Source organism: Legionella sp. PC1000 (genome assembly GCF_014109805.1).
GTDB lineage: Bacteria > Pseudomonadota > Gammaproteobacteria > Legionellales > Legionellaceae > Legionella > Legionella resiliens.
The window spans coordinates 3,495,001-3,956,373 of record NZ_CP059400.1; the positions used below are offsets into that span (position 1 = coordinate 3,495,001).

Genomic DNA, 461,373 nt, shown 5'->3' on the forward strand with positions numbered 1-461,373 from the left:
GAAAGCACTGTTAAATGATCATGTTTCGGTTTGATCTCTTGTCCGCTTTGGTATGGGTTAAAATAAATGGAACAATTTAATTCTTTCGCTCTTGCCTCCAATACCGCCTGATCCCCTAATATCACAATGGGGAAATCATACTTTGCGAGAGCCAAACACAAATCAGGACCAATTCCTGCTGGCTCTCCGCTACTAATGAGGAGTGGCTTCACGCCAGTTCCTTGTCAACAATATTAACATAAGCATCCGAACGTATATGTTGCTGCCAATTTTGTACTGCTTCAGCAAACTTCCGTTGTTGTAAAAACTGTCGCACTTGCTGCTTTTTAAAAGCTTCTGAATCATCTTCTTTCTTACGGCCAAGCACTTGAATAAGATGCCAGCCAAATTGTGATTTTACAGGAGGACTAATTTCATTTACAGCCAGCTTATCCATAGCTTTCTCGAACTCAGGAACTAATATTCCTGGCGACACCCAACCCAAATCACCACCTTTAACCGCGCTGGCTGAATCCAAGGAGTATTGTTTTGCCATGAGTGCAAAATCCTTCCCTGCTTTTAGCTGCTGGTAAATATTATTCACTTGTTTCTTTGAGTCTTCTGGAAGCATGCTTGGATCAGGCTTTAACAGAATATGGCGAACATGTGTTTTAGTAATGACATGATGTTGATTGTCTCCGCCAATGGATACCAGTTTAATTAACTGAAATCCATTACCTGCACGTAGGGGGCCAGCTACTTGTCCCGCTTTCATATTCACTACTTCCTTTGCAAATAATTCAGGTAACTCTGCTAAATGACGGTCACCTAAATCCCCCCCTTCCAATGCAAATTCACCACTGGAATTTTCTATAGCCAAACGGCTAAAGTCCTCACCTTTTTTTATCTTTTTCAACAAAGATTCGGCGGTGCTTCTAGCTTTTTTTACTTCTTCAGGTGTAGGTTCCTCGTTTAATGGAATAACTATATTTTGAAGATGATAGGTGAGCGCAGAACGATTGACAATTGTTCCTTCTGTTTTAAGGTATTGCTCAACTTGTTCATTCGTAACCGCAGCCTCTCTTCCTACTGCTTTTTGCTGTAAGTTAGAAAGAAGTATCTCTTTACGAATATTTTCTCTATATTCTTCCCAAGTCATTCCTTGTCTAATAATTTCTTCACGTAATTGGGTCAGAGTAGCATGGTTTGCTACTGCTATTTTTTCAATCGCCTGATTTAATTCGGTATCATCTACAGTAAGGCCATGTTGTTTTGCCATTTGCAATTGCACATTCACATCAATTAAGTGCTGAAGTACTTGCTTACGTAATACTGAATCCGCTGGAACTTGCATTTTTTGTGCAATAATTTGTTTTTTTGTTAACTCAACTTGTTTATTGAGTTCACTTGAAGTGATTACTCCATTATTAACGACAGCAACCACCTTATCCAATAATTGTTTTGCTTCTGAGACCCCAATGGCAGCAAACAATATGCATACAAGGGTTATTTTTTTATACATGCCTTAATCCTTATTACTTTTTTCGAGCAATTTAGGTTATTTTTATCCAAAACACAAGCGACTTCGCTTCACTTTATACCATTATTTGGTTTAACGACGAAATGGATCATCATATCCCGGAATATAAGTATTCAATACACTACCAGGATCACTATTTGCTACTGATCCTAAGCCTTTTAATAAAATTTGCAAATAGATATTGTTATTATATTGAGGCAAGAATTCAGCATTTAAACTCTTAAACGTTCTTCCTCCTAAAATTCGTGCTGCCCAACAACAACTATCATATTGTATCCCTAATAAAGACATCATGCTGTAATCTTTACTTATGTTATGGCTGTATGCACCAATAGTGCTCCATCGATCACTTATTGGCCAAGAAACAGAAATTAATCCTTGGTGCAACGAGTTATCTACTCCTGCATCATTCCTAACTTTTGTCACATCTCCATTAACTAAGTAACTGTAACCCAAATTAATAATTGCATTTTGTTTCGGTTGATAATGTAAATTCAATCCGCCATTGTTTGTCGCAGAGGTGGCAGGATCCCATACATAATCACCCAAAATTTTCAAGGCGGGGTTGAAATGATAAACTGCCCGCGACGCTATAGGTGAAACACCATAAAACGGGGACAATTGTCCAATTTCCAACGGATTTGCAATACAAGAACCAGTTAGGCTACGACACAGCTGTACGTTTCTATTCGTAAAATATTTGATTTGGCCAATAGAAAAGCTCGCACGCTCAGCACCCGTTTCTTCTGACAACCAACGGGAAGTCAATGCATAAGTTAATTGATTGGCATCACCGATTCGGTCAAACCCTGAAAAACGATTGGTTCTAAAAAGTTGATCAAAATTAAAAATCATATTAGCCGTATCATAGATAGGCAGCTGACTTTGATCATAATAAGGAACATACAAATAAAATAAGCTGGGCTCTAAGGTTTGCGTATACGAGCTCCCCTTCCAATTAAAATTACGATCAAAAAATAAACCACCATGAGCACCGAAACGTGGAATAAAACGATTATATTCAGTGTGTTTATCATGCCAATCGTTCCGAACCTGATAATAATTTTCTACAAACTCTACTGATGGAGTAATAAATCCCCAATTAGTTCGTTGGGGTGAAGAAAGTACCGGATTAAAATGAAATCGGGGACCTTGTGGCATTTCTACTCCTGGAATCAGCCCCGGGGTCATTCCTATTATTGGATCCTGCAACGTTGATGTTGGCCAAAAAAACTGATCATACTGCCCGGTTATATTTAAATTAACCTCTCCGGGCAATTCATAATAATAGCCGTGAGCATATAGTTGCGGCAACCGTTCATATTGATCAGCAATAGGTGTCTCATTAATTGGGTGTAAGGTTTGAAAACTTTGGGCCATACCTTTAAAAGTCCAATGCTCTGTTGAATAGGTTAAATCAGCTTGACGCAATAATTGCCTTTGAGTAATCAGAGCTAAATTAGAACTAAAATCCTGAAAATAGTAATCATCAGAAACTTGTTGAACATTCACATTTAAGCGTAAATTGGGAGTAAATTGTGTCGTATCAAGAAAACCGAAAAGCCACCGATTTGTTGATTTATCGTTAAAAGAAGGAAATTGCTCAGCATGGCTGTTCAAAAAATTTCGGTAAGCAGCGTCATCCGGCAAAAAGTTCCCAACAATTATTCCAGCACTGTTCGTAGTTAAATACCGGAACTCACCACCTAACATAACATTCCGCTTAGTATAAAGATGCGGGGTTAAAGTCAGATCATAATTAGGTGCAATATTCCAATAATAAGGGAGTCCTAAATCAAAACCACCTACATTGGAATATCCTGCCAAAGGCATTAAAAAGCCTGATTTACGTTCTTTAGTTGTAGGAAAACTTAAATAGGGCACATAAAGAACAGGATGTTCACGAATGCGTAATGTAACATTTCTGGCAACGCCCATCTTTTTCTTATTATCAATAACAATTGATTTAGCCTCAAGATCCCAGGCTTTATCTTGCGGGGCGCATGTAGTGTAAGTCGCCTGACGCAATAGGTAATCCGAATTAGGAAAGCGCTGCATTAAACCAGCCCTTCCCCATGCAGGCAATATGGCAGTACGTTTATTGGTATTAAAACGATAGATGACATCTTCAGTTTGACCCGATTTATCCTGAGGGTTTATCGTAGCCTTACGAGCAATCAATAATTTATCAGGTTCCAGATAACGTACATCACCCAGGAACTCGATTTTTGTAATTTGCTTGCTTTGGGGATCTCGATATACATATGCAGTTTGTGCATTGACTATTCTCTGGTTTTGCTGGATTTCCACATGTCCTTTCAAAGTGGACGGTTTATCTTGATAAAAGGAAACTCGATCCGCCATAATCCTTATTTCATCAGGTGAAGCCAGAGGTGTAACCGTAAGGGGTTGATAGGAGCCAAGGCAAATAGGAGAACTTTGATCTGCTTGCCACCCCAAACATTGGGCAAACTTTGCTCTTACTGCATCAGTTAAATCAACATCACGTGCTATAACACACGCTTGAACTGGTTCATCAATCAAAGAGGCGGAGTAGGCCAACGCATGATAAATTACCATGAGCAAAATAAATAAGGTCGTAAATATGCTCATCAAGAACCATTTGAATGAAATCTTGTTCACGGATAATAAAATGCCTTATTATGCACAAAAATATGTAACTAATCACTTTTGATCGCCATACTCGCATGAGATTATTGCGGTAAAAGTTCATCCGCAACTCGCTTCTTTATTCTCTCAATAAATGAGCGAAGTGATCTTAGTTATAAGTTACAACCAGAAATAATGATGGGGAAGTATACCATGCATGCAAGAGAAAACGCACTGAAAGAATGGTTAATTGATACTCTAAAACTGGACGATTTTCAGTTAGCTCCTTTGGCTGGAGATGCCAGTTTTAGAAAATATTTCCGTCTTCAATACAACGGACTCACTCGCGTGATTATGGATGCACCTCCTGGAAAAGAAGATCTCAGCCCTTTTATACATATTGCGCAAACTCTGGAGAACGCGGAGGTTCATACTCCCAAAATTCTTGCGATGGATTTAGAAAATGGATTCTTATTATTAAGTGATTTGGGGGATCAACTTCTTTTGAATGCGCTTCATCCTGAAACAGTGGATGATCATTATCATGATGCCATAAAAACTCTATTTAAAATTCAAACGTGCCCAATTAGTGATCCGTTCCTTGCCCCCTTTGATAAATCCCATATGCTTAAAGAAATGAATTTATGTCCTGAATGGTTTTTTAATGAGTATCTTGCCTTGGAACTCAATCAGGATGAACGCAATTTAGTCCAACAAACTATGGAATGGATTGCCGCAGAGGTAGCCCAGCAACCATTAACCTTTATTCACCGTGATTATCACTCTCGCAATCTGATGCTTGTACGAAACCAATCAGAATCAACTTTGGGGGTTATTGACTTTCAAGACGCAATGCGTGGTCCCCTCACTTATGATTTGGTTTCTTTGCTTAAAGATTGTTATATTTCCTGGCCACGAAGTAAGGTTTTAGAATGGGTTGAATTTTTCTACACACAAAGTTCTTTGACTAAAAATTATTCTTTGTCTGAATTTATTCGTGCATTTGATCTTTGTGGCTTACAAAGGCACTTAAAGGTTTTAGGAATCTTTTGTCGTTTGCATTTACGAGATAACAAACCCGGATACCTTAAAGATTTACCTTTAACCCTAAAATATGTACTTGAATGTACAGAAATTTATGATGAATTACGCCCATTTTTCCAATTTCTGCAAATGAGAGTTTATCTACCATGAAAACTGCTATGATATTAGCCGCCGGACGCGGTGATCGCTTAAAACCGCTTACTGAAGTCACACCAAAAGCTTTGTGCATGGTTAAAGAAAAGCCTTTGATAGAGCATCATGTAATGAATTTGGCAAAAACAGGTTTTGAACGAGTCGTGATCAATCATGCTTACCTTGGAGGAAAAATTCGTCAACATTTAGGAAATGGAACACGTTGGGGAATTGAAATTTGTTACTCACCCGAGCCTCCTGGAGGACTAGAGACAGGTGGTGGTATCGTAAACGCACTTCCACTACTAGGGACTAAACCTTTTATTACCATCAATGCAGATATCTATACAGATTTTGATTTTTCGCAAATACCCCTGGAATATATTAATTCGATCCATGTGATTTTGGTAAATAAAAATCCTGCGCTTAATCATCATGGCGACTTCGGGTTAATTAATCAAACTCAATTAAGCAACACGAATCCAGAATATACTCTTGCAGGAATCTGTTGCTACCATCCTCAGATATTTGCACCATGTATGCAAGGGCGCTATTCCGTCGCGCCTTTAATTCGACAATATGCAGCACAAAATAAAGTAACTGCCAGTGTTTATGATGGCCTCTGGTTTGATATAGGAACTCTAGAAAGACTCCACGCAGTGAATAAGATTTAAATTTAGCAGTGAATACGGTGCAGCCAAAGCCTTTAATGCTCAAGGCCAATTTTTTTGCTCTCGCTGCACCAGCCGGTCGTGCAAAAGTGCTGATTAAGAAGCCGGCCCAACATTTTGAGCTTGTTCGGGTTCTGGCATTTCTTTTTCCAGTTTAGCTTCCTCGTTAATTAGCGTATCTACAGCTTTCTGAGCAGCAGCTTTCTTGGTTTCTTCCAATCGATGTTCGCCTGGGTATTCACGTTGTCGAGATACGAGTTCGGATTCAACGCCGCTCCGCTTCAAATATTCCTTAAATTCTTTTGCGGAATCTGCCATTATCGCCTCTACTTCGTCTCCAGTCAGTTGTCTTTCTACGCCCTTCTCGTTCTTAAAGAAAAAACCATCTCTAGTGATTACTTGATGATTATTAGCTAACCATGCGTTAAACAAGCGGTCTAAAGAATCAACTGTTTCCTCTTCCAATGGAGGAGCCCCTTTCTCTGTTGAACCATATCCACGAACAAAATGACCCTCTTTGCTGATCCCATAATCGAATCGGATACTTGGAAAATTCTTTTCAGATATCGTAGCACCGGCTTTTTCTGCAATTTTAGTCTGCATTTGATCGAAAGAAGATTTAGGCGGTATGCCAGACCAAACTTGTGATTCTTGCGAAAATTTATATTCCACAAATTGAGTAAATTCTTCTACTGCTTTCAGTACTTGTTGCGCAAGTGCTTTTGACTCTGGACTTTTATTCAAGAGGGTTGAGTTTTCAACTATTTGATGAACTTGTTGCCTTAAATATCGTGCCAACTCCGGTGACCTCTCCGCAGATTGCATTGCTTTTAAAAGATCATCTCGAGGTGGCAACGCTTTCTTCTTATATTTTTCGGGGGATGCTACTTGAGGTTCATCGTATACTACAGGTGCAGGTGCAGACATAAATTAATCTCTCTCACGAATTCGGCTTAATGTATTGACTTTATTATAGCAAACTGGCGTTGCATACGGAAAAACAGCTTTTTAGCTCACCCGTTAAAAATGTGTAAAATACAAGAAAAAACGAACAATTTGTATTTTTTGGCTATCGCCCTGAAGACACTGCTAACTTTCAGGGCTAAAAAACGGCGTCACCATGGGAATGCTTCTAGGAAGAAGCATCTCCAGGCATAAATGGTGATTTAATCTCATCAATCACTGACTGAAACGATTGCTTTTTCATTGACTCAAAGGTGAACTCATCAACTAAAATAGCATCCCAACGTGCGGCTTCGGTTGCAAGTAAGGCATCCATTTCCTTTTGAGTTAATTCCTTTTTTTCAACCTTTTCTTTTAATTTTTCCCTTAATTTACCAAATTTAACCCGTCTTAAATCACCGGTCTTTTTAACAAGATCATCTGTTTGAATGATTTGCTGTAACGCATGCTCCACTCTATCTATTGGTTGTTTGGGGTCACCACTTAGGTAAACGATGTCCTTCAACCGATCACGATATTGATTATTCGTGGTCATCAAACGTGCTAATTTTTGCTCGAGTTTATCGGCGGGATAGCGCATAGTCTGCCCCAAAGGAAATGCCAATATACGAGCGAGTCCCCCCAAAAATCGGGAGGGGAAATTATAACACAATGCGATCATCGCTCTTTGTGCGTGATAGAAACAATAGGACACTGCCCAGCGAGCATGTACGAGATCATCAGGATTTTCATTATTCAATTGCACATTGCGCAAAACCGCCATTGCCATGTAAAGATAAGACATCCCATCAGCAAGACGCGCTGATAAGCGTTCTTTGCGTTTTAAATCTCCTCCCAGCACAATCAAAGATAAATCTGCAAGCCATGCATAAGCGTGGCTCAGACGTGCTAGTCGTTTATATTCACCTTTCATTTTTTGCTTGGGTGCACAAATAAATATCCCCCCAGTCCATCCGGAACAAATTGCTTTGGCAAAATTTTGCATAAAATAATGGATATGTTTCCAGATAACCTCTCTAAATGCTGTTTTATCCTGATTGGAAATAGCATAAAACTCATCGCGTATGTAGGGGTGACATGCCATAGATCCTTGCCCAAAAATTAACAAGTTTCGTGACATTATATTTGCCCCTTCCACAGTGATGGAAATAGGAACACCGTTATAAAAATTAGTTAAATAATTCCGCGGCCCCACTACAACAGCCCGGCCAGCATGCACATCCATAGATGAATTAACCACTAATCGTGCCAGTTCGGTGTTAAAGTATTTAGCAATTGCAGAAGCTACTGAAGGTTTTTTATGCTCATTTACAGCAGCAACCGTCAATAATCGATTTGAATTAATCAAATAATTTAATCCCGCGATCTCTGCAAGTTTTTCTTCAATTCCTTCAAATTGCCCAATTTCTACATTAAATTGACAGCGCGCACGTGCAAAAGCACCGGTTGCGAGATAGCAAGAAGAGGAAGAACCAGCACCCAGTGCAGGTAAAGAAATCGAACGCCCAATGGACAAGCATTCAACCAACATTTGCCATCCACTACCTATTCGTTTCTGACCGCCAATCACTGTTGTTATAGGCACAAAAATATCTTTCCCACGAATAGTTCCATTCATAAATGGTTGATCAGAGGGTAAATGGCGGTTGCCTATCTCCAGATTTTTGGTATCACGTGGAATCAGCACACAAGTAATCCCTTCTTCTCCTTCACCCTGCAACAAGTCATCGGGATCTTTCACATTGACTGCAAGACCAATTAACGTTGCTACTGGTGCTAACGTAATCCAACGTTTGTCTAAAGTAATGTTTAATCCGAGTACCATTTTACCATCAACTTTCCTCTTCATGACGACCGCAGTTGATTGAATGGAGGTTGCATCACTGCCTGCACCAGGTTCAGTTAAGGCAAAGCAGGGGATATCAATACCTTTTGCAAGGCGGGGTAAGTAATGATTTTTTTGTTCCTCTGTACCATAATAATTAATTAATTCGCCGGGACCCAATGAATTAGGTACCATAACAGTTACTGCAGCAACACCTGAACGACTGGATATTTTCATTACCACATCAGAGTGCGCACGCGCAGAAAATCCCTTACCGCCATATTCTTTTGGGATCACCAAACCAAAAAAACCGTTATCCTTCATATACTTCCAAACATGCTCGGGCAAATCACGTGTTTGGCTAATTTCCCACTCATCAATCATGCTGCATAAGGTGTGCGTTTCATTATTAAGAAATAATTGTTCTTCTCCAGTAAGCTCCGTATTGACGTTCGCTAATCTATCCCAATCTGGTTTTCCCGTAAAAATATCTTGTTCTAACCAGGTATCGCCGGCGTTAAGCGCTTCTTCCTCAGTTTTTGATAACTTAGGAATCGATTTTCCGGCTTTCTTATAAAGGTAATCCGCAATCACTGCTCGTAGGGGTTCAAGGTACACGACAAGTAAGGCCATAATAATCACAAGCCAAAGTAAGAAGCCAATAACCCAAGGCAAACCAATAGCAAATGTGGCTACAATTAAATAAAAGACACTACCCAGTTCCCAAACTAACGGGTTCATTGCTCTATAAAGAACAATTAGGGTAAATATCAAGTATGCTAAAAAGAACAGAATGGCCATAATATCAATACCTTCCTTGCTTTGTATAATAAAGCTGTAGTATATACTCTTTATTTTGCGAGTAGCAATTGAGCACGAACCAACGCTTAGTCTGGAATTTCGAATTTGCCCCAAAAGCAAGCTTACCCTTGGCTCATTTTGTGGATAAAAAAGACGAACAATTAAAATGGGAAATTCGTTATTTTTGGCCGGATGATGAAGCAATTATTTTAAACACTATTGATAATGCATTACTCGAGTTAGCTAATTATAAACAGAAAATTCGAGAAGATTATTATTATTTACTGCCTGGACAAAACTACAACATCAAGAAACGCCGAGATCAGTTACTTTATAAGCCATTACTTAAACAAATAAATCATGCTGTTGGTTATGGCCGTAAAATAACTCTTGAACGAACTCAAGACCAAGTTCTCCCCCCAGAGCTACAGAAAATGATCCAGCAAGTTGAAGATGAAGGCATCGAAATTTTTGTTAAAAAGGAAGCACTTATCTATAAATTTCCAACAGAACCAAAAGTGAAAATCGAGCTTGCCCGCCTTGAAGTACTTCAAAAAATTTATTTTAGCGTATGTATTGAAGGAAAATCACTCCAGCTCGTAGAGACGATTTCCAAGCACTTGCTGGATGAACCTGTTTCCTGCGAATATGTAGCTTTCCTGAAAAATTTAATGCAATTATGATAAATACCCTGTTCGCGATTATTCTAAGCTTTGGAAAAATTGGTCTTATTTCCCTAGGGGGAGGTAATTCCATGTTAAAACTATTGGAATATGAAGCTGTTGAGTATCGACAGTGGATTGGACAGGAAGAGTTCATTGCCATGGTTGGTTCAACTTTTATTTTTCCAGGATTAACCGGAGTCAAATTATCTGCCCTTATAGGATATAAAGCTGCTGGAATCACCGGTTTGATTCTTGCTGTGCTTAGCCTTAATTTACCAGGGTTATTAATGGCCTTAGCAGGCTATCATTGGCTGACCAGTCATAATGGACCCGGAATGCGGAAAATAATGGTTGGAGTTCAATATGGTGCATTGGCATTACTGGCTGCAGCCAGTTACTCAGTTGCTCAAGGTGTCGTTGGTATGTATTTTTCTATTCCAATTGCACTGTGTTGTTTTGTATTTTTTCTCGCTTTAACCTTTTGGAATTTATCACCCTTTTATGGTTTTATAGGTTTTATAGCAGTGTGTTTTTTTCTGGTTCGTTAAGGTCTAAAATAGTAACATGGCCTATTAAATCCAGGGGCTTTCCATTTCGCCAGCTTGAGTCAAAATGGCTTGATTTTCGAACACCGAGCGACGCAGCATACAGGGAGTATTAAGCAAGGAGAACAGAAAATCAAGCCATTTTGGCCAAGATAGTAAGAATGTAAGACCCTAATATTATAAAAAATAAACGGAGTTGCTCCCTTGGAAACAGTGTTGGATAATCCAGAATATTATATCAATCGAGAATTTTCTATTATTGCATTTAATCAGAGAGTTCTTATGTTGGCTAATGATGAGCGTGTGCCTTTACTGGAGAGAATGCGTTTTCTTAGCATCTGCAGCAGTAACCTTGATGAGTTTTTTGAAATACGCGTTGCCGGACTTAAAGAAAAAATTGCCCTCTCCTCAGGAAAATTAACGATTGATGGTTTACGTCCTGATGAAGCATTTAGTCAGATTAGCCAAAAAACACATAAACTCATAGATCAGCTTTACTCCATATTTAATAAACAGCTTCTCCCGGCATTGAGTAAGGAAAATATTCACTTTCTTGATACCGAAAAATGGACTGACGACATTCACTTGTGGGCAAAACATTATTTTAAACATGAGATTCAACCCGTAATTAGCCCAATCGCTCTTGATTTGGCGCATCCCTTACCGCAACTGATTAATAAAAGTTTAAACTTTATTATTTCTTTAAGTGGTAAAGATGCTTTTGATCGTAATATTAATTATGCGGTAGTACATGCTCCAAGATCGATTCCCAGGGTTATTCATTTGCCTTCAGAATTATGCGGCGATGCCCATTATTTTGTTCATCTCTCCTCCATTATTATTACCCATGTGAATAGTTTATTCCCAGGGATGGAGATTAGCGGCTGCTATTCTTTTCGTCTTACTCGAAATAGTGATCTGTTTTTGCGAGAAGAAGAAATTGATGATTTGGCCAAAGCCGTACAACGCGAGATTTTTTCCCGTCATTATGGCCATGTGGTTCGACTTGAAATTGAAAAAAACTGCCCAGAAAAAATTGTGGATTTCCTATTGCAAAAATACCATTTACGTCATGAAGATACTTATTATTGTGATGGACCAGTTAACATCCAACGTCATTTAACTGCGATTAACAGCATTGAGAGACCGGATTTGAATTACCCACCTGTTACAGCACAATATCCCAGCTTTCCAAAGTCAGAACGTAATTTATTTAATGTCATTGACGAACAAGACATTCTGCTGCATCACCCGTACCAAAGCTTTGAAGTGGTTATTGATTTTGTACGGCAGGCAGCGAGCGATCCTAATGTTCTGGCGATCAGTCAAACTTTATATCGTACACGCTCCCAATCAGTAATGGTTGATGCTTTGGTGGATGCGGCGCATTCAGGCAAAGAAGTTACTGCCGTTATTGAACTACGGGCTCGTTTTGATGAAGAATCCAATCTGAAATTGGCAAATCGTTTACATGCCGCAGGAATTCTTGTGCTTTATGGTGTTGTAGGGTATAAAACTCATGCCAAAATGACCCTGGTTGTCAGACGTGCTCATGGGAAACTCAAGCGTTATGTCCATTTAAGTACGGGAAACTACCATGAATACACCGCAAAACGTTACACTGATTTAGGGTTATTAACGTGTGAGCCTACAATTACTTCCGATATCCAAATCATTTTTCAACAGTTAACTGGCCTTGGCAAAGTAGTTAAACTCAAAGCGCTAAGCCACTCACCTTTTACGTTACAAAAAACACTGCTGCAATACATCGAACAATGCACTGCAGCCGCATTAAAAAAAGGAGACACGGAAATTCTCCTTAAAGTAAATGGGTTAGCGGATAAAACCATAATTCAAGCTTTATATAAGGCATCACAAGCAGGAGTTAAAATAAATTTACTTGTGCGTGGGGTATGTTGCCTTAAACCTGGAATTCCTGGTATTTCAGAAAACATACGCGTGCTTTCCTATATCGGGCGATTCCTAGAACATCATCGGGTATTTTACTTTCGCACTCACGAAGAAGAATATTATTTTTGTTCTAGTGCTGATCTCATGGAAAGAAATTTATACCATCGTATTGAAATTATGTTTCCAATTCTTGATGAAAACTGCAAAAAACGAATCAAACAAGAAATCATTAAAAACTACCTCAAAGACAACAGTAACACGTGGGAAATGCAAAGTGATGGCAGTTATAAGCCTGTAACCCAAGGAAATAATTGTGCCCAGGAAAAACTTATTAACCTCTACCAGGATGAGGGACAAGTGATTTAATCTGTGCACAATGACCTGTTGCCTCACCCAACATGAAGGCCGGACTGGGTTCCGCGCGTAAAGCGCGGAATCCAGGGCATTTTATTTCCTTCGCCCAGAGCTACATTCTTAACGAAAACACGTTAACTGGGCCTTTTTCCCTAATTGTAAATGCGCCTCGGTGCCAAAAGGAATGGGAAAATTAATCGGACCATGTCCTATTCCTGCAATTCTTAATACTGGAATAGGACAGCTTTCAGCAAAACGTTGTAAGACTGGCTCAACCAAAGAAGAACCATTCGGTTCATCGCCCTCAAGAAAATCTCCCAGTATGATTGCAGCAGCATGGGAAAAAAGGCTTGCTTGTTTTAAATGTTCCAGCATACGATCAACACGGTATCCTCGCTCGCCAATTTCTTCAAGCAAAATAATTTTGTCTCGGCCATCGATTTGCCAAGATGTTCCTACTCCTGACTGAATTATTGCTAAGTTGCCGCCAGTCACATGGGATTTAATAAAACCATCTTCTTGTGCATGCCTGTTCATTGGGATTAATCCGGTAAATTGAATCGGCGCCTCCCCAAATAAAATAGATTTCACTGCTGCAATCGTCTCTTTAGAAAATTTATCAGGCGCAGCAGCACCATGAATTGTTGGCCAACCCCAATGCTGTTGTAAATAAAGATGAAGGCAGGTTACATCACTTATTCCAATAAATATTTTGACCGCATCTGGAGGATGAATTTCTGCCAATCTGGGGATTAAGCGCGTGGAGCCGTAGCCACCACGGACACAAATTACTGCTTTTGTTTTAGGATTCTGTAAGGCATTTTTAAGATGGGTAAAACGCATTTCATCCGTATTCGCACATAATAAATCGGGAGCAAAAATATCCTTCTGAACAATACAGTTTAATTCCCAAGACTCTAATAACTCTTTTAATCCAAGCAATTGGCTATCCGAACTGCGAGACGCAGGTGCAATGATTTCCACAGAATCTCCAATACTTAAGATAGGTAATTTGTTCATTCGTGATCTCTTCATAATTTTTGCCATTTTGGATAAAAGCTATTTTACGGTAATTTTTTTAGGAAAAAGAAAGTAAATACAGTGTTAATAGTATATTTAAATTAATAGTGTTTTACTTAATTTTCCTGGTTGTTCACAAACTAAGCGTGGCACTAAGTATCCTGGTAAAAGATGTTGTAGGTGCTGATAAATGTTTTGTACTGCAGCGAAAGGCAAATCAAAATGAGCTGCTCCCTTTACTTTATCTAATCGATGTAAATAATAAGGCAGAACGCCGTATGCAAATAAGGCCTGGCTTAAATCAGCTAGAATATGAGCATCATCATTTATTCCTGCTAATAAAACAGTTTGATTTAACAAATGGCATCCTATTTGTCGTAAATCATTAAGTGTTTGTCGCACCGAATCGTCAAGCTCTTGTGCATGATTGCAATGCAGTACAATAACTTTGTTGAATCGAGTTGTTTTTAATAATGAAAGCAAACCCTGCTCAATCCGTTCAGGAAAAACCACAGGAATTCGTGTATGAATACGCAATGTATGCAAATGAGGAATATCTTCCAATTGTTGGATTAGCTCAGAGAGCACCAAGTCGGATGCCAATAAAGGATCGCCGCCACTTAAAATCACCTCAGTAATACTGGTATCTTGTGCAAGATAATCACAAATTGCTTTAAAGCCATTGCGACCAGGATTATTCTCTTGATAAGGAAAATGTCTGCGGAAACAATACCTACAGTTCACGGCACACACACCAGTCAAGGTTAATAAAACACGGCCGTAATATTTATGAATTAGTCCTCGGATTGGATTAGTACTGCGCTCATCCAAGGGGTCTACACCGAATCCCTCTCTCATGTGTAATTCGGATTCAGAAGCTAAAACTTGAAGCAATAAAGGGTCACGAGGATTTCGTTTTTGCATGCGCTTAGCAAATCCCAGAGGAATACGACTGGGAAATTGCTTTTCGGCATATAAATTTCCCATAGAGGAGGGCAGCTCCAGAAAAGTTAATAATTCAGTTACTGAAGCAAAACCTTGTGCCAAATTTTTTTGCCAACTTAAAGAGGTATCTCGCATTAATTACACAGACTTGATAAACTGTGCGAACTTTAACTAAAACGAAGCAAAATCTCAACTGTGGAGCACTAATGGCAATTTATAGCACCAATGAATTAAAGAATGGCTTGAAAGTAATGGTTGATGACGCCCCATGTACTATTCTCGATTGTGAATTCGTAAAACCCGGAAAAGGCCAAGCTTTTACCCGCATTAAAATCCGTAACTTGAAAACAGGCCGAGTTGTAGAGCGCACGTTCAAATCGAATGAAACCTTACCTTCTGCTGATGTTGCCGATATGGAAATGCAATACCTTTATAACGATGGCGAGCTGTGGCATTTTATGGTTCCTGATAATTTCGAACAATATGCTTTAGGCAAAGAAGTACTCGCTGATGCAGCACAATGGTTAAAAGAACAAGATATTTGTATCGTAACTCTTTGGAATAATGAACCAATACAAGTTACACCCCCTAATTTCGTGGTTTTAGAAATTACGGAAACCGATCCTGGCTTGAAAGGCGATACTTCTGGCGGCGGTGGAAAACCAGCCATTTTAGAAACCGGAGCTGTAGTACGCGTTCCCTTATTCGTCCAAACTGGCGAGTTAATTAAAGTGGATACCCGTAAAGGCGAGTACGTTTCTCGTGCGAAAGAATAACGCCAAATACATTCGCCCCCTAATAGGGACTTAGCCCTTACCCTATACAGTTTATTGGATCCTCGCAGCCTAGCCACGAGGATCGCTCAATGAACCTGATGAACCCAGGCTCTTCAATTAATAAACCTGATAAGTATTATACATACCCCAATAACCCACATTACCTAAATCATTATAGCCATAATAATAAGCATCGCTATCATTATAATAATCTATGTCCCAATAGGGGCTGGTCTGATACCCAACACTATAGGTGTAAGCAGGAGTAGTATAGGCTGGAGTATAATAGGTCTTAGCATAGCCTGGAGTGTAATAGGTTTTAACAGCGGGGTAGGTCTTAGTATAGATTTTAGCAGCGGGAGTAGTGTAGTAAGTTTTCGTATAGGTTTTAGTAGCAGGCGCGTAGTAAGTCTTAGTAGTATAAACTGGAGTAGTATAAGTTGGAGTGTAATAAACCCGATCCCTGCCACATCCTGTTACTAACAACATGGTGCCTAACACCGTCACTGCAAATATTAATTTGTTCATGATATCTTCCTATTCATTGATACGTAATAGACTGAATCTTAAAAATTAGTAATAATGCCAGTGATGCCAAGAAGCATAATTTGCTGTTTTGGGTAAATTATTAATAGACGAGGCATCTGTCCTAGGAGCTGGACTCTCAAGCGCTGAAGGGAATGCTGCAAAAATGGGCAAGGCAGTTAAGAAAAAAGGGATACTTAAGACTACGGAAATAATTAGTTTTTTCATAATAGCCTCCTGGCTCTTATTACGAATCTAATCAGCGTAGATTAAGTATACAATATGTTCATATTTTAATCAAAATGATTACTTTTTTATTTATTTTGCTTAATAAAATACAGGCAACGACTTCCCGTCTCCTGAGCCTGTTTCATTATTCACTGTGGAGGTTTATGCAGAGCTTAAGGCTTCCCATCAACTTCATAGGCTTGCACACCACTCTCCAACACAACCTCCCAACCTGTAATTATTAAATGGTTCAGTCAGGAAGAGTCATTACCTATATATCTAAATAATAGACCATGGAGACCATGGAGTGTATGTTTTTTGCACAAACTTTACTTATTCCTTATTTCTAAATAGATGATTTGCAGAAGCTTGCACCGTTGGCATAATCGTCATTTCTTCGATATCCATATGCTGTGGACGAGTAATACAATATACAATGGCATCTGCTATATCCTCAGCCAATAAGGGTTGAAAATCCTGATAAAACTCTTTTGCTTTTTGTTTATCATTCCATCGTACTTCACTAAACTCAGTTTCTACTGCCCCTGGAGCGATTTCAGTAACACGAACCGGCCTTCCCAGCATATCCAGTCTCATTGATTTTGAAATAGCATGTACTGCGTGTTTCGTTGCACAATAAACATTACCGTTCGGATAGCATTCATGTCCCGCAACAGAACTGATATTCACTACATGACCGCGTCCGCGCTCTAGCATCCCGGGAATCAAAGTACGACTTACATAAAGCAAGCCCTTAATATTGGTATCAATCATGACATCCCAATGTGCTTCAATTCCCTGTTGCAAAGGCAAACTATCCAATGCCAAACCGGCATTATTAATTAAGACATCGATAGAACGCCATTGACTGGGTAAAGAGCCCAGTTGTTTCTTAACTTGGTCCTGATCACATACGTCTAAAGGCAAAACGTAATGCTCCTCTCCGTATTGTTGACCCAACTCTTTTGCCAAAGCCTCGAGCCGTTCGACACGGCGAGCACTGAGTATCAATCGAGCTCCATGCTTGGCACACAAGCGAGCACAAGCCTGACCAATTCCGCTGGAAGCCCCTGTAATTAAAATAATTGTATTGGTTAAATCGCTCATCTTTTAGTCCCTCTCACCTACGTTACGCGACTTGTTCGCGGAATACATGATCGATCTGGTTTAATAATCAGACATTGCAGCTTTATTCTCCATGGCCTTGATCCCGCGAACAAGTCGCAGGACTTAGACTATGGATGAATTGTCAACATACCCTACTTAAATTTAGAAAAAATACAATGAATTATTAAAAATATTATCTTCAAATGATGTACAAAGCACTTCTGCACGTCAGTAGTGGAGGTAAAGTGTAGGATAAGTTTTGTGATATCGTTAGTTTTGTTGTAACAACTGCAACACTTCATCATCTGTCGTTTGTGAAAAATCATTGTACCACAATCCTACAGCATAAAAGCTTACTGGGCGCATTGGGCAAATGAGCTCGTCAACTAATGGAGCGATTTCGTCACAGGTCGAGCGTGCAGCAACTGGAATTGCGACAATAAGTTTTGCTGGTTTTTTTTGTTTCAATGCTGCAATTGCCGCACGCATGGTATAGCCAGTTGCAATACCATCATCCACAAGAATTATGGTTTTCCCCGATAATTCCGGAGAGGGTTTCGTGCCCCGATAAACCCGTTCGCGTCGCAATAATTCTTCCTGTTCGGATTTTTGAATTTTATCAATCGCTTCTGGGGGTATATGTAATAAGTTGACTATTTCTTCATTTAAAACGGTTATCCCTCCAGAAGCAATAGCACCCATAGCCAATTCTTCATGTCCAGGGACACCTAGCTTACGAACAATAAAAATATCAAGCGGGAGCGATAGCTTGGTCGCAATTTCATAGCCTACGGGGACACCTCCTCGAGGTAATGCCAACACAATTACATCGGTGCGCTTCGCATAATTCTTTAGCGAATCAGTTAGAACACGGCCAGCTTGATACCGATCATCATAGTTCATACCATACTCCTCCAAACCGATCCTTCAAATTGAAGTCTAGCCCATCCTTCGTAATGTAACAAAGTATCTATTTTTATCGTTATTGCATTACCATAATCGTGCTTTTCCTCACCCTAGATATCTGTTTAAGTGTATTTATCTCACTATGCTATAGTTAAACAATCAGCTGTTCTCATGGAGAAAATAGCTATGAATGTGACTGAAAAGATTATCAAAACACATCTTCTTGAGGGAAAAATGGAACCAGGGAAAGAGATTGCCTTAAAAATAGACCAAACTCTTTGCCAAGATGCGACAGGTACCCTGGTCATGCTAGAATTGGAAGCAATAGGTCTGGAACAAACTCAAGCTGAAATTTCCGTTCAGTATGTAGACCACAACCTAATCCAAGAAGACAATAAAAATCCTGATGATCATCTCTTTCTTGCAAGTGCAGCAAGACGTTTTGGTTTTTATTTTAGCCGCCCTGGAAATGGGATCAGTCATGCGGTACATATGCAAAATTTTGGAAAACCGGGTAAAACATTAACCGGGTCAGACAGTCATACCTGTGCTGCGGGCTCCTTAGGAATGATTGCTATTGGTTCCGGGGGATTGGAAGTCGCAATGGCTATAGCAGGTTATCCATTATATATAAAAATGCCCAAAGTTATGGGCATTCATCTAACCGGATCGTTGCCCCAATGGGTGAGTGCAAAAGATGTTATTCTGGAAATGTTACGTCGTTACGATGTAAAAGGCGGTGTGGGTTACATTTTTGAATATTACGGAGAGGGTTTAAAACATCTAAGTGCTATGGATCGCCACGTGATTGCCAATATGGGCGCTGAGTTAGGAGCAACTACTACAGTATTTCCTTCGGATGAAATAACAAAAGAATTCTTGCAAAGTCAAGGTCGCGAAAGAGACTGGATTGAATTAAAAGCAGACAAAAAAGCAGCGTATGATGAACATGTGGAAATCAATTTATCCAAACTGATACCACTGATTGCGAAACCTACGAGCCCAGGAAATGTGGTTCCAGTTTCCGAGATAGCAGGCCAAGATGTTTATCAAACCTATATCGGCTCCTCAGCTAACCCTGGTTATCGGGATTTTGCGATTGCAGCCGAAATAGTAAAAGGGCGAACCGTTCACCCCAATGTCTCATTTGATATTAATCCAAGCTCCCGAACTATTTTAGAAGAATTAGTACGAGATGGTTATTTAGGAAGTCTGATTCACGCAGGTGCTCGCATTCATCAGGCAGGATGCAATGGATGTATTGGGATGGGGCAGGCTCCTGCAACAGAAAAAAACAGTTTACGTACGGTACCAAGAAATTTCCCCGGGCGCTCGGGCACTGATGAAGACAAGGTTTTTCTCTGTAGTCCAGAAACTGCAGCCGCATCTGCATTGACCGGATTAATTACTGATCCTACAACTTTAGATATGCCTTATCCTAAAATAAAAATACCCAAAAAAAGGATATTAAATCAGGCATGCTTTGAAGGACCCCTTCCATTATCCGAAGCAAAAAAAATAAAATTAGTGAAAGGGCCCAATATCGTAACCTTGCCTGAATTTGAACCATTGCCTCATTCATTGAAAATACCCGTATTACTTAAAGTAGAGGATAATATTTCAACGGATGAAATTTCCCCCGCTGGGGCAAAAGTTTTGCCTTATCGGAGTAATATTCCTAAAATTAGTGAATTTACTTTTACTCATATCGATGCAGACTATGCTGCGCGTGCGGAAAAAAATAAAAAAGGTCATGTGATTATAGGCGGAGAAAATTATGGACAAGGTTCTAGCCGAGAACATGCCGCTTTAGCTCCCCGCTATCTGGGTTTACGAATAGTCATTGCCAAAAGTTTTGCCCGCATTCATTGGCAAAATCTAATCAATTTTGGCATTTTGCCTTTAGTTTTTAAAAATCCTAAAGATTACGATGCAATTGAATTAGATGATGTCGTTGAAATCAAGAAATTGCCTGACATTCTGGAGAAAGAGACATTCAGAATAAAAATCAATGATAAAGATGTGGAAGTTCAACAAACCTTATCAAAACGTCAAATCGAATTGCTTCGTGAGGGTGGATTAATTAATTGGGTGAAAAAAGATCTAAAAAAGAAGAATAAAGATAAATAACCCCCCAACCAATGTAGCTTGGTTGCTTCCAACTGAAGCATCTAGACATCGCTGAAAAACCAACCCAGATCTACCCCGACGTCCCGCCCCACGACTTGTCCGCGGGAGCCAGAAGATCTGCACTAAAACACTGGACCCCGCGGACAAGCCCTGAACCATCGTCAGTTTTTTAAATTTATCATGTACCACTTAAGTTTCTCTACGTACCGCTTAAATTTCTCAACGTACTGCTTTCCTACGTACCGCGCTTTATGCCTGAGAGATGGTCACTTTTTGTGACCATCTCTCAGGGACAAGCCGCGGGGAGTAGGCAGAGATGTGATCGAGAGACAGTTGCTCTGGCTACGAAATCATTGCAGTAATCATGAATCAAAGTTTAGTTTTGGTCCTAAAGGCACGATTTGTGTTGGGTTTATTGTCTTGTGACTAAAATAATAATGTTGTTTGATATGCATAAAATTTACGGTCTCACGTACCCCAGGATGTTGATACAACCGCTCTAAGTAAGGTTGGAGTGCCTCATAATCACTTATTCGCTGTTGGTTTGTTTTGAAATGACTGTAATATACGACATCAAAGCGAATTAACGTCGTAAACAAGCGCCAGTCGGCTTCAGTTAACTGATCCCCGAATAAATATTTTTGGTTACCTAAGCGCACATCCAGTTCATCAAGTAAAAGAAATAATTGGGCATACGCCTCTTCGTAAGCTTGCTGAGTCGTCGCGAAACCACAGCGATAAACTCCGTTATTAATGGCATTATAAATTCGCTCATTCAACGCATCAATTTCTGAGCGCAGTGGTTCTGGGTAAAAATCTTGGTTATCTCCGGTTAAATGATTAAATGCCTGATTAAACTGCCGAATAATTTCTGCTGACTCATTACTAACAATCGTCTTTTCTTTTTTGTCCCACAAAACAGGGACAGTGACCCTACCATTGTATTTATTGTCTGCTTTAATATAAAGCTCATATAAATAATTCAATCCATACAAAGAATCTCCAGTAGCTCCCATTCCTTTTTTAAACTCCCAACCATGTTCAAGCATATGAGGATGCACAATAGAAACATCTATATAATCATCTAATTTCTTGAGTTTTCTGAAGATCAAAGTACGATGTGCCCATGGACAAGCAAGGGATACATACAAATGGTAACGGCCCTTTTCAGCAGGAAAACGCGTGTTGGGCTCATTACGAATCGCTGAGTGAAATTGAGTAGGTTCTCGTTTGAATGCTCCTCCTGTTTTAGAAGTATCATACCAAACATCATACCATTGACCGTCAACTAATTGCCCCATAATTTATCCTTAGTTATATTTCGATGAACTGCTTTTTTCACAAGCAATAGATTATGCTATATATTTAAAACGACTTCAGAAAAGAATAGCACATGAATAATCGAAATAATCCTTATTTATCAGGAAACTATGCTCCAGTTCACGATGAATTAGATGTGAGTCAATTGGAAATACTAGGAGAAATCCCTAAAGATTTACGGGGAGTTTATATGCGTAATGGCCCAAATCCAGAGTTCGCACCTATTTCCTATACATATCCATACGATGGAGACGGCATGATTCATGCAGTTTATATAGCAGAGGGTAGCGCAGCATACCGGAACCGATTTGTTGAAACCAAAGGGTTACTTAAAGAACGAAAAGCAGGAAAAGCACTCTATGGTGGTGTTATGCACCCTGCCCCAATGGATCCAAGATGGGCAGGCCCTGAAGATGAGCCTGTTGCTATAAAGAATGGCGCATTTATTCATATTATTCGTCACCACGATATTTATCTGGCGCTTAGTGAATCAGCACCAGCATATTGCATGACAGCACAGTTAGCTACCCTTGGTGAATGGAAACCTTATCAAGATCAGCATGCCATAGAAGTTTGTGCCCATACTCGCTTCGATCCTCTTAATGGCGAGTTGTGGTTTGTAAATTACGCTTTAATCCCCCCCTATTTGACGTTTTACCGATTGGATAAACATGGAGAAAACATCCAAAAATGGGATATTGAAAAACCCCATTGTTCTATGATTCATGATTTTATTTTAACAAAAAATTACGTTCTTATTTTTGACTGTCCTGTGCTCTTTGATATACAACAGATGATGTCTGGGGGAGCTGTTTTGAGTTGGCGACCAGAACTCGGTGTACGCATTGGTGTTATGCCACGAGCAGGCGGACAAATAAAATGGTTTCATACCGAACCATTTTTTGTATTTCATTTTGCTAATGCTTATGAACAAAACCATGAAATTATTATTGACTACGTTAGGCATGAAAAAATAGTTCTTTTAACACAGGAAGAAAAGCGCCCATCCGTTCCTCCTAGATTAAATCGAACTGTTCTTAATCTGAAAACAGAAACGATGAAACATAGCGTACTGGATGAGCGACTCGTAGAATTCCCTCGTATTAGGGAAGATCAAAACAGCCTATCCCATCAATTTATTTATACACCAACGAAGACAAATACTCTTAAATCCCAGCAAGCCTTTAATGCGCTAATAAAATATGATGTAACAAATCAACGCTCATGGGTTTATGATTTTGGCCCCCATGCAGAAATAGGAGAAGCAGTTTTTGCACCAGCCTCATCACATAAATCAGAAGACGATGGCTATTTACTGTTATTTGTATACGATAAACGTTCAAACCAAAGTGAACTCGTTATATTAGATGCTCAAGATTTCCAGAATGATCCCATTGCCCGCATTAAGATGCCTCGTCGAATTCCCCATGGTTTACATGGTTCGTGGATGCCTGGAGTTTGGTAATTTTGGGGTACGGCAATGCCCTTTAATATAAGCTGCTTTTGATTTATTTTAATTTTTTAGATCCATGCTATGATGCATTACTTAAGCCATTTTTTAATCGATTAATGAATAGAAAAATAATTTGTATTGGTGGTATAACCGTTGATCGAAAGTTAACATCGATTCATAAATTGCAATTGGGAACCTCAAATCCCGTTTCCTCCATGTCTACGTTTGGTGGTGTTGCGCATAATGTAGCGAATAATCTTGCCCTGCTAACTGATAATGTTCATCTTTACAGCGTGGTGGGCAAGGATAATTATGGACTACAGGCAATAGCCCATTTAAAAAGCATGGATATCCAAATCCAAAATATTCTTACACTTCCTAACAAACCTACTGCTCATTATGATGTTATTCTGGATAATGAAGGTGAATTATTTCTTGCTTTAGCAGACATGGAAATTTTTGATCATGTTCCTTTCGAGCAATTCACTCGATCTTGGAGTGAATGGGGTAATAAAGAAATTGTTTTTCTGGATACTAATTTACCTCAAGAAATAATCGAATATGCGATTCAAATAGCACGTATTCAAAACATTAAGCTATGCATAGATCCTGTTTCTGTAATCAAAGCAAAAAAACTTCCTGCTTGTTTGGAACATGTTTTTTTACTGAAACCCGATCGTTTTGAGACAGAAGCGTTGACTCATACTCATATTCATTCCGTATCCGATTGCATCAAAGCAGGTCAATTGTTATTGGACAAAGGAGTTAAAAATTGCATTATCAGTTTGGGTAAATCCGGCTATGTGATTGTTAATGAAACCACTCAAAAGCATTTCCCTGCATTTCCTATCGAGACAATTGTTGATGTTAGCGGTGCAGGGGATGCTTTTATTGCTGGAATTCTCTATGAATTAAAACATGAAAGACCAATCATTGATGCATGTCAAACCGGAGCTGCAATGGCCGCTTTAACCGTGCAATCGTGTCATACGGTAAATAAACAGATAGATCATGAAGCACTAAAAAATATTCAGCCAAAATATAAAATAAGAGAAACAGATTATGAAGCAATTTTTTGATTACTCCCCGGATGTAAAATCAGCTCTTGAAAATAAAAAACCTGTGTTGGCATTGGAATCCACGATTATTTCCCATGGCATGCCTTATCCTGATAATTATGAAACAGCACAAGCAGTAGAACACATTGTTCGTGAATACGGTGTCACGCCGGCTACCATTGCCGTGATTGATGGGAAAATAAAGATTGGTTTAACAGAAAATGAATTACACCAATTTGCATGCAATAAAGAAGTTTTAAAAGCAAGCCGACGCGATTTGCCTTTCGTAGTAGCCAACAGGTATTCTGCTGGAACCACGGTAGCAGCAACCTTATTTTGTGCTGCTAAAGCAGGAATTCAATTATTCGCTACGGGTGGAATTGGCGGTGTCCATCGAGGTGATGCTCAGGATATTTCTGCTGATTTAATTGAAATCTCAAAAACGCCGATTGCGGTTATTTGTGCTGGTGCAAAAGCCATCCTTGACCTCCCCCGTACCTTAGAATTTTTAGAAACGATGAGCGTACCTGTTATTGGTTATCGCACACAGGTATTGCCTGCATTTTATACTGAAGCGACTCAGTATTCGTTATCAACCTGGGCAGAGGATATATCCACCCTTGCTAAAATAGTAACAGCTCACTGGGATATAGGCATGTCTTCAGGAATCTTAATTACCAATCCAATTCCTGCAGAATTTAATATTCCGTTTGAAGTGATTGAACCCGTCATTATGAATGCCATACAAAAAGCGGAGCAAAATAATATTTCAGGAAAAGCACTAACGCCTTTTCTCCTGGCCGAAGTAGCTCAGCTGACCCAAGGCAAAAGTTTGCTTGCCAATATCGCTTTAATTAAAAATAATGCGCGCCTGGGTGCTGAACTCGCAAGGGCCGCCCTAGATTTCTGATTGAGCAAGTAGTTTAGAAGATACTATTATGTAGCCTGGGTGAAACGAAGTGCAACCCGGGTTTCACTCCTTCAGACTTACAACCATGCTCCTTTTTTTGCAATAGAACCTTCAGCCATTCACGGGGGAGTAATACCTTATTAAGGAGATAGCAACTTAGTCCAATATTCTTCGGGAATAATAGATAAAAAAATGTTCCGATCGATTAACCTGATAGAGAATTCAGTGGGATAAGAAAATGATGTAACCAGGTGGCGGGTAACAATGTTCACTCTAAAGCCCCGGTTACACTATCAGGGCTTCAGTATGATGTACTAATGGATTATTTAGCTGATGGAAGCCTGTTTGTGCTCCTTTGATTCCATTTCTGTGTCTTGCGAATGAGTATTCTTTTCCTGCCACCAATGTGTCAGCCGGTGCCAACCATGTAGTGCTGCCCGATATAAATCAGGAAGGATAGATACAATAGCATCAAGATAATCTGTAACCCCACCTTTATTGAAACCATAAATACAACGATTAAACTCAGCGCCCTTTTTGCTTAGAGCAATCGTATCGTCTTTTTTAGAAAAAAATCGACTTGGCTCGAAACCGGGTTGAAATCTTTTTTCGTATTCGTGTAATTCTTGAGTAAATACATCTTCGATATCATCTGCAATCAAGTGTTTTACTTGCGTTTCTGTAAGAACGGGATAAAGTACTGCCATCATCTCACGTATTGAGTTGTTCTTTGTTAAATTCTCAATAGTGTCGCTACGTTTATCAGGGCCTAAACCAAGACTCCAATTACATGCGCCCACTAAAAGCGTCAATGCTTCATGATACTCAGCATATGCAGTAGCGCGTTTATTTATAAAATACGCTGCGGCTGCCCAGCCTATCCAACCTATATAACCGATTACTGGAAGAAAAGACAAAGCGGTTGCTGTGACCCCAAAAACCACACTTCCTGTAATTTTCTGATCAATACTTTTTAGCTGCATCGATTTTTCTTTTACGAGTGCGACGCATTTATTCAAAAACTCGATTTGATGAGAATTGGTAGTTAGAAAATTCTGTTCCACTTTGATGGCAAGTATATTGTCATCAGCCGCCCGAGCATCTTTACCGATTGCAAAATACCTTTGTGATTCCACTTGCAGTGTATTTAACTCATTGTTGATACCCAATTGAGGAATAGGTGTATAAGATGGTTGTTTTTTTATCCCCAAAGTCCCTAATACAGTCTCTAATACAGATGCCATTTTGGTCTACTCATAAAAAAAATGAAAAAGCATTCTAAATTTTATTTTGAATAATAACAACAAAGAAATGGGCACAATGATGCTTAGTTGAATAGCTTATTATTATCCCTTATGAGGTAATGAATACTCTTTTTTAAAAACATAAAGAATAGAAGTCGCTGGCATTGGTTAACGTGTGCAGGGGCATTTGTATTTAGTTTTTTTTCGCAATTAACGCTTTAATATCAATTGCTATCTCACGGATTGTTTTTTCTTTACCGATATCATTACGAATGTCGAGATCAAATTCATCCTCCAAGTCGAAGAAAAAATTGACTAAATCCAGAGAGCTAGGAACAACTTGGTCAATTGATTGATCCAAATCAATCGCTTCAGGGGCAATTTCCTGTGTCCTTGCAATTAAATGTATCACACGATGTTCTACTGTTTGCTCCATAAAAAATCCCTCTTTTCGATTCAAACAAGATAATTAGTTCCTCTTTTAATTGAGTATACAATCAGCGCTCATGCAACTCCATTAATATTTATCTACTGAATCAATTTGGACGGATACCAAGAATCTTTATGCCATTTAGAAGCCAAATCGTTTAAAGCATTGGGCTCCTAAAGATTGAATTGAGCTGCATGGGAATATTGTTGTCGTAGCATCTGCATCATTTGCTATTTGAATAACAAATGACCGGCCATTTGCGCATGAGATATTCCAATATGCCGCATCATTACGATCCACTCCTTGATAAAACGATTCAATGGGAATGCAGGCTTCACCCGCTCTATTAATAATACCGCTTAGTATTTGCGTTTTTTGCTCTGAGGTTCTGCTCAATAAAATATCATTGGCAATATTCGCATAATTGCAGGAAGTACATATCAACAGGAAAAGCATCATCATAGACTTACTCATAATGCATCCTTAAAGTTACATTGCCATAGCAAGATTTTGGTCTATATGATGTTATTGTAGAATATGGAATGGATTTCTCCATTTCAATTCACAAAATTAAAGAACCATTAAGAATCTGCGAGGCATGCCGCCGGACAGTAGTGTACCTACGCAGGGATGACAGTCTTTTAGAGAGTCGCTCAAACATCAAGCGCACAGTTCGAGGAAAAAATTTTAAGGCCTAGCGTTCATCACAGACAGTATAATATCCATGGCGGAAGGGATTGCTGCGCGATCTAAACTTATAATCCCGGCAGCGTTGTCCATGATCATCGGTATAACGTCTGTCTAAACGGAACGAAAAATCACCAAAATTCATATCTTGTTGCCACTCACGTTCCTGACGGGCTCTATCTTCTTGATCCATTTCTTTCAAAAACTTACTGAGTTTACTGGCATGCCCTACCGAGAAGAGAGAAGTAATGAGCAGAAATAAGATTATTTTTTTCATAATTAGACACCAAAAAAAGCAAAAAGAGCTTTATTAAACCATATTTTTCCTGAGTAGACAAAAAATTAACGGAAAAAAGCAAAAAAAGTGTATACTCTGATTATTAAGGTCATTGAATAATCAGGGAATTCTAATGCGAGGACAGCCATTTAAAATAACCATGCCGTTTGTTTTACTCAGCGTGATACTTTATCTTTTGTTGCTTCCCTTTATTCAGTACCCCTGGACTACGTTACTCAAACCTATTCCCATTGCATTGCTGATACTCTTTGTCTTTCAAGTCAATCCAGACAAGCATATAAAACGCCTGTTACTCCTTGCCTTAGGATTTTCACTAATTGGTGATATCTTTTTGACTCTTCCTATAAAAGCGGCATTGCAAATAGGGATCTTGGCGTTTATGGCCACCCATTGCAGCTATATCAGTTTATTTTTAAAGAACCTACAATTGCAAAGTAAGAATGTGCTTGCCTTTTTACCCATCCTGTTATTTGTACTCATAAGTTTTTACTTTTTATCCACCTACCTGGGAGAAATGAAAATACCGGTAGCCATTTATTTATGCCTGCTGACCTTAATGGTATTTTGTTCCTTTCAAGTCAAACAGCAATCACTATTGCTGCGAACCGGAGCCTGTCTTTTTTTGCTCTCTGACTTTATTTTGTCATTAGACTTATTTATTTTATCGCACAATAAACCCGTAGCTGTTTTAATTATGTTGCTTTATTACATTGCCCAGGTTCTATTAGTTATAGGAATCACTCGAACAAAAGAAAAGGTCTTTCTCGAGTTACAAGGCATATTTCGCGGTTTAAGGCTGGCCTAGTTTTGTACTTTTTATTTACTACTACGTAACAAGAGTAAATAATTTCAAGTGATGCAATAAATAGGAAGTTAAGAGAACGATTGTGGCATGAACCACCACACCAAGTTGTTTTTTTCTTAAAATAAGGGAAGCAATATACCGTCCCAATTCAGTAGCGAAAAACAAAATCAAATAGGTAGCGCATATTGCGAACAACGCCCAATAGAAACACTCTGCATTAAAGTAAAAAGGAACAAACTCTGTAGTAACCCCTGCACCTTTTTTGTAACATAAACTAAAAAAATAATGCCTATCATAGATAATTAAAAAAATTATCGCGTACAATCGAAGAAAATTTATATTACATATCATGAACTAATTCTCCGATTTTTTTCCTCCATTTTTCTTCTAAAGTCGTCAAAGAAGGTCTTGATTAAATCTGCATAAAGCCTGAACAAATGCAAATGATATCCAGGCTACTTTATACTCTATGATTTATCCCATTTTTTTATAAGAATCATGTCCAATAAAACGGGCCCCTGGTCCTTCATGAGTCACGTCGCTTGCCTGCTTATTGAGTATGGAAATGGTATCAATCGCTTGTTGATTTTTATCAAAATTCCCACTAATGCTCAATACGGACTCACACATTGGATACACTACGCTAAAAGATAATGCATTACCTACTATATAGCCAGTAATTGGTCTTTTTTGATTTATTGCTTGTGGACACGTTTTTGAGGCAACAGCCGTAGTGAAATAGCCTTCAATTTTATTATCGGACAAGATATTGAGTTCTAAAACTGATCCTCTTTCATTTTTATAAGTAACTGTTTTTTGCTCAGCAAAAACAGATTGAGCCAATAAAGAGGAAGCTGCAATTGCGACAAAAAAGAACGATTTAAAATTCATTAGATACTCCTTTTTTTTCTAAAACACTGAGTGGGTTGATACCGGATTGTTGTTTAACATCTTACTTTGCTAAGGTCAAATAGTATCTTTGAAATTTTATAGGCGAAGGGTTTTTCTCATTAAGCCTTCAGCATTGAATAGACCTCTTGCATAAGAGGACCATTAACTCTTTTGACACACAGTGTTCTTGAGCTTAATATACATAACTTAATTGCTTCAATTACATATCTGCTGTTATTCCACAGTTAAATAATAAAGCTCAGGATGGGTTTGAAATGCATAAGTTGGTAATCATTTGGTTGACTATTTTACTGCTCGCTGCCTGCGAAAAAGAAAATAGGTCTTTTAGTGGATATGTTGATACCGATCTTATCTATTTGTCTTCGGATTTTGGTGGGCGTCTGACTGATTTAGCCGTATTAAAGGGGCAGTTAGTCAACAGCAATCAATTTTTATTTAAACTCGAACAGACCAGCGAACTTTATAATGTACAAATGAGTAAACTAAGCAAACAAAATCTGCTTGCTCAGCGCCAACAAATTTTGACCCAACTCAACTACAATGAAATCAATTATCGTCGCATCCAGGGAATGCGAAAACAAAATGCAGCGAGCCAAAATGATCTGGATGCAGCTCAGAGAGATTTAAAGATTTCCAAAGACCAACTTACTGATATCGATGTTAAAATCCAGAACAATCAGATTGAAACAAACGACAAAAAATGGCAGGTAACGCGCAAAGAAAACTTCGCGCCAGAACGAGGAATTATATTTGATACTTATCATAAAAAAGGTGAGTTTGTCCAAGCAGGCGCCCCCGTTCTTTCCTTAATTACCCCCAATAATATTAAAGCTGTATTTTTTGTCCCCGAAAAAGAACTCACTCAATTGCGCCTTAATGAACACGTTAAGATCAAGACCGATAAAAATGAGAATTTTGCTACGGGACATATTTTCTATATTTCAAATATTGCTGAATTTACTCCCCCTATCATTTATTCCCGTGAGGAACGTCAACGTCTTGTATTCCGCGTCGAAGCAAAAATTGATTCTCCTGATTTAGAAAAAATTCATCTTGGACTACCTGTCACTTTGGAATTAGCTGATGAGTGATTTTGCAATTGATGTTAAAAAGCTAACAAAAAAATTTGATGAAAAAGTCGCAGTCGATCATATTAACCTACAAGTTGAGAGAGGCTCCATATTTGGCTTTCTTGGTTCAAACGGGAGCGGTAAGACCACCACCATTCGAATGATTTGTGGCCTTTTAACTCCCACAGATGGAGAAGGGATTTGCCTTGGATATGACATTCAAACTCAAAGTGATGAGATAAAAAAACATATAGGCTATATGCCCCAGAAATTTAGTTTTTATACGGGATTAACTGTTAATGAAAATCTCCGCTTTACTGCTGATATTTTTCAGGTAAAAAATCCGGCTCAAGCAATCGAAGACATCATAAAAGATCTTGGATTAGAGGATTATCGAAAGGTACAAGCTGGCAATTTATCCGGGGGATGGAAACAACGCCTGGCCTTGGCATGTAGCTTACTTCACAAGCCGCAACTATTATTCTTAGATGAACCAACTGCAGGTGTTGACCCCAAAGCACGTAAAGAATTTTGGGATTATTTACATAAAATTTCCTCTCGTGATGGCACAACAATTTTAGTAACAACTCATTATATGGATGAAGCGGAAAAATGCACTGATTTAGCCTATATTAATCTAGGAAAACTATTGTACACAGGCAGCACAAAAGATTTGATTCCCCACTCAAAAGTCAAAGCGTATATATTGGAAGTCGATAGAAAAGAGCAAACTTCATTAATGGAAAAAATACATGATGCACATCCAAAGTTACTGGCTTCAATTGTAAATAATGAATTGCGAATTTCATCACGTGATGATCAATTACTAAAGCAAGTGATTCAAGAAAACAGGGACCGTTCAAGTAAAGAGGTCCCTCCTTCTTTTGAAGAGGTTTTTATCGGATTAATGCGATGAATTATAAAAATCTATTACAGGGAATATCTCTAACGCGTCTTGGCGGTTTAATCCGTAAAGAATTTATCCTTGTCAGTCGTGATCGAGGCACCATCGCGATGCTCGTTATCTTACCAATAATGTTACTTATCCTTTTTGGTTTTGCAATTGAATTCGATCCGAAACATTTGCCCACCACTGTTATTAGTTATGATAATTCGCCATTGACTCGAAGCTACGTCAGTTCACTTGAAGCTTCAGGGTATTTTAAAGTCATTCATGAAGGATTTGACGAACAAAAGAAAAATGAAGATTTTGCAAATGGAAAAATCAGCTTCGCTTTTACCATACCTCCAAATTTTACACGTAAATATATTCGTAATGAGAACCCCCAATTCCTGGTTGAAATCGATGGTTCTGATCCAGGAAGCAGTGCAAGTGCACTCAGCAATGCTCTGCCCATACTGAATCAAACTCTGGATAGGTTTACTAAACAAGGTTTAGGTTTCTCACCTTCCACTCATTCAGAGAGAACTGTCGATCTTACCATCCATCGGCTTTATAATGAATCGAATATAAGCTCTTATAATATTGTTCCTGGTTTAATTGGAGTATTGCTTACTCTAACTTTGGTGATGCTGACTTCGACTGCAATCACTTCCGAAAAAGAAACCGGCACAATGGAAATGCTGTTAAGTACCCCCTTAAAACCCTTAGAAATCATTCTTGGTAAAGTAATACCCTATATTGTTTTAGGTTATTTGCAACTTACAAGTATTTTACTTTTTGGAAAGCTTCTGATACATATTCCTACCGAAGGAAGTATTTTGTTACTTTATATAGCCGTTGCACCATTTCTTATTGCTAATTTAATGGTAGGGATGATTTTTTCTACACTCGCACGTTTGCCTATGCAAGCAATGCAACTTAGCGTCTTTTTTCAACTGCCTTCAATGTTTTTATCAGGTTATATTTTTTCTTTCTATGGTATGCCTACGTGGGCACAATTCTTGGGATATTGTCTGCCAATGACCTATTTTACCCGGATTACACGTGGAATATTATTGAAGGGGAATACATTTAGCCAAATTGTCCCTAATATTTTACCTATTTTATTGATTGCCTTTATTTTGATTATTTTGACGGGAAAAATATTTAGAACAAAGCTCGATTAGAACTACTGAATTCGCTAGATTGAGCCAAAAATGATGTGATTTTAGAGCACTGAAACGCAACATTCATTGAACTATGTGAGTATCGGAGCACATAAAATCGCATCATTTGGCCAAGATAGCAGAATTCAACAAAAATGGCCCAATTATGAAACTAAAAATTATCTTGCTCAATCTCTTTGCCCTACTGCTCGGAGGATGTTGCAAAAACTGTATTATTCATGAAAAAGTAAATTACCCTAAAAGTTCGCGTAGTGGAGTTAAATACAGCGAAAATAAGGCCGATTTAAGTCGCGTCGCGTGGTGGAAAAAATTAAAAGATCCAGAACTTAACGAGCTTATTTCTCAGGCTTTAGCCTGTAATGACTCGATTCGAAGCTCCTATGCAACCATTGAGCAAGCACAAGCACAACTTAAAGCAGCTCAATATGCCTGGATCCCAACTCTTGATGCAACAGCTAACGGCTTTACAGGTGGAACCTGGAACACTCATATTACCCCAAGAGGCCAATTGGCAAATAATCCTGTCTTTTCTAACCTCTCCAACTTGAGATTTAGAGGATACTATGCAGGATTTGTTCCAGGATATACATTTAACATCTTAAACAATATTAATAATATTAAAGCAGCCAAAGCATCTTTGGCTATGGAACAGGCTCAGGCTCAGTCAATAAAATTAGGAATTATTAGCCAAATGAGTGGCGCCTACTTTATGCTCTTAAGTCAACGAGAACAATTGGCAGTAGAAAAAGCCCTTAGCAACGACTTGCGGAAACTACGCCGGCTCGAACATATTCGATTCCACAAAGGTGCCAATGATATCGAAATAATAACCAATGTAGATCAACAGATTGCTCAAGAAGAAGCAAAGATTCCCCAAATTGAACGTGTTGTTGCGCAAAGTGAAAATACCATTCACCTCTTATTGAATCAAAATCCTGGGCCTATTGCCACTCATCGAACCTTACTTTCAATAAACTTAAATCATCTAATTCCTCGATCATTGCCTTCATCGGTTTTAAAAAATCGTCCAGACATCATGATCGCCTTAAATAACCTGAAAATAGCACAGGCACAGATCGGAGTAGCTTATTCAGCTTTTTTTCCTACAATTGACTTGACTGGTTTGGTTGGAGGAGCTTCTGTTGATTTAACTAATCTTTTAAAATTAAGTACTAATATTTGGATTGCTCGAGCCGCTGCTTCGACAAAAATTTTCAATGCCAGCTCCTATCAAAATATCAAATCCGCTAGGGCTGGATTCAAAGCAATCTACTACGATTATCTGGAAACACTTCATTCTACATTCGCAGATGTAGATGATTCTCTTACAAATGAGCAGAAAAACAACTTATCGTATTTGCAAACTCAAAAAGCATATTTGGCAGCCCAAAAAGCATATGATATTGCATTAGCTCAATATAAAGCTGGAGCAAAAGATTATCGCAATGTAATCAATGCCAAAATAAATCGTGATCGAAGTAAGTTGAGTTTAATCCAAGAAAAAGCCCAATTACTTGATAGTATTGTGCAAGTGTATAATGCTGTTGCCGGTGGATATGATGCTGCCTAGCTTTTTAAATGCCTGGTAGAAGGTCTAAACAGTATCATAATAGGTAATTTTCAGAGGTATGGTTGAATTGGTGGAAAGTCAGATTTGAGCTCAGGTTGAACGAAAAGGTATATTGAAAAAGTGCAAATATACTCGGTATGTGAACATTTATCAGCATACTTTTTCGTTCAAGATAAGCCAAAATATGGCTTTACGCTTTTTCGTCAAGCGCCTGTTCTACAACTTTGACCAACCTTCCTGCTTCAGGGGAAGTAGTTGAATAGAAATAGTTAATAAGCTCACCTTTACGATTGATTAGGTACTTATGAAAATTCCATTTTGGCGCCGTGCCAAATCCTAATTCCTTTCTAGCCCAAAGATAAAAGGGATGGGCATTTTTTCCTGAAACCACTTCTTTAGCAGCCATGGGAAAAGTAACACCGTAATTAACTTGGCAAAAAGTTGCAATTTCTTGTTCCGTACCTGGCTCCTGACTGCCGAAATCATTTGAAGGGACTCCAAGTATGACTAAACCGCGATCTTTATATTTTTCATAAAGTTTTTCTAAACGAGAATATTGTGGAGTAAAACCACATTTTGAAGCCGTATTGACTACCATTAAAACTTTTCCTTGAAAGGAAGACAGCGGTAAGGGTTCATGTCCACGTAATGTATGAAATGAATAATCATATGCATTGTCATGATGCTGGGTTTCTGCTGCTGATAAATTAGAAGTCATCACAAACCATCCTAGTATTATTAATGAGAGAAAATGCATGGGTATCATCCCTAATCTTATTGAAACACAGAACTGAAATCAGTTTTGGGATTGAGATTAATAATATACTATTAACCTTGTAAAGCAAGAATGAAAAAATCATCACCTCGGGTTTTCATTAGATTAGCTCAAAAGATTCAGTAATAATGAAACTCAAGTGCAATTAAAAAGGCGAAACAATAAATGAATTGTGTAATTCAACTTGAAACCAAGTTGAATCATCTTTTTTAGGATTTACTTATCCAACTGATGTCTGATTTTTTCTTGCACTTCACGCATGTGTTCTTCATCTTTATAATGAGTTCGCGGCCAAAAAAATCCTTTAAGCCCGTCTTGTTTATTCCTGGGAACAATATGAATATGCAGATGAGGAATGCTTTGGCTAATTGTATTATTCATTGCAATAAAACTCCCTGAGGCTTCCATTGCTTTTTCAACAGCCTTCCCTATCTTTTGCGTGAGTAAAAAAAGAGGCGAAACCATTGCATCAGGCACATCATAAAGTGTTTTCATATGCATTTTAGGCGCTAACAAGGTATGGCCTGGAAAAAGAGGACGAGAATCCAAAAAAGAAATGAAATGCTCGTCTTCAAAAACAATAAACGCTTTTTCTTTTTTTGCAGCAATTAAATCGATAATACATTCAATTGTCATTTTATATCCCTATTTATTCATTTTCAGATTTAAACGGTGAGTATACTTTCTGTTGTACTGTATGTTTGTCCTTTATGTTCCAACAAGCTCTCTTTTTCACCTCGGTTTCCTATCTTGAGCAAGCGGCTAAAAAAACCATCCGGACTATGTGCAGAAGAAGTAAGCAGCTTCGGAGGCTCTTCCGTTATTTCCTTGATTTTTTCCGCACTAATGCGATTGTGCCACCGGTAGGCTAATCCTGGAATTGCAATAATCACACCCCCGGTATAACCTGCTGCTACACCATAAATTCCTAACTGGGTTTTAAGCCCCAGAAGTGCTGATCCTGTTATTCCCAAAGACAACGCTGAAACCGAAATAATAGTCGAACCTTTGAGATCCTTCAAAACTCGCAGTTGTTGTAATAGATTATAACGTGCTGAATCAAGAATAACTCCAGTTGACATCATGGGAGCCAAATATTTAAGAATTTCTTTTACCTGGTTTGGTGCTTTTCCAATAATCAACACCCCTGGCATAACCGCAAAAAATAAAGGAACTGGGGCAGTATAAATCAGTGTAGTTAATAATCCATACTTCCCCATCCGACTTGCATTTTCATATTTTTTAGCTCCAATCAAGCGATTAAGTTCTTGGGAATTACTTTGACCAAATCCGGCTAACATTAAGAAATTAAAGAATATGTATTGATTTAAATAAGTGATTGCGGCTTGATCCCTTGTGCCAAGCATGCCCGATAAGATGCTTACTGAAAGTGACATTGCCATTTCGCTTGCTACTGAAAATGTAATGGAACTGCCTATTTGCACAAGTTCGATAAATTGCTTGAACTGACCGGAAAATCTCTTAAAAATATTGAAGAATTCGTACTGACTAAAATCTTTATGTTTTGCTAAGTAAAACGCATAGGATAGAGAGGTTAGATAAGCTTCAATTACATAACCAATAGCGACTCCCGTCCCTCCTAACTTAGGTACTCCCAAACCACCAAATCCCAGCCACGCACCAATCCCTGTTCCTATTGCAAGACTTGCCAATCCGAGAAACATTGCCGGTTTAGCACGGCCAAAGCTAAACATCATTTGCTCTGTAGATATTCGTGTCATCACTGCTGCTACGGCAGGCGAATAAACACGTAAAAAATTCTGGGTAATTTCCGCGACATGTTCGCCTTGGCCAAAGAGGGTGGTTAATAAAGGCTTGGAAAAGATCAATCCCAGCATGACAGGTGGGGTAACTATTGCAGACAATAAAAGGCCATTGCGATTTATCCCAGCAATGTATTCACGTTTCCCTTGTAAGACTATTTCATTTGTTTCACCGTCTTTTTCATCCTCAGTTAATTCACCGATTTTATTGCTTGCAATGACACTCATTGAAAACAATGGGGCCATTCCAATGATTAAAAGTGTATTTATCATTGTAGAAATTAATGTTGCTGAAGCAACCTCATCTTCATTTTCACTGAGTGTATTAAGCAATACAACCATTAAAAAAATCTCGAAACTAAAAGTAAACGAAAGCGCCATGGGAAGGGACAGTGAACTTAACTCTTTAAAAACCCTCCAAAACCCGAAATAATCGTCGCCTTCCTCTTCTTCATTATCTACAAAAGGAATTTCCTCATCCTCTGCAACAAGCTCGTTTTGTTTTTCGCGAGAAGCTGGAATATTAATTATTGCCTCATCATGTAGATCTTGAGGGATGGAGTTGATACTTACCCCCTCTTTGTTTTTGGATTCAAATTGATTATTTTTTTGTTGCATTTATACTTTCCCTAAAAAAACTGCCTCTTCAAAACATGGGATTCTTACGAATAACCAATATGGCAAATAATTTGCTTTGATGACAAAATTGGTAGCATTCACTTGGCGGGCGGGAATTATATATCAACATTAAAAATTTTCATCTGAATTTTTTATTTATTTTAAAGAATAGGGAAATGCATAATTGCAGATAAATAAATACTAAAATATTATTTGTTTTTCTAATCTGGATGATTTCAATACCCTATTTTATTACAATTTTTAAATGCGATGAGGTAAAAAATAATGAAAAAATATTCTCTACTTTTGTTCTTAATGTGTTCTCTGTTTCACTACAATGCTTTTGCGAATAAACTCACCTTGGAAAGTTCGGCTTTTAAAATGAATTCCTTGATTCCGGACGAATTTACGTGTACCGGAATAGATCAATCCCCCCCATTAGCCTGGCGTAATATCCCGACTAATACTCAGTCACTTGCACTAATTGTCGATGATCCGGATTCTCCTGATGGTGTTTGGACGCATTGGATTGTGTTTAATATACCCCCAAAAGTTACGGAGCTAGAGGCAGGCAGCCCAGTACCTCCAGGAGCTGCAAATGCAAAAAACAGTTGGGGCGGTCAAGGATATCGAGGCCCTTGCCCCCCTGTTGGAATTGCTCATAGTTATCATTTTAAACTCTATGCCCTGGATACCGTATTAACTCTTGGGGATGGTACGACTCGAGATATTCTTTTGAATGCAATGACTGGCCATGTTATCGGTGAAGCGGAGCTGGTGGGAATTTATCAAAAATTTAACAGCAATGCTCCTGCCCAATGATATGAAATCTCTCTTCTTTGCTCACTTGCGCCGTGCTTTATGTACGGCCTCCAGTCGAGCTGGCATGAAAATCCGGAACTGGATTCTACATATAAAGCCTGGAGATCCTAACAAAATCGAAACAGGAAAATAGGTATTCTACGATACACAGCGGTACCTACAGGACAAAACAGTACTTCGTTTATATTCTAATGGAACTATTTGAATCTCGCCTCAAGGCGTCGTGATAGAACTATTCCACAAGCAGGATGGATTCAAGTAACAAATGAAGTTTTCCGTAAATTGTGTGAGTGCCTCTCTCTGGCATAAACCGCGGAAATGTAGGCTTTGTGATTGAACTAGATTCTTGATACAAAAATACAAAAAGATCTCGAACCCGGCTATTTATTTTGACAAATGGAAAACCAGAATGAATAATTAATTATCAACGATAAAAACCATCCACTTTTAACAGGAAATGACATGCAAGCTGAACTTTTTTATTCGATAGAGAGCGCCCATCCTGTTCCCCTTTATCTAATCTCACCAAAAAAATGGGAAAAGCAACGTTCTATGTTAACTATGATTGAACGTAATTATTTCATTCAAGCTCAATTCAGTGGAAAAATTGGCGAGTATTGCCTGCTTTATAATGCGGATGGTTTATTAGAGAAAGCTTATGTAGGCACTGGAGATGAAAATCAGGCATTAGCAATGGCTCATGCCGCTTTATTATTACCAGCAAACAGTTACCAGCTTCAAGAGAACTGTTCTCAGGAAGATGCCTTATTTTGGGCATTAGCACAATACCGTTTTGAAAAATACAAAAAAGATCGTGTGCCTCCCCGGATCTTGGTAATCGAGCAACACATGTTCACTGATTTAATTCATTTGGCCCAAGCTCACTTTTTAGTACGTGATCTCATCAATCAACCAGCCAGTGATATGGGTCCTAAAGAAATGGCAGATATAGTGGAACAATTAGCTGAAGAGCATCATGCACAATTCGAGCAATGGATTGGTGATGAATTGTTGGATGCTAATTTTCCTGCCATTCATACAGTCGGTCGTGCTGCCAAATCAGAACCACGTCTGCTCTCCTTAATCTGGGGTGATGGAACAAATCCTCGTGTTACCCTGGTAGGAAAAGGGGTTTGTTTTGATACTGGAGGCCTGAATCTTAAATCACCTTATGGCATGCGAATAATGAAAAAGGACATGGGTGGCGCAGCACATGTGATAGGTCTTGCTCATTGGATTATGAAGCGGAACTTACCCGTTCGTTTACATTTACTTATTCCTGCAGTAGAAAATGCGATTGGTCCTAATGCCTTTAAACCAGGCGATATTTTAATTATGCGTAATGGTTTTACCGTAGAAATCGATAATACTGATGCAGAAGGACGTTTGATTTTGGCTGATACTTTAGTCAAAGCATGTGAAGAGGAGCCTGACCTACTGATTGATTTTGCCACCTTATCCTCTGCGGCACGCGTTTCCGTAGGGACAGAAATGTCGGCATTTTTTGCAAATGAGGAATCTTTAGCAGCAGGGATAATCGACGCCTCTTATAACACCGTGGATCCAGTTTGGCGTTTACCGTTATTTGCACCTTATGAAAAGTTTCTGCAATCAACGATTGCTGATATGATTAATTGCAGTGACTATCCTTATGGCGGAGCGATTATTGCGGCATTATTTCTCCAGCGATACATTAGCAAGACAACTCCTTGGGCACATTTTGACATTATGGCATGGAGTGAACAAAGTAAACCCGGAAAACCTGAAGGCGGTGAAGCCATGGGTTTACGTGCTGTCATAGGCTATTTATTACGTGTTTATGGTTAGGTGTCAGAATCTTCCTCTTCAAGCTATAACTCAGCTAATTTGAACTCTGCTAATGGATAGTAATTTTGCCTACCTTTTTCAGATCTACTTTCTATGAGATGGATCTTATTAACCATAATTGGCGGAATAGCCGGTCCCTTTATCGTTTCCAATAGTTCATAGGGTACCCTGTGTCGAATTAATCGTCCCAGGGTCAAGTGTCCTCTAAAAGGACGCGTTTCAACAGGAATATCTAAAGTAATTGACGTGTTACCAATTACTTGGGACAACATCGCTAAATCGGCTTGGGATTGAACGGTTAATGAAAGAATTTTAGGATGACGCAAGCTTGGAAACCATTCCAAATGGCCAAATTGCAGTTGAAATGGCAATATATTTTTTATGGCGGCCTGTACATTTTCACTCAAAAGAATTAACTGTTCTTGCGGTAAATTCCCTAAAAATTGCACAGTAATATGCATTTTTTCTACATGCACCCAGCGAATGTAATCTGACAATAGGGTATTTTGTAGCGTTTTTAAACTTCTGGATAGACGCACCTGGGTTGCCTTGGGAAAGATAATTGCGAAAAAAACGCGTAGTGTATGCATCACTTCCTCATAAAATTAGGATATAAGGACTCTAATCCATGAAACATTCTTAAGTCCCTTTATCAAAAGAACTCGGATTATATACTATAATAGTATCAAAATTGTCCAAATAAAATTGGATATGACAACCTCCAGAGAGGACAACACAAGGAAGTGGAGGATTAAGATGATCCTTAAGAGCCTACAGGAAAAAATTGAATTCTTGGAAGAATGTATTTTTCATATTGATCATATCTTCAAACATGTGATGCATAGCAAGAACTCATCAAACATCACCCTGCATAAAAAAAGCAAAATTGATAACCAGGGAGAAAATATTTTAGCTTATGTAAAGCTTCCAAGTTCAATAGTAATCACGGGAAGTTTGTCGGATCAAAATTTTGATGCAGGTAAATTAATAGTACTTACTTCGCTATACAATCATATTGCAATGCAAATTAATAATAAAAGTAATATTGATCTAGGAGTAGAGTTTAATAGAGTAAAACAGAAACTGTATTTCACATTATTAAAAAATGGTCTTCCGAGTGCTGATATTTTAATGAAAAAGCACAGGAATCATTTATTAAGAAAAGGCATTCTGGGATATATTTTAAGTTTTATTTGGACATCACCCTCATCAGAGTTTCTTAATAGATATGAGTTTTTCACCAAGGCATCTGATTCGGAGGATAATTTCAATTTTTGCTATGAACTGGCAGAAAATTGTCAATTTGATGTCAATCTCATTTTCAAAATTGAACCTATTGGCAAAGGATTAGGATATATTATTAAAGCAAAATCAACAGAAGAAGCTTCTATCATTATGAATGCGATACGAAAACAGTTAAGCGAAAAAAAACTTGAGGATTCCATTCGTTATATTGATACCTTAAATAGGTCCACTCAAGATGAGAGCTCATTAACAATTGAAATATGGGGTCAAGCTGTAGATATGCTCAATAATCTGAAAGATGAAACGGTACGAAAATTTTGATTGTTGATACATAATCAATTAAATAAATTGGTTCCAGCACCTTAACAGATGTGGTTATAGATAAACGTTAACCAAGATGTTAGGATTGGGATTTTGCTTGAAAGTGAATGAAATACCGCCCTGATATTGATGGACTCAGAGCCATAGCAATTATATTGATTTTAATTTATCACGGGGGATTTTCCTTTTTTCCCTCAGGATTTATCGGAGTTGATATATTTTTTGTTATTTCTGGTTTTCTCATTACTTGTACCATCCACGAATCGCTCAAAGAGGATTCCTTTTCTTTTTTGAATTTTTATAATCGAAGATTATGGCGCTTGCAGCCTGTTTTTGTTTGCTTGCTCTTTTTAACAACGGCCTTAACTTTGTTGTTTTTTTTACCCGATGATTTAATTCAATACAGCAGAAGTGCGCGCAAAACTTCCTTATTTTTATCCAACTTGTTTTTTGATAAAACAACAACAGGCTATTTTTCACAAGATACCCATCAAATCCCTTTACTCCATACCTGGTCTCTTTCAATAGAATGGCAGTGCTATTTACTTTTACCCTGTCTTATCTATTGCCTGTATCGGTTCTCGCCCAACAAATATTTAATTCCATTTTTGGCTGGATTGACCTGTATCGCTTTTCTAGGGTCGCTCTACAATGCAAAAAACCTGCCCTCACACACTTATTACTTATTTTCGAGTAGGATTTTTGAGTTTTTAATTGGCTCCTGCATTGCATTCATTCCCATGACTTTCTTTTCAGCCAATAAATACTTCTTAAATCTTATTGGTGGTTTGGCATTAATCAGCTTGCTATGCCTCGCCAGTTTCAATCCAGTAATAACAGGTTATCCGAACCACTATGCATTTATTGTTTGTATGGCAACAGGATTTCTCATTGCCATAGGGGCCTGTTCTCCCAAAAATATCTGGAGCCAATTATTTTCCAGTAAACCGTTGGTGTTCATAGGACTATTGTCTTATTCACTTTACATTTGGCATTGGGTTATTTTCTCGGTTTTAAGATATCAAAGTATTGGAGAAACTCCCTTTGTTTTATTTGCTGCCTTTGGGCTTACTTTTGTTTTAGCCTATCTGTCTTGGCGCTTCATTGAAAAACCATCAAAACGCTGGAAAAAAATACACTTCCGTTATACCTTTGTATTTCTATTATTAGCGCCAATCCTCGCTTTTCATCTTAGCGACTATGTTATCAAAAAAAATCAGGGGTTTCCTCAGCGCTTTAATAAGGAACTATTAACTGTTTATCAACAATTAGAGCAATATAAAAACCCACAAAGAGCTTTGTGTGTTACCGATTCTCGGGATGAAATCAATATGCAATGCATTGTCGGCTCAAAAAAACCGGACAGTAGACATGCCTTAATGATCGGTGATTCATTTGCCAATCATTACTGGGGTTTTGTAGATGTGTTAGGACAAGCAGGGCATGTCTCTATTTTATCGCAAACAGTATCTTCCTGCCTTACCTTGCCTGACATGTATCTTTATGACTGGTGGCACTTTAAAAAACAAGTCTACTCACTCTGTCATGAACTTACCCGAAAATATTATCAAATGATTCAAAATAATCATTATGATTATGTAATTATTGGTCAAGTATGGGCTAATTATTTATCAGCGAACATCATAAATAACTTGAATGATCCACGTTCGTTACTTTTAACTCAAGAACGATTGGAAAAAGCTTTAGATAAAGCGCTTTCAATCATTATTAACTCAGGAGCAAAACCTGTATTAATTCAGTCAACCGCTTTAATGCAAAATAATTTTCATGATTGTTTTTTTAAACATATAAAATTAAGAAAATCTTATAATTCCCATGAATGCGAGTTTACCTATTATGAAGATCAATGGTTTAATAAATTATTTAGTAAAATGAAAAGCAAATACCCTCAATTGATTATAATTGATCCTAAAAAAGTACAATGCGAACAAAATACTTGTAAAGCAGACATCAACGGAATTCCAATATACCGTGATGTAGGCCATATTACTGACTATGCGTCGTATCAATTGGGGATGCTTTATCTACAAAAATTTCCAAACCCTTTGGGATAACCTTTACTTCATGATTCAAAGAAAATTCTTTATTGACGGGTGATGTTACTCGTCATATAAAAGATTTTCCTCTATCCTTTATAAACAAATTAAATTTACATGAGAGGAATATTACATTTTTGCTCTCATCAAGTACGAAAAACCTGCCTGGAAACAGGTTACAACTACGAGTTATTTATGAAAACAACAATTACACATTCTTCTGATATCCTTTTAGAGCTCGTACGCCATAAGGAATTAAAAGGTGAATTAACGTTTCAACATATTTTACAAGTTCTGGGTGAGCGGGCATTTGGAATTGTATTGTTGTTTTTTGCTTTACCTAGTGCCTTACCTTTTTCTACGGTCCCAGGTGTTTCTATTGTGTTTAGTCTGCCTATAGCACTTTTTGCATGCCAAATGATATTTGCCAGAAAAACATTGTGGTTACCAAAAATTATTGCGAAACGCACGATTCATCAAAAGACTATTTCTAAGGTAATTCATACTACAGTACCTTATTTGACTAAAATTGAATATTTTTTGAAACCACGCTGGATATTTATGACCTATCGTTTGATGGAAATAATCACTGGCATCATTATTTTTTGTTTAGCCATTTTTCTGATGTTGCCTATCCCATTAAGTAATTTTATTTTTGCATTCCTGCTTATTATTTTTAGCCTGGGATTAATAGAAAAAGACGGGGTACTTCTTGTGGTAGGATATATTGGTACTATTGTTTATATTAGTTTTATGTATGTATTTATTGAAGGAATAATTAAATATTTGTTTCATTAAAATATCCTCTATTGTTAATTTGACTGTTATGTGGAAATTTAACTAAGGATGGGATATGGTTTTAAAGCGCGCCCTTATCATTACACTCTTGTGGTTTTATGATTGGGGGCGATCTTAGGAAAAGGAATTTATGCACTTATTGGAGAAGTAGCTCAGCGAGCTGAAAAGCTTACCCCTTTCATTAACCAATACGATTATACTTTGCGTTTTTCTCACAATTCATGCCACGCTCATTAAGATTAAATTTTCGGAAGTCCTAAAATGGGAGCTGTTTTTTTCCTATTTTTTCACTTATATCCACTGTTGTATTTTTGGATAGGAATCGTTTCTTTAATTAATTATCTCTAACTCTATATCATCCATTTCATAAGCATGCTAATAATTGAGTACATTCCAAGTAATGCGATCGCTGTTCCTGCCAGCAACATAATGAGTCGCGGCTGAAGATGGCGAACAAGGTAGGCAGCAAAAGGGGAAGCAATAGCCCCACCGGCAATCAGTCCGAGAATAATTAACCAATTGGTAATCCCAATGGTAAAAAAGAAGGTCGCAGAAACACTGATGGTGATTAAAAACTCAGTCAAATTCACTGTACCTATGGTGTAAGAAGGCGAAGTTCCCTGTACAAGTAATGTGGAATTAACAATGGATCCCCAACCGCCCCCACCTGTTGCGTCAAAAAACCCACCAAAAAAACCAAGAGGTATTAATCCACGTGCATGATTAGAAGGCAGTGCACGCCTGGTTTTTAGGCGCTTGACCATAAAATTTTTTATGAGCTCCATGATTTTTCCACCTTGGAATGCTCGGTATAAAATATAGCAACCCGTGGCGATCAAATAAACTGCAATAAAAGGCCTCGCTATTTTTTCTGATGCTTTGGTCAGGAGATACGCCCCAAGTATACTTCCCAAAATACCTGGGATAGCTAATCGTCTAAATAATGCATAATCAACATTTTTAAACATCGCATGTGATAAACCGGAGACGCCAGTGGTGACAATCTCAGCAGTATGTACTGCAGCACTGGCCACCGCAGGAGGAATACCATAGGTGACTAAAACACCTGTAACAATTACCCCATAAGCCATACCTAAGGCACCATCAATTATTTGTGCCACAAAGCCTACCAGCGCGAAAATTAAAAACTGCTCCATAAATATCCTTTTTTAACAACTAACTTATAGACGGTTAAATCAAGTTACTACAAATTTAATTTCTGGTTTTATTTCTTCGATAATTTGCTTGCAATCATTGAGCCGCTAAGTATCAAGACAATCATTGAAAGCGTCACTACTACAGGGATTTCTATGAGATCATGCACCATCATTTTTATCCCAATAAAACCTAAAATTAAAGCTAATCCATAGTTAAGATAATAAAATTTGTTTTGGATGTTTGCCAAAATGAAATACATAGCTCGCAATCCCAGTATTGCAAAAGCATTCGATGAACACGCAATAAATGGATCTTTAGTGATCCCAAATATAGCAGGAATACTGTCAATAGCAAAAATTAGATCACTTGTTTCAATAAAAATAAGTACAACAAATAGAGGAGTTATAAAATACGATTTATTCTTCTTTACAATAAAACTCTTATCTTTTGGAATTGTTTTTGTTATTGGAAAAAATTTTCTTAATGCCCTAAGAATAAAATTATTCACAATGGATTGTTCATTTTGCTGCATTGTGAAGAATTTAAATGCAGAATAAATGAGTAATAAACCAAACAGATAAAAAATCCAATCAAATTTATTGATGAGCCAAATCCCAAATACAATGAGTATTATCCTCATAGAGATCGCACCCAATACCCCAAATAAAAGCAGACGGCGCTGATACTTCATGGGTATAGAAAAATATTTAAATATCATGACAAAGACAAAGACATTATCCATCGATAATGATTCTTCAACCAAATAAGCGGTAAAGAATTCAAGTGCTTTTTGGTTTGCAATATGGACTGAATAGCTTTGCGATAGATATACCCACAAAAATGCATTAAAAAGCAAGGCCAGGATGATCCATACACTGACCCATACAAGAGATGATTTCAATGAAATCTCCTCTTCCTTACTTCTGGTCAAAAGAATAATATCGATAGCTAATACGACCACTATTAAAAGAATAAAAAACAACCATAACCACCATGTGCCTATAGACTGCATTTATCTTCCCGAAAATTAATAAACTCTCTCCTAAAAATAGGAGAACTTTTCTTAATAAACCTCTTTTCTAAGAGATAAAGATGACTAACTCATTTTTATACTAGTCTAGTGCATCATTTAATTTCGGTTCATTTTATACTTATGAAAAAACTTATAATGAACTTAGCCAGGCATAAATTTTTGCACTAAATAATCTCGGTGCAAGCGGTTCGCAATGACCGCCAGTACCCTCTTCATCATTAAAAAGAATGTATTGTTTTTTGCATTGTAACTGATCATACAGTTTTTTTGCCTGACCCAGTGTGATGTATTCTAAGGTATTATCACAAATCAGCATAGGACACTGAATCTTTTCGACTAAGCCATTCAACGTGTAAGCACGGGTTCTATGGAGCATTTCTTCTATCGTTTTAGCACCAAATCGCCACTTTCGGCTTTCTAACATAAATTGTAAGTTTTCATCTGTATTCATGAGATGTGTTAGAGCTTTCTCGAAGGGAACCTCTTTTAAATCAGGGAACTTGGTCATAAATGAATTAAATTTGGCCTCTAGATTACCACTCGCATCAAATATACCTGGATCCACAATGCAACCTGCAATTCTTTTTTCCTTGGTTACGGCGCGAGCGGCAAGATAACCCCCAAAGCTTCGCCCGATTAAGAAAATTTTATTAGTATCGATTTCTGGACGGTCAATGATAAAATCAACCACTTTTTCGATTACCCGCTCCCAATCAGGAATAAAAGGTATTTTATTTAAACGCAGCATACTGCCTTGGCCAGGGCCTTCAAAATTTAAGCAATGAAAGCCACGTTTTAAGGCCTCGGCTGCAGTACTAAAATACAATTCTTCCTTAGTGCTATCTCCCCCGCCAGTGTCAATGAGAATGGGTTTGGGATGATTTGAAACAGAATGATGCAGATAAAGATAACCAGGCAAGGTCGTATTCTCAAAAGGAATTTCTAACTTTTCCACCGGAGTTTCAAAAAATTCAAGAGCTTGATGAAAAGCACGTATACTGTATTGCAATGCTTGTTCAATCCTCGGATCCGTTGGTTTATCTTCTAGAAAAAAGAAGGCTGTTCGGTAATAAGTACAGGCTCGCAAAAAAGCCAATTTTGCATCGATGTGAAGCCCTTGACTACGACAGGATTCGGCTATCCTGTAATTGCTGTCAGCGAAGGCGGCCCAACGAGTATACCAACTATCCTTATCACCAGGTTCTATTTGGTTTGCAATAGCAAGACATTCGCCAATTTCAGCACCTTGATAGGTAGTACATCCTAAACTTCTTATTAACTGAGCATTAAAAAGTGCAGGTTTTATAATGTCTTGCATGTAAAATTTCCTTATTTCTTATTTTATCTAATTATCCACTTGCAACTTAAGGGTAAATTTACAAGTGTTTATCATAGTTATTCATTGGCAAGCTATCCTAGGAACTTTCTTCAAAATCTCTAACTGTTAAGCCATATATTCTCCCCCATCAGGATGTAGAATTTGTCCAGTCATCAATGCACTGTCTTTATTGGCAAGAAAAATGTAGCAAGGTGATTTTTTAATATATAGCAAAGAAAACAATAATTTGGGTATCTATTTCTGCTATTTCAACTATAAATTTAATTTTTTAAATTTTATCAAAAGCATAAGGAATTAATTTATTTCTTAAAATCAGGGAAATTCTTAGGCAGAAAATGAGTCAATCTCCCAAAAGATCAAGATAGTAAAGAGTGTATTTAGTTAAGAAATATAAATAATCTGCAGTTCCTTTTTTCATTTATGGGGGCATGATGGAGATGAGGAATGAGCTTCATCAGCTGCCATAACATACATAATCCAAGATTCACCTCTCCCAATTTTATCGTAGAGCGTTCTAGCCACCTGATTATCGGGTTTGGTAATCCAATATACTTTACTCCATTGGCGTAACCTGCTGATTTGTTTTAACTCCTCCATAAGCATCTTTGCTACCCCAGCTTTCCGATGTTCCGGCTTCACGAATAAATCATGTAAATAGCATTCTGGCTCGATATTCCAGGTACTTAAATGGAGGATAAAAGTTAGAAAGCCAATAGCCCCATTTTGAGAGTCACAAGCAATAAGGCAGCCTATATTTTTATTATCAGAAAGTAATGCATTCAACGTATTTTTCACTACTTTCGCAGGCAGAGATGTTTGATAAAACTCCATGTATTCCTGCCACATTATTAACCAGTTTTCTTTATCAACGGCTTGTAGCCATCTAACCTTATAGTTCTTCATTAAATTTCCACCAACATTATGAGCTGTTACCAAAAATTCCCTACCAATAAATAGAACAAATAAGAAGTGGTTCGTACATGAGGTTACGTATTTGATGCTTTTTAAATGATGCAAAATAAAAAATATCTTGTGCATTCAGCAAATAAAAAGTTTCTTCATAAATCAAAATACCACTTCCATTTAATACAATCCAAATCTCCTGTTCTTGATGATCATCCATAGGAGTTTCACTCTGAGGTAACACCTGAAAATAAGTTATTTGAACGGGTGGGTGTACTTGCTTTTGTGCAAAATCAACAGGGTTTACTACAACTCCTGAAGCAATGGGTTCTGGATTAGAAAAAACTAATCTTGGATTTGCACAAACAACAGACTCAGGCAATTGAGGCATATTGTTGCTCCTCAGAGAATAATTCTCGCTCCCAATCCAAGACAGTGCTCTCCTGATCCAGATCATAAATTGACGATTGGGTCACGCTATTAATTATTTTTGCACTCCGCCATGCCATGACATTTAAATTTGGCTCTGCGATTCCATAAGAATTACGTGCTGCATTTTGGACATAAATTCGATGTTGTTTTGGCCCATCCCATACAATGGAAAAATCCTGATTGACACAAAATACTCCGTTATTTAAAGGTATTTTTTCAGATAGCGGGGAAAGATAAGATGGGAACTCCCATTGGTACCCTGTACACAAAATAACAATATCAGCTGAGATTACTCTTTTGCTCATCGTACCAAGCTCAGTCAGTATTAACTGATATCTCCCTAAACCGTTATTCATATTTGTTAATTCATAACATGGAAAAAACTTAAAAAACTTATTCTTATTTTCCAAAAACTCAAGGCTGTAAAGTTTTTGATAAATCGCTCGCAATAAATGGGAAGAAATACCATCGCTCGCCAAGAGCTGCTCTTGCAATAAAAAGGCTTTTTCTTTCTCAGGTACATGGAAAAAGAATTCAGTATACTTAGGGGTGAAAAATTCACTTACAAATGGAGAGGTATCCATCGGTAATAGCTGAGATCTCTTTGAAATCCAATTTAACTCCAAAGGCAAGTGCTCACTCGATAAAATATGCCGCACAATTTCAGCTCCGCTTTGACCTCCACCAATAAGAGCAACTCTTTTACCCTGCCAATTTATCGGATTGAGTAAAAAATTCTTATTATGTAACACATTTCTACCCAAATACGGTTTAGCACAAGCAGGAACTTTTACAGTTAAACCATTACCCAAAATAAGATGTTTTCCTTTGATTTTTCTCTGCGATGTTTGCATGACAAAATGTGATTTATCAAAAGAAATTTCCTCAACTTTTTCATCAAACAATAAATTAGGTAACGAACGGCTCACCCAATTTAAATAATGGCTAAATTCTGTACGTAACACATGCTTAAATTGTGCATTAATAAAACGATACAGGCGTTTGTGTTTTGCAAGATAGGCAATAAAGGAATAAGAATTAGTAGGGTCAACAAGCGTAACCAAATCATTTAAATAACTGACCTGAATTTCAGCATTGGGAAATAACATTCCTGGATGCCAAATCACTTCCTTATTTTGTTCGAAAAATATGCTTGAAATCTCTTTGACAGACGATAAAAGAGCAGCAATACTCAAATTAAATGGTCCGACACCCACCCCAAGTATATCGGAAACTCCTTCATGATTCGTTTTGTTCATAACTCATTTCCTCTTCGTGCCTCTCAAATTCCGTTGTAATTCGTTTTAGGGTTAATTGTATTTTTTTCTGTAAGAACTTCGTGGGTTTAACAAAAAAATCCGCTTGCGTGGGTAACTGTTCATAACCGAGAGCATTCCAGATTATTTCGCCAAGCTTTGGCATGTAAGGATAAATGACCAAAGTAAATCCTTTTAACCACCAGAAATAATCCTCCGAGGAGCGACTTAAGCTTTTCCCCAGAACGAGCCAATCATTTAGAGATTGAACCCCAATATGAGGCGAAAAGTGATCGGGTTGCAACGCATCTTCTTGAATTGCAAATAAATCGCATAATTGATGTTGTAGCTGTTGATTGCAAGGCTGGCTCACCTTTTCAGGTATGTTTTGTATCCCTTGGATAATATAGTGTTCAAACCAATCTATAGTTTTGTTGTAATAATGGATAAAAACGTCAATGATAAAATTCCCTGTTTGACTGCGCACATCGATTGAAGCAAGATAAAGCCGAACAATATCACTGCATAGCCCTTTTTGATTGATAACCTCATCTACTCCGATCATATGCTGTCGACTTGTTGAAAATTTACTCCCATCAAGGTAATAAAAATAATTAACCAGATAATAATCAAATGACTTGTATTGAGGACATCCAGAACTAATTCCCAATGCACTGCTTAAAAAAGGTAATGAATTATCGATCCCAAAACTGGAGATGGTCACCACATCAGAATCTGCAGCAAATGCATTTTTGTTGATGCCCATGAGTTTCCCTGCGATTTCCCCAAACATTAGAAAATAGGCAAAGACAAAACCATAACTAAATAAAGTTCTTGAATGATCAGGATCAGTATTATCTGTTAAACCCCAATTACAATGTGTCGTAAGCCTGAACCGATTATTTTGTAAAACCCGATAGCTTTGAAACAATGTCTTTATTTTTTGATGAATTCCCTGCGAATTCAGTTCAATGTCGTCAGGGAGCTGTAAGAAAATATTTTCCACCGTTTTTTGATCTGAATAGCATTTACGAATCATTTCTTCTGGACGAAAATGTGCACCACAATTTTCACAAAAATAACTTACAGTTCTCTCATAACACACAGGACAGTTTCCTTGCAGCCAATATCCAGTCAGATAACGCTTATTTTTATCATCCCATGGTATGTTCTCTTTTAATAAGACTGTAACCTTATTATTCAATAATTGTTGAAAGATCTGCTCATGCCATTCTTGATAGGATATGCTCCATTGCCCATCAAGTGGATTAATGAATTGATCGTATTTAATATTCATTAACGTTAATTCATGCGCAATTAATGCATGATAATGATGACCTATTTCTCTAGGACTTGAATGCTCTTCTTCTGCCTTCCCTGCCGTATATGATTCATAACTGTCTGTACCGGAAATTATCCAAACCGAGTGACCACAAAGTTTTAGATATCGGGCGAGTATATCCACACTTAAAAACGGACCACCAATATGGCCTAAATGCAATCGACCATTTGGAGTAGGTACCGAAGGAACGAGTAAGTAATTTTTTTTATTTTCGGTCATCGCTTATTCCCTAGCTTTTTTATCCTTTAAACTATCCACCATAATTTTAATCGAGCTATTCCACCCTTTTTGTGAGATCTGCATCACTTTTTCTTTATTTCTCGTCAATACCGCAGTAACTAACTCCTCATTTTCTTGTCTCAACTCTGTTAATACTTTTTCATCATTATGATGGCGACCCAAACATAAAAAACGATAACGTGATGAATGGTCATACAACATGTCTTGAATTTTAAGTAACCACGGAGATTGGCACGCCTTAATCAGTGTGAAGGTAAATTCTTTTTGAAACGCATTCCATTCAATGAGATCCAGCAGTTTATTGGGTTGTGGAGTAAGATATTTTGCATAACGATGCCAGCATGCAATAATGTCCGCTTCCCAATGTTCATCTCCATGTTGCATGGATAATTCCAGAGCACGTGTTTCAATCTGTATTCTGACTGCGTAGAGATCATATAACTCTTCTAAAGACAAAGACGGTACTGAAAAACCACACAAATCTTCAAGGTTCACTAAACCATGGCTTACCAGCCGAGATAAAGCTTCACGCAAAGGGCTGTATCCCACCTCATAGCGTTCTTTTAACTGCTCCATTTGTAATTTTTGTCCAGGATCAAAATAGCCGCTTACAAGATCGAGGCGTAATTTCTCTAATACAGTACTTGCTTTTGATTGTTTTATTTTAATTTTGGACATATTCCGTGCATTTCACTTCAATCATGCAGACAGTATCAATTATTTTCGAAAATTTGTAAATAATCGAAAATAAAATATGTAAACGAAATTGATTCATGCTGATATATACCTCGTGAATTCAAGCCCTACTATTTATGTCAACTCCTTTAACTTATGCGTTTTTTAAAGACTCTCTTTCGGTTAATGTACACTTAGTAAATGCTTTTTCAGCAAACCAACGAGCGTACTCATTAATATCTGGTGTCAAGAATGCCTTAAAGTCCCATCCCAATTCATTGTGATTAAAAGGTCCTAATTCAATATTCTTTGCTTCGGCAAGTCCTCTTATCATCCATTCGACAATTGCTGAATTTCCTCGGCCTACAGGTTGTAATCGTGCAAGGCTGTATGCGAGTTTTCCTGCATTGACTAAAAAATCATTTATATCCTGAGCAGGTTCCCAATTAAAACATGCTTGAAAATAAGGGTCGATTAACTCAAATTGCACCTGAAAATAACTGGACTTATCACGATAATCTTCAGCAAAAGGGGTAAAACGATGATCAATCACAATGGAGGTTCTACTGTCGTCCTTACCATAATCGTTAAAAGTAATCGTAAGGACCACATCATCTTCAATAAATGGAGACTCCGAAGCTGCGTTTTTTTTATGCGCCAATTCGCGTTCATCATCAGTCATTTTAATCGTAATTGTGTATTTTGTTCCTTCGCTTGATTTATCCGGGTATCCTTTTACCTCAACGTTCTCCCTGTTTTGATGAATTAAATCGGATAGATGCGCATAGATCATATTTTTTTGGGTTGGTAAATCTTTAGATAAATTAAAATCATCTGTAGATACAAAACCTGCTTTATTAATTAATCCGAATTGATGTCTCAGCGGCCCATGTTTCAGTGCTTTGGCTACTTCACGCCGTTTATCAGCCAACCAAGCATAAGTACAACCTACTTGAGAACGCAACATATCTGGAGGACAATGAATGTCCTTATGAACTTCTGGCGGTACTTTTGGAAAAGAGGACGCTCGTTCACCCAGCTCATGAATCACTTTCTTGCTGAATTCAAGCCATGCATCCTGTTTTTTTGCATCAAAATCTTTTAGCCGATCTTTAGAGGAAGCGGTACTCGTATCTGTAGTATTTGAAAATAAAGTATTGCGATGCACTCCTAAGGGTTGCTCCATTTTTTTATCGGTCATAATAAACTCAGCATGTTTAATTTATTTTAATTATAGATGCAAAAAATACACTTACCCTTAAGGAGATTAACTGACTCATTTGAAAATTTGACATCGCCCTTCTATATTTATTTTTTACCTTTAGTTTCTGAGAATTTGATTTAAGACCCGCATTTAAAAGTTCATTGTTTTTTTAAGGCGCAATACATAAAAATAAAAAATGGAGCTTGCTTATGGATACAACTGAACACACGGAACTGGGTGATGCATTGCGATTTCAAGACTGGAATGTCTTAAAAGACAATCCATACATTGATATTGAAAAAGGCAGCTTGCATTTGCATTTACAAGGAATTAATGAGATTGGTCTTCCTGAACCCATGGGATTAAAAGTATCCTCGGGTATGATTATCGCCATGTCGGGTGATTATTTTGGCGGCAAAGAAGTTTCATTAAATTTGCCAAGCATTTGTGAATTTAAAGAAAATCCAAAGGCTTTTGATAGCACAGAGGCATGCAAAACTTTAGGAAAATATTTAATTAAGTCGCCAGTTACCGAAGACGAGGAGCAAAAATTAATTAGCTCTTATCACCGATTAGCGAATAACAAAGTCAAACAAAGTGATATTGACACGATTTATACAATTAACAATGCCAATTACATTCCGTTTTCAAGCACATTAAATTTCTACGTACAACAACTTATGTTTGCGCTTAGAGTAAAAAACTACAGTGACATTTTAAATAGAAATATAGCGCATTTTACTCCATGGTCAGTTCGTGTTTATACTATTGGCCATCATATAGCATTGAACTATGCGCGTATTTATTATGAGTTAAAACAATTTCTGGCTCATGCAGATTATCAATCAGAAAACAGCGATTTCAATGCATTACTCCAGATACTCAGACAAACTCCTAATGGCCTGGATCGTGAAACACTAGAGGATTTAGCCCATCGTTATCAGGCTTTGTCTTTGGGAATGGAGTTTTTTTGTTTTCACTATTATACCGATCATTTTGCTGCTGGCCATGTTTCATTTATGGGTGATTTACGAGCCTTACTTCCACAGCGCTTTGGTGTTTGGGGCAGCATTTTAGTTAATAACTTGCATGATGAACTTAACAGGATAGCCGTCTACACCAAACGCGTTTATGACCCAACACCCGATAAAAGCGAGCCTCCAATTGCAACAAGTGGTGATGGTGATTTTGATATTGCAAATAATTATTTTAACAAACAAGCATGTCTTGCAGGAATGACTTCCTCATTACACGATTTACATCAAGTATTTAATGGAAGCAAATTGCCTGAACAGTCACAATATGGCGGCCTGGAACAAATGCCTGATATTGACTATCAATACCGCCAACCGCAGCCCTTGCTCTTATTAGGTAAAGACAAGAAAATTTATTATCGTACTGATCTCAATCAGATTGACACCTTGTCGCCATCCCAGTTACAAGCAACATATGATGATCCATTACACCATGGATATACTGAATTAAGTAATAAATTCGAAGCATTTTCCTTGGTTTTCAAACTCCGAGCTCTGCCCTTTATTTATACCAGTCAGCTCAAAACACTTACTGCCGAACAACTTAAATTCCTGGAAACAGAAGAATTTGAACTTAATCCAGAAAGAAGACCTATACCCCAGCCACCTATAGTTCTTGGGCAAAAACCAGTTGCTGTACCGGTTTGGCAACAACCTGCGACGAATCACACCGTGATGCAGGCCTTGGCAAAGAATGGCTTCCTGTCTACTTCCGGGAAAAACCGTTCATTGGAAGAGAACGTTTTACAGATAGAGGATACATTGAGTACACATGCACTCTAAAGAAAGCATAAAGCGAACAAGTTGGGTCGTTCGGCCTGAGGTATCGTCATCAGTTTTTCATTTAAAGTTAAAGTTTCTCTACGTACCGCGCTTTATGCGCGTACGTAGGCGAAAAAATTATTGGAGGCTCTTATAAAAAAGTGACGAGCCCTCAGGCCGAACGACCCAACTTGCTTGCTTCCTTTTCATCGCATTAAATCGAATTTTCCAGAGTAGAAGTTTTTCCTAAATCAAGGAGGTGTCCTGTAGATGCCGATTTAAAAAGAGAGTATCGTTGGCGCGGTGACGGTTCATTATCATCTCTAGATATATGAAGTGGCTGAGTGACTTTTATGCTGTCTGGCACAACGTGCTCCTCTTGTTTCGAGCTCTCAACAATTGGTTTGGTCTGTTGTTGTTCTTTTAGCTTTTCTAACTCTGCTTTTAAAAGTTCAACTTCGAGTTCCGCAGTCTGTGCTTGCCGCAGGAGCGCACTATTCTCTACTTTCAATCCAGAGTTTTCTTGTTCAAGCGTCCTAATTTTCAATTGGTCTGCATCGTGTTGTTCCAGTAAGTCTATCTTAAAATTAATGCTTGTAATTAATTCCTCCAGTTCCTCTGTTTCTTTTTTCACCACGTCTGGTTTACATAATTTATCCATTTTCTTTTTATCTAATCCTCTCCAACGGCTGATCAGATTTTCAATCCCTGGACGTTCGACAAACCAGTAAACACTGAGTGCTGCCAAGCCAACGGCAACCCCTGCCACAACAATCGGCCATGCCGTTGCCGTCATAGTAGTAACAAACAAAGCCGCAATGGCCAAGGCTACTGTTTGGCCGGCAAAAAAACCACCACTAAAAAATAAAATTCCCGCAACCCCTGCTGTGATGTATTTAGCCGCTTGTAAATAAGGATTATTCGCAGCTGACATCAGATCCTGTCGAATTTGTTCTAAGTCTTTATATCTTTGCAGTAATACTGCTGCAAGCTGACGATCCTCTTCAAACTCTTCCTTCGTTTTCTGGGCAGTTTTGGCAAGACGCATGCGAATGGCTTCTATCTGTTTCACTTCATCAAGTAAAACATCCAGTAATTTTTTTGTATCTGTGGATTTAATACCCAAATTTTTGGAAATTTCTACCAAATCAAAACTATAAAATACAATCATGGAAAGAACTGAAAATAATGTTCCTGCCACAAATAAAGCAATGGTTGGGATTGAAGAAAAAGCACCCAACATTGCAGTAATACCATCAAACCCTTCGCAACCAAAATAAACAGTTCCCGCAAGAGCTAATAGTGCATATTTAGCTTTTGCAGATATGCCTCCTTTTTGAGCTTCCTCTTCTGTGTGTCCAGGATTTAATGATTTATGTATATCTTTTAATAAAGAAGTCCGCAATGAGGTAATTAGAAAAAATGCCTGGTGATTGCTTGCAGTTTTTGAGGTGGATTCCAACCATGCTAACAGAGTTTTTTTATCAATTGTTGCTTGCTTTGTGATTGTCTGAACAAAGCTTGGATCTATTGCACCTAATTGTGCAATTAAATCTTTGGTTGTTACACTCAGATCAATCGTCATCTCACCGCCCCCTAAATTACTGGACTTATTTGCTGTTAAGCAAAAATAAGGGAATATTTCATATGATACTGATTATTTATTAAACAAACCTTAAATTAAAGAGATGAATTGTAAATAAATGCCCTATTTTGTTAAATAAAAGTAAAATTGCTCCTGTTTTGGAGCGCATTGATTGCAAAGTCATGATGAATTTCTTGTCTCATTGATTTGGAAACGTATTTCAAATCGACTCTAATGATAGTTCCTTGCCTTAATTTGCACATTAGAAGGAATCCATGCCATTTCTTCCGATATACCTACTTTTTTCTATTGGAGTTGCTGCATTCAAACTATTGGGCTAGAGTGGAACTTGTATTGGAATTCCTTAAAAGTAACTAAATTTAGTTACTCTTTTGAAAGCTAGGCGAGCAATTGACATTATAAAAATTAGGGAGTTGACTATGGTGGTATTATATTCTTATCCAGAACTTTTTGGGCTTCCAGATAATAACCCCTTTGGCTTGAAAGTGGACACTTTTCTTAGACTAACCCAAATAGATTACCAGCATGAACATATTATAAATACCCAGCATGCACCACGAGGACAGTTGCCTTACCTGAATGATGAGGGACAAATCCTTACTGATAGTAACACTATTATCCAATATCTTTCGCAAAAATATGTTGATTTGGACCATGGCTTAACTACAGAACAAAAGAATATCCATTTTTTAACTACACGAATGTTAGATAATCATATGTATTGGGTTATGTCCTATTCGCGTTGGCAAGATGAGCAGTTCTGGCCTTTATTCAAAGCTGAATTTTTAAAACAATTTTCCGAGTTATCTGAAGCCACTCTTGAGCAAGTCAGAAAATATAATATTGAAAAATATCATTACCAAGGGATTGGTAGATACCCCACCGAAGATATATATCAATCAGGCATTGATGATTTACAAGCAATTCTTTTCATTTTAGGAAATAAAGATTATCTATTTGGAGATAAAGTGCATGCACTAGATGCCTGTTGTTATGGGTTTTTAGCCAATATTCTCTATTTTGAGATTGAAACGCCACTGAAGAATTTTATAGTGCAAACCCCTTTACGAGATTATACCAATCGCATCAGAAGGTTATTGGGGTATTGATAATCTAATAAATAATCCACTTAATTTTTATTCCAAATCGCGTCAAGGGCTTTGAGTTCAATTTCGGTTAAAAGTTCATACTTATTAACCGCATGAGAAGTATGATTTGGATAATGTTCAAGGCATTTTTTTATCAGTTTTAATAAATCTTTCTCATTTATCGGTTTGGTAATAAAATCAATGGCTCCAGCTTTTATCGCTCGCACAGCCATGGGTATATCCCCATAGGCCGTAATAATAATCACTTTGAGTAAGCTATTTTGACCTTTTAATTTTTCGAGTAGTTCAAGACCATCTATATCTGGCATACGGACATCGGTAATCAAACATCCTATATGTGAAGGATTATATTGCTCCAGAAAATCGGTTGCATTCGCGTAGGTTTTCACTTCAAAACTCATCGAGTCAAAAAGCCATTTCAAAGCACGCAATACGTTCTCATCATCGTCAACAATATAAATTGTCTTATTCATTGTGAGACTCCAAAAATTGATTAGGTAATCTAAAAGAACTTACAGTGCCCTCACCAGAGGTATTTCTTTCTATTTTGATGTTTCCGCCATGTGCCTCAATAATTTTTTTACAAATATTTAACCCAAGACCCAAGCCGTATTCTTTGGTGCTGTAACATGAAATAAATAGGTTATCGAGTACATTTTGCGACACCCCAGGCCCATTATCAACAATAGTAACCAATACATCCGTGTCATAGTTTTTTATCTTGATAAGCAAGCTAGGATTCACAGTTTTTGCATCGAACATCGCTTCAAAGGCATTATTAATAAGATTTAAAAAAACTTGTCGCATTTGATTTCGATCCAAATAAACTTCAGTTAAATCCTCATCAAACTCATATTGAACTGTTCCAGAAAAATTGGAATAAAATTTAGACAGGATGACTGACTGCTTTGCCAACGAAGTTAAATTAACACGCTCAAAATGTAATTCTCCATGAGTTACAAAACGCTTCATTCGCTTAATAATGGTACTTATCAATTCAACTTGTTCTAATGCTTTCTGGAGCACGCTTATAAATTCATTTGTTCCTTTATCCTCTTGCTGTAAACGCAAAATACTGCCTAGTAAGTAAGAATTCAATGCCAATAATGGCTGAGAAATTTCATGAGATAATGAAGATGCGGCTTCTCCTGAAAAATAACACCTCGATATACGTTCGAGCGTCGTTTGTTGTAATTTAATCAATTCCTGATTATGTTTTTGTTCCGTAATAAAATGCCAGGTACCAATCATTTTAATTGGATTATTCTCTTCATCACGGATGTAACGCCCCCGAGCTGATACCCATTCATAATGACCTTTGTTAGATAGAACACGAAAATCGGAATAATGATCCTCAAAATGAGTTAAAGAATTGACTAATGTATTGGCAATTTCCTCTCGATCATCTGGATGAAGTCGTATTATAAAATGATCTATATGTCCTACTTCACTGGTTTCATCTAAAACAGACAAAGATTCTGAGTAACCAAAATCAATGATTTCGTTTGTACCCAGATCCCACTGCCAAACATTTAATTTGCCAACATCTAACAATTCCATTAAGTAATCATGAGAGATTTCATAGGAGAGGTTATTCGAAAAAAGATCTTCGGAGCATTTCTTTTTTAAATCCAATGATATCTTGGAGTTTATCATCATGTCCTCTATTCGCTACAGTTGCTGTTAAACAAAAACTGTTTCTTTCACTTTTGAGAATCATACCACAGTATCTTATTCTTGCTAACTATATTCAATTATAAGATAACGCAATGATTTTTATATAATTTTTATTTTAAGGTCTATAACCACAACTAAAGGATACACGGTGAAAGTGCCCTAGGGGTATTGTCTTTTTTTTGATGAGAACCTTAAGTATTGAACCCTTATTCAAGAAATACTTTACTTACTACCTCCCTGCCAATCCCGCAAACAAGTCGAGGGGGAGGGGTAGAAATAAAAGATAATGAAAGTGACACTACTTGAGGTCAAGTGACCTGAAAGATCGTCAGTTTTTCATTTAAATTTCTCTACGTACTGCTTAAATTTCTCTACTTAACGCTTAAATTTCTCTGCTTAAATTTCTCTACGTACCGCGCTTTATGCGCGGTATCCAGAACAATATTTTAAGATGCCGCTGAGCATTTCTAGAGCAAGATCCCCTGGATACCGCGCATAAAGCGCGGTAGGTAGGCGAAGAAATAAGTACGGTATGTAGGCGAAAAAAATTAAGCGCGGTACGTAGACGAAAAAATTAGTGGAGGTTTCTCATCAAAAAACTGACGTTACCTCAGGTCAAGTGACCCAAACTTTGCAAGTCCTCCAAGTCCAGCTTAATCAGCAAGTAGGTAAGGCTTGTAAATGGGCTCCCATACATTGTTAGCAAGCTCTTCCTCAAATCCTGATTCATTAACCCCAGCAAGACCTTCCGAGATCGCCTGTTTTCCTACGGCTTTTGCAACAGCAAAACTAATTGAGCGAAGGTGTGCAAGTGGTGGCAGAAGGTTCGCTGATTTATTTTCCCGAGCAGGAGAGCATGCTGCAAGAGCAAGTGCAGCAGCCTTAATCATTCCATCAGAAACTCTTTTTGCTTTAGAAGAGATAATACCTAAAGCTAAGCCTGGAAAAATATATGAATTATTTGTCTGATCAATATAATACTCTTTTCCATTGAATTTTACGGGATCAAAAGGACTTCCTGTTCCGATTAAAGCCCGACCTTCCGTCCAATTGAGAAGATCTTTAGGTATTGCTTCACTATGAGAAGTTGGATTGGAAAGTGGAAAAATAACCGGACGATCCGTGTATTTCGCCATAGTGCGTACTACCTCTTCGGTAAATGCCCCTTGTTGTGTTGAAACACCAATCAGTGCTGTAGGTTTGACATTACGAACCACATCAAGTAATCCGATTTCCTCAGAATTGGTAACCTGCCAACCTGCCACCTCCGAACGTTTACGGGCAAAGGCTGCCTGAGCAGCAGTCAATCCCTTACCACCTTCTACAAGAAGTCCATACCTGTCTACAGCATAGATACGATCGCCTGCTTCCTGATCGCTTAATCCGGCGTCTCTAAGCGCACCACGCATCAATTGGGCAATTCCATAACCCGTGCCACCGAAACCTAGGAAAACAATTTTCTGGTCCTTTAGCGGAATTCCAGTCACATTAATGGCAGAAAGCAGAGTCCCTGTTGCCATAGCAGCAGTTCCCTGGATGTCATCATTAAAAGTGCACAGCTTATCCCTATAGCGCTCCAACAACCGCGCCGCATTAACACCTGCAAAATCTTCCCATTGGAGAAGAACGTTTGGCCAACGGCGTTTAACCGCAGATACAAACGTATCGACAAATTCGTCATACTCTGCACCACGAATACGATTGTGTCGCCAACCAATATAAAGAGGATCGGCTAATCGCTCTTCATTGTCGGTTCCCACGTCCAGAAGAATAGGCAAACAATATTGTGGTGGAATACCCGCCAAAGCAGTATAAAGTGCCATTTTACCTATTGGGATTCCCATTCCACCGGCTCCTTGATCACCGAGACCAAGAATGCGCTCGCCATCACTCACGACGATACACTTAATTAAGTCATAACGTGGATGAGAAAAGATTTGATCAATCAAATTCTTGTTGGGATAACTAAGAAACAGCCCCCGAGGCTTGCGGAATACTTCACTGAATTTTTGACATCCCTCCCCAACCACAGGAGTATAAACAATGGGCAACATTTCCTCGATGTTATTAATGATCAACGAGTAAAAAAGGGTTTCATTATTATCTTGGAGATCGCGTAAGAAACTGTACTTTTCTAAAGTGGTCGGCAATTCGGTCAAGCCATCGTGGCGGCGTTTTTGCTGCTCTTGCAAAGTACTCACCTGGGGCGGTAACAAGCCATGGAGGGAGAAAGAGTCCCTTTCACTATCGGTAAACGCAGTGCCCTTGTTCAATCTGGAATTATTCAGCAGATTATAACCTGTCAATCGTGTTTTGATGCTGCCATCTTTGAGATATTGAGTATCATGATCTGATTTTTTCATTTTCAAGGTCCTTTTTAATGAATATCTATTTTAAAGCCTGAATGGAGACATCTCCGTAAACGTTTATTCTGGCAAAGGAATGAATTCATGTTCATCGCCAGGTATTTTTCCAAACTTTCCTTCTTTCCAATCCAATTTGGCCTGTTCAATTCTTTCTTGCGAACTGGCTACAAAATTCCACCAAAGATACCGACGTTGTTCAAGAGCCGGTCCCCCCAAAATAATCATATGTACATCTGAGAGCGCCGTTACTTTGATTTCCGCTCCTGCTTTAAGAATAAGCATTGTTGTGGCATCATATTGGGTAGCCCCAAATGTTATCTTACCATTCAAAATATGAATTGCCCGTTCTTCTACTGTTGATGGAATGATCCACTTGGCATGAGCCTTCAATTTACATTCAACAAAAAGCGCCTCATTTTGAGTGATGACCGATGATTTTAATCCCATCCATTCTCCCGCAATGATTCGCAAACTTATATTTTTATCTTCATTGTGCATAGGAATGGCACTTTTATCATAATGGGTGAATGAAGGGTTCGTTTCCTCTTTGTTAAGGGGCAATGCCAACCAGCATTGGATACCAAAAAAAGGGTGGGGGTAGAAACGATCCTGGTGCGGCGTACGTTCGGAATGAGCAATCCCTCTGCCAGCAGTCATCATGTTCACATCACCAGGGACAATGATTTGATGACTGCCGAGCGTATCACGATGTTCCAGCTTTCCAGAAAATAAATAGGTCAGGGTTGATAAACCGATATGGGGGTGCGGGAGTATATCAATGCCTTTGCCCATAAGCAGTTCACTAGGCCCCGCTTGGTCCCAGAAAACAAATGGACCTACAGTTCTTTGTTCCCTCGATGGTAAAATGCGATCTACTCGAAACCCGCCAAGATCAACTGATCGAGGAATAAGTGCCATGCTCACTTGCTCGGGACATCCTTGAGTCTCACATAGGGGGTCCTTTGCATTAAAATAGCTCATTTTGGGATTCTCCCTGAATCACTCTAGAACACAATATTGCGCTGGCGTATTTGAAATAAGCATAGCTCAAATTAGGAATTAAGGAGAGTACCGGATAGATATGAGCAACCAGGGTACACAGCACGCAGTTCTCCTTATAGATGGCGTGAAACAGTATATAAAGCCATTTTAATTTTTCTTACATCTTTGCTTAAATTTTGCTGCAAATTTATCGAGCATATTTTGCTTTAACTAAGTTTTGCCTGCAGTAACATAAGTAGTGATTAATTGATTAAAACATGGCTGCAGTGAACCTTGATCGGGCAGTTCTTGGGTCTCTTCAATGGTTCCTAAATCCACATAATTTAATTTCAATTGCGCATGGGAGTTCACCTGATAATATGCTTTAGCAACGCAGCAAACGGCACATGCTGCTAAATCATCATAAGCTTTAACTTTGGGGTCTAACTTCTTGGATAGTGCCAGAAGATCATAGGCGGGGTAAGATTCTGGAAGGCTCTATGGGTTTGTTATGAAACATTAAATCCATAGGAACAGCCCCATTAATTTTTGCTGCAAATAAATAGAAAAACACAAAAACATGAATCTTCCCGTTTGCATTTTAAAATCATTCCTCAATAACTCAGCCACTCCAGCATGCCATCAAATCAATCATATTGCGAATTATGAAATTTTATTCAACGGAATAAACCATCCCAGTTTGAGCTCCTTCGACACTTTTACTATAAGCCAAAGCAACTCGATTAACTGGAACCGGTTCAAAACCACGAAAAAAGGGTGCATACCGATTCATTGCTTCGGATATTACTGTAGGACTTACTGCATTGATACGAAGATGATGAGGTAATTCAATCGCTGCGCTTCTTACAAAAGAATCGATTGCCCCATTTACCATAGCTGCAGATGTTCCCATAAGGATTGGATCATGGCTTAAAATACCGCTTGTTAAAGTAAATGAACCGCCTTTATTGATGTATTTGTGGCCAATTAATACGAGCCTGACTTGCCCCATCAATTTACTATTCAGACCAATAGCATATTGTTCTTCAGTAAAACCCATTAACGTTTCAAAGTATACTTCACCCGTTACAGCAACGACTGCATCGAACGAACCTATTGATTTGTAAAGCAATTCAATGGAACGTGCATCTCTAATGTCAACTTGAAAATCACCACTAGTATGTCCGACTGTAACCACTGTATGACGTTGTTTGAGCTCTTTACATACCGCGTCACCTATTAATCCGGTTCCACCTACTACAATAATTTTCATTTGTCTTTCCTTTTTAGAGACCAGTCATCAACCCATCATTCTTATTGCCATTGGTTTTTCTCTTTTTACTCTAAACCATATATTTGTTCCAAGATGTCATCGATACCTTTTTGGGCAGCAGAAATTGCTGCAGCAGTTTTACAATTCATTTGATTCGCGTCATTCAATAATCTGTAAGAACGATGTAGATTGGTTCTGGCATTAAACCAGTATTCTTTTAAGATAAATTTTCCACTATGTTCTACTAATTTTGCAGATTCTTGTATTATGGATGAGCAAGGATTTGTTTGATTAACATTTAATTCCTCAATTTTTTGCGACAGTTCATAGCATTGATTCGCAAGATAGGCTTTCTCTTCATCAGGCATACTGTAGGCCGCAAGCGAAAATAAGAAAAAGGAAGCACAGATAAGAAGTTTTTTAAGCATTTAATCATCCCTAATGAATTTGAGTCCAAAATGTTCACATGAAAATTTTACATGGGATTTCTAACTTTTCAATCCTCATTAAGTAATTTCATTTCATTTACAAATCGACTCATAAAGTTATTTGATGTACAATTAAAATCCATAATGTCTTATAAGATAAACTTCATGTATTCCCATATATACCTATCAACAGTACAAGCAACGGATAAGGAAGATTTACGCAGAAGAATAAATGAAGCACATATTGACCCTAAAATGAGCGATCATCCGTTACTTACGCCGGCGGCTGAATTAGCATTAAAAGGACAATTTAAGCAAGTAGAATGGTTACGGGAGCTAGGTGCAAGCGTTGATTCCATTGCCTATGCTTATGCAATAGCCGGAAAACACGATAAAGTCGATGACTACCGCAGACTGTATAAAGCAAACATTGACATCATTGCTCAAGGCTATGCTGTAGCTGGAAACACCCTGATGGTGGGAGAGTATCAGGCGAAATATAAAGCAAGCGTCCATGCAATCGCCCAAGGATATGCTTTTGCAAAAAATGATGACCAGGTTGAACACTATAGAAAAAAATTTAAAGCCAGTGTTCATGCAATTGCTGAAGGCTACGCTTGTGCGGGTAATCATGAGCAAGTGCTTTATTACTGGGAACACCATAAAGCAAACATTAATGCCATTGCTAGAGGTTATGCTTTAACGGGACAACATACACAAGTCAAAAACTATCAGACCCCGGCAAATGTTCGTTCGATTGCCCAAGGCTACGCAATAACAGGGTATCACTATCAAGTTGAACAATATCGTAAGAAACATAAAGAATGCATCGATGCAATTGCCCAGGGCTATGCAATCACTGGGGATCACGCGAAAGTTGAAGAATATCGAACGCGATATAAAGCAAGCGTTCATGCGATTGCCGAAGGTTATGCTCTAGCAGGAAATCATATAAAAGTTGAAGAATATCGGATCAATCATGGTGCAAAACCGCTAATGATTGCCAAAGGCTATGCTCTCGCTGGAAATCATGCAAAAGTTCAAGAATATCGGACAACACATCATGTAAGCCTGTTTTCAATTGCTAAGTATTATGCTTTAGCAGGAAATTACGACCAAGTTCATTACTATCAAAATCTCGCCGATACAAGCCGTGATCAAAACTTCAGTAAAGCAATGATTACTGCAATTGTTCAAGGTTATGCTTTGGCTGAAAATTACGATAAAGTTGAAGAGTATCGGAAAGACTATAAGGTAAATGTTGATGTGATTGCCCAAAGCTATGCTATGGTTGGCAATTATGAAAAAGTTGATGAATATCAAACCAGGCATGGAGCCCGAGCTAATCCGATAGCACAAGGCTATGCTTCAGCGGAAAATCATGACAAAGTTGAAGAATACCGTACGAAATTCAACGCAGATGTTAATGCGATTGTTGAGAGTTACGCTTTAGCTGGCAATCATGCAAAAGTTGAAGAGTATCGAACCAAGCATGGAGCTAGTCTAAAGGCAATTATTACAGGTTATAATCTAGCTGGCAACAAGGAAAAGATTAGAGAATATGACATCAATAAGCTTTTATCAGGCTATCTGGAAGATAGAGAAAAAGTAGTTGATTCTTCAGGAAAAATTAAGGAATATTTCCATGATTTTTTCTTTTGTGTCCAGAAAAGCCTGACGCAAAAACGCAATGCTGTTAAGGAGATCCAGCGTGCATTGCAGGGCGAGAAAGTTGTTTTCTCCGAGGAGCATATTGCCACTTTGAGAGATGGTAATTTAGGCAAAGAATTAAGGGCCTTCGTTAAAACCGGTAAAGCAAATGAACTCGTCGGTAAGGAAGTGCATACAGTTAGAGAGTTTGTGGATGCTCTGCAGAATAATTTTTCTTCTCAGTTAAAAACCTAATTACTCAAAGACTAGATTCGATAGATACAACTCATTGCAATCTCACCTATTTTTTGGGTATCTGCTAGTCCTCATTAACTAAGATACAAAAATGGATTTTTTCATCGAAACACATTATTTTAACTTTTGCTTTTCTTGATGAAATAACAATATAAATGACAAGGACTATTATGAATCGATTTCCCAATAAATTATTCCCCTGTATCTTAGTTATAGCAGCGAGTACTTCTGCTTTTCCTTCAGTGGCGCCGATTGAAATCAATCTTGAGCCCAATAAACCCATGGTTTTAACAAATACAAATAAGCAAGCAATCTCCATGTTATGTGAAGTACATTTGGTCTCAAGCGCAAAAAACTCGATTTCTATTCAGGTTCTAAGTGGAAAAGGCAAATTCAATGGCACTACCTTTAAACAAGGTGACTATTTAGTCTGGACTCTAACCAACATGCAACAAATTCCAGTATTGGCAGATCCTGGCACTAAAGCTCAGGTTACCGATTTAGGGACTCATGCAGTAAGAGCACTGTGTAATTAGATAGATATTGTAAATGGATCCCTGCCTACGCAGGGATGACAGCTTTTGAGTACCGTAACGCAGACAAGCCAGTCCAAGATTCCCTTGTTCCGGCTCTCTTTTTTTAAAACATCGTATTTAGCTGAAATTGTGATAAAAACTAAATTTTCAAAAAGTTATAGAATACCGGCACGATATTAGCTATGCTCAATGTCAAGACAGTGCTATTTACAATCAAAGGAGTGACATATTATGAATCGGTCTTTTTTAAAGGGAATCAGTATTTTTGCTCTTACAATACTGTTTTCCCTATCAGCTAATGCAGATTCTGCAGGGGGAGACCTTCAAACGCGTTGTACGGATGCCTGGATGAAAAAAGCAGATGAAGCAAAAGACAAAGTAGATTTTAAGAATTTTGGTGAAAAATATTGTGCTTGCGCGGTAAAACAGCCATTAGATAATGAAGTGGCCTTTCAAAAAGCAGTTAAGCTATGTATGTCAAGAACTTTGCTGCATGATACGATGGATTCCATCGAAGATGATGTCGGCTTGAGCAAAGCAAAAGATAGTGATATTACTGATTATTGTAAGGACAGATGGGAACTTATTCTCCCCAAACCATCTGACGAAGATAAAAAATTCATTACTGCCTATTGCGAATGCGCTAAACCTAAATTAGTCGAACTACTCAAAAAATCAAATGATATGACCGATAAACAGTATTATGACGCAATTGATGGTGTTGCGGATGTGTGTGCTGATAGTGTCGTCGCATCCAAGCCTTCCTCAACAAATTAAATAAAATTAGCCCCTCTCCACTCATGAGAGGGGATATTCCCAATCCCAATCGAAAGTACTCAACGATGCATTTACACAATCACGTGGGATCTGATACATGAACCGAAACATTCTCCAAGAATAAATAAGGCTTTCTTAGTGAATTAACCAATTTTCTACCCCAGCACATTTGGCAGGGAATAAACCTTTTGATGCAGGCAATTTTTTCTTTGGTGATGTGAATCATACAGATTCGAAACGCAATATGATATTCCAAACCTGCACCAATTTTCATTGCAATAGCATCACAATTGGGTTCGATAATCTGAGTTGCTAATGCGTCCGTTGCAAGTAGTGATGCCTCAGGTGTTAAATGACTATAAAGTTGGCTAAATTCCCTATCATAAAAAACCATCTCTTTTTCCAAACAATAAGCATATCTCTCTCGAGTAAGCGTGAATTGACATTTGCCACTGTATCTAAGATAAGCAACAGTTGCATATACCTGCCCCGAAATTAAAAAAAGACATAAAAAAACAATACGGTATGTTTTTTCCACACTACACTCCCTGTTTCAATAGTTCGGCTACATACATATTTCGAGTTAATGAAAGCGTACCTAATCCACTATAAATGTTAATGCAACATTAATTCAACTAATCGATGTGATATGATAAATACTCGCTAAAAAGAGATAGTCTGCGCATGAAATACACTAAATATGGTTACAGGATAAAACAACTCGCTGAAGAGGATGGATATTCCTGGTTATTTTTGCCTGGTGGTCCAGGACTGGGAGCGGAGTACCTCACTGATTTGTGTAACAAATTGCATTTGCCAGGGTCGATTTTTCTTTTAGATTTCCCCCAAGATGGTTCCAATACCCAAGGCGAACTGAACTTCAAATATTGGCAAAACGGTTTAATTGATTTGTTAAAATCCTTTCCCAAGCCGGTATTGGTCACCCATAGTTTTGCAGGAATGTTCGCGTTAAATTTTCCCGAACTAAAAGACCAGATATCAGGACTGGTGTTAATGAATACCACGACCAAAAACAGTTTTTTTGAACATGTAAGCGCCATGCAACAGCAACATCATTTACCTGATTTGGTTCCTGCAGCCACTCAATATCATTTAGCCCCATCAGATGAAGCATACAAAGAATTCTGGGATACTTATAAATATTATTGTTTTACTGCGGATGAATTGAAAGAAGGGGAAAAAATCATCCCTCTTTTTGCTTTTAATAATACAGCTTATTATCATGCCATTGAACATTTTTATCCGGATTATTCCTGCAAATGGTTTCCCGAATCCATACCCACAATGACCATTGCCAGCGAAAATGACTTTATTTGTCCCCCAAAAATCTTCCTGGAAAATAAAGGATTCCAAGGGAAAAACAATATCAATAAGATAATAGCTCAAGCAGGCCATGTGCCTTGGTTAATGGCTCTTAATCAAGTTCAGCATTGCTTTAATGATTTTATAATGATGCTGAATTCTGCAACAATGAATGAGTAAGAGGCGCTATTTTTTTATTTTTATTGAGGGAACACAAATGTATCCGATTACAACCCTTACCGGCTCATTATTAGCACTAGGCTATATTTATCTTTCACTTCAGGTTATTAAACTGCGACGCAAATATAAAGTTGTCTTGGGTTGTAACGAATTTACTGAGTTGGAAATGGCAATAAGAGCACACGGCAATTTCAACGAATATGCTCCCCTTATTTTAATATTACTTCTTTGTGCTGAAGCAAACCAGGCAAACTGGATAGTTCTGTTAATCTTGGTTTTTTTCTTTATTGTAGGGCGAATTATCCATGCATATGCGTTCCTTAAAGAAAAGCACCATCTTAAATATCGTATGCAGGGAATGACTATAACCTTTATCGTGATTATCTGCCTTTCCTTTTTAAACTTGAGCCTTCTCTTTCTCAAATAAGAAGGGTTACATATGTGTCTCCCTTCTTTGCTGTAACGAAACAAAACAGGTTTATTGTGATTGGCGATATCTATAATGAAATGTCATGCATCAATTTATGATTTCTACAACGTGTTATTGCGTATGAAACTCTTAATCACCGCATCAAGTTCCGACACTAATTGTTGTTTTCGCTGCGGGGTACAAAAACTTGCTTGTATACTATTTCGTGCCAATTGAATTAACTCCTGGGGGGTTAATTGGAACGTATCTGCTACAGCCCGATAATTTTCTTCTATGTAGCCGGAGAAATACGCAGGATCATCCGAATTAATCGTAACAGCCAACCCCATATTTAGCATTTTTTGAATAGGATGTTCGTTCATGGTCTTAAAAACACACAGTTTAATATTCGATAAGGGGCACACTGTAAGCGGTATTTGTTGTTTTTGTAAGCGCGCTACAAGTTCCATATCTTCTAAACAGCGCACACCATGGTCAACGCGAGATACCTTTAAGAGATCCAAAGCTTCAGTGATATAAGCAGCCGGTCCTTCTTCGCCTGCATGAGCAACGGTTAATAAACCATGAGCTCTTGCCTTAGCAAATACCGAAACAAAATCTCGGGGAGGATGATCACGCTCAGCAGAATCCAATCCCACAGCAATAAATTTATCTTGATACTTCAAGGCACTTTCTAAAGTACGCAAAGCATCTTCTTCAGGCAAATCTCTCAAAAAACATAAAATCATCTCGGAGCTTATATTGAATTGTTTTTTTGCCTGTTCCAGGGCCTTATGAATCCCCTGTATCACCACCCCAATATCAATTCCTCGAGCAGTATGCGTTTGCGGATCAAAAAAAATTTCTGTGTGACGTACATTTTGTGGGTTTATTTTTTGAATGTAAGCCCAGGTTAAATCATAAAAATCTTCTTCAGTTTGCAAAACATTAGTTCCTGCATAATAAAGATTTAAAAAAGATTGCAGATCAGTAAATTGATAAGCTGCATAAAGTTCATCAGGATTTGCGTAGGGTAATGGAATTTTATTTCGTTCTGCTAACAAGAACATTAAATCCGGTTCAAGCGTACCTTCTATATGAATATGAAGTTCAACCTTAGGCAAAGCCATAATTAATTCATTCATTTTATTTTTCCTGTTTTACCTGGCTCACAATCGGATCCAAATTAAGACCCATAATGATTTATTATAGATCGAGCTATAATCTCTAATTTTAGAAACTCATTCACACTCTCTTATTTGATATTTAAAATCGGATCAATTATTTTCTTCAAAATAAGGAATCTTATCTGGGTTAATGGATGACCAATCATCTTATAAATAAAAACGTTGATATTTATAAGTATCCAAGTGAATTCGAACACAATTTAGGCTCGATCACCCTCGGTGATTTACATGGTAACCCAATTAAACTCATCCACTTCCTCTTGCGTCATCAAATCATTCAATTTAAAGATGAAGTGAATGATGTTGAGAAAGCTTATCAACAATTTGTGACACTTTATGAACAGTATGGTGAGATTCTTCAAGAGTATCTGGAAAACCGTACACTTTTGCAATTTACACAAATAAAAATCGAAAATGCAAAAGAACGAATTGCAAATCTTGATAAACAATTAATTGAAACAAAAGAAACGCAACAATACCAAACTTTGTCCCAATTGCGGCAGCAAACACTGGAAAAATTACATGCCGCTGAAGATGAACAAAAAAAATTAAATCAAAAATTAAGCGAACCTAAAAATAAGCTGGCTGACTGTGTTGCCCAATTTAATCACTTCATGGCTCAATTGAGAGTCTCTGATAAGCAAACAATCGTTCGTCTTCTTGGTGATGAAGTTGCTGATCGTGGAAATTGTGATTATTTCACCTTAAGAATTCTTAATTTGCTTCATCGAAATCATTGCCCATTAACCATTCTTGTTTCGAACCATGGAAGTGAATTTATTTACGCATACGAGCAAATGATAGCAGGACATCCATTTGTCCCTCAGGGTTATATCGGTGATTTTCAAACTCCTTCGTTTTGGGGGCTTAAGCTTTTGCTTGATCAAGAAATTGTCCCTCATTCAGATTTAATCCATTTAGTTAATGAAAGCTATAAACCTACCTTAAAGATACTGGATTACACCATAAGCGAAAAGGGAATTACCTTATTTAGTCATGCTCCCATCCGTTTTGACGCCCTACAATTGATGGCTAAAAGTCTTGGAGTGAACTACGACGATTCTACGAGTGAAGCCTTAGCAACAACGATTGATCAAATGAATCACCAATTTCAATCCCACATTGAGAGCAATACCATTCATTCCCTCTTTCATACTGATGCGATTCTTGACAGAACGAACATGTCAGAACAGGAAAGAGCTGCATGGCCTTTAATTTATCTTTTCTGGAATCGCTGGAATGAAGCAAAGGAAACGGAAACCGCGAGACCTGCAACACACAATGGATACACGATTAATTATGTCCATGGACATGATGGATTTCAGAGCACTTTGGCCCATATTTATAATCTGGACACACTTTGCGGCAAGGATCCACGAAAGACTGAAGAGCAAAAAATCGATCAGACGTTTCGTTATATCATTGAGAATCGCGATAAAATTGGAGCTAAAACACCATCAGAATTTTATCTTCGTAATGTTTTAAGATATAAAGTGCTTAATTCAGATGAATACAGCTTAGAACTCAAAGAGCGAAAGAAACAAGAACCGCTTAAAATTTCCCCAAATAATGAGCTCGATGGCAGTATAAAAAAATTAGCTCTTCTCGGAAAACCCATTGTACCTCTTTCAAAGCCACTCATTGATTTGCAAACAGTCAAACCGAGTCCAAGAGAAATGAGCATCGCGTCAGAGGAACAAGAAGACAAAATAATGTTTTTTTCTTCTATGAATCTAATCAACTAAAAACAAGGGTTATTGTTCGCGGAATCCGGGAATTTCTCACCTGGACCCCGCGAGATACTTCTTAACTGATGGCAATGACAATAAATAGAAGCTCTTATTATCGTTGATGTTGGAAAAATAATTTCTTATCACCATAATTCGAAGCTAATAAAGGACTTTCCAGCATTAATGTTCCTATATGGTACTCTGCACCTTGATATTCTCCATATATTTCATAGAGGGGGCCCATAGGCACTTGTAAAAAGGAAACTCTAAAATCCTCACGCGAATCCTCAGCAATGAGATCTTTGACTAATTCAGTTGGTCTGAAGTAGATTCGCTCAGGAAATATTGGAATGCCTTTGTATTTACCTTCATTCGTCCAAGCAGCTAAATGCCACAGGGGAAGATTATTCGCGGGATCCCGAGTGAATTCGAATATTTTCTCAATCGCGGTTAATGTCCAACTGGTGGGATGGGGTATTTTATTTGAAAAATCTTTCGCAAAATAATTCCAATTCTCATTTTGCCCCTCAAGTAAATTCATTATATGCAGGTTTAAAGAGGGATGTTTGGAGACTAAAATTTTGATGGCCATACCCGGAATATAAGTGTCGTCAGTAGGAGGAGTCGCTAAAGAAAGACGTGCTACACCAACTCCACCGGACTGGTAAATACCAGTAAAAGGATGGCCCGCAACAGGGATTAAAGCAATTTTTGCTACTGAACCATTGGCATGAATAATTTTTACTCGACCTTCAGGTATTTCATCACTGGAATGATCGAATGTAGGTTTTAAATTAAACAATCCTTTTATTTTTTCAAGGACCTCGTTATAACTATTGCCAGTCAGTGGAGGTAAAGGATCTTCTGCATTGCTTAAGGTAATTTCATTCCATAATAAAATTTGCTTTTCGGCAGCAGATAAATTCTCATAATCGCAGGGTAACTGAGCATATATACCAAAACTCATGAAAAAATAGATAAGTCCATTAATAATCAAAGTCAAACAACGGCGCATCACAACCTCCTTGTTCTTAAAGTTTATTTTTGTGACAGAGTATACGAAATAGGAAAGCTTTTCTAATGTTTTTTTGAATACAGGCCTGTGGCTTGTGCTGCGAAGTGGAACCGAAGTGAATACAGGGTTTCCTATACCCGATTCTACTTCGCTGCTGCGGGTTACTTCATAAAATGATCATAAATAGCACGACTAGCAAGAGCTATGGCGCGACTGCGTGGATAATCACTGGCTGATTGTGATTTAACATATACTGCAATCGCAATATGCCCTTTATTATTAGGCAAGGTAATAATCCCCACATCGCTAACAAAACGATATAATTTTTTAGAGCCTGAATACCTTAAATAGTCTCGTTCATAGATTGACCATGTTCCAGTTTTATGAGCCACTTTCACATTGGCAGGCAATAATCCTTTTATTCTGCTGCGCCCCGTGCGGCATTGCTCCATAATCTTCATAAGAAGATCGGTACTGGATTCCGAGAGTGCTTGTTTTTTATATAATTTCACGAGCAGTTTTGCCATATCATCCGGTGTTGTTGTATCACGTAGGTCTTTTTGAAAGCGCTGCCAAGCCTGCTGTTTTTCTTTAAGGGGGACGCGATTAGATATTTTTTGCCAGGAATACACTGGTTGACGCTTTTTTAAAAAGGAACGATCCACATGATTTGTATCTATAAACATTTCCATAATGGAACGATTAATGGAAATATTTTTGAATCCTAATGCATTCATCCGTTTTGCTACATATCGAGGTCCATTTGCCGCCTGCAATAATGCATCACTTGCACTATTATCGCTATTTTTGAGTGTATGCATCAGTATTTGTTTCAAGGAAATATTTAGTTTTTTCTTTTCGAATAAATAATGCAAAGCACCGGAACCAGGAACTGAATTACGGGAATCCATTTTAATCACGCGATTCAATGAGTCTTTTTTCTCATCGACTCGATGTAAAAAAGCCATCGCAATGGGTAGTTTGATGGTACTTGCCATGAAAAAACGTTGGTTACTGTTATGGGCGATTACCTTATTTTTCTCTATATAAATGGCAGTAACCCCCATCACGGTGTTCGATTTTTTCTCAATATCTTTTATTTTTTTAATCAACGCGGTATCACTCTGACCCGTAAAACCATTCATTGAAAATACAATACTAAAAAGCCAACACAGCAAAGAACTTTTTTTCCTTAAAATATGAGACTGCGCTAGTAATTTTATTTTCATAAGGTATTTGATCCCTTTCTCATTATTTTTATTCAATTTTTTAGCGCTAATAATCGACAATATATCCTGTTTTAAATGGGGTCGAAAAAATATACACCAAAAATGTCCCTATCAGCATGTAACAGTCCGTAGTGTATGAAGGTTTGTGATGAGATAAGGGATTCAATCTTCATTATTACACTTTTTGACAGATTTTCACTGTCCATGCAATACAAAACATTAAGCAAATTTTTATTCTATTTTTATATAAATTACAATCGATTGTATATTACAAGACGACCTGATTATTATTTGCCCTGAAGATCAGCGGTTTTTTCATGGATAAAATGATATAAGTTTTAACCCTGCGACAAAAGATATCCAAGATAAAATATGCTTAAAAATCTAGTGCTCCTACCTCAAGAAGATGAAGAACATTTGGATTAGGGTTAAACCTAGATGACTTTGATTTTTTATTCTTTTTTCTGGTAACTGTCTTTAAAAAGCTGACTTAATCCCTCACGGTAGGAAGGATAGAGCAGGTTTATCTTGAGTTCTGCTTTAATTTTTGCATTAGAAACACGACGGTTGCTGGTATAAAACTGCTTTTCCCTGGAAGACATGGTTGCTATGTCGCAGGATATAAGTGGCAGGGGAGGATGTCCGAGTAATGATGCAGCATACGCATCAACAATGTGGGCTGGTGTAGGTTCATCATCAGCAACATTATAGACTGAATACGGTTGGGGGTTTTTTATCGATGCACAAATGACGGAGGCAATATCCGCAACATGAATTCTGGAGAAGTACTGGCCCTCCTTATAAATACTGGCTTTTTTTCCAGCAATAATGCGTTCGATTGCATTTCTATGCGGTCCATAAATTCCTGCCAATCGGAAAATATAAAGCGGAATTTCGTGTTGTCTGGCAAACGACATCCATTTATTTTCGGTGCTTAATCTTGATTTACCCTGCATTCCTGCTGCTCTAGAATTAGACTCTTCAGTTACCCAAGCACCTTGATGATCCCCATAAACACTGGTAGAAGACAAGTACCCCAGCCATTGGATATGCGTTCTGTTTTGACTGATTAAATCACTAAAACATGAAAGCACAGGGTCTCCTGCTTTTTCTGCGGGGGGAATACATACTAAAATATGCGTTGCTTTACTTAGATGAGCTGTTATTTCATTCTCACAAAAATCAATAAGTTTATAATGTTTTTGAGCACTATTTATAATCTTATTCTTATCGCGAGTTGTGCCAATCACCTTAAAATTTAATTTAAGCAATTCTCTGGCTAAAAATTCGGCGGTATAACCGAAACCAAAGATAAAAAAACAAGGGGATGCAGAATAATTTTCCATAGTAAACAAACCTATACATTTTTTTCAAAATAAGAGTCCCGCGTAGCCTGGCATGCAGCACCTGAATCTTCACACATCGCTGAATCAATCCAGCCCTATGCTTACATCTCGTCCCCACGACTTGTTCGCGGGGTTGTCCACGGGATCCAGAAGATCTGCTAAGACACTGGACCCCGCGGACAAGCCGCGGGGCGTAGGCAGAAATGCGCTCAGGATACAGGTGCAGCGTAACGGAACCCGGGAACATAAATAAACTCCAATCTTTCGCTACGCACCTAGGCTACATTTTAATTTGTTTGATAAATCCAGAATCGTTGCTAGCGTGGAATATTCTTACTCCCCCGCACTAATTTCATGACCCGATTAAGAAAATCTGGTCCCGGATCCTCTTTATCCGTTTGATAATTCGGATCCCGCTCAAGCCAAAGGGGGGTATTTTTAAAATTCAAATACTCATTATGGCCAATGACATATTCTATTTCCGGATATTTCTTTTTAAGATAACACACTAAAAATGCATTTGCCTTCGTCTGTGCTTCCGTTAAATCATCCTTGCCGTCTATCCCCCCTACATTTTCAATACCAATCGCATAATGATTCAATCCTATAACATGTCTTGCCATCCAGTTTTCGGGCATGAGTTGATAAATCGCTCCATCGCGATCCACTAAATAATGGCTTGATACATTCAAGTTACCCGGCAATTCTTTAATTCTTGGTGAATTTTGCGGAAATGTAGGCGGATTAAAGACACGAAAGGTTGCCTTAAGAGTAGGAATACATGTCCAATGCAAGACAATCATTTTCGGTTCAATTTCAATTGACTTAGACTCAATTCCATAATGAGATAATTGGTACTGTCGCGTTAAAGTAATGCGTTTTTCATCAAATTGAATCGGTGCCTGATGAATTTCTTGCGCATCATAGCAAGAAAATGCATGCACCAGAGAACTTATAAATAATGAGCAATATAGGAGAATTTTCATATTATTTTTTGAGCACCATAAAATAGGCTTCCACATAATCGGGTAAGCGACGAGTTGCTTGTGAGAAAGCTTCTCTCCCTGCATAACTACCCGCAAGAAAATCTACTTGATACAAATTACTTTTGAATGCGCCACCAGTATCAGCAAAAATACCGATTCGTGTCACCATTTTTCCCTTCTGACCCGGATACTGTACCATCAAAAGTTTTCCTAAACCAAACTGTTCGAGATCGGCGGCAAAAGTGACTTCGGTATTCACCGTAATTTTATGATCCGCATCTTTTCCATAACCTTTGATACCCGTTACGGATTTAAAGTACCAGTAACGCTCTTGTAGATAAGGATTTTTGGCTTTGTCATAGGCAATATTGTTGCAGCGATGCACATTAAAGATTTGTGTCTGATGATTCGGGAAATCCGCAATAATGGTCCCTTGCATTAATGCTGCCTCCAAGTCATCTCGATTAAGATAGGCGAGCGGAGGAACATTTTTATTTGCCAATGCACCTTTTAATATGGCTTGCTTCCCATATTGGAAACGTGTCAGTCCGGGTTTTGCATCTGCCTCTTCGAGTGTCAGTTGCTCTTCATCTCGAGGAAGCCCATAAAGAGCCAAAGGATAGGCAACGCTGCGTTTCGTTGATGCTTTAGCTCGATGCACATAATACTTGGTCATTAAAATTTTATCTGAAGGTAAATGAACAATGAGTGATTTTTTCACCCTTAGAGGTTTGGCTTGTTCCAGATCGGGATACCAGCGAACAAAATCAAAGTGCTTTTTAATAAAAGCAGGATCGTTTAATTCATTTTGGTGACGGCAAATAAAGATTAAAGTTTCTTTGACTCGTGAAAGAGGTATCGCAAAAACTTTGCCTTCGTGAATGACCCGAGGATCATAGGAATTGCCTTTATTTAAATAAGCCAAAGTTTCTTTGGCTGTCGCACATAATGCAGGTCCATTGATTTCGTAGCGCGCTGCAGAAGAAGGCTCTGCAGGTACGAAATGTGGGGCAGCAAACGCTTGAATAGTCACTAATGCGCTGTAAAAGAAAATTTTTATCTTCATTGTTTACGACAAACATGGGTTAAAACAAAATGATACCATATGCATGCCGTTAACTCTAAAATCTGTATGAAGCGTTTCAAAAAAACGTAGCCTGAAAAACCAATTCAGCTTCTATTTCTACATCCCACAACTTGTCCGCGGGGCGCAGGCAGAGATGTGCTCAAAAGACTGTAGGAAGCAACCAGACTTAAAGTCCTTTACTTTAATCTATGAAGATTGAAATCATTTGTCATCCTACACTATGCCGCTTCCGCGCCATCAAACTCTGGGTCATCTGATTCTGCTGTTAAACGATTGAAATGCCAGGAGCTATAAAGAGCCCCAAGTCCACAAACCATTAGACCTAATGGCAAGGCGTTGAGTGTTTGCATGAGCAGGTACGCACTTAAGATGGTTAATACAGAGGAACCAAACATGCGTACAGTATGAATTATGGCCAGTGCAAGGCCGGTGTTTTCTTTATAATCTGCAAGCATAATCGACATAGTAGCTGGGGCAGTTAAACTAATCCCCAAGTTACAAATTAACGCCAAAGATAGAGCATACAAATTGAATTTATAAAGGGCTGCGCACAATAACATCGCAAAACCACCGAAAATAATAAACCAACTACCAAGATAAATGGTTGCAGCCATGCTGAAATATTTACGCAGCCAGATACCTAAATAATTTCCAACGATAATATTTAATCCGTTGATAATAAAAATAATACCATACACCAAGGGAGAAAAGCCGAATTGATCAATAATGATATAGGATGAATTAATCACCGAGAGCATTACTGCCGCAAAACTAAACATCATAATAAACGAACCACTCCATAAAGAAGGTGAAGGGATGATCTCTTGATATGCTTTGATTATTTTTTTTACGATAAAAGGTTCTTTGGGTTGACTCCAAAATGGTGATTCGAATAATCCTTTACGAGACTGAAGCAAGAGCACAATACCGATCACGGCCATTAACAGAAAGTTAGCTTGCCAACCATAATAGGTAAAGATGAGCGAACCAAGCACCGGAGCAAGGATGGGAGATATTGAAACAATCATAGAAACATAGGATAAAACCCTAGCTCGCTCTACAGTATCTTCAAAATCGCGCGAAATTGAAAAAGCAACCAAATTAGCGCAGCATAACGCAAATCCCTGTAAGGCCCTGCCTAAAATGAGTACCCAAATATTAGGAGCAAGAGCACATAGTATACTGGCAAGAACAGCAATCACTAAACTACCAGGCAATAAACGACGTCTGCCAAAATGATCAATTAACGGCCCCCAAACTAATTGGGTCACGCCAAAAACAACCAAATAAATACTTAAGGTTAATTGGCTCAGGCTATGCGTGGTACTAAAAAAATTGGTGATATAAGGCAACGAAGGTTGATAGAGATCAAAGGTAAGTAAAGAAAAAGCTGATAATAATCCAATAAGTAAAATAGAAGTTCTAGATTGAGACATAATATTCGTTTTATAAAAAATAGCGAAACATTATAGTCAAATCTCTTTATTTTTGCTCTAGATCCAAGAAAAAAATTGTAATGCCGGGCTAAAGAATTGAGTTAGCCCTGGGTGCAGCGCGGCGTACCCCGGGATTGAGCAATTCACCCCAGATACCCGGGTTACGCTGCGCTGCACCGAGGCCCTCCAATTAACCTTTGCGAATTAAATAGTTACTCCCTGCATGAATTACTTTTTTCATGCGATTATCCTCATCTGGATTAGGCTGACATGCTTTAAAGGCATCTTTTACTGAGGCAACACTAATAGGTAAAACAGGACGGCTGTCGGTTTCTAAATAACCCTCTTTATTCTTAAAAATAGTAAAATGATCCGTAGCAAACTCCTGGCATTCAGTTAACGTTTCATCCTGACAAATCGAAAATTTAATGGATCGTTCTACATGATATGATTCCCCTACTTCATCAGCGAAAACGATATCACCGTATACTACGCTATGGCGAGTTCCACAAAAATAATAGCCAAATTTATATTGGCCGTTTTCAATAACATCGGTACGAATATAGCGTCCATCGCCTTGAGTCAGGCCATTGAGTGTCACAATATGACGCACTTCTTCTTTGGGGGCACTTTCCGCAATTGCCAAACCATTTAGAGCCAATCCCATGATAAATAAAGTAATTCTTTTCATTTTTTATTCCTTATCTAAAAAAACATCCTCAAGGAACGTGTCTTTAAGGATCAATAACCTACTCTAACGTCAATTCGGAGGGAAAATTTTTACCAAACTGACATCGGCCCCATTATCCTAAGAAAAGACCCATTTGAACAGATAAAAAAATATTACTTTTTGCTCAAAAAATGCCTAATAAATGTGAAATATATCCCTTATAAAGACAAACTTGCTGGACAAGACACGTGTCAGTGATGATAATCATGGCTTTTTTCATTTAACATTGCACATGACAACACCACTCATTGAGATTAGGAATGTTTACAAATCATATGGCAATACTCCCATTTTGGATGATGTGTCCTTAAGCGTTAATCATGGAGAATTTTTAACGTTACTCGGTCCTTCAGGTTGCGGAAAAACCACATTGCTACGACTTATCTCGGGTTTTGAATACCCCACAGAAGGCGAAATCTACATCAATGGCCTATGTGTTAACCAATTGCCCCCACAAAAAAGGGACGTGCATACAGTGTTTCAAAGTTACGCACTTTTCCCCCATTTATCCGTTCATGAGAATGTTGCTTTTGCTCTACGGTGTAAAAAAGTTCCCGATCAAGAAATTAAAGAACGTGTTTTTGATGTATTAAAACTGGTGCAGCTGGAAGGGTTTTCAGAGAGGAATGTAAAGCAATTGAGCGGAGGACAACAACAGCGAGTGGCCATTGCACGGGCAATTATCAATAGACCGCAGGTGCTGTTATTAGATGAACCATTAAGTTCTCTCGACTACAGACTTAGAAAAGCCATGCAATCCGAATTAAAGCAATTGCAGAAAACCCTGAATATGACCTTTATCTTTGTAACCCATGATCAGGAAGAAGCATTATCCATGTCGGATCGTATAGTGGTCTTTAATCACGGACACATTGAACAAATAGGAACCCCTAAATGTATTTATGAAACCCCTAAAAATCTTTATGTCGCAATGTTTATTGGTGAGGCCAATATATTTGATGCACACGTTCATGCGCTGCATGATCACGATCTGACGACCTTTATCGAGGAAACTCCTTTACTTTGTAAAAATAGCGGTAATTATCAGATTGGCGATCGGTTGCATTTGATTGTACGTCCCGAAGATATCAGAGTCTGGAGTTTATCTGAAGTTGAGAATCCAGAAGGAATGTTGCCAGGTCGGATTGTAGATATTATTTATAAAGGCTCTACTGTTGATCTCAAAGTTGCCCTTTCTTCAGGAAAAATAATTAACGCTTCAGAGTTTTTTGATGAGGATGATGATAAATTGGAATATACTCTTTCAGAGGAAGTGTGGGTGCAGTGGTTACCAGGGTGGGAGGTTTTACTACCTCATGAAGGCTAAATCTTTTGCACTTTACGTACTGTATTTTTGGTTAACTGTTTTTGGCCTTATCCCTTTATTCATGATGCTTGTCGCCAGCTTTCTTTCTAAGGACAGCATGCATCTTGTTGCACTTCCTTTTACCCTCGAGAATTATACAACTCTTTTTACTCCAGTTTTTGCTAAAATTTATGTTCGTTCTTTATTTATTGCCTCTATTGCGACACTGTTGTGCTTGTTCATTGCATATCCATTTAGCTATTTGATGATTAAATCAAAACATCAATCCATCTTGTTGTTGTTGATTATTATCCCCTTTTGGACAAGTTCTTTAATAAGAACTTACTCTTTAATTGCCATCCTAAAGTATAAGGGCGTTTTAAACGCACTGTTACTCAAATTACATTTAATTAATGAACCGCTTTCATTGCTTTATACCAATTTTGCCGTGATTATTGGCTTGGTTTACAATCTATTTCCTTTTATGGTGCTGCCTATTTTCACCAATATGGAACGTTTTGATTTCCGATTATTTGAAGCAGCTAAAGATCTGGGGGCAAACAAGTGGTCTGTCTTTACTCGAGTGTTTTTACCTAACACAGCGCCAGGCATTCTATCAGGCTGTTTATTAGTTCTATTACCAGCAATGACTTTATTCTACATTCCTAATGTTTTAGGAGGAGCTCGTTCTATTTTACTGGGTAATTTAATTCAAAATCAGTTTCTTGTCTTAAGTGATTGGCCTCAAGGCTCTGCTACCAGCGTGGTACTCACCACCCTGCTTCTCTTATTATTTCTTATTTTTCGCCGTCAGAAGAATAGGAGTGTTCTATGAACTCCTTAATAAAACGTCTTTTTCTTTTTTTTATTTATGCCTCGCTTTATATTCCAATCGCAGTATTGGTTTTATATTCATTTAACGATGCAAAATTTTCACTCCAATGGCATGGCTTTTCTTTAAAATGGTATCATGAATTATTTCACGATCGCGGCTTGTGGACTGCCTTTTTTAACTCCATTGTTTTAGGTCTTATCTCTGCATTGATAGCTACCACTATAGGTTTGTTAGCCTCCATCCATTTATTTTTATTTCGCTCGAAACATCGCCAAATCTTATATGCCATCTTGTTATCACTTATTATTATTCCTGATTTGGTTCTTGGCGTTGCCTTATTAATTTTCTTTAATATCACCAAAGTACCCATGGGGTTTTTAAGCTTACTAATTGCCCACGTTACTTTTTGTATTCCTTTTGTCATTGTCACGATTAATGTGCGGATTAATACTTTAAATCCCAATATTTATTTTGGCGCATTAGATCTGGGGGCTAGCCGTTATATTGCATTAACACGAATTTTGCTGCCTTTATTGTGGCCCGCAGTATTAAGTGTTTTTCTTTTAAGTTTTACCTTATCTTTTGATGACGTCATCATCAGTTATTTTGTAGCAGGACCTGATTTTTCCATTCTGCCTTTGACAATTTATTCATTAGTACGTGCTGGTGTTACTCCCGAGCTTAACGCTTTATGTTCTATTACATTTGTTTTATCCATGATTTTGGTGATCATTTCTCATCGTCTCTCAGGAAAGCACGTATGAATTATTTTTTATTTGTGTTGGTCTTTTTTGCTTCTAAAGTATTTTCTGCTCCTGTTGTTAATGTATATGTTTGGGGAGGAGAACTCCCCAAACAGTTGATTCAACAATTTGAACACGACTCTGGAATTAAAGTTAATTTTTCTACCTATGACAGTAATGAGACTATGTATGCCAAATTAAAGGCAAGCCAGCTCACTGTATATGATGTGATTCTTCCCTCCGCTTATTTTGTTGAACGTATGAAACGGCAAGGTATGTTGGAACGGCTTGATCACCAGCAACTGCCCAATATGAATAATCTGGATAAACGTTTTGTGAATAATGATTATGATCGGAATAACCTCTACAGCGTGCCAATAATATGGGGGGCAACAGGTATCTTTTTTAATCATGGCATAGTGAGCAACTCACCCAAAACCTGGAAGGAACTGTGGGCTCCCCAATGGCATAATCAACTGATGCTTTTGGATGACGCGCGTGAAATTTTTGCAATTGCCTTGATGAGCCTTGGGTTTGATCCTAATGATACAAATCCAGTGCATATTAAAAAAGCTTATGAACATTTATTGCAACTTGTACCCAATATTAAATTGTTTGCCAGCGACAGCATTCAGGCAATTATGATCGATGAAGATGCAGTAATCGGTTCTGCATGGAATGGTGATGCATTTAAAGCCCATGAAGAAAATAAAGCAATTGAGTTTGTCTATCCTGAAGATGGTTTTGTCATCTGGGTTGATTGTTTGGCCATTCCTAAAAATCCGCCTCATCTGAAAGAGGCCTTGCAATTTATTAATTTCATTCTTAAAGCAGAATCCAGTGCGGAAATCGCTTTAAGAGAAGGACATGGAATTACCAATGCAAAAGGAAAGGCTTTATTGCCCACCTCCATTAAAGATAATCCAATGATTTATCCATCCCCAGCAATCATGGCAAAAGGTCAATTCCAGCATGATGTTGGCGAAGAAACCCTCATGCTCTATAACCAATACTGGGAACACTTAAAACTGGCTTTTTAGTAAAAACCGCCTTTATTTTTAATTGCTGATTTAACTTCCCCAGTAAGATAGGACATGGATTTATGAAATAAATCCATCTATATTTTTTAATGAAGGCATTTGAATTTAAACCGCTCTTGTTCTATATAGTAAAGAAATAAACCATATTGACTAGAGATTGTTATGTCATTTAATTTTTCTTCATTTCAATTTGATAAAAATTCATCAACTGAAGCAAAAGTGAAAATTACCCTTGAACTGATTAACTCTTTGATTCCCAGCAGTTCGACACGAGAATCGTTAAATACTGACGGTTATCCTGAAAGTGGCCCCATCGAACAGACTATACGCGCTTATCAGAACATGAATTTAAGTCTTTATGAACAGGGTTTAAAAGCGATGGAAACTGGCTGCGGTAATTGCCAGGAAATGGCTTATGCCAGCGGGTTATTATTAAGAGCAGGGGGATTTACAGGAACACTTCAAGTCGCCGAATTTGGTATAAATCATGCTTTTTTAATTGTAGATGATTATATCCTTGACCCCTGGTCTAAGAGCTTTTTCCCTTTCTCGACATGGAAAGATAACTTAAAAGCTTATGGCGGCTCCGTCAAAGAAGGAGTTATGCGGGGACGAGTACTCTCTGCAACTCATTACGAGCTAGAGGATGAAGTGCCTGAGGTTTCTAAAACCTTACCCACAGAACTGGATCAATGCTTACCGTCAATAGAAAACAGAACTAAGTTGACGCTTTTGATTGGAGCGTGTTTGAGTAAAACGCAGAATTCAAAATCAGATCCGGATCCACAGCAGTCAGTCACATATAGCACGTAATCTTGCTGATGTGTCATGATTTCTACTGGCTCCGACAACTCATTAAGCAAAAATTAGCGTTCACCCCTAAATTTGCCTTTGGGAGTTAAACGCTTTCATGGTAGAATAATATTTGTACATTGGGGGTGCCAATTATGGCTGAGAGGATAAACCCAACCCTTTGAACCTGATCTCATTCGTCTGAGCGGAGGAAAATGTGTCTATTGTTTTGTTTTCAGGTATTGTTGCTTTTATTACTTCGTTTATTGGTTTGTTACCACAAATTATCAAATCCTTAAAAACCAAGTCAACTCAAGATCTCTCTATGATCATGTTGATTAATTACCTCATTTGTTCTGTAGCATGGATTATTTATGGAAGCAGTACGGATTCCTTTTTTGTGATCAGTGCAAATGTAGTGGGTTTGCTTGTCAGTCTGCTCCTTATTCTCTTAAAAAGACATTATGATGCACGATGTAATTAATTTAACAGGATATCACTCTATTTTATGCCTTAATGGAGATTTACCTGAGTCCTCTTTTTTTAATAGGATGAATTTACCCATCATTGCCGCTGATGGGGCCGCAAACGGTTTATTGGATCTTGGAATCCGTCCTCAATTAATTGCTGGAGATTTGGATTCTGTCCGACCACTGATTCTGGAAAACCATCCTTTTCTTCATTCACCGGATCAAAATCAAAGTGATTTCCAAAAAACAATGGGTTATCTAAAGGATAATAATTTACTCCCCGCTATAATTGTTGGCATAAATGGTGGGTGCTTGGATCATGTACTGAACAACATGAATATCTTTATGGAAACAAATTGTCTTTTATATGCTCCACCCATAAGAGGTTTTGTTCTGCATGAACACTCCAGGATGAATTGTGTGTTACCTCCTCAGACAAAAATTTCATTGATGGGGATACCGAAAGCCACTCTATCCTCAAAAGGGTTACAATGGGAACTCAACAACACTCATCTTTCCTTTCCAGGAAAAACATCCTGTTTTAATCGAACCCAATTGCCAGAAATCGTTTTGGAAGCTCATCATGGCTCCGTTTTGGTTTTGATTTACGAACAAATGATTGAGGATGCGGGATTAGCTGCCCAATAAACTCCATGCTGAGAAACAAAGAACTCTTCCAATCTCATTCAAAATGACTGCTCATTTTTCTATTAATTTACGACAATAGAACACTGGTCCCCTGCAATCACTAAAGTCACTGTGCTGTCTTTGGTTAGCACTTTAGAACCACACAAAACATCGGGGCCGAATGCCGAATTTTTTCTATATCCAAATAGATATTCCCTATTTACTGGTCCTTTACCTGAATGAATTTTGCCCCGAGACCCGGATCTTTTACCCTCCACAGTAAAACCTAAGGCAGCCGCTGTTTTCTCATTGGTTTTTACATGAACTTTTATCGTATCATTGGCAAAAGCCTGAATTGAAAAAGAAAATAGGACCAGGCCGCTCAAATTTTTTAGAGATTTTTTTATCATAATAAAACACTCCTTGTTCTATGTACTTTTAATATAATCCATTTAATGAATTAGGGAAAATCACCAGGGATAAAATGTGAATTATTTAATCTATGGGATTATTTTTAATATATTCGGTTCTTTTCGGAGCCATGTATGTTTCAATTTTTCTCAAGCTCTTAAGACAGGATTGAACACTGCTCATGGTGTCACCTTGTCTGAATTCTTCAAGTCTTCTTATTCACCGAAATAAAATTATTGCTTACCAAGAAAAATTGTGGCTTCTGGATGCCCCTAAGAAAACTCCGTAGGTCACGCCCAATCAATAATAAAAAAATCACATGTTTTTATCTTCCAATGACTAAAAATCAGATGCCGGGTGGGCTTTCTTGAATTCTCATTGATATACACTATGATAAAAATATAGTCACAATGACTTATTTGCAATGCAATTATATGCATTCATTGAGGAGGCACCCATGAGAGTTAAAAGACTTTTGACGCAGGGATTTTCCCATAAGGTGTACCATGATATACAGCAACATCAAACTAAACTTACTTTCAGATTGGATACGACTTATCTTAAATATAAAGCCCAAGAAAGAACTGCAAAGATACAGCTGCTTCGAGATAGTATACCAACTGGCTCTAGCCTCATATATCGGGGCACAGAGGGTACGGATGAGGTTCTCGGTACGATGAAATCAAATCGCCTTGGCAGAAAATCTGAAGAAAGCAGGAAGGCGCCTTCGCATGACATTGTAGGGTATATTCGAGATAACGACAGTAGGTATTTTCTCTCGTATACACCCTGCAGAGAAACCGTAAAACCTTATACTGTGGGTTTATCATTAATTCCCAAAAAAGGCTATATTTTTGTTACTGGACTTCCAATGGTATATACGACCCCCCAAAAGCTTCTTCTTTTAAATGAAAAGATGTTTAAGCGCTACGATAAAAGAATGATCGATGCGATGCCCCAGGACGATGTCCGCGGATATCAAAGTATTGTAACGATGACTCAAAATAATAATGAAATTACCGGGATTATCGGTGCTTCAGCAAAAGACGATTGGCGATCTGAAGTTAACAAGCGCATGCATAGTGTGATTGAAGTTTGTGGTCCTGGACGTATTGTATCATCTGTTATGAGCTCTAATGAGCCTGCCCATGTGAGACATTGGCAAAATCCAGATTTTTCTCCTGAACTTGTGGCACTGGATATTGTTTTCTTTGATACTCCTGAGGAGTATGAAGAAATGAATGAAAAAGCAAGAGATATGGGACTTATAGGGAAAGACGAACGATTACCTACTTTTTCCGATGCTCAAAAACTCGTAGGACAATTAAAAGACTGGGGAGATACTTATGGTACCAGTGATACCATGAAATTCACTGCATTTCCCAAAAAGATTAAGCCAGGAGATAAGGCAACTCTTGTGGAGTTTTTGGATGAGCAAATTAAATCAAATCCATCCGTAAAACTATTAGAAGAACTGGGATCTTCTCCTACGTTATGATTATTTGAGGCAATCAGTGTATAGGCTTACACGTAATGGATTGATATAAACCTATTGGGTTTAACACTTAAAGCCTTTAAATTGATACTTTGGGCAAAATAGATTAAGGATTTGAATTATGTTAGCCAGGTTAAGATTTTTCGCAAGAAAAATGCCCTCAAGTGAAGCATATTCATCAGTTCATGATGTTTACGCATCTCATAAACCCCATTTCATTAGAGGCAGTCTTACAGGTGAGCGTTGGCGTTATCAAAGAATGGGACAAACTTTGGAAATGATTACTAATGTTCAAAAATATAAAGAATTACAACGACAATCAATAGCTAATTTAAATCTTTGGACAAAAACAAAATCTGAGGTTCCATCCTCAGTCGAAGTCGTCTATAAAGATTGGGGTGTTGCAACTTTTGAAGCAACTAAAAAGCATGGAGTAATATATTCCGTATTGAATATGGCGAATTCAGTCTATCCCGGAGGTGCTGCATTGGAGGGTGGAAGTGCCCAAGAGGAAAATATGTGGCTTCGCAGTACCTGTGCCCTTTCATTGATAGATAAATTGGTTAAGTTAGACAAAGAATATACTAATATGTTTGTTTATACTAAAGAAGGAACCGAATTGGTAGAAGCCAGAAAGAAAATGACGGCAAAGGAGTGTGATATTTTAAAAGAACGCTGCCCCATAACGTTTCCTCCTGAAGTCTTTAAAACATTCCATAGCGACGTACCAAGAATATGTTTTAGAGGTCCGGAAATATTGTTGCCAGCAACAGTAGATGACTATCCCTCAAGCGGACATGTTGCAAGCCCTGAGATGAGTTATGAGTTTCTTTCTCCGTTAAGTATTTTTCCTTTTCATGAATTAAGATCATCTGCTCCTGAGCATTTTGCTGAAGCAAAACCAAAGGACCCTAGTGTATTTAAAGAATATAAAGAGGATTTACGCCGACGAATTGCAGCGCAATTGGATACATTAATTCTTATTGGACAACCTTATGTAATCCTAGGTGCGTGGGGTTGTGGCGAATTTAAAAATGAACCTGAATTAGTGGCAGAGATTTATGCCGAAGAAATTGAAAAAAGAGCTCTTTTTTTTCAACATATTATGTTTCCCATAATCAATACCAAATCAGATTCCAATAATTTCGGAATATTTGACCGAATGCTTACTGGATTGAAGCTTGGCGACCCCCAATCCCCCAGAAGCACACCTGTATCTTAAAAACTCAGTATTCTTTTTAGCTCATATATTAGTGAAATAGCTCACTACGCCGAAAAGAATGAACCCGAGTCACATCGCTTTGTAGCACTCGGGGTTCTTCTATATTGATCCTAGTGTGTTGTGTTGCTTTTCTTATCGCCAAACAACCAATCCATACTTACCTCCAGCTCATTGGCAATTTTTTGCATGGAATTGGAATCCAAAGCAACACCATATAGCAGCGCTTCAATTTTAAATTTAGGTAATTGGAATAATTTAGAGCACACTTGCACGCGTTCTGTCATTAAGGCAGGAACACCAAGCTCATCGAGCTCCTGATTCAAACGTTCAGTTAGTTTTTTGTTTGACATGGTAATCTCCTCTTGACTTTTTATCAGTGTAAAACAAATAAGCTTAAGGATTGATTAACAAAATAAACTTTGAAAGAAAAAAATTAAACCCTTTTCCCGTAAGTGGAAAAGTGAGGGAAATCTATAGGGGCTTATCCGCAGGACGTAGTGAGCAAGGAAAGAATTTCCAGTTGAAGAATTCCCCCTGGAATTAAATAAAAATATTAAGTACTTTATATTAATAAAAATACTGCATAGGAAATTTAACCATGGGAAAAATAAATTTAGAAGCGTACCTCAAAAAAATAAAAATTAGTGTTCCTTCTTTAACTGATGCTGCACGTGAAGATAAAATTGATTGTTTAAGAAGAATCTATTCCGCTCATGTCCAGGTTTTTCCATATTCAAATTTTGAATTACGCAAAATTTCCAAACAGCATCTCATCCAAAGAAATTCATTGTCTTTTTTTAGCTATAAAGAGTTGCTTTCTGCAGAAGATGGAGGATATTGTTTTCAAACGGCTGGTTTGTTATTCGATGTATTATCACAGCTGGGATACACCGTTTCATTTTGTGCCGCGCGAGTTCTTCTAGGAGCGATTCCTAATGACCCTGAAATACTTCAGCTTCCACCTACTCATCTTATATTAACAGTTGAAATTGATGATCAAAAGTTTCTTCTAGACCCCGGGTTAGGATCTTCCGCTCCACGCTTCCCAATACTCATTACGGGAAAAAATGAGTCGATTGCTCAAAACGAAGATGAATTTAAATTTTACCCTATTGATAATATCCATGTTCTCGAGAAAAAAACAAGAAAAGGATGGTTTCGCTTAATGCAGACCGATTTGAGCCTAATAACCGAGGAACAAGCAGCTATGAATTTACTCAAATTGGAACGGCATCCAGAAAAACTTGCGATACGTGATGCCAAAACCGTTATTGGGATAATTACAGAGCATGGTCGAAAATCATTGGTTTGGGATGCGCAATCGAAACAGTTAAAGTATTCAGCAAATGAAGGGACGGAATACACAGAAAAAGCTTTGCCCCACTTTGAAGAGGGTCGCCAAGTACTGGTTGACGAATTTGGCATTGATATTTCTGCTAAAACATTAAAAGCTTACTGTACAGAAACTTTACCTCTGCCTATAAAGCCCTGGACGATTCAATTTCCTCTCGATCAATTTGAATTGAATGAAATGGAAAAAAATTTAAGGCCTTCCCTGTAACCTCTTTGAGGTGAACAACTCATTTTGACAGGAAAAAAAGATCACCTCTTTATTAGACTTCTTCGGAAATTCGCTATAGAGAGAAGTGCGAGGAGACGCGGAGCATAGAATCGGAGTGTACACATCAGTACCTGAGGATTCGAGCCCCGCGTCGACGAAGCCCGCCTCTGCAGTAGAGTTTCCGAAGAAGTCTATTGAATCCTTGGGTTATCACTCGGGTACGCGGATATGCCCTGGGGAAAGCCGGTAGTAATTCCCGGAATACTTATTTTATTGTAATCCCAGTTTTTAGCAGCAAGTTCACCAGCCATCCAAAATCCTACTGTATTGGACAACATTTGCGTTGGTTCTGCTAATGAAAATTTTAAGCGTATTAAAAAATCCTCGATCTTCGGTTGTTTTGAATAAGCATAATCACCCGGGATCGAAGGGCGGTCAGGTAAGAAGATACTGGGAATATGAGTAAAAACTTTATTGGCGATTAGTGTGCGATTGTGCCTTGATGCCCATATATTATTGTAATAGTCATAATCAGTACGAGGCATTTGGTGTTCGCCTAATGAAGATTTAACCGCTGCATAAGGAGCTATATAAATTCTATCAGATGGCAAAGTGTAATTGGAAAGTGCCTCAACAAAAGGAACCAACCAATTACTGTCTTTAGTCAGACCCGCAGAAACATTTGATCCAGCAACAAAGCGAATGATTACTTTTGCACTGGACCAATCCGTATTTAACGGAGCTATTTTACGATGAAGCTCATCCATGCTTTGTAAGGCGGTTAACATAAATGTGCCAACCATCACATTATTATAAGGAATTGGGTAGATGTTATTCCCGTCAAGAAAATTATTTTGTAACGAGTTCATATCAAATGTTTGTTTCCCACGAAGAACCTCACTCATATAATTACCGGCCATGGAACACGCATAATCGATCATATTATGAATTAAAGTTAAATGCGGTTTCCAAGCAGGCGCATTAACGTGTTCCAACCAGTTATTTTCTGTTTGCGCATTTATTTTTTTTACCGCTTTAACATCTTTGAGTAGAATTTCCATTTGCGACTTCCAATTGCTCTCGCCATTTTCCTTTATTTTTGCAAGATACATCAGCGCAGGACCAATATGGGATACTGCGGTCATTTCCGTGAAGCCCGAGTTCGGGGCCGTACGCATCAATTGCTCCAGCTCTAACTGACCATCACTGTTATAAATATACAATGTTGAATTGATAAACAGGATCAATGAACCATGATCTTGTTGCGCTAAGTTACGGTTTTTTTTCAGTTCCGACTGGAATAAAGTTTGAGAAATATTAATTTTTCCCTTAGGGTACTGTGCCTCTCCATTTCCAGTAAAATCATAATATAAACTCCAGAAAGCTTGATGTGTCACATAACCAGTATTTGCTGTGTTGCCCCCTTCATTCTGGTTAGTCAAAACCGTGGGATTTTTATAATGCAAATCAGTGCGGGCATAAGCTATTTCATTAAAACCAATGACAAATAATAGGGTATAGAACATTCTTATGTATGGTAATTTCATAGCAAAAATCCTTCTATTATTCACAGCCAATATAGCTTCCCAGCTAAGATTAAAACTATATCCTTGCTGATCAATAGAAACCTACTGAGATATCATGTCCCTTTAGGAAGATTGTTTCAAGTACAACTGCACCTTACCCTTGCTTGTTTTAAAGTTTAAGAAATCTCTTACACGAATATAAGATAAAAAGGCGATGATAATTTAGAACATTTTGTTATGCTTTACATAACGAGGAATGACAATGGATGTCTTAAAAGGAAATTTACAGCATCATGGAAGACGCTATGCCACAAGGATGTGGTTACCCTCCTCGTATTAGTCTGCTTATAAGTCTGATGATGCGCCCATTAATCAGACTTAGTTCCTACTCCATTTCCAATTATTTTACACATGCAATCGCATAACTAAAAACCCGTTTATTATCTTAAGCCTAACTAGAAAAATTGCTCTTCATTTATCGTGAAATCGCTTTTTTGGGCACTTTCTATTTCAGTAAATACTGTTGTTTACTCATAATGACTTACTTTAGAGCGCTCAATTAGCGCGTGTTGATAATTAATGATTTTTTACCTCTTCTGCGCCATAACCATTCTCTTATTTGACTTATTTTTAACTTGTTTATGTTTTTTTTCCATAAAAACAACATTTAAATATCACCGAGATCAAATTGAAATCTCAAAGTATAAATTATACCTTGACTAGAGGATATTTATGATACATCTTACCCTCATGTTACCCTGTCGGACCAAAATATGATCATAAGTGACCTGTTTAACTGGTTTCAAGGAGATGAAGAATCTTTGCATCTCGCCAATGAACACCTATCGCAAAGCCTTCTTAAATCAGAACAATCTCAAGCACAAAAAACAAACCGCATACTTTTAAGTGAGATTCGTGTTGCCAAATTTAACGGCCTTGAATCAAGCGATGCCCTAAGTAAGTTAGAAAAACACATCTTATTCATGGATTATCTTGAATTTTGTAACCAACAATTCACTGAAGATCCAACAAACTCTTTATTTTTAATCACATTAAAATATCTGCTCCTCAAGGCTCAAAAAGAAGAGCTCCACCTCAATGCTAAATTGCATGAATTATTTGTCACTTTATTGCAGGAAGACAGAGAAAATACTCTTTCTTTTTATCAAAAAAACAAACCAATATTTAAAAATCATCCTGAAATTCAAAAACGGGTTGAACTCGGGTTACGTGAACAAAAACGTGATGAAGCAGTGAAGCGAGTTGAAGGCCATTTGGATCATTTAAGCAAACAGTTATCCAATCAGAAAAATCCCCTGGGAATCATTGGATTATGTAGAGAGTGGGTTAGTGATATAGAACAGTTTGCTGCATTAATACTCTGGTTATTGCAGCGTCATGTCAGTACAAAACAAATTCTCCAAACCTACTTACTTCATGATTTTCTTAAATATCATTTATTTACCTTACACTCAGAAGACAGCGAAGTTTTTCATTTATATGCTCTGCTGAGTCGCTTCCCGGAGGCCAAAACACTTGTGGAAGCGGCCCAGCAAACAGGCAGTGATGAACGAGGATTTCAGCACTATGCACTTAATGGAATTCTAAGCGAAAAAGAACTTCAGAGCATCCCACCGAAACCGCACGCTTTAAAGTTTTCATTATCCACCGCGAATTTTTGGGCCTTACATGAGCTTTTTGGTCTAACTTTTCTAACTGCAGCGGTAATCGCTTCAGAAGGGCATAAAAATTTAAAATGGCGCGAAGCATTAAGGCAAACATTGAATTCGCCAGAAATGGTAACCAAAGAAATTTCTGGGCTCATTAATACGATTGCTCATGAATCCCCCCCTCAAACCCTGGAGAACTTAGCTGCTTTAATCGATGATCATACCGCGCAGCTACTACTATCCAGGAATGAAGGTTCGGTATTTTACCTCTTACCTTATAAACCGAAGCTTTTTGAATTCATCAATGAAAAAAATATTACCGAATTTATCCGGCACATCACCTTGAGGCATACTTCTGAGCCAGAAATTATTTCTCAATTAATGGCATTATTCTCGATGCTCCCAAAGAAAAGAAATCCGATGGCACAGCTCGTGTTCCACGCAATAATCGATAATCTTGCACAGCATCCACTTCTGTTAGATGATGAAAAGTTATTGCGTCAGTTAAGAAAATACCCTGATTGCAAGCTGATACTTTCCCAACAAAGTGAAAAAATAAAAAAACACGTTTATGATTGCATTATTGAACAAGCAGCCAAATCACCATTCAGCTGCGACAATTATCATATTATCGAGGATATTTGGGTTGATGCGACTCGAAAACTTACTGTCTTTGATCTCATTTCACCGCAAGCTAAATTCAATCTCAATCATAAATATGCTCTTCAGGCAAAAATTGCTGAAATTGCTTTCTTTTATCAGAGGGAACTTTTTGATTTGGATGCCTTCATCGAATCCTTATCCCTACCCCCCGTAATTGCAAAAAATGGAGTAAGCGAGTACGAACGGATTCTAATTGAAATTCTTGCTGTCATCGATAATGAATCGATTAGGATGCAAATTATCAAAAAACTGGAAAATCATCCAGTACACCGGCGTGATTGGGTAGAAAAAGAATATGAAGGCAAAACAATTTTCCTTAAGGCGGCAAAGCATGGCAATCTAGGATTACTCTCTCTTTTACACGATCAAATTGCGCCAGAAACGTTTAATGAAGCAATAATCACAGCGGCAAAAGCCAATCAATGGGAATGTGTCGATCGGCTTTGCCAAATTGATAAAGTGCAATTGAACGAAGAAGAAATAGGAACGCTTATTCTTCAAGCAGCGGGGCAAGGTCAGATAAAAATAATAAAATACCTTTTAGATACTTACGATTATGAACCATCCACTGCCGAAGTGATTCAAATTCTTAATCAGGCGATTAAAAATAACCAGTTAAATATCGTTGAATATTTCTATAATTTTTCCAGAAATATGCCAAATCAATCCGTGATCCATAAACTATTTAATTCAGCTGTCGAATTGGGGTTTTGGGATATTGCTCTATTTATTGCGGATTCAGAAAAACATCCTCCCTCGCGGTCCACTATTGAAAAGGCATTTACGCATGCAGCAAACACAATGCAGCTGGAGGCAATGCAAGGGTTTTGTACTTTATCAACAAATGCTCCGCAACCCAAGGTAATCCACCGAGCTTTAATAAAAGCCTGTCAATTAGGTCATTTACCAACAGTTCAATGTCTTTACGATATACCTGAAAAGTTACCTCGAGCAATTCTTGAGAAAGCAGCGGAACAGGCAATCGTGAATGGGCATAAAGAAATTATTAGCTATCTCTATAACTCATCCTTTGATTCACCCAATCAATCTTTGGCAAATCAAGGGTTTATAACTGCTGTAAAAACAGGAAAGGGGACCCTCATAGAGTTTTTTTACTCCATGGCCAAGAACAAACTCACTCAACATACTCTCAATGAAGCAATGTATTGGGCGGTCAAACACGCGCAAGATGACCTATTCATTACCCTCCGCCATTTGGAGCTGAACTCACCAAGCAAATTGGTTATAAGGCAAGCTTTCCTTCTTGCTGTTAAATGCGGAAAATTGGGTATCGTAGACTATTTGTGTCTGAATGAAATGGAATCACTCAACCAAAGTGCTGTAGAAGAAGGGCTAATCTTAGCAGTGAAACTTAAAAATCCTCAAATGGCTCGATATGTATGTGAGCTTCCAACAAACTCACCCCAAAAAAAATCCTTAAGGATTGCTGTTAGCAAAGCGGTTTCCAGTGGTCAAAATGAACTTGCTGATTATTTAAGTGAACAATTACACCGTAAAAAAAGTCCTCAGCAAACAGTAGACTCCGAAATGGACAACAGTTCAGGAACGAATCATGAGCCTGAACTGGATAATATCTCGGAACTAGATACCCTCTCAGAAACTGGCTTAGAAATTGATGACATCCCAATAATAGACACCAGCCTAACAATGGATAGTGGCACAGAAGGAGATCAGGAGTCTGATGTAAATCATCACCCTAAAGTTGGAATATCATTAAAGAAGCACGGACTTTTTAAAGATAGAATAAAACAAAGCATACCTTCTCTATCTACTGAGTTTAGTTGGAATATTTGATTTACATTAATAAGTAGGGATTTTTTAATGATCCTTTGAAAGAAGGATCCCGTATTTGCGGGTAATAGGTAGACATGGAAATCCATGTCTTGATTTTTTCACTGCATTATTTGCTACAAGTCCATAGAAAACATCATATCATCATCCTGAATAGGCTCTTTTTCTATATTTTCCTTTATCCCAGGTCGTATTTCTGGAGATGTTATTAAAGAATTCGCGCTTTTATCTAATATTGCGACATTGTTTGCCAAAATTTTTGTATGCCTTTTTAATTCTGTGAGCTCTGTTCTTATTTGTTCTTTTTGCTGAATTTCTATTTCTTTCGAACCTAAACGTTCCTGTAGCCCATTATTTTCCGATGTTAGACCTTCGATATCAGCTCTTACGCTAAGATATTTGTCATGGTCATCACATATTTGTTGTGCTTCATCGATTGATGCTTGGGGCACAAACAATAAGAAAAAACTTTTCAAATATCCAGGGTTCTTATCTGTTATAAAAAGGGCCCAGGCTCCTGGTTCCTCTGGAATTTCGGAACCTAATTCAGCTTGCTTTTGAATCATTTGAACAGAAATTTCTTCCATTCTTCTTTCTATTCCCGTCTTTTGAGCCTTTACTTGCTCGAGGTCTTTTACTGCCTCTTCCATTCTGTCTATATTTCCAGAAACCTTGGGGAGTGAATGCTTAAATTTTTCGATTATATATATTAAATCCTCGTCGGTAAGAAATTCTAAAATAGATTTATTCTCTAATTTGGCCTTATTGTTAGCGCTAGTTAATATTTTAAAAGGTACATATAAGTCACTAATAGTTTTAATTTTTTCCTCGTCTAATCTTAGAATATTCTGTATAGCATCTTCAATGGGTTGTCTTTTTACTTTTTTATCTCTAGCAATGTTATAAATAGTATCACCCATTGTAATCTCAATTAATATTGTCAACTAGTTTAATTTTAGCACATGCTAGGCATTTATTTATCATCATACTGATTAGTGTAAATAGAAATCTCTTAAGGTAACCAATACGCTCCTATGTTAGAGGATGTGAACAATGAAGTATTAGAACTCTGTTTTTAATGCTTTTTGTGGTTATGGGAAATCAATCTAGAAGTATGCTTTATTTTTTTCATCAGGAGGCATTACAATTCCAAACTAGATTTACAATTTATCCATCTCAAAAGGTAACAATTTATTATTTGATTACAGATAGATAAGCCGCCTAACTATTCCGTCAGAAATCAATTGGATTTTTAAACTCTCTAATAGAGTGTACTAAAATACAAAGAAGGGCTCTATGCTCAGCATGATGGGACATGCACAAAGAGAAGGAATTTAGGGACACGTTGAACTGGGAGATATTTATGCAAAAATATTGTATTCAAGCAGCCATGTTTCAGTTACCCATCCCCTTTTTTAATCGATTTGCCCATGATTTTTGGATTTTAAGAGAGATCGAAAGTAATAGCGTAATCGCGCAATTACATGGCCTTGCTACGTCAAGAAAAAGCGGAAATATAGTACCCATTGGCTACAATAAAGATCATAGTTTAAAAGCCTACTGTATTGCCTATGATACTGAATTTGCCGATCGATATGGTTTGCAACAAGGTACTTTTGCATTACCTATTCATGTCCACCGTACCGTGTATTTAAAAGAAGATTGTGTCCAACATTGGCTACAAGGTATAAACGCGATAAAAACAATTAATGATTTGGATCTTAATTATCCCCCTTACGGATTTACAATTCCTTTATCAGCTACCATCAACAGTAACTCCATTTATCATACTTTTGCGCAAGTAATGGAGATCCCCTTACACACCTTTGATGGTTTTTTTCATATAGGAATAGAAGGTTCTCTCTACGACCAAATTAAACATCATTTATAAGTTAACTTTTATTAGATTAAAGAGTGATATATTCCATACTTCACCAGATTCTGTTTTTTATAAAACAAGTCTTTACCCCTCTTGATATTTTCTGTAGTCTTTTCATTTTTTAAATTTAATGAATAAGGATCTTTCATGCCAAAATTCTCTACGTTCAGCATTTACGAAAAAGAAATGCGTGCCTTCATAAATAAAGTTGCCGAAACAACCTCCTTAGAACATGATAAACTGACAGAATGGTTTTATAGTGAGGGGGTGATGCAATTTCGCGGGGGGCAAGCTGCGGATTATTACCCTTACGTCAATGAGAATCTTAAAAAATTTGGTCATAGGCCATTAATATCCAAACAACATTCCATGGGACAAACACTAACTGGCTTTATGACACTAAAAAATGCCTTCATCAACCAGTTTGCAAAAGATCAACTCGAACTCAAAAATCAATTAGAACCGTTATTTACCCTTAGCTTTTATAATGCCATAGAGAATCACTTACCCTACATTATTATTCAAAGTGAAATATCTTCCGAATTGAGCGCCTATCAAGATAAAACCGGAGGTCCTCTTGAACCCGTAGAAGCACTTAAGCTCTCAATTAAAATGTTTGAAGAGAAACGCGTAAATAATCCTCAGTTGGAAGAGGATTTTAAAAATCAACTCATGCTAATGAATGAGTTTTTAGATTATTTAAGTAAGCAGGCAGCATCCTCTGGACAGCAGTTCTTTAAACCAGGTGACAATAACACGGTACACACACCTTCAGAACAACATACTCTAAAATAGTTAATCAGTATTTTTAAATCGGCTTATTTCTGTTCTTGCTCCCGGATTATAGTAATCAGGCTACGTAAGCGAAAATAAGCCAAAACCAGGGCGCAAACTAAAAAGCGGGTCCTTTAAGAATCCGGGTTTCACTACACATCCAGCATATAGTCTCTTCCTGCAGATAAAACCTCATTGAAACGATTACTTCATTAATGTTGCAACTACCCCGCCTAATTCAAAAATACCTTTAGCAAACATTCCAACAGCGTATCCTGCACTCGCTGAATTACTGGTCATGGTTAATACACCAGGGAGAGGAGATTTTGCGCTAAACGATAATCCATCTGCTACACCATATAAAAAACCCAATGAATCACAAACACGGTCGAACGTCGAACTTTTATTGTCTGATTTTTGATCTACTTTATCTGGATTGTGGCCTACAGTACTCTCGTATAAAGAAGTATATTCAGAAGCAGCTTTCATCACCTCCCTTCCAACCGCAGTAGAAGCTAACTCCTTTTTATGTTTAAGAAGATCAGAAGCAAATCGATCTCTAGGGTAGTGATCAGGCCAGGAAGTAATTTCTTTTTCGGGTAATTTAAATGGCATTGGGATTTTGCTGCGTATTAGCGTATTTAACAAAATCATAAAGTAAATATCTGCAATTTTTTTATTAGATTCTTCATCAAGTTGGATCTGATTACGAATCGATTGGGGATCATCCCCTTCAGAGAGCAAGTGCATGGTTTCCCTTTCCTCAGGCGTCCAATGCTCTGCTTCTAGCATTTCATGCGTTACCTGCTCATAATTTTCTTTAAATTCAGATACAGCGCGTATATCATCCAGATTTTTTTTCAGATGCTGAGAATTACTAGCCATAATTAGTCGCCCTCCTTATATGATTGTCGTACGATATAATTATAGTAAATTATTTGTACAATTAAGGTGAGTAAGTCTACTTATAGTTTAACAATGATATTTACTTGAGAGTCTTCAAGGAAAACTTATAGAAAAGAATTATGGTTTCATGCTCCTGGTCGCATGGATTTATAAATATAGCCGATAAAGTCCGCGCGTGCTTATACGATAGCGGTATACAGGAGTGTTTTTGTTTTAGTGAATGCAATGCATATTACTGCATCTGTTTTTATTAACGATGATGAAGAAGGTTTGCATCAAGATTATAAAAAATGGTTGGAACAAATTGCGCCACATAAACCCATCTCACATTATCAACATAATAATACTGGAGAAGATAATGCCGATGCTCATATCAAAAAACAAATAATGGGAAGAGATGTTGTAGTAGCCATTACTGAAGGAACACTTGATTTTTGGCCTTTGGGAACAAGTTTTTTACGATGAATTTGATGGTTGCCGCGATAAAAGAGCCTTAGTAAAAATAATTGGAGAATAGTTAATATCGTTTTAAAACGGTAACCCATCATTCTTTGGTATGTTCCATAGTTCACATCTCTTTGAGAAATAAACCAAAATCATGGAGGTGGTATGATTTCTTTCGATAAAACATATTGATCCTATTTCAAATGAAATTGTCCTATATTTTGATATGAATCAACTCTATGAATGCATTGATTTATTTATTGAATAACACAATTGCCTATTTTTTTCTTTTGTGTATTATCCTGGGTTATTGTGCATTTATTTTAATAAACTGGGGGTTTTATGGGGCATCTTGTTAATAATGTGTTACGTACAAAAAATATGGTGGACTTGTTGCATGCTATGGGGATTAATTTAAATAACACCAAGGTTTCCTGTAAGGATGAGCGCGTTATTTTTACCCCAGCAACCACAAAAGACGGTGAAACTCTAGCAACAAATTTGCAATCGATCTTACAAAAAGATGCGATAAAACCTTCTGTGAGACGCAAAACCGTTGCTGAGTTAATGGCTGATGAAATTGCTCAAGCGACCTGCTCCAATAATGCAATGGCTGAAACACACAAAAAATCCTGCCTGGCTGTACTGAATGTATTACAAACGACTGGGCTTGAATACACGCTGGATGAAGAACAGGAATATTTGAATATTCAACTTCCATCTGCTGCTTATGCCCCCTTATTTAATTCTTTGAATTATAAGTTCCTGAGCATCGAAGGTGAGAAAATCAAATTCAACATCAAGGAATTTCTAAAAGCTCATAAACAAGAACTTATAGTAATTGATGGAAACTCACCTTTACTTTTCGCCCACTCGGATTCCTTTGAAAAGAAAAAGGTTTTTTATGCAGAGAAAAGAATTAGCGAGGATACATTGGAAGTCACTCCTTACTTTTTCGTTCCGGATGCGCTTACACCGCCTGCCTATCATTTTGTTTTAGATACGAGTAGCAGCATGGATGGTGAGCGTTTAACTAAGCTGAAAAAAAGTGTAATTGACTTTGCTGAGGCCTTATTTGAATTTCAACCCGATGCGATCATTAATATCGCTGAATTCAACAGTATTACTCAAAAAGTGGGAATGGGTAGTTATCGGAAATCAGATTTTGCTCAGCTATCCCTAAATATTAATAAATTAAGTGCTGCTGGAGCAACCCGACTTTTAGGGACCGTCTCCGATAAGTTAACTGCACTTGCTCAATCTACACACCATAATAATATTTTATTATTTACTGACGGTGAAAATACAATAGGGGATATTGATAATGAAACCGCTACATTGAAAAGGACAGTTACCTCCATAACAGAAGGCTCTTCTTTAATTCCTGCTCGCAATAAATTTTTCATCCTGAGTTATGGCATAACTCAACCTGATATTTTGCATCAAGTAGCAGAAACATTTGGCTCTCTCGTTCTCAACACTGATACGGTTGATTTTACCGAAGCATTATCTAAAAAGGGCAAGCTGCAGGAATGGGCGGCCGCTCGCGAGTTATTTACCTGTCGACTAGAAGTTACGAATGGCTCCGACCTGGATGCCAAATCAGAGGAATACGTTCGTTCTTATGATATGTCGGGACAATTTGTTGCGCTAAAACCAAACCAGCATAAGGATAATGAAACCCTGCATTTAACGATTACCGATAGTAGTGGTAATACCCTGCTTGACGATAAAAAATCTTTTGCTAAAAAACCAATGGAGGCTTCCCTGTTAGTTGGCAGTGCCAAAGCAGCAAGCCATCATGGCGTATTTGCATTGCAGGGAACCAACCCCAAAGTAGACAGCCAAACATTAGTGCCCACTCCTACTTTCGTATAGTTCCAATGTCCAGCTCTATTCCGAGGTCCCGCCCCCACAACTTTGTTCGCGGGGGTTATCCAGGATCCGGAAGATCTTCGCTAAAACATTGGATCTCGCGTGCCCCGGGGCACTCTTTAACCACCACTGTAAACTAGAGTACCGTAATCTGGTTGCAAGAACAGGCTACGGTACTGCGAAAATTGGCTCCATTGAATATCATGACTAAGCTTAGATTCTATAGGGTAAATGGATTCCTGCCTGCGCAGGGATGACAGCTCTTTTACGAATTTAAAATAGTGTCTTGAAACATGATATGGAATACTAGAATCTTAATGCTGTATTAAAGGATATACAATTGGGCTCTAAGAATTTAAACAATAATGATTTTTTTGGAAATACGATTATTTATCGCACACACGATTCTTGGGGCGATATTTTCGTAGTGGATAAGGGAAGCATCAGAGCGTTAAACTTCGATCCAGTCTACGATCAAACTGGCATTTATATTCAATATCCTCATATCCCTGTACATGAATATACTCGTGTCATGATGTTAGTTCTTGCATTGATTAAACCAAGCCATATTACTTTATTAGGTTTAGGTGGGGGAAGTTTAATTCACTGCCTACACTTTCTTTTACCTGAGTGTCATCTTTTTTGTATTGAATTACGTGAAAAAGTGTATGACACAGCAATGGATTTTTTTCAATTACCGCAAGCCCAAAATATCGAAATAAAGATTGCAGATGCACAGGTTGCACTCAAATTTCAAAAAAGTAACAGCACTCAAATCGTGTTTGCTGACATGTATCTTGATTACGGAATGGACTTATTTCAAATCCAGCAACAATTTATCGAGCAAACTCATCGTATTTTAGATGATCTGGGTTGGCTGGTTATCAATCTTCATGAACTTCCTGAACTGGATTCCTTTTTTATTCAATGCATGCACGATTATTTTGCTGACCTGTTTATTTGTCCAACGGTGAGCAACAATTATATTTTATTTGCCAGTAAATCTTCTGTTAAAGACTTGCATTCAGACAACTATCAAATGCCCCTTGCTGAATTAGAAAATAAGCTCAACATCAAGTTACTCCGTTTATTTAAAAAAATAAGACGCTATAAGAGCGAGATAAATGAAGAGTTAGTGCGATCTTAAAAATAAAAAACGCATTGATATGACTAGGTCCTGTTGCTCATTTGCTCGATTAAATCATTGTAACTGTTCGGGGAATGTAGTCCGGTTGCAAGCAACCAGACTACAATTAGGTGATATCGGATTGAGCTCTTACGCAGATATATTTAAACCAAGTAAGCGATTACATCGTTAGGAATGCTGTCGACAAAACCTCTTCTTGCTCCTTCTGATTTTTTTCTATCTTTGGTAAATCACGCAGCTGGACAAAATTAGGTTCAACAATCAATATTGCATAATCACCAGTTGCTTGCACACGCTGCATTGTCCGATGAACACCTGTTATTTTATGCTTTAATAAATGATCAAGGATAACCCTTGCTTTATCCTCATCCTTTACAGTTAATAAAATTTGAGCTGGACGTGCTTTTTCACCATCTCGTCTAGGATAATATTTCCAGTGAGATAAACTGTCTTCAAAAAGAGAGCTTGTACATTTCTCCAACGCATCTTCATAGTCTTTTTTAGTGTTTTGGTTAATAAAACTGAATTCATTCTTAGCTAATTTCGGCAATGATTTATCATCTAAAGAGAGCGGTTTAAAATCACGTATTCCTTTTAGTTTTTCTAATATTTCGTTACTTAGAATACGAGCTACTTCTTCAATCTTAAGTACTTTTTCCTGCAAAGCATTATCATTTGGCTGAAAAAGGATAACCCCAGGATACTGTGTAGTCACATGATCGATTTCGTGCGCCGCAAAAAATGCTTGGTTTATTTCTAGCATTTTATTTGCCGGTGCAATCCACCCTATACTGGGATCAAAACAGATTACACTATTAGGTAATCTCTTGAATTTATCTATGCGTCCACCCGGATTAATACTAACATCTCCAATCAAAAGACATGCATGATTGTAAGATTCACCTGTAAATATATTCTTCTTTTTACTATCCAATGCAATGAAGGTAATCGGCAAATCAATATTTTCCGTCTTAAACTGTTTTAATAATTCAAATAAAGCGTACGTTGAAAGCTCGCCACAGGAACCCATTTTACAATAAGCAATCGCAAGCTGTTTCAGCATATGGGTTGACGCAGCTCCATTTGGAAAATCTTTTATTTTTTTTGCTAATACCTCCGAGGTATCTCTCACTAAATTAAGATTCGTTATGGATTGCAGGAGTAAATCCAAAGATTCTCCAAATTTAACTCTATATTGTTCGAGTTCATCTTCATAAACAAAAGGCAATTCAGATAAAGGGATAATACTGTTACGAGTCACCATATTTTTTTGAATATCGGCTAAAATTTTCTGAGCTATTTTGATTGCTTTTTCTAGAGACATTCCTTTTGCTTAGTGAAAAATAGATAGGGAAATATATCAATAGATGCTCTTATTGTCCATTATAAAAACAAATTTTATTTTGGCTGATTCAGTAAAGGAACAAATTTATAATTGGAGGTATCGTGCTTATAGAGTTTTTTATATGGAATATAAAAATTTCTATTTTACTAGAACTGAATCCAACATCATGTGATTACTTCAAGAGTAAAACTGCTTTACAATAATAGAATACTAATTTAAAGAGTGTTCATTTCACTCTAATCATAGAATAGGTATTATGAAAAAAATATTCTTCTCATCCATTTTACTCATTACTTTATGTTTTTTAACAGGGTGCTGGGCAGTACAAAAGGGACAAAAATCTGGAGTCATTGTCAAAGTTGCCAAAGAAGGTAACCTTTGGGGAACCTATGAAGGTGAAATGATCCTGGGCGGTTTAGAAAACGCCAGTGGGGCCAGCGGTCGCGCCTTTTATTTTACTCTGGGTCAGTTCAAATCAGAATTGGTAAAGCAAGCTGATTTTGCCATGCAAAATAATAAACATGTAATTATTAGTTATCATTGTGATGCCTATACCCTTCCTTGGAGTGGTGAAACGAAATGTTTTGTCACTAAAATTGATATTTTGCCAGATAAATAAATTGGTTAACTTTGGACGATCTAAGAAAAGATACTGAATCACTTTAAGAGATTTCTTACAAAAACTTAGGCAAGTATGGTGATGACCTTTTACAAAAATTTGTTATGCTTAACAAGAACGAGGAATGACAATGGATGTCTTAAAAGGAATATATCGCATCACGGAAGATGCAAAACCACATGGATGTGGTAGCTCCTCCTCGTATACCCCACAGCTATTTTCCACTAGTGTCCAGGCTAAGAAATTCAACTAAAAAACTATCGATGATAATTTTATGCAGAATATCTCTATGTCTCGCATTATTACTGATAAGAGAGCATCGAGACAAGAACGAAGAATATTTGTGAATTTTAGTTATACTAATGAGATAGGGATTATTTTGGAATAAGTGAGGAAACTATGCCCAAAGGTTCTGAACTCTTAGTTGCAGCCCTGGAAAATGAAGGTGTCCAACATATTTTTGGTATTCCTGGCGAGGAAAATCTTGATGTTGTAGAAGCGCTTCGTAACTCGTCCATCAAACTGGTACTCACCCGACACGAACAGGCGGCTGCGTTTATGGCAGCAACCTATGGGCGATTAACCGGTAAGCCCGGAGTGTGTATCACCACACTAGGCCCTGGAGCTCTGAATCTTACTACTGGAGCAGCTTATGCGCTTCTTGGCCATATGCCCATGATTATGATTACTGGGCAGAAAGGCGTTTTATCCTCACGTCAAGCACGATTTCAGATGGTGAATACTGTGGCAACCATGCAACCATTAACTAAAATGTCGCGCCAAATTGTCTCCCCGTCAATGATCCCCACCATCGTACGGGAAGCATTCCAGCTCGCCCAAGAAGAAACCCCAGGACCTGTGCATTTGGAACTTCCTGAAGACATTGCCGCGGAGAAAAGCAAAAAGGTAGAACTCATTCCACCGCACCCTCTTGAATACCCCATAGCGAGTGAAGCGTCGTTAAATCGCGCAGCGGAAATGATTAAAAAAGCAAAACGTCCTCTCGTCATGCTTGGTGCCGCGGCTTCACGTCCAAGAGCAACCAATGCACTGTCTCAATTTATTACGCGAACAAAAATTCCCTATTTTACCACCCAGATGGGTAAAGGGACTGTTTCTGGAGCAACCGAACTTTATATGGGCACTGCGGCTCTTTCTGAGCGAGATTATGTACATGAGGCGATAGAACAGGCTGATCTGATTATTACCATTGGTCATAGTACAATAGAAAAACCACCATTTATCATGGGACCTCATCTCAAAGTCATTCATGTCAGTTACAAATCCGCCACCGTAGAACAAATTTATTTCCCTCAGGCAGAGGTTATTGGCGATATGGGTCCCTCATTAAAATTGCTTGCAGATAAGCTTGAAGGCAAGCTTCCTCATGCGGATGCGCTTCTTCATTTACGGGAAGGGATTTTGAGTAAAATTGCGGCAAGGGCTACTGAAGATCGCTTCACCCCTCAACGTTTAGTCTATGATATTCGGCAAGTGATGCCACGTGATGGGATTCTCGCATTGGATAATGGGATGTATAAAATTTGGTTTGCTCGCAATTATCGTACTCAAGTGGCAAATACCATTCTTCTTGATAATGCACTTGCTACTATGGGAGCAGGCCTTCCCTCAGCAATTATGGCTTCACTCTTGTATCCTGATCGTCGCGTGATGGCTATATGTGGTGATGGGGGTTTTATGATGAATAGTCAAGAATTAGAAACTGCAGTCCGACTTAAATTAAACCTGGTTGTCCTGGTAATTGAAGATCATGCATTTGGCATGATCCGTTGGAAACAAGCAGTAGATCACTTCCCCGATTATGGCATGACCTTTACAAATCCTGATTTCATAAAATACGCTGAATCTTATGGGGCGCGAGGCACCCGGGTGGAGTCCATTGAAAGTTTTCAATCCATTCTGGAAAACGCATTCAAGGAGGGAGGAGTCCATCTTGTTGTTTTCCCCATTGATTATTCAGAAAATAAACGTGTTCTTGTGGATGAATTACAAGAGCGGATGCCACCAAAGAAAAAGGGAAAATAATGACAACATCACTTCGCGTGGTTCGTGCATTTGATCGAACATTAATCAAAGAAATTCCAACTGATGATGCACAAGCTCTTGCAGAAAAACTTAACAAAGCCGCATCAACTCTGAGAAATCGTAATGGTTGGCTCAAACCATATGAGCGTATGGCCATCCTGAAGCGTGCTGCCGAACTTTTGGAATCCGAGCAAGAGCGTTTTACGAAGCTGATTGCCCAAGAAGGAGGAAAACCCTTTACGGATGCAGCAGTTGAGGTAACGCGTGCGATAGATGGATTAAACGATGCCGCTGAGGAATTACGCCACTTTGCCGGTAAGGAAATTCCAATGGGACTCACCCCGGCCAGCGCGCATCGCTGGGCATTCACGATTAAAGAGCCCATTGGGGTGGTAGCTGCCATTTCGGCATTTAACCATCCACTTAATCTGATTGTGCATCAAGTAGCCCCCGCAATTGCGGTGGGCTGTCCGATGATTATTAAACCGGCTTCGGCAACCCCATTATGTTGCTTGGAACTCATCGAATTATTACGCAAAGCAGGACTTGCGGAAACATGGTGTCAAACCTTCATTACCGAAGATAATGACTTGGCGGAACGACTCGCAACCGATGAACGCGTCGCTTTCTTAAGCTTTATCGGTTCAGCTAAAGTAGGATGGTACTTAAGGAGTAAACTCGCCCCAGGAACTCGTTGTGCCTTAGAGCATGGAGGTGCTGCCCCCGTGATTGTTGATCGCAGCGCGGATTTAGCAAAAACCACCCAAGCCCTTGCCAAAGGAGGTTACTATCATGCAGGACAAGTATGCGTTTCAGTACAACGGATTTTTGTTCATAAAGATATTATTGCCTCATTCATGGACGAATTTGTAAACCGGGTCAAAGTGCTGCACGTTGGGGATCCACTTTTAAAGGAAACTGAAGTGGGACCACTTATTCTTCCACGTGAAACCGAACGCGTCATGTCCTGGATCGATGAAGCAGTAGCAAAGGGAGCAAAATTATTTGGTGGGGGTCGACTTTCTGAAACAACTTTAATCCCCTCGGTATTGCTCAATCCAGCTGCTGATGCCAAAGTATCGCAATTGGAAATTTTTGGTCCGGTCACCTGCGTTTATGAATATGAACAAATTGACCAGGCAATCCACATCGCAAATTCATTACCTTTTGCCTTTCAAGCCAGTGTATTTTCTGAGGATTTAGAGCCTGCATTAAGTGCAGCGGAAGGTCTTGAAGCTTCCGCAGTATTCATTAACGATCACACGGCCTTCCGCGCCGATTGGATGCCCTTTGCTGGATTAAAGCAATCAGGCTATGGTATTGGGGGAATACCTTGGACTATGAACGAGATGTCCAAAGAAAAAATGATTGTTTTGAAGAAGAACTGATGAATCATTAAGAAGTAAATACATTTACCCCTGTATGGAATCCTGGTTGCTTGCAATGAATCTTCTATATACCATGAAAAACAGTCCAGATCGATTCCGACGTCCCGTCCCCATGACTTGTTCGTGGGGTTGTCCGCGGGATCCAGGAGATCTGTGCTAAAACACTGGACCCTGCGGACTAGCCGCAGGGAGTAGGTATTTAGACGGTTGCTTGCAACCAGGAATTTTTTATTGCAAGCAATCAGATTAATCTATTAATGAGAGGCAAGAAATGAATGCCTCGTCATCCCACTAAAACGTTAGAGAAGAAACCCGCTTTTCTTCATCTATCTCTAACTTTGGCTTTTGCTCCCCCTTGCTTTTTTGGCCTTTAATCTCTAAAAGAGCCTCTGCAAGTCGTTTGACAACTGCATGCTGGGGATAAAGGCTTGTACAGAACTTGATTTTTTCGAGCCAGGGGGAGCTTTCAATTAAATCTTGGCTTTCCTTGAGGAACGATTTAAGAATTCCGTGCAATCGACTGTTATTTGGGTTGCTAAAAAAGGAGAGCATATATCCACCATTATGTTCACCTTCTATAGTTCTTTGAAGCTCGTTGATCTTTTGTTTACAGTACATTAATTTTTCTAAAGGCTGTATAAAAGAACTCGCTGCCCCTTTAAGTTTTCTGACTACTTGAACTTGTTCGGCCCGTCTGCCAGTACTTTGAGCATAAGTGTCTACCTCCTCCAATAATTTTTTTAAAATTGCATCAAAATCATTAGCGTCAATCCGAACCACAGGCAAGGTATCCCGCTCCACTTGATCAAGAAAAATTTTTGCCGCAGTGTTTACTACTTGCCGCCATTCGATATTCACCTTCCGTAACGATTTCCAATCCTGAAGAGGAAGGAACATAATGAGCTCACACTTTAACTCAGTAGGCAATATCTGGATAAAGGGAGCAATCTTTTTTAGAACTTCTATAAAACGAGAATCTTCAAAACTCTTATCTTGCGCAAGTGCTCGACTTAAAAAAGGATCTTGAGCAATTACAGCAACCACCATATCTTGTAAGCTTTTAGGGGATTGGTTCTCGGATCCATCCGTGGCGGATGAATCGATTTCTCCTGATACATCGTTTAAATTTTCATTATTTTCTGTATTTGTAGCGTTAATAGGCATCTATATGAACACCAAGATAAAAATAAATCCATTGTACGATATGAATTATAAAAAAACAAAGCAGCCCAGTTGCGTGTAAGGTCTCTTGATCAATCTAACTTTTTAGAAAAGGAACTCCTAAATGAGTCGCATTGATTTTAAGTGAAGCGAGTAAGACCACGAACATCATCGTAAACACGGTAATTAGGGCCATCGACGCAGAAATATCGAAATGAGTTGAAGCACCTAAAGGGTCAACTAATTGTGATAAAGCTTGTATAGCGTAAATAGCAACTGCTTCTCTCCAAAAGTTTTTAGAAGAAAAAACAGGATGCTTGCTCCTGGCCATAACATCATGCTTGGCAATGTAAACTGCAAAAATCTGATAGATGATATAAACCACAAAAAACCAACCAAAATAATTTTGCAACGGAACACCAAAATACGGTCCCCCATCCCTCCATACCCATAATGAATAAACTGTAGAGGAAAGAGGATCCATACATACATCCCACATCACCATAATAAATGCAGCGATTAAAGGCACAAGGAATATCTGCTTCCCAGCCAGTGGCTCAGCGTATTGTCCTAAAAGTATATGGGCCAGGATCCACGAAGCGTAGCCCGTTCCAAAATAAGCAAGCATAATAATAAGAGGCACTTGGAAGAACCTTGGCCCAGCTAATTTATCATAATAATAATGCCCAAAAGGAAATCCCGTCTGAATGCTTAGCGCTTCAAAAAAATGACTGACTAGCCACGTTATAATAAAAAATAAAATGAGATTCTTTAGTCCGTATCGCTCTTTACCATGCAGGCATGCTGAAATAAAAATAGTAAAGACGAGAATAATGGGTAAAAACACCACTGCAAGCGGACCATGCCAGGCAGCAGAAAAAAGAGTGGTCAGAAAATAAATAGTAATCACTGTCCATCGGATGATACTACCTCTATTGCTGGTTGCTACATTTTCGGTCATTTAACGTGTCCTTACTCGTATATCTATTTGAACAACTTACATTATAAGTTACATGATTTAAACTTCATTTAGAAGATTCGATTTGATGGAAATAATGATGCAATCTAGGGTATTTTTTTAATGATACTATTGGATACAAATGATTTATGATAAGTATTTTCACTACAATAATGAAGGATTTTATTTAAAGGGAGCGCAGGATGCAAGAACAACCCAATCTTCTAAGCCCTTTTAGAAGATTGTTATTTTTATTTTTTATAAGCTATGCAAAGTGGTCAGCTGCTATTACAGCTTCATCGCTCAATCAACCCCCTGCCATAGGGAATTTTGCTCTAGCCACGTCACAACAGCCAGGTCCCTTTTTTTCTTTTGGCCAAAATATTATTGATAAGAATCAATTTATTGTTTCGTTCAATCCCAATTACTTATATAGCCAAACCCAAAGCATTTTGGACGGAACCCCTTCCATACTTTATGGAATCACAGACTCAGCTTCGCTATTGCTCACCCTGCCTTATGCGTTTAGTTATAAAAATGGCAATCAAACTCTATCTGGCATCGGCGATCTTGCCCTTGATTTAGAATATGCATTTTATAATTACGAAAATTCAAGATATTCAGATCAAGCAACTCTTATTTTCTCTCCTTCTTTTCCAGTCAGTAATTTAGACGAAATTTCTAAAAAACTTAATCCGAGCAGCCGCGTATCAGGATTTTCTAGGAAAAGTGCCCCATCCAGTTTCGATGCGATGACTTATTTTGTTGGAGCCACTTACTCGCGTATGCTCGTTGATTGGTATGGTTTTATTGCCCCAGGAGCCTTAGTCGCCAGCAAAAAAGATTCAATTCAGCAAGGAGCACAATATTATTACAATTTGGGAATAGGACGTAACATCAAAAGCGCAGAAAAAAAATACATATTTTTTGGAGTGCTTGAATTAAATGGCCAATATACTGCTAAGACTAAACTTGACTCGCATACCGATCCTAACACAGGAGGAAATATTATTTATGCAACCCCCTCCCTCTCATTTTCTACACCCAAAATAATGATTCAGGTTGGTATTTCATTGCCTGTCGCCCAATATTGGTATGGCAATCAAAGTAATATCTCTTATTATACAAGCGGTATTATCACTTGGACTATTCACTAGAAGTCTTTTTTGCCTACTTGCCGTGCTTTATGCACGGCATCCAGTCGATCTCACCTGAAGACCGGAGCTGGATTCCGGGCATAAAGCGCGGAATGTAAGCTTTTGGATTTCGTGTTTATCCTGCCTATTTCACGAACACGCGTTAATAAAACTTTAATTCTTTTTGTTTATACTAAAATATTATTAAAGAAATAGGGCCGGGCGGATGCTATGCCAAGACACATGCTATTTTCAGATGAAATGGATTTCATCGTTACACAATACCTCGGGGAAAAACCAGAATGGGAAAAGCGAGAAGTAAATGTCCTCATTCCGAATCTGGACGACCCGGACGGAATGAATGTTACTTATTTTTATAACGAAGAAAAAAATTCTGTTGTCATTCCCAGTCCATTAGCAGTAAAAGATGGCGAAGGTCTTGGTGCTGAACCTTCTTATCAAGCAACTATAGCCGCTATTTCAGAGCAATTAGGTACTGACCGTTTTAATATTTGCAGCTCTTTATTGGGAAAAGGTTCTGGAGAACGGCATTACGTCGCACTTTATCATCCAAAAAATGAAAACGGTGAAATGAGTATTTTTGACTCAAAAATAAGTGAACCGGAACGATTTTTTAATTCTTCTGATGCACCGTCTCTTTTAGAAATGGCATGGGGTTACTTGACGGCTCCATTCAAGGCATTTGGGTTATGGGCGTTTAACATTGGCAAACAAATCAATGCTACTTTTTTAGATCAGCAGGTAACAATATACCGGTTAGAAACACAGCCTATATTGGATGCTGTGAGCTGTGGCTATCATTCTACGGGTGCATTATTAGTAATGATAGATCACATTGATAAAGGTGAATGCAGTACTGAGCAAATTTCCTCAGCCATAATAGGTACTAGTCATCATGATCGCTCAGCAGAAACGCTACTGAGCAGCGGAGATGAAATATCCTCTATTTCACCTGCTTTAACAAAAGTTTCCATCCCAGACCGAGGCTTGAAACGCGACTTACAACCAAAACAAGAAGATTTGAATCAACGCCACACTACCCCTTCACCAAGAGCAGTGAGCACTCTTGAATCAATTAATCACAGCTCACTGACTAAAGGGAACATGGAATTAAAGTAAATCTTGTCTCTTTGTATACATCACGATAAACTGGAAACGCCCCATCATCACGGCTTATTAGAAATTAATTATTCTCAAATAAACTGAGCGATAATGAGAAAGATTTTCCCTTTTAGGATTGCCGCTTCAACCTATAGCTGTGAATCAAGAATAAGATTTAATAAGTATGTTACAGGATGTTAAATATGATAAAAATCAAATGGTTTTTCTTAAATTTATTATTGTGCTCTGGCTTTTCTTTTGCAGGTGAAATGGGCCTTTCCTCTCGGTCTGAGGTACACACTTCATCGATGTTTTTTATTGGACCAAGTCGATTTAGTTGAAAATTTTGTTTATTTTATTTACAAAACATGCATCTTGTTTATCCTAACCGTTCAATTTTACTTAACTGAACCATTAGATTATTTCTGGAACATTGGTTGCGCATATCATTGATGTCCGTTAATTTTGCTACCTTTCTCTGAGCAGTGTAAGAGGGAATTATTTGGTCAATGTGTATGAATAAACGAATTAAATTAAAAATTTATAATGAATTACTCTCAAAGATTACTCATTTACATTTTATACAAAAACAATTTATTTGCGCCGCTTTGTTGTTATTGGTTGTCCCATGGTCTTGGGCAACACATTCTTATGACACCATAATCATTGGAGCTGGCGTGTCTGGATTAACTGCTGCAAAACAATTACATCAAGCACACCAGGATGTACTTATTATTGAAGCAAAGGATCGCCTCGGTGGCCGAGTCCATACAGACTATAATTGGGGGTTTGCCATTGATTTGGGAGCTACCTGGATTCATGGGATTGAACACAACCCGCTCCTCCCTTTACTAAACCAACATGCCATCGTGCCCAATAGTTATAATAACTCCAAATCAACCGACATGCTAAAAGACTTTGCTTTATATAATAGTGAAGGCAAGCCTGTATCGGAAAGCTCTTTAAAGTTATTTTCCAGTTTGGCTCATGAGTTCATCCATTACAGTAAAACACAAAATATCATGCTCTCCTTTGAGCAAAATTTTACTGCTTTTGCACAGAAAAAAAAGTTGGATACAGACCAACGCGCCTTACTGCATTATGCATTAGAAAATATTTACACTTATGAATTTGCTGATAATTTGACGCAATTATCACGTAATGTTTATTCTGCATACGAAGGCTCAATTTCCTCTGGTAAAAATGCACTTATTCCTGAAGGTTATTTTCAGCTTTTTCAAAAATTTTCACGGCATATCCCTATCCATTTGAATGAAATTGTCCAACAAATTGATTACACCTCCGAGGATGTTCGCGTCATCACTCAAAAAGAGACCTATCATGCCAAACACGTGATTATTACTGTTCCTTTAGGAGTACTAAAATCCAACAAAATTATATTTCGCCCTTCCTTGCCTAAAAACAAAAGTAACGCAATTGCTCAATTAAAAATGGGTAATTATGAAAAATTATACTTGTTGTTTGATAAAGTTTTTTGGAATAAAGACAAAGAATGGATTGGCATGTTACCTAAAAATAAGGAAGAGGCATTTAATATCTTTAATTATTACAAATATACAAAAAAACCCGTACTCATTGTATTTACTGGCGGCAAGCTTGCACGAGAGATGGAAAAAAGAGGCCATTTAAACGAATGGGCAATGCAACGCTTAAGAATGATTTATGGAGCAAATATTCCTGAGCCAATCAAAGTAAAACAATCCCACTGGGTTAGTGATCCATTTACTCTTGGAAGTTATTCCTATTTACCAATCAATGTAGATAAAAATGTTATTGCATTATTAGCTAAACCTGTAGCTGGCAAGCTCTATTTTGCAGGGGAAGCAACTTCTATAACTGATCCAAGTACCGTACATGGTGCTTATTTATCCGGACTTCGTGCGGCTCATGAAATACTAACCAAGGAGCACAAGAAATCCTTTAAATATTGAGTAAATGCTCTAAGCATTTGTACCCAAATAGGTCAGTAGGTCCAGCCGCTCCAAATAATACAACACCTGGGACTCGCAGTACCAGCAACGGAATTCCTGAATAGATTGCGTCAGTGCAAACGTTTTTGATGGTTAATCTTAACCCACTATTTATAAAATTAATCAACATTAATTTTTATTTCATAACTTCTTGTTTTTATTGATTATAAAACTGATAAGAAGACATAAATAACAACAAAAAGAATATCCAAAAATCAAAAAAATATAGTTTTTTACAAAAAGTACTTTTTTATTATAATGTGGGCAATTTTTTGTTTTAGAGGTTTTCCATGGCTAAAAATGCACTGTTTAATTTTCTTTTCAAAAACGAGAGTACTGTACAACTGCCTCAAGGATGTAAATTGGTATTAGACACCAACAAAGAAAGCCACTACTACTTCCGTATTGAATGCCCCAAACAAACAAAAGTTCTCTTAAAAGATAAAGAACATCGGTATGAGCTGGATAAACACCACATTAGTGTTTATCAAAATGAATATCGGGATAATCCAAAATTAAGCCAATATCATTACACTGCTGATTTTAAAAACCAATTAGGAGAACACTTTCGACTGCATGTTTACTTCAATGCTTTTGATCATTTGCTCTCAAACATAACCTTTGAGAAAGAAACAAACAATGGTTATGAATTGGTGGACAGCAAGGGTTTGAGGAGCCAATTCATCCTCTTGGCACTCAAGCATACAAAGCCTTTGATTAATAAACTGCGACAACAACACAATGAGACCATTAGCGGCTTGGAAGCTCGTTATAATGAGTGTGAGGAGCATCTTGCAAAACATTTTGATTCCCAAAAGGAGAATGCAGTTGAAGCGTTACAGATAACTGAAAAAGCATGTGCCATATTAAGAGAGCTCATTCCTCTTAGTCGATCGCCCAATTACCCGAAATTTCTTCGCTTTCACGATATAGCGGCTCGCGCCCTTCGAGAACGACAATCACTTCAAGTCTCACCTACAGCCACTCCTCAACTAAAAGCTTTGCATAATAAATCAACTGATACCCATGAAGACACTCCTTCAAATCCCGAAGTTGCTTCGCAGGATTCAGCCTCCTCAAAAGAAGAGGTTCCCGCAGTGGATGTCACTTTCTCAATGGTAGAAGAAGCTCCCACAGCAAGTGTTGCTATCCCAACGACGAAAACGAATTCATCAAAAAAATCGAAGACTACTTACGAATTGGAACATGAACTGGAGAAATTAAATTCCCAATTTGAAAACCTTAATAAGACAGCCAAAGAAGTACAAGCTAAAAAAATAGAGAAGTTACTGGCTAAAACATATGAAATCAGTTTGGTCTATGAACATCAAATCAAGTTAGCGGAACTACAGCAGTTACAAAAGATACGTCGAGGATTGAATACGCTTGGCGCCAATTTGTTGCCCGTTTTATTATTCAATAAACAATTTGAATTGGCTGCCTTATTAACTTCTTTTCATCATCTGTTACATGCTGAAAAATACATCAGCGTAGCCTTGCAAACTCGGAACCCTAATTTGTTGAATTTTATTTTGGAAAATGGTGACGTCGATGTAAATCATCAACCGGTCACCGTGCACAAAATACCTTATCCATCTACAGTAGACGCCTGTTTTTACGAGGATAGCCATTCAAATTCTATGACTGAATGTCTCTCTGTCCTAATTAAGCATGGAGGATCACTTTTTGCTCCAGACAATAAGAATAAAGGTTTACCGATTGCTTATTCAATACTCTCCGGCAATTCCCATCCACTGTTTAAAGCATTACTCATGAATCGCGAAAAAACCATCGATTCCCCTGATTTTTTTAAAAATTTGATTGTTCTATTGCGCGCTTATTTGGAACGAGAAGACCTCAGTACATCAGAACGAAGTGCTATAGAATTAGAATTAAATAGTTTTGAGACCCAACTGGAGGTTTTGCAAAATCCCCCATTTAGGGATTCAAGCTCACGCTATGTAAAGAAACGCGCCAATTATCTAGAAGAAAAATATTTCGGTTCTCAAATACTCCAATTGAAGAGAGATCCCATGATCCTAGCCGCATACCAAGAAGTACAAAAAGCGTCTTCTCAACTCGCCTCTAAACTCACCAAAGCACAACTGCGACAAGAAAATATTGTTGCAAATAATGATCTCGAAAATCTGGATAAACTTTTAGACGGAATCGATATCACCAATCTGGATTTTGATTTCATAAAAACTGAAGTGCTTAAAAGTTTAAACGATGACTTACAATTAATTGAGAAAAAATCTCAACTCATTGATGTGCAGAAAGAGATAACTCGCCACCCGATTTATAGTAGAAGAGGAAGTAGAAAATATCGAGAAAAACTCCAAGAACAAGATACGCTCCTGCAAGATATAAGGAAATTGGAGAACCAAGACATTGAATCTCTGGAGCATTCTCTGAAAGATCTTGAAAATATTACTAAAACCCTTGGGTCTCTACAAGGGATGAGTACCTTATTAACTCAATTTTCCAGTTTATTTTCCTCCTTAGTCAATGACTCACCAACTCTATCTACAGAAGGCAAGGTTGAAAATATAGGCTCCCGTTTGGAAGAAGAAGAAGAGGAAGAAGAAGAGGAAGAAGAAGTGCTTGACAGCAAAAAAACCATATTAGGGTAAGTCAATCACCATTAGTTACGATTCAAGTAATGCAGTCAGAATTGTAAACTAAGCGAAGGCGCAAAGCCGTAGCCCAGGAGGGAAATTATTGAAACCCTGGGCTATCTTCGCTTAACTCAGAGATACTTTTCTATTTAAGGTAATGCAAAATGCCAATTCATCGCTCTGGACAGGCCTTCGAGCATGATTTCACCACGGATACTGTTACCTTTCGCATTTACTCTGGGGCTTAATACCACAATTCCTGCTTTACCAGGAATAACAGCGATGGTATAACCAGACACACCGCTTTTAGCGGGCATGCCCGTTTTAACCATATGGGTTCCCGTTTCATCATAAAGTCCACAGGTTGCCATAATTGCTAAAGTAATTTTACAGGTATCGGTGGAAATGAGTTGTTCGCCGCTGTCGGGATGGCGGCCTGCATTAGCTAATAGCGTAGGCAGGAACAGCATTTGTTCTAACTTGGCTTCATAGGAACAAAGCGCAAAATATAAATCCAAGGTTTCATGAACATCCGCTCCAAGATTATTTCTACTTTTTAATAAATAAGCCAGAGCTCGGTTGCGGTTACCCGTGCGTTTTTCAGAAGCAAAAACCAAGGGGTTAATGCTAAGGCGTTGATTAAATAATTTTTGTGTCCAATGTTCTAACCATCCAAATTGTTGTTCCCCTTTGCCTGGAATGTGCGAACATAAGGTAATCGCTCCAGCATTCAGCATGGGATTTGAAGGTTTAGGTCCAAATTGCTCTAAGCGGGTAATGGAAGCAAAATCATCTCCAGAAGGTTCTACCTTAACCCAGTCAAACAATTGCTCTTCACCAAACTCTTCAAGAAGGCCAATTAAAGGAATCATTTTAGCTGTACTTTGTAATGTGACTGGATTCAAAGGGCAGTTGCTATAAGAAAGGGGGGGCCCACCTAATGCTTGGACCGCAATCGCTGTCAACTCCGAATTCACATTAGCAAGTTCTGGAATATAATCCGCAGTTTTACCCTCTTGATTCAACTCTGCGGCACGAACCAAATCTTCTAGCATATGAATTGTAAGCAACGGTGACATAGGATCCTTAGACTGAAAAAAGCAGCCATTATGATAAATTTAGCACATTAAAACAAATAAATTTACAGAGAACATTAATTAAAAACTTAACGAAGAAGCAGAAGCATTTAAGGAAATTTGTCCGCCCAGCGGTAACACACAGCTTATTTCCCCGTGGCTATAGGAAAAAGATTTAATGCATGGCACTTTAAAACGAGTCGACCATTCAGTAATCACCTCATCAATTGTCCCTTCTTCAGGATCTTTTGAAATGCATTGTTCAAATGTTCCGAAAACAATTCCTGAAACTTGAGCAAATACAGAAGCTAATTCTAAATGAGACAACATTCTATCTACATTAAAAGGTTCCGTTCCTACATCCTCTAATAACAATATTTTTCCCCTGAAATCAGGCTGATATGGTGTTCCTATTAATGAAGTAATCAGTGATAGATTCCCACCAACAAGACTTCCTTGGATGATACCTGGATTAACACATTCACCTGCAACAATACGATAAGGTTCATTCATCAGACAGGCCAAAAGTGTTTCTTTGATTAAAGGAGTAAGTGCGGTGGTTAATGTAAATCCAGTATAGGAAATCAATCCCGTTTTTTTTAGAATCCCCAACTGCAACGCGGTGGTATCGCTAAAACCAACCAGTATCTTAGGGTTTTGCGCAATTATCTCATAATCAAGTAAGGGCAAAAGCCGTTGAGATCCTTGACCGCCTCGACTACAAATAATTGCTTTAATGTCAGGATCTGCAAAAAAGCTCATCATGTCTTGAGCACGATCGACGTCGCTACCTGCTAAGAATCGCTCCTCGTCCTGATAATGGGCTCCAAACCTTAATTTAAAGCCCATCTCATGCAGATAATGAACGCTTAAATCAATGGATTTTAATCTTAAGGGACTGGAAGGTGAAACGATACCTAAAGTATCGCCTTTCTGTAACGGCATGGGTCTTATGTTCATGAATCTCAAGTTTTATTACTCCTTGAATACCCTTAATTTTATTCCATATTATTTATGCTGAAAATTAAGTGATGCTGGTGAATTGATTTCCATTTACCCTACGTGCCCCAGCTTGTCCGAGGCATCCAGGAAGAGCTTCATTAAGAACAAATTTTTTCGTGGAAAAATCATCTAGAGAGCTCATTTTTTAAATGCGGGTTTTAATTTGACCATCCACTGGATGCCTCGGACAAGCCCACGTGGGTAGTGAGGACCAATTGTTCAACACACCTTATAATTTTGTTAACTGAATAATATTAGTATAATAACCCCAATTATATAATGAACGGCTATCAATGGGATTATGCAACATAGAAATGTCCTTAATCTAGTGCAGCATTACAGTTGGATTGCCTCTTGAAAAGAGTATAGGCTATTTTTGTAATTATTTTGTACAATAGATTATTTTTAAAAATATAACCTTGATAATGCTCAATACTTAAGGCAAAAATAATGGAATTTCATCCCACTTATACGCGTGTGATATATGGATAATAATCATATAGTTGTACTCAACTCAGGCTCTTCAAGTATTAAATTCGCTGTATATGAATTGAGTGCCTCCTTGCCCAAACAGTTGCATGGTATTGTTGAAAACATTCGGGAATCACCTGTTCTGAAACTGTATGACGAAAATAATGTCTTAGTGAGAGAAAATCATTTCGAAAAAGATCGCGGGTACAGCTACTTTTATGAATTATTATTGTCAGCTTTAAAAAACAATCAATTTGGTTTTCAAATCAGTGCCGTAGGACATCGGGTAGTGCATGGTGGTCTTGAGTTTAATTCCCCTGTCTTTATTTCTACAGACATCATGGAAAAATTAAAAAAACTCATTCCTTTTGCTCCGCTGCATCAGCCATACAATCTTGAAGCGATTGAGAATATCAGTAAACTCCATCCTGAATTACAACAAATCGCCTGTTTTGATACTGCATTTCATACCACTCATCCAAAGACAGCAGATCTATTTGGCCTTCCAAGAAAATTTTTTGAAGCAGGGGTTAAGCGATATGGTTTTCATGGGCTTTCTTATGAATTTATTATGCATCAGCTGAAAAACATTAATCCGCAAAAACACTCAGGTCGCATTGTCATTGCGCATCTGGGAAATGGTGCCAGCATGTGTGCGATCAAGAACGGAAAATCAATAGACAGTACTATGGGTTTCACCGCATTGGATGGACTGGTGATGGGCACACGTTGTGGCACTATCGATCCCGGGGTCATCCTTTATCTTTTACAATCTGAAAAAATGAGCCCAGATGAAATTCAAAATTTACTTTATAAAGAATCGGGCTTGTTAGGTGTTTCCGGCATTACTTTTAATATGCAAGAGTTGCTTGAAGACAAAAGCCCGTATGCAAAAGAAGCAATTGAGCTGTTCGTCTATCGGATACGCAGAGAGCTCGGAGCACTTACTGCGGCACTTGGTGGGCTGGATGTATTGGTTTTCACTGGCGGTATTGGGGAAAATGCCTGGCAAATTCGTCATGCTGTCTGCCAAGACAGTGAATGGATCGGAATCGAAATCGATACGACTTTAAACAAGACAAAACAATTAATGATTAGTAGTCCCAAAAGTTTTGTCGATCTCTATACAATCCCTACCGACGAAGAATGGGTTATTGCCAATCATTGTTTCCATCTTATTAAGAATAAGGAATTATGACATGGACAACACATTACTTTCAGGAAAAAAAGCGTTGGTAGTTGGAATTGCCAATGAAAGTTCCATCGCCTTTGGTTGTGCCCATGCGTTAAAAATGGCTGGTGCTGATCTGGCAGTCACCTATTTAAATGAGAAAGCCAAGCCATTTGTGGATAAAGTCGCCAACATGCTGCAACCTTCCATTTATCGCCCGTGTGATGTGACCCAAGAGCATGATTTGGATGATTTATTTTTGGAAATTGGCAAAAAATGGGGGAAAATTGATATCGTGGTTCATTCGATTGCATTTGCACCCAAAGAAGATTTACAAAATCCTGTGCATGAATGCTCTAAAGAAGGGTTCCTCATGGCGATGGATATTTCCTGTCATTCGTTTATCCGTATGGCGAATCTGGCTAAACCGCTGATGAACAATGGCGGCTCCTTGTTTGCCATGTCATTCTATGGTGCAGAAAAAGTGGTCGATAATTATCATCTCATGGGGCCAGTTAAGGCTGCATTGGAGGCTTCTGTGCGTTACATGGCAGTAGAGCTGGGGCCACAACAAATTCGCGTCATCGCCCTTTCTCCCGGTCCGCTAAAAACCCGTGCAGCCTCAGGTCTGGAGAAGTTTGATGATTTACTTCAACTTGCAAAAGAAAAATCCCCCTTAAGGTCATTGGTTGATATCGATGATGTAGGTGCAATGGTGGTTTTTCTTGCCAGCCAATATGCTAAAAACATTACTGGAGATGTCATTTATATTGATAGTGGATATCATATTATTGATTAGGGTTTGTTGACCCAAGGTATCGTCAATTTTTTGATTAGAAACCTTGATGTATTGGATCATTAAATTAAACCTTCAATTCCATATTCAGACTTAACTTCCCAAATCCCACAATGATGCATTAAAATATAGTGAAACCACTGGTGCCACATCGCACTCCATGTCTCATGTAAATAATGGAAAACTATAATGAATATCGATCAAAAAATCACGTGTCCTATTTGTAGGAAACAAAATACCTGGTGCCCCGAGAACCAGTTCAAACCTTTTTGCTCTCAGCGATGTAAACTCATTGACTTAGGCGAGTGGGCTAGCGATTCTCGGAAAATTCCTGGAAATCCGCTTGATCCAGACCTCAAGGTTGCTGTTCATAATGGCCAAGATGAATGACTCTTCTTTCTTCTCATTCAGCGGAGATCAAAATCATATTATTTTATAGGAGCAAATCACCCAGGTAATCGCCAGTTCTCTATATTACGAGGAGACATCCATTCTATATGCGTAGGATAAAAACAGTCTACTTAATCAGCCTGATCTTTAGAGTCATCAGCGTCTTTTTGAGGATAAATTCTTACCTTAATAATTTTTGAGGGACTAACTTTTTCAATTTTGGCATGAAATTCTGGAAATTCAATGTGCTCTCCTTCCTTAGGTAAGTAGCCCAAGCGATGAATAAATAATCCATTTAAAATATCAATCTCATCGTCTATATCGATATCCTGGTTCAATGCTTGTTCTAAAGAATAGATGGAGCAATTACCTGAAGCAGATATACTCCCATCATCATTTAATACCCAATCCACTTTAGTACGATGAAATTCATCTTTAATTCGACCAATCATTACCTGCAGTAAATTATCGAGCGTAACAAATCCCAAAATACTCCCGTTACCGCGGTAAACGAGTGCAAAATGAGACATCCCTTCACGGAATTTATGTAACAAATCCAAAGCAGGTACGCGACGTGACACTTTGAGAACCGGTCGGAGAAGTGATTGCAATTCTTTGATCTCGCCGTGTTGATAAAAGATGGGAAGGAGATCTTTAACATGAATAATACCTATAACATCTTTTTTATCTGGATCATAAACTGGATAACGACTGTAACGATGCTTCATAATGATCTCGATGATTTCCTGGATAGGTTTGCTTATATTGAGCATGACCATTTCTTCGTTAGATCGCATCACTTCAGTTACTTTAAGTTCCGCTAAATCCAGAGTATGCTCAATGATTTCAACCTCCTCTTCCGTAAGCTCACCATGAAGATGGCTTGTGCCTAAAAGCAGTTTTATTTCATCTGTAGAATAAAAATACTCACTCTGATGCACTTCATCTAATTTAAAAATTCTTAAAAGAAAATTTGAGCAAGTATTGAGTAGCCATATTGCAGGATACATAAGCCAATAAAAACCATATAGAGGTAGGGCAGTCCACACAGACACTCTTTCTGACTGACGAACTGCAAGGGATTTAGGCATTAACTCCCCAACGACAATATGGAGAAAAGAAATAAATGAAAAAGCGACAAAAAAAGCAATGACCGTGATTAATTGGGGTGAGCTCACACCAATAAAAATCAAAAATGGCCTCAACAGATCAGCAAAAGCGGGTTCTCCTATCCAACCCAATCCAAGTGAGGCAATCGTGATACCGAGCTGGCATGCAGATAAATACGCATCAAGATGTTTGTGGACATGGACTAAAATTCTTCCGCGTAAACCATACATATCCTTGATTGCTGCAACACGAGTGGCTCGCAGTTTTACCATTCCAAATTCGGCTGCCACGAAAAATGCATTAAGTAAAACCAATAAAAACGCTAATAGAACCTGTAAAAAATTGATCACCAGGAATTTCCTTATCTCGAAACTCAAAAGTTAGTGAGATTTATTTTTTTCAAGAGTCTCTCTCCAAGCTTGCTCTTCAGACATAGTTTCAAAAATCTCTTTATCTGTTTTTTCTATGTCATGTTCTTCTATTTTTTCTCATGCTTAGAGCCTGCCAAATTACTGGGTTTCTTTTGATTTTTAATATTATTCACACGCTCCACTGCGTGGGGTTGAGGATTTTGATAGATTTTCATATAAGTCCTTTTTTACCAATAGCCGTAAGTATAAGTATAGTTCCTTCAGGTAAATTGGCTTATTTTTCCCGGAAATAACATACATTTGCCTATAAGTTTTTATGTTTTTTACTGCTGTAGATAGAACCTGGAGAACGAGTGGCGCAGACTGGTGCGAGCCTGTTCTATTGCTTATTGATTATATAGAGCGGCAGCATCAATTAATTCGTTCTTGGGGAGCGGCCGTTGTATGATGCGACCCGAGCGCCCCACTCCAACAGATTTTTATTACAATCATCTTTATCCAAAATCACCTCAATAAAACATAAAGCATCTGTTTTTTTGGCTTCTTTAATTGCATCGAGAAGTGCTTGATGCGTTGGAGCTCTAAAAGCTCGAGCGTTCGCTTGTTCTCCATTAAAAACATCGACTAAATCCGCATAACGCCAATTATTAATCACATTATATGGACCGTCATGAATTTGCACCTCGATCGTATACGAAGCATTATTCATTAAAAAAATGATGGGCTTGAATCCATAACGAACGAGTGTAGAAAGCTCCTGGGCACTCATTTGAAAAGAACCATCGCCAATCAAAGCAATAACCCGCTTTTTATTGTGAAGCGCTGCTTGCATACCCAGAAGTGCTCCTACAGACCACCCAATCGATCCATATTGCATTTGAATTTCAAAGGGGCAATTTTCAGGCAAGTTAAGCCGCATACCATTGAACCATGAGTCTCCAGTTTCTGCCAAAACCCCATAATCACTGCTCAAAAGCTTTTGAATTTGTCCAAATAGAAAGCGGGTGGTCAGTGGTGAATTCAGATCATCAGGTTCGTTATATAAAGGTGCAGAACCTGCGATTCGTTGATACGCTTTGACTGAAGCATCATTAAATTTTAATTTGTCCTTTAATCCTCGCAAGAACTCATTCATATACACTTCAGTATATACTTTGCCAGCGATAGAGACACTCCCATCAGCAATAACAATAAGTTTCTTAGGCTGGATATTACACACATGCCCAACAGTCGTATAATCGTTAAAATTAGGCCCGATAAAGAAATACAGGTCGCTCGATTCTACAATTTCCCCACATCCCGGGGAACTGACGGGCCCCCAATAAATACCCATGTAATTAGGATGTTGTTCTGAAACAAATCCCTTTGCATCAGGCATTGCTGCTAAGGCATAGCCGCAGGATTGGCTTAAGGTTTCGATCATAGCGGTTGCTTCGCAAGGGCGAGATTTACTGCCTGCAATCAGTACTGGCTTAACAGCAGTATTGAGCTTCTCTGCTGCATCTTCAATCGCTGCAGTAAGAGAGGAGGTATCGCTCAAACGTTTGACATTAAGCGCCCGCTGTGTGGGTGGAGAAACAGTCAGCCCCGCAATATTGCAGGCAATTTCAATATAGACAGGTTTTTTCTTTTCCAAGGCAATTGCTATAGCGGTATCAATTTGCATGGGCGCATCACTTGGCCTATGAATAAACACACTATGCGCCGTAATTTTCGCAAATATCTCGCGAACATAGCTGTAATTTTCCGTTGCCAGCGTATGATGTAAAATTTCTGCATCCTGTACGGAGTTTGTATTAGGACCGCCTGAAATGACGATTACAGGCAAATTCTCAGCATAAGCTCCTGCAACTGCATTGACCGCACTTAAGCCGCCAACACTAAAGGTGACAACCAAGGCAGAGACGCCTTTTATTCGCGCATAACCATCTGCTGCATAACCCGCATTGAGCTCATTACAGCAATTGATCATTTTCAGGGACGTATTTTTTAATAATTCATCCAATAAACCCAGATTATAATCCCCAGGAATTGCGAAGTAATCATTCATTCCTAATTCTTGGAGACGCTGTGCGAGATAAGTACCTACAGTAGCCATAAGGAATCCTTTCTTTGAAATACTGAACAGAGCATTTAAATTTATTATGGCAGTGGGTGATTCTTTCTTCAAGGAATTCTTTGCCCTTTTATTGAGCACAGCAGTGAGGTGGAAATTTATGAGACAGTTACTTTTTTAAATGCTCAACAAAATAGTCCCAAATTCTACGCCAAACATAAGCATTCATAAAATACAGAGAATGGTTCTCATTCGGAACTAACAGCATATCGAAATTTTTATCTGCCTTAATTAACGCATCAACCAATTGCAACATATTGGATGGATGGACGTTATCATCTAAATCGCCATGAATCAGAAATAGCTTTCCCTTAAGTTGAGCAGCCAAGGGATAGTTCGATTGCAGGGCATAATCTACATCGTTTGGTAAACCATGATACCGTTCACCCCAAAATGCCAAATAGCTTCGTAGATCTTGTAACCCAGAAACACAGACTCCTACCTGGTAAAACTCAGAATAATCCAACAAAGCGCGAGTTGCAGCATACCCGCCTGCTGATTGTCCGATAATCCCGACTCGCTTTATATCCATATAAGGATACTGCTTTGCCAGGCTTTTAATCACCGCAACATGATCTTCTAATCCCCCAGCGGTTTCTAAATGTTGGTAAGAATATTCATGAAATTTTTTAGAGCGCAAAGGGGTACCGCGCCCGTCCATGTTAACGACGATGAAACCTAATTCAGCCAAACTTTGCGGCCACCAGCACCCGTAGAAATATTCAGGAGGATCATAACAATAGGTTTTAGGCACACGTGTTAATTGTGGACCTGGATAGATGTCATCAATAATTGGGTATTTTTTCTTTGGGTCAAAATGGGTAGGAAAATACATGACCCCATAAATGTCTGTTTCCCCGTCTGCACCTTTGAGGCAAAAAGAGTTCGGTTGTTTGTATCCCAAGGCATGGAGCAGAGAAAAATCAGCTTTTTCCAATAGAGCAATTTCGTACCCATTCTTATCATATATTTTGGTGACTGGAATAGAGTCCATGGAAGAACAATAATCAATAAAATAGTCGCAAGAGGGTGAGAAAACAATGGAATGATCTGCAATTTCCGGGGTCAATAATTGCATCTCTTTCCCATCCAAGCGCGCTCGATATAAATAACGAAAATAGGGATCAACACCCGGTTCTTTGCCATTCCCTAAAAAATATACCCAGCGGTTTTTGGTATCAACATGAACGACTTTGCGAACCATCCATTCACCTTGGGTAACTGGATTTTTCACTTGCCCAGTTGATAAATCATATAAATAAAGGTGCGCCCAACCGTTATGCTCCGATAACCAAATAAATTCATATGTCTCTGCAAGTATTTGCGTGTAATTCTGCCACAAAATTAATTGACTGGGCTCAACATATCCTGAGGATTTTTCAGTGAGAATGATTCGATACTGTTCTGTTGTAACATCCAACTCACACAAAGAAAGTTGATGATTGCCCCGTTCTTCTTTTAAAAAAAAGATTTTTTTACTGTCCTCACTCCACCAAACATAGCCGGCTTCAATGGGGGATCCGACTAATGCAGGCAACAATGGGGGCATATCGATTTTACTCAGTTTCTGTTCAGTGACATCAATCAAACATAATTTGATTTCTGGGATCGCCTCGTCTCCTACAAAAGGAATATGCGCATCATAAACTTTAGGACGAAATGAACCGTCCTCCGGAACATGTTGCAGCAGTGCTAATTTTTTCACCAGCTGCTGATTGCATTGAAAAGTAATAATTTTTTGTGAATCGGGAGACCAGATAGCCATAGGCGGTAATGGGGTCTGCATCCGATGCAGCGTTAATGAGGTTAGATTCGTATCAGGAGAAACAGCATATGCATTCGTTGCGGTGCCGTCAGTTGTAAGTTGATACTCTTTATTTTCAGCAAATGAAAATAGAAATAAGTTATGCTCCTTACTATATATATCCCAATATTGATCTGGTGAACGAATTCTTGGCGCAATGGAAATGGGTAAAAGCCCCCAAAGCTCCATAATCGTGGGACATCGGGACATTGCAGCAGGTTTTTTTCTCTCTGGCACAAGCGAGAGCACCTGCGTCGTCCGATCATATTGAAAAATAAATTGCTCAATATGGAGTTGCAAAATATGTTCGTCAACAAAGCCAATTGTATTGATTGGCAAGGCAAAAGCCGTGATTTCCCGATTTAATTTTTCTGCAACGTTGCGCGCCAGCAATGAATGATCAAAAGCAGGTTCCTTCTTCTTGTTGTGCAGATTAAAAATAAGATATTCATAGCCTTGAATCGTATCATGTCGATAGCAAATCCGCTGTTCATCGGGTGACCACGCAATTGAAGGTTGAACGTTTTTTAGTAAAGCAACCACATTTTGCGGAAGAAATTTTTTTGCCTTCTCATAACGCTTTTCTCTCTCTTTCTCCATAAGCATCCCTATTACTTGTGACTTTGTTGCATTTTGGTGAGCATGTCATTTAAATCACTGTATACCCAAGCTTCCACAATTTGCTGATTATGATCCAAGCGGAAAATAGTAATGCCACTATAAAATACAGAGATATCTGTTGCAGGAATTCCTGAAAATTCATTACGATGGGTTCCATGTCCATGCCAGCGTGTCACCACTTTATCACCACTGACCATCAGATCATCAATAGAGTGTATTAGATCCGGGAAAGCGCGATACCATTGCAATAAGGCTTCTTTAAAATCCTGTAAATTGGCTGCTTGATCATAGCTAAAATGAATTGCAGTCTTTGCTGAAAAAAGCTCATCCGCCAATGCAGCATTTTGTTGATTCCACATCTCATCAAATACTCTTCTCACCGTCTTTTCTATTGCTGTAGTCATCTTCATTCGCTCCTTGATTCCTAGGACTTCACATGTCACGCTGCGGGATTCTGCGGAGTATTCGCTAATTGCTCGGCTTTATTTTTATATGCTTTAACTTCTTCAACTTGCTCAAACAACCGTTCATGTTTTTTTACTACAGTTGAATACAATCTGGAATTAAGTAACGCCGCAATATCAAAATCGGTAAGTCGCTCTCTTGATTTTTTATTTTCCAATGCAGCAATGAGTTTTTCTGCAGCCTTTATTTTATCTTCAACACTAAATCCAAATTTTAAGGTAATGAGATTCGTTTTATATTGCGCTGACTTTTCATTGACATGCATCCATTTTGGCAGGTTCCATTCCGCTCGACGTGTTTGACAATATTTTTTCAGATCGTCAATAAAATCATTGATTGCGTGATCATTATCGGATGAAGGAGCCTCTTTCTGAGCAGCCTTTTTATCAGTTATTTCTTTTCTTGGAGGAGGATTATTGAAAAGCTCTAAAAACTCTTGCAAATTATTTTCTTCTGCAAATTGACGTGCGGATTTTGATTCGTGTATATCTTCTATTTCGGGATCATCTCCATACTCCAATAGTAGCCTGGCAACCCCCAGCTGATTACTCTTGACTGCCAAAAGCAGAAGGCTGAAGTCTTCTTCAAATCCTTTAGGGTCCACACCATGATCAAATAGCGCCTTTAAACTTTCAATAAAACCTTTTTCTATCGCCGCTGCCATGGCCTTATTTTTTCCACTAGGGCGTTGAGAGGCCTTCCCTCCGTATTCAAGAATTAATTTTACAATGTTGTAATCGTTTAAGCTTATGGCATCTTCCATGGCACTGTCAATTATAGCGCCCACCCCCTTAGGACCTACAGGACGAGAATTAGGGTCTGCACCATTTTTTAAAAGCATTTCAATAATATGCAGGTCTTTCATTGCTATTGCTGCGCGCAGGGGGGTGTTAACACGATCATAAGGCATATTCAGATCAACGTTGTTCTTTATTAGTTCTTCTATTGCCTGTACTTTTCGATTCAAAATAGCCAAAATTAGAGGGGTCACCTTATCCGCTCTCGGCTTATTAATATCTGCTCCATGAGCAACCAGAGGAGTAATCACTTCAAAATCGTTGCCTGCAGCTGCAGCAGTCAGCCAAGTTCCCCCTTGAGAATCAGCCCAATTGGCTTTCTTTGCCATATCTTTCTGTGAGCGACTCTTTACTTCCTGCGCCCAATTGATTAGTTCTTGATTTAACTGTTCATTCTCAGACAATACAGAGACGTGGGTGTAAATCGCCGCAATGTCATTGGCAGAACAGCCCTTTATCACCGCTCGAGCAAGTTCATCATTTTCTGTGAACTTCTGAGCTGGAATCTTGTTCGCATCGATAAAGGTCCATTTATCACTTCTAGGATCAAAAGACACTGCAACAGCATGTTGTATTCCATAACCTGCTAAAGTCAAGCATATAGGCGTAGTTGGCTTTGGAATCATGGCATTAATTTTTTCTCTCAGAAGCCCAAAATAATCACTTGCCATATCTTCATATCGATAAGCACCGGATAAGGTGATTGGTACAGAAATTATTTCTCCTTGGTTTTCAATCTTTCGAGGGGTAATTAATTTAACAAAGCTATCTTGCTCGAGTGATTCTGTATCATTAAATAAATGAGGATAGAGATGGCGTTGTTGCGTCAATTCGATTCCATCCAAAAAAGCATGCGTATCAACAAGGAGATTGTTCGCCTGCAATTCATCTTCCAGTATCTTCTTGAGCAAGTTTTCTGTAGTTTCTTTTCCCTGCTGTGCGTTAAATTGAATTGTCGCAGCCTTTTTAAAATCATCAAGAGGAATATCTAATAAACGGTTAACTCTTTGCTCAAAAACATCGAATTCATCTGCAAAAATAGCTTGCATTGCCATATATGCATAGCCGTTACATATACCTCCCTCACTAGAGGTGTAACCTAATGCTTTCATTAAATCAATCAGTTGGCCATGCTTGCTAAGTAGTGGTGGTGCTTCCTCTTTTTCTTGCATAATAAAACTAAACAAAATAGAGAATAGTTAAAGTATAGCTTTTTTTTAAATTTTTATGATGCCACACCAGTCTTACGTAACATGTCGATAGCTGTTTATGCTGAACAGCTAAAAAAGGGGATTACTGTTCTCCGAATTCATTGCATCGATCCTCAATTAAATGTCGATATAATTTACGTTTGTTGATGTAGTTGAACACCACCAAAGGTTCCTCCTGCACTCCCGATGTAATTTAATGCTTTCATCAAATGAATCAGTAGCCATGTTGCTGGATGTTGTCTCAACATTTTTCTTTCATTGTTCAAAAACCGGAACGTAAAGATTATTTTGTGTATTTATGGGTCACAACTGGATCGGCTTAATGCAGTTGCAGCAAGGACCCCTACTGCAGCGATGCTGAGCGCCACAGCAGGTTTAAAAAAACTAAATTGATTTGTTTTTTTTCTTTCATCTGTTTTAAATTCCTGAAGCATAGTAGGTCCCTGTGGAGGGCTTGCATTCACAATCATTCCTGGACGTGCTTTAATTTTTACTTCGGAAAATGGTATGTTCCCCTTTTCTGCCCTCATGGTGTAATCACCGGGAGGGACGTTGATAAAAGCAACGCCGCCATCCAAAGAAGTCGCTTTTAATGTTTTGATAAAAGGATTGGTTTTGTGAATAATTGGAAAAATATCAAAATAAAAAGTTTTTGCCTCTACTTTAGGAAACAATGATACCGTAACACCCTCAACACCTTGGGGAATATCATCCATAGTGGTATTAGGCGGCGTTACCGTTGCCGCAATCTGACACGCTTGAGGATCTTCAGTTTCGCCCATTGCAAAAGAAAGAAATTTATATGCCATATTGGAAGGGACCTGAAATGAAATATTTTTTAGAAAATTCTCATTATTTATTCCTTCGGGGGGAACAATTAGGGTCGCTGTTTGTATCGTCTTATACCCAGTCCAAAAAGATCCGGGTTTTTCAAAAACCAAAGTAATAGGCGTTCCAACAGGCCACTCAATTGGTCCAAATTTCCCGGAGGAGTCCGTCTTAAATTTTAATTCCTTATTTTCCAGTACCGTAACCGTTGCATCCGCAATGGGCTGACCAGATATAAACGAACGAGCAAACCCATATATCAATGCTGTTGCCATAATAAGTTCCTTTTAAAAAATCATAAGGCAAAGAGCGCCCGATGAGGTTTCCGCGAATAATTTTCAACCCTTTAGACTCTAAATGGGTTCTGGCGAAAATAAAAATATTCAATTACATCAAATTGCTAGAAAAGTGATTACAGGGTTAATTTTTCCTTATAAAAATAACGCAAGATGATATAGATTAAAAGTGCAAAACCTTTGTACTATTAATTACTGGGTGTCAAGCTGCTTCTCATCACCATTGCACTGAGGTATAGTAATTTTAAACCATGTTCCTTCTTGAAAACATTGAGGAGACCTATCCTGCTCGCATGTATTGCTTATCGCTGGATCACCGCCCAACTTCCAACTCTTTGCTGCCTTACGGGCATGGGCCTATTTTTATTATCAATAACGTGTCATGCAGAAAGCACACATACTCCTTCCTTTGACTATATTGTGGATACAGATATTGGAGGAGACATTGATGATGTTTTTGCATTATTGCTTGCAATTAATAGCGAGCATAAGCCACTCGCTGTGACAGCAAATCATATTGAAGTTGAGGAAAAATCCCGTATTGCCAAACTGATTATGACGGAACAAGGCTATCCTTATATCCCTGTCTATGCAGGCATAGGAGTAAAAAGATCCGATCCTAAGACTCTATTCTTACAACAAAATCCTTTATGGCCGCCCTTTTATGGCTATCCTAATCCTGAAAAAGGGGAAAAAAGTTGGCATATAAAACAAGCCGTCGCTTATAAAGACTTCTATGGGGAAATTTTTAATAAACAGTTTATAGAGCAAGAGACTGCTCCAGCCTTTATTGCAAGAACTGCAAGGCATTATTCGGCCGAACATAAGCTTATTATCGTTGCATTAGGACCTTTACATAATATTCATGCAGCTCTTTTGCTCGATAACACGATTAAAGATAAGATCAAAATCTATGCAATGGGGGGAAATTATCCTAAAGGCTACAATTGGCTAATATCCCCTGAAATCACAGCAGCAGTCCTAAAAAATGTTGAAACAATTTATGTTGCAAGCGAACTTATAGAAAAGCACCATCTGTATATAACCCCAAAAGAATTCGATGATATTGAAATAAGCCTGCATTCACGACTGGGGAAGACCATTATAGAAGACTGGAAAAATTGGCATCAAATAGCTGCAAATCATAAAAAAAATACTTATTTGGCCGATCCAGTTACGTTGTATCTTGCACTGCATCCTGAAGAAATTACCCTATTAACCCCACAAAAAATTACATTTCCTTGCTTGGATGAAAAAGGAGTTTTAAAACAAGAATTTCAAGGCTTATGGTATTCCATGCCAGGTCTTGACGAGAAGCTTATTCAAATCTTGGACAAACCAATGAGCCCCATTCAAGCTGTATCCGAAATTGCAGCTCCGGACACTATAAAACAAGCAATTATGACCGCTATTTTAAGTTCAGACCGGAATTGAGTGCACGCGCATTTGATCTATTCCACACCTCCTTACTCATTGATGATGGAACAGAGTATCACAAGATAGAATTAAAAAGAGTTAAGAAATTGACCATTGACAAAGATATGGAAAAAGTTGAATCTGAGTTATAAATTTGCCGATTTACCGTCTTTGTATCTTAAAAACTTACTTGGAACTAAGTCACTATGGTCACTTTTAAAAAAATAATCTTCTTCTTTTTATATTTCCTCTTAAGTATCACTTCCTATAGCCAACCACTGAAAAATGACCTGGAAATGCTGGTTAATTATAATTATCTGGGGGCATTTTCTAAAGAGGTAGCGCAGAAGACATTAAAAAAAATGCCACCGCTTGATGTGCTCGAAGCAAATTATGATGTGGATCTTTATAAAATCAGCTATAAAACCCCAGCCCCTGATGGCCAGATGACTATTGCTTCTGGACTGGTAGCTGTACCTCATGGAACAAATAAGATAGGAATTGTCAGTTATCAGCATGGTACTCGCTTCAAGCATGAGGATGCTCCCTCCAGGATAAAAGAGGGCGATTATGTATATCCCGCTTTGTTTGCCAATCATGGCGGTTATCTGACGGTAATGCCCGATTACCTTGGATTGGGGGATAATGAATTACCTCTGCATCCTTATGTACAATATGAAACACTGGCCAGCAGCAGCGTGAATATGCTTTTGGCTGCCAAAGAGCTTGCCGCAATAATAAAAATCGAACTCAATGACCAACTATATATTGGCGGTTACTCTGAAGGAGGATTCTCCTCCTTGGTGATGTTTGAGCTCCTTGCCCAAAAGTATCCACACATACCGGTTACTGCAGTTGCTTTAGGCTCTGCGCCATATGACTGGGATGAAACGATGAAATTTATTATGCTGGATCCGGGACCACGGGCTACTGCGTATTTGGCGTATTTTTTCTATTCACTGCAAACCTATAAAAATTATTGGCCTAATTTGAATCAAATCTTTATCAGTCCTTACAATACCCTCATTCCAGAGTTATTTGATGGGTTCCATTCCACCAAAGAAATACTTGAGGGGCTGCCTCAAAATCCGGCATTAATTTTTCAACCGGAATTTTTTAATGCCATCTTAAATCATACAGACAGCAACTCAGAGAAATTGAAGCACTATTTCAATCATTATGATTTTTCCCCCACAGCACCATTATTGCTTGTTGGCACAAAAGGGGATAGAGATGTTCCTTACCATGGGGCAGAAATTGCTTATGAGCAATTTACAAAATACAGTAGTGCGGTCTTTATTCAATCAGTCAGCGACACACTGGATCATCGGGATGCGGGGCCGTATGTCTTTTATAAAATGCTGCAATTTTTTAAACGTAAAACGTACCTGCTGAATAAGAAACATCTGTTAGGGCCCCGGAATCAATGGGGCAATCTGAACCCTTAGCAATCCTCAAAAATTTTTACTCTACATACCGCGCTTTAGGCGCGGTACGTAGAGAGAATTTTTAATTAAACTGAACAATATTTCAGCTCAATCTCCCCAAGCATCTGTTAATTTCTTCCTGCCATGACGCCCCCATCGACATTGATGATCTCTCCAGTAATCCAGCTTGCTTTATCTGACAAAAGAAATTCAATAGCGTTCGTGACATCTGTTGTTTTACCTACCCTGCCAATGGGATGAAACTCATTAAAACCCTGTAGTGATGCTTCAATTTTATCTTCGGGTATAAATGACTTATAGATGGGGGTTACTACTACTGCAGGCGCTACGGCATTCACTCTTATGTTGTATTCTGCAAGCTCCATGGCTAAATGCTGAGTTAATGAATGAAGTCCAGCTTTTTGCATGGAATAAGCCGAAGAAGGAGTGGCTTTCACCGCTTGATTTGCCCACATGGATCCAATATTAACTATTGAACCCCCTCCATTTTGTTTCATCTTTGCTGCAACAGCCTGAGTAATAAAAAAGAAAGCTTTGTTGAGATTAACTTGCCGATCATAATCTCCTTCAGTATGGTCTAAAAAGCTTATGGGTTTAAAATAGCCAGCAGCATTAACCAGATATTTTATTTTGCGTACTTCATTCTTTATTTTCATAATACATTGTGACACATAGTCTTTATCATAAAGATCACCCACTAAATACTCTATTTTGCCTCCTCCATTTTGCATTATTTCGTCGACTGCATATTTCAGTTTTTGTTCATCCCTTCCTGTAATTAAGAGATCGAAGCCACCTGATGCAAGTTTTTTTGCTGTTTCCAGTCCCATTCCACTGGATCCACCTACAATAATCGCTAAATTTTGATTGAACATGTTCCCCACCTTTTTAGTTTATAACAATTTGTTCCGTGGAGTATGTGCATTATATAATTCTAAAAAAAGTAAGTACTTAATGGTACACTAGGTACTTATTGGTACACATTATTGAATTATTTGAAGAAAAAATTGAAGCAAAAAATACCCCTAAAAACAGCAACAATGGTTGAAACAATTTACGGGTGTAAGTGGTCTCTTACCATTTATGCTCTTTTGCGAGAAGGAATTAACCGCCCCGGAGAAATGGTGCGCAGCATAGACGGCCTCACCACAAAAGTTTTGAACCAATGCCTCAGAAAAAATATTGAATTCGGTATTCTTGACAGGAAAACGTTTCATGAAATTCCGCCCCGTGTTGAGTATTTTGTTACCCCATTTGGAGAAAAATTTTTAAAAATTCTTGATGAAATCGAAGAATTGAATCGTTCTATTGACCCAGACCCCAGTCATTAAATTTATTCTAACTTACAGGAGACTGGGCCATTATCCAGTTGCAATTGATTACCACCAAAATCTGCCATATATTGGCCCTCATATGTTCGATTTTGTTTGTTTAATTGCGCAGAAATAAAAATTCGCGGGCGATCTTTTTCATCTTGGTCCATAGCGACCAGCAGTAAATTTCCTGTGCGCATACTAAATCGGGTCACAGTTGCTGGATAATCAAAATCAACTGCAGGTAAATCACCGATTTTATTGGGGACTGCAAAAGAAATAGTACCTTCTAACCCTTTCATGTGACACACAACTGATTTTTGCACAGCAGATGCTGCTGCAGATCCAATTAGAATCAATGATAACGATAACATGAGACGTTGCATAGGAATCAACTCCTATAATATTTTGAAAGCGCTACCTTTTTGAAAATAAATAATAACTGAATCAATACGAATTCACCAGATCCTTTCATGAGGTTCTTTTTAGGCAAAAATTTCGGTGAGTAATTGGGGGGGAATACGCGTATTTTTTGCCAATCGTATCAAAAATACGATTGGTGAGTTTTTATTATATAAATTAGGAATTACTTGAAAAACCCATCTTCATTTTTTCCAAAACTATTTCATTTTCTTTGGTCCACTGTTTCTGTTTAAATAAGGTTATTCCTGTTATAAAAATAGAAATACGTTCTGAATTCTTTTGCTCCGGTGATGGTGCCACTTCTTCTTCAAGTTTAAATTCTTGTTTAATTGCTTCGACTAAGCTTGCAAGATATTTTTTATCAGAGTTATCTTTATTATCAATTCCTTTATTATAAAAAGCTAAACGCCCCTTAAAAAACGATTGAATATCACTGAAATCACAACCAAATAGCAAAGGGCTTTTTGTTTCAAATAGTTTACGCATCATTTCAATTTCATAGATATACGCATTGGTCTCTGTATTAGCAATTTTTGCTGCAACATTAAAAGCATGTCCTCCCTCATGAATAATCGCACCGATCACATCAATTGTTTTTTGTTCAAAAAAAGTTGTCTTTAAAGCAATGGTTTGATTCATGACCCAATTTTTATGGAGGTGTCCTAACAGTTTGTAAGTACTTTGGTTGACAAAAATCGCGGGATTACCCTGGACCCCCAAGAAATCATGCGGTGGTTTTAAAACATCAATTTGAATTTGCGGCATCGAAGCAGTTTTACCGTTATTGAGCCCGCTCCAACCCATTTCACGACATTCTTCTATAAGTAACCTGATGTGATAACTTGATATCATGATATTCTCCTTGCTTACATATTAATAGAACACAGCAAATAGTGACCAAAATGACTAATAGTTACAAAATGATTATTGCGAATTGATATTCGCCAGTCAATACATTTCATGATCATTTAGTTTATATTTGATGTATGTTGTTAAAAACCATCGAAGAAGTATCGAAAAGTACGCACGACTTAAAAATTTTGACACGTTGATTATTGAAAGTACTCGGGTGACATTTGAAGAGTGCTTACGCCTGTTTTGGCCTGATTACAGCTCTATGAGGAGGTAGGACAAAAAAATGCCCCTCCCATAAAAAAGTTTTCTATGATTATCATGTGCTGATCAAGCACCACATCAACTCTTACCCATCCCTTTTTGTTGTATTTTTTCCAGAGCCGCTGCATCAGGCAACACTTCATAAAGAGAAAAATAATCTCGAGTAATAGGATCGCGTCGTAATTCAGGGCGTTGGGGGTGTCGTTCTTGTATGGCGAGAATTTCAGTTAAATCATAAAGCTCATTCCCGACCCCTGCTTCCAAACGTGAATTAGGTAATCGCACTGGAATTCTGGGCACGCTAAAACCAATAGGAGAGCGCATAGAGTTACCAAATATTGCTGTGTTGAGTGTTTGGAGCAAACCAGCATCAGCATGAGGCGTACAACAGTGAACAATATGGTCCTGCATTGTGTCATTAAATCGATTCCAGCGTAACTTTATTTCCTCAGGAATTACATTCCATATTTTTTGGTCCACTTTTGCGGAACCGGAAGTTAATCCAAGGACTTGGGCAAATTTTGCGATATTTACATTAGAAATTTTTATGCAGGGAATCGTTGCTTTCTTACCGTCAATTTCAGCTTTTATCACTGCGTCCTTCAGTTCAAACGCCCCTTTTTCAGCTGCCTTATGAAAAAAAGCTAAAAATAACTCAACCCTTTCTTTTCTATGTGCAATAGGAGGATTTTGAGTGCTTTCACGAATAACAATCTCCGATCCTAACCGCATCACTCGATAATGCTGGGCGCAATTTATCATCTCTAATATTTTATTAGTTACCCATTCAACAAGCTTCGCACCTTTTCGCTCTTTTTCTTCACGTTCACTTCTCATTTGCATGATTAATTCTCACAAGGATCTATTGGGAATTGAATTATAACAACAAGATTATTATTTGGACATCAATCGGATTATTAGAGGGTATCAGTTTAATGGATAAAGATTAAGTTATTCCGTTTAAAGAACATGGCCCCCATCAACTGCAATGATTTTTCCTGTGATCCAATTGGCTTTTTCTGAGGCAAGGAATAAAACCATATGTGCAATGTCATCAGGTGTTCCTGGTCTTTGCAAGGGAATATTGTTCACATAATATTGCCACAATTCCGGATTACTGGAAGCCGTGTCTTCATTCATTCCTGCCTCAATAACACCGGGCGCAATCGTATTCACGCGAATGCCGTACTGTGCTAAATCCAAGGCCGCATGCTTTGACCATTTATTTAGTGCCGCCTTCGAAGCGCCATAACCAATTCCCTTGGCCATTGTCATGATGCCACTGATTGAAGAAATATTTAAAATACACCCCTTATTTTCCCTTTCCATCATATTCTTGGCACATAATTGGGTTAAATAAAGTGGGGAAACGGCATTAACCTGAAAGACATGCTGCATTTTTTCTGGAGGCAATTCAAATATCGTTTCCCGGCAAAGCATTCCTGCATTATTAACTAACGTGTCCACGCAGCCTAAATATTCTATCGCTTGCTCAGCAAAAGTTGCCACATGTTCCATTTTGGAGAAATCTGCATAAAATGCTTTTGCGTTCCTCCCCATTGCTTTAATCGCTTGAACCGTTTCCTCCGCGCCTTTTGCGTCACTGCGGTAGCTAATAACAACATCTGCGCCTTGCTCAGCAAAAGATATGGCTATTCTTTGACCAATACTGCGGTTAGCGCCCGTAACAATGACCTTTTTCTCTTTAAAATCCATGTCAATCCTTAAAAATATTTAGTTAAAATCTTTTTTTATCATTCGTGTAGTTGAGAGCAGTGAAGCAAACCACAGCACCTTGTTCCAATTTTTTTATCATCACCATAAAATAAACACAATAATTGAAAAACTCAATTTTCTTTGCGCCAATCCTATTCATCGTACTGGAACAAATAAAGAAAATTTTTTACTGCGCTGATGATTAATTTCTTTTAATAATAAAACGTTATCGAAAAAATTTAACATCTTGACACCGAACCTGCCCCCCTGTAGAAATTAAACCATCAATAAAGGACTAAATAAGGAGAAGGTTTTATGGAAGGAAAACTGGAGCTCTACCAGCAAGAAATTAAAACTGCAACTCAGCCAATTTTTGCCCGCCTGGAGCACTATCGTAAGGCCATGTTTGACATAAGAAAATTATTGATGAACTATTTTTTTAATCCAGGGCGAACACAAAGTCTCACTGAAGTTGCCCAAGGGGAACAACTCGTTTTTAGCTTTAACATGGTTCAGGAGGCCATGGAAAAATGTTTGGTCGATGAGCATCAATTAGTAGAAACTGCTCAAGCAATGCTCGAGTCAGAAAAAAATCCAAGTCTTGTAGCAGCTTTCGATAGGAATGTTTTCCAAAGCGGCTTACCGCTGGAATTTCGCGAACAAGAAGGCTTGTATCTCTTTAAACCAGAGAAACCCTACACACCTATGGCGCAAGTTTTTATGCGTCAATTTGCTTATGCACTGGGTGCTTATCGTGTGTGTCTGGGCATTTGTGAGACCTATTTTGCTCTCTACAATCACGCAGGAACATCCACCAAGCAGCTGCAGAATTATATTGACTCAGCGAATGATTTAAAACAACACATTACGGAAGAATCCGATTTAATTGCTTTACATAAACAGGCAAAAACAATAGAAAATGAAATCATAGCCTTGCTGCGAACTGAGAAAGTACATGAAGGTTTATCTCAATTTAAGCGTGATATTGACGCGCTCAAAATAAAATTAATTGCCGTACTGGAAGCCGGAGCAGTTCATTTACAAAGCTGTTATACAGAATTTCCTAACGATGCCATATTATGGATGCTGCATGATCGAAGCTGGCACGCATTAGTCAAAACTCTTTCGGGCTTACTCTACACGCACTATAACTATTCTACTCTATATAGTACATTGGAAATTAATAAAGAAGTTATTGGAGCAATAAAAAAAGAAATAGAACATTTTGATACCGTCGTATGTGCAAAAGAACCCTTGCTTAAAATTGAATTATTAAGAAAAGCAGCAAAACTGATTAGTGAAGCAAAAATTGATGTACTCGCAAAGCTTGCCGAGAATGAAATCGAATTGATTGAAGCACCTAAAATGGGTATGTTCCCCCCCCCCCCAACCCATAGTATTTATGGACTTATACTCGCCTATCAACAAAGACAATTGGCGCTTGTGAATACATTTGGAGCTGATGTTGATGAGGATGAAAAAGAAGAGTTTAAACAAAGCACTCATGATCTGTAAAAATGACTATCTATCACAAATCATAATTGTTATGCTAATTTAAGGGGAAAATGCCATAACTTTATGGTAAACAACAATTTTTTTAAGGAACAATATGTTAAGGAAAACAAAATTACTCGGTATTGTGTCTTTATTGTTAGCCAATCCTTGTTTTTCAGGGTTTTACGTTGGTGTAGGAGTTGGACCTGAAGGCGCTCATTTTATGCAACGATCTCATGTAACGAGGCTAGGAGCGATTTCCAATACAGCAGGCGAAGGAGCTTTCAATGTTTATGATACAGAGCATTTCTCCGGGACAGGAGAGTTCGGAACTTTATTTGGTGGTTACAGTTTAAGATATAGAAATTTTTATCTGGGAGCAGAAGCCAACGCCAATATAAGCTCAGTTAAATATACCCTGGTTAACGACGAACTCATACACAGCAATTTTCTCAAAACTACTTTTTCAATCCCAAATAGCGAAGGTATCGGCATATTGCCTGGATACTTTTTCTCAGACTCTTTTTGGGCCTATGGACGAGTGGGTTATGCAAATGGGCAGGTAAAAATTAGGGAATCCGATCCAACGGTTAGGAGTTCTACATCAAACCGCAACGGTATTCGCTATGGTGCTGGAGTTCGTTATAATCTGTTGGATCCGCACTGGACCTTGATGATGGATTACAGCCAAATCAATTACACCAAGATAAAAAGTCATGTGTTTGAGCCTAATGGCGGAGTAACCAAGATTGCCCACATTTATCCCAATACTGCACAAGTCGCTTTTGGATTAATCTTTAATTTTGATACTCCTAAACAAGCCTTTGTTAAATAACGTAAGGAGACTCATAATGAGTCTCCTTATCCCCTATTTCTGGATGGGAAACAAACGGTTTATTTTTCTGTAACTAGAAAACAATTGAATAAGCGAAAGCCAGAGCAATCGTATATCCCAATATCAACAGAACTTTCTGGGCTGCCTTAATGGATACGCCAAAGAAAACTAAAATCAAATGGATCAAAAATAATGCGTAAAGAACGTATTCATTAATTCTTTCCGCTGCAGAAAAAGAGTAATTCCTAAGGAACCCATCAGGAAAGGCATTCAAACGCATAACAATTGTTGCCATAAGAATAATTAAAAAAAATAAATATAACACAATGAGATAAGTGATAAAAAAAATGGGGATCTTAAATTCTGCAACCTCCTCTTCTTTATCTAAATTTTTAATAAAAATCAAAGCAATTAAAGAAACAATAATCCCGATAAAATTAAAGCGAACAAATGGGGAAGTGAGTAAAGGAAAAAAATTCACCTGGGTTAACAAGGACCATTTATACTCAGCGATTAATACGATGAATACAAGTGGAAAAAAGAATGCTGCCTTCAATAAGATAGGAGATTGGTTGTTTGTCTTACATGAATGAAATAAGGAATCTGTATATTTAATATTGAGAAAAACAGTCCATACAAATGAGGTAACAAAAGTCAAAAAAAATGCAGTAACAAGAAATAATAGTGTAATAGGACTCAGTAAAATGGATATAAGATTTTCGTGCATTATATTTCTAGAAAAATTATTGGATATTCATAATTATAGAATGCAAATCAAACTCCTTTGTTAATTAATAAATATTTAAACCTGTTTTAACTCCATCCGGAGGAGTCCATTCAAATCGATCAAAATACAATCATCTATAATATAAAAACATCTTGCTGGTTTTATTTTGATCATGAAAGAGAAAATTGGGAACATTGCTAACCGCCTCGATGCATTAGGCATTAAGCAGCTAAAGCCATTACCTCAAGAAGATGCTCATGCCTTAATGCAGTGGGCAGCCTGCATTGATCATTTAAATCATGCAGCATATGAAGCAATTGAAGCGCAATACTCACAATTTAACCCTAATGCATCGAAAGATGAGCAAATTATTTTTTATAAAAGAATTTTGGCAATAAAAAATATTTTGCGAGAATTGCAAGTAGTTCATAACGATTTAACCAAGAGTTTACAAGAAAATTCAGCACTTTATATTCCTGATGAAGCAACTATCTCCTTAAACGCAAAATATATTCTTCCTGAATTAAAAGCAAAGGAACCTAAAGAAATTGTGCGGGCCAACTTTTATCAACTGCTAGAAAATATAAGTAAAAATAATTCACTTAGCAAAGAGGAGTTTAATTACATTACCTCGCTCCTAATGCAAATTGCCTCCAGACCCCAAGGGATGCAATTGATTGTAAAACTAAATTATCTGCTCACAACCAAAAACGCCCAGTTAATCTTAAAACCCAGCAATAATTTTGAATGTTCCTTGATACAGGAAGGCCGTGCAGCAACGAGTCCAAATTATACCCGCAAATCAATAACGCCAGAGGAAGATTTTAAAACCCTTTTTAAAAGAGAGGTGCTTCGTGGGGCTGGCGCTAAAAGGATTCCTATTGGTGTGGATTATCGCTTTAACGATAAAATATCTTCTGTGGATTTAGATGCCTATGCCTCTGCTGGACATGGATTAACTGATGGCGGTCCTGCATTTATTTTATTAGCGCATGAACTCATTCATGGTTTGCATAATCTTACCGGTAAAGCACTATATAATTTCAGTCCTTTTTTCCAAGGGCCAAAATATGAAGATGATCCAATGATGCAACTCTTATATCCGAAAAATTCCGGATTTAGTCTTGGTCCATCAGCTGAAGAATATTGGACCATAGAAGGTGGCAGTCTATGCGAAAATAGCATCCGCCATGAACATGGTTTTTTTAAGAGGACAGGGCATGTCAGTGCTGAACCAGGGGGACGTGCTCTTATCGATCTCTATTACATTGGATTAGCTCGAAGTTATGAGCAGTCGGATTTGCTAACATTCGTAAATCATTTCGAGAACACACAAACAAAGCCAGATGCCACAGAAGACGATAAAGTAGTAGAGAGGCTTTTGCTACTTGAAAAATATAATTATTTTAGCTATTCCTTAACTGATCTCGTTGAATTATGCGAATACCTTTCCCCTATCCAACTAAAAAGAATAGGGCAACTTATCCAAAAATTGAGCGCCCCAGAAAATCCAGAACAGACTCTACAGGAGTTTTTAATGACGTCCCCTCCTAAAAGTGCGCAGTTATTGATGGCTATTTCAAAGAGTAAAGAAATAAATTATGACGAAGAAATAGATTCAGATACACTTGAAAAGGCATTACCTAACATTCAAAAGCTTAATGAACTATTCAAAAGCTCCGGATTCCCGGATGAACTCGTCAGCGCATTTAGTGATTTTGCAGAAAATATGGAAACAAAATCCTCTAAATCCAATAGCTTTTCCGCCTAACAATTAAAAGAAGAACTCTTTTCTTGTTATTTTGATTGCCCCTGCGACCCCAAAAGTTTCAAAATCCCAGAAGGGGACTTTGGTTTTTTTCTATTAATTATTCATCTCGGTTAAAAAGTAAAGAATTGGGAGAGATCAATATATTCGTTTCAGGAAGCTATAATAAGAATAATAAGTCAATATGTTTTAAATTGGACGTCACGATGAAAGTCTTCAATAACATGAAAATGTATACTTCTTATTTAGGAGGCCTCTACCCGCATATTTTTGGGAATACTCCCATCTCTACCTGGGGTTATTTCTATTATGATTTGAACGGGCGTTGTCTGCAATTGATGTCTGATAAGTGGCTGCTCGATGTTTTCTTTAAAAATGATTTATTTGCCACTCAAATTATCGCTAATATTACTACAACTCCGGAAAGTTTATATGCTTCAGATGTTATTAATGATGAGCTACTCCCTTATTCAATCAAAGAAATTTTAATTGACCATAAATATGCTTATTTTTTCGATATCGTCCATAAAAATGAGAATTACACAGAAATCTATACATTTGCATCGATTACCGATTCGCATCGATCTAATAATTTTACTCTTAACAACGTAGATATTTTAAAAGTCATCAGCCAAGACCTAGCCACTCGATGCAGACGATTATTAACCAAAGAAAATATTCTAATATTGCCTAATGACTTAATCATTGAGATGAATTCGCTTGCAGAATCCCATTGTTCAAGGAATTCTTTAAATTTGAAGGAATTTATTTTGGCACAAAAAGAAACAAAATTGAATGAAATGGTAAATGATACAGTTTTTGATTTTAATACGTTACCTTTTAACTTTATGTCATCAAAACAACTAACCTTGAAAGAAAAAGAGATTATTTATCTTTACTATCATGGTTTTAAGGTACAGCGTATTGCTGATATTTTGGAAATATCAAAACGCACCGTTGATAAGCATTTCGAAAATATCAAGAAAAAACTTGTGTGTGAAAGTACAGGCCAGATCATTCCTACTTTATTACGATCTAATATTTCTATAAATCAATTTATTCAAAAATCTTAAGTTATCCGACATGAGCTAATGCTCCGAGTGTTTTATTTTTACCACCACGCCTCTTGCTTGACATCTCTGTTAAAAAAATTAAAGTATTAGCGCATTTTAGGGATTTTAGCAAAAATTTAAAATCTAAGTTCGTTAATTTAACAGGGATTTATATGTTTTTAAGAGATACAAAGTATGAAAAAAAACCTTCTTCTAATTCACCAGTACAGCCAATAGCACCAAAAATTTCTTTACCCAAGCCTTATATTGATGCCAAAACTAACTTATTAAAAATATTAGCGCAACTTAAAAGACTCGATAATAAAGGAGAGTTCGGTTCGATATTCCTCTCTTTAGAGCAAATAAGTCACGATCCTGAGGATAAGAGAGATTTTGAAGAATACAGTAAGAAAATTCAGACTAGAGCGTATCAACGTTTTATGGAGGCAATAAAAAATTTTATTTGCACTGCTTTTTTAGGACAAAGCGAACTAACAAATGATCAGTCCAAAGCAATTCAACTCAATATTGATGAAATATTAAGTCTATGTAGTCCTTCGCAGAAAAAAATATTTGCTCATGTGGCAAGTAGTTTAATAGTGCTTCTTTATAATAAAAAACAAATTTTGACACATGAAGAAGTGAGCGATTTAGAAAAGCAAGATGCGTCAAAGAAATTTTCTGATTTTAACCCTTTTATAAGTCCTGATCTAAAAAAAAGAATCAGTCAAGAAGCTTATCTGAAATTAGCTAAAAAATTTATGTCTCTTTGTGCATTAAGTGAAAATAAATCAAATCCTGCCCTAAAAGATACTGTATTTGATCTACGCGAAAGAGGATTATCTTCATATTGCAGAGTTTTTAAAGAAATTCTTGTTACTCTATTTAATGAATATAAAATAACAGAACACAGTGATTTTTTGAAAAAGGTAACTGATCCTTTCGAAGAAGGACTTTCTGAACATATACTAACCCATGGAGCAGAGGTCTTAAAAAAAATTAAAGCATCTATGGAAACAAATGCAGGGGCTAATACTTTAAAAAACTTAAAAAACTCTTTAGGTCGCCGTAATAAAAGTAAAAATGATCTTACTGTTGTTGAAACACCTCAACTATATCTTGAAGAAGCATCACAAGCTTTGGTAAGTCCTGATTTATTTGCCCTTAATGCTTCTATTAGAGAGTCAATCGCATTGCTCCTGAAGGGAGCTTCTACGGTCTTGCCTAAAATAGAACAAAAGCCATATGAAGAGCAACTTGTAGCAAATTTTTTAACGAATGAAGCGGTTCTTACCTTGTTTGGTAATGAAGATAATTTAAAGCAGGTTTTCCTTCGGTGGTTCATTAAAGTTTTTTTTAGAGCTGAAAATTCTAATATCAGAAAAGAATTATTCATAAAATTAGAAGCGGATGTTCAATTACCTTCGAATGTAATATTAAAATTTTTTCAATTGACGTACGATTTTCCAGATATCATAAAATCTCAACCAACTTATGCAAAATCAAACCAAAATTCTTTTAGAAAAAATAAAACCAAAGAAAGTCAAAATGATAAATATTCGATGTATGCTGCTTATTGTTTAAAAAGTAGAGACCTTGATCCTCTTATTATAAGTTTTTATAAAAAAGCTAAGGAGCAAGTGGATTTATTTAAGGAGAAAGAAGATCAGGGTCCTGAAGAGGTCAGTAATGAGACGGTTGTACTGAGGAAATCTAAAGAACACCATCCTTCCGTTACTACAATTTTTAATGATGATAAAGAAGTAAAAGAAAAAGTTAAGTTACAAAGAGAGGATTCAAAAAGTAAACTAAAATTAGCAAAACTACTTTCATCGGTAATTGGTGGCAACAAAATGGCTTTTTTTAATACCTCTTCTATAACAGAAAGTTCTTTAACTGATTCTCTGGAAGAAGATGATAGAAATGAAGATGGAAATAATTTACCACCTACTACTGTCCCTAGATCACCTCTATCATCGGAACAAGAAAAAAGACAAGGAAACAAATTACCTCTAAGAAGACCTCCTAATAAAGAGCTACCTCCCATTCCAAAAGATAACCACAAAAAGGAGGAACCAACCTCTGCTCCAACCCTCCAAATGTAGGTTAATAGCAAATAGGACATTAGAGCGCAATTTTAAAATAGGGCACAACAACTAATGGGCATTGCCTTCTCTTCCGCTGGCTGAGCAAAATAATGATTTAGTGTTTTCTTGTTCAGCCTTTCATAATACGTAAACTCTTCATTACTTAGCAATTGATTCAACCATGATGCCTTCATATTCAGAGACGAACCATAGAATTTACCAAGATCTGCTTCAGTAAGTGAAAAAATCCTACCTATCCAAGGGTCAAGAAGAAAATCTTTTGTAATCACTACGGTATGCTCAATATCTTCGATATCATAAATAAAAGCAGGGATGTTTTGTAGTTTTAGCAAAGTGGCCAAATAAAATGCTTGGTGTTCACAGTTTCCCGCTCTATGCGTTGAAATTATATATTTTAGTGGTGCTCTCGCATCGAAAAAATCAATCTTTTTGTCCTCACGATACTTTGAAATTTTAAGTAAAAAAGATCTCACTTCGCCTACTTCCTTCACTGCGATTAAGCTATTTTCATTATATTTAGCCATCCGCTCTTTGCCTATTTTTGCTGTTAGAGGATTGATAACTAATGCAGAAGTGCTGGCAATGCACACGCCCATAGTGTGTTCTAGTGCGTCACATAAAGTTTCACGATATTGATTTGAGGTATTCGTTTCGATTTTCTTGTTTTTGAAAAATTTAACCCGCATCGCCAATCTCCATTTGGACTCAATACCCTAGTTATTGATAAAGAATTTTAAACATAGCTTCCAGTGCCAAAGCCAAAATCCTTATACTCAAGAAAAGAAACTAAAATCAATTGCTTTTCCTGTAGCTTACAATGAGTTAATATTAGGCACTATGACTATCATAACGATTTTTAAGCTTCATTTTTAAATTCCAAAACTGGCATATTACCGCGGCTGGAAAAGAAACAAAGCGGTGAAACAGCAGAAATGGATATCCCCGAAAATAGATCTGTGATTTTTGGGTATTTTCTGGCGAACTATACAAGAGAGGGACGATGAGCATTTTTAAGGATATGACACACCGTTATTGTCAAAAAATACTGGATGCCTACCAATTGCAGGCGGATGAAAAAACGTATAAAGGTAAGGAAGCTGAGTTATTAATTCAAAGAAATGAATTTGCAAGATGTTTAATTAAGAAAATTAAAGAAATAGACATTGATGGGGATAATTACACAGCTTATTTTGAAAGAATTTTAAAGGAAATTGAATCGATATCAAAGGAAGTTGTAACTGCCGTCAAAGAATATAATAAAGAACATAGCACCACATTCACAACCGATCTTTATGAAACATTCTTCACATCCAGCCTGAACAATTTTATTAATGCATTAAATGATCTAGCCCAAAACAGTCCTTCTCTAATTACTAATATTAAAGATGTATCATTATTTAAAAATAATAGAACTGTTCCCTGGGTCAATCAATTTTCATTTGTCTTATATGAATACATTCTTGAAAAGGAATTTGACATTGCTACCAATAAAGTTGAGCGAGATATTTTTGACATAAAAAAACGATTGATCCTGAAGTATGTGGAAAATGCAGGGAATCTTTATTCACGCTTTGAAGACGAGGGGGATACTGAATACCAGGAACTGATGAAGCTATTATTAACCAGTATGAGCTCCGATGAAAAGAGCATCCAACGACGTAAATCTGATGAGAATAACACAGGTTATATGTCTTATTTATCCCAAACATTTTATAAAGCCTCTGAAAAAATAATCGGAAAAAATCAATTGGGGCAAAAAATCGAATTTTTGGCGAAAGAATTTAATGAGCGAGCAGTGGGAAGCAAGGGATTAATGATATAGGTAATCCCTTGTTACCACATTAAGACAATATATTACTAATTTTTAATTTACCCGGCTCCTATTTCAAATAAGTTTGAAACGAAGAACAATTATCAAAATTGATAATCAACGCTTAAATATTATCAACTATGGGAGCCAAACTTACATCGTATTCTTCTGATTTATTATTTTCTTTAGCACCATTTAAATCGTCTTTAAAACTTTTAATTTTTTCAACGTCCTTGGTTATTAGGTTTTTATCAAAAATCGAAGCTACTTTTAAAAAAAACTCAGATAGCTTTTGTAAAAATCTAGGCAATTTGTGGTCGAGATTAGAAGCAGATTGTAAATCCACCATTTTATCATGCGGTGCGTCTTTATTCTCAATTTTATTAATTAGCAACGTACAAAATTTCTCTAATTTTTCTTTACGCATCGTTTTATGGGATGGATCCATTCTATGGACTTCCTTATCGAGTAATGATACTAAATGATAAATATCTTTCTTATATAAAATAACATTGCTCAGACTATGGACTTTTGCTTTTCCTTCTTCCTTAAGTCTGTGATTAACAACCTCTAATAATCTACTTCGAACCCCATAGGTAAAAGGGCCTCCTTTAGGTAGTCCAGTAATCTCACTTAATACACTAATTAAGTCCTTTACTTGAAAATGAAAGCGAGTATTCTTTTCGACTAATTCCTTTATATCGCTTGGAACTTTTACTCCCCCAACTACCAAACAACACCCAAGCTCCAGGCTTTCATATATTATTTCTCGATCAGTATGGCTGTAACTTTTTATATCAGCTAAAAGTCCTTTTATCTTATCCCATTGTCCTTCTTGTGCGTACAGGGGGATGAGTTGGCGCTGGACTTCAATGTTATCTTGGATACCTAAATTTTCCAAAGCACTGATTTTTCGTGCACGACAATGTATATGATGAATTCTATTAAATTCCGTTTTAATCTCTGGTGTCACTAAGGGAATAATAGAGATTTTTGAGGGAACCATGAGTGCTTTTTCTCTAGGTAATTCCTCAATGGCATCTTGTATTCCTTTTGCAGCTTGATACCAGGTTATTCCATTTTCATGTTTAAACGCCTGGTCTAATAGTTTATTAATTTTTTCATAGCCAGGTGAATCCTCAATGATATTCCTCACATACAAACAATATGCTTCTGGGGAGCAATAGGTAGTACGTTGTAAATCGTCAATATCCCGTGCTTTTACGCGAAACATAATATTCGCATACGGGTCTTGACCAACAACTGCGGTTCCCACAAGTCCTATATTCTTTTTCCATACCTCAAATGGAATTGAGGCTGATTGTTCTTTTCCCCAAGTCATAATACGAATATTTACTTTATCATTTTGTTCATCAAACTCGATATTTCTAATAATAAAAAAATGACCATCCATAAAACGTTGCACGAGATTTTGATTTTTAGGTTCCCCATCCTCTGGATCAAGAATATATGCAGCAAGGCTTCCTGTGCCGGCAAAACCCACCATATAACCATCTTGAATGAGTAATTGTAATTGCTTTATTGCCTCCCTATTATGAATGGGGATATTTCGCACATGGTTGTACCCAGCTTGTTGCATCCAGCCATTGATTTCATGATGCGTAGTAACACCAAAAAGTTTTTTGGCCAGATCTGCTCCTTCTTCACTGTAGTGAACAATAGAATTTTCTGATGAACGTATTCCATTTAAAATAATGTGATCTGCATCGTGAATCGTAGTTCCGTCCGAACTTTTTTTATTTGCAACCCCTTCCGTGACTTCGACCCGTAATACGCCTTCCTTCCCGGCAAACTCTTTAAGATCACAAACCCCTTTTGCAGCGAGTTCAGTTACTATCTGTACGTATTTTAATGGATTGAATAAGGCGATATTATGCACAAAAGCATTGACGCCACACACTTGCTCATCACGCTGATTGATATAACGAGGATCCAACACCCGAATCATCATTTGTAAAACGAGAAGATCACGATCAAAATTTTTAAATTTAAGCGGATCGCCATTATTTAGAAAGTTATTATACAGATAAGACTCATAATCACATTTTACTAATTTCAATAAGGGGAATTCTTCAACTATCGCGTTAATAGCTTCTTGTTCGCCTGTTAAATAAGCAAAAGCCTCCAGCTGCTTGGCCACTGTATATATCTTTGGATTACTTTTATCGTACCAATCACTTTTGTTTTCTCTAAGATGCTCTTGGAATTTTTGCAATAAAATTTTAGCTAAATTTTTCACATGGGCTTTTGCCAGGGGAGCATCATCCTCATGCTCACAAATACGAGTAATCTGATCTATAACTTGCAAATAACCCTCATATGAAGTGACTTTTTGGTTATTTATGTAGGCATCAAATGTTATTTGTCCATTATCGTGATACGTTAAAAGTTCTAATAATGATAAACCCATGACCACAAAGCTCCCATAACAAGTGAGTAAAAAACATTATTTCACATAGAAAAAGTGATTAGAGCTCTTTCGCAAAGTCTCTCGTTTCCATTGAATAATACAGATCCTACTCTTCACTTATATGTAAATTATAGTTTAAAGATTAAACGTATTGACGCTCTTGTGGTGTGTGGGTGGTTTTTTGGGCTACTGGATACCGCGAACACGTCGCGGTATGAGGGCAGGAGAAGCTTACCCACTATTTGTACAACACTTGCTCTATTTTTATTTAATATGCTGCTGTAGGAAATCATAGGCCTTTTTAGCATACTGAAACGGGGAAGCTTTAGCTGGATCCTGTTCTGCTTCAACAATCATCCAACCTGAATATTGATGTTTTTGCAGCATTTGCATAATGGGAGCAAATTCAATGGCACCATCTCCAGGAACCGTAAATACACCAGTGCGTACGGCGTCCATAAAGTTCATATGTTCACTCTTAACTTTGTTGAGGATTTCGGCACGAACATCCTTTAGATGAACATAGCCAATACGATCATTGTATTTATTGATTAAAGCAAGTGAATCAATATCTGCACATGCAGCATGGCCGGTATCAAGTAATAACGAAATCAATTGAGGACTCGTATTTTCCATTAAATAATCGATTTCCTGTTCATAAAAAACGCCTGTTCCTGCATGATAGTGATAAACAAGCTGCATATCAAAATCATAAGCAATCCGGCCAATAGTATGTAATCCTTGAATCAGTTTTTCCCACTGCTCTTCATTAAACTCCGGTTTATGAGGACTTAAAATAGGCCAATCTGTTCCTTGGATAGAGTGCCCGCATTCACACACATTAATAAAGGATGCACCCATAGCGCGCATAAAGCTCAAATGCTCCATAAATCGGGATAAAGTATGTCCATGCTGTTCTGGCTCAGTAAAAAAAGTACTGAACCAGGCACTTGATAAGTGTAATCCACGGTCACTTAAAGCCTTTTTTAAAACAGAAACTTCACGAGGATACTTATTACCCAGTTCTGTACCTATGTAACCCGCCTCTGACATTTCCCTAATGCATTGTTCAAAACTAATCTCTTTCCCTAATTCGGGATCGTCATCATTGCACCAGTTAATTGGTGCAATTCCCAGTTTAATGTGCATACCTATTCCTTAACCTTAATATTCTCTAACCTGTTTCAATTGCTTTTGCATCATGTGATGCGCTTTAGTTACTTCTTCAGAGTTAGATACCTCTGCCACCCCTACACGCCACCAAGTTTGATAGCCATTACTCATGGTTTTAGGCAATATGGGTAAGACAATTACTGAAGAACATGGATCACTTCGCGCAGTATCCATAGCAACGACCAGCTGCTCATAAGAATCCGCAAAAAAAGTTTTAGCACCTAGCCCTTCAGCATATTTGCAAAAATCGATTGCCAAATAATCTCCAGAAAGCCTTTTGGTTTTTTCTTCTCGATAGCGGAACTCATTGCCAAAACCTTGACTGCCCTGGCTTTCTTGTAAATTTCTAATGCATTGAAAACCATGATTATTAAAAAGAACGATGGTTATTTTCTTGTGTTCCTGGATGCTGGTAAGCAACTCTGAATGCATCATCACAAAGCTGCCATCTCCAACCAAAACATACACTTCGCCGGGAGTATTTTCTTTAGCTAACCTTACCCCTAAACCTGCAGCAACTTCATAGCCCATGCAAGAGTAAGCATATTCCAGATGATAATCTTTAGGCTTTTTGGATTTCCACAGCCGATGCAAATCTCCAGGTAAGCTTCCTGCTGCGCAGATAATAACATCATCTTCTGTCACCATTTCATTTAACAAACTGATGACTCTGGTTTGTGATAAACCATCTGTTACAGTATGCGTTGCGGTACCAATTCGTTTTACTTCTTTCTGCCATTCATTTTGATAGTACTGCACGCATTGTTGATATTCTTTAGATGTTTGATAAGCCCCTAATTTTTTCCCTAATTGTTCTAAGCCTGTTTTTGCATCCCCCTTCAACATCAAACCATTCATTTTGATTGCATCGAAACGGGAGACATTAAGATGAATGATTTGGCATGCTTCATTTCTAAAACCCCATTTAGACGCAGTAGTGAAATCTTGTAGACGCGAGCCAATCACTAAAACCACGTCCGCTTGTGCCGCCAGAATATTAGCTGCTTCAGAACCAGTGACACCTATTCCACCTACATTCATACAGTGGCTGTCTGGCAAAGCACTTTTTCCAGCCTGAGTTTCGGCAACTGGGATTTTATGGTGTTCTGCAAATTGAGATAAAACTTCTGTTGCAAATGAATAATGAACACCACCTCCAGAAATAATAAATGGTTTTTTTGCTTTAAAAATAAGTTGCACTGCTTCATCCAGAGCGCGCTCACTAACAGGCTCTCGATCTATATACCAAAAACGTTTTTCAAAAAAAGAATGCTCATAATCATACGCTTCGGATTGCACATCCTGTGGTAAACATAAGGTGACCGTACCTGTTTCAACAGGATCCGTAAGCACTCTCATTGCATTGATGCATGCTGTCATCAATTGTTCAGGCCGAGCAATTCGGTCCCAATATTTACTCACCGGCTTGAAACAGTCATTCACAGACAAGGTATAATCATGTGATACCTCAAGTTGTTGCAATACGGGATCGGGTTGTCTGCAACTGAAAATATCTCCCGGCAGCAACAAGAGGGGAATTCTGTTTGTGGTTGCTGTAGCTGCTGCGGTAATCATATTGGTAGCACCTGGACCTATAGAGGAAGTACAGGCAAAAATGCTTAATCTGTTTTTTTGTTTTGCATAAGCTGTTGCTGCGTGTGCCATCCCTTGTTCGTTATGTCCCTGATAATAAGTCAAGCCGTAATTGTCATACTCAAGCGCTTCACCTAAACCCGTCACATTCCCATGCCCAAAAATTCCAAATACTCCCGCAATAAACTGATGGGCGTTACCATCCAGCACTACGTATTGATTTGCCAAAAACCGCAATAAAGCCTGAGCCATTGTCAATCTAATTTTCATGAAAATTATTCCTTGAAATTATTATTTTTCCAGACTTGACTGCCGTCCTGCTTCCTACCTCCCGCGACTTGTTCGCGGGATCCAGTGTTACTGGACAAACTAGACTCCGCGGATAACCCCGTGACCAAGTCATGGGGGCAGTGCGTAGGCTGGTTGCAACGGCGGTCGAGGCCTGTTTTCCATACCCTGTTATTTGCCTTATGCGTTCTTGTCCATTCATGCTCTTTGATAAAAGTCGGTGTCGTATAAGGGTTCTCTTTTAAATGACGAATAAACCAAAGTGTATAAAGGGCATATCCTGGAGCAGCACAATGAGCATGGGTCTGGCCATTAGCAATTCGATACGTATCATAATTTTCAATACGTAAAACTTCTTTCCCATTCTCACCAAACGCATAGCCTTGTGGTTCTGTAAAACGGTAATGATAGATTTCAGGTTGCTCATGATAATGGGAAGGATAACTTGACCATCGTCCTTGAAAAGTAATAATTTCTCCAACGACCAAATTAGACTCGGGTCTGTTGCGCTTATCAAATACAGTCCTCACGATGCGATAGGAGCTATCGTCTAAAATGTCCTTCCCTCGATTATCTAACTCCAAAAGATTGGATTGATTAAATAATAAAGGAGCAAATGAAGCATAATTCTCTGTCTCAATCAACAAAATTTCACAATCAGTCAAAGCATCCACAGAAGCTCTTGATCCTGCAGGGCAATGCAAGACGATAGGCTCCTGAGAAAAATAATCGTATCGTGCTGCGTGTTGGCTTTGATGTGCATAATGAAATACTACTTTCCCCGTCATTAATAAGGCAGCAAATTCATAACCCTCATTAAATAAGTAGCTTTGCCCTGCATCTAATTTAATCGAACTAAAACTCATACCATCGGATAAGGAATCCAGAGTGACAATGGTATTTAATCCTTGCTTGAAACCCTGGGAATTTTTAATAAGCATCTGAGAATTATGCTGATTATGCTTTTGATGTAATTGCATCAAACGCGCACTGTTCCAAATTTGTGGTTCTTCATCAAAATGTTGAATAAAATAGTCCAGCTCTTCTTTATAGGGGATTGCTGGGGCACAACCATGGCGAGTGACTACCAAAGCTCCGCTGGCATTTGCATAGGTAGTAGCGGCCTCCCAGGATTTTCCTCGCAAAAGAGCGGATAAGAGGCCAGCCATAAATCCATCGCCAGCCCCAAGCACATTAAGTATTTCCACAGGAAACGGCTTAGATTGTAAATGCTGGCTGTTGTTGGCAAAATGAACCGCACAACCTTTCTCGCCACGCTTTATAACCACGGGTGCCTGAGTCAATTCCCTTATTTTCTCTAATGCATCATAGACTTCCTCACATCCGCCTGCGATACAAATTTCCTCCTCAGTCCCTACGATTAAATCACAATGAGGTAAAATACGTTGATAGATTTTACTTACTTTCTGGCTATGGCGATATCGCGTTTCGCCATCTCCTAATGCTGTTAATCTCCAAAGAACGGGACGATAATCCAGGTCAAGAACTATTGCTGTTTCAGCTTTTCTTGCAAGATGGACAACCTCTTCAGTAGTTTGTAACATTGCATCTGTAGATAATCCTGTACCCGTTATTAGAATTGCTTTCGCCTGTTGCAATACGTTCTGGCTTATTTGCTGTGACTTAATTTGCATGTCCGCACAATCAGTACGATAAAACATCAAAGGAAATTCATGAGGAGGCTTAATACCCAGCAACACAAGTCCTGTTAAATGATTTTCAGTGGTCTGCAACAAATCGGTATTAACTCCTTCGGCGTGTAATTCATTTTTTAAAAAACACCCCATTTCATCGTGCCCCACACAAGAAAACATCATGCATTCCAGGCCAAGACGGGCAGCGCCCACCGCAATGTTCCCTGCACAGCCCCCTAGATATTTTTTAAAGCTCTGAGCGTCGCTAAGCGATACACCAATTTGTTCCGCATACAGATCAACTGCTACCCGGCCCATGCAAATCAAATCCACGGTTCGATTTGCATCAAAGTAAAATGATGGATAAGTCATGTCATCCTCAGCTCAAAAAAACAGGTAATTTAGTAACTAAAGAGTGTTTCGCAGCTTGAGCTATACGCAAAGCTTGCAACCCATCTCTTCCAGAAACAGGGCTAGGTTTATTATGCAGCCATGCATCATAAAATGAATTTAACTCCGCTCTAAAAGCCTGATGATAACGTTCAAGGAAAAAATATTCTGGATTGGCTTGTTCTGTGCAGGTATTCGCATAATGAAGCACTGAATGTTTCAGTTGATTATTGGCCAACAACATTCCTTCTTTTCCGAACACTTCAATCCGTTGATCATATCCATAAACTGCCTGGCGGCTGTTATCAATCACGCCCATAGCGCCATTAGCAAAACGCATTTGTATGATTGCAGTATCCACATCATCCAATGCTTCAAAATCAGGATTAATTAGTACTGCACCCGTTGCATACACTTCAATGACTTCCGATTGGGTTAAAAAACGAGCCATATCAAAATCATGAATGGTCATGTCCATAAACAGGCCACCTGAGGTGGCACAATATTCCTTGCTAGGACAGACAGGGTCACGAGACGTAATCTTAACAAGATGAACTGCACCAATTTCACCTGCCTGAACCTGTTGTTGCAGTTGGGCAAAACTGGGATCAAAACGTCGATTAAAACCGAGCTGCAATAAGGTATTGTTTGTCTGTACTGTGTGTAACGCATCCAAAATTTCTTTTTCATTCAAACCTATTGGTTTCTCACAAAATATCGCTTTACCTTCTTCGCTCGCAGCTTTAATCTGCTCCACATGTAAATTCGAAGGTGAAGCAATCAGGATTGCATCCAGATGTTGATGAAACAGTACGTCTTCAAAATAAGTGTATTGACCTGTAATCGCCAATTTATCTGCCCATTCCTTATCCAGGTTAGGATCTGCAATGGCGAGTAATTCATATTGTGGTAAATAATATTTGATATTCTCTGCATGCAACTTACCGATTCGTCCTGCACCAATGATACCTATGCGACATTTTCTTTGTTGATTTGCATCATCCATTTTTAATCTCTCACTAATTCAAATTCGTTTGTTTTTATTTCTGATAATGGTTTGCCAATGTCTCTGATTCTTTTACCTGACATCAAGTTTTTCTCTATTTTTTCCAAAGAAGTACCGGTCGTCTCCGGTATAAAATGATATATAAAGAAAAAAGCCAGCAAACATAATGCACCAAATAAAGCAAAAGTAAGTCCTTCTCCTAAATTTTGATAAATCGCTAAAAAAGATATAGACACCACAAAATTAGCACCCCATTGGGCCACTGTGGCAATGCTCATCGCCAGACCACGTACCGATGTAGGATAAATTTCAGAGATCAAAACCCAAAATAAAGAGCCTACACTAATGCAATAACCCATAACGTATGTTGATAAGGAACCCAATATCCATAATTTTTGACCAGGTAATTCCGTATTAAATAACAAGCTCACTGCAAAAAGGCTCAGTGCAGCGATCATTGCACCGCTTAATAATAAGAACCGCCGGCCTAATTTATCGATATAAAATAAAGTAAGTAATGTAAATAAAAAATTAACCGCCCCCATACAAAAGGTAGCCAAAATGGCATTCGAAACTGGATAAAAACCTGCCGATTCAAAAATAACTGGTCCGTAATACATCACTGCATTAATTCCAGAGAACTGCTGAAATATTCCCAAAACAATACCAACCAAGAGAACAAAAACAATTGGGGAGCTGAACAATAAATTATGATTCGGTTGAGTTTGTTGTATATTGCTCTGAATCTCTTCGACTTCTTTTTGAATATCATAACCTGACGGACGAATACGTTTTAAAATGTGTAAGGTTTTATCCATTCCATATTTCTTCATGAGCCAACGCGGTGAATGGGGAACAAAATGCATCCCTGTAAATAAAACCAGGGCAGGGATACTCCCCATCGCAAATAAGAGTCGCCAGCTGTTTACCGAGTAGTCATGAAAAAAATAACCGATTAAATACGCTATTGCCTGACCAAAAGTAATTGTTAATCCATTAATCAACACTAAAGTTCCTCTTCGGTTGGGAGGAGCAATTTCCGCAATAAATAATGGAGCAATATAAGAAGCAATTCCGATGCAAATACCGATGATAAACCGACCAATTAATAACAGAATGAAGTCATGTGTGATTGCACATAGCGCAGTCCCTAAAATAAACCCCATAGCGACTGTTTTGAGTAGAAAACGCCGACTTAGTTTATCGGCAAAGAAACCACTTAAAGGGATACCAAGAACACAACCAAGTATACTAATACTCACTACCTGAGACCATTGCCATTCCGAAAGCAACAATTGGGCCATCACCTGATCTTTAACATCGGCGATCACGCTGGAATCAAAACCAAATAAAAAGCCGCCAAATCCAGCAATCAGGGCGACAAAAAAAACAAATGAATTGACTCCTGCATTCATAGTATCACCTTCCCTAGCTCATACTTAATGGTTGGTGATGTTATCATTCTCCATGTTGAATAAACAGATGGGAATCTCGAGAATAAACAATTTTCCAGCGAGGTATATTTAATTACAATTATCCCGACTTCCCGCGGCTTGTCCCTGAACGATCGTCAGTTTTTTTAAATTTATCATGTAGCACTTAAGTTTCTCTACGTACTGCTTTCCTACGTACCGCGCTTTATGCGCGGTATCCAGAACGATATTTTAAGATGCCGCTGAGCATTTCTAGAGCAAGATCCCCTGGATACCGCGCATAAAGCGCGGTACGTAGACGAAGAAATTAAGCGCGGTAGGTAGGCGAAAAATTTAGTGGAGGTTTCTCAAAACTGACGATACCGCAGGTATACAGACCCTGAACGATCGTCAGTTTTTTAAATTTATCATGTACCACTTAAGTTTCTCTACGTACTGCTTTAAATTTCTCTACGTACCGCGCTTTATGCCTGAGAGATGGTCACTTTTTGTGACCATCTCTCAGGGCTTGTCCGCGGGATCCAGAAGATCTGCGCTAAAACACTGGACCCCGCGGACAAGCCTCGGGGAGTAGGGAAGATGTGATCAAGAGACAGCTGCAAGCAGCTGTGCTACGTTTGCTCCCATTAATCAAGTAGCAACTGCTTTTTTATTTCTCTATAGATATTCCTTGATGAAATACCATCCGCCATGAACCATTCTTTCTTCGCCAAATTGAAATACGTCGTGCACGTTTACTTTCGGAAAAGTGGTTTTGTTGCATCTCGCTCAGGTAGGTTAATAAAACCACATCTTCTGTCAAGAATTTTGCCTCAAACTCCATGCCTTTTGCTTCAGAATAATCCTCTAATGACAACCATCGGGCTGCTTCATTTTTATCATGGATTTGGCCGTTACTCCCATATTCAATAAATTCATCATCGATTAAATTGATTAAAATATCGACCGAATCACTCTTGGCAAGCAACTGTTTTTCATGATTAATAATTTGGCTTACAATTAACTCCATGAATTATTTCCTCTCGAGTCAATTTACATAGTTAGTTAGGAATCGTATACGCTATTTACACAAATTTTTATCAAAAAATATGATAATATGTAAAAATGAGTGATGCAAAATAAGAAATCATCTCCACTATGAAATGTATTTTCTAGGATTTTATACTTTTCTTAAACACTTTATAAAAACTATATTTTAAAAAAGCCTTTTTTCCTTTACCAAGGTTAAGTTATGAAAAAAAAGCGGATTATTATCGGCATTACTGGAGCTTCTGGAATTATTTATGGGATCCGTCTGTTGGAGTTATTAAGCAATACAGAGTATGAAACTCATTTGATAGTATCCAAAGCCGCCCAACAAACTCGCGCCTATGAATCCGAACTTTCTGCAACAGACCTTCATCATCTTGCAGATAAGCATTATCCAATTCATGATATCGCCGCATGCATTTCGAGTGGTTCTTATATTACTTCGGGCATGATCATTGCGCCGTGTTCCATGCGAACTTTAGCAGACATTGCTTGTGGAACAACCTCTAATTTATTAACCCGCGCAGCAGATGTTATTTTAAAAGAACGCAGACGCTTGGTATTAATGGTTCGTGAAACTCCTCTACATCTTGGCCATATTGAAAATATGAAACGGGCGACAGAAATAGGTGCTATTATTGCTCCTCCGGTACCTGCGTTTTATAATAATCCTCAAACAATCGATGATCTTGTTACTCATAGCGTTGGACGCGTTCTTGATTTATTTGATATAGAACTCAATTGCATTAACCGTTGGGATGAAAAAGAAAAAAAGGGTTCTGAATAGGGAGATTAATGTAAGATAATTTAATTATCTTTCGTTGCAGGAAAATTGGCTTGATTTTTGGGTTCGTATTATGCAGAAAAAAACTGAGAATGTTATGATCGGGAGGGTTAAATTATCTCCTATTCAAAGTTCTGGGGATTGCGGCTATCATGTCGTGATCATTGGACTCCTTTATTTAGCCCTAAAAGCCACTGAAGATGCGAAAATAGCATCTACGATTAATTCAAGCAATGCAATAAGCAAACTATTATCGACTCACCCTAATTCGTTCAAATGTCTTGAAAGACCATTTAAAACCAACCAAGAATGCCTGTTGAATTATTTAGATGCCATGGCCGTCCCAGGTTTTGAACAACTCTCTTTTTCTGAAATTTTATCTCATGTTACATTACAATTAAAACAAATAAATTCCGGCTCAGATTGGCTGCAAGAGCGTATTAAAAATGAAATAAAAAGCGGTTTATGGTTAGAAACCAATCGAGCATGGGAAAAATTATCTTCATTCAAAAATATAATGAAAAAAATTCAAATGAAAGCAGATAAGCTTTATGAAAAAGCAACTGCAATCAAGAGTGATATTTCTAATAACGAACAACTTCTTGAAATTATATTCCAAGCACAAATTGAAGCGTGTGATGCCTTAACCGAGGACGAGTTAACCGCCTCATCTAAGGAAGTAATTTCTCATTTTTATACAAAAGATGCACCGAAAGCTTGGCTGGATGATGAGTTTCTCAAATGTTTAGTCACTCATTTATTAGGCTCATCAGATATTATGTTTGATAAAAATGCCATCCAAATAACTGGGAAAGGCCCCAGCAATAATCATTGGTACCTAGAACTTCCTAATGATAAATGGACGCAAAAATTTATTTCAATCTATAAAACAGGTTATCATTCGGGGCTTACTCTGATATTACCAGGAACCCAAGTTGAAGTTGTTTTATCGAGTTATAGTTCTCTATTTCCACCTGTATCGACGATCGATAAAAAACGTCAGTCTGAAGATCCCACAACGACTCTATGTAATAACTAAAATACATTTAGGTTGGTAGGCTTTTATTTTTATTCATTTCAAAATCATCCAGTACTTCGGATTTATCATGAGTTGCGGGTTTTTCTTTACTTGACTGGAAGGATAAACTCGAACTAATCAATGATGATGTAGATATTTTATCTTTCCTTGATTCAATCTCTTTTTCAACTTTTTTGATTTTTTCATTCAGCGCGACAATAGATTTTTGCGTCATACATAAATTGGTATAGTCCGAAAGATTGTCTTCACTAGCTGCTACAATAGGCATTAAAACCTCATCTATCGTTGCTTGAAGGGGCGGTTCTTTCTCAAAACAACTTAAGCCTGAAAGTCCAATCAATACCTCTTCCGGAAAAGAGGAATCAAGATATTTCGCATAAAGACCAGAAGCGATTTCTTTAAATTTCATGATCAATTGTTGTTGGGCTTTAAGTAAGTCTTCATGCTCTTGTATCAGAGGAGAAAGATCATCTAAGTTGCTATCTTTTACTCGATACACTTCAATTTCTTTAAGATCCTTACTCGGCCCTGAATTTACGGTTTTTAATAAAGAGTCCGATATCTCACCATTAGGAACATCGACATACCAGTGTATTTGTGAAGGACCATCACTGGTAATTTGAATTCTTTTAGGATCAAAAAACAAATTATCGGACCCGGGGAACAGTTGTTTCGAAAAATATTTTAAAAATTCAGCGTCAAGCCAGGCTTTCTCAGAACCAGGACCATAATATTTTTCAATGACTGCCTTGGACATACTTTTTAATGTTTCTTCCTTTAATTCTTTAAAAATCTCCACTGTAGCTTGGAATCGCAACGCTCCTGCCTCATCTGCGGTGACATCCTTGCCATTGGAAAGCATCAGCATTTTATCTAAAATTTTTTCATTTAAACGTTTAAATGGTGGCAGATCCATCCATTTTTGGTTATCAAATACCCACGCGCCTTCATGTATTGTTTTATTAAAATAATCCAATCCCCAATCCGAAGTGACAAGCGAGCGACGTATCCCATTACTGAACTCATTCAATACCTCTCTAAAAGAAATCCTATCCCATCCGGAAGCATTAAGCCCTATGAATATGTTCTCAATAGTTTCCATATTATTAGAACCCGTCATTCTACTGAGCAGTGGCATATGGGAGAAAATGGTCGTTAACACTTTACTATTATTAATTGTTGCGGCGAGTGCTTTATCTGTTTTAGCTTGCATTCCAAGATACAACAAACATACACATACTGCATAATAACCACAATCTCCTGCATCATATGGGGGTTCAAGTTTAGAACGTTTGCTCACAGGGAGTTCTTTTGTAACATTTGCTTTGCTTCTCATACAACAACCACGAGATGGATTACAATTATTCAAATTATAGTATAGTTGATCTTTTTGTCATTTTTTATCACAGGCCGTCTTATGGTCTTTCTTTATGGCTTATTTAATGCATGTCATTACCTTACCTTCCTTGTTGTCGCAGTTGCCTTGGATACTCTCCATGCCAACAGGAACGATTGAATTATCGGCTACAAGGACACGTCCAGTGTCGTCAATTCCTCCTTGATTGAAAGGAACCATACGGCAATGGCTCTGAAAATGCATATTTGATATCTCTCATTGAGTTCTGTTCCCTGGTATTCTTGTGATAGAGTAGATCAACAATCAGAAACATAAATTAAGACAACGTTACAGCCAGCCAATTTTCAGTGATTTCTTAACAAGGAATGAAAAATGATGACGCGCCAATTATTTAGAAAAATTCTCACTATTTTTTATCTCTGGGCAGCTGTAATATCACTTGCTTCGTGCACAAAAGCTGCCAACTCTGACCCACAAATTGGGGAAGAATATGGTACAAACGAGCCGGGCTGGCGTTAAACGCGCATTGAACTGGAAGGGAAATTCGCATCTTATGAGAACTTTCTTGTTATTGTTTACTTTCTTATATTGCATCGCTACTCAAGCACAACCCCTGCTTGCATTTGAGCGTGATGGTTCCATTTGGACTGCCAAAATGGATGGAAGCGATGCTCAAAAAATTACCGAGGGTTCCATTCCCGAAATTTCGCCTGACGGAAAATACATTGCCTATAATGTAGTAAATAAATCAGGAAGCCGCTATCTGGCTATAATTGAACTTAAATCGGGTAAGGTACAACAATTAAAGAATATACCCTCTGCAAACAGCTTTAATCCAGTATGGTCTCCAGATGGTAACAAGCTGCTCTTTAATACCTTTATCAATCATAATTGGCATCTGGCATTAATCCACGCTGATGGCAGCGGTTATTACCTCATAAAGAATACCCAGAATGAATATAGCCCGACATGGGCGAAGGATGGAGCATCTTTTTTTAGCCAGGACCTGGATGCAATTTACTGGATGGATTTTAAAGGGAACCTAATAAAGAAATGGATTATCCATGAAATTATCCCGCAGGGCAGCATGAGCAGTGCTTCTCGCCTCCACATCTCTCCTGATGGAAAAACACTAATTATGGATGTGGATATGAAAGAAGCGATTCTGAAAAATTGGAATGAACCACCGCCCGCACTCTGGACCCTCAATCTGGAATCAGGAGAAACTACCCGAATTACGCCCAAAGGGATTCCCGCATGGAGTCCTTTTTGGATCAACTCAGAAGAGTTTATTTTCTTAACACAAAGAATAAACGAGAAAACTCCTGGGTTATATCGCGGTTCGCTAAAAAGTCCATCTAAGGTGCGCTTACTAAAGAATGTTCAAACACCAAGCGTTTCGAGATAAGAATCCATTACCATGTTTTTTCCTAGAGCTGTTTCAGTATCACCGTATTTTTAGGCCTGATACGCTACATAATTCATGGATTTTTGCTCATTTTTTAGAATATACGTACACCTGCAACTCCCCAATCCATACTCATTTTTTAACGTCTTCGTTACCAAAAAACTGACATATTTTGTACTGAATTAAAAATTTTCGAACAAAATGCGTATATAATTATAATAATATGATTAAGTTTATGAAGAGATGTATACGCTCTCCAAGCAGAATATCAAACCGATGAAGAACTCTTCGAGAATTCAGGGCTTACCCATTTTCAATGCCTCAACAACATAAGTTCATTCCCTAATATAGATTATGTTGGAAAACTCCAAGAAGGGTTGGAAATAGAAGTGCATCCAGTTAGTGCGAGGTGACACGTATGCTTACTCGGATAGAAGTGGTAATGGATAGTGGTGGGACTATTGCTGAAGCCGGGTCTCAGAAAGAACATTTTACCAATGGCTTTGGAGGATGTACTGCATTTCATGCCAAAACTGACTCGGGATTATACGGACTTTATCATCTAAGCGGAACTTCAGACCGAAAACCACAGATGGTGGAAAATGCTACAGATACCAATGAGCCCTTTAGAGATTGGATTCAGACTTTAGCTTTAGCATTAAAAGAGCATCACTCAGGACAAATCCTCCATTTTGAGATTGGCACCCCTTGGCTTTTTGGTAACAACACCAAAATTAAGGAGAGCCATCCTCAATTGGGGATGGAGCGCTATTTAAAGGGGCTCTGTGCCAAATATGGAATTGAACATTACGATATTACCTTAATTAATATGATTGGAGTTGAGAGCATCGTTGTTTCAGAAAAAGGGATGACGTGCTATGGCTCTAATGAACAAAAAACGAACGTTTGCCCAGCAAAATATCAAACTGATGCGGAGATATTTGAACATTTGGGTTGGACAAATGAACAATGCCTTCGATATGTTACTGCAGACAACAATGTAGATTTCGATGGAAAGCTGCGAGAAAAATATCAAACTCGATGCAATGCAGAACAGATGGCTAAAATGAAAAAAGAAATGGAACTCCAACGAAAAGAGATAGAAAACCAGAAAATGGAGAAAGTACAAGAAATAAAAGGATCTCTATTAAGTGAGATAAAAGTCCTAGTCAATAAATACCAACTTCAACTTGAAAAAGAACCCAAAGAAGATATCAACGCATTTAATCAATGCGTCTTCTTAGAAGAGTTATACCAAGCGGTGGAATCCAATGACTTGAGCTTATTACACGATATGAACGATCTCCCCTATTTTAAACAAGTGACAGAAGGTAACTCCCTGCTTTCTTTCTTTTCAGAAAAAACCGAAATTGGTAACCTTTTTGATAAAGCAGAGGAACAGTTACTTCAAGTTCAGGCATTGTCCTCCGAAGAAGCCACTGACTATGGTTCAAGAACAGGCCCCAATGGAACAAGTTAATAAGTTAAGTACTAACGCATCGCTGACTCTCGAACTACAGCAAGCCCAATATGGAGCAAAAAGCAATTGGAGCTTATGGATGAACTGCGTCGTACTGTGCCAAAAATTGAAAGCTCAGATTTACCCATATATACAATGTAACAACCAATAGAGCTCTAATAAAATACATAAGCCTATTTTTCAAGGCTTATGTCCTTTTCACTCTTTATTTCCTAATAAATTGAATGGTTTTTCTGAAGAAAAATTTTAAATTGGAATACCCTATCCCCAGCATATTCCCAAAAAAAATATTTACCCCTAGAATAAAGAAATAAGCGGCTATTAAAAAAAGTGCATTATGGATGCTACAAAGAGGAAAAGCATTTTTGCTGGTTTATATGGAAATACTTTAGAGTGGTTCGATTTTCTTCTATATGCCAACTTTACCCCCTTATTTGCTCAATTATTCTTTCCCTCAGACGAGTATTTTGTTTCTCTTCTCCTTACCTTTGGGGTTTTTTCGGTGGGCTTTTTTATGCGTCCGTTAGGAGGGGTATTATTGGGACATTATGCAGATCAAATTGGCAGAAGAAAAACCCTGATTCTCTCAATATCTATTATGACATTTTCCACTGCATGTATTGCTTTAATTCCCGATTTTAATTCTATAGGAATTGTTTCTCCTTTATTATTTATTTTTTTTAGATTAATTCAAGGAGTTGCAGTAGGAGGAGAACTTCCTGGTTCAACCACTTTTCTTATTGAACATATGGCCGATCATCGGCGTGGTTTTGCGGGAAGCTTAGTATTAAGCACTGCTTTTCTAGGCATTTTTTTAGGTTCATTTACTGCCTCTTTACTTAGTGTTTTATTGACTGAAGACACGCTTCGCGCCTGGGGATGGCGTCTGGCTTATTTAATCGGTGCTTTACTGGGATTAATAGGCATTTATTTACGCCTTACGAGTGTTGAGCCCGCAACCTTTTTGAAAGCCAAACATACCACAGAACTTCCTGCAAAAATTGTGTTTTTCGGTTATTCGCGCAAATTAGTGTTAGCCATTATTTTTACGAGCATATTAGCAATGAGCAATTACCTACTCATCGCTTACATAACGAGTTTTCTAGTGAAATCAGAAGGATTTTTATTAAGAGATGCTTTAGTAGCTAACTTTATTGCGCTACTGGTTTTAACAATTTTAATTCCTTTGATGGGGTTATTATCGGATTACTTCGGTAGGAAGCCGATTTTTTTGTTGGGTGCACTGGGTATTTTCATTTGTATTTATCCCATATTCATTCTTTTTTCGAGTGGAATTTGGTGGCAAATACTCTTAGGAGAAATAGTCTTGGCTATCATACTTGCACCGTTGAATGCAGCGGTGCCTACTATGCTTGCAGAGATGTTTCCCACAGCGATTCGTGCTAGTGGCGTATCCATTGGATATAATATTGGGCAGGCAGTTTTTGGTGGGACAATGCCCTTAGTTTCCTTAACCTTGGTTGAGTTAACTGGAAATAAATATGCTCCTGCGTTCTATATTCTATTTTGGGTAATTATCGCAATTATTGCCGCTCGCTCTACGCGAGAGACTTATCTGGATAAGTTAGATTAAAATGCCGGCAAGTAGTCTTGCCCACCTATTTATGCTAGCTTTATAGAATGCCTACATAATTACTGACATGCGATGAACAATTGGATTATAAAAACTACCTTACTCAGCCTATTCCTTGTTTATTCAGCTCTGGGTTTTTCTGAAATCCATAGGGACAGTGTTTCTAAAGAAGAAGTAAATGGTACCTTCATTATGAAATTTCCTGCACCCCATAACGATCTTTCCAATACTTTGACAGTTCGTGCTCTTGGCGGCGGCAAAATTAATATTTCTTTTAATTTAATCTACCCATACGAGGTAAACGGTGAACTTCAAGCCAATACAGGGGAATTATCCGGTATCGCTCACATTAAAGGAGACACGGCGGTTTACTCCTCTTCTGAATATGGGCAATGTACCATTACCCTAACCTTCATCAAACCCGGAATGTTGTCTGTCAAGCAAGAAGGGTCTGATGCTGATTGTGGTTTCGGTCATAATGTTTATGCCGATGGAACTTATTATAAAAAACAAAAATAGAAGACTTTCTTGTATCCGAAGCGGTTTACCCATCAAAGAGGATATTGATATATCATCATTTATTTTTTTAACTGACCACTTGTTCATTTTTTTACAAATAAAAATTGTGCAATTTTAAATCACCCTCAAATATCTTCTATAATAAAAAGAAAGACATTGAAGCATCCTTCGCTCAGAGCTTCACGCTATCGAATAATGGAAAGGACATAAATGATTTCTATATCCGGATATGCATTACGCGAAAAAATGCGTCGCAACCATAATATTGATACATATTATGCCCTACGATTAAAAGATAGGCGTAGAGTCCTGCTGAAGACTCCCAATAAATTTCATTCGAACTCTGAAAATTTAGCCATTTTACAACATGAATTTCATTTACTGAATATGATTGAAACGCCTACGATCATTAAAGCTTATGATTTCCTGCAAAATACCTATGCGCCTGTTTTAATTCTAGAGGATGTAAAAGGACAGTTGCTCACTTCCTATCTTTTAATACATCAATTGGATATGGGCGATTTTTTTAACTTAGCATTGCAACTCGTTGATATTGTGGGAGAATTGCATCAACGCCAAATTATTCATAAAGAAATTAATCCATCCAATATTGTTATCGACCCTGAAAACATGGTGCTTAAGTTAGTTGATTTAAGCGCTTCAACAAAGCTTACTGAAGAAACGTTTGATTATCTCAAGCTCAGCGAATTTGAAGAAGGTCTAGCTTATATCTCACCTGAGCAGACAGGAAGAATAAACCGGCCTATTGACTATCGTACTGATTTTTATTCACTAGGTATTACCTTCTATGAAATGCTGGCAAATCAATTACCATTTCAAGCAGTTGATGCACTTGAACTAGTACATTGTCATATTGCGAAAAAACCACCCACAGTATTACACGTTAGGCCAGATACACCCAAAATGCTTGCGGCGATTATCGATAAGTTATTAGGAAAAATGCCGGAAGAACGTTATTCAAGCATTATCGGATTGAAGTCCGATCTCCAGGAATGCTTTAGTCAATGGCGATTGAATGGCTCGATTAATGAATTTTCACTGGGTACACATGATATTCGCGATCACTTAATCATTTCTCACAATTTATATGGTCGAGAAAAGCAAGTTAACCAGCTAATCAAAGTATTTAACCGGGTTAGTCAAGGTACTAAAGAAATGATCTTTGTTGCGGGTTATTCTGGAATTGGCAAAACGTCTTTAGTTAAAGAGGTGCATAAACCCATCATTCAACATAAAGGCTATTATATCCAAGGTAAATTTGACCAGTTACAGCGAAGTATTCCCTATAGTGCCATTGTTACTGCCTTTAAAAATCTAGTCAAACAAGTCCTTTCCGAAAGTGAAGAGCGGTTAGAAAAAATAAGAAAACTACTCATTTACTCATTGGGTAATGTGGGACAGGTTGTTATCGATGTAATTCCAGATGTAGAGTTAATTATAGGCAAGCAAGCTCCCGTACGTTCCTTGAATCCTACTGAAGCCCAAATTCGCTTTAACCTGGCATTTCAAAATTTCGTACGCGTATTTGCCCAACCTGAGCATCCACTGGTTCTGTTTTTGGATGATTTACAATGGGCAGATAATTCTTCACTTAATTTCATTGAAAACTTATTACAAGACCGGGAAACAAATTATTTACTCATTATTGGGGCTTATCGAAATAATGAAATTAATGAGAATCACCCATTGCAATTAAGCATAAACAATTTAAATAAAAATAAAGTGAATCTAAGTACCCTCACTCTAAAACCCTTGCGATTAAATAATATACAAGAACTTTTACACGATACATTGTCCGGCTCACAAAGAAAAATCCAAGGACTTGCCCAATGTATTTATGATAAAACACAGGGTAACCCATTTTTTATTAACGCATTTCTTAGAAATATTTATGAGCAAAAGATACTTAATTTTTCTTATAAACGTGGTGCATGGGAGTGGGATTTAGCCAAAATTCAACAACAAAGTGCTACAGATAATGTAATTGATTTGTTAACTAGCAAAATTCATTTACTTCCCAATGCTACCCAGGAAATTTTAAAACTCGGCTCATGCTTTGGTCATCAATTTGATTTTAATACCTTAAAAGTTATCAGTAATGAATCAACGAGTCAAATTGCAGAACAACTGTGTCAGGCAATTAAAGCAAATCTTATTTATCCACTGGAAGAAAGTTATAAAACATTAGGTCTAATGGGACTTAATGAACATGTTGCCACCCTCGATACAAACCCGCTTCGTTATAATTTTTCTCATGATCGCATTCAGCAAGCAGCTTATGAACTTATTAATGTACAAGACAGACCAAATATTCATTTAAAAATTGGTCGTTTATTATTAAAAAACAAACCCTTAGTAGAAAATGATGAACGATTATTTGATGTACTCGAGCACTTTAATCAAAGTATTGCTTTAATTCGTGACTCCAAAGAAAAACTAAAACTAGCTCAATATAATTTATGGGCTGGTCAAAAAGCAAAGCTCGCATCTGCTTATTATGCGGCGAATGAATTTTTATCAGCGGGGATTGAATTATTAAAGCCTAGTAATTGGGAAAAAAGATATAATTTAACATTCCAGCTTCACAAAGAATTAGCTATTTGTAGGTATTTAATTGGTGATTTTAAAGCTGCAGATAAATTTTTTTCTGAACTATTAAAGCATGCAGAAAATGCACTCGATAAAATTGAAATTTATCGTTTAAAAATTGAGATGTTATCCGCCTTGGGTAAACATACTGAAGCTTTAGAAATGGGATTGAATACATTGCGAAATTTTGGCATTAAACTGCCTAAAAAACCTAATTTAATGCATGTTTTAATTGCTATTTATAAAGTAAAACTCCAACTAAGAAATACTAAAGTAGAATCTCTAAACTTACCTTTAATGAACGATGCAAAACAAATAGCACTTGTGGATTTAATTACTCAATTATTCAATAGTGCATTTATCACAAATCAACAACTGTTTGTGATTCTCACCTGCAAAAATATTAGTTTAAGTTTAAAGTATGGCTATACAGAAAGTACTTCAATGTGCATTCCGGTTTATGCATTTATAATAATGCACTCATTAAATCTTTATGATGAAGCCCTTTCATTTGTAACACTCTATAACAACCTAAAACAAAAATACGGAGCATCGAATTTCGAAGGAAAAAACCAATTTGTCTTAGGCTCTTTTATCGAACCTTATCAAAGGTCGATACATCAATGTAATAACACCATTACTAAAGCATTTAGACTGTGTTGTGAGGTCGGAGATTTAGTATACAGTAATTACAGTAACTTACTTTTGGTTCTTCATTCGCTTTCCTCAGGAAAAAAACTTGATGAGGCTAAAAAGAACGTACAGTCTGCACTGTCTTTTATGTCACGCGTTAAAATTTCTGATTTTATTGAAGTAGCAAAGTTTTGGGACTATTTATGCCAATGTCTGGAAAAGCCAGGATTCACAAAGATTAAACAAATATCCTTATTTGAAGAAAACATTATTAAAGGGAAAAATAAAACCGAATTAAGCTTCTTCTATAGCTCTTTGACCTTATTGCATTTCCTGCTAGGAAATTTTTCCGAAGCAATCAAGGCAGGAAAGAATCATGAACTTCACTCTGAATACGATAAAGGTTTAATAAGTCATTTAGATGGTAAATTTTTCTATGCTTTATCCCTATTTTGTCATTTGCCTTTTTTATCAAAATCTACGTACCGGCTTGCTTTAAAAAAATTAAAACAACTGAATCTTTTTATTAAAAAATATACCAATTGGTGTCCTGAAAACTTTAAATCCTATTCCATGCTTCTTGATGCTGAATCCTCACGTTTAGACAGGCAGCATGAGAAAGCTCTTGCACTCTATGAACAAACGATAGAAACAGCATTGGCAGGAGGGCTCATTTTAATAGCTGCCATTGCAAATGAACGAGCTGCATATTATTGCCTTAATCTTAACTTAAACCAAATTGCAAAAATTTATTTGCATAATGCACATTGTTATTTTAAAGATTGGGGAGCAAATACCAAAGTGAAGCTATTGGAGCCAATGAATCACGCAGCAACACCAGACCTTTCCATTTCGCCGCATATGCTCCCGACAACTCAAGCAAAAGCAAATAATCAAACGATTGATATGTTGACCATTTTAAAATTTACTCAACTTATCTCCAGTGAAATTCGTTTAGATAAATTATTGCAGAATCTTTTAGTTATTGTATTAGAACATGCCGGAGCACAACGAAGTATTATTTTAACTAGAAATAGTGAACAATGGGTTATCGAAGCTGAAGGTGATTTAGAACAACAAAGTATTTATCTTATTGGCTCGGAAGATACAGAGAGAGATATTAAATATCCGATTTCTATTTTAAATTATGTTCAGCGAACTCAAAAACCTATCATTTTAAATAATGCCATTCAGTCAGAGTTAACTTTTCAAGACGAATATGTTCAAGGAAAAAATCCACGCTCACTTTTAATGATGCCTCTGTTTTACAAAGGAAATTTGTGCCGAATGCTGTATTTAGAGAATCACAGTACAAGTCATACATTTACAGCAAGCCATTTAGACAGCCTTCAATTACTTGCCTCCCAAGCAATGATTTCGCTTGAAAATGCCAAACTCTATTATCAGGCAACTCACGATCCTTTAACCGGATTAGCCAATCGAAATATGTTGTATGAATTTTTTCAACACATGACCAAACAAAAAACACTTTTTAATGAGAAAGTCGCACTATTATTCCTGGATATCGATTATTTTAAAGTAATAAACGATACTTTGGGGCATGATAATGGGGATAAGCTCTTGATTCATATTGCCAAAACAATTAATTCATGTTTGCGTGAATGTGATTTTGCCGCGCGCCTGGGTGGAGATGAATTTACAATTATATTGTCCAATATTAATTCTAAAAATCAAATCACAATGATAGTAAAAAAATTATTAAGTGAAATTTCGAGACCAGTTCCAATTGATGAGCATTTAATTCAAATTTCATCCAGTATGGGAATCAGTATTTTCCCTGAGGATGGCCAAGATATTGGAACGCTTCTTAAGTTAGCCGATACCGCTCTTTATCAAGCAAAAGAAAAGGGAAGGAATCAATTTCATTATTATTCTACGGAGTTGTATGAAGAATATCAGCAAACTCATGGTTTGGGTAAAGAGCTACAACATGCTTATGATAAACAAGAGTTCTTCTTGATGTATCAACCGTTTTACACCACGGATGGACGGATCATCGGGCTTGAATCCTTATTGCGTTGGAATCACCCTGAGAAAGGAATTATAGAAGCATCAAAATTCATTCGTAGTTTAGAAAAAAGCTCATTAATGATTCCTGTAAGCGAGTGGATTATTAAAAGTGCCTGTCATCAAGCAAAAATATGGCAAGATCAAAAAATACTTCCAGGCCCCATTGCAATCAATATATCAACAATACAATTTATTCGACATTCACTGAGCAAAATCGTCGCCGACGCTTTGGCTGAAAATCGGCTGAATGGATCATGTATTGAGTTGGAAATTACCGAATCCATTTTCATTGAGTACAATGATGCACTGTATAATGAAATTGACGCACTAAAAAGAATGGGTATTCATTTGGTAATTGATGATTTTGGAACGGGTTATTCGAGTTTGTCTTATTTAAAAAACTTGCCTATTAAGAAAATAAAAATAGACAAAGCCTTTATTAATAATTGCCATAAGGATTATTTAGATCAAACGATCATTAAAGCAATTGCCACAATTGCTCATAAATTAAATATTAATGTTGTGGCCGAAGGCGTTGAAAATAAATTGCAGCTTCAGTTCTTACACAAACAGGGTATTGATTGCATCCAAGGATATTACTATTCTCATCCATTAACTGTTGAAGCATGTGAAACCCTTTTAAAAAACATGCAATTGAAAAAAAATAAGTAGAATTTTTGCGAAATGCCAAAAATATCTTTTTCAAATTGAATTCCTTTTATTCTAATGATAAATTCTTTCTCTTATTCATTAGAGATAAAATACAATGACAAGGACGCTTTTTACTCTATCACTCATCCTATTTTGGTCTATTGCTTCCGCCCAAGATAAAGTGATCCAGCATTTTTTTAAAGATGTGGACCCATCGGAAATTTCTTCTACGATAAAAAATAGCATACAGGCAAGTCATTTTCGCCTTGTTGAGATCGACCTGGGTCAACTTTATGCGGAGTTAGAGAATGCTCCTCATCGAGATATATTAAAATCAGGGGAAGCACTGCAAATTGAGCTTCCTCTGCCAGATAAAACGACGAACCTGTATCAGGTAGAGGAAAATAGTACGCTGCATCCGGAACTCAGCGCAAAATTCCCCCAAATTAAAACCTATGATGCTTATGGAGTTACCGAACCCGGCGAACTGGTCAAACTGGATCTCACCCCCCAAGGGTTTCATGCAATGATTTTCAGACCAGGACAAGACCCCGTTTTTATTGATCCTTTAAGAAAAGGGGATACCCAATATTATATTGTTTATAATAAAAAAGATTTCATTACTTCAAAACGCTTAAAATGTGGAGTACACAGTCAAAGTCCATTTGCAACCTCGCCTGTTAGTTCAAAGCATTTTGCTAATTTTAATCCGTGCCAACTCAAAAAATACCGTTTGGCTATGGCAGCAACAGCTCAATACACACAATACTTTGGCGGAACAGTAGTCGCGGCATTGGGCGCCCAAGCAACCACAATAAACAGGGTAAACGGCGTTTATGAAATCGATATGGCCATAACCATGCAAATTATTGCCAATAACTATCTCATTATCTATACCGATCCTAATAATCAACCGTATACACATGGCGATCCCGAAAGCATGATTGATGAGAATCAAGAGAATGTTAACCAGGTTATTGGTCCGCTTAATTATGATATTGGCCATGTTGTTGATTCCGCTGGAAGCGGTCTTGCAGCATTAGCCAGCGTTTGTAATAATGGAATTAAAGCCAGTGGGGTTACTGGTCAAACAAATCCTATAGGAGATCCTTTCGATATTGACTATGTTGCTCACGAAATAGGTCATCAATTTGGAGCAAATCACGTACAAAACAACAACTGCAACAGAAATGGGCCAACAGCTGTAGAACCTGGAAGCGGTAGTACGATTATGGGTTATGCAGGGATTTGTGCGCCAAATGTTCAAAGTCATTCAAATGCTTATTTTAATGGCATTAGCTTACAGGAAATGGGAAATTTTGTCTCCAGCCCTTCGCATATCTGTCCTGTAACTACCCCGATTTCCAGTGCTCCTGTAATTAATTTCGTCAATGGTGGATTTATTCCGGCGCAAACTCCTTTTGCCTTGATTGCATCAGCAACGAAAACTGGAGGTGGCATATTAACTTATAGCTGGGAACAGATGAACAATGAAGTCTCTCGCCAACCTCCAGTGAGTTCAGCAACTGGCGGTCCAAATTTTAGAAGTTTTTCGCCTCAAACTGTAGGTACACGCTTCTTCCCTAATCTCAATGCACTGAGTAATGGAGGCCCTTTTACCTGGGAAGTGTTACCTTCAGTTTCCCGTATTATGAAATTCAGAGTTTCCGTACGGAGAAATACTCCTGGAGGCTCTTGTAATGCATACACCGATACTACAGTAACCACTACAAGTAGTGCTGGCCCTTTTATAGTGACATCCCCAACGAGTCCAGGCACCATTTGGACAGGCCTATCACCACAAGCAGTCACCTGGGATGTAGCTAATACTAATTTGCATCCCATTAATGCCTTTTATGTAAGCATCTTTTTGTCTCTTGATGGAGGAAAAACATTTCCCTATCCTCTCTCAATAAATACGCCAAATAATGGATACGGGCAAATTTGTGTCCCTAATCTGAACACCAATACAGCGCGGATTATGGTGCAGGCAAATAATGGATCCTTTTTTAATATTTCGAAAAATAATTTCTCAATCATTGCTGTCCCGCCTAGAGCGCCTGTATTGACCACAGCCGAGCGCAATCCAATGAATACCGAGGAGGCATATGTCTTCTATGCGGGTTGTGCCCCCCTATCCGGTGAAGTCTATACAGTAAATGGCTTACCTGGGGCAACTGTAACATTGGATGGCAAAAACCAACGTTTCCTCATAAAAAACATCCAAACACCTAAAAGAGTATCTCAGGTCACAATTACAGCAACTGATACAAATAAGGTCAGTATAACTTCAAACCCAATTACTATCCCCAGTATTTTATAGACAAGGTTGAATATGAATAAACATTACATCTCAATAATTATCGCGTGGATGCTGTCATACAATGCTTATACTGGCATTTACTCAGGTATTAATTTAGGTATTAATGCAGTCACTATAGATAAAGACCTACGCTATCCTCTTGAGGAAACGATACCCACATCTTCCAGTTTTAACAATGCATATACTAATTTTCACGGACAATTGCTCGCAGGATATGAATATCTCTTTAGCGCAAAATTTTCTACTGCTATAGAAGGGGACGCGGATTTATTCACTGGCAAGTCGCACTATAAAATCAATGAATGGTTTTTAAATGAAGATGTTGATGCACAAGAGAAGTTAGAATATGGATTCGCTCTTTTTTTACTGCCCGCGTATCAATACAACGAGGCGGTTCGTTTCTTTGCCGGGCCAGGGATTTCATGGAGCCGTTTTGCAGTTAAAATGGACAATACCGCAGGTAATGTGGGAGTCAGCGCGAATTTCAAGCAATGGCTAACCGGCGGCGGATTAAAGGCAGGAGCAATTACCAAACTAAACAATAGCCTGGATCTGCTTTTAACTTATCAATTCACTCAATACAACAGCATTGAACGCACTCAAATTGAACCCCTATCCGGGGATACTTTACGAGGACATTATAAACCGAATGTAAATACTGTCTTAATTGGCCTTCGAATCAATATGCCAGAGCAAATAGCCAATATGAACTATTTTGTCCCTAAATAAAAGAACATAGGGTTGGGAGAGCATCGACATTTAGTTCCCTATGAGAACAAATTTCGAGAACTATACGATGAATTCGAGATGATATATCACTTTTTCCTACCTAAAAACCTTCTTTATGTATTTGTCTCTCATATTTTGCCCTGAAATCAAAAACCAAACATTAGAAGACATTGAGAAAAGGCTTCATAATGGAGCTAAATTAAGAAACTTAGGGGCACATTAGGCTTCTAGGGAACCTACTACAGAGGAAAATTGCTTTGTTACTCAAATCCTCACGTACTGCGTGTACACTCCGGTTCTGTGCTCTTTCTTGCACCTCTCTCTTTAGCGAATTTCTGAAGAAATCTATTCAATCGTCCTTGTACAAGCACTTGCACTTTCGCAAAACATTCAATATAGTGAAATATCAAGTTGGTATGTAGTTCCACATTTAGACTATGGATTTAGCTTTATAAGGAATTTTACATGACAAGACTAGAAGAATTACTTTATTCTTTGACTGCTGTTGTAGTTCGCTATCACGACAGTCAACCCAAAGTGAGAAAATTGGTCGTTGCAACTGATGAAAATCTTCTTAGAGAAAAATCACTCTCTTGCGCTAAAGAAATAATTCAGAATCAAAACATCCATTTTAAAATACGCTTGAATGATCTCATTAAACAATGCTCAGACAGCGGCCGAAGACCGTTCTTATATTATATTTTGCATGAAATAACTTCCCTAAAAGAACTACTCGACCAAAAAACTTCTTTTGAACCCTCAAAATTAGAAGAGAACAAGAATCAAATTTCTCAATTATTAATCGATCTTAAGTTTCTTTTAGATACCCCAAAACACAAAACTTACAGAATAACCTACAGTAAACCCGAAGATACCAAAAAGACTACCCTTGATTTATCAGGCTTAAAAAGTGATAGTTATCTTGGCGGGGAGCTTTGTAATTCCGGGGAAATTTTAAATGATGAAGTTTTAAGGCGATTTAATATATGCACCTACACTTCCAATGAACGAATTAAAGATATTGCCGAACAAATTTGCACGGAACATCAACATGCCCTTTTAGTACCTGAACTAATAGAACAAAATGAAGTTCAAAAAAAGATAAATTCAGAACAAGAGCAGGAACTGAGTTCATTAACAAACCAACAAGAAGAAAATCAAAAAAAATTGCAAACTACTTCTACAAAACACTATGCGGCTCTTTATGTGTTTTACATTCTCTTTAAAAGACTGCAAGCGAAAGAACAACAGCAAAAAACAGTAATTGAGCAACAACACGAGAAAATTAGCGAACTGCAACAAAAAATCAGTGAGTTAACCCATGCAGCGGATTCAAAACCAACGAGTTATAGGTTTTATCCCTCTTACTGATGGGTCTTTATATGCACAATGCAATTAGTGTAACCACCAGGAGCTTCACAGGTATATGGCACCCTGTTAGATGCTGCACACCCATATTAAAGACTCACACTAATTACGCCCAGTTTCTGGAAGTGAATCCTTAGTCTTCTTAGCCTTTAACTGAATCAATAGATAACCACCAACGACTGCAATAATTAATAAGCTAATGGAGAGGAGCGGTCGGGTAGCAAACCAGGCAATTGCAGTGACAATGAGCCACACACACAAACCTAAGAGGAGCGCTATAAATCCAGTGCCAAATCCTACAATAGTTCCTAAAAAAGGTATGACATCAGCTAAAATAACCAATGGTTTCAGGATTAAAGAAAATCCACCTATCAACAGGAGTAAAGAAAATACACGCAAACCCCATGCAAGGAGAGTATTTTCTGATTGAGCCTGAGCAATCATTTCATCGGATGAATGTTGCCCCGTTGATAAAAGCATAATACTTTGTCCTGCAGGGGCAAAATAAGGCTGAAAAGTCTCTCCTGTTTGCTGCGCAATAATACTCACTGTTTGTGGTTCAATCACCGATAGAGTAATGCGCAGGTCTCCCAGCTGGGGATTTTGATAATCTTGTCCCAAGTATAATTCATTATTCCTCAGAGTGACTGGCTTATTCAATTTGTTCTTTAGAGTTTCTTTATTAACCTTAGTTAAACTTACTGGTTTACTGACATCAATTTGTTTAATTAAAGCTTCGGGCAGCAAAAAATCACCTACGGTTACGGTTTTTGCATAGTTCGTTTGTGACTGAATAGGCATGGTTGGATTTTGATGTCCTGTGGGATTTTTAAAATTAGAGCTGTCGATTGAACTTTCCGACCAGACTTTATCATAGGTATAGGTTGTTACATGTTTTTCTGATCCGCCCAGTTGCGATTCAGTTCTCGTTTCAGTTTTTTGTTTCCATTGATACATTTCAACCTTGCGATGGAGATTGATGGCATTTATTGATACGCCTAACAGGGCGTCGACTAAAGTATCTCTGGTAGTCGCCAAGCCGCTTAAATAAACCACTTTAAGATTATTTTGTTTATTTATAGGGGTATTAGGTACTGAAATGAGAACGCTTTTGGTTTGCTCCAGAGATTGCGCCATATGCAAACTGTGTCCTTCATTCCAAAACACAAGAACAATAGCACCAATAATCAAGGCAATTCCAATAAAAATGCCAAGAAAAGCATCTTTTAATCGAGAAAACCATGAGGTTGTTGTTATTTCTTCCTCTGCCATGATTATAGCACTCCTCGATTACTTATTATTTATAAATAATAGTACTGATGAATAAAATTGACAGGAATGAATTATCTTTTCGATATCAGAAAAAATTAATTATCCACCAGGATTGATCGTCGGCTTTATTGTAATTGCTGTAATTTTTATAGTGAAAGGCTAACTTCTTGAGTCCGCTTACAACGGGCACATAAGCCCTTAATTTCCACTGTACAATTTATAATTGAAAATTGAATTGAATTCGCAAATTCTGTTAGGGCAGAGAAATCCACAACGCATTCTAATTCTTTGACAAAACCACATTGGCTGCAAATGAGGAATTGGGCCTGCCCTATATGATGTCCATGCAAACACGCAACATAGGATTTCAGACTATCAATACAATGAATAAATCCTTCTTGATGCCAAAACTGAATGGCTCGATAAACCGTGGGCGGCTTGGGGTTTTCAGTTTGTTCGGATAGTTTTTGCAGGATTTCATAAGCCCCAAGAGGCTTTCTCTCTTCCACTAAAATTTTGAGGACACGCTCTCTCGGTTCTGTAAATCGATAACCATGCTTTATGCAATGCTTATAGGCCTTGTCCAACAAATTATATTTCATCAATCATTTTTAGGTTTAATAGATCAAATACTATTGTATCACAGTCATTATTTTACCGAAAAATAATTAAACAAATACCTCTAAATATTTAACAGAAATCCTATTGGCATAAAAATTATTAAATGTGACTTGTTCTTTGGCAATAGAATGTTACAATGTAACACTTTCAAAGGGTTGGTTTGCAAATAATTAATAATCATTGTCCTATAGGATTTAAGGACAGGAAAATCTTCTTTGCTTACTGGATCTTATCTAATTTTAAGGTTTAAAAGTTACTGTGACTATCAATGACTTATCTGAAATTCATATTGATGTACAACTGATTAAGTCAGGAGAGTTCGCTTTTATTGTCCTTTAAATGGAGGAAACCAATGTATTTTTATAATTATAGATTCCGCCTTCCAGATGACATCCAGCTGCACAATCCTGAGCAAACTGCAACACGAATTGAACAGATGTTGAATCATTCCCAATGCCCGGGCTTAGTACGTATAGCATTCGATTTGACCAGCCCTCATAAAAGCATCAGTTTGCTATGTGAATCCAAAAATGCTCAAGCCATAGAATCAGCAATGACCCACGTTTTGTGGAAAGAAGGAATTACGTTGTGCGATGAAATGGAGGAAGAAGCACTGTGGTTTGAAGAGCAAATGGCGCCTAACGATCAGGTAACTAAAACGAAGCCGGAGCTTACTGGCAGCGTTAAAAAGAGAAGAAAAAAAACGCATCATAAGCCTTCTCACGACCATTCTCACGACCATTCTCACGACCATTCTCACGACCATTCTCACGGACACTCTCACGGACACTCTCACGGACACTCTCACGACCATTCTCACGGACACTCTCACGGACATTCTCATGGGCATGAAAATCATTGGGTCAAAGCTGCATTAGGTTTGATTTGGGGAATAGGCATGCTCGTTCTTGCTGTGGGAAGTTTTAATATTCCTCTTCTTGCCTATTATGCCTTAACCGGACTGACTACTTTGATGACCCTGTATTTGGGTTACACTGTTTATCAATCATCATGGTATGCATTGCTTGAAAAAAAATGGGATACGACAACTTTATATACGATAAGTACTTTAACCATCGTTGCCGTATCTATTGCTAGTATATTTATTCCCGGACTGCCCATGATGTTTGAGGCAGCACCTTTGGTTTTAGGTTTTTGGCATTTAGGCGAAGGCATTGAACATACCTTAATCGGTAAAATCACTAAAAAATTAGATGTTCGTGATTGTGTGGATCCATTAGTTCAATTAAAAGCTTCGAATACAGAGATTTCAGTTAAGCACATCATTCCAAACGATATAATTCTCATTAAACAAGGACGAGTTATTCCTGTTGATGGGGTATTAACCACAGAAGCGTTACTTTATACCACACGAATCGATGGTTCACCTGAGCTCAAGAAGTTTAAACCGGGAGATGAAGTCAAAGCCGGCATGCGTTTAGCCGATCATATTCCTTCATTGGAAATGCGGGTTACAAAAACCTATCAAAACTCGTACCTTTCATTATTGGCAGAAAATATTAATAAAGCGAATGATGAGAAAGCTCCTGTAGAACTCTTTGCAGATAAGGTATTGAAATATTTTATTCCTAGTTTGCTTGGAATAGCGCTGCTCTCAGGCATTATTATAGGATCAGTGTTTAATCCCGCGCTTGCAATTCAATGTGTTATATCGGTTCTTGTGAGTGCATGTCCATGTGCTTTAAGCTTGATTACACCCCTAGCGGTTAAAATCGGTATGCAAAAGGCGTCTGAAAATGGAATTATTTTTAAGAACGGTAAAGCATTACAATCAGCAGCTGATATTGATACCGTTGTTTTTGATTTAAATGGCACGCTGACTCAAGGAAACGTTCAAGTAGTGAAGTTTAAGATTGATGATGAAAAGCTCTGGAGTCGTGTCGCGTTATTAGAAAGTAAATCTGAGCATCCAATAGGAGAAATTATTAAGAATCATATAGAATCTCGAGGCTTCATTGCAGATGATCAATTATACATAACTGTTGATAAAGAGAACCCCCATCATTCAGGCATTAAAGCTGAAATCAAGGGTAAAGGTGAGATAAAGGGTGAAACATTCATAATCGGCAATAAAGACATGCTTGCTGCGAATCATATCACAGATTTTGGAAACTATAATAACCCTGAAGACGGTTCTATCTATATTGTTCGTGAAAGGAAAGTAGTAGGACAAATCGCCTTAATGGATCCATTACGTGAAGATGCCATTGCTACAGTAAACGAATTAAAGCGTCTGGGTAAAACGGTACATATTTGTACCGGTGCAGATAAAGCCACCGCAGAAAAATATGCAAAATTATTGCGTATCCCTAAAAAGAATATTTTTGCGAATACTGTAGGTGTTGTCACGAGAACTGGCGAGATATCTAAAGAAAGTTATATTGAACAGTTAAAGCATGATGGCTATAAAGTGGCTATGGTAGGTGACGCGCTCAATGATCTCACAGCCATTAAGCACTCCAATCTCGGTATTGCTGTTCAATCGAAAATTGGTGATGACATTACACAGCAATATGCAGGCATAGTGGTTCAGCAAGGAAGATTATTTTCTATTGCAACTGCATTTGATGTCGCAGCAAAAACGAAGCAAAACATTGTCCAAAATTTATGCGTGAGTTTAACCTATAATTCAACAATCACTTTAGTGGCAGCAGGATTGTTTGTTGCTTTAGGTTTTGCCCTTAACCCTGCACTTGGAGTAGCATTGATGGTGCTTGAATCGGCGATTGTTTTAATGAATCTATATCGTTTTAAACAACAAGAAATTGTAACTACTACATCAAATAACAATACAGAGATGGATGTTGTTTCTGAAGATTCAACCTCTGATTTATTGAATAGTTTAGGTTATCGTCCCCAACCTAAATCAAGTCTGGACAGCACAGAAGCAGAACCTTTCACAACGGGCTTTCAAACGAACCCTTTATTTATATCCTCCAAGCCTAAAGCGACGAAACAAACTTTCCCCACTCAAAATCTCCCTGCATACGATGAATTCGATAAAACGTGTCAAATCTTTTGATTAAATTTCTTGCGAACTGAATCGACTAAAATAAATATTTAGAAAATTAAAGCTAGCCAAAGAATTTACAGAGAAAGTATTCAACCTCATATAAGAGGTCCTGCGATTAAGGAGTGCCTGGCGTATTCTCGATGGTATGAAGCAACAAAGACTCATTTTCAATCTTAGGTTCACCTGGTGTTATATTGGCTTGCCAAAAATAGACTCTACTGTCTATGCGCTCTGAGCTGAGATGAGTTAAAGGACAATGACTCTCAGTAAACTCTTCCCAAGTCAAATAACATGGATCCACCAGTTGATAATCAGCTAAATGAGTTCCAGGGAGCAATTTATTTTTAAAACGATCCCCATATAAAAGACACTCATATATTGAAATGAATTTTTGATACTCATTAAAAGAAAAACGTTCGTAAAATTTACCCCTATAACTATAAAGAATGAATAACAACTCACGAACTCCCGTTGTTGCATCAAGATCCAGAGTGATTGACTCCATACTATTTTTTTTATTAATTATAAGTTTCATTAGTGACCATTAATTAAAAATGAGCCATAACTTATTAATATATTTAAAATAGCGAGAAATCAATATGGTTCTTCACTTTAACCGTCGCATCGACTAAAAACTCATAATTAGTACTGGAACCTGATTTCACTGCCATGCTTTATTATTGTTCCATATCTGTTTCACCACAACCACTTCATATGGATATGGCGTTTCCTCTCTTCTTAGAAACTCCAGCGCAACATTTTCGGTAAGAAAGAATAAGATCATAAAAAATTCTACATTGTGATCAGTTGATAATATTTTTATCTCATTTTCAGTTAATTCCTTGTTGTCTAACGATTTCTTTCTGGAAGTTATAAATTTTTTGATATGATTAACTGACCTTCGATCGCATTTTGCATTCTTTGCAAGTGAGAATTTTGATTATGATCATCTATTGTCAGGATGTTCATACACTAGGACACTCATAGTTATTAAGATGAAGAGAGCGCATATTATTAAAAATCATCAGAATAACGATACAGTACGTTTAAGAGACATAATATATCACTATTTAATAAACTGGATATTAACATGAAAAAACTGTTTTACAGTCTGTTGGTTGTTTTGGTGAGTTTTGGATTATTGTACTTGTTTCAACCATTCCTGGGATTTAATATTTCAATTTCTGAAGTATTAGGCGGATCTTTTCCATTTTTAAAACCTCAACCTCCTAAAAGTATTGATCTAAAGAATGATTTTATACTTAAACCTTATGTTCAACATTTGGATAGCCCCCGATTTATGTACGTTACTGAGTCTGGAGATTTGCTTGTAACTGAACCTCCAAAAGGAAACGTACTCCTCATACCTTATAAAAAACCAAACCAGAAACGAGTACTGCTTTCGGGGTTGAACAATCCTCACAGTATGGATGTTTACAAGAACTACTTATATGTCGCAGAAGAAAATGCTATTGGACGAGTCGAATATGATGCAAAAGAGGGGCGCACCATTGGTCGTTATGAACGAATAATTAAAAATATTCCGGATGATGGCGGCCATTGGACCAGAACCATTAAGTTTGGTCCTGATGGATATGGCTATGTATCTATTGGTTCTTCTTGCAATGTCTGTATTGAAAAAAATCCCTTAAGGGCCTCTATCTCTCGGTTTAAGCCAGGAGAGGATCATGTGACAGTTTATGCAACAGGGCTACGAAACGCCGTTGGATTTGATTGGTCACCCACAGATGGAGGACTTTATGCAACCGAAAATAGTCGTGATTATTTGGGCGACAATTTTCCCCCCGATGAACTAAATCTAATTCAGGAAAATCAATTTTATGGATGGCCTTATGCAAACGGTGATCGCGTGCCAGATCCAAAATTTGGTAATGGGCAAGAACAAATGATTAATCGATCACAAATTCCTGTTTTAAAATTTGCTGCCCATCAGGCTCCCTTAGGCATCACTTTTATAAAAAATCCCCAATCCCCATTGTATAATAAGGCAGTGGTTGCCTTTCATGGCTCCTGGAATAGCTCTATTAAGGTCGGTTATAAAGTAGTTAGTTTAACTTTTGAAAATGGAGTTATAACTCAAAATGATTTTATTACTGGATTTCTCAAAAACGGTAAAGTAATTGGCAGACCAGTACATGTCGTCGAAGGTAAAGAGGGTGAATTGTATCTATCCGATGACTTTAATGGGGTAATTTATGTGATCGAACATAAATAGGGTCTGTTAGCAATTCTACTATATTGGCCAAAATGATGCATGCCAACTGTTTTTGTGTTAAATTGACCCTAATTTTATATTTATTGAGTAGTTAATATGTTTTTTATTCGTTTAGACGCATTATTGATCGCATGTTTTTTAATGTTATTTCAACAATCAGCACACAGCCACGGACTTATAGAAAAACCAATGTCTCGTGAGTATTTCTGTGGCAAAGTGACTCAGCCCCATCATATTGAACCTGGCAACAAACTTCCTTATGAAGAATGCCGCCCCATTTTAACAAAGGAAGATGGCAGCTATAATCATGATGTCTACCAGTTTATGAGCGTATTAAGCCATACCAGGGGTTATTATCAAAATGACAATCTACCAAAACACGTTTGCGGCTTTGGAAGCGAAACATTTAAAGGAAAAGCTTCTCCCTGGGATGCTGCCATTAATTGGCCAACCAACAAAATAACCTCAAACATGCAAGAATTTGTCTGGGATGTTTCTTATGGCCCCCACTTTAGTGACACGGAACATTTTCGGTATTGGATTACCAAAGCGGATTATCAATTTAATAGAAATCTACCCCTGAAATGGAGTGATTTTGAGGCAGAACCCTTTTGTGAACTCGCATGGGATGATAAAAATCCGCCTCAAGATAAGAATACCATTTGGGCTGATAAGAAGAGCAATAAATTTCATATGACCTGTACGGTACCTGCACGTGCTGGCCGCCATGTCATCTATGCGGAATGGGGAAGAGATCACAGCACCAATGAACGATTCCACTCATGTATTGATGTTGCCTATTAACTACCATCACTAAATTATAAAAAGGCTGTTGGAGAGGCACTAAAAAATAGGGCGTGTGACCATCCATTCCCAGGCTTTGCGCGATACATAGATGCTTCATTATTGTTGTAGTGAGCAGTTTATGTATGTATTCAGAACTATTTTAGTTATTATCTATCTGATTTTGCAGAATTATTTTTGTCTTTATATTACAAAAGATCAAACCATTAGTCTCACAACCTTATTTGGTTTGATTTCAGTTTATTTATTTATTTATTTATTGGACTCACTTTTGCTTATTTTTTTACTCTTGGAATTGTTAAGTCCAGGTTCGTTTTCTGGTTTAATCACCAAACATGAATCACAAGCAATCTATTTTTCATTTATTACCTTAACAACCGTAGGTTATGGTGAGATTGTACCTCTGAAACCAATTGCTCAAACGATTACCTGGATTGAATCTTTAATAGGACAATTTTATTTAGCCGTTATTATTGGACAAATGGTCGGACGTTTTGTCGCAAGAAAGGAATCCAAGATGTAGCCATCCGAGGTAATGAAACAGGCTCGATTGATTTTTAATACCTAATTAAGAATCAATCGGTTTCAAACTGCAGCCACTGCATTCTTAGTATGAGTTGCTGGGCTATCATGGCATTATTTTCATTCACTCCTGTTATCCTAATCTTTTCCATACATGCCAGCATAAGTTCAGAAAAACTAATTTCTTTGTTATCTGCAATGAAATTTTGTCAATTCCATTGTCTTTAAGGGCCACAGCAAAATGAGTGCTGTCAAAAAGCATATGCGACACCTGAGGATCTAAAATTGCAGAAGAAGAGAGAAACTTTTCTATAAGTACCTCCAAAGTAGGTGGGGTACTATCCAATTTCAAATACTCGAGTAAGGTTTTCAAACCACGATTGACCTCAGAACGAAGTTATATGAAACAGAACTCTGTTTCATCATTTATCCATTATGGGGTTTTATTAAAAAATAAGTTGCCATCTCACCAACTCCTTTGACCAATATAGTTCCTCTCTTTTCAAATTCAAATCGATCTTTCAGGATTTGGTATGTTGCTTCACTTACATGGATTCGACCTGACTCGCCATGAGATTCCATACGGCTTGCTAAGTTGATGGTTTTCCCCCATAGATCATAAGAAAATTTTTTCTTTCCGATGATACCACCTACTACAGCTCCAGTATGAATCCCTATGCGTACTTGGATGGGAAAATGAAGGATTTCATTCATGCTATTTATCTTTTCAAGCACACTGCATGCAAAATTAGCAACGACTTCCGCATGAAATTGATTGTTTATTGGAGCACCTGCCACCGCCATATAGCAATCGCCTATTGTTTTAATTTTTTCAAGACCGAATTGATCAGTAAGTTCATCCATGGTTGAAAATATAGTATTCAACATTCCGATCAATTTACCCGGACTCAGTTTATCTGCCAAATGAGAAAAATTAACAATATCAATAAATATGGCGGTTACAGAGGGAAATCGCTCAACGATTGTTTGCTCACCTAGTTTTAAACGTTCTGCAATAGCACTCGGCACAATACTGAGCAATAAATCATCTGATCTTTTCTTGGCTTCTTGTATTTGGATAAGATAAAGTTTTTCTTTATCCCTTAGTATCTTTTTTTCTATAGAAGCTTCGATTCGCGCTTTAAAAATAACCGGATTAAATGGCTTAAGAAGATAATCATCCGCTCCCAGCTCAAGACATCGTACTACGGCATCAATTTCTTTGAGAGGAGAAATAACAATTACAGGAAGATAATAATAACGGCTGTCTCCCATTATTCTTTTTAAAACATCAAAGCCACTTACTCCTGATGTGATAATTGATAAAAGTATTAAATCAAAATCACCAACACTTAGTTCATCAAGTACTTTGGAAGCATCACTACAAGGTGTTGCCTTAAACCCATAATGCTTTAGGCGACGTATTAATAAATCTCTTGCCATTTCATTATCTTCAACAACAAGAATAGAACCTTTGGGAGGTATAGGCTTATAGGTAATTTTATTGTCAAGTGGAGGAATAGAGATAATCACATCATGAATTATAATGTTCGATTTTTTAAATTGTGCTAATAGATCGGTGCCCTTCCATTGTATTTGGGCTAATTTATCTATTTCATTTATGTAAATAATGAACAATTTCGCGGCTAGCAGAATTTTTCCAATATCATGAATAAACTCTTGTTGTTCGTCTGTGAGCTCTTCATCCAAAAGCAGTTCACAATAACCAATAACTGAATTAAGTGGCGTAAGCAAATTAAATTGCAATTCGCTGCTGAATGATTTCAAATTAAACGCTTTTGATTTTCCAGCAGTAGTGCTAAAGCTTAACACCTCATCTACACGACTTTGTAAGAGTTTCCCTGATTGTAAAATCTTCTTAAGATCATCTTCATACGTTTCAAGGTGATGGAATGCAAGTTCATCAAGTAAGATTTCGGCATAGCCAACAATAACATCAAGAGGCGTGGAAAATTCACTACGTAAACTAGCAAATAAAGCCTCTCTTTCACGCATCAAGGTTGAATTATGCTCCTGCTTTGCCTTTTTATCGAAATCCATTAATGATTGTCCTCATTGAGTTTAAATATACTATGGCTCAACCGGTTTTCACTAATCGCTCAATCTTTTCAAGAAGACGAGGAAGATCAATGGGTTTCACTTCATAATCATCACAGCCTGCTGCTACCGCTTTTTCCCTATCCCCCACCATGGCATGCGCTGTTAGAGCAATAATTGGGATCGAGTTGGTTTTTTGATCGGATTTAAGTTGCCGTGTCGCATCATATCCATCCAAAACAGGGAGGCTTAAATCCATTAAAATGAGATCGGGATTTTCAGCTTTTGCCATGCTCACTCCTTTTTCCCCATCAACTGCACTCATGATCTCATATCCTTTACGTTGCAAACGTCTTGATAGCATATCGAGGTTTAATTCATTATCTTCTACAATTAAAATCTTTACCATGACAAAATCTCCTAACGATTTTTAAGCATTTGTTCAATCTGATCCGTTATCGTTCCAATAAGTTGTTCGCGACTATAGGAATTTTTTTGTAAAACAACTTTGCTCGAATTGATTAGAAAGTCCCGTTCTTCCCGGGTTAATTCTTTTGCTGTTATGATAACCACAGGAATTTGAGCCCATTTCTCATGTTTTTGTAATTCTTTAATCACAGCAAAACCATCCATTTCTGGCATCATTAAATCGAGGAGAATAATTGAAGGAGTGTGGTGCGCTAAAACAGCTAAAGCATCACGGCCATTTTTAGCTTCCAGCACGTTCCAACCAGACTTTTTAATCGATCGTCGAATAATATTTCGCGCATCCTCTTCATCATCCACAATTAATACCGATTTGATAGCGTCCTGAGGCAATACGTGTTCAATTTTCTCCATAAGTGTCCTAGGCTCAATCGGCTTATTGAGATAGTCCACGGCACCTAAAGCAAAACCCAAGTCCTTCTCTAGCAACATCGAAACCAAAATCACGGGAATATTAGCAAGATTGGAATCAGACTTTAACGCCGATAAAGTGGCCCAGCCATCCATCATAGGCATAATCACATCAAGAGTAATCAAGTCAGGTTGATATTTTCTTGCCAAAGAAAGGCCTTCTTCTCCATGGAATGCATGCAATACTCGTATTCCTGCCTTATCTAAAGTTTTTTGCATTATCTCATGTATTTTAGGATCATCATCTACTACTAGAACCGTTTTGGCTGCTATTTTTTCTTGAGTTTTCGATTCCGGTAATTTTACCGGAGATATTTTCTCAACACCAACTGTGCTGATTAGTGGCAACATAATAGTAAAAGTAGAGCCTTTACCATATTCACTATCGATACTCACATCGCCTCCCATGATTTTAGAGAAGCTTTTGGTCAGATACAAACCTAATCCGGTACCACCAAATCGACGCGTTGTCGAGGACTCAGCTTGAGAGAATGCCTTGAACAAGGTACCTAATTGTTCTCGGGTCAGACCGATCCCGGTATCACTGACAGCAAATTGTATGAATGATTTACCATTACTCGTTATCGGTTTCACCGATAACGTAATTGTACCCTCTTTAGTAAATTTAGCCGCATTGCTTATTAAATTTAATAGACATTGCCTGACTTTCACGAGATCTGTATGCATGACATCTACATTAGGATCAATCTCACATTTAAATGTATTCCTATTTTTATTCATCAAGGGAGTGATTATGCCTTCCAGCTCCTTAATCATATCGGGAACTTTGACATCCTCCAGGAAGATATCCATCTTACCCGCTTCGATTTTCGATAAATCCAGTATATCGTTGATGAGGAATAACAAATGTTTGGCGGAAGATTCTATTTTTTTGAGGTCCTCTATATACATCTCATGACCCTCATCTTCCATCTCTTCATGCAATAATTCGCAATAACCGATAATGGCGTTAAGTGGTGTGCGTAATTCATGGCTGGTATTAGCAATAAATTCAGATTTCGCTTTATTGGCCACTTCTGAGTCTTTTTTGGCTTCATTTAATTGCACCACCAACTGTTCCAGATTCTGATTTACATTTTTCAGCTCTTTAGTTCTTGACTCCACTAATTCGTGCAAATGATCTTGAGTATATTGCAGGCTTTCAGCCATACTATTGAAGGCTCCAACGACTCGGTTAAGATCATCATAGGGTGTCATACTTAAACGTTGCTCTAATCCGACTTTGTCTTTGGTGATCTTATGCATTGCAGCGCTTAAACTTCCCAATGACCTGGAAATGGCGTGATACAAAAAGTATCCTACGATACTGATGAATAGAAGTATGCCCAGAGGCAAGACAATCATAATATTACGATTGGTTGCAATCAGTTTATGGAAAGTCCGTAGTGATTGATCCTTTAAGTTCTTGGTTATTTCATCCAAGTTTTGGAACTGTTTTGAGAGCGAAGCTAAATTTTCTTTTACCTCCATATGATTTTGTTGTAATTGCAATTGGAGATCATTGAGCTCTTTTCGCAGAGCAAGGATACTTCCTGAACCTTTGGTTAATTGATCAACAACCAAATTAAATTGATTGCCCAAGTTCAATGCGGCTTGCTGTAGTTGTGGATTATACTGTAATAAATTACTTAATTGTTGCAATTTACTGCGCGTTAAAGGAATGAGCTGTAAGAGTTGATTATCTTTTAAATTATTTAACTCATCCGAATTTTCTTCATCGGCAATTTCTTCGATTAATGCCATGAGCTGTGACAGCTCTGTATTAATTTTTTGGTCAATGCGATGGGCATCAGCAGCATTACTTAAAATCAGATTCTCCAATGCTCCTTTAAGCAAGTCGCTTTGTGACAGTTTTCCCTCCTGGAAATAAGCACGAAGTTGACGTATGTTCTTTTTATATTGATAGGTTAAAATACCACTGATATTCTCTGACTGATTGTGAATATTTTTAATTTGCTGATCAATAATTTTTTTTTGATTCGCCAACTCATTTTTCGCTTTCAAAAGCGATTGGGTCAATGTCAATAACCGATCATCAATTTTTAAAAATTCCTGATAGATCACTTTAAGATTATGCATTGCCTGCAAGACAGAGGAAACTTTATTGGTAACAGAAGCTAAATTTTCCTCACCCTCAATAAAAATTGCCTCTATCGGTAAACGAGGCTCCAGTTTAGATAAATCATTTTCTTCATGTACTGTTAAAATACTTTGTTGTCGTGCCAAAAATTGAGCTCGTGCATTACTCATTTTAAATCGCGCGCTTTCAATTGAACTAACTGTTAATAGAAGGTTTTGATTCTGAAGCAGTCTATGATTAAGATAGAGTGCAGCAAAGCTAAGAATCATCGTAAAAATAACGGTAAGAATATAAAATAACAGAAACACATTGACCAATGATAATCTTAGTTTTCTGTTCATTAGTAATCCTTCCACTTATTCTTTAACTAACGAATGCAATTCAGTCCATTCAAAAGAGATAAATCTTCCATTTCTTAATATAGTAGGCCAAACCGTATGCAATGCCTGATGATTGTTTTTATCATAACTGATGGGAATACCGATGCCTATATCCACATCACGCATATTTTGCATCACATCAATAAGCCCTTCCCGTGTCAATTGATTCGCGTCCGCAGCTCGTTGTAATCCCAGGACAAACAACTTTGTCGCAAGATAGCCCTCTAATGAGATATAGCCTGGGCGGGCGTCATTTGCATATTTTTTTAGACTTTCTCGATACTCTTTGACAGCAGGAAGATCCGAATCATAACTAGGAACAACCTGCGTCACTATCACGCGGTTATCTCCCAATACCCCAAGCTCCTTGATTAAGGTTTCACTTCCCACAAAAGAAACATTAAGAAACAAGGTATTTGGCAGATCGTCAACTGCCAACTGAATAAATCGGGCAGCTGGCAGATAAGGGGCTACTATAATAACCGCCCTTGGCATTTTTTTTGCGTCCAGTATCTCGGATAGCCCCTCTTCCACATTTAATGTATTTCTGGTGAATCGGCCATGCGTTAATTTTTCTGAATCTTTATACCCTTCTTCTTTTAATGCTTTTATAGCGCCAAAATAACCGGAATCCCCAAACGAATCATTTTGCGTAAAAAATGCAATTTCATCGGGTTTAATTCCTGCCTTCAATAAACCTTTTACCATAGCCGCGGTTTCTTCCGCATAGCCTGCACGAAAATTAAAAACGTACCGATCGGGTGGCCTTTTACGCAGCACTTCTGTTCCAGCATAACTCCCATAGAGCAGTGTTTTCAATTCTTCCGCAATAGGTACCGAAACCACCGCAGTTGGTGATCCCACATTGCCGATGACAGCCAGGACCTGATCCTGCATAATTAATTTACGCATGTTTGGTGCAGCGAGCGAAGGTTCATATGAATCATTATAGACAATCAATGTCAATTTTTGACCGTTGATGCCACCAGCAGCATTTATTCTGGAAAAATACGTTTTTATTCCAAGGGTCATGCCTTGCCCTAGAGTTTGCGCTGGTCCCTCTAAAGCAGTGCTGCTTCCTATTCTAATAGGTGATTGATTAGCCGTGGGCTGGGCAAATGATAGTTGAGCAAAAATAAGAAGTATAAAAATAATACTCCTCCTGAATGAAAATGAAATCCATTCCTTTATCATTTATTTACCCAAAAAAATTTATTAAAAAAATTATAGTTGATTAAACGAACGTAAGCACCTCGAATAAACATATATTCGCGAAATAAATTTATTCTATCCATAGATCCCATATATATATACCATTCATTAATGTTCCATACTCATAGTGGATTACCACATTAACAATGTTGTTGAAACATTGAGATGCAGCAACCCAAAGCAAAAGGAATAACAAATTACTCCGGATAATAATTAAGCATTAACAGAGTCACTGCAGCACCTTTAGCGCTTCTGTTGTAAGTCGCAAAATCATAAAACTCAACTGCTCTCAGCGCAAATCTAGAGTTAATTTGATAAGATAATGAGCCGCCAAGAAAAGGATCCACGTCAACAGAGTTTGTGTTCTGAGAAAAAAATTCACGCGGAGCAACAGTAGTCGCTGTCAGGTATGTCGAGATAACTGAGGCGCCACCAACCAAACTGGCTCTTAATCTATTTTTAGGATTAAGGGTATAGCCTATGATAGCTACCAATGACTTACTTGATCTGGAAATTTTTAATCCATCTTTTGTTTTTGAATGAGTAAAAATTTGATTGTAATCCAATTCATAAGTGAAGGGTAACTTGCCACCAAAGCCTGATCCAAACCCCCAACGCATCCCGTTCCCATTGTTAGGAAAAGCATCCTGAGGTGTAAAATTAATTTTTGGTTGTTCAGGGGGGGATAATGACAATTGATTGTCATTGAAAAAAGTATGTACAAATACATACCCGCCTGTTAAGTAAAAAGAACCATGGCAGCTCCAATCTGCTTTATTACAGTTTTTTTCAGTTCCTGCTGCACAAGTTAAGTTGCTTAGAATCATCGAAAAGATTATTGCTACTAGATGTTTAACCACATGCTTGTCCTTAAAAATTAATCCATCCTATTTTATATAAAGCTCAAACTATTGGAATACTTAATTCTGCCTTTTATGTAACGAACAAAAATACATCATACCAATAAATTACGTAATTTATGACCCTAGCACTTATATAAATAAAATGAGTCAAAACAATTTATTTTCCAATTAATTCCGTATATTTCTGAATTGTATTGGCTGTGATTTCTCTAAATCGTTCCGCTGTTAGGTCATCCGCAAGATGACTGGAGTTCGTGCTGTGAATTAAAAATTTTTCATAGGCATTTTCACCGAGGAGCGTAAATAAATTATTTAATTCTGGAATAGTAAAATTTAATAGAACCAAATTTTCTTCCGGCATAAGCGGCAGAATACTTTGCTTCGTCTGCGTCTCATAAGCATAAGCAATCTCAATTAAAGTTCCTTCTTGATATTGTTTACTAATTAACTCAACGCCAATAGGCATATGTGTATCGTGACTATAGCCTACATTAATACTGAGCGCAGGTAATCCAGAGTTAGATGAGATTGGGGCTCGCCAAGTATTCACCTTCATCGCATCATACGTCGCTGATCCATTCGAAGTAATCGGCATGAGTAAAGCATCCAGCTGATTTTTATTCATAACCTGCTCCACATATGTCTTATTTTTTTTAAAATTTTCTAAAGCTTTTTTGTAAGGTACGCTGAATTTGCTTGCAGTGTTTTTCATAAAATGCAGGCAATCTTTAATCGAACCAAAATTTCTTGTACGGTTCGATTCACAAATATCACGAAAACTCTTTCTCGTCGATGGAAATGAGGCGAGATATTGATTCACGTCCTGGATTTCCCCAGCTTGATTGAATTGTCGATCATTATTGAAATCCGGAAGTGTGATATCGATGAGCGTCGCTCCCATTTTTTGCATATCATTTGTGGCCTTTTTTATTATTTCTTCAATGTGTGGAGACATCTTATTAAATGGATTAATACCATTTACATTATGTACAATGCCAATTTTCTTGTTCTTTAAGCCATTGCTTTTCAAAAAAGTAGAATAAGTTTTTACTCGGGGAATATTGAGTGTTTTATGATCCTGAAGATCAGGCTGGGCAATCACATCAAGTAAAATAGCCAAGTCTTGCGTAGTACGCGCAATCGGCCCTGCTGCTCCATCAAGATTGCCCATTGGAAAAATCCCGTTCTGACTGATTAAGCCAGTACTTGGGCGCAGTCCGACTAAGCCATTAAATGCAGAAGGTATTCTAACCGATCCACTATTATCGGTACCGATACCAAGCAAAGCAAAATGTGCACTGACTGCAGCGGCTGGTCCACCACTAGATCCCCCAGGATTTTGGTTGGGATCATAAGCATTACCAATTCTGCCGCTACGACTGCTGATGCCAAACATTCCCCAGGCAAACTCATCCATTCCCCCCTTTCCCAAAATAATGGCGCCAGCATCGCGTAATTTTTTCACTAAAAAAGCATCGTGTATCGGTTGACTCCCCAATAAAGCAAAAGACCCTGAAGTAGTGGTCGTATCAAAAGAATCAATATTATCTTTCAAAATAACAGGGATACAATGGAGCGGCCCTAATGTCTGACCTGTTTTTTTATAATAATCATCTAACTGCCGTGCGTACATTAACACCGAAGGATTAAGTTCGCTAAAAGCATTAATGGGTGCCTTGCTCTTTACGCTTAAGTTGTATTTTTTAATACGTTCCAAATATGCATTGGTTAGCTGTAAACATGATATTTGATGTTGTGCAAGCGCATTATGAAGCGAATGAATGGTCGCAACCTCTAAATGAAGAGGAAACACTTTCGATGGGCTTGCAATGGAGATCTGACAACTTAATAAAGTTGTAAAAAATAATGTAATCAAACGACTTGGCATAATGATATGACTCAAATAGAGCGGCAGTTTTATTACACCATATTTTATCTATACTTACATCACCACACAGGCTTGATATACCCGTTATTTACTCCGTGTTGCGAAGACAGTGGCACAAAGTACCATTTAAAATAGATTAGTTTGATAGCCAGATGGAAACCAATAATATTCGTTTTGCTAATCCTCGCACGACTAAGAGCTCTACTTTTGAAATGGAATTACGTGATTTTACAGAGTCATTTGCTTACGTTGATAAAGGAACATCTCTGCGAAATGCCGATTTTATTCCCGAACAGAATGAAACACCCACGCTCACTTAATCAATGAGATGGATTCAAATCATACTTTGAGTTTTAGCAAAAAAAATAAACAAACTGCCCTTTTTTAATAATTCCTTAATGTATCCAAGCTATCATAAGCAAAAAATTAGCTCCAATATGAATTACAATGAGGAAAATCCTGTGTTTAGTAAGCCGTTAAATACAACAACAGATAAAGTAAATGAAAAAATTGCTGGTATTACTCGTGCCACAGAAGTACAAGACATCCGATCTCTGCCAAATTTTGATGAAATTTTGAGTAAAAACCCGCACCGTGAAAAAGTTCAAGGTTATTATGTTGAGATTCCATTATCTCAGTATAAAACATTTGTTCCTAATGGTCCTAAATTTCCCGATCGCTATGGCAATAATTATACAGGCGGTCAATTCGATGCACCATTATTCACATTAAAAGAATGGCGTGACAACTGGACACAAGGTCACCCTGGTAGTGATAAGCCCGATTTATTAGTCAATGCGAACTGGTTTAATGTGTGGACAACGGGTGTACCCAATGTGGGAGAAAAAATCAACCCTAGAACACAACCACGTACCTTTCTTGCCGGATTATCGGTAAGTAATGGGGAGCTGGTGTCCACATATAAAGTGCTTGATCAGAATAATGTTGGGTTAGATACCATTGTTTTTGATACTACACATAAAAAAGCAGCAATCATCTCACATAGTGATATTGATGACACGTTACAAACAAATCCCAATTTTTATGATGATAAAAATGCCGTCTCCGGATTTATTATTCTAAGGGATGAAACGAGATTAAAGACACCCGATTTAAATAATAACCATGGAAATCGATTGCCACGTACTGGGGTTGGCTACAAAAATAATGGCGATAATATTGTTGTCATGGTCATTCATAATCCTGATCGTAACTGCGGTGTTACTGCAGAAGAGTTTGCAGATTTATTTGCAGCACTCGGTTGTACTGATGCCATCAACTTAGATAATAGTGGCTCTGTAGAGCTTTATTACCACGGATTAGGTGAGCTTGGTAAAAAAACTGTCACTGTGCAAACAAAAACCTGCGATTTTGGGGCGCCAACTGAACGACCCAAGCCTAATTGTTTGGGCTTTAAAAATGTAAGCAGACATACATTATTTGCCAAGGACGACTCCGATATCCCTACAAGAAAGCAACCAAGTTCTGATGTGGAAAAACCATCAGCCAAAACTGATGATGAGATAACGTATACTTATCATATTAAACGCTAACTTAAGGTCTACGAAAACTATCATAGGCAATGTGCATTTTCTCATCCATAGAAATTGTCTCAGATGAAGATACATCCGAGGCAATTTTTACTGCCAACTCAATAGGAAATTGAGTCTGACTAAAAAAACTCGTACGATCTCGATATGCTTGAGCAAGCATATGAGATACATATTGTATTTTAAAGCGTTCGGCGAAATAGGGACATAGTACTGCGATATGAAACTTTGAACCAGTGTCATGTATGCGTCTATCATTGATATAGAGTGTGCAATCGTCGACATTAGAAGCAACAAGCCTAGCTTTATCTAAATTAAGTAGATAAATAAAGTTATCTTTAGATTTAATCGTCGGAAAAGTAACGGCTAATTGCTGATTTTTTGACAAAAAAGCCGGAAGACAAACACTGTTTCCATGAATGATTATTGAATCGGTTTCTTTATTTAAACCGGATCGATGCAAAAATATATCGCACATTTCCTTATCAGGAAACTCAATTGCCAATAATTTATTTTTGTCTCTAACGCGCTCGGATAATTTGATTACTGGACCAATTACTTGCTGAGTAAAATGATTCAATCGTTGGTACAGCACCTGATCACCATAGCAATAACGCTCAATAATTCGGGTAAACCAAGTAGTACCCTGATTATTTTCAGTCAGTGCTGCACGAAATTGTTCATAGAGGTCATTAAGTAATTTTTGTTGGGCTGCTGTCTCCTGTTCTGATGTCAGGGAACCTGGTGATGATATTTGGGCACTAGCAATTTGACGAACAATATTGAGAAGAGAGCGAATTCGCGAATAATTTGCCGATTTTCGCGATAAACCATGTAACAAAGCGAAAAGATCGTTTTCGCAGGTAGTTATCCAATTTTTAGAATAAAGTTTTATATCATGCATTAGATTTCTTATTACTTTAATAGGGTTGGATCACTCTATCAAAATCAACTTGATTATGTCTAATATTTTCCATTGTGTGACTTTATTTGTCATATTTATTAGAAAACACCGTTTAGCAATTCCCGCGAACTAGTCCTGAGGGGCCTCACAAGATTCAACCAGGTAGAATTCATTGGTTACTTGAATCCATCCAGTCTAAGGAATGGACACCTATCTCGAAGTCAAAAGGGCTGTCATCCCTGTAGATGTAGAGTAGGTGTTTTCCTGCTTCGATTTTGTGAGGAATTCTCAGGAACAAATCGCGGGACGTAGAGGTAGAACATAAAGTCCTTCGTTATTAAGTTAAGAAAAGAACATTCAAGCGGGCTGAACGCAGATACTACCCAAACCATAAAATTAAACACCCATCTCCGAGCAAGACTTATTTAACACATGATCCTCCTTTATTATATTGGCTATAAAGGATACAACCACCTCCGATCAAAATGATTCCTCCGGCAAATAAAGAAAATTTGGCTAAAGGACTCCAGCCCTTTGCAGATGAGGGCTTACCTCTCTTCGCACAGGGGAGATCTTCAATATCCTCATCACTTTCTAGGAAGTCGATCGCTTTACTCAGCAATTTGTTGAATTCGCTTTTTTGGAGTTCATCATGACACTCATCTAATGAAATACCAAAAATACTCTCCGGTTTTTCCTTTCTCAACCGTGTTACTATGTTTAAGCTTAATTCATATTCATCCTCTGCAGAATGAGTGGGTAACCCCGTCTCCTCTTCATTTAATTCTAATCCAAAGTGCTTTTCTTTATTAGAAATACAAATTCCTGTTGGACTTGGCGCCTGGGAAACTTGAGGAGCTCGCGGAATTGTTTCAAAAAAATCACAGGAATTTTCTTCACTCAATACAAACGATACGGTATTTTCAAAAAAATTAGTCCCGCCTTGGGAAACGGTGGAAGATAACATCACACCGCATTGAGGATGAAGCAGGCTAGAAAAGTCAGTTGCATAAGATGCACTAAAGCAACTTCCAAAGATTATGCTGTTGATCACAACTTCCCTTTTTATGAGGCAATTATGGATTTCCTCAACATGTTGTGTTTTCAGAGCAGATAACATGCCATTCCATTTATGCTTAGGCCATCCATGCCCTCCTCCAATATAGAGTACGTGTAACTGTTGGTCTTGGCTTAATTCTCTTTCCAAATTTTCTTTAACATACTGACTCTCTTTACGTCCACATGAATCCTCATCTACTTTATTCGAATAAATAATCAGTGAAGTATTTTGCTCTTTGGCCTTTTTATTTAAGTACCTACGAATGTTTTTGATTTTTTGGTTTTCCAGGTCACTTTTTGGGGTATCAAGATTTGCTCTAAGTAGATCACCTATTTCATGAAGAGGATTGGGATGTGAGAAACACTTGGATTTCAGTTTTGGCCACAATTGATAATTGAGCGTATCTACTGTTTGGTGATTTAAATGGTTTTTTAGCTCAGCTAATTTTACCCCACAAAGATAGCCTTCTCGCGCTTCATCCTCGGTAATTTTTGAAATTTCTTTTTCAAAACGACTTCCATCGGTTTTTTTTGCAACAAGATACCATTTGTTTCCATCCTGTTCATCACACACGAGTCGTATTTCATTTTTTACAGCAGGAACATCCTCAACGACACATTTCTCAAAACCAGGCCTCACCGCAAACTTTGCAATAGAAGTACTTGTTTCATTACGTTCATAATATATCTTTGCAAGTTCAAGAAATTGTTTCACTCCTGCATGTGCTTTTGCAATCGCTGAATCAAAATCCATCCCTTTCGTAATTCCTGCCAACATCAAAATACTTAAAATATCCTTATCTTCTAAACTCGCCGTATTTAACAAAAATAAATTACTCATACCACTATTGCCCCTCTATACTTCTTTTTTCTATTAAAAAAACACAGGTTAACAAAAAAACATTAAGGGTTTATTAAACACAATAAGAATTATAATTAAGCACAAATGGGTGTGTAGTTTGGAGTACCGCGGGAAATTGCTGGAGTAAGCCAATGCCTTCTAATGGAGCAAAATGTCACGTGTAACCACCCTGGGGGGTTAAGCCGTTTGTCCAGGAAGATAGTCTTCAATAGTCTGCCCTATTGTTAATTTGGATAATGCAGGGAAGAAAACTTAATCCGAACTAAGTTTTTCAAAATAAAACCATTGATTGCTAAGCGGATTGCTAAAAACTTACCTGCCCGGCAATAATCTAAAATAATGAGTATAATTAATAAATATTCACTGCAACAAGGATGTTTTTTATGTATGAAGATCTGACTGTTCCTTATCAAGCGCCCAAAGATGTAGCTTCGTTACAGCTGGGAGGCATTCTTGCTGAGGATAAGGTGTTAGAAAATGCCCCCGTTAATCTCGTACTCAAATCATTTAACCGCCATGGCTTGATTGCTGGAGCAACCGGTAGTGGGAAAACAAAAACCATACAAGTGCTTTCTGAGCAATTGTCCTTAGCTGGAGTTCCTTGCCTGGTGATGGATATTAAAGGTGATGTCTCTGGTTTGGCAATGCCAGGAGAAGTCAATCCAGGTATTGAGAAACGGTGTAAATCCTTGCACTTATCCTTTACTCCCCGCGCTTTCCCTGTAGAGTTGTATACCCTAAGCAGCGTTCCAGGAGTTCCTTTACGTGCAAAGATTTCTGATTTTGGTGCCTTACTCTTTTCAAGGATGTTAGGGATTAACGAAACTCAGGCGGGTGTTGTCACGATTCTTTTTGAATATGCTAAAGACACCGCGATGCCGCTCATTGATCTGCAGGATTTTAAAGCTTTATTGCAATACGTACAAAGTAAAGAAGGTAATGCAGAAATAGAGTCACAATATGGCAGCGTTGCTGCAGCTTCTATTGGTTCCATTATGCGCAAAATTGTTGAATTGGAATCACAAGGTGGTGAAGATTTTTTTGGTGAGCCCGCATTTAAAATTGAGGATTTATTACAATATAACGGAAACGGCCAGGGAATTATCTCCGTTATTCGTTTAATGGACATGCAGGATCGACCCCAGTTGTTTTCAACATTTATGTTAAAGTTGCTTACCGATATTTACCGTCAACTACCTGAGTTAGGCGATCCCGATAAGCCAAAATTAGTTTTATTTATTGACGAAGCACATTTGATCTTCAAAAATGCCAGTAAAGCCTTATTAAGTACATTAGATACCATTGTTAAATTAATTCGCTCAAAAGGCGTAGGCTTAATTTTTTGCACGCAAACACCTAACGATATTCCCGAGGCTGTTTTAGGGCAACTCGGATTGAAAATTCAGCATGCCCTGCGTGCGTTTACAGCAAAAGATCGGCAAGCAATGAAATTAGTTGCGCAAAACTTCCCTCCATCAACCCATTATGATACAGAGAATATGTTAACTTCTTTAGGCATTGGTGAGGCTCTTTTGAGCGCTCTTGACGCAGAAGGAGAACCCACTCCGTTAATTCACTGTTTGATGCGGCCGCCAGAGTCAAGAATGGGGGTATTAACTGAGGTTGAAGTCCAGCAGTTGCTTAACAAATCTCTTTTGTTTCAACGCTATTCTCGCCGGGAAAACTCTCCCTCTGCTGCCGAAATGCTTGCAGCAAAAAAACAAAGCACAACAATGGAGATGCCCCAGCCTTCACAAGAAAAAACCACACCATCAGAACCTTCTATATTCGTAACAATGAGTAAAAATACTCTAGTGAGACAAGTCATTCGGGATTTTTTTCGGTGGATACTAAAAAATTTGACCAAGCGTGGACGCTAACATAAGGTCGAATTCCTCCGCCCCATTTATTAAATAAGAAATTAACAGCAGGATGAATCAAGGCCCAGCCTGCTACTGGATTTTTATTGCATGTTCCCTTACTCTGAATCAAAACACAAAATAATTTCAGGGAAAAGCATGAAATCGATAATCATATTTGGTGCAAGTGGGATGATTGGGCAAGGAGTATTACGCGAGAGTTTGCTAGATAGCCAAATCGAGAAAGTCATCATCGTTGTGCGAAATCCTTTAGGTCAATCTCATCCTAAACTGCATGAGATCGTACAAAAAGACTTGTTCGACTATAAGAATATCGAGGACCAGTTGGTTCATATCGATGCATGTTATTTCTGCCTAGGCACACCTTCGGCTGGAAAAACAGAAGCAGAGTACGCGCGGATCACCAAAGAGTTAACCTTAATAGCCGCACAGACCTTATTGAGATTGAATCCTCAACTTACTTTTATCTACGTTTCTGGTGAAGGAGCAGATAGCAGTGAAACGAGTCCAATGATGTGGGCGCGTGTCCGGGGCCAAACTGAAAATGAATTACTCAAGATGCCCTTTAAGCAGGTTTTCATCTTTCGTCCGGGAATAATTCAACCCCTGGATGGAATTCAGAGCAGAACTCGTTTATATCGCTTAGGGTATAGTATGCTAAAACCTCTATTACCCATTTTGCGCTATTTTTTACCTGGATTTATCTCTTCAACCCAATTGTTAGGACAGGCGATGTTAAAAATCACCCGCAATGGCTATAACAAATCTATTTTAAAAACTAAAGACTTTTACCTTCTGAGTTTATCCGAATAGAAAAATAAGCAATCGCAGTACGTAGAGAAACTTAAGTGGTACATGATAAATTTAAAAAACTGACGATCGTTCAGGGTCTGTATACCTGCGGTATCGTCAGTTTTGAGAAACCTCCACTAAATTTTTCGCCTACCTACCACGCTTAATTTCTTCGTCTACGTACCGCGCTTTATGCGCGGTATCCAGGGATCTTTCTATAGAAATGCTCAGCGGCATCTTAAAATATCGTTCTGGATACCGCGCATAAAGCGCGGTACGTAGGAAAGCAGTACGTAGAGAAACTTAAGTGGTACATGATAAATTTAAAAAACTGACGATCGTTCAGGGTCTGTTTACCTGAGGTATCGTCAGTTTTGAGAAACCTCCACTAAATTTTTCGCCTACCTACCGCGCTTAATTTCTTCGTCTACGTACCGCGCTTTATGCGCGGTATCCAGGGATCTTGCTATAGAAATGCTCAGCGGCATCTTAAAATATCGTTCTGGATACCGCGCATAAAGCACGGTACGTAGGAGTAAAGCTGGACTGGTTTTTCCGATGTGTAGAAGATTCCATTGCGACTAATTAATCTCCTAATTTTATTTCCTCCTTTACGCGTCGCTTTTTACCCAATCTGTTCTTAAAAATTTTCCTTAACTTAAATTTGCAAAAAATGTATCATCAATGAAAATTTAAACAGAGCTTTTTAAGAGAATACGATGTCACTAGCAGAAATATATGCAGAAGAATCCAAAGATTTCGAACAAAGAGTGAAAAAAATATCGAAAACCGCAAAAGAAATTCTGTCAAAATATCCCCATGATTTTGATGAGGGACTCGTGATCTTTGCAGTTCGGTCTATACTAAGAGCTAATAAGATAGATGCCTATGACGAAATTCCAGAAGCCAGGTTGTCAGAAATACTTAATGCGAAAACACTCTTTAATGCAATTCTTGCTGACTATTTTTCAGCGCTTGATGAGCAGCTCTTTCGACAGTCAAATTGGCTTCAGAAAAATGATGTACCTACAGAAAAGGATTACATTAATTTACGTAGCCAATTTTTAAGTGATTTGTATGCTGTTCGGGAAAAAAAATTTGAGGGGCATTCTATTGAGGAAGCAATTCGATTTAAGTTAAAACAAGTCCAAGAATTAAGTGATGTAATAGTAAAAACCGATATAGAAAGCCTTAAAGATCATCAAACACTAAAGACCATGGAAGTTATTTCCAGCTTATTAAAATTATTTTGTATGGCCATTTTTTCTCCGCTTTATTTCGATCCCATAATTGCAAACAAATGCAGTATGGGAAATGCATTCGGTACCATTTGGTCAGGAAAATCATTAAACACGATTCACATGGAGCATTTGAAAGCCAAATCTGAACAACTGGAACAAGCATGCAACATAGTAAGTAAGGCTTTAGCAATTTCGCCCGATAATCTTAGTGAAGATACCGTCTCAATAATGCGTAACTAACAGGATTTTACTCAATTCCTGTCTGTTATTTATCAAAATCATGATAACAACATTCTTGAATAACTCCAGGATGGAGCACATTGATGCCGTCAAGTGAATGTTCTAACGTTAAAGCAAGAAGATGGAACATACCCAATCTTCTTGCTTATTTCTTACTTCGGACTCAATACAGAAAAATAAGAACTATTCGCTATATGATGTTCCGTAGCCTTTTCTAGATGATGCTCACTTGCATACTGAGCAATTTTCATCATTGCTTCATTTTGTATGGCGGCCATTTTTCGATGCGTCGTTTTTTCGAAAGATTGGATCTGTTTGGGTTCTAGCTTAGGAAAAAAAAGTCCTTGCCGCTGTCCTGATGCTAAGATTTTTGCAGCTTTTCTGATTGCTACAAAATCCTTAGCACCTTCATCAATCATCTTGGGCAATGAAGGCGAGCAGGGGGTTCCCCCTAAATCCTCTGCTAAAGCTATAGAATTGATCGGATCGCTGATGATGCTATCAAAATTTAATTGATCCAATTGCTTACTATTCGCCAAACATCGTGCAGCACTAGTCAGCGTTTTAACATATTTCAACTTGGGTATTACCTTATGAAAATTAGATATATCCAAGAGATTTGTTGACTTCATTATTTCGCATAATTGAAGCAAAGAATCATCAGTTAATTCAGCTTTACACACTGCAGCAACAACTGCATCAGTAGGCAGTTTAATTCTGCCGTTAGCCGCTCCAAGTTTATTATTTGAATGATGTATTAGCGAGTTTTCTTGTAAGTACTCAATAACTTTTGCTACCTTGTCAGCACTTTGAGGATATTGATCTAATCCGTCATAGGCTGCATCAACAGTGCAGTTGAGATGGCTCAATTGAATCATGGCCTGTGCTAACCCAATAGCATGTTCAGGATGAGAACAAATAACATCTGGTGTTTGATTATTGAAAAGCTTTGCCTTTTTAAGCAGCACCACTGCTTCAGCAACTCGATCAGGATATTGAGTGGCAAAAGCCAGATTTAACGCATCCTCTTCCAAACTTTCTTGATTTAAGATAGCCACAGCATTGACTAATGCCATGCCCTCATTGGATCGGACAAATAGTGTTTCTAGAATCAGAGGCAGTAACTCAGGTTTGATGGTCATTTCTTTTAGCTTATCCGTAGCACACTTTATAGCGAATCTATCTCTATCAACACTTAAAATATAGTGCAAATAAGGCTGCAGCTCCCAACCTGCATATTTAAAATTGCTGATAATTTCTTCGGCAAAAGCACACTTATCGAGTATGCCATCAACAGCAAACAACCGATTTAAGCTATCTTGCGTATCAGGAAGACGATCTAACAATTTATAAAAATGATGGGGATTTTTTAATTGGATAATGTTAAGAACATTATCATTATTGAATAATTCCGGGTTAATCCTATATAACGTTTCCAATGCCTGTTTCATACTAAAAAGCTGTTTCGCTTTGCTTAATAGCGGCACCACATCATCTGTATTCATGCCGTGACGATTAAGTAGGCTGAGTGTTTCAAAAAAAATCAAATCATCCCCTGCGGATGCAAACTTCTCAAAATATTGGAACATCTCTACTAATCGCTCTGGTTTTGCCATCATTCCTGCTGCATGCAGTACGATTGTCATGTCAGAAGAGGAAAGTTTTTTGCCAATAGAGGCCAATAATGGTGCGATTGCTTTGGCGTGTGTATGATTTTTCTCCAAAAACGCAACATGTTCAGCGGTAAGTTGTTTCTGATTGTTTAAACTGTCTAATGCTTCATAACCCCCGAAATAACCAACAAGCTTTCTAAAGATAATACTGCTCAATGAGTCGCCATCCCTATCCTTCTTATCAAGCAAAATATTGGCTAATTCTAAAAGTAACGATGGGGATAAGGTATCGATACTCTCAAGTTTTTGGGTACAAAATTCACGCAGCACTTTAATATGCGACTCATCCATCAACACCCTAAAATATCCTTTTTTTCGATCATAACGACTCATTTGCTTCTTTACAGTTTCTGCCTTCATCGACTAATCCTTTTGTTGTTACTCCTGTTTTACCCCTCGACATCATACTGCAGCAATAAATAAATAAACAGGCAAAATGCCTATTCTTATCAAAGATCAACAACAAAGCTTAAAGGCCACAAAAAATAAAAATGACTAATAGAAAAATTGTCTCTAGTGTACGCAACTGTCCCTTATATTGATGCAACGATAGCTTATTTAATAATCATAAAAATAATTTAATAATCACTTAATTATAATATTGTACAATTATGTAGTGCTCAAATTTTTTAAGCCTACACCATGAATAGCAAGGAACAAAAACACGAAGTGATTTCAACCGATGAAAAAAAATTAAGTGATTTTCAATCAATAGCACCAAAATCGGAAGGCAAGAGATGGGGGTTTGTTGGAAAATACAGCAATGGGGATGAAAGCACGTATGTAGTTAAACGTGAACTCGGCGGTTATGAGACTGTACTCACAAAAGCTGAAAATGACATGATCGTATTAGAATGTCTGAGCGCTACTTTAATAAAATTGATTTTAGGTGATACTTTTGCAGCAGAAACATTTCCCATAAAACTTGATTGTGAGTCCTTTCCTCGCCATATAAAATCAGGTGAAGGGGGTGCATTAGTTACTGAAACACTTCCTATTGATCCTTTATCGAACTACGGATTAGCATCGAAAATACTGAGTGCTACTGGTTATCAACGATCTAAAAAAGTAATTTCCAATGAAGAGGAATTGGTAGCATTATCCTTAGTAGTTCGCATACTTGGTGTCACCGATGTGAAACAAGAGCATTTAATACCTCATTATAGGGAAGAAGGTCATTGCTTAAAGAAACATACGGCCATTATTGATTGTGCTGCAGATCTAAATGGACATACCTTATCTTTAGATGCTCTCTTGGCTGGTAATAAAAAAATTCATCCTATTATACCCAAAGATTATGGCATCGTTTTAAAAATACTTAATCATATAATAGAGATTGAGTCTGATTTGATTCACGCTGTAGATAATTATAAACACATTCAAGTATCTGAATTGTGTGAAAATTCCATCTTAAAAACTAAGTTACACCAGACTGTTTCTCATATAAAGGAGTGCATACCGCAATTAGAAATGATAATTCAATCTGCCATCCCAAATGGAGATTTAAAATTAGACCACTATGCTTACAAGGAGTTAGCTCGATTATTGGAAAAATTTCCTGAAAAATATCGACTTCAAATTTTAATTAGCAATTTAGATGTTTTTAAGAAAGAAGATGAAGAGGAGCAAGAAGACATTTTAAAGCTTCTTCCAGAAGAAGATCGTAAAATTTTTAGAGAATGTATAAAAGGTGAAAATCAACCGACACCATCAATTACCACAAGTCATTATTCTTTTTTCAGCAATGACAAAAATGATAAAACATCGCCTTCCTTCAGTCCATCGGCGAGTATCTGATATTCAAACTAAAATAATGACTCATTAAAATAATGAGTCATTATTTTAGTTTAGAATTTTATGCCAAGCTGATTACCAAGACCCCAATGAAAATTAAAAGCCCACCAATAATGACGGAAAAATTCACATGCGCTTGATTAAACAAAAACCAAGTAAAAATAATGGTAAATAAGGGATAAGTTAATTCGACAATCCCTGCAATCGTAGCATTTTTAAGAGTAATGGATGCAGCAATGAAATAACTGGCGATGAGTACAATTGCAATCTCGGCTATTGTTAATAAAAGCAAGCCAGAGTCTGTGCTTAATACCTCAACGTCTTTTTTCATCGTAGTAAAAAAAGAAATGCCGGTAAACAATATAGCCCCAATGGTCATTTCTAATGCCAATAAGGTAATAGGGGAAATGCTGCTTAATATTTTTTCAGCTAAAGCGTAATTAAATCCCCATAAGATGGCAGCAAAAATAGCAAAGGTGAACCACATGATTTACTCCCTAAAGACAAACTTTCTTTGATTTTTTTTATTTTGAACCAGAGCCAGCCTTACTAAGATCGAAGCTAGATCTCAAAATAATCTGGGTATTATAACATCAAATAGATAAAAAATCAATCACTTATCGAAAAATACATATGGAGAGGGGTCTTATGCCCTGTCCTAATAAATCAGAAATAAGTAAAATATTAATAACACTACAGAGGTAAATTGCAGGGAAATTATAATGAGTCATGCCTTAAAAATTAGATTTGCAACAGCATCGGATACACCTTTAATTTTAGAGTTTATTAAAGAGTTAGCTGAATATGAGCGATTACTGCATGAGGTAGTCGCTACTGAAGAGCAATTGTTGAAAACTCTGTTTGGTTCTAAGGCTTATGCTGAAGTCATTATTGGTTATCTTGAGAAAAAACCAGTGAGTTTTGCTTTATTCTTTCATAATTACTCAACATTCTTAGCAAAACCAGGTCTTTATTTGGAAGATTTATATGTTAAGCCCGAAGCACGCGGTCAGGGCATAGGACAAATTATGCTGGCTTACCTGGCTAAGTTAGCTAAGGAGAGAGGTTGTGGACGTTTTGAATGGTGGGTATTGGATTGGAATGAAACTGCGATTAAGTTTTATGAAAAGCTTGGTGCCAAACCTATGGACGAATGGACAGTACATCGAGTTAGTGGTCAAGCATTAGATGAGTTAGCCGCCAGCTATACGTAATTGGCGCCGATGCAATGCTAACTTGAATATTTTATTCTATTCAAGTAAATTGCCTTAACTCATTGGCTAAGGGCTTAGCAAGAAATATGCATCAAATTATTCAGACACTTTTTTTTATTGGATTTTTTGTTATAGCATTCATTATAGCATTACCTTGTAAGCGTCTCTTTAATATAAGTGACGCGAAAGATCATCGATATCAGCATTTAGATGGCGTAAGAGGGTTGGCTGCATTGGGTGTTGTAGCATGTCATGTGAATCATCATCTACTTGCTTATTTTGGTATCGCTGGCATACCCCTAATTGGAAATCGCATAGGGTTTATTAGTGTGCAGTTATTTTTTGCTTTAACTGCCTACTTATTTACTAAAAAAGCATTGGAAAATAAACTCGACCCCGCTTCTTTTTATATGGCAAGGGTAAGACGAATAGCCCCTCTTTATCTTTTTGTTGCCTCAATAACCATTCTTGTATGTTTTTACCTGTCCGTAAAAACATCGAATGACTTCTCTCTGCATTTTAAAGGAATTATCGATATATTTTCATATGGCTTTTTAGGTGAGGGGGTACTCCATTTTGGTAGTATCAATGCGTTGGCCTTTATTGGTATTGCATGGACTTTAAGTTATGAATGGAAATTTTATTTAGTCCTCCCCCCTTTATATTTTCTATATCGTCAGTCCACATTCATGGCGATTACAATCGTTTTATCTGTTCTTCTATTGGCTTTTCGTGATTTATACACTTTAGGCAATGCGTCATGGCCGTTTTTTATCATTGGTAGTTTTGGCGCATGGTTAATGTGTCATTATCCAAGCTTACGGAATTCAAAGATAAAACCCTTTTTAGGGACTATTATACCATTGTTAGCGCTTCTCTTATCTCTCATAACACCCGGCCAATTCGATTTCAAACACTTTTTTCTAACAGGATTTTTATTTCTCAGCATTCTCATCGCAGAACCTAAAATATTAACTTACAAGCCTTTACTCTTTCTTGGCCGGATAAGCTACAGTATTTATCTTCTTCAATACCTTGTAATATTCCCCGTTCAGCTATTCGCCTCAATGCATCCTATGGCACTACTCGCGCATCCAATACAAAAATTTATAGTATGCTTTAGCATGGGCATCGCCTTAATTCCGGCAGCTACTTTTACTTATAAATTTATTGAACTGCCGGGGATGGAGGGGACTTTTTGGAGCCAATTTGCTTTTATAAAAAATTTATTGCGGAGAAGAGACAGGTTGCTCACTGAATAATTCAACCCTAAAGGCTTATGAATAATTGAACGAACATGCTATGAGCAGCAATAACATTGCCTGGCTGCTTACAACCAGGATTGCAACTTAATCTTTTCAATGCAACTAAAATAAAGAACTCAGCAGTACCTTACTGGATACCGCGCATAAAGCGCGGTACGTAGAAGGGTTTAAATGAAAACTGACACCCATCAGGCAAGCTCTCCCAAATAAACACGTTTTAAACCTCTTAAAATTTTTGCTAAGATGATTTCATCTTTTTTTAATGTATCCAAATACTCTTAATGCCTAAGCAATCAATTAAAAAACCCTCATTTTTTGGAATGAATTTTGAAGATGTATTTACTGAAGAAAATATATTTACACAGGATTTAAAGAAAAGTGCATTAACAACAAATCCCACCCCAATTCCTGAAATTGATTTAGTATACGTGCTCGCCGCCAGAACAACTGTTTTAAGCCAGATTGCTGATGTGGAATTAATTCAACAAGGTAAAAGAAAAGAAGAGGAGTTTGATCGTGTAGATGACATTCATCGCATGAAACTTGGTATTGAGATTGCAACGCAAGTATGTGCGCTGCGTGCCGGTAAAATGCCTGAAGAATTAAGCGAAAATGATTACGTCATTCCTATTTTTTATAATGGGAGAAAAATCCATAATGAAGACTTAAAAAGAGCCTTAAGAGATCACAAGCTTCAGAAAAAATTAGGTCGCGAACCACTTCCTTATTATCCGGCGGGATTATTCACAATCGCCCCCCTTTATAATCCCAGGAAAAATAACATAGGTCAAAATACTGTGGCACAAGCGCAATCGTTTCGCCATTACCTCGAACATCACGCTCATAAACACATCGCGGTTGTTTCCAGTGCCTTCCATTTACCCCGCGTCGCCAGAACTTTGGGCCTGGACTCTCCGCAAATGGATGATTCTTTTATGGATCAGGAAGCAGAATTAAGCTCGACTCATTCTCTGAGCGATATACAGTTGTACTTGTATGGTGTACACAAAAATGAAGCGCGAAACGGCATCAAGCTGGATCTTATCGGAGAAAATGATGCCATGCAGAATTATTCTTCTGGCAATAATCCATCGATTTCCAGGGATCTCAGCAGGAATGTATTTTTTACGAATGAGGAGATTCTTGCATATAAAAGTTTGGCTAAAGCCAGATTCTGGAGCAAACATACACAGGGGGGCACTCATCAAATCACTGCAACTGAAGAAAAGACTGAACCCTGTAAGACAAGCTTATAGTTAGTTTCCCCAAGTAACATTCAATTCAGGTAAATCAATTAAATCAAATCGTACATAAACTAAAGTATCTGTCACTGCTCCTGTAACGGGCTTTACACGATTTGATTTCATAATCGATTCAAGTTGATATCCTAAACGCTCTGGAATCTTCTTACTCCGTTCATTATCTATATCACAAGTAATTGTTATTCGTTTTACTTTTAATGCGTGAAAAGCATATTGGGTAATGGCATTTATTGCTTCGGTCATTAATCCCTGCCCCGCATATTTTTTGCGGATCCAATATCCGGTTTCTACACAAGGAACGTCCCAATTTATATCATGAAAACCCGTTGCGCCAATGAAGTCATTGGTTTTTTTATCTAAAATTAATAACATGAGTTCAGGATCTTCCTTTTTTATAAATACCCAATTTGCAGCTTCCCGTCTTACAATTTCTTCAGAGTCGTCTCGTGATGGTTTTTCATTTGCCCAAGGCATAAACATATTTAATAAATCGAAACTCTCTAAAACTGCAGTATTTAACATGATGCCATCACCTCGTTTGGGTGGCCTCAATAAAAGTCTTGGCGTCTCGATTGGTATTGGTAAATCAATTAATGAAGGATTGATTTTTTTCATATCAGAACTCACTCTTAGGAAATTATTTGGCTTTTCTTTTTTAACACAATATTTAAACGACAAAATATATCAACACAAAAAACATGATTTTATTAACCAACAAATTAATAAATATAATTCGTTTGATTGAAAGGCCTTGTTTATTACACGTTCTTTATTTATTAAAGATTGGATACCAAACAACAGCAAGTAATGCTTATAACATAGGGCATAAAGGCGTATGGTTTGAATCTAAAAATAAAAATTACTTCTTTTCACTCACGGGTTAAGTATGGGAAAACATTCCTTTACCCACTTACGGGAATAAAAATAGTAATCCTTATCAAAAACCCGTTCTGCTAACTACGGATAAAGTTACATCCCTGCGGATAGATCCCTCCATTTTTATTGACCATGCACCAGCGGATCATTCTATATTGGGAAAACACTTAAAAACTTTTAGCGGCTAGTCAGAAATTAAAACGATTCATGTAAATACAAGATGTTGAGATTTTTTATGCCATCGAGCATGAAGAAAGTAAATAAAAGACGCAACTGTTATTTTTAGACATGCCCCAAATAAGAAAGGTCAAACTCCAATTAACCAAGCTTCTTTAGGATTGAAATAAAAACTTAAAAATAAAAACCCACAAAATAAAATTGAGGATTCATTAAAAGAAAAACGACTCCATATCTGTAAGTAATTTTGAGGTTTTGTGAAAGGCAGTAATCGGGGCAATAAAAATGAAGAAATAAGAAATCCAAAATAGTAGCCTGCATAAGGCGCTAAATACCATTTATTATTCGACGCTCCTTCAGCCAAAATCGGCAAACCAAAAGAAGCCAAAATTAAATAGATAAGAATTACTCCCGCAGCCCTTTTCTCTAAAAAGATAACGAGTATTGAAATGCTTAAACTTTGTAATGACATCTCGATAGAGGTTGCAGGAATCGGGAGTTTCTTTAAGGCCATTAATATGACAAATAACAATCCCATTAGGATTAAAAATAAATTAGACCCTTTGTGAGAGGACTTTTTCATTCACCGTTACCTTTTTCAATGCTAAATGTAATCGATTTTAGACTAAGGGAGTTAACATAGAAAGATTAATGAGTAAGATGATTATCGTACCACCATCCGACCTTCCTACGTACCGCGACGGGTTCGCGGTATCCATAGAGGATGTAATGGAAGAAAAGATTCTAAACGCGGCAGAAGATCGTTCTGGATACCGCGCATGAAGCGCGGTACGTAGGCAGTGGAGTCAGAAAGGCTGAGGTTTTTTATAATAAATCCCCAGTTTTTTTGCCATCCACCCATTATCGGGAAAAGTTGTTCCCGGTACTTCCCAAACTCCTGTTGCAAAAGCGCCTGCGCCCCATAAAATTGAAAATACATGAGCATCAACAGCTGCTTTTAATTGGTCGGAATTATTATGAGCCCAATTAAAGTTGTTTAAAGTCAAACACTGAATCGCATTTTTACCAGCGCACAAACTATACCCTTTGGATAAATGGGCAATATCGACATTAATCCAGGAAGCAATATTGCTTAAATCCGCTTGCAAGTTTTGGTCACCAAAAAAATACACCGGAGCAGAACCCTCTTCATGAGCTTCTAAAACAGGCTCATTCTGGGTAGGTATATGGGCTGCAGGGATTTGCCATAACATGGCAGGTATATAATTTTTGCCTGCTTGTTGTCCTAATCCTTCACTAATTTGTTTGGTCATTGTTAAAAAATTCTGCCAGGCAACATCATTGTAAAACGTTGCCTGATTCATGAGTAAACTGGGAAATTTACTGCTGTAATCATCAGCGCCATAGCGATCAAAATAAATAAAATCAGGTTTGTATTTATTGGTAAATAATTCAAAACTCTTTAAGTCGGCCAGAACCTTATCAACATAGGGCTGTACAGCAGTTGGGCCCTGATGGATCCACCATCCCCCCTCTGGCACTGCAGAAATATTTTCATGAACGCCAAGTGCGACATGCGGTCCAAAGTATTTGGCCATCCAGTTTTGAGCGTGTAACCAACCATTAAAATTATCTGAGAAATCAGGGAAGTTACTATTTGGGGTTGCCGCGGAACAAAGGGGCATCACATAATCATTAATACACGTGGAAAAAGCTTGGCCCGCAGTATAATTATCCGTTTTCGACTTTAACCATACCAACAAATCAGTTGGAGTACCACGAGCTATTACCTGTTTATTATCCCAGCCATAAGTGCAATTGGGTGTGTTCAAGGCATTGTAGTCCATTTTTTTAGTCATGATGCAATAAGCATTCGAAATCGCTTGACCAACGGGTATGTTTAAAGACTGTACTGTTTCTACACGATTTGTATTCCCGAGGTAGCCAAGCATATCTGGGTTTAATAATATGGTTCCATAGGTTCCTGTATTGCTATATGCATTATCTTCCAACGTTTTAGACAAGAACATGAGATTAAAGAAATGTTTTGTGAGATCGTCTAAATGAGTCACGCTGTCTGTATTCCAGCCTCCGCTGAGTTGCCAGCCGTATTCAACTAAAACAGGATTAACAGGATGGCCGGTATTCGTTTTTATATTTTTGGCCATGTTCATCATATTCCAAATTTTATAAGGGGTTTCTATTTTTCCAGGATCCCCGTCACCTCCTGCACCATTATAGGTAAATACTGAATCAATTCGAATATTAGTCGGTTCTTGCGGCGCTCCATTCGTTATGGTTCCCATGGCTAAGTAATTTGGCCAACCCGAAACCGTAGCCTTATTTTGGGTCTGGCCATAAGAAGGACTTGAGGTGATGAAAAGAAGCAAAAAATTAAGAACCATTTTTTTCATTGAATATTTCCCCAATACTTATTCATTAGAGAAAACAGCAGTGACAAAATATAATTTGTTGATGATTTCACTGAATGAATTAATAATTAAAAAGATTCAAATTATACTATAATTAATCATTTTGATCCAAAAATGATTCTTTTTAAATGCTTACTGTCCCTACACTGGAGATTATCCCGCTCTTTTGCAGTATGTTCTGGCATCCTGATTGCTTGCAACTGAATCTTCTACACATCGCTGAAAAACCAGTCCAGCGCTACTCCCGACGTCTTGGGGGTTACAGGATCCAGAAGATTTGCACTAAAACACTGGACCCCGCGGACAAGCCCTGAACGATCATCAGTTTTTTAAATTTATCATGTACCACTTAAGTTTCTCTACGTACCGCTTAAATTTCTCCACGTACTGCTTTCCTACGTAGCGCGCTTTATGCGCGGTATCCAGAACGATATTTTAAGATGCCGCGGAGCATTTCTAGAGCAAGATCCCCTGGATACCGCGCATAAAGCGCGGTACGTAGACGAAGAAATTAAGCGCGGGGCGTAGGGAGAGATAGGATCAATTAAAATTACAAGGTTCTTTCAGAGGTCTTGTTTTCATTAATTGTCTTTTTGAGGATTTCTTTTTTATCTGGCCATTGCTGAATTAATGACTTATTCAACTGGGAACAATGTTCAGCAAACCAAGGCCCTACTTGTACCAAGATCAAAGGTATTTTAGGTTTGATACAGGTTTCAAATTCTTTCCGCGCCTCTTTTTTACACAGATCCTTGTTGTCGAGACAGCTTTTTATAATATCATCAGTTAATTGCTGCCAATTTTCTGGTGGGGCCACTCCCAGAAAGGATTCTGTCATCATTTTTGACAGGATATTTTGACTGATCGATGCGAATTTTTTGGGATCAATTTTTTCTTCGCAAAACTCATGCCGTAAGAGCTCATTGATTTGTTTCCCAATCTGTTCAACTTCATTCATATTAAAACATGGGGTTAAGTTAGTACCCGATTGCGGTGCAGCATTTGCAGTGAGTAAATTGCTGCTGAAACCAAGAACTAAACCAATTAATATCCTTATCATGTCTTCATCCTTAATCGTTTCCTTAAATAAATATAGAAGAAAAATCAGGAACATTCTATTTCGGGTAGCTCCTGATGGCACGCAATCAGGGTACGTTTCTGATGAGGTATTCATCTCCATACATCAGATTTTAGATATTAAATGTTGGATATTTATGCATTTTTAAAAATTATATTGGTTTCATAAGCATGGATATCAAGATTAAAGCCAATTACTTCAACACTCTAAATTACAATTCAGAAGAAGCTTTCATCTCCTGAGATTCAAGATATTTCATCAGTGAGGTATAGCGTGGTAAAACATAACTTAAAGAATGCATTTTAGAAGATTGAAAGAAAGAGTGATGATGCACATCTCCTTTATTTAAAATTAATTCTACCTCTTTATCTAATTTCATTTCCGTTTCATGCCAACCGGATGCATCATGCACTAACATGGGTAAGGCGGTAGCCTTAGAAGATAACGCCTGATTTAATTGACGGCTGTATACTCTTAACTGGAATCTTAAAGGGTCAGCTAAACATGTTTCAGCGCTATAACCTAAGGTATATAACTTATTTGTTTCTTTGGGCGTTACGCCTGGAGTAGCAATTTCTTTAAAATCATTAAAAGAAAAAACCTGAGGTACTTTTTTTAAATAATTATAAACTACTGTCCCTTCATTGCTCTCAATAACTCTATGTTTACCGGATGAGGGAACTTCAGAAAAACCCATTTCCTCCAAAGCCGTCAGAATTTTTTGATCAAGCTCTCCCTTACCCGGTTTTTTTATTAAATCAATGGTAAATTCGCCATCCATAAGAGCAACTTCACCCTTAATGAATGACAAATCAGTATCTGAATCAACATGAGTTAAACTGACATTGCCTTTTTTATCAGCAATAATTATTGCCACACATCCTTCTAACCCGACGGTAGCTGGGAATCCTTTTTGAGCCGCCATTTTTCTCACTGTTTCATTTTGCCCCGCAATCCACATCACTCTAGGCTCACGTTCAGTCATTTTATTTTCATACATTTTTATCTTCTCATAAAATTATTTAGATATGCTTAAGCATACTCAACCTAGCCTTTTATTTATTCATTATAGATAAAAATAAATCTCATATAAACCTGAATTCAATTCCCTAGTTCGCTTATTCTGGTCTGCTACCAATTTGAGGCGACCCGTTCGAAAGAAAAGGAAACAGACTTACCATAATATGTACACAGTGGCATAAAAAATCAATACGTTGGCGCGGTACATGATGGCTCAGAAAACAATCATATCCAGCATTTCGCATGGGTTCCAGCTAACTGGTAAACTCATCTGCGGAAGGAGGGTTAGATGACCACAACATTTTTATTTTAAAATTACCATGCCCAGGATCAGACGATATCGCTAAACTGCCATCTTCCAAGGTCTTAAGGCTGAACGTAATTTTGAGTTCCTTGGGTTTCTTCTTTGTCGGTATTTTATCGACTGAATCAACAAAGGTACGAATGACTTCGGGTAAGACGGATAAAGAGTCTTTGAAATTACCGCTCCCTTCTCCAGTGCTTCCTTCTTCTACTTCAATGAGAATAGAAGTATTGCTTCCAGCAAATGATTTATATTTAGGCATTGTCGTCGTCATCCTCAGTAGTTCCGGCTTCAAGATCCGGCAATTCCATGTCACTTTGCAACCATACAAGTGTGGTTGGAACCTTAAACATCCAGGCCTCAGGGTCATCTGGTGCGATGACTATATCCTCATTGATATCACCAATCATACTTTCATTTTGTAATTCAGCAACGTACTCTTTATAGAGTTTAAATTCTGCATCTGTATTATCTTCTACACCCGGGGCAACAATCGTTCCGGAGGGGTCAGGCGGATCAAATTGCGGCATATCACCTCCAGGCCACATTTTACCGGTCAGTTGGTAAAAGAGGACTGCTTTGGTTGCCTCAATACGAACAGGGACAAGCACTCGGGCAGCACCAGCACGTAAAAAATCTGCAAACAAGGGGTCGTTATCTTTAATTGGATAAATATCAAGCCAATATTTTTTCCTCCCCCAGTAATAGGGATAAAACTCATAGCTCATGTTCTTCCAATCAAAGGATTGTTCCAAAAATTGAATTTCCGGAGTCATTTCCAAAGCATTATCTACATGAATTTCCGGATAATTATTTGGGACATTAGCATTGGTATTGTGAGTTATTCCGGGTACGGCATTGTATTTAAAACCGGTCCACAGGGTAATACATCCTTTTTTTAGTTCTTCTCTTTCAATTGTACGATTAAGAAGTGGATTGTTTCCTCCAATTTCAACACCCTCTTGCACCTGTGCTGCTGCAAGGCGTTCTTCATATTCAAGTCTTTTTTTGTTGTAGGCAGCAATAATCGTTTGATATGTTTTAAGCCGCCATTCATCTTCATATTCCTGGGTTAATTTGCAAACAATCGCAATACTTATCATCAAAGAACCAATTCCATGCCCCCGCACACCAACAGGAAACATGCCGCTGATCGCGGGTATGCTTACCCCATTTGAAGTGGACTCCTTCTCATCACGACTGAGCACATGTACCGAGCGGTGGATTGAAAAGCGATAAACGTCTCCTGCTCCTCCAAAGGTATAATACCAAGAGCTGCTGCCGTAAACGTATCCGGGAGGAATTTCCAATTCATTGTCTGTGAACACCCATTGTTCTTCTGACTTTAATTCACGTCCTATGACCCGAGAAGCAATTATTTCTTTTCTCGGCGGGGGGGCTATCCCATCCGCACCATAGCTTTGAGCTAAAGCAAGGTAGTTGGTACGGGTAATATGGTGAGGACCTAACGGTTCATTTGTAACTGGGTCGGCTGGTGGCAAGGGTTCTTCAGGCAGTATTTCATTATCAAGCGTATGGTGGCGTGAAAAAATATAAAATGCAGCAGGCTCAGGTATCATAAATTCATAATATAAACGTTTTCCATAGTTCACTACTTTGGCCCGGTAATATTTATCAACCCAGCGATAAATACCACTTTTATTTTCGCCGTCCGTATTCTCAAACTGATGATAATTTTTTTCTTCAAATTCATCTAAAGTTCGGATGACGCGTTCCTCCCGAACACGTTCAACCAAGCTCTCTAAGGAGTGTTCCACCACTTCCTTGGCGTAATTGATTGCATTAAGATCAGATTCGGTTTTAGAGTTGCTTGTAGAAAATTGTGTTGAGACACCGATTTGCACGGGTCCAAACCCAGCCGAAATTTCGGCACCTATCTGAAACCGTGTTTCAGATTGAATGGTTTTTTGAGTTTCCTGCTGCATCTCAAATCGCTCGGTCGTTTGTAGATCCCGTTTACTCTCTTCCGTGCGTTCAAACTCACTGGTAATCGTTTCTTCTGTTTGTCGTAAACGCCGATGATGACGGCCACGGCTTTCGGTCGCCATAACATTCTCGATATGAGCAACTTCTCCTGCAGCATAGCGAACGAGCGTTTGCTTCACTACTTTTAAATCGGCAATGCCAATGGGTTTAATCTTTGATTTGGTCATTTGATGCATCCTTTCTTCGTACTATTACAGGGACACCCCTAACCAAGGTAACTCGTTTTGTATACTCTAATTTAAAAACTTCACTCTCCAGTTCCGCTTCTTGTCTTTCTAATAAAGAACTGAGTTGGGTTGCGTCATGCGTATCCAAAGAGATACCCAAATGTTCCAAAGTCTTTGCCGCATCGCTGCCAATTTCTTTAGCCGTTAGGATCCAGGGTGCTTTTCGAGTGCTGGTTGAGCCCCCAGAATCTGGAATAGGTTTGGTTTTTTCTGATTCTTCTTTTTCGGTAACTTCAGCCAGTTTGGCATGAAATACTTTGACGATTTGTGCGCGCGTAGCTTGCAATTGTGCGATTGTCTTTCTTGTCTCAGCAATTTTAGTGCTGATGCTCGCAGGGATTGAACTACTGCCTGTATGCTGCTCCGATTCTTCGGTATCTTCCGTTTTTACTGCCCGCACCAATTGATTGGGCACGGCAAAAGACCACTTATTAAAACCATCGATTAAATCCTTAAATTCATCTCCAGCCACCAGCCGTTCTAAAAAATGCCAGAATCTAAGCCAGAATTCGAGTACAGGACGATCTTGAGCGCGTCTCGTGATTAAGGCAATATTACTGTAATAACTATGCCATAATTGTTCTTTGAGCTGCTTAAATTCCTTACCCCCTACAAAATGTTCCAAGGAATTAAAACTCGAATTAATTTGTTTTAATAAAGGAGTAAAAAAGGATTTAAATTGGGCTTCGTTTTCAGAGATTTTTAAAAGACGCTGAATTTCTGCCTGTCGCGCTAAAAAAGGTTGCCAATTGGGCGAACGCAGAAAATAAGTGGATGAATCCATAAAATCATTGGAAACACGACGCCGTGCGTCGTCCAAAGAAACATCATTTGTGGCGAGCCCTGTTATGCGATTCACCCATTGATGACTTTCAAAATTAATGGTCCGCCCTGGGGTTGATTCCTCAACTTCAGGATTTCTTATTACAGCAAATTTGAATAAAATTTCTGTTTTCATCATTTTGATTTATGTCTCATCCTGAGACTTTATAGTCCATAATAAAACAGTATAGTTCTTGAACAGAATTTTTCAAACAACAGGATAAGGATATGAGTGTTTACGAAAATTTCTCTGCCGAAATAAGTAACCATAAAATCAAATTGATTTTTACCTATATTTTAAGCGGGAAAAAACTGGTTATCGAACTCAGTGATTTACGTGGCACACAGGCTAAAGGACGAATGCCTGCTCATTATCAATATTTGGAACCCACATCTGAGCGACCTTATGCTATTTTTAAACTCATAGCGGGACCTGGAGTAAGTATTACGCTCAACGGATATCCACCCGAGCCTTATGCACCCAGTTCATTTTACCCTTTGGTTGAGATCATTAGAGTACAAGATCCCGAACTCGTACCCATCATTGGCACTGATTTTAATACCCATAACCTGCTTGGTGAATTCCAGGTAAATCCACCTGAACCTCCGCAAGGCAAAGATGTTGGGGATCTTAGAAAATGGTATCTGTATTCAATTCCCCCCAGTAATTTTTTTATGCTTTCACCGCTTAATAATGGAATTATTATTCGCCACCTACAATCGAAGCAGGATTTGATTGTTACCGTACCTCGTCATAGCGGTGATATAGAATTTTTAGATTTATTAAACCAGGTTGATCAAATACATTCAGATGCACAATTTGCGTTCCAGATTAATGCAGAAGGAAGCATAGATGCCCGGCGCGGAAATAAATTCAGTAATCTTCCATTGCTTGAAATAGTGAAGACACCCGCGGTTAAGGTCGAATTGGTACGAGAACCCATTTATTATACTCCTGGCAACGTATTACTCGGTGGCAAAAAAACCTCAAGTGCAGTGAATTTTTTTGAAATTTATGAAACAGAAAAAATAGCGAATGTACCCATGCAAGGGCTGAAATTTAATGAGATCAAATCCTATTGGCAACGTCTTAATCCAAAATCAATTCCAATTATTCAACCCATAGTGCTTAGTCCTGAACTAACGGCCATCGATTTAGCCGTTCGTTTTGTACCCGCTATAGGCGATGTAGTTGATATTGCTGAATTTACTAAAGGTTTGTACAGCGGTCGTGATTTATATGGCCGAAAATTATCGAGTACAGAAATTGCAATACTGGGTATCGGAGCGTTGCTTCCATTTGCGGCAAGCGGGGCTGCCCGCAGTGTGTCGATATTAAGACGTTCTTTTGGCCGTAGGGCAGAAAAAACGGCGCGATTACTTGAAAAAATAAAAAAAGGGGGAATCAATGCGGAAGATGCAAAACTGATTCGCGAAACTGAAAAGAGAATTAAAAAAGGACTAGCAGCTACAGTACAACAAGTAGAGGAACTGAGTAGAATCTATAAAAAAATTAAAAGCGAACCACCTACTGTTGATGATCTGCTTAATGTGGACGGTACGGGATTTATGCATGCTGAGTTACAAGAGGCTTATCGCGCCTACACAAAAGGTAAATCAAACCCAGAAAGCCCCCGCAAATGGGCCCTGGGTAAAACGCGCAATCCTGAAGCAATCAAATTACTTAAAGGTTTTTTAGGCAGCGACTATATAAGGCGCGCCAAATATAAACTAAGACAAACACAGCATCTTATTAATAATTTTGAGGTTCCACGGCCAATGGACCTGTCTGATGACGAAGCCATGCAATTGTTAGCGAAGTTCTTTAAGCAACCCCAAAAACTTACAGAACGACTTGAAGATTTTTTTCCAACTACCTTTGCTGGCATTAACCCTAAAGATGTATTAAAAACTTATCGAATTCGCACAGCCACTGTCACTCAGGGAAGTTTCAATGTTCTTAAAGGCAATTTAGCTGAAATACTTTCAAAGGAAATCAAACTCAAACATCTGGATGAAATTCGCAAAACCGTACCCGATGCCAAGCTGATTAGCGGTCTTAAAATTCAATTAATGGAAAATGGGAAACTCAATCCAGAAAAATTATTTGCTGATGATGTCATCGCTGTCATGGAAAAGGGTAATTTAAAAATTCTCAAATTGTATGAGGTAAAATCAGGTTATCGAGGGGGGCACGAAGCAACCGAACAGATTTTTGATTGGATAGAAGGACGTCTGCCTCACGCCGAAGGCAGTAGGCTGCTTCTGCCCAATGGCCAACATTTTACCTACGATCCGGGCAGCATGGGTAAAGGTCGGGTCATTGGACTAAACAACGCCCCTCGTTGCATTATAACCGCTAAAGGAGCTTCGCATTTAGGGGTTGATTCCAGCATGCAAGTGGCTGCGAGAACGGAGCGTATCGAACTTGAAATAACCTCAGCACAAATGGAAGAAAAGTTAAAAAAGCAATTTTTCACTGAATATCTTGAAGAAGTTGCGCGCAAGAAACAGTTAGCTGATTTTAGTGAGGAATTTATGGATGAATTAGCGAGTAGAAAGATAAGAACCGAGTTCAGTAAAGAATATCAGGACCAATTGGCACGTAAAAAATCAACTGAAATCTTGGTAGATATTATTCCGACACCGCAAGTGGAATACCTTGAAGAGGTGACCTCGTCCCAACTTGATTATCTTGTTGCAGAAATTTTCAGCAAGGTCACAATAAAATAAAGCAGGACACACTTTGGTTCCCAAACCTGCAAATTCCGTATCCAGCTGAATTAACGAGATATAATGTCGGTATCATCCGATTTTATTCCGCGAGTAGAATCACCCTCGTGACGAAGACCGCAGAAATCCTTGGCCTGTTCCTTTAAACAGTGTGCTTGACTAAGCTTTTTTTGCAAAAACCGACTGGTATTGATGGCTTCTTTCGAATTGTCATGTAACCAATAAGCCATAGTCATTAGAAAAATGAGCGTCAACCCCGTCTCTTCAATGGCGCGGTGGTAATAAGTTGCTGAGCGTTTGGCTGCCTCCCGCCACCATTGTACGGTCCTGCTCACTCGCAAAAGCGCAGGAAATTGCACATGAAGATGCCCCATCTCAAGTTGTGACCAAAGCATTTGTCGCACCACATTGCGATTGCTTTGCAGCACGTGAAACCAAGACATTAAGAGTTTATGCAACCGCTCTGGGGTGTTGAGTTCCATCATTTCTGTCTGCTCTGCCATGGTTAGCATTGCTTTGTCCGCCCTATCGAAAAAAGCATCTACTAATTCATTTTTTTCACGGAAACAATAACGAATATCCTCTAGATTAACGTTAAGCCGCTTGGCAATCTCAAATAACCTCACATTCTCCCATGAGGTTTGTTCAGCAAGAGAGAGCGCAGCATTCACAATTTCATCCACAGTCAGTTGTACTTTTTTCATGGTTAAAATCCTTTCCTCAAACTCTATACTCAGTGGAGGTATTTGCTTTTTATTAGGTTATGACTAAGATGGGGGGTTGGGGGCATCATGAATTTGTAATCCCTCAAATAAGTCGAGCACTGGTGGAGCATCCCTAACTGCCCATCTCATGCTTTGAGCATGAGTAGCTACCTCGCGAGATAGAACGTTTGCAATGATAACACCAGGTACACCAGTAAACATGGGATCTATCCCTTCTTGAGCACATTTAGCTTCGTAATCCTCAATCGCTAATCTCAGGATTACGACTTGGTCGGCAACTTGCTCTTCAATGTCTTCTGGACGTGCTTGTTGGAGGTCTGTTCCGCTTTTTTCTTTTCTTCTTAATTGGTTCACAACATTTGCCATAAATTCTATATCTAATTTATGGGGTCTCTCTTCACGACCCTCTGGAACGTTTTCCCCGTAACCTAACGTAATTTCAGTAGCTTCTTCGTGACGATCTTTAAGATAACGAGTAAGCAGGCCTCCAACTTGGTTCGATGTTTGTTCTATCCAGTCTTTTGAAATATTCATAAAGCATCCACGCAAAATCATTTTTCCTGCATTATTGGGGCCAATTATATGTTCAGGTTGGATTCGACTAGGCATAACTGCATCCCTATAGTTATGTATTTAGTAAAAGTATAGGGATGATTTAAAAGAAATCAAACTGCTCTCTTTTGTTTCTTTTTAAGTTTTTCAAATAAAATCAGGGTTATGCGCTAAGGGATCAAAAAGTAAATTAGAGGGCATATTTCCCATTGACTGTTTGGTAAGAACATTTCAATAAAGAAATACGCCATAAGGTTCCTAGACTTATGAAAAAGACTTATGGGGATCAATAACAAATTTTTTCGGCGCCCCATGGTCAAATTCAACATAAGCACGAGGTGCTTCATCTAAAGTAATCACTGAAACATTGACAGCCTTTGCTATTGGAAGCCGGTCGTTTAAAATAGCCATCATTAAACCATAATTATATTTCATTACCGGCGTCTGGCCTGTAGCAAATGACAGTGATTTTGCCCAACCCGTCCCAAGGTGCAAATTCAAAATACCTTTTTTTGCAGCTTTATCGACAGCTCCTGGATCTGCTGTGACATATAAACCAGGAATCCCAATGGCGCCAGCCGCCCGGGTTACGTCCATCAATTGATTGAGCACCACAGCAGGTTCCTCAATCGTTTTTCCATCCGCATCATGACCTCTCGCTTCAAACCCAACGCAATCAATAGCGGAGTCGACTTCAGGTACTCCTAAAATTTGCTGGATTTGTTCGCGCATAGATACGTCCAGGGAGGGATTAACCGTTTGACAGCCAAAGCTTGTGGCATGAGCTAACCGCTCTTCATTAACATCACAAATAATCACAACAGCTGCGCCAAGGAAAAATGCAGAAGCAGCTGCAGCAAGACCAACAGGACCCGCACCGGATATAAATACAGTTGATCCTGATTTAACACCCGCTTTGATACAACCATGATAACCTGTTGGTAAGATATCAGAAAGACACGTTAAATCACGAATTTTTGCTAAAGCCTGATCTTTATCAGGAAATTTTAATAAATTAAAATCTGCATACGGAATCATGACATATTCTGCTTGACCACCAATCCAGCCTCCCAGGTCGACATAGCCATAAGCACCTCCAGCACGCGAATCATTTACATTGAGACATACATCCGTGAATTGTTCCTTGCAATTTTTACAACGTCCACAGGCAACATTAAAGGGAACGGAACAAAGATCACCTACCTTTATAAACTCGACATCAGATCCTGCTTCAATCACTTCACCTGTAATCTCATGACCTAAAATCATTCCTACTGGCGCTGTCGTTCTTCCTCTCACCATGTGTTGATCACTACCACAAATATTAGTAGATATCACTTTGAGTAGTACTGCATGATTAATTTTTTTCCCTTTAGGATTAACAAATTTTGGGAAATCGATTGCATCCACCTTAACCGTTCCTTTACCGGTATAAATAACACCTCGATTTGTTTGCATTCCATGCTCCTTAAAAATTAGGTAGAAACTTTTTTCTGACAAGAATCGAATCAAACACCTTCGGCTACTCATTTAATTTTAGCTCTTCTTGTCTTATTTTCCTGGCTAAACTTAGATGTACCTTGTAAATGAATCCCTGCCTACGCAGCCATGACGTCTTTTTTTAGCCCTGTAGGCTGTAGAATACGTATTTTTTCTGTTTGTGAAGATCGCTCACCCTTTATGCACAGTATCCAGCCTGGCCTTCATGCTGGATGCAATGCATATGGCGAGTAGGGTAAATAACATGATATAAAATCAAAATACCTGCATATCGAAATATCAAAAAGCCTACGTTCCGCGCTTTATGCGCGGAATCCAGCTCCAGTCTTCAATACACAATCGACTGGATGCCGTGCTTAAAGCACGTCAAGTAGATAAAAAAGATAATTATTGCACTCAGTGTACTAAGATATATATATACCCTCCACTGCAGGTACGTTATGGAAAACTATCTGATAAAAACCCAACATCTTGGGATACGCTTAATTAAAAAAGGTGATGACAAACATTTAAAACTTATAGAAAGAGATCCAGAGGTTAAAGAGTTTTTTCCTGAAGGTCTTTTAAGCGATAAAGACATCAAGGATTACATTAATGAATGCCTGGTTTCGTATAAAGAGAAACATTTACCCTGTTTTGTTATTTTTAAGTTATCTAATGATGAATTTGTAGGAGAATCCTATTTCAACGAGCTCGAAACTGGAGAAATAAAAGTAGGGTATCTCTTACATCAAAAATTTTGGCATAAAGGGTATGCTACAGAAATATTAAAAGCGCTTCTGCGCTGGGCAAGAGAGAACATAGAAACAGATTATATTATCGCCTATGCTGATAGGGAGAATACCGCTTCATTTCGGGTTATGCAAAAATGCGGCATGAAGTATTATAAAAAAGGGCATTATAAGGATATGGCGTGTTATTTTTACCGAATTCGTAATCAATAATCTAAACTTTGTCATTGCACACAGAAAAAAGTGATCACATTCCTCATTACTTTTTCACAAAGGTTAAGTTGTTCTATCGTTATAAATTCGTTAGGATTATGTGCTTGTTTAATATCACCAGGGCCACAAATCACTGTAGGGATATGCGCATTTTGGATTACTCCTGCTTCCGTTCCATAGGAAACTTTTAATCGTTCCTTTATTCCAGTCACTGCGCGAACTATCTTCGTGATGGATGAGTCCTCTAAGGCACGAAATCCAGGTGCATCAGAGGTTTCATCAAAATAAATCATTGCTTCGGAATAGGTTTTTCTCATCTCAGGCAGTAGCTCATTATTAATATAATTTTCAATTTGACTGCAAAAATTTACAATGGGAAATTGATTGATATAACGTACTTCAAGAATAAACTCACATACTCCAGGAATTACATTCGTTGCATTGCCACCACTGACAATATTGACAGTTATCGTACTGAATGGACAATCAAAATCATTATCAAATGGCCCATTTTCTTTTACATAATGAGCAATAGAATTAATATAAGAAATTAAACGACTCCCATACTCGATTGCATTACATCCTTCAAAAGCAAGAGAAGAATGAACTGCTTTTCCCTGTATCTGACAATGATAAAGTTTTCTGGATTTTCCACCTATTATTGGTCGCATGTTGGTAGGCTCACCAACAATACACCCCTCGGGTCGAATTTCATTTTTTTTTAAAAAATCAATTACATAAGGTATGCCAACACAACCTATTTCCTCATCGCACGTAAATGAAAAGTGAATCGGCTTCAATAGGTTTAACTTTTTAAACTCAGGAGCAAGAGCAAGAATAACTGCAAGAAATCCCTTCATATCACATGCGCCGCGACCATAAATTTTATTATCACATTCTTTGGCTACAAAAGGATCTGTATTCCATATTTGCCCCGCTACAGGAACCACATCAGTATGACCTGACAGAAGAATACCTCCTTCTGTTTGACCATTACGTGCAGGAATTGTTGCAAATAAATTAACTCTTGATTCTGTCGGTCCAGGTATAATTTGAGAATGAATATGATGTAATTTAAACCAGTCATCTATTGTTTCAATAAGTTCCAAATTCGCAGTGTTGGAAATCGAATTGAAGCTGATGAGATGAGCTAACCATTGTAAAATATCCATTGCAGTCCTTGCATGACCAATTAGTAATCACTTTGGACTACAAATTATATAGTGTCAAGACGCCTGGGCTCGCAATGATTCAAGTTTACTTAACACAGGCTCGATATATTTCGAAATAAGAGTGGATTAGAAGCGGGACATTAGCGTTAATCTAGAGCGAATTTATACGGGTAATATCTCAATAAATCCCAGCAGTATCTTTTATTTAGATTATAATTAACCCAAAGGATTTATTTCTCAAGGAGATTTTATGAGAAATCTTCGCTTCAAAAAATCTTCTGTTGGAACAATTGGCGTTGAATTAGAACTTCAACTTATTGACCCCAAATCTTTTTCATTAATTTCCAAAGCCAAAGATTTGATTCGAAATATTAAAACCAGCCCGAACCAACTAAGAATAAAACCTGAGATAACCCAAAGTATGATTGAAATTAATACTTCCATTCATCAGTCACCCCAAACAATGATACAGGAATTATTTGAATTAAAATCCTATTTGTTAGAAGAAGCTTCGAACCTTGGAATTGTAATTTGTGGTGGTGGAAGCCATCCTTTCCAAAGCTGGGCCATGCAGAAAATATTCCCTACGTTAAGATATAAAAATATTTCAAGAAGGTATCGTTTTTTATCCCAAATGGCTACCGAATTTGGTCAACACATCCATATAGGCTGCGGAAACTCAGAGAATTCACTTTATCTTACGCACGCACTTTCGCGATATGTTCCTCAATTAATTGCACTGTCAGCTTCCTCGCCTTTTTATCAAAGTGTGAATACCAGCTTTTGCTCGTCCCGCTCTATAATGTTTAATGCATTTCCACTAAGCGGTGTTATACCTTATTTAATCAATTGGAAAGAATTCTCAGAATATTTTTATAAAATGCGGCATTTGGGTATTGTCACCTCCATGAAAGATTTTTATTGGGACATTAGACCCAAACCCGAATATGGCACGGTTGAAATTAGGGTTTTTGATGCCCCCTTAACCATGAAAAAAGCTATTTTAATTACCGCTTATATTCAGTCTCTGGCCATTTACTTATTGGAGGAGCGGCCTACACAAGTAGGAAATGACTTATATTATCTCTACAACCAAAACCGATTTGAAGCATCCCGCTATGGGTTCGATGGTACTTTTATTAATCCATATACGATGAAGCGAGGTTTAATTATTGACGATATATTTGAAACGGTTGAGAAAATAAAAAAATATACGCGTCAATTAGGGAATACAGACTATGTGGCTCAGTTATTGGATGACGTAACAAATAATATTAATGATTCCTTTATATTATTACAAATATTGAAAAAAGTAGGTTCCTTACCTAAAGTTGTTGAAGAGCAATGCAGAATATGGTGCGAAGAAAGGAAATAACAAGAATATCATTACTGAGGATATATCAATGGATAACATGGTTATTGAATCGGATGAGAGCGAGTTAAATCTTAATAAACAGCTGACTCGTAGCATAGGTGACTTTCTGAACCCGCTGGAGCTGGAACTCCTGGTTAAATACGCTAAAACTTCTTCATTCACGGAAGGTGAAACCATTGTGCATCAAGGAGAAAGAGCAGACAGTGTCTATCTTATTCTTGAAGGTACAGTCCTTGTAACTGCACGAGTAATGAGCGAGAGTGTCACTAATATGGAAACGCTTCAGCCAGGTATTTTTTTTACAGCAAGCAGCTTTATTGAGGATGAACCTTGCTCTACCTCATTTATCGCATCCAGTACAGTTCTCTGCTTAGTCATACCTAGAAGTTACTTTGAATTACTTTCTGCTGATTTTCCGGAAACACGATATAAGCTGTTACAGGTTATTGCACAACAGATTTGTAACCGTTTAAAAACCGTACACGATATCATTACTTCTTTTATTTCTGATTCGGATATGACGAGCTTGTCATTTTTTGAAAGAATGATTTACTCATTAAATCAACCCAAGAAAATTATTTTTGAAGCAAGTACTATCGATAAGAGCGAGATAGAAAATCTACTTTTATATAAATCATTTACGCAAGATGAAATTGATACCCTACTCAAACAGTTTGTTATTCTGAATGCGCCAAAGAATTGTAAACTGGTAAATGAAGGAGATAACACTGCCTCATGCTACCTGGTTATTTATGGTGCGATTCAATCCTGCATCATACAAGACGGCAAACTCGCTAAATTATCGGTGATTGGTCCTGGAAGATTAATTGCCAGCATTGGTTGTGTTGAACATGATGTCCTATTTAATTTTACCTATGTGACCTGCGAACACACTATCTTATGCAAGCTTTCTGAATCAACCATACAACTGATTCAAAAAAATAATCCTCGACTTTGGTATAAGCTATTTAATTTAATTTTTGAATCGTTGGTAGCACTGAAAAAATCCATTTATAAACTGGATATAAGACTCCATATAGAGAACTATAATAGGTAACATGATATGTGCAGAATATTGACCTACCTTGGTAAACCGATTGTGGTTGAAGAACTGCTCTATAAGCCAGATAATTCATTTATCAAACAAAGTTATAATCCAAAATATATGTCCCATTTACTTAATCTGGCAGGGTTTGGTATGGCAGCTTGGGACCTTACCTCACATAACCCCCACTGTCCTTATCTATATAAAACAACGCAATTGCCTTTTTACGACGGCAATCTGTATAACCTTGCCTCTAAAATTTCGCCCTACTGCCTGCTCGCTCATCTACGCGGAGTTTCTTATCACGAACGGCAAATCATCTCGAACCAAAATGTGCATCCTTTCATTTTTTCGGGTTCGAATGTAGTGCTTGCTCATAATGGTTCGTTAAGCGATTTTGAAAAGATGCGTTATGATTTACTCGAATACATTGATCCTAAATATAAAAAACACATTCATGGAACTACGGACAGTGAATGGATTTATTCTATTTTTTTATCCCAGTTACCCAATGCCATGGGAAATTATCAGACTGAGGATATCATTAAGGCGATTATTGAAACTTTAAAAATACTTCATCGTATCCGTCAAAAACGAAATATAAAAATTAATTCACCGGTTAATCTATTTATAACGAATGGCGAGTTTATTGCTGCCACCCGATTTGTTCTGGATTATGGATGGCCAGAGCCCGATGACCCATCTCCTTCTGCCCACTCCGGCTATCATTCGTTATGGTATACCTATGGCGACAATTATGGGTTGTATGACAATGAATACAAAATGAAAGAAGGGACTAAAAAAAGCATTATTATCGCTTCCGAACCTTTGACTGAGGACACAACTACTTGGCTTGAAGTTCCCGAATACACTCTTGTTGTCGCAAGACAATCTGGAGACGAAATTAAAATAACCTCTCAAGATATTAATTTATAATTTCAGACCCTGCGACTTTGCTGAAAATTATACAAATCCTAGTTGCTTGCAACTGAATCTTCTACACCTCTCTGAAGAATCAGTTCAATTCTACTCCGACGACCCGTCCCACGACTTGTTCCTGAGAGTTCCTCACAAAATGGGAAACCGGAAAATACATATTCTATATCTACAGTCCTGCCTGAAAGATTGTCATCCCTGCGGAGGCAGGGATGACAATCTTTTTGACTTCGAGGGTGTCCCATTCCTAAGACTGGATGGATTCAAGTAACAAATGAATTCTACCAGGTTAAATTTTTGAGGATCTCTCGGGACTTGTTCGCGGGCTCCAGAAGATCTGTGCTAAAAATACTGGACCCCGCGGACAAACCCTGAACGATCGTCAGTTTTTTAAATTTATCATGTACCACTTAAGTTTCTCTACGTACTGCTTTAAATTTCTCTACGTACCGCGCTTTATCCCTGAGAGATGGTCACTTTTTGTGACCATCTCTCAGGGACATACCGCGGGGAGTAGGCAGAAATGTGGGACAGTTGCTTGTAACCAGGCGTTATAAATCCGATGCATTAGATGAGCAGCGGATTGGGAGTTCCAACTAAAGGAGTCTTATCAGTCACACTTGTTTGCCCCAAAGATGCAGGTTTAAAGAACCTCTCTCGGGACGGAGAATCCGATGGAGCGAGGGTCTTTAAGGTTTGAGCTTCTGCATTAATCAGCAAGTCAATTAATACATCATTTGCGCTTGCCTGTGGACGACGCAAAGCAGCAAATTTGGAAGATTCCCTTATTTTTTCATTTAGAGGTTTAATCTGGCTCTCGTAATTTTTTAGTACTTCTTCAAGATCAAATGTGTCGTTTAGAGCGGATGATTTTATTTTTATATAGTTACTCAGGCACAGATCTGAATCCAATTCCAGAAACACCCTGACATTAAATTTATTGCGTAGTTTTTCATTCAAAAAAATATCTGGACCAAAAATTATGATATCACCCTGCGCACTCTCTATAGCAGATAATAATAAATCGATAGAATTATAAGCGGAACTATCAATTAACGTAGCGTACTTTTTATTTAATAAAGAATAACATCGTTCACTGAACGCCTTGTAATCACTACCTATAGGTCCACAAACAGCCAATATTGTCATCGCAATCACCATGGTGAATAAAAAAACGGCAATTATACGGCTTTGCTAATCAATTTGAAACTGTTGAATCAACTTATAATCAATAACGGGTCATTTAAACCCTATATGAGAAAATGAGAAACAGGATTACCATAGCCTGATTGCTTGCAACCAGAATTCTATAAAATTTGAATCCTTAACCAATAGTCCTATAATAGAAACAAACCACCCACCCACTTTTAAAAATGATTACACTCATCACTGGTGCTTCAAGAGGAATTGGCCATGCGTTAGCGTTTGAGTTTGCACGCCACGGCCATGATCTAATTATAACCGCGCGAAATCAGAGTTTATTGGAAGATCTCGCTAGTCAAATCAAAGAAAAGTATTCAGTCCAGGTAAGTGTCATTGCATTGGATTTAAACGAACCGAAAGCAGCTGCTGACTTAGTCAATCAAATCGAGGCACTTAATATAGAAATCGATTGTTTAGTGAATAATGCAGGCATAGGTTACCTTGGTGATTTCATCTCTATGGATGCAGAGTATTTAAATGCATTGATGCAACTCAACATGGCGACATTGACGATGCTCACTTATTATTTTGCCAAAAAATTTGTTCACAAAGGCCAGGGTAAGATACTCCAGGTTGCTTCTACTGCTGGATTTCAACCAGGCCCTTTTATGGCAGTATATTACGCCTCCAAAAGTTACGTGGCTTCTTTTTCGGAAGCACTGGCTTATGAATTAAAAGGAACAGGAGTTACCCTTTCAATTCTCTGCCCAGGCCCTACGCAGTCCGATTTTTTTAAAGAAGCCGGAATGGAAAATAGCTTTTTAGCTAGAGGTTTTATTGGGATAAAATCTACTGAGCAAATCGCCACAGCTGCCTATCGCGGCTTTAAGAAAAACAAACTATTTATTATTCCTGGTATCATAAATAAAATACTTGCTTACTCTGCTAAATTTACGCCTGACGCACTAAGTATCAGAATTACCGCTTTTCTCCATAGACGCAATCAGGAAAATACCTGATAAACCTAATTTTTTCTTCGGGTCATGCCTAGTGGTGTACACTTTTCCAATCGGTTGATTTGCCCTCCAAAACCTCTGCCAAGATTTCGTTGCAGGCAGAGGTTTTTTGCATTTGTTCTTCAGTTTTCTAAACCAGAAAGAACACCAAAGCGTAGCCTGCGTTCATCAACTTTTAATGTTGTTCAAAATAATCGGGAGGTACGCCGTAGATGGAACAGAGCATGGGCTTATCTAATTTTTTTTCCCAGACAGGATTTTTAAGAATCTCCATTGCATTTTCATAACCTGTTTTCATACGATAATTAACTGCGGAGCGAACGAAGTTATAGTCTTTGAACGAATGAGTAAAATGAGAACCCCGATAAATGATATGCACCACACTGAAATATTTGCTATGACCCAATGCCAGTATTTTCTGAACATCAGGATCTTTCTTGTCTTCCGGACTTAATTTTTCGCCTAAAAACTGTATGGCCGCTTGCAAGTTTTGGCGGCTGGTATACACATTAGTCAGTCGGCGTGAGTGACTGGCATAACGGATGTCTTTTTGCCTTTCTTCCAGTTCATCCATAGTTTGCGGCAGCCGTCCTTGCAGACTGAAACAATCCACCACAAAACAGAGAGTGTCCAATTCAGGTAAGGCATCGAGCACCGTCACAAGAGGCGTGTTTGCATAGATACCACCGTCCCAGTAATAATCATCACCAATTTTAACTGCCGGAAGACCAGGTGGAAGCGCCCCGCTTGCCATGACATGCTCGGGGGTAATGGTAATTTTTTGATTATTAAAAAACTCCATTTCTCCGGATACCACATTAACCGCACCCAAACATAGGGTGACTTTTTTATCATTAATGCGATCAAAATCAATTAAACGTTCCAATGTTGTTTTAAGAGCGGACGTATTATAATAGCTGAGTTTATCCGGTGTATCATAAGTTAACAGAGTCGGTGGAAAGGGACGGGGTTTAAAAAAGCCTTCCAGACCATTGAAGATCGTATGCATAGCACCCACGCGATTATGAAAATGATGCAATAAATTTGGAACTTCAGCCTCATAAAATACATCCGTCCATATTTGGGGCACAATAGTTTCCCAAAATGAGGTTAATTTTTCAATTTGCTTGTTTCTTGGATTTCCGGCAATAATCGCACTGTTAATAGATCCTATAGATACTCCCGCCAGAAAATTAGGATGGTATCCTTTTTCATGGATTGCACAAAATGCACCGACCTGATAAGCCCCCAAAGCACCGCCTCCTTGAAAGACACAGGCAATCCGGTCATAAGCTTGTTTGGTGTTGTTTAAAGGGGCTGCCGGTTTATTTATGCGGCATAAAGGGCTTTTATGATGTTTTGATGTTTTTTCTTTAATTTTCCTGCCCATGCTTATCACTCCTTACCGTCCTTGTTCTTTACAATTATAATCGATAGCTACAGAATTGTTACAAGAAAAACGATTCAAAAACAAAATCCGAAAACATTTAGAATTCTTGCATAACCTGTGAATTTTGCTTTAATGTAAGGGCGTAAACATTTCGAGGAGTGGAGTTTCCATGGAGTTAAACGATGCAGAAATGTTTTGTAGTAAGTGGCTGCCGTCATGGACCGGTGGAGTAGAAGCAGTGGAGCATCTGCTGTCTTTTTATAGTGAAGACACCTTTTATTTGGATCCAGTTATGAAAGACGGGATTCATGGAAAAGAAAGACTGTCTCAATACTTTAACAAACTCCTTGCAAAGAATCCTGACTGGAAATGGCACGCAGTAGAACTCATCCCCACATTAAAAGGTTTTACCTTAAAGTGGCAAGCAACATTTCCCAAAAATGATAGTGAACTGATTCTCTTTGGACTTGATATTGTTGAAATCGAAAACAACCTGATTAGCAGAAATGAAGTTTATTTTGACCGCACACACCTTCTTACATAATCAATACGCTATAACCTGGTGCTTGCAACCAGGGCCCCTCCCACTTCAATGATTCCCCGCTGCAATTTTCGTCAGTATGGTTTGTATTTATAGTATCCATAGGATCTGCTCTGCAAACCAGATAAGATATATGGTGCACATCAGATTAGAGGAATGACACAACAATTCTCTAATCGAATAATCATTTGAATGGAATTCAGATTAATTAAAAAAGGAGTTTGTTATGAAAATAAACTATTTTATAGGCGCTTTGTTTTTATCCCCCCTTCTTGCTTTTGCTTATTCTGACAACAGTGCAGAAGGTCTCATTTTTTCCCCCTTGCCGAAGAATAAAAATACCGTAATCAGGCATTATAGTAACGAACAGGAAATGCCTGATCTGAAGCAAATGCTCCACAGAACCGTTGATTTTCCAACTCAAATCGTTCGCGTCAGCGGTAATGTTGCAGGATTGAAGCTCAGTTGCGAAGAGGTGGGAGATAAAATCGATCAGGTATTTTCAAAAAAAATTTCTCCCAACCTGTTTACCTACAACACTTATGTCCATTGTGGCTATGATCAGGATAGCCCAGAACAATATGCGGTAAGTTTTTCGATTCAAAGTTATTTTGATCCATTAACAGATAAAGCCGTTGATTATTTAAAAGCCTATCTGCAAGAATACAATGGATACAATTTATTCAATGCTACAACATTACAGATTGAAAATGCCAAAGGAGTTATTATATCAATGAACCTTAATGCGGGTTTAAAAAGCAATCCTGATAAAACTCCATTTACGCTGTATCGCCAAGATCGAAACAATCTTTATTTCAAAAGTAATTTCGAGATGAGAAAGGAATTAATTGCCGATATTTATCAACGATTTTATTCTAATGATCCCGAGATGATTCTGCCCTTTTTAGACAAATGGATTTTCTCCTATGCAGGAGCAGTTTATTACTCTATTTTAAAGGCATCCAATTATCTGGAGTTGCAACCTGAACGAATATTTGTGATGGAAAATGAAGGGGATATTTTCGTATCCGATTTAAGATACTATTTCGCCAACCTGTGTATGAAGAGAAATCCCAATAAACATTGTTTGTAACTCACTAAAATCATTAAAGCAACAGTCTGGGTGCATGCAACTGTCTCACCTATCTGCCTACGCCCCGGCCCCACGACTTGTCCGCGGGGTCCAGTGTTTAGCATAGATCCCCTGGATCCCGCGCACAAGCCCTGAGAGATGGTCACAAAAAGTGACCATCTCTCAGACATAAAGCGCGGTACGTAGAGAAATTTAAAGCAGTACGTAGAGAAACTTAAGTGGTACATGATAAATTTAAAAAACTGACGATCGTTCAGGGACAAGCCGCGGGAGATTGGAATAAAAGCTGGATTGGTTTTTAAGCGATGCGTAGAAAATTTCGTTGCATGCAAGCAGAATTAATTACCACTTCGAACCCATGCGTAGGTAGGGCGTCGCCCAACATTATGCTACTTGCGCCCTTTGTGCTTTGTCAATGTCGGCCAACCGTTCCGTTCTTAGGGTTTCAAAAGCTGTTACAGAGGATGTGGTTATACCCAAAACCTGCATTGTTGTATTTTGGGCCTTGGCGAGAATATCATATCGACCATCTGCTTTATATCGATTAACAACATCATTTACATCTTTTGCTGTCTCAGCATTTTCTAAATCCTCATAGAAATCTTTGAGAATCGTACTTTTTAAAAAATCTCCCTGGCGTTGCTTATATCTTGATTTAAAGCTTTGATCTAAATTGTCACATGTAGCCACTGAAACAACCTCTCTATTTTCATTATTCGATGTTGCATAATGCTGATACCTGCCTTTCAATACTCCATTTTCCATTGCTTCAACTTGCGCAATAGGTAGCGTAAGATAAGCTTTTCCTGCCTTTCCATTCCTCTCCATTGCCCCATTCATATATTCGCTGTATAAGGCTTTAAAGTTATCAAGGTATCTTTGATTTTTAAATTCAATTTTAACTCCACCTTTTTCTATCAGTGGCTCTCTTTCAACTCCAGGAGCATGATGTTGGATAAAATGTTGAATAAATGCATTATGTTTTTTTTCTTCAACAAGAGTATGGATTGGTTTTTGGAGAAATGAGTGTTCCACAACATTCTCGTAAGCTTTAGGATTTAAATGTCGACTATTAAGCGGGGCTGTAGACATTGCTCCTATGTGTTCTTCACCAACATATCTACTCCCTTTTCCATTTTTCCAATATTCACCAACATCATAAATTCCAAGAACGACATCTGCATCACTTGGGTTATGGAAGGCGCAAGGTTTATCTTGTTGGGTTAATTCATGAGCAACAATTAAAACATCCCTATCCGTGCGCACTATATTTGTTGGCTTGTATTTATTTAAGACGGTATCAAATAAAGGAGCATTTTTAGGATCTCCTGGATTATAAATGATATTTAGTTGAGGGAATTCTTTAGCAATCTTCATTAATGATTTGAAATAGGTTTCGGGATCACCACCAAAAACGCCTAGGCCAGCTGCAGGCAATGCGATGTATTGTCGTCCCTCACTGACTGCAGCATGAAATAAGGTACGGTACATACTTTCGATATATTTTTCTTGTTCTTCTTTTGTTAAACTATTGCCGCTGCCGTATGCCAAATTTAGAGCTGGGGTAGAAAGCAAAAGTAACGCTGGATCATCAACATTAATTGTTCCAGTTCTTGGTCCTAAGATTGCTTTACCATCTGAAGTTAGGATTGGTGTAGCTAATAAATCAATCTCTTGCACATGGCACACCCCCACAGCCATATTTTGTAAATGCACCCCTGTTTTGGGTGATTCCTCTTTTGTTTGTTCTTTTAGTGTTCCTGGAGTTACGATTTCCTTAAAATGTCCTTTAGGGAAGATATCTGTATTGACATAGGTCTTGGCACTTTTTCGTAAACGATCAATACGGGCGCCAGAGATCACTAAGCTAGCTTGTGATTCTGGATCAAAACTTTTGACGGTAACATCTTGATTACCTTGCTCTGGGAGAGGTTTTCCATCGGCTTTTTTAGACAATGGTGCAATTTCATTTTTAACCCCTAATCCATGTAGAAATTGTTGTGCAGGTTTACTTGTAAAGGGGATGTTTTCTCCAGATCCTGCTGTGGTTTGATACTTTGAAAATTTACCAGTTTGAGACTCCACTGATTTTAATACTTCAGTTAGAGGAGATGAGGTAGATTGGGGTGCCATTGTGCCTAATGGCTGGGGGATAGACGGAGACGGATGAACCACTGTACTTGGTTGTGGAACACTTGGTGGGTCCATTGGAGATTGTGGAACATTTATGCTTGGTTGTCCAACTGTAGCCTGATGCCCAGGGCGATCTGAGATAAAATCTTCAAGGTTGGCGTATGTAGAACTTTTTTTGTATCCTTCTTGGTCGGCAAAAACATCGAACCACAGACGCCTAACTTCTACAGGATATTTCTGTTTGCTAAAGTGTTCCTCAAGCCTACCTCTGATTCCTTCCTTATATACAGAATTGCCCAGCGCTCCCATTTCCTGAAATAAGAAAGCCCATGCCTCCTCAGCGTATATCATACCCGATGCAGTTTTTTGTTGGCCTGAAGCCATCCATCCACCACTTACTTGCGCATTAATCTGCCTTCCATCGATTAATTGACCCGTTTCAAGAGCCTCACATATTGTCTTAAGCGACTCTTCAAGCCTTGATGATCTACCACTAAAAATGCCAGCACTAATTAAACTTCTCGTCGTTTCAATGAACTCCGCTCGCGATAATTTTGGAGGCTCTCTTGGAAAAAGAGCAGCATCAATACTTTTTATAGCCTCAGGCTTTACCAGAACAATCGGTATAGCGTTGCCTTGTATGTCTCTCTTTGTAGCTGTTAGATCTCTTGTAACCGCTGAAGGAGAAACGTTCTTTATCCTCTCGTAAAAAGCGTCTCGCTCTTGTAGCGTACGAAATTCAAATTGAATAGTCTCCAGCGGTTGCCTGGCATTATGCGATGGATCATGTGGATTAAAGTTTTTAACTCTGAACTCGACATGTGACGCCCCCAATTCTGAAGCAATCACTTTTGATTTTTGTACTGTATCACTTTTTTCAGCTTTAGCGGCAGCAATGTACTCCCTTATCTCTTGTCGAAAATTAACTATGTTTGTTTTTAGCTTATCAAGATTCACCCCAGGAAAATCGTTTTCTATATTTGCCTTATTAGTATCCCCAAAATATGTGTTTATAAATCTATCATCAAAAAAATCTACAAGAGCGGGCACAGCTTTTTGAGGATCGCTATTTGCCTTTCCCATACTACTTATACCTGTCATATAGCTAGTAGGTTCAAAAGCTTTTCCATTTGCTATGCAATCTAATGCTTTTAGCAATTCGGGAATAAATTGACTATCACTTCTTAATCCTAGAGAAGTACCACGTGTAATTTTTTGTAAATTTTCTAAATCCTTTCCATATTTTCTCAGCAACTCCGCAGCTACTTGTTGGGAAAGCATTTTAAACACCTTAATACTTTGTTAGCCATAGTAAAGTATAGTATATGGTGTCTCTTTTGTTCATAAAATGCACATTTCAAGCAAATCCTGGTTGCAGCGCAACCAGACTGCAGACTATGGGTTGTTAAGTTTTTCAGTCAGACTTCCTATATCCCTTTCAGGCTCTTTTTCCTTTTGTTTTTTGAAGAAATTATTTAACCCGCCAATGAATGTATTACCGGCAGAAAATAGTTTATCGAGTAAACTAAAATCCATTTCCATTTCATAACATCTTAGGAGGTTGATATCATTAAAATCATTCACAATCATTTGCGAGAAACACAAAAGCATGTAATTGAGAACCGCCTCATCCTGTTCTTTATGCCCCATCTTTTTAAACTCAATATCATTCTCTAATTTTTTCCAGGTGTAAAAATTAATACTACGCCCATGATTGGGATCATAAAAATAAGCGGTTTTTCTCTTTGGATCATAACGCAAATAAATTGCATGCCCCCATGATTCATGCTCTGTATCTTCGGTTCTATCTTTTTTTATTGAGTGGTGCCCAATGGATAGTTTTACAATTCCATAATTTTTTAATTTTGACATCTGTTGCCGAGTAACTGCTTGAAACAGAACTTGATAAATGGCGTCCGAACTCAATGCGGGTTCATCTGCAAAATACAACGCTTCATCTAGTTTTTGAATTTTCTTAAGATGAAGCCGTTTTAGCACTGCCTGGGATAAGCCATTGTTCGTTTCATCTCCTAAGCGTACTTGATACAAAGCTTGATTGAAGCGATCTTGCGGCGAGATTTTCACTTCCGCTTTCCATTGAGAATCGGAGAGGACTTGATTTCTACCTAAACTGGTCATTTCTCGGGTAATTAACCTATAAGTATTTGCTTGACACGCTCCATCTCCCAAGACCTCATCACTGCCCCCAATAAATCCTTGAATGTTTTCATACTGAATGGGATCGCCCCACTGATTAAAAAATTCGATCTCCTTTTTAACATCACCTAACAACTGTGCATGCATTTTACTTCCAGACTGTTTACTGAGGGGTGAAATAAGCTCTTTTATTGTATCATACTGATCGGTTAATCCGGCCAGACTCTCTTTGTTGTCTTTAATTTTTTGATCGATAAAACGACTAAGAGAGCGCAACAATTTACTTTTTGATCGCTTCAAAGCACTGTCAATGTGTTGAGGAATATTTTCATTAGAGTCACTCAGTTCCTTTTTGCATTTCTCATATTCTTGCTCTAACAAAAGAGTTGCTGTTGCAATAAGTTCTTGTCTTGCTTGGGTCACTACGTGAATCAGAGGGGCTAAAGAAGGCTCACCACCGGCAGCAATAATTTTTTCCTTCAAAGCCATCAGTTCGATCTGATCTTGCAACTCTTTTAATGTAGGGATCTCATTTTCTGCCTGGCCATTGAGCACTGCGTTTTGTATCACATGCTTGATTTTTTGCTGGACAAGCTCTTTATTCATTTTAATTTTGCTAGAGTCTAGGGCAAGGGCGGAGAAAACAGCGGCTTCATGAGGATTCTGGAGGAATTTTTCGGGGTGGGTAATTTGCTGGTGTACGAATGCTTTCTTTAACACAAGAGAAAAGTCCTGCAAATATTCTTTCGGTAGCCGAGTCAGTGCCTGCTTTAGCTTAGGAAACATTTTAATCACTACTTCTTCTTGAGCCGTGACCTCACCTCGTTCAAGTTTTACCCTTAATTTGGACATTTCCTCATCGTATTCCTGTTTTGTCATTTTCCCTTGCGCATATGCGACAATTCGAAGTTTATCAGACTCCGTCATCATGCGCGCACTATCGCGAATATCGGTTCCAATCACATCCCAATTGCCAATCATTTTTTCAGCTATTTCCTTATTTGTAATCCGCTCCAAACGATCATAAAGATCGATAAGCGCTGCACGATTACATGCCGAGCGAACACTCACCACAAACTGGTCCAATGCCTCAACATTCTTAGTATGATCTAGTGAGGTAGGCTTATCAGGCATATGCTCGATCACATGCTGAATATCACGAACGATCACAGGAGCTAACGTGGCGACATCATCAACCCGTTCGTGCTGCAGCACCTGGCTTACGATTTGTATAGGGTTTGTATTTACCAATGAAAGTGAGGCGATAACATCGTCTTCGTCTGCAATTTTTTTCAATTGCTCCGTAAGTATTTGCATAAACTCTTCATTAGTTGCTTGTTTGGAGCCCAATAAAGATTGGACTCGCTCCATTGCAACATCAAAGCCGGCTGGTGAACCGTGCCACTCGTTCCTCTTTTCTTCAATCATTCTTTTTCGTTGGTGTCCGGCAAGAACTATTTTTTCCATAAACTCATTTATCTCAGAAATTGAGCGTAATGGCGGGGTATTGTCATCAAGACGCCTTGGGGTAGGCCAGTATGTTTTATACACCTCTTCGAAGGGTAGGTTAGAGTCATATTCGGCACATTTTTTTTTCAACTCATCAAGGATAGAACAATTTATATGAACAATTATTTCATTAATTAACCTTTGATGCATGTGTTGCCAATGTTCAAAATTATTCGCATAAACAGTAAGTTGGATGTCATCTGGAATTAACTCTTTTTCATGGAGGCTCTTTGCAATAACAGAAACATTAAAAACATCGAATTTATTGGGGCTACTACCCGGGTTAAAGATGTGCCAAAAGTTAACCAAGTATGTATTAAGGTTTGCTTTCATTAAATAGAGGGCATCTAAAGCGAATAATTCTTGCTTCAATTGCTCCAGATTCAAGGCCAGTTGCATTTTATATTCATTTAAACTGGGAAGGGTCTCTTGATTCTGAGCATAAAAATGCTGCGCGGTTTTCTGAAAGAGCCACGTTCTTAGAACTTCGATGTTAAATGCTCTTAGTTGTTCTTCAGTTACATCATGTGGCCAATCACCATTCTTTTTCCAATATGCACTGGTATTAAAATACTCACATAATTGTCTCAGAGAAATCACATCTTCTAATTCTTCCAGTGCAGCGGGAACTGCACTCATCATCCATGCCATTTTATCGTCACATTGAACTTTTATTTTCTTTACATACTCAGCGAAGCGTTTCTGTTCAACGGTATAATCGTCCTCGTCTGAGGTCACTATAGGATATGTCTCTTGATGTGCAGGTGGCCCCACACTTAAATCAGCATGAGTTGGAAAATCATAATAAAAAACATATTGACCACCAAAAATAGAGCGCATAATAATCTCACCAAAATATAAACACTTTGCGCATTATATACCAAGCACTTTATTATGCCATGCGCAATGCACTAATTTTTTAAAATATGTATAAAAGTTACTTAGTTTATCTCAGAACCCGATCAAAGTATAAAGAGTAGATACACCTCGCCCCCACGACTTACTCATAGGAATCCAGTGTTTTAGGGAACAGATTCTGGATCCCGCGGACAAGCCCTGAGAGATGGTCACAATAAGTGACCAACTCTCAGGCATAAAGCGCGGTACGTAGAGAAATTTAAAGCAGTACGTAGAGAAACTTAAGTGGTACATGATAAATTTAAAAACTGACGATCGTTCAGGGTCTGTTTACCTGCGGTATCGTCAGTTTTGAGAAACCTCCACTAAATTTTTCGCCTACCTACCGCGCTTAATTTCTCGTCTACGTACCGCGCTTTATGCGCGGTATCCAGGGGGTCTTGCTATAGAAATGCTCCGCGGCATCTTAAAATATCGTTCTGGATACCGCGCATAAAGCGCGGTACGTAGGAAGCAGTACGTAGAGAAATTTTAAATGAAAAACTGACGATACCTCAGATCGTTTTGACCCAACATTAAGAGTTTGTTATCAATTCTTTATATTGATCTTCGTTAAAACCCATTGCGATTGTTTTGCCGTTTTTTACCAAAATAGGCCTCTTGATGAGTGAAGTATTTGCGATAATAAAATCTATTTTTTCCGACGGGGTCAACGATTCATAATGGTCTTTATATTTTCGGTACGTCGTTCCTTTTTTGTTGATAGGAAGCTCACCTAAATAATCACTCCATGCTTTTATGTGTTCTTTTGTTGGTGGGGATTTTTTGAAATCGATAAACTCATAATTAATTCTATTTTTCTCTAAGAAGGTACGCGCTTTTTTTACGGTATCACAATTGGGGATTGCAAACATTGAAATCATTTTTGTTTCCAAAGGACTCGGTTGTTCTACATCGCTACATTTTATAATGTTGCACTAATTTCTTCTAGAAAATATTGAGTCACACCGAAATGATTGTTTGGCACGAATCAATTCTCGCTAGATTCCTCCTTTTTCTAGATTTGTAGCTTTCCTAATGATGCTGATCAAAAGGATTAGGACTAACAGGTTTCTCTTCAGGATTCGATGTATCAACCGCTGGCCGTTTACTTAGATACTCTTCAGACTTAAAAAAAGCGAAAGGATCAGAACTTGTTTTTGCCGGTTTATTTTGTTCATATTGCTCCAGTAAATTACTTATTTCAGTATGACCCAACACAGTTGCCAGTTCATGCAGTGTTACAGAAACCGCTGAGGAATCATTGGGTTGACCCAAGGCAATTTTTTTCTTAATTAATTCATCCATGACGTGTTCATCTACCTGAGCATCACGAGCAAATTTATACAAAGAATCAACTTGAACATCCAATGACAAAGTTATTTTGATTGGGCATGCAAGCAATTCTTTTAAAACATCGATGTGGTTATAGCACACAGCAGTTAACATCGGCGTATTCCCTTTTTCATCTGCTACGAGCTCAGGATTAACGCCCTCTTTTATAAGATTTTTAACCATGACGGGATCATTATCTGATGCAGCAAGGAGAAGCAAATTTGAGCCTGCCAGTTTGGCTTTTTGTGCATCGATTTTATGGATTTCTTGAAATTCAGGTTGCTTTTCCCATGCAGTCATACGGGTTTTAAAGTCTTCCTCATTCGCTTTATTACAATAAACACTGGTTGCAAAGGCACACTGACTGCCGGTCGAAAATGCATTAAAAACTCTCTGGGATATTTCTTGCACATTATTCCCCGGGATACGTTCAGGTTCACGACCACTATTAACAAATTGCCATTGATCCACCGCCGGATCATATCCAACTGTAATGGCATGATCAGCACTACCAAGAATAAAGACAATAGGTTTTTTGCTTCCCTGCAATTCATTTTTAAGCGTAGAGAAATATTTAAATAACTCATCAGAATTATAGGCACCGATGAAAGTGCTTATTCTGCTGATGCCTCCACTTTGCTCAAGTTTTTTGGAAAGAACAAGAGGAGCACTGAGTAGCGTATCTTGCTTTAGTTGCGTTGCTTTTTCAAATAGAGGACGGTGCAACCCAGGTCGCTGATATATTTCCACTCCTTCAAAAAATGCCAGATAATCACCTTCTGGGTTGGTAAGCTCTATATTAAGTTTTTCTAATTCATTCCTACAGTTTTCTAATTGTTGGTCTAAAAAAATAGCGTATAAAAATTCATTTTCTTTGTTGGTGAGCTCCCCTTTTAATTTAGCGAAATCAATCTTTTCTACTTGAAGTAAATGAACCCTCCATTCTTTCCTCATTTCGCGAAGTTTGTCTTCAAGGTTTAAAGTGGTGATTAACGATTTTTTTGCATCATCTTGTAATTGCTTCGTAGGATTTACCCGTTCTTCTTTCACCATATCGATAACCTGGCGAATACCTACACGTTCACTGTAAATCTCGATAAGATCTAGAAAACGGGTTTCAAATAGATCGAATTCTTCGGCGAGAATGGCTTGCATACCCATATTGGCAACGCCAAAACACATTCCTCCTGGATCAGGGTGATATCCTGTTTCTGTCATTAACTCAATGAGCCAATCTTTATTCTCTTCATCTCTCTCTTGCGGCATAGCTGCCTCCGTTATTTACTCGTGGCACATCTGCCTACTTTTTTATTATAGTTGAATAAAAGAGGATGATCGGTATCGTTGTTTTTAAACCCGATATTTACCCAGGTTGAGCTTTAACAGTTAGGAACCAATCAGGCTGGTTTGCTTATGATTTATCTTTTTTGAGTATTTCCATTAAAATAGACTTGCCCTCTGGCGTGTCTATGATACCTATTTCATGAAATCCCGCTTTTTCATAACAACGCTTTGCGCGTAAATTATTTGGATCCGCTTCAGTAATAATTTTCTTAATAAGCGGGTTTTGAAATAAAAATTGAATGAATTCTTTCATCATTAAAGTGCCGAAGCCTTTATTGATATAATGTTCCTCGCCAATAAATTGATCTAAACCTACTGTATTTGCATCTTCATTCGGCCACCATCCCTCTCCTACTTTACTCGCCCAATAATATTGAATAAATGCAATCGGCGTGTTTTTCAAATAAGCAATATAAGGACAAACAACATCATCATCGAGGCGCGTTCCATATTTCTCTTTAATTTGCTCTGGTGTAAGGTGATCATTCCACCATTCCAGAACATGTGGTTTTTTAAACCATCTGCATAATAGATCGAGATCGGAAGGAGTAAGTGGTTTAAATAGAATTTGTCCAGTCATTTTTTCCTCGTAGATACAAGCCTGGTTGCTCGCAATCAGGGTTTTCTATTGAATCCCTATGTGTTCCAAACCGCAGGGAGGCGGAACTTTGACTTAACGTTTATACCTTTATTAGTTAAGAATTTTTTCCAATAATAATCCCTAACATAATTACACATTTTTCTCATCGGCACATAGCAGTGTTTCATTGTTTCGGGTAAATCCAGCTTGCAAGCACCTGATACTTTGCAGGTATTAAGGACAAGGGGATATGAAGGACTAACAAAGGATGTTCAGAATAAATCCCTTGAGAAAAGACAAATTTTATTTCGAATCTTCCACTAAAGCACCTATTTATTCTGTAATTTTCCTGGAATCGGCTATATTTTAAAGAATGGTTGTCTTATTTTTAGTGCCTGATATGAGAATGAAAAAAATTTTAAACGGGTTGAAAAGTTCTAGCATCATCGATCCTGCTCATCCTAAAAATAAGTCTGAAAAAAAACTTATAGGTATGTTAATAGCACAAGAAGAACAAAAACATGCTGAGAAAGAACACCATAAAATTTCCAAAACAATCACGGGCAAAACCAACAAAAAACTTGATCATAGTGGAGGCGTTACCGAAATTCCCATTTTAAAAACAACATATGAAGTTCAAGGCAAAAAAATACAATTAACTAATGCGTTAGTTAAATTTAACGATGAGTATTTAGTAGTTAAAGATAAGATTGGCGAGGGTTCACTGGGACATAAGGTAAAAGTTCTTCCTGTAGTTTATAAAAAAGATAGCTCGGGTCAATATGTTTATCAGCCATTAGGAAAAAACAATGAATGTGTCATTAAAGTTTGTGCACCTCATTTGGATCATTATAGTGAAGAAGCTCCACAGCAGGCTTGGGAGAAACTAAAAAAAAGCGCTCAACATGAATATGAGATGCTTCGTGCTTCTGGGGATAAAAATGCCGGTTTATTTATCGACGAAGACAAGCAAAAAGTTTATATTAAATCGACTAAAGCACCTGGTTTACCCCTTGATAAGTACTTAGCGAGTAATCCTGATCTCCCAATTCAAGAGCGGCTTTCATTAATCCATTCAATAAACCAAGCTGTACTGAATTTACATGCTAAAAATATATACCATCTGGATTTAAAACTAGAAAATATATTTTTTGATCCCACCACTAAAAAAGTTACATTGATTGATTTTGGTTCATCCATACGGTTAAAACCACACGAAGTTTCTAACCCCCTAGGAGAATTAACTGACGATATCGAACTTCACGTGACCACACCTTTTCTTGAACCATCAGATAAAAAACAAAATTCAGCAGGGCAAATTGATTCATTTAGCATGGCGGGGGTACATGGACTGATTTTATCTGATTGGTCGAATGCGAAAGGCTGGCCATATAAATCAGTAATGCAAAAAAAAGGAAAAGGATATATTCTATTTGATACTCCAGAAGACAGGCAGTATGATTTTAATTCTTTAAAAAGTGAAACGCCTTCTTATATTAAAGACGACGCTGATCATAAACTGTTAGCATCCGTTGTAGATGAACTCAATAATCTGGGTCATGTTGATAAAGAAAAACGCATGTACGTTCAACAATTCCAAACGCAAATAACAGAATGTTTTGAGATAACCACACCCCAGCAAGAATCTTCACCTGATTTACCACCAACGGATTTATTAGATCAAGTTTCGATACAATCTTCTCTATCGAGCATTGTTACAAAATTTAAAGAAATAAAACAAACTTTAGGTAGGTCATTAGATAAATCTAAAGATGAAAAAGACACAAAAGTAGAATTACCTAAATTTTAAAGATAGAAACATCACTAGCAAGTGTGGCATTTCCCCATTCTCACCTAAATGATACATAGGTTGAGCTTTGGTCTCACATTTATCCTACTACTTAATTACAAACGCCTTTCATGTAAATTAACTCCATAAAGCAAGATAACAATGCTGCCAAGCCATATATAAAAACCGATTAACAATTTTACCACCAAGATAAAAGGGGAAAATAAAGCAAGAAAAAAACTTAATGAAGCAAACACATAGCTCTTTTTGGAGCCATAAGTGAGTAGAGCCATTACATAAAATGGGTTTGCTAGCCAGGCTGGCTGCCAGGATATTAAACCCAACCAGCCGAAGCAAAAAATTTCATACCCGTAGTTTATTTGGTATAGACCTCGTTCAATCTCAGGTATAACAGCTGCAGGCAGAAACAGAGAAGTTACAAATAGCGTTATTGATAAAAATAAGCAACATGTTTTTAATAAATTTCGATTCATTTAGGGGGATTTCTCTAACTGTAATTTACGCTTCCAGGAGTCACGACGACTCTGGGAGCATTGTGTACAAATAGATTTCTCTTTTAGTTAATGACTTAACTCCAGGTTTCTTGGAACTATTTAAAGATTTTTATCCGGCCTCATTAATTCGAATATTAATAAACTGCCAAGGATCACTTTGATCAAGGTCTGTATTTGAATTATTTTTGTCCTTTAGAGGAGTCCAATCTGTATAATAACCACCAACGTAACCAAGGTAGGGTAAAGCTAAACTCAAAATATACTCATGATCCATATCTTCAGGCTCTATAATTCCACATTCTGGATTATTAATGGCCCAAATCATACCCGATAAAACACCTGCGGCGACTTGTAAGCTTGTAGCATTATTATGGTTCGCTAATTTTTTAGCTTCGTGTATGGAGAGACGAGAACCATACCAATAAGCCCCTTTTTTATTTCCCATTAATAAAACTCCGAGCTCATCAGTTCCATCAATAATTTCTTTTAAAATAATTCGTTTTTCTTTTTGCGGGATGTATTTTCTTTGTACAAGCTCTTTTAAAGATAAAATAGCATCGGAGCAGGGATGATAAGCATAATGAACGGTTGGTCTGTAATACACTTTATTATCTTTTTTTAAAGTTAAATATTCTGCAATAGATAAAGACTCTGTGTGAGTAATTAAAAACCCATTAATCGGGCCAGAGGGGGTCCAAGTACGGACTTGGGTCTCTGCTCCCGGCTGACTCAGATATATTCCACAATTTGAACCGAAGTTATAATGATTTGCATCATGCGGCCAATGCCGCTCATGACTTCCCCAGCCTAGTTCAGCAGGTCGAAGCGCTTCAGAAATTAAAGCATCTACTGACCATGTATTTATAAATTCATTCTCTTTTTTAACTTGAGAGGAGATTTGCGTATCACGTTCAGAAATATGTATGGTTTTTATATCAAGATCGTGAGCCAATTGAGCCCATTCCACGGCTTTTTGTGGTAAATCGCCTTCCCACTTATTATCTTTTGCCACGTTCCATAAGGCTTGTTTAAGAAAATGGGATACTAATCCAGGATTGGCACCATGTCTTAATACTGCAGTAGGCCCGTGCTTTTTAAGTTGCAGCGTAGCATCACGCAAAGCATAATTAGAAAGTAGTTGACTATTATCACTATACCTTTCTTCCCAACATTCAGCGGCGGCATCCAAATATAAGATTTTATTTAAATGGCAATATTTTATTAAATCAATACTAGATACGCCTACGGATAAATTTAACAAAAAATCACCAGGTTCAAGAATAGAGGACAAGAGTTCTTGATAGTTCTTTTCTGTAACCGCAATTTCCTTGAATGAAGCGTTATATTTTTGTGCCACATCGGCACCAAAATTATGTTTTGATAGGATGTGAATTTGAGACGGATCTAATTTAAAATATTGGAATAAAAGAGGTAATATTGCTTGGCCAATACTACCGAATCCAAGAATTAGAATTTTATTTTTATATATTATTTGAGTCGCGGATTTATCCATAAATCACCCTTCAAATAGAAGCTCAATAGGAGCTCTATTGATAATTGTTTAAAGTACAGGTATTAATAACTAACTTCAGAGTTTTTATTGGTTTAAATTTAATTACCTCACTTTTTATTTTAAGTATAGTTCACAAAAATAATCTGATTTGAAATTTTAACTTAATATAATCATAGGATCAAAATAATCAGGAATGTAAAGTCGGAGTTATAATGATCTTATGACACTCAATAAAAGGGACTTAATAAATGAAACGTTATGAAATGTATATTGATGGGAAATTTACTTCAGCCAAAAGCGGAGCCACTCGCGATATTATTGATCCAGGTAATGGGGAATTGATTGCAAAAGTTCCAGAAAGTAGCAAAGAAGATGTTGTGATTGCGATCCAGGCTGCGCGAAGAGCTTTTGATGAAGGTGATTGGAAAAAAACCTCAGCGCTTGATCGAAGTAAACTTTTATTCAAGATTGCCGATTTGATCCGTGCCAATGCAAAAATGCTAGCAGAACTGGAAACGCGAAATTGTGGAAAACCTTTGGCAGAAGCTGAATATGATGTAACCGATGCAGCCAATTGTTTTGAATTTTACGCAGGCCTCGCTACTAAAATTCATGGCGAAACGATGTCGGTTCCAGCGAACTCTTTTAGTTATGTTGTACGTGAACCTATAGGGGTGTGCGGACAAATCATTCCCTGGAATTTCCCCTTACTTATGGCTGCTTGGAAGCTTGCTCCAGCCCTTGCAGCAGGAAATACCGTAATATTAAAGCCCTCAGAACTGACACCAATAACGGCACTTGAGTTATTCAAACTGATTGATCAATGTGGATTTCCAGCGGGTGTAGTGAATCTCGTTACGGGCCCTGGTGTGGGAGTAGGTGAAGAATTATCAACCAATTCAATGGTGGATAAAGTTGCATTTACCGGCGGAACCGTTACCGGCAAAAAAATAATGCAGGCCGCAACGGGAAATTTGAAACGAATATCATTAGAACTGGGTGGAAAAAATCCAAATATTGTATTTGCAGACTGTGATCTGGAGATGGCAATTGATGGTGCTCTTTTTGGTGCGTTCGCCAATCAAGGCGAGGTATGTTCTTCTGGCTCCCGCTTAATCGTTGAGCGTTCTATTCACAAAAAAATCGTGGCTGGAATGTTGGAAAAAATCCCAAATATCAAACTAGGTCATGGTTTAGATGATGGAGTAAAAATGGGCCCACTGGTTTCACGCGCTCATCGTGAAAAAATAGAACATTACATCAAGATAGGGATTGATGAAGGTGCAAAATTGATCTGTGGCGGAAAACGTCCTACAGGTAAAGCTTTTGAAAAAGGAAATTTTTTTGAGCCAACTATTTTTGATGAGGTGATGCCCGTAATGCGCATCGCTCGAGAAGAAATTTTTGGTCCGGTACTCGCAGTCATCCCTTTTGATACTGAAGAAGAAGCAGTTCAAATTGCTAACGATACCGAGTATGGTCTAGCAGCAGCTGTGTGGACTAAGGACCTTACTCGTGCTCATCGCGTGACCTCTCAAATTCGTGCCGGAATTCTTTGGGTAAACCATTACCATCCAACCCATAATGAAATGCCTTGGGGTGGATACAAACAAAGTGGGGCAGGTCGTGAGTTAGGTTTATATGGAATTGAAAGCTATCTTGAAATCAAGCAAGTGAATATTAATCTAGATGATGCACCAATTGGATGGTACTAATGAATCAAATAAATATTAAAACACAAATACCGGGACCAAAATCAAAAATATTGATGGAACAGCGTTATAAACATGTGGCACGGGGTCCGTTTCACGCGACTCCTATCTTTGTTGAACGCGCAAAAGGATCATTTGTAGAGGATGTAGATGGAAATGTATTTTTGGATTTTTCATCTGGAATTGGCGTGGTAAATACAGGGCACTGCCCTGATGCGATAGTCAATGCAATTAAAGCTCAAGCGGAAAAATTCATGCATACGAGTTTTAATATTCTTCCTTATGAGGGCTATATCAATGTATGTGAGAAATTAAATTATCACACTCCCGGACGATTTGAAAAAAAATCAATCCTGTTGAATTCAGGGGCTGAAGCTGTAGAAAATGCGATTAAAATTGCTCGAGCTTATACCGGAAAGCAAGCAGTGATTTGTTTTGATCATGCATACCATGGCCGCACTTACATGGCTATGGCACTTACAGCAAAGAATAAACCCTACAAGCATGGATTTGGTCCATTTCTCTCAGAAATTCATCGTGCGCCCATTCCCTATGAGTATCGTTGGCAGGGAAAAAATTGTGTCGAAGAATGTTTCAATGATTTATCCGAACTTGTTAATTTTCGTGTGGGTGTTGAAAATACCGCCGCAGTGATTTTAGAACCCGTTTTAGGCGAGGGGGGATTCATACAGTTTCCAGTTCCATTTTTACAAAAACTTCGTGAATTTTGTACAGCAAACCAAATTGTTTTCATTGCAGATGAAATTCAATCTGGTTTCGGGCGTACTGGGAATCTATTTGCAATGGAGACAATGGGAGTGGAGCCTGATCTTACAGTATCAGCAAAGGGGCTCGGTGGTGGAACAGTGATCGCTGCTGTAACAGGCAAAGCTGAAATGATGGATGCTGCCATGGTAGGCGGGTTGGGCGGAACTTTTGGAGGAAATCCACTAAGTTGTGCAGCAGCTCTTGAAGTATTCAAAATCTTTGAAGAGGGGCGGCTTTTGAACCATGTCACCAATCTTTCAAAAGTACTTCATTCCAAGCTTTCTAGATTTAAGGAAAAATATAAAATAGTAGGTGATTTTCGTGGTTTAGGTGTTATGCAAGCGATCGAACTGGTGGAAGATAAAAGCACAAAGAAACCCAATAAAGTAGCAGCAGACAAATTAACACGATTTTGCTTAGAGCATGGGCTCGTAATTCTCAGCTGCGGAGGATACGGAAATGTAGTTCGTCTTCTCATGCCGCTTTCTACTGCTGTAAACGATTTGGAAATTGGACTTTCTATTATTGAGGAAGGACTCAAGACATTATAAATGTGGAACGTAGATGGGGTCAGGCCTTGAATTTTGAATGATGGTTTTACATCCAGAATTTTTACTCGATTCAAAATTCAGGGCCTGACCGTAGATATAGCCAAACTCATTGCTTACTGCTCGTACCCTTCTTGAGTAACGTTATAGTAAAGGGTAAAGAGCCCTAAATATTAGATAAAAGTCCAGCCGTAAAGCCCATTATTTGAGTGAACACACACCGTAGTATCGTATCGCTTAAGGGATATTTTGTAGCTTTTTTAATTAGAATGCCCTATTAAGACAGATGCACGCTCTCTCCATCTTCATCACTGCTTCTGTCTATATCTTCATCACTGTTTTTGTCTCTATTTTGTGATTCTCTGAATGAGGTTAACGTTTGCCTTAGCGTTTGGCAGTTTATTTTATCTGTTTCAGGTGCTCTGTTTTTGGCTTGCACTGGATCTAGCGAAGGCTCAACTGAATTTATCACTATGTCCACATCACCTATTTCGTTTAATACCTCATCTACAAGTTTGCTCTTCAACTTGGTTTCAAATTCTTCAGCCATGGAAATTCGCTTCAGAAAATAATTAACACAATCTTCTTTATTAACAAATTCCATGTCATGATTCATTTCTGAGAATCGTTCAGCGATCTGGTTGAGAATATTCCGTCTTTCTGTTTCATCTTCTGGCATCAATTCATACAGAATCCTGTCTTCCATAATAATCATATTATTCATTGTGTAATTAGAAAATAACAGATCGAGTGCATTCACTTTCCCATCATCAGAACTAATATTTTTAATATAGGGATCAGCACCAAGCGATATGAGTAGTTGGACCATCTCAAGGTTTTTATTTTCCACGGCTTTTTCAAGAGGGGTGGTATTAAAAATGGAACTTGGCTGATTGATATCAACCCCATATTGGACCAATAATTTTACCATTTTAACATCAGCATTTTCTATTGCTTTCAATATGGGCGTATTAGTTTGATCTTCTAGCTCTAATAATGCCCCATTTTTAAGGAGCATTTCTGCAAGGGAATGATTACCATTACTCACAGCAATCAATAAAGGACTTTCCTCATCTTTGTTCGACTTATTGATATCAGCATCATAGCTTAATAATAATTCTACCATCCTGTTATCACCCCTTTTTACTGCTTTTAATAAGGGGGTTTCAGATTCCTTATTGGCACTATCTGGATCAGCTTTTTTTTTCAAGAACAGCTCAGCTAATGTATCGTTACCTAGTCTCGCCGCAACGAATAAAGGACTCTCTCCATCCCCGTTCACATCAGCCCCATTCTCCAATAAGTAAGTGATAAGATTTAAATCCTCTCTGGCTGTAGCCAAAGATAAAATATTAACTCCTTTTGAATCCGTTAACTTATTCATTTCCAATAGTTTATTTTCTTCTACTCGATTTAGCTCCTTTATCTCTTTTGGCTTTGTAAACAGCCCAGGATGAAAGGTCATAGAGAACACTGCATTATTATTAGTAGATAATCGCTCTATTATAGCCTGCGCACATGCTTCATTATTTTCAAAGGATATTATTTCATCATGATTAACGAGTGCCCATTGCCCCTTATTTCTAACCAATGCCATTCCATGTTGATAGGCATTTAACCCTATCGCCATTCCTTCAATGGAATTATTTTTTAGGGAGCATAACCTATTCAAATATTCTGTTAATGAGGTTTTATCATGAGCAACCATTATTTTATCAAATGGTTCCATTTCCTTAGAGTTTTCAGCAACAAGTTGACTTGATATTAGAGCATCTTGTTTTTTTGGAGCCTGGTTAACCTCAAACAATTCGGGATATAAGTAGCCTTGCATGTATGACTCAATTCCATCAAAAAAAGGGCGAATACTGCATAACATGTCTGCCTTATTCGCTTCTAATTGTTTTTCATTCTCGTTTAAAGTATTCCATTCCCATTTCCAGAATTTTTTTGATATTTCGTGTTTCTTTAATCTCACTGTCTCGGCAAGATCTACATCATTAGAAAAGGACAAATCATCCTCATAACTATGAATGAATTCCATCCGTTTTTGAAATTGGTCAAATTTCCCCCTCACTGCTGCCTGGATCGCCATATTTTCTATGCCAAAACAGACACCTTCCTCATTAGCAGGGTATTCTAATATTTGCATTGCAGGAATTATTTCCAGTCTCATTTTCATAATATCATCCATGAAAAATTGATTATTTGTATTTATTCTAGTTGATTTAAAGGAAACAGCTATTCATCGTAATGGAGTTAATTCAGCTAATAGCATCAGGGAAAACACCCCTCCATGCCTATGTGAGCAGATCGTTTTTAAATATCTTGCTATGAAATAGAAAGATTTATTATTGTTACATAGTAGAACTAACTGAAACGGCTGCTTTTGCTTTTAGACTATAATTGTAATCTTCCTGCATCTGTGCAAATTTAATTTCCAAATGCTGCGGTATGTTACTCGAATATATCTTCGTTCCATCTGCAAAGCTTTGCTGCTCTTTAGCGATATCAGCAAGCTTTTTATTTTTTTCTCGCAGCATGGACGCTTGTATGTCAGGAGTATACGCATTCTCAATTTGCTCATTAAGATTCGTTAATTCTTTAGACCAGTAGAAAGTAGATTTTAATTTATTAGGAGATGTATCTTTATTCCATAAAGTCCTAAGTTTTACAAAATTGATGGAAGGATCCGCATGTTCAAGGAGTTTAATGTACGTTTTAAGATAAGATCTTGGAAAATCTTCATTTTCAGTTACTCTATCTATCAAGCGCAAATTCGTAATCACCAGAAAATATCCCTCATAATTATGCTTTTTCCTTAGAGCGATTGCTATATCAATCCATCGGCAAAAAGCCTTAACTTTAGCGTCTCCTTGAGCTTCCTTTATTTCCCTTTTAAGATGAGCTTCTAAGTACTTTCTACCCTCTAAAAATGCTTTAAGGTTTGGACTAGCCTTTCCGCTCTTGGAAAACCCGTCTGGGTTTGCAAAATCGTTCAGAGGAATTTTGCTATAATCTGCTCTTAATTGTTCATCGATGAGTGTCGCATCGACTTTTACTAGTTGATTGTACATTTTAAGATAGGGTTTAAAAGCCTTATTTTTTGTTAATTGGCTCACTCTATCCATTTCCATTAATGTATCGCGCACTAAAAAATATCCTTCATAATTATGTCTTTTCCTTAACATGATTGCAGTATCAACCCATCGATGAAAAGCATGAATTCGAGCGTCTTGAGAACCGTGTTTGCTGATATCCTGTCTAACAAAATATTGCAAGGTTTCTCGAGTTTCTAAATGTTCCCCCGCACTTGAATTTGCCTTCCTTAATTTGACATCAAAGAGTTTGGCATGGCTGTATGCAAATCGAAACTCAATGTAAGCAAAGAATACGTGATGGTCTGGATCCCTTTTTATTTTTATGCGAGTCTCTTTTTCAGCAAGCATCTCATCCCACTCAAAGGCAGCATCGGGCTTAGTTAAAAACCGTTGCTCTTCTATGAGATGTTTAAAAAAAGAATTTCCAAACGCAGTATTTTTTTTAGGCATAGAGATTTTCAAAAACCAAATTATTTAATTACAAGTCTTTCCGCTCATTTTAATCAAGAAATCTGATTACTTACACCATTACATATTTATCAGGGAAAAAGAAGTCACCATAAAATCTTTGGGGCAATATGAACCGGAGGGATCGTCAGTTTTTCATTTTAAATTTCTCTACGTACCGCTTAAATTTCTCTACGTACCGCGCTTTATGCGCGGTATCCAGAACGATATTTTAAGATGCCGCTGAGCATTTCTATAGCAAGATCCCCTGGATACCGCGCATAAAGCGCGGTACGTAGACGAAGAAATTAAGCACTACGTAGACGAAGAAATTAGTGGAATTTAAGCCTTACCTGGGCGATAAAATCTTTAATTTTATTTGGTCGTCCTATATATGCAGCGAAGCTAACGACTCTATTAGGAATATTTGTCCTGTTCTTTTTTTATGTATTTCATAATAAAATTATCCGATTTATATAAGACGAGAAGCCTATTTTTTTGACCCCGCTCATTTTAACTTGGCTCAAACCTTTTCTACTCCCTTCAGCACCCAACCTAGCATTGAAAGTCAATTAGAAAAGCTTCAAGAATGTTAGGCGCACGTAGCCTGCTTGCAAACAACCAGACTCCAACACACCAAAATTAAGAAATATTGAAGGAATTGAGATTGTCAGGCTGTTCAATCATATTGTGTTGCTCCTGATATTGCACATATTTTATATAGTGAATGCGGCGCGCTAAGGAACCTGTAGGATTAAAGTCCTTTTGCGTTTCAATTTGGTTGAGACGCACCAACAAATCATCTAGAGAGTTACTATCTTTCAGGATTTGATTGACTGCATCCACATGATGCCGCCGCCAATGAAAAGTAGCGAATAGAGTCAACCCGGGGACGTTGCTGGTATTTTTTGTGTAATCATTTAAAAGATTTTTCGCTTTATGAAATAAATCTTCCGTAGATGAGTGCGTCAGTTCAAAATAGCTTTCAGGGAAATACTCTTTTTTTCTGTAGTCATCCAGATTTATTTGTTTTTCTTCTTGATGATTGAAAACACTACAGTCGCCGCTTGGAACAGAAAGGGTTTTCACAGAAAGTGGCAACTTGATAATCAAATTACGTAATGCCCTATCTCCAATAGCAAGATTGTTATCACAGATATCACCTAAAAGGTGGATTTCTTGCATTTGCTTAGGGAAACAGCTAAAAAATTTTAACAGCTCATCAAAAGTACAGTCTTTAATCACATCCGCATTCACTTTAAAATAAGTAACATGCGCTGGAATAGCCTTAATCACTTCATCTGCATCTTTCCATTTTTTGCCAGTACAAATTTCAACCTTGGTTACATATCTGGGCAGCTTTTTTAAAAGCGCAATACACGCCTTTTGGGATTGCTCAGCCAGCTCTTCCCTGACTTTCTTACTCAAATCACTCGAGCTGTTAATGTAGCTATCCCAATAAACAACTGAAGTAATGGATTCGGGAAGCAGGGATACGTTTTCAGCGAGTTCTTTGGTTTTTATATGAATCTCATCGCTCTTTGGGTTCAGTGAGCGCATCATCTCAACTGCTTCTTCCAAAAGCTCTTTCGTTATGGGGGTTTCTTTCTTGCGAAAACAGAGACTCTGACCTCTGTCACCATCATATCTTATTTCTATATTGTCTGATTCTATTACCGGATCTTTTGGAGTACCGTTGAATGAAAATAGAAATTTTATTCCCATAATTTAGACCTTCAAAAATTGCTTAGGGTTTGCCTGCTAAGGTCTATTATAAATCTTATCTATTTTAGATAGGCTTAATTGCACTACGTAAAATTCGCATTGTTACGTTTTTTAGGATATCAGCGGTGCACCTTATTGGTTTTATATTATCTTGAAAATAAAAAGAAGCCGAAAGCGGCTCCGGATATGAATGCTGCTTAGAATAAATTGTATTTAATTAAAAGAATGGATAGGCACAAGCTTAGTCCTTAAATTAATAATATACTTCCCTGTAGATCCCATTATGATGTCATATTCTGTACAGATCCGCTTTGAGTAAATTGCTCTAATTCTTCTTCTAAATCCAATACTCTTTTATTTGCACCCTCAAGCAGTTGTTTTATTGACCCGAGAAACATAAAGCGATCAAGGCCACGATCATCATTACTGGAAAATTCTTTTTCCAGATCCTCAAGATGTTTCCTTGCTCTAGTTAATTCGGATTCTATTTCTGTTTTTAATCTCATCGTTCCTTTTCCATTAAATTAATATTACATTGCTATCAAATGGTTATAACGTATTACCCGTGTCTTTTACACTATGCATTCACCTTGAGTCAATTTTTAATTGATTTTGAAGTCAAATGAAATTTGCTAAGGTAGGTATATTCTAAATTGAAAAAGGAAGAGCATTGACTGGAATATTCATTGCGGCTGGATTTGCACTCATTTTGTTTTTTTTGGAAAGAATATTTCCCCTCAGGAAGCGCAAAAGAGGCATGCTTTCCCGCCTGACTGTCAATAGTGCTGTTTCCATTACTACCTTTACTGTCGCCTTTCTGCTGATACGCCCGACAACAAGTTTTTTTCTCGGCTGGACAGCCAGCACGCCGTTCGGCGTGATGCGCTGGTTTAGACTCACGGGTCTTTGGGAAGTTTTATTCGGTTTTTTACTGTTGGACCTGAGCTTCTATTATTGGCATATTGCCAACCACAAAATTCCGTTCCTTTGGCGCTTTCATAATGTACACCATATCGATCCCGACCTTGATGTTTCCACAGGTTTCCGTTTTCACCCAGGCGAAGTAGCACTTTCCACTTTCTTTCGCGCGATTCAAGTTGCACTCATTGGCGTATCGGCGAGTACTTTTGTGATTTATGAAGTCCTATTTCAGATGGGTACTTTTTTTCATCATTCAAACCTGCGCCTTCCATTGCGTTTGGAACGGGTACTGAACCTTATTTTCGTAACTCCACGGATGCACGGTATTCATCACTCTAATTTCAGAAAAGAGACGGATTCGAACTACTCTGTTGTTTTTTCGGTTTGGGACAGATTGCACCGAACAATCGGCTTGGGCATCCCCCAGCAAGAAATCGATATCGGTGTTCCCGGATATACTAAGAAAAGAGATAACTATTTAAAGCAAGTACTGATATTACCATTTGTCCAACAGCAGGAATACTGGAGGGATGAATCGGGGCATAACCAAATATCCCGAGGTGAAGAGAGACGGCGTCGGACGCAGTGGTTAGTAGAATAGCTCTATTTGCCCCCCCTCTGCTTCCTATGATGCTCCCTTGCGTAATTCTATAGTTGCAGCAAGCCTGCTTTGCAAGCAACCAGGCTTTGCTGAGCGAAGAGCACTTATATTGGGAATCAGAGTGATTTAGATCTGCGTAAGGAAATTGCTATGAAAATATAAGTCCAACCGCTGATCATCATATCGATCGCAATAAACAATCCAATGACCCATAATCCACTCATTGGCCAATGCAACAGAATCAGGATACCCAGTATTAGGGAGCATATCCCGGCAAATAAGATCCAACCCCAACCCTCTGTGTTCCGTAAGGAGATGGACATACTAATGCGGACAACACCAATAACGATAAGCGTCCAAGCCAATAAAGCAGTAATGATGGTCGATGCTAATAAAGGATCATATAAGACAATACCTGCGCCAATAAGATAGAGTATTGCAACGAGAATTTGCCAAACCGTACCTTTCCATTCTTTATGTTTAAACACGTCGGCAAAGTGCGATAGTCCTGAAATCAGGAGTAACGCGGCGAAAAAATACATGCTGACTATGGTTAATAAGATATCCATTCCTAAACCAATAACGCCAAAGATCAAGAGAAGAATGCCAAAACCCAAAAACCATCCCCAGTGACGTTGCATGATTTCTGTATCGGGATGCGTAATATTTTTTTTATTTTCCATATCAGTTCCTTTTGATATATATAATTAACTATAGCTGATTATTCGCAATCCGTTCTTTAGACTGAAAAAATTTCCACTAGGCCATCTAAGAAAATTTAATGGCCTCCGTATTATCAACCCACCTGCCCCTTGTATTCCTGTCATTACTTAAATTTAAAACAAGTGAGATCCTGTTCCTCTATATTGCCTAAACCAATGGCTGGCTGTATGCTCACATTATCATCAGAATGATTACGAGTTATTGTGCCTATCTCTGTTTTATTTGCCTCTTTCTCGACCTTAATAAAAAGAGTTCCTGCCCGTGTCACTGAAGTAGATTTTTCAGCCCCATCAGCGATAATCAGCTGTACATTTAACGATACATCGTGGTCATGAACAAAATCAGATAAAGTCCTTTGCACGCTATCATAACAAATTTCAATGCCGAACCTCATCCCGGAAAAATCTTTAACAATGCTATCTTGCATTCCTGATTTGAAAAATCTTCGGCGCTCATCCATGAAATTTAAAAAACCTTCATCAGCATAGTCAAAATCATAGTTTGTATGAGGATGTCTTTTTTTATATTTTTCCACATGACCACGATGAAAAAAATAGGCGGTATTTCGATAATAATTGTTTGAATCATTCTTTGCCTTTTTATACCAACAAAAGGTTCCTGGAACAATTAACATGTCGGTGTCCATAGAAAGTTCTTTTAATTTATTCTTGAACGTATTCTTTTGTGTTTGAGAATAATATCTTTTATAACAGAGCTCAGATTGATCTTTAAATAAATATTCAGGTGCTACAAATATCGCTGTTGGTGTAGGATACTTCAGCTGTTTTTCTTCATTGTGTTTGCGGAGAAAATTTATGAATTGAAACTTTGATTTTTTGTTTTTATTAGATTGATTATTCGTTTTAGTTTCAATGTTGTCTTGCACATATTTTTTAGCAAGGACAATCCGTCTTTCTAAAATGTTTAAACGCTCTTCGAAAGAAGAAGAAAAAAAATATTCATCCGGTTGAAAAACAAAAACTTTAAAATGTGCTGGCTCACTCGAAAAAGAGTCACTTTGTTCCGGTGTAGTTTTAAGATTAGCAATCATATCAAATAGAACGCGTTAAAGATAAATGATCAGAGAGCAAGTGTTGTCTTTTGTGCTTCGTTAAAAATATTCTACTGGATTACAGGTGCCATCATCACTATCTTCGTCAACTATATGAATTAAAATCATTGGCAATGTCCTCACCCTCATCATCCTCACCTATTGGATTGCCTGGGTCAGCCTTATTAACAACAACATCTGCAATTTTATCAAGTATTTGACTGGACTGTGTTTGATGTACAAATAGAAATGGATTATTAAATCCCCAATTTATCAAACCTTTAATTCCTACCCCAATTCCTACCGTTAAGACACCAAGAGCGAGGTTTACTAGAAACTCTGACCAACCTCGATGCGCATCAAGCACACGATGGGCATCACGAATCAAAACTAGAGATTCCCTTTTAAATACTGCGTAGCTCGCTTCGTCTGGAGCTGCAAAATATAAATCTGCTTTGTTCTTAAGCTCTCGATGAAGTGATTGAGCACAATCCCAAGCATTATGAAGTGCAAGATAGTCTTCATCACTTTCATCACCATTTGCTTCAGCCAAGGCCTTATCTTTGCGCTCTTTCAAATCAGTGATTTTATTCTGGAGTAATGCAAGGTTTTTGTAGAATTTTCTCTCTCCCTTAATTCCATAGGGAGTAGGTAACTGGTTTGGCTTAATGAGGATCGGGGGTTCGGCCAGTCTTTTGGCTATCTCTTCTTTACCGGCGCTTAAAACCGGCTTTAAGAATTCACTCCCAGCACTGAGCCAGTCTACGATTCGTGGATCAAACTCATGTGCGTCATATTGGTAGTGTTCAATGAATTCCCTAGCATATTTATTGCGTTCTAACGCAGGTCTTAACAACCTTATTGCCACATCTTGAGGCATATCTTGAATATTTTTTAGATACTTTTCAATGAGAGTAACCGCGTTATATAAGGTGCAAAGCTCATTATCAACCTTTTCCCCTCTAAGCCTGCGTGCGGCTAATTGGACATGTTCTCTTAAAAATCCAAATCCAGCACGATTTACTTGAGGGTCATTGCCTAAGAATGTTACGTAATGATGCAATTGCGTACTTTTATGCCCTTCATACTCAATTCGTTCTAATGGGTTAACCGTCCTTTCCCAATGTCCGCCATGTCCAGCACCTAAATGGCTTCCAGTATGGCAAATCGTTATAAGTTTTGGTTTTGGCAGTGGGGTATCTGGATCAATTGTCATTTCAAATCCATGCCCTGCCTGTGGAATATATTTTAGGCTAAATCCCAATGGCTTACATACGAGAATTGCTACATCATGCTGATCTAAGCTTGAAAAGCGGGCAGTTCCCGGATCAATTTCTGTATATTCACTAATAACATCTTCTTTAACTCTATGTACTCCGGGAGCAAGTTCTGTATATATTTCCGGCTTATTTAGTTGAACTGCCATAAAGCGACGAAGGACCGGCCCCATCAGGATTTGAATATCATAAGGATTATACTGCTTTAGAATACCGGCAAAGTGTTTCCAGGAAAAAGTGTGCGGATCAAATCCATAAAATTCGGCAAAATTATTTTTTAGTACTGCATAGGCATCGTTATGGTGATTATCGTAATGCTCATCCTTTGCAAAATAATATATTTCCTGCACTAACTCAGGAGTTATCGCATGAAGTGGGCAGTTATTAAGCGCTGCTGATATTTTTGGAAAGGGCATTAGGTAATTCCACTTTATTACATAAGTAAAATTATAGTTCTAATTGATTAAGGAAATATTAACTTTTCGTGCAGTGCATGATCTAATTGAGATGCCATTAACCAATAAAACTCCTGTTACTCATGTGTATCCTTGATAAATATCACTTATCTTACAAAATAACAAACACCTGGCGTATGAAGTCGGGCCTCTAATTATAAAAATATCTCCAAAATTCAAAAACCTGCCTCTTTTGCTTTACAGCAAAAGGCTACGCTTGAATCGAACCCGTCATATTAGTATCATTATTTGTAATTCGTTCCACAGGTTACATGAAGATTTGCCTTGTTCGTTTTTTAATTTTTAAAAATCTGAGTCGTTGTATTTTTCCAGAAAGGGATTTTTAATGAAAATATTTGGTGTTTATATCGTATCGAATAACAATGAAATTATTTTATCTGTTAATAATGAAACAGACTCTATCTCCAACTTCTTTCCTATAAAAAAAGATGACCCTTTTATTACATCTACTACATTAAAATACGCAACTAAAAATTCGAAACACTTTCCATATAAACACGAAAAAAAATTTTACTATGGAATAAACGATGGGACAGGGAACGCGTACTTTCTTGTTTCAGATGTAAAAGATGATAAATTAGTTAGGACTTTATTAGCGCAAATAAAGGAAATTGATTTAACCATGGAATCACAGCAAAACAAGTCAATTGCCATTAAAAATAAAATCTCAATGTATGCAAATGAATCAACTACGTCTTTGCCCGCCCATATTATTTTTCGTGAGCTAAAAAATAGGTATAATAATCTTTGGTCTTAACTGTGTTCTCCTTTATCATTGAATAGACAGATTTATCAAAAGCAGCGAAATAATAACCTATGAGCAGGTAGGTCAATCTTTGCCCGGTAATTAGATTGAAATCCTAGTTGCAACCATTTCCCTATTCTATTGATGCGCTCTGAAAAGTTCTTACCACTTCGTGGGTATTATTATTGATAATAGAACCATTATAATGCGTGATTTGATCATGCGCCTCTGTCATCATCCAGAGATATAGCTCCTCTAAATCATCACTATTCCTTTCATCTATAGTTTTCTCTTCTATGTATAATTTTGCAGTATAAATAAACATAATTTGTTCCGGTTAGATATTAATATTAAGTGATATCAAGGAAGAACAATTGTTTATTTTTTTAGATTTATTCAAAATTGATTTCGCGTCCCTTTCTTATAGTATGGCATAAATACTGATTTTAGAATGAATCAGACCTTATTTAATTCCCATAATCCACTCCTCTTCTATCTACTCACTTCCACAACAAGGTTATGTTTGCTCCTGTTTCACGTAATTTATTCTCTCTCTTGGTCAGCTAGAATCATTTCATCAGTAAATTCGGGTAAAAAACCTCCCACCTGGGCATCCCAAAGTGTTTTGTACAACCCATCACGCTTCAACAATTGGGCATGTGTACCGTCTTCAACAATATGGCCTTTATCGAATACTAAAATTCGGTCCATATGCAATAGGGTAGATAAGCGATGCGCAACTACCAGGGTTGTTTTCCCCTGCATTAAATCCCAGAGACTTTCTTGAATGTTCGCCTCGGTAATGGAATCCAGCTGAGACGTGGCCTCATCAAGCATTAAAATCGGAGCGTTTTTCAATACAGCTCGGGCAATCGCAATCCGCTGGCGTTGACCGCCTGAAAGCTTTACACCACGTTCACCGACTAACGTTTCATAACCTTCAGGTAAAAGGCTTATGAATTCGTGAGCATGGGCCTTCTTGGAGGCTAAAATGACCTCCTCGTCTGTTGCCTCTGTCCTGCCATAACGAATATTGTCCATAAGGCTTCGATGAAAAAGGGTTGGGTCTTGGGGAATCATGGCAATAGTTTGCCTGAGACTTTCTTGAGTCACTTCGGATAAGTTTTGCCCATCAATCAAAATCTGCCCATCCACAACCTCATAAAGCCGTAAAATCAGATTCACAAAAGTGGATTTGCCGCTGCCTGAATAACCTACTAAACCAACTTTTTGGCCTGCCTCAATCGTCACAGACTTATTTTGGAAAAGAGAATAGCCGCCATGGTAATGAAATTTTACTTTGGAAAATTCAATTCTCCCTTGAGTGACTATTAATGGGGATGCATTGTTTTTATTTTTGATTCCATGGGGTATAACCAATGCATTTAAGCTTTGTCTTGCCTTGCCCAAGGCTTGGTTAAATTGATCTACTTGATACATGGTGTACCACATCATATGGCCCAACTCCATAGAGAGTCCAAGAATCAAGGCAAAATCCCCAATACTCACAAGACCCTTGCCATATAAATGGATTAAAGTAATCGATGCCAACCCCATCATTACCGCAATCATTAAACCTTGTGCACAGCATAACAAAACAATAAAAATCTCTTTGCTTTGAAATGCTTGCTGCACCAAGCGAAAGAAATAGTTCATGCGTTCCACTTCGTAGATTTTTCGTGAAAAAATACGAATATTGGATTGATTCGCCAGACTATCTACCAATTGACCAGAAAGCTGGGATTCTGAACTTGCATGATCATCAGACAATTGGACTAATCGTGCCGACATCCAAATACTAAAGGAGGCAAAGACGATGAACCAGAGGAATAAAATATAAAAGAACAAGGGATTAACAAAATAAGCGGTAATAAATGAAACCACCAAGAGTGACGCGCCGCGAAGAAAATCTACAGACACTCGATGCAAAATAATCTCAAGATTATCAGCAAGAGTTTTAATTTGATCGGCAATACGCCCCGAGAGATGATCCTGAAAAAATTGATGGCTGCCTCCCAATGCATACTCAAACGTTTGGCTAATGATTTGATTCTTGATGACCGCTTCGTATTTATAGTTCAAATACCCGAGGGTTCGCCACGTTACATTATCAAAAACAATAAAATTCAACACCAGTAATCCAGCTATCCAATACAAAGAGTTCATATCCATACCCATACTGGTCTTTGCAGCCAAAGTATTAATGAAGGACTTAATCAATAAGCTATTCAACGGTCCCCAAAAGCCAGCCAACAGGGCAAGAAGGATAAATAAAATAACTATGGCTTTATACGGTTTTAAAAAATGCCACATAAAAGAGCCCATGTGAGCGGGCAAACGATGAGTCATGATGGGATTACCTCTACATGTGCCTCATTGAAACGAGGTAAGTTTCCTCGAAGAAGCAGATTCTTGGTTTCAATGTGGATGGAACAATTATGATCGAAGCCTGACTTACCTGAGCCATAAGGACCAATCAGCGTAATGCAATCACCAACTTCACTACTAAGGAATTCAAAACAGGTTTTATGCGGGGAGATAAGGCTTAGGTCTTTAAATTGAATCGGTTTATGGTTCATGATTTGCTCTTAAGTATGTCGTTTAGGACAGTAAAAAAATTGGAAGTCAAACTGACTTGCTCTCTTTGCCCTATAAATGGGCGTACTTAAGATGTAATTTTCATGGCGCGTTTAAACCTACTTTTAAATACTTTCTTTTATCACAGTGAATTTTAAATTAAAATGATTGAATATGTCAATCATTTTAATCAAAAATCCTGCTCTTTGTCTATTATTGAACCATGCAATCAGTTCTATAATTGCTTAATTCACGCAAGCAATCTCATATCTTTTGTTTGATTTATAACAATACATCAGATAAATTTGCCTAATGTTCCAATGAAAATCTTTTTCCATTCGCTTACACAAAAATAAGGCAACTCGAAGATCTTAGGATTAATATGGATAGCAGGGTTATAAATGTTGCTCAAGCGCTAAAAAAAGTGGATGTACTCATCATTGAAGACGATCTGGCCGTTAAAGACGCCATGGCTTGGTTTATTAAATCACAAGGTTATAGTGTTTTTAATGCTGAAAATGGACGGCATGCTTTAACCGTTTTAAAAAATCATTTATGCCCCTCAATAATACTTCTGGATCTAATGATGCCTGATATGGATGGACTTGAGTTTCGTGAAATTCAAGCCTTCTCTCCTTATTTAGCCTCCATCCCTACAATTGTTATGTCGGCAAGCTCGAAAATAGATGGAATAAACAAAAGAGATAACGAGTATTTGCTAAAAAAACCCTTAGACACTCGCTCTTTAATGACTATTTTAGAATATTGCATTAATAGTAAAGCACTATTTAAAAAGGAGCCTTTTTAGAAATGAAAACCTTAATTGAACCCACTCATTTTAACTGCCCACCTATTGTTCTCGATGAGGCGCAGGCATTTACGAGTTCAGGGATTTCTGTGGTTAAAAAGATTAATTGGGGAACGCATTTCTGTAAATTCTTTAATACCTACCAAGACTTAATGGACATTTTAATCCCTTATTTCCAGACAGGCCTTGATCATAATGAGTTATGCATTTGGATAAATCACGAAGACAAAAATCCTGTTTACACGTTGTTATTACAACATATCCCTGAGCTAGAGGCAAAAATCGAAAAAGGTCAAATGCTCTTCTTCGAAAGGGAAGTATGTTTTAAGAATGCATGTGCAAAAACAGCGGCACCGCTGCTCGCTGATCTTCTGGAGTTAGAAAAGAAGGCCTTAAATCAGGGATATAATGGGCTGCGCATCGCCGGAGGACCAACTAATTTCTCAACACATCAAGCCAAGAATGATTTTTTAAATTTTGAAAATGAAGTATGTTCCACTTTCTACAATCATAAAATTATTGCTTTGTGCTGTTACCGTACTTGTGAATGTGATTCACAAGTAATTTTTAATGTAATAAAAAGCCATCAATTCGCTTTAATACTCCAAGATGGACAATGGGAAATGGTGGAAAATGCTTCGGTGAAACTGTTAAAAGATGAATTACATAGGCAAAACATAGAATTAGAAGCTCGAGTTAAAGAGAGAACAAAAGAGTTGGAGCACGCATTAAAAAGTCGAGATGATTTTTTTTCCGTTGCATCTCATGAACTTAAAACTCCAATTACCGCTTTAGCACTTTATCTTGATGGACTTTTATTAAAAGATAAAAATTATCTTCTGGAACATTTCGATGAGTTCATTCATCTCATTAAAAAAATTAAAGAGCAAAGCATTTGTCTTGAAACATTAATTGATAAACTCCTAGATGTAACTTCCGTTTTAAATGAACAAAACATCCCCATAGAACGTAGTTATTTTAATTTGTCTGAGTTAGTTGCCTCCATTACAGAACGGTATAAAGAGAATTGTCGTCTTGCAGGTTGTGACATTAAAACGAACATTCAACCCTCAATTTTTGGCTATTGGGATCCCATGCGGATTGAGCAAGTTCTTGCGAACTTGATTACGAATGCGATTAAATATGCTCCAAGATATCCCATTATAATAGTCCTGAAACAAGAGCGGGAAGAAATAACCCTGGAGGTAAAAGACTACGGAAATGGAATTGCGAAAGCCGAGCAAGAAAAAATTTTTGATCCCTATGTGCAATTATCTTCAAAAAAAATCCCAGGAGGATTGGGTCTGGGTTTATGGATTGTCAAACAGATTGTTGATGCCCATCAGGGAACTATCTTTCTTGAAAGCGATACAGGCAAAGGTTGTCATTTTCATATTCGCTTACCTATATGCCCATAAGATTTAAGAGTGACATGTTAAACATTTTTAATGCGAGATTTGCTTCGTACGTATAGCACAGGGCCTTGAATTTTATTTCTATTATGATTTTTTGACCCGGGGTTATTACTTATTGCGCATTCAAAATTAAAATCCCTGGGTTATGGGTTATTTTCATAACATTTCCGCAGCACTGTTATTTTTTTACCCACTCTCCTTCCGAGTTCTTTTCATATTCTTTTTTCACTGCATTCCAGGCAACTGCATGGGCTGTCTCTTCCCTGCTGCGACCTCCTTGCCTTTCATCCGGATCATCATACTGCTTCCATGCACTATTAAATGCTTCTTTATAAATTTCCTGTGCGTGATTAGGTAAGTTATCCTTAACACTATCAGGTAGTTCATTGACTTTTTTATATGGCATTATAGTCTCCTTTCTCTCAGCAAAAATGTATGTGACTAACCTATAGTTCACTTTTGTTGAAATAGCAAAATCAATCAACTCAAGTCCATTAGCTGCAAAAACACATATAAATTGCGTGGCTTTAAAAATTCTAGAACGTATCCTCCTTCATCATAGAGGCTAAACCTGTCTGCAAGTATTGTCCTTGGAATGTGTCGGTATCTTAGCTGAAGACCTGCCTTGGCTAAAGGGAGAACTCACATCACCAAGGGTTATTTTAAAATCAGCTCCTATTAAGTTTTACGTAATAGTTACGTTATATACTTATAAATAGGTCGGGGGAGAAACCTAACTATTTTGTTGTTGGGATCAACACTAACTGGAATGGGAGCGACGGGTTATGAGACACCATGTTGATCAAAATCAGGTAATCCATAGATTAAACCAGTATCTTAAATGGCATAATATGCCCGTACAAATGAATAATGAAGGGATTTGTAACGGTCTTGCGACTATGTATGCAAAATATGTTCTGGAAGGAAAGGAAGAGCAATTTTTTAAGATACTCGAACAGATAGTAAAGAAAAGCCCTGATTCTGCAATGGAATCTGATATAAACCAATTTGTCTATGATGTGGTTTTAACTTTATTTCCTGAGCAATTTGATAAAGAGTTAAGTCAGGTCAGTTCAATCCGCGCATTGACTATCAACAATAAACCAATGAAATCCTCCTTTGATTTTGCCCTAACGACCAGCGATAAAAATTGGGAAGAAATTTTTAAAACACTCGCATTGCAACAAAATGAAGTAATACGTATTGGAGGTACTATGCATGCTGTGTCCGTTAGAAAGGTAGATAATAAATATGTTGTGTACGATCCCAATTATTCTTCAGGTACGAAGGAGTTTGGAAGTGAAAGAGAACTGATTGCCGAGTTACATAATAAAGTACTTAGATATCGGAATGGGAAAGCTTTGGGAATGACGCTTAGTGTCATCCGACATCCAGAAAACAATGAACCTAGAGTTTTCCCTAAAGTTTCCGAACTTTATGATCGTTATTTAACTCAAGAAAATATTAATGATGAGGCTGTTTCCCATTTTGGTGGAAGATTTAATACTCTGGAAAAAGCAGCTGAATTTAATGATGCCGATGTGATTCAGCATTTACTAAAAATCGGGGCAAAAGATAAAGAGCTTCGGGCTGTAAGAACTGCTGTTACCTATAATAACCCAGATGCTTTAGTCGCTTTACTGGGTAAAAATAAGGATTCAGCAATTTTTGCCACCCTGTTTATAGATGCTCTGGCACATGGGCGGGAAAAAATTTATGACAAGTTACTCGATCTGAAAGGAGCTTTGCCATTTAATAACCCAGTTCATGTAATTCAAGCAGCTGCGAAGGGGGGTAATCCGCATCTACTCACAAAAGTACTTACTTATTATAGAGGTTCCAAGTTAGAATTTGATGACCTGCACAAAGTGATACCTGATGCCATTCACAGCGGGAGTACAGCATGTGTCAGGATGCTTGTTGAACAATTCGTTATTAGAAAGCAACCTTTAAGTGTTGAAAAAAACATGGAATATTTATTGGAGTCGATCAAACATAATCAACCTCATATGGTAGGCTATTTTATTAAAAATATTCCGCCAGAATATTTAAAAACAATTTCCATGAGTGTTTCTGCAGTTGAGAAAACTGATTTGTATGTGTTACGTCAGTTACAAGCTCATGGTGTTCCTTTTTCAGAAACAGCCAAGGTAGCCATTGATGCAAAGGAGCATCAATCGGTTAAATTGGGCCTTAGGATTAGTATTGTTTTACATAAATTTACTGATTTAATACACAGTGGAGTGACTTATGATCACGCTCATTTTAAGGAAATAAAGGATAAGCTTTCTACGGTTAAAAATGAACTGCAGGAAAATCAAAAAGGTGATGAAGAGATCCCGGTTGGTAAGACATTTTGACCTTATTTGATGTATTTGTGTATTTAGATGATTTGCGCGTGTTTTATGCGCTATAGTATAAACAACATCATGTTAATAGAGATTGCTATGGTAGACGTCATTAATCTTAATAAAAAAAGAAAGACTAAAATTCGCTTGGAAAAAGAAAAAAAAGCTTCTGAAAATCGCATTAAATTCGGAAGGACAAAAAAAGAAAAGCAACTAGAGAAACAGGAAAATGAACGTAGTGAACGCCATCTAGATGGTCACAAGTTGGAAAAAAAAGAAAAAAAATAAAGGAGCACGTTTTTGCAATAGAATTATTTTCAAATCCATTTTTCATAGAACACTTATTCAGTGTTACTTTGCCGAAACATTTTTATTTGATAAGCAAACCTGGCTATTCAACTGGCAGTTGCGCAACCAGGATTTGTAATTTTACCCCAATAAATCAAATCAACAACTCATTGCGAGTAATTAACCTTCTCAAGGCGTGTAAATACCGATATAATTGCACCGCGTATTTAAGAATGCGTTCTGCTAAGACGATACAATCGCCTATTGATCCTGATTAAGAAGAAGTCATCATGTTATCCAGAGTATTTCCGCTACCCCTTGTAGCCCTCATCGTTATCTCACTATTAGGTTGCTGTATGGAGATTGATATTTCCTTACCCAGCTTTCCTAGCATTATGACTTATTTCGGTAGTACCGAAGCACAAGTGCAAAACACATTAAGTCTTAATTTTTTAGCATTTTGTATTTCCGGTTTGCTGTACGGGCCATTATCCGAAACTTTGGGGCGGCGTGGGTTAATGATTTTTGGAGCAACTTGTTTCTTAATTGGAGCAGTTGGCTGTGTGTTTTCATTTTCCATATACCAATTGATGTTTTGGCGTTTTATTCAGGGTTTAGGCGCCAGCAGCACTTTAGTGATGGGCTTTGCCATGATTTCTGATCGGTATAGTGGCGAAGTGGCTGCAAATTATATTGGTAAAATTAACGCCTATGTCACTATTTTTATGGCAGCAGCCCCTATTTTAGGCAGCGCTATTATCAATTATTTTACTTGGCGAGCTAATTTTACCTTCATTGCGATTATTGCTTTGATTTCATGGCTTTTTCTGATAGTGCAATTACCAGAAACCAAAACGGAAAAACAACCTTTAAATATTTTGACCATATTTAAAGACTATCGGACAATTTGTTCTCATGGTAAGTTTTTAATTTATGCCGGTATGCCCAATATGTTAGTTACGGCCTATTTAACTTTTGTAGGGAGTGCCTCGTTTTATTATATTAATACCTGCAAATTATCTTATTTCCAATTTGCTATGCAACAAGGGTTAATTGTATTGTTGTTTTCGCTCACCAGTTTTTATGCCGAGAAAGTGATTGCACGAATCGGTGCTCGAAAAGCAGTTCATTTGGGGATGGTGTGTTGTACCATATCCATTATTCTTTTCACATTTTTTGCTTTCCAATATCCAGATTCTCCACGTTGGATTACATTTGCTATGTGCTGGATGGCAGTAGGTTGCGCATTTCCAATGAGCGTCACTTTCGCCCAATCATTGGAAATTTTACCTAATCTCAAGGGAACGTGCTCTTCATTCATTATGTCAACACGCTTGTTTATTTCCTCCGGAGCTGTTGCTTTAACAGGCCTTTTATTTGATGGTTCGATGCGGCCAGTTGCCCTTGTTATTGATGGAGCGATCATTTTAGGAATTGGCATGTATTTCGTAATTGAACGCATGATGCTTCCTGAGGAAAGCCTATTGAAGGTAACTTAAGTTCCGTAAAAGGACGATTAAAAATCAACTGCGTCGAAAACGATCCTCGCTTCGCGCACAATATGAGTTGCTTTAGGTAGTGCTTGTTGCATCCCAATTATATGTTTATCATGATATTTTATCTGTGCATTTCAAAATGCATTGTGCAATGCAGTACGAACTAAATAATGCAGTTTACTTATAATTACAAACAACCTGACGAATATCATTTTAGTCTTGATTCAATTCACCTGGCGAGATTTGTCGCAACACAATTGAAATCCCACACGGATCTTGGTTCATTACGCGTATTAGATCTATGCGCAGGCTGCGGAGTGATTGGGATTGAACTATCGTGGCATCTTCACGGAATCCGGCAGATTGATTTTATAGAGATCCAGGATATTTATACTGAATATTTTTATCAAAACGTGGCTATCGTCAATCGCCCTGAATTGCAATTTCGCTGGCATCTTTTAAATTATGATGAATTACATGAGAAAAAATGGGAAGGCCAATTTGATTTAATTATCAGTAATCCTCCCTATTTCCAACAAGGGCACGGAATGCTTTCCCCTTCCAAATTTAAAAATCGCTGTAGATTTTATTTAGATAGCTCTTTTCAGAGTTATATTCGAGCGCTGGAAAATTCGCTGGCAAACCAAGGCAAAGCTTATTTTTTATTACGCCCATTACAACATCATGGTTTTGATTTATTTTCAGATATACAAAAAATACTCCAGGAAACAGCAGTAACAGCAAAAAAAATATCACATACCCGTGGTACGGATATTATTTTATTAGAAAAACTGAATTGACATTCTTTTACTCGAAAGATTAAGTCAAAAGCATGGCTTAATGGAGTAGCCACTGACGTTGGGCCTGGGGTTTTTGACACTGCGGCAAAATACTGAGATTCCTTTAAGAGAAACTTGAATAAGGCCAATCAATAACTACAGAGTTTTTTAATTCAAAAACTTAGAAGTAATTTAGGCCTTAAAGGTATCTTTGAAATACCCAACTCTTAAATCATCTTCAAAATCAGTTGGCCAAATGCTTGAGTGCCCTGTATTGTAAGTTTTCGTTATATCAGTGGATTTACATCTTATGCTAACTTTTCCCACTGTAAAATAAGGATCTTGTGTATAATCCGTTTCATCTTTCTCAGTTAATTCAAAATCATTCTCATCATACCCATACCGGGAAAGTATGTCTTTATATTCATCAAGAAGGTCAGCTTCCATTAGTTTTAACTCCTAAAATTAAAATTATAGTAGGTAATAATATTAATATAATCGCTAACGAATAATGTAGTTAATGCAAATACTTATTCTTTTGATTTTTAATTAATTTTATGGATATACCAAACAAACTGCCCAGGCTTAACCGGTGAAAGTCCAGCATTTTATCGTGTGGTAAAAGCGGTAAATCCTGGTTACAAGCAATTAAATATTCGATACATCGCTGAAAAACCAGGCCAGATTTACTCCGACGTCCCGCGGAAACGCATTGAGAGTTCCTCACAAATCGAAACAGGAAAATACCTATTCTACATCTACAGTGATGCCTGAAAGGTGAGACAGTTGCAAGCAACTGAACTACGCTTGCTATTTCCTCTGAATCTTGGCTATTCTAAATAATATTAGTATTGGGGAAACACAATTGTTGTGCGTGTTCCAATTCAAGGAGGAGACCCTATGTCGCTATTAATCAATTACATGAAGACGTTACGCTTCCTCATAAGACGGAATGACTTGAGTTCTTTTGTCAAAGAGCACGACCGCTTGTTCTCTCTTGCGAAGCAGACTCATAACCATACAGTCGTTGCTACCCATTATTATGACCTCATGGCTGAGGTGATTGAAATTGCTTATGGCAGCAGTTGGGTTTTTTATCCGCCCGATCATGAGGGACAATCACGCGAGGAGACCATTTCCAACTTGCATCAGCGGATTAATTCCGTACTCTGCCTTTTACCCGGGAAAACAGCCCTTGATATGGGTTGCGGTCTTGGTGGCGCGGCGCGCGATATTGCCCGGCTTTCCCAGGGGAAAGTGTTGGGGGTCACATTGTCTGAGGCCGAAGTAGAGCGGGCGAATGCCATCAATCGTGAACAAAATCTGGACCACTTGTGCGAAGTCACCCAAGGGGATTACATACAAAATTTGCCGTTTCCTAACGATTTCCTGGCCTCAGTTTACAGCATTTACTCACTTAAATACATTTCCAAGGATTTGCTTCCACAAGTATTTGGGCACGTCCATCGTGTCATGGAACCCAATGGACGCTATGTAGTCTATGATGCGGTTCTGACACCTAAATACGACGTGAATAATCCGCAGCATCGCGCACTGGTTGAGCGGATTGAGTTTGTGACCGGCATGCCGCCTCTGCACACAAGTGAAGATTTGCTAGATGCCGCTCGCAGCGTGGGCCTGAGCCTGGTCTCTGAAACAGAAATTTCAACAGATCTTGGATGGAGCTACTTTTTTACCGAAAACAAGCTCCTGGCCGGCACGCTTCGTTCTCGGGCAGTAGGCGGCGCGATTTTAGGCCTTGAAACGGTTCGCCTCTTTCCAAAAGGATTTACAGATTTCTACAACATTTTCATTGCCGGGACTGTGAACGCCCTGGTCGATGCGGACCGCTTGGGCATTGTGTCGTTCTCTCGGTTGTTCGTCTTTAGCAAAACTGGCTCCTGATGTTTTAAATAAAGCTAATGTGGTTAAGCGCGTTAGCTGAGAAGCTGGCAATATGTTATGTAGCGATATTAGGACTCGAACTTTAAAATGCTGGATAGGAAGTTAAAAAACCATGAAAATCTTGGTCACGGGAGCTAGTGGACACATTGGAAATAACCTCATTGCTGAGTTTATTAAAAAACACTATGATGTCCGAATACTGGTGCGGGGCGAAATACCCAAATACCTCTCTCATTTTCCTTTGGAGGTGTACCAAGGCGATATTTTAAATCTGGAGTCTTTGTATCATGCTACTCGAGATATCGATACCGTTTTTCATTTAGCCGCAAAAATTGCTATTACCAATCGAGAAGAAGAAGAAGTCCGTAAAACAAACATCCAAGGCACCCAAAATGTGGTCAATGCGTGTCTTAAAAATCACGTAAAAAAGCTAGTTCATTTTAGTTCCATTCACACTCTAATGCAAAGCTCTAAAAAATCCAATATTTCTCAAATTTTAAATGAAAATTGCCCTCTTGCTTTAGAATCCGTGAATCTTTACGATCAATCTAAAGCCCATGCCGAAAAGATAGTACTTGATAGTTGTGAGCAAGGATTAAATGCAATTGTGGTTAATCCCACAGGAGTAATTGGCCCAAATGACTATAAATTATCCCTCATGGGAACTGCAATCATTAAAATATATAAAGGGCACATCCCTTTCTTGGTCCGCGGGGGATTTAATTTTGTTGACGTTCGCGACGTGGTTCAAGGAGCAATCACTGCTGCGGAAAAAGGCAAATCCGGGGAACGCTATATCTTGGGAGGCCACGACATAAACATGCATCAGTTGGTCAGACTGATATCGATTGTAAGACAAAAAAAAATGACTCGCTTGTTTCTTCCCCCAAACATGCTTTACTTTGTGGTGCCCTTCATGGAGTTTTTTTCCAAAATCACAAATACAGAGCCGCTTTTTACAAAATACTCCATCGACACGTTGAAGTATCCACCAACGGTGGATTGTACGAAAGCTGAAAATGAATTAGGGTACAAAATAACGGAAATCGAAACAACAATCCACGATACTCTCCATTGGTTTTCACAGAGTGGAAAAATTAAATTATGACTCAAAACAATCTCACCTTATTTCTTTATTTCTGGAGTGCCTTGGCTATTGTGGTATTTTTCACCCTTTTTTTCAAACGAGCGCCTTATGGGCGTTATGACCAAAGGGACACATGGCTTAAAATCCCTGCAAAGATTTCCTGGTGTTTTATGGAGTTGCCCTCTGTGATCACATTTCTGGTTATTTTTCTGATGGCAAGACCATCTGCTTCTACCTGGGTATTTTTTGGAATGTGGCAATTCCATTACGTCTATCGCTCCTTAATTTATCCGTTTCGCTTGAACAATGCAAAGCAGGTTCCAATTTTTATCACGATATCGGCCACGTTGTTTACGACGGTGAATGGTTTTGTAAATGCCTATTGGCTCACTCATTTTCAAGAAATTACCTTTTCAACGTTACAAACACCCCATTTTATCGTTGGTTTTATACTTTTTGCTTCAGGATTTATAATCCATCAAAATTCGGACAACCTTTTGTTTGATATGAATAAAAATAAAAAACCCGGAGCCTACAAAATACCCTACGGAGGAATGTTTCGTTTTTTGAGCAGCCCAAATTACTTTGGCGAAATGCTCCAATGGATTGGTTGGGGAGTGGCGACTTGGTCCCTTGCTGGTTTTTCTTTTACTTTGTGGACCATAGCCAATTTAGCTCCGCGGGCGATCGCGCATCATCGTTGGTATCGCTCACATTTTTCCAATTATCCTAAGGAAAGAAAAGCGCTTATCCCGTTTCTTCTTTGAAAAATTCAACTTATTGCGTAAGGATAATGCTGCAATGTGGAGGCGTATACTATAACTACAGTTACGTACCTGAAATGGGCTGTCATCCCCCTCAAAATGGTTGCCTAAAATTATTCCACAGTGCGGCGACATTGGATCAATAGCTAGACGATACAATAGGCAGCCTGAATTCGCTCATGGGCTTTTCCATCGTGTTTAGGTGCCAGTCTAGAGGTTAAAGTTTTTAATTTGCGACAACTATCAAGTACACTGTCTGCTGCTTGAAGTGCATCAGGAAAACAATAGTTGATTTGTTTGCATTGATTAGCAAGTACAGGGATATTCTTCCAATAGCCAATATTTTTTGTATTGATTTTTTTAGAATCGAGTAATTGTTTATAACAGAACAGTTCTAAAAATCTTTTTACCTTATCTTTGTCCGCTGTACGTTCAGTTATTTTATCAAAAATTTTACCTATATGTAGTTGCAATTTTTCTTGTGTCGAAGGCAATTCTGTATGTTCAATAATAAATTCCGCTGCCGCTTTAAAAAAGGCAGAAAGCTCAGAACTTCCTTGAGGTTGTCTCTTCTGTTTGAAAAAAGTGGAAACTGGAGGCTTCTTTTTTCGCACGAATAAATCTAAAAACTCACTGTTTTTTAGAGTGGAATCTAACAATAATTTAAGTGTTGCATATTTGCTATCATCGTTTTTGCTCTCTTTCATCGTAACAGAAGCGGCGATGTATAAAGTTGGATCTATGTTGGTCAAATGAGTCTTTGTTAATAATGCAATGAATTCTTGATCACAAGGAACTTTTTCACATTCTTTTAAAAGTATTTTTCTTAGCGAGCCTTGGAAGACTGCAATGTATTCTGGATCATTTAAAATAGAATCATCCGTGATGATTTCTATAGATTGGGTAAATACTAATTTAAGTAGCGCGCTGCTGTTTTCTTTTTTTTCTCGGTTAAAATAATCATAAACATCACTAAAAAAATTGGGGTTGCTCGCCGCTTTTCTTATTAAATGGTTGAAAAATTCTTTTTTACCCGGGTCTTCGGAGGATAAGGCAACGATTTTCTCCGCCTCATTCCTCAGCACTCGATAAAATATCTCAGGTTGTCGCATTTCGGCATTAATTGATATTTTTTTATATATATCTATTCTTGAATGAATATAATTTTTGATAGCAGCCCTATTCGCCTTACTCAACGCTTTATTCTCGTTAATTATTTTCTCGTAATCCCCTATCGCCTTGAATGCTTTCTGTAAGTTTTCAGATTTCCTGGTATTACCGAAATAACAGTTAACTATTCCTTCCACCGATTTATCAAAAATATAATTAATTAATTGTCTCAGGTGAAAAAAATCATCGTCAGTATCTATATTGAATGGTTTATTTTTTAGATCTTTGCCTGATTGCAGCATAGGATTTATCAAATGCTGGATAGTGCTTAGGTTCCTCATTTCTATGGTGCACCATTTATAGACCTCTTCAGGCAATCGTTCTTTTAACAGACCTTTTAAATTTGCCAGGACACAATTACCTATTTTTTGGGATTTTGAATGTTTGCCCAAGCTAAAACTGAAACCCAAATCTTTTAGGGTCTTATCATATTGATCGTAAAATTTCTTATAGTCCTCTTCATTACCCTTTACTACTTCCAAGCTAGTAATTGTTTCAATGGCTGTTTTTAACTTATCTAAATCCAAGCCAGCGATATTGATGCGATAAACTAAATTATAAGTCGATCTTTGACCATTCCCACGGTTGCAATGTGTAATGACCAATTGATTTTTTTCTTGATATATTTGGGTATAGATTGCATGGCCAGTGCAGTTATGCTCAATCGTTAAATCATTACCAGAAAGGAGCTTTTTAATTCGTTCTGAAGTAATTTCATTTTTATCCTCGATAACGATTTTTTTAATTGACTTATGAAACCGATTAAGAATGCTTTTGTATTCCTTTAACTCCGAAGCAGTATATGTTTTTCCTTCTATTTTAATGTCTTGTGGGAGAACTTTTAGCAATAGTTTTACAAATTCTTCACTAGCTGCTTTAACAACTAACCCCTGTCTTCTAATATGTTCTTTTTGATTAACCACTAAATCAATCCGATAACCATGAAACATAGTAGCCCAGAAGGCCAAGAAGTTTTTACTTTCGGCATCATTTACATCGCTTACCCATTTTTTCTTTTGAGTGATCGTTTCATTTAATGCAGCTTTCTTTTTCGCTTTGCCTTTTTTTGTTTTTATTTTATTTAACTCTTCTTCGGCGTCAGTTATCTCCTGCTTGACCCGGTCATAAGCCCCTGAAGCCGGTTTATCGAGATTCTGCCGTGCGAGATCTGTCCGCATGAACTCCTCAAATACATGAGTAAAATCTACTATTTTTCCTACCGGTGGATTGGATACAACACCGGTCATCCTGCGCCTCTTTTTTTTGTAAACATCTTTTTTTGATTGCATATACTGACTCTCCCAATGAGTTGTTTTATAGCAATACATAGTTAATAGATATAACACATACAGTTACATTGTAAATCCAATTTCACGAAGTTCAATCATGTTGTACTAATACTTTAATTAGAAATTTGAGTGCATGGGGTCAGGCCTTGAATTTTGAATTAGGTAAGCACAAGAAATAAAAGAAAGCGTAGGTCGGGTCGTTTTGACCTGAGGTAGCGTCAGTTTTTTGATGAAAACCCACACAAATTTTTTCGCCTACGTACCGCGCATAAAGTGCAGTACATAGAGAAATTTAAGCAGTACGTAGAGAAATTTAAAATGAAAAAGTGACGATACCTCAGGTCAAAACGACCCAACCTACTTCGCTAAGGAAAGAAAAGCGCTTATTCCGTTTCTTCTATAATCAGACTTTAAGAAGAGTGGCATTATGACAATGCCACTCTTTTCATAACTACCTCTATTTCATATCCTCTAATCCCCTATCCAACTCAGCGTACCTGATACCCCATTATCTTCTACTTCCCTGGCGAACTGCCCCATGTAGGCAAGCCTGAAATTAAGGTTTTTACGGGGGATGTCCGTATCTAAACCAACATCCAGCACGAAGGAATCTTTGGCAATAGGGGCTCCTTGAATCACAAAGGGGATGCCGCCGCTGACAAAATTAAAGGTCGACTTAATTGCAGTGTCGTCATAGGCGTGGCGCCAGGCGAGCATGGCTCGTTCATGAATCGCAGCTACATCAATAAAGGAGAGTAACATGGCTTGTCTGGCGCCCAAACTTGAGTAAAACATATTCGCTGAATTATCCCCTCTTAAGGCCGCAGCGCCTCCGGTTTCTCGCCATGCACCTGAATCCACATCCACATAGGCAATCCCCACAAAAGGTTCTAGGTTCATTTGCCTGAAATGGGTTTGATAACCAAGTTCCGCAAAGCCCTGGGCGGTATGGCCATTGACGTCAGACCTAAGGTTATTGAAAAATCCGGGAAAGCTTACATCCCGGGTCATATCCAGCTGATGCCAGGTGTATACCGCACCGGCTTTAGCGACCCATGGGTGAAATTGCTTACCAGCATAAACTCCTAGAGAGTAATCATCACTACGGGCATCAGATGCTCGATGATCAATATCGACCTTGCTGCGGCTATAGCCTCCTAATACTCCTAATCGCACAGGGCCAAATTCACGGTCTGCACCGATAAATAAGCCGCCGATATTTCGCGATACCTGCGCTGCATTACCATCAGACTCAATATGCCCCCAGCTGCCAAATGCCTGGCCCCACAATGCCGTACCACCAGGAGTTAACACCACAGGGTTGCCAAATTTGTCTTTTTCTGCAGTCACTTGGGGCATAAATGCTTGGGTTAAGCGGTTTAAAGTGGCGTTGCGTACATACCGGCTGTCTTCTATCCAGGAACCCAGGATAGAGGCATGTGCTTCACCGGAAAGAGCATTAAAAGCTTGTTGAGCTTGAGAAGCACTCGTTAGATTTAAGATCGCATTATAGACTGGATTACCCAATCCTAGAGATTGGGCGGCATTGGCTACGGCTGCTTGATTAAGCGTAGTTGCAAAGTCGGCAAAGGCAGACGCCAATCGGGATAGTATCAAATATACATTATTGCTATCGTAATCTAATAAATACGCTAAAAACAAGGTTGGAGGTGGTAATAGGGCATCATAGGTGCCGCTTAAACCACCGGCGGCCGACAAAATCGTGTAACGAAGCCCTGGAGTATAAGTACCCGGTTCTTGTATGACCAGAACAGTTCCACCATTTATCAAAGCACTGCCCGTAACCGCAATGAGGTCGCTATTGCCCTGAGCATTTATTTCCACCTCATAGATAGATCCCGTACTTTGACTATAATTGCCATTGATAGATAAGGTACCAATAGAATTTCCTGGGGCAATAGTGCCATCCACTTGCAAAGAACCCACACTCCCTGTTCCCATCAAGCGGCCATTGCTGCTTACCCGAAGCGAACCGCCTAATTGCCCATTCACTCGCAAGGTCCCTTCCTGTATGGTAGTGTGTCCAGCAAAGGCACTGCTGTCGCCAGTTAATGCGACTTCACCGATACCTTGCTTGACTAAATTTCCATTTTGCTGAAACATTCCCTGAAACACCGTAGAGTTTTCTGTTCCAAAAGCGAGGCTGCCCAGCACGTCCACAACACTGCCCGCCACGCCACTTAAATCTTGTATCGTTTGAGCACTCAACAAGCCAATATCTAACACCGCAGAACTGCCAATTAAGCTTACGCCAGAACTTGAAGCAATGCTGCCCGTAGGCCCTAAAGACAAGGTGCCATCCGCAATGTATGTTTCTGCAGTATAGGTATTGATGCCATTGAGCACCAAAGTGCTACCCCCGATTTTAGTAAGCAACCCATTGCCACTGATAGTCCCGTTTAAGATCAGGTCAGCTTGTGTATCAAAGATGCCGCCTCCGGCTCCTAAATTGACGTTACGACTGCTGGAAAAAGAAAGCGTATTGCGCAAAGCGCCGCCATTCATTGATAGATTGCCTAAAGCATTTCCTAAGTTTGCATCCTGGGAGACTGACAACACGCCGCCTTGAATACCTGTGCCTCCTGTATAGGTATTTACTCCCTCGAGGACTACCACTCCATTGCCGTTTTTTAAAATGCTTCCAACACCAATGCCATCCCCTAACACGGCATCTAAACCAAATGTATCACCCACATCAAGGGCCGCCAGAGTCACTTGGCCATTGAGTGCAACGCCATTATCTGCCGTAATCGTTAGATGAGTACTCCCTCCGTTTTCAAATAGACCAGAACCACCCCCCAGAGCCTGACTGCTGCTACCGCCGCGAATGATGCTGCCATTTTCAAATGTAACAGTCGATGTTTGCGCACTAATGGTATTATTGCCCCCCGCCACCAAAGAAGCGCCCATTCCCAAGGTAAACGAACCAGTGCCAGGAAGGGCAATAGTACCATCCGTCACTCCTAAACTGCCGTCAGTGTTGTAGAGATAAAGCCTGCCGCCATTGATAGTGAAATCCACTTCGAGCGCCGAGGTAAAATTAGAATCCCCACCCAGTGCCCAAACACCAGATCCAGTTTGGGTTATATGGGTAGAATGGGTGGGGGAGAGAGCCTCCCGAATAGGGTCTCTCATGTCAAGTAAGGCGTTATTTTGGTTATCGATGTTCAATGTGGTGAGACCCACCCCAAAAAAAGTAATGGAGTTTCGGCCCGAGTTGTCAGTATTGCCGTTAAAGAGTGAAGTATTACCCGTGGTGGTATTGAGATTAACTGTACCATTAAGGCTAGCTATCGCTCCGCCAAACGACGCATCGTTGTTGGTAAAAGAGCTATCGGTAATAGTGAGGATTCCTGTATTATTAAAAATCGCCCCACCCGAGCCTGTTGTACTATTATTGTTAAAAGAACTATTGTTAATAATTGCGGTGCTGCCTCCATTAAATATTGCCCCACCAGAGCCATTCGTTGCAGTATTATTGCTAAAAGTACTATTGTTAATAATTGCTAATGCATTGAAGCCTGCATTAGAAATCGCTCCACCAGAACCATTTGTTGCGTGATTATCGTTAAAAATACTGTTGTTAATTAATGCAGTGCCTGCATTAGAAATCGCTCCGGCAGAAGTGCTTGTATTCATATTAAAATTGGCGACTCCACCATCAATACTTTGAATTGTCAGCATTCCTCCATCATTTACACGAATTGCTCCGCCACCGAGGTTATTAAAGTTAAGAATCTGTAGCGTAATCCCATCAATGGCGAGAGTGGTGTTCTGTCCAGCATTGAGGATCAGCTTGGACGTACCTGGAACGGTCGCATCAATATTATCACCCGCTGTATTATAAATCGCATCAGTTCCAGGCGGAGGAAACGTTGCGGCATGAACATGAAGAGAAGGAAGAGTGATTAAAGATGCCGAAAAGAAAAGGCAGAGAGGTATTCTGTTTTTTTTATATGAGGATAAAAAGGGTTTTTGATGGCTTTGAATAAGACGAGTTATTGTATTTAATGTCAATGTATTCATAGGGGGCCTATGTCCTTATAGTATTGAAATGGTCACCTTGTTTGTGCATTGTTACTGGCTTTCGATGTTATCCCTATGACCATACTTCATGCATCGAATGGACGTCATTGACCAACAAAAACAATGCAGTATTACAGTCGATAATATCACTATTTTTGGAGCTCTGTCGTCTAAACTTTTGATTTGTTTGAACAAGTTAGATAGTACCTGAAAACATTGACACATAACCGATTCAGAATACACTGGAGATACAGAATCATGAGGAGAAGAACTCGAATGGAAACCCTGCATTTTTCAATTAATATTAATGCCTCCAAGGAAAAAGTCTGGAACATACTTTGGGGAGACAAAACCTTTACGGATTGGACTCATGTTTTTGCTGAAGGTTCTTATGCTGTGAGTGATTGGCGGGAAGGCAGCAGAATACAGTTTATTGATCCAAAGAGTAACAATGGCATGTCGAGCGTCATTGAGAAAAAAATTCCTAATGAGTTTATGTCGTTTAAGCATCTGGCTGAGATAATCAATGGGGAGGAACAATCCCCCAAAGAATGGTCCGGAGCTTTAGAGGATTATACCCTCAAAGAAAAGGACGGGGTGACCACATTGACTGTTCGTTTAGATACGTCGGAAGAATGGAAAAAAATGTTTGAGGATAAATTTCCAAAAGCATTGCAGAAAGTAAAAGAGCTTTCAGAAAAATAATTGAGAAGAATCAGTAAGCGTAGGTCGGGCCTTGGCCCGACGATTCCTTTGATTTAAAAAAGTGAAGAAAGAGATACATAAAGCATTTACTTAAGACTCAGGCTGTATGTCATCACTACGTTCAAACCCCAATACACTTCGGCCACCATACATCCAGGAGACTTCTTTTTCATGCTTAATGATGTCTTCTACTGAGGGTCCACTGATAATATGTTGTTCAAGTTCCCGAGCTTGTTGATCCAATCGTTTAATCGCATCTAATTTTTCTTTTTGCCCTAGGGCCGCTTTTTGAATCGCCGTTTTTAAAACCCCTATCGTTTCGTCATACACTTTAATGGGAACAGGAAAGGGATGGCGGTCTTTCCCTCCCAGAGCTATGGAAAATCGAGCTGGATCGGAAAACCGGTAAGGTGCCCCATGAATGACCTCAGCTACCATCGCTAAGGTGAGAATGGTTCGAGCACCGACTTTAGGGGTTAAAAGAAGCTCAGAGAAGTCTTTGGGGCCACACTCGATAGCTGCCGCAATATTACCATGCAAACGTCGTAATGAAATATTTTCAGGGCGGACATCGTGATGGGTTGGCATATCGAGATGCGGCACGCTTAAGCACTGAGGTAAAGGTTTAGAAGCTTCGGCTATAATGCGTTCCGGCGAAAGTGTTTGCAAAATCTCAAGCTGCTTATAATGGGAGAGTTGAGCCCGCTCATCTGTCAGGTTAATGATACTGCCTTGAGGGCGTCCTTCTATAGCTGCATGCGGAGCAATAACAAAACTTTGTAGTCCTTCCGATAGCCAATGATATCGTCGTGCTTGCTTATTAGCCGTATTCATTCCCTGCTGAATAACCGTCCATTTTCCATCATCAGCTACTATAAAGCTATGCAAGTAAAGGTCGTAGCCATCTTGAATGGCCGCACTATCTACCTTTGCTACTAGTCGACTGGTCTGAGCGAGTTCCGTCCCGTCAAAACCCACATCCGAACCAATCGCAACAAGCTCGTGGGGTGTATTGCGCGAGTATTTGCCTCTTCCACCACACACGTGCAATCCTAATTCTTTAGACAAAGGACTTAATCCTCGTTTTAAAGCGCCTATCACACTGGTGGTAATACCTGAGGAATGCCAATCCATGCCCATGAGACTACCAAAAGACTGAAACCAAAACGGGTTGGCTAAACGACGTAACAATTCGTCACGTCCATAATGGAGGATAATGGCTTGGCTTATGATAGCACCCAATTTAGTCATGCGTTCGGCGAGCCATGTTGGCACACGACCATAATGTAAGGGTAAATTAGCAGTTCCAGTTTTTTGAGTCATAATCTTTATAAGTATAGTGCTTGTTACAATTGAGCATTTTGCTCAATTAAAATTTATATGATTTATTTTAAAGCATAGTGGATGTATAAGAAAGGCGACCTGGGTTTCAGTAGAAATCAGGGGCTTGGGGAGTAATGCTCTACTTCTCAAGCGTAGGTCGGGCCTTGGCCCGACGATTCCTTTGATTTTAAAAAATGAAGAAAGAGATATATAAAGAATAAAATTTATTGAAAAACACAATCAACACGATTCAACGCAGACTCAGCCAAATCTAACGCCATTTGAAAGGATTCGCCCTCAGTTATAACCGCGCACAACAGGTTGTCATAACCTTGAGGGGGAACTTTAACCACATCATTTACCTGTCGTAACAGTTTAAAATCCATTCCAGAGGCTAAGGGTAGAAAGGTATTTATCAGAATTAAGATGAGCTGAGGGATTGAGTTGTCATGTTGTTTTCTATTACAGAAGAATGAAGTGTCGCAACACTGATGCGCACTTAATATGACATAGATTGCTTCTATTTAAATCTGATTATCACAGTAATCAGACTTAGTATACTTTCCAGCGCGCACCACAAATGCCCTACTCTCACAATATGAAAATATCTTTGGAACGCTGTAATCCTACTTGATATTCACCTACTTTTACTAGAACCTGAGTGTATAGAAATGTTAATTAGCACCCAACTTTAGTCGAAAGACCTCGCCTTTCAATTCAATCGTATCTCCTGCAACCATCTTTTTTCTTTTCTGTTTTTCTATTATGCCGTTTACCAAAACAGAGCCCGCAGCTATCATATCCTTAGCTTCTGCTCCACTCGAGGTGATACCTTCAAATTTAAGAATTTTAAAGAGTTCAACAGGTTCTTTATTAATGAAAACATCTTTCATATTATTTTATTACTCCAGTAATTATGAGTTGTCGCAATTTTTATCTTTTAAGGAAGCAAGATAAAGGGTTTCAATTTCCTTTCTTGCCCATGGTGTTTTGCGCAGGAATTTAAGGCTTGATTTGATACTGGGGTTGGAAGAAAAGCAGTTAACTTTGACTCTTTCCGCCAGGCCTTCCCAGCCATAACAAATTAACAAACTATTTAAGATAGCCTCTAGGGTAATGCCGTGCAGTGGATCATTAGAAGTTCTGTCCATCAACTATACCTTTTTTGGTGCACATTGGGGTGTTTAGTCTAGACTTCGCTAAACTTTTTATCATAATAATATAATATGACCATTAAAATTGCTCAGAGATTTATTTATGAATTACAGTTTTGAGTCTGAGATTACAATTAATCAGACTTTATAGTGATTATTAGTGGTTTAATCCCAGCCCTTCCCTTTTAGAAAACTATAAGATTTAGTCCTCACGTAGTTAGAAAATATTTAATTCACCGTGGCTAATAGAATAAACATTACATAATATCATTCGAAGTGGCTATTGCTTTGGCAATAAAAATACCAATAACTTTTAAGGCATTATCAATCTGATGAATTTTTATTTGTGCAGTTTTAAATGTTGTACCGGTAGTTAATACATCATCAAAAATAACAACACTTTTATTTTTAAGTTTATTGATAAAACTCTCGTCAATTCCTAAATTCTGTAGTTTTTTTTGCACATCTCTTTCATTTGTCTTATGGCTTTCGTCCACCGATTTTTTAACATAAAGTGCATCAAAAAAAATAAATTCAGGAATAGCAGCACTAACCAACTCTAATATTCTAACTAACCTATTATCATGATTTTCATCCCCAGGTGCTTTTGATGGAGGAGCAGGGATCCATAAAAAATTAGTTAATTCAGGATGTTTCTTAATTGTCTGTATTAACCACTCAGAAATAGTCGCTATACTCTTTGTTTTGTACTTTTCTCTCAGGGGATTCTTACGAATATCTTGGGGGGAAATTTTTAAATTCGAAACGATCTGTTTTTGTTCATTATCAAATATACTAGACCATGAATCGTATGTCATATAATAATAACATTTATCAGTTTCTTCTAGGGCAAAGCGATTTCTTTCTAATTCCCAATTTTCTAAAGCAAGTATTTTATACATCAAAGTAAATGATCCAATATATCGTTGGTGCTTTTAACACGAATGGCGCCTAATCTCTCAAATTTTTCAGGCCATGTTAAGTTTTTATTTTCAAAATTATTGTTAAGAATAAATAATTTTCTTTTTTGTTTAATTGCTGCTGTTGCTTGTGTTAGTGAGCCCGAAGTATTTCCAGCTTCTACAATGATTGTTGCCTCACTGATTGCAGACATAGTTTTATTTCTTTCTGGAAAATTAAAGCGATTACTTTTAGGATTTCCATTCTCATATCTAATAATTGGAACTTGCGAGATTAACAAATGATCCTGTGCAATCAATTGTTGAAGAGATCTATTTTCAGGAGGATAAAAATGAGTAATTGGTGTTCCTATTACAGCGATAGTTCTACCTTTTAACTCTATAGATGTTTTGTGTGCTGCAGTATCTATTCCAGACGCCAATCCAGAAATTATTGTTAAATCCTCAGATACTAACTCTTTAACTAATTTCTGTGTTCTTTTTATACCAGTCTCAGAGGGCTTTCTCGATCCTACAACAGCAACTCCCCTAGTATATAGATAATCAAGATTACCTTGATAATATAATAGAGGAAGAGGATATTCAGCATCATTCAATTTAGATAAATAATCTATAGTACCTCTAATAAATACGTTTAGATTAGGAATAGGAGCTTTATTAAATTTTTCCAAAACAAGATTTAAATACTTTTGTGCAATATCCTTTTCAACTAAATCACTCAAGCTAGTTGCATGTGATTTTTCAATTAAATCAACAAGTTGCTTATAGGAAGATACCCTCTCATTTAAAAGATATTCATAGGAGCCAATTTCGAGAGAAGGAGATAATGCGAACATAATTACTCTACGTTTCTAAGTATAGATATAAATATTTCCTAAATAGGACAATCAAATTTATTGTTAATAAAGTTTATTAATCTAACCTATTAATTAGATGTATTAACATTTAATAATGAAGTGTACTAAAAAAATAGTCAAATAGCGATGAATGAGAATTTCATACTTTATATATATGACTTCGAAAATCTTTCTGTCCTCTTTTATTTCATGAGGGATCTTATGTAGTTAAATGTGAAGTAAAAAAAATGGGGGTTTTGCGAACGTTGCCGCTTATGAGGCTAAATAAATCTGTTTTTCAAGTATTCGTCTATTTAGAGGCCAGTTTTCTGCATAAAGTCTACTGTTCAAAGTAATCAGAATTTTTAAATGCTATTAAGCTCCCTGCTTCTTTTGATTCTCAATAGAAAGTTCTATTACTTCCAGATGTCTTTTTGAATATTTATATCTTCTTAGATTATGAATCTATATTATGTAAAATATTAAGTTAGGTTAGAAAAAAACAGATATTGTATTAGAAAAAAATTGAAGTATTTTATAATATGCCTTATTTTTTAACCCTAATAATATATCCATCATTATTAAGGATTTCTTCAAACTCTCTAAACTTTCTTTGATTTATTGATTTTTCTAATTTTTCTTTATAAGTCATTCCCTTACCCTTATAACCATTTGGTTCCGAGCGCAGTGTAAATTTTTCTTTGGTTAATTTAATTTGTTTTTTCATTAATAACTCCTTAAAAAGCTAAGAATATCCCTATTTTTTATTTTCTTGATTCTATATTTAGAGATCTTTCTCTCTTTATTATTATTAAATAATTTTCTTGCGATAGAGTCTCCCTTATGATTTATCTCGAGGCTTATTATATGTCCTTCATTAATTTTAGTCCATTTTTTGATCGATCTGTTTTCAAAATATTGCCATTCAAGCCAGTTCTTATCAATATTTGAGAGCTGATTACAAATATCGTTAACAGATTGATATCTATCATCTGGTGATATATTTAAGCATTTATTGATTATCTTTTTTATTTTAGGTGGTATGTGTAGGGGGTATTTATTCCTATTTGGAAATTGACCTTTTAAAATTGCGTTGTCTAATTGTTCTCTATTATTAAATTGATCAAATTGAATATTAAATTCCTTGTTGCCTACACACATCCTATACAGGGTTAATCCAAATTGATATACATCATAAGCATAGGTATATTGGGTCTGTTCAATGTTTATTGCTTCAGGTGGAATTTGTTTCAAATAAAGACGGCTGGGCTCAGAAAGTCCAAATTCATTCGTATAATGAGCAAGACCAAAGTCAGATAGCATGGCTATGTCATTAGATAATAAAATATTATCAGGCTTAATATCAAAATGAATAAAGCCTTTTGAATGTATATGACTTATTCCTTTCGTTATTTGTCGGGCATACTTAATTATTTCTTTAACAGTTAAAAATCTGGTTTGCATCAAACAACTAAGAGAACCTTGTGGATAATATTGCATTGCAATATAAATGTAATCTTCATCTTGAGATGCATACTGGACGGATACGATATTTGGATGCTCTACGTTATATAAAATCTGAGACTCTTGAAAAAACCGCTCTTGATCTATAAATGAGGATTTTTTAATTTTTTTAACCACTAGCGTGGCATCCAGAGCAGAATCATAACATTTATATACTCTAGAGTTTCTACCCTCCTGACCAATTTCACATTCTATGGTAAATGCTAATACAGTTTTGGTTTCAATTTTAAGCATTTATTGCTCCTATAGCTGTGAGCAAAGCTTCCTTTTCATTTTCTTTAAGAGAATCCCAATTATTAACTTTTTCATAATTTAATAATCCTTTAGTGTAAAGCTTAAAATTTTTCTTTGGGATTCCAATTTTTGAGGAAATTGTAGCGATTGGACCTTTATAGTATTTTGTAATGTTACATTCCGCAAAAGACTCTAAAATAACTCCTTCAAAATAAACTCTATTTAAGTTGATTTTTGCAATGGGTTCGGCAGTTCTAATACCAGCATGGGTTATAATATTCTTTTTTATAATAGTTATTAATTCAACGCGTACTTCATGCAGTTGCTGAGGCAATGAAAATGCATTGGAAAGTTTTATTGGTTCTATTGTTATAACTTCGTTTTGTTCATTATCATAAACAGCAAATATTATTTCTTTGGTAGAACATCTTAATCCTAATGCCTTCATAATTTCTTCCTTGATTTATTTTAATTGTAGACAAATATTTGAATAAATATTGAACTAAATATAAAACTAGCCGGCATTGAGGTAATATCAAAGACAAAATACATTCCTATGTGATCTTATATTCACTAATCGTATTAAGGAATCAATACTACTCTGAAAAATCTTTGAGTGAGAGAGGAGTTTTATGCGCGATATAATCTACTACTTTTCGTCGTTCTAATTTCGACGCTTACGAATAGCTGAAACCCAATTTTCTAGTTGGTCAATGTCAGCCTTTAAGACATTCGGTTCCGGCAGTTCAGCTCTCGCTGCAGGTGCCTGATCGTGGCCGGGTAACCATTTTGAACATTTTGTCATGGCCTCACTTAAGGTTTTACAATCCTCTTCTGTTATATCCGCAACTTGTTTAACTTGTTGTGTCTGGATACTAGGGCGATATCTTTCAACTACACCGCCCAAAAGAACTTCTTCAAGTGCTCGCTCCCATGCTTCCCGAAGCATACCGTAGATGTAACTAGCCTCCTTTTCGTAGGCTGCTTTGTGACCTTCGCGGTATAGCTTTTCTGAGTCTTGGTATAGTTTTTTAAGGAAACCAATCTTCTTCTTTATAGGTAATGCAACCCAAGGTAAATCTTCAGCACACACGCCAGCGCCTATGTAAAGTTGTCTTATATGCTGATCTAATTGCTTAACACCCAAATCTTCTGAAAATTGTTTAAGTTGAAGCAAAAATACAATATCATGAGTGAATACAATAACTTGTCTTTTCTGCGACTCTAAAACAAGTCGTTTGGCAACATCTTCGCGCCATTTATAATCAAGCGATGAAACAGGATCATCAAATATGATGCCTGACGAATCGTCAGCTGTACTAAGTTCTGCAAAGAATGCAGCTATGGATAAGCATCGCTGTTCGCCTTCACTGACAACGCGTGGCAATTCAACACCCGGCGCGCGAGTAAGAATAAGTTTGTGATAAAGTACACCTTCCGTTCCACCTGCTTCCTTCAACTCAACCTCGACATGACGAAAAGCCAAATTTTCGAGTTCATCACTAAAACTCTTCTTGAGCTTACGGGTGACATATGATTTTGTAACGGAAGTACTTTTCTTAGTAATTGACTCGGTCTTTGTGTCGTTTAAGCATAGCTCATACGCTGCCAACTTTTTCTTTCTCTCAATTTCATTCAATACGAGTTGCACATGCTTAGCCAGTATTTTTCGTGCACGGAACTCTTGCATCTCAGAGGACATGCGCTTCTTTTCTTCGTCGTTAGCACTATTGCTTAAAGCTTTTATTCGTTCTTCAAGCTGCAGGGCTAATGCTTCAACCTCACTAGATATCAACATCAGTTCTGGACAATCCGCAGAGATATCCTTATTTTCATTTAAAGCAGTTACAATCTTTATACGACGGCTTTCATTATTATTCAATGCAGTGGAAACAGCATTAGCAAAATCTTCATCCTCGATACGAATTTCTTTGAGGGTATCTTGGATTGTTTCATTTAAAGTCTGAAACTCTACGAACTCTTTTTTTATGTTAACATACTCCTCACGTAATTTACGAAGTTCACGTTCAGTTGTAGACGCAACGAAAGTCTGAAACTGCTTGAGTCGGTGGACTGCTTCATGATCTATATTTTGTTGACATAAAACGCATTGTGCATCATTTTCAACAACCGGAAATTCTTGCCCCTGATAAGCCAATTCTTCAGAGAACCGTTTTGCTGCCTCCCATAATTGTGACCATACTTCCGATCCTGTACCATCAAGCATTCCTTCGGGAAAGGTTACTTCGCGCAGCCTTTTCGCTTCTTCCTTTTTACGGAGTCCCTCCGCTCTAGCATCAAAAACGGCAGATACAGCTTTTTTCGAAAGCGTTGTTTCAACTAATTGAAGATGTTTAACAAGGGTTCGAATGCGGCCTGTACGAAGTTTCATTTGCTGAGCCAACTTTTCTGTATCATTGGCCTGCAAATCCTGTAAAGACTTTTCCAATAAGGAAAAACGAGACTCTTCTTCCTGTGAGAAGCGAGCAAGGGACAGTACTGTTTCTGGTTTTGTCAGTGATGAAATGCCCGCTAGAAATTTCCCAACACGCGATCCATCTGGAACTTGACTCTGAAATAAAAGCAATCTATTTGTACTAATATCACGCTTTTCTCTTTCCAGATTTGAGCGAATGGTCTTACATACTTTTACAAGTTTGTCGAAAAGATCAAGGCCAAATGGCCGGAATGCAACATCAGTTTTTTCTGTCAAATAGACGGCGGCTGACTGGGTATCGAAAACACTTACTCGGGAGATAAAATCATCCTCTCCTTCTCCGGCCCATTCCTGTAACTCAGATTCGGCTCCTACCTGGTATTTTATTGAGACAGTTGGGGTGTGGGGAGTGCCTCCAGAGATGACGTTACCAAGTATGCTTTCTTGGCCTCTAGCACGGCAGGCGCTTTTCAGAATCCTGATGTATCCTGTTTTACCGGCCGCATTATCCCCATAAACAACTGTAAGGGAAGAAGAAAAATTCAAGGTTTGGCCTTCCGCCAATGCATTGACTCCACGGTGATGATAGATTGAGTGGAGGATAACTGGAGATGTTGTTTTATCGAATGAGGGTATATGATCTTTCGTCAGTGGCAAAGGATCCCGTTGTTCACTCAGACCATGAGAGCTTTTGCAGATTTCTCCTAGTTCCCGTAGATCGTCCTCAGAAAGCTCATCATTGAGAACAAGACGACGCAAAGCATCCCGTTGCCAAGCCGGGCGCTCCTCCGACCATTCGAGTATATCTTTCAAGACAGACACTATTTCCTCTTCAACCTCGGTTCACAATATATATTAAAAATCACTGACCTGTTTTTCATCAATAAGCGATAATAAACCATTAAAACAATACCTAACCTATGGTATATTTTTAACTATACATCATTATGCCTTCTATTTTTTATAAGTGCACCAGTAAAGATCTTACAACTACGCAGTTATTTCTTATTTTTTTTTGTTTCTTCAAGTGCCTCTACTTATAAATATATTTATATAGCGTAGTTTTTCCTATCCCAACCATCTTACAAATTACACCTATTGGGTGTTTCTTATTAGAATATAAAGTCTTAACAAGCTCTATTTGCTCTGCATTTAACTTAGTTGGTCTACCACCTTGTCGCCCTCTCGCCCTAGCTGCTTCAAGACCCGCGCATGTTCGCTCTTTAATTAAATTACGCTCAAACTCAGAAAGAGCACCAAAGACATGAAACATAAACTTACCTGAGGGTGTCTCTGTGTTGATAGCCTCGGTTACACTATGAAAACCGATTCCGTTTTCTTCTAGCTTGCTCACATAAGAAATAAGATGCTTGAGAGATCGTCCTAACCTATCTAATCGCCAAACAACCAAAACATCTCCTTCTCTTAGAAAATTTTCAACTTTCTCTAAACCAGGTCGTTCAGATACAGAACCACTAATCTTATCCGTAAAAATTTGCTCGCATCCTGCCTTTTTCAGTTCATCAAGTTGCAAGTTTAAATTTTGTTCATGTGTTGAAACTCTGGCATACCCTACTCTCATTATTATTCCTTGTTGTTCAGAAAGCCTAAAAGAATAGATTAAAATGAACTTTGATTAATGTATAGAGTTTTCGAACTGGTTTTCTTTGTGAAATACAAATTTTTGAACATCAATATTTGGCGTCCACAAACCCATCATTTTCCAGACAATAGTTGCTTAGTATGGGATCGGCACCCCATGACTATAGTTTTCATGTTCATTTTTTGCAGCCTAATCTCCGAATTCAGGTATCAAGGAACAAAAACTTATTCAGCGCATCAAAATAAAATTGTTAGAAACGGGAAATGGGAATTCCTATATATTTCAAGATAAAATGACTAATTGAAATTTTAATTTTTTAACCAAAAAAAGGCCGTAATCGTTTTGCAGCAGCGCGTTGTTCTAATTGTTCCGAAGTCGTTGGGTGATCAAACTGTTTGAGGGGATAATTGGGATGTGGGTTAAAGGTACTTGGCATTAAGTGAAGTACTTGTTGCGTTTCCTTTAGCACCGCATTAAGTTGATAATCAATTAAAGGTGTTTTATTTACCTGGAGGTAGAGCTGTTTTGCCTGTTCAAGACCATGAATGATGGCTTGGTGAAAATGTGAAATGGGCCCTCTTAGTGCTGCAATGTAATCAAAAATAGGCTCTCCAGCTTGTTGTTTTATAAGCAGTTCCATTTCTGGATCCAACTGGTGAAGCACTTCTAAGAATTGGTTTTGTTTGGTAAGGAGCATCGACAATTCTTTCGTGATCAGGTGATGTTTTTGCGATCCTTTATCTTTAAATGAAAACGAGTTATGGCTGGATTTATAACTTGCCACAATTTTAGAGAGGGACCCGGTTAATATGGCTAAAACATTTAAGATTTGTTTTAAATCCTCATTTCCTACCGCATAGGCTAATCGATCCATATTCATTTTAGCGGACTGCCTGGGTTGAATACCCAGATAATACAGCACATTATGATCCAGCTGAAATATAAAGCTCAAGGCATCTTCACAACTTAAACGATATTGCAGCGTTAATTGAATTTTGAGAATTTTATCTTCATCAGAAGAGTCTTCATCGTCACCATCAGCTGTTTCTTGAAGAAGTTTACTTAGAATAGATTGAGTCTCATTAAGATATAACTTGGCTTTATTTATTAAAAGATCAATATTGTGAAACACGCTATGCATAAGATTCAAGACTTTATAGTGTCGTTGTGACCCAATTATAGCATCAGTTCGTTGCAAGGCATAAAGGAACGACCTGGCACCATAGATTTTCTATAACCAGGTTCCATCCACCTATTCAAAAAAATCCAAAATCAGCGTAGGCTAGCGCTGAATTTAGTGTCCAACTGGGATGTACCATGCATTATTTTTACTATACTTAGTATATCAATTAATTGGAGCTTTGTAGTTATGCCAAATAAAGCAGTCCAATCTGACTCGCACGATATGACTTCAATTACTCATGTTAAAATGACACATAGTCCTGTTGCTCCCGATTGGTGGACTTATCAAACTTCAGCAAAAAGTAATAAACAATTTGATCAAGAAGTTTGTGAAGAAGAACTGGCTGCTTCCCAATTTGCAGTCGCTAAATATATTCTCACCCACCCGGAATATATTGTTGTCCATGAAGGACTTAGTGAAACTTGGTCTTCTGCCGAAATCGATCCCGAAAAAGAAATTACCCAGCAGATCCGGACTCATTTTAATAAGGAAACCTTTGATAAAGAATTTGATGAATTATCACCGGAGCAAAAAGCCCAATTAAGAGGGCAGCACGGAGCGCCAATTCTTTTATATCTTGGTCTTCTAGATACACTTTACCCATCAGCTTCTTTGGAAACTACAGAGAAGTTGGTGCACGATATTAATTCTTTAAGAAGCAATTACGGTTCTCTTATAGATATTGAACAAAAATTTCGAGAGACGCGTGAAAAAGAAGCGATTATTTTATCGAAATGTGCTGCAGATGAGACTGGAGTTAGAAAGGTTTTATTAGTGTACGGTGGGATACACAACTTAGAAGATGCCGTAGAACTACTTGACGATGAAACGATTGTCTTAGAAAAGCCAGTAGACTTGAGTCAAGTTCTCCCCCAGAACACCCATAAAGAAAATCTAAACACCAACTTAGCTGTAAACCAATTTAATTTCTGGTCAGACTCGCCCAAAAAAGCGTTTACCATCTATGGCGATACAGAGTCAGAGAAAAATGATGACGCGACGAACAAAACCAAACCTACTTAGATTGCTTTGTTGGGCCAAAACGATCCAACCTACCTCGCTGAGCATTTCTATAGCAAGATCTCCTGGATACCGCGCATAAAGCGCGGTACGTAGGCGAAGAAATTAAGCGCGGTAGGTAGGCGAAAAAATTAGTGGGGGTTTCTCATCAAAAAACTGACGATACCTCAGGTCAAACGACCCAACCTACCTCGCTGAGCATTTTTATAGCAAGATCTCCTGGATACCGCGCATAAAGCGCGGTACGTAGACAAAGAAATTAAGCGCGGTATGTAGGACGAAAAAATTAGTGGAGGTTTTCACATCAAAAAACTGACGATACCTCAGGTCAAACGACCCAACCTACCTCGCTGAGCATTTTTATAGCAAGATCTCCTGGATACCGCGCATAAAGCGCGGTACGTAGACAAAGAAATTAAGCGCGGTACGTAGGCGAAGAAATTAAGCGCGGTAGGTAGGCGAAAAAATTAGTGGGGGTTTCTCATCAAAAACTGACGATACCCCAGGTCAAACGACCCAACCTACCTCGCTATTGGTTAGAGCTAAAGCAAAAATATTTCTTGCTTTTAAGGATAAGTCCTGAATTTAATAGGACTAATGGTAATTATTGTTAACGGATTAACTGGGGAGGGATTTTGGTTTCAAAAAAAACAGGCACCATCATCTTGCTTGGCAGCGCACTGCTAATGCTTGTGCTTGGCTTATTGCTCCCACCCATTCCTCAGCCGCAAAGTTATCACCACTTTGCGGAGCAACGTACTTGGTTTGGTATCCACAATGCCTGGGACGTGCTTTCTAATCTGCCTTTTGCCTTAGTAGGAATCTGGGGCTTGTTCCTCTTATTTTTTGATAACAAAATCCAGTTTATAGAGCGCAGTGAGCGCTGGATTTGGGTCGGTATTTCGCTTGGACTGATATTAGTAGCCTTGGGTTCAGGCTACTATCATTTAGCACCAGACAATCGCCGCTTAGTATGGGACAGGCTGCCGATAACGGTCGTGTTCATGTCCTTTTTCGCGGCCCTAATCTCCGATAGAATAAACAGCCAACTAGCTTTGTGGTTCTGGCCTTTTCTATTATTCATGGGTATTTTTAGTGTTTTACAATGGTATGCTAGTGAACTTCATGGAACTGGTGATTTGCGGCTTTATGTAGCCGTGCAAGCATATACGATCCTGGTAGCATTTATAATGCTGCTGTTACCATCACATTATACCCGATCCTGGGATATAGCTGTAGTTGCCCTGCTCTATAGTTTATCAAAAGTATTTGAAATTTATGATAATCAGATTTATCGATTCTGTGGCGGTATGACTAGCGGACATACTTTGAAGCATCTGGCCGCAGCGTTGGCGGCTTTCTGGTTAATACGGATGATGTGGAAGCGACACATTTCATAGCCTATTTTTGCCATATCAATGCATAGGGCCAGCCCCTCTGAAGTACTGTGGTCATAGACAAAAGACCTGCTCCACGGGCAAATCCTGGTTGAAGCACCAGGCTGCACTGTTTGGGTTTTAGGAGATGTTCATAGAGATTTGGAGATCAGAAGAACTGGTTGAGGCCAATTTACGCTCTTGGAGCTGCTTCACAATTTCTCTGAATTGATGTGTTATATCTCTGCAGTCATTTACAGGCTCTGTTTTTGCCAATGAGTGAATTGCATGAACTATTGTGGCAATATTCTCTGGTTTTTTGGGTGGATTTACATCATTATAACCACAATAAGTAGATAACCATTGAAATAATGGCTTTATATTGCCAACAATAGGCTCTGCTACCTGTAGAAACACGCTGGGTCCGTTCATTGAATTTGCAAAACTTGCCACACAATCACCAGTTGCCATGTCCATAGCACAAAATGAAATAGAGCCCGTGTTATTCCCCCAATGAAAGGCAATGGTCTTTCCTGTCTCTTTGTCATTATAAACACCCATCCCCAAACCCCATTGAACGTATGAGGTTTCAGGCGAGGTCGTTGGCGGTAGGCTTGATAAAACGCCAGTCAGTAATGTGGATTTAAGATGTTCATTTTTATAACAATACTGTAAAAAGCTGATGTAGTCCTCTGCAGTTGTAAGCAGCGATCCAGCAGGTCCTCCCGGTACCTCGTCAGGTAATGGTGGTAAAGGGGCAAGAGGACCATCGGGGTGAGGATTGGCCATGTGCGCTTTGGCGACATCTCGACGGGTATCATTGAGATAACCACCTGGCAGCTGCCTCATAAAAGTAGAACTCTGCATCCCCGCTTTTTTAAAAAAATCTTGAGCAACTTCTTCCCACTCTTTACCCGTTTTTTTCTCAAGAACTTCCTTTAAAAAATCAAGTGCTACTCCTGAATAGGTGAATCGAGTGTTAGGAGTTGCGATAAATTTTTTTCCATCATCACCATCCTGACCAAAGTTTGCTAGACCAGAGCATTGTCCAATGACCATACGCGTTGTAAGTGTTCGATAATGAGGGTCTTGCCTAAGTTCTGGGGGGCCATAGTCAGCAATATCCGCTAGAGGTGTGTCTAGATCCCATTTGCCTTGGGCAACCAAATCTAAAATAATAGCTGCTGATACGGGCTTACTTAGGGATGCCGCTTGAAATAGGGTATTTGTATCAACACGGCTTTGTATTGAGGTGTCAGTCTTTCCGTACGCCACAGCATCGCGGGTACCTTTTTGAGACCAAGAGAATGATAATGCTGGAATATTTGTATTATCAAGCAGTTCATTCATTAATTCTTGTCGTTCTTTCATAAATTCTTCTCGTCCTTTCATAAAATCATGGCCGGTGAATAAAATAAATGCCCACCAGGCTTAGATAATTTGTCCACGTGCCAAACGAGCTCAATCCGTAGTGCAAATTCTATCTATAAAAGCCTTATGGGATAAATGGCTGATTTTGCTTTGCAACTGCATTACATGTACAAAAATTATACCAAAATAGGATTAAGTAAACATTACCTCAGCTCGTTAAGTTTATTTGCGCGAATTGCAAATCTGTTATCAGGAATAAATGTCTTTTAACCAAAGAAGAAGTATTTCTTCTGAATTCCTGTTTTTAATGTTTTTTCTATTTTTGTCTTTCCAGCGCTTCAATTTTCCATTTTTTAACCATTCGAGAATTTGGGGATGAATATAACTTGTTTTACAGATAGTTGGCGTATGGCCTAATAAACTGGCAACTTCTAACAAACTATTTTTTATGTGTTTCATGCGTAAATTTTTTACTTCGAGTAATTTAATAATTCGTGTAAAAAATTCTCGCGTAGCAATCCAGGTTCTAAAGTCTTTGGCAGTAAAATGATGTTGCGTCACAGAATATAAATATTCATTTATATCTTGAGAGGTAATCATTTCGATTTCCTTTTGCTCATTGTAATATTTAAAAATTTCATACCCTGGGATTTGGCCGCACTGCTTTAAAATTTGAACTATATTTTCCTCTTTGACTTCGAAGTTCCATGGATGCTTATTTTTTCCTAAGAATTTAAAAGAGACCGCATTTTTCTTATGTTGCATATGCTTTTTTCTCAGAGTGGTAATTCCATAAGTTTGATTTGTCTTAGCATAAGTACTATTTCCTATTCTCACAGAATAATTGTCCACTAAAAAAAGAACCGAACAAATGATTTGGATTTTATTAAGTGATGGTGGTTTATGAATCTCTTCGTCAATTTTCTTGCGTAGTAAAGGAAGAGAAGAACCAAATTCCAATAAAGACTTAAATTTTTGCTCCTGCCTTATTTGAGTCCATAATGGATGATAAATATACTGCTTCCTGTTTTTGCTGTCTCGTCCTACGGCTTGAATATGTCCCTTTTCATGAGGGCATATCCAGACATGGGTATAGGCAGGGGGTATCGCTAATGATTTGATACGCTCCAAAATTGTTGGATCGGTTATTTTTTTACCTTTTGGGGAGTAGTAAACAAATGTTCTACCTTGCCTTTTCCTTTGGATTCCACCTATGTTTTTTACATACACCAAAGAAGTATTATTATTCATATTCATGAAATTCTTTTTCAAAATGAGGGCTATTTTTTTGCTTCAGTTTATTATAGTGCAATTTTTATAGCTTTATTTCATGGCAATAACATAACTAATGTACTTGAAATGGATGAAATAGAACAACCTAACCCCTGAAATAATCCTTTTAGGATAAAATAAGTCAGCTTATTTGGTGATTTATCCAATACTTACTAAAATGCTTTTTTAAGGAAAAAACGCTTATGTCCTGGAGGGCAATTTTCAATTACCCCGAAGATCTCATAACCGTGTTTTAAATAAAAATCTTTCGCCTGCCAATCAAATGTATCGGTATGAGATAGTGTGGCACCCTTAATTTTGGCTTCTTCCTCAATTTTATTGAGGAGAATAGAGCCTATTCCCTGTTTGCGAAATTCTGGAGCTACATAGAATTCGCTAATGTAAACCATTTGCCAACATGAAAAAGCGTTGATGCCAGCAATAATCAAACCACTTTCGTCCTTTATATGGTAATTAAGGGGTATGTAATCCATTTTAGAGGTATATTGAACTTTACTCCTATTAAATTCACCCAGCGTATTATCGATATATTCAATATCATTTTCTGAACTTTTTACAATGTTGCATTTCACCTGGTGCTCACTCCAGTATATTTAAAGTCATAACTCTTACCTTGATCTGTCATTGGCTCGTATCCTTTATAGATAAATCTCGAATTGATATTTCTATATATTTGATTCGTGATGTGCAACTAGTTATAGTCGTACTAAGTCGAATCTCAGTAATATATTTTACACCATGTCTGAGAAAATCTATTGGGTTTATATTTTGCGATGTAACAATCAAAGTTATTACACAGGATATACAGATAATCTTGAAAAACGTTTTCAAGATCACATTGCAGGTAAAGGGAGTAAATATACGCGAAGCTTCAAGCCGCTCTCAATTGCCCAAAGTTGGGAGATCAAAGGTGATAAATCAATCGCCATGTGCATAGAGCGTTATATAAAAAAACTTTCTAAAGCTCAAAAGGAACAACTAATACTCAATCCATATTCTGATACTTTTATAAACATTTTGTCCCATGAGTTTTTTAAGCAAACGGTGCTCGCTTGATTCCGAAACCGTTCCACGCAGTGCATAGGCCCTGGCCTTTCCTTTTGTTTTTTATATAAATAGGCATAAGGCCTGGGCCAATAGATATCCATATTTTGGGGACAGTGCTTTTAAATTTTGAAATAATCAGGCTTATTAGACAATTATGTGTTATACTTCAACTTTGGTTTAGTTATGAACCATCTATTATCTTCTTATTGCCTATCATGTGAAATTTCATTTTTATTATTAATTTCTTAACTTTATCTAATAGTCATTTGGAAGCATCTTTGGCTATTTGGTAGGATTTTTATGAACGACAATATCTGTCATTATTGTTTAGAAATTAAAGATTATTTTTCAATAAGAGGCCAATACCGAGTTTCGAAGGGAAAGCTCCTTTGCTATCGTCTATGTCTTTCATGTTCTAGAAAACTAATTGGGATAAATAGTTATTCAGATAAAGAAAGTCGTCATATTTTTTTAACTACTGTAAAAGATAACGCTAAAAAAAATCCCTTATATGTTGATAGTTAATCAAAACATCAAAAAACATTCTCAAGAGATTGGTTTAATTTATGGTTAATTTTAAGCAAGCAGATTTGTATAGTTTACTCCGACAAAGAGTGAATGATCATTTTAAAAAATTGAATATTTCTAAACACGGTGGTTATGCCGTCACGATTAAAAGCATCCTTTTAATATCAATGTTATTTATTCCCTATAGCGTACTATTAATGGGCAGCCACAGTACTCTAACTATGATTTTACTTATAGTGATTATGGGAACAGCAATAGCCGGTTTGGGTATGAGTGTAATGCATGACTGTATCCATGGTTCATTTTCCTCATCACCAAAGACAAATACTCTGTGGGGGACGTTCATATATGTGATTATCATAGGTGGAAACCCGATTTGTTGGAGGCTACAACATAATGTTCTGCATCATCGATTCACTAACATTTATGATATTGATGAAGACTTAAATCCTTATGGATTTATGCGCTTTTCTCCTCATGATAAACAGAAATTAATTTTTAAGCTTCAACATATATACGCTATTTTCTTATATGGGATGACTACGTTAATCTGGGTGTTGCATAAAGAATTCGCTCAGTTGAAAAAATATTTTTTAATGGGTTTAATTAAATCAAAAAAACAATACCGGCGAGAACTTGCTTTTTTAATAGGTTCAAAAACCATTTACTTTACTTATTTACTTATTATTCCTTTACTTTGTTTAAACATTAATTTTTTTCAGTGGCTGATAGGTTTTATCATGCTGCATGCTGTTACAGGACTTATCATTGCGGTGGTGTTCCAGCTAGCACATGTAACTGAAGATACAGAATACCCAAAGCCTGACAGGAATAATAATATCTATCATGATTGGGCAAGTCATCAAATAAAAACCACATCAAATTTTTCCCCAAAAAATCGTCTTTTAACCTGGTTTATAGGCGGTTTGAATTATCAAATAGAACACCATTTTTTTCCGACTATTTCCCATATTCATTATCCCAAGATTTCGAGGATTGTAGAGGAAACCGTTAAAGAATTTGGACTCAAATACCGTAGTTATCCAACGTTAGTCCCTGCAGTAAAAGCACATTTTAAGCATCTCTATAATCTGGGTCATAATTAACCATCACTTGGTTTATTTCCCTATGGGTCAAAATACTGAGGCGTGTACCTGTTTAGGAACTTCGAAATGTCTCCTTCAAGAGACCCTCTTTGTCAGGAATGATAGACGCCACAACCCATTACAAAGCAAAATAATGACATCAATGGCTGTATTGTGAATAAGGTACAGGTTCATCAGGAGAAGACAATGCTCCAGATGAACCTAAACGCTTAATATTAGATTATCAAATGAGGACAAATTATCTATGGCGTCCGCGCGAAGTTTTATTTATTTTCTCTTGAGCCATATTAACTTTTAATGGGCGTCCTTCTAATGCTTTCCCATTCATTTCTAAAGAAGACTGGGCATCCTGTTGGGAACTGAAGGTGATAAAGCCAAAACCCTTGGTTTGACCGGTAATGTGATCTTTAATTAACACAAGCTCGTCTACCTTACCATATTTAGAAAATTCTGCTTGTAACGTTTCTTCGGTAATGCCAAATGGTAAGTTGCCTACATATATCTTATTTTGTTTCATTGCCGTTTCCTTAAGTTGTTACGTACAATGATCTTAAGAGTAGGCATCGATAAATAAGAAAACCTAAAGGATATTGCGCGCTTTAATTAAACTACGAGCAGGTATCCTAACATTTAAGGGGTTAATAGGCAATTGACAAAATAGACCGAACCCGCTCTTAAAGATTTTAAGGAGTTCTTTTGCATTGCCACCCAAGACTGTGTTGTTGATATCTTTAAGTTTTTCAGCAATAAATTTTAAAATCATAATATTTAATACTTTGCAGCCTACTTCAATCCGAATAATGATTCTTGTAGGGTATCGTAATTAAATTTGAACCCGCTCTCGAGTAACCTTTTCGGCTCTACTCGTTCAGAATCCGTTAATATAACAGATGACTCGCCGAGGAGTATTTTTAAAACTGACTCGGATAGAGGTACTCCAGGTCCCGATTTGACTAATCTCAATTCGTTCAACATTTCAGAATTACGACATGGCTGCGGGGCGGTTATATTTATTGCGCCGTCCATAATCGTGTCGTTGTTCGCAATAAATTCAATCGCTTTAGCAACATCTTTAACCTGTACAAAAGGGACGTATTGATTCCCAGAACCAAATCGACTGGTACAGAAAAAACCAGCGTATCTATAATAGGGTAAAAGACCACCTCTATTGGATAGAACATGCCCAATTCTTAAATTAATCACATTGCAATTCGCTTTTTCAGCTCTATTTTCAATTTCTTTACAGACTTCTACTCTGAATTTTGTTCCAGGCTCACCACCGAATACTGGTTCACTTTCCTCAGTCAAAATTGAATCGCCAGCATTTCCATAAAATCCAGCTGCTGAAGCCTGGAGATATTTTAATGGCTTTTCGCTAGCATTTTCTATGTTACGAATTATTGTATCTATTACTCGAAAGCGTGACTCTGCTATATCCGCTTTTACAGAAGAGGTCCATCTTTTAGCGCCTGGATTTGCCCCACTCAAGTTTAATATGATTGAATTTTTATCAATTAGATCGGACCAATCTTCATCAATGCCTCTGACTTTGACCCCTTCAATATTAATTAATGTATTCGCAGAACGGCTTAAGCAATATACCTCATACCCTTTTTTAATAAATTCCAAACATACCTCTTGTCCGATCATACCAGAGCCACCTGCTATAATGATTCGTTTATTCTTCACAACCTCTGTTTTGTCGGCTTGAAAATTACCATAATAATGCAATAAGGTCCCTATCATCGGGAACGAGACTTTACCATCAAATTTCCAACCTGTTTCTGTTGGTTTTTCGGTCCACTCTGATTTTGGTAATAAAAATGTGGGTAATGGCAGTTTGAATGAATCAAAAATTGTTATGCCTTGCGATTCATATTTTAACGATTTATCGGGTTGAAGCTCTATTTTGTAGATAAAGCGAAATGCTTTATCTAAAATACCACCAATGCCTTCACTTAAATACATTTGTTGGTTAAACCCACGATAAAGCGAGTGTGTTGTTGTATATGTTTTCTGTTGTGGCGTGTTATAGCCAAATACTCTGTTCCAACGTTGTACGTCTTTAGATAAATTGACTACTTCTGCGTAAAATGGTTGCTTGTTCATCTCACTGGGGAAGCCAGCAAGCGCTCCGAATATCTTTGCAAAAGATGTTGGCTTTTCTACAGTAACAACGCCTAAACCACTGCCTCCTATACTTGAAGTTTTAAATTCTTTTATATGATTATCAAGTAAATGGAAGTTAGGAAAAACCCTGGCAAATAAAGAGGTTCGCGCATCATCGGTTATGGATAATCGTGGAGCCTGCCAATATGCTGACTTTTTTGAGCCGCCCAAGCTGAAGGATACTGCATGTTCAAATATAAGTCGTTGCAACGATGGAAGAAGGGTAGTTGCAGAACGCATAACTCCATTTCTTAACATTCTAAGTAATGGATTTTTAACTTGCCCTACTGACGCGATCAAATCCGCAACATTTTGAACTGTTTTAGCACGTGGTTTTCGTTCTTGTTCATATTCAGAGATACCTTGTAAATAGTCTACTCTGTTCAGCTTGGAAGCCAAGCAAGCTGCATCTTCTATGCACAAGCCTGCTCCTTGTGCAATATTTGGAGCAGTAGCATGAGCTGAATCCCCCATTAATACAACTCGATTATCCCGTGATGTCCAGGGAAATTTTTCAACCCCTTTAATTTTAGCAATATCCGTTCTTAGTATTTTATTGGTTAAGTTAATTAATTCTTCATACGCAACAACTGTATCTCCAGAGTCTGTACGAATAGGTTCCCATTCCCGAACCAAATTTTTCAGGAATTCCTTGGTGTCCTGGTTTACTAACTCAACACCATCAATTGGCGATAGGTATGGGTGATTTTTTTGTGTTTTAATCGCAATAAACCAAAAAACATGGGGTGGTTTAAGCGGAACATAACCAAAGCGAACCTCATGATTTCCGTATTTTTTGGATTGGCAAGTTCCCCATGTTTCAAATGAGGTGGACCACCATTTATGGTTTGTATTTACAGGGAGCTCAGTATTTGCACGAAAATACGTATAACCAAGATCTGTTTCAAGGACTGGCGGTTTTTCTAATTCAGACATGAGACAATTTCTGATTTTTGAATGAATGCCATCGCAAGCGATTAATAAATCTCCTTTATAGGATTTATTTCCATCAATATTAATTACTATTTGCTCATTATCTCTTTTGTATTCACAGATTTTTTGTGATGTAATAATTTCAACATCATCTCTATTTTTTAAACCCGCTAACAAGAAATTTATTAAATCGTCCCGGTTTAAACATTGAATAGGAAATCGATCACCAAAGTCATCATTCGCTCTTGCCAATATCTTTCCATTGGAATCTCGGTAACTGGGGGGTGGCATGTTATAACCAAATTGATCAATAAATTTTTGGTAATTGGGTATATTCCTCAATACACTCTGGCTTGGCGGCCACAGACCTATTCCACCACCTATGCTTTCCTGATTGCTACTCTCCGATCGAGATTCGAATAGTGTTACATGAATTTTAACTTTTTTATTGCCATGAATTAATAAATTAGCCAAAGTCAATCCCGAGATCCCACCACCTACTATTAGAACATGAACTGATTTAACCACAGTTATCTCCCTCACTATTCAGCCAATCATTCGTACATAAAATATACATGAACCATCATAATTTGCTAGTACGTTAAATAAATGTATTTTCTTCGACGCATACAAAGAATTTATTGCGTTTAGAAGCGGAACAATCTACGAATGTGCAAATCGAAACCCAAGCCATTTTTAAAAGCATCTGTATAAAACTTAAAACAGAAATGATGTTTCCATTGCTCTCATCCCGCAACGGGTCATTTGGATAAATGGGAAAAATAGAATTTATTATATACTTAATGTTTTCATAATGTACATTTGGTGAAATAAATACAAGCATGATTGATTTAGTTTTTAATTTCATCGCTCATGCAGTGCGGCGAGTCTTCTCCTTAGGTAAGCTGGAGAACTGGTAAACCATACTTAGTTTTAATCAATAAACGGGTTTGTCGCTGAGGTAATTAATAAGAAAAAGCATTGGGGTCAGGCTCGATACACTCACTACCTATGGGGATATCAAATAGATAAATATTTAAAAACTGGGGCCGTGATATATTCTGCACACACTATTTTTTCACAAATGACATTCCCGTCTGGATGCCTTGGTTAAGTAGTTCCTCTCCTTCATTTAATAAGGATTGACTCTTTTCTCCTCCACTTCCCTTTTTCTGCAAAATCGAATCTAAGTTTTTAGGCAACATAGATGATGCGAACTGCATAGCAGCATCTGGACTAAACATACCTCCTGAAGGGGCGCTCATGGAAACACCTTGGTCATCACCTGGGGATTTGTTTTGATCCTGGTTTTGACTCTGTTTTTGCCCCTGTTTCTGTAACATCTTTTCAGCCTCATCCATTGCTATCTGGGCGGCTACTACTCCGACTATCTGGGCCATAATAAATATCTTTTTAAGAAAGTACTACATATAATATAGCACAAATAATAAACAAATATAAATTTATCGACACTGTAATACAGTTAGGTTCAATTGATTGAAGTAAACGTAATTACTGAGATTAAAGCTAAAAATCTGTTTATGATATTCAAAGTGAACAACGATGCATGCATTTTTATATTCATGCCAAGTAAATCCTGGTTGCAAGCACAACAGGCTACTCTAGAAAATAGGAGCTAATTTGATAATTTATAAAGGTTTTTAATGGTCTTATAATACATAGATACTATTGGTAATAAGCTAATCTTCGGGTGATAAAAATTAATGATGCCAACATTTACTGAATTACAATATTTCATCGAAGTTTCAAAATCGTTAAACCTGTCTAGAGCTTCGGAAATACTTGGTATTAGCCAGCCATCACTGAGCCTCGCAATCAAGCGTTTAGAGCGCAGCGTTGGTACAGAACTTTTAATTAGGCATCAACACGGTGTTGCATTAACCCAGAGTGGGAAACAATTACTTGCTCATGCGAAAAAATTGCTAAATTATTGGCAAGATACCAGAGCGCTAACCTTGGCCTCCAAGGTTGAAGTGCAAGGCTCCTATACATTAGGTTGCCACCCAACGGTTGCTATAGATATTGTGTCGGGGTTTTTACCTAATTTACTAGAAACTTATCCAAAACTGGAAATCCATTTAAAAAATGACCTTTCACGACGAATTTTAGAACAAATAATTGATTTTAAAATTGATATAGGCATTTTAGTGAATCCAGTGAAACATCCCGATTTGATCATTAGTAAACTATGTAACGATGAAATGACTTTCTGGAGCATAACAAAGAAAAGGAAAATCCACGACGTCTATTCTGGTGAGGCAATTGTTTTATGTGATCCCGATTTGCAACAAACTCAAACTTTATTAACCAAAGGAAGAGATCAGGGATTTATCTTTGATCGTATTATTACTATGAATAGCTTGGAAGTTGTTGCAAGCATGACTGCTAATGGTTGTGGGATTGGTATATTGCCAACACTAATGACCAACACCTTATATCCTAAAAAACTGAAACAGATTATTGATGCACCCGTCTATAGCGAGGAGTTGTGTTTAGTGTATCGCAATGAAATAAGAAGTATCCAAGCGATTCAAACGATTACGACTGCTATAAAAAACTATTGTAATAAATAGCAGATATAGAGTAAACGCTATGGTGAAGATAGAATTATCCTAATTTACTTAATACCCATTGTCAGTAAAAATACACTCGCTTTATATGGAGATATGTTCAAACACAGGGATTAATTATGAATCAGGAAAATATATTAACTGAACAAATAGATGTGGCAAATTTGCAATTTACATCCGCAGTAAAGAGCAAGTTAAAGGATTTAACTAGATGGAGTGAAGATGCCTTGGAATGGCTGATGGTAGAACATTATCAATTTTCATTACGCAACCCATACTTTTTGGCTATCGCAGCAAATACCACGAAACAATTTAATCAAACCGCTGTTTTTGATGAGCTGGATCGTAATTATAATGAAGAAGAGAATCACGCCAAAATATACAAAAAAGCATTATTTGAGATAGGAACAGATGTAGAACAGAGAGTTGAGTTCAATCCAACAACTGAATTCTTTGATAAAATAATGCAACTCATCTCGACCTGCCCCTCTTGCACGCTAGGTGCCATGTATGCAACCGAAACAGCCGCTATATTTGAGCATGAAGTTTTTAGAGATATATCCCAACAGATAGCATACAAACGAAATAAAACATGGGAAAAGGCACGTTTGAAAGCGTTCCACGATATGCATTTGAGTGGAGTAGAACAAAGTCATAAAGATGAACTTGGAAAATTCGTTAACATTGAAACCATAACCAACATGAAGATAAATACTAAAACTTCCCTTATAAAGTCTATAGACAAAAATAAAGTATTGAGTGGAGCAAAGCAGGCTATTGATGCCATGGTTATTTGGTGGGATACCTTGCTAAATCATGCAATTAGGATGTAGCGCATTATGAAAAACACATTGCAATATGAAATGAAATCAGGAACAGATCAACATCATAGCCTTACTCAAATAAGCGCTTTAAGAAAACAGGTTTGGCCTGATTTTATTCGTATTCCGGATGAGATTATTTTCAAACTATATGCAATCTATCCTGATTTTCAGGTGAGCATATCCAGTCCGGATACAGACGAACTTATTGGGATAGCCAATTCCATACCTCTCATCTGGCATGAATCTCTTTCCAGGCTTTCTGATAATGGCCTGAGTTGGGTAATGAATGAGGGAATTCATCTGCGGAAGAGCAGTGATGGAGCCAATATGTTATGTGCAATATCTATCACAGTCGCAGAAAATTATCGCAATAAAGGTATTAGCAAAATGCTTCTTCGACATTTAAAACGGATTTCGGAAAATAAAAAATATACCCACTTAATTGTACCAGTCAGGCCGAGTTTGAAAAGCGCTTATCCACTCATACCCATGATTAAGTATATAGAATGGAAAAATAAAGACGGCTTGCCTTTTGATCCATGGCTGCGGACTCATACATCCCTGGGAGCTCAAATAATAAAGGTATGTGAGCGATCGGCTTGTATTACCTCCTCAATTGAACAATGGGAACGCTGGACCAAGGTACCATTCCCTGGCGATGGCAACTATGTGATAAACGATGCATTATCACCGGTAAAAATTGAATTTGATAATAATACTGGAACCTATATAGAACCTAACGTTTGGGTTTCTTATCCTATAAATCATACTGGTGAGGTTCAATGTGAATAGATCGATTCATCTAACGAGGAGAACTAATTTTCCTGAAGATCCAATTGATAAGATTTTCGCGCAAGTTCCATGTGTTGATCAAGAGCGACAGAAAACAGGGTTGCCAGCCCTTATCAATTTGACTATAGGGGAACCTCATCTCAGCATCAACAGCGCAATTCTAGAGGATTTAAGCAACTATTTAGATAAGCCAGCATCAGGTTTAGCATTTCATTATCCACCTCTATACGGTAGTCAAGCTACTTTAGAAGCGATTTCAAGACTGTATAAGTCTTATTATCCTCAGGTTGATTTTACAGAAAACGAAGTAATGATTAGTAATGGTGCTACCCAGGGACTTTGGAATGCATTTAATATTTTAATTGACGAAGGTGATGAGGTTTTAGCATTTGAACCATATTACAGTACTTATGAAATACAAGTGAATATGCTTGGTGGTAAGCTGATTAAAATTCCCACGCAAACTGATTATTTTAAACCAACTGGAATAATGTTGGAAAAAGCCATATCAACCCATTCAAGAGCCAAGGCACTTATTCTTAATTATCCAAACAATCCTACTGGAATTGACTTAACTAAAACTGTAGCAATTGAGATAGCGCAAATAGTACAAAAATACTCTCATCTAAGTATCATCATTGATGATGTATACCGAGAGCTTACATTCAAAGAACATATAACTCTTCTCGATGTTGACCCATCACTAAAAAATAGATGTATTGTAATTAATTCTGCTTCAAAGGGATTAATAGGAGCACCCGGAATGCGAGCGGGTATGATTGGTGCTAATACTGAATGGATAAGGAAAATGGCAGCCATTCAGGCCATGACCGTTAGTAGTGTTTCTTGTTTAACAGAACAAGTCCTGATTGCTGGAATAAATAGCAAATTATCCGGTTCATCTTCCTATACAGACTGGATAAATAAATCTTTGCATGAATATACCTATAACATTAAATATTTATCTCAACAGTTAAAATTAGCGGGCTTTAATATAATTAATGGCGGAAATGGATTTTTTATTTTAGCAGATGCAAGTTTTCTGCTGGGCCTTACTGTTCCTGACACCATTACCTATCAATTAGAAAACGCTAATGAATATTATCTTTGCAACATTCAGCAAAAGATTGGTACTACTGTCTTGAAAAACGATTACGATATTGTCTCTTATTTATTACATACTGCAGGAGTAGCACTTATTCCCGGTTCCGCTTTTGGGATTAGTGAAACCAGCGGATATATACGATTTTCATGCGCCAAATCCCTGGACTCCATAAAAAAAGCTACATGGAACATTCAAGCATCCATTAAATGCATTGGAATGAGGAACAAGCATGTCAATAATTAATTTATCTAGAGATAATCGTAAAATAATATTTTTATCTTCTCTGGGCGGCGCATTGGAATTCTATGATTTTATCGTTTATGTCTTCCTTGCCAGTGAACTGAGTCAATTATTTTTCCCCAAATCAAATCACTTAGCTTCCTTGATGGGTGTATATGCAGTCTTTGCTCTTGGGTATCTAGTTCGTCCTTTGGGAGGAATAATATTTAGTCATTTCGGCGATACATATGGCCGTAAAACAACATTTGTTATCACCTTAATATTAATGGTGTTGCCAACATTTTTGATCGGTTTACTTCCTACTCATGAAACTATTGGTATCGGGGCTCCTGTTTTACTTATTTTATTACGCTTGATGCAAGGCTTATCGGTAGGTGGTGAAATCCCTGGCGCAATTACTTTTGCGGCAGAACATGTGAGTCCAAAATATCGCGGACTGGCCTGTGCAATTATATTTTTTGGAATTAATTTTGGTTTGGTTCTAGGTTCGGGGATCTGTGTTTTATTAATGATGACTTACTCACATGAACAGATTTTATCGTGGGCCTGGCGCCTTCCCTTTCTACTTGGTGGCATACTAGGAATTATCAGTATTGGGCTACGTAAAAAACTGACAGAAACCCCTGTTTTTAAATTATCCAATCATGCAGTACGACCAAAATTTCCCATATTTGAATTATTCCGTAATTACCGATTGGAATTATTTCAAGGAGTTGCTTTAACTTGGCTTGATGCGGTCATAACCTGTCTTTTATTTCTTTACCTGCCTACGTATTTAACTTCAATATTACATTATTCAAAAGAAACTATTAATATCATCAATACGTTTGCTCTAATTCTTAGTTCCATTCTTTTTGTTGGATTAGGATGGCTATCTGATCATTTTGGGAGACGAATATTTTTGCTAATCGGCTCCTTTAGTTTTATTTTTTTGGGTTATGCGTTCTTTTACTTATTAGCCCTACAGCAAGTTAGCTATGTAGTGATTGTCATGATAGCAGTAAGTTTATTGAGTGCATGTATTTCCGGAATTTATACTTGCACGATCATTGAATTATTTCCTACGACCGTGCGTTATACAGGAATGGCTCTCTCATATAATATTGGATATGCGATTTTTGGCGGGCTAACTCCTTTAATTGCGACAAGTTTGATTGATATTACTGGAAATATTTTGTCGCCAAGCTTTTATTTAATCATTAGCGCTATTGTCTGTTTTTTAGGCGCTCTTAGTCTTAAAAACAAACAGAATATAGTACCAATCCTACATTAAGAAAAATCAATGGGGTCAGACTCTATTGATTAAATAACCATATCAATCTATATGGATTGATACTAGAGACATGCTTAATTACTCGCAAAATCTACGGGAAGAAAAAAGAGTTTTTACAAGCTAATCGAGCCTGACCCCATTTGCAATAGATTTTGTCTATGGGGTCAGGCCTTGAAATTTGAATTTAGGTTAGCACTAGAAATAAAGTGCTCAGATTACCTTATAAGAAATCGACTATTATCGGGTTGTATTATTCAAGGATAAGTAAAATACTCAAAAAAACTAGCAAAAATTTTTAAAATCAAAATTGAAGGCCTGCCCCCATGGACTCCTATAAATCTAGTTCAACATCAATGCGCTACTCCAATTAACTATATTCAAACTCCTACTAAGTTAAAAAAATTGGGCTTTCCTAATTAAGATTAAATAAGCTTTATAGCGACTTTGTTTCGATTCGTCCAAATATCATTTAATCCCCGATAACTTTCTTTACTTGGGTGTAAATGTCCACGGTTTCTACCAAAATTAGAAAAAATGTTTTGCTCCACCAATTTCAATCGAGCGTCCTCTTCAGTATTGGCCCAAGTATCCTGGCCATTTTCAAGAAGATTTTCATACCCTCCAATATCTCTAATTATTTCTATTGTTTCCTTATCGATTATTCGTAATCTATAATGATTCATTTTTAACTCCAAAGATTAATTCATTCTCCTTTTAGTTTATATTAGCTTATTTTAGATACTAACGATTAATGAACAACTGGAGTCTGAAAAAAATTGAGAGAGTTGATCCTAATCCGTCACAATTACTTCTACAGAACATTTCCACGTTAGGGGACTGGAATTAATCTATTTTTACACGCTCATTGGAGCTGAAATACCCTAGTACAATGTGAAAGAAGCAGAATTGTGATCACAATCCAAAACAATACCCCAATCGCGAAATTTAATAATTCTTTGATTCACCAAGGTATAAACAGAGTTTTAGTACTATAGTTATAGATACATGTAGTTCAAGGAGAACAATCATGCTGGGTACAATATTACTGGTTATTTTGATCCTTGTTTTAATTGGGGCCTTACCTAGATGGGGGCATAGCAGAGAATGGGGCTATGGACCCGTTGGTATAATTGGGCTTATTTTAGTAATTTATTTAATATTACTTTTGATAGGGCGTGTGCCTTTTTAGAATCTTAACTCTAAAAGAAAACCTACCTATCGAAGGAATTTGAATTTAATTATTGCTGAGAGCATTTGAATTTTAATAATAATTCTTTGCTCTTGCTGGAAGATATTTTGCTTGTAATTAAGAAGATTATATATAAAGAATAATCGAAAAATGCTGCGATAAAAATAAAGCAACTGGTCGAGTGCAACTTAAATGAAATTTCTATTAAGTATTGTCTCTTCCTGGCAAAAAAATAACTTCATTAGGGCAACCAAATACTATCGTAAAACCATAAAGCGAATTCATTTTAATTGGAGCACTCCTTCTAATGAGTCCCTTCACCAAGTAAAACATAGCTTTTTAGCTTGCGTGAAAATTGAATCAATACCTCGATACCTGATTCTTCTGCTTTTTTGCACCACTGGCTTAATAATTCAATTAATTCTTTTTGCGAGGATACTTTTTTTAGCCATATCTGTTGCAATGCCTGGCGATAATTATAAACAAGCCGTAATTGTTCGAAGTGATTTAATAAAGCTTGCAAATGGTAGTTTGTTTTTGTGGTTTCTTGGCGTAATAGCCGTTTAGCACCTTTAAATAAATACCATCCATTTTTATTTTTAATATGGCTGCGTTTTTCATTTTTTAAAATGGGCACAATGACCCATTTGTAGTAATCGGACATTACTTGGAATCGGTTACTAATGACTGCCTTTACAGTATTTAAATCAACATAGTGTTTGGTATTATCCCTAGCCAATTTGGGAGGACGCTTTTTCACCTTAGCAAGTCCTAAAAAAGATAGAAAGCGTATATAAATCCAGCCCAAATCAAACTCCCACCATTTCACAGCAAATTTAGCCGAAGAAGTGTATGTGTGATGATTATTATGAAGCTCTTCCCCACCTATTAGAAAACCTAAAGGAAATACATTGGTTGATCTATCAGGACATTCAAAATTGCGATATCCCCAATAATGACCTACTCCATTAACTACTCCCGCTGATATTGGAATCCAAATCATTTGTATTGCCCAAATAGTAATCCCAGGAAAACCAAACAGCAGCAAATCAATTAAAAACATAATTAGTATTCCCTTATGGGAATGTCGAGAATACAAATTACGCTCTATCCAATCATTGGGAGTGCCAAATGAATATTTTGCTATCATCTCTTTATCTTTTGCTGCTTCGCGGTATAACTCAGGAACCTGCCAAAAAACCTTTTTTAAACTAAAAACCTGAGGGCTATGCGGATCACCCTTTCTATCTGTCGTTACATGGTGTTTGCGATGAATAGCAACCCATTCCCGGGTTATCATGCCCGTTGTTAACCAAATCCAGAAACGAAAAAAATGACTCACTATTGGATGCAATATTAAAGTGCGGTGACTTTGACAGCGATGCAAATAAAGAGTTACCGCAGCAATAGTGATTTGAGTTAGAACCAAGGTGGCTAAAATATATTCCCAAACTGTTAGGTTTAAAATACCAAAAATCATAGGAAAACTCCTTTCCCTTACTTCCGTTGTTAGCATAGTGCATTAACATCGGATTTAACCTGATTCTTATTTTCTGCTTAACTTAATACTACTCCACAATATGGTACGCGTAAGTGCTTAAGACTAATTTTAGTCATAAATTTAATAGGTACTTTGCCAATGAACAAGGAGAGGTATTTGAATAACGAAGTTCCATTAAACTCTCAATATCTCTTTTCTCGGTACGACTAACAAATTAAAAAGAGAAGGCTTTCCCTAGACACAATCTACTTCTTTAATTATAGCACCATTCTATGCGCCATAGGACTCATGATAATGGATATTTTCGAATAATAGGAATTCCTGGAATCAAACAGTTTTGTTAACTCATAAGACCTGTTTGCAACTTGCTGGCGAATGATAACAATCCGATTAGTGATTTTTCCTCTGAGCCCATTAAACAGATCAAGACTCGGCACAAGAAAGGGGACTCTATTGTTCCAGGTATCTGGTGCGTACTGTGCTTGAATTAATACCTATAATTAATCCAGAAGATAAGAATGCATACTATACTTAAAATGTAATGATTAAGTAGGTTTATTATGAAAAAACATCCTTTTCAAAAAGGGATTGAAAAGTCCAACGAGAAATTAAAAGAAACTGATTTAGGCGTTTATAATCAATCAAAGAAAGAAACTGGTCTCCATCGTGATAACCATAAAAAAGGCAAAAAAAGATAACTCCTTGTTATCTAACCGCGGATTTGTCTGAATACTTAAAGCAGTTTGCAAATCAGCCATGCAAAGAATGACCTTATTGATCCAATTATACGCATCCCAGTTAATATTTCAGTAACATTAACTGTTCATAATTTGAGCTACCAAATTTAAATTAAGGCAACTCATTATGTTTACACCCATTGAAAAAAATCGAAAGCAAGAACACAGTCGTTTATTAGAAAATATAACGGAATTACATTCCCGCATTTATGCTTGCAGAAGCACCGTGCTAACCTCTCTTAAGAAAGAAAATCTCGAACCAACCGAGCTAAAAAGTTTGCAAGACATCAACTGGAATTTATTTATACTGGAAATGAACAGTGGCTCTCAAAGAGATCAATTGAAACATTGTCCATATCTTGGTAATGCAGCACTTAATGCTCATGTTGAGCAATACGAAGAACACAGTGAGGCGTTCGGTTTGATATTGCAGGAAATGAATGGGCTCAATTCTATGAGTGGAACTAAAAACAATGCTGACAACTGGTTCGATTGGGACTATTCAGAAAATGAATCCAGTGAAGAATCAGTTAGCTTGATGAAATAATTAACAATAATTCATTTTGAGGCTATTTATTGACACAAGCCTCTTGAACCGTCCGGAATTTCCGGATGGTTCTAATTTCTATTGATCCCTTTGAAAATATAAACAATTATTCCACTCATCTTTTTATGTTGAAAATAAAAAATTACTAAAGTGGGAGCTTAATTTATACGATGTTTGTTATTCTATTATTCCTTATTACTTGGATTGTTGCATTATGAGCAAATATGGCACAAAATTTAAAACAATAACTACCCAGCTCGCTACTCCTTTAGAGGAAATAATTAATGAATTAGGACAACAATCGGAGCTGGAAGAATCAGAACTCGAACAATTAGAGCAACCCCGCTTAGAACAAATAGAGCAATTAAGCAATAACCGGCACAGTATTTTTTATAGATTGAATCATGATGAAAAACTGAATAATGGGGTACTTATCGCCATGCTGTCAGGCATACTCCTCTTTACGGTATCGCTTTGTTCTCAAGATAATAATCGCGCTATAACAGGGTTAACTATTACCTTGGCTGCGTTCTTTTTAAGGGTTGTAATCGAGCTCATGGAAGAAGCCATGGAAAATAATCATGGCAGCTATGTCTATCAATCGCACTATAGGAATAGGAATTAACTTATTTCCCCAACTTTGAGCAATTGAGAGAGGTTAAAGCTTCGAGTTATTTACTAACCTTACCTGAGAGATTATCTTAAAAAATTGTTTAAGATAATCTCTCTAATTTTTTAAACACTCATAACCTAATCCAATGAATAAAGCGTTGCTGGATCTTCATCCCACTCCAATTTAGATTTAGGCTGACATTGATTATCCTTATTCGATTTAAAAAAACAAAATGCATCCCGAACATCTTGAGAAATAGTTTGAAATGAATCTATTTTTCTTTGAATGGATAATTGATCATCTGATGCTGAATTTGAAATATCATAAGAAGGTAGTTCAAATTCGGAAAAATCGTCTGATGAACGAGATAATTGAGACTCACAATCCGAATCCATATTTTGGAAAGAACAATACATCCAATTTCTTAAATGACGATATAAAGGTTTGGACCACAATAACTGTCTATATTTACCTTTTTCAAATAAGGCAATATCAGATATATCTTCCTGAGATAATGGTAATTCTGGCATGGGAGCACCTAAAAAAGCCCATCCAGAAACTGTCCTTGTTACTGCCATAGAACTTGGCATTGTTGCCTGTAAAAATTTTTTTCTTGCTTCCTCGACCCCAGCTTGATCAATTACGCTATAAATGCATTCAATTGGAGTTTCGTTGTCTTTATTTTTTAAACCTGGGTCTGCTCCAGCGGCTATGAGTAATATAGCCGATTGCAGCAACTGATTAGTATAAATACTGGTGAGTATGGCTGCAATGGCATGGAGCGGCGTATTACCTGAATTACTTTTTAGATTCGGATTAGCACCTTGTGATAAAAACAATTCAACTAATTCGGGTGATGAGACCGCATAAGCTAAAGCTGATTTGTTATTTTCATCTACAGTATTTACATCTATTCCTTTATCCAAATACCATTTAATCGTATCAATCACTGCTGCTTTTAGAGTTTGATTTTGTGCTCCTCCAAAAGAGTTGCCAAGAAACTCTTCTTGGGCAATTATTGACGCAAACTTTACATAAAGAATAAATTTTTCCTGGTCATTTTTTGCTTTATTCATCTCTACTTTTAATTTGGCTTGTGTTGATAGGTAACCAAAAGCTTGATCTTTTTTTGTTCTTCTAATCATTTATCTGACCCTATAGGGATAAATTAAGTTAAATCAAAATGGAGCATAATAATTACTCAAATATTAAGCTTAAATAATTTCTGTCCCTGATAATATATTTACCAGTCCAAGATGATTAATAAGCTATGAATAAAGAGGTAAGGTATGGAGTTTGCAATTATTCTCTTTTTCATAACACTTTAATGACGAATGATGAGGTATCGGAGATATCTGTGGATTTGTTTTATGCTTTTTTCCTTCATGAAAATCACTAGCGAGTCCTAAATCGACATCATGTATCCCAGGCGTTTCACAGAATATTTCCACGATTGTTTTTAAGAGTTGGACCTTTAAGGTTCTTATGGTTTTTAAAGGCCTCCAATCGCAATAATCATCATTCGTCATTCACTTCAAGAATTCCCTTCTTTATGCCGCAAGTATATTTATTTTAATTTTAATATCAATAACCTATAAAAAAAATCATAGAAAATAAGTTCCTTAATTAACTGATTTATTCTATTTCATTTAGAGGCTTCCCAATATCCTTTATGTTCCACAAAACAATCGCTTAGAAACAAACAATTCAAGCCTGAGACAATGACCTGGTAAATGCCTTTGCAATGATGCCAGAACATCAGCTAAATGACCTTAAAGATGTAGAAGTTTCCTATTATGGACGTCCTGATAAATTAAGTATTTATGATACTACGAAACAACCATACCTTATTTTGGAATAACTCACCGCATATTGGAAATAGCTAAAGAAAGTAATCAGAGCGAAAATATAGCTAACTTAAGGGATCTTATAGAAACATACAAAAAGAACCTGGATAAGCAAGTTAACGAAGAATATGACAGTCAACTAGAAATCAACATTGTTTAGGCTGCCAGGCCTTCTAACAATAAAATTAACAAAAATCCAACGAAAAAACATACAGTAATAGATGGAGTTTCACGAACTTCATGAGCTTCAATTAAAAGTTCTTCTGTAACAAGATAAAGTAACGCTGCCACACCAAAAGATAAAATTACATTGGTAACCGTTTGAGGTAAATGAATTAACAAACTTGCACCAAGACCTGCACCAATCGGAATCAAGATTGCTAAAATAAAACTAGCTAACAAACGGATAGGTACACTAACTTGCCTTGCTCCTAAAGTGGACGTGGTCGATAATCCTAAGAAAAAAATTTCAATGGAAAGGGCTATAGCTATAAGAACTCCTCCTCTTTCGCCCGCTAAAAAAGAGACACCAATCAAAATACCATCTACTAATAAATCAATTCCAACTGCAGTTAATAACCCCCATGATACACCGTTTTTTTGTTGTTCGAGATCTTCTAATCTACTGGTAAACCATTTTAAGAACAACATTCCAAAAACACCTAATGAAAAACCAATAATAAGCGCAAAAGGATCGTGATAAGCACCAATTTTGGGCAGGAGTTCTTTTGCTACTGCAGCAAAAACAACTCCAGCAGCAAAATGTTGCGTGGCGCTGGTTATCTGATTACCCGGCTGATAAATACTAGCAATTCCCCCCCCAATAAACATTAATGCAGCAGGCATTAAAGAATATAGAATAATAAAGGTGATTGATGGAGCCATAGCCGTTTTTTGATTAGGGTAATAGTTCCAGCATAGTGAAACATTCAACCTGATTCAAGTACAATAGAACTTCTCCCATAGCCGGTAAATTGCTGTATCAGGAGTGCATAGGCTCTAAACGGAACGTTTTTAGGTATCTCTGCCCAATTATTTTTTTATTGTTACAAGCATACTTACCCCTTGAACATTGCCTTTCCTAACCAAAAAAAACACACATCATGTGCCATTTTTTTTGAATTTTTCGCTAAAATCCAAGATTCAACTTCCTGACAAATATCACTATTTATAGCTTTTTTATTCTGTTGTAGAAAAAAAGCAATTAGCCATTTCATCTCCAGGCTCCCTTGATCAGGTAATTGGATAGATGTTGTTTTAATTTCTTTCTCAAAAGGTATATGCAAATTAAGTAATGCGGATTCTATATCGTCCGCAGTATAAAATTGCTCGTTTTGATTTCCTATATATGCCTTGAAGTGGGATTGAATTTCATAAATTCCACGACGTCCTCTTAATACAATTAAGCCTGACTCTCCACATTCTGCTATTTTCCTAACCATATAGGGTAAATCCAAAGACCAATAAAGGCACTGGGAGGCGATAACCCAATCAAAATATTCATCACCTGGATGTTTTAAAAAATAGCTTTCGGCAGTGCCGGCAAAGGTATTCATTTGAACGGGAATAGAAAATTGATTTTTTGAATACTCTAATAAAGCATCTCCACTTGGCTCCACACCCGTTATAGTAACTTTTGCGGGCATTCTACAGGCATAAGTATCAATTATTTTTTTTATTAATGCGCCATCATGGCAACCTAAATCCAAAATATTTAGCTGATGCGAGGATGGAGAAAATCGAGTGCGCATTAAGTTAATCAGTATGGATTTTTCACTAGCATTAGCAAAATAGGTTTTGAAGAACTCACTGCTATCATACATAGACATGTTTATTTTTCCTTATTCTTTAGGGTCAATATAAATAAGCTTGGTTTGGTGGCTGCAACCAATTGCTCTTGGAATAATTAACCCCCACAGTTTCGATGAATTGAAAAGATAAGGCCTTGCGTGAACAGCTTGAGTAATTAACTGGGCTGCAATGGACAAAATTACCATGAAATAATAATGCATCCCCTGCCTTAACTTCTAAGGGCGTATAACAATAATTTTCTGTGATAAAATCAGGAATATAAACATCATTGAGCGGCTCAAATTGTCTGGTTTTAAGTTGATGACTTACCCGTGAAACCCATTTCAAAGGCCAATGGTTGCTACCCATAATTCCATACATGCATGCATTTTCTATACATGCATTCTCCAAAGCCAACCATAAAACAACTACAGAGGTAGGCTCAGTGTAAGCAAATGTTGATTCCTGATGCGGCCTCACTTCACTACCTGAGCCATAAGGATACTTAGGAATATAAACACTCAGATGACAAATTGGCCTTCTATATCCTATACCCTTCAAAATCGTCATCAGCATGGGGTTCCGATACACTGTTTGCTGCATCATTGAATACTTTTCTATGAGATGCATGCCATGCCCAATCCGATTAACTACTCTTACATTATCTATCACTTCATAAAATACATGTCCTTTGTGATTTGAGGCTTGAAAATAGGGCTGTGTTACATATTCTTTAGGCTCTGATTCTTGCTTTAAGGGGTTTTTAGAATAAAAACAAACGATTTCATTATCCCAGTTTTGAGCAATATCCAATTCTGCATCGTGTTGTATCAGTTCAATTTCACTCAATAAGCCAGTTAGTTCTGCCTGATTAATATAATCTTTAAGAACAATAATGCCATTTTTGTCATAACTGCAGACTGCCTGTTTTAAATCAGATTGCAGATCATAAAGATTATATTCTGTTAACGCATTTGAATTAGCGATAGTTTTCATCTTTCACCTCATTTATAAACGGACATATGACTTTTATATCCAAGTCAGGATGCTTTCGTCGCATTACTGTGTAATTTAAAGGAAAAATTACAATTTCTGTTGACGCACTCGCTTCCGCATTAATGAGATGACCACCAAAAAGTTGAAAATTATCACTACCTAAAGCTGCATGGATATGTACAAACCAGCCTTCATCACTTAAGGTTACATTGCCAGTCAAGGATGCAATTTCGTAGGTTTCCTGAAACAATTTCTTGGTATGTTGTTTGGTATCACGATGATAAAAACCCATTGTGACATTGGATAAAGCACCAATACCGCTGATACTTGCAGATTTTAAATTAACATAAGATGCATAATTTATTATGCTTTTAAATAAGTCCTCCCCTTCTTTTAGACTTAAAATATACGGGGAACATTCGTATTGACGCATGATAATGGCTCCTATTGTATAAACAATAAAAGCCATCACCAAAAATCTTCTAAAGACAGGGTTAGTCAGGATGACTTAAGAGTACCAACCCTAATGATTTTCTTAATGTAAATTAAATCAATTTGAATTCAGCATGTCAAGCAAGATGAGTGTGATGGTTTAAACGTGGGATTATTCTGGAAATCAGCGTAATCATGGGGTCAGACGCGATGGATTAAAATAACCATTTCAATCCATCGGGATTGATATTAGAGACCGGCATACACTCGCAAAATCTATGCAACGATAAAAGAGTTTTTACCAACCAATTGAGCCTGACCCCATTGGTCCATAAGTGGCTTATAAACGCTTTTGCGACAAAACCAAATTATGCGCCTTCTTTGGGAACAGCCTTTTTGTTAGATTTAGGTGATGTTTTTTTCACGGTTTTTTTGGCGTTTGTTTCTTTTGCAACTGCCACGTCAGCAGCTTTTGAGGTTTTTTTGGAAGTTGGTTTTTTTACGGTTTTTTTCGCAAGCTTTTCACTTTGAACGTTGTTGTTGCTTTTTGCCTGTAGAACTAAATTTGCTTTTTCTTTTAATTTACGTCTTGTGGCTTTGAACTCTTCTGTACGAATTTTAGCAAGCTCCTTTCGATATGCCTCACCAATTAATACGTTTCTCTCGATTTTTTCAGATAATAATGCGTATTTTTTCAGTAAGTGTCGTGCATTTTTAGCCTGCTCTGTGGAGTCAATTTTAGTTGGAAATTCCTGAATCTCAGCAGCAATTTTTTTAATTTTTGTTAACTCCATTGGAGTTGCTTGTTCCATGATAAGTCTCCCTTTTGATAGCAGTAAAAAAAGTATAGTCTATGGTTGGGAGGTCTTCCACCTGGAAAAACACCATACCTTCACTGCGGGCAAATCCTGGCTGCGAGCAACATGGTTACGCTTAATACACTAACTGAGTTATTGTTATCAAAGTACATTTTAAAGAGTATTATCGCAAAAAGTCCCGAAGACTTTCATCAACTTCTCACTTAATTGCTTGTAGTTCTGTCGTATTCGACACACCATTGCCATGCAACGCAACATGGGTGAGAGTAGGATGGGTCTCTTTAACCCTAATATTGCGGCAATGCCTTCTCGGCGCAATTGATTAAATTGTAAATCCAATAGTCTTAAATTACTCTCGAAAATTTTTAAAATCCCGATTCTCACTGCTTCAATTGCTAGATTTGGGCACAATTTTCTGAATCCAAATAAATCACAAAGCAATCGGTCCATTCAAAGGCTGATACCTTGATTGGTTAAGGTAGATTGAATCAATTTTTAGATAACAAACTCTTCATGATAATCCATGTAATAAAACCACATATGCCAATCAATATTACAGCAGGGATAATACTGTGTAGAGGCAAAAATAATATGGCAGAGAGATTTAAAACGATTGCTAAACAAGGTACCAAGAAGGGAATTCTAAATATTTCAGTACTAATTTTCTCTTTTTTTGCATTAAGTTTAATTTTTATTAGAGCCATGTTACTTAATGAAAATACTATCAAAACTATTGCGCTTGTAGAACTTGCCAGATCGCCCAAATTACTTGTTGATACCAAGCAAAGTACTATTGGAAAGATCAGAAATATCGCAGTATAAGGGGTATGAAATTTGGAGTGAACCCTCTGTAACAATTTCGGTAAAAGTTTTTCCTTTGACATCCCATAAAGCAGACGCGATGCGGTAATGTAATTTAATAAAGCTGAATTGGAAACTGCAAAAATGGCAATAATTGAAAACAAAGATTTGGGAAGAACAGGAGAAGCTTTGCTCACTACATCTAATAAAGGGGCTTCAGAGGTACTCAATTCACTCCCTGGAATAATCGTTGTCGCTACCCAACTTACTCCTAAATACATAATCCCCGCAATTCCAACAGAGGATAATATGGCACGAGGTAGATTCTTTTTGGGTTCCTTAACTTCTTCTGCAATATTCGCCATATCTTCAAATCCTGTGAATGCAAAAAAAGCTAAAGCTGTTCCTTGAAGCACATCACCTATTCCAGGCGTTTCTGTAGGAGTGGCAATAACGTGGCTATGGTGTGTTGCCAAGTACCAAAATCCACAACCAAGCACTATCAGTAGGCCACTTACCTCAACTGAGGTACTTATTATATTAGCCATTGAGGATTGTTTGATACCGCGTAGATTAATTAAGAGTAAAATAAGCAAAAAACCGAAAATATCTAGCCTACCGGGGATATTAAATCCTAAAGCGCGCAGATATCCGGCAAATGCATGCGATAAAGTTGACATGGAGAGAACCGTAGCACAAAAGAGTAACAAACCTGTTAATATCGAAAACCATTGAGTACCAAAAGCCTCATGAATATAAATAGATACTCCACCGCTTTTAGGAAATCGATTCCCTAATTCACTATAAGATAGTGCGGTTAATGAGATAATCCCCATTGCAATAGCAAATGAAAACCAAGTTAATGAACCTGCATGACCTGCAATTTTCCCTACAAGGGCATAAATTCCGGCCCCAAGAATATCACCCACACCATATATAATTAAAGCACCTAAACCAAGAGCTCTAATTAATCCGGATGAAGAGTTTTTATTCATTTCAAGTCCTTTTAGGAATAAGAGAAGTCACATAATTTAACATTAGGCTCACTTATTTGTTTGCATGAAGTAGAGCCAAGATATAGTGCGCCCTGCGTATAGACACAATTATATAGCATCGAAGAATAATGTCTGCATGTAGAGACAATTAATGTTTATTGATATAGGCAATAAGCATGTTTTGTATATAATTCCTCTTCATTCTTCAGTTTACCGAAAATTACAAATTAATGAATCAATCGAGTCTGACCCCATTGATCGATCAACTAAATAAACCCGAAATAAACCCTTTGAAATTCGAGGTGAATATTCAGCTTCTATTGTAGAGCGAATAAGTTGTAAGCGTACTTTTAAATTTGTCTAGAGATATTTATTCAATTTTCTGAGGTTCCTACACTTGCCAAAATTATTCGAAATTTTGCTGTTAATCGGTCGACCGATCCGGCAAGTTAATTTTAATTCCCCGTAAAATTTACGGGTTATCATCAGTTGGGTCTGTGCATATAATGACCATTATTTCGAGAATAAAATTTTAGGAAAGTATGATGGCCAATGAGCATAAAAAAACTAAAAACAGTAAACAATCTGAAGATAGTAGTCAAAATACCCTTAAGCTTTCAGAGCGCAGATCATTACTTACCTATCATTTTCAAGCAGATGAATTGGAAAGTTTTAAAAACCAATTCTATAAGTATATGGAGGGAATAGAAAAGGGGCGTTTACCTGCAAGTAAAAAACAAACCTTTACAGCATATTTTTTAAGTGCCCTTGCTATAATCGATCCAGTAGAGTTTCTCGATAATGAAGAACCATTCGCCTTTGCTCGCTTTTCTTCAACTTCTGAATCATACACATTAAAAAAACTGTTTATGATACCAAATTCTACATCCCCCAAAGGCCATCTTGATAAACTAAATCGTGTGAAAGAAAAAAAATATCTTGGGTTGTTAGCTGATCTCTATGAGCAATATGGCAGTAAATATGAAGGAAAAAGAAGCAGATATACTAAATCTCATTTTTACTATTGTCTTGCTATAAGTGCGATTTATCGAAATAACTATGAAGCAATCTTAAAGTTTAATGATCTTTTTAGTGCACATATTAATAAAAAAGAAATCTCAGATTTTTTTAATCATATCATGCAAGAGATATTCAAGGATAAAAATCCGGACTTACTGAAAGGGAAAAGAAAAATTGAGGCTTTGAGACAATTGGCATCTAAAACTAATTTTACAACAATATTTACAGATAGATCTCTTAGTGATGCCTCTAAATGTTTTGGAGAAATTAATTGGGGTGAGATGCTAATTAATAATTTAAGCTTCCTTACCAATAGTTCTGAGCCAACAATACAGATATTTAACCAAATTCTTACTCATTACAGTGGCGACCATAATTTTTATCTTGCCCTAATTCAAACATTAAAAACATTTCGTACTGATGCTTCTAAAAAAGAAGTTATAAACCCGTTATTAGTTAATTTTTTTAATAACCTAATTAAAGTTACTGATATTCTTGAATTTTACGATTATTTAATGTGCGTTTATAAAATTGAAAGCACAACGGATCAGCCTTTAATTTTTTCACATATTATTGATTTTATCCGAATAAAACAAACCGCTCCCGAAATTGATTCTTTATTAATCAAAAAACTAAAGGAACTCAGAAAAGACCCTGCAAATAAAGAAGCGACAGATGAACTAGTAACTACTTTTTTTAATGCAATGATTCATTGTTCTAATGTGTCCACTTTTGAAACCTATCTTGAAGATTTATATGAAATGGACAACCCAAAAGATCAAGAGTTAATTTTCACTCATGTTCTTAAATTTTTAAGAGCGTTAAAAAGTGACAACGGTAATCATGGTAAAGTTGATAGTTCTCTTATAGATGAATTCGAAACAAACTGGATGGGCCGTTTACAGACGATCTTAAGTCAAACAACCGATGAAAAAATACTTGCACCACTCATAGGATCTCTGGCAACAGCGAATTTTAATACTCCTTATCAACGTGAACCTACGCCAGCTACATTGATGCCATCACGTACACACCAAACAGCACCATTTTTTTTACGACCAAATGGATTAGTACCAACAACAGCGCCTGTATTGCGAGAAACACCACAAACTACTCATGCTGCTAATCCATCAAGCTTAAAGTTACATCAATTCTTAACTACAGATGGGAGGTATGGCCCCTACTATGCGCCCAAACTCAATGAGAACTCTCCTAACGGGACTCTCTCTCTTGCAGAAATTGCAAGTCACTCACAAAATATTCACTTAACCCCTATGGAGCATTCTTGTTGGGTGATTGCTAAATATCTTAAGGAAAAATATTTAAGCAGGCTATCTCAACCATCACAGTTTACTAAGGATTTCCACGATTATATTTTAAATAAAGCGAGAAATTTACACGTTAAGCAGCTTTATTCTTCGAAAATAATAAGTGAACATACTAAATTCAAGGACTTATCATTAGAGGATTTTACCCAGCTGAGTGAAGTTTTTCTCCCAACTAAGATCTTGGGTAATCTGTTTCATAGTAATCCTTATTCAGCTCTAGTTGCTAATTATCCTTTAGCAAATGAGAATAAATATTATACTGCCCTTAGATTTATATATTATGCTCGCGATCATCGTGTTTTTAAAACATTCACTAAGCCTTGTTACAACAGTTTTACAGCACTTCAATCTATTACATTAATCTGCTGCGCTATTAATGACCCCACTTACAAGCGTAGCCAAGAACAGATAGAGGATCTCTATGAGATAGTAATCACTGGTATGTGTCACTCATTAAGAGAATATAGTGATAAAGATGACAAAAATTCAGATGATGCTACGAGATGTGCCCCGGGAATGATAGAAGCCGTTCTTTTGTCTTTAGCAGGAGCCACTGATGATCCTAATCTTGATTATCAAACAATTACTATTGATACCCTTGTGGCCAGATTTAAAGATTTTTATAGAGAACAATTTAGTGCACTAACGGAGGAGGCTCAAAAGAAATACACCAGGGTTGATGATGATTATGAATATCTTTCCAGGGACTTCTTAAATCTTCATAGAAAGGAATTTAATGTCTTAGTAGCGATGTATGTTAAAGATAAACATTTTACTCAAGCTCAAATTGATGCTTATTTAGATTCTGAATATTGGGAGATAAAAGATTTTAAAAAAACAGATACATTGCCTATGGACATTACTCCTACCACTATTGCTCCTCAAAAAGTTGATGAAAACAGTTCAAATAAAGCAGCGCATTTACACTTTTTTAGAACTCCTAAACTACGTGCTCAGACAACAAGCGCATCTATGGAAAGTTCTGAAGATAAATTTAAAGAATCGTCCAAACCCGCTAATTATAAGACCGCTACTACTCAAGAGAAACTAGATGAGTTTAATAATATTATTAACGAAATAGTTTTTTCTGATATTCCATCCAAAGCTTTAGTAGAAACCTTAATATCCTTACTTAAATCTGGAATTGATGTGGATGCAGTTCTTACTGAAAAGGGGCAAACTGCATTACATTTGGCTGTGATTCATAATAAATCGGATTTGGTTGGTTGTCTTTTAGATCATGGTGCCGACAAGGATGCACAAGATTCTGATCTTAAAACGCCACGAGATTATTATAATGAAGATCCCAAAGCTCATGTTGATATGATGATGTATTTTAGTATTGAAGAGAACAAGTCTGTTTCACTGTGACCTTGCTTAGTGTGTTTCCAGTTGCCTCATAGATGCATCTGCATATGATCTTTTCCGATTTTTTTTCTAAAAAATATGGAGAAAAGCATAAACTGGATGAAACGAATACAATTTTTTAACTAAATGAAAACAACATGTTGAATGGTTACAGAGGGTTTTAAATATGAAAAGTCCGATTTATACACGTATCCTGACTTACACCGAATTTACTTCCATCGAAAATATTTTGTATAATAATAGGTCAATTGTTTTATGAACAAAGAAACATGAAAAATAAAATTGCTATCAGCAACGAGTTCCTCATCCAACGTATCGGTCAGGGTATTAAGCTAATAAAGCCAAACCCGAAGGCTCATCATTTTAAAGAACACGCTCACTACACAGTCGCGGATTTTCTCGAACAGCCTTTTAACATTTGGTTCAGTAATTCTGAAAGTGCTTTTGCTACTGTAAATGATGAATGTGCGAATATATGCGGATTGGATTCTGTGCAAGCATCCGTTGGCAAAAGGCCAGTTGACTTTATGGTAAAGAAACAAGCCGTTATCGCTACCCAGCATGATGAAAATATAATGATAAAAAAGAAGTTAGAAGTTACTGAATTTGACCTTATTCTCGTTGATGGGTCTTCTCATCAATGTCTTCTCTTCAAACTCCCTTGGTATAATGAAGAAAATAAAATAATTGGCACCTTTGGATGCGGAAGTATTATTGGCAAGCATAACCTAGCCGAATTTTTATCTAAATTAATTGGCCTTGGTTTATTGAATATGAATGAAACTGGCGTTACTAAAACTAACTTTCTGTCTAAAAATGACAATGCTTTTCCTTGTTTTTCTCAACGCGAATCGCAATGTTTGCACCTAACTGTCCGAGGTAAACCAGCAAAGCAAGTCGCTAGCGAATTAGGAATTTCGCAACGAACAGTTGAGGAGTATCTGAATAATATCAAATTTAAATTAGGTGTTTCCTCCAAAGCAGAACTAATTGATAAGGCACTCAATTATTTTTTATGAATTAGATAAATGAAAAAATATTACACCCAGTGATTTACATTTAAAGTTACAAAAGCGATCTCTTACGGACCAGCTTGCTCTGTGCTGGTGTATGATGTTAATTCGTACAATTAGACCCTTACTGATTTTACGATTAACTAGGCCTTATGGGAGCGGATTCAACATCCCTTTTTATCCATCAACTAATTTGTATACGTGTAAAAAAAAATTCCATGAACTCTATCTGTGGGCAATGAACGAAATCCATTATTTTTTCTATTATTCTATGACGGGGCATGGTTCATTACATTGGAGTAGCCGGTAAAATATTGCGAACTAAACGCTTGCATATTAGCTGATTGGTCATAACCTGCCCGGCTGCAAATCCCAAAGAACATCAGATCGTTATTTATGGAATTAAACAGCTCATTAGGGCCAAGATTTTCTTTAAAGCCAGAGGCTCTAGGACTAAGTTTATATGTGGGTGTCGATCCCGTTCATTACTCCGGCTTAAATGATTCACCAGAATATTCATCAGACTCCTCTTCTTCAGAATCTGCGTTATAATCCCAATTTTCCCATATATCTCCAATATAAAACTCTTCTTTTAAGGCATCATATTGCCCTCGTAAGACACTATACACTTTATCAAAATATTCAGGGTTTAACTCGATGTATTTTTCTCTATCACTTTCAAATTGATCCCATTTGATTGAACCGACCTCATCACTAAACTCTTCTAAATAGTTATGTAAATTAGCTGCGAGCCTATAGTCGTCAAACTCGAAATCAGCATTATTGGTTAAAATATGTTGAATCATGAGTTTTGTTTTTAATTGCAATATCTCCACTTTTAACTGACAAATTTCTTTGAGCACTGCAGTATTATCCTTTAGGAAAAGATTAGTAAAGTTGGTGAGGAGGCCCTCAACAGTACTATGTATTTTTTCTTTTTCTTTTAATAGCTGTGAATTGAGCTCATTATTTAATATTTCCTTATAAGAGGTTTCGATATGAGACATATCCTTCCTTAATTCTTTACTGACCACCTTATAAATATCAAACACCTTCTTATGAGAAGGATTAATAAAAAACCGGTTCGAATACGACATATATACTCCGAAAGTACAACTATATTATCTAATTATACAATATGAAAATTAAATAGACATTGATGATGGATTATATTTTATGATTCGTGTCCTAGAGGGTCAGGCCTTGAATTGTGAATTATCAATTAGGAGTTGATGAATCTATTGACGATCCGAATCAAATAGATTAAAAATATGCTAAGGAAAAAGATATAGTCCAACATGGCAAGATCACTACGGATAGAATTTCCAGGAGCATTGTATCATATCACCTCAAGGGGTGATGGGCAGGAGCGCATCTACATTTCAGATGAAGATCGAAATTTATTTTTAGACACTCTTTCGGAGATATGTTTAAGGTGTACATGGGTATGTTATGCATACTGTCTCATGGATAATCACTATCATTTGTTAATAGAGACTCCAGCTGGCAATTTAAGTAAAGGTATGCAGTTACTTAATGGTGTCTATACTCAAAAATTTAATCGAATACACAATCGTGTGGGGCACGTTTTTCAAGGACGCTTCAAAGCAATATTAGTTGATAAAGATATTTATTTTCTTGAGTTATCAAGATACATTGTATTAAATCCTGTACGCGCAAAAATGGTTGCTTCACCGCATGAATGGAAATGGAGTAGTTACCTGGCAACAATATTAAAAGAGTCGAAACCAAATTGGTTGTATGTAGATAAAATCCTTTGTCTATTTAGTGAAGATGTTTCCTCAGCCATTCGGAAATACCAAGAGTTTGTAACTGATGGAGTAAGGAGTAAGTCTCCATGGAGTAATTTAAAAAAACAAATTTATTTAGGCAGTGATGAGTTTATTAAAGAGATGTTGAAAAAAATTGACCCTCAAATGAATCTAATAGATATCCCCAAAACTCAATATAAAACAGAGAAATACACTTTAAAGCAAATAGAGCAAAAGGCAGGCTCAAGAAATGAAGGGATTCTCGTTGCATACAAAAGCGGACAATTTAGTTTAAAAGAAATTGGGGATTATTTTGGTTTGCATTATTCTACTGTAAGTAAAATAGTTAAAAAATTATGACCATAGATTTGTAAATTCAAAATTCAAGGCCTGACCCTGAGTGATCGACACTTTTAAAAAACCACACTAAAATCGGGGAAATCATCGATAATTTTACGAATAGATGCATTTTCTATTTTCACTTTGTCTTTGAGTATAATTCTACACCCGAGGTAAAACAGCGAAAGGATGCGCATATTCTTTATTGAGTTGGCCTGATATTGTCTATGTATATTTATTTTCTCAGCCACCCATCCAACAATCCAGGCAAGAAAAGCTGAGAGCATTGCTATTAAGAAAAAAATATTTAAGCGATAAATATGTTGTGTATTTACATGCTCAAAGCCAAAGCCATATTTAGTTGATTTTAGATCCCTAAATCCCTCTTCAATCTGCATTCGAAGACTATAGATTTCTACAACTTTGATTGCTGTTTTACTGTTAATAAGAAGCGAACTAACTAGTAACCACGGTTCTCTATTAGACTTCGCATGCTTTTTTGATTGATTTGTTTGTTTAATCTGTCCCCGTTTACTCTTGTTTTTTCTCCCCAATGCTTTCCCTTTGTAACGATAAAGCGTAGTTTTAAATCCGTGGTCTTTGCAAAGCTCAACATCTCCTAAAAGCGTTGGTGTAGCTGTTGCAGCTTTATGTAAACCTGTGATTGGTGACCATGTTGAGCTATTTTGTAAGCGATAATATTTATTGCCTCTAATGCGCCCAACGTAATCCCAACCCAGTCCCTGAACAGCCTTAAACCAGGGGGTAGCAAATCCAGCATCCGTAATAATAATCGGCTTTACCTCAGCATCTAATATCAGTTTAAGCTTCATTAAAAATCGAATATGTACTTTCGGATTGGTATATTTTTTTTCTGGATGAACCTCTTCATAGATGGTCAGTGCTCGTCCTGAAGCAACCAAGGCAGCTCTTAAAACATTGTGTGACTGATTAGGGATTGTTGACCAGTCCACAATAATTAAGGGCTTTAAAGCTCCACCGACTATTAATCGACAAATGGTATCATAAATGGGGAGCCTATCATTTTGTAGTTTTTTATTTCCTAGAAACCGATCAACCCGTCTTATTGAACTTCGCTCTTGTGCATCAGTTATTAATGCGCGACCAAGCCCGGTTAGACTAAAAAATTTAGCATGAAATAGCGATTCAACTAATACGGAAAGTGTTTTTAAGCGTGATTTGCGCATGACTTTTGTTAAATATGTGGCTAGAATTGCGGTCACCTGCATCTTAGTGCTCCTTATGAAATCTGTCGTCGAAAAACAGTCATAATATGCATTAAGATATGCAGGTCAATTCATTTCTACTCGTTGTAATTTATTGTTTACATTTTCTTTTTTAAAAGTGTCGATCACTCAGGGCCTGACCCCTAGATGATGCTATGAAAAATGATAATTTATCCCAACTCTAACACTCCCAATAGAAGTAGTAAGAGCAGTATTCACAGCAACACTTCCCCAAAGAACAGCTGGTGTTTCAGCACTATTGTGTTGTGCAAGTACAGCAGGCGCGCTCAAATTATTCAAACGATAGTAAGTATAATCAATCTTTGCACTCCAATTGGGCTTAAATAACCATTCCACTCCTGCACCCGCCGTCCATCCGGGGAGAGTCTTGCTTAAGTTATTTTGAATGGCAATAGCCGGAAAAACTGTTGGCCCTAATGATTCATTAGCTGTCCAAGCTGTATTCAATTCAATATTACCATAAGCAAAACCTCCTGTGCCGTAGATTAAAAACGTTGGATGATACAGGTAGCCTAAACGAGCACTCACGCTACCTAAATAATTAATCTTTTGTTTAACAGCCAGAGACCCTACATAATACTCATCAAAATCCGCTAAATTGGCCACTTTTTGCAAGGCATAGATATGATCTGGATCGATTAAACAATCAAAACTGATATCGAGACCCAGTAAAACTTTTGTGCTCTGTTGATGATTGTAGCCAACTTGACCTCCTCCTAAGAATCCATTGGAATGCAACGAAAAATTGTTAGTAGCCACTTGAGCTAATGCACTTGCAATATTACTAGCCCCTAATGGAAATGTTTGATTGATATAACTAGTGGAACCGGTCGTGGCAACTTTATTGGCTTGAGAACTCCAGTACCCTGCGTTAGCGCCAAGATAAAATCCAGTCCAATTGGGCTCTGGGCTAATTGCCCCCATGTTGCCAGAAAATGTAAAATTGCTGGCAGCAGTCATCATTAAAGAAAGCGCTATTTTTTTCATAACTGTTCTTAGCAAACTCCATTTTCGATTAGCCCAAAATAGGGGCTCAAGATCCTGTTAAAATTGTGCCAAAAATTGTGGGACACTCATATTGGTACCAGGTAAATTATTATAGAAAACATCACCCGGCTTAACAGGTATCATATAAGACCAGTGGGTTAAACCACTGACACCGTTTTGCCCACTATTCATTTGCATGATGAAAGAACATTGACTACTACTTTTCACTCGCAAGGCACCTATACCATTGACGAGATCCGTTCTTGATGAGGTACCTGAATAAAAAGTGATGTAGACCTTTCCTTCGGAAGTCACAGAGCCTATTAAATATCTTTGAGATAATATACTGTTATTTATAGAGGTATAGGATTGTCCAGTAAAATATCCTTGATTATAACTGGAAATGACCCAAACCGTTTGGTCACTAACTGGAGTAAAATTAGCATTATCATAGAGATAGGCAAGCAATGTTTGTGGAGGAACTATCCATGTGGAATTTTTAAAACAGTATTGGTAGGGATCCGCTGTACCCAATGATTCATTTGATTCAACTGCCGTAGAATGAGGTACTACTGGATTACCAATTGCATGCGATACTGATAATAAATTTGATAGTACGATAGCGATTAAAATTTTATAACTCATTAATTATCCTTAAAAATTTTGATAGCGTCCCATGAGATTCTAGCTTACTTAAATTGTGCCAATCAAACCAAATTTTTCTTTCACTTGAGTTCTCTAATCCCAATAGACTTAGTTTTTTAAAATGTGTGCTTTAAGGCTTGAGCCATCAGGAAAATGGATTTAACTCGTTGATCTACAAGGGTTTATGATGGTCTTTGGTGGTGAGGACTAGAGGGTCAGGCCTTGAATTGTGAATGATCAATTAGAAGTTGATGAATCTATTGACGATCCGAATCAAATAAAATAGATATAGATAAAGTATGCTAAGGAAAAAGATATAGTCCTACATAGCAAGAGCAATTTAGTTTAAAAGAAATTGGGGATTATTTTGGTTTGCATTATTCTACTGTAAGTAAAATAGTTAAAAAATTATGACCATAGATTTGTAAATTCAAAATTCAAGGCCTGACCCCTAGATGCTGCTAGATGCTGCTAAAATAGAACTCTAACTTCCTATGAAAAAATCATTTGATAAATTGGCAAATCAGATCTAACAGGCGTGATGGAAAACTCAAGTAAACTATGTTATAAACGCACCGAGATTAGGATGAGAATCGGTTTATACTACAGACTCATGAATATCCATCGTGATTTTAATAATATGGAATTGCTTTTATGACAAAAAAAACAAAAGGAAACGCTCATTGTGGGAACCTAAGCAAAACTCACCACCATGGAAAAACAACAAACCTACCCGATTCTAAGCGACATCATTTTTTCTCATCTAAATTGATGAAAAATGAACCTGAGGTTGCACCAGAAATGGAACTTGCATTAGTTGTTACAGCACTTCAAGCAGCCTTGTATAGGCCTCGCTAATATCAGATAAAAAGAAACAATTTTTTTGTGGAATAGATATTTTTAACCAAGATTTATTTTAAATTAGAGTGTCCTAGCAAGCGTAGGTCGGGTCCGTGGCCCGACATTTCTTATCCTTTCTCACCAAAATCAGCCAGACTAAATTCATCATTACATTCCCAATATTCTTAAGAATGTCTTTTTGAATAAACCGATGAATACTTGAGTATTGCTAGTCTGATAGATTTGCTACATATACATGGTTGTCTAATGTATTACACCAAGCCCTATCATTGGCAACGATTCCTTTTTGAACGCATATGTCATTCAATTAGCTATAATAAATATATTGTTGCTACAAAAAAGAAATCATGAAATTTTTTACAAAGCATCTGCGTTCTTTTTATGAAGTTACAAATAAAAAATCCGCATTGCAAATAACATCAAATATGCGGTATAGCCTGATTCATATTTTATCGATTCAGCTGATTCTAATGGCTTTGATTTTAACCATTCATACGCTTATCCTTCAATTTTGGTTGATCGTTGTCTTATTGATAATAGGAATAGTTTTGGCTGTTCTAAATCAAATTTTTTTGAAAAAGAAGAGAAACACCTATCTAAGCGGACATTTTCTGATCTTAAATACTTTTTTGGTCATCAGTTTGACATATTTTTGGGTTGGGGGACTATCAAGCTCTTATTTAGCCTGGTATCTAATCCTTCCCATGATAGGCGGTGCAATTCTTGGTATTAGGGGTTTAGTGATTTATGCCTCCCTTTCATTGATATGTATTTTCTTTTTTATCCTGTTCGAGCCTATGTCTATATACAAGGTTCCACCTAATTATTTAACTGAAATTGAACTATTCAATTTTATTACCATCCTTTTTCTGGAAGTTACCTTGTTATACAGTATATTATATGAAAATTTAAAATTTTCTTCTGAATTGATAGAACAGAACTTTCTTCTGCAAGCGGATCAGAAAAAATTCCACTATTTAGCAAGACACGATAACTTAACTAACTTACCCAATAGAACATTTTTTAATGCTTACCTAGAAAATTTACTTTCCTCCGTTAATGTTCAAACACATTCGGTGACTCTTTTATTTATGGATCTCGATCATTTTAAATACATTAATGATACTTACGGCCATCATGCGGGAGATCATGTACTTCTAAAATGTAGCAAGCGCCTACAGCACTGTCTTCGTAACAATGATTTCATAGCCCGTATAGGGGGGGATGAGTTTGTTGCCACCATTGTACATAATAAAAACGATGGTGTTCCTGATAATTTTGCTAAAAGGATTTTACAAGAATTTAATAAACCTTTTTTCATTGACAATACCAAAGTTACATGTCATCTCAGCTTAGGTGCCGCATCCTATCCTAGCGATGCGACTTCCTTGGAAGTATTATTAAAAAAAGCAGATAAAGCCATGTATGAGATGAAAATGAAAAACCGATCCAGGGAAAACTAACACGTCATTTCAGCAAGCGTAGGCGGGCCGTGACCCGGCATTTCTTATCTTTTCTCACCAAGATCAGCCAGACTAAATTCATCATTACATTCCCAATATTTCTTAAGAACATCTTGAATAAACCGATGGGTCGCATCAATGGGGTCAGGCCTTGAATTGTGAATTATCATTAGAAGTTGATGAATCTACTGACGATCCGAATCAAATAGATTAAAAGTATGCTAAGGAAAAAGACATAGTCCTAGTCCAACATGGCAAGATCACTACGGATAGAATTTCCAGGAGCATTGTATCATATCACCTCAAGGGGTGATGGGCAGGAGCGCATCTACATTCCAGATGAAGATCGAAATTTATTTTTAAACACTCTTTCGGAGATATGTTTAAGGTGTACATTTCTATTTCCTCGACTGGTAATGTGATAGAGCCCACCAGCAAACTCAATGCGCAAAGGTCTTACCATCGCTAATCCTGGACTTACTTAATTCCTTTTGAAAGAAAATTAATACATCGGGAAATAATTATCAAGAATTTCCCTGACTCGCTGTCTTATATGGATAAAGGCAAAAAGCAAGATCTGCCCCCTAGAACTGGTAAAAATAAATAATTTTCAACAGAAAATCAATAGGTTACATGATAACTCGTTTTTGTTGCTCTGCTGAAAATTCACCATTATATACACGACTTCATAGTTTTTGAATTTAGGAAGAACAGAGATATATCATTCAACTCATTTTTTTATAACGTTCATAGATTTTATTTGAATAACAAGCTTTTAATTTGATTTAAATTTGCTATAGAAAGGAGATTAAAGTTTCCGAGAAAAATTTTATTCTAAATTTACCGATATTCTATTAGGAGAAACGCTTTTCTTATTAAAAAGTATATTATACTTATAAATGTATAATTACAGATAATTCGTTGTGGAAAAAAAGCACGATAGCAATATAAATTCATTAAATAGCATTCCACCAATGTTTCAATATGTCTGGGTGGGTGGGGAAATTAATCCTCGGTATTTGTCAACCATACGAGATATATCGGCAGCTGCATTTCGCAGTGGTTTTAAAGAAACCATTATTTGGACCGATAATGATGAATACATTAATAAACCACTAAGACGTTTAGATTTAAATACACCTTCGAAGAAATATGATTCGAGCAGGAAAAAAAACAATACACGTGAAAATCCACATAGAAAGCAAAGAAATCAATCAGCTGACCAACCCGATTCAAAAGTGGCTCTATCTGCTGAAACTTTAGATATACCCATTAGCGCGAGAAACTTCCATATTAAATTAAAAAATATTAATGAATTGCTGAACCTGCTTAAAACTGACCCTATGTTCCCTGATAAAGAAACAAATGCCTATATATACAACTTATTAAGAGAGTCTATTGGAAATCGCAATTTGGCTGCGGTTAGTGATTTAATTCGATATTGTAGCTTGTATTACTATGGTGGATACTATCTGGATACTGATTTACTACCGTCGGTTGATAGCACTACAAAATTTATGCCAGATAAACCTCCGTTAGGAATAATTGGTCATATCCAGCAACAAAATCACCCGGAAAGCAAGCGCACTTTAGCTCGTATGTTGAAAATACCATTACCCTTAGAAGTTGATGGAAATAATGATGCTTTTGGGGTTGTTCCCCGTCATCCCATTTTACGAGTAGCTATCCAAAAGATGCTTGCCGCCTATGCTAAGCAAGATTTAGAACCAATCATATTAAAAGACATTAGTGTTGAAAAAATTGCAGATAGAATAAAAGACACTTTAACTTCTTTTGAAAGCAACTTTGTATCTCAGTTAAAAAATGATAAAGCAACTCAAACGGAATTTATACAATCGCTTTTGAATAAATGTTTTGAGTTACGATTATTAGATAATGTAAATTTTAATGAAATGGAATTAAAAAATTCTCCTCAACGTACGCCAAGTAGTGTTGCAAAAGATAAACAAAAAACACTACTTTCAATTGAAAAATTAATTGCTGAATATACTAAGCAATTAAAAATCGACAATTTTACTAATGAAAATGTTAAAGAATTAAGTAAAAAGTTAATTAATTATATCCAAGAAGAAATAAAAATATATCAAGAAACGTATAGTTTAGGATATGAGGGTGCCACAGAAATGGATTCTAAAAGGTATCCATTTGTCACTCAAGAGAGCAACGATCAAAATAAAAGAAGACAGAATACCTGTATAGCCAGTGTTAATTCTTTTTGTGGAGCTATTGAAGACTTTTTACTTCATAAAGATCATAATGGAGCCTCTCCTTATACCGATAAAGAACTTGAGGCATTTTCTCCTGAAAAATTAACTAAATCGAATTTCGTAACTAATATTCAATCCATTAAAGCACCAGGGGATTACAATGAAGAAGTTTACTTAGCTGGTTGTGAAGTTAAAATAAAGTGCGATAAAACATGGCTACAAAATACTAAAAGCAAGGTTTCCTATGATGAAAATGCTTTACCCGCAAAGAAAAAATTTGAAGATTTTTCCGCAAGCAGTAAAAATGAGAACAAAAAAACAATTGAACATTCGGAACAAGCGACAAAACAAACTGCTAAAACAGAAAAAGGGGAACCAGAAAGTATAGTCCTACCTAAATTTGAAACCATACCCAATAAAAATAAAGTAACTATTAGTATCATGAAGATACCTCTGAATGAAAGGGAAGAAAATATTTTCGCGGTCTACACGGTATTAAAGAATGATGGATTGCTGAGAAATCCCGATAGATCCGTTCCTGCAATTATCAAGACCATACGAGACATAGTGGTGAATATCGACCCTTCAAAAGAAGAAAATATAAGCAATGCCATTATTGAAATCAAAAGAAAAATAGCTGAAAACAAGGACAATAATTACAATGAGAATGCTGATGACATCATCCATGCATTTGCAAAACCAAGCTGTTGCGATTTTCAAAAAATCCGTGCGGCCTTAACGGCCAACCCTAAAATGGACGAAATAATGAAACCTGTCAGAGTAGGAGGGCAGCAACTGTAAAAGCGGATGGAAGGTCGGATCTTGCCTTTTGTCTCTTGTATATAATGTTGTTTTATAATTCTGCTAATTCTTGAGTAGTGAAGTCAAAAAATATTTTCCAATTTCTTTCATAGAATACAATCCACTTTTATATGAACTATATATTGCCTCATCTCGATTCCCTGACATTCGTTCATATTCTTCAATTGTAAGCCCTTTAACTAAATCTGGCACATGAGTCCTGGAAATATCTGTATAATCAACTTTAGGGTCAACATGCCTCACTACTCTGGAAATTAAGTCATCCGAACCAAGATATATTTGCTGCTTTAAATCAATCCACGGACTTTTCTTACTTAAGCCTGCATAAACAAATTGTTCATATTTTATTAGTGCTGCTGATTTTATAGAATCAAATGATGACAAAAGCCAGTCAACTGTAAGCCATGAAGGAACTGGTACTCTACCACTTGTTGCTAAATAACTACTCCAATGCCACTCATCTACCTTTTCAACCATGTCTGCCCTAATAGGATTTAATACTATGTAACGCGACAACTCTCTTTCTCAACCAATATAGATTTATAGCGACCTTGTAGGACATGCCCAATCCGCTTGTGTAATTTATTAAATTTCTGAGTGTATACCCTTTTAGATAACATATGCCTTTTGATAGATTTCCAAGCGGTGTTTCAATGAGTAAATTGTAATGATTTGTCATCAAACAATACGAATGACATAGCCACTGATATTTTAAACAGGCGTCTCCTAAAACAGACAAAAAGTTCTCTCTGTCTTCATCTGATAAATAGATCGCTTCTTTTCTATTTCCTCGACTGGTAATGTGATAGAGTCCATCTGCAAACTCGATGCGCAAAGGTCTTACCATCGCTAATCCTAGACTTACTTAATTCCTTTGAAAGAAAATTAATACATCGGAAAATAATTATCAAGAATTAATCCCTGACTCGCTGTCTTATATAGATAAAGGCAAATAGCAAGATTTGACCCCTAGAACATAAAAACGAACCACCTAGAAAGACTTTATAATTTCCTTCATTTAACTTAATATCCGACGATTTGGAATTAAAATGAGAGAGTGATATGTTTGGCAAAGAAGAGATGAAACCTGATTATAAAATAGTATTAAATTCCCGTGACGAAATGTTATTAAAAAAATATGGGAATAGAGATACTTATTATCTTGATGAAAGGTATAAATTAGCAATTCTTGTTGACATATACAGCGGAAATTACAAGCCAGAGTTAAAATCTGATGACTTGGCTACAGAGTATTCCAAGTTATTAGTAGCATTTTGTCATTTTGATGGGAAATGGATCCCTGAAGGACGTTATCGTTTTAATCCTCCTTTAATGCACACTGAAAATAATATCTTGGTTATTGGTAAGAAATTTGAGTCAATTTCTAATTGTACGACGGCTTTACTTCATGGGAAGGAACAAAAAGCCATGAAATTAATTTTAGATGGCTATGATTTTAAACAAGGGAATGACCGCTTGGCCTTATTAGAGAAATACAAAAACACATGCTTTGCTGAGGAGAAATTCATAGTGAAGACATGCTTTATTCCTGGCAAGAACATCTTCGATACGTCAAAGTTTATTATGGAACACCAACAAGAACTTAATATAACCCTAAGCTAACTGCAGAATAAAACATAAGTAGCCTGGTTGCTTGCAACCAGTAGTTAGAGGGTCAGATCTTGCCCTTTGCCTCTTGTATATAATGTGGTTTTATAATTCTGCTGATTCTTGAGTAGTGAAGTCCAAAATATTTTCCAATTTCTTTCATAGAATACAAATCCACTGACTGGTAAAGTGGATAGAGCTCACCAGCAAACTCAATGCACAAAGGTCTTACATCCCTAATCCTGGACTTACTTAATTCCTTTTGAAAGAAAATTAATACATAGGGAAATAATTATCAAGAATTAATCCCTGACTCGCTGTCTTATATGGATAAAGGCAAAAAGCAAGATCTGCCCCCTAGACACTCTTTTTAATTGGCACAACAATGCACATTATGCCCAATCAATTAACTATAATAAAAATAATACCCTTAATTGTGGATAATTTCTATGTTTCAATGGAAAAAGAAACTTCAGGAAGAAAAGGTGAAAAGATTGGTTCAGGAGTTCAAGGTGATGTTTATTCTAATGGTGATCAGGTAACAAAAAAATATGCAAGTACCCTTGGAAATGAATTTTTAGAGTATGTAGATAAACCTAAAGAACATATTGTTCAAGGCGAAATGGAAGCGTGGAATGCATTTTATAAAAGATATGATCCGTCATTTGCAACAGCCTCTATAGATAGAAATGGTAATTTAGTCATGCCTAAAATACCTGGGATAGGAGCTAATAAGTACCTTCAATCGGGTGAACTTGGAGAACATTTCAAGAAAGATCTTTCATTATTCAAACAAATGGTTAAACAAGTCATGCAAGATGTTACTGGAAAAGAAATGCGTGACCAAAAAGATAATGACGTCTTAGTATCAATATTACCCTCAGGAAACTACCGTTTCCTACAGGTTGACTTTGGTGAGTTTGGCATGTACAAGCTCATTAATGAAGTTGAACGGTCTATGCAAGTGCAAGAATCAAACAATTCTCCCCATTGAGGTTTGATTGCTCATTTCTTATGCTTCCAATCCATAATGGTACATTCTCTGTTGGGAATGAAATTTCGCTCACATGCAAATTTATTTTTAGTTGCTTTTAACTCAATAGACTCACCAAGTACGGTTCTTCCAAAAACACTCCTTGCAACCGAAAAAAGCCATTCACTTTTATATAATATTTGGATAAAGCATCAAAGCATGATTTCGGGAGTCAGGACTCCGTAAACAGATACAATATGAATAAAGGCAAATAGCAAGATTTGACCACTAGACACTCTTTAGAAAAATGTTCAGAGAATATGAGGTGTGAATTCCAACTTCACTTTGTTATTTCAAAAATCGAGCTAAAACACGAGACATAGGGGTCAGGATCTGCCCCCTAGATGTGTTTTCGAATGAGCAGAAAACTCACGATCAGTCGTTGCCTTAAAATTTCCTTAATATTTATTTGTTAAAATAATTACACTTTGACCAAAAATAATCCCAAAATGCCCTCACAACTTAAAAGCCATGATGAATTATCATCAATAGACTCAGCAATAAAAATTGATCAATTACTAAACGATATAAAAAAACTGATAGATGAGTGTGAAAGCGATAAGGATTTAAAACTTATCGTAAACGGTTATCCTCACTTAGTGCCAATTATGATTGGCCACTATGGCTCTGTCATTACTAAAAAGTTTAATTTAATTCCACTGGGTTATCTTTTTAATTTAAATTATGACTTTTCGTTATTTTTCTTTAATTCTTCAATATGGGAAAAGCTCGCGTCTACTGATAAGGCTAAGCTTTATCTCTCCACGAATATACCCTCATTGAAGAAAGTGAGAGAAGCTATAGATTTGGCAATTTCCAATCAAGATAAAGAGGAAGAAGAAAGACTCACCTTAAAGCTAAAAAGAATGATGGAAGAATTAACAGCCCCTGGTTTTAATTTCGACTCTGAGAGTATTTTTGGTAATAGCTTAAATTGGTTTGCCGAAGAATATGAAGAAGAATTTAAAGAGCTTGGAAGGTATTACCTCGACCTTATTTTAAATATCAATCAAGGAACTATTTTTGAGTTTCTTAACCAAACCACAACGGCCAATAATATGCCATTTACACATGGTTTGGCGGCATACGTATTTTGTAATTCCAGCATGATAACCAATGCTATTAGAGAAGTGTCAGATTTTCTCGATGCGTATAGTTTAAATGTTAATGCTTACAATTATACAGACAATTTAATCCGGTTGATTGTGAATCATGAACATCTCATGGTTAAACTCTTTGATAGCTATAGAGTTTTTTCCAAAATAGATCCCAATGGCTCTAGAGAATTTTCAGTTTTACATAAAGCTTTGTTGGAAAAAATGAGAGCGACCCCCAATAAATTACTTCGTTTTGTAGAAAATGAAGAGCAATTCCAAGTCTTGCATACAGAAAATGCCAAAAAAGCACGCTTTCAATTTCCTTCTTTTGAACAATTTACCAGAGACATCTTAGTCACGAGTCTTAAAACACATCCGCACTTGAGGGATGAAATAACTCAAATTCAACATTTTCTCGATGGAGATGCAACTGTTGATTGTTACTTTGGTCAAACTACAAAGACCTCTGCAGCTTATCAGCTATTACGCTTAGTGATTTACCCCGAATCAATAAATCAAGGTAATGCCAACATTTGTGGGGCGGCAGTTTTTTTAAAGGTTTTAATGAACAGCTATCCTGATTTTACAATTCGAATGCTGATCAATTTCATTAGCAATGGAGAAGTTTGCATTAACGGCAAAACAATTGCGAACAACGACTATTATGAGAGCAATAATCTTATCCATGCTTTTTTAGTTGCATTACGTCATAGCTCTAACAGACTTGGATATTTACCTGGTTTACCTAAAACCATTGACTTTGCCCAAGGATCTACTCCTAATTTTCAAGTCATATCCTGGTTACAAACATTTGGATTCAATTGCACCAATGCGAGTTATCATACCTATACCAATGGTAAACCACTAGGCGGTATTTACACGCTCTTCTTTCATCGCACGGATCAACGCAGTTATACCGGTTGGGAAGAAAACTTCACTTTTGTATTGGATGCCATGCAAAAGCAACCCAATGCAAAATTTATATTGGGTGTCTCAGCTGGACTAACACATAGACTCTGTAAACACGCACCATCCGCAAATAAGGGCGATGCCAGTATTTTAGGCATTGCCGCTGATCACTGGGTAGAATTAACCAATTTGGCGATGAATGACGACGACACTGTAGACGTGACTGTATTTACTTATGGTGATTATTACCACTGTACTCTGCCTAAAGAAAAGTTATTAGATGGTTGGCGAGGAGCTATTATTGCTTCTCCAGAAAATAAACCAGAACTCTCTCTCGAGTCCGATACTGAGACGTCATCGGCAGTGATCGTGGTTTAGTTTAGTTTCATTTGATATGAGTAAACTTTGGGGCTCTGTTTCAAAAACGGCCATGGGTGTATCATTTAACCTAACTGCATCAATGGGGTCAGGCTCTGAGAGATCGACACCTATTTTAAGAAACGGATTGACTTGGAACTCCAATAGATAGCTGTCTTTTTGGATAAAGACAAAAAAAAGATCTGACATATTTTGGGTGATTTTTGAGCCAACGAGAAACCACAAAAGACAACCTCAATCCTGAAAATTATGATTTAACCCATTGATTTACAAGGATTTATGATGGTCTTTACTGGTCTTTGATGGCTTGAATAATTGTGGGGTGGCGGAAATCGAACCCGTTACCATGGTTTTTTGATGATCCCATGAGATACTATCAAAGACCATGAAAAATGACATCTACTCTAGCTTATCGCTCTTTTTCTCAAATTCACCAAGTTGTCTTTCATGGTATGAAATTGTAAGCAGATGGTGCCGTTTTGGTGCCAATAATTAGAGTAGACTCTGTTTGTTCAAGCCACCATGCTACCTTGATAAATCCTTGCTCAAAGATTATATTAACAACAAGCTTACGGCGCATGATTAATCCCGCTGTAAATCCAACAACCGACTGCTATACTTCCGATTATTGATGCTCTTTGAAAAGAAGAAGGTATTCAATTTAAGGTACAATATTTCATTAATTATCATTCAATTATGGAGAAGAAAAAAGTTTGCTGGTAAGGATATTTTATTAATGAGAGAAATAGAGGGTCAGATCTTGCCCTTTGCCCGAGGCTATTTTTTTAGCTAATCCTTGGCTCGAGATGCAATGATTGCTTTACAAAAAGAGAGAACCGAGGATTTAGCATTACTTAAACAGCAATTGCAAAAATCTCTGCAACAATATGACGCCGCGCTGGATTCAGTGCAAAGTGAGGATAAAGGCAAAGCAAGATCTGCCCCCTAGGACCCCGAATTTTTTAAATAAAGAGTAGGAGTAAAACTTGGACTTAACACTACAAATTATAGGATATTTCGCCTCTCTTCTAGTATTCGCGACCTTTTATGTTAAACGCATTATGACATTACGCATGATTGCAGTTGGCAGTAATGTGGCCTTTATCTGGTATGCCGTAGGGGCTGATTTAGTCCCCATTATTATTCTGCATGGTTTATTATTGCCATTAAATATTTACCGGATTTACGAATTAAAGAAGAATATTAACGCGATATCAGATCCGCATAAGCTGGATGTAAAAATTCTTGAAGGATATGCTGAAAAAAGAGTAGTCAAAAAAAATGAGGTAATTTTTGAATTAGGTGTCATTAGCCATTCAATTTACTTTATCAAAGAAGGGGCAGTCAAAGAATTCTCCCCCGATGCCCATTGGCATACTCGAGAATTTAAAGTGGGAGATGTATTTGGGTTACTAAGTTATTTTTCCAAAAGTGGTAAAACATTTTACCGTGCCCAAGCCACTGAAGACAGCGTTCTTTATGTAGTAAGCCATGATAGATTAAACGAATTATGTCTGCAATCTCCTAATTTTGGTTTTTTACTTATGGGTTGGCTTGCCTCCCGCTTAGAAAATCATCTGCTTTATGAAAAGCAAGCTCGATCAAACCAAACAATTTAAAGTTCTCGTGCAAGGCAAATGCATAATGAAGCATCAGTTAAATTTATATTTAAAAAATAAACGAAGTATGGATGAGGTTTAAAACTCCAAGGGGTGAATAATTAAAACTTACATTGTCACGCTCGAGGATTTCCTGTCCTTAATGGGTAGTACTAGTTTCACAAATCATGTACAGATTAGGGTCAGGTCTTTCCTATTTCCTCTAGGGATAAAGGAAAGACCTGACCCCATTTATGTGAAAGAAAATTAATACATCGGGAAATAATTATCAAGAATTAATTCCTGAATTATGGATAAAGGCAAATAGCAAGATCTGACCCTAGACTTGCTAGACTCTTGATTCGCCCTGATTTATCCACCCTTATTGCGCAATTGTTCTCTTTTTTTCCTACTATACTTTTTATAACGGCTCATCAAATCCTGTGCTAATCATGTATTCTAAAGAACTCAATCCAGATACGTTATATTCATGTGATCATTACTGGGGGAATGACGTTTCATTTCCTAAAGGAACTCAAGTGGGCAAAGACAGTTGGTTTGAAACCAAAATAGATCATGTCATTGGCTTAAGTGGTAATGATACCGGGGAGGGTCCGGGATTGGTTATCGAAGATATCGAGCATTCTGATGTGGATATCTTATGGACTTCAGGCCTCAATGGATGTATGGGATTAGCCATCCTCGGCATCAATCCAGTAACAAAAAAAACAGACGTTTTTTTTACTCATGCCAGACACTATGAGAAGAACGATGCCACTACAGATAAGGATAATCCCATGTCTTTGGCACGTCAATTCGTACAGTCGCATGAAGGCATTCGTGTTTTTTGGGGTACCGACTTCACGAAATATGGGAGTCAAACAGATGCCAAACGTCAAGAGGCCCAAAAAAAGCTCAGCAATACTTTAGGGTGCTGGGTCCGGAGCGATGATTGCTTTAATACTGCCGAAATGACCTTTTTCCCTAAACATAGTCTCCTTATACCCAAGTTACCTCCATCTGCATACAAGGATTACAAGGAAGACAACAATCGAGAGCGGAAAAAAGAATTTTCTGATAGTAAACAATTAGGGGAGTATAAACCTGACCCAAGCATAGAAGGTGAGATCCGCTTACATATTGCAGCCTTACGTAAAGACCGGACATCTTCTGCCCGCTTATATCATCAGGATAAAAAAAGAGATTTGAAAATCCAAGCGCTAACCGAAATATTGGAAGCTTATCATGTAGGCAATTATGATGTATTAAGGCAATACCAGAGAGCAGCGGAAGAAAATAAATCTCCTTATATGGATCCTGATGGGAAAAAGATATGGGATTCCACCCAAGGCAAAACAGTAGAACTAGCGCAAAAAGCAGCGCAGGATGCGTTTAATAAGATTAGAGATATGGGAAAAGATGGGTGTGGATTACAAGAAAATGGGGAACCCATCCCAACTTATCGTCAATACCACCCTAAGACGAACTCTGAATTATCATCTTCATTTCTGTGATAACCATGCTAATGGAGCCGTTTTATTTAAGATTATACATTAATCATAATAAAATCAATGATTTAAGTGGTAGCGGCTGCGGGAATCGAACCCGCTCAGAATAATTTTAAGGACTTATTTCAACGACCACTAAAGACTACGAGAGATTAGATGGATACTGGGTTAATGCTTGATATAACATCTACACGCCTGTTGTCTTTGGAGGTCTGAAATTGTCAGCAATTGGTGCCGATTTGGTGCCGCTATTAAAATTAGATTTAAGCTGCTTCTAATTCAATATGAACGCGTTGTCCAATAGCCGCGGCAATATTTACCAGCGCATCTAATGAAAATCGAGAGATTCGTCCACGTAGCATATCATTTAAACGAGGCTGTGTAATTCCGCAATGTTGAGCCGCTTCTACTTGTTTCCAATCATTTTTTTTAATAATCGCTACGATTTGACGCATCAATTCAGCTTTCGCTTGCATATTTGCTGATTCTCCAGCTGTATCAGCTATTGCATCCCAAACATTTTCGTAACTTTCTACTTTGCTCATTTTTATTTGCTCCTCATTAATTCAGCAAAACGTGCTTTTGCAAGATCAATATCCCGTTTTGCTGTGACTTGAGTCTTTTTCTGGAATGCATGTAAAACATATACTGCATCTGCAAGCCTTGCTGTATAAATAACTCTATAAGTTCCTGATTCATCCCAGATTCTAATTTCTTCAACTCCTTTGCCGATTGTCGGCATAGGCTTAAAATCATCGGGTTGTTCGCCACGTTGCACTTTATCAAGCTGGTAACCTGCATCTTGTTTTGCATCAGCATCAAACTCTCGCAGACGGGTTAGCGAGTCACCTAGAAATCGTATCGGTTTCATTTATTATTTTTATATCCATTTTGATATAATTATATCTGTTTTGATATAATTTACAAGTTTATCTAGGAAGTGTGCCAAAAATATTCACAATCAAATGTTTGTTATCGAAGCAAAAGATAAAAATTGAACTATATATAGACTTTATATTATACAAGGAGTGTATTATGAGTCTTTTATGACCAAAGTTAAACAAAAGAAAAGGAATTTTCTTAAACCTATTGAAAAAGCAGTATTAGCATTACTAGCTTCATCAAGTGCTTTAGCTTCTCCTATAAAAGATATAGATATTTCTAATCAAAGTACTTTGCTTGCTCAAGAAATACAAACTCGATTAACAAGCTTTTCTACTGATGAACCCCTTTTAATAATAAAATCTGATGCGCAATACGCATCATTATATCATTCATCCCATAGCTCTCATTCTTCACATTCATCTCATATGTCCCATACATCTCATTATTCTAGTAGTTTTTAAGGATAGAAGATGACAACAAAAAATAAACTAAATTTATCAAAGTGTGATGTAGTGCTGAAAAAACATAGAATTCACGTAAATTCAAGAATTAATTCACGGGGTCAGGCCTTGAATTGTGAATTACAAATTATTGGGACGGGAGGAGTTTGTTGATAAATGTCTAAAAAAGTCGAGTCTCAAATGAATCTATTAGATATCCCAATACTCAATAAACAGAGAAATACATTTTAAGACAATAGTGAATAAGGCAGATTCAAAAAATGAATCGATTTAGATTATTATAATTTAGTTTAAAAGGGATTGGGAATTATTTGGTTTCCATTATTCTACCCCAATAAAATAACAAAAAATATGACAATAAATTTGTAAATTCAAAATTCAAGGCCTGACCCCCTAGTGTTCCTGCAAATAAATCCATGAAGTGTTAAAAGCTTTTGATATTCATAAGAACAATATTGACTACCCCTGTCCGAATGAAGAATCCAGCGCTTACCTCAATGGCAGATATTAGATTACCCGCTTAAAGAGTATGAAATGATGACGATGACCACCGAAAGTGAATGGTCATTTGATGGTCGATATTTATGGCTTTGTTCACAAAGAGCAAATCAAGGGAATGATCACGCCCATTTGGGTAATTAGTAAACGAGAGAACACCACATGAGTAATGAAACCAAATTAAAGGATGTAATTTGGGGTGTTTTAAGAATACCCCAACAATGCCCATCAAACAGATGTTTGTTTTATATATATACTATACTTATTTTGACCACAATCTATTATTCAGAGGTCAAAATGAAAAGTTTTTTTTCAAAACACAAAGCAGGTCAAATTATCACAATACCTAATGTACCGTTTACAGTTGATGTCGATAGACTGCAATCAAACAACAGATTATTAAGTAATGATGAAATCAGCAGACTTGAAAAAATGAATCTTTCTCGTGGTCATCACCATAAACATGAAACAAATACACCTTATACTATTATCGCAGGAAATGATGCCTTATATGCCGTATATTATGGTAAAAAAGCTAACGCACACTTGGGTGAAGGTGCGTATGGTCTTGTCAAAGTAGGGCAAAATTTAAAAACAGGTAAATGGATTGTACTTAAAATCAATGAGTCATATGCAAAAGATACAGAAATTCAAAATGAACTTGGCATTCTTAAAGCAAGAACACATAAAGCTCACCCTAATGCCGTCCAATATTATGAAAGAGAATCTACTAAACGAAAAGCAAAAGACCCTAGTGGAGAAGGTGTTGTCCGTGAATTTTTTATGCCTTATGAATCAGGAATTTTATTAAGACATCTTTTAAAAAAAACGAGTTTATCGCAAGCAATGAAACTTAATATCGCGGAAAAGATCATTTTAAAGTTAGATGAGCTGCATCGTAAAGGTATAGAGCACAATGATATTAAGTCAGACAATATAATCTGCGATATACACAATATGGATATTAAGCTAATTGATTTTGGTAAATCAAAGCCCAATACACGCATAAGTCAAAATTCTAAAGACTTTTCAAGGCTCTCCGAATTATTAGCCCAACTTTTGGGCGAAGAGTATCGGCCTTCAATAAATGAAGCTTTAAATTCAAAAAAACCACTAAAACAACTTGCCTCATATATTAAAGAAGAAAAGGAAAATTTAAATACTATTAATAAAATTCATATAGTAGGTGTGCTTGACCTTGCTCAGGTTGATGAAAATAATTTAGACCAATATCTACCCCAATTAGAAAAATTCTCAAATATATTGCTAGTTGATAGTAATAACGAACTGATCTTGCCTGGAAAAAACGGACACCTAACTAAGCTACCATTTTAATCTCAAATAACTCAGGAGATTTATACCCGATCATTGAGTGAAGTCGTTTCCGATTGTAGTATATTTCGATGTATTCAAACACATGATTTTTGGCAATTGCACGTGTTGCAAATTTCTCCCCATGAATCGCTTCTACTTTGAAACTATGATTCCAGCTTTCCATAGCAGCGTTATCATAACAATCACCACGCTTACTCATGCTGCACACAATACCATGCTGCGTTAAAAGTTGTTGATACTCGTAAGAGCAATATTGGCTTCCCCTGTCTGAATGTAGAACAAGTCCTTTAGTTGGTTTTCGACTCCATATAGCCATTTGAAGAGCATCAATTACTAATTCCTTTGTCATTCGCTCAGAAAGAGCCCATCCAACGATCTTGCGTGAATACAAATCCATAACAACTGCAAGGTAAAGCCATCCTTCCTCAGTCCAAATATAGGTGATGTCGCTCACCCATTTTTCATTAGGTTGATGTGCCAGGAAATTTTGCTGCAATAAATTCGGTGCGACAGGTAGTTGATGGCTACTATTGGTTGTCGCTTTGAATTTCTTCGCAGCACGTGCACGCCAGTCATTTGAACGCATGATTTTAGCCACTCGATGCCTACTCACTGGCTCGCCTTCATTGTTTAATCGTTTAGCAATCCTGACGGCTCCAGCGCGTGATTTTTCCTCATCAAAAATAGCTTTAATTTTCTTGGCTAATACTTGACTATTCATGTCGCGACGGGAGGGTTTTCGTTTCCGCCAATCATAATATCCGCTGACCGATACAGAAAGTAGGCGACACATTAAACGAAGGGAAAACTGACCTGAGTGCTCCTTAATCATGGCGTACCTCACTTTGATTCCTTCGCGAAGTACGCAGCCGCCTTTTTTAGAAACGCATTTTCTTCTGCTAACAGTGCATTTTCCCGCTTCAAACGAGCCATTTCTGCTTGCTGTAGCTTTTGATTTTCAAGAGAGTCTCCACCTTTTTTCTGTTGGGCTTTCCAGGAATAGAGTAAGGGTTCTGATAGACCAAGATCTTTTGCCACCTGACGAACTCCGTCTTGTGCTATTCGTTCAAGTGCCTGATCTTTAAATCGGGGACTATATTTTTTTCTGGCTAACTGCTTCTCTGGTTTATTATTGTTCATTATTCACCTCTGCCTTTGATTTTACTCTCTTAGCAGGGTGTCCGACAATTCAGGGCAAGATCAAACCTCAGATAAATAAATATATAAAAATCAAAAATTTTTTAGTAAAGAACAACATGCCATGTTCTGATAAGGTCATAATAAATACGAAACCAGAAGATATTCAATCGTTAGATGCATTTAAATCATTAATGCCAAACTACAATAAAAATAATTCATATATTTTGGAAAATATCATTGACCAACAAATCATAAAACATTTCACCCCCAAGAATGTTGACCTTAAAAAACGATATATGAATCTATTAAACGATATTAAGCAACCAGATGAAGAGGAGCACTTCGTTAGTCCTGAGTCTGGCAAACCAGGTTGACCGTGTCTAATTCGAATCAGTTTGTGCCATTTATCATTAAGTCGCCTCCTAAAATCATTGAGGCTATAGACTAACAACCGCTCTGTCTTTAGTCACGCACGCTTCCCGAAAACTCAGTTTCTTTTTACAGTTGGTAATTTTGCTCGTATAAAAAATATCTATTTCTTCCTCCTCTAAATTCTCAAGAACTAGAGATGTTTCAATTAAAATTGATGCTGGTTGTGTTGTATTCAATACTTCTTGTAAATCAATTGGATTTGCAAAAACACTAAGGAATTTATTTGTAGGTTTTAGCTTGATAAATTTAATTTGCTCATAAATCCAATAAATAATTTGATTAAGATATTTCCTTGAGGAATACTCTGTAATTCTACTTGATTTAGTAGTGAAGGATTTTGTTATTCTTTTATCTTTTATTTTAAAATAATATGGTATAGAACGCCCGGCTGCATGAGTCGAAAACAAACCCACCAGATCTTCTGCTTCATAAGTTTTTGCCCTTAAGGCTCTGTTTGAAATTGTCATGTTTCTTACAGAGAGCTTTTGAAAATGGGCGGAGTTTCTAATAGTGCCAGCTAGACTTTTATAATCTACCTTGATGAAATACCGATTTATTACACCTGAAATGGGAGAACAACTCTTCTTAAATACGACTAAATAATTATCCATTTCAACTAACACAATAAAAGCAAAAATCTGATCCTTATATTGGTCATGATCCAGAAAATATACAGGTCTTTCGGTTATAAATACCTGTGCAGAATAGGTGAAGCTTATATGATTATATTGTTTGCTTATTCTATATTCATTAATTAAATAATCTGTATCTTTCTTTTTATTTCCAGAGGCTACATCTAAAATCTCTTTAATATTTGTGTTACTGAAAAAGTTTCGAGGTTTATAAAATTGAGCACTTTGTGTAAGTATAACGAAATCATTATCCATAATCTGCCTCGCCACAGAACCTGCAAAATATAATTCTTTAATGCATTTTTAAATTTTATTGGATGATTCCTTTAAATATAGCCGATTAAATTGAATTATATATTTAGTAAACTCACCTATAAATAAATTTTTAGGCAGTAATAATAATTCACAATTCAAGGCCTGACCCCTAGGTATTCAAAACCTACAATTAATTCAATTCTTGAAAAAACCAATATCAGCTCTAAAATTTATACTAACTACATAAACACACTGAACCAAGTTTATACATATGTTTATTAGAAATAGTTTAATAATAATGGACTGCAACAACTTTCAGTATTATTCGCTGGGAGTTTCTATTTGAAAGATACTTAAATACTTAAATACTCAAACATCTAAATATAAGGGATTGCTATGACTCGTTTTTTTGTGCACTTTTCAACCCCAGATTCTAATAGTGAAATTGATTTAAACGTCTCACAATTTTTAGCTAATGAACTTAATGAAGAATGTATAGCAGTTATAGATCCAGAGGATATTCCTATTATTCCTCATACACAAACTCGCGTATCATTTATGGCTCATGGTCATCGAGAATCATTTGGATTTTTTAACTCCCCAGACCAATTTTTTAATTACATAGTCCTATTTAAAAAAATTAACCCTCATGTTTTAGATATAGATTTGTTAGCTTGTAACGTTGGCCTAATCACTAATGAAAATGATGGATTCGCCCAGAAATTGGCGGAAAATATAGATGCGATGAGATTTGAGAATGGTTTGGCGCTTCATACTTTCATGGTACCTGATGATAGAATAGGAAATATGAATTTAGTTATTGATTGTAAAAATAATAATTTTTTTATCGAAAAAACAAATAAACTTGTAGATCAACTAGATATGCAATGTAAGTTAATTCTCCCGGAGCTTAAGGGTATATCTGATGCTCTATTTGTGTATGGGATGGATAGTTACACTTCCATTTATAGAATTGCAAGATATTTAGAAGTAGATAATTTGGAGCTCTATCTTAGAAAAATGATCAGATTGAGGAAAAACGATCAAATAACTATTGAAACATCCGAGAACTACCCCTATCCGTTTAACATCAACAACATTAATCAATTAAAGGACAACAAAGATGGGTCATATACAATATATTACAATAATGGAGAAACAGAAGTAATTGATGGCGAAATTTTACATGTGATTGCTAAAGAAAGTTTTATCACTTCAATTAGATATCAATATGAAGACCCTAATATTAATCTTAATTTCGATTATAAAGGAACAAAAATAGGTCAGCGAGAGAAAATCTGTAAAGCTGTCGAGGATGCTTTATTTGAAATTAAAAGGGTTAGAGGCAATTATAATGAAGAAGACATTCGAGTACCAATTAGATTAGACCGATTTATCTACTCTACAAAAGTGATTCGTGGTGCTCTAGAAACGTTTACTCAAAACCAAAATGACTTTCATCCTCAGGGACATCAAAAAACCTGTAAGCTATATAAAGAAACACTCCAACACCTCCTAAAGTTAGAAGACGATTTAAATGAAAATAAACCACTGGGAGGAGGATTTTACAGACTGTTGGATTCAACCGATAAAAAAATAGAAAAAGCAAAAGCAATAAGGACAGCAAAAAGAGAAGTATTATTGTCCGCAGCCAATTATTTACTTGAACCAACATCATTAGTCAAATATTATGAATTTACACAATCAATGATTGATAATCATTTATTTAAAGAAACTGGTAAAGAGACCCAAAAACTTTGTTTAGAGGTACTTGATTTAGCAAGAGCAAACTATAGCTTCGTAGATTATTTCAATCTGGCAAACCTGAATAATGATATGGTAATGTTTGAAAAGCATGCCATTGATAAAAAGTCATTAGCTAAAGGCATAGTTCGACTTAAAAAGGACTTTAGTGAATTAGAAGTTAAGCTAAAGACTTTTGAAGAGCACTTAAACGACTTTAAAAACAGTGAACGTTTAAATGATCTATTAGCTGAGTTAATTGATGATTATAATAAATTACAAGAATTAGTATCGGTTGCAGAAAGGATAGATAGAGGAGAACTATACGATCATTGTACTGAAATAGTGGACTCTTTCAAAACATTTAAATCAGATTATCGAGAATTAGTATCAGTACTTTCTGAAGAGGAACCAGAGGTAGTTTCTAATATGAGTTCTTATACTCCTCTTATGATATGAGAACCTAATTCAGTTTGTAACAAACTTATTTCGATAAATTTCTGTATAACCTTCACTTCGGTCAAAAAACTTACTCTTATTTTTTTATAGGAGATAGTCAAATTAAATTTTCTCATTATTAGGCAAAAAACCTTTATCTCCCAAATCTTTATCACACTTCGTAATAAATAATTATTATCAAATCTAATCACATATTTTGTTTTGTCTTTATCAACAGACGTTAGCATTTTTTTTCTTCCAATTTATTATCTGGCGGGATACCTCCGCACTCATCTTGCCAGGGAAAATTTTTGATAAATCTTTAGCTTGAATAATTTGTTTCTCAATAACTAATTTCAATATTTCTGACTCGATTTGATTTATATACTATTAGATGGTTTGCAAAAATTTAATAAAGCTAAACATCTAAATTAATAGTATTACAGCTTGAAAAATGATAGTTATGATGCCGCAGTAGTGCCGGTTGAAAATGCAGTAGAAAAGAATGATATAAATCAATAAGTTATGGTGGAGGCGGCGGGAATCAAACCCGCTTCCCTATGGTTTATTCCAGATCATCAAAAACAATGAAAGACTACGAAAGCTCATATAAATCAGGGCGAAACATAGGAAAGAAACCATTGATGAAGTTGATCTTTTGGGCGAAGCACTGCCTAAAATGTGAGAAGCGTCATTTATCAAACTGAATTTGATTTAACTTTTACGACTTGTTTAATTAAACTCATTATATATTCCAAGTCGTTATCGTTATCAACTTGGATTTGATAATCACCATTACCATAATGCCCTACATTTGAAACGTTACGAGTACGACCTTTACTGTCATCGATAGTACCCCATGCGGCGTTAAGAAATATTTTCAATGATTTCCTCTGAATTTCTATATCAACAATATTTTTATTCAATTTAAAGGCTATATATAGCTTCGTGGGCTTGAGTTCTATTTCATCACTCAAATTCAAAATCGCGTCTCTAAATTTCTCATATAACTCCGCAATTTTCTTCGCTTGCTTTTGCTGCAGTAGCCCTAGAGGGTCAGGCCTTGAATTGTGAATTATCAATTAGAAGTAATGAATCAATTGACGATCCGAATCAAAGAAATTGGGGATTATTTTGCTTGTATTATTCTACTGTGAGTAAAATAGTAAAAAAATTATGATTCTAGATTTTTAAATTCAAAATTCAAGGCTTAACCCCTAGATTTCGCATACAGAGGGTTGCCTATTAGTTGACAATTTCGGATTATAATTTATCAATGCGGGAATCAATTATCAAGAATTAATCCCTAACTGCTGTCTTATAAAGGCAAAATCAAGATCTGACCCCTAGAATGTTTGTAAGTCTGCATGCCCGATTGCGGGGATTTCTAAATGAAATAACTTAGTGGCACCAAAAACAGAAGCAATAGTTTTGGCTAACTCCGCGACTGAGTCAAAATTAAATTCTCTGAGGTAAAGGTGAATTGTTATTGGCACGGGTGAGAGATAAGCGCTGCAGCTAGATCATTTGCAAAATCAGTATGAAGATTCGTTATACCTAGCTTAAGTTTACGAGGAGGTTTATTTTTGGATAAAATGATAGGTAACACCTTCTCCATATTCTATTTTAAGCAAATAGATTAACTAAAGAGGATTGTTTCTAGCTAAATCCTATTCAAGTATGAAATGGATTCACGCTACAAAGGAAACAAATAAACTAAGAGTATAAATCTACCTTTTAGCCAATAAGAAATGTTCCTAAAAGATAGTTTCATTTAATTTCAGCCTAATCCTTTAGAAATATCATTATCCTTTGGGTTCATTTCTTGCTTTAAAGCATCATGATAATTCACGAGAGAATCTACTAACTGAGTCAAACTCCTATTTTTTCCACCATAGTGGTAGATCTCTTTTAAAACTCCATCAAGTATCCTGTCTGATGGAGTTTTAGGAGGCTTGGATGAGGTAAAGAGACGCAAATCTGCCTCACTATAGGATTCTATAAGAGGTTTAAGTTGATGCAATGCTTCTTCTACCTGTAGTTCTGAAAGGTTTTGAGTTATGGCTTTAATGAAATTCTCCAATATTTTTTTTGCCTTTTCATCTGGTTTATCTTTATATTGAAATAGCGAATCCAATTGTTTCAATACCTGCTCCGATTCCTGATAAGCTTTGATAAAATCTATTTTATTCCAGTTCTGTTTATCATTTTCAAGATATGCTTTATACATGAGGGTTAGGTAGCGTAATTGTTTGCTTTCTTTTCCCTCTTGAATAGTTATACCGTTAAACTGAAGGACAATATTGTTAAAATAATTTTTACCTAAATTAATTAAATTATATTTTTGGAGTTCATCTACAAATTTACCAAATGAAACCATTTCTTGTTGCGACGGCATTTTCTCTTGGGAACATAGCATCATCATTTCCAACATCCTGCTGGTTCCAGGTTTGGTTGTAATTTGGGGATAATTTACCATGACCTCCTTCATGCGCTCATAATAAATTTTATAATCTAAAGGCTTATGAATATTTCTACCAGTACGAATTGTTGAGGGTACTCGTGTTGGCGAAGCATCGGGCAATAAATCTGGATTAATACCAATTTCTACCCACTGATCCTTATTGTTGATCATGTCCATCATAACCAAGATCCCTACAGGTGAAATCCCAGTTTTTTCCCTCATTATTTGGCCATAAGGGGCTAAATTTGAAAAAGGTAACTGGACTGAGTCGAGCATTGAACAAAAATGTGCTACTGAATTGGCCGACTGGGGATCGAATTGTTTTGTTTTAAAATAACGAAAATCTGCATCTACCCATATCCAAATCTCATTTGACCAATTCATTTCAGTTTGATCTCGTATAATATTCACACATCTTAAAAGGCCATCCCGCGCATACTGAGGGATTGATGAGATAATATCGCTATGATATTGATCATGAGCAAAGATACCAACATAGGTATCTCGTGCGCTTCCATGAACATTACCCGGATCGGGTGTATGCGGGTAAAATAAATAAGCCAAACGTCCCCGGTAGGTTCGTAGACCTTGTTCTATATCGGCCATAGATTTTATGCCGAATTGAGGGATAACTGGCATGTAATCATTAATACCATAGCGCAGAATTCCTATGGCATTGCGAGCACCACAAGAAGGTATTATTAAAGGAAATTCAATAAATTTTTTCTCTACTTGGCTTAAAGGCCCAAACTCCTCAATTTTAGCGAGGGCTTTTTCACCAACGACATTATGGGTAAGTCCTGGTTCTTGGGGGAATACAGTGGAATAAAATATTTGCTCTGAAGCGGGCAGTTGGGATACCAAAAGTTTAAACTGATCATAAGTTTCATTATCCTCTATGGGCTTCATCATAAAGCCTGAAGATCCTTCTTTTCTGGTTAAGGAAGGCAACAGATATTTCTTTGCTTCTTCAGTGAAATCCCCTTCATCATTTAAAATACGATAAATTGCCGTAATATGCGGTTGTTCGGAAGCAACTTCCAGTCCATGCTCATCTGTATAAACTCTTTTTTTCTGAGCTTGATATAATTCAAGTAGGGTAAGTAATTGTTGGGTTTGCAATCCGGCACTATAAATGGAGTCAAATAAACCGAACACAATTTGAGGAAAATCGGGATCTTTGAGTAATTGTTCTAGTTCTTGAAAAGGTTTCTCATTCAGTTCTGGATTTAAATTGTTTAAACCATTGTCAATAAGTTTTCGAAGATGTTTAATTTGCTTCATATTTAAGGATTTCTCAATCCGGTGTTCTTCAGTTACATACTTTTTATGAAGCTCTACTATTCTGTGAAATTGATCTTTGGTTATCTTGTCATTTTGCAGTAATTCATACGCGTATTTTAATGAATTCTGTTGCCTTAAAATCGTTTGAACTTGGTTTGAGTTTAACTGTTTTTTTTGTGCAGCATGTAAGAAAATTTCTTTTATCTCTTCATCAGTCATAACATGTGCAATCACCCGAGCTGAGTCAGGAAGATGCACTGATTTAGGACGAACCCGTACCTTTGTATTTGCAGAGGTCACATTTCTCCAAAATTTCTGCAAGACAATAACTTTTTCTATCTGAGTTGCATTAAGCTTTCTTTCGGGCTGGGGTAAATTTTGTTGTGTATTTTTTACTGTTTCTGAAGTTATTGGACCGAAGAATGGATTATATTTAAAAAATAAATCCCACTTTGTAGGAACCATAATAAAATCCCCAATTTAAAACTTACTTATAATTATAGCGCATCCAATACCTTTAAATTCTCCTGGCACTCCCCTCATACTAGTATCTATGAAAAATGATAATTTATCCCAGCTCTAACACGCTCAATAGAAGCACTAAAAGCAGTATTCACAGAAGCACTCCCCATCCAGGCGCATTTTTTTGGAATATTGAACGCGAAACCTTAAAGCGTATGGTTGCTGAACATCAGTTAGAAATCATGGTTGCAACGGATGCGGCTTGTGAGGGACTGAACTTGCAAACACTTGGGACATTAATAAATATAGATCTTCCCTGGAATCCAACAAAATTAGAGCAGCGGATTGGTAGAATTAAAAGATTCGGCCAAGTGCGCAGCAAAGTTGATATGCTCAATCTAGTTAATGAAAAAACCGTCGATGAGAAAGTATATGAAAAACTTTCTGAAAGAATGCAGGATCGATATAATTTATTTGGATCCTTACCAGATACAATTCGAGATGAATGGATAGAAGATATTGAAGCTTTAGGAGAAAAAATGGATGAGTACATTAATGCTCAAAAAAAGACAATGCATTTGATTTACGCTACAAATCCACTATGGAACCTTCTGACAAGGATTGGCGTGATTGTTTCTGAGGTGCTCTCAAGAAGAGATTTTATTGAATTAATGACCTTAGGCTGGGGTGTTACCAAATGAAATAATGCTTTTGAAATTACGTAGAGCATAATTGTGTAATGACACTATATGTTGACGATATTTGTATCTCTGGTGAAAGCAACAAAAGCTCTTTTATGAAAAATTAAACAAATCATTCACCGGTCCGGACTTCGCTACAGTAAAGTAAATTCTATTCCAAAAAACAGTCAAAACCTTAATCATGAAAAATTATGTCTTAACTCGTTGATTTGCAATGGTTTATAAAGGTCTTTAGTGGTCTTTTATAGTTTGAATAATTGGTGGGGCGGCGGCTATTTAATTGATTATTTAATTGATTGTATTTAAAAGGTTTATTTTTTTATTTTTAACTAGGTACCCCAAGATATACCCCCTTCATGGTGTTACTTCTTAGTCTTATTCACCTTAATGGGAGGTAATGCGATGATTAATTTGTTTTCTGTAGAGCGGTAATTAGCCTAACGAAGAATGATTCTGAGACATTTTGGAGCTTCGTTTTTTAGTAGGCTTCTCACGATTTGTAGGCGCAGCACACGTTTGATCCATATCAATGGATCTAGCTGTAGTAAGAAAACTAATAACATCCGATGATTCTTTCAAATCTCTCAGTGTGACCCGCTTATTCAAAATTAATTTCATCTCATATTGCCTTAAAAATCCATGGAGTAATCCCCATATCAATAATCGACTGACCTTCGTTATTTTTACCTACGCTATTAATAATAGCAGATTTCACTGCGGTTTTATTAGCACTCATTATAATACTAGCAATCTCTTCGCCAGGGCAAGAAGGGACAAAGGGTTCATTTAATTTTAAATCATTAGCCATTTGATTAAATAAAGAATTTACGGCATCTTCTAATTCTTTAGAATAATCAATAATATTTAAGCCAAGATTTTTTGCCTCAATTGAGTCAATTTTATAGTCATGAGAACCAAACCCACTCACAAGTATATCAGCTAGCTGATTTATTATATCTTTTTCTAACTCATGTCCTTCTGATCTATTTTTAGCCAGCTCAATAATGTATTTTCTCGATTGTGTATATAATCTATAAATCTTACCAATGAGATCGGGGGGCAACGCACAATATTTATGAAAATATTCTAAAATTTCAAGAGAAATTTCTGTGTTAGATTGCTGCCAACCAATTTCAGATTTAGCAAATTCTAGATATGCAAACAAGTCAGTTGTAGCATAGGTTCTTAAACCTTGGTTCTGTTGGATCTGTAGTTGAGGATCAACTGGGCCTAATTCAGCTTTTTTTGTCATATAGATTTCATCAGCTCCAACAGATATCATAGTGGCTGCACTATGAGCACGAAAAGGTACGATTACCCCAAACTTGGTACAATATTTTCTAATCAAGCGAACAAGAGGAAGTGGCACAATTGTTGAACCACCCCGAGAATAAATGAATAGATCAATATTTTCTTGGTTACCAATAGATTCAAGCACCTCATGAAATATTTGTATAATATCCTCATCTATTTGCGTACACAAATTAGGCCTATCTCCAGTAGCATATATAAGAATATTTGAATTACGTAGTTTTGCAAGTTCAAGAAGTTGCTGTTGCATCAAATTACTTCCTCATGATGTTTGTTATTTCCTATTAAACAAGTATGTTAAAATTATTGCAAATGGCCAATAAATATCGTTCCCTGCAAAACTTTATTGGTTTAGGTTATTAATTACCTTACTACTAATCAGCTCAATAATAGTTATTGCCTTATCATATTCAAGTACAGACTTATTATCAAAAACCATAGTTTCAACAAACTCTTGATAGCGTTTGTTCCATTCTGTTTTAGACTTTAGTAGTGCCAAAGATAGTATAATTTCATCGCTCGGATTAATAGAATATTCAGGGTGCTGGTTTTTAAATTGTTTAGCATCGTTTATTACTATGTCTTTTGCTAAAGTAAAAAAGATGCTGTGAATTTTATCTGCTTGCTGAATAGCATTCAGATCATAAACATGGCGAATTAACGATTTATCATCCTCATGATGCCCACGTTCAATCGCAATAATACGTCGAGTTAGCCCAACCCATTTTTCAATGGCCGTTTCATCTACAGTCACACAAGATGTTAAACAAGGAGGTAATAGAACCACATTCTTTAAATTAGTTTCGATCAAGGTTTTAACAGGTAAATCTACAACATCACGACGAACATCAGACAAAGTAAATTCCAATAATATATGCGGCCTTAATCCTACATCAGTTGCAAAACTTGATGGGTAGGTGAGATCAATTCGCGAATACCGCCCCTCATTGCGCACTATTGGCTCACTTGCAGTTAGACCAGCCACCAGATTAATTTGTGACTGGATATAAGCTCTAAACTGCTTTAGCTCTTTCAAAAAACGAGTTTTACTAAAAGGTATTTCAACTTGTTTTGGTTGAATTTTAAAATCTACATCTTCTGACATCCGATGTACAATCTGATGTGCTTTTGCTAAACATGTACCGCCGCAAAAAACTAATCGAAAGTATTCATTTTCTAGGTTAGAAAGAGTATGAATCACTTGAGTAACATAATAGTCTTTCTCGATAACAGACGCCCTTAGCCTAATATGTGCCTGAGTCGCTGCAATTAATTCTTTTAGCTCAGCACTATTTAGCATTGATATTTTTCTCAAAGATTAACATGTTATTGCCATAGCCTATGCGCCGACGGCATCTACTCTTAAGTCTTATAATATTTCCTGCAGGTATCTGGGTTGTTTTTCCAGCATTATATTCTTGCTCAGCACTACCGGGCTCAAATGCAACATTTAAACGTTTTAAAGCCTCCCGGAGTGTAGAATCTATGCCATTTTTAATAAGAGGGATATCTGTATATTTTGAAATATAGGCCTTAGCATATACACCGGAGCTAATTTTAACTAATTTTTTCTCGGCAACTAATTCCTTAAGTACACGGCTTATTTGGCGATAGGAACCCAGATCGCTAAAATCTTGGCGCAGCACTATACTCCCACGAATTGTTTTGAGTCGGTTACGCGCTTTATATTCGATACTATCTTGGTATTTCACTTTCATAATTTGCGCCAATTTAGGACATATAATATATTGTAGCATACATAATAAAATCGTCAATTTGGGACATATATAAATGCTTTTTAATCTTCCTAATATCTTTGGACGGATTTGAATATCAGATTTATTCTACTGGCAACACTTCATAGCCACTTGATTTAATGCAAAAAAATAAAGAAGACCTATACTTATTAATAACAGCTCATTGATGTGATTGATGTGAAGCGTGAATTATATGAATCGAGCAGGTGAACATGAGTACACAAATCAAATCCAAGAAAAGAGTTATAGAACATGGTGAGGTTTTTACCTCGGAACGAGAGGTAAATGCCATGCTTGACCTTGTCAAACCAGAAACCGAAAGAATTGAATCTCGATTTTTAGAACCTGCTTGTGGGACAGGCAATTTCTTAATAGAAATATTGCATCGTAAGCTGAATGTAGTTGAGCACCGATATAAAAAAAGCAAGCGAGAATACGAACGTTACGCTGTGTTTGCAGTTTCCTCCATTTATGGTATTGATGTTCAGGAAGATAATGTCCTTCAGTGCCGAACTCGCCTATACAATTACTTCAATGAACAATACACAAAACTGTATGGAAAAAATTGTATTCAAGAGTGTAGAAATTCCGTACGTTTTATCTTGGAACTTAATATCGTGTGGGGCAATACTCTGACCATGAAAGCGGAGGACACAGAAGAGCCGCTTGTTTTTTCAGAATGGTCTGCTGTTAATGGTAGCATGTTGAAGCGCAGAGATTATTTATTTGAACATCTAATAAGCCACCAATCTGATGATGGTTCGGCTCACAGGGCATATTCAAGTTTAGAACAAAATACAGATGCTCGTCCGATACAAGAATTTCCCCTCACACATTTTTTAAGGTTGTATCAAAATGTATGAGGCACAACAACAATACAATCCAGATATACTAAGCTTTATTGCTAACCTGAGCAGCGATGAAGTTTTTACACCCCCATCAGTTGTTAATCAAATGCTAGATCTTTTGCCTGAATATATTTGGCAAGAGAAAGATATGACATTTTTAGATCCTACGTGTAAATCAGGAGTTTTTTTACGCGAAATAGGTAAGCGTTTATTGCGTGGCTTGGAACAAGAAATTCCTAACCTTCAAGAACGTATAAATCATATTTATACAAAACAACTATACGGAATTGCTATCACGGAATTGACAGCGCTGTTGGCTAGACGCTCCATTTATTGCTCCAGGTTTGCCAATAGCTCATATTCCGTAATAACTGCATTTGACAACCCCGCTGGCAATATCATTTTTAATTCTATAAATCATAATTGGCATAAAAAAAAATGTACTTTCTGTGGCGCAAAACAAAGCTTGTATGAGCGTGGCAATGAATTAGAAAGCCATGCGTACCAATTTATCCATACCAGCACACCGAAGGAGATATTTAATATGAAATTTGACGTAATCATAGGAAATCCACCTTATCAGCTTAATGTAGGAATTGAGAAAAAAAACTATGCAATACCTTTGTATCATTTGTTTGTCCAGCAAGCTAAAAAATTAAATCCCCGGTTCTTAACAATGATTATTCAATCTCGATGGTTTGCAGGTGGTCGTGGTTTAGATGAATTTCGGTCAGAAATGCTAAACGACACTCGAATAAGAAAACTAGTTGATTATCCCAATGCAACAGACTGTTTCCCTGGAATCGATATTTCTGGAGGCGTTTGTTATTTTTTATGGGATAGAGATAATAATGGCTCTTGTGAAATCAAAACTATTAGGGGCAATCAAACAACCTCTGCTCCAATAATACGCCCTCTCCTTGAAGAAAAAGGTGATACTTTTATTCGATTCAATGAATCAATCCCTATTATACGAAAAATAGCAGCTTTTAACGAACCTACTTTTGATACGTTTGTTAGCCCTCAAACTCCTTTTGGAATCATCTCCTCATTTAAAGATTTTCAGAAACACTATTTTCCTGATGCTATAAAAATACATACCACAAGTGGCATTGGATTCATTCGCAAAGATCAATTATTGAGAAATCAGCACTGGGTTGATGAATGGAAAGTCTATATTGCTGCTGGATATGGTGAACGAGGAAATTATCCTTATAGATTCTTAGGTAAGCCTTTCATGGGAGAACCAAATAGCTGTTGCACCCAATCTTATCTACTAATCGGGCCATTTAATAATGAACAGACTTGCAAGAATGTAATGTCTTACATTCGCACAAAATTCTTTAGATTTTGCATAATGCTGAAAAAAAATACTCAACATGCAATGAGAGACAAATACGCTCTTGTCCCTATGCAAGATTTTAGCGAAGAATGGACAGACGATAAACTATATAAAAAATACAATATTACAACTGACGAAATAGCTTTTATTGATTCAATGGTAAGGCCTATGGAGATCACTGATGGGTGATAACATTTTTCCTCCAAAATCAGAGGCAAAGCCTGAAATTTACGCCTATTTGGATACTAATCCCCAATATGATGGTTTATTAAAGATTGGTTATACATGTATAGGCGCAGAGCAACGTGTTGCGCAACAATATCCTACCTTACGCCCAGGACCACCCCCCTATAAAATTGAACTTGTTGAATCTGCTATGCGAAAAGATGGTAGCGCTTTCACTGATCGTGCAGTACATAGACATCTAAGAAATAAAGGTTTTCATAATTTAGATGGCGAATGGTTTAAATGTTCCGTGTCAGACGTTAAGGCTGCCATTATTGCTATACGAGATGGTATTGAAAATGAAGATAATAGAACTCTAGATTATACTATGCGTCCTGAACAGGAAGCAGCTGTTAACAAAACTATGGCCTACTTCAAAAGTTTCAAAAAGGAAAATCCCGAAAAGACACCGCATTTCCTCTGGAACGCCAAAATGCGATTTGGAAAAACATTTGCTACATATCAACTTGCCAAACGTATGGGCTGGAAACAGATTTTGATCCTCACCTTTAAACCTGCTGTACACAATGCATGGCGTGATGATTTGCAATCGCATATCGATTTTAAGGAGTGGCAATTTATCTCAAAAGACAACCTATCCTTTGAATCAAATCTCAATAGACCTATTGTTTGTTTTGGTTCGTTCCAAGATTACATGGGTAAAAATAACGTAGGTGGTATTAAAGCTAAAAACGAATGGGTGCATAACATGCGTTGGGATTGTGTAATTTTTGATGAGTATCATTATGGTGCTTGGCGCGAAAGCGCTAAAGAGTTATTTGCAGCAGAGGATAAAAAAGAAGCTCAATATGCCGAAGGGGATGGCCTTGAGTTTTTTGATGAAAATACAATGCCAATTACCACCTCTGCCTATTTGTATCTTTCTGGCACACCGTTTCGCGCTATCGCAACGGGTGAGTTTATTGAAGAACAAATATACAACTGGACTTATTCTGATGAACAGCGCGCTAAAGAACAATGGAAAGGCGACAATAATCCCTACGAATCGTTGCCTCGTATGGTCATGTTAACTTACCAATTACCTGAGTCCATTCGGGATATTGCAATGGGGGGAGAATTTAACCAGTTTGATTTAAATACATTTTTCTCAGCTACTGGAGAAGGCTTCTCTGCCAAATTTAAGTATGAAAACGAAGTACAAAAATGGCTCGATCTGATTCGAGGCGCTTTTCTTGAAACCACGGTTGATAATCTAAAGCTCGGTGCAGAAAAGCCTCCCATGCCATTTTCAGATGTTAGATTACTCGCCCTCTTATCGCATACCTTTTGGTTTTTACCATCCGTTGCATCTTGCTACGCCATGAAAAACCTGTTGGATCAGAGACATAATAAATTTTACCATGCATATAAAATTCTTGTGGCGGCAGGCAGCAAGGCTGGCATTGGTGTCGAGGCTCTTTCACCAATTGAGGATGCTATGGAGATGCCTATTGAAACCAAAACAATCACATTATCTTGCGGAAAATTGACTACAGGAGTATCAGTTAAGCCCTGGACAGGAATCTTTATGCTGCGTAATTGCTCCAGTCCCGAAACTTATTTTCAAGCTGCCTTTAGAGTTCAAACTCCTTGGGTGATCAATAATCCGGATAACAAATCTCCGAATAAACAGGAAATTATTAAAAGGGAATGCTATGTTTTTGATTTTGCTCCCGATAGAGCGCTACGTCAGATTACAGATTACAGCTGCCGACTCAACGTTAATGAATCGAGTCCAGAAAAAAACGTAGAAGAATTTATCCATTTCTTGCCAGTTCTAGCTTATGACGGTAGTTCAATGAAGCAAATTAACGCAGCAGATGTTCTGGATATGGCTATGAGCGGTACCACAGCAACTTTATTAGCACGCCGTTGGGAAAGTGCATTACTGGTTAATGTCGATAACTATACGCTTCAACGTCTGATGAATAGCCAAGAGGCCATGGATGCATTAATGCGTATTGAAGGCTTTAGAACACTTAATCAAGATATTGAAACGATCATCAACAAATCAGAGGCCGTTCAAAAGGCAAAAAAAGAAGCGAGTGAACGCGAACTCAATGACGGAGAAAAGCGCGAATTGACCTCCAACGAGAAAGAGTATAAAAGGTTACGTAAGCAAATTCAGGAAAAGCTAATAAAATTTGCCACTCGAATTCCTGTATTCATGTACTTGACCGATTATAGAGAAAAAAGTCTTAAGGACGTTATTACCCAGCTTGAGCCTGGGCTTTTCAAAAAGGTAACTGGCTTAATCGTTAAAGATTTTGAGCTTTTGGTTAGTCTAGGGGTATTTAACAGCGCCCTCATGAATGATGCTGTTTACAAATTCAAACGATATGAGGACGCAAGCCTAATATATACTGGTATTAACCGACACGAAAATGAAAGTGTTGGTTTGTATGAAACTGTCATTAGCGCAGAAGAATACCGTGATGGTATTTCCAATAGCCATTAGTTATTACAACTTTAGGTGCTGAGTGCTTCTTCCAAATTAATTATTTTCCTCAATGGCAAATAAAAACCACCATCATCAGTATGCAAAAGCACATTAAATAACAATCGACTAATAATCGATTGAGGTAAATTATGATCTCTGCGGTAAGCTTTCACATCCCAATTTTGAGTATAAGCACGCTCAAAGTTTCTTTCTATATTACCAACTACAGCATTAGCTGCTTGTCTTTTACTAATGCTCCCTTGAGTCCTCATATAATATGCAGCCGTATTGCTTACTGCAGTCCAAATAAAACCATAGACTTGTGCAACTGAATATTGCTCAAGAGCTTTTGTCAATACTAATTTAGTTTTATCTCCAGGCGAAAAGGGCAGCTTATGTTCTTCCATTTTATATTTTAAATAGGCTAAACATTCACTCAGTGAAATTTCTTTACAAAGCTCTATAACTTCATCGTAATTAGCTTCAAGAAAATCTGTCGCTGCTAATTTAGCTTCTAGAAGAATAGTAAATTCTCTAAAAGTCTGCCCTACAGGTAAGGGCAAAAGCCATTTTACAGAACTGGGATAAAAAGAAAAATTATTACCTTCTTTTAATGTAAGGGTCTCGAGATGTGAAAAGGGAGCTATTGCTATACATCCATTCCTATAAAGCTCGTCTATAAAATCTATATTATCATCTTCATCGGGAGAAAGACGATCATTTTTGCCATTTAAATACTCATTAATGTAGGTTAAATCCTCATTAGCTCCGTAGCGAATCAAAGACAATAATAGTACAGACAATCTTACATCCAATCGTTCCATTGAGAGAGGAAAGTTTTTTTGTTGCTCTATAAATTCATACGATATAACGCGTTGTTTTTTTTCATTAAGGATCACTTCTTCATCAGCTAGACAATCATTGCACGTCCAATCATTTATTTCCATCTTAGAATGATAATCTGTCCGATTTACATATTGATACGGTACGGAACAAAAAGAGCAAATAAGAGAACTTGAATATGCACAACTATATTCTTTCGCTATATGAGTGACTTTAGTAGAAGAGAGTCCATATTTTTTACCAATTTCACTGGTATTATGCAAAAACGCTCCTTTATTGTCTATTTCCCAGTAATCAGCACATATTTGAATAATTTCTGGTCTATTATCAAAACAAGTAACTTTCATTATATCTCTCTTTTTTATTTATTTTTATTAGCTACCCCTCCCTGTGTCGGCACAGTCTTAGCTAAAACGTATACCGTATAATCCTAACGGACTAAGTTTATAAAAAAACAAATAAATATCCAGTGGAAATTAAATTGAGACAACAAAATATAATGAACGCGCTTCATCTGATCGTTGGCATAAGAAGTGTAATACAATCCCTATGATTGTAGTGTTTTTTCAAAGTACATTTCAAAACATCCTGCATTACACTTTAAGATAAATTGAAAACCACAGTTTATAATTTTCCATTAGAAGAAATATATTCACTTATTTCATCTAATTTACGACCCATATCAACATGCTCTATTAGTTTACGCTGAGCATCTACTATAGACATTAATCTTTGGCCCTCTTCAGGCAAAATATGTCCAGACGCTATTGATAACATTATCATCCTGCCAATTGCCGATAAATTATCAATCTTTTCAAAATCACACTCATCCAGTTTAAGTTGTATTGGTTGACTGGTGGCTTTGGGTATTAGGCGATCTAAACATAATTTTAATGCGTTAATATCACCAGAAAGAGCCAACTCAACAGCTTTATTCACTAATTGCTCTGCATGAGGCTCTAATAATTGGGATAGCTGAGTACGCCTATTTCGAATTCCAGGCTTTCTACCCGCTGGATTTCCTGAGTGTCCTTTTTGAAACTTCGCCATAAGGTCTCCTTATCTGCATTTTTCCTGTACTTTGCAGGAAGATGCTCAATTTCATTAAAGATGCTCAATAAAAATTATTTGAGCTTCTTTAGTTATTATGAGCATCTTCATTTAGGTTAAGTTGCCATAACCAATGCCCGCTTCCATTCTTATATGATTTGATTTCTAATGCCTGTTTTGCTCTGCGTACAGTAGCCCATGAGATATTTGCAATTTTACTCTCATTTTTAACATCTGCTTGGGGTAGAGGCTTATCTTTAAGCAAGTTAATTAAAAATTTTTTGGTATCCTCCAATTTACTACCACTTTGAGCTAATTCAATATCAGTTAACAGTTCTTTTGCTGTGCCTTCTATTTTTTCACCCCAAGTTACATAGGAAGTAGATATATTAGAGTTATCTTCAAGCATGCCTTGCTGTAATTCATATTCAAAACCATCCTCATCTGAGCCTATATTTGACTTAGCACGCATAAAAATACGTACAGCATTACCGTTTTCATTTTTATGTTGAGATTTTGCAGTGATGAGAACTATTCTAGCCAAAGCACCGAAAGCAAGGCTACCAGTTATCCTTTCTACTGGATCACGACCTATTGTACCTTTTGAAAAGTGGGTAATTCCGATTAAAGTAATTCCAAAATTCGTAGCTAAGTCCGAAAGAGGTTGCAAGCTTCTTCTCACTTCTGCATTTTTATGGCTATCTCCAGAAATAGCAGAAACAATAGGATCAACGACTAATAATTTAACATTGCCAATTTCCATTATTCTTTTCTTTAAAAGCTCCATATCAAATGCAGGATCAAAAGCTCTTTTTACATTTCTGCCAGTTATGCCTGTAACAAAATAAATATTGGACCTCAACGCATTAGCTTTAGCTAGTCGTGGAATTAAGGTATCACTTAGACCATCTTCACCACTCCAAATTACAACATTACCCTGTATTGATTTTGTTCCGTCAGGCCAAAATCCCCCACGGCTTATTATGGCTGCTAAATCCATACATATCGTTGTTTTACCTGTCCCAGGAGCGCCACCCAATATATGCACTTTTCCTGACGCAAGCCATCCTTTCCAAAGCCAAGAAATATTTTCGGGCTTGATATCTAGCGCACATATGGTTTCTACCCTTGTTACTGATTCATCTGGTTCTCTTATGTCGATCTTTTTAGCACTATCTATGGCATTTTTTACCGCTTTACATCCTTCAATTTCAAGCATTTCATTAAAATCAGTTAAGTCATTATCTTTACTAAATACAGGAATAGCTAAAAAGCCACTAATTCTTGTGGCAGCTTTTACTGCAGCCTCTATAGGTAGATTAGTATTTTGTTTCAAATCGGCAAGAATGATAATTTTTGCATTAGGATAATCTTTTCGGCATTGCTCACTGATAGTTGGTAAACGACTAGAAGAAAGGGCTGCAATACCTATGTGACCACTTGCATTTGAAGCAGAATCTACTGTTGCCATACCTTCACCAATAAGAATTACTCCATCAAATTGATCTGAAACAGGCAACGATTGAGTCGTCCAAACACCTTTCTTTAAGCTACCTCTGCCAGGAAGAAATGCTTTTAAACCTGTATCATCAATAAATTGTAGCGTTACAATCTCATTCCCTTCTTTAATAGGAAGCACTAATAAATTACCGGATAATTTACCACCCTTGGATTTTAAGGAGTAACCAAGAATTTTTTTGATTTCTGTGGAAGTAATTTGTTTTATTTCTGATCCAAGAGAAATATTTTTTGCAATTAAGTACGGATGTTCTAAAGATGCCGGTCTTGAATCATCCCATATTTTTCTTGCAGTAATTGTTATTGGATATGTGTCAGAAAGTTTTTCCTCATCAACTTTTTTGCGCTCCCACTGATCTATAGACTTATCTAGCATTGAATAACCATATTTTTTTGCGGTATGGAAGAGAGTGCCTATAGTAATTCCTCCATAAACTCTAATACTTTTCCATACTCTTTTAATATCTTCAGAATCATAAGATGTCGAACTTTGGCTCCACTCATTCCATACCTTAAATCCGTCCTCCCCAAGAGCAGATTTAATTGCCATTCCCATATTTACCCAAATATCTCGTTCATCAGCAGGGATATAATTCAGTGCTTCTGAAATATGTGTAACATTATTCATATCGGCACCTTAGTAAAAACCAGTTTCAATGAGCTTAAGAATATCCTCCACTCTCCAAGCAGTAATTCGAGGACCCAATTTTACTGGCTTGGGAAAACGTCCACTCTGAATGCCTTTCCACCAGGTGGATTTTCCTACTGGGATCAGCGCTGGAATAGGAGGAGTACTTTTTTTATTCCCAATAATTTGTGGAAGTCTAAGATAACCAGTTTCAGGAAGTTGATTTTTTAAAATTATTTCCATGTTAAAACTCCAGTAAGCCTTAATGGCCGTTGTTGAACACAGAAATAAAATTAAAAGAATATGGGTTTTGTCACATTACTTTTCGTTTGTCAGAGCATTTGTCAAATCTAACTTATTGAATTTTCTAAGTTCTTCATAAAAGTCTGACAAGACCTTTGTCATAATAGTTACTTCACGAGTGTCAACTCCTAAGGTAAGAAGCCATTCCTTTAATTCACCTGTCTTTTTTATTTGAGATTTTCTTGTTCGCGTTGCTTTCCACGTAGGATATTTAGCAATAGCAGTTTTTATCAATTGCTCAAAATTACTCCAGTAAGCACTTTGAGATAAATCTATTTCCTCATTTTCAATTTTTTTTGTTTTAAGTAAAGTATCTTCAAACTTAAGTTTATCAGTCCATAAATCTCGATAACTAACTTTTTGTAACGGGGGAAGATGATTACGAGTGGATTGAGAAATAATTTTTACTGAGTCTGGCATTGCGGCCCTTATTTGCTCTAATTCGCCAGGAGTTAGCCTTTGCAACGAACTATTATTATGATTAATAACATATATCGGCAATTGGGCTGTAATTCCCAAAATCATGGCCTCTTTAATTTCTTGCTCTTTTTCTAAAAGGTATATGTCTTTATCTATATTCATTAGTGACACCTATTAATTTATTTTTAAAAAATCTAAATAATTAGCCCAATCCTGCATCATTTTCCTTCGCTCAACTAAATGAGCAGTTCTGTTATAAGCTCGACCATTAGGATCACGAACTGCATGTGCAAGTTGATGCTCAATAATGTCTGGGCGTACAGCAAGAACTTCATCAAGTAATGTCCTCGCAGTAGCTCTAAAACCATGGCCTGTGGCTTCCTCCTTACTAATTCCTAATCGGCGTAAAGCAGCCAAAATAGCGTTATCGCTCATTGGGCGAGCATTACTTCTAGCCGAAGGAAACACAAAAATACCGTTACCGGTCAGAGGGTGAAGTTCTTTTAATATTGCTAGAGCTTGGATAGCTAAAGGCACGATGTGAGGAGTATCTGTTTTAGTAACTATATAACTCCAACGAGCATCATCAAAATCAATATCAGCCCATTTTGCATGGCGTAACTCCCCAGGCCGCACAAAGACTAATGGTGCTAAACGCAAAGCACACCGGACTATCAGAGAACCTTCATAGCCGTCAAGAACTCTCAATAACTCGCCAAAGTGTTTAGGATCAGTCTGTGCAGCAAAATGCTTCGTCTTTACTGGGGGTAAAGCACCTTTCAAATCTTGGGATGAATCTCTTTCAGCCCTCCCTGTAGCAATTGCATAACGAAAAACCTGCCCACAGTTACTTAACGCGCGGTGAGCAGTTTCCAATGCACCACGTTCTTCAATTCGGCGGATTACCGATAGTAATACTGGCGGGCTTACATCAGTGATGGGCTTATTGCCTATCCAAGGAAAAATATCACGCTCAAAACGTTGAATTATTTTATCAGAATGGCTCTTAACCCAATTTGATGAGTATTTTACAAACCATTCTCTAGCGATTATTTCAAAGCTATTCGCTGAACGTTCATGCTCTACTTTCTTCATGACTTTGATACTCGCCGGGATCAATACCATCAGCAAGCAACTTCCTGGATTCGTCTCTTTTATCTCTGGCTTTAGCTAGGGATACATCAGGATATACCCCCAATGCCAACAATTTTTCTTTACCACCAAAACGGTACTTCATGCGCCAGTATGTACCCCCTTTAGGGGTGACATAAAGAAACAAACCTTTTTCATCCGCGAGCTTATAAGCCTTTTCTCTTGGCTTAGCATTGATAATACGAGTATGGTTTAACGCCACTTGGGGGTATCTCCTTTTTTACTTATCGATATACCCCAACAAATACCCCCATTAGAGTTTGGATGCAGGGGGTACTTATTGGATGATAGTGGACGTATATTAGGATGAAAACCTAGTATTTACAAGAAATTATGGATGTTATTGGATAGTCTTGGAAAGTAAATTGGTGGAGGCGGCGGGAATCGAACCCGCGTCCGCAAATCCTCTGCCTTCAGCTCTACATGCGTAGCCGTGTCTTTTAATTTAACTGTGCACTCTCCGACCGGCAGGATACTACACAGCGATTCCCTGAATTTCGCGCCTTAATACGGGATGGATTAAGACACTAGCTTATCTCTTATGACCGTTGATTCGATACCGATAAGCGGGCTCGGTCGAACGGGATACTGGGTTTATTGGCCAGTACACTGTGATGGTTTGTCTAAAGTGCTTATTAGGCAGCGATAGCTTCCCCACCAGCAAAGTTTTCATCGTTTGCATTTATATTTAGTTTGAGTCTGATTTACGAGAGTTCTCATTCTCGGCATGCACCTCTGGTTTTGCAACCCACGTCGAAACCAGGTCGCCCCCTTTGTACACTTTAAGTATAACATAAAATGGGGGTAGATCAGCAGCTTTCTTTGAATTCGTAGAAAGAGTTCTTGATGAGAGATGTCTGGATCCCGCGGACAAGCCGCGGGAAGTAGTTTACTGGGCGGAAAATCGTTAGCTAACGGGAGGTACTCAGCATGCTTAGAACGGTCTTCGCCCAGGCTTTCCTTACCCCTGAATCCCATTATGACGCAACAACGCATCCACCGTTGCCGGGCGGCCTCTGAATTCTTTGTACGCTTCGGCCGCTTTCTTTGAGCTGCCTGCTTCCAAAATGTAATGCAGGAAATCATGTCCGGTTTTGGGATTGAGTACGCCTTCTTCTTCAAAACGGGAAAACGCATCGCTGGATAAAACTTCCGCCCAACTGTAACTGTAGTACCCTGCAGCGTATCCGCCCCCAAATATATGGCTAAAACTCTGGGGAAAACGATTGTAGGGAACAACAGGAATCACACTGGTTTTAGAGCGTACGTCAGCGAGGATATTCTCAACAAGGAAATCCTGCTTGGGTGAATATTCTTGATGAATACGAAAATCGAATATCGAAAATTCCATCTGCCGTAACATCGCCATTGCTGATTGGAAATTTTTTGCAGCGATCAAACGTTCAAAAAGGGTCTCGGGAAGCGGCTCACCGCTGTCTACATGCGCGGTCAAAACATCCAAACCACTCTTCTCCCAACACCAATTTTCAAAAAATTGGCTGGGTAACTCAACAGCATCCCACTCTACCCCATTAATGCCTGAAGCGCCCAGATAATCGACCTGGGTTAAAATGTGATGCAGGCAATGACCAAATTCGTGGAATAAAGTAACCACTTCTTCATGCGATAACATCGCCGGTTTGTTGGCGGATGCTTTGGCAAAATTACAGGTCAAGGTTGCGATGGGCAATTGTACTTTGCCATCTTCCAATCGTCTGCGGCTTTGTAATGAATCCATCCATGCGCCGCTGTGTTTGTGCGGTCTGGCAAATAAATCGGTAAACACGTAACCACGAACGTTATTGTGTTCGTCGACCACACAATAGCATTGTACGTCTTTATGCCAAATATCGACGCCCTTTACTTCTTCAATGGACATCCCATAAAGTTTTTTAACAAGAGCGAACACACCTTGCATGACCTTAGGTTGAGGAAAATAGGGGCGTAAATCTTCCTGTGACAAGGTAAATAATGCTTGTCTGCGTTTTTCAGACAAATACGGTACGTCCCAAGGCTTTACGGGTTTAAGCTGGAATTTTTCCTCAGCAAAATGCTCCAACTGTTTGAACTCCGTTGTTGCTTGCGTGTGGATGCGCTGGACTAAATCATCCATAAAATCCCTGACCTGGCCGGTTGATTCCGCCATTTTTGTGGCAAGCGACAATTCGGCGTAGTTGTTGAACCCTAAAAGTTTGGCTTTTTCATGACGTAATGCCAAAATTTCCTGAATCAAAGGGGTATTGTCATAAGTTCCCGCATTAGGGCCTTGATCGGATGCCCGGGTAATAAAGGCTTGGTACATTTCTTCGCGTAACGCACGATCTTCGCCATAAGTCATCACTGCTTGATAACAAGGATATTCCAAAGTCAGTACATAGCCTTCAAGACCTTTTTCAGCAGCAACTTCTTTGGCAGTATTTAAAGCGTGTTCGGGCAGCCCTGCCAAACGTGCTGAATCTTTGATGTGTAAGGTAAAGGCTTGGGTTGCATCCAAAATATTGTGTTCAAATTTATTGGTTAACTCGTCCAGGCGCGTCTGAATTGCTTCAAAGCGTTTTTTATCCTCCTTTGCCAAAGCAACCCCTGATAATTCAAAATCACGCAAGCTGTCAGCAATCAGCTTTTGTTGCACTGGATTTAATGCGTGTTGGTCAATTGATTTAATGGCTTCATACAATTCATGATTGTGACCCATTGCGGATTCATACGCGGAGAGGAGCGGCAAGCAGGCATCATAGCATTTGCGTAGCTCGGGTGAATCCATGACCCCATGCAAATGGGACATAGGCGACCAAAAACGTTCCAGTTCATCCGCCATATCATCCAGGGGGTACATTAAGTTATCCCAGGTATAATGAGGATTTTCTTTGAGTAAGCGGTCAACCTGCTCCAAATGCTTTTTTAACATGGCTTCTAGATGAGATTGAAAATGATTGACATCGATACGGCTGAATTGGGGTAATCCTACAGTTACTGACATGCTTTACCTTTAAAAATAGATACAAGACCTAAAGCATAACATTCAATTGGGAAAGCCTCTATACCTCAATGAAATCATCGAGATAGGAGATTATCAGAAATTAAATACAACAAAGTGCCGTATCTAGACCCATATCCTCTTCCTCATTCTTATCCAAATCTACAGTGGATGGCGCTTTCGTGCTAAAAAGGCCTAGTTTGGATAATGCAGAGGAACGATCGAGCGTATCCCTGGGTCGTCTTTTGGCCACTTCTTCAGTAAGGGCAAAATTTATAAGACAAATTGAAACCAAGATAAGTGCCCCGAGGAACGGCAAAATTGGATTCACAGCAAATATGGGAAGAGCCATACACATCCCTATAAAAATAAAAACCGTAGTCGCGACATGCGAGCCTAAGCGAAACTGTTCTAAAGCGATTTGATTCTCTATGGCTTCAATATGCTCCCTTATTTGTTTTTGTTCTTTCCTGCTCCCTGCGCTATCGAGCATGACTTCATATTGCGATCTAAGTTCATTTAAACGGCTTAATTCGATATAAGCTCGGGTAATAGCCCAAATGACATCAAAAGCGAATACAGCAAGGGACACGTAAAATGCAAAAGGAGCTAATGCTCCGGTTAAATAAAATGTATTAATCAGACCTGCACCAGCCCAAACAATATCATTTCCAAATTCAAAATAGCGCCTTTTAATTTGGGCACTAAAGCGCACCATCCAACCTAATGACTTTTCGTGGTCATCCATCCACCAACCAGGAATAGTATGCTTCAATAAAGAATAGAAATTCACCGCCAGACGCGGTAACCAAAAAAACCAAGACAAGTGCATAAGAAACGGATCCATCGCTGTATCCATGATTTTCACAAACCGAAGGTATGATTTTGATTCTGTATGGACCAAAGCAAAAAGATCCAATGCTCGCTTTGAACGAACAATGAAGAGACGCCATAAATTGATGTCCAGGATGGTATTGCGTAATTCTTGAGTGAAAGAAAAATTTTCAGGGAGTTGTTTGGGCTTTGGGGGGAAACCGGGAATAAGTTCTGCCAATAATTCACGGTAGAGATTTTGTTGCGTACGCAAGCGAAGCACTTCTCTTGGTATGTCCATGTAGTATTGATAGATGTGTTCCAAGAGTTCGGCCATCATCAATGCGGCAATCAATTGTTCGCGTAGTTCTTCCCGATCTATGGGTTTTGGAGAGAGGAATTTAGCCCTGAGTTGTCGCCCCAAAAGACTATATTCCAGGTTCATCACTAAATGCATTGGAATGATTTGACGATAAAAATCAGGACCTAATTTTTTAATGTTTTCGGTGAACGTCCAATTCAAAGGACTTTCAGCCTGAGCAAGAGAGAGCTCAGGAAAAGTTTCATGCAAATGTCGAATTAGTGGGGTCATGATGTCCTAAAATAATTTTTTGGGATATCAAATAGACAATTTTATATTAATCATTTGCTTACTGTCTATAAATAACTTTAAAAGTAAAAAAATAGACCTAATTATATATAAATCTGTACAAAAAGAAAATTTATGAACTGTTTACTTTTTTTATTGTTTCTATGATCTGGAATTAGGCAATAATAAGGGCGATGTTGTTCACCATCGAGTAAGGCCATGATTCGACTTATTCGATCTATACTATAGTTAAGCTATTTTATCGTTTTAGTATGCTCATAAAACATGAAAATAGGGCAAAATTAAGTCTTTTTGAAAAAAAATAGTCAAAATGAACTAGTTTTCTTGATGATTCATGTCTTCTGAGCGACAATAGCACACCTAGTTAAGTGCACAAGAGAACCCATGAATCTTTCCAAAGAATTAGCTAATGCCATTCGCATGTTAAGTGTAGACGCAGTAGAGCAAGCCCAATCAGGACACCCAGGAATGCCCTTAGGCATGGCCGATATTGCTACCGTTTTATGGAAAAAGTTTTTAAAACACAATCCGAAAAATCCGCATTGGTTTAACCGCGATCGTTTTGTATTATCAAATGGGCATGGTTCCATGCTGATTTATTCATTACTGCATCTGACCGGATACAACCTTTCATTAGATGATCTGAAGCATTTTCGTCAACTCAATTCGAAAACGCCTGGACACCCGGAGTTTGGCCATACTCCTGGAGTAGAGACCACTACTGGCCCTTTAGGACAAGGCCTAGCCAATGCAGTAGGTATGGCTTTGGCAGAACGCGTTCTGGCAAACCACTTCAATCGCGATGATTTGCCTCTTGTGGATCACTATACCTATGCCTTTACCGGAGATGGCTGTCTCATGGAAGGCATTTCCCATGAAGTATGTTCGCTAGCGGGTACTTTGGGTTTAGGAAAACTGATTGTTTTCTATGATGACAACGGCATTTCTATTGATGGTAACGTTGAATCCTGGTTTACTGATGATACAGCACAACGCTTTAGAGCATATCGATGGCAAGTCATCGAGGCAGTTAACGGCCACGATATGGATGCGATTGAGCAAGCCATTCTTAAAGCCCAAGCCAATACCACGCAACCCACGCTGATTATCTGCAAAACAGTAATCGGATTAGGTTCCTCCGTAGCCGGTAGTGAAAAAGCCCATGGTTCTGCATTAGGGGCAAAAGACGTTGCTAAAGTGCGTGAATTTTTTAAATGGAATCATGAGCCTTTTGTTATCCCCGATACCATTTATCAACAGTGGAATCATGCCGAGCAAGGGGAAAAAGAAGAGCAACAATGGTTAACGCTTTTGAACGACTACCAACAACACTACCCTCAGGAACATTATGAGTTTTTACGCCGCATTAATGGAGATCTTCCTGATGATTGGCAAAACCAAAGCCATGCATTCTTTGAGCAGTGCCGCCATAACGATAAAGCCATTGCGACACGTAAGGCATCCCAACAATGCATCGAATATTTTGCTCGTATGCTGCCTGAAATGCTTGGTGGCTCCGCAGATTTAACTGGTTCTAATAATACCGATTGGTCTGGCAGCAAAGCCATTACTGGCGAGGACTATACAGGGAATTACCTGTATTATGGCGTGCGTGAATTTGGGATGGCTGCAATCATGAATGGTATCGCGGTCCATGGGGGATTTATTCCTTATGGCGGAACATTCCTGGTTTTTGCTGACTATGCACGCAATGCAGTACGATTAAGTGCTTTAATGAAACAACGCGTTATTTATGTCTTTACCCATGACTCAATTGGTTTAGGTGAAGACGGGCCAACACATCAGCCAGTCGAGCATGCGTCCATGTTACGAATGACTCCGGGCATGAGTGTGTGGCGGCCTGCAGATTTAATGGAAACAGCCGTTGCATGGAAACTCGCTTTGGAGCATCATAATGGCCCAACATCCTTACTGCTTTCAAGACAAAATTTACCTGCATTGCCCCATAGTGCAAACGCAGCAGAATTAATTAATAAAGGAGGTTATACCATTATGGATTGCGATGGCACCCCCGATGCCATCTTGATTGCTACGGGCTCGGAAGTTCAATTGGCACTTGCTGCTGCAGAACAAGTGAAACCACGCGGGCTTAAAGTGAGAGTGGTTTCCATGCCTTGTGCAGAACGATTTCTGGAGCAAGACCCCGGTTATAAAAATGAGGTATTGCCCCAAACCATTCATACACGTATCGCAATTGAAGCAGCCAGTTCAGCTTATTGGTATCAATTTGTTGGCTTACACGGTGCAGTAATTGGTCTGGATCGTTTTGGCGTGTCGGCCCCAGCCAATCAAGCATATCAATATCTGGATATTACGGTAGAACGAATCATTGAAACTTTGGAAAAATTAGTACAAAAACATTAAAAGCATTTTTAAAGAATTTGTAGCTTAGATGAAGCAAAGCCTGCCATTAAGTCAGGAGTAAAACACTTTTCCCTACGTCCCGCGGCTTGTCCGCGGGACCCAGAGATGGCGGGAGATCCTGGATCCCGCGGCCAAGCCGCGGGACGTAGGCACAAGTAACTTAAGGGCAGCAAATGAAGCATAACCTGAGGAACGACATCTTCGGATTATGACTCACTCGATCAGGCTACGATTGTATACTTAACTTGAGATAAGTAACTCATTACTAAAAATTGGAGAGAAGTAATATGACAATACGTGTCGCGATTAATGGCTACGGTCGCATTGGCCGTTGTATCTTAAGAGCAATTTTTGAATCTAAAAAACAAAATGAATTTGAAATCGTTGCAATCAATGACTTATCCGCCATTGAGACCACAGCACATCTGACCCGCTATGACACAACCCATGGCCCCTTCACATCCGATGTGAAAGTTGAAGGCAACATGTTAGTGATTGATGGCCATGCAATAAAAATCATTGCCGAGCGTAACCCTGCAAATCTCCCCTGGAAAGAATTAAACATTGATTTGGTTTTAGAATGTACCGGTTTCTTTACCGAGCGGGACAAAGCAATGCAACACATTACTGCAGGTGCGAAAAAAGTATTGATTTCCGCTCCGGGAAAAAATGTGGATGCCACCATCGTTTATGGAGTGAACCATCACACGCTTAAAGCATCTGATCTCATCGTTTCTAACGCTTCATGCACCACCAATTGCCTGGCACCTGTTGTGAAGCCATTAAATGACGCTTTGGGTATTGAATACGGTTTATTGAATACGGTTCATGCCTATACCAATGATCAAATGCTTTTGGATGGAAGTCATGAAGATTTACGTCGCGCTCGGGCGGCAGCTCACTCTATTATCCCCACAAAAACAGGGGCAGCAGCAGCTGTAGGATTGGTATTGCCTGAATTAGCAGGGAAACTTGATGGCTTTGCAATGCGTGTTCCCGTTCTGAATGTTTCTGTGATTGATTTAACCTTTACCGCAAAGCGTGAAACCACCGTACAAGAAGTGAACGACATTGTACGCCAAGCACAAAGCCGCATCTTACAAATTAATGATGATCCTTTGGTATCTTGCGATTTTAATCATAACCCTGCATCTTCTATTTTTGATACAACACAAACCAAGGTGTTTGGCAATCTCGTGAAAATAGTCGCCTGGTATGATAATGAATGGGGCTTTTCTAATCGTATGCTGGATACAGCACAGCAAATGATGAGTTGCTAAAAACCCTAGTACCGTTTTCCATTTAATTTTGACAGGTAGCAATCAGATTGCTTGCAGATTTGTAAGCAAGATGAGTTGCTAACCGTCAAAACTAAATGAAACGGTACACATTTGGAGATAACTGATGAATCTGATACAAATGAGCGATATAGACCTGTCTGGAAAACGGGTGCTAATCCGCGAAGATCTGAATGTTCCAATCAAAGAGGGAATTATTACCAGCGATCAACGATTACAGGCAGCACTACCTACTTTGAATGCTGCTTTGGCTGCTGGCGCTGCAGTTATGGTCTTATCTCATTTAGGTCGTCCCGAAGAGGGAAAAATAGAACGACGTTTTTCCTTGCAACCCATTGCAGAATACTTGAAGGAACATTTGGACTATCCTGTTCATTTCGTAAGTGAGTATCTCAATGGCGTAGACGTTAAACCCGGTGAATTGGTGGTTTGCGAAAACGTACGCTTTAATGTAGGTGAAAAAAATAATGACGAACAGCTGGCAAGAAAACTTGCCAGTCTCTGTGATGTCTTTGTTATGGATGCTTTTGGCACCGCGCATAGAGCCCAAGCCTCTACGTACGGTGTAGCTAAGTATGCATCCGTTGCCGTTGCGGGACCCTTATTGATTCGTGAACTGGATGCTTTGGAAAAAGCACTTGCTGCACCTAAAAAGCCAATTGTTGCAATTGTTGGCGGTGCCAAGGTCTCTACCAAGCTCAGTTTGTTACGCCAGTTAGTCACCCTTGTTGATTATTTAATCCCTGGAGGGGGAATTGCAAATACCTTCCTCAAAGCACAAGGATTTGAAATCGGCGTCTCCCTTTATGAAGAAGGGCTGCTCCAAGAAGCACGTGAAATTCTCCAGTTAGCTAAAGAAAAAGGGTGTCACGTTCCTTTACCAAGTGATGTTGTGGTAGGGAAATCCTTTAGCGAACATTGCCCGGCCTATAATAAATCGTTGCACAACGTTGCCTCTGACGACATGATTCTCGACATTGGTCCTACCACGGTAAGTGAGTATGTAGATATTATTAACGAGGCCAAAACCATTATTTGGAATGGTCCGGTTGGTGTTTTTGAATTTGCACAATTTGCCTATGGAACACGTGCATTGGCTATTGCTATTGCTGAAAGCGATGCGTTTTCAATAGCTGGCGGCGGCGATACGCTAGCAGCGATTGATCTTTATGATCTGAACCAGCAAATTTCTTATGTTTCCACAGGAGGTGGGGCGTTTCTTGAGTGTTTGGAAGGAAAGACCTTGCCAGCTGTTGCCATTTTGCAGGAGCGCGCAAAAGATGTTAAGACAAACTAAAATCGTTGCCACATTAGGGCCATCCAGTAGTGAGCCGGCAATACTTCGTGCCATGTTGACCGCAGGTGTTGATGTGGTACGCATCAATTTTTCCCATGCAGATGCCTCTGCGTTACAACTCATTGCTTTGGTACGCGGAATTGCTGAGGAATTAAATCTGCCATTGGCAGTAATGGCTGATTTACAAGGACCAAAAATCCGCATTGGCCGCTTCAAAAATAAATCCATCACTTTAGTTGAAGGACAGGCCTTTACTTTGGATTGCAATGCCTCCGAATTGTTAGGTGACACGAATGAAGTCTCTGTGGCTTACCCCAGTCTGTCTCGTGAACTGACTCCAGGAGATCATTTACTGCTGAATGATGGTTTAGTTGAATTAGAGGTAAAGAGCATTGCCAATTCCAAAATTCACTGTACTGTCGTTGAAGGCGGTGTCTTAAGTGACTTGAAAGGATTAAATAGAAAAGACGGTGGATTAGCAGCCAGAACCATGACCGACAAAGACAAGCGTGATTTACAAACCGCCATTGAAGCAGAGGTAGATTACATCAGCCTATCCTTTGTAAAAGATGCAGAAGACATTCGTCATGCCCGCGCACTAATGACTCAATTTGGTAAAAAAATACCCGTCATTGCAAAAATTGAACGCACCGAAGCGTTACAATACCTCACTGAAATTATTCAGGAAGCAGATGCAATTATGGTCGCTCGCGGCGATTTAGGTGTTGAAATAGGCGCGGCGGAAGTACCCGCGATTCAAAAACACATCATTGGTGAAGCACGCCGATTGGATAAAGTAGTGATTACCGCTACGCAAATGATGGAATCGATGATTAACAATCCTCAACCTACACGGGCAGAAGTTTCTGATGTTGCCAATGCCATATTGGATGGAACCGATGCAGTGATGTTGTCTGCGGAAACAGCCAGTGGCCAGTTTCCGGTAAAGGTTCTGAGCATGGTTAATAAGATTTGCTTAAGCGCTGAAAAACATGCCAGTTTTTACTATCACAGTTCCGATGAAACCTGTCACTACCGACGCGCAGATCAAGCAATTGCCATGGCAACAATGCACGCAGCCAATCATTTCCCCATTCAGGCAATTATTACTCTGACTGAATCCGGTGATACTGCTTTATGGATATCACGACAACAAAGTACGGTCCCTATTATCGCTGTATCCGCTAATAAGCGGACTATAGGTCGTTTGTGTCTTGCCCATAATGTTTTTCCGGTATTCATGAATTATCATCCTTTAGCTGCCGAAACCTTGAATCAACAAGTGCTTGAGGAATTAATAAGGACAGGCCACCTGGAGAAAAAAGGCTTTGTTTTATTAACTCGCGGTCGAGTAATCGGTACCGCAGGCGGCACGAACAGTATGGAGATTATTCAGGTTTAAATGTAATCTATAATAAGTTCGCTGTTGGTTAAAAACTTGCTTACGTCCCGCGAACAAGCGCGGGACGTAGAAATAAAAAATGAAGCAGGATAAAAGATAGTAGAGGTGGTAATCTCTTAGCTAACTCCAAATACGCATTCAAATCTAACTATGCGGGTGTAGTTCAATGGTAGAACCTCAGCTTCCCAAGCTGATGGCGTGGGTTCGATTCCCATCACCCGCTCAAAATGATTTACTCGCGCTTATCAAACGAGGCTTCCATTTTGGATACAGGGATTTTGCTTTGTAAAAACAATTCAGAAGTAACTCAAAACATCGTTCTGGATACCGCGCATAAAGCGCGGTACGTAGACAGGTTTACACTATTTAAAATGAAGCAGGATAAAAGATAATAGAAGTGGTAATCTCTTAGCTAACCCAATATACGCATTCTAATCTAACTATGCGGGTGTAGTTCAATGGTAGAACCTCAGCTTCCCAAGCTGATGGCGTGGGTTCGATTCCCATCACCCGCTCAAAATGATTTACTCGCGCATATCAAACGAGGCTTCCATTTTGGATACAGGGATTTTGCTTTGTAAAAACAATTCAGAAGTAACTCAAAACATCGTTCTGGATACCGCGCATAAAGCGCGGTACGTAGAGAGGTAGAGGGTTCGTAGAGGTAGAGGGTTCGTAGAGGTAGCGCGGTGGGTAGAGGGGTTTACACTATTTAATAAGAAGCTGCCTCCCAGGCATAAGGCTGGATGGATTCACAAATTCTTTACCCTACGTACCGCGCTTTATGCGCGGTATCCAGTAGATCTGCAGCAAGTTATCTGAATCAATTAACTATTCGGTAATTTCTTCTTTTTTCTCATTCCGAGACAGTCCCAATTTCTCTTTCAAACGTGCTACAACATCGGGATCATACTGTTTTGTAGTTTTATGCTTCACAACAACCGCCGTTGTCTTTACCGGTTGGGCGGGTGCATTCAAAGTATTATACGTTGAGGAGCGTATTGGATAAGTAGGAAAATGATCCTCTGCAGGTGTAGGTGATTGACTCATTATTTTCGCTTGAAAACTTGAACTTTGCTGATTCGAACTGGATTGAGTTGGTTTTTCTGCCTGAACTTTACGAGCGTTTCTTACACTTTTTTCAACACGCTTTTTAATCTTAAGTGCTGCGTGTTCTGCTTCCTCTTCACTCACTGCTCCGACTTCGACACCGTGCAAATCAACGCGTGCTTCTCGCAGCTTCAGGCATGCCAAATAATCAAGTCGACGTGTAAATAAAACCACTGCCTCCCTTAATTTACTTTTGGAAATACCTGCTTCTTCCGCCTTATCCGCATAAAGCAAAATATCATCCATAATCCCCACTTTTAACGGCTGGATTCGTAACGAATTATCGAATGCTGCGGGAAAATTTGCAGCGAGCCACAATAATGCGTCTGTTCGTGCTTTTTTAGACTTATTTTTTTGAGCTTTATTAATAACGGCAGTGCGTGGGTGCAGCTCTTGTCTTCTCATTAGAGTACCCTTGTTAGATATTGAATGTCATATCTGGAAACGAAATCATTCACATTTAGAATGAGCGCACAATGTACAATGTTTAATGATTGTTTGCAAGCACTCTGAATCATGTTTAATAATTGCACATAAAAACTGGAAATCAAGGTAGAAAAATAAACGATGATAGTCCTATAATGAAAGCAGGATTCTTTAATCTGCACGCTGAAGTGATACTAGCTTCGTTGATATATCTGGCCTGATACATCACTTGAAGACTTATGGAGCACATATGAAAATCATACAAAAAATGTTTATACTATTTCTTGCTGTTTTTTTTCCCTGGATCGTGTTCCTAATGAATGATAATCCTGGAGCAGCTTTTGTTTCCTTAGCCTTACAAGCTACGGTAATTGGATGGCCATTTGCAACTATTTGGGCATGGCGAACACACTTTCCCCCCCCAAAAGAAAAAAAATAACTTATTGCATAAAGGAGAACTATGTTAACTCGTGTCATTGTTAATGGATCCAAAGGCAAAATGGGCTCTCTAGCCTGCGAAACCCTGCAAAACCATAAAGAATTTGAATTAGTTGCACAACTTGGCAAAGAAGATGATTTGGCTCAAGCCATCAAAGATACTAAACCTCAAATTGTTGTTGATCTAACTCGCGCAGACTGTGTTCATCAAAATAGCCTCACAATTATCGAGCACGGTGCACATCCTGTTATTGGGACATCTGGACTCCTTCCAGACCAAATTAAAGAATTAACCGCTTTATGTGAAAGCCGCCGCCTGGGTGGAATTATTGTACCTAATTTCTCTATTAGCGCGGTTTTGATGATGCTCTTTGCCGCCAAAGCTGCTGAATACTTACCTGAGGTAGAAATTATTGAAGCACATCATCAACAAAAGCTGGATGCACCGTCTGGAACTGCCTTAAAAACCGCTGAAATGATTGCTGCGGCACGAAAGAACCCTAAGAACAAATTGAATCTCAAAGAATTAATTCCTGGTGCCCGTGGAGGGGAACACTGCGAGGTCAACATTCATTCCTTGCGTTTGCCTGGCATAATTGCCCGCCAACAAGTCATTTTTGGCAGTGTAGGTGAAACACTAACCATTACCGATGACTGCATTGATCGACGGAGCTTTATGCCTGGAATTATTTTGTCATGTCAGAAAGTTACAGGATTATCTACATTGATCTATGGACTTGAGCACCTACTTTAACTGCAGCTGAGTGAAGCGAAGCGCAACTCGGGAGTTAATTTAATATTGACCCGGGTTGCACTTCGCTTCCCCTTGGTGTTTAGTGATAAACAGGGACCTCATTAAGATGCGACTCTTTGGACTTTTTAAACAAGCCGCTCCATTCATCTACTGTCGTTCCAACCAATTCAGCAAAACTAGAATGTTCATTTGACTTTAAAAAGCCACGCAAACGTCCATAAACTGAATTAGTTGCTTCAGTGCGGCTTTCATCGGACTCAGGTCGTTCTGATGCAATATGGAGAATCTTTTCAACCCGAACAATATTATCTTTCCCAGAAGATGGATTCAGCATTAAATCAAAAATTTTCTGTATCCCATCAGGACTGGCCTGCGGCTCAGAAAAGAATACTGCAGACCAACGTGAACTCGAATCTATTGGAACAAACAGGCTTTTCTCATTGATTAATGGATGTAAGGCATCATAAAGCCGATTACAATTTGTTTTCCCTAATTGTCGAGCAACCAAACGACAGAGCAGTGTATTTCCAGGCAGTAAATATTCTTTTACTTTTTTAGAACCGCCAATAAAAATATTTTTCACTTCGTTATCTGTTGCCGCCCTGTCATCATCTTTAAGCGCGCGCTCATTATCCAGACGTTTTTTAATTTCATTGGCTATATCCTCTGGTAAATACCAATCCGGTGTTTTTATTCCCTCGGATCCCGGTGCATTATGCCCCGCGTGTTCATGATGATGACGACTCATATACAGATCCGCAACCAAGGAAACAAAACGAATGCGATTTTCTTTATCCGGAAGTTCATCAAATACAGGCCAGCTTCCATAGAGCTCTTTATACAGAATCATGGCATCAGTATGAATAAGCTCTATAGCCTTCCTATCCTTGCCGCTCACACAAGAACCGTAGGAATGGCCGCCAATGGTCAAAATAATCAGCTGCTCCAAAGAACTCAAAAACAATTCTCTGCCAGCATAATCAAAAATCGTCGCAGTCCCTGGTTTTGACTCTAAAACACTTTTATATTGTTCCAAAAGTGTCTGTAGTCCTGGGGTCGAAGAAACATATTTTTTCGCAACAGCCAATAAATTCAAACTATCTTTATCACTCGACGGAGTATAATAAAGGCGTTTTGCTATGTTATAGGGATGATTGTTTTGGAGGATTGTTTGGGTTTTTGCCCGCCGTTCTACAGCAGCTCGCGCTAATTTATATAGCTCCAAATCCGGAGGTAATGTTGGCAAATAATCCGTTATCAATGTCGGTACATAATCTGCTGCATGAATTGGACTAATCAGTGTTTGTAATATAGCAAGTTGCTCTGACTTGGCATGCTCCATCACTTTAGCAAGATTTGAATCGCTATGGCGCTGTTGCACCGCCTCAGGCCATTCTAATCCATCGCGTGTGGCAATGTGGCTCGAGCGATATCGCTTCTTTGACAACTCACGAATTTCTCCATTACGTTTCACCGCCAATAAACTATGTGCAGCATAATTTGCAGGCAAGGGCAGCGTTCGATGGCGGCTGGATAAAAAGGTAACCGCATCTTCTTCCCGCTCGAACCCTTTAAGTGCATGCTCCAGAAAAAACTGCTGATGATGAGGTAATACCCAGTACCATTGGGGGATGCTTGAAATTTCTCCCACTGAGTCTGCACATTCCCGTTTAAAACTCTCAGAGGTCAGCAATATTTTAAACTGAGCTAAGTTTTTATCCAAAGTATGAGGATCAGCTGCCAAAATGCGCATCATTTCCCTCAGATGTGGGCTCAGCTGATTAAACCAGGCAGGAAGTGGCGAAGATCCCGTAGCAATTTGTTGTAGGTCTGTAGGCAAACTGAGTGCTTTCTTTTTTATTGATTTCCAGTTGAGTAAGAAATCATTAAAATCATGAACCGCATCCGTAAGGCTTACGATTTTTCGATCCAGATTGCAAAAATAAGCTTGTTGATGCTCATTAAGAGTATAAAACCAGGGTGGAGTTTTCGGATGTCCTTCTTTTTTTATTTGCTTTAATTCATTGATAAATTGATCGTAGTAAGGAGGAAGTGACTCGTCGAGCTGGATAATATAGTCTGAATCTTCTCCCAACTTCATTGGCGTTAATGTTGCCAGATCATAGCGCCCCTGACGCATTACGTCATATTGCTCCGCCTCGTTCAAGAGCTCGATTGCTTCTTTGATAGAAGTACCCCATGCCAAAGCAATCACTTCAATTAATTTGGCGGTATATCTTTCTAGCTCCTTATGCAACTCATCCATTGAGCCTTTTGCTTCGAGCGCGCTGTCTTTACATTCAGTTATATAACCTTCTAAAGTGCTTTTGGTTAAAAAGCTGCTCTGCGGAGATAATGGGTATGCATCAAGAAGAAAAGAGAACGCATTTCGAAGACTATTAACCCGGCGCACATAACTGCGGTGATTATCGGGCTTCTGATGGTAAGTTTCTAGAATATAGCCAGGAAAGCGAACTTCTAAGGCCTGGAGCACTTCAGATGTTAATTCGGTACCATAAGGCACACGTAAAATAATTCCTTTTCCCATCGATTAATTTCCTTAACTACTTACCCCGATTCAAAATTACGCCGATGCAGAGCGATTCAAAAAGAGGTTATTTTAGTCCTAATCTCTTCGTTATTATTGTATAAATAATTCCATGAAACAATTACAATAATCACTTAATTTGATAAAAATAATAAAAAGGAGTTTTGCAAATGAGCTACATTGTTCAACATTATATTGGTGGCCAATTAATCAATGAGAATACTACAAGTCACTCTATTTATAACCCTGCTCTGGGAGAAGTGATCGGTCAAGTTCATTTTGCATCTAAATCACTTTGCGATAAAGCAATTGCCACTGCCAAAGAGGCAGGACTGGGGTGGGCACAAACCCCAGCAATTAAAAGAGCACGAATCCTTTTTAAGTTCCGCGATTTATTAGAAAAAAACCAACAGGATCTCGCACGCATCATCACGCGCGAGCATGGTAAGACTTTAGACGATGCCAAAGGTTCTGTAGCACGCGCTATCGAAGTGGTGGAGTTACATTGCGGCCTGGTCAACCAGCTGCAAGGAGATTTTTCCGCTGACGTAACCAATGGAATTGATTGTCATACATTAAGACAACCCATAGGCGTGTGCGCGGGCGTGTCTCCTTTTAATTTCCCAGTTATGGTTCCTGTATGGATGATGATTCCCGCGATTGCTTGCGGCAACACCTTCATCTTGAAACCATCAGAACAAGATCCTTCTGCCCCTGTCCGTTTATTGGAGTTATTAAGTGACGCCGGGTTGCCCAATGGCGTTGCCAACTGCGTGCATGGTGATAAAACAACCGTAGACTACCTACTTGCCCATCCGGATATTGCTGCCTTTACTGCAGTTGCTTCTACACCTGTTGCCCAACACATTTATGCCACAGCCACATCTTATGGAAAACGCGCACATACATTTGGTGGTGCGAAAAACCATTGCATCGTAATGCCTGATGCGGATTTAGATCAAGCTGCTGCTGCAATTGTAGGTGCAGCATATGGTTCTGCTGGCGAACGATGCATGGCCATTTCCGTCGTGGTTGCTGTAGGGGAACATACAGCTGATGCCTTAATTGCAAAAATGACCCCTCAGATCAAAGCAATGCGCATCAATGCAGGTGATGTCCCTGATACCGATATGGGGCCACTGATTAGCGGAGTACACCGAGAAAAAGTCTTGGCAGCCGTAGATAAAGGGATACATGAAGGAGCAAAATTAATCATTGATGGCAGAACATTTAAACATTCTGAACACCCACAGGGTTTCTTCATGGGCCCATGTTTGTTTGATCATGTTCATGAAGACATGTCTATTTATCAAAATGAAATTTTTGGCCCAGTTCTAGTGATTGTTCGTGTGAATCATTTTGATGAGGCGCTTGATCTAGTAAACAGAAACCAGTACGGCAATGGAACTGCAATTTTCACCCGTGATGGATTTAGTGCCCGCGAATACAGCCAACGCGTCCAAGTTGGTATGGTGGGGATCAATATTCCTATTCCTGTCCCTGTTGCCAATCATCCTTTTGGCGGTTGGAAACATTCTTCTTTCGGTGATACCAACATGCATGGACAAGAAAGCATCAATTTCTATACCCGACGCAAAACAGTTACCAGTAAATGGCCTGTGAGCGAAATCAATGAAAGTGCTTTTATTATGCCAACGCATGATTAAAGCAATAGATAGGGAATAATCATGTAGCCTGGGTGAAGGTAAAGCCGTAACCCGGGGATTCAGCATTAATAACCCGGGTTACGCTATGCTGCTCCCAGGTTACATTTGCTACATTTGCACCTTACACGGAGAATTCAATGGCAAAAATAGGATTTGTGGGACTAGGGCATATGGGCTTACCCATGGCCATCAACCTCGTTAAAGCGGGACATCAGGTCACCGGATATGACCTCCAGCAATCTGCATTACAGCATTTTTCTCAATCAGGTGGTCTTATCGCGCAAAACATACATGAAGTCGCCCAAGAAAAAGATGTATTGATTACGATGCTGCAAAATGGGGAACAAGTTTTAAACGTTTGTCATAGCAATAATGGATTGTTCCTAACAGCAAAGAAAGGCGCTTTATATATTGATTGCTCTACCATAGACGTCAACAGTGCCCGTGAGCTGCACCACCTGGCCAAACAATACCAGCTTCACGTGGTTGATGCACCTGTATCTGGCGGGGTAGCCGGAGCAGGAGCTGCTACATTAACGTTCATGGTTGGCGGTGAAGAAGACGCGTTTCATGCTGCGAAGCCTGTCCTGGGAGCTATGGGGCAAAAAATAATTCACACTGGCGGTGCAGGGAGTGGGCAGGCAGCAAAAATATGCAATAACATGGTTCTGGGGATTTCCATGATTGCCATTTCGGAAGCCTTTATTCTCGCAGAACACCTGCAATTGTCTCCGCAAAAACTCTTTGAAGTGGTAAGCAATGCCTCAGGACAATGCTGGGCAATGACCAAATATGCACCTGTTGCAGGCGTTTTAGAAAATGTTCCTGCTAACAATGATTATAAACCTGGATTTGCTGCAGCAATGATGCTTAAGGATTTGCTGCTCAGTCAAGAATCAGCACGCTCAGTCAATGTAAACACTCCTTTAGGGGCTAAAGCAACAGCGATTTACCAGCATTTTATTGACCAAGGTCGGGGCAATTCCGATTTTTCAGCAATTATTAAACTGATTTCCCAAGGTGAAGAGGTATAATATGCATGCTCATTTGCTCAATCCCAAATTAACCCCAACTGAAGATTCAATAACCGAATTTTGGTCTGAAGTGGCTCAACAAACCATAGATTGGCTTCAACCCTGGGATACAGTGCTCACCGGGGGTCTAAAACACGGTGATGTAACCTGGTTTAAAGGTGGAAAATTAAATGTCAGCATGAACTGTTTAGACAGGCATTTACCGCAAAAAGCGAATCAAGCAGCAATTATTTGGGAAGGAGATGATCCAACCCAGCACAAAACCCTGACTTTTGCTGAATTACATGCCGAAGTATGCCGCATGAGTAATGTGCTCAAACAGTTAAAGGTAAAAAAAGGGGATAAAGTAGCTATCTATTTACCCATGATTCCTGAAGCAGCAATTGCCATGCTTGCTTGTACACGTATTGGTGCGGTACACACGGTCATTTTTGCCGGCTTTTCCGCCCATGCATTAAGACAACGCATAACTGCCTCCGAATGTACTTGTCTCATCACTGCAAACCATTTCAGTCGAGGCGGTAAAATAATTGATTTAAAGAAGCAGGTTGATGAAGCATGCTGTGATTTACCCTTGCAGAAGCTCCTCATAAAAACGGGTGATGATTCTGTAGCCTTTGATAAAAATAAAGATTATTGGTGGCATGAGCTTAAAGACGAAGTAAGTGCCCACTGCGATCCCGAACCCATGGATGCAGAAGATCCATTATTTATTTTGTACACTTCTGGAAGCACTGGGCAACCTAAAGGATTAGTCCACACAACCGGAGGGTATCTCGTACAGACAGCGTACACACATCATTTAATCTTTAATTGTCAAGGAGATGAAGTATTTTGGTGTACTGCAGATATAGGATGGGTTACAGGGCATAGCTACGTGGTATATGGCCCTCTTTGTAATGGGATTACAACCTTGATTTATGAAGGGGTTCCCACTTGGCCTAATTCCTCCAGGAATTGGCAAATCATTGATAAGCATCAGGTCAACGTGTTTTATACTGCACCCACGGCGATACGCGCCTTAATGCGTGAAGGCGATGAATGGTTAGCTTCCAGTTCCCGCGATTCCTTGCGATTACTGGGATCCGTGGGAGAACCCATTAATCCTGAAGCCTGGCAATGGTATTATCAAAAAGTAGGACAAAACAGATGTCCAATAGTAGATACCTGGTGGCAAACTGAAACTGGATCAATAATGATTAGTCCCAGAGCCGATGATCTCATTAAAAAACCGGGCTCAGCGCGTCAACCAATTCCAGGCGTCGTTCCTGTATTACTCAATGAACATGGCCATGAAATAACGGGTACTGGCGAAGGTTTTTTAGCAATCAAATACCCTTGGCCCTCTATGGCCAGAACAATTGCTGGCGATCACCAACGTTATTGCTTGACCTATTTACATCATGGTTATTACATAACAGGAGATGGTGCAAAACGAGATGAAGACGGTGATTATTGGATTACGGGACGAGTAGATGATGTAATTAATGTATCAGGGCACCGCTTAGGAACTGCAGAAATTGAAAGTGCTCTGGTGAGCCACCCTGCGGTTGCTGAAGCAGCGGTAGTAGGCATCCCCCATGATCTTAAAGGCCAAGGTATTTATGCCTATGTTCTTTTAAAACAGGATTTCACTGCTGATGACACGTTGAAAAACCAGTTAATCCAGCAGGTTAATAAAGAAATAGGACCGATTGCAAAACCCGATGTCATTCATATTGTTAATGATTTACCTAAAACACGCTCGGGGAAAATCATGCGACGTATCTTGCGCAAAATCGCAGGTAAAGAAATCCAGAGCCTTGATGAATTAGGGGATATATCCACTTTGGCAAATTCACAAATTGTTGAGAAATTGTGGGAGGAATCGAAGCAATCCTAAACAATGCCAATAAATTTCCTCAAAAAATTTTCATCCTACGTACCGCGCTTTATGCGCGGTATCCAGAAAAATGTTTTGCTCTACACCTTAGCCCCGCTTCGAAGACTACATCTCTGGATACCGCGCATAAAGCGCAGTACGTTGGGAGTGCTTAAAAATTCATTATGTAAACCATAGATTCCTCTTTAAATTATCAACTAAATGGATAAAGAAATTCGGTACGTAGGAAGTGCTTAAAAATTCGCATGCAAACCATAGATTCCTCTTTAAATCGTCAACTAAATGAATAAAGAAACTCGGCAAGACTGCCATATTATGGTTTTTCGAAATATGAATAATTTCCTCATAAAATTTTCATCCTACGTACCGCGCTTTATACGCGGTATCCAGAAAAATGTTTTGCTCTACACCTTAGCCCCGCTTCGAAGACTACATCTCTGGATACCGCGCATAAAGCGCAGTACGTTGGGAGTGCTTAAAAATTCATTATATAAACCATAGATCCTCTTTAAATTATCAACTAAATGGATAAAGAAACTCGTTACGTAGGGAGTGATATAAAAATTCCTTGTAATACTGGATTTCTCTTTAAATTTGTGATTATCTCAGCATAAAGCAATAAGAGAAAATTTATTTAATAATAATTACTTTTTTGAACTTTGAGCCTGAAAATCTTGTTCTCTTGAACCTGGACTGGGCTGCAGCCAGGCTACAAAAACACTCGCCCAAAAATTCTCAATTTTTGACCAAATTGTCAAGTAAATGCAAAAAATGTATTGCTTTATAAGCAAAAAACAATTAAAATTAGTGACGTTTTAGCTATAGGTCAGATCCCCTAAAATGCAAGATGCCCCGGATTGTTTTGATTTTTCTCAGCTGTCCTTGGAGGAAATAGCCAAATTACTCCAACGTTTTAGCGTGCGCCTAACTCCCGATGAAGCCCTTACTATTCAGAATTCCTTATTAAAGCGACCACCAACTTATGCGGAATGCATCTTATGGTCCATCCAGGGCTCTGAACATTGTTCTTATAAAAGTAGTCGCAAACACCTTAACCAATTTAACACTAAAGCACCCCACGTCATTCTCGGCCCTAAAGAGGATGCGGGAATTGTTGCCGTAGCCACGGATAAACACAACAGGCGCTATGGCATCGTAGTGAGTCATGAATCACATAACCACCCCTCGCAACTCGTGCCGTTCGAAGGTGCAGCAACCGGAGTAGGCGGGAATGTACGTGATGTCTGTTGTATGGGCGCAGAAGTCATCGCCGTTGCCGACAGTTTACGTTTTGGCGATATTAATCGTCCCAAAACAAAGTGGATACATCAAGGAGTAGTGCAAGGAATTGCAGGTTACGCAAATCCCCTTGGCATCCCCAATTTAGGCGGTGATACTTATTATGATGAAGCCTATAATGAAAACTGTCTGGTCACTGTAGTCACTTTAGGTGTCGTCAGAGAAGATCACATTATTCATTCCTATGCGCCTGCCGATGCAGAAGGCTATCAATTTATATTAGTTGGCAAACCTACAGACAACAGCGGTTTTGGTGGTGCAGCTTTTGCTTCAGCAACACTAAGTGAAGAACAACAAGAGCAAAATAAAGGGGCGGTACAAGAACCTAATGCTTTTTTACAACGCCATATCCTTAAAGCCAATTATGCCATGTTTGAATTCCTCCGCGAAAAAAATCTAATCGACCGCGTTGGCTTCAAAGACCTGGGAGCAGGAGGAATTGCTTGTGCCAGCGTTGAATTGGCAGAAGCCAGCGGATATGGGGCAGAAATCAATCTTGATCTTGTGCCTACCAGCATGAACAATTTATTACCCGCTGTCGTGTTATGTTCTGAAACTCAGGAACGTTTTATGTGGGTTGTTCCCAAAGAACTGGTTGATACATTCCTAAAACATTACAACGAGCGTTTCGCCCTTCCAGAAATCTGCGATGGGGCGCAGGCAACTGTAGTGGGCCAAATAAGACATGATGGCTTATATGTTGTAAAGGCACTAGGAAAAGAAATTGTTTGCGCACGGGCAGAAGACATCACTAAAGGGATTCTTTATGATCGCCCCTTCAGCAGAAAACAAAGCGATTATAGTGAACCAGAATATGTTTCAGTAAATGATTTCAATGCAGAATTACTCAATTTACTTGCTCATGAAAACATTGCCTCACGTGCCCCTATCTATGAAAGTTATGACAAACAGGTTCAAGGTCGTTCCGTCGTTGAACCAGGATGGGCCGATGCTGGAGTTATTACTCCATTTAATGAGGATAAATATCCGGAAGAAATTCGGCGAACCGCTGTGGCCTTATCTGTCGATCATAATCCGCGTTATAACAAAATTGACGCGTATTGGGGTGCGGTTAATGCAGTTGTAGAATCAGTGCGTAACATCATTGCAGTGGGCGCATGGCCTCTTGCTCTAACAGACTGCCTGTGTTTTGGTAATCCCGAAAATGCAGAACAAATGGGTGAGTTTGTTGATTCAGTGCGCGGCATAGTCGATGCATGTGATGCAGTAAAAATGTTTACCGATCGTAATGTAAGCCTACCTATCATCTCAGGAAACGTGTCGCTTTATAATGAATCAGCCCAAGGTGCAATTCCACCGAGTCCTATCATCAGTTGTATTGGCGCGGTTAACGATTATTCCAAAACAATTACCTATGATTTCAAAAAGACCCATTCAGTTCTTGTAATGATTGGGACGCGCAAGGATGAATGTGGCGGTAGTGTGTATTACCAACTACACAATCAGCTGGGCAGCCAATTACCCAAACCAGAACTTGCTGCATTGGCTGATGAAATCTCCGCAGTACATGCAGCCATGCAAGCAGGCCTGGTATTGTCAGCACATGATATTTCCGAAGGTGGGATTGCAGTTGCTCTAGCGGAAATGAGTTTTAAAAATGAAATTGGGATAAATGTTTTTATTCCCGGTGATTTAGCCAATGATAAAAAACTGTTTTCGGAAAGTGGAGGATTTATCCTCGAAGTCTCCCCGGAAAAATTAACTGCGCTGGAACAAATATTTCATAAATATTCTGTACCGTTTCAACCCATAGGTGAAACAACGGCAACCCCAACCTTGATAATCAATTCGGTTATCAATCTATCAATCAGTGCAGCCAAAACTGCCTGGAAAAATGGTTTAGTTGAGAGGCTCATATAATGTCAATTATTGATTACAAAGCTGCAGGTGTAGATATTGAAGCAGGTAATGAAGCAGTTCGTAGCATTAAGAAAGCGGTAGAAAGCACTTTTTCACCGCGAGTACTTACTGGAATTGGCAGTTTCGGCGCCATGTATGATCTCAAAAACCTGCTACAAGATTATGAGCATCCAGTTCTTGTGCAAAGCATTGATGGGGTTGGTACCAAAATGATGGTTGCCAAAATGATGCAAAAATTTGATACCATTGGTATTGATTTAGTAAGTGCCACCACCAATGACATTATTGTTTTGGGAGCAAAACCGCTTACCCTGCTCGACTATATTGCAAATGATAAATTAAAACCCGAAATCATCGAACAAATCATTAAGGGGATGGTCAAAGCCTGCAAAGAAAACCAAATCTCTTTAGTTGGGGGTGAAACAGCCGAAATGCCAGGTACCTATCTACCCGGTGAGCTTGATTTGGTCGGCGTCATTACCGGCGTCGTTGAAAAAAATAAAGCGATTGAAGGAAAAGAGATTTGTGAAGGCGATCTTGTAGTCAGCTTTCCTTCAAGTGGTTTGCATACCAATGGTTATTCACTCGCGAGAAAGTTGCTCTTTGACGTTGCCGGCTATAAGGTTGAGTCGCAATTTCAAGATTTTTCCCACAGCATTGGCGAGGAACTTTTAACACCTCATCTGAACTACACCAGACCGGTTTTAAGTATTTTGGAAAAAAACATTCCTATTAAAGGCATGGCACACATAACAGGTGGTGGGTTGCTGGAAAATATTCCTCGTATTTTGCCCAAACATTGTGGCGTTGAAATCCATAAAAAACTAATTCCCGAATTGCCCATATTTAACCTATTGCGCAAACTGGGGCATCTTGATGATGAACACATGTATCGTACCTTTAATATGGGTGCAGGTTTAGTACTTTTTATAGCACCAGAAACACTCGCTGCTGTTCGCGAAGTACTCCGTGATTTTCCTACTTTCCCTCTTTATGAAATTGGACACGTCGTAAGAGGAGAGCAAAAGGTGAAGCTGTTATGATACGCATTGGCTTAATTCAATTTCCAGGATCCAATTGTGAACGCGAAACAGCGCTTGCTGTGAAACGTGTGGGCATGGAGCCTGTTGAGTTCTTATGGAATGAATCCTTAGAGAAACTGCGTAATCTGGATGGTTATATTCTTATTGGGGGGTTTTCCTACGAAGATCGCTCCCGCGCAGGAATTATTGCCGCCCTGGATCCCGTAATTCAAGAAATCAAAGCACAAAGCGAACAAGGGAAACCTGTCGTGGGGATCTGCAATGGCGCGCAAATACTCGTTGAATCCGGTTTAGTACCTGGGTTTAATCAGAATGATATCAGTATGTCGCTCACGGAAAATAAGCGTATTGCCAATGGAAAAATAGTAGGCACAGGTTTTTATAATGCCTGGGTGCACATGCGCTTGGCAGAAAATCATCAACATAATGCGTTTACCCGCCATCTTAAACCTACGGATTTAGTCCATCTCCCTATTGCTCACGCGCAAGGACGGTTTCTTATACCGGACTCTTTGTTAAAAGAAATCGAGCAACACGGTTTAAATTTATTTCAATATTGTGATGCTGAAGGAAATGTCATTGATAATTTTCCCATTAATCCAAATGGCTCTGCCGGGAATATTGCTGCAATTACCAATCAGGCCGGTAACGTAATGGCAATGATGCCTCATCCTGAGCGCACGCTTAATGGTGATCCTATTTTTGCATCTATGCGTGATTATATAAAGGAACGTCAATGTAGCCTTGAAGAAGGTGAAGGCATTCCGACCAACCTGCGCTCCACGGCTTGTCCGCGGAGTCCAGAAGGCTTGCTAGGATTGGATTCCGCAAACAAGTCGCGAGACGTAGTGGACGGAATGAAGGTCACCCCCACAAATTTCAGCAAAATCCCAAACAGCCATATCTGCCTTGTCAAACTGATTATCACCGATAACCAAGCTTTGACCGTACAAAAAACGTTAAGACGATTAGGTTTTCCAGTAACGGTGAATCGATTTGAGCATTGGGAAGTTGTATGTGATTCTGCAGAACAGTTTGCCCAACTCAAAAATACTGGACTTTTGTATTCCGATCGGAAAGAACGAGAAGTTGTCGCAGGCGAGCTTGGCTCGCAAAATGCTTTAGCTTATCTTGTTCGCGCAAAAGAAGACTTAAAAGGGCAACAAACATTACAAACGCTTAATACCCACTATACAGTACAAAAAATAAATAAGATAAGACATGGTGTCTTATGGCAGTTTACCAGCGATGAAACCAATGTCTCTGCGCTAATAGACCATATTTTGTTAACTCACATTATCGGGAACCCTTATGCTCATGAATGCTACCGCTACGAACACTCGTTATGACAATGAAATTCGAGACGCTTTAGCTTTTTGCCTTGATCAAACGAATCTGCCTGTAGGTAGAAAGTATCAAGGAAAAGTAAGAGATTCGTATGATCTTGGTGATGCCATCATGCTCATTACTACGGATAGGCTCACTGCGTTTGATAGACATCTCGCACTCATTCCTTATAAAGGGGCGGTACTTAATTTAACGAGTGCCTGGTGGTTTGAACAAACTAAAAACCTTATCCCTAACCACATTATTGCTGTCCCCGATCCTAATGTCGTTATTGCCAAAAAATGCACTGTTTTTCCGATTGAGTTTGTAATCAGAGGTTATATCAGCGGCACAACAAGTACTTCTTTATGGACTCAATATCAAAATGGAGTACGTAACTATTGTGGCATTACTTTTCCTGAAGGATTAAGTAAAAATCAAAAACTGGAACACCCTGTTTTAACCCCGACAACCAAAGAAAAAATTCACGATCGCCCCATTGCTCCAGCTGAAATTGTTTCTGAAGGGTGGATGGCTGAAGAAGATTGGCTCGAAGCCAGTGCTTTGGCCCTTAAACTCTACGAACGTGGCGCTGAAATTGCTAAAAATCATGGTTTGATTTTAGTAGATACCAAATATGAATTTGGCCGCGATGCAGAGGGAAAAATTATTGTAGTTGACGAAATTCACACTCCTGATTCCAGTCGTTATTGGTTGGCTGATAGCTATCAAGAACGCATTGCAGCCGGATTGGAGCCAGAAAATATTGATAAAGAATTTTTACGCTTATGGTTTGCAAAAAATTCAGATCCTTATCACGATGAGCACCTTCCACAAGCACCACAAGAATTAATTGAAGAACTCTCATCACGCTATATTCAGTTGTATGAACGAATCACAGGTAAAAAGTTCAATTTTGCAGAACATAAAGAACCTGCTGAGCAACGGATCATGCGTCATATTGCAAATTACTTGGGGTAGCATAACCAAATGTGTGGAATAGTAGGTATTTACAGTCATGAACCAGTAGCCTTCGAATTGTATGAGAGCCTGATTCACTTGCAGCACCGAGGGCAAGATGCTGCTGGCATCCTGACCTGTGATCAGCGTTTCTATACGAAACATGGATTAGGTTTGGTGCGCGAAATTTTTACTCCTGAGAATGTTTCTGTGTTGCAGGGAAATATTGGCATTGGTCATGTACGTTACCCTACTGCCGGCGGCTATACGGCAACGGATGTCCAACCGTTATGGATTGGCAGCCCGCGAGGTATTGCACTTGCTCATAATGGCAATCTGTCCAATTACCAGGAACTGGCTGATGACATTCGTTTAAAGCAACATCGCCACCTTAATTCTACACTTGATTCTGAAGCCCTGTTACTCATGCTGGCGGATAATCTGGCCAGTAATGCGTCCAGTAACGAGGAAAATAATGACAGCTTTTTCGAATTACTGACTCAAGCCGTCGCGCATATTTTTGAACGAATTGATGGAGCTTATTCCATTGTGTCTGTGATTATTGGCAAGGGACTTGTTGCTTTCCGTGATCCTCATGGCATTCGCCCTCTGGTTTGGGGAACGCGTGAAAATCCAGATGGAACCATAGACACTATTTTTGCATCAGAAACCACACCCTTTTATGCTTTAGGCTTTGAACCCAAGGGAGATATTTTACCCGGTGAAGTAGCCTATGTGGATCTTAACGGGAAATTACACCGTCGTGTTCTGAGAACCGAAGAATTTAGACCCTGTGTGTTCGAGTATGTTTATTTTGCCCGTCCGGATGCAACACTCAATAACGTAAGCGTATACCGGGCCCGTCTACGTATGGGACAAAATCTGGCGCTTCAGTGGAAGAAACAATACCCTGATCTCATACCGGATGTCGTAATTCCGGCTCCTTTCACTGCAAATACAGCAGCTTTGTCTTTTGCCCATGAGTTAGGCATCAGGTATTCTGAGGGTTTGTATAAGAATCCTTTTATAGGCCGTACGTTTATCATGCCTAATCAAAAGGCAAGAAGCCGGAATATCCGCTACAAATTAACGCCACAGCGAACTGAAATTAAAAATAAATCCGTTATGATTATCGACGACAGTATTGTCCGGGGAACAACTTCTCGAGAAATAGTCAAAATGGTAAGAGAGTCTGGTGCCAAGAACATTTATTTTGCTTCCACATCTCCAGCACTTAAAAATCCTTGTTTTAGCGGGATTGATATTCCCTCTCGCAAAGAGCTAATTGCCGCCAATCAAAGTGAAGCTGAAATTGCCGCTTATCTTGGTGTTGATGTTTTACTCTATCAGTCACATGAAGATTTGATTGAAGCAGTAACCCGTCGTGGGGACCATCAAATCAAAAAACCCTGCATGGCGTGTATGGACGGCGATTATTTTTGTAAAAAATTAACTGCAGAAAAAATGAAACAGCTCGAGCTGCAGCGAGAAACAAGCAGACTGAGCACCCCTGAAAAAAAAGAGGACATCATTGAATGAACATTCTTGTTATCGGTTCTGGCGCACGTGAGCATGCACTCATCAAAGCATTACACCGTTCCCCACAAAATACTTCATTGTTTTGTTATGGCACAGCAATCAATCCAGGAATCCATAAGTTAACAGCCCAATATTGTGCAGGCGATATTACCGATTGCGCTGCGGTAGTATCCATGGCAAAACTCTGGGGGATTGAATTAGCAATTATCGGTCCAGAAGCACCGCTTGAAAAAGGAATGGCTGATGCATTATGGCAAGCAGGAATCCCCACGATTGGCCCGAAAAAAGAATTGGCACAAATAGAAACCTCAAAAGAATTTGCGCGTGATCTCATGCAAAAACATCACATTGCAGGTTTACCGCGTTATCAAAAATTCGCAACACTGAATCACGTCGAAACGTTTCTTAATGAACTCGGTGAAGGCAATTATGTGATTAAAGCAAATGGCTTGATGGGGGGTAAAGGCGTAAAAGTTGCAGGAGAACATCTGCATTCAATTACTGAAGCCTTGAGTTTTTGCCAGGAAATTCTCGATAAAAAGCAGACGATTCTTATTGAAGAAAAACTCATTGGGCAGGAATTTTCCTTCATGTGTTTCGCGGATGGCAAAAAACTTATTCCTATGCCTTTAGTCCAGGATCACAAACGCGCTTATAACGATGATAAAGGTCCCAATACCGGTGGTATGGGAAGTTATTCAGACACCGATCATCGTTTGCCTTTTTTAACTGCAAAGGATGTACAAGAAGCTCTAGCGATCAACAATGCCGTCTTCCAGGCTTTATCTGCTGATTGCGGTGAACCTTATATTGGCATTTTATATGGCAGTTTTATTGCCACCAAAAATGGAATTTATGTCATCGAATTCAATGCCCGCTTTGGTGATCCTGAAGCATTAAACGTCTTATCCATTTTGGAATCTGATTTTGTGGCGATCTGCCAAGCCATGGTCAACAACACCCTTACAGAAAATAAAGTCACCTTCTTGAAAAAGGCTACTGTGTGCAAATATACGGTTCCTGAAGGCTACCCAGATGCACCAAAGAAAAACTTTGCTGTGGATTTCTCAAAAGTAGTCTGCCAAGACCATCTATATCTTTCTTCAGTAAATCAGGTCAATCAGCAAATTATTGCTGAAGGTTCGCGCACTGCGGCCTATGTTGGCATTGCCGATTCAATTTTTGCTGCAGAAATGAACGCTGAGGATGAAATTTCATTAATTGAAGGTCCTTTATTTCATCGTCAGGATATAGGCACAAAAAAATTAATTCAGCAACGCATTGAGCATATGCAAAGGATACGCGCCTCATGATTCGCATCGCTGTCCTCGGCTCAACTCGAGGTACTAATCTTAATGCCCTTGTTGCTGCAATAAAGCAACAGCATTTATCTGCATCCATCGAGCTGGTCCTGAGCAATAAAGCAGACGCGCTCATTTTGGAAAAAGCAGCGAGTTTTGGAATTAAACCCATATTTGTTAATCCTCAAGGCTTAAGTCGCGTCGCTTTTGATCATGAGCTGTCCGAAATACTCAAGTTCCATCAAATAGAACTTGTTGTATTAATTGGTTATATGCGCATCTTATCCAGCGAATTTGTTAGCAACTGGGAAAATAAAATAATCAATATTCATCCATCCTTACTGCCTGCTTATGCAGGGTTAATGAATCTCGATGTACACCAAGCCGTTATCGATGGCGCTGAGGTCGAAACGGGATGCACAGTACATTTTGTTACCGAACAAGTAGATGCTGGCCCCATTATTTTGCAAAAAAAATGTCCGGTTTTACCCGATGATACCCCAGAGATTTTGAAAACCAGAGTACAAGAATTGGAAGGACCTGCTTTGGTTGAAGCAATAAAAATTATTGCAACCGATAAAACACGAGTTTCACATCATAGCCCCCAGGCAACGAATGAAATTAAGATAAATCAATAACGAGGGAATTATGTCTAATATACTTGTATCAATACTTATGGGTTCAAAATCTGATTGGACCATTATGGAAGAAGCCAGCCTGACTTTAGAAAAATTCAACATTCCCCATGAAGTCCGCGCATTATCAGCCCATCGTACTCCTGATGCTTTGTTTGACTACCTTAAATCTGCAGAACAACGTGGTGTGGAAATTTTTATCGCTGCAGCAGGGGGCGCAGCTCATTTGCCAGGTGTTGTTGCTGCCAAAACAATGATACCTGTTTTGGGTGTACCTATGCCTTCATCAACGTTTATTAATGGTCTTGATGCCCTTTTATCCATCGTGCAAATGCCTGCAGGAATCCCAGTAGGTACTCTCGCTGTAGGTAAAGCGGGGGCAATTAATGCTGCTATTTTAGCGGTTACGATATTAGGTAATAAATATCCTGTGTATCGGGATGCAATTAAACAATATCGTGCGGCTCAAGCAGAGAAAGTACTGGAAAATGCAGAAATTAAGGGATAACTCAAGAAAGAATCATGGAAAATGCATTTCACCCTGTAATCTTACAGGGTGATTACGAGATACTTATGTATACAGCATTATTTGAAGTGAATGGCCTACAGTAAAATCCACATCTGCAATTTTTAAAAGATAAATATAATCTATTATAGCCAGCTACGTTAAATCAAACCATTGATTGAGCAAAGCGATCAATTCCCCGACCCCTTCTTTTTTCAAAGAAGAAAAGGACTGCACCGTAATCAAATGTGTCGCTAATTCATAATGCTTACGCACTTTAGACATTGTATTTTTTACATCACTACGGCTTAATTTATCTGATTTAGTCAATAAAATATGTACTGGGAGCTCGCGCTCCAAAGCCCAGTCAATCATCATCAAATCCAAATCCTTTAAGGGATGACGAATATCCATTAGTAAGATCAGACCCTTCAAGCTTCGCCTGACTTCAAGATAATGGGCTAGGTTTTTTTGCCAATCCATTTTTACTTGCAAAGCAACTTTGGCGTAACCATAACCGGGTAAATCGACAAGGCGGCGTGCTTCATCGATTTCAAATAAGTTAATTAATTGCGTACGTCCGGGTGTTTTACTGGTTCGCGCCAAATTTTTGATACCGGTTAAGCAATTCAAGGCACTTGATTTTCCTGCATTTGAGCGGCCAGCAAAAGCAACCTCATATCCTGAATCCTCAGGTAAATGAGACACGCGTGCTGCACTTTTTAAGAATACTGCTTTAGAATAGGGATTATTTAACATAAGAATCATAAAATTTTGGTATTTCAACCAAGGCAGTGTACCATTACTTCGTGAATTTATTATGAGAAATCGATGAAAAAATTTGTACTCACTTTTATTCTATTTATCCCATTAGTCCTTTTTGCCCAAGAAAATCCCTCCGAAATGAAAAAAGCAGTAGTTTGTACTGCATGCCATGGTCAAGAAGGTAACAGTGCAAATCCCGAATGGCCTAATATTGCGGGACAGCATCCCAAATATTTTATAAAACAACTGCACGACATGAAAAACAGCGACTTACGTGATGCACCTACAATGAAGGCTCTTGTTGCCACATTAACCGAGCAAGATGTGGATGACTTGGCAGTATATTATGCTAAAATGCCTCTTGCTCAAGGCAGCACACCCGAACAATTTCTTAAACGGGGTGAGCAAATCTACCGCGGGGGAGATTTTGCAAAAAGGATTACTGCGTGTATTGCTTGCCATGGCCCTAAAGGTACAGGTAATGCCCAAGCTGGCTTCCCGGTACTTTCAGGCCAACATGCTGCTTATACTGTGTTGCAATTAAATGCATTTAAAGACGGTAAGAGAAAAAATGATTTAAACCATATCATGCAAGATATTAGCAGCAGAATGAGCCCAGATGATATGGAGGCAGTTGCACATTATATTGAAGGCTTACATTAGGGAACTAAACTATGTTAAAAAAATTAATCGCTGTATTTTTTCTTTTTCCAGCAATGGCTTTAGCCGCATCATTTGTGGAAGGTAAAGATTATCAAGTCGTTACCAATCCTCAGGCAACAACTAATAAAAATAAAACCCCAATCATCGAAGAGTTTTTTAGTTATGGTTGCCCATGGTGTTACAAAATAGAAGCGCCGTTGGATGCATGGGTTAGTAAAATGGGTAATAACATTCAATTCGAGCGTGTCCCGGTGGTATTCAAACCATCCTGGGAACTCTATGCTAAAGCCTACTACACCGCAAAGACTCTAGCGCTTTCTGATAAAATGAATCCTTTACTCTTTAAAGCCATACAGGAAGACAGAAAGCCCCTGGATTCAAAACAAGCGATGATCAATTTCTTTGTGACTCAAGGCGTCGATAAAGAAATTGCAAAAAGTGCTTTTGAAAATTCCCCAGCAATTGATATGCGTGTGCAAAATGGGATGAGTCTCATGGGAACTTATCAAATCAATGCCGTTCCTGCCTTCGTAGTGAATAATAAATATAAGACTGACTTACAAATGGCCGGCAACTCTGAGCGTTTATTAGAAATATTGAATTACCTTTCTCGAAAAGCTTAAGCTCTCATTGAACGCGTAGCTCATTTTTGCATATATTGAGTGGGTTAAACTTCGCGGTAAAATTAATTTAATTCTTTTTTTATTTTGCATTGTAGTCTGGATTCCGCGCATAAAGCGCGGAACGTAGGCCTTTTGATGTTATATTATGTCTGTCTTTGAAATCTGTTTACCTAAAGAACCAAACAGGACAAATAAAAACGGACATAAAACCACTTTCTTTGCCTACTCTACTTGCCGTGCTTTATGCACGGCATCCAGTCGATCTTGCATGAAAGACTGGAGCAGGATTTTTGCGCATAAGCCGCTTGATTTATACCCTGTTTTTAGATGCGTTTTACCTGATGTATTTAGTTTATTGTTTTAAAAATTCGCGCCCCAATAGCCGCAATATGTTTCCACAATTTTCAGTGGAATAAAAAAAATAAAGCTTGTTACTATAAATACCGAAGCTTTAATCCGGGTAAAACCATATCCGTAATTTACAATGGCGCAGGGTAGAAAAGGAACTAAACGACACAAAGCAAGTGATTTCCATCCATAAGAATCCAGTCGTTTTAGCCAACTATCTAATTGTTGTCTCTTTTTGACTGATAACCAGTCTAGCCCTACATGACGACTAATCATAAATGCAATTACCGCACTGAGTAGTGCGCTCAATAAATTCAGTACCAATCCCCAATAAAATCCAAATAAAGCCCCTGCTGCAAGAATAATTGGTAGGTTTGGTAAAAATAATAGAGAGGCAAAACAATAAAGTAAGCAAAAACCAATAAACGCTGGATAGCCTAATGTACGCAACCAATAGATTAGAGAAGGAATTTCATGCTGAAAAAACCAGGCAACAGTTATTAAGACAATAACTATCCCGCATTTAAGCCATCTAAAGCCTTCATTGATTTTCATAAATGATGAAAGAGGTCTATTCAATAATAATTATGTCAAGAGATTACTATTGCGTCAAACCAAGTCATTTAATTTAAAAAATTAATTTGTTTTCACCCTCACTGTAGTTCTCCCCTTGTCTTCCAAAAAAGATTTAAAGCGAATTGGTAACTGTCCCTGGCTTTTGGTGTTTCAGTTCTTTTCCAGCAGATAAATGGGTCAATAATCCGCCTAAAATTTCTACTGTTTGCCTCAGTGCAGTGGAGAGTGGGCTTGATACAAAGGTGCTCAAAAAAGGACTATCTTGTTTATAAAGGTTATCTGCCTTTTCAAGGAGTTCTGTTGCTTTTCTATACGCCTCAGCCAACTCTTCCACACTTCTCAAGTGAAACAATTTATCAAAAAGCGTTTTATACTCTTCTCTTAGTGTCCCTTGTTTCGCTAAATCCAAGTTCTGTTCTGCAAAAAAACCTGAACGGTTTTTGAGGTTAATTAAATAACTATTCAAAAATTCTTCTAATTTAGGTTTTAGCTTATTGAGTTGCTTGGCAATATATATTTGCTCTGTAATTTGTGTAAATGGTTGCTCGATATTTGCTTTTTTTAGAGAGGAAACCTCTATGTAAGTAAGTCCCAGCTCACTCGCCCATTTCTTTGCTTCTTCAAAGGATACAACTCTACGTTGTTCCAAATCTGCTTTACACCCAACAAGTATCATAGGAACATTTTTAATTACTTTTAAACGTTCAATATGCTCTTTCGTATGCTGCAAAGAGCTTCTATTGCTTAGGTCAAAACAAATCAAGGCGGCATCAACAGACCTAAAATAGGATGAGACTATTTTGTGTAAACCTGGAGCTCCCGAAGCATCCCAGATACGCAATTGGATTATTTTATTAAACGCTTTCAGACGACTAATTTGTTGGTCAACACCCATTGTGTCCATGTACTCGTCAGAACTATAGAGATTCCCCCCACAATAAGTTTGCAACAAACACGATTTCCCGACAAAGTTATCACCTAGAAGGATTATTTTGAAATGTTCATTAAAATCTTGCTTTTGTTCCATGCTAAATATCCCTCCTTAGATCAATTTGAACAAATAATAACAAATAAATAATTGTGATTTAAGTGTTTTTTGAACTAATAGTTAAATTTTTTTAGCATGGATAAAATAATGAAATCCGAGTTTTGCTAATACAAACTCAGGAATTTACCTCGGGTTATACTCCTTTACCTGGATTTTCCAAACTTAAAATTCCAGTATTAAAATCATAAGCAAAAATCTCAGCATAACGTCCCCAATCAATCATAGTTCGCAATACACGTTCTGCTTCCTTTTCACTTAAATAATCTTCAAGCTTGCTCAAAAACCGTTCTTCAGAAACCCTATGACCTACTTTTTCATCTAAAATACGACGAATGTAGCGGGCAAGCGGCACTTTTTCCAACAATCTTTGCGCAAATAATTGTTTCCGTTCCTGGAGATCAGCCTCAGCAAATTGTTTGCCTAGGTCACTTAATTGAATATCTCCTGCAGAAACTTTAGCAAAACCTAATATTTCCAAAGTTTCGAGTATGGGAAACAGATCATCAATATTCATCATCAGCTCATCAGCAAGTTCTGGCAAATCAATTCGTTCTTCAAAAGAAGTCATTGTTTCTATCAAACCAGTCAGTTCTGAAGGCTCTACATCAGGCAAACGATATCCCAAACCAATTTGCCGTTCTCTCTGCGCGCGTTTTGCCTTTTCTTTGGGACCAGTAGTCATTAAAGTATAAATTTTATCCACCAAAGCCCGGAACTCATGCGATTCAGTATCGCGCGGCTGCGGTAAAGTAACAGGTAATTCGGCACGGATGTACCCAGGATCATTACCAAAAATTACAATTCTATCAGCTAATGTTGCTGCTTCTTCAATATTATGCGTTACTAATAAAATGCCATTGGTATTGGTTTTCTTTTCTTCCCACAATTCCAACAAATCCGATTTCAGGTTCTCCGCGGTCAGAACATCAAGCGCAGAAAAAGGCTCATCCATTAATAGAACATCGGGATTAATCACGAGTGCACGCGCAAAACCAACTCGTTGACGCATCCCGCCGGAAAGTTCTTTAGGGAATGCAGACTCAAAACCATCAAGACCAATAATATCAATCGCCTCAATTGCCCGATGTCTGCGCTCTTCACGGCCTACACCTTGCGCCTCGAGGCCAAGTTCCACATTTTCTAATACGGTAAGCCATGGCATCAATGCAAAAGATTGAAAAACCATCGCAATACCATCAACAGGACGGGTAACGGGTTTGCCTCGATAAGTCACTGTTCCGCTTGTAGGCGCTATCAGACCAGCGATAATACGCAATAAAGTGGACTTTCCTGAGCCGGATTTCCCTAATAATGCAACGATTTCACCTTCTTGCAGCTTGAAATTTACATCCTCAAGTACAAGCAAATCTTGTTCCGCTGCCTTTTTAAATGACTTGCTCAAGCCTTCTATAGCAATAATGGTTTCAGACATAAGTATCTTTTAATTAAAGTTAAAACGTTCTTCCGCCAACCGATAGAGCGGACGCCAAATCAAATGGTTAAAAGCAAGCACATACAAGCACATCATCGCAGTCCCCAAAGCAATTCGAGGGAAATCTCCCGTGGCCGTGCTGGCTTGGATGTACTCACCTAAGCCTGTGGCTCTCAGTGTGGTATTACCCCAGCTTACAAACTCTGCAACAATGCTGGCATTCCATGCCCCACCTGCCGCCGTTATGGCACCAGTAATATAAAAAGGAAAAATCCCAGGCAAAGCCAATCTTTTCCACCAAATCCATCCTTTTAAACCAAAATTGTCTGCAGCAAGATAGAGCTCGCGCGGAATAGTCGATGCTCCCGCAATCACATTAAATAAAATATACCATTGAGTTCCTAGAATCATGAGTGGCGTGACCCATATTTCTACGTTTAAATGGAATGCTACAATGGCAATCACAAATAAAGGATAGAATAAATTCGCGGGAAACGCTGCAACGAATTGAATCACAGGCTGTATTTTTTGAGCAATTCTTGGTCTTAAGCCAATCCAGACACCTACTGGAATCCAAATCAAAGAACTGATGATAATCAAGCAAAGAACTCGTGTACCCGTTGCTGCTCCAAGTAAAAACACATGCAAAATATCACTGACTTTCAATTCTGCGAGGATAAAGCGCAATAAGAACCAACCTCCAGAGCAAACGCTAATTAAAACCAAGAGACTCCAAGCCCGATCCAGCCGTTTTTGCTTTTTAAAGTCAATTTCCTTAATTGCTTTGACTTCATTTATCCTAAGCCAGCGCGCATTGACAAAATGATCGGTAAAAATACTGAGCACTTCAGCAAACTGCTTCATTAGCCGACTGCCACGAATCCAATCCACTAACCAGGATTGATATTCAGTTTCATCATGTGAGGGCTCTGTTTTAAACTTTTCGGACCATGCTATTAAAGGTCGGAAAAATATTTGGTCATATAAAAAAATAACAACAACCATAGCCAGAATGGCATAACCCACAGCATGTATATCACGTTGCTGGATTGCTAAGGCGATATAAGAACCTACCCCGGGTAACCTAATCTCTTGATGTGCTACAGAAATTGCTTCAGACAAAACCACAAAGAACCAACTTGCGGACATAGAGACCATCATATTCCATAACAAACTCGACATGGAAAAAGGAACTTCCAGTTTCCAGAACCGTTGCCATGCTGACAGCCGGAACATGGAAGAGACCTCTTGCAAATCATGGGGCAATGTTTTTAAAGATTGATAAAAACCAAAAGTCATATTCCATACCTGAGCGCAAAAAATAGCGAAAATGGAGGCACATTCAGGTCCTAACAGACTGTTAGGAAACAAACGAATAAACGCCGTCACTGTAATGGATAAGAAACTTAAAACCGGTATGGATTGCAAAATATCAATAGCCGGTATGATGATTTGTTCTGCACGACGATTTTTAGCTGCCCAAAGCCCTACCGTGAACGTAAAAATGATTGAAAAAAACAATGCAATAAACATCCGAAGCACAGTACGTAGTGCATAAAAAGGAAGATTGGCAGGATCCAAAGAAATAGGAATCTGTTGCCCTAAGCGATACGGAGTGGCCATCTGCGAACCAGCCCAGCCCAAAAAAAACAATATGGAAAAAATGAGAATAAGGAGCAGCAAATCCCAACGATTTATATATCGGCCAAATCTATCAGGATTAGCAAAGTAGAACCGACTTTCGCGCACAATGCCTCCTCAATACTTTGTCGACACCCAAATATACACTCTGCAACTTAAATGCAGTATTTACAATTGAACAGTGAAACTTAATAATGACGTTAGATAAACCTTTAGATTACCCGCACTGATGTGATACGAGCCCACCTGCTTGTTTCAGGATAATAAAATACCATAAAGACAGCATAATCGATAGATTAAAGCAGCTGAATAAAACGCTTTCTCCTTAAATAACCTCATTATTTTCATCATGCATGTGTCTTAGTCAGAATAATTTGTATAAAAATTGAACTTTTTGATAATTTTCGTGTCTAATATAGTGAGCATTTCCCCCGAATGCTTAGCTCCGCTTTACCCCCTCTTAAGCGGGGCAGTGTTTGGATTCATTATCTAAACATGAGATTCGCCCCGGCAGCAGCCGGGGATTTTTTTTTATAATGAATGCGCTACACTATAGCAAAGTAATTATGAATTCAATAATCATTCCTAATGAACAGGATATTTTCATGAATAAAAAATTAGTCTTGGTTTTATTATCGATTTTTTTCCAATTAAGTTATGCGCAACCGGAACAGGCTCAATTATCTGTCTGGGTCAATGAAGCAATCGTTTCTACATATACCTACAGCTATAAAAATTATCTCGAAGATCAGAAAAAAATCGGTAAATATTTTACCGCTGATGGCTGGATTGCCTATAGCAATGCTTTAAATGCTTCCAAATTGCCAGAGGATGTACAAAAGAATCTTTACACTGTAAGTTCCGTGGCAACTGCGCCGCCCACAATCACTAATATTGATCCAACACATTGGAAAGCAACAATGGGATTAATCGTCGCTTATCAAAACCCACAATATCAACAACGGCAACACTTGAACGTAACCATTAATTTCATGGTCGCACCACCAGGGCAAGGGGTACGGGGATACAGCATTACCCGTTTACAATCCACAGTAACCAAACAACCTTGTAAATGTGATGTTGAAGAAAATGAGCCCACACCACCAAGTACACCAAGTACTTCTGCTCCAAACACACCACCCCCAAGTCAACCTACCCCAAATAATGCCAAACAATGAGTCCCAGATGCACAGCAATTAACATACCAATCAAAATTAAAATAATATTTAATTTGGTTGGTATGGTTACATCTAAAGCGGATTGCTCCGGGTGGTTAGGATTGTAATAAACATCAATTTCTGCATTTTCTTGAAAGGCAACAGCCGCTTTATAAGCAACACCACGAGAATATTTACTGTTCGGATTATTATGGGCTGTATCTAAAAATAAATATTCTCCAGTTAAATCTCTATCATAAACTTGATAGGTGTATTCAATTTTAGGCCAAACACTATGACCCACTTTGGACCATTCACACGCAGTAATACGACCTTTAACTTGTAACCAGGTCTGAGCTTGCACCAAAACTTGCCTGTCACGCCAAAAATGCCTGAAGATGATAATAAGGAAGAGGAGCCATCCTAAATCCAGCATCCAACGCCAACTATTTAGCCCAGTCATTAAAGTTGTCCTAAGAAAAATGCAGTATGCAATATACAGTATATATCGCAATAGGTATAATCACCCACATTTAGGTGATTGAAAAAGGACGTACAATGATTGCTAAAACTCCCCTTCATGCCACCCATCAAACATGTGGCGCTAAAATGGTCGACTTTCATGGCTGGGAAATGCCCTTGCATTATGGCTCTCAGATTAATGAACATCACTTTGTTCGTAAAGATGCAGGCATGTTTGATGTCTCACATATGACCATTGTTGATATTCTTGGCGCCGGCGGTCGCCAATTTTTGCGCAAGCTTTTAACGAATGATGTAGACCAGCTCGAACACAATGGAAAAGCGCTTTATAGCTGTATGTGTAATGAACACGGGGGGATTATTGACGATCTCATCGTCTATCAACGTGCTTCAGATAATTACCGAGTTGTCCTGAATTCAGCGACCCGACATAATGATTTGGCATGGATTCGCAAAAAAAGTGAAGGATTTGCTGTTGGCTTGCAAGAACGAAGAGAATTGGCGATGATTGCCATCCAAGGGCCTAAGGCAATAGAAAAAACACTAAAGATTCTTAATCCCGCCCAAATTGATGCAGTATCAACGCTGACACATTTTGAATGCGTGGATGTTGAACAATGGTTTTTCGCCCGTACAGGATATACTGGAGAGGATGGATTCGAAATTATCATGCCCCAAGAATCCGTAGTCCAATTATGGAATGATTTAATGCAGGCGGGAGTACATCCTTGTGGCTTGGGCTCTCGCGATACGCTGCGACTGGAAGCCGGTATGCTTCTTTATGGTCAAGATATGGATACGACCACCAACCCATTAGAATCGGGACTTTCTTGGACCATTAAATGGGAACCTGCAGATCGTGACTTTATCGGAATGGGTGCCTTATTCTCGCAAAAACAAATAGGAATAAAACGAAAAATGGTAGGACTTACCTTATTAGATAAAGGGATTATGCGTCACGGACAAAGAGTAATCATTCCAGGTCATCCTGATGGGATTATTACTAGCGGCAGCTACTCTCCCACATTGGAAAAATCCATAGCCTTGGCAAGAGTACCAGTTGAAGCAGGTGATGAAGTGATGGTAGACATTCGTGGTAAATTAATCCCTGCAAAAGCAGGTAAGCCACGTTTTGTTAAAGCAGGAAAAGCTATTTAAAAATCGGAATTGGCCTCAACACCGTTTCCACCACTACGTCCCGTGATTTATTCACGGGATCCAGTATCGATGGATATTCTGGACTCCGCGGCCAATCCGCGGAGCGTAGATTGGCAGGGCTTGCAGCCAAAGCCTCGAAATTAAGTATATAATTAGATAAGGATAAGACAATGAATGAATTAAAATTCACTAATACCCATGAATGGCTAAAGGAAGAACAAAACGGAGTTACAATAGGGATTACCGATCATGCGCAACAATTATTGGGCGACATGGTTTTTGTCGAATTGCCAGAAATTGGGGATGAAGTAAGTGCTGGTGAAGAGCTTGGCGTTGTAGAATCAGTAAAAGCCGCTTCTGACTTTTATGCACCCGTTAGCGGCGTTGTCACTGCTATTAATGAAGTAGTTGTCGAAAATCCAGCTCTTGTTAATTCTGACCCTTATGCTGCTGGCTGGCTTGTCAAATTGAAACCCAGTCATCCTGATGAAATCAATAGTTTACTAACCGCCGAACAATATCAAAATGAGATTGCTGAGGAGCATTAATCATGCCTTATATCCCACACACTCCCGAAGACAGCAAAGCAATGCTTGATGCCATTGGCGCTCAAGACACCCAGGCTTTATTTGATGAAATTCCATTGTCTTTGCAATATGCAGGATTTCAAAATATTCCTGCCGGTATCAATGAAATGGAGATGTTAAAAGAAGCCCAAAAATTAGCGAATACAAATCGTAATGGAACCTGCTTTATGGGTGCAGGATGCTATGAGCATCACATACCTGCAGCAGTGTGGGATATCGCTTCTCGTGGTGAATTCTTAACCGCTTATACCCCTTATCAGGCGGAAGCCAGTCAAGGGACTTTGCAGTTGCTCTATGAATACCAAACCATGATTTGTGAATTAACCGGCATGGAAGTATCGAATGCGTCGATGTATGATGGGGCCACCGCATTAGCTGAAGCCATTTTAATGGCAGTACGGGTCAATAAACACAGCAAAACAAGTCGAGTATTACTCACCGGAACAACTCATCCTTTTTATCGTGAAACCATCGAAACCATCCTACGCAACCAGCATATTGAAGTGATTACCTTACCGTTTGATGAAAAACAAGGTATTACCTCTCTTTCCGCATTAGATCCATATACAGGAGAGGATATCACTGCTCTGGTGATTACTCAGCCTAACTTTTTTGGTTGTTTGGAAAGAGTGGATGAACTCAGTGACTGGGCACACCAGAACAAAACAATTAGTGTCGCTTGTGTTAATCCCGTGTCACTGGCCTTATTAAAACCGCCAGGATTATGGGGCAAGCACGGTGTAGATATTACATGCGGAGAAGGTCAACCTTTTGGTTCTCCTATGGCATCAGGAGGTCCATACTTTGGCTTTTTAAGTACGCGTATGGCTCATGTGCGTCAAATGCCCGGACGACTCATTGGATGTACTTTAGATAAGGATGGAAAAAGAGGATTTTCCTTAACCCTGCAAGCACGGGAGCAGCACATACGCCGAGCGAAAGCAACCTCAAATATCTGCACCAACCAAGGTTTATTGGTTACAGCAGCTACCATCCATATGAGCCTCTTGGGTGCAGAAGGATTGCGCCAGGTTGCAAGCCAATGCCATCATAATACTCATCAATTAGTGGAGGTTTTAACACAAATTGAAGGGGTAGCCCAGGTTTTTGATGCACCTTATTTTCATGAAGCGTTACTCAAACTCGATCACCCTGTTGAGCAGGTATTAAGACAATTAGCCGATGCAGGTATTACTGGAGGATATGCTCCAGAAATTCATTACCATCAATTGCCAAATACCCTTTTAGTCTGTGCTACTGAAATGCGCACTGAAGAGGAAATTATGTTTTTTGCGAAAACATTGAAAGCGATTATGTCTCAGCGAGGTGCCTCATGTTTGTAATCCAGTTAACCTATTTGGTTCCTCTAAACGAGGTAGATAAGTATCTGCAGACACATAGAGAATTTCTAGATTACTACTATAAACAAGGCCTATTGGTGATGTCTGGCCCTATGAAACCACGCACCGGCGGGATCATCATTGCAGCTACAAATGACCGAGAATATCTGGAGTCCATATTCAAGAAAGACCCTTATTATTTGGCGGAAATTGCCAAGTATGAATTTATTGAATTTACTCCAGTCAATTTTCGGACTGAACTTAAAGAATTTATTCAAAAAACGGAAGGCTAATTATGTTGATTTTTGAATTATCTAAAGAAAACCGGCAGGCAAGGGCCCAAGCCCCTAAAACTTACACCAGCAAATACGCCATTCCTGCTGAATTGCAACGGAAAAGTCCCCCGAAAATGCCTGCTTGCTCCGAATTGCAAGTAATACGGCATTTCACGGGCTTATCCCATAAAAATTTCTCCATTGACGGCAATTTTTATCCTCTGGGTTCATGTACTATGAAATACAACCCTCGCGGGGTACACAAAGCAGCATCGATGGCGAATTTTCTTAACCGCCACCCCTTAGCCACAGAAGAAAACAGCCAAGGCTTTTTAGAACCATTGCATCATTTGCAGGAATATATTGCTGAAATTACTGGTATGGCTGGTGTTTCTTTAACCCCAATGGCGGGTTCACAAGGAGAATTCGCCGGTGTGGCCATGATTAAAGCGTACCATCAATCTCGAGGTGATACCGCACGTGATGAAATGCTGATTCCTGAGGCAGCCCATGGGACAAACCCTGCTTCTGCTGTTATGTGCGGCTTTAAGATTGTGGAAATAGCTACTGCTGCAGATGGCGACATCGATCTTGAAGAGTTAAAAACCAAATTAGGTCCAAGAACAGCCGGCATTATGCTTACAAATCCCTCTACCTTGGGCTTGTTTATGCGTCAGATTAAAGAAATTGCTGCTCTTGTCCATCAAGCCGGTGGTTTATTGTATTATGATGGGGCCAATCTCAATGCGATTTTGGGAAAGGTAAGGCCGGGTGATATGGGCTTTGACGTCATGCATTTAAACCTGCATAAAACATTCGCAACCCCTCATGGTGGCGGCGGGCCTGGTGCGGGTCCTGTAGCTGTGGGCAAGCGTTTACTCCCCTTTATCCCACTACCTGTAGTGAAAAAAACCGATTCAGGATATCAATGGGCAACCAGCCAGGATTATCCGCAAAGTATTGGCCGCCTGTCTTGTTTTATGGGGAATGCCGGTATTTTACTGCGCGCCTATTTTTACATACGCGTACTTGGGAAAGAAGGTTTACTCCGGGTTTCAGAATATGCCACACTTAATGCAAATTATCTGCTCAAAGAACTTACAAAAGCGGGATTTACTGCAGCTTACCCAAGCCGACGTGCCTCTCATGAATTTATTCTAACTTTAAATCCGGAAAAGAAAGCGTATGGTGTTTCAGCAATGGATTTTGCCAAAAGGTTGCTGGATTATGGTGTTCATGCCCCCACCACTTATTTCCCGCTACTCATTCCTGAATGCCTTTTGATTGAACCAACAGAAACTGAGAGCAAAGAAGAATTAGATCGCTTTGTCCACATCATGAAAACCATTAGAGAAGAAGCGGCCACAAACCCAGGCTTGGTTAAAGATGCACCTCATACTTTACCGGTCAAACGTCTCGATGATGTTAAAGCAGCCCGCGAATTGGATTTAAATTATTTTGCGCATGTAGATTAGCTGAGTTGTTGTTTAAATCTCTACTGAACTCATAACTTTGGGAGCCTTTATAGCTCCCGGTTATGTGCTTTTCTCAGACTAAGTCTAAAACACATAGAACTTGTCTTGTACATCTATCCCATTCGGTCTATAACTATAATGAATTAACAAATTGATTTATACCGGTTTATTTACACTATGATAGACACTAAATGATAAAGAGATATTAAGGAAGAATATAAAGTGCTCCCCAAGAACCTAACAGTTCTCCATTTTCTTCTATATGACATACAAGTCTGTATGGACCTGCACTATATTGAGAAAATTCTACCCTTGCCTATGCTTGAAATCGTTCCGTCATGCCCAGTGTATTTGGTAGGATTAATGAATCTTAAAAATAAATGTATTCCTGTATTAGACTTAGCTATTTGTACCGGTTTGACACGAAATGAAGAATATCCTTTAAATATACCCATTTTACTTTGCTCCGATGGAACACATCAAATTGGCCTCATTGTTGATAAAGTGCTTGAATTGAGCAACATTGATGAAAAACAAATTGAAATACATGAAGAATTTACACGTAATAATTCACCTTTTTTGGGGGCTGTGACTCTGGAAACCGGTGTTTCTTTATTGCTCAATATCAATTGGGTTTTTGCTTTAAAGTTAACTCAAGAAATCAACCAGTTGAGTACTAATCATGAGTAACAATATGAGCAATAATATATTGAATGACATAAAAAAACTCGAATCTGCATTTATCGAATTAATCCACAAGCGTTTTGGACTTGTGATCCATGTAAATCAAGCACAAGAGTTAGCAAAAACGATTAGCACAGCATGTAACAAATTCAATTATCAGCCGCAAGAATATTTGGAGCAATTAAAAAAATGTTCCAGTAACTCTTCTTTATTAGCTGATTTAGTCGCAGCCATTACTGTGGGAGAAAGTTATTTTTTTCGTGATAAAAATCAAATACATTTACTTGAAAATAAACTGTTGCCGCAATTAATAAAACAAAAAGCGCACGATTTCACTTTAAAAATTTGGAGTGCCGGTTGTTCTTCAGGTGAGGAAATATATACCATTGCCATGCTGTTAGCTGAACTTTTACCGAATATGGATAGATGGGACCTCTATTTATTAGGCACAGATATCAATACTGCAGCACTGAAAAAAGCAATGGAAGGTACTTATGGACAATGGTCCATGCGTTCTATTCCCGAGAAATACATGCAACGCTATTTCCTGAAAAATAATCGTACGCATATACTTTCACCTGAAATTCGTGATTTAGTACAATTTAAATACCTTAATTTGTGTGACAACAGCTATCCATCCATAATTAATGGTATATTTGAAGTCGATTTAATCCTATGTCGCAATGTACTCATTTATTTTGATAATGAGCTTGTTGCTCAAATTATGAAAAAGATAAGCGCTTGCATGACTGAAGATGCTTATCTTTTATTGGGCGCATCCGATCCTATTGTTACGACGGGGACAAATCTTGCCTTTCATCATGATGGTGCGATCTATTTTTCACTGGATAAAGGTGATGAAACAAAAAAGGATTTTGAATGATGATACAAGAACAAAAGCATGCTTCAGAATTAATGCCCAAAAGTAAAGAAGCACTAAAGATACTGCATGCAAGAGCCAAACAACTTGCCCAACAGGAGCTCGATATCCGTAAAAATCATGGTATTGCTTTTGTTCGCTTCAACCTAAGCAAAAATGAAATTTATGGAATTTCTTATCAATACGTTCAAGAAATCCTGCATAATACCTCCATGGCGTTTCCCCCTTTCGCGCCCAATTTTATTGCCGGAGTAATTAACTGGCGTGGTGCGTTGATTACCGTGGTGGATCTCCTCAAATTTTTCCATCTAAATCATTCGAATTACAACAGTAAAAAGGATAATCAATTTATCATTGTTGTTCAGGCAAACAATATAACTCTTGGTTTGCTTGTTCATCGCATCGAGGGCAGTGAGACTTATGTGCCAAGTGAATTAGCGACTCCATTATCTTCTGCAAATGTGACCAATCCAGAATATATTCTGGGATTACATCATGCCGTCACAGCAATCATTAATATGGAGACTTTTATATCAAGCATAAGTCAAGAAATTAAAACACGTTTATACAAAATAGGAGAGGGTCATGGAAACTAAGGCGAATAAACGAGGTTTTGTTATCACAGTACGTGCCCGCTTGTTTATTGGATTTATGAGCCTTAGCCTACCTGTAATACTATTAATTATTTTGTTGTTGCCTAAAATAAATGAAATAGTCTATCTCAGTGGAAAAATTCGTAGTGAAAACTTACCCGAAATTCTTGATAGCCAAATCTATCAAACCCAAGACCTCCTCGAACATTGGGCAATGACAGGTGACCCACATACTAAAGAGCATTTGACCCGCTTGTGGAATGATATCAATGAGGTTAGGAATCAATGGGATCAAGTAATGCATTCGCTGGGCGATAAGCAATTACAGGAACAATGGGATAAATTGCAAGAATTGTATATCCCTCTTTATGATGTCCAAGCATCAATAATAAATGCCCCTAGAGATCCCAATAATGCAAATAATGTAGAAAACAGCAGGAACAAAACCAGGGAAGTCGAAAGCGCCATGATTGACCTTATTTTGGGCACCTATTCTGAAACTACAGGAAAGAGAACTGGTGGCTTGTACATGGTATTGGCACACGAAATTGAAAAAAATACAGACCAAATAAATCATAGCTTATATTCACTAAAGAAATACGCTTATGGGCTATTGATTTTGGCAATCCTTTTGACCCTTATCGTTCCTTACGCAACACAACGGTCTATAGCTCGTCCAGTGGATAATGCAATTAATATTGCCGAACGAATTGCTGCAGGTGAACGTAATATAGATATTAAAATTCGATCTGAAGATAAACTTGGCAAACTACTTTTATCGCTAAAAGCCATGCAAGAAGCAATTAAAGGGAATGAAGAAATTCTTCGCCAAAAAGAAGTAGAGTCTCGTGAATTATTTGAGAAATTAGTTAATTCATCGAAAAAATTTAGAATCCATAGCAGTAAAGTTGCTGCGGGCGATCTTAGAGAACGTCTTGAAATAGACCAAGAAGACATCTTACAAGATCTGGGCAAAGACTTAAATTCAATGACTGATGGATTGGCATCAATCACCAAAAAAATTAGTAAAGTCAGCAATGATATAGTCACTATGGTTGGAACCGTACTCACTTCAGCCAATGAACAAGCAGAAGGGATTACATCTCAAGCATCAGCTATAAATGAAATCAGTGCATCATTGGAAGAAATAGATAAGAGTTCAAAACAAACGATGGCTAAAGCGCAAACTCTGCGCGAAGTTGCTAAAAACACTTATGAGCAAGGAAAGTTAGGCACCGAGTCAGTAGAGCAAAGTATTCAAGGGATTAAAGCGTCAGAAGAAAAGATGAAGCTTATTGCACAAACTATTCTTGATTTAAGTAATCACACCCAACAAATTGGTGACATTACCTCTGTAGTAAATACACTTGCCCAACAATCAAAGATGTTGGCATTGAATGCATCGATTGAAGCATCAAAAGCAGGAGAGGCTGGAAAGGGTTTTGCCGCAGTAGCAACTGAAGTAAGAAATCTCGCTGAACAATCAGAACAGTCAACCGTACAGGTACAAAAAATTCTCGAGGATATCCGACGTACTACCGAAAAAGCGGTCACGGTTACAGAGGAAGGAGCCAAAACGCTTGATCTAGGGATTAAACTCATTGAGAAAGCAGGCAATGTCATCCAAGCCCTAAGTAAAATGATTAATGAAGCATCGATTTCGAGCCAACATATTGAAGTAGCCATTCGGCAAGAAGCTGTTGGGATTGAGCAAATCGTTGAGAGCATGAATGAAATTAATCGCACTACCTCAACTTTTTCCAGCAGCATAAAAGAGATGATGGCATTTATTCATAATTTGGATGATATTGCCAAACATCTAAAGGATGATGTGAATTTTTATAAAGTTTAGGGGCGCCATATGACTCCAGACGATCATTTATTAAAGCAGATTCTTGAAACCTTTAGTACGGAACTTGAATCATTATTGATGCTCATCACCGATCATTTAAAAAAGATTGAGCGTGGCGAATCAGTGAGTGATTTAAGCCAGTTGATGGAACAGATTTCTCGAGCAGGACGTAATATTAAAGTATCAGCACTTTCTGTAGGTATTGATGAGTTGGGGAAAATCGCCGAGTGCGTTGAAAAATTGTTTGAGCCTTCCCAAACCCTATCACCTGAACGAATTCATTTAACATTTCGTGCCACAGATGGAATGCGTGAAATCCTCCATGATTTTAGAGAAAAAAAGCCACTTTCAGCCGAGCTTCATGCATTATTAGAGCAACTCCAACAGACGTTAATTCATGAAGAAAAAAAAGAAGAAATTCAAATTATGGGGGAAAAACCGGCTTTATCTGAGCCTGCCCCTGTGACAAAGCCTCTGGCTAACGCTGCGGATAATGAATTTATAAAAAAACTCGTTGAAACATTCAAAGTGGAACTCCAGGAAAATTTAATCACGATAACGGATGGTTTGCTGCAGCTTGAAAAGGGAACTCGATCAGAAGAAGATTTTCAGAGTTTACTGGAAGAAATGTTTCGTGTTGCTCATAACATCAAAGGATCTGCACGTGGTATAGGCGTTAATGATATTGGTGAGATTGCCCATCATATAGAAACTTTATTTGCGGCGGTCCAGAAAAAAATCATTAAAATTTCCCCAGGGCTCATTAATCTGTGTCTGCAATCGATCGATTACATGAATGAAGCAATGCACTGTTACACGGAACAAAAACCCCTATCTTTTGATTTAGAAAACCACTTACGGCAGCTAGAACACTATACAGAATCACCTGCTCAAGAAATACCCTCCGCATTAGAACCCACGATTGAATCTTCAGCGACACTTGAAAAAGCACCTAAGACTCAAGAAATACAGGGTAAAACCAATGAATTTGAATCAATACGGGTCTCTTTGCAAAATTTAGATCGCGTTTCAGTTTATACTGAAGAAATCCAAGCCATTAAAATTGCTATAGAAGAATACTATTCCAAATTTACCAAGATGAATTACAAAATCGATCATCTGGTCCAATCATGGAAAAAAGATAGAGACTATTCCAATGCTTTTTCTGAAAATGAAATCAGCCCTTTAGCTACTTTATTCTCCGCAAGCCTTGTGGAATTATCTGAAATCAATAATTCAACTCACTTAATGCAAAGGGAGTTGCATACTTCGGTAAGCGAGTTATCCATTTTGTTAAATGCGCTACAGGAAGAAATTCGTACCTTACGGCTTATACCGGTAACGACTCAATTACGTTATTTACCGCGAATTGTACGTGATTTGGCGCATGAGCTAAACAAACAAGTGAATCTCGAAATAAATAGTAATGATGTAAAAATGGATAAAATGATACTTGATGGCTTAAAAGATCCTATAGTCCATCTTCTCCGCAATGCCATCGATCACGGCATAGAAAATAGCGAAGCTCGCAAAGCTGCTGGTAAAACACCACAAGGAAATATTTCGATTAACGTAAATCAAGAAGACAATCAGATCGTCTTTAGAATAATTGATGATGGTATCGGGATTAAAACAAATGATTTAATTCGCTCGGCACTACAAAAAAACATCATCAGCCAACCCGAACTTGAGACGATGAAAAAAGAAGAGCTTTACGAGCTCATTTTTCGTCCTGGTTTTTCAACTCGGGAAATTGCAACTGATATTTCTGGTCGAGGCGTGGGCTTGGATGTGGTGCGATCCAATTTACTCCGTTTAAAAGGCCAAGTCAGTGTTGAAAGTGAACCAGGGAAAGGAACTATTTTTTTCCTGAGAGTCCCGCTTACATTAGCTACAGAACGTGGATTGATTGTTGCATGCAATCACCAAATATTTGTGCTTCTTACCAACTCTGTAGAAAGTGTCATGCTATTAAAGAAACATGAGGTTATTACCGTGGAAGGAAGCCCTGCTGTTCTTGTCAAAGAACAACCAGTTTTGTTATGCTCTTTGTCTAAGATCCTCCGTCTTGATGAAAAGAAACAAAATAGAACAGAACATATCTCTGTTGTTATCATCAAAAAGAATGGAGATCGTATGGCCTTACTTGTCGACGAAATTATTGGTGAAAGGGAAATTGTACTCAAACCGTTGCAAGAACCACTATCAAATATACCTTGCGTCATCGGAGCTACTTTGACAGGCAACAATCAAATTAATTTCGTATTAAACTCTTCAGAGATTATTAAAAGAATGGTGCTATAGTGAACTACTGCCTATGATAAAAATTTTAATTGTTGATGATTCACCAACGGAAGCTGCAATAATTCAACACATCATAGAATCTGAAAAAGATATGGAAGTCATTGGTGTCGCAAAAAATGGCAAAGAAGCCGTTGAATTAACTGAAAGGCTGAAACCCAATCTTATCACCATGGATATTCAAATGCCCATCATGGATGGGCTTGAAGCCACACGTATTATTATGGCTCAAAATCCGACCCCAATTGTCGTGATCAGTTCTCTGGTGAATGATGAGTCACTCCATGCCACATTTCATATTCTTGAGGCGGGGGCATTAACTGCTTTGGCAAAGCCCGCGAATGTATTTTCTCCCTCTTTTGAAGAAAGCAGGCAACACATCGTTGATACCCTACGCAGCCTTTCTGAGATTCGTGTCATCAAAAAACCTTTAAAAAACCATTTGATTTTTGATGAGGGTAAAAAGCCTAAAACGGAACAGGCCAAAACAACACATTATGAGATCATCGCAGTGGGGGCTTCAGTTGGCGGCCCTATGGCATTGCAGACTATTCTGGCGCAATTAACTGCTGATTTCCCTGTACCGATTATGGTTGTTCAACATATGAGCCGTGGCTTTATTCGAGGATTTGCTCAATGGCTTGAAGAGAATGTAAGCCTCACCGTGAAAAATGCCGTAAACCATGAACCATTACAAAAGGGAACCGTCTATATAGCGCCTGAACACCAACATATGGTAATTGAACGTATTCATGAACAATTAGTCTGTAAATTAGTTGATGGCCCCCCTGTTTCGGGTTTTTGTCCTTCGATTACCCGATTACTGCAATCAGTTGCGAAAGTCTGTGGAAAAAATGCCATTGGTATTTTATTAACCGGAATGAGTGATGATGGTGCAGAAGGCTTATTGGAATTAAAAGAAGCTCAGGGGCATACCTTGATTCAAGATCAGGAAAGTTCCATAGTCTTTGGTATGGGAGCCGTTGCTCAATCATTGAATGCTGTAGATCAGGTCATTGAGTTGGAGCAAATTGCACGTTATTTAACAAAAATTTGTACCCGTGAAGATGAGTAACTCCTTTATGGAAAAAGAAAATCCGGTGATCTTGATTGTAGATGATAGCGCCACTATGCGTTTAATAACCTGTGATGCATTAACCAAAGCGGGTTTTAATGTCATTCAGGCAGAACATGGTGAAGCTGCCTTATCGCTACTCAAAACCACGAAACCTGACGCGATTTTGCTGGATGTGGAGATGCCTGGCCTCAATGGTTTTGAAGTATGTGCCGAGATTCGAAAATTACCTGACTTACATTATCTTCCCATCATGATGGTGACCGGTTTAGAAGACTATGAATCAGTGAATAAGGCGTACCAGGCTGGAGCTACCGATTTTACCACCAAACCCATTAATCCAACTCTATTAGGGTATCGCGTCCGTTATATGGTGCGCACCAATTCTTACTTTCAGGATTTACAGTTCGCGGAACAAAAGGTCAGGGCTCTCAATGAAGAGCTGATCAATAAGCTGGTCGAGATCCAGCAAAATGCAATTGCAGTAGCGCGTTTCGTCCCTCAGGATTTTCTCAAGGTGCTTAATCGTAAGAATATTTCGGATATTAAACTCGGTGATTGTGTTGAAAAGGTCATGACCGTTCTCTTTTTAGATATAAAAGCATTTACTACTATGGCCGAACGCTTATCGCCTGTTGAAATCTTCAATCTTTTTAATACACTTATGAGTTATTTAGATCCTGCCATTCTTAAAAATTCGGGTCTCATTGATAAATATATTGGTGATGCAATTATGGCTTTATTCAATGAGCCAGATGATGCCGTTGTTGCTGCATTGGATATGTTAGAAGCCTTGAAGGCTTTTAATGCCACGCGAATACGCGATAACCTGCCGCCCATTAATGTAGGAATTGGTATCAACACGGGTAATTTAATTCTTGGTACTGTGGGTTTTGAAAAACGTATGGATTGCAGTGTCATTAGTGATGCGGTCAATACCGCTTCCCGGCTTGAAACATTAACTCGAAATTTTAGTATTGAACTCATTATTGGTGAAGAAACCTATGAACAATTAAAACAAAAAGATGAATACGATCTGCGTTTCTTAGGTTTGACAACAGTAAAAGGTAAAAGTGTACCCATAAAAATTTATGAGGTCTTTAATCATAACCCTCCAGCCGAAGTGCAATTTAAAAAAGATTCAGCCTCTATTTTTGCCTCAGCATTGGAGCATTATGAGACGAAACAATTTGATGAAGCCGCAAGTCTTTTTGAACAAATCATAATAAGTAATCCCAATGACTTACCCGCAAAATATTTTCTGCAGCAATGCAAGGAAAAAATGAATTAGCAAGAATATACAGGAAATCTAATACATCTCTTCGAATTTTAATATTAAAGTCCAAATTTCTGGACCCCGCGGACAAGCCCTGAACGATCGTCAGTTTTTTAAATTTATCATGTACCCCTTAAGTTTCTCTACGTACCGCTTAAATTTCTCTACGTACTGCTTTAAATTTCTCTACGTACCGCGCTTTATGCCTGAGAGATGGTCACTTTTTGTGACCATCTCTCAGGGACAAGCCGCGGGAGGTAGGCAAGCTAAGCCTCAAACAGGAAACAGGTCGATTCTTAGCCCGTTCAAAGAAGCCTATGTTCAGAATCCAGCATTAAACCAGGTTTCACCGCTTCACCTTAACCTGCTTTAATTTGCTCAACTACTTGCTGATTGAGATGCGTCACGATAAGACTAACTAATTTAACTGCTTGATCATAATCGCGTTTATCAAACATCCCGGCTTGTTGATGCGCATAACGAATAGGAACACCAATATTAACACTAGGAACCCCTGAACCTGAGCCTTGTACTTTTGAACCATCTTGGCCATAACCTATTTCTGAGTCCAGCTGTACTTGAATGTTATTTTTTTGGGCTAAATCTAAAACCCAATTAAGTAATTCTTGATGGGGAATCATTATAGATTTAATTTTTTCATAACAAATGTCCTTATTTAAAATCCCGGCTAATCCCATTGAATACACCAACTTCATTATTTTTAACCCAATTATTGCGCCCATTATTCTACCATAAGCTCAACGTGACGTAAGAACCTCAGCAAGGTGCGGATTGAGCGTCACTATAGTAACCGTCTGATATTTAGGCTATTATTGGCTTTTTTTATATTGGACCATTTTTTGCCATGCACAGCGTCATTGTAATTCCTGCCCGTTACGCTTCAACTCGTTTACCAGGAAAACCTCTGGCAATGATTCGTGGCCAAACCATGTTGCAACGTGTAGTTCATTTATCACGTGCTGCTGCTGAAGGACTAAAAAATGTTTCTGTGCTTGTTGCAACCGATGATGAGCGAATTGTCCAGCATTGCAATGAAATAGGTGTTGCTTCAATAATGACCACACCAGAGGCACCTAGCGGAACGGATCGTGTCGCTGAAGCTATACGCTCTATGAAAAATAAACCGGATTTTATTATAAACATGCAAGGTGATGCTCCTTTAACACCGCCAGATTTTTTACGCGCACTCATTGATGCTTTTGCTGCCTCTCCTTGTGATGCAGTAACCCCTGTAACCCAGTTAAGCTGGAAACAGCTGGATGTGCTACGCCAAAATAAACTGACTACCCCCTTTAGTGGTACTACGGCTGTATTCAATGAAAAAACAGGCAATGCTTTTTGGTTCAGTAAAAATATTATTCCTGCCATTCGTAAAGAGGATGAGTTACGCCAGAAAAGTGATAAAAGTCCTGTATTTCGTCATATTGGATTATATGGTTATTCACTGGGCATGCTCGAAAAATACATTACCCTGCCAGAAAGCACATTTGAAAAAATGGAGGGGTTGGAGCAATTACGTATCCTGGAAAACGGTTATACCCTTCGTTGTATTCCCGTTGACTATAAAGGCCGCGCCAGTATGTCAGGTATTGATAGCCCGGAAGATGTAATCCGTGCTGAAGCATTGATTGCCCAATACGGTGAATTATTAGAGAGTATGTAATTATGACCACACGATTACTTGTTGCACGCCATGGGAATACTTTTGCGCCTGGTGCCGTGGTTAGACGAGTAGGAACCACTGATTTGCCCCTAGTCGATAGTGGTTTAAATCAAGGACGTATGCTGGGTATCTATCTTAAAAAGAATAATCTTATTCCTGACATCCTTTTCACTTCCCAGCTCAAACGTGCCAAACAAACTGCAGAAGAGGCACAAAGTGCCATGGGTATAAATTTACCTATTGAAACACTGGCTATCTTCAACGAAATTGATTATGGGCCTGATGAAAATCAACCTGAAGAGCATGTGGTTGCACGCATTGGGACAGAAGCAATTAATGCCTGGGAAACACAAGCCATAGTCCCTAACGGTTGGAAGGTAGATCCTACTGCGCTTATTAATAATTGGAGGGATTTTTCCGCTCGTCTGCGTCAAGAGTACACGGGAAAAACATGTCTGGTAGTCACGAGTAATGGGATCGCTCGTTTCTCGCCTTATTTGACTGGTGATTTTGCAACATTCAGCGCGCGTTACGGAATCAAAATTGCTACAGGAGCATTGTGTATTTTTGAAAATGAAGAACCCTCTGAGATCTGGCATTGCCGTGCATGGAATGTGAAGCCAGATCGAACCATGTAACATACTCTGCAATGGATGAGAAAGGACTCTTGCGCACCTCTTTGCCTCCGCTCCGGCTTATCTGTGGGATCCAATGTTTTTAGCGAAGAGCTCCCGGATCCGCGATAGCAGTAGGATCGGAGTAGAGTGAGGCTGGTTTTTCCGAGATGTATATAAGATTCGCGGGAAGGTCCCAGGCTGAAGTTTGAATTCAGGAGGGGGCAATAAATTACAATTCTGGAATATGATTCATGAAATTATGGGTGATGGGATTATCTTTGTTTATGAGTTTCATTTGTGATGAAGCTTTAGCAAATCAAGAAAAAAACCAATCGATTTCTCCTTTTTGTTTACCCACTCAATCCTGTTGGCCAACCAAAACGCAATGGGATGAATTAAATAGGCAAGTAAACGGTCGTTTGATACGAGGACATTCTCCCTTATCTCCTTGCATTCAAAACGCTAAAAGCGCTGCATGCCAAGAGGTGCTCAACAAGCTAAAAAATCCTTATTTTATTGAAGCGCACCCTGGAGCGACACAATCGAATGGTTGGGTGGATGCCTGGCAATCTGCGGTAAGTCCTTATGTAATTGCTGTTGAAAATGCGCAAGAAATAGCTGCTGCAGTTAATTTTGCACGCAAACATCGCATTAAACTTGTTGTGAAAGGAACTGGTCATGATTACCTTGGCAGATCCAATGCACCCAATTCACTCTTGCTCTGGACACATAACATGCGTCAGGTGACCATTCACGATCATTTTATTCCCCAGGGATGTCCTCAGACGCATACCCCGACAACAGCCGTCACCCTTGCAGCAGGCACACGATGGCTAGAAGCATATAAAGAAGTCACTACGCATCATGGCCACTACGTTCAAGGAGGAGGGTGTGTCACTGTCGGCGCTGCAGGTGGATTTATTCAGGGTGGAGGATTTGGTAGTTTTTCTAAAAAATTTGGCACAGGAGCTGCTGGGGTTTTGGAAGTAGAAATGATTACTGCAGATGGAACAATACGCATTGTTAATTCCTGCCAAAATCAAGATCTTTTCTGGGCATTAAAAGGAGGCGGTGGAGGTACTTACGGCATCGTCAGTAAAATCACTTTGCAAACTCATGAACTCCCTGCCTTATTTGGGAAAGTCAAAGGAAGCATTACTGCAAAATCCGATACAGCGTATGCAAAACTGATTCATTACTTTATCCATTTTTATCGCCTCAATCTCAATAACGAACATTGGGGAGAGCAGGTTGCTTTAACGCCAAATAATAAGATGAATTTTTCCCTGGTTTTTGTTGGATTAAATAAAGCTGAAGTAGACAAACTTTGGCAGCCATTTCTGCACTGGTTAACAAAAAAACCGGAGCAATACCAAGTTCACTTCAACAGTATTACACGTCCAGCAAGACACTACTGGGATTTTGACTATTTGATTGAAAATGCTCCTGATGCCATCGAAGTTAACCAAGAAAAAAACGCATCTGCAGGCGAATTTTGGTGGGCATCGAATCAATCTGAGGTATCCGTATATATCAACTACTATCTCTCCATGTATCTTCCCTTCAAATTATTTGCCAAAGACAATTCAACGCATTTTGCCAGAACACTCTTTGCGGCATCCCGTTTTACTGAAGTCGTACTTCATTTCAATAAAGGGTTGTCGGGTGCCCCATCAGACGTTATTGCGCGTCAAAAAAATACTTCCATGAACCCAGAAGTACTCAATGCGGCAGCTTTAGTCATTATTTCTGGAGGCCAACAAGATACTTATGCCCATATTGCGGGTCATCAACCGGATCTCATCAAGGCCAAAGAGGCGATAAAGAAAGCCCGGAAGGCAATGGAGCTACTGCATGCTTTAAGTCCTGATTCAGGTGCCTATCCGAATGAAGCAGATTATTTTATTAAACATTGGCAATCCGCTTTATGGGGCAGCAATTATCCTAAGCTCCTGCAAATCAAGCACAAATATGATCCCCAAAATATATTTACCTGTCATCATTGTGTGGGGAGTGAATCAAGTTCAGGATCATAGAACTTTGAATTTACAATGTACATCCTAAGCTTTAATAGAATATCTACACCCATGGAACAATCCTCAGTGGGCCAATTTAAGTTCTGAATTATTGATAGATGGATCCCTGCCTTCGCAGGGATAACAGAATATGAGGGTTAAGAGTACGTAGGCTGGGCTGAAAACCCAGCAGCGAATGTATATCAGAACACCATTGATAAGGCTTTTCAGCCCAGCCTACGTTTATTCATTAAATGTTATCAAAGTAATTTTTTAACGTTTGTTGCACATCTAAATTGAGCTCACCAGAATTAGGATCGATAGCACTTACCGTATCCCCTAGATAGCCAATTGCCCAAAAGAAAATGTTGTTTGTTTCCATATTCGCCTGTAAATAAGGCATTAGCGAATTGGTAAAAAATGCCTTTCCTTTTGCGGTTTTCCATGATGCCTCACCAAGCACAACGGGATAGCCTGCTTTATATAAAAATCCCCATGACCAATCGAAACGCAATTGACTTGGCATACCTGGTGCAGTTTCCCAACCAGCAACCTCAGCAGGGTATACATGTGGTGAAAAAACCAGATGACTGTTTTGAGCCTGTTCATCTCCCAACAACCATTGTAACGCAGACTGATTTATTCCTTGGGTGATTAACTGATTCCTAAATTTACTTTTATCAAATACAGCGATTCCATTTTTAGCCTGTTTTTCATCCAGTAAAGGCTTGAAATCCTCTCCCCAATTTCCTTTAAAAAACATACGCTCTAAATTGCCGCATAAAGAGGGGTCTGGAGAGTGGCTGTATCCGTTGTCATTCACTACCTGGGATTTAGGGACACAAATTATCGGATTATTTGCATCATCATTTCCTGAATCAGGACCTTCTACAAATAACAGCAAATTAGGATTGTTTTTCTGTACTGCATTCGCAGCAGTTGCTATGACTTTTGTCCAGGGTACTTGGGAGTCATGTGTTTTAAACCAATTTAAACGATAAGGCTCATTGAAAATATCAATTCCCAGTACATTATCTAAGTTGCGATTTTTAATTTCTGTAGCTAAAAGAGAAATATCATTTCCATATCGTTGCATATCATAAACAGTGCCATCTCGCATTGCATCGCCATACCCATGACGATGATGGATATCAATCATTACTTTGATATTCTTCTTTTTTAATTCCTGCAACACGATCCAAAACGCTTGTTGCGGGCTGACTGCTTTTTCGCAAGCGGTACCATTGCTCTGCCATGTTTTACAAAAAATACCATTCCCTGCGCTTGGGGAAGACTTGTCAGAAAGCGACTTATTTAAATCGACCTCATGTCGATCATCATAAAGAACCTCGGGTTGGATGGGTAATCGCAAGGTTTTAAAACTTACTGATGAATTTTTATCTACCCCTGTACTAGGAAAATCCCATGGATGGCTAAGTAAATCCATCATTCCATAGGCTCTTGGATTGGAACCCAAAGATGGAATTGCATAAAAAGGATTGCTCTGTAAGCCTTGAAAAACATTCGTGTCCTGAAATCCAGACCATGATAGACCATCTACATGGACGATCTGACCCTTAGCATTGTAAATTTTACTTTCTCGGGTTTGGTAGGAGTGTGCATCCAATGCCAGCATTAATAATAACCAACATCCTAATACTTTCATTTTTTTCATTCACGTATCTCCAGAATACAAATACAATGTTTCAAAAGTGGTCGTAATTTAACCACTCATGAGCAAATTCAGGCTAACTTTTGGATGAATTTTACAAAAATCTAACAAATTAAGTGATTCAATTGGCGCAAAAAACAAACATCATGGCGGCCTGGGTGAAGCGTAACCTGAGTTTCGTACTCTCGAAATTCCCAGGTTACAACTAAAGAAAAATCTTTATCCTACGCTTGAAAAACGACGATCATTTTCATGAATTGAGCTTTTAACCAATTCATCCATATCTTCATTAGGCTCGCAGGGTTGATAAACAACTTTTAAGGGAGAAACATCCACAGTTGATTTGGTACTATCATTTTGCAAATAACCATCAAGGTTTCTGAAAGTAAGGTATTTATCTGTAGCAAACTCTTGGCACTGAGCCATGGTTTCATCTTGACATATTGAAAACTTAATTAAATGTTCTGCATGAAATGGTTCACGACTTTTTGAAAATACATACTGTAAATCGTACAGAATGCTATCAGCACCAGCACAAAAATAAGAACCGGATTGAAATTTATTATTCTCAAATACATCACTACGAATGAAGCGGCCTTCACCAGGTTGCAAGCCTGCAAGGGACACTTTGTGAGTTGCTATTTCTTTAGGATTGTCTGCAAAAGCATAACCAGTTAAAACCACACCCAATAGTAATGAGGCTATTTTCATCATTCTGTTTTAACTCCTAATATGAAATAAATATTCCCTGTAATGGTTATTATCCCTAAACCAATGCAAAGAACAATAAAAGTAAGAAGTTATCTAAATAAAGGGATAACTCTTAATTTCAGTCCAACATTATACCCTATTTCATACGAATAGTGTAAAAATTTATAAATTAATTCTCAATTTGATCGAAAATCTTCTAATAATTCGACGTCCAATCTTGATAAAAACGAAGAGAATATCAAGGAAATGAATAAAAATCGCTTTCCTTCCACGGGCAGCTGAAGAGAGGTAATTTTTGATCTAATTGATTTTTTTATTAACTCAGATTCAATTATTTGTTATGCTTGTCCAACTAAAAAATAAATGTACCTTTATTTAATGGCCAAAACTTTAACTAAAAAGTTCAGAACTTCATTAATCCGTTATTTGAATAACCCCAATAATGTGAAAAATAAAAAATCGCTAGCAGAGTCTTCTCTTGCAATATACGAAATTGCAACGACTCGATGTGGTAGTGAGCCTGATAAATTCATGGTTTGCATCGATGAAATCATAGGAATCGCTGTTCGTGGAATTAAAGTACACCCTCACCGCGGCGAACTGCTCGATTCGTTTAATCATCAATTAAGTCGATCAGAAAATGGAGCTGAAGCCCAGGCATTTCATGTGCTCACGCTGACCTATCATTTGTATTTAAAAAATAATTTAATTGACCCGGAACAAGCTGCTCGAGAGCAATTGGAAAAGCTACGAACAACGATTCAACAATTAACAGAGGCCAGTCCTTATGCTGAAGAACTAGAAAGCGCACTCGAACAACTTACACGAGTAGTTGGTGAACATTTTAAATTATCCCCTAAAATACAATTTCAACAGTATAAAGAGTTTGAAAAAAAGCTAAGATCAGTTTGTTCTGAATATAAAAGTACCATCGAAAATGATGCGTTCGTTAAATCTGCCTTTTACAGTTTTCTTGCAGCAATCCTCAACATCTTTACTTTGACAGATTCTGCTGAAACCTACCAAAGAAAAAGCAGGTTTTTTCAAGAGGTTTCTCTTACATCGCAAAATACATTGTCCGAATTTAATATTCCATCTGTTGAAGTTGAAAATATTCATGACGAATCAGAAGCAACATTGCCAATTCAAACTTACAATGCCAGTGGCTAAACATTCGAGTTCATTGAACTTATGCTTCTCAGAATGTTTAGGGTATATACCTAGATATAACCTCGATTAACTCATTACGGGACAAACACTTAATGCCTGGGGATCATCCTGCGCTTTATTCTGTAATGACTCTAATTTTTGATCAATACACTTTTTGATAGCCGCTACAGTGTCCGTTTCTCCGTAAACACCTCTGATTTTTTTTATTATCCAGATTTCCGATCGAAGTTCTTTAATAAATTTTAAATGTCCAGCAGGCTCTTTTCCTTTTAACTCCTCCCTTAATCGCAAAAGTTCTTCCATACTTAAATCTGCTTTTTCCAGCAATTTTACAGCATACACTTTATCTTGTTTTAAAGTCCGTAAAGGTTCTTCCCGCATTTTAGAGAGAAAGTGTTTATAGTCTGCCAGCGAATAAACTTTCGGAATCAGGATTGACGCGGAACTGGTTTTTTGTGCTTGAGCAATAACCAATGCATATTCATCTGCCGATAACCCATGCTTTGCCTTATGATGATGCAAATCACAAATCACATCTGCATAATAGACTTTCATCTGTACGTAATAAGGACCCAATGCTGACCTTGCAATTCCTGGATTTTTTAGTTTCTCTGCATATTTTTCAAAATTTGCGATTGCAAAATCCAATGCTGTATTTCCTTCACTGTCTTTATTATTCAGAATACCCTTAAAATATTTTGGTGTTTCATAACAACGATAACTTTGTGTTTGAATTGCAGCATGTAATGCTGGGGTATTTTTTTCGCATGCTTCCTGAATTGATTTCAACATCTTACGTGCTTCCATCTGATATCGCTTTATTTCATTGGGAGAGCAGTTTATTGCAATGCAATGTTGGTGTAATTCAGTAAGAATTGATTTGCTTGCCTCTTCATAATTATGGTGCAAATACTCTCTAAATTCCGGTATTGCTAAAAGCGCTACACGCAATTCGGCTATTTTGGAGGAGCTTGCCCGTTGCACAATGGTCAGAGTACTTTCAGTTTCAGGATCACTACCTACTTCATCCAGAGGCTGGTGCAAACATTTGGAAATAAAACTTTGCGGCATCGCTGCTTGCTTTAAAAAACGCATCCACTTTGCTTTCTGAAATTCAGGATCATCTTTTAAAGATTTATAAGCAGCCCGATCTTCTTCATTATGATATGCTTTTGTACCTGTAGAAATAATAGCTCTTTTTGTCGGCCAATAATGATTTCCTGAGTCTTGCAGATCGGGAAATCCCAGCAAGTCGCGGGTAGTAATGCGAAATTTGTCACTGGAATAGCGAAGATTGGCAAAACGAGCATCCCGGGCAGCCATAATTTTATCACTGAACATCAAATCATGATCTATTTTAAAAAAATGAAAGCAGGGACGACTATTTTCATATGTAACATAATAACCAATATTTCCCTTGTGTAAATCATCTTCTTCTAGTCCATAGGCTGTAGTAAACACATCAGCCAATGAGTCCATATCAATATCTATTGCACCACGTTTTTTTTGTTCCAAAAGCCTCGCAAAGAAATTTTGTGGTAATTTGTCCTGAAAATTAACTCCCTCACCTACTCCATAGGTTTCCATTTCTGCTTCCAGTTTGATATTTTCTGCTTTTGTTTTAAGTTCTTGACATTTTCTTCTCAGCTTCTCTGCTTCAAAAATAACCTGAAGATGCGTAGACATCGGCTCTAAGATAGGTTTTAATTTTTGGGGAATTTTTTGGGCATCAAATCGAATAATTCCTTGATCTAATTGCTCATTACAAAACATAACTGCAACATCAAGATCTTTGGGATCTATATTTTTATATTCCCCTAGCTTTTTCCGTTCATCCCAATATTCTTCCAATCGTTTCTTATAAGCTTCCTCCAATTTTTGTGTTTTGTCTTGATAGACTCTTTTAAGAGCGATTGCTTCCCATTTATTTTTGACAGCAACTTTTTCTTCAATTGCCGTATGCCCTTTTATCCATTGCGCAAAGTCCTCTTCACTAACTTCACCCTTGGGCAATAAACCTGGCGCCTTCATAAAAACGATGTTCTTATCGTTCTTTCGCAGACGCAATAAAGCATGGCCTGCATTCTCAGTACATACACCGACGATTCCACCTTGAGAATCCGTTACTATGTCTTGTCTTAAAGCGCGATGGGGTGCAGCATACGCATTAGCAACCGCGGTAAAGCTAGCTTCCAGTTTAGACGCTTCTTGGCCCCTAACCCCAGGGTGTTTATTCTTTTTAAAAATTACATGACGACCATGCCCTGTTTGATCATAAGCAATCGTTTTTTTATGGACTTCATGAGCACTTTCTTTGGCGTCTTGAAAGCTAAAACCAAAAATACGAGATAACTTCATGATCAGCATGCTCTCATAATGTTCTTTATGATCTAATTATACACACAAAACCTTACTCTTTACTTAACAGCTCAAGTTCTTCTAGTGGTCAACTAATTACCATTATGGTAACTAGATAAATAACTAATTGATTTTAGGATAAAAAAACTTTGCTATTAAAAAAAAATGGGTTATAACTCTCTTACCTGAATCATGGAATGACAGGTACCTAAGATGGGGCAGCATGATGCTGAATATTATTTTTTCATGGAGTGAGAAAATGAACAGTAAAGTATTTTCGCAGCGCTTCAATCGCGAGTTAGCTTCACTGGGCTTTCCGGAAGAGTTAACTGAGAAAATCAAAGCAGTATCTAAAGTATTTGGTGTTTCACGTCATTTAGCAAACTCTTTAATTTTTGGCCACATACTTCCAGTAAAGGAACAACTTAATAAGATTGCCGAAATATTAGAAGTTTGTCCCCAATGGTTAGGGGGTGCAACTGACCGAAAAAAAACTTATCCAGCCCGTGAAACAGCAGATAGTGTATAATAGTTAAGGTTGAGATAATTATTATATATTGTAAAATGCTGTATCTGACTCTAATTATCGATTATCAGATACAGCAGAACATGTATCTATTTCATCGTAGAAAAGCTTTTATTCGCGGATTACTACCATCATGGAATGCTTAAGTTTTTGTATTGCCAAATCAATTGATTTACCACGTGTAGACAATTATTTTAAAAATGATTCAACTGACTTTACTTCACTGAAAACTCGGGATGTTTTAAAGTTAAGCTCGAATCACAACAAAAATCATACCATCTTCATTTTTAAAAACGGTACTGTGGTTTCCTGGGGTATTAAGCGGTATCAAATTAATGATTATCTGAATACCATCAAACTTTTGATTGATAAACCTGTTACCATTTTAGTGCATGATGAATTTCATTATCAATTTGATGATAAAACAACTATAGAACCCCATGATTTTTTCGATGTCGACTGCTTGACTATAGAAGAGGACAGTGACGAACTCAAACTCAGTTTATCTTATGGGTTTTCTCAATCAGTCAAGTTACAATATTTTGAAACCATCATTGATGGGCTGATTGAGAAATACAATCCTATGATCCAAAAACTATCGCATACAGGTGAGATGGAAATTAGCCGTACTCAAATTCAGCAGATTATTGGAGAAATCCTTGGAGCAAAAAGTGAAATGAATTTAATTAGTAATTTCCTTTATCATCCAAAATATTTTTGGCAACATCCAACCTTAGAAGAGCACTTTACTATGTTGGAACGTTACTTACATATCCAAAGACGCGTCAATGCGATTAATCATCGATTGGATACTCTTAATGAAATCTTTGATATGTTTAATGGTTATCTGGATAATCGACACGGTCATAATTTAGAGATTATCATTATCGTATTAATCATTTTAGAAATCGTAGTCGCTGTTTTAAACTTGCATTTTTAATAAATCCATTTTAATAACGAGCAAATTAACGTAAAACAAGCTATCTTTAAAAAAACGAATAATATTTATTAATACCAATTATGCTTAGTAAAACGACCCAACTTAGTGAAGACCAACTCAAAGAACTAGAAGGATTAAAAGCTGCCTGTAAAAAGAAAGATGGCAGCGTACCTAATTTGTATACTCACTTGCTCATCCAAAAAAGAAATTTACCTACGGTCTTGATGTATCATGATAAACAAAAACTAGTCGGATTTTTAAGCGTCTTTTTCTTTTATGAGGATGCAGTTGAAGTGTCAGCGCTTGTTCATCCAGATTATCGCCGGAAAGGTATTGTCAAAAAAATGCTGCGCAATGTTTTACCCCTCGTGAAAGAGCAAGGCTATTTTAAATTGATTTTCTCTAGTCCGTACCTGTTGAACAGTAAATGGCTGCCTGAGCTTGGTTTTTCCTACATGCATAGTGAATACTATATGGAGCGGCATGATTTAACTCCTTTACTGGATCACCAAAAAAACCTGACCTACCGCACAGCAACAGAAAATGATATTCCACTGCTTTGTGTTCTGGACGAGGCATGTTTCTTTAAAACGGAAACAGAATTACTTCCACGCTTTGAACACATATTGAGTGATAGAACATATCAAGTAATATTGGCATTTGAGGACAACCACCTTGTAGGAAAAGCACATATACGCTGGGAAAAAAATGGCGCAACACTTTCTGATATCGCCGTTTTGCCAATCCGACAAGGGAAGGGTCTGGGAACAGCTTTGATTTCATACTGTATAAATCTTGCATTAAGTGAAGGCAAACCCCACCTCAACCTTGATGTAGAAACACATAATCAAAAAGCACTTAACCTATATACTCGGCTTGGTTTTCTAACTCAAAATTCGTGTGATTATTGGGAAATTGATTTCTACGAATTGCAAAAACGAGTTATCGCAAAAAAAAGACGTTAATTCATCCCGTGCTTATCCGGAACGAGTGTTGACTACCTAGTGAATTGTCAGTGAAGAAAAAGCTGGAATACTTAAATTTAAAAACTGGTGTTTTATATCGGCGGTTGTTAGGCAACTTTTTCCTGTAAAGTAGAACCTCTTCATATAGAGCTTGACAGAATTTAAACCCCACCTTTAGTATTGTCCTTAAAAAGCTGGAACAACTATTTACAGCAAAATTGTTTTCAACTTACATAGAAAGTTTCATATTAAAAATAAAAAGGATCATGATGAAAAAAAGGGTTGTTATAACCGGCATGGAAATAACCTCTTCCATAGGAACAGGCTTAGGCAAATTCTGGGAGGCTGCAAAACAGGGACAATGCGGAATAAAACGCATTCAAAACTATGATCCTTCTTCGTATCCCACACAAATAGCAGGCGAAATTACCGATTTTTCCCTGGAACATCTGCCCGAGTTTAATAAGAATAAACGCTATCCGCGAGTTGCTCAATTCGCCCTCTATTGCACACATCATGCAATAGAACAAGCCAAACTCACTCCCCATGAGCTCAGCAAAGCAGGGACTTTCATGGGAACTGGAATGGGAGGATACCCCGAATCAGAAGCAAGTTATAAATTCTTCTTCACTGAAAATTGGAAAAAAATGCAGGCCTTGACTGTGATCAAAGGAATGTCCAATTCCATTGCAAATTTTATCGCCATCGCATTCGGCTTAAGCGGACCTAATTCAACTATTTCTAATGCATGTGTTTCATCAGCTGACGCGATAGGGACAGCCTACCAGCAAATCGCTAACGGCAGAATTTCCACGGCGATCTGCGGAGGTACAGAAGCACCACTTTGGGAATCAATGATGTCTGCGTGGTGTAAATTAAAGGTGATGTCCACTAATAATGCAAATCCAACAAAAGCCTGTCGCCCATTTGATCTAAATCGTGAGGGGATGGTAATGGCAGAGGGGGCTGGAGTTTTAATTCTTGAAGAACTAAATCAAGCGAGAGCACGAGGAGCTACTATTTTCGCAGAAATTATCGGTTTTGGTTCCAGCTGTGATGCATTTCATATTACCGCACCCTCTTCAGAAGGACAGCAACGCGCGATACAAGGAGCATTGGATGATGCAAAATTATCACCTCGAGATATTCAATATCTCAAAGCGCATGGAACTGGAACGCCATTAAATGATATAGTCGAAACACAAACAATTAAATCACTATTTGGTGAAAGAGCCTATGAGCTCCCAATTACGGCACAAAAATCAATGATTGGACATGCAATAGGTGCCTCTGGTGTAATGGAGGTCATTTCCACAACACTTAGTCTGCAACATGATTTGTTATTACCTACAATAAACTTAGAAACTCCAGATCCTGCCTGTGATTTGGATTATGTAGCGAACGAAGCACGTAAAAAGACCATTGATATTGTATTGTCCAATCATTTCGCTTTCGGAGGCGCTAACGTTGCTTTGATCTTACGCAGATACATAAGATAAAAAATAATGGATCCCGCGGACAAGCCGCGGGGCTATGAAGTAAACCACACCCAGGCTGTTTTAAAACATATAGCTTAAGCTAAACAAAGCGCCAACAGTATATATATGGGGGGTTCCTGGACCTTTGCTCAATGTAAGGTTATCGTCCCCCAAATGATGTTTCCCCCAATCTGCAAATTCAGCTCCTACACCTACCTGCCAATTCGGGGTGAGCATTTTTTGCACTCCAAACCCAAGAGTATACGAGAAAGCAACCGTACTCACCGTTTCAAACCAGAATGCTGGAAAAAGGACAGGATCGATTGTCGAAGGAACCCAGTTATGAGCATGGTTCCAACCTACACCAAAACTACCACTTAAATAAGGTTGGAGAGTTTGAAAGCCACAGGCAATAAGCTTTCCTTTAAGCTCTGCGCGCACATGGCTCACGCTATAATAGTATGTATATACATCAGGGAGGCCATTTACATTAATTGTGCCTGAAAAATTGACGTCACTCGCTGCTGCAACCCCAAGTCCAAACTGGGCGATAAAATTGCTTGCGCCAATAAAATGCTGTAACCCGAAAAATAATTCACCAGTACCTAACCAATCAGATTTCGAATCAGCAAGGTACAGGTTGTACTGTGGCGGCGGAAAAGGATAGAGATATTGATCACTCCCTGGATGAGACCACGCAGGTCCTCCGCTTACAGTAATAATTGAGGACCAAACCCGAGGTAAAAGAGGAGCGAACGGGTCATCGCCAGCGTATACTTTTACTGTAAACAGTCCGCAAAACCCTAAGGCTACGATTATTTTTTTCAACATACCTATCCCTTTGATTTTTAATCATGAAATCCAAAGTACTCAGGCTAATTTTATACCGTATTTGGGCTTACTTTTCTATACTTCATTTTTCAATGGCGGCAAACTGAGTTTTGAGATCCGGTCTTTTCCTTCCGGATTAGGAGCAGAGATCCATTACCCCTCCTCATCATAAAGGTTAGGATAATGGGTTTTGATTCCAGCTTATTTCGTAACTCCAGTTTGAAATGTTGTATCAATCGCTGCGTGATCGGAAGGATTTCCTTGTGCTTGCGTGTAAAGTAAGGCATTTTTCAATGTTGCCTGGCGAAAATAAACAAAATCGATCACAGAATTTCCAAAGGTTGGTCCTATGAATGTTCCCTGTTCTTTAACAGCAACAAGACCATAATTAACAAAAGTTGACTCCATGATTTGAGCCTGATTTAAATTATCCTGCAAATTATTAAAATCACCCGTAACAAATGTCGGAATCTTTGCTGCTGCAGAGTAATTTTCAAGGAACTCACTTATTGTTCGCGCATCTTGATTATGGGCAGTCATCTGCCCGCCGACACAATCAGCGTGCCCACCCCAGGCAATACAAAGATGGGTTGTAGCAATTGCTACAACCTCCCCGCTTTTTAAGTTTTTAAATTGAGAAAATACAGCGAGCCTTTGCCCTCCCCCATCAGAAACCATAGGTATCGTTTGGGCGTTTTTTACCATCGCCCAACGAGACCTGTCATAAAAAATAGAAGCATCTTCTTTGTTTCCAGCCAATGTATATTTTGAATCAAGCTTATAAATACTATCCATCAAGGAGTAATCATTTTCTTGAGTAGTAATAAAATCAAAATTATGCACATTAATATAAGAGGTCATCCGGGTAATTGGCGGAGGATTCTTTTTTTTATCCATAGTAGACCAAGAAAATAAGTTGGCTTGCAAGATATGCACCATCGTTGCATTAGCCTTTGTAATAAACAATAAACTGAATAAGACACTTGAAAGGGCGAATCGTAAAAAGCGCATAGTGACTCCCAAAACAGTACTCTAAAAACAGAGCACCTAAGGCGAACACTTTACCATACAGGGCACAACAGAATCATTTTGATTAATATCTTTTCAATAAATTAGCAAATAAATTGATGAATCATCCTGCTTCAATTGCGCCTGACACATCTTCCCGCTAATAGCTGCTTTGCTCTGGAACCACACACTCAGAGTTTTTGGTTGGAACTAATGAGATACTGCTTTTACAATCTTTTGCATAAAATCTTTGTTGATACAATCTAAGATTCATAAATTTCCCTTCTTCATTTTGATCAGAATACACCCAAAGATTTGTTCTCAGAGGCTCTAAAGAAATCGAATCTAAATCTGGGACTGTATTAGGAAAATATTTAAGTAATGGAATAAAATCTTTAAATGAAACTTCTGACTCTGGCGGCTTAAGCCAACCCATCAATTTATCATAGTCTTCTTTTGTAGGGTTCAAGCCTTGCTTATCCCAAGCAATAACGACCGAATATTGAGCTGAGTTCCCGTTATAGTCAAATAACTGCTCCTTCGCTTCAGCAGTCCATTGAAAGCTGCTCCAATATTGGCTTTCACCATTATCAGTAAGAATGGGGAGGCTTAGGGTTTTACTCAATTTCTCTACAGTTTTATAAGGATTTGGACTCGGATTAGGATTGGGATTTCGTGGAACTATATCGCCGCCTTTATTACTAATACTTATGATTTTACCGATGGGACATACACAAGCGTGGCTTTTGTCTTTACCTATACGGTGGGTACCACCCCATATGTAATTTTTAAATAGCATGACATATAATTCAGCATGCCTAATTCCTTCAGCAGTCAACGCATGCTCTCCGGACTGCGTATCTTCGGCATGGCGAATAATGAATACGACGGGCATACATCCATTGGCATTTCTAAAAGCCCCTTGAGGACTACAGGCAGAGTCCGACGCCCAAACATCCACAGAGATTAGCCCCAAAAAAAGAACCCACATAAATCGCATATTTGCTAACCAGTTTCAGTCTTTTAAGTAGTTTAGCAAATAATCAATGTTTTTGTTCCTGAGAAATTCTTAACACCCCCCAGATTTTTTAGGATATTCGATTTTTGCGTTATAAACATTCCTTATTATAAAGGCATCCCAACCTGTAACAAATGTCAGGTTTTCCGGGTATTAATGACAAACTATTATGTTTTTAGGGGCTTTTAGCCCCTGACAATAAACATAAGGAGATGTTATGGGTAAATTTAAATTATATTCATTTTTTTCATGCGCTTTTATTTTTTCGATAGCCACTCATGCCGCAACAACGATCTATATCGATGATAACAACATGAATAACTATTTAACGGTTGGCAAGAATGCACTTATTGGTAAGAACAATGATTATCAGTTCAAATTGTCGAATAAAGTGGCGTTACCTAATGGAGTGATTAAAAAGAAATATAATTTATATTACAAAGACATCCCCGTATTTAACTCAGTCTTAACGAGTTCGGAAATAAATGACAATGAAATGGCGTGGTATGGCCAAATGATGATTGATATTGAGGGCGATATTGTCAACATGGCTCCCGCTATTGATGAAAAAACTGTACTAAATATCACTAAGGGTAAAATCCAACTGAAAGAAAATGATTTAATCAAGAATGAGAAAATTCAACTTTATGTACGCATAAATGATAACAATAAAGCTGAATTGATCTACTTGGTTTCTTTTAATGTAGAGGGATATAAAGTGCAACGTCCTTACTATATAGTGGATGTGCATACAGGCGACCTAATTAGTTCTTGGGATGGCCTGACAACACGGGATGCTGAGGGACCTGGCGGAAATCAGAAAGTTGGGAGCTATTACTATGGACGAGATTTTGGTTTTCTTAACGTTTCGGATAACTGCCAGATGACCAATGCTGATGTGGATACCTATGATATGCAAAATCAGAGAAATGGAGGCACTCTATATCGTTTTGCCTGTCCTGTTAATAGCAGTGACAGACCGGTTAATAATGCTCGGCCTGTGAATGGGGCTTATTCACCACTTAACGACGCCCATTATTTTGCCAGCATGGTTCTTAGCATGTATCGAAATTGGTTTTCAATAAATCCACTCAAGTCAAAATTTAAAGTGCGCGTCCATTTTGGAACAAACTATGAAGGCGCTTTTTGGGATGGCCAACAGATGACTTTTGGTGACGGCGGCAACAACTTATATCCGTTGACTGCTCTTGATGTAATGGGCCACGAGGTAAGCCATGGAGTCACTGAGTTTAATTCCGGTCTTGTTTATAGGGGGCAATCTGGAGGAATTAATGAGGCGTTCTCAGATATGGCAGGGGAAGCAGCTGAAAATTATATGAATAGGCAAATTGGAAAAGAGAATGATTGGTTAGGGGGTGCAGCTATTATGAAAAACCAAGCCGCCATGCGTTATTTTATAAATCCCACCCTGGATGGCGCATCCATAGACAATGCTAAAGATTATAATGACTCTATGGATGTACATCATACTTCGGGAGTATTTAATAAAGCGTTTTATACTTTATCTACGACCCCGAACTGGGATATAAGAAAAGCATTCAGCGCATTTTTACTTGCGAATCAAGTATATTGGCAACCCGAAGCAACGTTTAACAGTGCCGCATGTGGCGTAGCTAGGGCAGCTGCAGATCTTGGATATGAAGTGAATGATGTCCTCGCCAGCTTTAAAGGAGTGGGGGTTAATGCAAATTGTAATGTAACTGATCCAGAATCAGATGATGAAGTAGAAATATCCAATGGTACGATAATAAATAACATCAAAATAAACGCTGGCGATGCGCATCGCTACTTGCTCGAAGTGCCCGTACTCAATAGGTATCCTTACAGCTACGATATGCTTTCCATACACGTATATAACAGCGAAAATAACGCAAAAAATAATGTGCAGTTATATGTTCGTTATGAAAATGGAAGCTTGAAAAAAATTGATCAAGTAAAAAAACTTGCTGGGAATGAATTTTTCAATATTAAAAAGCCAGCCGCTGGAAATTATCATATTTTAATTAAAGGGGTCGCTCCGGATACAGTAAATTTGAACGCTTTTTATGGTAATTTTCAGTAAAGTTTATAACGCACTGTTTTGATTTTAATGCTTCTTCACGAATATTCAAATGGAGGATTGGTTGTAGGTGGCCAATCCTTATGTGAATCATCAATTCGCCATGTTTTTTCTAAAAGTATCGGGTCGAAGCATTAAAACGGATAGATTGATTCAAGAAGTTCAAAAATTAAAATCTATAGCATCGAGGTTTTCACAGTTTTATTGACCGTTTGTAACTACCCGATTCTTTTGAATAATAAAATATCACCCACTCAAAAACTTGTTTGCAGAAGTTTTCGAAGGGCTTACTTTTCAATTAAGGATTAGTGATGCAGGCAATAAAAACACGCATGGCAGAAGTAAAGACCATAGAAGAGTTAAATTCTCTATTAAAAAATTATTTTGCAAGCATTAATATAAAGAGTCTGGCGTTCACCTATTACAATCAGCATACAAAGACTGGCAGCAAATTAGTTTATGAGTGGGCAACAACGTCGCTAGAATGTTGGCATAATTATTATTTGCAAGAAGGTTATGCAGACATAGACAGGACGCTTGAATCTACAGAGCAATCACTTTTACCTGTTTTTTGGGATGTTAAAGAACAATTGCGTTTAGCAAAAAATAAAAGGGGGCGGCGTTTTAAGCAAGAGTCTATCAATTTTGGTCTTGATAAGGGATTATGCATTCCTTTACATGGACCCAAAGGAGAGTTCGTAATTCTGGTTCTGCATCAACGTGTCAATGAAAACGGATTGCAGCATTGGGAAAAGCATATAGATTCCTGGTTCGGCATCCTACATACTTATTTTCATTTCTTAAGGTTGCTGCTAGGGGCAAAAATTATAGGGGAAATTCCGCTCACAAAGCGAGAGCAAGAATGCTTGCGATTGACTGCCGAAGGATTTCGCTTGGAAATGATAGCAAAATCACTGAAAATTAGTAAACGTACGGTCAATTTTCATTTACAAAATGCTAATAAAAAATTGGGGGTAGCAAATAAATATCTAGCTATTATGGCTTTATGGAGCAACTCAAACTAACCAAAAAGAAAGCGAATAGATATTGCGGACTTTCAAATCTTCGCTTCATAAATTCCACTCATTTTACTATTTTTTAGTATCAGTATGGCAAAAATAGCTATATTAATGGGTATACTTGATTTTCAAAAAGATAAAGAACCTGAAAAAATTTTGGAACAGCCCATTTATATAAAACGCGAATTCAAGAGCTACTAGAACGTGTTGAACAGGGATACCAAGACATTTCCAGAAAGGCGAGCACTGAAATGCAAACACTTAATGAACTCATCATCCCTCAAGTTGATGAAATAATTTTTTTTTGCTTTTAGGACATTATGAAGCAATTCAAATATGTATAAATAAAGCGCAGTTTAGCATGCATCGCAATGGAGTGATTAATCGTCTTTTTCGAGCTTTCCAGGCAAAAAATCAAGTCGCCTAAAACATAGCTTTGGAGGTTTCTTGGGTATATAATCAGCTATTTTATAAAAAAAGGCCAATAAATGAGTTATTCACTAGGTGATATAGCAAATAAGGTACAAGGGGTAGTCATAGGGGATGACTCAATAAAAATTTCTTTCTTATCACCTATTGATGAGATTATGCCGGGAAGCCTGGTGTTTGCTGACAGTAATGAAAATGTAAAATTAGCAGAAGCATCGCAAGCAGCTGCCATATTAGTCAATGAACAAACTTCTGTTGTAAAAAAACCATTTATACAAGTAAAACATCCGTTCAAAGCCTTTATCACCCTGATGCATTTTTTCAATCCGCCACAAAAAGTCATTCCTAATATTCATCCTACTGCAGTCATTGGCGAAGGAGTGACATTGGGGAAGGAAGTATTTATAGGACCTTATGTAGTAATTGAACCAGGCAGTAGCATTGGCGATAACTGTATTCTAAAAAGTCATATTCATATTGGTCGTGAAGTGACTCTGGGAGATAATACTACCCTCCATTCCCATGTTACTGTGTACGATAAGTGTCAAATTGGTTCCCGAGTCATCATTCATGCCTCTACGGTTATAGGCTCCGATGGTTTTGGTTATACCTTTGTTGATGGCAAACATCTCAAAGTTCCTCATGTTGGGCGTGTCACTATTGGGGATGATGTAGAAATAGGTGCAAATACCGCTATAGATCGCGCCACGATGGGTGCAACTGTTGTTGGTGAAGGGACTAAAATTGATAACCTCGTCCAAGTAGCACATTCTGTAAAATTAGGTAAACATAATATTCTATGTGGTTTTACCGGCATCGCTGGAAGCACCACCTCAGGCAATCATGTTATTTTTGCTGCCAATGTTGGAGTCAGTGACCACGTTCGCATTGATGATGGCGTGGTATTAGGTGCTCGCACAGGAGTACCGCCAAACAAACATCTGAAAGAAGGGAACATTTATTTAGGAAATCCAGCACGCCCTAAAGATCTTGCGATTCAGCATGAACTCGGCGTCAATCGCATTCCTTTAATGCGCAAAAACATTAAGGCTCTTTCTGAACAAGTCGAATTACTGAAGAAGCAACTTGCCAAAGAAGAGGCAGAATAACTATGACACCCCCCTTGATTCTCATTGACGGCTCATCCTATTTTTTTCGTGCATTTCATGCATTACCACCTTTGACTAATTCAAAAGGACAACCCACGGGAGCCATCTATGGGGTGGCCAATATGATTAAAAAACTCATTAAAGATTATCAGCCGGAGGAACTGGCTGTAGTCTTTGATGCCAAGGGAAAAACATTCAGGGATGAATGGTATCCAGAGTATAAGGCGCATAGGCCGCCAATGCCCCAAGAACTAAGTAGTCAATTTGCCCCCTTAATCCAGCTACTGGAGTCTATGGGACTTCCTATTCTGATTATTGAGGGAGTCGAAGCAGACGATGTAATCGGTACCTTGGCAAAGCAGGCTACTGAGCAGGGAATCCCTGTAGTAATCTCTACAGGCGATAAGGATATGGCGCAACTCGTCAATGAACATATTACGTTAATCAATACCATGAGTAATACCATTTTGGATATTGGGGGCGTCAAAGAAAAATTTGGGATAACCCCGGCACAAGTGATTGATTATCTTACACTTATTGGTGATAGCGTCGATAATATTCCGGGAGTTACGAAATGTGGGCCGAAAACAGCAGTCAAATGGCTTACCGAATATCACTCTCTGGATAATTTGATTCGCCATGCAGATGAGATTGGGGGCAAAATTGGCGAGTATTTGCGTGCAAGCATCCCGCAATTGCCATTATCCCAAAAATTGGTAACAATCAAAACCGATGTTGATTTACCCTTAAGCTGGGGCGAATTAAAACCTAACCCAATAAATAAAGAACGACTGCTCGAATTAACCCGTGAATTTGAATTCAAAAACTGGCTCAAAGAGCTTTTGGGAGAAGAAGGAGGAACCTCCTCAAGTAAGTCCGTTATTTCCAGCGTTCCTTTTGAATTGATTACAACCAACCAGCAATTAAATCAGTTGCTCAATCAACTGGAGCAATGCCAAATATTCTGCATCGATGTAAAAACAACCAGCATAGATATTATGCTCGCAGAACTTGTCGGGATTTCCTTAGCAATTGAAGAAGGAAAAGCAGTGTACATTCCCTTTACCCATACGGATGGCTCTGCGCAATTAATTCGTGAAGAAGTTTTAACTGCTTTAAAACCTATTTTAGAAAATTCTAACATAAAAAAAGTCGGCCAAAACCTCAAATACGATTATGCTGTATTGAAAAATCATGGCATTAACCTACAAGGGGTAAGTTATGACACTATGCTAGAGTCTTATGTACTCAACAGTGGTGCAGGACGTCATGACATGGATTCATTGGCCTTAAAATATCTGGGTCACAAAGCGATGAGTTATGAAGAAGTTGCTGGGAAAGGCGCGAAACAACTACGTTTTGATCAGATTCCAGTGGAAAAAGCGGCTGCTTATGCTGCGGAAGAGGCAGAGATTACCTTGCAACTACACAATAAGCTTTTTCCTGTAATTCCAGAATCCGTACAAAATGTGTTCACCGATATAGAAATGCCATTAGTTACCGTTCTTGCAGACATAGAACGACGCGGAGTACTCATCGATTCCGTGACTTTGAAGAAACATGGAAATCGTTTGAAAGAACGAATTAATGCATTGGAGCAAGAAGCATTACAATTGGCTGGCAGACCCTTTAACCTGAACTCTCCCAAGCAATTACAAGAAATTCTCTTTGATTCGCACAAACTACCGATAATCGCAAAAACGCCAACGGGACAACCCTCTACAGCAGAGTCTGTATTACAGGAGTTGGCTTATGATTACCGCCTTGCCGCCGTGATCCTTGAATATCGCAGTCTTACTAAACTCGTTTCTACGTATATTGACACTCTGCCTAAAAAAATTAATCCCAAAACACTCAGAGTACATACATCTTATAACCAGGCAGTCACGGCAACTGGTAGACTTTCCTCAAGTGAACCCAATTTGCAAAACATTCCCATACGGAGCGAAGAAGGCCGTTTAATTCGTACTGCATTCATAGCTCCTGAGAACTTTCTCATTCTTGCAGCAGATTACTCCCAAATTGAATTACGGATCATGGCTCATCTGTCACAAGACGAAAATCTGTTAAAAGCCTTTGCTCTGGGATGGGATATTCATGCAGCAACAGCCAGCGAAATTTTTCAAACTCCATTGGATGAAGTCAGCAGCGAACAGCGCAGGAGAGCTAAAGCTGTCAATTTTGGCCTGATTTATGGAATGTCTTCTTTTGGCCTGGCAAAACAAATTGGTGTGGAACGTCAGGATGCGCAATATTACATCGATACTTATTTCCGACGTTACCCTAAAGTTTTGGAATACATGAATCGAACCCGTCAACAAGCTCATCAGCTCGGTTATGTAGAAACCTTATTCGGAAGACGTTTGTATTTGCCTGAAATTAATGCGCGCAATTTGGTACGGCAAAAAGCAGCGGAACGAACAGCGATTAACGCGCCTATGCAAGGAACAGCAGCAGACATAATTAAAAAAGCCATGATAGCCATTGCTAAATGGCAAAATGAGCAAAAAAATCCAGCTGCAAAAATGATCATGCAAGTTCATGATGAATTGGTTTTTGAAGTATATGATAAAGAGGTTGACTCAAGCAAAAAGATGATTCGTGAATTAATGGAGACTACGGTAAAACTCTCTATTCCGCTTGTAGTCTCTATTGGTACAGGTACTAACTGGGATGCGGCTCATTAAACATTCGCAAATCTAAAGAGTCAGCGCAAACTCAGAGGTATGTCAAAACGTATTCTGGATGCCGCGCATAAAGCGCGGTACATAGGAGTGGCAATGCAGTGGAATCTGGGTTTCAATCCTTCGGACTTGCCTGCTTGGTTAGGGAACTCAATGTCATTATGAATGATGCGTTGCCCAATAAATATTCAATGCATCACCGTATTCAAGGGGTTTAATGATTTGTCCTCTCACATTTAGGTCTTTGATTGCAAGCTTATCCTCCTTTGTATAAGCATTTGTCAAAATGAATACCTCTGTAAACGCCAATGACGGATCCTTACGAATAATTTTCAGCAAATCAATCCCATTTACTTTGGGAACATTAATATCAAGAAGAATTACTTTTGGATGAATTTTATTTTCCCCTTTTCGTCCATACAGTTTATTTAAGGCTTCTTCACCATTTGAAGCAACCTCAATAGCACAAGACTCTTTAACTTTTTTAAAAATTCGCTTTACACCCTCAACATCAACAATGTCATCTTCAATATACAATATATCAACGATGTTTTCGTGGGATCCCATAGTCATTCTCCTACCGCGTTCATCTGCTTTAAAATGGCTCTTAAAAGCTCACGGAAATCAGGAAGTAGTTTATCTAAAAAGACTTACATTCATTACATTGAATTCATATGTTAATTATAGTATCAATAAAAATCATTTTGTGAAAAAATTGAATTTATTGCCTATAATCTATATTAAATTAATAGAAGGAATAACAAATGTATGAATTAGATAATTCCATTAATTTTATGCTTGTAGATGATGATGAAATTGATATCAAAGACATACAAAGAACTTTTAAGAAAAATAAAATCAATAATCCACTGCACATAGCAACAAATGGGGTCGATGCATTAAATAAATTATTGGGTATCAATGGAGAAAAAAAATTAACCCCCACGCCCAAAATAATCATTCTGGATATTAATATGCCCAAAATGAATGGCATAGAGTTTATGAAAAATATCCGCACAAATAAAAAGTTAAAATCACTACTGGTTTTTATTCTTACTACTTCAAATAGTGAAAAAGATAAAATAGATGCATATAACTTGAATGCTGCAGGTTATATTGTAAAACCATTTCAAGTTTCAGAATTTATGGAAATGATTTCCTCACTACATCACTATTGGAATCTACTTGAGTTTCCTAGCAAAAGTGCAAGTTAGCGCTCACAATTTCTTACTGATACCCAATTGCTGAAGCGTGTTCTTTTTTTTGATTTGCTTAGGCCAGGTGAATGACATCGTAGTCCCATGCCCTACCTGAGACTGTACCATCACTTTTCCGCCCTGAGATTCGACAATTTTTTTAACAATACTTAAGCCAATACCTGTAGACTCCAACTCATCCCTTGCTTTGAGCGTCTGAAAAACAACAAAAATCTTATTAAAAAATTCAGGCGCAATTCCTGGGCCATCATCTTTAATAGTAAACAGGTAAAAAGCACCCAATGTATCAACCTCGATGGTGATCGTACCTTTTTTTCGATGATGGTGTTTAAAGCTATTACCCAGTATATTAGAAAATACTTGAATCAATGGAATTTTAGCGGTTTTAAAAATTGGGAGGCGTTTAGGGTAATGCACTTCAAATCGACCCTCCGGATTAAGATTTTCAATGATATCTTTTAGAATTTCTTTGGTATTCACACGTTCGACGTTCAAATCCAAACGACCTGCTCGTGAATATTGCAATATTCCATCAATTAAATTCGCTAAGCGTAAAGTCCGTTGACGTAATAAGGCCAAATGCTCTTTTGATTTATCATCCAATTTATCGGCATTATCCTCTTCAAGCCAGGTAGCTAATCGTTCAATAGCCCGTAAAGGAGCTTTTAAATCATGTGATGCGATGTAAGCAAATTGCTCCAACTCCTCATTCGTTTTTAGCAGTTGATTTTCGATACGCTTCGCTTCTGTAATATCTTTGGAAATCATAACGTAGCCAACAGGACTTCCCTTATCATCTCGACGTACTGTTAGAGTAACTGCAGCAATAAAACGCGAGCGGTCTTTACGAACACGTTCAAACACTTCTTCCGCGTTTCCTTGTTCTAATGCTCTTTTCATAAAATCCTGAGCCGCTCCGGATTTTATGTCTTCGCGTGTATGGAGTGCAAAAATATTTTTTTTATTCACCATTTCAGAAGCAGTGTATCCATAATTACGGGATGCGCCCTCATTCCATAAGATGATTTTTCCCTGCAAATCTATTCCTATGATTGAATATTCCACCGAGCTGTCCAGAATATTTTGCAGCATACTTTTTGTATAAAAGGTATCTTCTGTTTTAATAGTTTGTACCTCCAAGTCGAACAAACTCTTTTTTGACTGCGTTTTTCTCCGATGTTTTTTAGCCTCTTTTAATGGTTGCATAAGGGAACCAGGCTCATTCGTTTTTTTATCAATTTTTTTGTTTTTACGTATTTTTTTGTGATCTGAGGGGCTCTGTGTCCGGTCATAGTTCATCATCTGGTTTTCCTTAAAAATAGATTGATGCGTCACAGAAATAGGATAATTCTAATTATAGCGCGTGTTTCAGGTGCTTGCTGATTTTTACGTTGATATCACTCTGAAATAATAGATTTCAAGCCAGATGAAGTAATCAAAGATGATAGCTGGCTTGTCTTTTAGAACGAGTTATATGTGAAAAAGCCTGTGTTTCAGCGACCGATTCATCAAAATAATACGCCCAGGTTTTTTGAATGCATTCTGGACTCACAGTTTTAGTCCAAGTATTGTACTCATTCACCAGACGATTATACTGGATCAAAACTTTAGCGAAAGCGCCACGCATAAATTCAGAATCTGACCAGGTAATAAGAGGGAGATGAGGATATTTTTGCAGTATGATTGCTGCAAGTTGTGGTCCATGAGTAGAATGTTCGTTAATCAAATTCAACTCACCATCAATGACAACTAAATCCGGCACATGAGTATCTATAAAAGACAGGGCATCCTGACTATTACTTGCAACATCGATTGTTACTGAAGCAATAACTGACTCTAATAGTCGAGACAAGCAAAATGCATTAAAAGCGTTGTCCTCAATAATTAATACACGCATCGCGTCCGGGCTCCCTGTTAGTTCATCGTTAAGTATAAAGATCAAACCTTAAGGAAGAATTAAGAAATTATTTTTTAAAAAAATTTATTTTCTCCTTATTATAAATAGACAGAACAGTCTAAATTAGACTATAGTATATTTATTTAAATTCTGTTGTTCTGATATGAAAAAGGCAATTAAAAATTTTTTACCCACAGCGGAGGCAATCCAACGTTTATTGTCTCCTTATGCAGAAGTTATTGTGCATGATGTAACGCAAAATAAAATTGCGGCTATTTACAACCCGTTTTCCAAACGCCGAGTAGGTGATTCATCACTGCTAAATGAAGGGGATCTACAACTTCTGAATGATTGTGTTGGCCCCTACGAAAAAACAAATTGGAATGGAAACAAACTCAAATCAGTTAGCAGTATGATTCGTGACGAAAACCATAAGGTAGTGGGCATGTTGTGCATTAATCTTGATGTTTCAGTAATGGAAAAGTTTAATGAATCTTTGCAACAATTTCTTCAGTGCACTCAGTTAACAGCAAAGCCAGAACCCCTATTTAAAGATGATTGGCAAGAGCGCATTAATACCTACATTCATCATTACTTAAATGAACATCAAATGCTTCTTGATTCATTAAATCGAAAAGAAAAAAAAGCCTTAATAGATCATCTGTATGCGATTGGTGCTTTTTCTGGGAAAAATGCAGCCCAGTATATTGCGCAAATTCTCAATGTGTCACGCGCCACTATTTATAATTATCTACATCGATCCTTGGGAGAAACATGAATGTTTGATGTAAAAACCGAAGTACTTAAAGCTGAAAATCGAATTCGTAGCCATATTCGTGAAACACCTTTGGATTTCTCTTTGCCGCTAAGTAAACTTACCAATGTGAATCTTTATTTAAAATGTGAAAATTTACAATATACAGGCTCATTCAAAGTTCGGGGAGCACTTAATGCCTTACTCTCTCTAAAAGAAGACCAGCAAAATGGTATTGTCGCCGCATCTACAGGAAATCATGGAGCAGCGATTGCATATGGACTGCATAAATTAAATCTTCCAGGAGTTATTTTTGTACCTGAAAATGTGTCTCCTGTAAAAAAGGAAAATATTAGTTTTTATAATGCCCCACTTAGGCTTTATGGAAAGGATTGCGTTGAAACTGAATTACAGGCAATAGACTATGCAAAGCAACACGCTCTTGTTTACGTGTCACCTTATAATAATGCGCAAGTCATTGCGGGTCAGGGCACTATTGGTATTGAGCTTATGCGCCAAGTGGATTCAGACGTTATTTTTATCCCTGTAGGCGGTGGTGGATTAATTAGCGGAATTGCGGGATATATTAAAGCAGTTTCTCCTAAAACAAAAATTATTGGATGTTTACCTGAAAATTCTCCGGTCATGTCAGAGTCGATTAAAGCAGGAGCAATTATTTCCATGGAAACCTTGCCCACTTTATCCGATGCTACAGCAGGAGGAGTGGAGCCTGCTGCAATAACCTTTGATCTGTGTCGCGAGTACGTTGATGATTTTGTTTTAGTCTCCGAAAACGAAATTCGCTCTGCCCTACTTACGGTATTGGAAATCCAGCATCTGTTAATCGAAGGTGCCGCTGGCGTAGCTCTGGCTGCATTTTTAAAATGTGCTCCATATTATCAAGGAAAAAATGCAGTGGTTGTTTTAAGTGGGGCGAATATTAGCCTGGAAACATTAAGAAATGTAATCCAGTAATTAAATAATCACATTTCAGTCATTATTGAATCCTGCCCGAACGGGGATAGTTGAGTGCAGGTTGTGAGAAAATTTTTCCAAGCAAGCGCAGCATACATCAGTATGTGAGCATTGATTAGGAAAATTTTCTCGCAAGATGCGCCAAATATGCCCGTTCCTTGATGGATCTAACGGCCGCCGCCATCTCCACCATACCCCTTTTCATTATGTGTAGAAATCGGTTGATTGACATTACATGAGCTAGCAAATACAGTGACTCCTACTAAACAAAAAGCAAGAATAATTCTTTTCAATTGTTTCATTGTTGACATGACTTTCCTTATAAATAATTATTCCATAAATTTCCTATTTATTTA

The 461,373-nt window shown here is 38.0% G+C and carries 388 protein-coding genes, 2 tRNA genes, 1 other RNA gene, 2 pseudogenes and 1 riboswitch (2 of these 394 cut by a window edge); of the genes and pseudogenes, 193 read left to right on the forward strand and 200 right to left on the reverse strand.

Translation table 11 applies throughout. The annotated features are described in order from the left end of the window. The 3 genes from pdxA to FOLKNPGA_RS15405 all read right to left on the reverse strand — a co-directional run. A protein-coding gene (gene pdxA / locus FOLKNPGA_RS15395; protein WP_182350706.1) for a 4-hydroxythreonine-4-phosphate dehydrogenase PdxA crosses the window boundary here: on the reverse strand, window positions 1-212 show its beginning. Its footprint begins 763 nt before the window's first position; only the first 212 of its 975 coding nucleotides appear in the window; its start codon is at window positions 210-212; its stop codon lies off the left edge, out of view. After that, complete coding sequence (locus tag FOLKNPGA_RS15400; protein WP_182350707.1) at window positions 209-1,501, reverse strand: peptidylprolyl isomerase; 1,293 nt, start codon at window positions 1,499-1,501, stop codon at window positions 209-211. Before FOLKNPGA_RS15400 ends, pdxA begins: the two co-directional genes overlap by 4 nt. A 90-nt stretch (window positions 1,502-1,591) precedes the next feature. Next, a complete protein-coding gene (locus FOLKNPGA_RS15405; RefSeq protein ID WP_182350708.1) occupies window positions 1,592-4,132 on the reverse strand; it encodes an LPS-assembly protein LptD in 2,541 nt (846 codons plus the stop codon). A gap of 210 nt (window positions 4,133-4,342) precedes the next feature. Between FOLKNPGA_RS15405 and FOLKNPGA_RS15410 the strand changes: the two genes are divergently transcribed. Together FOLKNPGA_RS15410 and murU are read left to right on the forward strand one after the other, a co-directional pair. Next, window positions 4,343-5,323 carry an aminoglycoside phosphotransferase family protein gene (locus FOLKNPGA_RS15410; protein WP_182350709.1) on the forward strand — a complete coding sequence of 327 codons (981 nt, stop codon included), beginning with the start codon at window positions 4,343-4,345 and terminating at the stop codon, window positions 5,321-5,323. Continuing rightward, window positions 5,320-5,979 carry an N-acetylmuramate alpha-1-phosphate uridylyltransferase MurU gene (gene murU, locus FOLKNPGA_RS15415; protein WP_182350710.1) on the forward strand — a complete coding sequence of 220 codons (660 nt, stop codon included), beginning with the start codon at window positions 5,320-5,322 and terminating at the stop codon, window positions 5,977-5,979. The genes FOLKNPGA_RS15410 and murU overlap by 4 nt, the downstream gene beginning before the upstream one ends. A 93-nt stretch (window positions 5,980-6,072) precedes the next feature. Here the strand turns inward: murU and FOLKNPGA_RS15420 are convergent, their stop codons facing one another. Both FOLKNPGA_RS15420 and FOLKNPGA_RS15425 read right to left on the reverse strand, forming a co-directional pair. After that, window positions 6,073-6,903 carry a hypothetical protein gene (locus FOLKNPGA_RS15420; protein ID WP_182350711.1) on the reverse strand — a complete coding sequence of 277 codons (831 nt, stop codon included), beginning with the start codon at window positions 6,901-6,903 and terminating at the stop codon, window positions 6,073-6,075. Window positions 6,904-7,108: 205 nt separating this feature from the next. After that, window positions 7,109-9,565: an acyl-CoA dehydrogenase gene (locus tag FOLKNPGA_RS15425; RefSeq protein WP_182350712.1), complete on the reverse strand. Its 2,457-nt coding sequence runs from the start codon at window positions 9,563-9,565 to the stop codon at window positions 7,109-7,111. A 68-nt stretch (window positions 9,566-9,633) separates the two neighbouring features. Between FOLKNPGA_RS15425 and FOLKNPGA_RS15430 the strand changes: the two genes are divergently transcribed. The 3 genes from FOLKNPGA_RS15430 (at window position 9,634) to ppk1 (ending at window position 13,052) form a co-directional block, all read left to right on the forward strand. Continuing rightward, the gene (locus FOLKNPGA_RS15430) at window positions 9,634-10,248 is read left to right on the forward strand and encodes a hypothetical protein (RefSeq protein ID WP_182350713.1); all 615 of its coding nucleotides are present in this window, start codon (window positions 9,634-9,636) and stop codon (window positions 10,246-10,248) included. Further along, window positions 10,245-10,778 (forward strand): chromate transporter, encoded by a 534-nt coding sequence (locus tag FOLKNPGA_RS15435; RefSeq protein ID WP_182350714.1) that lies wholly within the window; start codon window positions 10,245-10,247, stop codon window positions 10,776-10,778. Before FOLKNPGA_RS15430 ends, FOLKNPGA_RS15435 begins: the two co-directional genes overlap by 4 nt. Before the next feature lie 201 nt (window positions 10,779-10,979). Further along, window positions 10,980-13,052, forward strand: coding sequence for a polyphosphate kinase 1 (gene ppk1, locus FOLKNPGA_RS15440; RefSeq protein WP_182350715.1), 2,073 nt, complete (start codon window positions 10,980-10,982; stop codon window positions 13,050-13,052). A 108-nt stretch (window positions 13,053-13,160) separates the two neighbouring features. On the opposite strand, the gene FOLKNPGA_RS15445 is transcribed toward ppk1, so the two are convergent. Together FOLKNPGA_RS15445 and epmB are read right to left on the reverse strand one after the other, a co-directional pair. Then, window positions 13,161-14,060, reverse strand: a complete 900-nt coding sequence (locus tag FOLKNPGA_RS15445; protein ID WP_182350716.1) for an LD-carboxypeptidase — start codon at window positions 14,058-14,060, stop codon at window positions 13,161-13,163. A 96-nt stretch (window positions 14,061-14,156) separates the two neighbouring features. Then, window positions 14,157-15,140 carry an EF-P beta-lysylation protein EpmB gene (gene epmB, locus FOLKNPGA_RS15450; protein ID WP_182350717.1) on the reverse strand — a complete coding sequence of 328 codons (984 nt, stop codon included), beginning with the start codon at window positions 15,138-15,140 and terminating at the stop codon, window positions 14,157-14,159. A gap of 71 nt (window positions 15,141-15,211) precedes the next feature. Between epmB and efp the strand changes: the two genes are divergently transcribed. Next, window positions 15,212-15,781, forward strand: a complete 570-nt coding sequence (gene efp / locus FOLKNPGA_RS15455) for an elongation factor P (protein ID WP_182350718.1) — start codon at window positions 15,212-15,214, stop codon at window positions 15,779-15,781. A gap of 117 nt (window positions 15,782-15,898) precedes the next feature. Here efp and FOLKNPGA_RS15460 read toward each other — a convergent pair whose 3' ends face one another. From FOLKNPGA_RS15460 to FOLKNPGA_RS15475, 4 genes are all read right to left on the reverse strand, one after another. Next, on the reverse strand, window positions 15,899-16,309 hold the full coding sequence (locus tag FOLKNPGA_RS15460) for a hypothetical protein (RefSeq protein ID WP_182352906.1): 411 nt from the start codon (window positions 16,307-16,309) through the stop codon (window positions 15,899-15,901). 45 nt (window positions 16,310-16,354) lie between these two features. Further along, window positions 16,355-16,534 (reverse strand): hypothetical protein, encoded by a 180-nt coding sequence (locus tag FOLKNPGA_RS15465; protein WP_182350719.1) that lies wholly within the window; start codon window positions 16,532-16,534, stop codon window positions 16,355-16,357. 333 nt (window positions 16,535-16,867) lie between these two features. Next, the gene (locus FOLKNPGA_RS15470) at window positions 16,868-17,641 is read right to left on the reverse strand and encodes an SDR family NAD(P)-dependent oxidoreductase (protein ID WP_182350720.1); all 774 of its coding nucleotides are present in this window, start codon (window positions 17,639-17,641) and stop codon (window positions 16,868-16,870) included. 270 nt (window positions 17,642-17,911) lie between these two features. Continuing rightward, window positions 17,912-18,544 (reverse strand): phosphoribosyltransferase, encoded by a 633-nt coding sequence (locus FOLKNPGA_RS15475; RefSeq protein ID WP_182350721.1) that lies wholly within the window; start codon window positions 18,542-18,544, stop codon window positions 17,912-17,914. 189 nt (window positions 18,545-18,733) lie between these two features. On the opposite strand from FOLKNPGA_RS15475, the gene FOLKNPGA_RS15480 reads away from it, so the two are divergent. Next, window positions 18,734-20,677 carry an aconitate hydratase gene (locus FOLKNPGA_RS15480; protein ID WP_182350722.1) on the forward strand — a complete coding sequence of 648 codons (1,944 nt, stop codon included), beginning with the start codon at window positions 18,734-18,736 and terminating at the stop codon, window positions 20,675-20,677. Between the two features lie 362 nt (window positions 20,678-21,039). Here the strand turns inward: FOLKNPGA_RS15480 and FOLKNPGA_RS15485 are convergent, their stop codons facing one another. Further along, entirely contained in the window at window positions 21,040-21,978 is a 939-nt protein-coding gene (locus FOLKNPGA_RS15485; protein ID WP_182350723.1) for a glutathione S-transferase family protein, read from the reverse strand. Window positions 21,979-22,070: 92 nt separating this feature from the next. On the opposite strand from FOLKNPGA_RS15485, the gene FOLKNPGA_RS15490 reads away from it, so the two are divergent. The 3 genes from FOLKNPGA_RS15490 to FOLKNPGA_RS15500 all read left to right on the forward strand — a co-directional run bounded on the left by FOLKNPGA_RS15490 (window position 22,071) and on the right by FOLKNPGA_RS15500 (window position 25,418). Then, window positions 22,071-23,462 carry a carotenoid oxygenase family protein gene (locus FOLKNPGA_RS15490; RefSeq protein ID WP_182350724.1) on the forward strand — a complete coding sequence of 464 codons (1,392 nt, stop codon included), beginning with the start codon at window positions 22,071-22,073 and terminating at the stop codon, window positions 23,460-23,462. A 104-nt stretch (window positions 23,463-23,566) separates the two neighbouring features. Then, entirely contained in the window at window positions 23,567-24,529 is a 963-nt protein-coding gene (locus FOLKNPGA_RS15495) for a carbohydrate kinase family protein (RefSeq protein ID WP_182350725.1), read from the forward strand. Beyond that, a complete protein-coding gene (locus FOLKNPGA_RS15500; RefSeq protein WP_182350726.1) occupies window positions 24,513-25,418 on the forward strand; it encodes a pseudouridine-5'-phosphate glycosidase in 906 nt (301 codons plus the stop codon). Before FOLKNPGA_RS15495 ends, FOLKNPGA_RS15500 begins: the two co-directional genes overlap by 17 nt. A gap of 326 nt (window positions 25,419-25,744) precedes the next feature. Here FOLKNPGA_RS15500 and FOLKNPGA_RS15505 read toward each other — a convergent pair whose 3' ends face one another. The 4 genes from FOLKNPGA_RS15505 to FOLKNPGA_RS15520 all read right to left on the reverse strand — a co-directional run bounded on the left by FOLKNPGA_RS15505 (window position 25,745) and on the right by FOLKNPGA_RS15520 (window position 28,056). Then, entirely contained in the window at window positions 25,745-26,662 is a 918-nt protein-coding gene (locus FOLKNPGA_RS15505) for a hypothetical protein (RefSeq protein WP_182350727.1), read from the reverse strand. Between the two features lie 193 nt (window positions 26,663-26,855). After that, a complete protein-coding gene (locus tag FOLKNPGA_RS15510; RefSeq protein WP_182350728.1) occupies window positions 26,856-27,098 on the reverse strand; it encodes an acyl carrier protein in 243 nt (80 codons plus the stop codon). Window positions 27,099-27,233: 135 nt separating this feature from the next. Beyond that, window positions 27,234-27,566 (reverse strand): hypothetical protein, encoded by a 333-nt coding sequence (locus FOLKNPGA_RS15515; protein WP_182350729.1) that lies wholly within the window; start codon window positions 27,564-27,566, stop codon window positions 27,234-27,236. Between the two features lie 220 nt (window positions 27,567-27,786). Next, window positions 27,787-28,056, reverse strand: coding sequence for a hypothetical protein (locus tag FOLKNPGA_RS15520; RefSeq protein WP_182350730.1), 270 nt, complete (start codon window positions 28,054-28,056; stop codon window positions 27,787-27,789). A 133-nt stretch (window positions 28,057-28,189) separates the two neighbouring features. Between FOLKNPGA_RS15520 and FOLKNPGA_RS15525 the strand changes: the two genes are divergently transcribed. Next, the gene (locus tag FOLKNPGA_RS15525) at window positions 28,190-28,882 is read left to right on the forward strand and encodes a lysoplasmalogenase (protein ID WP_182350731.1); all 693 of its coding nucleotides are present in this window, start codon (window positions 28,190-28,192) and stop codon (window positions 28,880-28,882) included. Window positions 28,883-28,903: 21 nt separating this feature from the next. Here the strand turns inward: FOLKNPGA_RS15525 and FOLKNPGA_RS15530 are convergent, their stop codons facing one another. Together FOLKNPGA_RS15530 and FOLKNPGA_RS15535 are read right to left on the reverse strand one after the other, a co-directional pair. Continuing rightward, window positions 28,904-29,233 carry a hypothetical protein gene (locus FOLKNPGA_RS15530; RefSeq protein ID WP_182350732.1) on the reverse strand — a complete coding sequence of 110 codons (330 nt, stop codon included), beginning with the start codon at window positions 29,231-29,233 and terminating at the stop codon, window positions 28,904-28,906. A 123-nt stretch (window positions 29,234-29,356) separates the two neighbouring features. Then, window positions 29,357-29,773: an avidin/streptavidin family protein gene (locus FOLKNPGA_RS15535; protein ID WP_182350733.1), complete on the reverse strand. Its 417-nt coding sequence runs from the start codon at window positions 29,771-29,773 to the stop codon at window positions 29,357-29,359. Between the two features lie 275 nt (window positions 29,774-30,048). Between FOLKNPGA_RS15535 and FOLKNPGA_RS15540 the strand changes: the two genes are divergently transcribed. The 4 genes from FOLKNPGA_RS15540 to FOLKNPGA_RS15555 all read left to right on the forward strand — a co-directional run bounded on the left by FOLKNPGA_RS15540 (window position 30,049) and on the right by FOLKNPGA_RS15555 (window position 34,504). Next, a complete protein-coding gene (locus FOLKNPGA_RS15540; protein ID WP_182350734.1) occupies window positions 30,049-30,885 on the forward strand; it encodes an HlyD family secretion protein in 837 nt (278 codons plus the stop codon). Further along, on the forward strand, window positions 30,878-31,780 hold the full coding sequence (locus tag FOLKNPGA_RS15545; RefSeq protein WP_182350735.1) for an ABC transporter ATP-binding protein: 903 nt from the start codon (window positions 30,878-30,880) through the stop codon (window positions 31,778-31,780). Before FOLKNPGA_RS15540 ends, FOLKNPGA_RS15545 begins: the two co-directional genes overlap by 8 nt. Continuing rightward, on the forward strand, window positions 31,777-32,934 hold the full coding sequence (locus FOLKNPGA_RS15550; protein WP_182350736.1) for an ABC transporter permease: 1,158 nt from the start codon (window positions 31,777-31,779) through the stop codon (window positions 32,932-32,934). The genes FOLKNPGA_RS15545 and FOLKNPGA_RS15550 overlap by 4 nt, the downstream gene beginning before the upstream one ends. Window positions 32,935-33,079: 145 nt before the next feature. Further along, the gene (locus FOLKNPGA_RS15555; RefSeq protein ID WP_182350737.1) at window positions 33,080-34,504 is read left to right on the forward strand and encodes a TolC family protein; all 1,425 of its coding nucleotides are present in this window, start codon (window positions 33,080-33,082) and stop codon (window positions 34,502-34,504) included. Window positions 34,505-34,694: 190 nt separating this feature from the next. Here FOLKNPGA_RS15555 and FOLKNPGA_RS15560 read toward each other — a convergent pair whose 3' ends face one another. The 3 genes from FOLKNPGA_RS15560 to FOLKNPGA_RS15570 form a co-directional block, all read right to left on the reverse strand. Then, window positions 34,695-35,222: a glutathione peroxidase gene (locus FOLKNPGA_RS15560; protein ID WP_182350738.1), complete on the reverse strand. Its 528-nt coding sequence runs from the start codon at window positions 35,220-35,222 to the stop codon at window positions 34,695-34,697. A gap of 273 nt (window positions 35,223-35,495) precedes the next feature. Then, window positions 35,496-35,915, reverse strand: coding sequence for an HIT family protein (locus FOLKNPGA_RS15565; RefSeq protein ID WP_182350739.1), 420 nt, complete (start codon window positions 35,913-35,915; stop codon window positions 35,496-35,498). A gap of 29 nt (window positions 35,916-35,944) precedes the next feature. Then, a complete protein-coding gene (locus FOLKNPGA_RS15570; RefSeq protein ID WP_182350740.1) occupies window positions 35,945-37,681 on the reverse strand; it encodes an MATE family efflux transporter in 1,737 nt (578 codons plus the stop codon). 285 nt (window positions 37,682-37,966) lie between these two features. Here FOLKNPGA_RS15570 and FOLKNPGA_RS15575 point away from each other — a divergent pair, with 285 nt between their 5' ends. After that, window positions 37,967-38,503, forward strand: a complete 537-nt coding sequence (locus FOLKNPGA_RS15575) for a YbhB/YbcL family Raf kinase inhibitor-like protein (RefSeq protein ID WP_182350741.1) — start codon at window positions 37,967-37,969, stop codon at window positions 38,501-38,503. Window positions 38,504-38,965: 462 nt separating this feature from the next. Next, window positions 38,966-40,330: a M17 family metallopeptidase gene (locus FOLKNPGA_RS15580; protein WP_182350742.1), complete on the forward strand. Its 1,365-nt coding sequence runs from the start codon at window positions 38,966-38,968 to the stop codon at window positions 40,328-40,330. Between the two features lie 23 nt (window positions 40,331-40,353). Here FOLKNPGA_RS15580 and thpR read toward each other — a convergent pair whose 3' ends face one another. Continuing rightward, window positions 40,354-40,920: an RNA 2',3'-cyclic phosphodiesterase gene (thpR, locus tag FOLKNPGA_RS15585; RefSeq protein ID WP_182350743.1), complete on the reverse strand. Its 567-nt coding sequence runs from the start codon at window positions 40,918-40,920 to the stop codon at window positions 40,354-40,356. Between the two features lie 202 nt (window positions 40,921-41,122). Here thpR and FOLKNPGA_RS15590 point away from each other — a divergent pair, with 202 nt between their 5' ends. From FOLKNPGA_RS15590 to FOLKNPGA_RS15600, 3 genes are all read left to right on the forward strand, one after another. Next, window positions 41,123-41,896 (forward strand): hypothetical protein, encoded by a 774-nt coding sequence (locus FOLKNPGA_RS15590; RefSeq protein ID WP_232890079.1) that lies wholly within the window; start codon window positions 41,123-41,125, stop codon window positions 41,894-41,896. Between the two features lie 107 nt (window positions 41,897-42,003). Next, entirely contained in the window at window positions 42,004-43,971 is a 1,968-nt protein-coding gene (locus tag FOLKNPGA_RS15595) for an acyltransferase family protein (protein WP_182350745.1), read from the forward strand. Between the two features lie 177 nt (window positions 43,972-44,148). Next, window positions 44,149-44,751, forward strand: coding sequence for an exopolysaccharide biosynthesis protein (locus FOLKNPGA_RS15600; RefSeq protein ID WP_182350746.1), 603 nt, complete (start codon window positions 44,149-44,151; stop codon window positions 44,749-44,751). Window positions 44,752-45,101: 350 nt separating this feature from the next. Here the strand turns inward: FOLKNPGA_RS15600 and FOLKNPGA_RS15605 are convergent, their stop codons facing one another. From FOLKNPGA_RS15605 to FOLKNPGA_RS15645, 9 genes are all read right to left on the reverse strand, one after another. After that, window positions 45,102-45,908 (reverse strand): sulfite exporter TauE/SafE family protein, encoded by an 807-nt coding sequence (locus FOLKNPGA_RS15605; RefSeq protein WP_182350747.1) that lies wholly within the window; start codon window positions 45,906-45,908, stop codon window positions 45,102-45,104. 68 nt (window positions 45,909-45,976) lie between these two features. Further along, window positions 45,977-46,921 carry a TerC/Alx family metal homeostasis membrane protein gene (locus FOLKNPGA_RS15610; RefSeq protein WP_182350748.1) on the reverse strand — a complete coding sequence of 315 codons (945 nt, stop codon included), beginning with the start codon at window positions 46,919-46,921 and terminating at the stop codon, window positions 45,977-45,979. A gap of 151 nt (window positions 46,922-47,072) precedes the next feature. Next, a complete protein-coding gene (locus FOLKNPGA_RS15615; protein WP_182350749.1) occupies window positions 47,073-48,260 on the reverse strand; it encodes a S9 family peptidase in 1,188 nt (395 codons plus the stop codon). 435 nt (window positions 48,261-48,695) lie between these two features. Beyond that, entirely contained in the window at window positions 48,696-49,184 is a 489-nt protein-coding gene (locus FOLKNPGA_RS15620) for an N-acetyltransferase (protein WP_182350750.1), read from the reverse strand. Between the two features lie 40 nt (window positions 49,185-49,224). After that, window positions 49,225-49,575, reverse strand: a complete 351-nt coding sequence (locus tag FOLKNPGA_RS15625) for a cupin domain-containing protein (RefSeq protein ID WP_182350751.1) — start codon at window positions 49,573-49,575, stop codon at window positions 49,225-49,227. After that, window positions 49,559-50,875 (reverse strand): lysine N(6)-hydroxylase/L-ornithine N(5)-oxygenase family protein, encoded by a 1,317-nt coding sequence (locus tag FOLKNPGA_RS15630; protein WP_182350752.1) that lies wholly within the window; start codon window positions 50,873-50,875, stop codon window positions 49,559-49,561. The genes FOLKNPGA_RS15625 and FOLKNPGA_RS15630 overlap by 17 nt, the downstream gene beginning before the upstream one ends. After that, a complete protein-coding gene (locus tag FOLKNPGA_RS15635) occupies window positions 50,856-52,433 on the reverse strand; it encodes a methionine--tRNA ligase (protein ID WP_182350753.1) in 1,578 nt (525 codons plus the stop codon). The genes FOLKNPGA_RS15630 and FOLKNPGA_RS15635 overlap by 20 nt, the downstream gene beginning before the upstream one ends. A 3-nt stretch (window positions 52,434-52,436) precedes the next feature. Next, window positions 52,437-53,132 carry a GntR family transcriptional regulator gene (locus FOLKNPGA_RS15640; RefSeq protein ID WP_182350754.1) on the reverse strand — a complete coding sequence of 232 codons (696 nt, stop codon included), beginning with the start codon at window positions 53,130-53,132 and terminating at the stop codon, window positions 52,437-52,439. A gap of 151 nt (window positions 53,133-53,283) precedes the next feature. After that, a complete protein-coding gene (locus FOLKNPGA_RS15645) occupies window positions 53,284-54,330 on the reverse strand; it encodes a hypothetical protein (RefSeq protein ID WP_182350755.1) in 1,047 nt (348 codons plus the stop codon). A 212-nt stretch (window positions 54,331-54,542) separates the two neighbouring features. Between FOLKNPGA_RS15645 and FOLKNPGA_RS15650 the strand changes: the two genes are divergently transcribed. Continuing rightward, window positions 54,543-56,150, forward strand: a complete 1,608-nt coding sequence (locus FOLKNPGA_RS15650; RefSeq protein ID WP_182350756.1) for a hypothetical protein — start codon at window positions 54,543-54,545, stop codon at window positions 56,148-56,150. A 193-nt stretch (window positions 56,151-56,343) separates the two neighbouring features. Here FOLKNPGA_RS15650 and FOLKNPGA_RS15655 read toward each other — a convergent pair whose 3' ends face one another. Next, the gene (locus FOLKNPGA_RS15655) at window positions 56,344-57,714 is read right to left on the reverse strand and encodes a hypothetical protein (protein WP_182350757.1); all 1,371 of its coding nucleotides are present in this window, start codon (window positions 57,712-57,714) and stop codon (window positions 56,344-56,346) included. A 440-nt stretch (window positions 57,715-58,154) separates the two neighbouring features. Between FOLKNPGA_RS15655 and FOLKNPGA_RS15660 the strand changes: the two genes are divergently transcribed. Beyond that, on the forward strand, window positions 58,155-58,844 hold the full coding sequence (locus FOLKNPGA_RS15660; protein WP_182350758.1) for a glutathione S-transferase family protein: 690 nt from the start codon (window positions 58,155-58,157) through the stop codon (window positions 58,842-58,844). 20 nt (window positions 58,845-58,864) lie between these two features. On the opposite strand, the gene FOLKNPGA_RS15665 is transcribed toward FOLKNPGA_RS15660, so the two are convergent. The 7 genes from FOLKNPGA_RS15665 to FOLKNPGA_RS15695 form a co-directional block, all read right to left on the reverse strand. Beyond that, on the reverse strand, window positions 58,865-59,317 hold the full coding sequence (locus tag FOLKNPGA_RS15665; protein ID WP_182350759.1) for a response regulator transcription factor: 453 nt from the start codon (window positions 59,315-59,317) through the stop codon (window positions 58,865-58,867). Further along, on the reverse strand, window positions 59,310-60,404 hold the full coding sequence (locus FOLKNPGA_RS15670; protein ID WP_232890091.1) for a sensor histidine kinase: 1,095 nt from the start codon (window positions 60,402-60,404) through the stop codon (window positions 59,310-59,312). The genes FOLKNPGA_RS15665 and FOLKNPGA_RS15670 overlap by 8 nt, the downstream gene beginning before the upstream one ends. Before the next feature lie 770 nt (window positions 60,405-61,174). Next, on the reverse strand, window positions 61,175-62,884 hold the full coding sequence (locus FOLKNPGA_RS15675) for an NAD-dependent malic enzyme (protein ID WP_182350760.1): 1,710 nt from the start codon (window positions 62,882-62,884) through the stop codon (window positions 61,175-61,177). 63 nt (window positions 62,885-62,947) lie between these two features. Further along, window positions 62,948-63,868: a pirin family protein gene (locus FOLKNPGA_RS15680; protein ID WP_182350761.1), complete on the reverse strand. Its 921-nt coding sequence runs from the start codon at window positions 63,866-63,868 to the stop codon at window positions 62,948-62,950. A 231-nt stretch (window positions 63,869-64,099) separates the two neighbouring features. Further along, window positions 64,100-64,240, reverse strand: a complete 141-nt coding sequence (locus FOLKNPGA_RS15685) for a hypothetical protein (protein ID WP_182350762.1) — start codon at window positions 64,238-64,240, stop codon at window positions 64,100-64,102. 301 nt (window positions 64,241-64,541) lie between these two features. Continuing rightward, window positions 64,542-65,141, reverse strand: coding sequence for a short chain dehydrogenase (locus FOLKNPGA_RS15690; RefSeq protein WP_182350763.1), 600 nt, complete (start codon window positions 65,139-65,141; stop codon window positions 64,542-64,544). A gap of 65 nt (window positions 65,142-65,206) precedes the next feature. Beyond that, window positions 65,207-65,569, reverse strand: coding sequence for a hypothetical protein (locus FOLKNPGA_RS15695; protein ID WP_182350764.1), 363 nt, complete (start codon window positions 65,567-65,569; stop codon window positions 65,207-65,209). Window positions 65,570-65,734: 165 nt separating this feature from the next. Between FOLKNPGA_RS15695 and FOLKNPGA_RS15700 the strand changes: the two genes are divergently transcribed. The 3 genes from FOLKNPGA_RS15700 to FOLKNPGA_RS15710 all read left to right on the forward strand — a co-directional run bounded on the left by FOLKNPGA_RS15700 (window position 65,735) and on the right by FOLKNPGA_RS15710 (window position 68,787). Next, window positions 65,735-67,474 carry a hypothetical protein gene (locus FOLKNPGA_RS15700; protein ID WP_182350765.1) on the forward strand — a complete coding sequence of 580 codons (1,740 nt, stop codon included), beginning with the start codon at window positions 65,735-65,737 and terminating at the stop codon, window positions 67,472-67,474. A 170-nt stretch (window positions 67,475-67,644) separates the two neighbouring features. Then, a complete protein-coding gene (locus FOLKNPGA_RS15705; RefSeq protein ID WP_182350766.1) occupies window positions 67,645-68,010 on the forward strand; it encodes a hypothetical protein in 366 nt (121 codons plus the stop codon). 231 nt (window positions 68,011-68,241) lie between these two features. Beyond that, a complete protein-coding gene (locus FOLKNPGA_RS15710) occupies window positions 68,242-68,787 on the forward strand; it encodes a hypothetical protein (protein WP_182350767.1) in 546 nt (181 codons plus the stop codon). A gap of 79 nt (window positions 68,788-68,866) precedes the next feature. Here FOLKNPGA_RS15710 and FOLKNPGA_RS15715 read toward each other — a convergent pair whose 3' ends face one another. Next, window positions 68,867-69,325 (reverse strand): hypothetical protein, encoded by a 459-nt coding sequence (locus FOLKNPGA_RS15715; protein ID WP_182350768.1) that lies wholly within the window; start codon window positions 69,323-69,325, stop codon window positions 68,867-68,869. A 146-nt stretch (window positions 69,326-69,471) separates the two neighbouring features. Between FOLKNPGA_RS15715 and FOLKNPGA_RS15720 the strand changes: the two genes are divergently transcribed. Together FOLKNPGA_RS15720 and FOLKNPGA_RS15725 are read left to right on the forward strand one after the other, a co-directional pair. Then, complete coding sequence (locus FOLKNPGA_RS15720; protein WP_182350769.1) at window positions 69,472-70,290, forward strand: alpha/beta hydrolase; 819 nt, start codon at window positions 69,472-69,474, stop codon at window positions 70,288-70,290. Between the two features lie 37 nt (window positions 70,291-70,327). Beyond that, on the forward strand, window positions 70,328-70,717 hold the full coding sequence (locus FOLKNPGA_RS15725; protein WP_182350770.1) for an MAPEG family protein: 390 nt from the start codon (window positions 70,328-70,330) through the stop codon (window positions 70,715-70,717). Between the two features lie 104 nt (window positions 70,718-70,821). Here FOLKNPGA_RS15725 and FOLKNPGA_RS15730 read toward each other — a convergent pair whose 3' ends face one another. After that, window positions 70,822-71,844, reverse strand: a complete 1,023-nt coding sequence (locus FOLKNPGA_RS15730; RefSeq protein WP_182350771.1) for an adenosine deaminase — start codon at window positions 71,842-71,844, stop codon at window positions 70,822-70,824. A gap of 176 nt (window positions 71,845-72,020) precedes the next feature. Here FOLKNPGA_RS15730 and wip point away from each other — a divergent pair, with 176 nt between their 5' ends. Beyond that, window positions 72,021-73,631: a Dot/Icm T4SS effector Wip gene (gene wip, locus FOLKNPGA_RS15735; protein WP_182350772.1), complete on the forward strand. Its 1,611-nt coding sequence runs from the start codon at window positions 72,021-72,023 to the stop codon at window positions 73,629-73,631. A gap of 97 nt (window positions 73,632-73,728) precedes the next feature. On the opposite strand, the gene FOLKNPGA_RS15740 is transcribed toward wip, so the two are convergent. From FOLKNPGA_RS15740 to FOLKNPGA_RS15770, 7 genes are all read right to left on the reverse strand, one after another. Continuing rightward, window positions 73,729-74,631: a hypothetical protein gene (locus tag FOLKNPGA_RS15740; RefSeq protein ID WP_182350773.1), complete on the reverse strand. Its 903-nt coding sequence runs from the start codon at window positions 74,629-74,631 to the stop codon at window positions 73,729-73,731. Between the two features lie 161 nt (window positions 74,632-74,792). Further along, window positions 74,793-75,860 (reverse strand): class A beta-lactamase, encoded by a 1,068-nt coding sequence (gene bla, locus FOLKNPGA_RS15745; protein ID WP_182350774.1) that lies wholly within the window; start codon window positions 75,858-75,860, stop codon window positions 74,793-74,795. Between the two features lie 452 nt (window positions 75,861-76,312). Continuing rightward, window positions 76,313-77,206, reverse strand: a complete 894-nt coding sequence (locus FOLKNPGA_RS15750; RefSeq protein WP_182350775.1) for an SDR family oxidoreductase — start codon at window positions 77,204-77,206, stop codon at window positions 76,313-76,315. A gap of 317 nt (window positions 77,207-77,523) precedes the next feature. Continuing rightward, the gene (locus FOLKNPGA_RS15755) at window positions 77,524-78,192 is read right to left on the reverse strand and encodes an N-acetylmuramoyl-L-alanine amidase (RefSeq protein WP_182350776.1); all 669 of its coding nucleotides are present in this window, start codon (window positions 78,190-78,192) and stop codon (window positions 77,524-77,526) included. A 1-nt stretch (window position 78,193) separates the two neighbouring features. After that, window positions 78,194-79,258 (reverse strand): hypothetical protein, encoded by a 1,065-nt coding sequence (locus tag FOLKNPGA_RS15760; protein ID WP_182350777.1) that lies wholly within the window; start codon window positions 79,256-79,258, stop codon window positions 78,194-78,196. A gap of 239 nt (window positions 79,259-79,497) precedes the next feature. Beyond that, entirely contained in the window at window positions 79,498-80,715 is a 1,218-nt protein-coding gene (locus FOLKNPGA_RS15765) for a multidrug effflux MFS transporter (RefSeq protein WP_182350778.1), read from the reverse strand. Between the two features lie 190 nt (window positions 80,716-80,905). Next, a complete protein-coding gene (locus tag FOLKNPGA_RS15770; RefSeq protein ID WP_182350779.1) occupies window positions 80,906-81,406 on the reverse strand; it encodes a hypothetical protein in 501 nt (166 codons plus the stop codon). A 271-nt stretch (window positions 81,407-81,677) separates the two neighbouring features. On the opposite strand from FOLKNPGA_RS15770, the gene potA reads away from it, so the two are divergent. From potA to FOLKNPGA_RS15805, 7 genes are all read left to right on the forward strand, one after another. Further along, window positions 81,678-82,772 (forward strand): spermidine/putrescine ABC transporter ATP-binding protein PotA, encoded by a 1,095-nt coding sequence (potA, locus tag FOLKNPGA_RS15775; RefSeq protein ID WP_182352888.1) that lies wholly within the window; start codon window positions 81,678-81,680, stop codon window positions 82,770-82,772. Continuing rightward, on the forward strand, window positions 82,762-83,586 hold the full coding sequence (locus FOLKNPGA_RS15780) for an ABC transporter permease (RefSeq protein ID WP_182350780.1): 825 nt from the start codon (window positions 82,762-82,764) through the stop codon (window positions 83,584-83,586). Before potA ends, FOLKNPGA_RS15780 begins: the two co-directional genes overlap by 11 nt. Further along, on the forward strand, window positions 83,583-84,350 hold the full coding sequence (locus FOLKNPGA_RS15785) for an ABC transporter permease subunit (protein ID WP_182350781.1): 768 nt from the start codon (window positions 83,583-83,585) through the stop codon (window positions 84,348-84,350). Before FOLKNPGA_RS15780 ends, FOLKNPGA_RS15785 begins: the two co-directional genes overlap by 4 nt. Beyond that, a complete protein-coding gene (locus FOLKNPGA_RS15790; RefSeq protein WP_182350782.1) occupies window positions 84,347-85,369 on the forward strand; it encodes a PotD/PotF family extracellular solute-binding protein in 1,023 nt (340 codons plus the stop codon). The genes FOLKNPGA_RS15785 and FOLKNPGA_RS15790 overlap by 4 nt, the downstream gene beginning before the upstream one ends. A gap of 162 nt (window positions 85,370-85,531) precedes the next feature. Continuing rightward, the gene (locus tag FOLKNPGA_RS15795) at window positions 85,532-86,182 is read left to right on the forward strand and encodes a hypothetical protein (RefSeq protein WP_182350783.1); all 651 of its coding nucleotides are present in this window, start codon (window positions 85,532-85,534) and stop codon (window positions 86,180-86,182) included. A gap of 111 nt (window positions 86,183-86,293) precedes the next feature. Then, window positions 86,294-86,392, forward strand: a riboswitch (TPP riboswitch). Continuing rightward, window positions 86,379-86,645, forward strand: coding sequence for a SemiSWEET family sugar transporter (locus tag FOLKNPGA_RS15800; RefSeq protein WP_182350784.1), 267 nt, complete (start codon window positions 86,379-86,381; stop codon window positions 86,643-86,645). Its footprint overlaps the riboswitch before it by 14 nt. Next, on the forward strand, window positions 86,629-87,279 hold the full coding sequence (locus tag FOLKNPGA_RS15805; protein ID WP_182352889.1) for a thiamine diphosphokinase: 651 nt from the start codon (window positions 86,629-86,631) through the stop codon (window positions 87,277-87,279). The genes FOLKNPGA_RS15800 and FOLKNPGA_RS15805 overlap by 17 nt, the downstream gene beginning before the upstream one ends. Before the next feature lie 62 nt (window positions 87,280-87,341). Here the strand turns inward: FOLKNPGA_RS15805 and FOLKNPGA_RS15810 are convergent, their stop codons facing one another. Further along, a complete protein-coding gene (locus FOLKNPGA_RS15810) occupies window positions 87,342-87,668 on the reverse strand; it encodes a hypothetical protein (RefSeq protein ID WP_182350785.1) in 327 nt (108 codons plus the stop codon). Between the two features lie 458 nt (window positions 87,669-88,126). Between FOLKNPGA_RS15810 and FOLKNPGA_RS15815 the strand changes: the two genes are divergently transcribed. Both FOLKNPGA_RS15815 and FOLKNPGA_RS15820 read left to right on the forward strand, forming a co-directional pair. Beyond that, window positions 88,127-89,167 carry a hypothetical protein gene (locus tag FOLKNPGA_RS15815; protein ID WP_182350786.1) on the forward strand — a complete coding sequence of 347 codons (1,041 nt, stop codon included), beginning with the start codon at window positions 88,127-88,129 and terminating at the stop codon, window positions 89,165-89,167. Between the two features lie 118 nt (window positions 89,168-89,285). Then, a complete protein-coding gene (locus FOLKNPGA_RS15820) occupies window positions 89,286-90,386 on the forward strand; it encodes a poly(ADP-ribose) glycohydrolase domain-containing protein (RefSeq protein ID WP_182350787.1) in 1,101 nt (366 codons plus the stop codon). Window positions 90,387-90,496: 110 nt separating this feature from the next. On the opposite strand, the gene FOLKNPGA_RS15825 is transcribed toward FOLKNPGA_RS15820, so the two are convergent. Then, window positions 90,497-90,736 carry a hypothetical protein gene (locus FOLKNPGA_RS15825; RefSeq protein ID WP_182350788.1) on the reverse strand — a complete coding sequence of 80 codons (240 nt, stop codon included), beginning with the start codon at window positions 90,734-90,736 and terminating at the stop codon, window positions 90,497-90,499. Between the two features lie 248 nt (window positions 90,737-90,984). Here FOLKNPGA_RS15825 and FOLKNPGA_RS15830 point away from each other — a divergent pair, with 248 nt between their 5' ends. Next, complete coding sequence (locus FOLKNPGA_RS15830) at window positions 90,985-91,947, forward strand: arylamine N-acetyltransferase (protein ID WP_182350789.1); 963 nt, start codon at window positions 90,985-90,987, stop codon at window positions 91,945-91,947. Window positions 91,948-92,138: 191 nt separating this feature from the next. Here FOLKNPGA_RS15830 and FOLKNPGA_RS15835 read toward each other — a convergent pair whose 3' ends face one another. After that, on the reverse strand, window positions 92,139-93,494 hold the full coding sequence (locus FOLKNPGA_RS15835; protein ID WP_182350790.1) for a DUF5624 domain-containing protein: 1,356 nt from the start codon (window positions 93,492-93,494) through the stop codon (window positions 92,139-92,141). 752 nt (window positions 93,495-94,246) lie between these two features. On the opposite strand from FOLKNPGA_RS15835, the gene FOLKNPGA_RS15840 reads away from it, so the two are divergent. Beyond that, on the forward strand, window positions 94,247-97,621 hold the full coding sequence (locus tag FOLKNPGA_RS15840; RefSeq protein WP_182350791.1) for an ankyrin repeat domain-containing protein: 3,375 nt from the start codon (window positions 94,247-94,249) through the stop codon (window positions 97,619-97,621). A gap of 113 nt (window positions 97,622-97,734) precedes the next feature. Here the strand turns inward: FOLKNPGA_RS15840 and FOLKNPGA_RS15845 are convergent, their stop codons facing one another. Further along, window positions 97,735-98,538 carry a hypothetical protein gene (locus FOLKNPGA_RS15845; RefSeq protein WP_182350792.1) on the reverse strand — a complete coding sequence of 268 codons (804 nt, stop codon included), beginning with the start codon at window positions 98,536-98,538 and terminating at the stop codon, window positions 97,735-97,737. 443 nt (window positions 98,539-98,981) lie between these two features. Between FOLKNPGA_RS15845 and FOLKNPGA_RS15850 the strand changes: the two genes are divergently transcribed. Both FOLKNPGA_RS15850 and FOLKNPGA_RS15855 read left to right on the forward strand, forming a co-directional pair. Then, complete coding sequence (locus FOLKNPGA_RS15850; protein ID WP_182350793.1) at window positions 98,982-99,509, forward strand: hypothetical protein; 528 nt, start codon at window positions 98,982-98,984, stop codon at window positions 99,507-99,509. 135 nt (window positions 99,510-99,644) lie between these two features. After that, on the forward strand, window positions 99,645-100,292 hold the full coding sequence (locus tag FOLKNPGA_RS15855) for a hypothetical protein (RefSeq protein ID WP_182350794.1): 648 nt from the start codon (window positions 99,645-99,647) through the stop codon (window positions 100,290-100,292). A 183-nt stretch (window positions 100,293-100,475) separates the two neighbouring features. Here the strand turns inward: FOLKNPGA_RS15855 and FOLKNPGA_RS15860 are convergent, their stop codons facing one another. Then, entirely contained in the window at window positions 100,476-101,156 is a 681-nt protein-coding gene (locus FOLKNPGA_RS15860) for a hypothetical protein (protein ID WP_182350795.1), read from the reverse strand. A 246-nt stretch (window positions 101,157-101,402) separates the two neighbouring features. On the opposite strand from FOLKNPGA_RS15860, the gene FOLKNPGA_RS15865 reads away from it, so the two are divergent. The 3 genes from FOLKNPGA_RS15865 (at window position 101,403) to FOLKNPGA_RS15875 (ending at window position 104,643) form a co-directional block, all read left to right on the forward strand. Next, a complete protein-coding gene (locus tag FOLKNPGA_RS15865; RefSeq protein ID WP_255466093.1) occupies window positions 101,403-101,642 on the forward strand; it encodes a YjbQ family protein in 240 nt (79 codons plus the stop codon). A gap of 321 nt (window positions 101,643-101,963) precedes the next feature. Continuing rightward, window positions 101,964-103,499 carry a vWA domain-containing protein gene (locus tag FOLKNPGA_RS15870; protein WP_182350796.1) on the forward strand — a complete coding sequence of 512 codons (1,536 nt, stop codon included), beginning with the start codon at window positions 101,964-101,966 and terminating at the stop codon, window positions 103,497-103,499. Between the two features lie 337 nt (window positions 103,500-103,836). Further along, window positions 103,837-104,643 (forward strand): spermine synthase, encoded by an 807-nt coding sequence (locus FOLKNPGA_RS15875; RefSeq protein ID WP_182350797.1) that lies wholly within the window; start codon window positions 103,837-103,839, stop codon window positions 104,641-104,643. A 160-nt stretch (window positions 104,644-104,803) separates the two neighbouring features. Here the strand turns inward: FOLKNPGA_RS15875 and FOLKNPGA_RS15880 are convergent, their stop codons facing one another. Continuing rightward, window positions 104,804-105,967, reverse strand: coding sequence for a hypothetical protein (locus FOLKNPGA_RS15880; RefSeq protein ID WP_182350798.1), 1,164 nt, complete (start codon window positions 105,965-105,967; stop codon window positions 104,804-104,806). A gap of 277 nt (window positions 105,968-106,244) precedes the next feature. Here FOLKNPGA_RS15880 and FOLKNPGA_RS15885 point away from each other — a divergent pair, with 277 nt between their 5' ends. The 3 genes from FOLKNPGA_RS15885 (at window position 106,245) to FOLKNPGA_RS15895 (ending at window position 110,041) form a co-directional block, all read left to right on the forward strand. Continuing rightward, window positions 106,245-106,607, forward strand: a complete 363-nt coding sequence (locus FOLKNPGA_RS15885; RefSeq protein WP_182350799.1) for a hypothetical protein — start codon at window positions 106,245-106,247, stop codon at window positions 106,605-106,607. Between the two features lie 399 nt (window positions 106,608-107,006). Continuing rightward, window positions 107,007-108,653: an acetolactate synthase large subunit gene (locus FOLKNPGA_RS15890; RefSeq protein ID WP_182350800.1), complete on the forward strand. Its 1,647-nt coding sequence runs from the start codon at window positions 107,007-107,009 to the stop codon at window positions 108,651-108,653. Further along, window positions 108,653-110,041: an aldehyde dehydrogenase family protein gene (locus tag FOLKNPGA_RS15895; protein WP_182350801.1), complete on the forward strand. Its 1,389-nt coding sequence runs from the start codon at window positions 108,653-108,655 to the stop codon at window positions 110,039-110,041. Before FOLKNPGA_RS15890 ends, FOLKNPGA_RS15895 begins: the two co-directional genes overlap by 1 nt. Before the next feature lie 291 nt (window positions 110,042-110,332). Here FOLKNPGA_RS15895 and FOLKNPGA_RS15900 read toward each other — a convergent pair whose 3' ends face one another. Beyond that, window positions 110,333-111,205, reverse strand: coding sequence for a hypothetical protein (locus tag FOLKNPGA_RS15900; protein WP_182350802.1), 873 nt, complete (start codon window positions 111,203-111,205; stop codon window positions 110,333-110,335). Between the two features lie 94 nt (window positions 111,206-111,299). Further along, on the reverse strand, window positions 111,300-112,163 hold the full coding sequence (locus tag FOLKNPGA_RS15905) for a carotenoid biosynthesis protein (protein ID WP_182350803.1): 864 nt from the start codon (window positions 112,161-112,163) through the stop codon (window positions 111,300-111,302). A gap of 200 nt (window positions 112,164-112,363) precedes the next feature. Between FOLKNPGA_RS15905 and FOLKNPGA_RS15910 the strand changes: the two genes are divergently transcribed. The 4 genes from FOLKNPGA_RS15910 to FOLKNPGA_RS15925 all read left to right on the forward strand — a co-directional run bounded on the left by FOLKNPGA_RS15910 (window position 112,364) and on the right by FOLKNPGA_RS15925 (window position 119,042). Further along, entirely contained in the window at window positions 112,364-113,317 is a 954-nt protein-coding gene (locus tag FOLKNPGA_RS15910; protein ID WP_182350804.1) for a hypothetical protein, read from the forward strand. A gap of 210 nt (window positions 113,318-113,527) precedes the next feature. After that, window positions 113,528-114,436 (forward strand): hypothetical protein, encoded by a 909-nt coding sequence (locus FOLKNPGA_RS15915; RefSeq protein ID WP_182350805.1) that lies wholly within the window; start codon window positions 113,528-113,530, stop codon window positions 114,434-114,436. Window positions 114,437-114,933: 497 nt separating this feature from the next. After that, window positions 114,934-116,370 (forward strand): FAD-dependent oxidoreductase, encoded by a 1,437-nt coding sequence (locus tag FOLKNPGA_RS15920; RefSeq protein ID WP_182350806.1) that lies wholly within the window; start codon window positions 114,934-114,936, stop codon window positions 116,368-116,370. 329 nt (window positions 116,371-116,699) lie between these two features. After that, on the forward strand, window positions 116,700-119,042 hold the full coding sequence (locus FOLKNPGA_RS15925; RefSeq protein WP_182350807.1) for a hypothetical protein: 2,343 nt from the start codon (window positions 116,700-116,702) through the stop codon (window positions 119,040-119,042). A gap of 134 nt (window positions 119,043-119,176) precedes the next feature. Here the strand turns inward: FOLKNPGA_RS15925 and glsA are convergent, their stop codons facing one another. Beyond that, window positions 119,177-120,106 (reverse strand): glutaminase A, encoded by a 930-nt coding sequence (gene glsA, locus FOLKNPGA_RS15930; RefSeq protein WP_182350808.1) that lies wholly within the window; start codon window positions 120,104-120,106, stop codon window positions 119,177-119,179. Window positions 120,107-120,184: 78 nt separating this feature from the next. Further along, complete coding sequence (locus FOLKNPGA_RS15935; protein ID WP_182350809.1) at window positions 120,185-121,063, reverse strand: LD-carboxypeptidase; 879 nt, start codon at window positions 121,061-121,063, stop codon at window positions 120,185-120,187. Between the two features lie 526 nt (window positions 121,064-121,589). Between FOLKNPGA_RS15935 and FOLKNPGA_RS15940 the strand changes: the two genes are divergently transcribed. The 3 genes from FOLKNPGA_RS15940 (at window position 121,590) to FOLKNPGA_RS15950 (ending at window position 123,933) form a co-directional block, all read left to right on the forward strand. Next, complete coding sequence (locus FOLKNPGA_RS15940; protein WP_182350810.1) at window positions 121,590-122,774, forward strand: acetate/propionate family kinase; 1,185 nt, start codon at window positions 121,590-121,592, stop codon at window positions 122,772-122,774. A 1-nt stretch (window position 122,775) separates the two neighbouring features. Continuing rightward, window positions 122,776-123,546 (forward strand): enoyl-ACP reductase FabI, encoded by a 771-nt coding sequence (gene fabI, locus FOLKNPGA_RS15945; protein WP_182350811.1) that lies wholly within the window; start codon window positions 122,776-122,778, stop codon window positions 123,544-123,546. Between the two features lie 186 nt (window positions 123,547-123,732). After that, entirely contained in the window at window positions 123,733-123,933 is a 201-nt protein-coding gene (locus FOLKNPGA_RS15950) for a DNA gyrase inhibitor YacG (protein WP_182350812.1), read from the forward strand. Between the two features lie 131 nt (window positions 123,934-124,064). Here the strand turns inward: FOLKNPGA_RS15950 and FOLKNPGA_RS15955 are convergent, their stop codons facing one another. From FOLKNPGA_RS15955 to FOLKNPGA_RS15985, 6 genes are all read right to left on the reverse strand, one after another. Further along, window positions 124,065-125,393, reverse strand: a complete 1,329-nt coding sequence (locus FOLKNPGA_RS15955; RefSeq protein ID WP_182350813.1) for a hemolysin family protein — start codon at window positions 125,391-125,393, stop codon at window positions 124,065-124,067. Window positions 125,394-125,829: 436 nt separating this feature from the next. After that, entirely contained in the window at window positions 125,830-127,512 is a 1,683-nt protein-coding gene (locus FOLKNPGA_RS15965; protein ID WP_182350814.1) for a thiamine pyrophosphate-binding protein, read from the reverse strand. Window positions 127,513-127,639: 127 nt separating this feature from the next. Beyond that, window positions 127,640-129,934: a DPP IV N-terminal domain-containing protein gene (locus FOLKNPGA_RS15970; protein WP_182350815.1), complete on the reverse strand. Its 2,295-nt coding sequence runs from the start codon at window positions 129,932-129,934 to the stop codon at window positions 127,640-127,642. Between the two features lie 11 nt (window positions 129,935-129,945). After that, window positions 129,946-130,359: an ester cyclase gene (locus FOLKNPGA_RS15975; RefSeq protein ID WP_182350816.1), complete on the reverse strand. Its 414-nt coding sequence runs from the start codon at window positions 130,357-130,359 to the stop codon at window positions 129,946-129,948. A gap of 35 nt (window positions 130,360-130,394) precedes the next feature. After that, window positions 130,395-132,389, reverse strand: coding sequence for an ankyrin repeat domain-containing protein (locus FOLKNPGA_RS15980; protein WP_182350817.1), 1,995 nt, complete (start codon window positions 132,387-132,389; stop codon window positions 130,395-130,397). A gap of 335 nt (window positions 132,390-132,724) precedes the next feature. Beyond that, a complete protein-coding gene (locus tag FOLKNPGA_RS15985) occupies window positions 132,725-133,531 on the reverse strand; it encodes a carboxypeptidase-like regulatory domain-containing protein (RefSeq protein ID WP_182350818.1) in 807 nt (268 codons plus the stop codon). 282 nt (window positions 133,532-133,813) lie between these two features. Here FOLKNPGA_RS15985 and FOLKNPGA_RS15990 point away from each other — a divergent pair, with 282 nt between their 5' ends. Both FOLKNPGA_RS15990 and FOLKNPGA_RS15995 read left to right on the forward strand, forming a co-directional pair. Continuing rightward, window positions 133,814-134,986, forward strand: coding sequence for a nucleoside hydrolase (locus FOLKNPGA_RS15990; protein ID WP_182350819.1), 1,173 nt, complete (start codon window positions 133,814-133,816; stop codon window positions 134,984-134,986). 188 nt (window positions 134,987-135,174) lie between these two features. Then, the gene (locus FOLKNPGA_RS15995; RefSeq protein ID WP_232890113.1) at window positions 135,175-136,416 is read left to right on the forward strand and encodes a S9 family peptidase; all 1,242 of its coding nucleotides are present in this window, start codon (window positions 135,175-135,177) and stop codon (window positions 136,414-136,416) included. Between the two features lie 107 nt (window positions 136,417-136,523). On the opposite strand, the gene FOLKNPGA_RS16000 is transcribed toward FOLKNPGA_RS15995, so the two are convergent. Beyond that, complete coding sequence (locus FOLKNPGA_RS16000) at window positions 136,524-137,291, reverse strand: SDR family NAD(P)-dependent oxidoreductase (protein ID WP_182350820.1); 768 nt, start codon at window positions 137,289-137,291, stop codon at window positions 136,524-136,526. 132 nt (window positions 137,292-137,423) lie between these two features. Between FOLKNPGA_RS16000 and FOLKNPGA_RS16005 the strand changes: the two genes are divergently transcribed. Further along, window positions 137,424-137,747 carry a helix-turn-helix domain-containing protein gene (locus FOLKNPGA_RS16005; RefSeq protein WP_232890114.1) on the forward strand — a complete coding sequence of 108 codons (324 nt, stop codon included), beginning with the start codon at window positions 137,424-137,426 and terminating at the stop codon, window positions 137,745-137,747. 2 nt (window positions 137,748-137,749) lie between these two features. Here the strand turns inward: FOLKNPGA_RS16005 and FOLKNPGA_RS16010 are convergent, their stop codons facing one another. From FOLKNPGA_RS16010 to FOLKNPGA_RS16025, 4 genes are all read right to left on the reverse strand, one after another. Next, on the reverse strand, window positions 137,750-138,115 hold the full coding sequence (locus FOLKNPGA_RS16010; protein ID WP_182350821.1) for a hypothetical protein: 366 nt from the start codon (window positions 138,113-138,115) through the stop codon (window positions 137,750-137,752). Window positions 138,116-138,308: 193 nt separating this feature from the next. Continuing rightward, window positions 138,309-139,004, reverse strand: a complete 696-nt coding sequence (locus FOLKNPGA_RS16015) for a hypothetical protein (RefSeq protein WP_182350822.1) — start codon at window positions 139,002-139,004, stop codon at window positions 138,309-138,311. Window positions 139,005-139,346: 342 nt separating this feature from the next. Continuing rightward, complete coding sequence (locus FOLKNPGA_RS16020) at window positions 139,347-140,111, reverse strand: hypothetical protein (RefSeq protein ID WP_182350823.1); 765 nt, start codon at window positions 140,109-140,111, stop codon at window positions 139,347-139,349. A 117-nt stretch (window positions 140,112-140,228) separates the two neighbouring features. Further along, complete coding sequence (locus tag FOLKNPGA_RS16025; protein WP_182350824.1) at window positions 140,229-140,984, reverse strand: SDR family NAD(P)-dependent oxidoreductase; 756 nt, start codon at window positions 140,982-140,984, stop codon at window positions 140,229-140,231. A gap of 315 nt (window positions 140,985-141,299) precedes the next feature. Between FOLKNPGA_RS16025 and FOLKNPGA_RS16030 the strand changes: the two genes are divergently transcribed. Together FOLKNPGA_RS16030 and FOLKNPGA_RS16035 are read left to right on the forward strand one after the other, a co-directional pair. Further along, window positions 141,300-142,499 carry a hypothetical protein gene (locus FOLKNPGA_RS16030; protein WP_182350825.1) on the forward strand — a complete coding sequence of 400 codons (1,200 nt, stop codon included), beginning with the start codon at window positions 141,300-141,302 and terminating at the stop codon, window positions 142,497-142,499. A 94-nt stretch (window positions 142,500-142,593) separates the two neighbouring features. Beyond that, window positions 142,594-143,313: an outer membrane protein gene (locus tag FOLKNPGA_RS16035; protein ID WP_182350826.1), complete on the forward strand. Its 720-nt coding sequence runs from the start codon at window positions 142,594-142,596 to the stop codon at window positions 143,311-143,313. A gap of 73 nt (window positions 143,314-143,386) precedes the next feature. Here FOLKNPGA_RS16035 and FOLKNPGA_RS16040 read toward each other — a convergent pair whose 3' ends face one another. Then, window positions 143,387-144,040, reverse strand: a complete 654-nt coding sequence (locus FOLKNPGA_RS16040) for a hypothetical protein (RefSeq protein ID WP_182350827.1) — start codon at window positions 144,038-144,040, stop codon at window positions 143,387-143,389. 172 nt (window positions 144,041-144,212) lie between these two features. Here FOLKNPGA_RS16040 and FOLKNPGA_RS16045 point away from each other — a divergent pair, with 172 nt between their 5' ends. The 3 genes from FOLKNPGA_RS16045 (at window position 144,213) to FOLKNPGA_RS16055 (ending at window position 148,965) form a co-directional block, all read left to right on the forward strand. Continuing rightward, entirely contained in the window at window positions 144,213-145,811 is a 1,599-nt protein-coding gene (locus tag FOLKNPGA_RS16045; RefSeq protein WP_182350828.1) for a hypothetical protein, read from the forward strand. 203 nt (window positions 145,812-146,014) lie between these two features. Next, complete coding sequence (locus FOLKNPGA_RS16050; RefSeq protein WP_182350829.1) at window positions 146,015-146,881, forward strand: LuxR C-terminal-related transcriptional regulator; 867 nt, start codon at window positions 146,015-146,017, stop codon at window positions 146,879-146,881. A 152-nt stretch (window positions 146,882-147,033) separates the two neighbouring features. Beyond that, window positions 147,034-148,965 (forward strand): hypothetical protein, encoded by a 1,932-nt coding sequence (locus FOLKNPGA_RS16055; protein WP_182350830.1) that lies wholly within the window; start codon window positions 147,034-147,036, stop codon window positions 148,963-148,965. Between the two features lie 32 nt (window positions 148,966-148,997). On the opposite strand, the gene FOLKNPGA_RS16060 is transcribed toward FOLKNPGA_RS16055, so the two are convergent. Continuing rightward, window positions 148,998-149,654: a hypothetical protein gene (locus FOLKNPGA_RS16060; RefSeq protein WP_182350831.1), complete on the reverse strand. Its 657-nt coding sequence runs from the start codon at window positions 149,652-149,654 to the stop codon at window positions 148,998-149,000. A 314-nt stretch (window positions 149,655-149,968) separates the two neighbouring features. On the opposite strand from FOLKNPGA_RS16060, the gene FOLKNPGA_RS16065 reads away from it, so the two are divergent. Next, on the forward strand, window positions 149,969-150,790 hold the full coding sequence (locus FOLKNPGA_RS16065; protein ID WP_182350832.1) for a hypothetical protein: 822 nt from the start codon (window positions 149,969-149,971) through the stop codon (window positions 150,788-150,790). 112 nt (window positions 150,791-150,902) lie between these two features. Here the strand turns inward: FOLKNPGA_RS16065 and FOLKNPGA_RS16070 are convergent, their stop codons facing one another. The 7 genes from FOLKNPGA_RS16070 to FOLKNPGA_RS16100 all read right to left on the reverse strand — a co-directional run bounded on the left by FOLKNPGA_RS16070 (window position 150,903) and on the right by FOLKNPGA_RS16100 (window position 161,756). After that, on the reverse strand, window positions 150,903-153,209 hold the full coding sequence (locus FOLKNPGA_RS16070) for a hypothetical protein (RefSeq protein WP_182350833.1): 2,307 nt from the start codon (window positions 153,207-153,209) through the stop codon (window positions 150,903-150,905). Window positions 153,210-153,473: 264 nt separating this feature from the next. Further along, on the reverse strand, window positions 153,474-154,358 hold the full coding sequence (iolE, locus tag FOLKNPGA_RS16075) for a myo-inosose-2 dehydratase (protein WP_182350834.1): 885 nt from the start codon (window positions 154,356-154,358) through the stop codon (window positions 153,474-153,476). A 15-nt stretch (window positions 154,359-154,373) separates the two neighbouring features. Further along, window positions 154,374-156,245 carry a 3D-(3,5/4)-trihydroxycyclohexane-1,2-dione acylhydrolase (decyclizing) gene (gene iolD, locus FOLKNPGA_RS16080; protein WP_182350835.1) on the reverse strand — a complete coding sequence of 624 codons (1,872 nt, stop codon included), beginning with the start codon at window positions 156,243-156,245 and terminating at the stop codon, window positions 154,374-154,376. A 5-nt stretch (window positions 156,246-156,250) separates the two neighbouring features. Continuing rightward, window positions 156,251-158,290, reverse strand: coding sequence for a 5-dehydro-2-deoxygluconokinase (gene iolC / locus FOLKNPGA_RS16085; protein WP_255466001.1), 2,040 nt, complete (start codon window positions 158,288-158,290; stop codon window positions 156,251-156,253). A gap of 7 nt (window positions 158,291-158,297) precedes the next feature. Continuing rightward, window positions 158,298-159,314: an inositol 2-dehydrogenase gene (gene iolG / locus FOLKNPGA_RS16090; RefSeq protein WP_182350836.1), complete on the reverse strand. Its 1,017-nt coding sequence runs from the start codon at window positions 159,312-159,314 to the stop codon at window positions 158,298-158,300. A gap of 2 nt (window positions 159,315-159,316) precedes the next feature. After that, complete coding sequence (locus tag FOLKNPGA_RS16095; RefSeq protein ID WP_182350837.1) at window positions 159,317-160,729, reverse strand: sugar porter family MFS transporter; 1,413 nt, start codon at window positions 160,727-160,729, stop codon at window positions 159,317-159,319. Between the two features lie 667 nt (window positions 160,730-161,396). Beyond that, window positions 161,397-161,756, reverse strand: a complete 360-nt coding sequence (locus FOLKNPGA_RS16100) for a DUF4440 domain-containing protein (RefSeq protein WP_182350838.1) — start codon at window positions 161,754-161,756, stop codon at window positions 161,397-161,399. Between the two features lie 222 nt (window positions 161,757-161,978). Here FOLKNPGA_RS16100 and FOLKNPGA_RS16105 point away from each other — a divergent pair, with 222 nt between their 5' ends. Both FOLKNPGA_RS16105 and FOLKNPGA_RS16110 read left to right on the forward strand, forming a co-directional pair. Continuing rightward, on the forward strand, window positions 161,979-162,563 hold the full coding sequence (locus tag FOLKNPGA_RS16105) for a UbiX family flavin prenyltransferase (RefSeq protein WP_182350839.1): 585 nt from the start codon (window positions 161,979-161,981) through the stop codon (window positions 162,561-162,563). 70 nt (window positions 162,564-162,633) lie between these two features. Next, complete coding sequence (locus FOLKNPGA_RS16110; RefSeq protein WP_182350840.1) at window positions 162,634-163,599, forward strand: hypothetical protein; 966 nt, start codon at window positions 162,634-162,636, stop codon at window positions 163,597-163,599. 7 nt (window positions 163,600-163,606) lie between these two features. Here FOLKNPGA_RS16110 and FOLKNPGA_RS16115 read toward each other — a convergent pair whose 3' ends face one another. Next, window positions 163,607-164,935 (reverse strand): hypothetical protein, encoded by a 1,329-nt coding sequence (locus FOLKNPGA_RS16115; RefSeq protein WP_182350841.1) that lies wholly within the window; start codon window positions 164,933-164,935, stop codon window positions 163,607-163,609. Window positions 164,936-165,034: 99 nt separating this feature from the next. Next, window positions 165,035-165,199, reverse strand: coding sequence for a hypothetical protein (locus tag FOLKNPGA_RS16120; RefSeq protein ID WP_182350842.1), 165 nt, complete (start codon window positions 165,197-165,199; stop codon window positions 165,035-165,037). Between the two features lie 129 nt (window positions 165,200-165,328). On the opposite strand from FOLKNPGA_RS16120, the gene FOLKNPGA_RS16125 reads away from it, so the two are divergent. The 9 genes from FOLKNPGA_RS16125 to FOLKNPGA_RS16165 all read left to right on the forward strand — a co-directional run bounded on the left by FOLKNPGA_RS16125 (window position 165,329) and on the right by FOLKNPGA_RS16165 (window position 180,305). Next, the gene (locus FOLKNPGA_RS16125; protein ID WP_182350843.1) at window positions 165,329-165,475 is read left to right on the forward strand and encodes a hypothetical protein; all 147 of its coding nucleotides are present in this window, start codon (window positions 165,329-165,331) and stop codon (window positions 165,473-165,475) included. 34 nt (window positions 165,476-165,509) lie between these two features. Then, complete coding sequence (locus FOLKNPGA_RS16130; protein ID WP_182350844.1) at window positions 165,510-166,364, forward strand: PD40 domain-containing protein; 855 nt, start codon at window positions 165,510-165,512, stop codon at window positions 166,362-166,364. Between the two features lie 418 nt (window positions 166,365-166,782). Continuing rightward, window positions 166,783-167,844 carry a hypothetical protein gene (locus FOLKNPGA_RS16135; RefSeq protein ID WP_182350845.1) on the forward strand — a complete coding sequence of 354 codons (1,062 nt, stop codon included), beginning with the start codon at window positions 166,783-166,785 and terminating at the stop codon, window positions 167,842-167,844. Between the two features lie 337 nt (window positions 167,845-168,181). Continuing rightward, window positions 168,182-169,438 carry an MFS transporter gene (locus tag FOLKNPGA_RS16140; protein ID WP_182350846.1) on the forward strand — a complete coding sequence of 419 codons (1,257 nt, stop codon included), beginning with the start codon at window positions 168,182-168,184 and terminating at the stop codon, window positions 169,436-169,438. A 72-nt stretch (window positions 169,439-169,510) separates the two neighbouring features. Continuing rightward, a complete protein-coding gene (locus tag FOLKNPGA_RS16145; RefSeq protein ID WP_255466002.1) occupies window positions 169,511-169,957 on the forward strand; it encodes a hypothetical protein in 447 nt (148 codons plus the stop codon). Window positions 169,958-170,167: 210 nt separating this feature from the next. Further along, a complete protein-coding gene (locus tag FOLKNPGA_RS16150) occupies window positions 170,168-175,903 on the forward strand; it encodes an EAL domain-containing protein (protein ID WP_182350847.1) in 5,736 nt (1,911 codons plus the stop codon). A gap of 94 nt (window positions 175,904-175,997) precedes the next feature. Then, complete coding sequence (locus FOLKNPGA_RS16155) at window positions 175,998-178,205, forward strand: reprolysin-like metallopeptidase (protein WP_182350848.1); 2,208 nt, start codon at window positions 175,998-176,000, stop codon at window positions 178,203-178,205. Between the two features lie 12 nt (window positions 178,206-178,217). Further along, on the forward strand, window positions 178,218-178,934 hold the full coding sequence (locus FOLKNPGA_RS16160; protein ID WP_182350849.1) for an outer membrane protein: 717 nt from the start codon (window positions 178,218-178,220) through the stop codon (window positions 178,932-178,934). A gap of 465 nt (window positions 178,935-179,399) precedes the next feature. After that, complete coding sequence (locus tag FOLKNPGA_RS16165; RefSeq protein WP_182350850.1) at window positions 179,400-180,305, forward strand: hypothetical protein; 906 nt, start codon at window positions 179,400-179,402, stop codon at window positions 180,303-180,305. Between the two features lie 99 nt (window positions 180,306-180,404). On the opposite strand, the gene FOLKNPGA_RS16170 is transcribed toward FOLKNPGA_RS16165, so the two are convergent. After that, window positions 180,405-181,574 carry a TMEM43 family protein gene (locus FOLKNPGA_RS16170; RefSeq protein WP_182350851.1) on the reverse strand — a complete coding sequence of 390 codons (1,170 nt, stop codon included), beginning with the start codon at window positions 181,572-181,574 and terminating at the stop codon, window positions 180,405-180,407. Window positions 181,575-181,720: 146 nt separating this feature from the next. Continuing rightward, window positions 181,721-182,176 (reverse strand): Fur family transcriptional regulator, encoded by a 456-nt coding sequence (locus tag FOLKNPGA_RS16175; RefSeq protein WP_182350852.1) that lies wholly within the window; start codon window positions 182,174-182,176, stop codon window positions 181,721-181,723. Between the two features lie 371 nt (window positions 182,177-182,547). Between FOLKNPGA_RS16175 and FOLKNPGA_RS16180 the strand changes: the two genes are divergently transcribed. Then, window positions 182,548-185,238 (forward strand): cation-translocating P-type ATPase, encoded by a 2,691-nt coding sequence (locus FOLKNPGA_RS16180; RefSeq protein WP_182350853.1) that lies wholly within the window; start codon window positions 182,548-182,550, stop codon window positions 185,236-185,238. A 106-nt stretch (window positions 185,239-185,344) separates the two neighbouring features. Here FOLKNPGA_RS16180 and FOLKNPGA_RS16185 read toward each other — a convergent pair whose 3' ends face one another. Further along, window positions 185,345-185,764 carry a hypothetical protein gene (locus FOLKNPGA_RS16185; protein WP_182350854.1) on the reverse strand — a complete coding sequence of 140 codons (420 nt, stop codon included), beginning with the start codon at window positions 185,762-185,764 and terminating at the stop codon, window positions 185,345-185,347. A gap of 555 nt (window positions 185,765-186,319) precedes the next feature. On the opposite strand from FOLKNPGA_RS16185, the gene FOLKNPGA_RS16190 reads away from it, so the two are divergent. The 3 genes from FOLKNPGA_RS16190 to FOLKNPGA_RS16200 all read left to right on the forward strand — a co-directional run bounded on the left by FOLKNPGA_RS16190 (window position 186,320) and on the right by FOLKNPGA_RS16200 (window position 188,792). Continuing rightward, a complete protein-coding gene (locus tag FOLKNPGA_RS16190; RefSeq protein WP_182350855.1) occupies window positions 186,320-187,465 on the forward strand; it encodes a sorbosone dehydrogenase family protein in 1,146 nt (381 codons plus the stop codon). Window positions 187,466-187,561: 96 nt separating this feature from the next. Next, window positions 187,562-188,269, forward strand: coding sequence for a lytic polysaccharide monooxygenase auxiliary activity family 9 protein (locus FOLKNPGA_RS16195; RefSeq protein ID WP_182350856.1), 708 nt, complete (start codon window positions 187,562-187,564; stop codon window positions 188,267-188,269). A 121-nt stretch (window positions 188,270-188,390) separates the two neighbouring features. After that, window positions 188,391-188,792, forward strand: a complete 402-nt coding sequence (locus tag FOLKNPGA_RS16200) for a two pore domain potassium channel family protein (protein ID WP_182350857.1) — start codon at window positions 188,391-188,393, stop codon at window positions 188,790-188,792. Window positions 188,793-189,217: 425 nt separating this feature from the next. Here FOLKNPGA_RS16200 and FOLKNPGA_RS16205 read toward each other — a convergent pair whose 3' ends face one another. From FOLKNPGA_RS16205 to FOLKNPGA_RS16230, 6 genes are all read right to left on the reverse strand, one after another. After that, window positions 189,218-190,852 carry an adenylate/guanylate cyclase domain-containing protein gene (locus tag FOLKNPGA_RS16205; protein ID WP_220471041.1) on the reverse strand — a complete coding sequence of 545 codons (1,635 nt, stop codon included), beginning with the start codon at window positions 190,850-190,852 and terminating at the stop codon, window positions 189,218-189,220. A 37-nt stretch (window positions 190,853-190,889) separates the two neighbouring features. Further along, window positions 190,890-191,258: a response regulator gene (locus tag FOLKNPGA_RS16210; RefSeq protein ID WP_182350858.1), complete on the reverse strand. Its 369-nt coding sequence runs from the start codon at window positions 191,256-191,258 to the stop codon at window positions 190,890-190,892. Window positions 191,259-191,269: 11 nt separating this feature from the next. Next, window positions 191,270-194,188, reverse strand: a complete 2,919-nt coding sequence (locus tag FOLKNPGA_RS16215; protein ID WP_182350859.1) for a response regulator — start codon at window positions 194,186-194,188, stop codon at window positions 191,270-191,272. A 15-nt stretch (window positions 194,189-194,203) separates the two neighbouring features. Next, window positions 194,204-195,421: an ABC transporter substrate-binding protein gene (locus FOLKNPGA_RS16220; RefSeq protein ID WP_182350860.1), complete on the reverse strand. Its 1,218-nt coding sequence runs from the start codon at window positions 195,419-195,421 to the stop codon at window positions 194,204-194,206. 215 nt (window positions 195,422-195,636) lie between these two features. After that, window positions 195,637-196,299, reverse strand: coding sequence for a hypothetical protein (locus FOLKNPGA_RS16225; RefSeq protein WP_182350861.1), 663 nt, complete (start codon window positions 196,297-196,299; stop codon window positions 195,637-195,639). A gap of 160 nt (window positions 196,300-196,459) precedes the next feature. Continuing rightward, window positions 196,460-198,190 carry an amidase gene (locus FOLKNPGA_RS16230; protein WP_255466003.1) on the reverse strand — a complete coding sequence of 577 codons (1,731 nt, stop codon included), beginning with the start codon at window positions 198,188-198,190 and terminating at the stop codon, window positions 196,460-196,462. Window positions 198,191-198,342: 152 nt separating this feature from the next. Between FOLKNPGA_RS16230 and FOLKNPGA_RS16235 the strand changes: the two genes are divergently transcribed. Next, window positions 198,343-198,510, forward strand: coding sequence for a hypothetical protein (locus FOLKNPGA_RS16235; RefSeq protein WP_182350862.1), 168 nt, complete (start codon window positions 198,343-198,345; stop codon window positions 198,508-198,510). A 141-nt stretch (window positions 198,511-198,651) separates the two neighbouring features. Continuing rightward, window positions 198,652-199,743 carry a phosphodiester glycosidase family protein gene (locus FOLKNPGA_RS16240; RefSeq protein ID WP_232890154.1) on the forward strand — a complete coding sequence of 364 codons (1,092 nt, stop codon included), beginning with the start codon at window positions 198,652-198,654 and terminating at the stop codon, window positions 199,741-199,743. Between the two features lies 1 nt (window position 199,744). Here FOLKNPGA_RS16240 and FOLKNPGA_RS16245 read toward each other — a convergent pair whose 3' ends face one another. Together FOLKNPGA_RS16245 and FOLKNPGA_RS16250 are read right to left on the reverse strand one after the other, a co-directional pair. Then, a complete protein-coding gene (locus tag FOLKNPGA_RS16245; RefSeq protein ID WP_182350863.1) occupies window positions 199,745-200,644 on the reverse strand; it encodes a hypothetical protein in 900 nt (299 codons plus the stop codon). A 421-nt stretch (window positions 200,645-201,065) separates the two neighbouring features. Next, window positions 201,066-202,544, reverse strand: coding sequence for a hypothetical protein (locus FOLKNPGA_RS16250; protein WP_182350864.1), 1,479 nt, complete (start codon window positions 202,542-202,544; stop codon window positions 201,066-201,068). A gap of 404 nt (window positions 202,545-202,948) precedes the next feature. Here FOLKNPGA_RS16250 and FOLKNPGA_RS16255 point away from each other — a divergent pair, with 404 nt between their 5' ends. The 3 genes from FOLKNPGA_RS16255 to FOLKNPGA_RS16265 all read left to right on the forward strand — a co-directional run bounded on the left by FOLKNPGA_RS16255 (window position 202,949) and on the right by FOLKNPGA_RS16265 (window position 206,718). After that, entirely contained in the window at window positions 202,949-204,445 is a 1,497-nt protein-coding gene (locus FOLKNPGA_RS16255; RefSeq protein WP_182350865.1) for a helicase HerA-like domain-containing protein, read from the forward strand. A 138-nt stretch (window positions 204,446-204,583) separates the two neighbouring features. After that, window positions 204,584-205,258, forward strand: coding sequence for an NAD-dependent epimerase/dehydratase family protein (locus tag FOLKNPGA_RS16260; RefSeq protein ID WP_182350866.1), 675 nt, complete (start codon window positions 204,584-204,586; stop codon window positions 205,256-205,258). 698 nt (window positions 205,259-205,956) lie between these two features. Then, window positions 205,957-206,718, forward strand: a complete 762-nt coding sequence (locus FOLKNPGA_RS16265) for a hypothetical protein (RefSeq protein ID WP_182350867.1) — start codon at window positions 205,957-205,959, stop codon at window positions 206,716-206,718. Between the two features lie 152 nt (window positions 206,719-206,870). Here the strand turns inward: FOLKNPGA_RS16265 and FOLKNPGA_RS16270 are convergent, their stop codons facing one another. Then, window positions 206,871-208,751, reverse strand: coding sequence for a hypothetical protein (locus tag FOLKNPGA_RS16270; RefSeq protein ID WP_182350868.1), 1,881 nt, complete (start codon window positions 208,749-208,751; stop codon window positions 206,871-206,873). A gap of 282 nt (window positions 208,752-209,033) precedes the next feature. On the opposite strand from FOLKNPGA_RS16270, the gene FOLKNPGA_RS16275 reads away from it, so the two are divergent. Next, window positions 209,034-210,188 carry a hypothetical protein gene (locus FOLKNPGA_RS16275; protein WP_182350869.1) on the forward strand — a complete coding sequence of 385 codons (1,155 nt, stop codon included), beginning with the start codon at window positions 209,034-209,036 and terminating at the stop codon, window positions 210,186-210,188. 58 nt (window positions 210,189-210,246) lie between these two features. Here the strand turns inward: FOLKNPGA_RS16275 and FOLKNPGA_RS16280 are convergent, their stop codons facing one another. After that, complete coding sequence (locus tag FOLKNPGA_RS16280; protein WP_182350870.1) at window positions 210,247-210,672, reverse strand: DMT family transporter; 426 nt, start codon at window positions 210,670-210,672, stop codon at window positions 210,247-210,249. 235 nt (window positions 210,673-210,907) lie between these two features. On the opposite strand from FOLKNPGA_RS16280, the gene FOLKNPGA_RS16285 reads away from it, so the two are divergent. The 3 genes from FOLKNPGA_RS16285 (at window position 210,908) to FOLKNPGA_RS16295 (ending at window position 213,920) form a co-directional block, all read left to right on the forward strand. Continuing rightward, window positions 210,908-211,399: a GNAT family N-acetyltransferase gene (locus tag FOLKNPGA_RS16285; protein WP_182350871.1), complete on the forward strand. Its 492-nt coding sequence runs from the start codon at window positions 210,908-210,910 to the stop codon at window positions 211,397-211,399. 86 nt (window positions 211,400-211,485) lie between these two features. Then, a complete protein-coding gene (locus FOLKNPGA_RS16290; protein WP_182350872.1) occupies window positions 211,486-212,661 on the forward strand; it encodes an acyltransferase in 1,176 nt (391 codons plus the stop codon). A gap of 284 nt (window positions 212,662-212,945) precedes the next feature. Then, a complete protein-coding gene (locus FOLKNPGA_RS16295) occupies window positions 212,946-213,920 on the forward strand; it encodes a hypothetical protein (protein WP_182350873.1) in 975 nt (324 codons plus the stop codon). On the opposite strand, the gene FOLKNPGA_RS16300 is transcribed toward FOLKNPGA_RS16295, so the two are convergent. From FOLKNPGA_RS16300 to FOLKNPGA_RS16335, 8 genes are all read right to left on the reverse strand, one after another. Continuing rightward, window positions 213,921-214,541: a GNAT family N-acetyltransferase gene (locus FOLKNPGA_RS16300; protein WP_182350874.1), complete on the reverse strand. Its 621-nt coding sequence runs from the start codon at window positions 214,539-214,541 to the stop codon at window positions 213,921-213,923. A 568-nt stretch (window positions 214,542-215,109) separates the two neighbouring features. After that, on the reverse strand, window positions 215,110-215,562 hold the full coding sequence (locus FOLKNPGA_RS16305; protein WP_182350875.1) for a biotin transporter BioY: 453 nt from the start codon (window positions 215,560-215,562) through the stop codon (window positions 215,110-215,112). A gap of 223 nt (window positions 215,563-215,785) precedes the next feature. Continuing rightward, on the reverse strand, window positions 215,786-217,354 hold the full coding sequence (locus FOLKNPGA_RS16310) for a hypothetical protein (protein WP_182350876.1): 1,569 nt from the start codon (window positions 217,352-217,354) through the stop codon (window positions 215,786-215,788). A 568-nt stretch (window positions 217,355-217,922) separates the two neighbouring features. Then, window positions 217,923-218,432 (reverse strand): hypothetical protein, encoded by a 510-nt coding sequence (locus FOLKNPGA_RS16315; RefSeq protein WP_182350877.1) that lies wholly within the window; start codon window positions 218,430-218,432, stop codon window positions 217,923-217,925. A gap of 229 nt (window positions 218,433-218,661) precedes the next feature. Beyond that, complete coding sequence (locus FOLKNPGA_RS16320; RefSeq protein ID WP_182350878.1) at window positions 218,662-219,450, reverse strand: hypothetical protein; 789 nt, start codon at window positions 219,448-219,450, stop codon at window positions 218,662-218,664. A gap of 274 nt (window positions 219,451-219,724) precedes the next feature. Next, window positions 219,725-220,036: a CU044_2847 family protein gene (locus tag FOLKNPGA_RS16325; protein ID WP_182350879.1), complete on the reverse strand. Its 312-nt coding sequence runs from the start codon at window positions 220,034-220,036 to the stop codon at window positions 219,725-219,727. Beyond that, entirely contained in the window at window positions 220,029-221,948 is a 1,920-nt protein-coding gene (locus tag FOLKNPGA_RS16330; protein ID WP_182350880.1) for a hypothetical protein, read from the reverse strand. The genes FOLKNPGA_RS16325 and FOLKNPGA_RS16330 overlap by 8 nt, the downstream gene beginning before the upstream one ends. Further along, window positions 221,929-222,969, reverse strand: coding sequence for a hypothetical protein (locus FOLKNPGA_RS16335; protein ID WP_182350881.1), 1,041 nt, complete (start codon window positions 222,967-222,969; stop codon window positions 221,929-221,931). The genes FOLKNPGA_RS16330 and FOLKNPGA_RS16335 overlap by 20 nt, the downstream gene beginning before the upstream one ends. An 89-nt stretch (window positions 222,970-223,058) precedes the next feature. Between FOLKNPGA_RS16335 and FOLKNPGA_RS16340 the strand changes: the two genes are divergently transcribed. Further along, window positions 223,059-225,563 (forward strand): hypothetical protein, encoded by a 2,505-nt coding sequence (locus tag FOLKNPGA_RS16340; protein WP_182350882.1) that lies wholly within the window; start codon window positions 223,059-223,061, stop codon window positions 225,561-225,563. 50 nt (window positions 225,564-225,613) lie between these two features. On the opposite strand, the gene FOLKNPGA_RS16345 is transcribed toward FOLKNPGA_RS16340, so the two are convergent. From FOLKNPGA_RS16345 to fdhA, 3 genes are all read right to left on the reverse strand, one after another. Then, entirely contained in the window at window positions 225,614-226,267 is a 654-nt protein-coding gene (locus tag FOLKNPGA_RS16345) for a TetR/AcrR family transcriptional regulator (RefSeq protein WP_182350883.1), read from the reverse strand. A 63-nt stretch (window positions 226,268-226,330) separates the two neighbouring features. Beyond that, window positions 226,331-226,897: a hypothetical protein gene (locus tag FOLKNPGA_RS16350; protein WP_182350884.1), complete on the reverse strand. Its 567-nt coding sequence runs from the start codon at window positions 226,895-226,897 to the stop codon at window positions 226,331-226,333. Window positions 226,898-227,104: 207 nt separating this feature from the next. Continuing rightward, entirely contained in the window at window positions 227,105-228,298 is a 1,194-nt protein-coding gene (gene fdhA / locus FOLKNPGA_RS16355) for a formaldehyde dehydrogenase, glutathione-independent (protein ID WP_182350885.1), read from the reverse strand. 482 nt (window positions 228,299-228,780) lie between these two features. Here fdhA and FOLKNPGA_RS16360 point away from each other — a divergent pair, with 482 nt between their 5' ends. After that, window positions 228,781-229,284: a GNAT family N-acetyltransferase gene (locus FOLKNPGA_RS16360; protein ID WP_182350886.1), complete on the forward strand. Its 504-nt coding sequence runs from the start codon at window positions 228,781-228,783 to the stop codon at window positions 229,282-229,284. Window positions 229,285-229,295: 11 nt separating this feature from the next. On the opposite strand, the gene argE is transcribed toward FOLKNPGA_RS16360, so the two are convergent. Further along, complete coding sequence (argE, locus tag FOLKNPGA_RS16365) at window positions 229,296-230,456, reverse strand: acetylornithine deacetylase (RefSeq protein WP_182350887.1); 1,161 nt, start codon at window positions 230,454-230,456, stop codon at window positions 229,296-229,298. 250 nt (window positions 230,457-230,706) lie between these two features. Here argE and FOLKNPGA_RS16370 point away from each other — a divergent pair, with 250 nt between their 5' ends. From FOLKNPGA_RS16370 to FOLKNPGA_RS16380, 3 genes are read left to right on the forward strand one after another with little or no spacing between them, the layout of a single operon-like run. Further along, the gene (locus FOLKNPGA_RS16370; protein WP_182350888.1) at window positions 230,707-231,831 is read left to right on the forward strand and encodes a YbdK family carboxylate-amine ligase; all 1,125 of its coding nucleotides are present in this window, start codon (window positions 230,707-230,709) and stop codon (window positions 231,829-231,831) included. A 28-nt stretch (window positions 231,832-231,859) separates the two neighbouring features. Further along, on the forward strand, window positions 231,860-232,888 hold the full coding sequence (locus FOLKNPGA_RS16375; RefSeq protein ID WP_182350889.1) for a cyclic nucleotide-binding domain-containing protein: 1,029 nt from the start codon (window positions 231,860-231,862) through the stop codon (window positions 232,886-232,888). A gap of 6 nt (window positions 232,889-232,894) precedes the next feature. Continuing rightward, window positions 232,895-233,812: a class II glutamine amidotransferase gene (locus FOLKNPGA_RS16380; protein ID WP_182350890.1), complete on the forward strand. Its 918-nt coding sequence runs from the start codon at window positions 232,895-232,897 to the stop codon at window positions 233,810-233,812. A 567-nt stretch (window positions 233,813-234,379) separates the two neighbouring features. Here FOLKNPGA_RS16380 and FOLKNPGA_RS16385 read toward each other — a convergent pair. Then, complete coding sequence (locus tag FOLKNPGA_RS16385; protein ID WP_182350891.1) at window positions 234,380-234,961, reverse strand: uridine kinase; 582 nt, start codon at window positions 234,959-234,961, stop codon at window positions 234,380-234,382. Window positions 234,962-235,185: 224 nt separating this feature from the next. Between FOLKNPGA_RS16385 and FOLKNPGA_RS16390 the strand changes: the two genes are divergently transcribed. After that, window positions 235,186-235,974, forward strand: a complete 789-nt coding sequence (locus FOLKNPGA_RS16390; protein ID WP_182350892.1) for an SDR family oxidoreductase — start codon at window positions 235,186-235,188, stop codon at window positions 235,972-235,974. A gap of 172 nt (window positions 235,975-236,146) precedes the next feature. Here the strand turns inward: FOLKNPGA_RS16390 and FOLKNPGA_RS16395 are convergent, their stop codons facing one another. Next, on the reverse strand, window positions 236,147-237,361 hold the full coding sequence (locus tag FOLKNPGA_RS16395; RefSeq protein ID WP_182350893.1) for a patatin-like phospholipase family protein: 1,215 nt from the start codon (window positions 237,359-237,361) through the stop codon (window positions 236,147-236,149). 169 nt (window positions 237,362-237,530) lie between these two features. Between FOLKNPGA_RS16395 and FOLKNPGA_RS16400 the strand changes: the two genes are divergently transcribed. Both FOLKNPGA_RS16400 and FOLKNPGA_RS16405 read left to right on the forward strand, forming a co-directional pair. After that, complete coding sequence (locus FOLKNPGA_RS16400; RefSeq protein WP_182350894.1) at window positions 237,531-237,905, forward strand: nuclear transport factor 2 family protein; 375 nt, start codon at window positions 237,531-237,533, stop codon at window positions 237,903-237,905. 223 nt (window positions 237,906-238,128) lie between these two features. Then, window positions 238,129-238,995 carry an Lpg0189 family type II secretion system effector gene (locus FOLKNPGA_RS16405; protein WP_182350895.1) on the forward strand — a complete coding sequence of 289 codons (867 nt, stop codon included), beginning with the start codon at window positions 238,129-238,131 and terminating at the stop codon, window positions 238,993-238,995. A 384-nt stretch (window positions 238,996-239,379) separates the two neighbouring features. Here the strand turns inward: FOLKNPGA_RS16405 and FOLKNPGA_RS16410 are convergent, their stop codons facing one another. The 5 genes from FOLKNPGA_RS16410 to FOLKNPGA_RS16430 form a co-directional block, all read right to left on the reverse strand. Next, complete coding sequence (locus FOLKNPGA_RS16410; RefSeq protein ID WP_182350896.1) at window positions 239,380-242,409, reverse strand: hypothetical protein; 3,030 nt, start codon at window positions 242,407-242,409, stop codon at window positions 239,380-239,382. A 114-nt stretch (window positions 242,410-242,523) separates the two neighbouring features. Continuing rightward, window positions 242,524-245,634, reverse strand: coding sequence for a hypothetical protein (locus FOLKNPGA_RS16415; protein ID WP_182350897.1), 3,111 nt, complete (start codon window positions 245,632-245,634; stop codon window positions 242,524-242,526). Between the two features lie 593 nt (window positions 245,635-246,227). Further along, window positions 246,228-246,575 carry an arsenate reductase family protein gene (locus FOLKNPGA_RS16420; protein WP_182350898.1) on the reverse strand — a complete coding sequence of 116 codons (348 nt, stop codon included), beginning with the start codon at window positions 246,573-246,575 and terminating at the stop codon, window positions 246,228-246,230. Between the two features lie 151 nt (window positions 246,576-246,726). After that, complete coding sequence (locus FOLKNPGA_RS16425; protein WP_182350899.1) at window positions 246,727-248,292, reverse strand: ankyrin repeat domain-containing protein; 1,566 nt, start codon at window positions 248,290-248,292, stop codon at window positions 246,727-246,729. Window positions 248,293-248,437: 145 nt separating this feature from the next. Next, entirely contained in the window at window positions 248,438-248,950 is a 513-nt protein-coding gene (locus FOLKNPGA_RS16430; protein ID WP_182350900.1) for a GNAT family N-acetyltransferase, read from the reverse strand. 406 nt (window positions 248,951-249,356) lie between these two features. Here FOLKNPGA_RS16430 and FOLKNPGA_RS16435 point away from each other — a divergent pair, with 406 nt between their 5' ends. Continuing rightward, a complete protein-coding gene (locus FOLKNPGA_RS16435; RefSeq protein WP_182350901.1) occupies window positions 249,357-250,760 on the forward strand; it encodes a lipopolysaccharide kinase InaA family protein in 1,404 nt (467 codons plus the stop codon). A gap of 95 nt (window positions 250,761-250,855) precedes the next feature. Here FOLKNPGA_RS16435 and FOLKNPGA_RS16440 read toward each other — a convergent pair whose 3' ends face one another. Both FOLKNPGA_RS16440 and FOLKNPGA_RS16445 read right to left on the reverse strand, forming a co-directional pair. Further along, window positions 250,856-251,233, reverse strand: a complete 378-nt coding sequence (locus tag FOLKNPGA_RS16440; RefSeq protein WP_182350902.1) for a hypothetical protein — start codon at window positions 251,231-251,233, stop codon at window positions 250,856-250,858. A gap of 130 nt (window positions 251,234-251,363) precedes the next feature. Continuing rightward, window positions 251,364-252,767 carry a saccharopine dehydrogenase C-terminal domain-containing protein gene (locus tag FOLKNPGA_RS16445; protein WP_182350903.1) on the reverse strand — a complete coding sequence of 468 codons (1,404 nt, stop codon included), beginning with the start codon at window positions 252,765-252,767 and terminating at the stop codon, window positions 251,364-251,366. Window positions 252,768-253,015: 248 nt separating this feature from the next. Here FOLKNPGA_RS16445 and FOLKNPGA_RS16450 point away from each other — a divergent pair, with 248 nt between their 5' ends. Together FOLKNPGA_RS16450 and FOLKNPGA_RS16455 are read left to right on the forward strand one after the other, a co-directional pair. Beyond that, entirely contained in the window at window positions 253,016-254,482 is a 1,467-nt protein-coding gene (locus FOLKNPGA_RS16450; RefSeq protein ID WP_182350904.1) for an aldehyde dehydrogenase family protein, read from the forward strand. Beyond that, the gene (locus FOLKNPGA_RS16455) at window positions 254,482-255,798 is read left to right on the forward strand and encodes an aspartate aminotransferase family protein (protein WP_182350905.1); all 1,317 of its coding nucleotides are present in this window, start codon (window positions 254,482-254,484) and stop codon (window positions 255,796-255,798) included. Before FOLKNPGA_RS16450 ends, FOLKNPGA_RS16455 begins: the two co-directional genes overlap by 1 nt. Window positions 255,799-256,072: 274 nt before the next feature. Here the strand turns inward: FOLKNPGA_RS16455 and FOLKNPGA_RS16460 are convergent, their stop codons facing one another. From FOLKNPGA_RS16460 to FOLKNPGA_RS16475, 4 genes are all read right to left on the reverse strand, one after another. Then, window positions 256,073-257,974 carry an ankyrin repeat domain-containing protein gene (locus FOLKNPGA_RS16460; protein WP_182350906.1) on the reverse strand — a complete coding sequence of 634 codons (1,902 nt, stop codon included), beginning with the start codon at window positions 257,972-257,974 and terminating at the stop codon, window positions 256,073-256,075. 175 nt (window positions 257,975-258,149) lie between these two features. Continuing rightward, window positions 258,150-259,343, reverse strand: a complete 1,194-nt coding sequence (locus FOLKNPGA_RS16465) for a RasGEF domain-containing protein (RefSeq protein ID WP_182350907.1) — start codon at window positions 259,341-259,343, stop codon at window positions 258,150-258,152. 639 nt (window positions 259,344-259,982) lie between these two features. Next, the gene (locus tag FOLKNPGA_RS16470) at window positions 259,983-261,065 is read right to left on the reverse strand and encodes a DUF5617 domain-containing protein (RefSeq protein WP_182350908.1); all 1,083 of its coding nucleotides are present in this window, start codon (window positions 261,063-261,065) and stop codon (window positions 259,983-259,985) included. A 281-nt stretch (window positions 261,066-261,346) separates the two neighbouring features. Continuing rightward, the gene (locus FOLKNPGA_RS16475) at window positions 261,347-261,571 is read right to left on the reverse strand and encodes a hypothetical protein (RefSeq protein ID WP_182350909.1); all 225 of its coding nucleotides are present in this window, start codon (window positions 261,569-261,571) and stop codon (window positions 261,347-261,349) included. A gap of 164 nt (window positions 261,572-261,735) precedes the next feature. On the opposite strand from FOLKNPGA_RS16475, the gene FOLKNPGA_RS16480 reads away from it, so the two are divergent. Beyond that, complete coding sequence (locus tag FOLKNPGA_RS16480) at window positions 261,736-262,587, forward strand: sterol desaturase family protein (protein ID WP_182350910.1); 852 nt, start codon at window positions 261,736-261,738, stop codon at window positions 262,585-262,587. A gap of 116 nt (window positions 262,588-262,703) precedes the next feature. Here the strand turns inward: FOLKNPGA_RS16480 and FOLKNPGA_RS16485 are convergent, their stop codons facing one another. The 3 genes from FOLKNPGA_RS16485 to FOLKNPGA_RS16495 form a co-directional block, all read right to left on the reverse strand. Next, window positions 262,704-263,270: an HdeD family acid-resistance protein gene (locus tag FOLKNPGA_RS16485; protein ID WP_182350911.1), complete on the reverse strand. Its 567-nt coding sequence runs from the start codon at window positions 263,268-263,270 to the stop codon at window positions 262,704-262,706. A 143-nt stretch (window positions 263,271-263,413) separates the two neighbouring features. Further along, window positions 263,414-264,361, reverse strand: coding sequence for a hypothetical protein (locus tag FOLKNPGA_RS16490; RefSeq protein ID WP_182350912.1), 948 nt, complete (start codon window positions 264,359-264,361; stop codon window positions 263,414-263,416). 106 nt (window positions 264,362-264,467) lie between these two features. Beyond that, entirely contained in the window at window positions 264,468-266,054 is a 1,587-nt protein-coding gene (locus tag FOLKNPGA_RS16495) for a hypothetical protein (RefSeq protein WP_182350913.1), read from the reverse strand. A gap of 385 nt (window positions 266,055-266,439) precedes the next feature. On the opposite strand from FOLKNPGA_RS16495, the gene FOLKNPGA_RS16500 reads away from it, so the two are divergent. After that, window positions 266,440-266,871, forward strand: coding sequence for a hypothetical protein (locus tag FOLKNPGA_RS16500; RefSeq protein WP_182350914.1), 432 nt, complete (start codon window positions 266,440-266,442; stop codon window positions 266,869-266,871). Between the two features lie 531 nt (window positions 266,872-267,402). On the opposite strand, the gene FOLKNPGA_RS16505 is transcribed toward FOLKNPGA_RS16500, so the two are convergent. Together FOLKNPGA_RS16505 and FOLKNPGA_RS16510 are read right to left on the reverse strand one after the other, a co-directional pair. Beyond that, window positions 267,403-269,208 (reverse strand): ABC transporter ATP-binding protein, encoded by a 1,806-nt coding sequence (locus tag FOLKNPGA_RS16505; protein WP_182350915.1) that lies wholly within the window; start codon window positions 269,206-269,208, stop codon window positions 267,403-267,405. Then, window positions 269,205-269,438 carry a hypothetical protein gene (locus FOLKNPGA_RS16510; RefSeq protein ID WP_182350916.1) on the reverse strand — a complete coding sequence of 78 codons (234 nt, stop codon included), beginning with the start codon at window positions 269,436-269,438 and terminating at the stop codon, window positions 269,205-269,207. The genes FOLKNPGA_RS16505 and FOLKNPGA_RS16510 overlap by 4 nt, the downstream gene beginning before the upstream one ends. 380 nt (window positions 269,439-269,818) lie before the next feature. Here FOLKNPGA_RS16510 and FOLKNPGA_RS16515 point away from each other — a divergent pair, with 380 nt between their 5' ends. Next, a complete protein-coding gene (locus tag FOLKNPGA_RS16515; RefSeq protein ID WP_182350917.1) occupies window positions 269,819-270,244 on the forward strand; it encodes a PleD family two-component system response regulator in 426 nt (141 codons plus the stop codon). 2 nt (window positions 270,245-270,246) lie between these two features. After that, window positions 270,247-271,662 (forward strand): ATP-binding protein, encoded by a 1,416-nt coding sequence (locus FOLKNPGA_RS16520; RefSeq protein WP_182350918.1) that lies wholly within the window; start codon window positions 270,247-270,249, stop codon window positions 271,660-271,662. Between the two features lie 175 nt (window positions 271,663-271,837). Here FOLKNPGA_RS16520 and FOLKNPGA_RS16525 read toward each other — a convergent pair whose 3' ends face one another. Continuing rightward, on the reverse strand, window positions 271,838-272,065 hold the full coding sequence (locus FOLKNPGA_RS16525) for a ChaB family protein (RefSeq protein WP_182350919.1): 228 nt from the start codon (window positions 272,063-272,065) through the stop codon (window positions 271,838-271,840). Between the two features lie 379 nt (window positions 272,066-272,444). Between FOLKNPGA_RS16525 and FOLKNPGA_RS16530 the strand changes: the two genes are divergently transcribed. From FOLKNPGA_RS16530 to FOLKNPGA_RS16545, 4 genes are all read left to right on the forward strand, one after another. Next, window positions 272,445-274,019, forward strand: coding sequence for an ankyrin repeat domain-containing protein (locus FOLKNPGA_RS16530; RefSeq protein ID WP_182350920.1), 1,575 nt, complete (start codon window positions 272,445-272,447; stop codon window positions 274,017-274,019). Between the two features lie 87 nt (window positions 274,020-274,106). Beyond that, window positions 274,107-274,295 carry a DUF4169 family protein gene (locus tag FOLKNPGA_RS16535; protein WP_182352895.1) on the forward strand — a complete coding sequence of 63 codons (189 nt, stop codon included), beginning with the start codon at window positions 274,107-274,109 and terminating at the stop codon, window positions 274,293-274,295. A 290-nt stretch (window positions 274,296-274,585) separates the two neighbouring features. Then, window positions 274,586-275,794 carry a multidrug effflux MFS transporter gene (locus tag FOLKNPGA_RS16540; RefSeq protein ID WP_182350921.1) on the forward strand — a complete coding sequence of 403 codons (1,209 nt, stop codon included), beginning with the start codon at window positions 274,586-274,588 and terminating at the stop codon, window positions 275,792-275,794. A gap of 167 nt (window positions 275,795-275,961) precedes the next feature. Further along, complete coding sequence (locus FOLKNPGA_RS16545) at window positions 275,962-276,591, forward strand: methyltransferase (RefSeq protein WP_182350922.1); 630 nt, start codon at window positions 275,962-275,964, stop codon at window positions 276,589-276,591. A gap of 171 nt (window positions 276,592-276,762) precedes the next feature. Here the strand turns inward: FOLKNPGA_RS16545 and FOLKNPGA_RS16550 are convergent, their stop codons facing one another. Further along, entirely contained in the window at window positions 276,763-277,017 is a 255-nt protein-coding gene (locus FOLKNPGA_RS16550; RefSeq protein WP_182350923.1) for a hypothetical protein, read from the reverse strand. Between the two features lie 453 nt (window positions 277,018-277,470). Between FOLKNPGA_RS16550 and FOLKNPGA_RS16555 the strand changes: the two genes are divergently transcribed. The 3 genes from FOLKNPGA_RS16555 (at window position 277,471) to FOLKNPGA_RS16565 (ending at window position 280,329) form a co-directional block, all read left to right on the forward strand. Next, window positions 277,471-278,475 (forward strand): cyclopropane-fatty-acyl-phospholipid synthase family protein, encoded by a 1,005-nt coding sequence (locus FOLKNPGA_RS16555; protein ID WP_182350924.1) that lies wholly within the window; start codon window positions 277,471-277,473, stop codon window positions 278,473-278,475. A gap of 112 nt (window positions 278,476-278,587) precedes the next feature. Continuing rightward, window positions 278,588-279,583 carry an NAD-dependent epimerase/dehydratase family protein gene (locus FOLKNPGA_RS16560; RefSeq protein WP_182350925.1) on the forward strand — a complete coding sequence of 332 codons (996 nt, stop codon included), beginning with the start codon at window positions 278,588-278,590 and terminating at the stop codon, window positions 279,581-279,583. Beyond that, the gene (locus FOLKNPGA_RS16565) at window positions 279,580-280,329 is read left to right on the forward strand and encodes a methyltransferase (RefSeq protein ID WP_182350926.1); all 750 of its coding nucleotides are present in this window, start codon (window positions 279,580-279,582) and stop codon (window positions 280,327-280,329) included. The genes FOLKNPGA_RS16560 and FOLKNPGA_RS16565 overlap by 4 nt, the downstream gene beginning before the upstream one ends. 143 nt (window positions 280,330-280,472) lie before the next feature. On the opposite strand, the gene FOLKNPGA_RS16570 is transcribed toward FOLKNPGA_RS16565, so the two are convergent. After that, a complete protein-coding gene (locus FOLKNPGA_RS16570; RefSeq protein WP_255466006.1) occupies window positions 280,473-282,743 on the reverse strand; it encodes a hypothetical protein in 2,271 nt (756 codons plus the stop codon). 513 nt (window positions 282,744-283,256) lie between these two features. Next, on the reverse strand, window positions 283,257-286,832 hold the full coding sequence (locus FOLKNPGA_RS16575) for an autotransporter domain-containing protein (RefSeq protein WP_182350928.1): 3,576 nt from the start codon (window positions 286,830-286,832) through the stop codon (window positions 283,257-283,259). Between the two features lie 276 nt (window positions 286,833-287,108). On the opposite strand from FOLKNPGA_RS16575, the gene FOLKNPGA_RS16580 reads away from it, so the two are divergent. Then, on the forward strand, window positions 287,109-287,537 hold the full coding sequence (locus FOLKNPGA_RS16580) for an SRPBCC domain-containing protein (RefSeq protein WP_182350929.1): 429 nt from the start codon (window positions 287,109-287,111) through the stop codon (window positions 287,535-287,537). A 90-nt stretch (window positions 287,538-287,627) separates the two neighbouring features. Here FOLKNPGA_RS16580 and FOLKNPGA_RS16585 read toward each other — a convergent pair whose 3' ends face one another. From FOLKNPGA_RS16585 to FOLKNPGA_RS16640, 12 genes are all read right to left on the reverse strand, one after another. Next, a complete protein-coding gene (locus FOLKNPGA_RS16585; RefSeq protein WP_182350930.1) occupies window positions 287,628-288,860 on the reverse strand; it encodes a DUF763 domain-containing protein in 1,233 nt (410 codons plus the stop codon). Between the two features lie 224 nt (window positions 288,861-289,084). Then, window positions 289,085-289,246: a hypothetical protein gene (locus FOLKNPGA_RS16590; RefSeq protein ID WP_182350931.1), complete on the reverse strand. Its 162-nt coding sequence runs from the start codon at window positions 289,244-289,246 to the stop codon at window positions 289,085-289,087. Between the two features lie 288 nt (window positions 289,247-289,534). Next, window positions 289,535-289,753 (reverse strand): RNA-binding S4 domain-containing protein, encoded by a 219-nt coding sequence (locus tag FOLKNPGA_RS16595; RefSeq protein ID WP_058517330.1) that lies wholly within the window; start codon window positions 289,751-289,753, stop codon window positions 289,535-289,537. A gap of 21 nt (window positions 289,754-289,774) precedes the next feature. Continuing rightward, a complete protein-coding gene (locus tag FOLKNPGA_RS16600) occupies window positions 289,775-290,011 on the reverse strand; it encodes a VF530 family DNA-binding protein (protein ID WP_101901306.1) in 237 nt (78 codons plus the stop codon). A 260-nt stretch (window positions 290,012-290,271) separates the two neighbouring features. Continuing rightward, window positions 290,272-290,916: a phosphoribosyltransferase gene (locus FOLKNPGA_RS16605; protein WP_182350932.1), complete on the reverse strand. Its 645-nt coding sequence runs from the start codon at window positions 290,914-290,916 to the stop codon at window positions 290,272-290,274. Continuing rightward, window positions 290,916-291,770 (reverse strand): DNA-processing protein DprA, encoded by an 855-nt coding sequence (locus FOLKNPGA_RS16610; protein WP_182350933.1) that lies wholly within the window; start codon window positions 291,768-291,770, stop codon window positions 290,916-290,918. Before FOLKNPGA_RS16610 ends, FOLKNPGA_RS16605 begins: the two co-directional genes overlap by 1 nt. Window positions 291,771-292,317: 547 nt before the next feature. Further along, the gene (locus FOLKNPGA_RS16615) at window positions 292,318-292,497 is read right to left on the reverse strand and encodes a hypothetical protein (RefSeq protein ID WP_182350934.1); all 180 of its coding nucleotides are present in this window, start codon (window positions 292,495-292,497) and stop codon (window positions 292,318-292,320) included. After that, entirely contained in the window at window positions 292,497-293,528 is a 1,032-nt protein-coding gene (locus FOLKNPGA_RS16620) for a serine/threonine-protein kinase (RefSeq protein WP_182350935.1), read from the reverse strand. Before FOLKNPGA_RS16620 ends, FOLKNPGA_RS16615 begins: the two co-directional genes overlap by 1 nt. After that, complete coding sequence (locus FOLKNPGA_RS16625) at window positions 293,521-293,976, reverse strand: hypothetical protein (RefSeq protein WP_182350936.1); 456 nt, start codon at window positions 293,974-293,976, stop codon at window positions 293,521-293,523. Before FOLKNPGA_RS16625 ends, FOLKNPGA_RS16620 begins: the two co-directional genes overlap by 8 nt. 216 nt (window positions 293,977-294,192) lie before the next feature. Continuing rightward, window positions 294,193-296,778 (reverse strand): AAA family ATPase, encoded by a 2,586-nt coding sequence (locus FOLKNPGA_RS16630; protein WP_182350937.1) that lies wholly within the window; start codon window positions 296,776-296,778, stop codon window positions 294,193-294,195. Window positions 296,779-296,998: 220 nt separating this feature from the next. After that, entirely contained in the window at window positions 296,999-297,547 is a 549-nt protein-coding gene (locus tag FOLKNPGA_RS16635; protein ID WP_182350938.1) for a recombinase family protein, read from the reverse strand. A gap of 337 nt (window positions 297,548-297,884) precedes the next feature. Further along, the gene (locus FOLKNPGA_RS16640) at window positions 297,885-298,709 is read right to left on the reverse strand and encodes a hypothetical protein (RefSeq protein ID WP_182350939.1); all 825 of its coding nucleotides are present in this window, start codon (window positions 298,707-298,709) and stop codon (window positions 297,885-297,887) included. Window positions 298,710-298,937: 228 nt separating this feature from the next. Between FOLKNPGA_RS16640 and FOLKNPGA_RS16645 the strand changes: the two genes are divergently transcribed. Beyond that, window positions 298,938-299,774: a hypothetical protein gene (locus FOLKNPGA_RS16645; RefSeq protein ID WP_182350940.1), complete on the forward strand. Its 837-nt coding sequence runs from the start codon at window positions 298,938-298,940 to the stop codon at window positions 299,772-299,774. Window positions 299,775-300,406: 632 nt separating this feature from the next. Beyond that, window positions 300,407-301,171, forward strand: coding sequence for an alkaline phytoceramidase (locus tag FOLKNPGA_RS16650; protein ID WP_182350941.1), 765 nt, complete (start codon window positions 300,407-300,409; stop codon window positions 301,169-301,171). Between the two features lie 117 nt (window positions 301,172-301,288). Here the strand turns inward: FOLKNPGA_RS16650 and FOLKNPGA_RS16655 are convergent, their stop codons facing one another. The 3 genes from FOLKNPGA_RS16655 to FOLKNPGA_RS16665 form a co-directional block, all read right to left on the reverse strand. Further along, complete coding sequence (locus FOLKNPGA_RS16655) at window positions 301,289-302,518, reverse strand: serine hydrolase (RefSeq protein WP_182350942.1); 1,230 nt, start codon at window positions 302,516-302,518, stop codon at window positions 301,289-301,291. A gap of 249 nt (window positions 302,519-302,767) precedes the next feature. Further along, on the reverse strand, window positions 302,768-303,775 hold the full coding sequence (locus tag FOLKNPGA_RS16660) for a DNA topoisomerase IB (protein WP_232890223.1): 1,008 nt from the start codon (window positions 303,773-303,775) through the stop codon (window positions 302,768-302,770). A 188-nt stretch (window positions 303,776-303,963) separates the two neighbouring features. Continuing rightward, the gene (locus FOLKNPGA_RS16665) at window positions 303,964-304,383 is read right to left on the reverse strand and encodes an N-acetyltransferase (protein WP_220471042.1); all 420 of its coding nucleotides are present in this window, start codon (window positions 304,381-304,383) and stop codon (window positions 303,964-303,966) included. A gap of 166 nt (window positions 304,384-304,549) precedes the next feature. Between FOLKNPGA_RS16665 and FOLKNPGA_RS16670 the strand changes: the two genes are divergently transcribed. Continuing rightward, complete coding sequence (locus FOLKNPGA_RS16670) at window positions 304,550-304,867, forward strand: GIY-YIG nuclease family protein (RefSeq protein ID WP_182350943.1); 318 nt, start codon at window positions 304,550-304,552, stop codon at window positions 304,865-304,867. A 557-nt stretch (window positions 304,868-305,424) separates the two neighbouring features. After that, window positions 305,425-306,492 carry an acyl-CoA desaturase gene (locus FOLKNPGA_RS16675; protein WP_182350944.1) on the forward strand — a complete coding sequence of 356 codons (1,068 nt, stop codon included), beginning with the start codon at window positions 305,425-305,427 and terminating at the stop codon, window positions 306,490-306,492. A gap of 238 nt (window positions 306,493-306,730) precedes the next feature. Here the strand turns inward: FOLKNPGA_RS16675 and FOLKNPGA_RS16680 are convergent, their stop codons facing one another. The 3 genes from FOLKNPGA_RS16680 to FOLKNPGA_RS16690 form a co-directional block, all read right to left on the reverse strand. Next, window positions 306,731-307,009, reverse strand: a complete 279-nt coding sequence (locus FOLKNPGA_RS16680) for an RNA-binding protein (protein WP_182350945.1) — start codon at window positions 307,007-307,009, stop codon at window positions 306,731-306,733. A gap of 266 nt (window positions 307,010-307,275) precedes the next feature. Beyond that, window positions 307,276-310,122 carry a DUF1731 domain-containing protein gene (locus FOLKNPGA_RS16685; RefSeq protein WP_182350946.1) on the reverse strand — a complete coding sequence of 949 codons (2,847 nt, stop codon included), beginning with the start codon at window positions 310,120-310,122 and terminating at the stop codon, window positions 307,276-307,278. Window positions 310,123-310,664: 542 nt separating this feature from the next. Beyond that, entirely contained in the window at window positions 310,665-310,994 is a 330-nt protein-coding gene (locus FOLKNPGA_RS16690) for a hypothetical protein (protein ID WP_182350947.1), read from the reverse strand. A 324-nt stretch (window positions 310,995-311,318) separates the two neighbouring features. On the opposite strand from FOLKNPGA_RS16690, the gene FOLKNPGA_RS16695 reads away from it, so the two are divergent. The 5 genes from FOLKNPGA_RS16695 to FOLKNPGA_RS16715 all read left to right on the forward strand — a co-directional run bounded on the left by FOLKNPGA_RS16695 (window position 311,319) and on the right by FOLKNPGA_RS16715 (window position 316,419). Continuing rightward, window positions 311,319-312,188: a LysR family transcriptional regulator gene (locus FOLKNPGA_RS16695; protein WP_182350948.1), complete on the forward strand. Its 870-nt coding sequence runs from the start codon at window positions 311,319-311,321 to the stop codon at window positions 312,186-312,188. A gap of 116 nt (window positions 312,189-312,304) precedes the next feature. After that, complete coding sequence (locus FOLKNPGA_RS16700; RefSeq protein ID WP_182350949.1) at window positions 312,305-313,018, forward strand: DUF3865 domain-containing protein; 714 nt, start codon at window positions 312,305-312,307, stop codon at window positions 313,016-313,018. A 6-nt stretch (window positions 313,019-313,024) separates the two neighbouring features. Further along, window positions 313,025-313,801, forward strand: coding sequence for a GNAT family N-acetyltransferase (locus tag FOLKNPGA_RS16705; RefSeq protein ID WP_182350950.1), 777 nt, complete (start codon window positions 313,025-313,027; stop codon window positions 313,799-313,801). After that, window positions 313,794-315,149 carry a pyridoxal phosphate-dependent aminotransferase gene (locus FOLKNPGA_RS16710; RefSeq protein ID WP_182350951.1) on the forward strand — a complete coding sequence of 452 codons (1,356 nt, stop codon included), beginning with the start codon at window positions 313,794-313,796 and terminating at the stop codon, window positions 315,147-315,149. The genes FOLKNPGA_RS16705 and FOLKNPGA_RS16710 overlap by 8 nt, the downstream gene beginning before the upstream one ends. Next, entirely contained in the window at window positions 315,136-316,419 is a 1,284-nt protein-coding gene (locus FOLKNPGA_RS16715) for an MFS transporter (protein ID WP_182350952.1), read from the forward strand. Before FOLKNPGA_RS16710 ends, FOLKNPGA_RS16715 begins: the two co-directional genes overlap by 14 nt. Window positions 316,420-316,841: 422 nt before the next feature. On the opposite strand, the gene FOLKNPGA_RS16720 is transcribed toward FOLKNPGA_RS16715, so the two are convergent. Next, a complete protein-coding gene (locus tag FOLKNPGA_RS16720; protein ID WP_182350953.1) occupies window positions 316,842-317,102 on the reverse strand; it encodes a hypothetical protein in 261 nt (86 codons plus the stop codon). A 347-nt stretch (window positions 317,103-317,449) separates the two neighbouring features. Here FOLKNPGA_RS16720 and FOLKNPGA_RS16725 point away from each other — a divergent pair, with 347 nt between their 5' ends. Further along, on the forward strand, window positions 317,450-317,608 hold the full coding sequence (locus FOLKNPGA_RS16725; protein WP_220471069.1) for a DUF3309 family protein: 159 nt from the start codon (window positions 317,450-317,452) through the stop codon (window positions 317,606-317,608). Window positions 317,609-317,912: 304 nt separating this feature from the next. Here FOLKNPGA_RS16725 and FOLKNPGA_RS16730 read toward each other — a convergent pair whose 3' ends face one another. Continuing rightward, window positions 317,913-319,088 (reverse strand): fatty acid desaturase, encoded by a 1,176-nt coding sequence (locus FOLKNPGA_RS16730; RefSeq protein WP_182350955.1) that lies wholly within the window; start codon window positions 319,086-319,088, stop codon window positions 317,913-317,915. A gap of 581 nt (window positions 319,089-319,669) precedes the next feature. Here FOLKNPGA_RS16730 and FOLKNPGA_RS16735 point away from each other — a divergent pair. The 3 genes from FOLKNPGA_RS16735 to FOLKNPGA_RS16745 all read left to right on the forward strand — a co-directional run bounded on the left by FOLKNPGA_RS16735 (window position 319,670) and on the right by FOLKNPGA_RS16745 (window position 321,018). Continuing rightward, window positions 319,670-319,807 (forward strand): hypothetical protein, encoded by a 138-nt coding sequence (locus tag FOLKNPGA_RS16735; RefSeq protein ID WP_182350956.1) that lies wholly within the window; start codon window positions 319,670-319,672, stop codon window positions 319,805-319,807. Between the two features lie 166 nt (window positions 319,808-319,973). Further along, window positions 319,974-320,393, forward strand: a complete 420-nt coding sequence (locus FOLKNPGA_RS16740) for a hypothetical protein (protein WP_182350957.1) — start codon at window positions 319,974-319,976, stop codon at window positions 320,391-320,393. Window positions 320,394-320,607: 214 nt separating this feature from the next. Continuing rightward, window positions 320,608-321,018: a hypothetical protein gene (locus tag FOLKNPGA_RS16745; RefSeq protein WP_182350958.1), complete on the forward strand. Its 411-nt coding sequence runs from the start codon at window positions 320,608-320,610 to the stop codon at window positions 321,016-321,018. 125 nt (window positions 321,019-321,143) lie between these two features. Here the strand turns inward: FOLKNPGA_RS16745 and FOLKNPGA_RS16750 are convergent, their stop codons facing one another. The 7 genes from FOLKNPGA_RS16750 to FOLKNPGA_RS16780 form a co-directional block, all read right to left on the reverse strand. Continuing rightward, on the reverse strand, window positions 321,144-322,151 hold the full coding sequence (locus FOLKNPGA_RS16750) for an ankyrin repeat domain-containing protein (RefSeq protein ID WP_182350959.1): 1,008 nt from the start codon (window positions 322,149-322,151) through the stop codon (window positions 321,144-321,146). An 858-nt stretch (window positions 322,152-323,009) separates the two neighbouring features. Beyond that, window positions 323,010-323,738 (reverse strand): ZIP family metal transporter, encoded by a 729-nt coding sequence (locus FOLKNPGA_RS16755; RefSeq protein WP_182350960.1) that lies wholly within the window; start codon window positions 323,736-323,738, stop codon window positions 323,010-323,012. 173 nt (window positions 323,739-323,911) lie between these two features. Then, window positions 323,912-324,682, reverse strand: coding sequence for a class I SAM-dependent methyltransferase (locus FOLKNPGA_RS16760; RefSeq protein ID WP_182350961.1), 771 nt, complete (start codon window positions 324,680-324,682; stop codon window positions 323,912-323,914). A gap of 25 nt (window positions 324,683-324,707) precedes the next feature. After that, on the reverse strand, window positions 324,708-325,640 hold the full coding sequence (locus FOLKNPGA_RS16765) for a phytanoyl-CoA dioxygenase family protein (RefSeq protein WP_182350962.1): 933 nt from the start codon (window positions 325,638-325,640) through the stop codon (window positions 324,708-324,710). Next, complete coding sequence (locus FOLKNPGA_RS16770) at window positions 325,624-326,073, reverse strand: PPC domain-containing DNA-binding protein (protein WP_182350963.1); 450 nt, start codon at window positions 326,071-326,073, stop codon at window positions 325,624-325,626. Before FOLKNPGA_RS16770 ends, FOLKNPGA_RS16765 begins: the two co-directional genes overlap by 17 nt. Window positions 326,074-326,440: 367 nt before the next feature. Further along, entirely contained in the window at window positions 326,441-326,884 is a 444-nt protein-coding gene (locus FOLKNPGA_RS16775) for a hypothetical protein (protein WP_182350964.1), read from the reverse strand. Between the two features lie 494 nt (window positions 326,885-327,378). Continuing rightward, window positions 327,379-328,686 (reverse strand): APC family permease, encoded by a 1,308-nt coding sequence (locus FOLKNPGA_RS16780; RefSeq protein ID WP_182350965.1) that lies wholly within the window; start codon window positions 328,684-328,686, stop codon window positions 327,379-327,381. 542 nt (window positions 328,687-329,228) lie between these two features. On the opposite strand from FOLKNPGA_RS16780, the gene FOLKNPGA_RS18815 reads away from it, so the two are divergent. Continuing rightward, window positions 329,229-332,405 (forward strand): ankyrin repeat domain-containing protein, encoded by a 3,177-nt coding sequence (locus FOLKNPGA_RS18815; protein ID WP_220471043.1) that lies wholly within the window; start codon window positions 329,229-329,231, stop codon window positions 332,403-332,405. A 266-nt stretch (window positions 332,406-332,671) separates the two neighbouring features. Continuing rightward, window positions 332,672-333,421 (forward strand): helix-turn-helix transcriptional regulator, encoded by a 750-nt coding sequence (locus tag FOLKNPGA_RS16790; protein WP_182350966.1) that lies wholly within the window; start codon window positions 332,672-332,674, stop codon window positions 333,419-333,421. Window positions 333,422-333,900: 479 nt separating this feature from the next. Here the strand turns inward: FOLKNPGA_RS16790 and FOLKNPGA_RS16795 are convergent, their stop codons facing one another. Then, entirely contained in the window at window positions 333,901-334,512 is a 612-nt protein-coding gene (locus FOLKNPGA_RS16795) for a hypothetical protein (protein WP_182350967.1), read from the reverse strand. A 201-nt stretch (window positions 334,513-334,713) separates the two neighbouring features. Between FOLKNPGA_RS16795 and FOLKNPGA_RS16800 the strand changes: the two genes are divergently transcribed. Then, window positions 334,714-335,547: a transposase gene (locus tag FOLKNPGA_RS16800; RefSeq protein ID WP_182350968.1), complete on the forward strand. Its 834-nt coding sequence runs from the start codon at window positions 334,714-334,716 to the stop codon at window positions 335,545-335,547. A gap of 53 nt (window positions 335,548-335,600) precedes the next feature. Here the strand turns inward: FOLKNPGA_RS16800 and FOLKNPGA_RS16805 are convergent, their stop codons facing one another. The 3 genes from FOLKNPGA_RS16805 to FOLKNPGA_RS16815 form a co-directional block, all read right to left on the reverse strand. After that, window positions 335,601-336,776 (reverse strand): IS4 family transposase, encoded by a 1,176-nt coding sequence (locus FOLKNPGA_RS16805; protein WP_182350969.1) that lies wholly within the window; start codon window positions 336,774-336,776, stop codon window positions 335,601-335,603. 150 nt (window positions 336,777-336,926) lie between these two features. Beyond that, entirely contained in the window at window positions 336,927-337,781 is an 855-nt protein-coding gene (locus tag FOLKNPGA_RS16810) for an outer membrane protein (RefSeq protein ID WP_182350970.1), read from the reverse strand. Between the two features lie 57 nt (window positions 337,782-337,838). Continuing rightward, complete coding sequence (locus FOLKNPGA_RS16815) at window positions 337,839-338,426, reverse strand: hypothetical protein (protein ID WP_182350971.1); 588 nt, start codon at window positions 338,424-338,426, stop codon at window positions 337,839-337,841. Window positions 338,427-339,080: 654 nt separating this feature from the next. Between FOLKNPGA_RS16815 and FOLKNPGA_RS16820 the strand changes: the two genes are divergently transcribed. From FOLKNPGA_RS16820 to FOLKNPGA_RS16830, 3 genes are all read left to right on the forward strand, one after another. Beyond that, on the forward strand, window positions 339,081-339,284 hold the full coding sequence (locus FOLKNPGA_RS16820) for a hypothetical protein (protein WP_182350972.1): 204 nt from the start codon (window positions 339,081-339,083) through the stop codon (window positions 339,282-339,284). 350 nt (window positions 339,285-339,634) lie between these two features. After that, a complete protein-coding gene (locus FOLKNPGA_RS16825; protein WP_182350973.1) occupies window positions 339,635-340,750 on the forward strand; it encodes a GGDEF domain-containing protein in 1,116 nt (371 codons plus the stop codon). Window positions 340,751-341,724: 974 nt separating this feature from the next. After that, on the forward strand, window positions 341,725-343,779 hold the full coding sequence (locus FOLKNPGA_RS16830; RefSeq protein WP_182352899.1) for a TcdA/TcdB catalytic glycosyltransferase domain-containing protein: 2,055 nt from the start codon (window positions 341,725-341,727) through the stop codon (window positions 343,777-343,779). A 63-nt stretch (window positions 343,780-343,842) separates the two neighbouring features. Here the strand turns inward: FOLKNPGA_RS16830 and FOLKNPGA_RS16835 are convergent, their stop codons facing one another. Together FOLKNPGA_RS16835 and FOLKNPGA_RS16840 are read right to left on the reverse strand one after the other, a co-directional pair. Continuing rightward, entirely contained in the window at window positions 343,843-344,277 is a 435-nt protein-coding gene (locus tag FOLKNPGA_RS16835) for a hypothetical protein (protein WP_182350974.1), read from the reverse strand. A gap of 7 nt (window positions 344,278-344,284) precedes the next feature. Continuing rightward, window positions 344,285-344,647, reverse strand: a complete 363-nt coding sequence (locus FOLKNPGA_RS16840) for a transposase (protein ID WP_232890256.1) — start codon at window positions 344,645-344,647, stop codon at window positions 344,285-344,287. Between the two features lie 215 nt (window positions 344,648-344,862). Between FOLKNPGA_RS16840 and FOLKNPGA_RS16845 the strand changes: the two genes are divergently transcribed. From FOLKNPGA_RS16845 to FOLKNPGA_RS16855, 3 genes are all read left to right on the forward strand, one after another. Beyond that, the gene (locus tag FOLKNPGA_RS16845) at window positions 344,863-345,423 is read left to right on the forward strand and encodes a hypothetical protein (protein WP_182350975.1); all 561 of its coding nucleotides are present in this window, start codon (window positions 344,863-344,865) and stop codon (window positions 345,421-345,423) included. Between the two features lie 379 nt (window positions 345,424-345,802). Then, window positions 345,803-346,402 carry a hypothetical protein gene (locus FOLKNPGA_RS16850; RefSeq protein WP_182350976.1) on the forward strand — a complete coding sequence of 200 codons (600 nt, stop codon included), beginning with the start codon at window positions 345,803-345,805 and terminating at the stop codon, window positions 346,400-346,402. Between the two features lie 488 nt (window positions 346,403-346,890). Continuing rightward, a complete protein-coding gene (locus FOLKNPGA_RS16855) occupies window positions 346,891-348,825 on the forward strand; it encodes a hypothetical protein (protein ID WP_182350977.1) in 1,935 nt (644 codons plus the stop codon). A 445-nt stretch (window positions 348,826-349,270) separates the two neighbouring features. Here FOLKNPGA_RS16855 and FOLKNPGA_RS19050 read toward each other — a convergent pair whose 3' ends face one another. After that, window positions 349,271-349,405 (reverse strand): hypothetical protein, encoded by a 135-nt coding sequence (locus tag FOLKNPGA_RS19050; protein ID WP_255466007.1) that lies wholly within the window; start codon window positions 349,403-349,405, stop codon window positions 349,271-349,273. A gap of 231 nt (window positions 349,406-349,636) precedes the next feature. Between FOLKNPGA_RS19050 and FOLKNPGA_RS16860 the strand changes: the two genes are divergently transcribed. The 3 genes from FOLKNPGA_RS16860 (at window position 349,637) to FOLKNPGA_RS16870 (ending at window position 351,937) form a co-directional block, all read left to right on the forward strand. After that, window positions 349,637-349,774 carry a hypothetical protein gene (locus tag FOLKNPGA_RS16860; protein ID WP_182350978.1) on the forward strand — a complete coding sequence of 46 codons (138 nt, stop codon included), beginning with the start codon at window positions 349,637-349,639 and terminating at the stop codon, window positions 349,772-349,774. Window positions 349,775-349,811: 37 nt separating this feature from the next. Beyond that, on the forward strand, window positions 349,812-350,444 hold the full coding sequence (locus FOLKNPGA_RS16865) for a Crp/Fnr family transcriptional regulator (protein ID WP_182350979.1): 633 nt from the start codon (window positions 349,812-349,814) through the stop codon (window positions 350,442-350,444). 431 nt (window positions 350,445-350,875) lie between these two features. Beyond that, on the forward strand, window positions 350,876-351,937 hold the full coding sequence (locus tag FOLKNPGA_RS16870) for a hypothetical protein (protein WP_182350980.1): 1,062 nt from the start codon (window positions 350,876-350,878) through the stop codon (window positions 351,935-351,937). Between the two features lie 257 nt (window positions 351,938-352,194). Here FOLKNPGA_RS16870 and FOLKNPGA_RS16875 read toward each other — a convergent pair whose 3' ends face one another. Together FOLKNPGA_RS16875 and FOLKNPGA_RS16880 are read right to left on the reverse strand one after the other, a co-directional pair. Then, window positions 352,195-352,476, reverse strand: coding sequence for a helix-turn-helix domain-containing protein (locus FOLKNPGA_RS16875; RefSeq protein WP_182350981.1), 282 nt, complete (start codon window positions 352,474-352,476; stop codon window positions 352,195-352,197). 2 nt (window positions 352,477-352,478) lie between these two features. Next, the gene (locus tag FOLKNPGA_RS16880) at window positions 352,479-352,802 is read right to left on the reverse strand and encodes a type II toxin-antitoxin system RelE/ParE family toxin (protein ID WP_182350982.1); all 324 of its coding nucleotides are present in this window, start codon (window positions 352,800-352,802) and stop codon (window positions 352,479-352,481) included. A gap of 175 nt (window positions 352,803-352,977) precedes the next feature. Between FOLKNPGA_RS16880 and FOLKNPGA_RS16885 the strand changes: the two genes are divergently transcribed. The 3 genes and pseudogenes from FOLKNPGA_RS16885 (at window position 352,978) to FOLKNPGA_RS16895 (ending at window position 355,110) form a co-directional block, all read left to right on the forward strand. Continuing rightward, window positions 352,978-353,277 carry a hypothetical protein gene (locus FOLKNPGA_RS16885; protein WP_182350983.1) on the forward strand — a complete coding sequence of 100 codons (300 nt, stop codon included), beginning with the start codon at window positions 352,978-352,980 and terminating at the stop codon, window positions 353,275-353,277. 489 nt (window positions 353,278-353,766) lie between these two features. Continuing rightward, window positions 353,767-353,941: pseudogene (locus FOLKNPGA_RS16890) on the forward strand (S26 family signal peptidase); the annotation flags it as partial. Continuing rightward, window positions 353,938-355,110 carry a protein kinase gene (locus tag FOLKNPGA_RS16895; protein WP_182350984.1) on the forward strand — a complete coding sequence of 391 codons (1,173 nt, stop codon included), beginning with the start codon at window positions 353,938-353,940 and terminating at the stop codon, window positions 355,108-355,110. The pseudogene FOLKNPGA_RS16890 and the gene FOLKNPGA_RS16895, both read left to right, overlap by 4 nt. Here FOLKNPGA_RS16895 and FOLKNPGA_RS16900 read toward each other — a convergent pair. Then, window positions 355,094-356,250, reverse strand: a protein-coding gene (locus FOLKNPGA_RS16900) for an IS3 family transposase (RefSeq protein WP_182350985.1) whose coding sequence is annotated in 2 segments (ribosomal slippage) — window positions 355,094-356,001 and window positions 356,001-356,250 — 1,158 coding nt in all. Because the reading frame shifts where the segments join, the coding sequence is not laid out codon by codon here. The genes FOLKNPGA_RS16895 and FOLKNPGA_RS16900 overlap by 17 nt on opposite strands. Window positions 356,251-356,366: 116 nt before the next feature. Between FOLKNPGA_RS16900 and FOLKNPGA_RS16905 the strand changes: the two genes are divergently transcribed. Then, window positions 356,367-356,624, forward strand: a complete 258-nt coding sequence (locus FOLKNPGA_RS16905) for a hypothetical protein (RefSeq protein WP_182350986.1) — start codon at window positions 356,367-356,369, stop codon at window positions 356,622-356,624. 63 nt (window positions 356,625-356,687) lie between these two features. Here the strand turns inward: FOLKNPGA_RS16905 and FOLKNPGA_RS16910 are convergent, their stop codons facing one another. Further along, window positions 356,688-357,569, reverse strand: coding sequence for a hypothetical protein (locus FOLKNPGA_RS16910; RefSeq protein ID WP_182350987.1), 882 nt, complete (start codon window positions 357,567-357,569; stop codon window positions 356,688-356,690). 396 nt (window positions 357,570-357,965) lie between these two features. Here FOLKNPGA_RS16910 and FOLKNPGA_RS16915 point away from each other — a divergent pair, with 396 nt between their 5' ends. After that, window positions 357,966-359,771, forward strand: a complete 1,806-nt coding sequence (locus tag FOLKNPGA_RS16915; protein WP_182350988.1) for a hypothetical protein — start codon at window positions 357,966-357,968, stop codon at window positions 359,769-359,771. Between the two features lie 677 nt (window positions 359,772-360,448). Here the strand turns inward: FOLKNPGA_RS16915 and FOLKNPGA_RS16920 are convergent. Next, entirely contained in the window at window positions 360,449-360,832 is a 384-nt protein-coding gene (locus FOLKNPGA_RS16920; RefSeq protein WP_182350989.1) for a DUF5655 domain-containing protein, read from the reverse strand. 698 nt (window positions 360,833-361,530) lie between these two features. Continuing rightward, window positions 361,531-363,963 (reverse strand): hypothetical protein, encoded by a 2,433-nt coding sequence (locus FOLKNPGA_RS16925; RefSeq protein WP_182350990.1) that lies wholly within the window; start codon window positions 363,961-363,963, stop codon window positions 361,531-361,533. Between the two features lie 212 nt (window positions 363,964-364,175). Here FOLKNPGA_RS16925 and FOLKNPGA_RS16930 point away from each other — a divergent pair, with 212 nt between their 5' ends. After that, complete coding sequence (locus tag FOLKNPGA_RS16930; protein ID WP_220471044.1) at window positions 364,176-364,661, forward strand: helicase-related protein; 486 nt, start codon at window positions 364,176-364,178, stop codon at window positions 364,659-364,661. 619 nt (window positions 364,662-365,280) lie between these two features. On the opposite strand, the gene FOLKNPGA_RS16935 is transcribed toward FOLKNPGA_RS16930, so the two are convergent. From FOLKNPGA_RS16935 to FOLKNPGA_RS16945, 3 genes are all read right to left on the reverse strand, one after another. After that, window positions 365,281-366,222 (reverse strand): hypothetical protein, encoded by a 942-nt coding sequence (locus FOLKNPGA_RS16935; protein ID WP_182350991.1) that lies wholly within the window; start codon window positions 366,220-366,222, stop codon window positions 365,281-365,283. A 93-nt stretch (window positions 366,223-366,315) separates the two neighbouring features. After that, window positions 366,316-367,272: a nucleotidyl transferase AbiEii/AbiGii toxin family protein gene (locus FOLKNPGA_RS16940; protein ID WP_182350992.1), complete on the reverse strand. Its 957-nt coding sequence runs from the start codon at window positions 367,270-367,272 to the stop codon at window positions 366,316-366,318. Continuing rightward, on the reverse strand, window positions 367,262-367,690 hold the full coding sequence (locus tag FOLKNPGA_RS16945; protein ID WP_182350993.1) for a DUF6088 family protein: 429 nt from the start codon (window positions 367,688-367,690) through the stop codon (window positions 367,262-367,264). The genes FOLKNPGA_RS16940 and FOLKNPGA_RS16945 overlap by 11 nt, the downstream gene beginning before the upstream one ends. A gap of 251 nt (window positions 367,691-367,941) precedes the next feature. On the opposite strand from FOLKNPGA_RS16945, the gene FOLKNPGA_RS16950 reads away from it, so the two are divergent. From FOLKNPGA_RS16950 to FOLKNPGA_RS16960, 3 genes are read left to right on the forward strand one after another with little or no spacing between them, the layout of a single operon-like run. After that, on the forward strand, window positions 367,942-368,592 hold the full coding sequence (locus tag FOLKNPGA_RS16950; RefSeq protein WP_182350994.1) for a DNA methyltransferase: 651 nt from the start codon (window positions 367,942-367,944) through the stop codon (window positions 368,590-368,592). Then, entirely contained in the window at window positions 368,585-370,108 is a 1,524-nt protein-coding gene (locus FOLKNPGA_RS16955; protein ID WP_182350995.1) for an Eco57I restriction-modification methylase domain-containing protein, read from the forward strand. Before FOLKNPGA_RS16950 ends, FOLKNPGA_RS16955 begins: the two co-directional genes overlap by 8 nt. Then, complete coding sequence (locus tag FOLKNPGA_RS16960; RefSeq protein WP_182350996.1) at window positions 370,101-372,602, forward strand: GIY-YIG nuclease family protein; 2,502 nt, start codon at window positions 370,101-370,103, stop codon at window positions 372,600-372,602. Before FOLKNPGA_RS16955 ends, FOLKNPGA_RS16960 begins: the two co-directional genes overlap by 8 nt. 11 nt (window positions 372,603-372,613) lie before the next feature. On the opposite strand, the gene FOLKNPGA_RS16965 is transcribed toward FOLKNPGA_RS16960, so the two are convergent. The 10 genes from FOLKNPGA_RS16965 to FOLKNPGA_RS17005 all read right to left on the reverse strand — a co-directional run bounded on the left by FOLKNPGA_RS16965 (window position 372,614) and on the right by FOLKNPGA_RS17005 (window position 382,880). Continuing rightward, window positions 372,614-373,774 (reverse strand): hypothetical protein, encoded by a 1,161-nt coding sequence (locus FOLKNPGA_RS16965; protein ID WP_182350997.1) that lies wholly within the window; start codon window positions 373,772-373,774, stop codon window positions 372,614-372,616. Between the two features lie 277 nt (window positions 373,775-374,051). Then, window positions 374,052-374,477, reverse strand: a complete 426-nt coding sequence (locus FOLKNPGA_RS16970) for a DUF5681 domain-containing protein (RefSeq protein WP_182350998.1) — start codon at window positions 374,475-374,477, stop codon at window positions 374,052-374,054. Window positions 374,478-374,565: 88 nt separating this feature from the next. Beyond that, window positions 374,566-376,623, reverse strand: a complete 2,058-nt coding sequence (locus FOLKNPGA_RS16975; RefSeq protein ID WP_182350999.1) for an AAA family ATPase — start codon at window positions 376,621-376,623, stop codon at window positions 374,566-374,568. A gap of 9 nt (window positions 376,624-376,632) precedes the next feature. Continuing rightward, complete coding sequence (locus FOLKNPGA_RS16980) at window positions 376,633-376,866, reverse strand: AlpA family transcriptional regulator (protein ID WP_182351000.1); 234 nt, start codon at window positions 376,864-376,866, stop codon at window positions 376,633-376,635. A 75-nt stretch (window positions 376,867-376,941) separates the two neighbouring features. After that, window positions 376,942-377,508: a hypothetical protein gene (locus tag FOLKNPGA_RS16985; RefSeq protein WP_182351001.1), complete on the reverse strand. Its 567-nt coding sequence runs from the start codon at window positions 377,506-377,508 to the stop codon at window positions 376,942-376,944. Between the two features lie 12 nt (window positions 377,509-377,520). After that, the gene (locus FOLKNPGA_RS16990) at window positions 377,521-378,441 is read right to left on the reverse strand and encodes a site-specific integrase (protein WP_255466009.1); all 921 of its coding nucleotides are present in this window, start codon (window positions 378,439-378,441) and stop codon (window positions 377,521-377,523) included. Then, window positions 378,422-378,700 carry an Arm DNA-binding domain-containing protein gene (locus FOLKNPGA_RS19055; protein WP_255466011.1) on the reverse strand — a complete coding sequence of 93 codons (279 nt, stop codon included), beginning with the start codon at window positions 378,698-378,700 and terminating at the stop codon, window positions 378,422-378,424. Before FOLKNPGA_RS19055 ends, FOLKNPGA_RS16990 begins: the two co-directional genes overlap by 20 nt. Before the next feature lie 164 nt (window positions 378,701-378,864). Then, window positions 378,865-379,270, reverse strand: a transfer-messenger RNA (tmRNA) gene (gene ssrA, locus FOLKNPGA_RS16995). A 189-nt stretch (window positions 379,271-379,459) separates the two neighbouring features. Continuing rightward, the gene (locus tag FOLKNPGA_RS17000) at window positions 379,460-381,478 is read right to left on the reverse strand and encodes a M3 family metallopeptidase (RefSeq protein ID WP_182351002.1); all 2,019 of its coding nucleotides are present in this window, start codon (window positions 381,476-381,478) and stop codon (window positions 379,460-379,462) included. A 100-nt stretch (window positions 381,479-381,578) separates the two neighbouring features. Beyond that, window positions 381,579-382,880 (reverse strand): hypothetical protein, encoded by a 1,302-nt coding sequence (locus tag FOLKNPGA_RS17005; protein WP_182351003.1) that lies wholly within the window; start codon window positions 382,878-382,880, stop codon window positions 381,579-381,581. Window positions 382,881-383,282: 402 nt separating this feature from the next. Here FOLKNPGA_RS17005 and tkt point away from each other — a divergent pair, with 402 nt between their 5' ends. From tkt to FOLKNPGA_RS17035, 6 genes are all read left to right on the forward strand, one after another. Further along, window positions 383,283-385,283 (forward strand): transketolase, encoded by a 2,001-nt coding sequence (gene tkt, locus FOLKNPGA_RS17010; protein WP_182351004.1) that lies wholly within the window; start codon window positions 383,283-383,285, stop codon window positions 385,281-385,283. A gap of 287 nt (window positions 385,284-385,570) precedes the next feature. Continuing rightward, the gene (gene gap, locus FOLKNPGA_RS17015; RefSeq protein ID WP_182351005.1) at window positions 385,571-386,563 is read left to right on the forward strand and encodes a type I glyceraldehyde-3-phosphate dehydrogenase; all 993 of its coding nucleotides are present in this window, start codon (window positions 385,571-385,573) and stop codon (window positions 386,561-386,563) included. A 124-nt stretch (window positions 386,564-386,687) separates the two neighbouring features. Further along, a complete protein-coding gene (locus FOLKNPGA_RS17020) occupies window positions 386,688-387,878 on the forward strand; it encodes a phosphoglycerate kinase (protein WP_182351006.1) in 1,191 nt (396 codons plus the stop codon). After that, window positions 387,862-389,280 (forward strand): pyruvate kinase, encoded by a 1,419-nt coding sequence (pyk, locus tag FOLKNPGA_RS17025; RefSeq protein WP_182351007.1) that lies wholly within the window; start codon window positions 387,862-387,864, stop codon window positions 389,278-389,280. The genes FOLKNPGA_RS17020 and pyk overlap by 17 nt, the downstream gene beginning before the upstream one ends. A 152-nt stretch (window positions 389,281-389,432) precedes the next feature. Beyond that, window positions 389,433-389,503 (forward strand) — tRNA-Gly (locus tag FOLKNPGA_RS17030). Between the two features lie 221 nt (window positions 389,504-389,724). Then, window positions 389,725-389,795 (forward strand) — tRNA-Gly (locus FOLKNPGA_RS17035). Between the two features lie 316 nt (window positions 389,796-390,111). Here FOLKNPGA_RS17035 and FOLKNPGA_RS17040 read toward each other — a convergent pair. Then, entirely contained in the window at window positions 390,112-390,795 is a 684-nt protein-coding gene (locus tag FOLKNPGA_RS17040) for a ProQ/FinO family protein (protein ID WP_182351008.1), read from the reverse strand. Window positions 390,796-391,066: 271 nt separating this feature from the next. Between FOLKNPGA_RS17040 and FOLKNPGA_RS17045 the strand changes: the two genes are divergently transcribed. Together FOLKNPGA_RS17045 and dapB are read left to right on the forward strand one after the other, a co-directional pair. After that, a complete protein-coding gene (locus FOLKNPGA_RS17045; protein ID WP_182351009.1) occupies window positions 391,067-391,255 on the forward strand; it encodes a hypothetical protein in 189 nt (62 codons plus the stop codon). A 21-nt stretch (window positions 391,256-391,276) separates the two neighbouring features. Then, on the forward strand, window positions 391,277-392,008 hold the full coding sequence (gene dapB / locus FOLKNPGA_RS17050; protein WP_182351010.1) for a 4-hydroxy-tetrahydrodipicolinate reductase: 732 nt from the start codon (window positions 391,277-391,279) through the stop codon (window positions 392,006-392,008). A gap of 79 nt (window positions 392,009-392,087) precedes the next feature. On the opposite strand, the gene FOLKNPGA_RS17055 is transcribed toward dapB, so the two are convergent. Next, on the reverse strand, window positions 392,088-394,556 hold the full coding sequence (locus FOLKNPGA_RS17055; protein ID WP_182351011.1) for an oxidoreductase: 2,469 nt from the start codon (window positions 394,554-394,556) through the stop codon (window positions 392,088-392,090). 170 nt (window positions 394,557-394,726) lie between these two features. On the opposite strand from FOLKNPGA_RS17055, the gene FOLKNPGA_RS17060 reads away from it, so the two are divergent. The 11 genes from FOLKNPGA_RS17060 (at window position 394,727) to purE (ending at window position 409,631) form a co-directional block, all read left to right on the forward strand. Further along, window positions 394,727-396,223 (forward strand): CoA-acylating methylmalonate-semialdehyde dehydrogenase, encoded by a 1,497-nt coding sequence (locus tag FOLKNPGA_RS17060; RefSeq protein WP_182351012.1) that lies wholly within the window; start codon window positions 394,727-394,729, stop codon window positions 396,221-396,223. Window positions 396,224-396,360: 137 nt separating this feature from the next. Then, window positions 396,361-397,257, forward strand: a complete 897-nt coding sequence (mmsB, locus tag FOLKNPGA_RS17065; RefSeq protein ID WP_182351013.1) for a 3-hydroxyisobutyrate dehydrogenase — start codon at window positions 396,361-396,363, stop codon at window positions 397,255-397,257. 1 nt (window position 397,258) lies between these two features. Further along, the gene (gene acs / locus FOLKNPGA_RS17070) at window positions 397,259-399,139 is read left to right on the forward strand and encodes an acetate--CoA ligase (protein WP_182351014.1); all 1,881 of its coding nucleotides are present in this window, start codon (window positions 397,259-397,261) and stop codon (window positions 399,137-399,139) included. 840 nt (window positions 399,140-399,979) lie between these two features. Next, window positions 399,980-402,319 carry a phosphoribosylformylglycinamidine synthase subunit PurL gene (purL, locus tag FOLKNPGA_RS17075; RefSeq protein ID WP_182351015.1) on the forward strand — a complete coding sequence of 780 codons (2,340 nt, stop codon included), beginning with the start codon at window positions 399,980-399,982 and terminating at the stop codon, window positions 402,317-402,319. After that, window positions 402,319-403,362: a phosphoribosylformylglycinamidine cyclo-ligase gene (gene purM / locus FOLKNPGA_RS17080; RefSeq protein WP_182351016.1), complete on the forward strand. Its 1,044-nt coding sequence runs from the start codon at window positions 402,319-402,321 to the stop codon at window positions 403,360-403,362. The genes purL and purM overlap by 1 nt, the downstream gene beginning before the upstream one ends. Next, window positions 403,359-404,711 (forward strand): phosphoribosylformylglycinamidine synthase I, encoded by a 1,353-nt coding sequence (gene purQ, locus FOLKNPGA_RS17085; protein ID WP_182351017.1) that lies wholly within the window; start codon window positions 403,359-403,361, stop codon window positions 404,709-404,711. The genes purM and purQ overlap by 4 nt, the downstream gene beginning before the upstream one ends. After that, window positions 404,674-405,669, forward strand: coding sequence for a phosphoribosylaminoimidazolesuccinocarboxamide synthase (locus FOLKNPGA_RS17090; RefSeq protein ID WP_182351018.1), 996 nt, complete (start codon window positions 404,674-404,676; stop codon window positions 405,667-405,669). Before purQ ends, FOLKNPGA_RS17090 begins: the two co-directional genes overlap by 38 nt. 9 nt (window positions 405,670-405,678) lie before the next feature. Next, window positions 405,679-407,187 (forward strand): amidophosphoribosyltransferase, encoded by a 1,509-nt coding sequence (purF, locus tag FOLKNPGA_RS17095; RefSeq protein WP_182351019.1) that lies wholly within the window; start codon window positions 405,679-405,681, stop codon window positions 407,185-407,187. Beyond that, window positions 407,184-408,500 (forward strand): phosphoribosylamine--glycine ligase, encoded by a 1,317-nt coding sequence (gene purD / locus FOLKNPGA_RS17100; protein ID WP_182351020.1) that lies wholly within the window; start codon window positions 407,184-407,186, stop codon window positions 408,498-408,500. The genes purF and purD overlap by 4 nt, the downstream gene beginning before the upstream one ends. Further along, window positions 408,497-409,126, forward strand: coding sequence for a phosphoribosylglycinamide formyltransferase (purN, locus tag FOLKNPGA_RS17105; RefSeq protein ID WP_182351021.1), 630 nt, complete (start codon window positions 408,497-408,499; stop codon window positions 409,124-409,126). Before purD ends, purN begins: the two co-directional genes overlap by 4 nt. Window positions 409,127-409,136: 10 nt before the next feature. After that, window positions 409,137-409,631 carry a 5-(carboxyamino)imidazole ribonucleotide mutase gene (purE, locus tag FOLKNPGA_RS17110; RefSeq protein WP_182351022.1) on the forward strand — a complete coding sequence of 165 codons (495 nt, stop codon included), beginning with the start codon at window positions 409,137-409,139 and terminating at the stop codon, window positions 409,629-409,631. Window positions 409,632-409,784: 153 nt separating this feature from the next. Here purE and yihA read toward each other — a convergent pair whose 3' ends face one another. Continuing rightward, window positions 409,785-410,387, reverse strand: a complete 603-nt coding sequence (yihA, locus tag FOLKNPGA_RS17115) for a ribosome biogenesis GTP-binding protein YihA/YsxC (protein ID WP_182351023.1) — start codon at window positions 410,385-410,387, stop codon at window positions 409,785-409,787. 72 nt (window positions 410,388-410,459) lie between these two features. On the opposite strand from yihA, the gene FOLKNPGA_RS17120 reads away from it, so the two are divergent. Both FOLKNPGA_RS17120 and FOLKNPGA_RS17125 read left to right on the forward strand, forming a co-directional pair. After that, on the forward strand, window positions 410,460-411,056 hold the full coding sequence (locus FOLKNPGA_RS17120) for a cytochrome c (RefSeq protein WP_182351024.1): 597 nt from the start codon (window positions 410,460-410,462) through the stop codon (window positions 411,054-411,056). 11 nt (window positions 411,057-411,067) lie between these two features. After that, a complete protein-coding gene (locus FOLKNPGA_RS17125; protein ID WP_182351025.1) occupies window positions 411,068-411,679 on the forward strand; it encodes a thiol:disulfide interchange protein DsbA/DsbL in 612 nt (203 codons plus the stop codon). Between the two features lie 360 nt (window positions 411,680-412,039). Here the strand turns inward: FOLKNPGA_RS17125 and FOLKNPGA_RS17130 are convergent, their stop codons facing one another. The 4 genes from FOLKNPGA_RS17130 to FOLKNPGA_RS17145 form a co-directional block, all read right to left on the reverse strand. Then, on the reverse strand, window positions 412,040-412,582 hold the full coding sequence (locus tag FOLKNPGA_RS17130; RefSeq protein WP_182351026.1) for a TVP38/TMEM64 family protein: 543 nt from the start codon (window positions 412,580-412,582) through the stop codon (window positions 412,040-412,042). Window positions 412,583-412,715: 133 nt separating this feature from the next. Next, window positions 412,716-413,630 (reverse strand): Rab family GTPase, encoded by a 915-nt coding sequence (locus tag FOLKNPGA_RS17135; RefSeq protein ID WP_182351027.1) that lies wholly within the window; start codon window positions 413,628-413,630, stop codon window positions 412,716-412,718. Between the two features lie 154 nt (window positions 413,631-413,784). Beyond that, on the reverse strand, window positions 413,785-415,083 hold the full coding sequence (locus FOLKNPGA_RS17140) for an AAA-associated domain-containing protein (protein ID WP_182351028.1): 1,299 nt from the start codon (window positions 415,081-415,083) through the stop codon (window positions 413,785-413,787). A gap of 9 nt (window positions 415,084-415,092) precedes the next feature. Beyond that, window positions 415,093-416,832, reverse strand: a complete 1,740-nt coding sequence (locus tag FOLKNPGA_RS17145) for an ABC transporter permease subunit (protein ID WP_182351029.1) — start codon at window positions 416,830-416,832, stop codon at window positions 415,093-415,095. A gap of 497 nt (window positions 416,833-417,329) precedes the next feature. On the opposite strand from FOLKNPGA_RS17145, the gene FOLKNPGA_RS17150 reads away from it, so the two are divergent. Further along, a complete protein-coding gene (locus FOLKNPGA_RS17150) occupies window positions 417,330-417,902 on the forward strand; it encodes a DotI/IcmL family type IV secretion protein (protein WP_182351030.1) in 573 nt (190 codons plus the stop codon). Here the strand turns inward: FOLKNPGA_RS17150 and FOLKNPGA_RS17155 are convergent. After that, window positions 417,877-418,344, reverse strand: a complete 468-nt coding sequence (locus FOLKNPGA_RS17155) for a DUF3592 domain-containing protein (protein WP_182351031.1) — start codon at window positions 418,342-418,344, stop codon at window positions 417,877-417,879. The genes FOLKNPGA_RS17150 and FOLKNPGA_RS17155 overlap by 26 nt on opposite strands. A 95-nt stretch (window positions 418,345-418,439) precedes the next feature. Between FOLKNPGA_RS17155 and gcvT the strand changes: the two genes are divergently transcribed. From gcvT to FOLKNPGA_RS17215, 12 genes are all read left to right on the forward strand, one after another. After that, window positions 418,440-419,522 carry a glycine cleavage system aminomethyltransferase GcvT gene (gene gcvT / locus FOLKNPGA_RS17160; RefSeq protein WP_182351032.1) on the forward strand — a complete coding sequence of 361 codons (1,083 nt, stop codon included), beginning with the start codon at window positions 418,440-418,442 and terminating at the stop codon, window positions 419,520-419,522. 170 nt (window positions 419,523-419,692) lie between these two features. Continuing rightward, a complete protein-coding gene (gene gcvH / locus FOLKNPGA_RS17165) occupies window positions 419,693-420,070 on the forward strand; it encodes a glycine cleavage system protein GcvH (RefSeq protein ID WP_182351033.1) in 378 nt (125 codons plus the stop codon). Window positions 420,071-420,072: 2 nt separating this feature from the next. Next, on the forward strand, window positions 420,073-421,452 hold the full coding sequence (gcvPA, locus tag FOLKNPGA_RS17170) for an aminomethyl-transferring glycine dehydrogenase subunit GcvPA (protein ID WP_182351034.1): 1,380 nt from the start codon (window positions 420,073-420,075) through the stop codon (window positions 421,450-421,452). Continuing rightward, window positions 421,443-421,742: a YciI family protein gene (locus FOLKNPGA_RS17175; protein WP_182351035.1), complete on the forward strand. Its 300-nt coding sequence runs from the start codon at window positions 421,443-421,445 to the stop codon at window positions 421,740-421,742. The genes gcvPA and FOLKNPGA_RS17175 overlap by 10 nt, the downstream gene beginning before the upstream one ends. Before the next feature lie 2 nt (window positions 421,743-421,744). Next, the gene (gene gcvPB, locus FOLKNPGA_RS17180) at window positions 421,745-423,199 is read left to right on the forward strand and encodes an aminomethyl-transferring glycine dehydrogenase subunit GcvPB (RefSeq protein ID WP_182351036.1); all 1,455 of its coding nucleotides are present in this window, start codon (window positions 421,745-421,747) and stop codon (window positions 423,197-423,199) included. Window positions 423,200-423,478: 279 nt separating this feature from the next. Next, a complete protein-coding gene (locus tag FOLKNPGA_RS17185; RefSeq protein WP_232890400.1) occupies window positions 423,479-423,889 on the forward strand; it encodes a CheW domain-containing protein in 411 nt (136 codons plus the stop codon). Window positions 423,890-423,893: 4 nt separating this feature from the next. Further along, window positions 423,894-424,766 carry a protein-glutamate O-methyltransferase CheR gene (locus FOLKNPGA_RS17190; protein ID WP_232890290.1) on the forward strand — a complete coding sequence of 291 codons (873 nt, stop codon included), beginning with the start codon at window positions 423,894-423,896 and terminating at the stop codon, window positions 424,764-424,766. Continuing rightward, window positions 424,763-425,359, forward strand: a complete 597-nt coding sequence (locus tag FOLKNPGA_RS17195) for a chemotaxis protein CheW (protein WP_182351039.1) — start codon at window positions 424,763-424,765, stop codon at window positions 425,357-425,359. The genes FOLKNPGA_RS17190 and FOLKNPGA_RS17195 overlap by 4 nt, the downstream gene beginning before the upstream one ends. Continuing rightward, complete coding sequence (locus tag FOLKNPGA_RS17200) at window positions 425,349-427,208, forward strand: methyl-accepting chemotaxis protein (protein WP_182351040.1); 1,860 nt, start codon at window positions 425,349-425,351, stop codon at window positions 427,206-427,208. The genes FOLKNPGA_RS17195 and FOLKNPGA_RS17200 overlap by 11 nt, the downstream gene beginning before the upstream one ends. Window positions 427,209-427,217: 9 nt before the next feature. Further along, on the forward strand, window positions 427,218-429,512 hold the full coding sequence (locus tag FOLKNPGA_RS17205) for a chemotaxis protein CheA (protein ID WP_182351041.1): 2,295 nt from the start codon (window positions 427,218-427,220) through the stop codon (window positions 429,510-429,512). Between the two features lie 13 nt (window positions 429,513-429,525). Then, window positions 429,526-430,584, forward strand: coding sequence for a chemotaxis-specific protein-glutamate methyltransferase CheB (gene cheB / locus FOLKNPGA_RS17210; protein WP_182351042.1), 1,059 nt, complete (start codon window positions 429,526-429,528; stop codon window positions 430,582-430,584). Between the two features lie 7 nt (window positions 430,585-430,591). Next, window positions 430,592-431,875 carry an adenylate/guanylate cyclase domain-containing protein gene (locus tag FOLKNPGA_RS17215; RefSeq protein WP_182351043.1) on the forward strand — a complete coding sequence of 428 codons (1,284 nt, stop codon included), beginning with the start codon at window positions 430,592-430,594 and terminating at the stop codon, window positions 431,873-431,875. Between the two features lie 344 nt (window positions 431,876-432,219). On the opposite strand, the pseudogene FOLKNPGA_RS17220 reads toward FOLKNPGA_RS17215, so the two are convergent. Next, a pseudogene (locus FOLKNPGA_RS17220) lies at window positions 432,220-432,501 on the reverse strand (M42 family peptidase); the annotation flags it as partial. Between the two features lie 224 nt (window positions 432,502-432,725). On the opposite strand from FOLKNPGA_RS17220, the gene kdsB reads away from it, so the two are divergent. The 3 genes from kdsB (at window position 432,726) to FOLKNPGA_RS17235 (ending at window position 436,197) form a co-directional block, all read left to right on the forward strand. Next, the gene (gene kdsB, locus FOLKNPGA_RS17225) at window positions 432,726-433,544 is read left to right on the forward strand and encodes a 3-deoxy-manno-octulosonate cytidylyltransferase (RefSeq protein ID WP_182351044.1); all 819 of its coding nucleotides are present in this window, start codon (window positions 432,726-432,728) and stop codon (window positions 433,542-433,544) included. Window positions 433,545-433,546: 2 nt separating this feature from the next. Next, the gene (locus FOLKNPGA_RS17230) at window positions 433,547-434,182 is read left to right on the forward strand and encodes a histidine phosphatase family protein (RefSeq protein ID WP_182351045.1); all 636 of its coding nucleotides are present in this window, start codon (window positions 433,547-433,549) and stop codon (window positions 434,180-434,182) included. Window positions 434,183-434,412: 230 nt separating this feature from the next. Then, window positions 434,413-436,197: an FAD-dependent oxidoreductase gene (locus FOLKNPGA_RS17235; RefSeq protein WP_182351046.1), complete on the forward strand. Its 1,785-nt coding sequence runs from the start codon at window positions 434,413-434,415 to the stop codon at window positions 436,195-436,197. Window positions 436,198-436,426: 229 nt separating this feature from the next. Here the strand turns inward: FOLKNPGA_RS17235 and FOLKNPGA_RS17240 are convergent, their stop codons facing one another. Both FOLKNPGA_RS17240 and FOLKNPGA_RS17245 read right to left on the reverse strand, forming a co-directional pair. Further along, window positions 436,427-437,851, reverse strand: coding sequence for a cellulase family glycosylhydrolase (locus FOLKNPGA_RS17240; RefSeq protein ID WP_182351047.1), 1,425 nt, complete (start codon window positions 437,849-437,851; stop codon window positions 436,427-436,429). 216 nt (window positions 437,852-438,067) lie between these two features. After that, entirely contained in the window at window positions 438,068-438,562 is a 495-nt protein-coding gene (locus FOLKNPGA_RS17245; protein WP_182351048.1) for a hypothetical protein, read from the reverse strand. Window positions 438,563-438,937: 375 nt separating this feature from the next. Between FOLKNPGA_RS17245 and FOLKNPGA_RS17250 the strand changes: the two genes are divergently transcribed. Continuing rightward, the gene (locus FOLKNPGA_RS17250) at window positions 438,938-439,729 is read left to right on the forward strand and encodes a hypothetical protein (protein ID WP_182351049.1); all 792 of its coding nucleotides are present in this window, start codon (window positions 438,938-438,940) and stop codon (window positions 439,727-439,729) included. Window positions 439,730-439,795: 66 nt separating this feature from the next. On the opposite strand, the gene FOLKNPGA_RS17255 is transcribed toward FOLKNPGA_RS17250, so the two are convergent. After that, window positions 439,796-442,087: a hypothetical protein gene (locus FOLKNPGA_RS17255; protein WP_182351050.1), complete on the reverse strand. Its 2,292-nt coding sequence runs from the start codon at window positions 442,085-442,087 to the stop codon at window positions 439,796-439,798. Window positions 442,088-442,346: 259 nt separating this feature from the next. On the opposite strand from FOLKNPGA_RS17255, the gene FOLKNPGA_RS17260 reads away from it, so the two are divergent. From FOLKNPGA_RS17260 to FOLKNPGA_RS17275, 4 genes are all read left to right on the forward strand, one after another. Continuing rightward, window positions 442,347-442,616 (forward strand): hypothetical protein, encoded by a 270-nt coding sequence (locus FOLKNPGA_RS17260; protein WP_182351051.1) that lies wholly within the window; start codon window positions 442,347-442,349, stop codon window positions 442,614-442,616. Window positions 442,617-442,746: 130 nt separating this feature from the next. Continuing rightward, a complete protein-coding gene (locus FOLKNPGA_RS17265; protein ID WP_182351052.1) occupies window positions 442,747-443,553 on the forward strand; it encodes an RMD1 family protein in 807 nt (268 codons plus the stop codon). An 80-nt stretch (window positions 443,554-443,633) separates the two neighbouring features. Further along, window positions 443,634-444,518 (forward strand): GNAT family N-acetyltransferase, encoded by an 885-nt coding sequence (locus FOLKNPGA_RS17270; protein ID WP_182351053.1) that lies wholly within the window; start codon window positions 443,634-443,636, stop codon window positions 444,516-444,518. 269 nt (window positions 444,519-444,787) lie between these two features. After that, window positions 444,788-446,017: a beta-ketoacyl synthase gene (locus tag FOLKNPGA_RS17275; RefSeq protein ID WP_182352900.1), complete on the forward strand. Its 1,230-nt coding sequence runs from the start codon at window positions 444,788-444,790 to the stop codon at window positions 446,015-446,017. A gap of 60 nt (window positions 446,018-446,077) precedes the next feature. Here FOLKNPGA_RS17275 and FOLKNPGA_RS17280 read toward each other — a convergent pair whose 3' ends face one another. The 3 genes from FOLKNPGA_RS17280 to FOLKNPGA_RS17290 form a co-directional block, all read right to left on the reverse strand. After that, complete coding sequence (locus tag FOLKNPGA_RS17280; RefSeq protein ID WP_182351054.1) at window positions 446,078-446,827, reverse strand: hypothetical protein; 750 nt, start codon at window positions 446,825-446,827, stop codon at window positions 446,078-446,080. A gap of 201 nt (window positions 446,828-447,028) precedes the next feature. Further along, a complete protein-coding gene (locus FOLKNPGA_RS17285; RefSeq protein ID WP_182351055.1) occupies window positions 447,029-447,838 on the reverse strand; it encodes an endonuclease/exonuclease/phosphatase family protein in 810 nt (269 codons plus the stop codon). Window positions 447,839-447,995: 157 nt separating this feature from the next. Then, complete coding sequence (locus tag FOLKNPGA_RS17290) at window positions 447,996-448,835, reverse strand: hypothetical protein (RefSeq protein ID WP_182351056.1); 840 nt, start codon at window positions 448,833-448,835, stop codon at window positions 447,996-447,998. Window positions 448,836-449,070: 235 nt separating this feature from the next. On the opposite strand from FOLKNPGA_RS17290, the gene FOLKNPGA_RS17295 reads away from it, so the two are divergent. The 4 genes from FOLKNPGA_RS17295 to polA all read left to right on the forward strand — a co-directional run bounded on the left by FOLKNPGA_RS17295 (window position 449,071) and on the right by polA (window position 456,177). Next, window positions 449,071-450,936 (forward strand): M4 family metallopeptidase, encoded by a 1,866-nt coding sequence (locus FOLKNPGA_RS17295; protein WP_182351057.1) that lies wholly within the window; start codon window positions 449,071-449,073, stop codon window positions 450,934-450,936. A 308-nt stretch (window positions 450,937-451,244) separates the two neighbouring features. Further along, a complete protein-coding gene (locus tag FOLKNPGA_RS17300) occupies window positions 451,245-451,958 on the forward strand; it encodes a helix-turn-helix transcriptional regulator (RefSeq protein ID WP_182351058.1) in 714 nt (237 codons plus the stop codon). A gap of 482 nt (window positions 451,959-452,440) precedes the next feature. Then, window positions 452,441-453,490 carry a UDP-3-O-(3-hydroxymyristoyl)glucosamine N-acyltransferase gene (gene lpxD, locus FOLKNPGA_RS17305; protein ID WP_182351059.1) on the forward strand — a complete coding sequence of 350 codons (1,050 nt, stop codon included), beginning with the start codon at window positions 452,441-452,443 and terminating at the stop codon, window positions 453,488-453,490. A gap of 2 nt (window positions 453,491-453,492) precedes the next feature. After that, window positions 453,493-456,177 carry a DNA polymerase I gene (gene polA, locus FOLKNPGA_RS17310; protein WP_182351060.1) on the forward strand — a complete coding sequence of 895 codons (2,685 nt, stop codon included), beginning with the start codon at window positions 453,493-453,495 and terminating at the stop codon, window positions 456,175-456,177. Between the two features lie 156 nt (window positions 456,178-456,333). On the opposite strand, the gene FOLKNPGA_RS17315 is transcribed toward polA, so the two are convergent. Next, window positions 456,334-456,741, reverse strand: a complete 408-nt coding sequence (locus FOLKNPGA_RS17315; protein WP_182351061.1) for a response regulator — start codon at window positions 456,739-456,741, stop codon at window positions 456,334-456,336. A gap of 197 nt (window positions 456,742-456,938) precedes the next feature. On the opposite strand from FOLKNPGA_RS17315, the gene FOLKNPGA_RS17320 reads away from it, so the two are divergent. Next, window positions 456,939-457,388, forward strand: a complete 450-nt coding sequence (locus FOLKNPGA_RS17320) for a response regulator (RefSeq protein WP_182351062.1) — start codon at window positions 456,939-456,941, stop codon at window positions 457,386-457,388. Window positions 457,389-457,391: 3 nt separating this feature from the next. Here FOLKNPGA_RS17320 and FOLKNPGA_RS17325 read toward each other — a convergent pair whose 3' ends face one another. Together FOLKNPGA_RS17325 and FOLKNPGA_RS17330 are read right to left on the reverse strand one after the other, a co-directional pair. After that, complete coding sequence (locus tag FOLKNPGA_RS17325) at window positions 457,392-458,693, reverse strand: ATP-binding protein (protein WP_232890303.1); 1,302 nt, start codon at window positions 458,691-458,693, stop codon at window positions 457,392-457,394. 133 nt (window positions 458,694-458,826) lie between these two features. After that, window positions 458,827-459,288 (reverse strand): response regulator, encoded by a 462-nt coding sequence (locus FOLKNPGA_RS17330; protein WP_182351063.1) that lies wholly within the window; start codon window positions 459,286-459,288, stop codon window positions 458,827-458,829. 163 nt (window positions 459,289-459,451) lie between these two features. Here FOLKNPGA_RS17330 and FOLKNPGA_RS17335 point away from each other — a divergent pair, with 163 nt between their 5' ends. After that, window positions 459,452-460,066 (forward strand): transcriptional regulator, encoded by a 615-nt coding sequence (locus FOLKNPGA_RS17335; protein WP_182351064.1) that lies wholly within the window; start codon window positions 459,452-459,454, stop codon window positions 460,064-460,066. Next, window positions 460,067-461,017 (forward strand): threonine/serine dehydratase, encoded by a 951-nt coding sequence (locus FOLKNPGA_RS17340; RefSeq protein ID WP_182351065.1) that lies wholly within the window; start codon window positions 460,067-460,069, stop codon window positions 461,015-461,017. A 167-nt stretch (window positions 461,018-461,184) separates the two neighbouring features. Here FOLKNPGA_RS17340 and FOLKNPGA_RS17345 read toward each other — a convergent pair whose 3' ends face one another. Continuing rightward, window positions 461,185-461,328 (reverse strand): hypothetical protein, encoded by a 144-nt coding sequence (locus FOLKNPGA_RS17345; protein WP_182351066.1) that lies wholly within the window; start codon window positions 461,326-461,328, stop codon window positions 461,185-461,187. Between the two features lie 34 nt (window positions 461,329-461,362). Then, window positions 461,363-461,373 carry the end of an aminoglycoside phosphotransferase family protein gene (locus tag FOLKNPGA_RS17350; protein WP_182351067.1) on the reverse strand. 880 nt of this gene lie beyond the right edge of the window, so only the last 11 of its 891 coding nucleotides appear in the window; its start codon lies off the right edge, out of view; it ends in the stop codon at window positions 461,363-461,365.

Coding starts and splice junctions, on each gene's coding strand:
- FOLKNPGA_RS17295 (WP_182351057.1), top strand. CDS start 449,071: ATGGGTAAATTTAAATTATATTCATTTTTTTCATGCGCTTTTATTTTT.
- FOLKNPGA_RS17135 (WP_182351027.1), bottom strand. CDS start 413,630: ATGGAACAAAAGCAAGATTTTAATGAACATTTCAAAATAATCCTTCTA.
- FOLKNPGA_RS16220 (WP_182350860.1), bottom strand. CDS start 195,421: ATGATAAAGGAATGGATTTCATTTTCATTCAGGAGGAGTATTATTTTT.
- FOLKNPGA_RS16105 (WP_182350839.1), top strand. CDS start 161,979: ATGAAAAAAAAGCGGATTATTATCGGCATTACTGGAGCTTCTGGAATT.
- FOLKNPGA_RS17055 (WP_182351011.1), bottom strand. CDS start 394,556: ATGGGAAAAGGAATTATTTTACGTGTGCCTTATGGTACCGAATTAACA.
- FOLKNPGA_RS15510 (WP_182350728.1), bottom strand. CDS start 27,098: ATGGAGCAAACAGTAGAACATCGTGTGATACATTTAATTGCAAGGACA.
- FOLKNPGA_RS17245 (WP_182351048.1), bottom strand. CDS start 438,562: ATGATGAAAATAGCCTCATTACTATTGGGTGTGGTTTTAACTGGTTAT.
- FOLKNPGA_RS15625 (WP_182350751.1), bottom strand. CDS start 49,575: ATGCCTCAATTGCCTGAGTCTGTTGTTTGTGCAAATCCAAGATTAGTT.
- FOLKNPGA_RS16060 (WP_182350831.1), bottom strand. CDS start 149,654: ATGCGGGTTAAATTTTTCAAAAACAAGAAAATCGAAACGAATACCTCA.
- FOLKNPGA_RS17040 (WP_182351008.1), bottom strand. CDS start 390,795: ATGAGAAGACAAGAGCTGCACCCACGCACTGCCGTTATTAATAAAGCT.
- FOLKNPGA_RS15905 (WP_182350803.1), bottom strand. CDS start 112,163: ATGACCGAAAATGTAGCAACCAGCAATAGAGGTAGTATCATCCGATGG.
- wip (WP_182350772.1), top strand. CDS start 72,021: ATGACCAATCATCTTATAAATAAAAACGTTGATATTTATAAGTATCCA.
- FOLKNPGA_RS18815 (WP_220471043.1), top strand. CDS start 329,229: ATGATGGCCAATGAGCATAAAAAAACTAAAAACAGTAAACAATCTGAA.
- FOLKNPGA_RS16515 (WP_182350917.1), top strand. CDS start 269,819: ATGGATAGCAGGGTTATAAATGTTGCTCAAGCGCTAAAAAAAGTGGAT.
- FOLKNPGA_RS15770 (WP_182350779.1), bottom strand. CDS start 81,406: ATGAAAAGAATTACTTTATTTATCATGGGATTGGCTCTAAATGGTTTG.
- FOLKNPGA_RS15950 (WP_182350812.1), top strand. CDS start 123,733: ATGAATATCGATCAAAAAATCACGTGTCCTATTTGTAGGAAACAAAAT.
- thpR (WP_182350743.1), bottom strand. CDS start 40,920: ATGCATACACTACGCGTTTTTTTCGCAATTATCTTTCCCAAGGCAACC.
- bla (WP_182350774.1), bottom strand. CDS start 75,860: ATGAAAATAAAATTACTAGCGCAGTCTCATATTTTAAGGAAAAAAAGT.
- FOLKNPGA_RS16690 (WP_182350947.1), bottom strand. CDS start 310,994: ATGGCCCAGATAGTCGGAGTAGTAGCCGCCCAGATAGCAATGGATGAG.
- FOLKNPGA_RS15740 (WP_182350773.1), bottom strand. CDS start 74,631: ATGCGCCGTTGTTTGACTTTGATTATTAATGGACTTATCTATTTTTTC.
- FOLKNPGA_RS15710 (WP_182350767.1), top strand. CDS start 68,242: ATGAATCGGTCTTTTTTAAAGGGAATCAGTATTTTTGCTCTTACAATA.
- FOLKNPGA_RS16250 (WP_182350864.1), bottom strand. CDS start 202,544: ATGAGTAATTTATTTTTGTTAAATACGGCGAGTTTAGAAGATAAGGAT.
- FOLKNPGA_RS15400 (WP_182350707.1), bottom strand. CDS start 1,501: ATGTATAAAAAAATAACCCTTGTATGCATATTGTTTGCTGCCATTGGG.
- FOLKNPGA_RS16160 (WP_182350849.1), top strand. CDS start 178,218: ATGAATAAACATTACATCTCAATAATTATCGCGTGGATGCTGTCATAC.
- FOLKNPGA_RS17185 (WP_232890400.1), top strand. CDS start 423,479: ATGGACCTGCACTATATTGAGAAAATTCTACCCTTGCCTATGCTTGAA.
- FOLKNPGA_RS16525 (WP_182350919.1), bottom strand. CDS start 272,065: ATGCCATATAAAAAAGTCAATGAACTACCTGATAGTGTTAAGGATAAC.
- FOLKNPGA_RS15660 (WP_182350758.1), top strand. CDS start 58,155: ATGGTGGTATTATATTCTTATCCAGAACTTTTTGGGCTTCCAGATAAT.
- FOLKNPGA_RS16390 (WP_182350892.1), top strand. CDS start 235,186: ATGATTACACTCATCACTGGTGCTTCAAGAGGAATTGGCCATGCGTTA.
- FOLKNPGA_RS16095 (WP_182350837.1), bottom strand. CDS start 160,729: ATGAATGCAGGAGTCAATTCATTTGTTTTTTTTGTCGCCCTGATTGCT.
- FOLKNPGA_RS16510 (WP_182350916.1), bottom strand. CDS start 269,438: ATGAACCATAAACCGATTCAATTTAAAGACCTAAGCCTTATCTCCCCG.
- FOLKNPGA_RS16505 (WP_182350915.1), bottom strand. CDS start 269,208: ATGACTCATCGTTTGCCCGCTCACATGGGCTCTTTTATGTGGCATTTT.
- FOLKNPGA_RS16135 (WP_182350845.1), top strand. CDS start 166,783: ATGCTTACTCGGATAGAAGTGGTAATGGATAGTGGTGGGACTATTGCT.
- FOLKNPGA_RS15565 (WP_182350739.1), bottom strand. CDS start 35,915: ATGACAATTGAATGTATTATCGATTTAATTGCTGCAAAAAAAGAAAAA.
- FOLKNPGA_RS16935 (WP_182350991.1), bottom strand. CDS start 366,222: ATGCAACAGCAACTTCTTGAACTTGCAAAACTACGTAATTCAAATATT.
- FOLKNPGA_RS16660 (WP_232890223.1), bottom strand. CDS start 303,775: ATGAATATGAATAATAATACTTCTTTGGTGTATGTAAAAAACATAGGT.
- FOLKNPGA_RS16450 (WP_182350904.1), top strand. CDS start 253,016: ATGAAACGTTATGAAATGTATATTGATGGGAAATTTACTTCAGCCAAA.
- murU (WP_182350710.1), top strand. CDS start 5,320: ATGAAAACTGCTATGATATTAGCCGCCGGACGCGGTGATCGCTTAAAA.
- FOLKNPGA_RS16025 (WP_182350824.1), bottom strand. CDS start 140,984: ATGGATTTTAAAGAGAAAAAGGTCATTGTTACGGGCGCTAACCGCAGT.
- FOLKNPGA_RS16425 (WP_182350899.1), bottom strand. CDS start 248,292: ATGCCGCAAGAGAGAGATGAAGAGAATAAAGATTGGCTCATTGAGTTA.
- FOLKNPGA_RS16460 (WP_182350906.1), bottom strand. CDS start 257,974: ATGAAAATGAGACTGGAAATAATTCCTGCAATGCAAATATTAGAATAC.
- FOLKNPGA_RS15880 (WP_182350798.1), bottom strand. CDS start 105,967: ATGTCTCTAGAAAAAGCAATCAAAATAGCTCAGAAAATTTTAGCCGAT.
- FOLKNPGA_RS16435 (WP_182350901.1), top strand. CDS start 249,357: ATGAAAAAAATTTTAAACGGGTTGAAAAGTTCTAGCATCATCGATCCT.
- FOLKNPGA_RS15780 (WP_182350780.1), top strand. CDS start 82,762: ATGAAGGCTAAATCTTTTGCACTTTACGTACTGTATTTTTGGTTAACT.
- FOLKNPGA_RS16195 (WP_182350856.1), top strand. CDS start 187,562: ATGTTTTTTATTCGTTTAGACGCATTATTGATCGCATGTTTTTTAATG.
- FOLKNPGA_RS16760 (WP_182350961.1), bottom strand. CDS start 324,682: ATGTCTATGTATGATAGCAGTGAGTTCTTCAAAACCTATTTTGCTAAT.
- FOLKNPGA_RS16695 (WP_182350948.1), top strand. CDS start 311,319: ATGATGCCAACATTTACTGAATTACAATATTTCATCGAAGTTTCAAAA.
- FOLKNPGA_RS15855 (WP_182350794.1), top strand. CDS start 99,645: ATGCCAAAATTCTCTACGTTCAGCATTTACGAAAAAGAAATGCGTGCC.
- FOLKNPGA_RS15655 (WP_182350757.1), bottom strand. CDS start 57,714: ATGACGATTGATCTGAGTGTAACAACCAAAGATTTAATTGCACAATTA.
- FOLKNPGA_RS17000 (WP_182351002.1), bottom strand. CDS start 381,478: ATGTCAGTAACTGTAGGATTACCCCAATTCAGCCGTATCGATGTCAAT.
- FOLKNPGA_RS17250 (WP_182351049.1), top strand. CDS start 438,938: ATGGCCAAAACTTTAACTAAAAAGTTCAGAACTTCATTAATCCGTTAT.
- FOLKNPGA_RS16825 (WP_182350973.1), top strand. CDS start 339,635: ATGAAATTTTTTACAAAGCATCTGCGTTCTTTTTATGAAGTTACAAAT.
- FOLKNPGA_RS16465 (WP_182350907.1), bottom strand. CDS start 259,343: ATGCCTAAAAAAAATACTGCGTTTGGAAATTCTTTTTTTAAACATCTC.
- purL (WP_182351015.1), top strand. CDS start 399,980: ATGCAAGATGCCCCGGATTGTTTTGATTTTTCTCAGCTGTCCTTGGAG.
- FOLKNPGA_RS17150 (WP_182351030.1), top strand. CDS start 417,330: ATGAATAAAAAATTAGTCTTGGTTTTATTATCGATTTTTTTCCAATTA.
- FOLKNPGA_RS17240 (WP_182351047.1), bottom strand. CDS start 437,851: ATGAAAAAAATGAAAGTATTAGGATGTTGGTTATTATTAATGCTGGCA.
- FOLKNPGA_RS16790 (WP_182350966.1), top strand. CDS start 332,672: ATGAAAAATAAAATTGCTATCAGCAACGAGTTCCTCATCCAACGTATC.
- gcvH (WP_182351033.1), top strand. CDS start 419,693: ATGAATGAATTAAAATTCACTAATACCCATGAATGGCTAAAGGAAGAA.
- FOLKNPGA_RS16780 (WP_182350965.1), bottom strand. CDS start 328,686: ATGAATAAAAACTCTTCATCCGGATTAATTAGAGCTCTTGGTTTAGGT.
- FOLKNPGA_RS16895 (WP_182350984.1), top strand. CDS start 353,938: ATGAGTAATGAAACCAAATTAAAGGATGTAATTTGGGGTGTTTTAAGA.
- FOLKNPGA_RS16230 (WP_255466003.1), bottom strand. CDS start 198,190: ATGCCAAGTCGTTTGATTACATTATTTTTTACAACTTTATTAAGTTGT.
- FOLKNPGA_RS16490 (WP_182350912.1), bottom strand. CDS start 264,361: ATGATTGCTAATCTTAAAACTACACCGGAACAAAGTGACTCTTTTTCG.
- FOLKNPGA_RS15515 (WP_182350729.1), bottom strand. CDS start 27,566: ATGAGTAAGTCTATGATGATGCTTTTCCTGTTGATATGTACTTCCTGC.
- FOLKNPGA_RS16970 (WP_182350998.1), bottom strand. CDS start 374,477: ATGGCGAAGTTTCAAAAAGGACACTCAGGAAATCCAGCGGGTAGAAAG.
- FOLKNPGA_RS16960 (WP_182350996.1), top strand. CDS start 370,101: ATGGGTGATAACATTTTTCCTCCAAAATCAGAGGCAAAGCCTGAAATT.
- FOLKNPGA_RS16700 (WP_182350949.1), top strand. CDS start 312,305: ATGAATCAGGAAAATATATTAACTGAACAAATAGATGTGGCAAATTTG.
- purM (WP_182351016.1), top strand. CDS start 402,319: ATGTCAATTATTGATTACAAAGCTGCAGGTGTAGATATTGAAGCAGGT.
- FOLKNPGA_RS16150 (WP_182350847.1), top strand. CDS start 170,168: ATGATTTCTATATCCGGATATGCATTACGCGAAAAAATGCGTCGCAAC.
- FOLKNPGA_RS17275 (WP_182352900.1), top strand. CDS start 444,788: ATGAAAAAAAGGGTTGTTATAACCGGCATGGAAATAACCTCTTCCATA.
- FOLKNPGA_RS17130 (WP_182351026.1), bottom strand. CDS start 412,582: ATGAAAATCAATGAAGGCTTTAGATGGCTTAAATGCGGGATAGTTATT.
- FOLKNPGA_RS15890 (WP_182350800.1), top strand. CDS start 107,007: ATGCCCAAAGGTTCTGAACTCTTAGTTGCAGCCCTGGAAAATGAAGGT.
- FOLKNPGA_RS15760 (WP_182350777.1), bottom strand. CDS start 79,258: ATGAAGATAAAAATTTTCTTTTACAGCGCATTAGTGACTATTCAAGCG.
- FOLKNPGA_RS15795 (WP_182350783.1), top strand. CDS start 85,532: ATGTCATTTAATTTTTCTTCATTTCAATTTGATAAAAATTCATCAACT.
- FOLKNPGA_RS16795 (WP_182350967.1), bottom strand. CDS start 334,512: ATGTCGTATTCGAACCGGTTTTTTATTAATCCTTCTCATAAGAAGGTG.
- FOLKNPGA_RS16385 (WP_182350891.1), bottom strand. CDS start 234,961: ATGACAATATTGGCTGTTTGTGGACCTATAGGTAGTGATTACAAGGCG.
- FOLKNPGA_RS15425 (WP_182350712.1), bottom strand. CDS start 9,565: ATGGCCATTCTGTTCTTTTTAGCATACTTGATATTTACCCTAATTGTT.
- FOLKNPGA_RS16415 (WP_182350897.1), bottom strand. CDS start 245,634: ATGCGCTCTATTTTTGGTGGTCAATATGTTTTTTATTATGATTTTCCA.
- efp (WP_182350718.1), top strand. CDS start 15,212: ATGGCAATTTATAGCACCAATGAATTAAAGAATGGCTTGAAAGTAATG.
- FOLKNPGA_RS16655 (WP_182350942.1), bottom strand. CDS start 302,518: ATGAAAGAACGACAAGAATTAATGAATGAACTGCTTGATAATACAAAT.
- FOLKNPGA_RS16405 (WP_182350895.1), top strand. CDS start 238,129: ATGAAAATAAACTATTTTATAGGCGCTTTGTTTTTATCCCCCCTTCTT.
- FOLKNPGA_RS17330 (WP_182351063.1), bottom strand. CDS start 459,288: ATGCGTGTATTAATTATTGAGGACAACGCTTTTAATGCATTTTGCTTG.
- FOLKNPGA_RS15645 (WP_182350755.1), bottom strand. CDS start 54,330: ATGACCGATAAAAAAATGGAGCAACCCTTAGGAGTGCATCGCAATACT.
- FOLKNPGA_RS15705 (WP_182350766.1), top strand. CDS start 67,645: ATGAATCGATTTCCCAATAAATTATTCCCCTGTATCTTAGTTATAGCA.
- FOLKNPGA_RS15445 (WP_182350716.1), bottom strand. CDS start 14,060: ATGAACAAATTACCTATCTTAAGTATTGGAGATTCTGTGGAAATCATT.
- FOLKNPGA_RS16040 (WP_182350827.1), bottom strand. CDS start 144,040: ATGCACGAAAATCTTATATCCATTTTACTGAGTCCTATTACACTATTA.
- FOLKNPGA_RS16375 (WP_182350889.1), top strand. CDS start 231,860: ATGGATAACATGGTTATTGAATCGGATGAGAGCGAGTTAAATCTTAAT.
- iolE (WP_182350834.1), bottom strand. CDS start 154,358: ATGCACATTAAACTGGGAATTGCACCAATTAACTGGTGCAATGATGAC.
- FOLKNPGA_RS16305 (WP_182350875.1), bottom strand. CDS start 215,562: ATGAAAAAGTCCTCTCACAAAGGGTCTAATTTATTTTTAATCCTAATG.
- FOLKNPGA_RS17260 (WP_182351051.1), top strand. CDS start 442,347: ATGAACAGTAAAGTATTTTCGCAGCGCTTCAATCGCGAGTTAGCTTCA.
- FOLKNPGA_RS15860 (WP_182350795.1), bottom strand. CDS start 101,156: ATGGCTAGTAATTCTCAGCATCTGAAAAAAAATCTGGATGATATACGC.
- purD (WP_182351020.1), top strand. CDS start 407,184: ATGAACATTCTTGTTATCGGTTCTGGCGCACGTGAGCATGCACTCATC.
- FOLKNPGA_RS16770 (WP_182350963.1), bottom strand. CDS start 326,073: ATGCGTCAATACGAATGTTCCCCGTATATTTTAAGTCTAAAAGAAGGG.
- FOLKNPGA_RS15730 (WP_182350771.1), bottom strand. CDS start 71,844: ATGAATGAATTAATTATGGCTTTGCCTAAGGTTGAACTTCATATTCAT.
- FOLKNPGA_RS15635 (WP_182350753.1), bottom strand. CDS start 52,433: ATGACCGAAAATAAAAAAAATTACTTACTCGTTCCTTCGGTACCTACT.
- FOLKNPGA_RS16205 (WP_220471041.1), bottom strand. CDS start 190,852: ATGGATTTCGATAAAAAGGCAAAGCAGGAGCATAATTCAACCTTGATG.
- FOLKNPGA_RS16560 (WP_182350925.1), top strand. CDS start 278,588: ATGAAAATCTTGGTCACGGGAGCTAGTGGACACATTGGAAATAACCTC.
- purE (WP_182351022.1), top strand. CDS start 409,137: ATGTCTAATATACTTGTATCAATACTTATGGGTTCAAAATCTGATTGG.
- FOLKNPGA_RS16180 (WP_182350853.1), top strand. CDS start 182,548: ATGTATTTTTATAATTATAGATTCCGCCTTCCAGATGACATCCAGCTG.
- FOLKNPGA_RS16345 (WP_182350883.1), bottom strand. CDS start 226,267: ATGAAAAAAGTACAACTGACTGTGGATGAAATTGTGAATGCTGCGCTC.
- FOLKNPGA_RS15575 (WP_182350741.1), top strand. CDS start 37,967: ATGAAAAAATATTCTCTACTTTTGTTCTTAATGTGTTCTCTGTTTCAC.
- FOLKNPGA_RS16330 (WP_182350880.1), bottom strand. CDS start 221,948: ATGACCAAATCAAAGATTAAACCCATTGGCATTGCCGATTTAAAAGTA.
- FOLKNPGA_RS17285 (WP_182351055.1), bottom strand. CDS start 447,838: ATGCGCTTTTTACGATTCGCCCTTTCAAGTGTCTTATTCAGTTTATTG.
- FOLKNPGA_RS16755 (WP_182350960.1), bottom strand. CDS start 323,738: ATGGCTCCATCAATCACCTTTATTATTCTATATTCTTTAATGCCTGCT.
- FOLKNPGA_RS15935 (WP_182350809.1), bottom strand. CDS start 121,063: ATGAACATAAGACCCATGCCGTTACAGAAAGGCGATACTTTAGGTATC.
- FOLKNPGA_RS15980 (WP_182350817.1), bottom strand. CDS start 132,389: ATGCAAGAAAAAGAGGAAGCACCACCACTACTTAGCAAGCATGGCCAA.
- FOLKNPGA_RS15900 (WP_182350802.1), bottom strand. CDS start 111,205: ATGCCTATTAACGCTACAAATACAGAAAATAATGAAAATTTAAACGAT.
- FOLKNPGA_RS15485 (WP_182350723.1), bottom strand. CDS start 21,978: ATGGGGCAATTAGTTGACGGTCAATGGTATGATGTTTGGTATGATACT.
- FOLKNPGA_RS17335 (WP_182351064.1), top strand. CDS start 459,452: ATGAAAAAGGCAATTAAAAATTTTTTACCCACAGCGGAGGCAATCCAA.
- FOLKNPGA_RS15785 (WP_182350781.1), top strand. CDS start 83,583: ATGAACTCCTTAATAAAACGTCTTTTTCTTTTTTTTATTTATGCCTCG.
- FOLKNPGA_RS16110 (WP_182350840.1), top strand. CDS start 162,634: ATGCAGAAAAAAACTGAGAATGTTATGATCGGGAGGGTTAAATTATCT.
- FOLKNPGA_RS17155 (WP_182351031.1), bottom strand. CDS start 418,344: ATGACTGGGCTAAATAGTTGGCGTTGGATGCTGGATTTAGGATGGCTC.
- FOLKNPGA_RS15835 (WP_182350790.1), bottom strand. CDS start 93,494: ATGAAATTACCATACATAAGAATGTTCTATACCCTATTATTTGTCATT.
- FOLKNPGA_RS16720 (WP_182350953.1), bottom strand. CDS start 317,102: ATGAATCATTATAGATTACGAATAATCGATAAGGAAACAATAGAAATA.
- FOLKNPGA_RS16470 (WP_182350908.1), bottom strand. CDS start 261,065: ATGGGAATAAAATTTCTATTTTCATTCAACGGTACTCCAAAAGATCCG.
- FOLKNPGA_RS15525 (WP_182350731.1), top strand. CDS start 28,190: ATGCGAGGACAGCCATTTAAAATAACCATGCCGTTTGTTTTACTCAGC.
- fdhA (WP_182350885.1), bottom strand. CDS start 228,298: ATGCAAACAAATCGAGGTGTTATTTATACCGGTAAAGGAACGGTTAAG.
- FOLKNPGA_RS16800 (WP_182350968.1), top strand. CDS start 334,714: ATGGCAAGATCACTACGGATAGAATTTCCAGGAGCATTGTATCATATC.
- FOLKNPGA_RS16290 (WP_182350872.1), top strand. CDS start 211,486: ATGCATCAAATTATTCAGACACTTTTTTTTATTGGATTTTTTGTTATA.
- gap (WP_182351005.1), top strand. CDS start 385,571: ATGACAATACGTGTCGCGATTAATGGCTACGGTCGCATTGGCCGTTGT.
- FOLKNPGA_RS16915 (WP_182350988.1), top strand. CDS start 357,966: ATGACTCGTTTTTTTGTGCACTTTTCAACCCCAGATTCTAATAGTGAA.
- FOLKNPGA_RS15540 (WP_182350734.1), top strand. CDS start 30,049: ATGCATAAGTTGGTAATCATTTGGTTGACTATTTTACTGCTCGCTGCC.
- FOLKNPGA_RS16550 (WP_182350923.1), bottom strand. CDS start 277,017: ATGGAAGCTGACCTTCTTGATGAATATAAAGACATACTTTCCCGGTAT.
- potA (WP_182352888.1), top strand. CDS start 81,678: ATGACAACACCACTCATTGAGATTAGGAATGTTTACAAATCATATGGC.
- FOLKNPGA_RS16275 (WP_182350869.1), top strand. CDS start 209,034: ATGAATAGCAAGGAACAAAAACACGAAGTGATTTCAACCGATGAAAAA.
- FOLKNPGA_RS15600 (WP_182350746.1), top strand. CDS start 44,149: ATGAAAACAACAATTACACATTCTTCTGATATCCTTTTAGAGCTCGTA.
- FOLKNPGA_RS16340 (WP_182350882.1), top strand. CDS start 223,059: ATGAGTGTTTACGAAAATTTCTCTGCCGAAATAAGTAACCATAAAATC.
- gcvPA (WP_182351034.1), top strand. CDS start 420,073: ATGCCTTATATCCCACACACTCCCGAAGACAGCAAAGCAATGCTTGAT.
- FOLKNPGA_RS16910 (WP_182350987.1), bottom strand. CDS start 357,569: ATGGATAATGATTTCGTTATACTTACACAAAGTGCTCAATTTTATAAA.
- FOLKNPGA_RS16170 (WP_182350851.1), bottom strand. CDS start 181,574: ATGGCAGAGGAAGAAATAACAACAACCTCATGGTTTTCTCGATTAAAA.
- FOLKNPGA_RS15495 (WP_182350725.1), top strand. CDS start 23,567: ATGAATAGAAAAATAATTTGTATTGGTGGTATAACCGTTGATCGAAAG.
- FOLKNPGA_RS16585 (WP_182350930.1), bottom strand. CDS start 288,860: ATGACTCAAAAAACTGGAACTGCTAATTTACCCTTACATTATGGTCGT.
- FOLKNPGA_RS16270 (WP_182350868.1), bottom strand. CDS start 208,751: ATGAAGGCAGAAACTGTAAAGAAGCAAATGAGTCGTTATGATCGAAAA.
- dapB (WP_182351010.1), top strand. CDS start 391,277: ATGTTAACTCGTGTCATTGTTAATGGATCCAAAGGCAAAATGGGCTCT.
- FOLKNPGA_RS15700 (WP_182350765.1), top strand. CDS start 65,735: ATGTATTCCCATATATACCTATCAACAGTACAAGCAACGGATAAGGAA.
- FOLKNPGA_RS16540 (WP_182350921.1), top strand. CDS start 274,586: ATGTTATCCAGAGTATTTCCGCTACCCCTTGTAGCCCTCATCGTTATC.
- iolD (WP_182350835.1), bottom strand. CDS start 156,245: ATGAAAATTAGATTGACAATGGCTCAGGCTTTATTGCGGTTTTTGGCA.
- FOLKNPGA_RS17120 (WP_182351024.1), top strand. CDS start 410,460: ATGAAAAAATTTGTACTCACTTTTATTCTATTTATCCCATTAGTCCTT.
- FOLKNPGA_RS15610 (WP_182350748.1), bottom strand. CDS start 46,921: ATGCAGTCTATAGGCACATGGTGGTTATGGTTGTTTTTTATTCTTTTA.
- FOLKNPGA_RS15680 (WP_182350761.1), bottom strand. CDS start 63,868: ATGAGCTATTTTAATGCAAAGGACCCCCTATGTGAGACTCAAGGATGT.
- FOLKNPGA_RS17045 (WP_182351009.1), top strand. CDS start 391,067: ATGAAAATCATACAAAAAATGTTTATACTATTTCTTGCTGTTTTTTTT.
- FOLKNPGA_RS16855 (WP_182350977.1), top strand. CDS start 346,891: ATGCCCTCACAACTTAAAAGCCATGATGAATTATCATCAATAGACTCA.
- FOLKNPGA_RS16555 (WP_182350924.1), top strand. CDS start 277,471: ATGTCGCTATTAATCAATTACATGAAGACGTTACGCTTCCTCATAAGA.
- argE (WP_182350887.1), bottom strand. CDS start 230,456: ATGGATATTTTACAATGGTTAGCTCATCTCATCAGCTTCAATTCGATT.
- FOLKNPGA_RS16320 (WP_182350878.1), bottom strand. CDS start 219,450: ATGTATGAAAATAAAATGACTGAACGTGAGCCTAGAGTGATGTGGATT.
- FOLKNPGA_RS16730 (WP_182350955.1), bottom strand. CDS start 319,088: ATGATTTTTGGTATTTTAAACCTAACAGTTTGGGAATATATTTTAGCC.
- cheB (WP_182351042.1), top strand. CDS start 429,526: ATGATAAAAATTTTAATTGTTGATGATTCACCAACGGAAGCTGCAATA.
- FOLKNPGA_RS16360 (WP_182350886.1), top strand. CDS start 228,781: ATGGAAAACTATCTGATAAAAACCCAACATCTTGGGATACGCTTAATT.
- FOLKNPGA_RS16545 (WP_182350922.1), top strand. CDS start 275,962: ATGCAGTTTACTTATAATTACAAACAACCTGACGAATATCATTTTAGT.
- FOLKNPGA_RS16705 (WP_182350950.1), top strand. CDS start 313,025: ATGAAAAACACATTGCAATATGAAATGAAATCAGGAACAGATCAACAT.
- FOLKNPGA_RS15595 (WP_182350745.1), top strand. CDS start 42,004: ATGAAATACCGCCCTGATATTGATGGACTCAGAGCCATAGCAATTATA.
- FOLKNPGA_RS16520 (WP_182350918.1), top strand. CDS start 270,247: ATGAAAACCTTAATTGAACCCACTCATTTTAACTGCCCACCTATTGTT.
- FOLKNPGA_RS15805 (WP_182352889.1), top strand. CDS start 86,629: ATGCACGATGTAATTAATTTAACAGGATATCACTCTATTTTATGCCTT.
- FOLKNPGA_RS15490 (WP_182350724.1), top strand. CDS start 22,071: ATGAATAATCGAAATAATCCTTATTTATCAGGAAACTATGCTCCAGTT.
- FOLKNPGA_RS16840 (WP_232890256.1), bottom strand. CDS start 344,647: ATGGTAAGACCTTTGCGCATCGAGTTTGCAGATGGACTCTATCACATT.
- FOLKNPGA_RS16020 (WP_182350823.1), bottom strand. CDS start 140,111: ATGCAAATGAGAAGTGAACGTGAAGAAAAAGAGCGAAAAGGTGCGAAG.
- FOLKNPGA_RS17200 (WP_182351040.1), top strand. CDS start 425,349: ATGGAAACTAAGGCGAATAAACGAGGTTTTGTTATCACAGTACGTGCC.
- FOLKNPGA_RS16715 (WP_182350952.1), top strand. CDS start 315,136: ATGTCAATAATTAATTTATCTAGAGATAATCGTAAAATAATATTTTTA.
- FOLKNPGA_RS15505 (WP_182350727.1), bottom strand. CDS start 26,662: ATGGCATCTGTATTAGAGACTGTATTAGGGACTTTGGGGATAAAAAAA.
- FOLKNPGA_RS16265 (WP_182350867.1), top strand. CDS start 205,957: ATGTCACTAGCAGAAATATATGCAGAAGAATCCAAAGATTTCGAACAA.
- FOLKNPGA_RS15985 (WP_182350818.1), bottom strand. CDS start 133,531: ATGGCAACAGCATTGATATATGGGTTTGCTCGTTCGTTTATATCTGGT.
- FOLKNPGA_RS16980 (WP_182351000.1), bottom strand. CDS start 376,866: ATGGAAATAATTTTAAAAAATCAACTTCCTGAAACTGGTTATCTTAGA.
- FOLKNPGA_RS16395 (WP_182350893.1), bottom strand. CDS start 237,361: ATGGGCAGGAAAATTAAAGAAAAAACATCAAAACATCATAAAAGCCCT.
- FOLKNPGA_RS16370 (WP_182350888.1), top strand. CDS start 230,707: ATGAGAAATCTTCGCTTCAAAAAATCTTCTGTTGGAACAATTGGCGTT.
- FOLKNPGA_RS15545 (WP_182350735.1), top strand. CDS start 30,878: ATGAGTGATTTTGCAATTGATGTTAAAAAGCTAACAAAAAAATTTGAT.
- FOLKNPGA_RS16805 (WP_182350969.1), bottom strand. CDS start 336,776: ATGCAGGTGACCGCAATTCTAGCCACATATTTAACAAAAGTCATGCGC.
- FOLKNPGA_RS17300 (WP_182351058.1), top strand. CDS start 451,245: ATGCAGGCAATAAAAACACGCATGGCAGAAGTAAAGACCATAGAAGAG.
- FOLKNPGA_RS16030 (WP_182350825.1), top strand. CDS start 141,300: ATGGAAGGAAAACTGGAGCTCTACCAGCAAGAAATTAAAACTGCAACT.
- FOLKNPGA_RS16115 (WP_182350841.1), bottom strand. CDS start 164,935: ATGAGAAGCAAAGCAAATGTTACAAAAGAACTCCCTGTGAGCAAACGT.
- FOLKNPGA_RS15650 (WP_182350756.1), top strand. CDS start 54,543: ATGGATACAACTGAACACACGGAACTGGGTGATGCATTGCGATTTCAA.
- FOLKNPGA_RS16570 (WP_255466006.1), bottom strand. CDS start 282,743: ATGACCGGTGTTGTATCCAATCCACCGGTAGGAAAAATAGTAGATTTT.
- FOLKNPGA_RS16045 (WP_182350828.1), top strand. CDS start 144,213: ATGAAAGAGAAAATTGGGAACATTGCTAACCGCCTCGATGCATTAGGC.
- FOLKNPGA_RS16775 (WP_182350964.1), bottom strand. CDS start 326,884: ATGGAACAAGCAACTCCAATGGAGTTAACAAAAATTAAAAAAATTGCT.
- FOLKNPGA_RS16605 (WP_182350932.1), bottom strand. CDS start 290,916: ATGTATAAAATACTTGCTTTAGAAAATTGGGAATTAGAAAGAAATCGC.
- FOLKNPGA_RS16310 (WP_182350876.1), bottom strand. CDS start 217,354: ATGAAAAAAATGGTTCTTAATTTTTTGCTTCTTTTCATCACCTCAAGT.
- FOLKNPGA_RS17140 (WP_182351028.1), bottom strand. CDS start 415,083: ATGTCTGAAACCATTATTGCTATAGAAGGCTTGAGCAAGTCATTTAAA.
- FOLKNPGA_RS16410 (WP_182350896.1), bottom strand. CDS start 242,409: ATGCTTTCCCAACAAGTAGCTGCGGAGTTGCTGAGAAAATATGGAAAG.
- purN (WP_182351021.1), top strand. CDS start 408,497: ATGATTCGCATCGCTGTCCTCGGCTCAACTCGAGGTACTAATCTTAAT.
- FOLKNPGA_RS16295 (WP_182350873.1), top strand. CDS start 212,946: ATGCCTAAGCAATCAATTAAAAAACCCTCATTTTTTGGAATGAATTTT.
- FOLKNPGA_RS16815 (WP_182350971.1), bottom strand. CDS start 338,426: ATGAGTTATAAAATTTTAATCGCTATCGTACTATCAAATTTATTATCA.
- FOLKNPGA_RS15975 (WP_182350816.1), bottom strand. CDS start 130,359: ATGACTACAGCAATAGAAAAGACGGTGAGAAGAGTATTTGATGAGATG.
- FOLKNPGA_RS16155 (WP_182350848.1), top strand. CDS start 175,998: ATGACAAGGACGCTTTTTACTCTATCACTCATCCTATTTTGGTCTATT.
- FOLKNPGA_RS16930 (WP_220471044.1), top strand. CDS start 364,176: ATGGTTGCTGAACATCAGTTAGAAATCATGGTTGCAACGGATGCGGCT.
- FOLKNPGA_RS16740 (WP_182350957.1), top strand. CDS start 319,974: ATGTTTACACCCATTGAAAAAAATCGAAAGCAAGAACACAGTCGTTTA.
- FOLKNPGA_RS16975 (WP_182350999.1), bottom strand. CDS start 376,623: ATGAATAATGTTACACATATTTCAGAAGCACTGAATTATATCCCTGCT.
- purQ (WP_182351017.1), top strand. CDS start 403,359: ATGATACGCATTGGCTTAATTCAATTTCCAGGATCCAATTGTGAACGC.
- lpxD (WP_182351059.1), top strand. CDS start 452,441: ATGAGTTATTCACTAGGTGATATAGCAAATAAGGTACAAGGGGTAGTC.
- FOLKNPGA_RS15725 (WP_182350770.1), top strand. CDS start 70,328: ATGTATCCGATTACAACCCTTACCGGCTCATTATTAGCACTAGGCTAT.
- FOLKNPGA_RS16455 (WP_182350905.1), top strand. CDS start 254,482: ATGAATCAAATAAATATTAAAACACAAATACCGGGACCAAAATCAAAA.
- FOLKNPGA_RS17125 (WP_182351025.1), top strand. CDS start 411,068: ATGTTAAAAAAATTAATCGCTGTATTTTTTCTTTTTCCAGCAATGGCT.
- FOLKNPGA_RS16535 (WP_182352895.1), top strand. CDS start 274,107: ATGGTAGACGTCATTAATCTTAATAAAAAAAGAAAGACTAAAATTCGC.
- FOLKNPGA_RS16495 (WP_182350913.1), bottom strand. CDS start 266,054: ATGCCCTTTCCAAAAATATCAGCAGCGCTTAATAACTGCCCACTTCAT.
- FOLKNPGA_RS15405 (WP_182350708.1), bottom strand. CDS start 4,132: ATGAGCATATTTACGACCTTATTTATTTTGCTCATGGTAATTTATCAT.
- FOLKNPGA_RS15755 (WP_182350776.1), bottom strand. CDS start 78,192: ATGAAAATTCTCCTATATTGCTCATTATTTATAAGTTCTCTGGTGCAT.
- FOLKNPGA_RS16475 (WP_182350909.1), bottom strand. CDS start 261,571: ATGAGATTAAAAACAGAAATAGAATCCGAATTAACTAGAGCAAGGAAA.
- FOLKNPGA_RS16615 (WP_182350934.1), bottom strand. CDS start 292,497: ATGAAAAAACAAATTAAATTAACCAAAGAAAAATTTACACTGCGCTCG.
- FOLKNPGA_RS16215 (WP_182350859.1), bottom strand. CDS start 194,188: ATGAACAGAAAACTAAGATTATCATTGGTCAATGTGTTTCTGTTATTT.
- FOLKNPGA_RS15670 (WP_232890091.1), bottom strand. CDS start 60,404: ATGGAATTGTTAGATGTTGGCAAATTAAATGTTTGGCAGTGGGATCTG.
- FOLKNPGA_RS19050 (WP_255466007.1), bottom strand. CDS start 349,405: ATGCGCCGTAAGCTTGTTGTTAATATAATCTTTGAGCAAGGATTTATC.
- FOLKNPGA_RS16125 (WP_182350843.1), top strand. CDS start 165,329: ATGATGACGCGCCAATTATTTAGAAAAATTCTCACTATTTTTTATCTC.
- fabI (WP_182350811.1), top strand. CDS start 122,776: ATGGACAACACATTACTTTCAGGAAAAAAAGCGTTGGTAGTTGGAATT.
- FOLKNPGA_RS17325 (WP_232890303.1), bottom strand. CDS start 458,693: ATGATGAACTATGACCGGACACAGAGCCCCTCAGATCACAAAAAAATA.
- FOLKNPGA_RS15830 (WP_182350789.1), top strand. CDS start 90,985: ATGGGAAAAATAAATTTAGAAGCGTACCTCAAAAAAATAAAAATTAGT.
- FOLKNPGA_RS16885 (WP_182350983.1), top strand. CDS start 352,978: ATGACCAAAGTTAAACAAAAGAAAAGGAATTTTCTTAAACCTATTGAA.
- FOLKNPGA_RS15765 (WP_182350778.1), bottom strand. CDS start 80,715: ATGTCTCAATCTAGAACTTCTATTTTACTTATTGGATTATTATCAGCT.
- FOLKNPGA_RS15410 (WP_182350709.1), top strand. CDS start 4,343: ATGCATGCAAGAGAAAACGCACTGAAAGAATGGTTAATTGATACTCTA.
- FOLKNPGA_RS16245 (WP_182350863.1), bottom strand. CDS start 200,644: ATGCATGATATAAAACTTTATTCTAAAAATTGGATAACTACCTGCGAA.
- FOLKNPGA_RS15895 (WP_182350801.1), top strand. CDS start 108,653: ATGACAACATCACTTCGCGTGGTTCGTGCATTTGATCGAACATTAATC.
- FOLKNPGA_RS16610 (WP_182350933.1), bottom strand. CDS start 291,770: ATGTTCGCATTATCTCCTTCTCTCGAAATTGGCTCCTATGAATATCTT.
- FOLKNPGA_RS16945 (WP_182350993.1), bottom strand. CDS start 367,690: ATGAAAGTGAAATACCAAGATAGTATCGAATATAAAGCGCGTAACCGA.
- FOLKNPGA_RS15845 (WP_182350792.1), bottom strand. CDS start 98,538: ATGGGTGATACTATTTATAACATTGCTAGAGATAAAAAAGTAAAAAGA.
- FOLKNPGA_RS15815 (WP_182350786.1), top strand. CDS start 88,127: ATGAGAGTTAAAAGACTTTTGACGCAGGGATTTTCCCATAAGGTGTAC.
- FOLKNPGA_RS16830 (WP_182352899.1), top strand. CDS start 341,725: ATGTTTCAATATGTCTGGGTGGGTGGGGAAATTAATCCTCGGTATTTG.
- FOLKNPGA_RS17020 (WP_182351006.1), top strand. CDS start 386,688: ATGAATCTGATACAAATGAGCGATATAGACCTGTCTGGAAAACGGGTG.
- FOLKNPGA_RS15750 (WP_182350775.1), bottom strand. CDS start 77,206: ATGGAAAATTATTCTGCATCCCCTTGTTTTTTTATCTTTGGTTTCGGT.
- FOLKNPGA_RS16145 (WP_255466002.1), top strand. CDS start 169,511: ATGAACAATTGGATTATAAAAACTACCTTACTCAGCCTATTCCTTGTT.
- polA (WP_182351060.1), top strand. CDS start 453,493: ATGACACCCCCCTTGATTCTCATTGACGGCTCATCCTATTTTTTTCGT.
- FOLKNPGA_RS15500 (WP_182350726.1), top strand. CDS start 24,513: ATGAAGCAATTTTTTGATTACTCCCCGGATGTAAAATCAGCTCTTGAA.
- FOLKNPGA_RS16420 (WP_182350898.1), bottom strand. CDS start 246,575: ATGATTTCAATGTTTGCAATCCCCAATTGTGATACCGTAAAAAAAGCG.
- FOLKNPGA_RS16835 (WP_182350974.1), bottom strand. CDS start 344,277: ATGGTTGAAAAGGTAGATGAGTGGCATTGGAGTAGTTATTTAGCAACA.
- FOLKNPGA_RS15630 (WP_182350752.1), bottom strand. CDS start 50,875: ATGAACAAAACGAATCATGAAGGAGTTTCCGATATACTTGGGGTGGGT.
- FOLKNPGA_RS16120 (WP_182350842.1), bottom strand. CDS start 165,199: ATGCATTTTCAGAGCCATTGCCGTATGGTTCCTTTCAATCAAGGAGGA.
- FOLKNPGA_RS15810 (WP_182350785.1), bottom strand. CDS start 87,668: ATGATAAAAAAATCTCTAAAAAATTTGAGCGGCCTGGTCCTATTTTCT.
- FOLKNPGA_RS16580 (WP_182350929.1), top strand. CDS start 287,109: ATGGAAACCCTGCATTTTTCAATTAATATTAATGCCTCCAAGGAAAAA.
- FOLKNPGA_RS17280 (WP_182351054.1), bottom strand. CDS start 446,827: ATGTTGAAAAAAATAATCGTAGCCTTAGGGTTTTGCGGACTGTTTACA.
- kdsB (WP_182351044.1), top strand. CDS start 432,726: ATGCACAGCGTCATTGTAATTCCTGCCCGTTACGCTTCAACTCGTTTA.
- FOLKNPGA_RS16940 (WP_182350992.1), bottom strand. CDS start 367,272: ATGCTAAATAGTGCTGAGCTAAAAGAATTAATTGCAGCGACTCAGGCA.
- FOLKNPGA_RS17265 (WP_182351052.1), top strand. CDS start 442,747: ATGGAATGCTTAAGTTTTTGTATTGCCAAATCAATTGATTTACCACGT.
- FOLKNPGA_RS17005 (WP_182351003.1), bottom strand. CDS start 382,880: ATGACCCCACTAATTCGACATTTGCATGAAACTTTTCCTGAGCTCTCT.
- FOLKNPGA_RS15580 (WP_182350742.1), top strand. CDS start 38,966: ATGCAAGCTGAACTTTTTTATTCGATAGAGAGCGCCCATCCTGTTCCC.
- FOLKNPGA_RS16000 (WP_182350820.1), bottom strand. CDS start 137,291: ATGTTCAATCAAAATTTAGCGATTATTGTAGGTGGATCCAGTGGAATG.
- FOLKNPGA_RS17255 (WP_182351050.1), bottom strand. CDS start 442,087: ATGAAGTTATCTCGTATTTTTGGTTTTAGCTTTCAAGACGCCAAAGAA.
- FOLKNPGA_RS16880 (WP_182350982.1), bottom strand. CDS start 352,802: ATGAAACCGATACGATTTCTAGGTGACTCGCTAACCCGTCTGCGAGAG.
- FOLKNPGA_RS16165 (WP_182350850.1), top strand. CDS start 179,400: ATGACAAGACTAGAAGAATTACTTTATTCTTTGACTGCTGTTGTAGTT.
- FOLKNPGA_RS16235 (WP_182350862.1), top strand. CDS start 198,343: ATGGAAACCAATAATATTCGTTTTGCTAATCCTCGCACGACTAAGAGC.
- FOLKNPGA_RS16810 (WP_182350970.1), bottom strand. CDS start 337,781: ATGAAAAAAATAGCGCTTTCTTTAATGATGACTGCTGCCAGCAATTTT.
- FOLKNPGA_RS17215 (WP_182351043.1), top strand. CDS start 430,592: ATGGAAAAAGAAAATCCGGTGATCTTGATTGTAGATGATAGCGCCACT.
- FOLKNPGA_RS16670 (WP_182350943.1), top strand. CDS start 304,550: ATGTCTGAGAAAATCTATTGGGTTTATATTTTGCGATGTAACAATCAA.
- FOLKNPGA_RS15870 (WP_182350796.1), top strand. CDS start 101,964: ATGGGGCATCTTGTTAATAATGTGTTACGTACAAAAAATATGGTGGAC.
- FOLKNPGA_RS15570 (WP_182350740.1), bottom strand. CDS start 37,681: ATGCAACAAAAAAATAATCAATTTGAATCCAAAAACAAAGAGGGGGTA.
- FOLKNPGA_RS16675 (WP_182350944.1), top strand. CDS start 305,425: ATGGTTAATTTTAAGCAAGCAGATTTGTATAGTTTACTCCGACAAAGA.
- FOLKNPGA_RS15720 (WP_182350769.1), top strand. CDS start 69,472: ATGAAATACACTAAATATGGTTACAGGATAAAACAACTCGCTGAAGAG.
- FOLKNPGA_RS16645 (WP_182350940.1), top strand. CDS start 298,938: ATGCCAAATAAAGCAGTCCAATCTGACTCGCACGATATGACTTCAATT.
- FOLKNPGA_RS16950 (WP_182350994.1), top strand. CDS start 367,942: ATGAGTACACAAATCAAATCCAAGAAAAGAGTTATAGAACATGGTGAG.
- FOLKNPGA_RS16175 (WP_182350852.1), bottom strand. CDS start 182,176: ATGAAATATAATTTGTTGGACAAGGCCTATAAGCATTGCATAAAGCAT.
- FOLKNPGA_RS15825 (WP_182350788.1), bottom strand. CDS start 90,736: ATGTCAAACAAAAAACTAACTGAACGTTTGAATCAGGAGCTCGATGAG.
- FOLKNPGA_RS16590 (WP_182350931.1), bottom strand. CDS start 289,246: ATGGATTTTAAACTGTTACGACAGGTAAATGATGTGGTTAAAGTTCCC.
- FOLKNPGA_RS16070 (WP_182350833.1), bottom strand. CDS start 153,209: ATGGGTTTATCATTATTAGAACTTTTAACGTATCACGATAATGGACAA.
- FOLKNPGA_RS16035 (WP_182350826.1), top strand. CDS start 142,594: ATGTTAAGGAAAACAAAATTACTCGGTATTGTGTCTTTATTGTTAGCC.
- FOLKNPGA_RS17290 (WP_182351056.1), bottom strand. CDS start 448,835: ATGCGATTTATGTGGGTTCTTTTTTTGGGGCTAATCTCTGTGGATGTT.
- FOLKNPGA_RS15480 (WP_182350722.1), top strand. CDS start 18,734: ATGAATGTGACTGAAAAGATTATCAAAACACATCTTCTTGAGGGAAAA.
- FOLKNPGA_RS17205 (WP_182351041.1), top strand. CDS start 427,218: ATGACTCCAGACGATCATTTATTAAAGCAGATTCTTGAAACCTTTAGT.
- FOLKNPGA_RS17230 (WP_182351045.1), top strand. CDS start 433,547: ATGACCACACGATTACTTGTTGCACGCCATGGGAATACTTTTGCGCCT.
- FOLKNPGA_RS16870 (WP_182350980.1), top strand. CDS start 350,876: ATGTATTCTAAAGAACTCAATCCAGATACGTTATATTCATGTGATCAT.
- FOLKNPGA_RS15530 (WP_182350732.1), bottom strand. CDS start 29,233: ATGATATGTAATATAAATTTTCTTCGATTGTACGCGATAATTTTTTTA.
- FOLKNPGA_RS17315 (WP_182351061.1), bottom strand. CDS start 456,741: ATGGGATCCCACGAAAACATCGTTGATATATTGTATATTGAAGATGAC.
- FOLKNPGA_RS15940 (WP_182350810.1), top strand. CDS start 121,590: ATGGATAATAATCATATAGTTGTACTCAACTCAGGCTCTTCAAGTATT.
- yihA (WP_182351023.1), bottom strand. CDS start 410,387: ATGTTAAATAATCCCTATTCTAAAGCAGTATTCTTAAAAAGTGCAGCA.
- FOLKNPGA_RS15560 (WP_182350738.1), bottom strand. CDS start 35,222: ATGACTTCTAATTTATCAGCAGCAGAAACCCAGCATCATGACAATGCA.
- FOLKNPGA_RS16635 (WP_182350938.1), bottom strand. CDS start 297,547: ATGAGAGTAGGGTATGCCAGAGTTTCAACACATGAACAAAATTTAAAC.
- FOLKNPGA_RS16140 (WP_182350846.1), top strand. CDS start 168,182: ATGGATGCTACAAAGAGGAAAAGCATTTTTGCTGGTTTATATGGAAAT.
- iolG (WP_182350836.1), bottom strand. CDS start 159,314: ATGGATGATGCAAATCAACAAAGAAAATGTCGCATAGGTATCATTGGT.
- mmsB (WP_182351013.1), top strand. CDS start 396,361: ATGGCAAAAATAGGATTTGTGGGACTAGGGCATATGGGCTTACCCATG.
- FOLKNPGA_RS15690 (WP_182350763.1), bottom strand. CDS start 65,141: ATGAAAATTATTGTAGTAGGTGGAACCGGATTAATAGGTGACGCGGTA.
- FOLKNPGA_RS15615 (WP_182350749.1), bottom strand. CDS start 48,260: ATGCAAGACATTATAAAACCTGCACTTTTTAATGCTCAGTTAATAAGA.
- FOLKNPGA_RS16335 (WP_182350881.1), bottom strand. CDS start 222,969: ATGATGAAAACAGAAATTTTATTCAAATTTGCTGTAATAAGAAATCCT.
- FOLKNPGA_RS15970 (WP_182350815.1), bottom strand. CDS start 129,934: ATGGAGAAAGAGAGAGAAAAGCGTTATGAGAAGGCAAAAAAATTTCTT.
- FOLKNPGA_RS17270 (WP_182351053.1), top strand. CDS start 443,634: ATGCTTAGTAAAACGACCCAACTTAGTGAAGACCAACTCAAAGAACTA.
- FOLKNPGA_RS15605 (WP_182350747.1), bottom strand. CDS start 45,908: ATGGAGCAGTTTTTAATTTTCGCGCTGGTAGGCTTTGTGGCACAAATA.
- FOLKNPGA_RS15840 (WP_182350791.1), top strand. CDS start 94,247: ATGATCATAAGTGACCTGTTTAACTGGTTTCAAGGAGATGAAGAATCT.
- FOLKNPGA_RS15555 (WP_182350737.1), top strand. CDS start 33,080: ATGAAACTAAAAATTATCTTGCTCAATCTCTTTGCCCTACTGCTCGGA.
- FOLKNPGA_RS16280 (WP_182350870.1), bottom strand. CDS start 210,672: ATGTGGTTCACCTTTGCTATTTTTGCTGCCATCTTATGGGGATTTAAT.
- FOLKNPGA_RS15550 (WP_182350736.1), top strand. CDS start 31,777: ATGAATTATAAAAATCTATTACAGGGAATATCTCTAACGCGTCTTGGC.
- gcvT (WP_182351032.1), top strand. CDS start 418,440: ATGATTGCTAAAACTCCCCTTCATGCCACCCATCAAACATGTGGCGCT.
- FOLKNPGA_RS16575 (WP_182350928.1), bottom strand. CDS start 286,832: ATGAATACATTGACATTAAATACAATAACTCGTCTTATTCAAAGCCAT.
- acs (WP_182351014.1), top strand. CDS start 397,259: ATGCATGCTCATTTGCTCAATCCCAAATTAACCCCAACTGAAGATTCA.
- FOLKNPGA_RS16190 (WP_182350855.1), top strand. CDS start 186,320: ATGAAAAAACTGTTTTACAGTCTGTTGGTTGTTTTGGTGAGTTTTGGA.
- FOLKNPGA_RS15965 (WP_182350814.1), bottom strand. CDS start 127,512: ATGGCTACTGTAGGTACTTATCTCGCACAGCGTCTCCAAGAATTAGGA.
- FOLKNPGA_RS16860 (WP_182350978.1), top strand. CDS start 349,637: ATGATTGCTTTACAAAAAGAGAGAACCGAGGATTTAGCATTACTTAAA.
- FOLKNPGA_RS16065 (WP_182350832.1), top strand. CDS start 149,969: ATGAGCATTTTTAAGGATATGACACACCGTTATTGTCAAAAAATACTG.
- FOLKNPGA_RS16210 (WP_182350858.1), bottom strand. CDS start 191,258: ATGGTAAAGATTTTAATTGTAGAAGATAATGAATTAAACCTCGATATG.
- FOLKNPGA_RS15520 (WP_182350730.1), bottom strand. CDS start 28,056: ATGAAAAAAATAATCTTATTTCTGCTCATTACTTCTCTCTTCTCGGTA.
- FOLKNPGA_RS16130 (WP_182350844.1), top strand. CDS start 165,510: ATGAGAACTTTCTTGTTATTGTTTACTTTCTTATATTGCATCGCTACT.
- epmB (WP_182350717.1), bottom strand. CDS start 15,140: ATGCGAGATACCTCTTTAAGTTGGCAAAAAAATTTGGCACAAGGTTTT.
- FOLKNPGA_RS16325 (WP_182350879.1), bottom strand. CDS start 220,036: ATGCCTAAATATAAATCATTTGCTGGAAGCAATACTTCTATTCTCATT.
- FOLKNPGA_RS16010 (WP_182350821.1), bottom strand. CDS start 138,115: ATGCAACGTCTCATGTTATCGTTATCATTGATTCTAATTGGATCTGCA.
- FOLKNPGA_RS15435 (WP_182350714.1), top strand. CDS start 10,245: ATGATAAATACCCTGTTCGCGATTATTCTAAGCTTTGGAAAAATTGGT.
- FOLKNPGA_RS16300 (WP_182350874.1), bottom strand. CDS start 214,541: ATGAAAAAAATCAATCCTTCATTAATTGATTTACCAATACCAATCGAG.
- FOLKNPGA_RS16820 (WP_182350972.1), top strand. CDS start 339,081: ATGACAAAAAAAACAAAAGGAAACGCTCATTGTGGGAACCTAAGCAAA.
- FOLKNPGA_RS15420 (WP_182350711.1), bottom strand. CDS start 6,903: ATGTCTGCACCTGCACCTGTAGTATACGATGAACCTCAAGTAGCATCC.
- FOLKNPGA_RS16990 (WP_255466009.1), bottom strand. CDS start 378,441: ATGAAGAAAGTAGAGCATGAACGTTCAGCGAATAGCTTTGAAATAATC.
- pyk (WP_182351007.1), top strand. CDS start 387,862: ATGTTAAGACAAACTAAAATCGTTGCCACATTAGGGCCATCCAGTAGT.
- FOLKNPGA_RS16765 (WP_182350962.1), bottom strand. CDS start 325,640: ATGAAAACTATCGCTAATTCAAATGCGTTAACAGAATATAATCTTTAT.
- FOLKNPGA_RS15695 (WP_182350764.1), bottom strand. CDS start 65,569: ATGCTTAAAAAACTTCTTATCTGTGCTTCCTTTTTCTTATTTTCGCTT.
- FOLKNPGA_RS15665 (WP_182350759.1), bottom strand. CDS start 59,317: ATGAATAAGACAATTTATATTGTTGACGATGATGAGAACGTATTGCGT.
- FOLKNPGA_RS16735 (WP_182350956.1), top strand. CDS start 319,670: ATGAAAAAACATCCTTTTCAAAAAGGGATTGAAAAGTCCAACGAGAAA.
- FOLKNPGA_RS16500 (WP_182350914.1), top strand. CDS start 266,440: ATGAAAATATTTGGTGTTTATATCGTATCGAATAACAATGAAATTATT.
- FOLKNPGA_RS15920 (WP_182350806.1), top strand. CDS start 114,934: ATGAATAAACGAATTAAATTAAAAATTTATAATGAATTACTCTCAAAG.
- FOLKNPGA_RS15925 (WP_182350807.1), top strand. CDS start 116,700: ATGGCTAAAAATGCACTGTTTAATTTTCTTTTCAAAAACGAGAGTACT.
- FOLKNPGA_RS16875 (WP_182350981.1), bottom strand. CDS start 352,476: ATGAGCAAAGTAGAAAGTTACGAAAATGTTTGGGATGCAATAGCTGAT.
- FOLKNPGA_RS15475 (WP_182350721.1), bottom strand. CDS start 18,544: ATGAACTATGATGATCGGTATCAAGCTGGCCGTGTTCTAACTGATTCG.
- FOLKNPGA_RS16255 (WP_182350865.1), top strand. CDS start 202,949: ATGTATGAAGATCTGACTGTTCCTTATCAAGCGCCCAAAGATGTAGCT.
- FOLKNPGA_RS16445 (WP_182350903.1), bottom strand. CDS start 252,767: ATGGATAAATCCGCGACTCAAATAATATATAAAAATAAAATTCTAATT.
- FOLKNPGA_RS16625 (WP_182350936.1), bottom strand. CDS start 293,976: ATGAAGGCATTAGGATTAAGATGTTCTACCAAAGAAATAATATTTGCT.
- FOLKNPGA_RS16750 (WP_182350959.1), bottom strand. CDS start 322,151: ATGATTAGAAGAACAAAAAAAGATCAAGCTTTTGGTTACCTATCAACA.
- FOLKNPGA_RS16530 (WP_182350920.1), top strand. CDS start 272,445: ATGAGACACCATGTTGATCAAAATCAGGTAATCCATAGATTAAACCAG.
- FOLKNPGA_RS15820 (WP_182350787.1), top strand. CDS start 89,286: ATGTTAGCCAGGTTAAGATTTTTCGCAAGAAAAATGCCCTCAAGTGAA.
- FOLKNPGA_RS15535 (WP_182350733.1), bottom strand. CDS start 29,773: ATGAATTTTAAATCGTTCTTTTTTGTCGCAATTGCAGCTTCCTCTTTA.
- FOLKNPGA_RS15465 (WP_182350719.1), bottom strand. CDS start 16,534: ATGAAAAAACTAATTATTTCCGTAGTCTTAAGTATCCCTTTTTTCTTA.
- FOLKNPGA_RS16055 (WP_182350830.1), top strand. CDS start 147,034: ATGTTTTTAAGAGATACAAAGTATGAAAAAAAACCTTCTTCTAATTCA.
- FOLKNPGA_RS16905 (WP_182350986.1), top strand. CDS start 356,367: ATGCCATGTTCTGATAAGGTCATAATAAATACGAAACCAGAAGATATT.
- FOLKNPGA_RS15460 (WP_182352906.1), bottom strand. CDS start 16,309: ATGAACAAATTAATATTTGCAGTGACGGTGTTAGGCACCATGTTGTTA.
- FOLKNPGA_RS17175 (WP_182351035.1), top strand. CDS start 421,443: ATGTTTGTAATCCAGTTAACCTATTTGGTTCCTCTAAACGAGGTAGAT.
- FOLKNPGA_RS16315 (WP_182350877.1), bottom strand. CDS start 218,432: ATGATAAGGATATTAATTGGTTTAGTTCTTGGTTTCAGCAGCAATTTA.
- tkt (WP_182351004.1), top strand. CDS start 383,283: ATGAATCTTTCCAAAGAATTAGCTAATGCCATTCGCATGTTAAGTGTA.
- FOLKNPGA_RS16640 (WP_182350939.1), bottom strand. CDS start 298,709: ATGCATAGCGTGTTTCACAATATTGATCTTTTAATAAATAAAGCCAAG.
- FOLKNPGA_RS15675 (WP_182350760.1), bottom strand. CDS start 62,884: ATGAAAAAATCAGATCATGATACTCAATATCTCAAAGATGGCAGCATC.
- FOLKNPGA_RS15640 (WP_182350754.1), bottom strand. CDS start 53,132: ATGTCCAAAATTAAAATAAAACAATCAAAAGCAAGTACTGTATTAGAG.
- FOLKNPGA_RS16565 (WP_182350926.1), top strand. CDS start 279,580: ATGACTCAAAACAATCTCACCTTATTTCTTTATTTCTGGAGTGCCTTG.
- FOLKNPGA_RS16845 (WP_182350975.1), top strand. CDS start 344,863: ATGTTTGGCAAAGAAGAGATGAAACCTGATTATAAAATAGTATTAAAT.
- FOLKNPGA_RS16050 (WP_182350829.1), top strand. CDS start 146,015: ATGAAAGTCTTCAATAACATGAAAATGTATACTTCTTATTTAGGAGGC.
- FOLKNPGA_RS15790 (WP_182350782.1), top strand. CDS start 84,347: ATGAATTATTTTTTATTTGTGTTGGTCTTTTTTGCTTCTAAAGTATTT.
- FOLKNPGA_RS15915 (WP_182350805.1), top strand. CDS start 113,528: ATGCCAAGACACATGCTATTTTCAGATGAAATGGATTTCATCGTTACA.
- glsA (WP_182350808.1), bottom strand. CDS start 120,106: ATGTCACCGTTGCTTACAATTCATATGCTAGAAGATTTGGTTCGTGCC.
- FOLKNPGA_RS16600 (WP_101901306.1), bottom strand. CDS start 290,011: ATGGACAGAACTTCTAATGATCCACTGCACGGCATTACCCTAGAGGCT.
- purF (WP_182351019.1), top strand. CDS start 405,679: ATGTGTGGAATAGTAGGTATTTACAGTCATGAACCAGTAGCCTTCGAA.
- FOLKNPGA_RS16620 (WP_182350935.1), bottom strand. CDS start 293,528: ATGCTTAAAATTGAAACCAAAACTGTATTAGCATTTACCATAGAATGT.
- FOLKNPGA_RS17320 (WP_182351062.1), top strand. CDS start 456,939: ATGTATGAATTAGATAATTCCATTAATTTTATGCTTGTAGATGATGAT.
- FOLKNPGA_RS16260 (WP_182350866.1), top strand. CDS start 204,584: ATGAAATCGATAATCATATTTGGTGCAAGTGGGATGATTGGGCAAGGA.
- FOLKNPGA_RS15865 (WP_255466093.1), top strand. CDS start 101,403: ATGCATATTACTGCATCTGTTTTTATTAACGATGATGAAGAAGGTTTG.
- FOLKNPGA_RS16440 (WP_182350902.1), bottom strand. CDS start 251,233: ATGAATCGAAATTTATTAAAAACATGTTGCTTATTTTTATCAATAACG.
- FOLKNPGA_RS16100 (WP_182350838.1), bottom strand. CDS start 161,756: ATGGAGTTAATTGTAAGCCAAATTATTAATCATGAAAAACAGTTGCTT.
- FOLKNPGA_RS16925 (WP_182350990.1), bottom strand. CDS start 363,963: ATGGTTCCTACAAAGTGGGATTTATTTTTTAAATATAATCCATTCTTC.
- FOLKNPGA_RS16680 (WP_182350945.1), bottom strand. CDS start 307,009: ATGAAACAAAATAAGATATATGTAGGCAACTTACCATTTGGCATTACC.
- FOLKNPGA_RS15910 (WP_182350804.1), top strand. CDS start 112,364: ATGCAAGAACAACCCAATCTTCTAAGCCCTTTTAGAAGATTGTTATTT.
- FOLKNPGA_RS17060 (WP_182351012.1), top strand. CDS start 394,727: ATGAGCTACATTGTTCAACATTATATTGGTGGCCAATTAATCAATGAG.
- FOLKNPGA_RS15885 (WP_182350799.1), top strand. CDS start 106,245: ATGAAAAAAATATTCTTCTCATCCATTTTACTCATTACTTTATGTTTT.
- FOLKNPGA_RS17340 (WP_182351065.1), top strand. CDS start 460,067: ATGTTTGATGTAAAAACCGAAGTACTTAAAGCTGAAAATCGAATTCGT.
- FOLKNPGA_RS16185 (WP_182350854.1), bottom strand. CDS start 185,764: ATGAAACTTATAATTAATAAAAAAAATAGTATGGAGTCAATCACTCTG.
- FOLKNPGA_RS16380 (WP_182350890.1), top strand. CDS start 232,895: ATGTGCAGAATATTGACCTACCTTGGTAAACCGATTGTGGTTGAAGAA.
- FOLKNPGA_RS17190 (WP_232890290.1), top strand. CDS start 423,894: ATGAGCAATAATATATTGAATGACATAAAAAAACTCGAATCTGCATTT.
- FOLKNPGA_RS16200 (WP_182350857.1), top strand. CDS start 188,391: ATGTATGTATTCAGAACTATTTTAGTTATTATCTATCTGATTTTGCAG.
- FOLKNPGA_RS15995 (WP_232890113.1), top strand. CDS start 135,175: ATGGTCACTTTTAAAAAAATAATCTTCTTCTTTTTATATTTCCTCTTA.
- FOLKNPGA_RS16595 (WP_058517330.1), bottom strand. CDS start 289,753: ATGAAAGATGTTTTCATTAATAAAGAACCTGTTGAACTCTTTAAAATT.
- FOLKNPGA_RS15850 (WP_182350793.1), top strand. CDS start 98,982: ATGCAAAAATATTGTATTCAAGCAGCCATGTTTCAGTTACCCATCCCC.
- FOLKNPGA_RS15470 (WP_182350720.1), bottom strand. CDS start 17,641: ATGAGCGATTTAACCAATACAATTATTTTAATTACAGGGGCTTCCAGC.
- FOLKNPGA_RS16955 (WP_182350995.1), top strand. CDS start 368,585: ATGTATGAGGCACAACAACAATACAATCCAGATATACTAAGCTTTATT.
- FOLKNPGA_RS17345 (WP_182351066.1), bottom strand. CDS start 461,328: ATGTCAACAATGAAACAATTGAAAAGAATTATTCTTGCTTTTTGTTTA.
- FOLKNPGA_RS15620 (WP_182350750.1), bottom strand. CDS start 49,184: ATGAAGAACTATAAGGTTAGATGGCTACAAGCCGTTGATAAAGAAAAC.
- FOLKNPGA_RS16985 (WP_182351001.1), bottom strand. CDS start 377,508: ATGAATATAGATAAAGACATATACCTTTTAGAAAAAGAGCAAGAAATT.
- FOLKNPGA_RS16965 (WP_182350997.1), bottom strand. CDS start 373,774: ATGAAAGTTACTTGTTTTGATAATAGACCAGAAATTATTCAAATATGT.
- FOLKNPGA_RS16485 (WP_182350911.1), bottom strand. CDS start 263,270: ATGGAAAATAAAAAAAATATTACGCATCCCGATACAGAAATCATGCAA.
- FOLKNPGA_RS16400 (WP_182350894.1), top strand. CDS start 237,531: ATGGAGTTAAACGATGCAGAAATGTTTTGTAGTAAGTGGCTGCCGTCA.
- FOLKNPGA_RS16285 (WP_182350871.1), top strand. CDS start 210,908: ATGAGTCATGCCTTAAAAATTAGATTTGCAACAGCATCGGATACACCT.
- iolC (WP_255466001.1), bottom strand. CDS start 158,290: ATGACTTATCCATCATTTTACTTTGATGCAAATCGAACCGTGGATTTG.
- FOLKNPGA_RS17195 (WP_182351039.1), top strand. CDS start 424,763: ATGATGATACAAGAACAAAAGCATGCTTCAGAATTAATGCCCAAAAGT.
- gcvPB (WP_182351036.1), top strand. CDS start 421,745: ATGTTGATTTTTGAATTATCTAAAGAAAACCGGCAGGCAAGGGCCCAA.
- FOLKNPGA_RS16015 (WP_182350822.1), bottom strand. CDS start 139,004: ATGATATCAAGTTATCACATCAGGTTACTTATAGAAGAATGTCGTGAA.
- FOLKNPGA_RS17235 (WP_182351046.1), top strand. CDS start 434,413: ATGAAATTATGGGTGATGGGATTATCTTTGTTTATGAGTTTCATTTGT.
- FOLKNPGA_RS17090 (WP_182351018.1), top strand. CDS start 404,674: ATGCTCATGAATGCTACCGCTACGAACACTCGTTATGACAATGAAATT.
- FOLKNPGA_RS16430 (WP_182350900.1), bottom strand. CDS start 248,950: ATGACTGGACAAATTCTATTTAAACCACTTACTCCTTCCGATCTCGAT.
- FOLKNPGA_RS16350 (WP_182350884.1), bottom strand. CDS start 226,897: ATGCCTAGTCGAATCCAACCTGAACATATAATTGGCCCCAATAATGCA.
- FOLKNPGA_RS16745 (WP_182350958.1), top strand. CDS start 320,608: ATGAGCAAATATGGCACAAAATTTAAAACAATAACTACCCAGCTCGCT.
- FOLKNPGA_RS16850 (WP_182350976.1), top strand. CDS start 345,803: ATGCCCAATCAATTAACTATAATAAAAATAATACCCTTAATTGTGGAT.